Genomic DNA, 461,373 nt, shown 5'->3' with positions numbered 1-461,373 from the left:
CGACGTCGAGAAGTACCTGGCTGTCGCGGCAAATAAAAAGGTGGATTCTGGAGCCTATGCGCAATTCCTTAACGTCAGCCTGACAGCAGACGGGCAGGGCGTACAGAACGTGAAAATCAAAGGCGAGCCGTTGCAGGCAGATAAAGTTTACCGTATGGCAACGCTGAACTTTAATGCGATGGGTGGCGATGGTTATCCGCGCCTTGATAATCTGCCGGGCTATGTGAACACCGGTTTTGTCGACGCTGAAGTGCTGAAGCAGTACATCGAGAAGCATTCTCCGCTGGATGCGGAAGCCTATGCACCGAAAGGTGAGATCGTTTATAAGTAACAAATTAATTAACAAATAATGATGGCGGTTCTTGTCTCTTCACTGATGACATAAACCGCCATTTTTTGGGGTTATCCTGAGATAATCATGCCGCAGTTAAACCTTTAATTCCCATAAGGGATTAAATCTAATTTGCTGATTTAATTGATTAAATAATCTTATGTTTAGTAAAGTGCTTTAAAATAACAGACCTGCCAAATACACGATACTCCTGATACACCCTAACTAACGGAGTAGTCGGTACTATGAAAAACGTAAATATTGAAATCAACGTCTGTGGCAGCACGGGAAAATCAACCTGTGCTGTTAATCCCCCTATTCAAACTGATCCCCACACTTGCTGCCATGTAGATATGGATAATCAGTGCGAGCCGCAACCCGGTGTTTCTGGCGTTACCTCCGTATTCGGACGTACCGGTGTCGTAACCGCACAGCCCGGCGACTATACGGCCGATCAGATTACCGAAACCGCCACCAGAAAATTTGCTTCACCGGATGAAAAAGCGATCTGGAATGCAAAGCAGGATGCATTAATTTCTGGCACCACCATCCGCACGCTCTTTGGGCAATCATTGCTGGGCAGCGGTGATATCTCACTGACGCCAGCGCAAATGGGCGTTGCGGCCGCAGGTCACACGCACACCACAGCGGACATCACCGACTACACGCAAAAAACGAAGCAGCTTATCCATTCCTCGCTGGAAGCTGGGGCGGGTGTGACGCTGAGTTATAATCCGGTGAATGAGAAAACCATCATCAGTGCTGCTGGGGGTTCCGGCAGCGGCGGTTCGGGTTATATCGTTGCCGAACGCCAGGGCGCAACGGCAGGGCAAAATCATGCATTCAGTATTCGTCCACAAAGTACGTTTAATCTTGCAGCGTATGCGCTGAAAGAAGAAGCCGGTGCGGCGAATCAGACTTACGTTGTTGATGACTTTAATGCATCGAGCGAGCCTAATTACAACGCGACCAATGCAGTTATTTGGGATGGTACGCTGCATCCAGATACTGGCGGAAGCGTTGAACTTGCTAAAGACGGTGAGTTTTATTCATCAGCGATTAAAACTGGCAATCGTGCGGTCTCAATTAGTATACTAAGCGGGTCAATTGTACCTGCAATGACTGCCGATTCTGATCGGGGTTATGTTGCATCTGCGTCATCAATATATTCTCCGTCATATCCTGCATATATTGCATTTGATAGAAATGATTCCAGCCCAAATAATGTGCGTGACTGTTGGGCCTCAAATCAGAGGCCGACAAACAGTAATCCACAGTGGTTGTGTTTAACATTCCCTAGTCATCAATTTATTACTGAATATGCAATCACAAACCGTGTATATGCTGGACTGTCAAATCCCAGGTCGTGGCAATTACAGGGTAGCAATAATGATAATGATTGGATCACTCTACATACTGTATCAAATGATGAAAATAACACATCGGGCGCTGTCCGCCGATTTACAGTATCTACGCCAGGGCGATACGTGTCGTATCGATTATTGTTCACGGCATCAAATGGCGGTGATAATTTTGTGTGTATCAAGGAATTATCATTATTCACGGGCTCAAAGATGTTACTGAAAGATGGTGAACAATGGTTTACCGTGAAAAATGGCGTTTTGTCTAATGTTCCGGTTCCAGCCAGCGTTAGTGATTTTATTCGTGATGGCTTTACCGCATCAGGAAATATCCAACAATATTCATCTGGCAATATATATTCAGGGGAAGGGATACATGTTGACGTTCGTTACACGCCACAATCCCAGATAGCAATTCAGCGTGCTCGGCTTTCTGCTGGTTTTTGGTCACAAATCAATGCCGCAACATTAACCGCGACGCAAACTGGCAACGGTAAAGCACGCGTCGCTGTGACGCGGGATCTGGTTAACTGGCATGTGTGGCGGAACGGGGCGTGGGTTGATGTTGGCGCGCTGCCAGCCGATACCTCAGGTGCAGAAGCACTGATTGCGGACGGTATGACGCCAGCCGAGTTCGGCGGTATTACGACGGCACAGTGGGCGCAGCTGTTTGCATCCAATAACGGCGTGCCGGATTCTCTCGCGTTTGCATTTGCACTTGATATCACCGATCCGGTCACCGACGTAGCGACCATTGATCGACTGGTGCTGAACGTCAACGATGCGTCCAGTTGGAAAGTGCAGTCGCCTGCGGAAGTGGAAATCCGCTGGCGCACGGACAGCGTGACATTCCGCACCGCGACGGCAGGTAATTACAAGCTGGCGTATCAGATTCCGTAATTATTTTTCAGATTATATCGTTTGGATGGCCGCATATTTGCGGCCTTTTTCATTTTGGGTTTTATATAAAAGGAAAAGATGGATTAGTAAAGTACGTTGAAATAATGCACTGTGAAAATAATAGATACTCCTTATTCTTTTTATTAACGGAGTCATCAATACTATGAAAGATATCAATATTGAAATTAATGTTTGCGACAGTACAGGAAAATCAACCTGTACTGTTAATCCGCCTATTCAGCTTAATCCTCATTCTTGTTGCCATCCAGACAATGGCGGCGGTCAGGAGCCTGGTGTTTCGGGCGTTGCTTCCGTATTCGGACGGACTGGCGTTGTAACCGCACAAGCGGGTGATTATACCGCCGATCAGATCACTGAAACCGCCACCAGAAAATTTGCCACGCCTGATGAAAAAGCAGTCTGGAATGCAAAGCAGGATGCATTAATTTCTGGCACCACGATCCGCACGCTCTTTGGCCAGTCTCTGCTGGGCAGCGGCGATTTTTCACCGACGCCAGCGCAAATGGGCGTTGCGGCCGCAGATCACACGCACACTACAGCGGATATTACCGACTATACGCAAAAAACGAAGCAGCTTATCCATTCCTCGCTGGAAGCCGGGGCGGGTGTGACGCTGAGCTATAATCCGGTGAATGAGAAAACCATTATCAGTGCTGTTGGTGGTTCGGGCACAGGCGATTCGGGTTATATCGTTGCCGAGCGTCAGGGCGCAGCGGCAGGGGAAAACCACGCATTCAGCATTAGTCCACAAAATACGTTTAATCTCGCGGCGTATGCGCTGAAAGAAGAGGCAGGTGCGGTAAATCAAACTTACGTTGTTGATGACTTTAATGCATCGAGTGAGCCGAATTACAATGCGACCAATGCGGTTATTTTTGATGGCGCAATGCATGAATATACCGGCGGTCTATTCACACTTAATAACCATGATGGTATTTATTCTGCACCAGTTCGAGCTGATGGAAAGTCGATTAATCTTTCCGTTGTTGCAAAATCTGTTGTTCCGAAAATGACATCAAATACAAATCCAATCGGATATGTCATTAGTGCCAGTGATATGTCCAGACCTCAATTTTTACCCTACTTTGCATTTGATAATGACAATAATTTATCTAGCAATGAATATGATTGTTGGGGAGGGTTAAATGCTGCGACTGTAGCCAATCCTCACTGGATTAGGGTTGACCTACCAACTCCGACAACAATTTCCGGTTATAGCTTTGCTAACAGAACGGTCATTTATAATAATGGTCCGAAAGACTGGATTTTTCAGGGCTCTAATGATGGGGGGGCAAGCTGGGATGACTTACATGTTGTAAATAATGATGTCAATAATACGCTCGGCGCTGTCCGTCGCTATAATTTCTCGCCTGCGGGAGAATATAAGAGTTTTCGGCTGTTTGTTACCGCTGGTGGCAATAACAATAACTACCTGACATTAAAGAAATTTAACCTATTTCAGTCTGAAAAAGTTTTAATTAGCAGCAAGGGTAAATGGTATTCTGCAAATAATGGTTCATTGACTGAGATTTCCTCGGCTGATTTTGACAGTGGGTTTACTCATTCAGGCTGGATTTCAAATGAATCAATCTCTGATTTGCTGCCAATCAAGATTGTTGGTAGTGCTCAAATTGATTTACGGTCGTCGTATATTCCTTATACGCAGATTGCTATTCAAAAATCACTGACGTCTACCGTGTGGTCAAAAATCAATGCCGTAACACTAACCGCAACGCAGACGGGCAAGGGTAAAGTGCGTGTCGCTGTGACGCGGGACTTGGTGAACTGGCATGTCTTGCGGAACGGGGCGTGGGTTGATGTGGGTGCGCTGTCAGCCGATACCTCAGGCTCAGAAGCACTGATTGCGGATGGTATGACGCCAGCCGAGCTCGGCGGTATTACGACGGCACAGTGGGCGCAGCTGTTTGCATCCAATAACGGAGTGCCGGACTCACTCGCGTTTGCGTTTGCACTCGATATCACCGATCCGGTGGCCGATGTTGCGACCATTGATCGACTGGTGTTGAACGTCAACGATGCGTCCAGCTGGAAAGCGCAGTCATCTTCGGAAGTAGAAATCCGCTGGCGTACCAACAGTGTGACATTCCGTACCGCGACGGCAGGTAATTACAAACTGGCGTATCAGGTTCCATAATTCTTCTCCCGATGACATCCTCAAATGGCCGCATATTTGCGGCCTTTTTTCATTCTGGATTTTATATAAAAGGAAACGATGGATTAGTAAAGTGCGTTGAAATAATGCACTGTGAAAATAAGAGATACTCCTTATTCGTTTTATTAACGGAGTAATCAATACTATGAAAGATATCAATATTGAAATTAATGTTTGTGACAGTACAGGAAAATCAACATGTACGGTTCATCCCCATACGTGTTGCCATGTTAATAACGAATGCGAACCGCAACCCGGTGTTTCCGGCGTTGCCTCCGTATTCGGACGGACTGGCGTTGTCACTGCACAAGCGGGTGATTATACTGCCGATCAGATCACTGAAACCGCCACCAGAAAATTTGCTTCGCCGGATGAAAAGGCAGTCTGGAATGCGAAGCAGGATGCATTAATTTCTGGCACCACTATCCGCACGGTCTTCGGTCAGTCGCTGCTGGGCAACGGTGATTTTTCACCGACACCTGAACAAATGGGCGTTGCGGCCGCGGGTCACACGCATACCACCACGGATATCACCGACTACACGCAAAAAACGAAGCAGCTTATCCATTCCTCGCTGGAAGCAGGGGCGGGTGTGACGCTGAGCTATAACCCGGTGAATGAAAAAACCATCATCAATGCTGCTGGTGGTTCCGGCAGCGGCGGTTCGGGTTATATCGTTGCCGATCGTCAGGGCGCAACTGCAGGGCAAAACCACGCATTCAGCATTAGTCCACAAAATACATTTAATCTCGCGGCGTATGCGCTGAAAGAAGAGGCGGGTGCAGAAAATCAGACTTACGTTGTTGATGATTTCGGGGCATCCAGTAAAGCAAATTATGATGCAACGGATGATGCTATTTTTGATGGTACGGTAAATTTGTATCGCGGCGAGACTTACTCATTAATTAGTGATAATGCGTTTTATTCATCACAAATCAAAACTGGTGGTGAGTTGATATCAATTAATACAGTAAAGAAAACTGTAATACCTAAAATGACGTCAAATAGCCAAGACGGCTATACCGTATCCGCATCTACATCAAGTCTGCCCAATTTCCCTCCATACAGAGCATTTGATGGAATTACGCAAACAACGGCTCCGGGTGATTGTTGGGCATCAGAAAACGTTCTGAATTCAACTAATCCGCAGTGGCTACGAGTTGATTTTCAAAAGCCAATGATGATTGGTTCATATATGATAAAAAATAGAGGAGCAAAAAACAGAACGTTCGTAGACTTTACAACGCCGAGAACATGGGAGTTACAGGCTAGCAATGACGGGAATTCATGGAAAACAATGCATTCCGTTATTAATGATGTAAATACTGAAACTGCGGGGGAGAGATTTTTTACTATCCCCAATCCCGAGTATTTTACGTCATATAGATTATTTGTCACTCTAACTAATGGGAATGGGCTCGGAGTGACAATAGGCGAGTTTCAGCTATATTCACAAAATAGTGTTTTGATTAAATCCCGCTCAAACGACTGGTATTCATCACGTTCTGGAATACTATCTGTAGTACCTGAACCGCATGACGCGAATGATTTTTTAATGTCTGGGTTTGACTCATCGGGAGAAATTCAGAACTCGCAACTAAACGATCTCATGCCGATAAAAATATTTTCGGCTAACGAAATCGATGTGGAAACACTATATACACCGTACTCGCAAATCATTATTCAAAAATCACTGACGTCTGCCGTGTGGTCAAAAATCAATGCCGCAACATTAACCGCAACGCAGACGGGCAAGGGTAAAGTGCGTGTCGCTGTGACGCGGGATCTGATTAACTGGCATGTCTTGCGGAACGGGGCGTGGGTGGATGTTGGTATGCTGTCAGCCGATACCACAGGCGCAGAAGCACTGATTGCGGACGGCATGACGCCAGCCGAACTCGGAGGTATTACTGCGGCACAGTGGGCGCAGCTGTTTACATCCAATAATGGCGTGCCGGACTCAATCGCATTTGCGTTCGGACTCGATATCACCGATCCGGTCACCGATGTTGCGACCATTGATCGACTGGTATTGAACGTCAACGATGCGTCCAACTGGAAAGTGCAGTCGCCTGCGGAAGTGGAAATCCGCTGGCGCACGGACAGCGTGACATTCCGCACCGCGACGGCAGGTAATTACAAGCTGGCGTATCAGGTTCCGTAATTATTTTTCAGAGTATATCGTTTGGATGGCCGCATATTTGCGGCCTTTTTTCATTCTGGGTTTTATAGATAAATGAACAGTGAGTTAGTAAATCGCTTTAAAATAATACGGGCGTCAAATAAACGATACTCCTGATGTACCCTCACCAACGGAGTCATCAGCATAATGCAAAGCGTAAATATTGAAATTAATGTCTGTGACAGTACGGGTAAATCAACATGTACTGTTAATCCGCCTATTCAGCTTAATCCTCACTCTTGCTGCCATTCAGATAGCGGAAGTGGCCAGGAACCTGGAGTTTCTGGTGTTACCTCGGTATTTGGGCGAACTGGCGTTGTAACCGCACAACCAGGCGATTATACGGCCGATCAGATTACCGAAACCGCCACCAGAAAATTTGCCTCGCCGGATGAAAAAGCGATCTGGAATGCAAAGCAGGATGCACTAGTTTCTGGCACCACTATCCGCACGCTCTTTGGCCAGTCGCTGCTGGGCAGCGGTGATTTTTCACCGACGCCAGCGCAAATGGGGGTTGCGGCCGCAGATCACACGCACACTACAGCGGACATCACCGACTACGCGCAAAAAACGAAGCAGCTCATCCATTCCTCGCTGGAAGCGGGGGCGGGCGTGACGCTGAGCTATAACCCGGTGAATGAGAAAACCATTATCAGTGCTGTTGGTGGTTCGGGCACAGGCGATTCTGGCTATATCGTTACCGATCGTCAGGGCGCAACGGCAGGACAAAGTCATACGTTTAGTGTTAGTTCACAAAATACATTCAATCTCGCGGCGTATGCGCTGAAAGAAGAAGTCGGTGCAGCAAATCAGACTTACGTTGTTGATGACTTTAATGCGTCGAGTGAGCCAAATTATCACGTGACGAGTGCGGTTATTTTTGATGGCATGGCGAGTCTTTATACTGGTTCAAACTATCAGTTCATCCCTGACGGGGATTTTTATTCTGCTGAAATAAAAGCCGATGGAAAAGAGATAGACATTTCGTTAATAAATGCATCTTCTTCGTCTGTCATTCCTTTAATGACGTCTAATACATTACCTGTAGGTTATACAGCGAGTGCGTCTAATGAGTCTCTAGGGACCTATAAAGCCTTTATCGCATTCGATGGTTCTAATAATTCAGGCCCACCGCCTAACTGCTGGGGAACTGATGGCACATGGGTACCTTCTGTTGCACGTCCTCACTGGCTACAAATTGATTTACCATCTAAAGAAGCCATCGGTGGTTATCAAATTACCAACCGTAGCCAACTGGATATGGGAAATGTACGAACATGGAAACTTCAGGGCAGTAATGATAACGGTGTAACATGGAGTGATTTACATTCCGTTACCGACGATATGAATAATGATCCCGGTGCGGTGAGAAACTTTACTCTCTCACAATCCGCTAGTTACAAAACTTACCGTCTGTTAATTACGGCTATTAATGGTAGTAGCCCATATGTCACTATTTCAGAATTAAAATTTTTCTCACCGAATGAAAAGTTCGTCATCAACACGGGTGGGAAAAACTATGGTTTCTCAGGTAACGTACTGACTGAAATCACTGGTGAGCTGACTTCTGAAAAAATAAATCTTTTAGGTGTATCAAGTGTTGATTCATTAAATACGACACTGCCTAATTTCACTACTTCTGTAAAACTGATTTCTGCTCAGCCGATTAGTGTACGTACAATATATACTCCATTAGCACAGTCAGTAACTCAGAAATTATTAACATCAGCGGGCTCATGGTCACAGATTAATGCCGCAACACTAACCGCAACGCAGACGGGCAAGGGTAAAGTGCGTGTCGCTGTGACGCGGGATCTGATTAACTGGCATGTCTTGCGGAACGGGGCGTGGGTGGATGTCGGTGCGCTGTCCGCCGATACCACAGGCGCAGAAGCACTGATTGCAGACGGTATGACGCCAGCCGAACTCGGCGCTATTACGGCGGCACAGTGGGCGCAGCTGTTTACATCCAATAATGGTGTGCCGGACGCTCTCGCATTTTCGTTCGCACTCGATATCACCGATCCGGTGGCCGATGTTGCGACCATTGATCGACTGGTATTGAACGTCAACGATGCGTCCAACTGGAAAGTGCAGTCGCCTGCGGAAGTGGAAATCCGCTGGCGCACGGACAGCGTGACATTCCGCACCGCGACGTCAGGTAATTACAAGCTGGCGTATCAGGTTCCGTAATCGTTCACCACATTCAACACTCTACCGGCCGCGAACGTCGCGGCCTTTTCGTTTTATACCGCCCAATTTATCCCCAGCCACTTACTGCGTCATTCTAACCGCTTAGCTCGCTATTCTGCCGCCTACCCAAATACCTGCTCCACGCGCGTACGCGATGGCGTAATGTGCCGCCACTATTTTCTTTTATCTGAAATACGCGATAACCCGCGTTATCGCACGACGCATTACCAGGGTTTATTTTTCTAAAGCTAACAAAATCAAACGATTGTGATTTTTAATTGAAGGATGTCTTATGAAGAGCAGTTCCATTCTTAAACACATCCCCTGGATGATTCTTGGAATCATCGGGGCTGCCTGCCTTGGCGTAGTCGCACTACGCCGCGGTGAGCATATCAGTGCATTATGGATTATTGTTGCTTCTGTCGCCGTTTACCTCGTGGCTTATCGATACTACAGCCTGTATATCGCACAAAAAGTCATGCAGTTAGATCCGACCAGAGCAACCCCCGCCGTTGTGAATAACGACGGTCTTAACTATGTTCCGACGAACCGTAACGTCCTGTTCGGGCACCACTTTGCCGCTATCGCAGGGGCGGGTCCGCTGGTTGGGCCGGTGCTGGCCGCGCAGGTCGGCTACTTGCCGGGCACCTTATGGCTGCTGGGCGGCGTGGTGTTGGCGGGTGCCGTGCAGGACTTCATGGTTCTGTTTATTTCGACCCGTCGTAACGGCGCGTCGTTAGGCGAAATCGTTAAGAAAGAATTAGGCCCGGTACCGGGTACGATTGCGCTGTTCGGCTGCTTCCTTATCATGATCATCATTCTTGCCGTGCTGGCGCTGATCGTGGTGAAAGCACTGGCAGAAAGTCCGTGGGGCGTCTTTACCGTGTGTTCTACGGTGCCGATCGCGCTGTTTATGGGCGTTTACATGCGCTTTATCCGTCCGGGTAAAGTCGGCGAAATCTCGGTCATCGGGATCGTGCTGCTGGTGCTGGCAATCTGGTTTGGTGGCGTAGTGGCACATGACCCGTACTGGGGGCCGGCACTGACCTTCAAAGATACGACCATCACCTACACGCTGATTGGCTATGCCTTCGTGTCCGCACTGCTGCCAGTATGGTTGATTCTGGCACCGCGTGACTATCTGGCGACCTTCCTGAAAATTGGTGTCATCGTCGGTCTGGCGATTGGTATCGTAATTCTGAATCCTGACCTGAAAATGCCAGCGGTAACGCAGTTTGTGGATGGTACAGGTCCGGTCTGGAAAGGTACGCTGTTCCCGTTCCTGTTTATTACTATCGCCTGTGGTGCCGTATCTGGCTTCCACGCACTGATAGCTTCCGGTACTACGCCTAAACTGATGGCTAACGAAAACGATGCGCGTTTCATCGGTTATGGCGCCATGCTGATGGAGTCTTTCGTGGCAGTGATGGCGCTGGTTGCGGCATCTATCATCGAACCGGGTCTGTACTTCGCAATGAATACCCCGCCGGCGGCGTTGGGTATTACGATGCCGGATCTGCACCGTCTGGGCACAGCAGATGCGCCGATGATTCTGGCACAGCTGCAGGACGTATCCGCACACGCGGCGGCGACCGTGAGCTCCTGGGGCTTCGTGATTTCTCCTGAGCAGATTCTGCAAACGGCGAAAGACATCGGTGAACCTTCCGTTCTGAACCGTGCAGGTGGTGCACCTACTCTGGCTGTCGGTATCGCACACGTGTTCCACCAGATCATTCCTGGTGCCAACATGGGCTTCTGGTATCACTTCGGTATTCTGTTTGAAGCGCTGTTCATTCTGACAGCACTGGATGCGGGTACGCGTGCAGGCCGCTTCATGCTGCAAGACCTGTTGGGTAACTTCGTTCCGTTCCTGAAGAAAACCGACTCCCTGGTTGCCGGTATGATCGGTACAGCCGGCTGCGTCGGTCTGTGGGGCTACCTGCTGTATCAAGGCGTGGTCGATCCGCTGGGCGGCGTGAAGAGCCTGTGGCCGTTGTTCGGTATCTCTAACCAGATGCTGGCTGCGGTAGCGCTGGTGCTGGGTACGGTTATCCTGATTAAGATGAAGCGTACACAGTACATCTGGGTAACGCTGGTTCCGGCGATTTGGCTGCTGATTTGTACTACCTGGGCGCTGGGTCTGAAACTGTTCAGCGACAATCCTCAGCTGGAAGGCTTCTTCTACATGGCGAACATGTTTAAGGGCAAAATTGCGGAAGGTGGGGCCGATCTGAGCGCGCAGCAGATTTCGAACATGAACCATATCGTGACCAACAACTATACCAACGCCGGTCTGAGCATTCTGTTCCTGATCGTGGTGTACAGCATTATTGCGTACGGTATTAAAGCGGCACTGGCTGCACGTAAAGTGGCTGAGCGTACCGATCAGGAAACCCCGTATGTTCCGGTTCCTGAAGGTGGCGTGAAAGTCTCTTCCGGCCACTAAGTGATTCGCGCCCGTCAGATTTTGCGAGACAGCTAGCAAGGCTGAACGTGAAAGATGACGGGTACAGATACCCTGTATAATGTATAACGTTATACAGGGTATCTTTTATCTAGCCGCTATTGCAGGCGATGGTCTGGAGGTAATGATGTTTGGCAATCTGGGAAAAGCAGGAAAATATTTGGGCCAGGCGGCGCGTATGCTGGTCGGTATGCCAGATTATGATACCTATGTGCAGCATATGCAGACTAATCACCCCGATAAACCTGCGATGACGTACGAAGAATTCTTCCGCGAACGCCAGCAGGCGCGTTACGGTGGAGACGGCAAAGGCGGGATGCGCTGCTGTTAACGACTTGGGACCTGTTATGACTCAACCTTTATCCTCTGATGTGACTAAACCCGTGTATGTCACGATTCTGACCGGGTTTCTCGGTGCAGGAAAAACGACCTTATTACGGCATATTCTGAATGCCGAGCACGGCTACAAGATTGCCGTGATTGAGAACGAATTCGGCGAAGTCCCGATTGATAATACGTTAATCGGCGAACGGGCCAGCCAGATTACGACGCTGAGCAACGGCTGTATCTGCTGCACGCAGTCTAATGAACTGGCCGATGCGCTGCTCGATCTGGTCGATGGCGTGGATAACGGTACGTTGGATTTTGATCACGTCATCATTGAATGCACAGGTATGGCCGATCCAGGGCCGGTGGCGCAGACCTTCTTCTCGCATGATGTTATCTGTGAACGCTTTGTTCTGGACGGGATTATCACGCTGGTGGATGCCGTACATGCGCAGCAACAGCTCGATCAGTTCACCATCGCCCAGTCGCAGATTGGCTATGCCGACCGCATACTGCTAACCAAAACCGACGTAGCAGCCGAAGACGAAACGCTGCTACCGCGTCTTCAGCGGATCAATGCGCGTGCACCGATCTACCCTGTGGTACATGGCGATATCGATCTGAGCGTGCTGTTTAACATCGACGGTTTTGTCCTCAGCGACAAGCTGGACGTGAAAACGCCAGTATTTCGCTTTGTTGCTCCTACGCAAAATAATGTGCAATCAATCGTTGTGTATCTCGATAAGGCGGTTGAGCTTCAGTCTGTTTCCGATGTGATGGAAAACCTGCTGCTGCAATTCTCCGATAATCTGCTGCGTTATAAAGGTATTCTGGCCATCAACGGTGATGACCGCCGCCTGCTGTTTCAGGGCGTTCAGCGCTTGTATAGCGCTGACTGGGACAGAGAATGGCAGCCTGATGAAGAAAGAAAGAGCGTGCTGGTGTTTATCGGTGTGGATTTACCTGAACAGGAAATCCGTGACGCTTTCGCTCGCCTGACGGCATAACGCTATTTATCTTCTCTGTGCTGGTCTCTCAGGCCAGCACGATTTCCCTCGGTCCTACTTTCTTCTACCTCCCTTGCACGGTTTATGTGATGCACTGCCTGACAAGGTCGGCCTCTGTCATACGTAATTTTTCTTGGTGTGAATAGGGCAATTGCACTAAAAAAATCCTACCTTATTGTAATTATTACGAATACATCTAAAACGTGATCGGCTCTCGCTTTTTAATGGAATAGGAGTGGTATTTTATTAAAACGACATTTCATTTTTTAGTGAGGTTAAGTATGCGTAGTGGTCTTGCCCTGTCATTAATGGCTTCCTGCATCACGTTGGGTATTCAAGCGGGTACCGCACAAGCGGCCAGTTCAGTGAAATTTCCCGATAAAACCTGTGACGTAACGCAATACGGGGCCGAAGGCCACCGCCTACAAATCGCACTGAATACCCAGGCTTTTCAGAAAGCTATTGATGATTGTGCTGCGGCCGGCGGCGGAACGGTACACGTTCCTCGCGGTAACTATCTGGTCGATCCGCTGTTCCTGAAAAGTAACATCAGACTGGATCTGGCAAAAGATGCGACCATCGTTGCGTCGACCGAAGAAGCGGCGTATCGCGCGACGGAAAAAACCAAGTACGCTGAAGCGGAAAATGGCTGGCTTCCCTTTATCAGTATTGCCGATGCACAGAATGTGGCTATCACTGGGCAGGGCACGATTGATGGACAAGGTGCTGTCTGGTGGGAACGCTGGCGCGAGAATATTCGTGCAACCGGTAAGAAAGGCGGTACCGATCGCCCACGTCTGATTTATATCAAAAGCTCTAGTAACGTGCTGGTGGACGGCGTCACGCTTACACATTCCCCGAGCTTCCACGTTGTGATGCGTTACTCGCATGATGTGGATGTGAACGGTACCCGGATTCTGTCGCCGTGGCATGCGCCAAACACCGATGCTATCGACCCGATCGACAGCCAGAATATCCGTATCACCAACAACTATATCGACTGTAATGACGACCACATCGCGATAAAAGCCGAGAAGCCGGATAGCCGCTTTCCGAATGGCGTCGTGGATAACATCTATATCGCCAACAACATTCTGAAGCAGGGGCGCGGCATCTCTATCGGCAGCGAAACCTCCGGTGGTGTGAATAACGTGCTGGTCGAAAATAACCAGTTCGAAGGTTCCATGTACGGTATTCGTATTAAAACCCTGCGTGGTAAAGGCGGTGAAGTGAAAAACATCACTTACCGTAATACCAAAATGGTGGATGTTGAAATCCCGCTGGTCTTTGCCGCTTACTACAAAGCCGCGCCGATTGTGCAGGCGGAAGTAGACAAGATGCTAGCCGAAGGCGGCTTCACGATGGGTGAGCAAATTTACCCGCCGGATACCGATCCAGCGCAGCCATTTGATCAGTACAAGACGCCGCATTTCAGCAATGTGACGATCGAGAATCTGGAGTCGACCGGTAAGACCAAGGCTGCTGCGTATATCATCGGCGTACCGGAAGCGCCGCTCAGTGGTTTCCACTTTGATAACGTGCGCATTGATGCAGATAAAGGGATTCGCGTAAGGAATGCGGAACTTCAAACCAAAGGCCTGACGCTGAATGTGAAAGAAGGCCCGGTGATGCAGTTGGATAAAGGGGCGAAAGTCGATCAGTAATCGATTATACCCTAAATAATTCGAGTTTCAGGAAGGCGGCAAGGGAAGGCATCCCGATGAGCTTACTCAAGTAAGTGATTCGGGTGACTGAGAGCAGCCAACGCACATGCAACTTGAAGTATGACGAGTATATGAAGCGGTAGCAGGGGACACACTGGCCGTGGAGTCCTCTGCTATCTGCTTCGCTTTGATGCTACATCGCCTGGCTGGTTATGTTCGTTTAATGGCGGGCATTAATCATGCTTGGCGATATCGGCAAAAGTGGCGCGCAGCAGGCGTGCCAGATCGTCAGCCGACAGCTCAATATCCAACCCACGTTTACCACCGGAAATGAAAATAGTACCGAACTGGCGCGCCGGTTCATCAATCACGGTCGGCAGCAGTTTCTTTTGCCCCAGCGGGCTGATTCCACCTACCAGATAGCCTGTTACGCGCTGAGCGATGATTGGATCGGCCATATCGGCTTTTTTGGCCGACAGCGCGCGAGCGACTTTCTTGAGATCCAGCATGCCGGCGACTGGCGTGACGGCCACAGCGAGATTTTTCGCATCACCATTCAGAGAAACGAGCAGCGTTTTATATACCTGTTCTTTATTCAGCCCCAGCTTTCTGGCCGCTTCTTCGCCAAAATTGGTTTCGTCGCTGTCGTGGTGGTAGCTGTGTAGCGTAAAGGCGACCTTGTTCTTTTCGAGCAGATTGACTGCGGGTGTCATGATTTCACTATCCTTAACCCTGTAGCGGGCTTTATCTTGCGGACGCGGCTACGCGCCATAATGTGTTTTTCATGGAATTGCGGTATGACCGTTTTTGAGCAGCGTGGGTAAATTCTCATCGCCATACAGATGCAGTGCGCCTACGGCCACAACGTAATTGCCGGGTGGCAACGCCTGAAGCTGCTGTTGCCAGCGGCGATTACGCTGCCCCATTAGCAGGTCGGTCATTTCATTGCTGAAAGTCGCGGGGATATCCGGCGTATATTTACCGGGCCTGCTGTCTAGCCACCAACCGACCATCGTTTGTAGTAAATGCGCGTTGGTGCGCCAGTGTTTAATTGTATCTTCCAGCAACAGCAGGCCGCCCTGCGGCAGTTGTTGTAATAAATCAACCTGCGTCTGCTGACCTTCCAGTTCGATAACCTGAATACCGTGAGATTTCGCGGCGTTAATCAACTGGTAATCGATGCCGTAGTCGGGACGTAAGCCCAGCAGCTGCGCCTGTCTCGCTTGCAACATCAGTGCGGCCTGCCAGGCCGGCAGCGTACTGATATTGCTCTCATCGAAAGAAAGCGACTCACAAATCTTTTGCAGTTGGTGGTAGTTTTCCGGGCTGAGGCGCTGCATGAGCGGCGGCTCGGCGTCACTGTGGCCGAAAGGGGAATGTGAATCGGATATATCAGCTTCGACGATAAGTGCGGTCGCCTGCCGGAGCTGTTGCAGCAGCGTATCGGGCAGCGGTGCCATATCTTTGCTACCCATATGAATACTACCGACCAGATGCAGCTGCCGTTCATTGGCAAGCTGAACGTCTATCGCCGGGTAGGCATAAGCCAGCGGTGAGATAAAGCCAAGAAAAGTCGCGATTCTACGCAGCAGTTGCCCCATTGATTCCGTCTCCTGATGTGGAATAACTATGCTAAACGCTAGACGCGGAACAATACAAGGTATACCAATCCTAAGGGCACGGAAGCCTACATGTTTGATTACTCACTTCCTATCGATTCTCCCTAGGCGTAAAATATTGATGAGTGTGTATTGGTGTGTATAATAAAAATCAGGTTAGGAGGATACATGAAATCAACCGACCTGATAAAGGAGCTGGCAGCGGCAGGTTGTGAGTGCAAACGGCATAACGGCGGGAGTCACCAAATATGGTGGTCACCTATTACTGGAAAAACGTTTCCAGTGCCGCATCCAAAAAAGGATTTACCACTTGGAACTGTCAAATCCATCAAAAAAATGGCGGGGATCTGATCCCCGCCTTTTCGGAGGCAATATGTTTTTTTCAGTCGGTGTAGAAACGCCAAAAGATGATGCTACGGCATATGGGCTGATCGTTCCGGCATTGTGTACTGATGATTACGGCTGCTTCTCTGCGGCGGACAGCCAACAAGAGATTGCACGTATGGCGCGGGAAGCGATTTTAACCCTTATTGATGAAGCCGTGAGCCGTGGAAATCTGGACATTAGACGACTTAATGACGCTGGATACCTCATCTATGCGGCGATGCCAGATTTTGCGGACTACGATAGTTGGTTCGTGCTGGATGTCGATCTATCGGCTTTTGAGGGAAAGCCACAGCGATTGAACATTTCTCTTCCCGATACGTTGATACAGCGTATTGATAATCGCGTGCGAGAGCAGCCGGGTACTTATCGCGATCGCAGCCATTTTTTGGCAGAAGCTGCACGCCATGAACTGGAGTGAGCGCGGTGGAATAGGTCTGGTTGCCAGCGATAAATATTGTGACGGTGTTCGGCAAAGGAAAACGCGGCACGTTGTTGAGACGTGCCGCGTTTGCATTACTGATGTTTAGGTTTAAAACGCAGCAGGCGGTTGGCGTTGCTGACCACCGTGATGGAGGAGAGCGCCATCGCGGCACCTGCTACCACTGGGCTGAGTAGCGTTCCCGTCAGCGGATAGAGTACGCCCGCGGCAATTGGAATCCCCAGCGAGTTATAGATAAACGCGCCCAGCAGGTTTTGCTTCATATTGCGCAGCGTGGCATTGGAGAGCGCCAGCGCATCGGCGACGCCGTGCAGGCTATGGCGCATCAGCGTGATGGCGGCGGTTTCAATCGCAATATCGCTGCCGCCGCCCATCGCAATACCGACATCGGCCTGCGCCAGTGCTGGCGCATCGTTGATGCCGTCGCCAATCATCGCCACACGTTTGCCCTGAGCCTGTAGCTTTTTGATGGCTTCCGCTTTGCCGTCTGGCAGCACCCCGGCAATCACCTGATCGATACCCGCGTCTTTCGCGATGCTTTTCGCCGTGAGCGGGTTATCCCCCGTTAGCATGACTAACTGATAGCCCTGCTGGTGGAGGCGTTGCAAGGCGCTGACGCTATCCGCTCGCAGCGGATCGTGGATAGATAACACCGCAATGATGTGACCATTCGCCGCAAGCAGTACCGGCGTGATGCCTTGCTGAGCCTGTTCATTGATCAGCGCTTCGCCTGCGGTGATATCGACCTGATGCTGTTTGAGCAGGGCTGGATTCCCCAACAGCAGGTCGGCGTCTCCGATCTTGCCGCTGACGCCGAGACCGCGCAGCGTACGGAACTGCTCGGTTGGGGCGAGCGGCAGATTTTCTGCGCGTTCAAGAATCGCTTTTGCCAGCGGGTGATTCGAGCCTTGCTCCAGCGAAGCCGCCCAGGTCAGCGCCTGTGCTTCCATTACGTCACCGAAAGTATGAACTGCCACGACGCGAGGCTGTCCTTCGGTTAGCGTACCGGTTTTGTCAAACACCAGCACATCCAGCTTGCTGGCCTGCTGTAAAGCATCGGCATCCCGCACCAGCACGCCAAACTCCGCTGCCCGTCCGACGCCGGAAATAATCGACATCGGCGTTGCCAGCCCTAGCGCACAGGGGCAGGCAATAATCAGGACGGTCGTGACGATAATGAGCGTGTAGACAATCTGCGGCTGTGGCCCCACGAAGAACCAGATCGCGCCGCTGAGAAGCGCGATGGCCACAACGACGGGAACAAACACGGCAGAAATACGATCCGCTAGCTGGCCGATAGCGGGTTTGCTGCTTTGCGCCTGCCTGACCAGTCGTATGATTCGCGATAGGGTAGTTTGGTTGCCGATCGCGTCCGCCCGAAAGAGCACGCTGCCGTCGGAAACCAGCGTGCCGGCGTGAACCGTATCACCGGACGTTTTGGATTGCGGGATCGGTTCCCCAGTCAGCATGGCTTCATCTACCCACACTTCACCTTGCAAAATCTCACCGTCGACAGGAATACGATCGCCGGTTGTCAGGCGCAGCGTCATGCCGGACTGTACGTCGGACAGCGGAATGGATTTCTCACCTTCCGGCGTCACGACGCGGGCAGTGGGCGGCGTCAAATCTAGCAGCCGTTCCAGCGCACGAGAAGAGCGCTGACGAGCGCGTTGTTCCAGCGCATGACCGAGGTTGATTAAACCGATGATCATGGCGCTGGCTTCATAGTAAAGGTGACGCGCCGCCATCGGGAAAAGATCCGGCCACAGGTTAACGGTAATAGAGTAAAGCCAGGCTGCACCCGTTCCCAGCGCGACCAGTGTATCCATGGTTGCCGTGCCATTTTTCAGGCTGCGCCAGGCGTTACGGTAAAAATGACTGCCAGCGAACACCATCACCGCCAGCGTCAAAATACCGATGACCAGCCACGGCGTTTGGCTTTCTGGCGTCAGACTCATGCTGCCGCCCAGCACGCCCCACAGCATTAGCGGTACACCGAGCAGTAATCCCAGCGCGGCCTGCCATTGGAAACGGCGAATAGCCTGCTGAGAGCTTTGCTGCTGGCGCGCGCGGCGTTCTTCTTCGTCCTGAATAATTTCCGCGCCATAGCCCGCTTGCTCAACGGCAGCAATCAGCGCTTCCGGCTCGGCATGACCGCTGACCAACGCACTGCGTTCGGCCAGATTGACGCGCGCCTGCGTGACGCCGCTGACGTTTTGCAGCGCTGTCTGTACGCGGTTTACGCAGCTGGCGCAGCTCATGCCCTGAAGCAGGAGCTGCACGCTGTCGTCATCGCGGGTGGCGTGTATTGTCGTTGCCGGAAGAGTACTCTCGGCCGCTGGCAGCGCTTCCGGCGTTGTCGCTACCTGTGCCAGCGGCTCAGTTTTTGGGTGAGCGTTCTCCTGCACGCTGGCGTGATAGCCGGCTTCTTCAATGGCACTAATTAGTGTCGAGGCCTCAACGTTGCCATACACGGTTGCTTGCTCTTTGGTGACATCCGTCGCCACAACGCCGGGAAGGGCTTCCAGCACTTTACGTGTCGCGGCGACGCAGTGGTTGCAGCTCAGCCCGGAAAGCTGGAGGGACACATCTGGCGTAGTAGCAAGCTGTGCTTCGTAGCCAGCCTGTTCAATGGTATCGATCAACGTCTGCGAATCAACGTCGCCGCTGACGCTGGCGTACTGTTGGGTAACGTCGGTTTGTTCGACCGCAGGCAGCGCGTCCAATGCTTTTTTAACGCGTTGGACACAGTGTCCGCAGGTCAGTCCCTGCAATGACAACAAGACAGTTTGTGACATAGTAATTTTTCTCCCGTGATCACAGCCGGCGGCGAAAGACATTGACCGGCCATCTGATTTCTACTAGTTATTGGGTAAGGTAAACCTTCTAGCAAGGGGAGGGTCAAGGGGGAAATCATGAATATCAGTGATGTTGCGAAAAAAACCGGTCTTAGCAGTAAAACCATTCGCTTCTATGAAGAGAAAGAACTTCTGACTACGCCGCTGCGTTCTGAAAATGGTTACCGCAGCTACGATGATCATCACGTCGAAGAGCTGACGCTGCTGCGCCAGGCGCGTCAGGTTGGTTTTAATCTGGATGAATGCCGAGAGCTGGTGACGTTATTTAACGATCCGCTGCGGCGAAGTGCGGATGTCAAAGCGCGAACCTTGCAGAAAGTGCAGGAAATCGAGATGCATATCGAAGAGCTGAAAACGATGCGTGAACATTTGCTGGCGCTGGCCGAACAGTGTCCGGGAGATGGGGGAGCAGACTGTCCGATAATCAATAATCTGGCGGGCTGTTGTCAAAAGAGAAAAGAGTGATAAAGGGGAGACAGGCTCCCCCAATAATGCGTTATGTTAGCGCTCAACCGGTCGCACATGCAGCGTGATACCATCAATGGCAATCACTTCAACATGCGTACCGACGGGCAGATCCTGTTCTGATTTCACGCGCCAGCTGCTGTCACCGATGTTTACCCGGCCGAAACCGTTGATCACCGGATCGGTCAGCGTAGCGCGCAGGCCAATCAACTGCTGCCCGCGCTGGTTGAGTGTCGATTGCGGGCGTGACAGCGTCCGTTTGCGCAGCCAATACCACCAGAGCAGTGCAGTAACGATCGTCAGAATGGCAAAAATCGTTCCCTGCCATGGCCAGCCCATCGGCATGACCCACGTTAGTAGCCCAACCAATACCGCCGATAAGCCGCTCCACAGTAAATAGCCACTGGCGCCCAGCATTTCGGCGGCTAACAGCAGACCGCCGAGCGACAGCCAGAACCAGTGCGCATTTTCCATCACCAGTTCAATGCCCATTATTGACCTCGGCTATCTTTGCTGTCTTTAATCAGCTCCGTAATCCCACCGATGGCCCCCATCAGGTTGCTGGCTTCCAGCGGCATCATGATCACTTTGCTGTTATTAGAAGAACCAATCTGCTGCAACGCATCAGTATATTTCTGTGCAACAAAGTAGTTAATTGCCTGAATGTTACCTGCTGCGATGGCTTCGGATACCATTTTGGTCGCCTGTGCTTCCGCTTCTGCCGCACGCTCACGCGCTTCGGCCTCCAGGAACGCGGACTGACGCAAGCCTTCTGCTTTCAGGATCTGTGACTGTTTTTCCCCTTCGGCTTTCAGGATCGCGGCCTGACGTACCCCTTCGGCTTCCAGAATATCGGCGCGTTTGTTACGTTCCGCTTTCATCTGCGCGTTCATCGCAGCAATCAGTTCTGCTGGCGGGCGTACGTCACGGATCTCAATACGGGTGATTTTAATGCCCCACGGGTTAGTGGCTTCATCAACAATGTGCAGCAGGCGGGTGTTAATGCTATCGCGCTGAGACAGCATCTCATCCAGCTCCATGGAACCCAGCACCGTACGGAAGTTGGTCATGGTGAGGTTTACGATAGCCTGTTCCAGATTGCTGACTTCATAGGCGGCCCGTGCGGGATCAATGACCTGAATAAAACAGACGGCATCAATGGCTACATTGGCATTATCGCGAGAGATAATTTCCTGAGAGGGAATATCCAGCACCTGTTCCATCATATTAATTTTGCGGCCGATACGATCCATAAACGGCACGACCAGATTCAGCCCCGGCATCAACGTTTTGGTATAGCGACCAAACCGTTCCACAGTCCATTGATATCCCTGAGGTACGATTTTGATGCCTGACCAGACGATGATAAGTGCAACAAAGATCAAAATAGGAATGACGGTGAGCATGTTTTAAAACCTCCAGGTTGTTTTATTTCAGTCGAAAGACGATTTCAGCGGATAGTGTAACTCACTTGAGTATGAAAGCGGGCAGGAAATACGCCCGCCAGCGCGAGCGATAGGGAGATTAGCCTATGGGGAAGAACGGGGCTAAATATCGAGTTCGATGTCGCCCTGCGGCATACAGCAGCAGGGGAGGATTTCATCCTGTTGGATGCAGGCCAGCGGGGTTTGGCGATACGCTACTCTGCCTTTTACCAGACGCAGCCGACAGGAGCCGCAATAGCCGGAGCGGCACTGATATTCAATGCTGACGCGGTTAGATTCCAGCACATCCAGCAGGGAAGGGCCGTCGTCTGAACAGGAAAACTGCGCACCGGATGTGCGCAGCGTGATCGTTGGATTGCTCATCGATTACAGCTGGAAATCGCTCAGGTCATCGTCGCTGATTTCTGAATCGATCTGACCGACCAGATAGGAACTGACCTCAACTTCTTGTGGCGCGACCTGTACGTTATCGGACACCAGCCAGGCGTTGATCCACGGGATGGGATTGGTGCGCGTCTGGAACGGCAGCGGTAGCCCAACCGCCTGCATGCGGATGTTGGTGATGTATTCCACGTACTGGCACAGAATATCTTTGTTCAGACCAATCATTGAGCCGTCGCGGAACAGGTATTCAGCCCACTCTTTTTCTTGCTGAGCAGCAAGCACGAACAGGTCATAACACTCTTGCTGACACTCTTCGGCAATCTGCGCCATTTCTGGGTCGTCATGGCCAGAACGCATCAGGTTCAGCATGTGCTGCGTGCCGGTCAGGTGCAGCGCTTCATCACGGGCAATCAGCTTGATGATTTTGGCGTTGCCTTCCATCAGTTCGCGTTCTGCAAAAGCGAAGGAACAGGCGAAGCTGACGTAGAAGCGAATCGCTTCCAGCGCGTTCACGCTCATCAAACAAATATACAGCTGCTTTTTCAGCGTATGCAGATTCACGGTCACGGTCTTGCCATTAACCTGATGTGTCCCTTCACCCAGCAGATGGTAGTAGCTGGTCATCTCAATCAGCGAGTCGTAGTAACCGGAGATATCCTTGGCACGTTTCAGAATCTCTTCGTTCGTTACGATATCGTCAAACACCAGCGACGGATCGTTCACGATATTACGAATGATGTGCGTGTAGGAGCGTGAGTGAATGGTTTCCGAGAATGCCCAGGTTTCCACCCAGGTTTCCAGCTCAGGGATAGAAATCAGCGGCAGTAGCGCCACGTTCGGGCTACGTCCCTGAATGGAATCCAGCAGCGTTTGGTATTTCAGGTTGCTGATGAAGATATGCTTTTCATGATCGGGCAGCGCCTGATAGTCGATGCGATCGCGCGACACGTCAACTTCTTCTGGACGCCAGAAGAAGGACAGCTGTTTTTCGATTAGCTTTTCGAAAATTTCATACTTTTGCTGATCGAAACGCGCCACGTTAACTGACTGACCGAAGAACATCGGTTCGAGCAACTGGTCATTCTTGTTCTGTGAAAAAGTGGTGTAGGCCATGAGTCTCTCCAAAAAAATGCCGTGAGCATTTTTTAACGCCGCGTGTGAAGGCCCATAAGGGGCGGGCAGCGACGCCTGCTATAAAAGATGAAAGGCTGCATCGGCAGCCTTTCATTATTGGCTTAAATCTTACACGCGCCGCCTTCGCAGCCGTCGTCCTGCGGTTCTGCCAATAGGTCATCTTGTACGTCTTCAGCGCCGTCACGGGTGTTTTGGTAATACAGAGTTTTAACACCGAATTTGTAGGCCGTGACCAGATCTTTCAGCAGCTGTTTCATCGGTACTCGACCTGATGGGAAACGTGACGGATCGTAATTGGTGTTGGAGGAAATCGCCTGATCGACAAACTTCTGCATCAGACCCACCAGTTGCAGATAGCCGTCGTTATTTGGCATATCCCACAGCAGTTCGTAAGCATCTTTCAGCGTTTCGTACTCTGGCACAACCTGGCGCAGAATGCCGTCTTTGGATGCCTTGACGCTGATATGGCCGCGCGGTGGTTCAATACCGTTGGTGGCGTTGGAGATCTGAGATGACGTCTCAGACGGCATCAGCGCAGACAGCGTGGAGTTACGCAGACCGTACGCTTTGATGTCGTTACGCAGCGCTTCCCAGTCGAGATGCAGCGGTTCGTTACAGATCGCATCCAGATCGCGCTTATAGGTATCGATAGGCAGAATACCCTGCGAATAGGTGGTTTCATTGAACCACGGGCAAGCACCTTGTTCGCGTGCCAGCACATTCGACGCCTTCAACAGATAGTATTGAATCGCTTCAAACGTTTTGTGTGTCAGGCCGTTGGCGCTGCCGTCGGAGTAACGCACGCCATTTTTCGCCAGATAGTACGCGAAGTTGATCACGCCAATACCCAGCGTGCGGCGACCCATCGCACCACGCTCTGCCGCGGTAATCGGGTAATCCTGATAATCCAGCAGGGCATCCAGCGCGCGCACGGCCAGCGTCGCTAGCTCTTCCAGATCGTCTAAGCTGTTGATGGCTCCGAGGTTGAAAGCCGACAGCGTACACAGCGCGATTTCACCGTTTTCATCATTCACGTCGTTCAGCGGCTTGGTCGGCAGTGCGATTTCCAGACACAGGTTGGACTGGCGAACGGGTGCAATTTGCGGATCGAACGGGCTATGCGTGTTGCAGTGGTCAACGTTCTGAATATAGATGCGGCCCGTAGAAGCACGTTCCTGCATCATCAGGGAGAACAGTTCGACCGCTTTGATGCGCTGTTTGCGGATGCTGTCATCCTGCTCATATTGCACATACAGGCGCTCGAATTCATCCTGATCGGCGAAGAAGGCATCGTACAGTCCGGGTACGTCAGACGGGCTGAACAGCGTGATGTCTTCACCTTTTACCAGACGTTGATACATCAGTTTGTTCAACTGCACGCCGTAGTCGAGGTGACGAACGCGGTTGCCTTCTACGCCACGGTTGTTTTTCAGCACCAGCAGGCTTTCCACTTCCAGATGCCACAGCGGATAGAACAGCGTGGCAGCCCCGCCGCGTACGCCGCCCTGAGAGCAGGACTTCACTGCTGTCTGGAAGTGTTTATAGAAAGGAATACAGCCGGTATGGAAGGCTTCACCACCGCGAATTGGGCTGCCGAGCGCACGAATGCGGCCCGCATTGATGCCGATACCGGCACGCTGGGAAACGTATTTTACGATCGCGCTGGAGGTCGCGTTGATGGAATCCAGGCTGTCGCCACATTCGATCAGCACGCAAGAGCTGAATTGACGCGTTGGCGTACGCACGCCCGCCATGATTGGCGTCGGCAGAGAAATTTTGAACGTAGAGATCGCGTCATAAAAACGTTTAACGTAATCCAGACGCGTCTCACGTGGGTAGCCGGAGAACAGGCAGGCAGCGACCAGAATGTACAGGAACTGGGCGCTTTCGTAGATATCACCGGTGACGCGGTTTTGTACCAGGTATTTCCCTTCCAGCTGTTTTACCGCCGCATAGGAGAAATTCATGTCACGCCAGTGATCGATGAAAGCGTCCATCTGGGCGAATTCTTCCGGGCTGTAGTCTTCCAGCAGGTGTTTGTCGTACTTACCCAGTTCTACCATCTTGGTGACGTGAGTCAGCAGAGCTGGCGGCTCAAACTGGCCGTAGGCTTTCTTACGCAGATGGAAGATAGCCAGACGCGCAGCCAGATATTGATAATCCGGGCTTTCGCGCGAGATCAGATCGGCTGCGGCCTTAATGATGGTTTCATGGATATCAGAGGTTTTGATGCTGTCATAAAACTGAATGTGAGAACGCAGTTCCACCTGAGAAACGGAGACATTGTGTAAACCTTCTGCGGCCCAGGTAATGACGCGGTGGATTTTATCCAAATTGATCTTTTCTTTACTGCCATCGCGTTTGGTAACGAGCAAGCTCTGGTTCATGTTGGGATTTACCTGTTGGTGAAAATAAAAAATATCCCCTGTTTATTCACAGAAATGCCTCTGTGACTAACTCTGTGGATAAATACTAGATATAGATATTTTTTAATAAATGGCTACTACATGGTGAGTATTCTAGTCTGGATTCGTTTGAGTACAAGGCTTGATTTTGGTGTTAATTTCAGGTTGCCGAACCGTTGGTTTCTCGAAATCCTGATTTTGTAAGGGCTAAGAGGATGTCAATATTCTGTAAAAAAAATAAGTCGTGGTCATTTTGTTGGTTTTTCAGGTAAAACCTGGAAAATTGCGCGGTGAAAAACCACGCAACTTTTAAGAGTATTCTTAATCGGTTCTATTTATCGTGGCGAGTGTGCAGCATGTAGTTCACATCCACGTTTGGACCCAGTTTAAAATGGTCCGTCAGCGGGTTGTAGTGCAGCCCGGTGATATGCTTTTCACGCAGTGGTGTACTGTCAACCCAGTGCATCAGTTCTGCTGGTCGAATGAACTTCTTAATGTCGTGCGTGCCACGCGGCACCATTTTTAGCACGTACTCAGCACCGATAACGGCCATCATCCACGCTTTTGCATTGCGGTTGATGGTGGAGAAAAAGACGTGCCCACCTGGCTTGACCAGCTTAGCGCAGGCCTGCACCACGGATTGCGGGTCAGGCACGTGCTCCAGCATTTCCATGCAGGTGACGACATCGTAGAGGCCCGGATGCGCGTGTGCATGCGCTTCTACCGTTTCCTGCACGTAATCGACGGCGACACCGCTTTCTAGTGCATGTAAACGCGCGACTTGCAACGGTTCTGCGCCCATATCGAGCCCGGTGACGTCCGCGCCTTCACGCGCCATGCTTTCGGCCAAAATGCCGCCGCCGCAGCCGACATCTAGCACTTTCTTGCCAAACAGGCCTTCCGCGTGCTGTGAAATATAGCCCAGACGCAGCGGATTAATGCGGTGCAAGGGTTTGAATTCACCTTCTAAATCCCACCAGCGTGAAGCGATAGCCTCAAATTTGGCAATCTCCTGATGGTCAACGTTCGGAGTTTGATTTTCTACATTCATGTGTCATCACTGCCTTTCGTCATCTTTATACTGCCGCGAGTATACTCCCTTCGCGCTGCAACGTGCAGCGGTGTCGCTTTTCTCCGCGGGATACTTTTCTCAACAAGGTGCTTTTCTCTGCAAGGTAACGTTCATTGGGAAAACCGTCTGTTCAGAGCGGAAGGGAGTTTCCCCCGAAACGGCGCTTTGTGATATAATTTTTCACCTTTTGAACAGTTCACCTTATCTGAACGGTTCACTTTTCTGAACACGGGTAGATGCCTAAATAGAGGGATAGCGGCTCCATGAGCGACCTTGCCAGAGAAATCACACCGGTCAACATTGAAGAAGAGCTGAAAAGCTCGTATCTGGATTATGCGATGTCCGTTATTGTCGGGCGTGCATTACCAGATGTTCGAGATGGACTGAAACCGGTACACCGCCGCGTACTGTATGCGATGAGCGTACTGGGTAACGACTGGAACAAACCGTATAAAAAATCCGCCCGTGTCGTCGGGGATGTCATCGGTAAATACCACCCACACGGCGACTCTGCCGTTTATGAAACCATCGTACGTATGGCGCAGCCTTTCTCACTGCGTTACATGTTGGTCGATGGTCAGGGCAACTTCGGTTCGATTGACGGCGACTCCGCGGCGGCAATGCGTTATACCGAAATTCGCATGTCGAAAATTGCTCATGAACTGCTGGCCGATCTCGAAAAAGAGACGGTCGATTTTGTGCCGAACTATGACGGCACCGAGCAGATTCCTGACGTCATGCCAACGCGTATTCCCAACCTGCTGGTTAACGGTTCTTCCGGTATCGCCGTCGGGATGGCAACGAACATTCCACCGCACAACCTGACGGAAGTGGTGAACGGCTGTCTGGCATATATCGACGATGAAAACATCACCCTTGAAGGGTTGATGGAACACATCAAAGGCCCGGATTTCCCAACGGCGGCGATCATCAATGGCCGACGCGGCATTGAAGAAGCTTATCGCACTGGGCGCGGTAAAATTTATATCCGTGCGCGTGCTGAAGTGGAAGCGGACGCGAAAACCGGACGTGAAACCATCATCGTGCATGAAATTCCGTATCAGGTGAACAAAGCGCGCCTGATCGAGAAAATTGCCGAGCTGGTCAAAGATAAGCGTATTGAAGGCATTAGCGCACTGCGTGACGAATCCGATAAAGACGGTATGCGTATCGTCATCGAGATTAAGCGTGACGCCGTAGGCGAAGTGGTCCTGAATAATCTGTATTCCCAGACGCAGCTTCAGACGTCATTCGGCATCAACATGGTCGCTCTGCATCAGGGCCAGCCGAAGATCATGCCGCTGAAAGACATTCTGGTTGCGTTTGTGCGCCACCGCCGCGAAGTGGTGACGCGTCGTACCATTTTTGAACTGCGTAAAGCCCGTGACCGTGCCCATATCCTGGAAGGTCTGGCGATTGCGCTGGCGAACATCGATCCAATTATCGAACTGATTCGCCGTGCGCCGTCACCTGCTGAAGCGAAAGCCTCGCTGATCGCACAGGCGTGGGAACTGGGCAGCGTGGCGGCGATGCTGGAACGTGCGGGCGATGATGCCGCGCGTCCTGAGTGGCTGGAGCCGGAGTTCGGCATCCGTGACGGTCGCTACTACCTGACGGAACAGCAGGCGCAGGCGATTCTGGATCTGCGTTTGCAGAAACTGACCGGCATGGAGCACGAGAAGCTGCTGGATGAATATAAAGCGCTGTTGGCGGAAATTGCCGAGCTGCTTTATATCCTCAATAGCCCTGAGCGCCTGATGGAAGTCATCCGCGAAGAGCTGGAAGCGATCAAAACGCAATACAGCGACGAACGTCGTACGGAAATCACGGCGAACACCGCTGACATCAACATCGAAGACCTGATCAATCAGGAAGATGTTGTCGTCACGCTGTCTCACCAAGGTTACGTGAAGTATCAGCCGCTGAGCGATTACGAAGCACAGCGCCGTGGCGGTAAAGGTAAGTCTGCCGCACGTATAAAAGAAGAAGACTTTATTGATCGTCTGCTGGTGGCCAACACCCACGATACGATTCTGTGCTTCTCCAGCCGTGGCCGTCTGTACTGGATGAAGGTGTATCAATTGCCGGAAGCCAGCCGTGGTGCGCGCGGCCGTCCGATCGTCAACCTGCTGCCGCTTGAGGCCGATGAGCGTATCACCGCGATTCTGCCAGTGCGTGAATACGAAGAAGGTCGCCATATCTTCATGGCAACCGCGAGCGGTACCGTGAAGAAAACGGCGCTGACGGAATTCAGCCGTCCACGTAGTGCGGGGATCATCGCGGTTAACCTGAATGAAGGTGACGAGCTGATTGGCGTTGACCTGACCGACGGTAGCGATGAAGCGATGCTGTTCTCTGCGGAAGGCAAAGTGGTTCGCTTCTCCGAGCAGGCGGTGCGTTCCATGGGCCGTACGGCAACGGGCGTCCGTGGTATCAATCTGCAAGGCGAAGATCGCGTCGTTTCTCTGATCATTCCTCGCGGCGAAGGCGATATCCTGACCGTCACGCAAAATGGCTTTGGTAAGCGTACTGCCGTGAGCGAGTATCCGACCAAGTCGCGTGCGACGAAAGGGGTTATCTCTATCAAGGTCAGCGAACGTAACGGTAAAGTGGTTGGCGCGGTTCAGGTTGATGCCGCAGACCAGATCATGATGATCACCGATGCGGGAACGCTGGTGCGGACGCGCGTGTCTGAAGTCAGTATCGTTGGCCGTAACACGCAGGGTGTTACGCTGATTCGTACGGCGGAAGACGAACATGTTGTCGGCCTGCAACGCGTTGCCGAGCCGGTAGAAGATGAAGAGCTGGATGGCGTGGTAAAAGTTGAAGGCGAAGTTGCCGAAGACGATGATGCTATCGACGACATTGATGGCGATGATGATATCGCTGAAGATGACGAATAAGCCTTTCCATTAAACCGGAATGAGTAGGGTAAGCCAGCGCGATGCGCTGGCTTTTTTTATCGACTCTCGGTAGTGTATCAGCCAACTGGTTCTTCCATTATTCAACGGTATCCATTTGAAATATCTCGCCTCATTCCATACCACATTAAAGGTGTCCCGCTATTTGTTTCGGGTTCTGGCGGTCATGCTGTGGGTATTGGGCGCGCTGATATCCGTTTTTTATGTCACTAAAGTATTGAATGAAAAAGAATCAGAGCTGCGGCAGGAGTATAACCTCAGCTTTGATCAGTCGCAGGGTTACATCCGACATGCGTCGGATATTGTGCGTGAACTCCAGTATCTGGCGGCAAATCGCCTGATGCTGGCAAGAGAAAAGGCAGAGCCGCCAGCGGAAGGGGGCCCCGGTGTCTCCGTTTATGCGCTGGCTCCCGGCGCAACCTGTTCCACACAATATGGTGGGAATGCGGCGCTGCTTTCATTGAGCCATTTTTTCAACGGCTGGCAGGATAATTTCTCTGCCGTCTACGATCTTAACCGGGTCTTTTTTGTCGGTGGCGATCGGCGCTGTATGGTTGATTTTGGCATCCGTAACCAGTCACTCGACCGTGATAACTTGCTTAAAAATGTGCAGGATCGGTTCCAGGATCAGAAGAAGAGTCGCACCCAAAGCGGACGCGATGAAACGATCTATTGGATTACCCCCGCTTCGATCCCCGATGTCGGCTATTTATATGCGCTGACGCCGATTTATGTGGATAACAAGCTGGAAGTCATCATGGGGATTGAACAGACGATTCGTCTGGATGATTTCGTCACCATGGGTAAATTTCCGATCAGTGCCCGGCTGCTGGATCAATATAATCAGGTTGTTTTGCAGTTTTCCGATGATAAAGAGCGTTACGCTTCTTCGGTAGACGGCTATCCCTCCGATCATAATTATTTTGGCTATGTGAATGGGTATGATGAACTCATTCTGAAGAAGTCGCTGCCGCCGACGTCATTCAGCATCGTGTATTCGCTGCCGTTGAAGGTGCTGCTCTCCCATATCAGCGCCTTGATGATCAACATGCTGGTGCTGAATATGCTATCGGCTATCTTGCTGTTTGTATTGGCGCTGGTGTTTGAGCGGAAAATGCTGTTGCCAGCGGAAGTGAATGCGTTCCAGTTGGAAGAAAACGAGCAGTTTAACCGCAAGATTGTCGCATCGGCACCGGTAGGCATTTGTATCCTGCGTATTAATGACGGCACGAACATCCTCAGTAACGAACTGGCGCACAACTATCTCAACCTGCTTACCCACGAGGATAGGCTGCGCATTACCCGCATCATTTGCGAGCAGCAGTCCAAGTTTGTGGATGTCATGACCAGCCGCAATCATCACCTGCAAATCAGCTTTGTCCATTCGCGCTATCGTAATGAAAACGTGGCGATTTGTGTGCTGCTGGATGTCAGCGCGCGCGTCAAAATGGAAGAATCGCTACAGGAAATGGCGAATGCCGCCGAGCAGGCAAGTCAGTCTAAATCGATGTTCCTTGCCACCGTCAGCCATGAATTGCGTACGCCGCTGTACGGGATTATCGGTAACCTCGATTTACTGCAAACCAAATCGCTGCCGCAGGATGCCAATCGTCTGGTTGCCGCGATGAACAACTCTTCCTCACTACTGCTGAAAATCATCAGCGATATCCTCGATTTTTCCAAGATTGAGTCGGAGCAGTTGAAGATTGAAGCGTGTGAGTTTGCGCCGCATGAAGTCATCAGCCACATCACCAGCAACTACCTCCCGCTGGTGGTCAAGAAACGCCTGACGCTGTACTGCTTTATCGATCCGAATGTGCCGGTCAGCCTGTTCGGCGATCCCGTACGTTTGCAGCAGGTGTTATCTAACCTGCTGAGTAACGCCATCAAATTTACGGACACGGGCTGCATTATTTTCGAAGTCGGCTGCCGCGATGGTTATCTGGAATTTGTGGTGCGTGATACCGGCGTGGGGATTCAACCTCGCGAGGCGGTGAAGCTGTTTGACCCGTTCTTCCAGGCCGGAAGTGGTGTTCAGCGCCATTTTCAGGGCACGGGCTTAGGGCTGGCGATTTGTGAAAAGCTGGTCAATCTGATGGATGGAGACATTACCATCGAATCGGAGCCGGGGCTCGGTAGCCTGTTTGGCGTCAGAATTCCGTTGTATAAAGCGCACTATGCCCCAGCGGCGATCAATGCCAGTCTGCAAGGGAAAACGTGCTGGTTGAGAATACGCAATGCCCGGCTGGAGGCTTATCTGCTGACGCTGTTGCAGGATCAAGGGTTGCAGGTGGCGCGTTATCAGAATCAAACCGTGTCGCCTGATGATGTGATGATTAGCGATTACGCGTCAGAAGAGGACGTTACCGTTCGGGCGCATATCGTGATGAGTGGCTCGCATAACGGGTTAGCGCAGGAAGTGAGCGATGGGCACTGGGTGCAAGGGACGTCCACGCCTCAACATCTGCCGGATTTGCTGGAGAAAATCTATCGCTCAGAAAGCGAGGACAGACATCGCATCGAGATTTCACCGCCGCTGACCAGCTACGTACGGGCTGAGAATGGCGACATTATGATTCTGGTGGTTGACGATCACCCCATCAACCGTCGACTGCTGGCGGATCAGCTCAGTTCTCTGGGCTATCAGGCGATGACGGCGAATGATGGCGTGGACGCACTGGGCGTATTGAGTAAAAACCACATCGATATCGTGCTGACGGATGTCAACATGCCGAATATGGATGGTTATTTGTTCACACGACGTATGCGCGAGCAGGGGTTACGTTTCCCGGTTATCGGCGTAACGGCAAATGCGTTGGCGGAAGAAAGAGAGCGTTGCCTTGGTGCTGGGATGGACCACTGTTTGTCAAAACCGGTTACGCTGGATACGTTGCAGCAGGCGTTAGCGCATTACAGTAATGTGGTGCGTCAGGCGAGAACTTCTGAGGAATAACCTGCACCAGCGGCTGCTGGTGCAGGAGAGGACATCCTTAGTCTACCTGCGTCGCGCCGCCGTTAACGGAGGACAGGTAATTCAGCAGGGCGATATCGTTCTCGACGCCCAGCTTGGTCATGGCTGACTTCTTCTGGCTACTGATCGTTTTGATGCTGCGATTCAGTTTTTTGGCGATTTCGGTAACCAAAAAGCCTTCTGCAAACAAGCGCAGCACTTCACTTTCTTTCGGGGACAGGCGTTTGTCGCCGTAGCCGCTGGCGCTGATTTTCTCCAGCACTTTGGATACGCTGTCCGGCGTGAATTTCTTCCCTTTTTGCAGGGCAGCCAGCGCTTTGGGTAAATCGGTCGGCGCACCCTGTTTCAGTACGATGCCTTCGATATCCAAATCCAGCACTGCGCTCAGAATTGCCGGATTATTGTTCATGGTAAGAACAATAATAGAAAGGTGAGGAAAATGGCGCTTAATGTATTTAATGAGGGTAATACCATCGCCGTATTTATCGCCTGGCATGGATAAATCGGTGATTAAAACATTAGCGTCCAGCTTAGGTAGGTTATTGATCAGCGCTGTTGAGTCTTCAAATTCGCCAACCACATTGACCCATTCAATCTGCTCAAGCGATTTTTTGATGCCAAAAAGAACAATAGGATGGTCGTCGGCAATAATTACGTTTAAGTTACTCATCGTTTTGGTTACTCATCTTGTTGGCTACCTTGCTGCCCTTTAGGTTCTGCTGGGGATAGTAATGCACTGACAAACCTCTCAATTTCATGAAGGTTAGCCTCGATCTGTTCACTATCATGCGCGGTAATATGCTGTTCAAGCTGTTCACACAACTGCTTGCCAGGATGCAGATTAAGCATGGCAAACACGCCTTTCAGCCGGTGTGCCGTCTGCGAAAGCGACGGAAAATCGCCTGCTTCCACTTCAGTATACAGCCTCTTTAAATCATCCGGTACTGTCTCCACGAACAGCGAATAATAGTCGCTTGCTGCTAATTGTGCGGCGTAAAATTCGACATTATCCGGTTCCCCTTCCTGTAGCGCATCGGGTGATGTTTCCAGTTGTAGCTCAATCAGCTTAAGTAATGCCTCCAGCAGGAGGTGGCTGATATTATAATTCACCCGCAAACGGCGCGGGCCCAAAGGCGTTACTGTGTCATCGTCATGACTCAACAGCAGCGTATAATCTGCTTTTTTCTCCGGGTCGTCAGTCATGCAGATATCTGCTTCCTGATTAATCTGGCGTTCATCACTAACCAGATAATTCGCGCCCCAGCCCGTCAGCATATTGCCGACAATATGCTGTACTTCATCAGACGTCACATCCAGCAGAACGGTAATACCATCCAGCAGTTTTTCTTCCTCAACGGGAAGCGCTTCCGGCTCCAGTTTTAGCGTCAGAATATAGTGTGTGCCTAATCCGGCCTTACTGTTGATAGCTAACGCGCCGCCCAGTTTATTACAGAGTTGATTGCACAAAAATAAGGTCAATCCTGAATTTTGTCCGAAACGATCGGACGTCGCAGGATGCAGGAAAGGGTGTCGAATATTTTCCTGTTCTTTGCCTGAAACATTCGTTCCCGTATCGCTGATCTGAATAATCAGCGTATCTGACTCATTATTTTTTCTATCAATCGATACCGTAATCTTGCCGTAATCCGTATTGGTCACCGAATAATTCAGCAACAGCGCCAGCGTCTTTTTCAACAGCTCGGCATCGCCCACGTAGGTTTGATTCATATCCAGATTGTAATGATGGAATAGGGTCAAACCTTTTTGATTCAATCGTGGCAGCAGCTCAAGGAGAACATGGTCGATAGCCGTCAGCAGTGAAAAACTCTCGTTAACCACGTTCCATTCCTGCGCTTCCAGCTTTTCGTGCAAGGCAATATTTTCCAGCAGCTCAATCGCGCAGCGGGTATCCGCCGTTAGCTGATCCAGCGTGGGTGTCGGTACGGTTGCTGTCTCGCTGTGGCGTAGCGCATGAATATGCTGCCGTAGTGAAATCAGCGGCTGTTTGAATTCGCTGAGCAGGTTTTGGAATAACCGTTTTCTGGCATGAATATTCTTTTCGTATTCACGCTGGGCGAGCAGCAGTTTGCGCTGTACCAGAATCTCTTTATCCTGTTCACGCAGCAGGAAGAGGCAATAGTCAGGCGAATATCGGCTGCGGATTTGGCGTATTTCATACATCTCATTATTAATCGTGACCTGAATGACGCCCTGATGTTCGTCCGCCATATTGGTGATTTTTTGCAGGCTCAGGTGCGGAAGCAACTGCTCTGCGCGCTCATTCTGTATGACGACTTTATTGTTGCTGAAATCATAAACCAGCACGCCCATTGGGATTCTGCCCGTGGTTTCGCGGTAAATATTCAGCGTCTTTTCCAACTGGCGAGAGACATCCTCGCCGGGATGCGCATACTGCCGACGGAAAAGATAAAATCCGACGACGGACAAACTCAGCAGAACCAGATTCAGCAGCAGAAGCCAGACGTTATTACGCAATGAATCAATAATCAGGGCTTTTACTGGCACCTGAAAAACGATTTTTATCGGTGCATTGACGAGCGTGGCGGAGATTTCAAGATTCGAGCCATGAAGCTGAACGTCAGCCGAGCCTTCACCATTATTGTTGTCCATATTGCTGGCCGCCGGCGTATCCGGCTTCAGCATAAGATGCTCACGCGGAATGGTGTCTGGGATTAAATCGTTAATCGGTAAATCGAACGCCAGAATCGTCGCCAGATGACCCGGCTGGTTGAATGTGGTGCGCAGCGTAAAATAGTAGTCGTTATAGAAGCGTAATTTACGCAGCGGGGAAAAACTTTCGCGTTCGTCTAATATATTCGCCTGTTGCAGCATTTCCGTCCGGCGGGCTTCGGCGATGACCGTAATGTAATTACCACGGAACTGCGAGGAGATATCTTTCAGCGTCTGCGTGGAAATCATCGTCAGGCTGTTGTCGATACCGTTCAGGTAATACATGGAATAGACGCTATTCTCCGCTCCCCAGAGAATATCAAGATAACGTGATATCCGGCGAACCGAGGTCAGTGTCCCTTTATCGTGTTGCCCAAAAATCAGTGCGTCCGTTTTCTGACCGTTTTTTTCTACGTAGAAAACATTCGGCATTAAATTAATGGCGGTAATGTTGGTGTCGCTCGCGGCTGGCTCGCTGTTCAGGCTGCCGTATATTTGATAGGTGAAAAAACGATAGGTATCGACGCGTTTTTGTATGCCCTGAGCAATGGTCGTCAGCGAGTGTTTTTTGTCCGCCAGCAAATCGTTGATGTAGTTATAGCCAAACGTTCCGGTAATCAGGAGCGAGAGCACGGTAAGGAGTGAAAAATAACGCAGGATCATGGCTGGCATCAATTAACGCTCCTGATTAGCGGATAACGGCACGTGCGCTGGCGCTAACGCCCAGCAATAGCAGTGCGACAAACCCGAATGCGGTAGCCAAATTGCTGAACTGTGCAATAAAGCCAAGAATGGTCGGGCCGATCAGAATACCTGCATAGCCTACGGTAGTAATGGAGGCGATGGCCAGATTCGGCGGCATGATCTTTTGATTCCCCGCTGCGCTGAACAGGATCGGCACCACATTCGATGCGCCGATACCCACCATCACAAAGCCAAGAATGGCGGTGATCGCATTATCAATGCTGATTGTTAACACCAGACCGAGTGCGGCGCAGAGGCTGCCGCCGGTCAGAATCGCATAGCGACCGAGCGCATTAACGATGCGATCGCCGTTCAGCCTGCCCAGCGTCATCGCGACGGAAAACGCCGCATAGCCCATGCCCGCCTGCGCGCCGCTCAGGTTACGTTCAACCGTTAAAAAGAGGGCGCTCCAGTCCAGTATGGACCCTTCGGCTAAAAACATGATGAAGCACAGTGAGCCAATGAACATCACCCAGCCGCGCGGGATGACAAACAGCGGGCCGCCCTCATCTTGATTTGTGGTGCGCAGCAGGTGTTGATGCGCTGTTACCATCGCTATCAGCATAAGTGCGACAATCGCCAGAATTGCCATCAACGGAGACAGGCCAAGCCACAGCAGGGCGCTGACGCCGCCTGCGCCGACAATCCCCCCGATGCTAAAGAAACCATGAAAACCGGACATCATCGCCCGGCCGCTGGCCCGTTCGACGATGACGGCCTGAATATTCATCGCGACATCGATCATCCCCATGGACGCGCCGAAAAAGAGCAGCGTTATCGCCATCAGAGGCAGCGTTTCTGCCTGCGTCAGCGCGGGCAAGACCAGACAAAGCAGCGCGCTTGCCAGCAAAATAACGCTGCGGCACCCCAGTTTACTGGTGAGAAAACCGGTCAGCGGCATGGCTAAGAGTGAGCCAATACCGAGAGAAAGCAGCAACATCCCCAAAGAGGCATCACTGATAGCCAGCCGCGTTTTGACAAAGGGCACCAGCGGCGCCCAGGACGCCATAGCAAAGCCCGCAACAAAGAAAACGATGCGCGTGGCTGCCTGTGCTTTCTTGCCTGGCAGATTCTGATTAATGCATAACGGGTTGGAATTCAGCGTTGTACTCATCCTGATGAAGCTATCCAGTCGACGTAACAAAGGCCTATTTTTACCATAGTTAGCGGTCTGAATGGAAAGAATCCTGATGTACGGTTTTGGCGTGAGGGAAGAAGGTAGAGGTGAGGGAGTGGAGCGGGCAAAAAAATGCCGATTAGATAATCGGCAAAAGAATCGGTCAATTGAAGCAATAATGATGATGGAAGAGGATTTTAGAGCGATGCGCGCGACCCGTTTTGCCGTTTGGTGCGATTTTAGCCCGTGTTCACCGTTATGGTCATGAAGATAACCCTAAAAAGTGCGGTGGGACGTACCCTGCTGAGGGTAGCCTGTTGGTCTTGCGTAACCTCTCACCCACGACGTGTTTTTTTCCCGTATAATCCCCTACTTTGTGTTAGGTCTCCGGGGTAACGGTGAAACAACTTTCCGACTTGCTGCAGCGTCTGCAGCAGGATTTGCGCGAGCCACAGCCTGAACGCGCAGGTTTCAGACAAATAACGCGTTCGTTGACTCTCAACGACGCGTCTGAGCTATTGCCGTGGCTGGCGACTCAGCCAGTGTACCCCCAGTTCTATTGGCAGCATCGTCAGGATCGTGAAGAAGCCGCCGTGTGCGGCAATGTGTGCGGGTTTCACCACATTCAGGATGCTGAGGCATTCCTTGTTCAGCAGCAGTGCGATCCCGATGTGCGCATCTGGGGGCTGAACGCGTTTAATCAAACGAAAGAGGGCGGCGCTTCTTCACCCGGCTACCTGTTTTTGCCCCGTGCGGAACTGCGGCGTCAGGATGATACGCTCAGCCTGACTATTAATCTGTTCAGTGACACGTCATTGCAGCAGGATGCTATTGAAGCCTCGGCGTTTATTAATCTGCTTCTTCCACCCGCTCCTCAGCCTCTTTTGCATGCGGAGGTGCAGTCCGTTGGGCATCAGCCGGAGCGTCAGGGATGGATCGATTTGCTCCAGCGCGCGCTGCATGACATCAATGCCGGGCTGATGGAAAAAGTGGTTCTGGCGCGGGCAACCACACTCACGTTGACGCAGCCGCTACAAGCCACCACTTTTATGGCCGCCAGCCGAGCGGCAAATCACCACTGTTTCCATTTCATGCTGGCGCACGATGCACGTCATGCGTTTCTCGGTTCCAGCCCGGAGCGGCTTTATCGCCGTCGGGGTAGCGAACTGGAAACGGAAGCGCTGGCGGGGACGGTGGCAAGCGATCGCGATGCGCACAAAGCCACGGAACTGGCCAACTGGCTGATGAATGACACCAAAAATCAGTGCGAGAACATGCTGGTGGTGGATGATATTTGTCAGCGATTACAGCAGTCCGCGCTGTCATTGGATGTGATGCCGCCGGAAATTGTGCGCCTGCGTAAAGTACAGCATCTGCGCCGTACCATTCACGCCACGCTGCGCACCGCATCCGATAGCGCGTGCCTGAATGCGTTACAGCCCACGGCAGCCGTCGCGGGTCTGCCGAGACAAGAGGCTCGCCGTTTTATTGCTGAACATGAACCGTTTGAACGCGGCTGGTATGCGGGTTCCGCAGGTTACCTTTCGCGTCAGCAGTCTGAATTCAGCGTGGCGCTACGTTCGGCAGAAGTGCGGGATCATGTTTTAACGCTTTATGCCGGAGCCGGAATTGTGGCAGGTTCTGATCCAGAACAAGAATGGCAGGAGTTAGAAAACAAAGCAGCAGGGCTAAGAACCCTGTTAGACGGTGATATGTCATAGTTTTGTTTTATGGTTGTTGTGCGAGGTACTGGTTTATATCAAAGTCAGCGCGATAAAAAAAAATATAATAAGGCTGATCTCGATGTTTGCTGAAGGTCAACCAGGCCGACAACAGTTCGATCATTCGTATTTTGCCTATATCCATCATTTTCTGTGAGCATACAGCCAGTACACAGGAAGATGGCGGGAATAACCTGCAACCTGAGTTGTTGAGTACAACATGTCAACAAGTGTATTTAATCGCCGCTGGGCTACATTACTGCTGGAATCGCTGACCCGCCACGGTGTCCGGCATGTCTGCATCGCGCCTGGTTCTCGTTCCACCCCGCTGACGCTGTCTGCGGCGGACAATCACGCACTGATTTGCCACACGCATTTCGATGAGCGGGGGCTTGGGCATCTGGCGCTGGGGCTGGCAAAAGCCTCACGTGAGCCGGTTGCGATTATCGTGACGTCAGGCACCGCCGCGGCGAACCTTTATCCCGCCATCATCGAAGCTGGGCTGACCGGCGAACGGCTGGTGGTGCTGACAGCCGACCGCCCGCCGGAACTGATTGATTGCGGTGCGAATCAGGCGATTCGCCAACATGCACTGTATGCTTCACACCCCACGCTGGCGCTGGATTTACCGCGCCCCACGCCCGACATTCCGGCTAGCTGGCTGGTTTCCTCTGTGGATAGCGCAATGGCGCGACTGACGCACGGCGCGTTGCACATTAACTGCCCCTTTGCTGAACCGCTGTACGGTGCCGATGACGGCACGGCGTATCAGGACTGGTTAATGACGCTGGGCGACTGGTGGAACAGCCGTGAACCCTGGCTGCGTGAAATGCGTCAGAGTACGCTGGCGGTACAGCCGGACTGGCCGCAGTGGCGACAGAAGCGGGGCGTTGTCCTCGCCGGTCGCGTGACGCCGGAACAAGGCGCGCGACTCGCGGCGTGGGCGAACGAACTGGGCTGGCCGCTGATTGGTGACGTCCTGTCGCAAAGCGGGCAGCCGTTACCCTGTGCGGATATTTGGCTGGCGCATCCTGACGCGGCGGCTCGTCTGCGGCAGGCGGAAATTGTCTTGCAGTTCGGCGGCAGCCTGACCGGTAAGCGCCTGCTGCAATGGCAGGAACAGTGCCAGCCGCAAGAATTCTGGTTAATTGACGATTTACCGGGACGGTTGGATCCGGCTCACCATCGCGGGCGTCGTCTGGTGGCGGACGTGGGCGAATGGCTGTCTGCGCACCCGGCACATAAACAAGCGCCGTGGGCGGATTTGTTGGCGGATATTGCCGACAAAACGCAGCGGCAGATCGACGCGCATCTGGCTTCCCGTTTTGGTGAAGCGCAGCTGGCGCAGCGGATACCGGCGCTGTTGCCGCCGGACGGACAACTATTTGTCGGCAACAGCCTTGTAGTACGCCTGATCGACGCGTTGGCGCAACTCCCGCAGGGATATCCGGTGTACGGTAACCGCGGAGCCAGCGGTATTGATGGCCTGATCTCCACGCTGGCCGGTGTACAGCGTGCCACGTCAAAAGCCACGCTGGGCATCGTCGGCGATCTTTCCGCGTTATACGATTTGAATGCGTTGGCGCTGCTGCGTCAGGCTCCCGCGCCGCTGGTGCTGATTGTGGTGAACAATAACGGCGGCCAGATATTTTCCCTGTTGCCGACGCCGGTTGCTCAGCGTGAAGCGTTTTACTGCATGCCACAAAATGTGGAATTCGGGCACGCGGCCGCGATGTTTGGTTTGAATTACGTGCGTGCCGAGTGCTGGGAACAGCTGGCGAATACGGTGGCGGATTGTTGGACTCAGGGCGGCGTCACGCTGCTGGAAGTGGTGGTTGAACCGAAGGACGGCGCAGCAACGCTTAATGAACTGGTCGCGCAGGTGGCGACGTGGGCGCACTAGAGTTTCAAGGGCTAAGCTGCCGGAAGGTGACGCATGGCGCGGCGGATTCTGGGCAGCCGTGGCTGGTGTGCCTGCATGGTTTATTAGGCAGTGGCGAAGACTGGCTACCCGTTCTGCCGTTTTGTCGTGACTGGCCGGTGTTGCTGGTGGATTTACCCGGACACGGCGCATCGCGAACGATTTCCACAACAGATTTTGCCGATGTCAGTCGCCAGTTAAGCAAGATGCTGTTGGATCAAGGCATTGAGAATTACTGGCTGCTAGGCTATTCGCTCGGCGGGCGTATCGCGATGTATCACGCCTGCAACGGACAACATGACGGCATGCTGGGGCTGCTGGTCGAAGGCGGTCATCCCGGTCTGGCAACGCCGGAATTGCGTACGGAGCGTATCCAGCATGATGCACGCTGGGCGCAACGCTTTCGTCAGGAGCCGCTGCCAGCGGTCTTGCAGGACTGGTATCAGCAGGTGGTGTTTGCCGATCTGGATTCAGCGCAGCGTGAACAGCTGATCGCGCGCCGCAGCGCGAATCACGGTGCGTCCGTTGCGGCAATGCTGGAAGCCACCTCGCTGGGGCGACAGCCCTTTTTAGCGGAACGCCTCCGGCACCTGTCGATACCTTTTGTTTACTTATGCGGTGCCAGCGACGTGAAGTTTCAAACGCTGGCGGCGCAATACGGCCTGCCGTTACTGAGCGTGGCTCAGGCGGGTCATAATGCTCATCAGGCGAATCCAACGGCCTATGCCGAGCGGGTTCGCTCTTTTCTTTTGCATCACGTTAAGGATTGATAACTATGCTTTATCCGAGTGAAGATCTGCTTTACGCACCGATTGAATGGCACGATTGCAGCGGCGACTTCGCCGATATTCTCTACCATAAATCCATCGATGGCATTGCCAAAATCACGATTAACCGTCCTCAGGTTCGCAATGCTTTCCGTCCGCAAACGGTAAAAGAGATGATTCAGGCGCTCGATAATGCCCGTCACGACGACGGCATCGGGACGATCATTCTGACTGGCGCTGGCGATAAGGCATTCTGCTCCGGCGGCGATCAGAAAGTACGCGGCGACTACGGCGGTTATCAGGATGACAGCGGTGTGCATCACCTGAACGTGTTGGATTTCCAACGTCAGATCCGTACCTGTCCGAAACCGGTTGTCGCGATGGTCGCGGGCTATTCCATCGGTGGCGGACACGTTCTGCACATGATGTGCGACCTGACGATTGCGGCAGAGAACGCGATCTTCGGTCAAACGGGTCCACGCGTCGGTTCTTTCGACGGCGGCTGGGGCGCGTCTTACATGGCGCGCATCGTCGGTCAGAAGAAAGCGCGTGAAATCTGGTTCCTGTGCCGCCAGTACGATGCGGCGCAAGCGCTGGATATGGGACTGGTTAACACCGTGGTTCCGTTGGCCGATCTGGAAAAAGAGACGGTACGCTGGTGCCGTGAAATGCTGCAAAACAGCCCGATGGCGCTGCGCTGTCTGAAAGCGGCACTGAACGCAGACTGCGACGGTCAGGCTGGCTTGCAGGAACTGGCGGGTAACGCCACCATGCTGTTCTACATGACGGACGAAGGGCAGGAAGGCCGTAACGCGTTCAACGAAAAACGTCAGCCTGACTTCAGCAAATTCAAACGGAATCCGTAATGCGTCAGGTCACTCTCTATCGTTACAGCGTGCCGATGGAAGCCGGAGTGGTGCTGCGCAATCAGCGTCTGAAAACCCGCGATGGGTTTATCGTTCGCCTGCAAGACGGCGAGCGATTGGGCTGGGGCGAAATTGCGCCGCTGCCGGAATTCAGCGTGGAAACGCTGGCAGAGGCGGAATCAGCCGCGCTTGAACAGCTAACATCGTGGGCGGCAGGGGCGGCATTTTCTGACGATCTTCCGCCTTCTGTTGCTTTTGGCTTGAGCTGTGCGCAGGCCGAACTGGATCAGCGTCTGCCGCAGGCGCAGGCGGCGGACTACCGCAAAGCGCCATTGTGCAGCGGCGATCCTGACGAGCTGTTTGACATGCTACAGGCGATGCCGGGCGAGAAAGTGGCGAAGATCAAAGTCGGCCTGTACGAAGCGGTGCGTGATGGCATGATCGTTAACGTACTGCTGGAAGCCTTGCCGGATCTGAAACTCCGTCTGGATGCCAACCGCAGTTGGACGCGTGCCAAAGCAGATGGCTTTGCCCGCTACGTTGCACCGTCATTGCGTTCGCGCATTGCCTTTCTCGAAGAGCCTTGCAAAACCCGTGAGGAATCTCGTGAGTTTGCGCGGGAAACGGGTATCAGCATTGCCTGGGACGAAAGCGTGCGCGAGGCGGATTTTCGGGTGGAAGCCGAGCCGGGTGTGAGCGCGATTGTGATCAAGCCTACGCTGGTCGGCAGCCTCGCTCGCTGCCAGCAACTGGTGCAGGAAACGCATCAGGCTGGATTAACGGCGGTGATCAGCTCCAGCATCGAATCCAGTCTGGGCTTAACGCAGCTGGCGCGTTTGGCGCATTGGCTGACGCCGGACACGATCCCAGGGTTGGACACGTTGGATCTGATGCAGGCGCAGGTGATTCAATGCTGGCGGGAGAGTGCGCTACCGCTGCTGGCTGCTGAGCAACTGGACGTGGTATGGCAATCCTGACTGACTGGCCGTGGCGACACTGGGCTAACCAGACGTCCCAGCCTGTTTCGTTGAATGAACCCGTTTCGTTGAATGAGTCTGTCGCCTTGATTGACGACGAAATCCGCTGGAACTGGCAGTCGCTTGCCCAGCGGGTGGATCATCTGGCAGCGCATTTCACACTGCAAGGTGTGATGGCCGACAGTACGGTCGCGCTACGCGGGAAAAATAGCGTCCAGATGCTGTTCAGCTATTTGGCGCTGTTACAGTGCGGCGTGCGCGTGCTGCCGCTGAATCCACAGTTACCTGATGCACTAACCGAGGCGCTGCTGCCCACGCTGAATGTGGCGTATGGTCTGTGCCTGAATGATAAACCGTGGCCGAATGCGATACGCACGCTTTCTTTGCCGCCAATTTCTTTGTCACCAGACTCTGCGCCATCAGGCGATACCGAAGAAAGTCACTGCATCGATCGATTACGCTGGCAGGCCGAGCGGCTGGCGACGCTGACGCTGACATCCGGCTCCAGCGGGATGCCAAAAGCAGCGGTGCATTCATTTGCTGCCCATCTCTCCAGTGCGGAAGGTGTGGTGCAGATGATGGCGTTTTCCTCCAGCGACAGCTGGCTGTTGTCACTTCCGCTCTTTCACGTTTCCGGGCAGGGCATCGTCTGGCGCTGGCTTGCGACTGGGGCAACGCTCGTTGTCCGCGCACATCAGCCTCTGGATAGGGCATTGCGCGATTGCACCCATGCTTCTCTGGTTCCAACGCAACTGTGGCGACTGCTGTCAGAGGGGACATTCCCTTCGGCACTGAAAGCCGTATTGCTTGGTGGCGCGATGATTCCGCAGGCGCTGACACAACAGGCGGAAGCGCGAGGCGTCAGCTGCTGGTGTGGCTATGGTCTGACGGAACTGGCGTCCACGGTCTGCGCGAAACGTGCTGACGGGCGTTCGGGCGTCGGCATGCCGCTGCACGGGCGAGAGATTCGGCTGGCGGAGGATGAAATTCTGCTGCGTGGCAGCACGCTGGCCGCGGGCTATTGGCGTGACGGAAAACTGATTCCACTGGTCGATGATGACGGCTGGTTCCACACGCGGGATCGCGGGCGATTTGCCGAGGATGAATGGCACATTCTGGGGCGTCTGGATAACCAATTCTTCAGCGGTGGAGAAGGGATTCAGCCCGAGAATATCGAAGCCGTATTGTTGGCGCATCCTCATGTTCAGCAGGCCTGCATTGTGCCTGTTGACGATGCGGAGTTCGGCCACCGTCCTGTTGCGGTATTGGAGGTGGCACAAGCCACGACGCTTGATGCAATACGCGATTGGCTACAGCCACAGCTTGCCGGATTTCAGTGCCCGGTCGCGTATTATGCGCTGCCCGCTGAACTGAAAAATGGTGGGATTAAGCTTTCTCGCCAGCAGGTGAAAAGCTGGGTCAATGCCATGCACCATTCGCCCAACACAACAGGCCGCGCAGCGCGGTCGTAGGTTAGTTGTCCGGTGCGCTGGTGCCGGATTTCGCCACCTTTCGCGGATGATTGGCCTGATTATTGGCGCTGGTTTCACGATCAAACAGCGCCAGCTTCTCCAGAAACCACATGTCCTGAAACCGCATCGGGCTGTGCCTGTCGGAACTCATCGTGTGAGGGGTATCCATCGCCGTAGCGCGTTTTTTTGTGGCTAATTTTCCTTCTCTCATCATCGTTTCCTTCTGCCTGTTTTATCGTCATCCATGGTGATTACTATTATTCACTTTGTCTTTTTTGAGCAAATAGGCCGCGCTTATTGCTGCTATTGTCAGCAGCGCTGAAGGCAAACTTTCATGATTCTTAAAAGAATAAATCGCTGCTCAGGGCAATTTCATGCTGGAGTGAGGGGGCGTTTCGGGTAGAATCGGCAACGATAACACCTTTACACGCGCGTTTAACGACGGTTTTTAAGGATATTGAAAATGAAAAAGTTTGTGATTGCCTGTGCGGGAAGCTTGTTACTTGCAAGTGCTTCTGTACATGCCATTAGCCTTTCCGGGGAAGCAGGTCGCGATTACGCTGGTGCCAGTGCGGGCTTCGGTCTGGGCATTCCTGGGCTTGCGGGCAATGTGAGCTATGCCCACGGCGACAACAACAATGATGTATACGGCTTCGGCCTGGGATACACCATTCCTGTTGGTCCACTCAAACTGACGCTGGGTGGTAAAGCGCTGTACCTGAATCAGGATCACGGCAATGATGGCTATGGCGTCGCACTGGGCGGTGGCGTGCAGTGGCCGCTGAGCCGTCAGTTCTCGCTGTATGGTGAAGGTTACTATTCACCGGATTCCTTCTCCAGCCATGTCGACCACTATGTTGAAGGGAAAGCAGGCGTACGCTGGCAGGTGTTTGCACCGCTGAGCGTTGATGTCGGCTACCGCTACATCAACATGGCGCGTGAGAACGGCCCGGATAACAGACTGGCGGATTCTGCCTATATTGGCGTTGGTCTGAGCTTCTAATAGCTATCTGAAGTTCGAAAGAAAAAGAGCGTGAATGTTGAGTTCACGCTCTTTTTTTATGACGGACATCCTTGTCCGTCACCCTATGAGCATAAAAAAACGCTCCCAGCGTTTTTTTATGTATTGGATTAACCAATGAGAAGGTTAACTAATCGACGGTAGCCAGCCTGCCACCATCGCCAGTTGGATCAGGATAATCGCTACGCCGCTGGTGAAGACCAGTGCCAGGACCGGCGCGCCACCGCGCGTTGCGCGTATTTCAGGGCGCTGTTTGCGTACCTGCCAACTCAGCAGTACGGGAATAAGCAGTGCCAGCACGGCCAGCGCAATCGCCGCATAGCCTAGCGCCATCACGAACCCTTGCGGATAAAAGAGAGCAAACACCAGCGGGGGAATAAAGGTCAGCAAGCCCGTTTGCGCACGCCCGATAATGCTATTTTTACGTTTAAACAGATCGGCTAAATAATCGAACAATCCAAGTGCCACGCCGAGGAAAGAGGTCGCCAGTGCCAGATCGGCAAACAGGTGGACGGCCAGTTCAACGTGCGGTGAGGCAACCAGCGTGCGAATAGCCTGCATCAACCCATTCAATCCCGCCTGATCGGCCAAAATAGCGTTGAATGTTGAAGAACTGAGGCTGCCCAGCATCACAAGCTGCCAGAAAATATAGGCAATCAGCGGTATCACGCTACCGATAAGGAATATTCGGCGCAGCTTACGACTATCGCCACCCATGTAGTGCACGATACTGGGGATACTGCCGTGAAAGCCGAACGACGTCAGGATAACGGGTAATGCCGAGAGCGTCAGACCCTGTTGCAGCGGCAGCGTCAAGAGGTTGACTCGCTGAATATGCGGCACCATGACGGCCAGCATGATGACAAGCATCAGTACTTTGCCGCTAAACAAGATACGGTTAAACAAATCGACGGAGGAGGTGCCGATACAGACGATGCCTCCTGCAACCAGCGTGAAGAGCAGAATGCCTGCGGATAATGGAAGTGAGTAGCCACTCCACTGGCTGATGCTGCTGGCGAGCAGCTCGCCTGCGCCGCTGATATACGCTGCCGTGAGCGCATACATCAGAAATAGCATACTGAAACCGGTGATCCACTGTCCCCATCGGCCGAGGTAGATTTTTGCCAACGTGCCTAGCCCGGTGTGCGAGGGCTGATGCTGATACACTTCAACCAGCAATAAGGCGCTGTAACACATCAGTGCCCACAAACCGATTAATATCATCAATGTCGTGCCAAACCCGACGCCGGCGGTTGCTAGCGGCATCGCCAACATTCCAGCTCCGATAGTGGTGCCTGCAACGATAAAAATGCTGCCAAGAGTACGATTTTTCACCTATTCCTCTATAAATAGCGTGGCTATCCAGATATTTTTGGCAGCAGGGTAGAGTATTCAATGATTTCTGTCAAAACGCCGTTACGAGGGGTGTAATTTTATATTTACACTGGAGTGAGGTTCGTCGACGGTGGCGTATTTTGTGGCGGGCTGAAAGAAATATTGTGTTTGTTCATCCGACTTTTTAAAGTGGTTTCAGGATCGTCACGAGGAATAAAAAAATGCTTAGGGTCGAGATGTTATGTACCGGCGATGAAGTGCTGCATGGTCAGATTATTGATACCAATGCGGCCTGGCTGGCGGATTATCTGTTTCAGCAGGGATTACCGATGACCAGCCGGATGACGGTGGGGGATGATCTCGATGCGCTGGTGACGGCGATAACGCAGCGTAGCCAGATAGCCGATATCCTGATTGTGAACGGCGGCTTAGGGCCGACCAGCGACGATCTCAGCGCGTTGGCAGCGGCTACCGCCGCAGGAGAAGGGCTGGTTGAGCACGCGGAATGGCTGGCGCGTATGGAGGCGTTCTTTGCCGAGCGTGGCAGAGTGATGGCACCGAGCAATCGCAAGCAGGCGCAAATCCCCGCCAGTGCGGAAATGGTGGATAACCCGGTTGGCACCGCCTGTGGCTTTGCACTGCAATTGAACAAGTGCCTGATGTTTTTTACGCCAGGCGTGCCATCTGAGTTTAAAGTCATGGTCGATCAGCAAATTATGCCGCGCCTGCGCGAGCGTTTTGCTGTCGCAGATGCCCCGCTGTGCCTGCGCTTGACCACCTTTGGCCGATCCGAGAGCGATCTGGCAAGCCAGTTGGACGGCATGGCGTTACCGCCGGGCGTGGTGCTGGGCTACCGCTCTTCTATGCCGATTATCGAGCTCAAGCTAACCGGCCCTGCTGCACAGCAGGAAAACATGGAGCAACTGTGGGAAACGGTGCGCACCGTGGCAGGGGAAAATACCATTTTTGAAGGAACCGAAGGATTACCGGCACAGCTAGCACGGCGTCTGGCCGAGCGTGATATGACGCTGGCAGTGAGTGAACACTTCACGGCAGGATTGCTCAACTGGCAGCTCCAGTCGGCAAATACGCCGCTGGCAGGCGGAGAACTGCTGGCAAAGGTTGAGGATACAACTCTGTCTGGGCTAGCGGACTATGCTCGCCATCTGGCGGAGCGTCAGGGGGCGTCGTTAGCGCTGGTTGTGGGTAACCGGAATGATGCTGAGCTGTCCTTAGCGCTGCATACGCCGGAAGGATCTTTCGCCCAAACGATACAGTTCAATGTACAGCGTTACAGCCTGAAAACGCATCAGGAAGTCGTTGCGATGCTGGCGATGAACATGCTGCGCCGCTGGCTAAACGGCTGGTCAGTGTACGGCGGACACGGTTGGATTACGGTGCTGAAGACGCTGTAGTCAGCGGGGAATTACCGAGGATCTTATCCTTAACCTGCCTTAGCCACACTTCTATTCGGCTTTCGGGGTTAGTTTCGTGCGCGATAATACCGTTATCTTATGCTACCTCGTAGCACGCGCCCGACACGGGACGGCTCAAGCGCCGCTCGCCCCGTGACCCCAGGCTTTCGGCGAGAATTATGTCGCTACGCGATACCTTCGTCGGTATCTGGCTTAACGGACTGCTTGCGACACGTTCCCGACGTGGCGCAAGCTTTCGCCGCGTCCTGCGGCTCATCCGAAGCCAGCTATCTCCTCAGCATAATTTTTTACGCCGAGTTAGCACGCCCGAAACTATCACAGCAATTCAGCATAAAACGATAAGACGGGTATTCGCCTGAAAATAAAAAGGCCAGAATCAACGTTCTGGCCTTTTCCACAAGAGAATCAATACAGCAACGAGTAGAGCTGTCGACGGTAGCGGGCGGCGAGGGCGTCGCTGGTGCCGAGGGCGGCCATGATGTCCATTAGCGTTTTACGTGCGCTGCCGTTAGCGGCGGCCAGATCTTTCTTCAGGAAGCCCATCAGCAGTTCGAGCGCTTCTTCGTTACGCCCAACCTGATGCAGTTGCAGCGCCAGCTGTACTGCCAGCTCCGCATTTTTCGGGTCGGCGTCCAACTGCTGCTGTAGATGCTGAATTTCTGGCGTATCTGCTGCCTGTTTCAGTAATTCAATCTGGGCAACAAGGCTGTGATAGCGGGTATCCCTGTCTTGCAAAGGAATGGTGGCCAACACGGCTTCCGCATCTTCACTGCGGTTGATCTGAATCTGTACTTCTGCCAGCATCAGACCGATGTCGCTGCGCTGCTGGCTGAGTTGCCAGGCGTCTTTCAGCAGTTGCATCGCTTCCGGCAGTTTGTCTTCCTGAATCAGTTGCTGCGCCTGTGCGACTTTCAGCTCTTCTTCTTTCGGCAGCGCGCGTTTCAGCAACTCACGAATGGCTTCTTCCGGCTGTGGCCCCTGAAAACCGTCCAGCGGTTGCCCGTCTTTAAACAGATACACGGTTGGGATTGAGCGCAGGCCAAACTGGGCGGCTACGCGCTGTTCGGCATCACAGTCAACCTTCGCCAGAACAAACTGCCCGGCGTATTCCTGCGCCAGCTTGTCCAGTACCGGTTCCAGTTCCAGGCAGTGCTGGCTACGCCCCGACCAGAAGTAAAACAGGACTGGCAGTGTCGTGGAGTGTTCCAATACCTGATGCAGGTTGGATTCATTGACGTCAACGATAGTCGCTTGTTGTTCTAACATGAGTAGTCTCTCTTACTTCTTGAATTCATTTGACTCTTAGATGGGGCCTGTTGGTGTCACTTACAAGCCTTGTGCAGAGGTGAGTGCGCAATACATCGCCCTCTGCGACCTTATCCTCGTAATACCTTATCCAGAAGACACCCCGGTAGCAAACGACGCAGCCAGGTTAAGGCGTGAGCCACCAGCGTCACGGGATAGCGTAATTTAGGCCGTGAGCTTTCCAGCGCATGATGGAGCTTCGGTAATATCGCTTCCGGCGGCAGCGTGAAGCGCTTGGCGATGCCGGGGTTGGTGACCGGCTTGTCCGTCTGCGTCTGTGCGACATTATTGGTAAAGCGCGTACTGATTGGACCGGGCTCGATCAGGCTGACGTGCAGGCCGCTGCCGTGTAATTCCATACGCAGCGCATCTGACCAGGCTTCCAGCGCATATTTGCTGGCGGCATACGCACCGCGACCCGGCGTTGACACCAGTCCCAGCACGGAACTGGTCTGGATGATGCGGCCTTCACCGTGCGGCAGCATCGCAGGTAATAACCGCTGTGTGAGCTGATGCGTGCCGAACAGGTTGCTGGAAAACTGCCGTTCAAGCTGCTGGCGCGAAATAGTATTCAACGGGCCATACAGGCCGTATCCGGCGTTATTAAACAAACCGTACAGGCGGTTATCGGTCAGTCTGATCACCTCCGCAGCGGCTTGCTCCACGCTGGCGCTGTCATCCAGATCGAGCGTAATCGCTTCCAGACCTAGCGCGGTCAGGCGAGCAACATCCTCTGTACGACGGCAGGCTGCAATCACGCGATAGCCACGTTTTTGCAGATCCTGAGCGGCAATCAGGCCAATGCCGCTGGAGCAACCGGTAATGAAGACCGTTTTTTGCATAACTTTACCTAATTCAAAAGCCTATTTATTAAGACTCATGGTTAACTAAGGGTTCCAGCTGCTTCGCCATCCATTCTGCGATAAACGGTTGGGCATCCCGGGTTGGATGGATGCCATCTTCCATCATCCACTCCGGTTTAAGATACACCTGCTCCATAAAGAAAGGCAGCAGCGGAAGTGCAAACTGCTCCGCCAATTTGGGGTAGATATTGCTGAATGACTCGGTGTAGCGACGGCCATAGTTGGTCGGCAAACGGATCTGCATGAGCAACGGCTGGGCGTTAGCCTGTTTGACCAGCGTGATGATTTTCGTCAGATCCTGCTCGATATTGGCTGCCGGAAATCCCCGGAGCCCATCATTGCCGCCCAGTTCAATCAATACCCAACGTGGCTGATGCTGTTTCAGCAGGGCAGGAAGTCGCGCCAGCCCTTGTGCGGTGGTGTCACCGCTAATACTGGCGTTAACCACCGCGATGCCTTTTTTCTGCGTCTGCCACTGTGTGTTCAGCAGCGTTGGCCACGCGTTAGCGGCCGGCATCTGATAGCCCGCACTGAGGCTATCGCCCAGAATTAATAATGTGTCAGCGGCGAAAGCGCGTACGCTGCATAATCCCAGAAGCAAAAGGACGAAAACATGTTTGCGAAGACCAGCCCAGCGAGTGCTACGCCAAGCGAAACTGCGCACGTAGAAAACATTCTTGAAGTTCATCATCTTAGTAAGCACGTTGGTCAGGGAGAAAATCGGCTTTCCATCCTTACCGGAGTTGAGCTTATTGTCAAACCTGCGCAGACAATTGCCCTGATTGGGGAATCTGGTTCGGGGAAATCGACCTTACTGGGGATTTTGGCCGGGCTGGATGATGGCACCGAAGGCGACGTGAGCCTGATGGGCAAGTCACTCAACGCATTGGATGAAGAAGGTCGTGCGGCGCTGCGCGCTCAGCATGTTGGTTTTGTCTTTCAGTCTTTCATGCTGGTGCCGACGCTGAATGCGTTGGAGAACGTGCAATTACCTGCGTTGCTGCGCGGTGAAAGCGACAGCCACAGCCGTGGTCAGGCCGAGCAGCTGTTACAGCAGCTCGGGCTAGGTGAGCGCTTACATCATCTTCCCGCTCAGCTTTCCGGCGGTGAGCAGCAACGTGTGGCGCTGGCGCGCGCGTTCAGCGGTCGTCCTAACGTCTTGTTTGCCGATGAGCCTACTGGGAATCTGGATCGTAAAACCGGTGAACGCATCGTTGATCTGCTGTTTTCCCTCAATCGCGATTATGCCACCACGCTGATTCTGGTGACGCACGATGAACAGTTGGCGGCGCGCTGTGAACGACGTCTGCGGTTAGTCGACGGCAAGCTGCGGGAGGACGCATGAGCTGGCGGTGGTTCTGGCGCGAATGGCGCTCTCCTTCCTTATTGATCGTCTGGCTGGCGCTAACGCTGGCTGTGGCTTGTGTGCTGGCGTTGGGCACGATCAGCGACCGCATGGAAAAAGGGCTCAGCCAGCAGAGTAGAGATTTTCTGGCAGGCGACCGCGTGCTGCGTGCATCGCGGCCTGTCGCGGACACCTGGCTTCAGGAAGCAGAGCAGCGCGGGCTGACGCTTAGCCGCCAGATTTCTTTCATGACCATGACGTTTGCGGGCGATACGCCGCAGCTGGCGCAGGTTAAAGCCACCGACCAACGCTATCCGCTGTACGGCAACTTGCAGACGCGCCCCGAAGGGCTGCATACGGAAGCGGGAACGGTGCTGGTGGCTCCACGCCTGCTTGCCTTACTTGAGCTGAAAGTCGGTGACATGCTGGACGTCGGCGATACCTCGCTGCGCATCAGCGGTGAACTGATTCAGGAACCGGATTCCGGCTTCAATCCGTTTGAGACTGCGCCACGTATTCTGATGAATCTGGACGATGTCGAGAAAACGGGGGCGATTCAGCCTGGGGGCCGCATTACCTGGCGCTACATGTTTTCTGGCAATGAGAAGCAAATTAGTGAATTCAGCAACTTCATCAAGCCGCAGCTCAAGCCCGATCAGCGCTGGTATGGCATGGAGGATTCTGAAGGGGCGCTGAGCCAGTCGTTAAAGCGGTCGCAGCAGTTCCTGTTGCTGTCGGCGCTGCTGACGCTGCTGTTGTCTATTGCCGCAGTCGCGGTGGCGATGGGGCACTACTGCCGCAGCCGCTATGATTTGGTCGCTATTCTAAAAACGCTGGGGGCAGGCAAACAGGCGCTGAGGCGATTAATCATCGGGCAGTGGCTTTCTGTGCTTGGTCTGGCGGCGGTTTGCGGTAGCGTGCTTGGTCTGGGGTTTGAGGCGCTGCTGATGAAAATGCTGGCGCCGGTGCTGCCTGCGACACTGCCTGCCTCCGGGCTATGGCCGTGGGTATGGGCGCTGGGATCGCTGGTGCTGATCTCACTGCTGGTTGGGCTGCGTCCCTATCGACTGCTGCTGGCGACACAGCCGCTGCGCGTGTTGCGTCAGGATGTGGTGGCGAACGTGTGGCCGCTGCGCTATTACCTGCCGATCGTCTTGATTATTGTCGTCGGGCTGCTAGCCGTGTTGTCCGGTGGCGGCGTACTGCTGTGGTCGCTGCTTGGCGGCGTGGCGGTGCTGTCGCTACTTTTGGGTGTGATTGGTTGGGGCGGCCTGCTGCTGCTACGGCGTCTGACGGTTAAACGACTGGCGTTGCGTCTGGCGATTAATCGCCTGCTGCGCCAGCCGTGGTCGACGCTCAGTCAACTGGCTGCGTTTTCGCTGTCCTTCATGCTATTGGCGCTGCTGCTGGTGATGCGCGGTGATTTGCTGGAACGCTGGCAGCAGCAGTTGCCGCCGGGTAGCCCGAATTATTTCCTGCTGAATATCACGGCAGATCAGGTGCCACAGATAAGGGATTTCCTTTCTCAGCATGAGGTGATGCCGGAGCAGTTCTTCCCCATTATTCGTGCGCGCTTGACGGAGATTAATCAGCAGGTTGCGACGGAAGTGATCCACGAGGACGATCCGGGGGGTAACACGGTGAACCGTGAGCTGAACCTGACCTGGATGAACGGGATCCCGCAACACAATGTGTTGGTAGAGGGCGAAGCGCCGAAGACGGGCGAAGTCTCAATGGAAGAGAAAGAAGCCAAAGAGATGGGGATCAAGATTGGTGATACGCTGACCTTTACCGGCGACACGCAGCCATTTAGCGCTACGGTGACCAGTTTCCGTCAGGTGGATTGGGAAAGTCTGCGCCCGAATTTCTTCTTTATTTTCCCTGTGGGGGCGTTGGATAACCAGCCGCAGTCCTGGCTGACCAGCTTCCGCTACGATGGCGACGAGAAGATGATTACGCAACTGAATCGCCAGTTCCCGACGGTGAGCGTGCTGGATATCGGCAGTATTCTGCGTCAGGTTGGGCAGGTCTTGCAGCAGGTAAGTCGCGCGCTGGAGATTATGGTCATCCTGGTCCTGTTCTGTGGCGTGCTGCTGTTGCTGGCTCAGATTCAGGTCGGGATGCGTCAGCGACGTCAGGAACTGATGGTGTATCGAACGCTGGGGGCCGGGTTGCGCTTGCTGCGTACCACGCTGTGGTGTGAGTTCGCGGTGCTGGGCTTAGTTGCGGGAACGGCGGCGGCGATTGGCGCAGAGTCGGCCCTGTGGCTGTTGCAGCGCAAGGTCTTTAACTTTGCCTGGGAACCGAATATCGGGATGTGGATAGCACTGCCGTTAATCGCGGCGTTCCTTCTGTCGCTCTGCGGCGGCTGGCTGGGACTACGACTCTTACGAGGTAAAGCACTGTTCCGGCAGTTTTCGGGGTAATATTGCGTATAAGAATACGCCATTTTCTCTGGGACGAATTGCTATGCAAACACAGAGAAAGTTTCGTGCGCAGTACCGCCGCCACGTTTATGCAAAACCTTATAAGCGCCCGACGCAGGGCGCTCAAGCGCCGCAGCCCTGCGAACCCTGGCTTCTGGCTAAATTATGCCGCTACGCGGTTCCATCGGTGTTCATGACCGCTAACCGAGCCGCCAGTGACGCGTTCCCTACGCGGCACTGGCTTTCGCGACGTCCTGTCGCTCACTCGGCGGTCAAGCTCACCGCTGCATAATTTTTGATGCCGGATAACAGAGAAACTCGATCTTTTTACCTTACTGACTGATGGAACTTCCCGGCGCTTCGCCGCCGGTTCCCGTCACGGTTTTGTGCTTCGCCAGATATTGATGTTGGAAAATGCACATGCGGATCGTGTTGCGATATTCACCGTTGATGAAAAACTCGTGGATCAGTTCGCCTTCGACCTCAAACCCGAGCTTGCTGTAGATGTGGATCGCCTTCTGGTTTTCCTTATCCACAATCAAATACAGCTTGTAGAGGTTCAACACCGAAAAGCCGTAATCCATCGCCAGCTTGGCTGCCGTGCTGGCGTAGCCGCGGCCTTGATACGCGGGATCGATAATGATCTGAAATTCCGCGCGGCGGTGGATATGGTTAATCTCCACCAGCTCAACCAGACCGACTTTGGTCTGCTCGTGTTCAATAATGAAGCGCCGCTCGCTCTGGTCATGAATATGCTTGTCGTACAGATCGCTGAGTTCGACAAAAGCCTCGTAAGGCTCTTCAAACCAATAACGCATCACACTGGCATTGTTATCCAACTGATGAACAAAAGTGAGATCGTCCCGCTCCAGCGGTCGTAGCCGAACGGAATTGCTCGTACCGGACATAGTGAATCCTTAATTGATAAAAGGGACGTGAACCGTAGTTACCGAGGTCACGCTAGCATGAGTATGCCAACGCTAGTATAGCGGCGGGGAGGCTGGTGCTGAACGCTGAATGTGGAATGAAACACAGCAAGGTGCCCCGCATCGGTGAGACGCGGGGCGAAAGTGCATCAGAAATCGACGCTGGCGCGCAGTACCACCTGACGCGGTTCACCGACGGCGACGCGCAGATTGTTACCGCTGGAGGGATAATAGGTCTGGTCGAACAGGTTCTTCACGTTGAGTTGCCATTTCACCTTGTAACCGTTGAGCGGCAGACTATAGGCAACAAAGGCATCGGCGACGGTGTAATCATCCAGATAGAAGGTATTTGCTGCATCACCCGCGCGACGGCTGACGTAGCGCGCGCCTGCGCCAGCACGAAGATCGTCACCAGCCGCCAAACCAATGTTGCCGAAGTCCTGCGTCAGGAACAGAGAGGCGGTATGGCGCGCAGCGTTAGGCATGCGTTTGCCGTTATTTTTTGGATCGGCAGTGACGCGAGCGTCGGTATAGGCATAGGAACCGATCAGGCTTAAGGAATCGGTGATATTGCCCGCCAGATCCAGTTCGACACCTTGCGAACGTACCGTGCCTGCAGTGCGTGTTACCGTTTGACCATTTATCAGCTCGTCCACCATTACGTTTTGTTTTTCAATATCGAACAACGCCACGTTACCAGTAATGCGGTTGGGCAGGTCCCATTTGGTTCCTATTTCGTAAGATCGTCCTAACTCTGGTGGCAGTGAATCGATTTGTGTAGCGATAGAGGTGTTCGGTTTGAATGATTCACTATAGCTGGCATAAAGCGAAGAATAGGATGTCAGGCTATAAACCACACCCGCACGTGGGACAACGCGACTGTAGGTGCTGTCAGTACGCGTGACAAACGGACGCCCTTTGCCAGACATCGTATCGAACGTGTCATAACGCAGACCACCCAGCAACTGCCAGCGATCGTTAAGACGAATAGCATCTTGCATAAAGAAGGCTTTGCTATCGATATTTTCACGCTGATCGCTTTCGGCGGCGAGAACGTTAGTTGACGCAGGGAGCTGCCCATAGACCGGATTATAAATATCAAATCCAGATGTGCTCTTTGTTGCACGAATCATATCACCACGGAATGTTCTGTCTGCTTCGTAATCAAATCCAAGCAGCAATTGGTGATTGATGCGTCCCCAGTCCACATCGCCATTCAGCGTCAGTTGGACGATTTGAGCCTGAGAATGTGCATCGGCGGTTGCATCTGCACGTCGAGTCAGTATTCCTGTGTTAGCGTTATAACTCATCGCCCGCGCCTGATTGTCGCTGTAGCGGTTGCGGTTATACGAATAGGTCAGGCTGCTTTTCCAGCGGTCATTCAGATTACGGTCAACCTGCATGGTGACGCTGTCCTGATCGCCGCGTGTCGCATTGTAGCTTTCATCAAAGCGGCGATCACGTGGCGTATTAACCGGCTTGCCCGTCCCCGGATCGATAAGAGTGCCGCGATCGAAAGGTGTCAGGTATTCCATATGTTCGTAGGCTACGCGCACGGTGGTGTCTTCGCCGTACCACATCAGCGACGGCGCAACCGTCGTCTGGCGGTTACGCCCGAAGTTGCGCCAGTAATCAGTTTCATCGTGATCGACCACCATACGGTAAGCCAAGCCGGACGTACCTAACGGACCGGTGACATCCAACTGCCCGCCGCCGCCTTTGAAGCTGCTTCCCCAGCCTTCAATGTGCGTTTTCTGTACCAGTTCGGGCTTCTTACTGATGATATTGATCACGCCGCCGGGTTCGCCCATGCCGTAGAGCATGGAAGCCGGACCTTTCAGAACTTCAACGCGTTCGCTGCTGGGCGTAAAGTTACGTGCCTGAATGGAGCGAACGCCATCACGAAAGATGGATCCGTCGCGATTATCGCCGAAGCCACGTTTGATGATGGCATCCTGTGTGCCGCCCAGCGTATTGGACTGGGTGATGCCGCTGACGTTATACAGCGCTTCATCAATGTTGCGTACCGCACGATCGTCGAGTACCTGAGTCGGAACGACGTTGACGGCCTGCGGGACATCCAGCAGGCGGCTTTCCGTACGGGTGCCGGTCACGGTTTTATGCGGCTGATAGCCGGCTTCTTTTCCTGCCTGATCGCCAGTGGTGGCGTTTACCACTATTGTGTCTGCTTTGCCATCAACGATGGCTGCCTGAATGCTAAACGGCAACAGTGCCAGCAGCGGCCAGCCGTGACGTAACGTGGTCTTTTTATTCATGTGAAATCTGACTCCAATAAATCCCTGAAAATTCAATAGGTAAAAACTGCTGATAAAGTTGTTGTAGTGTTTGTTGCGGATCGATATCGGCAAATCGCTCCGGGTAGAGCGCCTTGGCAAACATTTCGACCATGACGACGTGGTACGGGCTGAGGTAGAAGTTGTGCCACATGCTCCAGGCATGGCCTGTTTGCACGGCGCGCAGGTGAGACAAAATAGGTTCCTGACGGATAAGTGTGTCGAAGCTCTCTTTCGCCTGCTCTGCATTAACCAGAGGTCCGAGCATCAGGCTGGAGAAACGTTTGCCCTCCGGCCCTGCCATGCCGGTGGCGATATAGACGTCGGGATTGGCGGCCAGCACGCGCTCCGGGCTCAGCTCTCCGTAGACGCTATTGATGGTGCCGCTGGCAATATTCTCGCCGCCAGCGAAAGTCAGCAGATCGCCAAGGCTGCCGCCGACCGCCGTGGTGCAGCAGGTGTCCCGTCTGCCCAGATGCAGATGCAGCATGACCGTCGGTTTCTTGCCGTGATATTGCGCGATGCGTTGGCGAATCACGTCCATATGCTGCTGATAGAAATTGCTGAAGGCGGTAGCGCGCGAAGATTGATTCAGTACTTCACCGAGTAGATGAATACTGGGCAATGTGTTGTTAAGCAGATCGATACGCAGATCGACGTAAATAAACGGGATCCCCGCACGGGTCAGCGTTTGTTGCAGGAGGTCTTCATTAGCCGCATTTTTTGCCAGCCGTGGCAGAATGACCATGTCGGGTTTTAACGGCAGCAGCATCTCTGCATTCATCGCTTGCAGGCTGCCGTTACCTAACTGGGGGATCTGGCTCAGCTGTGGGAATTTTTCGATATAGCGTGACCAGCTCTGCGCATCGTAGCGCGCCATATCTCCCGGCCAGCCGACGACATGTTTTGCCGGATTATCAGGTTGGAGCAACGCCAGCGTATACAGCATGCGGCTCTCGCCAAGAATGATGCGTTGAGGATTGTCTGGGATCGTGACCTGTCGGCCTAAAATGTCGGTGACGGTTTTTGCCTGCAAAAGTGGGCTAAGAAACAGCAGGCAAAGCAGTAAGACGGTACGCATGGTGGAGTTCACAAAATTTAAGATGGGGAAAGATAATCATTGTCATTTTCGTTTTCAACCGATGAAGAGTGTGTGTAATTTGGGTTGATAGAAATGTCCTTTTTTATCTGAGTCTTAGTGATTATTTCGTAAAGATTAGTAAATATTTAAAGCGCAGAGAGGGAAGGGAAAAGGGTGATAATTAATGAGTGGATGTAGAAAAGAAGACGTAATAAAAAGTAAGGCTCCGCAGGGGAGCCTTACTCTATGATGAAGCGATGAGCTGACAACATCACTCGGCAGCGTAGCCCTGTGGTGGAATACGCACGCTGTCCAGCCAGGCTTCATTATCACGCATCACCAGTCTGCCGTTCAGGAACCAGTTGATGACCATCGGATAAATCGTATGCTCGTGCGTCTTCACGCGCTCGCTCAGGCTTTCTTCCGTATCGTCACTGAATACAGGCACTTTCGCTTGCAGAATCAGTGGGCCGCCATCCAGTTCATCGGTGACGAAATGGACGGATGTCCCATGTTCCCGATCGCCATTTTCCAGTGCCTTGCGATGTGTATGCAGGCCGGGATATTTGGGCAGCAGAGAAGGATGAATGTTCAGCATTTTGCCGGCAAACTGGGCAACAAATTCCGGGCTAAGAATCCGCATGTAACCTGCCAGAACCACCAGCGCCGGCTCATATTGCTCAATTTCATTTGCCAGTGCGGCATCAAATGCGGCACGGTCGGCAAAGTCTTCAGGGTTCAGGACGCACGTAGGAATATCCGCATCCTGTGCGCGTTCTAGCCCGTAAGCCTCCGCATTATTACTGAATACGGCGACGATCTTTCCTTTAAGGCGTCCGTTCTTACAGGCGTCAATCAACGCCTGTAAGTTGCTTCCATGACCTGAAATCAGCACAACGATGTTTTTCATCAGTTAATAACCACTGCGTCTCCGGCATCGGTTTGAGTAATGACGCCGATTTTCCATGCGTTTTCGCCGCTGCTGTTGAGTAATGCAACGGCCTCGTCTGCCTGTTCGGCTGGCAGTGCGATGATCATACCAACACCGCAGTTGAAAGTACGATACATTTCGTGACGGCTGACATTACCGGCCTGTTGCAGCCAGTTGAAAACGGCAGGCCATTGCCAGCTGGATTCGTCGATCGTCGCCTGCATGCCTTCTGGCAGAACGCGTGGGATATTTTCCCAGAAGCCGCCGCCGGTCAGGTGAGAAATGGCGTGGACATCGACTTTCTCAATCAGGGACAGTATAGATTTCACGTAGATTTTGGTCGGGGCCAGCAGGTGATCGGCCAGTGATTTGCCTTCCAGCTCGAACTGCTCTGGATCGGTCTTGCTGACTTCGAGCACTTTGCGCACCAGCGAATAGCCGTTTGAGTGCGGGCCGCTGGAAGCGAGGGCAACCAGAACATCGCCGTTCTGCACTTTGCTGCCGTCAATAATTTCTGATTTTTCTACGACACCGACGCAGAAGCCGGCAACGTCGTAGTCTTCACCGTGATACATACCCGGCATTTCGGCGGTTTCGCCACCGACCAGCGCACAGCCTGATTGCTTACAGCCTTCCGCGATACCGGTAATCACACTGGCAGCGGTGTCAACATCCAGCTTGCCTGTGGCGTAATAGTCGAGGAAGAACAGCGGCTCAGCGCCCTGAACGACCAGGTCGTTCACGCACATTGCAACCAGATCGATACCAATCGTATCGTGGCGTTTCAGGTCCATCGCCAGGCGCAGTTTGGTGCCGACTCCGTCAGTGCCGGAAACCAGAATCGGTTCGCGGTATTTTTGCGGTAAGGCGCACAAGGCACCGAAACCACCCAATCCACCCATAACTTCCGGGCGACGGGTCTGTTTCACTACACCTTTGATACGGTCGACCAATGCATTGCCTGCATCGATATCCACGCCTGCGTCTTTATAGCTGAGAGAGGTTTTGTCGGTCACTGCTGAGTCCCCACGAAGGTTACGGGTCGTATTCAGAAAACACGGTATTTAGAAAACATACTGTGGTAAAAATAATGCGCGCTAATTCTAACAGTGTAGGCAATCGTTTGCGAGTGATGAGTCATCGGCTGGCTATTTTTCGTTAATGGCGACAATTTCTCTTCTCGGTTGATCTGGATCAGGCTTAATCATATGGCGCTAAGTAAAAAAGGCGGTATAATCCCGCGATTTTTTTTACGACGGGCTCTTGTGCCCGCCGCCCTGCGGGCCGCCGCAAGCGGTGTTTAAAAACGCGTTTGGCGTTTTTGTCCGTCCACTAGCCGATGGGGAGATAATGATGAAGATCGTCGAGGTGAAACACCCACTCGTCAAACACAAACTGGGTTTGATGCGTGAGAACGATATTAGCACGAAGCGTTTTCGTGAGCTGGCTTCCGAAGTGGGAAGTTTGCTGACTTACGAAGCGACGGCTGACCTGGCAACCGAAAAAGTCACCATTGATGGCTGGTGCGGTCCGGTTGAAGTCGATCAGATCAAAGGCAAGAAAATTACCGTCGTACCGATTCTGCGTGCAGGATTGGGAATGATGGAAGGCGTGCTGGAAAATGTCCCTAGCGCGCGTATCAGCGTTGTCGGCATCTACCGTGATGAAGAGACGCTGGAGCCTGTTCCTTATTTCCAGAAGCTGGTTTCCAATATCGAAGAGCGCATGGCGCTGGTGGTTGACCCTATGCTGGCAACCGGTGGCTCAATGATCGCGACGATCGATCTGCTGAAAAAAGCGGGTTGTCACAGCATTAAGGTGCTGGTGCTGGTTGCCGCTCCAGAAGGGATTGCCGCACTGGAAAAAGCCCATCCAGATGTCGAGCTTTACACGGCATCCATCGATAAAGGCCTCAACGAGCAGGGTTACATCATGCCGGGCCTGGGTGATGCGGGCGATAAAATATTTGGTACGAAATAACAGGTAAGCCGACTTGATAGTCGGCTTTTTTTTGGCGTAAACCTAAGTATTTCCTATGGTGCGCCACGGCCTGTGTTACGTCACACGCGGTTCTTTTATACATCAGCAGTCAACAGATTCCTGCTTCACTACGGTGGGGCGGGATAAGTCTGGCTGTGAAACTCCAAATAATTCGAGTTTCAGGAAGGCGGCAAGGGAAAGAATCCCGATGAGCTTACTCAGGTAAGTGATTCGGGTGAGTGACCGCAGCCAACGCACATGCAACTTGAAGTATTACGAGTACATAAGAAGTGTGGGTCTACCTGCACACATAAATAGTAACACTACAGAGGATATTGAAGATGACTCGTCGCGCCATCGGGGTAAGTGAACGACCACCCTTGTTACAAACCATCCCGTTGAGTTTCCAGCATCTGTTCGCGATGTTTGGCGCTACCGTTCTGGTACCCATTCTGTTCAAGATCAATCCGGCAACCGTACTGTTATTCAACGGTGTGGGCACGCTGCTTTATTTATTCATTTGTAAGGGCAAAATCCCGGCGTATTTGGGGTCGAGCTTCGCGTTTATTTCCCCGGTTTTACTGCTGTTGCCGCTGGGGTATGAAGTTGCACTGGGTGGCTTCATTATGTGCGGCGTGTTGTTCTGTCTGGTGGCGCTGATTGTTAAGAAAGCGGGCACCGGCTGGCTAAATGTGCTGTTTCCGCCTGCGGCGATGGGGGCGATTGTCGCCGTTATCGGTCTTGAACTGGCGGGTGTCGCAGCGGGAATGGCTGGGCTGCTGCCTGCCGATGGCGCTTCTGTCGATTCTACTGCGGTGACGATTTCACTGGCGACGCTGGCAATCACCATTCTGGGCTCGGTGCTGTTTCGCGGTTTTCTGGCGATCATCCCGATTCTGATCGGGGTACTGGCGGGCTATGCGCTGTCGTTCGCGCTGGGCGTGGTGGATTTGACTCCGATTCGTGAAGCACATTGGTTCGCGATGCCGACATTCTATACGCCACGTTTTGAGTGGTTTGCCATTCTGGCGATTCTGCCTGCGGCGCTGGTGGTGATTGCGGAACACGTTGGTCACCTGGTGGTGACGGCGAATATCGTGAAGAAAGACCTGATGCGTGAACCGGGGCTGCACCGCTCCATGTTCGCCAACGGCATTTCTACCGTGCTGTCTGGTTTCTTTGGCTCCACACCGAACACGACCTACGGCGAAAATATCGGCGTGCTGGCGATTACCAAAGTGTACAGCACCTGGGTGATCGGCGGTGCAGCAATCCTCGCGATTCTGCTCTCCTGCGTGGGCAAACTGGCGGCGGCGATTCAGGCTGTACCGGTTCCCGTTATGGGCGGCGTATCGCTGCTGCTGTACGGCGTAATTGGTGCATCCGGTATTCGCGTGCTGATTGAATCCAAAGTGGATTACAACAAAGCGCAGAATCTGATCCTGACCTCAGTGATTCTGATCATCGGCGTCAGCGGTGCGAAAGTGCACCTGGGCGCAACCGAACTGAAGGGTATGGCGCTGGCGACGGTTGTTGGTATCGGCATGAGTCTGGTGTTTAAGGTCATCAGCCTGTTCCGCAAAGAGGAAGAGATCCTCGATGCGCCGGAAGAGAACGACGCGCGTTCATAACCGCGTTATTCCTCCCCTGTTGAGGCCGTGCGTATCGCGTCCTCAACAGGGGCCGGTTTCTGTGATAAACTCGATCCGTTTCCTGCCCGTTTTGCTTGAGGTGATTCTGAACACGCCGGCACAGCTTTCATTGCCACTCTACTTACCCGATGACGAAACATTTGCCAGTTTCTATCCGGGTGAAAACGCGTCTCTTCTTGCCGCCGTCAATAATGCTTTGTATCAGGAGCATGGTAGCTACATCTATTTCTGGTCACGCGAAGGGGGCGGGCGCAGCCATTTGCTGCATGCTGCCTGCGCCGAATTGTCGCGTCAGGAACGTGCGGTGGGCTATGTGCCGCTGGATAAACGTGCCTACTTTGTACCCGATGTGCTGGAAGGGATGGAGCAGCTGGCGCTGGTGTGTATCGACAACATCGAATCTATCGCGGGCGATGAAGAGTGGGAAATGGCGGTGTTTAATCTGTATAACCGCATTCAGGAAACAGGGCGTGCTCGGCTGTTGATTACTGGCGATCGTCCGCCGCGTCAGCTGAATTTACGTCTGCCCGATCTGGCTTCTCGCCTTGATTGGGGACAAATCTACAAGCTGCAACCATTGTCGGATGACGAAAAAGGGGAAGCGCTACAGCTGCGTGCCAGACTGCGCGGATTCGAATTGCCGGAAGACGTCAGCCGTTTTCTGCTTAAGCGCCTGGATCGGGAAATGCGTACGTTATTTATGACGCTCGATCAGCTCGACCATGCTTCCATCACCGCACAGCGCAAGCTGACCATTCCTTTTGTGAAAGAGATCCTCGGGCTGTAGTTAACGATCGTTATTAACGATCGTCGTTGAGGATCGCTTACGGCTATCGTTTTACCTACAACTACAGTATTTCCAGCACCTGTTCCGGCGGACGGCCAATACGTGCCTGACCTTGTGCCACGACGATAGGGCGCTCGATGAGCTTCGGATTATCGATCATCGCCTGAATCAGCTGCGCTTCCGTTAGTGCGGCATCGGCCAGCCCCAACTGCTGATAAATCTCTTCTTTGGTTCTCATCAATTCGCGCGCGCTAGTCAAGCCCAACTGCTTGATAAGCTGAGCCAGCGTTGCGGCATCGGGCGGCGTGTCGAGATAGAGCACGACGTTGGGCGTGATATTGTGTTCCTGTAGCAGCGCCAGCGTTTCACGGCTCTTGGAGCAGCGTGGGTTGTGGTAAATCGTCACAGGTGTTTGGGTTGAGGACGGTGTCATCGTCATGCTCCTTATCAGGATTTCTGGTACTGGCGGAAGCGCTGCTGCAACTGGCGGAGCTGGTCAATGCGGGCGTCGTAACGCGCCTGTTCCAGACTCCCCAATTTAACCAGTGAACTCGCGTTGCTCAGTAACCGAATAGATTGATCGAGCTGGCCGCTGAGTGCCAGACTCTCCGCTCGTGCGGCCAGTTCTTCTGCCCGCTGTCCTTGTGCTGCTGCGGCTTGTGCCAGCAGATCCCAGCCGTTCGAATCGTCAGGGTGCGCGTAGGTGTAGCGATACAGTATTTTGCTGGCGGCAGCGGGCTGTTTCCCTTCCACATAGGCATTCGCCAGATTAAGCTGAAGTACCGGGTTCGCCTGCATTCCGGGCACGTTTTGTAAACGGGCGATAGCCTGTGTCGCGCGACTTTGTCCCAGATCGATATCCGTCATCATATCCAGAAACCACGGATTTTCAGGCGCGCTGCTTAGCAGCGGTTGCAGCACATTACGTGCTTCATCGTACTTCTTCGCCTGATAAAGCTGTATCGCGCGGCCATATTTCGCGGCCAGTTGCTCTCGTACGTTGCCTTTTTCCCATTGCTCCAGCAGATCGTTGTTCAGCGGACGTTCCGGTGAGCCATACATACCAAAGGTGCGTATTTTGGCGAACAGGAAATCCTGAGAAGATTGCACCGGCGTTGAGCGCATCTGGTTGGCGCGGTTGCGGGCATCGGACAGGCGGCTTTCCGGCAAGGGGTGAGTCAGCAACATTTCCGGCGGTCTGGAGGCATAGCGAGATTGGTCCGCCAGCTTTTGCAGGAAGTTCGGCATGGCCTGCGGATCAAAGCCCGCGCGCTGCAATACCTGAATACCGATACGGTCGGCTTCCTGCTCGTTCGCCTGCGTGAACGTAATCATGCCCTGCTGCGCGCCCGCCAGCGTGCCGCTGAGCGCCGCCATTCCCAACTGTGGGTTGGCCATCGCCAGCAGAATAGAACCGAGCGCGCCGACCCAGGTGAGTGGGGCGCTACGCTGCTGTGATTCCATGCTTCGTGCCAGATGGCGCTGGGTAACGTGAGAGATTTCATGTGCCAGCACCGAGGCCAGCTCGCTTTCGCTATCGGCGTAGCGAAACAGCGCGGAATGCAGCACTACGTTGCCGCCGAAGAAGGCGAAGGCGTTGATGTCGTCATTACGGATTAGGTAAAAATGGAACGGCGTACGCACCGAATCAGCCTGTTTGACCAATCTGTTGCCGAGCTGATTAATGTAATTGGACAGCAGCGGATCGTTGATAAGCGGCGCACCCGCTCGCAGCTGGCGGACGTAAAAATCGCCCATTGCCAGCTCCTGATTGATACTGAGCGTACCGCCTGCGGTGGTGCCGATATCCGGCAGCCGATCCTGCGTGTCGGCCTGAGCAGGAAGCAGGTTGCCAGCCAGTAATGTCCCAAACAGGACGGACATGACCGTTTTTCTTAACCGAATAGACATAACGGAAGATAACCTTATCAACAGCTAACGTGAAAACATTCTGCTGACTATCTTAGCCAGCGATGGCAGACAAAGAAATGCCCGAGCGGGAAAAACGTGGTGAAGAGAGAGAATGGCAGAGAAAACCGGCACGTATGACGGTGCCGGTGGACGAGCTGAAAACCGCGAATCAGGCGTTTTTCAGATAATCGAGAACGATGTCGTGGTGGTTGCTGGTTTTGAAGTCGTCAAAAACCTTCTCTACCTTGCCGTTTTCGTCGATCAAGAAGCTGATGCGATGAATACCGTCATAGGTTTTCCCCATGAAGGTTTTTTCTCCCCAAACGCCAAATCCTTCTGAAACCTGATGATCTTCATCAGAAAGCAGCGTGAAATTTAAGACTTCTTTCTCGACGAAGCGGGACAGCTTTTCTGATTTGTCCGTGCTAATACCGAGGACTTCAACGCCATGTTTTTTCAAATCGTCCATATTATCGCGCAGGCCGCAGGCCTGAACGGTGCATCCTGGCGTCATCGCTTTAGGGTAGAAATACACCAACACTTTCTGTCCCTGGAAGTCGGTTAAATTTACTTGTTCGCCATCTTGGTCGGGCAAGCTAAATTTCGGTGCAATATCACCGGCTTTCAGTGTGTTCATCACGACTCTCCGTCTTGTTTCTCTTCATGCTGTGGATATACCCATAATCTTTCAGCGTTATGCTACTGGGCATAGTTAACGACGCTAATACTGCCTTGTGCGTGCAATTCTGTACATAGCTGATGAAAGGCTGGCTCAATAATTGAGCTATCCAGCGTGGCAGAACTGTGTGCGGCAATCTGAATATACAGCTGCGGCGGCTTGTCACCCTCGGCGGGCTGGGTTTTTGAAACCAGCTCAGCAATGTTTAGCTGATGAGAATCGAACAAATCGGTAAAACGTTCGATGATGTGAGGGGAGTCGGCAACGTCAACCTTCACCCAGACGGTAGAAGGGGTTGGTTGGCTAGCCTGTGACTCCGTCCGCTTCATCACGATCAGCAAATCCATCTCCGCGCCTTTCAGCGGCAGGGTTGATTCAATCAGCGTTATTGCGTTCCAGCTACCGGACAGCAGCATAATGAAGGTGAACTCTTTGCCCAGCATAGCAAGACGGCTATCTTCGATGTTGCAGCCACAGCTACTGACGTGGCGCGTAATCGCATTGACAATACCGGGGCGATCGACTCCCAGCGCGGTAATAACCAGATAGTGTTCTTGTGAGCTTGGCAACATCATGCTTCCTGTCTTTTTTCCCATTAATCACATGGTAAACATAAAAAATTGCCTGGAGCAATTTTTAACGCCGCTTGCGGCGGCCCGAAGGGCGGTGGGCAGGGATAGCCCACCGTAAAAAACTGGAGCAATTTTTAACGCCGCTTGCGGTATATCAGACAATATTTCGTGATTGTAGACATTCCGCGATAAGGTAAGCACTGGTCATTGGAGATAAAGCGCCTTTCATCATGCGACGCCATCAAATAAACAACGACTGGGTAAAACAGGCTCAGCATCCCGCCTCGTTCGAACGAATTGAGGCTTTTTTCCGTGGCCATGGCTACGATCCCCACCGGCACGATACCTATGCGATTGGACGGACGCTATCCGGTGTGCAGCGTTTTCACTATCGCGGCAGCCTGTGCAATAGCGTGTCGGGGGGAACGCTGGTGCTTCATCCGGATGAGATTCATGATGGCGAAGCGGGTTCTGTCGACGGATTTCAGTACCGCATGATTTACGTTGAGCCCGCGCTGATTCAAAAAATACTCGGTGGTAAACCTTTGCCCTTCATTAACGGCGGTATATCCAACGATCCACGTCTGTTTGCGGCAACAGAACCGCTGCTCAGAGCAATGGAAGAGGCGTTTGATGAGTTGGAAGAAGACGATGTGCTCTACGATCTGGCGCAGGCACTATCGGCCGTGGGTGGGCAGCGGCATCCGCGGCGTTTGTTTGACTATCACGCTGCCGAGCGGGCGCGTGAATATATTCATGATGCTTTTGATAAGACCATTACGCTTGATGAGCTGGCACAGGTGAGCGGTCGGGATCGCTGGAGTCTGACACGCGATTTCCGCGCACTCTTCGGCACGACGCCGTACCGCTACGTCACCATGCGCCGTCTCGAACACTGTCGGCGACTCATGCTAGCTGGTGGCAGCCTCGTCGATATTGCTGCTCAAGCCGGTTTCGCCGATCAAAGCCATATGACGCGCCATTTCGTAAAGGCATTTGGCCTTTCTCCCGGCCACTGGCAGCGCATGTTCACTGCGCTTTAGCCTGCTTGCACAATCGTTCAATACAACCGGTACTCTGCTTCGCTAGCCTGAGGGCGTCATCATAAGGAGAGACGATATGTATAAATCCATTAATTTTGCCCAAAAATTAGCGTTATTTGACGATCGCTGGCAGCCGAAAGTGATCGCTGAGATGAATGACTATCAGTTTAAAATCGTTAAAATTCAGGGCGATTTTATCTGGCATTCCCATCCCGAAACGGACGAAACGTTCATCGTGCTGGAAGGCCAACTGAGAATCGATTTTCGTGACGGCAATGTGCATATCAATGCTGGGGAAATGTACGTTGTCCCAAGCGGCGTTGAACATAAGCCTTATGCAGAGCACGAAGTAAAAATGCTGCTCATTGAACCGAAAGGCGTGCTGAATACGGGTCATGAAGGCGGCGAGCGGACGGCTGAAAATGATATTTGGATTTGACCGGTTGAGTAAAAAACAACCTGAAACGTCCCGCGAGTGACGGATAAGTCGCAGTAAACGGGCTGCTTTTGTACCAAAACGTCAGAAGCATTTTTAATTTCGTTTACTGCGTCATAAAAAAACCTGCGTCAGGCACCTACAACGCCCTTGTCCGCTTGCTTTTGCATAGAAGTCAAAAGTACCATGAAGCACTTGTTTGTGGAGGGGATGGCCAATGTTTACGGGAAGTATTGTTGCGCTAGTTACGCCGATGGACGCCAAAGGCGCCGTCGATCGGGCGAGCTTGAAAAAACTGATTGATTATCATGTCGCTAGCGGTACATCGGCGATTGTCTCTGTCGGCACGACGGGGGAATCCGCCACGCTGAGTCACGACGAGCATGGCGATGTTGTGCTGCTGACGCTGGAACTGAGCGACGGACGTATTCCTGTCATCGCTGGAACCGGTGCGAATGCTACCGCTGAAGGCGTTTCACTGACTAAACGCTTCCATGGCACCGGTGTTGTTGGCTGCCTGACGGTTACACCGTACTACAATAAACCGACGCAGGAAGGCCTGTACCAGCACTTCAAAGCGATTGCCGAGCATACCGATCTGCCGCAAATCCTGTATAACGTACCTTCCCGCACCGGCTGCGACATGCTGCCGGAAACCGTTGCCCGTTTGTCCGAAGTGAAAAATATTGTCGCAATTAAAGAAGCGACGGGGAACTTAAGTCGGGTAAGCCAGATCCAAGAGCTGGTTAGTGAAGACTTCATTTTGCTGAGCGGCGACGACGCCAGCGGTCTGGACTTTATGCAACTCGGTGGTAACGGTGTGATTTCCGTAACGGCGAACATTGCTGCGCGTGAAATGGCGGAACTTTGCAAGCTGGCGGCACAGGGCAATTTTGTTGAAGCGCGCCGTTTAAATCAGCGCCTGATGCCACTGCATCAGAAATTATTTGTTGAACCCAATCCTATTCCGGTGAAGTGGGCCTGTAAGGAATTGGGACTCATGGCGACCGATACGCTGCGCCTGCCGATGACACCGCTGACCGATTCCGGTCGTACGGTGATGGGGCAAGCACTTAAGCAAGCGGGTTTGCTGTAATCGTTAGGGAGATTTAATGAGTTATTCATTACAAAAGTCGATGGTGGCGAAAGTTGTTGGCATATCACTCGTGATGTTGCTGGCGGCTTGTTCCAGCGATCAGCGCTATAAGCGTCAGGTCAGTGGCGATGAATCCTATCTGAAGGCTCCGGCGCTGCACGCGCTGAATACGCCTGCCGGGATGATTTTACCGGTGCAGAACGGGGATTTTGATATACCGCCAGTTACCCTGAATGGTGCGGTCGGCAAGGAGCTGGATATCCGTCCTCCAGTGCAGCCATTGGCTTTGTTGAATGGTTCCCGTACCCAGATATCAGGAGATACGGCAACGCTGTTGTTAGAAAACAGTGCGCAAAACAGCCAGCTCTGGTCTCAGGTTATCCGCGTGTTGCAAGACAAGGCGTTCACCATTGCCAGCCGTCAGGATGCCAGCCAAACGTTGACGACCGACTGGATCTCATGGCCGCGTGAAGATGAAGATGTCCCGTATCAAGGGCGTTATCAGATTTCCGTCCAGCAGCAGGGTTATCAGGTCGCACTGATCGTGAAACTGCTGGGATTACAGCTGAACGGTCAGCCGGTGACGGAGGGCGATCAGGCTCAGCGCTACACTGGCCTGATGCTGAATGCGCTCAGTAATGGTCTGGATGCTCAGGCAACCGCACGCGAAAACGCACTGGCAAACCGCACCATTGGTTCGCTGGATGTGCAGAGCGGGGCGGATGACACTGGCTTGCCACTGCTGATTGTGCGTGGTCCGTATACCGTGGTGTGGGATCGTCTGCCTGTCGCGTTGGACAAAATCGGCATGAAGGTTAACGATCGCAGCCGTCCGCAGGGTTCTGTCTCCGTGACGTATCGTGCACCGAGCGGCGGAACCTGGGATGACCTGGGTGCGAAAAATCCTGAACTGCCTAACGGCGATTACAAATTGCAGGTCGGCGATTTAGATAACCGCAGCAGTCTGCAATTTATCGACTCCAAAGGGCATACGCTAACCCAGTCTCAGAACGATGCGCTGGTGGCCGTATTCCAGGCGGCGTTCAGTAAATAACGCATAAATAAACCAAGGGTCGGATTATCCGGCCCTTCTTCATTCAACAATCTCTACCCGAATTGACGGGCGCTATCGGCAACCGTTCGGGGAAGCGTTAAATATCGGGTCGTACTTGTTGACCCTCACTGTGTGGAGTAATTAAAGATGCAAAAGCTAGCTGAGCTGTATCGTGGAAAGGCGAAAACCGTCTACACCACCGAAGATCCCGATCTACTGGTGCTGGAGTTCCGCAATGATACATCAGCAGGAGACGGTGCACGCATTGAGCAGTTTGACCGTAAAGGAATGGTGAATAACAAGTTCAACCATTTCATCATGAGCAAACTGGAAGAAGCTGGAATCCCAACGCAAATGGTGAGCCTGCTGTCTGACAATGAAGTGCTGGTGAAAAAGCTGGACATGGTGCCGGTCGAGTGTGTCGTGCGCAACCGCGCGGCGGGATCGCTGGTAAAACGTCTGGGTATCGAAGAAGGCATCGAGCTGAACCCGCCGTTGTTCGATCTGTTCCTGAAAAACGATGAGATGCATGACCCGATGGTGAACGAATCTTACTGCAAGACGTTCGGCTGGGTGAATGAAGAGAATCTGGCTCGCATGAAAGAGCTGAGCTACAAGGCGAACGACGTGCTGAGCAAATTGTTTGGCGACGCCGGGCTGATTCTGGTCGATTTCAAGCTGGAGTTCGGTCTGTTCAAAGGTGAAGTTGTGCTGGGTGATGAGTTCTCACCAGACGGTAGCCGCCTGTGGGACAAAGAAACGCTGAACAAAATGGATAAAGACCGTTTCCGTCAGAGCCTCGGTGGCTTGATTGAAGCGTATGAAGAAGTTGCGCACCGTATCGGTGTAAAATTAGACTAACTGCGCAATCGTTTACGTTCAGGTCGCCGGTCGGCGATAGGCTGACGGCCTGAATGTTTTGCCCATTTCTCTCTCGAAAAGCTGCCTTTCTATTCTCGTCTCTGCCCGAATGATTTGCTCACTTGGCCTTTACTTCGATTCCTGCCCCTGACCCTGATTAATGTTATCATCGCGGTTTGCTTAACACTCAATCCGACTACTTTCGACAGACTCGCATCCATGACCTATCTCGATCCAACATTGTTAATTCTGCTCGTCCTGGCGGGGCTGGGTATCATCAGCCACAACATGACCGTCACGCTGGCGATTTTGGTTCTGCTGGCGGTACGTATCACACCGTTGAACAGCTATTTTCCGTGGGTGGAAAAATACGGCCTGAGCATCGGTATCGTCATTCTGACGATTGGCGTGATGGCACCGATTGCCAGCGGAAAAATTACCGCCAGTGAAGTCATGCATTCCTTCCTGCACTGGAAATCTCTGTTGGCGATTCTGATTGGCGTTGCCGTGTCCTGGCTTGGCGGACGCGGCGTGTCGCTGATGAGCAACCAGCCCTCCGTGGTAGCGGGGCTGCTGGTGGGCACGGTTATGGGCGTGGCGCTGTTTCGCGGTGTTCCCGTTGGACCGCTGATCGCCGCAGGGTTGCTTTCCCTGCTGATTGGCAAGACCTGATTCATCTGGCGCGTGTGATGATGTTGCGTGATTTTCTCCACAGCCAACGCCAGCAGCAGCGCTATGGCGTCCGGCGATTGCTGGTGCTGAGCGGCGAACCGAGCTGGTGTGAAGAACAGGCGCTGGCGCTCAGCCGCCAATCGTCTGGTGACTGGCTGTGGATCGGCGAGTCCGCGCCTGATTCCGTCACTGCGCTGCCAGCCAGTCGAGTGCGGACGCTCCTGGGGCGGGAGTTTCTTCACGCGGTGTTTGATGCGCGCAAAGGCGTGGACGTCGAGGCGCTGGCGATGCTGTCAGGCACGCTACAGGCCGGTAGCTGGCTGATTATGCTGGTGCCGTCGTGGCAGACATGGCCGACCTTGCCGGATGAAGACAGCCTGCGCTGGAGTGAACAAGAACAGCCGATTGCTACCCCGCATTTTATCCAGCATTTTCAGCGCCAGCTGTTGGCCGATGAGGACGTGGTGCTCTGGCAGCAGGGTCAGGAAGTCGTGATTCGGCCACTTGCCGCGCGATCGGACTGGCAGCCTGCGAACGGTGAACCGACAACGCAACAGCAGCAGATTCTGCATGAGCTGAATGCCGCAGAATCTGGCGTGTTTGTGATTACCGCACCGCGCGGGCGGGGGAAATCAGCGCTGGCGGGCATGCTGACGCAGCGCAGTCGGGGAGCCTGCTGGATTACCGCACCTTCCCGTGCCGCGGCGGAGATTCTGCAACAGCACGCACGTACCGAGAAGCAATTCTGGGCTCCGGATGCGCTGCTCGCACATTGCCGCCTTCATGGCGCGCCCGATATCGACTGGCTGTTAATTGATGAAGCGGCGGCGATTCCGTCTTCCGTACTCTCCGCGCTGTTACCGTATTTTTCCCGCATTCTGATGACCACGACGGTACAGGGGTACGAAGGCACCGGACGGGGATTTCTGCTGAAGTTCTGTGCGACGCTGCCTCAGTGGCGGGCGTTTACGCTGAAAGAGCCTCTGCGCTGGGCCGCTAACGATCCGCTGGAGCGGGTGTTGGATCAGGCGCTGCTATTCAACGAGCCCGACGCGTTTCAGTCCCCGCCACAGCCCGCTCGATCTATTCCCTCTTCTGCGCTGGAAAGTCGAACCGAATGTGCCGACGACTGGCTAATACATCCTGAGCGTCTGGCATGGTGCTATGCGCTCTTGTGCAGCGCGCATTACCGTACTTCGCCGCTGGATTTGCGCCGCCTGATGGATGCGCCGGGTATGCATATTGCCAGCGCACAGATGGCGGGCGAGATGTGTGGTGTGCTGTGGCTGGTGGAGGAAGGTGGACTGTCGGACTCGCTGGCTCATGAGGTATGGGCAGGACGGCGACGCCCGCGCGGTAATCTGGTGGCGCAGTCGCTAGCGGCACACGCTGGTTTATGGCAGGCACCGACGCTGCGTGCTCGCCGCGTGAGCCGGATTGCAGTGGCATCGTCATGTCGCCGACAAGGGATTGGCCGTGCGCTCATTGCAGAACAGAGGCGTGAGGCACAGCGACAAGCGTTGGATTATCTGTCGGTTAGCTTCGGTTATCAGCCAGAACTGTGGGCGTTCTGGCAGTCGTGTGGGTTTCAACTGGTGCGTATTGGCAGTCATCTTGAAGCTAGCAGTGGCTGTTACAGTGCGATGGCGGTGCTGCCGCTGAGTGACGCAGGGCATAGACTGGCGGAGCAGGGAAGTCAGCAATTGGCGCGTGACTGGCATTGGTTACAGCGCCTGATTCCGCTTAACCTCGCACTGCCGCAGACAGGAAATACCGAGCTGGATGAAGACGACTGGCGTGAGCTAGCGGGCTTTGCGTTTGCGCATCGGCCGATGGAGGCCAGCTTCGCCGCGCTTTGCCGCCTGTTGGTTCACACTGCATTGCCGCTGCCTGCGCTACGCCTGCTGGCGGAAAAGCCGGGTGAAAGCGAGCAGATAACCATGACGCTGGGGCTGACCGGCAGGAAAGCACTCCTGAAACGCTGGCGCGAAGAAACCGCCAGCGCATTGGTCGATCTCGATGCGCAGCGGTGTGAGAGCTGGAGAAGAAGCGTAATGTAGGTATAGATAGCAACACGAAATCCGCTCATCGCGTCACTTTTCAGAGACACGTCGCGAATTTTTGCAGCACGTTTGCTATTTCCAATGCTTCCGATGCAGAGAGCTCAACGGGATCGTGATGTTCTGTCATTGCTTGGATCTGGATAGATGTGCCTTGTTCGATCCAAATGCGAACGGCTCCATCACTGGTTTCAAAATAGTTTTGCGTCGATTCGTCTTGCATGGTTATTCACCCGAGTGGGAAAGTGTGTGGATGTGTTGCCTGAAAATCGTCACATCGATAGTCAATGTGCTATCAAAAAAGTAAAAGCGTGGCGAGCTCATCGGCTACGTGTGTTCTATGAGCATCCAGCGCTATCTTGATATCGGCAAGCTCACCACATAGCGTGAAAATCCCATCGTTCAACACCTCTCCATCTGGAGTACATGCAATCAGCTTAATCACGTTCTCACTGTTGCCTGCATCCTTTCCCTCAAAAATAAGCTCAACTTCCTGAGGGAATAGACTGATATAAACGATAAATTGACCGCTTGGATACTCAGTGTTTCCAGAGCATTTGGTTAATACACCTTCATATTGTTCAGAAACCGTTTCATAAATACTGTCCAAAAACTGTTGAAGAGTGGAAAAGATTTCTTCTTTTTCTGCCACGCTCACCTTCCTTATTACATCCTCTAACAACGGTATCAACCGTGCCTCGATAGCAATGTTAATCGTTACCTGTCATGGCTATTCGACCATTTTTTTACTATTGAATCATCAGGTTTATTGGAGGGGCGGCAGGCTTATCTACTTTTTCGCTATCACGCATGATGCTGACAGTGTGGCTGCCAGCATCATGCGTGATCGGAAGGACGCGTCAACGCCGCGTTATGGAGGTGCAGACTGCGGTATCAGTCCAGCTGTGATTTGAAGGCGGGCGCACGACGAAGCAATTCCCATAGCGTTTCCTGCAAGGGGATTTTCTGCGCTTCTGACAGCTGCGGATAGCGCTGATAAAAAGCGTCCTCTTTCGCAGAAAAATCTGGGTTCTCCTGAAGCCATTGTTCACGTAGCGCGATAATTTGCTCGTCCGTTAGCTTTTTGCTCGGCGTGGCGTCTTCCTGTGCCTGAAACCAGCGGAAGCGTCTATCCGGCGTTGCGCGTTCTTCTCTGCTCCATCCATCTTTAATTTGCAGGAGTTGCGCCAGCGCGAAGCCAAGAGTGGTACTGATGCTCCGCCAGCTATCAGCGTCGGACGCGGCAGGTGGTGGCGATAGGCTGGCGAGTATTGTCGCAATATTCTTTTCCAGGCTCAGTTCGGTAGCCGCTTTTTCTTCCCAGCTTATCGCCTGCTGATGCAGTGCCGTCCATTCGCTTTCTGCCACGGCTTCACCCGCTAGCAGCCGTGAAATTGCCTGAACCCACTGTTGGCGCAAGCCATCTACGGTTTTATCTACCAGCCAGTCAGACCACGGATTCCCTTCGTGACTTAACCAACGGTGCAGCCATTGCAGCGCAACGCCATCTACCGTTTTTCCCGGAGCAAGTGCCGCAAAGAGGGCATCAACCTGTTCTGGTGTGGTGCTCGGCAGTTTTTCCAGCAGTAAGCCGAGCGCGGCAGGTAGTCCGGTGATGCGTTCAAAGATGCGAATGTCTGCACTGTGCGCCAGTGCAGCAGAGACTGAGCCTTTGTTGTCCTGCCAATAGGGGGAAAACGCGTGCTCGATATTGCCGTCCGCTGCATGCTGACGTAGCCGCTGGTGGAGGAACGTGTGTAGCGAAGCATCATCATAGAACGTGCTCCACGTAACGCGGGTATCTGCCAGCGGCTGTGCGGTGTTCTGTATCGCAATCTCGTGCGATTCCAGCCAGCCGCGTAGCTGTGCCAGCGTTTTCACGCCGATCTGCCGTGAAATCTCTTGCCCATTTTTAAACAGCAGCAGCGTAGGGATACCGCGCACGCCAAAACGCTGCATGAATGCCGGATATTGCTCCACATCCAGCTTGGCGACGGTCAGGTTGTCTGGCGTGTTATCGGCAATCGTGTTCAGCAGAGGAGCCAGCGTTTTACACGGCTGGCACCAGGGCGCCCACAGATCGAGCAAAATGGGCTTATCGCTAGTCGTGAGCAGCGCATCCAGCGAGGTGTCGCTGGCAGTGATAATGGCGTCTGACATGGTGTCTCCGTTCAGAGAAAATCGTGAGTAAATTGAGTAGGGGCAATGAACCGTGACGCACGGCTTACTGCGAGCCGCCTACGGTCATGTTGTCGATACGAAGCGTTGGCTGGCCGACGCTGACGGGCAGGGATTGGCCTTCTTTGGTGCAGGCGATATTGCCGTCATCCAAAGCCAGATCGTTGCCTACCATCGCGACGTGTAGCAGCGCCTCTGGCCCGTGACCAATCAGCGTGGCACCTTTAACCGGGCGGGTGACGCGTCCGTTTTCAATCAGGTAAGCTTCCGTGGTGGAAAAGACATATTTCCCGCTGCTGATATCAACCTGCCCGCCGCCGAAGCCGACGGCGTAGAGGCCGTTTTTGACCGATGCGATCACTTCTTCGGCGGGATATTGTCCAGCTAGCATGTAGGTGTTGGTCATGCGCGGCAGCGGCAGCGCGGAGTAGGAAGCCCGACGCGCGTTGCCCGTCAGGGCGGTATTCATCAGTCTGGCGTTGAGGCTGTCCTGTAAATAGCCGCGCAGGATGCCGTCTTCGATTAACGTTGTACACTGCGACGGCGTGCCTTCATCGTCCACATGCAGCGAACCCCGCCGGTTGGCGAGCGTGCCGTCATCCACGACGGTAATGCCCGGCGCGGCAACGCGTTCTCCTAATAGGCTAGAAAATGCGGAACTGCCTTTGCGATTAAAATCACCTTCCAGCCCGTGCCCGATAGCTTCATGCAGCAAAATACCGGGCGAACCAGCCCCGAGGATCACGCTGTAAGTGCCTGCTGGCACCGGGCTGGCATCCAGATTATTCAGCGCCTGATCGACGGCCTGATTAACCCACTGGCTGACCGTCTCGTCAGCAAAGAATCGGTAGTCGAGGCGTCGCCCGCCACCGCTGGAACCATTTTCCCGACGACCTTGCTGTTCGACGACGACATTGATGACCAGATTCACGAGTGGGCGCACGTCGGTGGCGAGTCTGCCGTCATGTCGGGCGATCAGAATGGTTTCATGTGAAGCATTCAGGTAAGCCGTTACCTGCGTCACGCGGGGATCGCGGGCGCGCGCCTGTTTGTCGATCGAGAGCAGAAGCTGACGTTTATGTTCTTCGGTTACGGCAAGTAAGGGATTGTCTGACGGGTAGAGCGCGGTAATGCCGTGCGGCAGCGATGCGGGTAGTGCCACACTGGCGGTCTGTCCCTGGCGGCTGATTTCTCTTACGGTATTGGCCGCTTGCAGAATCGCCTGCGGACGGAGGTCATTGGTGTAGGAGAACGCCGTTTTCTCGCCGCTGACGGCGCGGACGCCAACGCCCTGATCGCGACTAAATCCCGTTGGGCGCACGATACCGTTTTCTAACTGCCAGCCTTCTTGCTGGCGGCGTTGAAAATAGAGATCGGCATAGTCCACCTGACGCTGCATGATGTGGTTCAGCGCGTGCGTTATCTCCGTCGTTTCCAGCGAAAATGCCGACAGCGCAGGTGAGACTGGCGCTCTGGAAGCGTGTATTGCCATGATGGTGATCCTGTTTCTATGACGCGATGTGGGATTACTGCCCGGCGATCTGCATCTCTTCAATCAATAGGGAACCGCAGGAGAGATTGCCCTGCGTGTGGATGTCCGCCCCGAGCGCGACGCATTGCAGGAGCAGCGTTTTCAGGTTGCCCGCAATGGTGATCTCTTCGACCGGATACTGAATTTCGCCGTTTTCGACCCAAAAGCCCGCCACGCCCTGCGAATAGTCGCCCGTCATTGGGTTCAGTCCGTGCCCCAATAGTGTGGTCACCAGCAGCCCTGTGTGCATCTGGCGCAACAGCGCTGGTAAGTCATCGCCAGCGCGACTTTGGCTGCTGCTGACGGTCAGGTTATAGGATCCACCTGCGTGTCCGGTCGTTGTGAGCCCCAGACGTCGAGCGCTGTAGCTTGAGAGAAAATAGCCTTGTGCAACGCCGTCGTGGATGACATGCCTAGGAGTCGCGGCGACGCCTTCGGTATCAAAGCAGGCGCTAGCCAGTGCCCCGGGAATAAACGGATTTTCATACAGGCTCAGGTGCGGTGCAGTGATGGTTTCACCGAGGCACTGACCCAGAAATGACGTGGAGCGATAAAGTGCCGCGCCGCTCAGCGCACCGACCAAATGATGAACCAAGCTGTGCGCCACGGGGGCATCAAACAGCACTGGACAACGGCGGGTTGAGAGTTTTCGTGCACCTAGCTGTGCTACTGCACGTTGTGCGGCGGTATGCCCGATAGTTTCTGGCGTAGCCAGCAGCGACGGTGCTCTGCCGGTGGTGTGCCAGAAACCCTGCTGGCGTTGTGTATCGTTACGGGCAATCGCATGGCTCCACAGGGTGTGCAACGACGTCGGGTAGCCCGCCGAAAAACCGGCAGAGTTCGCCAGAATAAAATCTCCCTGCTGTGAGGTGATTTCCGTGCTCTCGCTGTAGCCATGTTCATGTGTGGTATTGGCGGCCTGCTCGGCACGCAGCGCCAGCGACAGCGCTTGCTCAACCGTCAGCGTATCGGCGTTATGCAGCGCAAGATCGTAAATATCACGGGCGAAATGCTGCGCTTCTGGCAGACCGCTACACGGGTCCTCATCAGCATATTTTGCCAGCGTGCTGGCAGCGTCCACGGCATCCTGCAACGCTTCCTTGCTAAACAAGGTCGAAGAAACGGTGCCTGCGCGCTGGCCGAAGTAGACCGTAACGGACAGGAAGCGACTTTGGTTTTGCGTCAGCGTATCAATATCGCCGTTCCTGACGCGGATCGTACGGCGGTTTCCCTGCGAGACGCTGACGACCGCCTGACTCGCGCCTTTTGCGGCCGCGAAGTCCAGCACGTCTCCGGCCAGCGACTGAAGCGTGTCGGTCTGCGACGTAGCAAGAACGGGGGATTCATCAAGAGAAGGCATTATTCGGTATCCATGCGTGACAGTGTTCTACTCATGATGTGCAACGAAGAAAGAAAAGCGTCACCGCGCGACGAAACTTTTTTACGCAGGGGTGTTTTGATGAGGAGAGAAAGTGATGCGCTCTGATGCTGGCGCGGCTGTCAGCACCAGAACGCAAAGGGAGGTCAGGGGGCTTTGACGGGTTGCAGGACGAAATCGATTTTGCTCAGGCCACGCTGCTGGGCACTTGTCATGACATACGCCACTCGACCATATTCGACGGCCTGATCGGCAAACAGCCGTATATTGGGGTGAGTGCCTTCGGCTGAGGCCGCATCGAGTTTGGCGATCAGTTGGGCATCATCAACGGCTTCTTTATTCCAGTTAATTTGTCCGGTTGCAGTAATTGCGATATCGACAGCCTGTGGATCTTTCTTGATTTTCTCGACGCTGGCGCGCGGCAGTTCCACTTTGACGGCATGATTAATGACCGGCAGGGTAATCATGAACACGATCAGCAGCACCAGCATGACATCGATAAACGGCGTCATGTTGATGTCGTTAAGCAGGGCGTCTTCCTGACTTTCAAACGGGGATGACATACTCATGGCGATATTCCTCTTCAGGCGGAGCGCTCAACGGGGTGACTCGGCTCATACCGCGCTGCGCTATTCAGGTCGGTAATACTGGTATCCACGCGCGCGCCAGTCAGCAGATAAGCGTGCAGATCGTGCGCAAAGCGATTCATGGCATGCAGGACGATGCGATTGCGGCGGTTGATCGCGTTGAAGCCTAATACGGCGGGAATCGCCACGAATAGGCCAAACGCCGTCATGATCAAGGCTTCACCGACGGGGCCTGCAACCTGAGCCAGATCGGGCTGACCAATAGTGCTGATGGTTTGCAGCGCGTGAAAAATACCCCACACGGTGCCCAGTAGACCGATAAACGGCGCGGTACTGCCGATAGAAGCCAGCGTGCCGAGGCCGGATTGCAGTTTCCCTGAGTTGGTGTCCAGCGTGTTGCTCAGGCCGCGTACCAGCCAGTCGCTGAGATCGACGTGTCCGCCTAGCGTGGAAGAGAATTTGTGTGGGTGTTTCAGCAGCGCATGTCCTTCGATCACCAGATCGCGGAACGGGTTAAAACGCTGCTTACCGAATTTCTCGACGCTCTCTTGCAGGCTGGTCGCCTGCCAAAAAGTATTCCGACTGTATTGCACGCTCTTGTTCAGGGTAAGCAACTGCCGTGCTTTGAGCAGCATGACCGTCCATGACAGCAGCGACATGATCAGCAGAATGATGGCTACCGAGTGGGTGACCACGTCGCCCTGCTGCCAGAAATGGTGGATATCTAACGTGTTCATGTGTGACCTCTTATGCAATAACCTGATTCGGGCGTGTTTGCGAAATAGCAAATGCGCTATTTCAACGCGGGTGCTTTCTTAGTGAGTCAGCCGGAAATTAACGGGCTGAATCGTCATGACGGTAATGGCCTGTCCATTTTCGCGGTAAGGCGTACAGCGTGCCTGCGCCACGGCTTCAATCGCGGCCTGATCGAGAGCGTCATAGCCGCTGCTGCGAGCAATGTCGTGTCGAATCAAGCGTCCCTCAGGGCTAATCACCAAACGAACCAGCACGTTGCCTTCCTGCTGGAGACGCTTGGCGCGGCGAGGGTAGTCAGGTTGCGGGACGACACAGCCAACGGATGCGACCTGCTTAGGCTGAGCACCAGGACTGTTCTGCATCAGGTTGCCCTTGCTGGCGGTCATCAGCGGGCCTGGCGTCGCTTCCGGTGTAATGGGAGACGGCTCCGGTGCCGGACGCGCCGCAGGCTGACGCTCGGCGGTGGTTTTTGGGCGAACGGGCTGCGGTTTTACCACTGGCTTAACCGGCGGCTGGTGAATCTCTTTTTTGACCGGAGGCGGCGGTGTTTTCTGTTCCTCAACGACTGGCTTTTCAGGAACGGGCGCAATTTCACGCTCACCCTGTTCTGATGTCAGCACGGGTGGCTCCGGCGACGGTTCGGGAATCGGTTCGGGTTCCGGTGCTTCAACCATCGTGGCCTGAATGCTGATACTGGCTGCTGGATTGAGCAGGTTGATCGGTGTGTATTCGGTGGTTCGCGTGATGAGTAAGGCAGCGACACCTGCATGGATCAGCGCGACCGTCAGAAAGCTGAGCGCAATCTTCCCCATTTCTCCCCGGGCGGGCACCGCCACCGTCATACTGCGCGATAGCTGTGCGGGTGCGACGTCATGCCGTGCGGCAGGTGCCGCATCAATGCGCGCGTTTAACGAAAGGTGTTGCACGGATGCCTGTTGCACGTTTTCCTCTGCTGCTCTTGCTGACGGTGTCGGACGCTTTATGCTGCCCTGAACATCGGGATTGTGATGACCTCTATTAACGATGTGCAACGAGGCAGGAAAAGTGTCACCACGTGCGTGAAATTTTTTGATGGCTTACCGTTTATGTCGGTTTGGCAGCGCGAATATGTATCCAGTAATCGGTGGTATGTACGATGGCTATAGGCATGGTTTGCGCCAGTGAATCCAGCGTGTAATTCAGGTTATCTAGCGGGAAATTGCCGCTGACGCGCAGATCGGCGATAGCGGGATCCAGCCGAATAATGCCGGGAGTGTAATCACGCAGTTCGCTGATGACCGACGCCAGCGAGCGATCGCGGACTTCCAGACGGCCCTGCATCCAGGCGATTTCTTCCTCAGACGTGACGGCAACCTGATAGAGCGTTGAGCGATCGAACCAGACGCCTTGCCCCGCGTGAAGGTTCAGGCTTTGCCCTGCGTGGTTAGTCACCTTGGCGATGTTATCCAACACGCCGACGTGGATGCCGCCGCTTTCATAACGCACGTTCACATTGGCCTGAAGCGCGACGATATTGCCCATGTGGGTATCAATAATAAAAGGGCGCTGTGTGTCCGACTTAATCTTCGCGAAGACACCACCGTTGAGAATGCCGACCTGACGAAGGGTATTTTCTGGTTCCACATTGATATCGACGGCAGTACGCGCGTTCAACATGAGCGTGCTGCCATCGCTGAGCGGAACCTGCTGGCGCTGTGCCGTGGCGGTCTTCACGTCAGATAGAAGCGGTGACAGGGGGTAATGCTGGTTAAGTAGCAGGCTGCTTAGCGAGGCGACAGCCACCATGCCCAGCCCATATTGCAGGACTTTGCGCCGACCTGAGGGGGCTAATAGCGCCTGGCGAATCGGTTCGTGAGGCAGCGCGGCGAGAAGCGGCTGAAATTTCCCCAGCGTTTGCTCGATGCGTTGGCAGGCGCGCTCATGCAGCGGATTTTCGTATCGCCAGCGGCGGTATTCATCGTAATCGGTCTGTGTTGCTTCGCCGGAACGCAGCAGCACCATCCATTCAATCGCCTGTTCGGCAATTGGGTCATCCATGTGTCGTCTTGCCATGCGGTTCACCTATAAGTCGCTGCTGTCCTGCGTGGCCAGATAGCAGTTGGTCAGCGCTTTGGCGATATATTTTCTCACCATACTGGCGGAGACATCGAGCTGTACGGCAATGTCGGCATAGGTCATGCCATCAAGCTGGCTGAACAGAAATGCCTGCCGTGCTTTGGTGGATAGTCCATCCAGCGCCTGATCGATAGTGAGCAGCGCTTCCATCAACAGCTGTTGCTCTTCCGGCGACGGATGGTGAAATTCAGGTTTACTTGCCAGCGCGGTGAGATAGGCTTTTTCCAGATCGCGGCGACGCCAGTTTTCATACAGTACGCGTTTGGCGAGCGTGGTGAGCATCGCGCGCGGTTCCTGTACGTTGGCAAGATTTGGTAGCGAGGCCAAACGTAGAAATGCCTCTGAGGCGACATCCTCCGCTTCACAGCCGTAGGCAATACGGCGGCGTAATTTGTCCGTTAGCCAGCGATAATCGCTGCGAAATATCAGCGACAGTAAGTCGGGTTTTTTAACAGCCTCTGTGTACATGGGCATCCTTAAATCGCGTAAATCACAACAATGCTTGAACCGGGATACCCCAGGGCCGCAGAACAAAAGGAACGATGCGTCCTGTGCTGTTTTTAAGTCAAAATTTGCAGGAGTCAAACCACGTTTTTTTTCTATCGTTAGTTAGAAATGTTCTGTTACTGATTGGAATGGGTAAATCGCTATTTCTGGATGTTTCTTAGCGGGAGATAAAAAAGGCGATTCAGAAGAGTGATTCATTTTTTATATTTAAAAATACAGAGAAAAGGTTTTTCCAAATCAATCTGTTTTCTACCGAGAAAAAATAATTACGGGAAAAATGACTTTCCTGCTGTCACTTTTTCATCGTCATTGCACAAATCATACGAAGACCAATAAAAACTGATTTTTTGAAGCAATTGACGAGGGAAAAATGAAAAAAGGTAATGCTGCCTCTCCTGCTCTGGGGCTGAGTGTTAGGAAGCGCTTATTCTTCACTACTATGCTGACAATGAATTCTGCGTTATTCGTGGGGGCGACGACCGTTCCTGTGGCTGCATATGCGGCGGGTGAAAATGACACCGTGGCATTTTCTATTCCTGCGGGCGACCTGCAAAAAGGGCTATTGGCAATCGCCAATCAAAGCAAGCAGACACTCTCTTTTAATCCTGCGCTGGTGGCGAATTACCAGAGTGCCGCGCTGAATGGCAATTATTCAACGCGTCAGGCTATTTTACGCTTACTGCAAGGTACGCCGTTATTACTGACGACGACGGATAATGGCACGCTGACCATTGTTTCTTCCCGCGCTAATGATGCGGAAGTGGCGCAGGCGAGTGACAAAACGCTGCCAGCGATTACCGTCAGTGCAGGCAGTGAAGATGAAACGGTATTGAACCCTGGCACTTCCTCTTCCGCTTTACGCACCAGTACGTCGTTGCAGCAAACGGCACAGTCGGTTCAGGTGATCAGTAATAAGCTGATTACCGCCCGTCAGGCCACATCGCTGGAAGAGGCGTTAAAAAACTCGGGCAGCGTGGTCACCATTCAGTCAAACCGCGGTACGCCTACGTATTGGATGCGTGGCTATGCCGTGACGTCCGGTGCGACGGATGGCCTGTCGGGTTCCAGCAACGCCGGTATTGGTCAAGGTACGGCGATTGAGGGGATCGAACGTGTCGAAGTGTTGAAAGGGCCACAGTCGGTGCTGGCGGGGAGCAGCTCCGCTGCGGGAACGATTAACGTTGTGCGTAAAAAACCGGTAACCGAACCGTTGCATGTCCTCAAAGTCGAGGCGGCGCGTTACGGGGAATTTAAAACGGCTATCGATCTGGGTGGCGCGATTACGGACGATAAAGCGTTCAGCTACCGTTTGAATGCCTCAACCATGAAATCTCAGCACTCCTTTCCTGATTACAATGGTAACCACGGCGATTATTTAGCGCCAGCACTGACCTGGAAAAACGACAATACGCGGATCACCGTTGGTGCGGAAGTGAATCAGGCACGTAAATCGGGACCTGCCGGAACGATTTACGCTAACGGGAGAATACAGAAGCTGCCGGAATATCGTCTGGGAGATAAAGACGACCATAACAAGATGAAAACGACGAATGCCTACTATGAACTGGAGCAAAAACTCGTCGGCGATTGGACATTTAACAGTAAAGCGGGTTTCCAGAGTACGGCCTCGCAGATGAAGATGAACGAAACGCTGGATATCGCCGCCAATGGCAACAAGATCAGCCATCCGCTGGCCTATAAATCCACTAATCAGACGTGGAGCCAGCAAAATGATATTCGCGGGAAAATCGAAACCGGGCCCGTCACCCAGACCTTGTTGCTCGGTCATGACTATAAGCATGAACGCTACGCCAGCTATGACGGCAACTTTATCCTGATGACCAATGGGAACGTGTATAACCCAGACTCGTTGGTGTTCCCCGGCATCGGTGAACCGAATAGCCGGACATACACGTCCAAGCTGATTCAAAGCGGTTTCTTGTTCCAGGATCAGATCGATGTCTTTGACCGCCTGCACTTCCAACTGGCGGTGAAGCGGTCAACATGGAACAACAGCTATTTGGTGGGAACGCGGGCATCGACGTACACCGCGACCAAATGGATTCCCAATTACGGCATTAGCTTCGATATCACACCGGACGTTACGATTTACGCCAACTTGCTGAATAGCTTTAGCGGCAGCGCGCAGATCTCGCGTTCAGGCGTTCAACTCCCGCCAACGACAGGGCAGTCGAAAGAGGCGGGGCTGAAGTTTAACCTGCTTGATGACAACCTTACCCTGACGACAGCAATGTTCAGCATTGAACAGAAAAACCTGACGGTGAGTGACAGCAGCGGTTTCCCCATTGCGACCACGGGGAGAAAGAGCGAAGGCTTTGACGTTGACTTGAATGGTTCCCTATTGCCGGGCTGGGATGTGACGGCCAGTTATACCTATTCCGAAAATAAGGATCCGAACACGATTCGCTCCAGCAGCACCAATACACCACGTCACTCGGTTAACGCATGGACATCCTATGAAATACAGTCCGGCCGTTATCAAGGCGCGGGGGCTTCGGTAGGGATAAACGGCACGTCGGATACGCAAAACGGCAGGAGAAACGAGAGCTTCAGAGTGGGAAGCCAGTTCTCAACCGATACGTCGGTATTCTACCGTCAGCCTGACTGGTCGCTGACGTTGGGCGTCAATAACGTCTTCGATCGCGATATCTATTACACCAGCACGACGCCGCTGTATATCGGGGTGAAAGAAGGGCGGACGTGGCGTCTCACTGGGACATATTCGTTCTGATAACCCGTTCGGCCAATCTGTTAGACAAATAACGAGAACGGTTATTCACACGAATCAGCAGGTAGAAACGGCGCATGAACGCAAGCGAGACGAGCACGACAAGGCCGGGCATCGGCCAGATTCTGATGCCCTATTGGCAGACGCCAGAGAAATATCTGGCGCTGTTTATTCTGGCAGTGATTATTAGCATCAATCTGGGTACGGCTTACATTAGCGTGGAGGCGAACCGAGTCTCGGGGAAATTCACCGATGCGTTGATTGGGCTGGATTGGGAGCAAATAAAACCGCTGTTTATCTTCAGCTTCATCCTCGGTTTGAGCGCCATGATGCTGAGATGGGTAAACGTGCTCAGTCAGGGCTATCTGGCGTTGCGCTGGCGTACCTGGATGACGCTCCACTATATCCGGCGCTGGACGGGGACATCGGCTTATTACGAAATAGAGAGAGACGGTGCGCTGTCGAATATCGATCAGCGTATCGCCGATGACGTTAACGAACTGGTGTCGGCCTCGCTGAACTTTTTTCTCAGCCTTATCTCGGTCGTCATCAGTACCGTCACGTACACGGCGCTGCTATGGTCGGTGTCCGGTGTACTGCGTTTCTCGTTTATGGGCAGCGACTGGGCGATATCCGGCTATATGGTTTACGCTCTCTATATCGAATATATCCTTCAGGTTGCGCTGTCGCACTGGCTGGGTAAGGCGTTGATAAAACTGAATATGAACCAACAGAATGCGGAAGGTGACTTCCGCTTTCTGGGCGTTCAATTACGCGAAAATGCTGAACAGATTGCCTTCTATCAGGGAGGGGCGCGGGAAGGTGAACGGCTGGCCCAGCGGTTTGCTCGCGTGCGTGACAATGCGCTGTCTGTGCTGTTGCGTGGTTTTAAGGTGTCGTTTGGTCAGAGTTTGTTTAGCCATTTTCTTTCACCGTTACCGACGCTATTGGCGCTGCCACAGCTGTTACGTGGAGAGATCACCTTCGGCGATTTGACGCGGATTCAGATGGCTTATGGTTCTCTGGGGGCGACGCTGAGCTATTTTATGCAGGCGTATCAGTCCTTCACGCGCTGGCTGGCGCTGACGAAGCGTTTGCAGGATATGGAAGCTGCGCTGAACAAAAGTGTGCGGACGTCATCGCCTATTCGGGTGACGGAGCATGATGGTCTTGGGTTTTCCTGTGAGAATCTGCGGTTGTTAACGCCGGATGGCCGTGCGCTGACAGCGTTAGATGACTGGCAGGTCTTGCCCGGTGAGCGCTGGATGATTAACGGCGCATCTGGCGTGGGTAAAAGCACGCTGCTGCGCGCCTGTGCCGGGCTATGGCAGCACGGTAGCGGTGCGATTTCACTGCCTCGCCACTGCCGCACGCTGTTTTTACCGCAGAAAAGCTACCTCCCGACGGGAGCGCTGAAAGCGGCATTGTGCTACCCCAGCAACGTGCGGGATTTTACCGACGAGCAGTGCCGACAGGCGCTCATCGACAGCAAATTATCGGACATGGCCTCGCAGTTGGATGATGAAGATCGCTGGCAGCAGCGGTTATCCGGCGGTGAGCAGCAGCGAATGGCGATAGCCCGTGCGTTGCTGCATCGGCCCGATTTTATTTTTCTGGATGAGGCCACCAGTGCGCTCGATCCTGAAACCGAGCAGCAGGTGTATCAGGCATTGATCACTGCCTTACCTGACAGCGCGATTATCAGCGTGGCGCATCGGGAATCGCTGGCGGCTTTGCATACTCATCATCTACACCTGACGCCGTTAGCCGAAAGCGACAGTCGGCATGAGAAGGATACCCATGCGGGCGATGATGCACCGCCGCATCCAGATTCGGATAGGGCATTTAGTGAACGTGGTTTTGCCTGGCGCGGGGAGTGATATTTTCTGCTGTCTTCAATGAAATAACTCCGCTCTAACATGGGCGGAGTTATTGCGTCTCTAGCAGTCTAAAAACCAGAGGCGCTTTCCCCTGTTTCTCTGGGTAGTCGGCAATTAATGTGAGGTCAGTTTTCTTCTCTCCAGACCAGAGCTGACACTCTATTCTCTTTTGCTGAGGGGCTGCATCCATCACGTAGCTGCACAGCGGTGTCCTACCCGTTCTATCAGGGGTAAAGGCGATGTCGTAAGGCGGAAGCGTTAACTCCGCCAGGTTTTCCCCCGCGCTATCCAACTCCTCAAGAATCTCTTCGTAAATAGCAGGGCTCACGCCAAAATCCACTAAAATAGCCGGATCGCCATGTTGGATGCTGCGCAATAGCTCGCTCACGAGTCGATACATTTCATCATTGTTACCTGCCATCGCTCATTTCCTTGGTTTTAGAAAATATGGCGACATGCTAAGCGTTTTCACCGGTGTCGTCTTCATCGGCGAGTAATATCTTCATCATGCCCTGTGGGTTATTTAAAAACTGCCGCGTGATTTGATAATGCTCCGTATCCTGCCATGCCACCTGCTGAATACCGTTTTCATTGAACTGATAAATCACTGAATTAGGGTAGGCCAGAATAATAGGTGAGTGGGTAGCGATGATGAACTGGCACCCTGCGTTCACCAACTGATGGATACGCGCCAGTGCGGTGAGCTGCCGAGTGGGAGACAGCGCAGCTTCTGGTTCGTCCAGCAGATAAAACCCGTTGGCACCGAAGCGGTGGTTTAACAGCGCCATGAATGATTCGCCGTGCGACTGCTGATGGAGCGAAACACCACCGTAAGCCAGCTGAATCAGGCCGGGATCGATATTTTCTATTTCTGTCGCCACATTGAAAAAACTTTCTGCCCGTAAAAAATAGCCGGTGCGCGGACGTGTTATGCCTTTGACGATGCGGAGATAGTCGCTCAGGTTGGAATGGGAATCACGAGTGCTGAAATTGAAATTACGCGAGCCGCCTTCCGGGTTGAACCCCATCGCGATTGCCACGGCTTCGAGCAACGTCGATTTACCAGAACCGTTCTCGCCGACCAGAAAGGTGACATCAGGATGAAAGCGGATTTTTTCGAGATCGTTTATCGCCGGAATGGTTAATGGGTAAGCCTGCGGGTCGAGTGTTTTTTGCGGATGAAAATAGATGCGCTGCAAATAGGGTTTATTATTCTGTTCCACTTTATTTTCCCCATAATACTGAGACGAATTTACTCGTTCCTGGATGGTGTTTTTTTATGAGAACGATGAAAGGTTTTCAGCGTAATAAGGCCGCCTATCAGAAAAGGGGCACTGGTGATTCATGCGTTAATTAACGGGCTAACGCTATTGTTTTATTATTTTACGCGGTTTATCGCCTGCGACCTATTTGATGTTTCATAATTAAATTGGCATAGAATAGATAAAATATAGCTATATAGAGCACATGACGATAATCATTAATTCGCCACGAGAAGATGGGGCTTTCTGTTTAAATCACTCCCTCTTTTGAACGATGGCGTGGATATCAAATTGACGCCGACGGAGATGCCGCCAGCGTCATGGGTGATTAGAAGGAAACGTCGACGCCGCCACGTAATACTTCTTCGTTACCGCGCTCGGCAAAATGTTTGTCAGCACGCAGGAAGAAACGCGCATCCGCCGCTTTACCGACATCCAGCCTCACGCCTGCCCACTGCGAGTCTTTGTCCAGTCGAATGCCCGGAATATCGAGGCGCTCTCCTTCACTGCCCAGTCCGCTCCAGCGGGCAGAGACATCAAGCGATGGGTTGGTAAACGCATGTTGGTACTCACCGCTAAGACCGACGCTGCTCCACCATCCCTGATTCCATTGCAGCAGAGCGCGCAGGTTAAGCCCTGTCAGACCAACGGTACGCGAATAGTCGTTGCCTTCTCCCGTCAGACCCAATGCGCTGCCGGTATCCGTAAAGCCGCCGGTAGACAGGTAGCTGTATTTGAGTCCTGCATAGGGTTGAACGCTAAAGATATCGTTGAGTGCAAATTCGTATCCCGTTTTGAGCAGGCTTTGCCAACTATCGCTTGAGGTGCTGCTGGAAACGGCTTCGACATTATTCAGCAGGATAGAACGCTTCAGCTTATCGCGGCCGTGTTGATAGCTCAGGTTGCCCTGAACGAACCATTCCGGCGTGAGGTTATAACGCGCGTAGGTCATAACTCCGTGCAACTCATTCTCACTACTGCCGCCGCTACCGTCGTAGTCGGCTTTGATCTGGCTGTTGGTATAGGCAATCCCGGCGCGCAATCCTGGAGTGTTGAAGTCGGTATCCGTACCAATGGCCGTCAGGGTGATATCGTAATGGCTACCCAGATAGCCGGATTGTTTCAGGTCGCCACGCAGCTTGCCGGTTTCAATCCACAGGCCGTAGTTTTTCCCGCTTCCTAACAGATCTAACCGATTGTTCAGGAGCTGATTCTGGTAATCCAGGCTGTTAAACAAAATGGCATTGCTGGATGCATGCGCCTGACCGGACAGCGAATCCAGCGCGATGGCTGCGGCACCCGCGCTGCCTAACTGCTGGAAGGCGGCTGCTTTCGCCAGCAAACTGGATTGCTGTTCGCTGGTTGAGGACAAGGCTGACCAGCGGTCAGCAACCTGTAGCGCCGATTCGATATTGGCTGCGGTCTGCAACTGTGCGGCGCTTTGAAAGCCGCTGCTGGTGACTGCATCTACGGTGTTGAGGCGACTGAATGCGCCGGTGACATCGTTGCTGCCGTAAGTCAGGTTTCCCGTCAGGAATAGCCCGAGGTCGGTGGTGCTAAACGTGCCACTGATACCCTGATTGCTGTGCAGCAGCGTTTCCTGCGTCTGGACAATGTAGGTGTTGCTGGGCAGGCCAACGCGTAATCCACCATTTAACGTAGCTGTTCCCTCTACGGTAAACGGATTTGCCAGCGTCACGCTCAGCAGGCCGCTGCTGCCCTGAGTATAGTTACCTGCGACGGTCAGCCCGCCTTCTGCGGTGGTGGCAACGATACCCGTGTTATTCACATTACCGCCAATGCGGCCTTTTCCTGCCAGCGTGCCGAAGCCGGATACGCTGGCATTGCCCGCAATTGAACCATCAACGTACAAACGGTTGGCGGTGATTTGTGTATCACCTTTATAGGTGTTGGTGCCGGTCAAATGCAGAGCGCCACCTGCATTGCTGGCACCGTTGACGATCAGGCCGTAGTCGCCGCTGATATCGTTAGCGAACGTGTAATCCCCCGCAGTTAAACGAGCGGTGAAGTTATCGGCATAAAACATCGCCGGGCCTTTTACAGCTTTATCGACGTCCAGATCGCCCCAGCCAAAGGTATCGTTATAAGGGCGTCCGTTGGCTGTATCGGCTACCGCGATATAGGCGGGATGAAAAATACTTCCTGTGACGTTACCCTCGCTGTCCCTGATGATTTCATAGTAAGAATTCTCCGCGTCGTATCGGGTATAGCCATCGGTGTGGTAGGTCGCAGTGGTGAGTAATGTCTGTTGCAGGTTGTAGCCAGTCATCCACGGATAGGCCGCCTGGACTCGGGATGCTCCGCCTGCAACGCGTGGCGCGGCAAAAGAGGTGCCGTGCGAACGTTCTGACGAACTGCTGCCCGCAACGGGATAATCCACATAGCCTGGCGCGCTCATGCAGTAGGCCGCGACATTGCCGCACTTGTCAAAAAGGTAAAGTTCAGCAGGGCGCTCTGTTCCCTCCTGCCCGACCCATTCAGGTATGTAGCCCGTAACGGCCAAAATGCCTTTTTGCAGCGAGGCATCGCTAAAAATGAGTGGAATCTGAGTATTAGGCGAGGGGGTGGAACCAGAATTGTTCCCCGTGGCGACGATGCTCAGTGCCTCGGCATCGACGATGCTTTTCAGTTCGTTACGGACTAAGAGATAGCTAAAGTTGTTTCTCGCGGCATTAAGTGTCTCGGCGGTCGTTAACCGCTCATCTGCGGCGTAGGACATATTGATGATTTTCACGCCTGAATTGAGCAGCCAATTCACGGCAGACGTGGTGTTTTGATAGTCAAAGCGATTATTCAACGACGTTTGTGCAATATAGAGTTCGCTGTCTGGTGCCACGCCTCCCACATAGTTTTCTGTTGCCAGACCCGCTAACGCCAATGCCACCAACGTACCGTGGCCGTTAACGCCCTGATTATCGTTAAGCTGTGAGCCGCCGACAAAAGAGGAAAAGTGCAGATTGCCGTAATTAAACTCTGGCCGAGCCGCTTCCAAACCGGAATCAATAATCCCCACTTTAACGGCGGATACTGTCGGTGTTTCCGGTGTGGTTGGGGTCGTGGGTGTTGTCGGCGTCGTTGGGGATGGCAACGTTGGCGTGACGCTGGCAGTTTCACCGCCACCTCCGCTACTACCGCAGCCTGCCAACATCAGCAATGCGATACTGATATTGGCCGCGATGATGGATTGCCGAAATGTTTTTCTTTTTAACGAAACTGTTCTTTTTAACGAAACTGTTCTTTTTAACGAAAATAGCTGTGCTGCCATCGCCATTGTTTTTTTCCCTGTATTTATTGAGAACATAGAGCCGCCTCCCAAGAAAAACAGGGATTTGGAAAGTCAATTGCCGTTAATGAGAGACGTTATTCTGCTGAATAAACCCCATTTGCATGAAGGACGGTTTCTGGTAGAAAAGAGCCTCATTCTCCTTCACTGATCTTTGTGCAATAGCCACAGAAAAGTGACAGCGAGAGCGATATAATTTTTTATTAAATCAGGATAAGCCGATGCTGGAATTGCGCCCCAACTGTGAGCACTGCGATTGTGATTTGCCGCCGGATGCCGAAACGTATATCTGCTCCTACGAATGCACGTTCTGTCCTGACTGCGCGGATACCGTGTTTCATCACGCCTGCCCGAACTGCGGCGGCGAACTGGTCAAACGGCCGGTGCGCCCGGCACGCTGTCTGGTAAGCGATCCGGCGTCAACGACCCGTATTATCAAACCGCACTGACAGGGTGGACCGGATATCCCCTTTGTCGTTGCAAAAAATGGAACATCTCATTCAGTAATTCCCGATTTCTCCTGTTATTGCGCGGCGTATAGTGAGAGCTAACCGTACTTTATGACGAATATCGGCAGGTGACGTGTTCGGCGCATGCCTTCAGGAGAGAAATGTGAATCAAGATTATGTTGTTGTTCAGCAACCTTCGGAAGCGAATCGGTTAATCCTGCTATTTCATGGCGTGGGTGATACCGCCGCAGGCATGGCGCAGATTGGGCGCTATTTTGCTGCCGCCTTACCGCAGGCGATGGTGGTCAGTATTGCCGGGCCGTTCAGTACTGGCTATGGCGACGGGCGGCAGTGGTTCTCTGTTCAAGGTGTCACGGAAGAGAATCGGTTATCTCGTATTGAAGCAAACCTGCCGCGTTTTATTGAGACGGTGCGCCACTGGCAGGTGCAAAGCGGCGTGAGTGCGGAACAAACCGTGCTGGTGGGCTTCTCGCAAGGCAGCATTATGTCGCTGGAGGCGTTGAAGTCTGAATCCTCGCTGGCTGGGCACATTATTGCGTTCAGCGGTCGCTTTGCTGTGCTGCCAGAAAAAGCCTTTGCTGATGTTGCAGTGCACCTGATTCACGGTGAAGCAGACGGCGTGATTGTGGTTGGACATGCGCATGCTGCCGCGCAGCGCTTTCAGGAACTGGGGACGTCGTTTACGCTGGATGTTGCCCCCGCTGTCGGGCACGGCATTGATGAACGGATGCTGAAGCAGGCGCTGGCCTACCTCAAATAAAAATCTATCCCGCTATACCCGTCATACTTCAAGCTGCATGTGCGTTGGCTTCTTTTAACTGACCAGCCCATTCTGGGGCTGGTTTTAAAGAACTAACGCGTTGCGCTGTTCAATCTGCTCACGTTTTATCACGCCGCTCGAATTATTTTCTTTATTCCATCAGATTATCTTATTGCTCATTTCTTAATTTCTCTATTCAACGTAGAGACTCTATTTTTAGGAGTGAGAATTTATCCATATCAAAAAGAATATAATCCATATTTGAATGTTAAATAATATAGGCAATGTTTTTATTTGTGTTGAGTGTTCAATATTTATCTTATTTTTTCAGATATAAATATCGCATCCTTATGGAAAAAGAGGGTGTGCCATGTTTAAACGTATTAAAGTCATTACCATCCTTGTTATCTTATTGTTTGTGTTGGGGATATCTCAATTTTTAACCGGTGCGCTATCCGTTCGTGCATTGACTAACGACAGAGAGGGATTCCTGGTTTCCCAACGCTCTAACCAGAATGTAGCGGCCTTTACTGATGCATGGATTATGATGAATCAGACGCGTATCGCTATCGGTTCTATTATACAAAACATGATGATGGGGAATGCGGATAAAGAGGCTATGCAAGCTCTTTTACAGCAAGCCAAATCGCAATTGGCCGCCTCAGAGAGTAGTTATAAACACTATTTGTCTCTGCCTAATACGCCCGGGTTGGATGAAGCATTATCCAAAAAACTTGAGGCGAGCTATACCGCTTACGACAAGCTACTGAATGATATTGTGGATTCGCTTTCCGGTGGGTTAGCGGGGGCAGCGATGAAATTGAGTAGCGGTGCCACGCCGCTGAATGTGGCAATGCAGGATGCCTATATTACGTGGCGGGCGGCGCAAAACCAGCTGTCGGATGACGGGCTACAGGAAAACCACGCGGCATTTGAAACGATGCTGTGGCTTCTGGGCGCACTTTCCGTCGTCGTCGTGCTGGTGATTATCCTCAGTTGGATCGGGCTGCAGCGTATTCTTTTGCATCCGCTGCGTACGCTCATGCAACACATCAGCGCGATTGCCGAGGGCAATCTGACACATCCTATTGATACGACTGGGCGCAATGAGATGAGCCAGCTTGCGGCGGGGCTACATCATATGCAGCAGTCATTAATCCGCACCGTGAGTCTGGTGCGCGACAGCTCCCACTCCATCCATTCTGGGGCCAGTGAAATCTCGGTGGGCAGCAACGATCTGTCTTCGCGTACGGAGCAGCAGGCCGCATCGCTACAGGAAACCGCGGCCAGCATGGAGCAACTGACCTCGACGGTGAAGCAGAACTCAGACAATGCGCGTCAGGCTACGCTGCTGGCAAAAAATGCGTCGGAGACGGCCAATAAAGGTGGAACGGTCGTCGACAATGTTGTGAAGACGATGAATGAGATCGCCGACAGTTCACAAAAAATCGCCCACATTACCAGCGTGATTGATAGCATCGCCTTCCAAACCAATATTCTGGCACTGAATGCGGCGGTAGAAGCGGCGCGAGCCGGGGAGCAAGGGCGAGGCTTTGCCGTGGTGGCGGGGGAAGTGAGAACGCTGGCACAGCGCAGTGCTCAGGCCGCCAAAGAGATCAAATCGCTCATTGATGATTCGGTTAGCCGCACTAATACCGGCTCTTTGCAGGTGAAAGACGCGGGTGACACGATGAAAGAAATCGTCGGTGCGGTGAGCCGGGTAACGGATATCATGGGGGAAATCGCCTCGGCGTCCGATGAGCAAAGTCGGGGAATCGATCAGGTTGGGCAGGCGGTCAATGAAATGGATCGCGTCACCCAGCAAAACGCCTCGCTGGTGGAAGAATCCGCATCTGCCGCAGCGGCACTGGAAGAGCAGGCCAGATATTTACAAAACGCGGTGGCGGTGTTCAAGATTAATCAGGCAGCAGAGCAGGAACACCGTGCCGAGAGCGCGCCTTCGCTTGCTGCATTACCAAAGTCACTGTTGCCTAAACCCGCTCATGCCGGGCCATCGAATGCGAATTGGGAAACGTTTTAGCGGAAATGCGTGTTTAACGGAAGTGTAAGCATCCAAACCGCCTGCGCGGGGCTTAGCTCGCGTGCAGGCGGTTTGCGAGGATAGGTGTCAGGGTTTTTTCTTCGGCCAGTCGTCGTCTTCTTCCTTGTCCCACTTGTCGTTGTTGTCACGGTGTGGAGGCAATTTCGGTTTATTGAGCAGAAAACGCGTATGGTCAACGTTGCGCAATTCTTTGATGCCGTTAATCAGCATGCCTATCAGGACAATCAGAATTATCCACCAGTAATCAGCCAGCCATGCCATGGTTACGCCTCATCAACATTATGAATATAACGGGTAAACAGCTGCGGCAAGTTCTGACTGAGCCAGTGGTAGCCTGCAATGTCTTCATCTTGCCAGGCGGCAAGAATGAGGTCGGGTGTAAGCTGTTCTTCCGCATACTGTGCTAGTGGATAATAGCTGATATGCCAGAGTTCGGCTGCGACACCGCCGAGATCGTGCGCATAAGGTCGATAAAAACCATATTCATGCATGTGCGCACTCAACCACGTATTCAGTGCGTCAAAGTAACCGCCTTCTTCATATTCCCACGGCTCCAACTGGAGCGAACGGCCTGCGGGTAATAAATCGGGGTCGTAGATATCGAGATCGCTGCCCCAATGGTGGCGGCTGGAACCGGGCATAGCGGACCAGCGCAGAATCGCTTCACAGCGCTCGCCTTCGTCCAGAGATAACACGTCCAGCGGCTGGCTGTTGGCATCCATGACGGGACGCTCGCCGCGAAATTTGCCATTCCAGATCTGACGCTGGCGCTCGAAGTCACGAAACGTGCTAGCGGGTTGTAGGTTAAATCCCGCCGTTTTTGCCGCCTGCTGTAGCGCCAGAAACGCGGTTACCGCCTCCGGTTGAAGACGATGACGACCCTGTAAAGCGGCCAGATGTTGATCGCTTTTACCGGTTAACGTAGCTGGCGTCATCATGCGATGAGCTGCTCCATAATGCGCTGGTACATGCGGCTCAGCAGTTGCAGGTCTGCCGCGCTGACGCATTCATCCACTTTATGGATCGTGGCGTTCACGGGACCCAGTTCAACGACCTGTGCGCCCATGCGGGCAATGAAACGACCATCGGAGGTACCGCCGGTGGTCAGCAGCTCTGGGGTAACTTCGTTGTAATGTTTGACGGCATTTACCACGGCATCGACCAGTTCGCCGCGTGCGGTCAGGAATGGCTGGCCGGAGAGCTTCCAGTCGATGGTGTAATTAAGCTGGTGGCGATCCAATAATTCCGCTACGCGCTGCTGGATTAACACATCCGTCAATTCGGTGCTGAAGCGGAAATTGAACTGCACAAATAACTCGCCGGGGATGACGTTATTGCTGCCGGTGCCTGCCTGAATATTGGCGATTTGCATTGTGGTCGGCGGGAAGAAATCGTTGCCCTGATCCCACTCGGTGGCGATCAGTTCGTTAAGCGCCGGTGCTGCGCGATGAACGGGGTTGTCCGCCAGATGAGGATAAGCAACATGCCCTTGCACGCCGTGTACGCGCAGATTCGCGGTGATAGAACCACGACGGCCATTTTTTACCACATCACCGACAACATGCGTACTGGACGGCTCGCCGACCAGACAGTAGTCCAATCGCTCGTTGCGGGCCATCAGCGCGTCGACTACTTTTACCGTGCCGTTAACGGCGCTGGCTTCTTCGTCCGAGGTAATCAGGAACGCCAGACGCCCTTGGTGATTAGGATGGGCGGCGACAAAGCGCTCAGCGGCAATCACCATTGCAGCCAGTGAACCTTTCATGTCCGCCGCGCCACGGCCGTACAGCATGCCGTCACGAATGATGGGTTCAAACGGTGGATGCTGCCAGTGGCTTTCATCGCCGCTGGGAACCACATCGGTGTGTCCGGCGAAGGCCAGCGTTTTTCCTGTGCCGCGCCATGCCCAGAAATTCTGGGTATCGCCAAAATCCATCGCTTCGACGGTAAAGCCAATCGCCGTCAGGCGTTCAATCATGAGCGCCTGGCAACCCTCGTCATTCGGGCTGAGGGAAGGGCGTTTAATTAACTGTTGAGCGAGCTCTATGACTGGGCAAGACACGTTATTTGTTCTCCGCAATAAATTTCTGGTAGCTGTCGGTACTGAAACCAAGTAGCGCGTGGCCGTCGTCGGTTATCAGCAACGGCCGTTTAATCACCGCTGGCTGTTCCAGCATCAGGTTTTTGGCGGCCTCTGCGCTGTCGCTGGTATCGCTGTTGATCCGTTCACGCAGGTCTTCACTGAGTTTACGCCAGGTCGTTCCGCGTGTGTTGAGTAAGGCCTGAAACCCCAGTTGGTCGATAAAACGCTGTAGCAGCTGTTCATCCAGACCGTCGGCACGGTAATCATGGAAGCGATACGCCACCTGTTGATCGTCCAGCCAGCGGCGCGCTTTCTTTATAGTGTCACAGTTTTTGATGCCATACATGGTCAGCGCCATAGGGATAAAATCCTTTCTGCTTATTGGGTTGCATGACGATTGCTGTTCAGGACAACACAGCCTGACTGAGCCTAATCGTGCGATAGCCCAGCATGCCGAAAAAAGGCGGGGAGATCTACTGTGAACTGTGTAGCAGAAATGTGAGGAAGTATAGTTTTTATACTTTCATAACACTTTTTCCTGATTAAAAAGTGTGCATATAATGCGTCGCCGTTAATCACCAAGAGGTTCGCATGGTAGAAGTAGAAGTAAGTACTTGGAAAGATTTTATTGAAGCAATGTTACGTAAATAATAACGAGAAGTACTGTTAGTCATTGCATACCATACCAGGAATAAAATCATACGAATAAAGCAGTATTGAGTCTCTCAATACTGCTTTTTTTCTTTGTGAAAAGGGGAAACCTGAGTGAATAAAAGAGGCTATTATTAGTTTGCGTATGAATTTTATTTTATCTAATTAATTCATAGTTATGACTGGTTAAGCGCAAATTTCGCAGCGGCAATCGCATGGAGCCTGCTGGTATCAAAAAGAGGAACTTTCGCATCCTGGGCGCTGATTAACAGCGGAATCTCTGTACACCCTAGAATGATGCCTTCCGCGCCTTGCTGTTCAAGCTGCTGGATAATGTCCCGATAGACCTGCCGCGATGCGTCGTTAATGTTTCCCAGACACAGTTCATCGTAAATGATGCGATTAACGGCTTCTTTTCCCTCATGGTCAGGAACTATCACCTCCACGCCAAATCGTTCCTGAATGCGCTGGCGATAGAAATCCTGCTCCATTGTGTAGCGGGTTCCAAGCAAACCGACTTTCTTCAATCCGTGCTGTTTCAGGTTGGCACCGGTGGCATCGGCAATATGCAAAAGAGGAAGCTGGCAGGCGCGTTCAACGTCATCGGCCACTTTATGCATGGTGTTGGTGCAGATGACGATCGCCTCTGCTCCCGCCTGACGTAATCCTACTGCGATATTGCTGAGTACAGCGGCTGACTGCTCCCAATCACCTTGTGACTGCAACCGTTCGATCTCGTGGAAATCGACGCTGTGCAGGATGATTTTGGCGGAGTGCAGACCGCCAAGTTGGTTTTTCACATACTCGTTGATAATGCGGTAATACGGGATGGTAGATTCCCAACTCATGCCCCCGATCAGACCCAGCGTTTTACTTACCATGATGCCTTCCTTCATATCGTAAAAAGTGATGAATTGGTCAGAACTGAACTCTCTGCGTTCTGCATCGGGTTAAAATAGGACAGCTGAGTTGCGCGGTATACATTTTTAGCGACTTTTATCACTTTTTATCCAACTTCAACTGGACAAAAGGCCAATCTATTGTTGTACTGTACCTGACACAGATTTTGTGTCTTTCATTCATGTAAAGGTAAGTTTGATGTCTAAGATTAAAGGTAGTGTTAAGTGGTTCAATGAGTCTAAAGGCTTCGGTTTCATCACTCCTGAAGATGGTAGCAAAGACGTGTTCGTACACTTCTCTGCCATTCAGAGCAATGGTTTCAAAACTCTGGCTGAAGGTCAGCGTGTAGAGTTCGAAATCACTGACGGTGCCAAAGGTCCTTCAGCTGCTAACGTTAACGCTATTTAATTATACCGATTTCGTGAAAAACCCGCCTATGGCGGGTTTTTTTTGCTTCATTTTCCACGTGCTACCAATTTCCACATGACATCAGTGTGTTGTCACCCACGTGACCAGCGCAAACGCCAGTGCGGTCATGAGCAACGAACCCGCCAGATTCAACAGGACGTGTAACCCCGCCGCCGCCAATTGTCCACTTTGCAGGAACATGACGACTTCTGCGGAAAAGGTCGAAAACGTCGTTAAACCGCCGCACAGCCCGGTGGTAATCAATATTTTCCAGTCCTGATCGAGATGAGGATGGCGCAGGAAGAAAGCGAGTGCGCCGCCAATAACAAAAGCCCCGATCACGTTGGCAAGCAGAGTGCCCAGCGGCAGCGTTGGATACAGATTGTTAAACTTCACGCCAAGCTGCCAGCGCGCCACGCTACCGACTCCGCCACCAATAAATACCGCGAGTAATGTACTAAACATAGAAACCTTTCTTGGGTTGTTTTGCCTGAATTGCTTTTGTGGTCTCGGAGAGTATGGGGCAGGACGCTACGCCCTCTCTGCGAGGTGGACGTAGACATCATTAGCCGAGTGGCGGTTGTACCCTGTTTTTAAGGCTGTCAGCGTTTTGGCTGCGCGAGGGTAGGGAGGAATGTCATCTCCGCTGTAGTAGGGAAAGTTTACGCCGTCAGAAGGGACTTTTGTAGTGCTGCCGAGGTGAAAGTTGTAAAGCAATCTGAATACGGGCGAAAGTGCTTTTGCCGCGTCTTACTTTTTTATAGATGCAATTTGTTACAGATGCAAATTGTGTCGTGCTGCATAAGGTCTTAGATAGAGGACATAGAGTAAAAGAATTATTTTCAATAAAAATCGTTCTCGTTCGCTGGCGTCTCCAGCATCTAAATCAGGTAGGTTTGTATGGAAGGTATCAGTATTGCCAAGCTGTTGGTGATTGGCGCGTTAATCATTCTACTGTTCGGTACGAATAAACTTCGTAGCCTCGGCGGTGACTTGGGCGCGGCGATTAAAGGCTTCAAGAAGGCGATGAGTGATGAGCAGCCGGCAAAGACGGATGATACGGCAGCGCTGCATGATTCATCTCGTAAAGAACCCTGATCGCATCTCACACAGCAAAACGGACGGCAATTGCCGTCCGTTTTTTATCCCACACAAAAAATGTGTAAATATGTATGAGCGCTTATTTTACTTCGATGCCCTTTGCCTGTAGGTCGGCATGGTAGGACGAGCGAACAAATGGACCGCAGGCAGCGTGGGTAAAGCCCATCGCCATCGCTTCGGCCTTCATCTCATCGAATTCATCCGGGCTGACGTAGCGTTGTACCGGCAGGTGATGGCGGCTCGGCTGTAAATATTGTCCCAGCGTTAGCATCGTCACACCGTGGCGGCGCAGGTCACGCATCACTTCCACGATTTCCGCATTGGTTTCCCCCAATCCAACCATCAGGCCAGATTTGGTTGGGATATCTGGATGCGCTTTTTTAAAGTTTTCCAGCAGCTTCAGTGACCACTCATAGTTCGCACCAGGGCGAACCTGACGGTAAACGCGTGGTACGTTTTCCAGATTGTGGTTGAACACATCTGGCGGCGTGGCGGTCAGGATCTCTAACGCGCGATCCATACGTCCACGGAAGTCTGGCACCAGCGTTTCGATGCGGATACTCGGGTTTTTGCGGCGAATGGCGCTGATACAGTCTGCAAAGTGCTGGGCTCCGCCGTCGCGCAGATCATCACGGTCAACGGAGGTGATCACGACATAGCGTAAACCCATGTCATGAATGGTCTGTGCCAGTTTCTCAGGCTCATTGGCATCCGGCGTAAGCGGGCGGCCGTGTGCAACGTCACAGAACGGGCAGCGACGGGTACAAATGGCACCCAGAATCATGAAGGTGGCGGTACCGTGGTTGAAACACTCCGCCAGATTCGGACAGGACGCTTCTTCGCAAACTGAGTGCAACCCGTTTTTGCGCATGGCCGCTTTGATTCCCTGAATACGGCTTGAATCTGCCGGAAGTTTAATCTTCATCCATTCAGGTTTGCGCAGAAGCTCTTGGCGTTCGGTGACGACGGTACGTACCGGGATTAGCGCCATCTTATCGGCATCGCGGTATTTAACGCCGCGTTCGATCTGAATCGGTTTACTCATGTTTGCGTAAGTTCCAGTTCTGAATCGTTTCTTTAAATTTGTAATTCAAATTCAAAGGATTATGTTTTTAGTTAAACTTTTTTTTAAAAAACTATAAAAATTATATCATCTTGCCTAACCACAATCAGCCTTTGCGCGATCAAAATGAAGAAATTATGTGAATAAAATGTAATTTATCAAAAAACGATCGTCTAACTGACTGATTTTTATTAACAGGATGAGATGCGCTAACCAGGAAGCGGCTCACCCTGAACGTCCAGATTCCACGAAACAAATTCGGGTGCGGAGTAGCCGACTAACTGCAAAAAGGTGTTCACCAGCACAGGGGCGGTGTCATCTACCGTGACGCCCGGCACCAGATCGCTGAGTTGCGTCATCTCCATTCCGGCGTAACCACACGGGTTGATACGCAGGAAAGGGGAGAGATCCATGGCAATATTGAGCGCCAGCCCGTGGAAAGAGCAGCCTTTGCGAATACGCAGCCCTAGCGAACAGATTTTACGCTCGCCTACGTAAACGCCAGGCGCATCAGGGCGCGCATGAGCTTCAATCTGGAAATGTGCCAGTGTGCCGATCACCGTGTTTTCGATGGCAGTGACGAGCTGACGAACGCCGAGCTTGCGACGTTTCAGATCAATCAACACGTACATGACCTGCTGGCCGGGGCCGTGGTAGGTCACCTGACCGCCTCTGTCACTCTGAATCACGGGAATATCACCGGGCATGAGGACATGTTCGGCTTTGCCTGCCTGACCCTGCGTAAATACGCGAGGGTGCTGAACCAGCCAGATTTCATCTGGGGTTTTATCATCACGTCGGTCGGTGAAATTATGCATCGCCAGAGAGACGGGTTCATACGGCTGTACGTCAAATTGGCGTACGATGATCTTATCCTGTAGCAAGTGTGTCATCTTCAGGTTAAGGAAAGGTGGGGGGATTATAACGGCGGGAAGCCTCAGCGAACAGCACTTTGCAAAATCACAAAACCCTGCCGTACTGGCCAGTTTTCCCGCCCGTTTTGATTACAGTACGACTTTTACAGAACCCCAGGTCTTACAGAACTCATGCTTTACAGAATTCTATGCTTTACAGAACCATGCGCACGATGTCGATGTTGCCCAGTTCTTCGTACAGCGTTTCGACCTGCTCAATGTGTGTCGCAGTGATGGTGATGGAAACGGAGTGATAATTCCCTTTGCTGCTGGGTTTGATCTGCGGCGTGTAGTCGCCTGGCGCATGACGCTGTACCACTTCAACGACCAGATCGACCAACTCTGGTTTTGCCTCGCCCATGACCTTGTAGGTAAAAACACACGGGAATTCAAGCAGTTCGTTTAATTTGGTTTTCATTTGCGCTCCAGAGAGAGTAATACGTCGGCATTATTCCGGCGGTATTAGCACTGACATCAGTACAGTATACTAAAAAAGCATAACTCCCGCGTTCTGCGGGAGTTATGGATGGTATCTATATGGGGACGTTTTGGCCCCACACAAGGGGGATTAGCCGAACCAGTGATGGAACATCAGTTTGATGTAGTCGATCATGCGGCCAAAGATCCCGCCTTCTTTCACTTCGTTCATGACCACCAGCGGGCGCTGGTCGATGGTTTTGCCATCCAGTTGGAAGTTGATGGAACCCACAACCTGATTTTTGGCTAACGGCGCATGCAGTTCCGTGTTGTCCAGAACATAGCTGGCTTTCAGATCTTTCATACGGCCGCGCGGAATAGTCAGGTAGGCATCTTTCTCAACGCCCAGCGCAACGCGGTCGCTGTCGCCAAACCAGACGGGCTCAGAAGCGAATTCTTTGCCTGCTTTCAATGGCGCGACGGTTTCAAAGAAGCGGAAGCCCCAGGTCAGCAGTTTCTTACTTTCTGATTCGCGGCCTTTGGCGTTACGTCCACCCAGTACCGCAGAAATCAGGCGCATCTGGCCTTCTGTTGCCGAGGCGACCAGATTAAAGCCCGCTGATGACGTATGGCCCGTTTTGATGCCGTCAACATTCAGACTGGAATCCCACAGCAAACCGTTACGGTTAGGCTGACGAATATTGTTGAACGTGAACTCTTTCTCTTTGTAGGTCGCATATTCTTCTGGCACATCGCGGATCAGCGCCTGACCGATCAGAGCCATATCGCGTGCCGAACTGAACTGGCCCGGCGCATCAAGACCGTGCACGGTTTCAAAATTGGTATTTTTCAGCCCCAGTGCTTTCACGTAACCGTTCATCAGGTTAACGAAGGCATCCTGACTGCCGGCAACGTAGTCAGCCATCGCGACGCAGGCATCGTTACCAGATTGCAGAATGATGCCGCGGTTTAACTGGGAGACAGGAACGCGGTCGCCCGGCTTCAGGAACATCAGGGAAGAGCCCTGGAAGGTCGGGTTGCCGGTTGCCCAGGCATCTTTACCGACGGTAACGATGTCGTTCGGGCTGATTTTTCCTGATTTAATGGCCTGACCAATTACGTAGCTGGTCATCATTTTCGTTAAGCTGGCCGGATCGCGGCGCGTGTCGGCATTCATTTCCGCCAACACTTTCCCAGAGTTGTAATCAATCAGGATGTAGGATTCAGCATCGATTTGCGGGACGCCAGGGATCATCGTTTTAAGATTGATATCTTCGGCATAGGCAAAGGAAGAGGCGCTAATGGCGAGCAGTGCGCCAAGCGCAGTACGTTTAGTAAAACGAGACGTGTTTACAGTATTCATGATTGGAACAACAACATCCGTGGGTATGAGTTAAAAAACGAGCCACACTATAGCAGATGGGAAATAGGCAGGCACCAGACATTACGTTACGTGATTTTGCAAAAGGGCGGTATGTTCAATGCCATAGCCGCCGTTTTCGCTGCGTGAGTCTGCCGATTATCTGTTACTAGAGGGTGCTGGGTGCGGCGGTAATAAACGACTGCTGCTGAGCTTCGACTGACAAACGTTGTTGAAGTTCAGCGGCTTGCTGACGATTCTGGAATGGCCCCAGTTGAATACGATACAGGCCGCCGCTCGCCGTGACTTTCCCGGCCACGCGGAAGCGTTCGCTCAGGCTGCGCTGCCAGGTTTGCGCGCGCTGTTGATCGCTCAATGCACCGACCTGAACCACATAGCGCCCCGTGGCAGATGGCGTTGCAGTCGCGGGAGCGGCAACTGTTGCAGCTGCAGCTGGCGCGGCGTTCATTGGCGCAGCGGATGATGATGGCGCTACCGCTGGCGTCACGCTGGACTCAACTACGCCAGCACGCAGGGCGGAAGGTGCCCCCAGAAAACCACCGCTGTGCGACGGCGCGCTGCTCTGCGGTTGTGTGCTTTCTGCTGGTGCACTCAGGCTGCTATTGCTAATCGGGCGCACGGCGCTGTTGGGCGTTGGCGACGTCGTTTCCATCATCGGTGTGCCCAGTCCGCTGGCACCGAAGCTCGGACGTTCCGGCAGCGCGAAGCTTTGCTTAGCGACGGTGGTGCCCACGGTTCCGGGGCCGGAGAGCGTACCGTCTGGTGCGACGCTGATGAAGTCCACTTTTACTTTGGTATTGTTCGAGATATTCAGCCGATCGCCTGCGGCTTTCGACAGATCGATAATTCTGCCCGGCGTATACGGCCCGCGGTCGTTCACGCGTACTACCAGACGGCGACCGTTACTCAGGTTGGTCACGCGGACATAGCTTGGCAGAGGCAGCGTTGGGTGGGCGGCGGTTATCGCATTAGGATCAAACGTTTCGCCGATTGACGTGCGGTTACCGCTGGCTTCTTCGCCGTACCATGCGGCTAAACCTGTCTCGCTAAAATTTTGCGGGTTTTTGACAATCTTATAGCTCTTGCCTTTGATGCTGTAGTCTTGCAGCGTACCCTGATTGTAGGGTTCGTAACGCGGTTCTGCGCCACCGATCTCTTCCGTCGGTCCGCTGTAAACCTGAGTCACGGGCGGCGCAGGCTGCCGCTGTTCCGTTGTGGTACAGGCCGCAAGCGCCAGAGTTGCTACGCCGACCCAAAGCCAATCCTTACGCATTGCTCACCTCGTGTTATAAATTCTTAGATAGCAGTTTGCGGTGAGTATGTATCGACATGACGATACCGAACCCCGCCATTAAGACGACCAGCGCCGACCCACCGTAGCTGACTAGCGGCAGCGGCACGCCAACGACGGGAAGTATACCGCTGACCATCCCGATATTGACGAACACATAGAAAAACAGAATCAACATCAGCCCGCCGACCATTACCCGGCCGAACGAGGTTTGCGCATTTGCGGCGATGACCAAGCCACGCATAATCATGAACAGATACATGGCGAGCAGAACCAACACACCGATTAACCCAAGCTCTTCAGACAGCACGGCAAAGATAAAGTCGGTGTGGCGCTCTGGCAGAAACTCTAACTGAGATTGGGTGCCATGCAGCCAGCCTTTTCCAGACAGCCCGCCTGAGCCTATCGCAATTTTCGACTGAATAATATGGTACCCGGCTCCGAGCGGATCGCTTTCTGGATCGAGCAGCATCATGACTCTGGCGCGCTGATAATCATGCATCAGGAAAAACCAGAGTATAGGAATAAAAGCAGCAAGTAGCAGGACGGCGATGCCAATCAAGCGCCAGCTCATACCGGCGAGGAAAAGCACAAATAGCCCTGATAGCGCGACCAGAATCGAGGTACCTAAGTCGGGCTGCGCGGCAACCAGCAGCGTAGGGACAAAAATCAGCACCAGCGCGATTGCCGTATTTTTTAACGACGGCGGGCACATATCACGGTTGATAAAACGCGCGACCATCAGCGGTACGGCGATCTTGGCAATTTCTGACGGCTGAAAACGGATAAAGCCCAGATCCAGCCAGCGCTGTGCGCCTTTACTGATTTGCCCAAAAATATCCACGATGAGCAACAAAATTACGCAGACGATATAGAGGTAGGGCGCCCAGCCTTCGTACACGCGTGGGGGAATTTGCGCCATCACAATCATCACCGTAAACCCCAACACGATTTGAACGACTTTTCGTTCCATCATGCCGATGTCTTGCCCGCTGGCGCTCCATAAGACAAATAGGCTATAGCCCAGCAGTGCCAGGATGCAGAGAAGAAACGGCAGATCGATATGGATTTTCGCCCAGAACGATCCCTTTTGTTGGCTATCGGTCATGACTATCTGTTACTCACTCTCGCTACCCGGTGGCGCAGGAGGCGCACTGGGTAAATCGGTATTGTTATCACCCAGCAGAATATGATCGAGGATCTGGCGGGTGATGGTGCCAACGGTCGGACCTGCTCCACCGTTTTCCAGAATAATCGACATCGCTACTTTAGGGTCTTTATAGGGGGCAAACGCAACCATTAATTTATGGTCACGCAGATGTTCTGCGATCTTGTGCGCATTATAGGTTTCGTTTTCTTTCAGGCCGAAAACCTGTGCCGTACCGGATTTGGCCGCAATTTTATAAGGCGCATCCTCAAAGCTTTTGTGGGCAGTACCGTTAGGCCGATTAGCTACGCCATACATCCCATCCTTCGCCACTTCCCAATAGCCAGAGTGGATGTTGCCAATTTGCTGATTCTCTGTCTGCCGGAAAGGCACAATCTTGCCATTTTCCCGCGAGCTATAAAGCAGGTGCGGCGTTTTGACCTGACCGTCGTTGATCAGCGTCACCAGTGCCTTATTCATTTGGATAGGCGTTGCGGTCCAATAACCTTGACCAATCCCGACCGGAATCGTATCCCCTTGATACCAGGGTTTTTTGAAGCGTCCTAATTTCCACTCGCGCGTTGGCATATTGCCTTTGCTTTCTTCCGAAATATCGATACCGGTTCTCTCGCCGTAACCAAATTTGTTCATCCATTCGGACAGGCGATCGATGCCCATGTCATAAGCGACCTGATAGAAGAAGGTATCCGCGGACTCTTCCAGCGATTTGGTGAGGTTAAGGCGACCATGTCCCCATTTTTTCCAGTCGCGGAAGCGCTTTTCGGAGCCCGGCAATTGCCACCAGCCAGGATCGAACAGGCTGGTGTTCGTGGTAATCACGCCCGCTGTCAGGGCGGAAACCGCGATATAAGGTTTAACGGTGGAGGCAGGGGGGTAAATCCCCTGTGTCGCGCGATTGATCAGCGGACGATCGGGATCGCTTTGGAGTTTTGCGTAATTCTTGGTGGAAATCCCGTCGACAAAGAGGTTGGGATCGTAACTGGGCGTGGAAACCATCGCCAGAATACCGCCGTCGCGTGGGTCGGTGACAATCACGGCCGCACGGCTGCCTTCCAGCAGTTTCTCGATATAGATTTGCAGGCTTAGATCCAGCGTCAGATAAATATCACGCCCGGCCTGCGGTGGCTGTTCGTGGAGTTGGCGGATCACGCGGCCACGGTTGTTAACCTCAACTTCTTCATAACCGGGCTTGCCGTGCAGCAGGTCTTCGTAATGACGTTCAATCCCGAGCTTACCAATGTCACGCGTGGCGGCATAGTCGGCAATTTTTTCTTCTTTGGTCAGCCGCTCTACTTCTTTATCGGTGATTTTGGAAACATAGCCGATGACGTGCGTCAGTGCAGAACCATAGGGATAGTAGCGGCGCTGGTAGCCTTTCACTTCAACGCCGGGGAAGCGGTATTGGTTGACGGCAAAACGAGCGACCTGAATCTCATCGAGCCCGGTTTTTACCGGAATAGAGGTAAAGCGGCGTGAGCGCTTGCGCTCTTTTTCAAAATTTTCCAGATCGCTATCGGTCAGATCGACGACAGGGCGCAGAGCTTCCAGCGTATCTTTAAGGTTGTCGACTTTGTCGGGTACCAGTTCTAACTGATAGATAGTGCGGTTCAGCGCCAGCGGGGTGCCGTTACGGTCATAGATAATGCCGCGGCTGGGCGCGATAGGAACCAGCTTAATGCGGTTCTCATTAGAACGTGTGCGGTAGTCATCAACGCGCACAATTTGCAGATGATAAAGATTAGCGACTAATACACCGGAAAGCAGCAAAATGCCCAGAAAGGCTACCAAAGCACGGCGCACAAACAGGGCGGACTCAGCCGTATAATCACGAAAGGGTTTACGTTCTACTTTCATCCAGCGTTATTTCACAGGTTTCATCGTATCGCCTTACTCCCGATGGTAAGGGTGATTAGTCGTAATGCTCCATGCACGGTACAGGCTCTCCGCCACCAGTACACGAACAAGCGGGTGCGGCAGCGTTAATGGCGAGAGTGACCAGCTTTGTTCTGCTGCGGCTTTGCACTCCGGCGAAAGTCCTTCCGGTCCGCCAATCAGCAAACTGACGTCGCGTCCGTCCTGTTTCCAGCGCTCTAGCTGTTGTGCCAACTGCGGCGTCTCCCAGCGAGTCCCGGGTATGTCCAGCGTAACAATGCGGTTGCCTTTGCCTACTGCGGCTAGCATCTGTTCGCCTTCGCGCTCCAGAATGCGTTTGATGTCCGCATTTTTACCCCGTTTCCCCGCCGGAATTTCGAGTAATTCGAAAGGCATGTCCTTTGGGAAACGGCGCAGATAATCGGTGAAACCAGTCTGCACCCAGTCGGGCATTTTGGTGCCAACGGCGACCAGTTGCAGTTTCATACTAGCCCCACAATTTTTCTAATTCGTACAACTGGCGGCTTTCTTCTTGCATGACATGAACCATCACGTCACCTAAATCGACAACAACCCAGTCAGCAGCGCTTTCGCCTTCAACACCGAGTGGAATCAGACCTGCGGCGCGTGAAGATTGCACGACGTGATCGGCGATAGAAGCGACATGACGCGTAGAGGTACCCGTACAGATAACCATGTAATCGGTGATGCTGGACTTACCCTGCACGTTAAGTGCAACAATATCCTGGGCTTTTAAGTCATCGACCTTATCAATAACGAAGTCTTGGAGTGCTTGGCCTTGCAAAGGTTCCCCCTCAATGGCGTTTTGTCAGCAACTGACGAACGCGTGTGGCGCTGAATTGTTTAGGAAAAAGGTGAATCACCGAGTAATTGCCGAGAATTCTCGTGTTTCCCGGTGATTGAAACCAGCCGCGGAGTATATCACGCACTTTTACCGAGTGGTATAAAGCCCGTGGCTGATGGGCAGGAAAAGCGGTGTTATTGGTACAGGCCGCTTTCGTCGATGTAGCTGAGCACGGCGGGGGGTAATAAATCGCGACAGTCCAGACCTTGCTGGCGACGCTGGCGAATGTCCGTGGCGGAAATGGTGACCAGCGGCGTGTCTGCTAAAAAAATCCGTCCCTGCGGTTGGCGATGAAGATCGGCCGGCGTGTGCGTCAGATGATCGTCCAGCCACTGCTGTAATTCGGGCGTTTCCAACGTCGAGCGATAGCCGGGCCGAGCGCATACCAGCAAATGACAGACGCTAAGCAGATCCTGCCAGCGGTGCCAGTGGTGCAGCGTTAGCAGCGAATCTTGCCCGATGATAAAGCCCAGTGGTGCATCTCGGCCTTTTTCAGCACGCAGCGCTTCCAGCGTATCGATGGTATAGGAGGGCGTTTGCCGTTGCAGTTCACGATCGTCCACGGTAAATAACGGGTTGCCTTCCACGGCCAGCTCAGCCATATGAAAACGCTGCCGGGAACTGGCTTCGGGCTGCTGCCGGTGCGGCGGAACGTTATTGGGCATCAGGACGACCTGGGTCAGTCCCACGAGCTTTGCCAGTGCAGTCACTGGCTGAAGGTGACCGTAATGAATCGGGTCAAACGTGCCGCCAAAAAACGCGGTCAGGGATGGCGCTGCGGGTGACGTATTCAGATGAATGCCTCCGGCAAGGCTTTGCCGCACAGAAGCATGGCAAGCGATTCCAGTTCAGACCAAACGGACTGACCATAGTCTTGCTTTAAGGTTATTTCCACCTGCGTTAGCAATCGTACGGCCTGCTGTAGCTGTTGAAGAGAAAGCCGCTGCAGTGCCTGAGTGAGCAGGTCACGCCGGTTTTGCCACACTTTTTGCTGATCGAAAAGCGTACGCAGCGGCGTGTCTGACATGCGCCGTTTTAGCGCCAGCAGCTGTAGCAGTTCACGCTGTAGCGTGCGCAATAAAATGACAGGCTCGCAATCTTCCTGTTTTAACTGCTGCAAAATGTGCCAGGCGCGTTTGCCTTTGCCTGCCAGCAGCGCATCAAGCCAGTGGAACGGCGTGAAGTGAGCGGCATCATTGACTGCACTTTCCACGCGCGGCAGGGTCAGTTTGCCATCGGGATAAAGCAGCGCCAGCCGCTCTAACGCCTGAGACAGCGCGAGCAAGTTGCCTTCATAGCAATAGCAAATGAGCTGCGTGGCCTGGTCATCCAGAGTTAACTTCATGGACTTGGCACGTTGAGCAACCCAGCGAGGGAGCTGGGCCTGTTCCGGCGTCAGACAATTGATATAGACGCTGTCTTGCGCCAGCGCTTTAAACCAGGCGCTGTTTTCCTGCGCTTTGGTCAGCTTATGACCGCGCAGAATCAGCAAAATATCGGGGTGCAATAATCCAGAGAGCTTAACCAGATTTTCACCCATCGCGGCATTTGGGCCGTTTTCCGGCAAAACCAGTAAGAGCGATTGGCGCGAGGCGAATAGGCTGAGCGCCTGACAGGTGCTGAAAATCGCATCCCAGTCGGTATGAAGATCCAGGATGAAGCTGAAATGCTCGCTGAATTCGTGCTGTTGAGCGACCCGTTTGATGCTGTCGAGACTTTCCTGCAGCAGCAGCGGGTCTGAACCAAAGGCCAAATAACAACCGCGCAGCCCCTCATGGAGCTGCGCGGTGAGTTGTTCGGGGTAAAGCCGAATCATGAACGCGTGGCGGCAGCGGTGGAATCGGTAGACTGCAACCGATTTTTGACTTCCTGACTACCGTTGACGGTCAGCAATTTACGCACCAACTGCTGGGCAGCCTGCTCACGCATTTCCTGACGGACGATGTCCTGTTCAGCATCTTTCGCCAGTGCAGCCAGCGGGTTATCAAAGAACGTGCGGAACACCGTCACGCTGAGCGGATAAATATCTTCACCCGGCATCAGCACCTGCGCTTGCAACGTTAGCACCATCTGGTACTCCGCTGTTTTACCGTCCTGAAAAATAGAGACGGTATCGCGCGTTTCGCTTGAGCCCAGTACCCGCAGAGACGGGATATCCTGACGCGTCGCATCGTCAACGATTTTCACATCGCTGAGACGGAGCTGCTCACGTACTGCACGCGTTAGCGGACCATAAGGATCGCTGCTGTCGAGCACCAGTGTTTGTAACTGCGCAGGCACTTGTGTCGTGCCGCGCAGATGAAAACCGCAGCCAGCGGTGATTAACACCGCCAGCCCCAGCAACAACGTGAATAGACGATGTCGCACAGTTCCTCCTTGCCTTAACCCACAACCAGGTTAAGCAGTTTGCCAGGGACATAAATCACTTTGCGAACCGTGACGCCGTCCAGATATTTCGCGACCAGCGGTTCCTGTGCAGCGCGTTCGCGAACCTGTTCTTCGCTTGCGTCAGCGGCAACGGTGATTTTACCACGTACTTTACCGTTAACCTGAACAACAACCAGCTTGGAATCTTCAACCATCGCGTTCTCATCTGCAACCGGCCACGGCGCAGTATCAACGTCGCCTTCACCTTGCAGCGCCTGCCACAGCGTGAAGCAAACGTGCGGCGTGAACGGATACAGCATACGAACGACAGCCAGCATGATTTCCTGCGTCAGGGCGCGATCCTGATCGCTGTCCTGCGGCGCTTTCGCCAGCTTGTTCATCAGCTCCATGATGGCGGCGATCGCGGTGTTGAAGGTCTGGCGACGGCCGATATCGTCGGTCACTTTAGCAATCGTTTTGTGCAGATCGCGGCGCAGTGATTTCTGATCTTCCGTCAGTGTAGCGATATCCAGAGCCGTTACCGCACCTTTCTCAGTATGCTCGAAGGCTTGTCTCCAGACGCGTTTCAGGAAGCGGTTTGCGCCCTCTACGCCGGATTCCTGCCATTCCAGCGTCATTTCCGCCGGAGAAGCAAACATCATGAACAGACGCACGGTATCTGCACCGTATTTCTCTACCATGACCTGCGGGTCGATGCCGTTGTTTTTAGACTTCGACATTTTGCTCATGCCCGCGTAAACCACGTCACGACCTTCGTTATCGACGGCTTTGACGATGCGTCCTTTCTCATCACGCTCAACGGTTACGTCGGTCGGAGACACCCAGATGCGTTCGCCGTTATTGCCCAGATAGTAGAAGGCGTCGGCCAGCACCATGCCCTGACACAGCAGGCGTTTGGCGGGTTCATCAGAGGTCACCAGACCAGCGTCGCGCATCAGTTTGTGGAAGAAGCGGAAATACATCAGGTGCATGATGGCGTGTTCGATACCGCCAACGTATTGGTCAACGGGCAGCCAGTAGTTGGCAGCAGCCGGATCCAGCATTCCCTGATCGTACTGCGGGCAGGTGTAGCGCGCGTAGTACCAGGAAGATTCCATAAAGGTGTCGAACGTGTCGGTTTCACGCAGCGCTGGCTGACCGTTAACGGTTGTCTTCGCCCACTCCGGGTTAGATTTCAGCGGGCTGGTGATGCCATCCATCACGACATCTTCCGGCAGGATCACTGGCAGTTGATCTTCTGGCGTTGGGATGACGGTGCCATCTTCCAGCGTCACCATTGGGATTGGTGCGCCCCAGTAACGCTGACGGGAGACGCCCCAGTCACGCAGGCGATAGTTGACTTTACGCTCGCCGATGCCTTTTTCTACCAGCTTATCGGCAATAGCGTTGAATCCAGCCTCGAAATCCAGACCGTCAAACTCACCAGAGTTGAACAGGCTGCCTTTCTCTGTCATCGCCTGAGCGGACAGATCGGGCTCGCTGCCATCGGCGTTCAGAATAACTGGCTTGATGGACAGATCGTATTTGGTGGCAAATTCCCAGTCACGCTGGTCGTGGCCTGGAACGGCCATCACTGCGCCCGTACCGTATTCCATCAGGACGAAGTTGGCGACCCAGATAGCGACTTTCTCACCGTTCAGCGGGTGAATCGCATACAGGCCAGTGGCCATGCCTTTTTTCTCCATCGTCGCCATGTCGGCTTCGGCAACTTTGGTATTACGGCATTCTGCAATGAAATCGGCCAACGCTGGGTTGGTTGCGGCAGCTTGCGCAGCGAGAGGGTGACCAGCGGCAACGGCAACGTAGGTCACGCCCATGAACGTATCCGGGCGCGTGGTGTAAACGGTCAGTTTCTCGCCGCTGTCTGCCACGTCAAAGGTGATTTCCACACCTTCAGAACGGCCAATCCAGTTACGCTGCATGGTTTTGACCTGCTCAGGCCAGCTTTCCAGCGTATCCAGATCGTTCAGCAGTTGGTCTGCGTAAGCGGTGATTTTGATAAACCACTGTGGAATTTCTTTGCGTTCGACTTTGGTGTCACAACGCCAGCAGCAGCCGTCGATAACCTGTTCGTTCGCCAGTACGGTCTGGTCGTTCGGGCACCAGTTAACGGCGGAGGTTTTTTTATAAACCAGACCTTTCTCGTACAGCTTGGTGAAGAACCACTGTTCCCAGCGGTAGTAGTCTGGTTTACAGGTCGCGACTTCACGATCCCAGTCATAGCCAAAGCCCAGCAGTTTGAGCTGGTTTTTCATGTAGTCGATATTGGCGTAGGTCCAGGGGGCTGGCGCGGTGTTGTTTTTAACCGCTGCGCCTTCTGCCGGCAAGCCAAAGGCATCCCAACCGATCGGTTGCAGAACGTTCTTGCCCAGCATGCGCTGATAACGGGAAATCACGTCGCCGATGGTGTAATTACGGACGTGGCCCATATGTAGTCGGCCAGAAGGGTAAGGCAGCATGGAAAGGCAATAGTATTTTTCCTTGCCGGGCTGTTCGGTGACTTTAAATGTCTGCTTCTCTTGCCAGTGAAGCTGGACGTCCGCTTCTATCTCTTCTGGGCGGTATTGCTCTTGCATGGCTGCCAGGGGTCCTGTTTAGTGAAGAATCGCTACGTGAGTAGCCTGTTCTGATTCATAACAAAAGATCCGCATAGCATAGCCGTAAGCGGCGCGGGCAACAACACCCAGCGCCCGACTGAGGAATATTTCTGATCTGTGAGTGACATACTGCGAGGCGTTGCGCAAATTGGCGACAATTTATCAGGCGTACCGAAAAAATAATCTAAAATAGAGAGAGATAGGCAACGTATCGGTTTTTGGCTCGGTGTGCCAGACAGCGAATAGTCGTGCTTTATCACCTTTCAACCCGCTTAATTCAGGAGGAAGCATGAATAAACTAGCCCGCTATTACCGCGAGTTAATGGCTTCAGTGACGGCCCGGCTGAACAATGGTGAACGCGATCTCGACAGTCTGGTGCAGAGCGCCCGCAAAACCCTGCAGGAAGGCTCGGAACTGACGCAGAAAGAAATCGAGCAGGTGATTCAGGCTGTTCAGCGCGATCTGGAAGAATTTGCCCGCAGCTATAACGAAAGTCAGGATGAGTTTACTGACAGCGTGTTTATGCGAGTCATCAAGGAAAGCCTGTGGCAGGAGCTGGCGGATATTACGGATAAAACGCAGCTAGAGTGGCGTGAGATCTTCAAAGACGTGAATCATCATGGGGTGTATCACAGCGGTGAAGTGGTGGGGCTAGGTAATTTGGTGTGTGAGAACTGCCATCATCATATTGCATTCTACACGCCGGAGGTGTTGCCACTCTGCCCGAAATGCTCACATGACCTGTTCCACCGCCAGCCGTTTCAGCCGTAGGGCTGTAGGAGCAGTAAATAAGCTGCCTTACGACATATTAAGATTTTTGGCAAACCGATTTACAGAACGAGAACGGTGATAATGGGATAGAAGAGTAAAGCGTTTGCGCCATGGATGGCGCAATCCGAGCTTACACGGATGTACTTGCAGCGTCTTTACGATCTACCCATTACCACCGCTCGACGCGCTTTACCAGTCAGCAGCGTGCCTTGCGGCACGCTGTATCTGATTATTAATGCAGGATTTTCGCCAGGAAGTCTTTCGCGCGTTCGGACTGTGGGTTATTGAAGAAATCATCCTTGCGGGTGTCTTCAACGATTTTGCCCTCATCCATAAAGATCACGCGGTGTGCCACTTTACGGGCAAAGCCCATTTCATGCGTAACGACCATCATGGTCATGCCTTCTTGCGCCAATTCAACCATAACGTCCAACACTTCGTTGATCATCTCTGGATCAAGTGCGGATGTTGGTTCGTCAAATAGCATCGCGATAGGATCCATACACAGTGCGCGCGCGATGGCGACACGCTGTTGCTGACCGCCGGAAAGCTGTCCTGGGTATTTGTTGGCGTGCGCCGCCAGCCCAACGCGTTCCAACAGCTTCTGCGCTTTAGCTTTGGCTTCTTCACGATTACGTTTCAGCACTTTCACCTGCGCCAGCGTCAGGTTCTCGATAATTGATAAATGCGGGAATAGTTCAAAGTGCTGGAACACCATCCCGACTTTGGAACGCAACTGGGCCAGATTGGTTTTCTTATCGTTAACGGCAATGCCATTGACGGTAATTTCACCTTGTTGAATCGGTTCCAGACCGTTTACGGTTTTGATCAGGGTTGATTTACCAGAGCCAGAAGGCCCGCAGACGACCACGACTTCACCTTTTTTTACTTCTGTGGAGCAGTCGGCTAGCACCTGAAATTGGCCGTACCATTTAGAAACATTTTTCAGGGAAATCATCAAACCGTCCTTTTTTTCAGGTAACTGACCAGCATTGAGGCAGTAATGCTGAAGAGAAAATAAATGAACCCGGCAAACAGGATCATTTCAACTTGTGTTCCGTCACGCTCGCCGATGGTTGAGGCGGTACGGAAGAAATCAGCGAGGCTGAGCACGTAAACCAGTGAGGTATCCTGGAACAGAACAATCCCCTGCGTCAGCAGCAGCGGCACCATCGCGCGGAATGCCTGCGGCAGAATAACCAGCTTCATGGATTGCCAGTGCGTCATGCCTAATGCTAACGCCGCGGAAGATTGACCGCGTGACACGCTGAGAATACCCGCACGAATGATTTCCGAATAATAGGCTGCCTCGAATAGCGAGAAGGCTACCATAGCTGAAATCAGTCGAATATCGGTTTTCGGCGATAGCCCAAGCACATTTTGTAATAAGCTAGGAACCACCAGATAGAACCACAGCAGCACCATGACGAGCGGAACGGAGCGGAACAGGTTCACATACAGCTTGGCGAACCAACTGATAGGCTTGATCGGCGACAAGCGCATCACCGCCAGAATCGTGCCCCAGACAATCCCGAAGACCACCGCCGTTAGCGTAATTTTGAGTGTGACGACCATCCCCTGAATCAGGTACGGCATGCTTGGCCCAATTGAGCTCCAGTCAAATTCATGCATGATTTATTTGCTCCCCATATTGCCCGGCAAACGGGTTTTTCGCTCAACGACCTGCATAATCAACATAATGATGGCATTGATGCCAACGTACGCCAGCGTGATGGCGGTAAAGGATTCATACGCGTGGGCGGAATAGTCCAGCAGTTTTCCTGCCTGTGCCGCCATATCAACCAGACCAATCGTGGAAGCGATGGCCGAGTTTTTTACCAGATTCAGCATCTCTGAGGTCAGCGGCGGAACAATCACACGGTACGCATTCGGCAGTAACACATAGCGGTAGGTTTGCGGCAGCGTCAGGCCCATCGCCAGCCCGGCGGCTTTCTGGCCGCGTGGTAGCGATTGAATCCCTGCACGCACCTGCTCACAAACGCGCGCTGCGGTGAAGAGCCCCAGACAAATCATTGAGGACAGGAAGAATTGAATATTGGGATCTAGTTCGGCTTTAAACCACATACCGATGTTGACGGGAAGCAGTTCAGGAACCACCAGATACCAGGTAAAGAACTGGACAATCAGTGGGACGTTGCGAAATAGTTCGACGTAGCAAGTACCAATGCCCGCAAGGAAACGATTTGGGACGGTACGCAGGATTCCAAATAAAGAACCAATAAGAAAAGCTATAATCCAGGCACAGATAGATAATGTGACGGTGACTTGCAGACCGGACAAAATCCACCCGAGGTAGGTTGTGTTGCCGAAGGGGGCGGCTTGTAGAAATATGCCCCAGTTCCAATCTATTGACATAACGAACTCCGGTAAAAAAAGGGTAGCGAAGCTACCCTGAAGATTGATGAGCGGCCATATTCCCGTTCTGTTTCAAACTACAGGTGTATTGTTTATTTTCCTGTTTATCGAAATTTCTCGGGGCAACATGTGATGGGGAACGACCATCACATGCCTGTCTGTCCTGCCACGAATCAGCAATCAGAGGGCAGATAGCTCTGCCCTTATTCTCATTATTAATTAGTTTAGCGCTTTGTCATTTGGCGCCTTGAACAAGGCCTTCATTTCATCTGACAGTTCAAAGTTCAGGTTGAGATCTTTTGGCGGAATAGGCTGTTTGAACCAGCGATCGAACCATTTTTCAGCTTCACCGGAGGTCTGAACTTCAGCGATGGTGTCATCAACCAGTTTCTTGAATTGTGGATCGTCTTTACGCAGCATACAGCCGTAGGCTTCTTCAGACTGCGCTTTGCCCACGATATCCCACTGATCGGCGTTTTTCGCTTTCGCACGTTCACCCGCCAGCAGTGCATCATCCATCATAAAGGCGACAGCACGGCCGCTTTCCAGCGTACGGAAGGAGTCACCATGGTCTTTCGCACTGATGATGCGCATTTTCAGCTGTTTTTCTTCATTCAGCTTGTTCAGCAGAACTTCAGAGGTGGTGCCGGAAGTCACTACGACGGTTTTACCCGCCAGATCCGGGAAGTCTTTTACGCCGGAATCTTTTTTGGTTAACAGACGCGTACCGACCACGAAAATGGTGTTAGAGAACGCGGCTTGTTTCTGACGTTCCAGGTTGTTAGTCGTTGAACCACATTCAAAATCAAAGGTACCGTTCTGCAACAGTGGGATACGGTTCTGAGAGGTGATAGGGAGTAGCTTGACCTGCAGATTAGGCGCATCCAGTTTTTTCTTAACCGCTTCGACAATTTTGTCAGAGTAGGCTTGAGAGTAGCCGACCACTTTTTGCGTGTTGTCATAGTAAGAAAAAGGCACGGACGATTCGCGGTGTCCAATGACGATCACGCCATTATCTTTGACCTTTTTCAATGTACCGGCCAGATCTTCAGCCTGAGCTACGCTGGCGGCGGTGCCAAGCAGAAGCAGTGATAATGCCAGTTTACGCATTTGCATGTTCTAACTCCTTTGCTGTCGTTATATACCCGTCATCTTCAAGTTAACATTGTCTTCAAGCTAACATCGTATTGCTGTATCACTCATAATGCTTTGTGACTTCTCTGTGATAACGCTGCACCGTTAAAGCGCGAAGTTACTGTCTATACAGTTAAAAAGTAGCTGATTGTAAATAGATTGAAATAGAAATGTTTGTTTTTTGCGATATCCGCCGCACCAAATAACAGCAATGTCAGAGGGTGGCACCAATTTGGTGCGTTACTTGCCCCAATAGAGAGCTTTACGCCGACGTAATATCCAAAAAAATACAGAAACAACCCTTTACAGGGTAATAAGAGGCAAATACCGTGCCATAAATAAAAAAAGGCATGCAAAAGCATGCCCTTAGGGATGTGAATAGGGGCTGGTTATCGGCGACGCAAACCGAAGAAAACGGCAGCAACACCGCCCAGTAACGTAATGCTCCAGAGCGGCCAGGAACCGAAGCGCGCATAAGGCGTTATCCCCGTTGCTGGCACGACCTGCGTGCTCAGCACCGCACGTGTAAACTGCGGCAGACTGGCGCTGACATTGCCATCAGGGGTAATCACCGCTGTGACGCCGTTATTGGTACTACGAACCAGAGGGCGACCTAATTCCAGTGCGCGCATGCGTGCCATCTGGAAGTGTTGCCACGGGCCGATTGAATGACCAAACCAGGCATCGTTCGAGATGGTCAGCAGCATATCGGTGTCTGGCCGGAAGTTATCACGCAACTGCTGGCCTAAGATGATTTCATAACAAATGGCGGCGTTGAGCTTGAAGCCGTGAACAGACAACTGAGGCTGAACGTAGTCTCCGCGGCTGAACGATGACATGGGGAGATCGAAGAACGGTGCCAACGGACGTAACAACGTTTCCAGCGGGACAAACTCGCCAAAAGGCACCAGATGGTTTTTGTTGTAACGGTTCGTTGTGGGGTAGTGATACGGATCTTTGTCGCCCAAAACGATGACTGAGTTATAAAAATCGGTTTTATTACCCTCACGCCGGATATCGACGATACCCGTAATCAGGCTGCTATTACGACTACGCAGAATGTCGTCAATTTGCTTCAAATAGGCACTCTGACGGCTTTCAATATCAGGAATCGCTGTTTCTGGCCAGATAACGATAGGGGCCTTGTCCATATAGGGCAGGCTGTTATCCAGATAGATTTTCAGCGTGTTCAACAGCTCATCTTGTTCCCACTTCATGGCCTGAGGAATGTTGCCCTGAACCAGAGCGACATTGACGGCGCGTTCAGGTTCTAGGGTATACCACTGCACGTTGCGCAGCGGCCATGATAAAACGAAAATGCCGATAGCAATGGCCGCCGGAACGACTTTGCGTTGAGTGATGGCATAAACGAGTAGCCCGCTGAGGCTCATCAATAGGAAGGTAATGGTGTCAATGCCCAGAAGGGGGGCGATACCTTTGAGCGGGCCGTCAATTTGGCTGTAGCCGAATTGCAGCCACGGAAAACCGGTGAGCACCCAGCCGCGCAAAAATTCAGTTAGCTGCCAGAGCACGGGAGCGGCAAGTGCCAGACGCCACAGCGTTGTTTTCGGCCACAGGCGTGAGAGTAGGGCAGCAAACAGCAGAGGGTAGAGCGACAAATAGGCGGCAAGCAGAACGACCAGCGCAACATTGACAGGGCCGGGCATCCCGCCAAACTGCGCGATGCTGACGTAAACCCAGTTAACGCCGCTACCGAACAGACCCAGTCCCCAGCAAAATCCTATCCAGGCTGACTGACGACTCGTACGGTTGAGCGTCAGTGCCTGTAGGCCCATGAGCGAGATAATCGCCGCAGGCCAGAAATCAAAGGGAGAAAATGCCAGCGTGCCACAGGCACCAAATAAGAGCGCCAGCAGGGCTTTAACCCGCTGGCGTTGTAGAAAAGAAGCGACAACCATTGCCAAATTATTCTTCCAATTTTGGTTGAGGGGCATTGTCAGGGATTCTGACATGAACCTGAATAATACGGCGGCTGTCCGCCATCGCAACCTTAAACAGGTAACCTTCTATGTCGATGGTTTCGCCGCGGGCAGGAAGATGGCCGAAAGACTGCATAACCAAGCCGCCAATGGTGTCGACCTCATCATCGCTGAACCGTGTACCGAAAGCCTCGTTAAAATCTTCGATATCGGTTAACGCACGAACGGTGTAGGTCTGGCGATTAAGCTGACGAATATCTCTGTCTTCTTCATCATCGTATTCGTCTTCAATTTCGCCGACAATCAACTCAAGAATATCTTCAATCGTGACCAGGCCGGATACGCCACCAAACTCATCGATGACAATCGCCATGTGATAGCGCAGTGAGCGGAACTCGTTCAGCATTCTATCAACGCGTTTACTTTCCGGCACAACCACGGCGGAACGCAGAACTTTATCCATACTGAAGGGCTCGGAATCGCTGCGCATAAACGGCAGCAAATCCTTCGCCATCAGGATGCCTTCAATGTGGTCTTTATCTTCGCTAATAACGGGGAAACGAGAATGGGCGGATTCGATAATCACGTCCAGACACTCTTCCAGCGTTTGATCGCGCTTGAGCGTAATCATCTGCGAGCGAGGGATCATGATGTCGCGTACACGCTGGTCGGCGATATCCATGACGCCTTCGAGCATATCTCGTGTTTCAGGATCGATCAGTTCATTCTGTTCGGAATCACGAATCAGAGTGAGTAAACCGTTACGATCTTTTGGCTCGCCGTGAAAAAGCTGATTAAGAATAAGAGAAAAGAAGCCCTTTTTGGGACTGGGTGCATCGCTGTTTTGAGAATGGTCGTCGCTCATGCGTTTTAATTAACATCACTCTTGTTAAGGGATTATTGCCAGCCGTTGGAATCGACACAGCGGCTGACGTGGAGCAAAGAAGTTCCCGATATCTTCCCGATCTCGGGCTAGATAAAATGTATTTCTATTTATTCGGTGAGGCCATCTTTTTCTGCAAGGTAAGGATCGGCATAGCCCATACTTTGCATAATCTCGGTTTCCAGCGCCTCCATTTCTTCGGCTTCGCTGTCTTCGATATGGTCATACCCTAGCAGATGCAGGCTACCATGGACAACCATGTGCGCCCAGTGCTCTTCTACGGTTTTTTCCTGCTCTGCGGCTTCACGTTCGACAACCTGACGACAGATGATTAAATCGCCAAGCAAAGGAAGCTCGACCTCTGGCGGTGCCTCGAAAGGAAACGACAGCACGTTGGTCGGCTTGTCTTTACCGCGATAGGTGTTATTCAGGTCGCGGCTCTCTGCCTCATCCACGATGCGGATGGTGACTTCAGAGACTTCCTGAAACTGTGGCAAAACGCCTTCCAGCCAGCGCTGAAAGTCTTTTTCTTCCGGTAGCCCCTGTGCTTGCTCGCTGGCGATTTGTAAATCCAGAATCACCTGACTCATTTTTGCTCCTGATCTGATGCCGCAGCCTGTGCTTCACGCTTACGCTGTTCTGCTAAGGCGTCTTTACGTTTCTGCTCGGCATTTTCCCACGCTTCATAGGCATTCACAATCCGTGCAACCACCGGATGGCGCACCACGTCTTCGCTGTGGAAAAAGTTAAAACTGATCTCTTCCACATCGGCCAGTACTTCTATTGCGTGGCGTAAGCCGGATTTCAGATTCTTCGGCAGGTCGATCTGCGTGACGTCACCGGTGATGACCGCTTTTGAGTTGAACCCGATGCGTGTCAGGAACATTTTCATCTGTTCGATGGTGGTGTTCTGGCTTTCATCCAGAATGATAAAGGCATCGTTCAGCGTTCGGCCACGCATGTAAGCCAGTGGCGCGACTTCAATGACGTTGCGTTCGATGAGCTTCTCTACGCGCTCAAAGCCCAGCATTTCAAACAGAGCATCATAAAGTGGGCGCAGGTAAGGATCGACTTTCTGGCTCAAATCGCCAGGCAGGAAGCCCAGCTTTTCACCGGCTTCAACCGCAGGGCGCGTTAACAGAATACGGCGAATATCCTGACGCTCCAGTGCATCTACGGCGGCAGCGACGGCTAAGTAGGTTTTCCCCGTTCCCGCCGGGCCAACGCCGAACGTGATGTCGTGATCGAGGATATTGGCGACATACTGTGCCTGATTCGGCGTGCGCGGTTTGATCACGCCGCGTTTGGTGCGGATGTTGACCACTTTGCCATAGTCAGGAACGTGTTCCGCAGACTGCTCCAGTACGCGAGATTCTTTAATCGCCAGGTGGATTTGCTCAGGATCGATATCACCGATGACGCCACGTACTGGGGCTGTATCGACATACAGACGTTGCAGGATATCGGCGGCAGCTTGCGTCAGCAGGTTTTTACCGACCAGCTTAAACTGGTTATCGCGACGATTGATCTCGATGCCTAAACGGCGCTCTAACTGCTTAATATTGTCATCAAACGGACCGCAAAGGCTGAGCAGGCGTTGGTTATCTGCGGGTTCAAGGGCAATCTCTTTTGTCGTTACGTTCAAATTATTCCTCTTGAGCGTTACTGCGCTGGCACTTTCTGCCGGCACAAAATGAACAGTTGTCAGACGGCCTGATGTGTCAGCCATATGAATGAATTATTCATCGTGAATGCCCGATGGTGCAAGTCACAATCATGATATTGGGATGCCGCCTCGCAAAAGCAAATGTAAGCGGCATGAAATTGAAGCGGATAGCTCGCCATAAAAAATGGGTGGCAAAGCCACCCATCAATCACGCTGAGACTGAAACGTACATCGGTTACGGCTGATAGAACCCGACGCCGATCTCATTCTCTTTGCGGGTACGCGCAATCACGGAAGACGGTGATTCATGTACGCGCAGATCCATTTGATCTTCGGTGCGCACCACGATGCCGCGCAGCGAGTTGGTATAAACATCAACGATTTCCACATCGACGAATTTACCGATCATATCTGGCGTGCCTTCAAAGTTGACGACGCGGTTGTTTTCCGTACGGCCAGACAGCTCCATCACGCTCTTACGTGAGGTGCCTTCTACCAGAATACGCTGGACGGTGCCCAACATGAGGCGGCTAAACCGCATGGCCTGCTGGGTGATGCGCTCTTGCAGAAGATACAGACGCTGTTTTTTCTCTTCTTCCGGCACGTCATCGACCATATCCGCAGCCGGTGTTCCCGGACGGGCAGAGTAGACAAAGCTGTAGCTCATATCGAAATTCACATCGGTAATCAGCTTCATCGTCTGTTCAAAGTCAGCCTGCGTTTCGCCAGGGAAACCGACGATAAAGTCAGAACTGATCAGAATGCCCGGACGCGCGTTGTGCAGTTTACGGATGATCGCTTTGTATTCCAGCGCGGTATGACGACGTTTCATCATCGTCAGCACGCGGTCGGAACCGCTTTGTACTGGCAAATGCAGGAAGCTGACCAGTTCCGGCGTATCTTCATAGACGCTGATAATATCGTCTGTGAATTCAATCGGATGGCTAGTGGTAAAGCGGACGCGGTCAATCCCGTCAATAGCGGCAACCAGACGCAGCAGCTCAGCAAAGGAGCAGATTTCACCGTCATAGGTTTCGCCGCGATAGGCGTTGACGTTCTGTCCTAAAAGGTTAACTTCACGTACGCCTTGCGCGGCCAGTTGAGCGATTTCGAACAACACATCATCGCACGGGCGGCTGACTTCTTCACCGCGGGTATAAGGCACCACGCAGAATGTGCAATATTTATTGCAGCCTTCCATGATGGAGACGAAAGCGGTTGGCCCTTCGGCTCGCGGCTCTGGCAGGCGGTCGAATTTTTCGATTTCAGGGAAACTGATATCCACGATCGGGCTACGGGTGCCCTGTACGTGATTAATCATTTCCGGCAGGCGGTGCAAGGTTTGCGGGCCAAAAATAACGTCAACGTAGTGCGCACGTTCACGAATATGCGCGCCTTCCTGTGAGGCCACGCAGCCACCGACACCAATAATCAGGTTCGGATTGAGATCTTTCAGCGTCTTCCAACGGCCAAGTTGATGGAAGACCTTTTCCTGCGCCTTTTCACGGATCGAACAGGTATTGAGCAGCAGGACATCGGCTTCTTCAGCGATTTCAGTCAGCTCATAGCCGTGCGTACTTCCCAGTAAATCAGCCATCTTTGATGAATCGTACTCATTCATCTGACAGCCCCAGGTTTTAATATGCAGTTTTTTTGTCATCGACTTACCATTACTCAGTGCGGATAAGAAAGATTCCCCTCATTTGGGGTGGGTATTGTAATCGCTCGCCGACGTTGTGACCAGCGCCGGAAACCACGCTGATTTGATAACTCCTTACTTTCTATAAAAATGCGGCTTTTCTGAAAAGTTACCCGTAAATCCAGTACACTATTTTCATGCATTTTTACTGGTGTGAATAAACCAGAACCAGAGAGGATAAAGCCAATATGCATTACGATGCGATTGTGGTTGGCGGTGGCATGGTCGGCGCGGCTGCGGCGCTTGGGTTGGCACAGCAAGGATTTCAGGTTGCCGTGGTTGAGCAGGAAATGCCGACGCCGTTTGATGCCGCCAGTCCGCCTGATTTACGGATCTCGGCGATTGGCTATGCGTCGGTTGCGCTATTGAAAGAACTGGGCGCATGGCAGCGAGTGCAGCAGATGCGCAGCGCGCCTTACCGGCGGTTGGAAACCTGGGAATGGGCGAATGCCAGAGTCGTTTTCGATGCTGCCGACATTCACTTGCCCGAGCTGGGTTTTATGGTGGAAAACCGCGTGCTGCAACGGGCGCTCTGGGAAAGTTTACAGGAAGAGGAGCGCTGTCACTGTTATTGCCCGGCTACGCCACAGAACCTGCAACGCACCGATGATGGCTGGTGCTTACAGCTTGCCGATGGGCAGCAACTGACGGCTTCGCTGGTGGTTGGAGCTGATGGCGCGAATTCTCAGGTTCGCCAGTGGGCGGGGATTGGTATCAACGGCTGGCAGTACCGCCAGTCTTGTATGTTGATCGGCGTTGAGACCTCGCAGCCCCAGCAGGATGTGACCTGGCAACAGTTTACGCCGAGCGGCCCGCGTGCATTTTTGCCGCTGTTTGACCAGTGGGGATCGCTGGTGTGGTACGACAGTCCGCAGCGTATTCGTCAGCTTCAGGCGATGCCGCTTACACAGTTGGATAAAGAAATTGCGGCCGCGTTTCCTGAGCGATTGGGTACAGTCAAGGCGCTCTCCGCTGGGTCATTCCCGCTGGTCAGACGCCATGCACAAACCTATATCAAGCCAGGCTTGGTGCTGTTGGGTGATGCCGCGCATACCATCAATCCGTTGGCGGGGCAGGGTGTTAATCTGGGGTATCGCGACGTTGAGGCGCTGCTGGACGTGTTAATTAATGCGCGTAATGCAGGGGAAGAATGGGCTTCTGAGCGCGTGTTACGCCGTTATCAGTGCCGCCGTATGCCGGATAATCTGATGATGCAAAGCGGGATGGACCTCTTCTATAACGCGTTCAGTAATGCGTTACCGCCGCTGAGCTTTGCGCGCAATATGGCGCTGATGGTTGCGCAGCGCGCTGGCGTGTTAAAACAGCGCGCATTGAAATATGCCATTGGTGTTTGATGAGTAATGAGGATGCCGCCCGCTACAGCACAGGCTCGGCGGTGAAGATAATATCGGTGTCCTCATTAGTTGTTGCCATAAAGCGTACATGTCCTATCTGCCTCATGCCTTTACCTGAGGCCTGGCTATCCTGAAGCAGACCGAACATCATCTCGGTCATCTCAGGGCTTTCGAGACTATTTTCACCTGACAACGCCCCGCCCAATAGCGCAGAAAACGCGGCAGTGACGATTTGCAGATTCTGTCTTGTTGCATCGGGGGATTCTGACGCGGCGTTGAGTATCACAAGTCCATTAAGCTGCTGGCTTTTACTCTCTACCGACCCAATTAATCCGACGTGCTCATTAAAAATGTGCTGAAAATCATCGATGGACGTTCCCTTTTCCAACTTAACGGTCAATTCGAGAGGGATATTGAGTTTCTTCAGATTGGCATTCATCCGGTCAGCGAACGTTTGCGAAGACATCTTAAAAGAAGGGACGCTAGCAGCATCAGCCGGTGTGATGAAGCAAAACAGCAATGCCACGCTGAGTAGCAGTTTGCTTAACTGCGCACGCATCACGGATCGCCGCAATTGGCTGAAACCATGAATAACAGAGGATGTCGATAAAACCTTCATGCCCGCCCTTTTGAGAAAATCGAATGATTGGTTTGCATATGTTAGCACCAGACTATGTTAATACCAGACATAACAAAACGGGGCGACATCTTTCGATTGTCGTCCCACCTGCGTTTTTCGGGTATCGATTTTATTTCTCTACAAACGGGGGCGTCAGCCTGCGCTACTGCCGAGATTCTTGTGTTACAGTTTCCCTTCTGCAATATCGAAGTTAACCACTCCTTTAGTTTTCAGATCTAAAGTGCATGCATATGTCATCGTCGTTTTGTCGTTAAGGATATTTGTGAATTTGACTTTGTCGCCGATGAACGTTAGCTGATTGCTTTTGCTGTCTAGTAAAAAGCGGGAAAAGAGACTATCGATTATGTCGTCAGCCCATTCGTAATTGTATTTTGAGGCTTTTTCTACAAGAGGCTTACAGTGAGCTGTAGCGTCAACAACATTGGCTTTGAAAAGGCATTGCCCATCGGTAGGGCTACAAACTTTTGGTGCTGCACTTTCCTCATCACTGCTAATCCAACGGAATATTCCCCACCCGATAGCAGTTAGAATAACGATCATAACTAACATCATGCCCAATGTGACGCCTGGGTCTTTAATCCCGCAGTGTGGGCAAACTTTTGCCGACATGGATACTTCTTTTTTACATTCTCTGCATTTCGTTAATGCCATGTGGAAATTCCGTCTTCAAAATAACAGCTAAGAAAATTGAACATAACAAGAGGCGCTTTTTGTCTTTCTGTCGCCACTTTGTCGCCATGCATAACAAAACGGGGCGACATCTTTCGATTGTCGCCCCGTTTCTTTACTGTTTTACCAGCTTTATTTGGCTGGGGTACGAGGATTCGAACCTCGGAATGCCGGAATCAGAATCCGGTGCCTTACCGCTTGGCGATACCCCAAAAATATGGTGGCTACGACGGGAATCGAACCTGTGACCCCAGCATTATGAGTGCTGTGCTCTAACCAGCTGAGCTACGTAGCCAAATGTACTGCTAATGTTACTTCACTTCAACAAATCTTCTACTATCAAGTAGATGGCTGGGGTACCTGGATTCGAACCAGGGAATGCTGGTATCAAAAACCAGTGCCTTACCGCTTGGCGATACCCCAACAGGACAACGAATTTTTCAGCATATGTTTTGAAATGGCTGGGGTACCTGGATTCGAACCAGGGAATGCCGGTATCAAAAACCGGTGCCTTACCGCTTGGCGATACCCCAATCACTACAAAACACTAACAAGCTTCGAAAAGCGATGTCAGACCGAGAAGATGATATGGTGCGGGAGGCGAGACTTGAACTCGCACACCTTGCGGCGCCAGAACCTAAATCTGGTGCGTCTACCAATTTCGCCACTCCCGCAAAAAAGATGGTGGCTACGACGGGAATCGAACCTGTGACCCCAGCATTATGAGTGCTGTGCTCTAACCAGCTGAGCTACGTAGCCATCTTTTCCGCGTCACCTTCATCGGCGTTGCGGGGCGCATTATGCGTAGTTGGCCTAATTGCGTCAACTAGTTTTTTCCCGAAAAGTGCCCTCAATGTACCGTTTGTTTGGGTTGTGAACAGTATGGTGAGAAAAACGCCAAAAAGCACGCATTCCCAGTCAATTAAGCGTACAAAAACGGGCCATGAAAGGCCCGTTGATTGAAGAAATTAAATCGAATTATTTGTAGGCTGACTGGTGTACGCCAACCGCACGGCCTGATGGATCATCCAGTTTCTTGAAAGATTCATCCCACTCAATCGCTTTAGCTGACGAACAGGCGACTGACGGGCCACCCGGTACGCATTCTGCTGCGCTTGGAACCGGGAACAGCTCTTCGAAGATTTCACGGTACAGATACGCTTCTTTGGAGCCCGGCGTGTTGTACGGGAAGCGGAAGCGAGCTGTCTCCAACTGCTGATCGGTCACCTGCTGAGCCGCTACTTCTTTCAGCGTATCAATCCAGCTGTAGCCTACGCCGTCAGAGAACTGCTCTTTCTGACGCCATGCAACGCTGTGCGGCAAGTAGGATTCAAAGCACTCGCGCAGGATGTGTTTTTCCATCTTGCCGTTGCCACACATTTTGTCGCGTGGATTGATGCGCATAGCGACATCGAGGAAGTTTTTGTCCAGGAACGGTACGCGAGCTTCCACACCCCAGGCTGACATCGCTTTGTTCGCGCGGGCGCAGTCGTACTGGTGCAGTGCCAGCAGCTTACGCACGGTTTCTTCATGCAATTCTTTGGCGTTTGGTGCTTTGTGGAAATAGAGGTAGCCGCCGAACACTTCGTCAGATCCTTCGCCTGACAGCACCATCTTGATGCCCATTGCTTTGATTTTACGGGACATCAGGTACATCGGCGTTGAGGCGCGAATCGTGGTGACGTCATAGGTTTCGATGTGATAAATCACGTCGCGAATCGCATCCAGCCCTTCCTGCACGGTGAAGTGAATTTCGTGGTGCACAGTGCCCAAGTGGTTAGCGACTTCCTGCGCGGCTTTCAAATCTGGCGCACCTTCCAAACCGACGGCGAAAGAGTGCAACTGAGGCCACCAAGCTTCACTACGCTCGTCATCTTCCACGCGACGTGCCGCATATTTTTTGGTGATTGCAGAGATAACGGAGGAATCCAGGCCGCCAGAGAGCAACACGCCGTAGGGCACGTCAGACATCAGGTGGCTTTTCACCGCTTCTTCCAGCGCATCGCGCAGCGCTTCTTTATCCGTTTCGTTGTCTTTTACTGCGTCGTAATCAAACCAGTCACGCTGGTAATACTCGCGAATTTCACCGTCTTTGCTCCACAGGTAGCTGCCAGCTGGGAATTCTTTGATGGTGCGGCAAACCGGCACCAGCGCTTTCATTTCAGAAGCGACATACAGGTTGCCGTGCTCATCGTAACCCATGTACAGCGGGATGATGCCGAGGTGGTCACGGCCAATCAGGTAGGCGTCTTTTTCGCTGTCATACAGGGCAAAGGCGAACATGCCGCGCAGTTCATCCAGAAATTCTGGGCCTTTTTCCTGATACAGCGCCAGAATCACTTCGCAGTCGGAGCCAGTCTGGAAAGCGTAACGGTCACCGTATTGCTGACGCAATGCCTGATGGTTATAAATTTCACCGTTAACGGCCAGAATGTGGGTGCGCTCGGCGTTGTAAAGCGGCTGTGCGCCCGTGTTGACGTCAACGATAGACAGACGTTCGTGAGCCAGAATGGCTTTGTCGCTGGCATAAACGCCGGACCAGTCTGGCCCGCGGTGACGCATCAAACGGGATAACTCCAGCGCTTTCTTACGCAGTTCAACAGGATCGCTTTTCAGATCAAGCACACCAAAAATAGAACACATACATGACTCCCAGTAATGACAGGTTCGAACTCAGTGCCATTGATTTAGCATCAAAGTGCCATAGGAATTCAATATTATTTAATGAAAAAAGCCATCGGCGTGGTGTTTCGTTAATTTATTCGGTTTTTTGATGTTGATTCGTCAAATTCATAGAAGGGAAAGGCCGAATTTTTAGGGATTACATAATCCGGCCAGAAAGGGAATCAGGCATTTTCGAGCAATTGCTGTAGCAGCACGCCGTTCAGCATCGCCCGTTTGACCAGAGCGAACGCGCTGATAGCGGAAAGGTGGTTGAGGCTGGATATCTCAATCGGCAGGTTGTGACGAAATTCTTTCAGCACCTGTGCGTTGATGCAGCGTTGGATCGCAGGAAGCAGCGTTTTTTCTGCTTCGGTGATTTCACCAGCAATCACGACTTTCTGAGGATTGAACAGGTTGATTGCGATGGACAGCGCTTTGCCCAGATTGAGTCCGGCCTGTTCGATGACTTCACGGGCGAGGGCATCACCACGGTTTGCCGCTTTGCAAATCGCAGAAATCGTGCAGCTATCGATAGAAAGCTTACTGGGATAGCCCTGACCCAGCAGGTGTTGTACGCGTTGTTCAATGGCGGCGTTGGCGACGACGGTTTCCAGACAGCCGAAATTGCCGCAGTGGCAGCGATCGCCAAGTGGATCGATCTGAATATGGCCGATCTCGCCCACGTTGCCGTTACTGCCGAGAAAAATTTGCCCGTTGACGAGAATACCCGCGCCTGTGCCGCGATGGACGCGTACCAGGATGGAATCCAGTGAATCGTGGGTGGCACCGAAATAGTGTTCTGCCAGCGCCAGGCTGCGGATATCGTGACCGACAAAGCTGGTAACGTTGAAGTGACGTTGCAGATTTTCGACCAGTTGCCAGTTATTCGCGCTGATGTGTGGCATATAGCGGACGATGCCCGCAACGGGATCAACCAGCCCCGGCAGCACAACCGAGATCGCAATGAGCTCGCGAATACGGCGCTGATGGCTGGCGATAAAGCCACTGATAACATGAAAGAGTGCGGCTTCTAGCGACTCCTGCGTTTTTTCTTGTAGATCGTAGTGCGCTTCTTCCAGCGCTTTTCCCTGCAAATCGTACAGCGCAATGGTGACGTCATAGCGACCAAGGCGTACCGCTATGGTATGGAAAGGGCGGTTTTCAGTGATAATCGAAATGGCGCGTCTGCCGCCGGTGGAGGCCTGTTGATCGACTTCTTTGATGAGCCCACGTTCCAGAAGCTGGCGGGTGATTTTGGTCACGCTGGCGGGGGCAAGCTGGCTCTGTTCTGCTATCTGAATTCGTGAGATCGGACCCTGCTGGTCAATCAGGCGGTAAACCACCGCGCTGTTTAATTGCTTAACCAGATCGACATTCCCTATCTGCGCTTGTCCGCCTGTGGTCATTAAGAAGTTACTCGCTTAGGTTTAACTCAACGTTGGGGTAAACCTTATCTCAGTTTACCTCAACGTATTTCCGCTTTACCCCAAGGCGTTTCTCGTTTTATCCCCAAACAGGATTACCGTTAACAAACGTCTTGAGAATGTGATAGTCACGGTCAAAGACGGTCAGGTTGGCCACTTTACCGCTTTCAATACTGCCTAACTGCTTATCCACGCCGATGGCGCGCGCAGGGTAGAGCGTTGCCATCCGAATCGCCTCATCCAGCGCGATGCCCGCGTGTTCGACGCTATTACGTACGGCGTCGATCATCGTCAGTGCCGAACCGCTCAGGGTGCCGTGTTCATCGACACAAATACCATCACGGTAGTATATGGTTTTACCAGCAAAAATGAACTGGTCAATATCCGCGCCGGCCGGTGCCGTGGCGTCGGTCACCAGCACCAATTTATCGCCCTTGATACGTTTACTGTTGCGAATATTGGCCCAGTCAACGTGTCGTCCATCCGCGATAATACCGCAATAGACTTCCGGGGCGTCGTAAATCGCGCCGACCAATCCGGGTTCGCGGCCTGTCAGATACGGCATGGCGTTGAACAGGTGGGTAGCGAAACGAATACCAGCGGCAAAACCCCGCTTCGCCTGTTCCCAGGTGGCGTTGGAATGCCCGGCAGAGACGATAATGCCCGCCGCTGTTAGCTGGCGGATAACCGACGGTTCGACTTCTTCCGGTGCCAGCGTGATTTTCGTAATGGCATCCGCGTTGGCGCACAGGAAGTCGACGAGTTCCTGCGTTGGTTTGCGAATAAAGGCAGGGTCATGTGTGCCTTTCTTGAGTACATTCAGCCACGGACCTTCGAGATGCAGCCCTAGCGCCTGATGCTTATTCTGCGCCAGCCAGTCTCTCATCACATCGATGCTGTGCTTCATAAATGCATCGCTGGAGGTAATCAGCGTAGGTAAAAAACTGGTACAACCTGAACGCTCGTTCGCCTGCTGCATGATCTCCAGCGTCTTGACGGAGATCGTGTCCAGCGAGTCGTTGAACTGCACGCCGCCGCAGCCGTTCAACTGGAGATCGATAAAACCCGGGGCGAGGAACGCACCGCTCAGGTCGTGTTGTTCAATGCCGGCAGGAAGCTCGGCAAGTGGGCAGACTCGTTCGATCAGCCCATCAGCAATCACGACGGCGTGATTATCCAGAATCTGATGGCCGGTGAAGATCCGGCTATGGGTTAATGCGTACATCATCGACTCCCGCATCGGTTAGAGATTTTTCATGCTTTCCGTTTCTAACTCACGGAAATATTTAACAGTTTTTACCTTCAGCTCCATTGTTGAAGGCTCGTCACAAACCATGATGGCTTTGGCGTGAAGCTGCAGACAGCTGATGGTCCACATATGGTTAACGTTGCCTTCTACTGCAGCCTGTAGCGCCTGCGCCTTGTTACGACCGGTCACCAGAATCATCACTTCTTCGGCATCCAGCAACGTACCGACGCCCACGGTCAGGGCAAATTTAGGCACCAGACTGACGTCCCCGCCGAAGAAACGGGAATTAGCGATACGGGTTTCTTCTGTCAACGTTTTGATGCGGGTGCGGGAGGCCAGAGAGGAGGCGGGTTCATTGAAGGCGATATGTCCATCATTGCCCACGCCGCCCATGAAAAGATGAATTTTCCCGTAGGACTTTATTTTCTCTTCATAGCGGCGACATTCTGCTGTGGTGTCTTCTGCGTTGCCGTTCAACAGGTTAATGTTTTCACGCGGAATATCAACGTGATTGAAGAAATTCTGATGCATGAAGGTATGATAGCTTTCTGGATGGTCGGTCGGCAGACCGACATATTCATCCATATTGAAGGTGACAACGTGTTTGAAGCTCACGAGATCGGCTTTGTGCATGGCGACCAGCGATTTGTAGGCCTCCAGCGGTGAACTGCCCGTCGGCAATCCCAGAATAAAAGGGCGCTCTGCGCTGGGCTTGAAAGCGTTAATTTTCTCAACGATGTGGCGGGCGGCCCATTTTCCGACGTCGGCGGCGGTGGTTAAAGGAATGAGTCTCATCGGCGCTCTCCTGATTTTTTAGTGGAATTAAATACGTTATTGCGCAAATCGCGCCAGTTGCGCGTTTTGTCTATGCATTAAAATTAGTCTACTCCGTTTTTTTTAATCTTGAAATAAGTTGGGGTTTTATTCAGGTATAAACTTTTTGTATGCAGTTTTTTGGTGATTTTTATCACATAATTACGGGGTTTAATTTGTGTAGCGAATTATTTTTCTTACACTCCCCCTAAGAACCACCGCTGCCACGTTTTCTCGACAATGACGTTTTCGACAGCGACGTTCTTCGGCAGTGAAATTTATTGGCAGGTTTGTTTGCCCCACAACATTTCATTACCTCGCAAAGGTAAGAGAGGGAAAAGTGAGTACTCTGAGCTATTTACAAAAAGTCGGTCGGGCATTGATGGTGCCTGTCGCGACGCTGCCTGCTGCCGCTATCCTGATGGGGATAGGTTACTGGATTGATCCGGTTGGCTGGGGAAGCGAGAACGCGTTGGCGGCTCTCCTCATCAAATCGGGTGAGGCGATTATCGGGCATATGGCCGTGCTGTTTGCTGTCGGTGTCGCGTACGGTATGTCGAAAGATAAAGATGGTGCGGCGGCATTGACCGGTTTTGTCGGTTATCTGGTACTGACCACGCTGTGTTCACCGGCCGTTGTTGCCATGATCCAACGGATCCCTGTTGAACAGGTACCCGCCGCATTTGGCAAGATTGAAAACCAGTTCATCGGGATTCTGGTCGGTGTCATGTCCGCTGAACTGTATAACCGCTTCAGTCAGGTTGAATTGCCTAAAGCACTGTCTTTCTTCAGCGGACGCCGTTTGGTTCCGATTCTGGTTTCTTTCCTGATGATTCTGGTGGCGTTCATTTTAATGTACGTCTGGCCGGTGATTTACAATGCGCTGGTGTCGTTCGGTGAACACATTCAACGGATGGGGTCGGTCGGCGCTGGGGTTTATGCCTTCTTTAACCGCTTGTTGATTCCTGTTGGATTGCACCATGCACTGAATTCCGTGTTCTGGTTTGATGTCGCGGGTATCAACGATATTCCTAACTTCCTGGCCGGCCAACAGTCTATCGATTCTGGTAAAGCCGTCGTGGGGATCACTGGACGTTATCAGGCAGGCTTCTTCCCGATTATGATGTTTGGTTTGCCGGGTGCCGCGCTGGCGATTTATCACTGCGCACGCCCTGAAAACAAAAGCAAAGTGGCCGGGATTATGCTGGCGGCGGCATTTGCTTCCTTCTTTACTGGGATCACTGAGCCGCTGGAATTCTCCTTCATGTTTGTTGCGCCGGTGCTGTATTTCCTGCATGCGTTGCTGACCGGTTTTTCTGTCTTTATCGCAGCCAGCATGCATTGGATTGCCGGTTTTGGTTTCAGTGCGGGTCTGGTCGATATGGTGCTGTCCTCACGTAACCCGCTGGCCACCCAGTGGTACATGCTGCTTGCTCAGGGGCTGGTATTCTTCGTCATTTACTATGTGGTGTTCCGCTTTACCATCACTCGCTTCAATCTGTTAACGCCAGGACGTGAGCTGGCTGTGAGCGGTAGCGAAGCCGATGGCTATGACGTGAGCACGGCGTCTGCAGGTGAGAAATCAAGCGATACGGCGACGCTGGCGCGGGGCTATTTGCAGGCACTTGGCGGAAAAGCCAATCTGACGGGCATTGATGCCTGTATCACACGTCTGCGTTTGAACGTGGCTGATTCCTCTCTGGTTGATGATGCACAGGCAAAACGTCTTGGCGCGGCGGGCGTTATTCGTCTGAATAAGCAGAGCGTACAGATTGTGGTGGGTACGCAGGCTGAATCGATAGCGACCGCGCTGAAAGCAGAGTATGACAAGATATAATGACAAGGTGTAATACGACGATGTTGATCGTTTAACGCGGTGTTATACCGATGAAATGGATAGGGCGAGATAGCAATCTCGCCCTTTTTTTTCGTTATGAATAATTAAATGAAACTAACGGTTGTTTCCCAGCGTAGCTTGTTGGATCATTGTCGGTTATACGTCGTTTTAGCATTGAGGAATGAAGAATGAGTGAGGCTGAAGCCCGCCCAACCAACTTTATCCGTCAGATTATTGATGAAGATCTGGCGTCCGGTAAGCATGACCATATTCAGACGCGTTTCCCGCCAGAGCCGAACGGCTATCTGCATATTGGGCATGCAAAGTCTATTTGCCTGAATTTTGGTATCGCGCGTGACTATCAGGGGCAATGCAACCTGCGTTTTGACGATACCAATCCGGTAAAAGAAGACATCGAATACGTTGAGTCGATCAAACGTGACGTTGAGTGGCTGGGTTTTTCATGGAGCGGCGACGTTCGCTATTCTTCTGATTATTTCGATCAACTGCACGCTTATGCGGTTGAGCTGATCGGTAAAGGGCTGGCTTACGTTGATGAACTGACGCCTGAGCAGATTCGCGAATACCGCGGTACGCTGACGGCACCGGGCAAAAACAGCCCTTACCGCGATCGCACCGTGCAGGAAAACCTGACTCTGTTTGAAAAAATGCGTAACGGTGGGTTTGCGGAAGGTACAGCCTGCCTGCGTGCAAAAATCGATATGGCATCGTCCTTTATCGTGATGCGCGATCCGGTGTTGTATCGCATTAAATTTGCCGATCACCACCAGACGGGCAACAAGTGGTGCATCTACCCGATGTATGACTTCACCCACTGCATTTCCGATGCGCTGGAAGGGATCACGCATTCGCTGTGTACGCTGGAATTCCAGGACAACCGCCGTCTGTATGACTGGGTGCTGGATAACATCACCATTCCTTGCCATCCACGTCAGTACGAGTTCTCCCGCCTCAATCTCGAATACGCGATTATGTCCAAGCGTAAGCTGAATCAACTGGTGGTGGAAAACGTCGTTGAAGGATGGGACGATCCGCGTATGCCGACCATCTCTGGTCTGCGTCGTCGTGGTTATAGCGCAGCCTCTATCCGTGAATTCTGTGTGCGCATCGGCGTAACGAAACAGGATAACAACGTGGAAATGGCCGCGCTTGAGTCCTGTATCCGCGACGACCTGAATGAGAACGCGCCGCGTGCCATGGCGGTGCTGGATCCGGTCAAAGTCGTGATCGAGAATCTGTCAGCCGAGCACGAAGAGTTTGTCGCGATGCCAAACCATCCGAACAAGCCAGAAATGGGTTCACGTCAGGTCGCATTCAGTCGCGATGTTTACATCGATCGTGCTGACTTCCGTGAAGAAGCCAACAAGCAGTACAAGCGTCTGGTGCTGGGTAAAGAAGTGCGTCTGCGTAACGCTTATGTGATCAAAGCAGAGCGCATTGAAAAAGACGAGCAGGGTACTATCACCACGATTTACTGTAGCTATGATGCGGAAACGCTGAGCAAAGATCCGGCTGATGGTCGTAAAGTGAAAGGCGTTATCCACTGGGTTTCTGCGGCTCACGCGGTACCAGCTGAATTCCGCTTGTACGATCGCCTGTTCAGTGTGGCAAACCCTGGCGCGGCGGAAGACTTCCTGTCGACGATTAATCCAGATTCACTGAAAACTACGCAAGGTTTTGTGGAAGCAAGCCTGGCGCAGGCAGAAGCTGAGAAAGCGTATCAGTTTGAGCGTGAAGGCTATTTCTGTGCTGACCGCGTTTACTCCAGTGCAGAACATCTGGTGTTTAACCGTACGGTTGGGCTACGTGATACCTGGGTAGGCTAAGGCCACCAGTTAGAAGACAAAAATAAAACCGCCTCGGCGGTTTTATTTTTTTATGCGGTCGATTTATCGTGTGGAATCGTGCAGGGTTTCATCCTCTCGGCAATCCCCTTCACTGCAATGCCCATAAAGATACAGACTGTGGTTGGACAGTTTAATGCCGTGTCTTTCTGCGATCTCACGTTGACGTGCTTCGATATATTCATCGCGGAATTCAATGACTTTGCCACAGTCGAGGCAAATTAAGTGATCGTGATGATGCTGCTGCGTCAATTCAAAGACGGATTTGCCACCTTCGAAGTTATGACGGGTTACGATACCCGCATCATCAAACTGGTTGAGTACGCGATAGACGGTAGCGAGACCAATCTCTTCGCCCATATCAATCAGTTTCTTATATAAATCTTCCGCACTGACGTGATGGCAGACAGGGTCCTGTAACACTTCCAGTATTTTCAGTCTTGGAAGAGTGACTTTCAGGCCGGCCTTCTTTAATGCGGTATTGTTGTCAGTCATGCGGGTTTAATCCTGTTGCTTACTTATCAATGGAGGCTGCCTAGCCTATGACATCGGTCGGCTCAAAAAATGCAAAAGCGTCTCAATTATAGAACCGCGCATACAAAATGAAAACAAGGGAATGTTAACAATATTGTCCCCATTCACACTATTGGTATACAACGCAATTCGTTGTTGATGAATGAGGAAATGATGATGCACATACAAAGCCGATGGGATTATTGTACAGGTTTACTGATAGAAGTTAAAAAAATGTATCAATTATTATGAAAGGTTTTACCTATCAATGCTGTTTTCGGCTCTGATAGGGATTATCAGAGCCGAAATGGCTTAGCCAACCAGTTCTTTCAGGTTCAGCTCATCGCTGATCTGTTTCACCCACGTTGTTACGCGTTCGCTGGTCAGTTCAGGCTGACGGTCTTCATCGATAGCCAGGCCGATGAAGTGATTGTCGTCGGCGAGCCCTTTAGAGGCTTCAAAGTAATAGCCCTCTGTTGGCCAGTGGCCGACAATTGTCGCGCCGCGAGGCTCAATAATGTCACGGATGGTGCCCATGGCATCACAGAAGTATTCTGCATAATCTTCCTGATCGCCGCAGCCAAACAGGGCAACCAATTTTCCTGTGAAATCCACTTCTTCCAGCGACGGGAAGAAGTCATCCCAATCGCACTGAGCTTCACCGTAATACCAGGTTGGAATACCCAGCAGCAGAATATCGAAACCTTCGAGGTCTTCTTTGCTGCTTTTGGCGATGTCATGAACATCAGCGACGTTGGTGCCTAACTGCTGTTGAATCGTTTTGGCGATGTTTTCAGTGTTGCCGGTATCACTGCCAAAGAATATTCCGATGAGTGCCATGAATTAAATAACCTCTTGATTCCTAATGGTATGGTGTAATGTTTCACCCACTTATCTGTTAATAATAACAGACACTCACATCGGGAGAAACTCGTATCGGTAAGGATGCGTAAATCAAGAGCGTGTGACGTGCGAAGGTGAGTAAGGAAACGAAACGTATCTCTGTGTGATACTAAATTCCTCATAATGAATAGGGTTTATGTTATTGTCTGAGATTCAGTACACATTTCCTTAATATAATTACGGTTATATATTTGCAACGATGTTTCATTTTTTATGGATGTATTTTTTATTTCTCTGGTTGTTTCAATTGTAATTAAAAGCAGACTTCTGTTTGTGAAAAATAAAAATCACGGAGCGGTACGTTACTATTCCTGAGAGTTAAAATGCACACAAAAGATAATGTTTTATAGGACTGAAAATCTGTAACATTTCTCGGGAATATTCTTAATGAATGGAAATAAGAACTATAACCATTTGCAGCTGAAACGATGCAATCATGAAAGAAAGGGTTTTATTCTTTTGATGTTAAAGAATAAAATGAAAACTCATCTCAAATCACCTTATTGCCTAATGGTATGTCCGTGCCAACACAAGCAGGACGCGGGTGCGCGGCACGTTTGATTGCAACTCTCTGATTAAAATACTTATATCTATAGAAATAGGTGAATTTATTCTCAGTGTGAAAAATTATATTAATAAATATAGCGAGAACGCTAAATATTCTCTGTATTTAGCCGATGAGTTAGCGTGGTTTTTGAGTTTTCAACTCGGTGAAATGTGAACGCTAGGGAGAAGTGACCTGTTTCATGGTGTGAATTTTCTGATTCATATCGGTTGATTAGCGATAAAAATCTTTTTAACCATTTTCCTGATTTGGAGTGAGCTATGAAACTTATAAAAAATATTGCCATCAGAACCGCGATGCTGTGGGTTCTGGGCATTTTTTGTGTTCTTTGGGGTGGCGTGTCGATATATACCATGTTCTCTTTTAAAGAGATGACGGCGACCTCGAAAACCAGCACCTTGCTGGTTCAGAACATGAATTTTATCAACCAGGGCAACGATCAATATTTCCGAATGGTAACCCGTCTGGCGCGTGCAGTTGATGCTCGTCGCAGCGGTGATAATGCTACCGCAGATAAAGAGCAGGCTTCTGCACTTGTCGCGTTGGATAAACTGAAATCTGATTTGGTGGCGTTTAATGCTATCGATCATGCGGGTCTGGATGCTGCGCTGGTACAGGCGGTCAGCCGTGACTGGAATAACCTGGTGACTCAGGGCGTTGAACCGCTTTACCAAAAGGCCGTTGCCAACGCGCTGGATGACTACCAAAATCAGGCCAAGAACGTTGTGCCACCATTGAGTCGTCAGTTTGGCGCCTCTCTCTCAGCATTCAGTAACGCCAGCGCAGAGAAATTTGATGCCGCAGGTGTTCGTTTTGAACAAATCACCACGATTGGACAGAACATTTTGCTGAGCGGGTTGATTATCGGCCTGGTCATGCTGTTCCTGACCGACCGCTATCTGGTGGTATGTCTGGTTCGTCCGTTAAACGATCTGCGCTATCACTTTAGCGTGATTGCTTCCGGCCACTTGGGCAAACCGATTCTGGACTTTGGTAATAACTGTGTCGGTCGCTTGTTCCCACTGCTGCGTGAAATGCAGGGGAGTTTGGCTAGCACGGTTAGCACGATCAGAAACAGCACGGATTCCATCTATCAGGGTGCTTCTGAGATTGCCGCAGGCAACAACGATCTGTCTTCACGTACCGAAGAGCAGGCTTCCGCGCTGGAAGAAACTGCGGCGAGCATGGAGCAACTGACGGCAACGGTGAAACAGAACGCCGAAAACGCCAACCACGCCAGCCAACTGGCATTACAAGCCTCGACAACGGCGAAGAAGGGCGGTGAAATCGTTGAGAACGTGGTGAAAACCATGGCGGAAATCTCCGGCAGTTCGAGAAAAATCGCAGAGATCACCACTGTGATTAACGGCATCGCGTTCCAGACCAACATTCTGGCGTTGAACGCGGCGGTAGAAGCGGCGCGTGCGGGTGAACAAGGTCGCGGGTTTGCCGTGGTGGCGGGCGAAGTCCGCAGCCTGGCGCAGCGCAGTGCGCAGGCAGCGAAAGAGATTGAAGGGCTGATTTCTGAGTCTGTTCGCTGTGTGGATACCGGCTCCAATCTGGTTAGCGACGCGGGTGACACCATGCAGGATATCGTTCGTGCGGTGACTAACGTGACGGATATCATGGGCGAAATTGCGTCGGCATCGGAAGAACAAAGCAAAGGGATTGCGCAGGTTGGTCAGGCCGTGGCAGAAATGGACAGCGTGACGCAGCAAAACGCCGCGTTGGTTGAACAGGCCTCGTCAGCAGCCTTGTCGCTGGAAGAGCAGGCGGCGCTGTTGAACCAGACTGTATCGCTGTTCCAACTGTCCGATACGCAGTCAGGACTGCAAGTGGCGGCAAAACCGGTGCAGAAAACGCCGGCGATTGCCCCGCGTGCAAGCAAGGCGCTACCGCCCAGTAACGACAACTGGGAAAAGTTCTAAGCGTCGTTTTAATCTGAGATAGCGTGTGTAATCTTGGGTGAATGTTCAGGCGGCGTCAGAAATGGCGCCGCACAAGATGTGAATACTTAAGTTATTTATAAATATCAGGTTACGTCAATCAGGATTGCTGTTCGGCCAACTGCGCCAGCAGCATCTCTTCAATCAATTCACTGCGGCTAATGTTCCGCTCTTCAGCAAGGCTGTTCAGGATATCGACGGCGTCGCTGTTAATCTTTAATTCAACACGGCGCAACCCACGAACTTTATCGCGACGTAGTTGATTACGCTTGTTGATTCTTAGTTGTTCGTCACGCGTGAGCGGGTTGGTCTTGGGGCGGCCCGGACGACGCTCGTCTGCGAACAGATCCAGTGTGGTGCGATCCGTTTGTTCTTTTGCCATAAGTAATGATACTGCAAGGTATTCGGACCAAAATACACCGCGCTGCCCGTCTTGTTTAAAAGATACAACCGATGCCTATTCTCATCCTGCTACAGGATTGTCAGGTGGCGGTTTTCTATCTGTGAAACATGTTGGGAGTGATGCGTGCATTTTGATGAAGTGGTTACAATGCTTGTGGCTGAATCAGCCGTCCCTCTACTGCGGGCGCCATCATACCCTAGCCGCACTGGCGGCGACAACGGTTAACTGCCGCCGTTATCATGAATCCGCCAGTGTCAGTGTCGTCTGGTTAATTCGTGTCCAGAAAACGGTGGATAGCGCGCAAAACCGCATCGGGTTTTTCTGAATGAACCCAGTGTCCAGCACCGCTGATCACATGCGCACGCGCTGCTGGGAATTGACGCAATAGCGAATCGCGGTAGGAATCGTCCAGATAGGGAGAATCGCCGCCGCGAATGAACAGAATTGGCCCTTGCCAGGCCGGAACCTCTTGCCAACCAACGATGTTTTCGTACTCATCCCACAGCACTGGCACGTTAAAGCGCCACTCTCCCTGTTGGAAGGATTTCAGCAAAAACTGAATTACGCCGTCTTCTTTTATGTGCTGGCGCATGAGTGTTGTCGCTTCTGCGCGTGATGTCACGCCCGCTTCCGTTACGGCACGCAGCGCGGCAAAGATCGTGTCGTGGCGACGCACCTGATAATCCACCGGTGCGATATCAATGGCGACCAGCTTGTCCAATCGTTCGGGAATGAGCGCGCTGAGCGCCATAGCGACTTTTCCGCCCATTGAATGCCCAATAACGATAGTGCGTTCGATGTTCAGTTCATCCAGTAATGCCAGCACATCCTGCGCCATCGCTGGGTAGTTCATCTGCGATGAACGCGGCGACAAACCGTGATTACGTAAATCGATTTGCAGAATGTCATGCGTGTTTTGCAAATCCCGGCCCAATACGCCAAGGTTATCTAATGTACCAAACAGGCCATGAATCAGGACGACAGGGAGCTTATCTGTGGGCTGGTGCGCATTTTGCCAGCGATGATTCAATTTCATGGTGAAGTTCATTCAGAGAGACATGGGCTTAGGGTATCATGACTTTAGAATGAATGTTGTCGCTGAAGGAACAGTATAGCCACTTGAAGGGATGTGAAAGGCATTGGGGCATAGTCTGACTTTTGCTATTGTCCCATTATGCCGCTGTTCGATAATGTTTGAACGCCTGTATAATCCTTTTGATTTGAGTCATCTATCCATCGATGTCGGGTTACAGAAAGGAAAATGTCTCTGTAATTTGCATGGTAATGGGTAAAAACAGCACTGGATAAAGATGAAAACTATTGAAGTCGACGAAGAGCTTTATCGTTATATTGCCAGCCACACACAGCATATTGGTGAGAGCGCATCAGATATTTTACGGCGCATGCTGAAATTTACCGCTGGGCAGCCTGTCACAACGCCTGCGGTAACGGCTGCCGCAACGACGACGTCTCAGCCTGCCGCTGCACCGAGCCCGCGTGATCGGGTACGAACCCTGCGTGAGCTGCTGCTGTCGGATGAATACGCTGAACAGAATAAAGCCATCAATCGCTTTATGCTGGTTCTGTCCACGCTGTATACCTTATCGCCGCAGGAATTTGCTGCCGCGACAGAATCTCTTCATGGCCGCACCCGCGTCTATTTCGCGGGCGACCAGCAAACGTTGCTTCAGCATGGCACACACACCAAGCCCAAGCATATTCCGGGCACGCCATACTGGGTGATTACCAACACGAATACCGGTCGTAAACGCAGCATGGTTGAGCACATCATGCTGACGATGCAGTTCCCAGCGGAACTGACAGAAAAAGTGTGCGGAACCATCTAATTATTTATCTATAGCCTATATCAACCACTTATCTAACTACAGCGTTAGGGAGAAGCGCCAATGGCTAATCACCCAAGGGCCGGACAGCCTGCCCGGCAGAGCGATTTGATTAATGTGGCACAGTTAACGTCACAATATTATGTGCTGCGCCCGGAAGTCGGCAACACAGCGCACGCGGTGAAATTCGGTACGTCTGGCCATCGCGGTAGCGCGGGGCGTCATAGCTTTAATGAACCGCACATTCTGGCGATTGCGCAGGCGATTGCAGAAGAGCGTAAAAAGCAAGGCATCAGCGGCCCGTGCTATGTCGGTAAAGATACTCACGCGCTCTCCGAGCCGGCGTTTATCTCCGTGCTGGAGGTGCTGGCTGCCAACGGCGTGGATGTGATCGTTCAGTTGGATAATGGTTTTACGCCAACGCCTGCGGTGTCTAACGCGATTCTGGTTCACAATCGTCAGGGCGGTGCGCTGGCGGACGGCATTGTGATTACGCCGTCCCACAACCCGCCGGAAGATGGCGGGATCAAATATAATCCGCCGAACGGTGGCCCTGCGGATACCAACCTTACCAGTGTGATTGAGACGCGTGCGAACGCGCTACTGGCGGATGAACTGCGTGACGTGAAGCGCATTACGCTGGATCAGGCATTGAATAGCGGACACGTCCATGAACAGGATCTGGTTCAGGCCTATGTCGAAGGGCTGGCTAGCGTGGTGGACATGGCGGCGATCCAACGCGCCGGTCTGAAGCTGGGCGTCGACCCGCTGGGCGGTTCCGGTATTGCCTACTGGCAGCGTATCGCAGAGCACTACAAGCTGGATCTGACACTGGTGAACGATGCCGTCGATCAGACATTCCGCTTTATGTCGCTGGATCATGACGGTGTGATCCGTATGGATTGCTCGTCAGAATTCGCGATGGGTGGGCTGCTGGCGCTGCGTGACAAATTCGATCTGGCGTTTGCCAACGATCCTGATTATGACCGCCACGGTATTGTCACGCCTTCCGGGCTGATGAACCCGAACCACTATCTGGCGGTGGCGATCAACTATCTGTTCCAGCACCGTCCTCAGTGGGGACAATCTGTTGCTGTCGGCAAAACGTTGGTATCCAGTGCGATGATCGATCGCGTAGTGGCAGATTTGGGCCGTAAGCTGGTAGAAGTGCCGGTTGGCTTCAAATGGTTCGTTGACGGCCTGTATGACGGCAGCTTTGGCTTCGGCGGTGAAGAGAGTGCGGGGGCGTCTTTCCTGCGCTTTGACGGCACGCCGTGGTCGACGGACAAAGACGGCATCATTCTGTGTCTGCTGGCGGCGGAAATTACGGCCGTGACGGGTAAAAACCCGCAGCAGCACTATGATGAGCTGGCACAGCGTTTTGGCGCGCCGAGCTACAACCGTATTCAGGCTTCCGCGACGCATGCGCAAAAAGCGGTGCTGTCTAAGCTGTCACCTGAGCAGGTATCAGCCAGCACGCTGGCGGGCGATCCGATTACTGCACGCCTGACCGCTGCGCCGGGTAACGGTGCATCGATTGGTGGCTTGAAAGTGATGACGGAGAACGGCTGGTTTGCTGCGCGTCCTTCCGGTACGGAAGAAGCCTACAAGATCTATTGTGAAAGTTTCCTCGGGGCGGAACACCGCGAGCGAATCGAGAAAGAAGCGGTAGAAATTGTCAGTGCGGTACTCGCAACGGCTAAATAAGTGAAAAGGCGCTGCTTGCAGCGCCTTTCAGACTGCTGACAAAGTCCGCAGAGCGGGTGTAACGGATAGATCGTAAAGACGCTGCAAGTACGTCCATATAAGCTCGGGTTGCGCAGATATGAATCTCATCCCTGAGATTCACCCTTTCAGGGCCGTCGCAAGCGACGTTCAAAAACGTTCCTGACGTTTTTGTCCCTGGCGCAAACGCTTTACTCTTCTATTCCGTTACTCCCGTTTTCATTCGGCAAATAGGTTTGTTCAACGGTCTGCTTTTTTTATCTTGTACGGACAGAAAACGCAGAACGCCTTTATCCCAACGCGACCAGTAGCGCTCCGACGGAAATCAGCGCCACGCCGGCTCCCGCCATCAGCGAAATTTTTTCTCCCAGCAGAATGACTGCCAGTACGACCGCGAAGACCACGCTGAGCTTATCGATCGGCGCGACCTGTGCGACGTTACCGTTCTTCAACGCCACAAAGTAAAATAGCCACGACAGCGCACCGGCAACGCCGCTGAGCACAATAAACAACAGGGCTTTCTTATTGGCGACAATCTCACCGACCAGCGCCAGCTTGCCCTGTGCGACCACCACGCCCACCAGAAAAAGTGCCATGATGACGGCACGAATTGCTGTCGCCGTATTGGCGTCCAAATTTTGCAGACCGATCTTGCCAAATATCGCGACCATCGCGGCGCATACAGCAGACAGCAAGGCGTAAATTAACCAACTACTCATGACGGCGTATTCCTGAAGAAAAGACAGGCACGTACTGCGGGAGCGGTTCTCCACGGACGTTGCCTGATACAGGAGGATGATTTTACGGCATAAAACGATAGCCGATAGCGGTTTCAGTCAAGAGATGGCGCGGTCTTGCCGGATCGCTTTCCAGCTTCTGGCGCAGATGCCCCATATAAATGCGCAGATAGTGGCTATGCTCGACGGCGTTCGGCCCCCAAACCTGTGTCAGGAGCTGGCGTTGCGTCAGCACTTTGCCGGGGCTGGCGAGCAGCGTTGCCAGCAGGCGAAATTCGATGGGCGTCAGGTGCAGTTCCTGACCGTCGCGATTCACCTGCCGATTAAGTAAATCGACAGTAATATTCTCGAAGCTCACCAGCGGCGTTTCCTGCTGTGTATTGCTATGACGACGCAGCGCGACGCGCAACCGTGCCAGCAGTTCGCCGATGCCGAACGGTTTGGTCAGGTAATCATCGGCACCGGCATCCAGCGCGTCTATTTTATCCTGCTCGTCGGTGCGGGCAGACAGCACAATCACGGGCAGGCTGCTCCACTGGCGTAAATCGCGGATGTAGTCGATACCGTTGCCGTCCGGCAGGCCCAAATCGAGAATAATCAGATCGGGCTTACGCGTGGCCGCTTCCAGCAAACCGCGCTGCATCGTTTCTGCGTCAAACACGCGACAGCCTTCGCCTTCCAGCGCCTGACGAACAAAACGACGGATCTCTTTTTCATCCTCAACGATCAGAATAGTGGCCTGCAATGGATTCAGTGCTCCTCAATATCTTCCGGTTCGAGATCCGGCGGTGCCGATAGCGGTAGCGTGAAGTGGAAAGCGGCACCGCCGCTTTCCGCATTCGTTGCCCAGATACGGCCGCCGTGAATTTCCACAATTGCCCGACAGATCGCCAGCCCCAGCCCCACGCCGGGAATCGACGACTCTTTGTGACCACGGGAAAATTTATCAAAAATCATGCTTTCTTGACCAGGTTCAATCCCCGGGCCATTGTCCTGCACGATGATTTCCAACGCATTTTCCTGCGTACCAGGCTGCGAGGCTGTGTTCTCTGCAATAAGGCTGGTGGGAATAACGCTCGCTGAAATCGCGATGGTGGCCTGCTCTCCAGCGTACTTCAGCGCATTCTCCAGCAGGTTAATGAACACGCGTTCCATCAGCCCCGCATCACAATAAACCAGAACCATCTCATCAGGTAGATTAACCTGAATGGTGTTTTTCGCCAGTGCGCTTTCCAACTGTTGTAGGGCACTGCCGATGAGTTCCTCCGGCGTTTGCCACTCTTTGCGCAGGTTAAAGCCGTCCGACTGAATACGCGCCATATCGAGCAAATTATTCACCAGCCGCGTGGTGTTTAAAATGTGCTGGCGAATCTGGTTGGCCTGCTGAGCATAAGGCGACCCTTCGCTTGCCAGATTCAACGTTAGAATCTCGGCCTGACCAAACAGGACGGTCAGCGGCGTGCGGAGGTCGTGCGAGAGCGCGGCAAGCAGCGAGTTACGCAACTGCTCACGCTCGGCATCCAGCCGGGCATTTTCCGTACTTTGCATCAGATGCAGACGCTCCAACGCATTGGCGATCAGCACGGTAAAGGTTTCCAGCAGGCGCTGCTGTTCGGGGATCATCAACTGACGAGCGTTATTGGGCTCGATCGCTAACACGCCGAAGATTTGCTGTGTGGTGGCGAGCGGCAGGATCTGATACGACACGCCGGGCAAGGTGGACGTTCCCGCGCCGGCCGGCGCGCGATGATCGAAGCTCCAGCGGGCGATAGCACGATCGACAATCAACTGCTGACCGTCCCGCGTGGGCTGTGCGAGTTCGGGCGACGTATGATGCAGGCTATCGGCGAGCAGAACCGCGATTCTGGCCTGAAACGTCGTGCTGAGAAAATGCTGGCTGGCTTCGACAATATCGGCGCTGGACAGGCTGCGGTTCAGCGCCTTGGACATCTCATACAGATGGCGGACGCGCTGCTCGCGATAGCGGGCGACTCTGGCCTGATAGCGCACGCCAGCGGTCAGATTACCGACCAGCAGGCCGACGCCAAGCATCACCGCAAAGGTGACCAGATATTGCGCATCCGACACGGCGAACGTGCCGCGCGGTAGAATAAAGAAGAGATCAAAACTGGCGACGTTGATGACGGCGGCGAACACCGACGGCCAGCGGCCAAAGAAAAGCGCGACGATCACCACGGCCAGCAGATAAATCATCACCAGATTGACCGGCTCCAGCATGGCGAACGGCGACCATGACGCGAGCAGGGTGATAAAGGCGCACAGCAGCGTGGCGAGCCCGCAGCCAAACAGCTGCATACGCCATTTTTCTACTATCCCGCGGGCATCAGGCGTTTTAATCGGTGTGGCTGGCGCGTCATCCTGCACGGCCACCACGACCAGATCGAGATCCGGCCCCAGTCGGCCGAGCCGTTCGGCAAAGCGGGTGCGCCACCACCAGCCGAAGCGCTGCTCTACGTGGCGGCCAATAACGATCTTGCCGAGATTATGTTCACGTGCATAGCGCAGGACGGCAAGCTCTTCGTCGGGTTCTGACAGCGTAACGGTTTCTGCCCCTAAATCCTGTGCCAGCTTGAGCGCCCGCAAGATGGCGCGCCGCTGTGGTTCAGGCAAGCGGTGCAGACGCGGGGTTTCGACGTAAACGGCGTGCCAGGCGCTGCCCAACCGTGCCGCTAGCCGTGCGGCCGTACGCACCAGTTTTTCATTACCCGTGCCGTGGCCGATGCATAACAGAATGGCATCGCGCGTATGCCAGACCTGTTCGCGTCCTTTTCCGGCACGCATGGCGCGCATCTGATCGTCAACCCGATCCGCCATGCGCCGCAGCGCCAGCTCACGCAGGGCGATCAAATTACCTTTACGGAAAAAATTCTCGACGGCGCGCTCGGCCTGAAGCGGCAGATACACTTTGCCCTCATTCAGGCGCTGCCGCAGATCGTCCGGCGGCAGGTCTACCAAAATCACTTCGCTGGCCTGATCGAAGATGGGATCCGGTACGGTTTCCCGTACGCGAATTCCCGTGACGCCGCCGACCACATCGTTCAGGCTTTCCAGATGCTGAACGTTCACTGTCGTAAAGATGTCGATACCGGCATCGAGCAGTTCCTGCACGTCCTGCCAGCGTTTTGGGTGGCGAGAGCCGTTGACGTTACTGTGCGCCAGTTCGTCGATCAGAATAAGCGCCGGACAACGTGCCAGCGCCGCATCCAGATCGAATTCGACAGTGTGGCGACCGTGGTGGCGAAAATGCTTGAGCGGCAGCAGCGGTAAGCCATCCAGCAGCGCAGCGGTTTCGCTACGGCCGTGGGTTTCGACCACGCCGACAAGGATATCCAATCCTTGAGCGCGTAGCCGCTGGGCTTCCTGCAACATGGCATAGGTTTTCCCGACGCCCGCGCAGGCGCCAAAAAAGATCTTCAGCTTGCCGCGCGGTGGTGTACCGACCTGAGCTAGCAGGCTATCGGGATCCGGGCGACGATCTTCACCGTCAATCATGTTCTATCCCTTATTAGCGCGGCCTGAACCGTGGTCAGGCCGCAGCAAAGACGGCGGGGAGTCTGGCTCCCCGTATAATCATTAATAGTAACGCACTGCCGATTACGGCAGGGGTTTTTCCTTATCCAGTGCCAGATTCAGCAACAGGACATTGACCGCCGGCTGCCCAATGAACGCGGGCTTACTTGTTTCGGTAAAGCGATCGATCAATTGCTGCACCTGCTGGAGCGACATTCCTCTGGCCTGCGCGATGTAGAGCGCCTGATAGCGTGCGGCCTCTGGGGAAATCTGCGGATCCAGACCGCTGCCGGATGCCGTCAACAGTTCAGCAGGCACCGGCTGCTGATTGCCAACCGCCTGATGCCAGTGAGCGGCGCGTTCGCCGATCTGTTTGTCCAGCGCCGGATTGCTGGCGGCCAGATTGCTACCGCCGGACGCCAGTGCGTTATAAGGCGCATCTGATGTGGCGGACGGGCGCCCCTGAAAATAGCCCGCCCGACTGAACGCCTGCCCGATCAGGGACGACCCCACGGCGGTATTCTCGCGGTAAATCAGCGATCCGTTTGCCTGTGCCGGGAACAGCCACTGTGCCAGCACCGTTGTTAGTAGCGGGTAGGCCAGACCGGTAACCAGCAGCAATAATAAGAATAAAAACAAAGAAGAACGTAAATAGCGCATAGCGTATACCCGTCAGTCCTTAAGCAAGATTCAGCCCAGTCAGCAACACATCAATCAGCTTGATACCGAGGAACGGCACCAGCAGCCCGCCAAGACCATAAATCCACAGATTGCGGCTTAACTGCGCCGCGGCGCTCATGGGGCGATAGCGAATCCCTTTGAGCGCCAGCGGGATCAGAAACACGATAATCAGCGCATTGAAGATCACCGCCGACAGCATGGCCGAGGTGGGGGAATGCAACTGCATCACGTTGAGCGCATTGAGCTGCGGATAGGTGGCAGCAAAAGCAGCCGGGATAATGGCGAAATACTTCGCCACGTCGTTGGCGATACTGAACGTGGTCAGCGAGCCGCGTGTCATCAGCATTTGCTTACCGATGTGCACGACTTCGATCAGCTTGGTTGGATTGGAGTCCAAATCAACCATGTTGCCCGCTTCCTTTGCTGCCTGCGTGCCGGAGTTCATAGCAACCGCCACATCGGCCTGCGCCAGCGCGGGAGCATCGTTCGTGCCGTCGCCCGTCATCGCCACCAGTCGACCTTCGGCCTGATACTGGCGAATCAGCGCCAGCTTGGTTTCCGGTGTCGCTTCCGCCAGAAAATCATCGACGCCAGCTTCTGCGGCAATCGCTGCTGCCGTGAGCGGGTTGTCGCCGGTGATCATCACGGTTTTGATCCCCATACTACGCAGCTCGGCAAAGCGCTCTTTGATGCCGCTTTTCACGATATCTTTCAGTTCCACCACGCCAAGCACGCGCTTGCCTTCTGCAACGACCAGCGGCGTCCCTCCGCTGCGTGCGACGTTGGAGACCGCTTCTTCGACCTGATGCGGGAAGTCGCCGTTGTTCGCTTCGATGTAGCGGCGCAGGGCATCGACGGCACCTTTACGAATGGTGCGCTGACCGAAATTGACACCACTCATGCGCGTCTGAGCCGTAAAGGGAACAAAAGTCGCGTCCAGCGACGTTAAGTCTTGTTCGGCCAGATTAAAGCGCTGCTTCGCCAGCACCACGATACTGCGGCCTTCGGGCGTTTCATCCGCCAGGGACGCGAGACGCGCGGCATCAGCTAGCGCCTGTTCGGTCACACCCGGTGCGGGCAGGAAAGCCGAAGCCTGACGGTTGCCCAGCGTAATGGTGCCGGTTTTATCCAGCAGCAGAACGTCAATATCGCCGGCCGCTTCGACGGCACGCCCGCTGGTGGCAATCACGTTAGCCCCCAGCATCCGGCTCATCCCAGCCACGCCGATAGCCGATAGCAGGCCGCCGATGGTGGTGGGGATAAGACAGACGAGCAGGGCGACAAGTACAGTCACGCCGACAACATCGCCGCTGTGATTCGCCTGTACGCCGAACCAGGAGAACGGGTAGAGCGTGGCAGTGACCAGCAGGAAAATAAGCGTCAGCTCGATCAGCAGAATGGTCAGCGCGATCTCGTTCGGCGTTTTCCGGCGCTGTGCCCCTTCGACCATGGCAATCATCCGGTCGAGGAAGGTTTCGCCGGGATTGACGCTGCACTGAATCACCAGCCAGTCGGACAGCACGCGTGTGCCGCCGGTGACGGAGGCGAAATCGCCGCCGGACTCACGGATTACCGGCGCGGATTCTCCGGTGATGGCGCTTTCATCGACGGACGCGCCGCCTTCCAGCACCTCACCGTCGCACGGAATGGTTTCACCCGCGCTCACCAGCACGATATCGCCCTTGCGCAGGCTGTCGGCTGGCACCGATTCCGAGCTGGCATCGTGATGTGGCGCGGCGAGCTTGTTAGCCCAACTGGTTTTCTTAACGCCTTTCAGCGCATTTGCCTGCGCCTTACTGCGACCTTCCGCCAGCGCTTCGGCCATGTTGGCGAACAGCACGGTAAACCACAGCCAGAGTGATACCAGCCCGGTAAACACGGCGTTCCCTTCCGTTTTGCCGGCAAGAATCGCCAGCCAGACGAGGGGGGTCAGCATACTGCCGAGATACACCACGAACATGACCGGATTGCGCCACTGCACGCGTGGGTCGAGTTTCTTCAACGCATCTTTCAGCGCCGAGCGGATTAACGTTCTGTCAAACAGCGCTTGCTGTTTACGTTTGCCAACGTGGCGGGAAACCTCGCCCTGCTGGGCAGAGGCCGGTTCCTGTGTTGCCTGATGATTCATCGTGTGACGAGTCATAAAATGTCTCCAGCCTTAGTGAGTCAGGCCGAACTGTAAATGTTCAGCGACTGGCCCTAACGCCAGTGCAGGGATAAACGTCAGTGCGCCAATCAGCAGAACGATGGCGATGAGCATGCCGATAAACAGCGGACTGCGGGTGGACAATGAGCCTTTGCTTTCCGGCTGGCGCTTTTTCACGACCAGCGAACCGGCGATAGCCAGCACGGGGATCATGACGGCAAAGCGGCCCAGCAGCATGGCGACAGCGAGCAGAACGTTGTAGAACGGCGTGTTGACGCTCAGGCCGGCAAACGCGCTGCCGTTGTTGTTCGCGGCGGAGGACACGGCATAGAGCACTTCGCTAAAGCCGTGCGCGCCGGGGTTCAGAATGCCGCTGCGTCCGGCTTCCGTACTCAGCGCCAGCGCCGTGCCGAGCAGCACTAACGCAGGAGGAATCAGAATCGCCAGTGCCGTCATCTTCATCTCGTAGACTTCGATCTTTTTGCCCAGATATTCCGGCGAGCGGCCAATCATCAGGCCGGCAATAAAGACGGTCAGAAGCACGAACAGCAGCATGCCGTACAGGCCAGAACCGACACCGCCGAACACCACTTCGCCAATCTGCATCAGCCACATGGGAACCATGCCACCGAGGGCGGTGAAAGAATCGTGCATCGCGTTTACCGCGCCCGTCGAGGTAGCCGTGGTGACAACCGCATACAGGCTGGACGTCAGAACGCCAAAACGCGTCTCTTTACCTTCCAGATTTGCGGCGCTGTCCGCGCCTAATGCCAGCAGATGCGGGTTACCGTTGACCTCCATTTTCATCACCACGGCAGCGGCGACGATAAAGATCAGCGCCATCGCCCACAGCAGCGCGTGGCCCTGACGCTTGTCGCTCACGGCTTTGCCAAAGGCGAAGCACAGCGCGGTAGGGATCAACAGGATCGCCAGCATTTGCACGATGTTGCTCAGCGCGGTCGGGTTTTCAAACGGGTGCGCCGAGTTGGCACCAAAGAAGCCGCCACCGTTGGTGCCGAGCAGTTTAATCGCTTCCTGTGAGGCAACCGGCCCCATCGGCAGCGTTTGGGCTGCGCCATCCAGCGCGGTCAGATGCTGATAAGGCAGCAGATTCTGCAACACGCCCTGACTGACAAAAAACAGCGCTAGCAGCAGGGACAGCGGCAGCAGCACATACAGCGTGATGCGAAACAGATCGAGCCACGCGTTGCCCAGCGTGTCGACGCAGCGGCGGGAAAACGCGCGGATTAACGCGAAAGCAACGGCGATGCCGCTGGCAGCGGACAGGAAATTTTGTACCGTTAGGCCAACCATCTGGCTCAGGTAGCTGAGCGTGTTTTCACCGCTGTAAGCCTGCCAGTTGGTGTTGGTGACAAAGCTGATTGCCGTGTTTAACGCCAAATGCCACGACAACCCCGGCATATTTTCTGGGTTAAGCGGCAGAATCCCCTGCGCCATTAACAGGACAAACAGGACGGCAATGCCGATCAGGTTAAGCGTCAGAATAGCCGCCGCATACTGTTGCCAGCGCATCTCCGACGTATCGAAAGCGAAAAGGCGCGCCGTTCCTGATTCAAACTTTTGCAGGAGCGCACCCGTTTCGCCCTCAATCAGACGGGCCAGTCCGCTGCCCAGCGGCTGGGCTACGATCAGTACCGTGAGCAGCAGCCCAAAGATCAGTAAAAAAGCGTCAGCGGCCATCAGAATTCCTCCGCCTTCAACAAGGCATAAACCAGATAGACCAGTAACAGCAGCACGAGCAGGCCGCCTAAGACGATGCTAAGCGTCACAACACACCTCCAGAACAAAATAGACAGCGTCAGGGTAGGAAAACGCAGGAAAAGAAGGTGCAAATTTCCCGTCTGTGAGCGTAAAAAAAGTATAAAAATGGGCTGAAAAGTAGACGGTGGAAGCGGTAATGGCACTACGGTGCCAACAACATCGTTTGCGGTGGGAAGGTGGTATCAAGAGAAAGGGATAAAGTGATCCAATCTAAAACCATAAATTAACTAATGGTAAGTTTATTTTTAACGTTGCTGTAACTTAATGACGTGATGATGAAAAAACTGGCGATTATTTCATCTTTTACTGGTCAGATGAGTAGTAAACTTTCAGAAAAGGCGGTAAAATTTTAACCAATGTCACAGTTCTTATTTTATCGTTATGAAAAGCACCGCTGAACAAGGGTGCTTATCCCAGAGGAGGATCGTTATGTCGCTTTATACTACTTATCCCTTGCACCGTATTCTCCTGCGTCGCGCTGCCGTGGTTGCCATCGGCGTGCTGGCGTTACCGGTGATGCTGTTCCGTCGCGATCGGGCGCGTTTTTACAGCTATTTACACCGCGTCTGGCTGAAAACCAGCGATAAACCCGTGTGGATGGCGCAGTCCGAAGCCGCCGCCTGCGATTTTTATTAAGAATACCGCGCCAGGTTACCGTTGACCGCTCTGCGCGCGTAGTCGTGAATGTAGTAGTGAATAGTGACGCCAGTACTTTATGCATATTGAATTGCATACTGACGCCACAAGTTTGAAACAGTCAACGGCACTGATTAAGCGCCATTTCCGCTACGGATGTGGCGCTTATTTTGTTTTTAGCGCATGAAATCGTAATGCCAGCAACATCACCGATAGGCTGATCAATACGGCAACGCTTGCCATCGCCATCCCATCTCCGACGGAACCTTGCTCAAACTGACGCCAAACGAAAAGGGACACCGTTTGCACACCCGCAGGTGATAACAGGAGTGACGTCACCAGTTCGCGGGATGCGACAGCAAAAACCAACATCATTGCTGCCAGTAGACTAGGGAAGACCAGCGGGAACACAATCAGCCGTAATGCTGCCATTGCACTAGCGCCGTGAACACGCGCTGCTGACTCCAGATTACTGCCGATTTGCGCCAATGCAGCACTGCTATAGCGGACGGGGTAGGGCAGCAGTAGGCAACTGTATGACAGCAGCAAAATCACCCAGGTGTTATAGGGCGTGATCGGCCAGAAGCTTTGGTTCCAGGCGAGTATCAACCCTACTCCGACAACAATGCCCGGCAGCGCGGCGGGTAGCATCGATAGCCCATCCAACACGGCGGCTCCCCGAATACGCTTGGCGACCACAAACCAGGATGCCAGAAAGCCGACCACCCCCGTCAGTAACGCGCTGCCGACCGCCAGCCCCAGACTGGTCGTCAAGGCGGGTAGCGCGTCGTTTTCGTAATCAGCCAACATGGTGAAGTGCTGCCAGGTTAAATTTTGCCAGGAAATCGCGCTAGAGATGGTGGCAGAAAACGCGGTAATCAGCATGGACGCCAGTGGAATCCCTACGGCCAGCAGACCGACGGTGCTAAACAGCACTAATACCGGCCAGCGCCATACGCCTAAGGGGCGAGTAACAATGGCAGCGGGTTTACCTGTGGTGGTTTCCACATTGTTACCGGAGACAATCGCCCGCTGTAGGGTAAATGCGCAGAGCGCAATGGTGACCAACAGCAAAGACAGCACTGCTGAACCGGAGAGGTCGATCGGCCAGTCTGCCAGACGTTGCTCGATGTTTGTCGTCAGGACCTGAATACCGGCGCGCGACCCCAGTGCAGCGGGTATGCCGTATTCTTCGATCGCCAGCGTGAAGGCAAGCAGCAGGCTGGCCGCTGTTGCCGGTAGTGATAATGGCAGCGTGACTCGCAAGAAGGCCTGCCAGCCGCTGGCACCGTGAACGCGAGCGACATCCGCCAGACGATTTCCGCTCGCGGCCATACTGCGTGAAACGGCGAAATAGACGACTGGGAAAATATTCAGCGTCATGACACCAATCATGCCGGGCAGTGAAAACAGAACCTCACCGAGTTGAATGGGCAACAGCTGTTCTGCATAGCCTCGTGGCTGTAGCGCTAGCATCCACGACAGCCCGGCAATATAAGGCGGGATCAGGAATGGAATGAGAAACAGTAAATCCCAAAATCTTGCCAGCGGGAGCGCAAAGAGCCCGCGTAACGCACCGAGTGGAATAGCAATGACCGCACAGCACAGAGCAACACCCAATCCAAGCAGCAGCGTATTTTTCAACAGGGCGAATAGCCGCGCCTGTGCAAAGACGTCCGCAAATGCCGAGAACGGGTTCGAAAAAGATCCTGCACCCAAATTTGGGAAGATCGCCTGTAGCGCAACGAACAATACGGGAATGCCAACCAGAGTAAAAAGTACCGCCACCGTAAACAGTGGCAGTAAAGCAAATTTGTTCATCTGATACTCCAGCCTTGCTGACGGTCGTCAGCAAGGCATTATCTCGTGTTCTGTAATTCGAACTATCCAGGGGTATGGCTGAACAGGCTTAGCGCTGACCAAATAAGGTAGCAAAGCGATCGAGAACGGCAGCACGGGACGCTGATGCGCTATCGCCTTCCGGCAGCAACGTCAGGCTCTTAAACAGAGGGCGTTTGGCATCAATATCCTGACGTGCTGGCATCAACCAGGCTTCAGCCACTGCTTTTTGGCCTTCAGGCGACAACATGTAGTTGATGAAGTCTTTTGCCTGCTGTTGGTTTTTGCTGCTTTTCAGGATCATCATCGGGCGGGGGGCAATGACAGTACCGCTGGAAGGGAAAATGACTTTAATGGATTCGCCAGACTCCATGCTGCCGTAAGAAACGTAATCCACAGCCCCGAAGACGGCGGCTTTCGCCCCTTGCAGCACGGGCGTTAATGCCTGGGCGTTCGGTCCGGCGATGATCATGCCGTTAGCTTTTAGGCGATCGAACATGTCCCAGGCTTTATCTTTTTCCGCATTTTGCAAACCAATCAGTAGATCGAGCGAAGCACCGGACAGCGCGGGATCTGGCGTGGTGACTTTATCTTTAAATTCAGGCTTGGTGAGGTCGTTCCAGTCTTTGGGCTCTGGCGTGCCGCTCTTGCTGTTCCACACAATGCCCAGTGCGGAAATGCCCTGTGCCACGTAGAAAGGGGTTTTAAATTGCGCAGGCACGGTGGCCGCGTTCGGGCTATCAAACTCCAGCAGCCAGCCGCGCTGCTGCAAATCTGTCGCCGTATCCCAGGAGGCGGAAATCAGGACATCGGCACGTGGATTGGCCTGCTCGGCTTCCAGTCTGGCCATGACTTTACCGGTTGTTGCCTGAAAAACATCGACCTTCACACCGGTCTGCTTTTCATAACCTGCTGCCAGTTTCTTTGCCAGTGCTCCCGGTCCGGCGGTGTACAGCGTCAGAGCCTGTGCGCTGCCTGCTACCGCTGCTAATGAGAGAGCTATACCCATAATGATGCCTCGTTGATTCATGGTAAACAGTGTGTTTTTCATTGCATTTTCCCCAAAGTTAAAGAGTGGTGATATCAGTAATGTGGCCTTGCGACATGTGAACAATACGGTGCGCCAGTATGTTGGCTTCGCCTCTGTCGTGGGTGACGTACACAGCGGTGGTACCAAGATGGCGTAAGAGCGATGCCATCTCCTGACAAAGTGATTCACGTAGATCCCGGTCGAGATTGGATAACGGTTCATCGAAGAGCAGGATGTTCGGCTCCGCGATAATGGCGCGCGCCAGTGCGACTCGCTGTTGCTGGCCGCCGGATAAATCGGCCGGTTTTCGATCGGCAAAATCAGCCAGACCGACGCGCGCTAGCGTGACTTCAACGCGTTGGCGGCAGAGATCGCGCGGAACCTTCCTCATCAGCAGCGGGAATCCGACATTTTGTGCAACGGTCATATGTGGCCAAAGCGCATAATCCTGAAAGACCATGCCTAGATTGCGCTGCTCTGGCGGCAGGGATAGCTGATGACCGGCAACCTGACGATCGCCAAAATGAATGGTGCCCGCATCCGGCTGTAACAGACCGGCCAGCAGCTTTAGCAACGTGCTTTTGCCGCAGCCGGAAGGCCCCAGCAGGGCCAGAATGGTGCCTTTCGGCACATCGAGGCTGATGGAATCGAGCACCGTTTTGCCTGCGAAAGCGTGAGACAACTTGTCGATTGCAATCGCGGCGGGCGTGGCGAATTCAGCAGTGGTCATCATCACCTCCGTGCAACAATGGGAGGCGATATCCATTTTGATATCGGTGGATCGGACGGGCGCTTTCGCGCTGCCTGGTTAAAGGGCATAGGAAAGCATCCCGCCAGTAAAGCAGGGGAAAAAACATGGGGTATCCTCTTTGGGACTCTATATCGGAATGGGGATTGTAGTGGGGGAATAAGGCTATTTGATGACAGACGAAACGATACCCGTGGTGCACGTTTTGAATATCAATACCGCTCGTAGAGAAAACCGGCTTATTTGATCGACATAATCCATCAATCTCATGATTTATTACTTTATTCTTCGCTGCGACTGCACAGAATCGTGGTGAAATCCGCTATGCTGGTCAGAGGGTTTGCAGAATGCCATCAAGGTAAACCCTATTGACCAGCGTAAGGATAAATCATGACGCTTGAACTCATCCCTGTTGGTATCAGCGCCTGTTTACTCGGTAATCCTGTGCGATTTGATGGCGGGCACAAGCGTTTGACGTTTGCCGCTGAACAACTGGCACCCTATTTTCGTTTTGAACCGGTCTGCCCGGAAATGGCGATTGGTTTACCGGTGCCGCGTCCGGCGCTCAGGCTGGTGCGTAAAGGGGAAAGCCATATCACGCTGCGTGCCAGCAATGGTTCGCCGTTGGATGTCACCCAGCAGATGGCGGCGTTTTCCGCTGACAAAGTCAGCCAGCTTCAGCACTTATGCGGTTATATCGTCTGTGCCAAATCGCCGAGCTGCGGTATGGAGCGCGTGAAGGTTTACGATGAAGCGCAAAAAGATGCGCGTAAAAGCGGAGTCGGCCTGTTTACGCAGGAGCTGATGCGGCAAATGCCCTGGCTACCGGTTGAGGAAGACGGACGCCTGCAGGATCCCGGCTTGCGGGAAAATTTCATTGAGCGCGTTTATGCGTTACACGAACTGAACCAGCTATGGCAAAACGGGTTGAGCCGTGGTGCGCTGATTGCCTTTCATAGCCGCTATAAACTCCTGCTGTTGGCACATTCCCAGCCGGAATACCGCGAGTTAGGGCCGTTTGTTGCGGGGATCGATAAGTGGGAATCGCTGGAAGACTACATCGTTGAATACCGGAAGCGGTTGATGAAGCTACTGTCGACGCCTGCGACGCGGCGCAATCACACCAATGTGTTGATGCACGTGCAGGGCTACTTCCGACGCCAGCTTAATTCTCAACAGCGACAGGAACTGGCGCAGCTCATCGATCGCTATAGGCAGGGTTTGCAGCCGCTGCTGGCACCTATCACGTTGTTAAAACATTACATGGCGGAATACCCCGATGCGTATCTGGCTCAGCAGCGTTACTTTGAGCCGTACCCCGAGGCATTACGCCTGCGTTACGGACACTAGTTTGACCGCCCGAGGAATTTCATGAGCACCCATGTAGTCTGGCTACGCAACGACCTGCGTGTTACCGATAATCTGGCGCTGTACGCGGCCTGTCAGGATCCGAACGCCACCGTGTTGGCGGTCTTTATCGCCACGCCGGCGCAGTGGGAAAAGCACGATATGGCACCGCGTCAGGCGGCCTTTCTGCTGGAGAACCTGAGGTTGGTGAAGCAGGCGCTGGCCGAGAAAGGTATCCCACTGCATTACCACGAATGTGCTGATTTTGCGGCGTCGGTTGACTGGCTGGTACAGTTTTGTGCGCAGCAGCAGGCGACCGATCTTTTCTACAATTACCAGTATGAAATCAACGAGCGGTTGCGTGATAAGCAGGTGAAAGATCGGCTGGCCGATAGCGTGGTTTGTCACGGTTATCATGACAGCCTGTTGTTACCGCCGGGTAACGTGCTGACGGGTAATGGCGAGATGTATAAAGTGTTTACGCCCTTTCGTCAGGCCTTTATCAAACGTCTGCTGGAGTCGGATACGACGTGCGTACCGGCACCGGACGCGCGCGGTGAACCGATCAATAACACAGCGGAACTGGCACCGTTCAGCTATCCGCAGTGTGGAGTTGATAGCGACGATTTCCCCAGCGGCGAACGTGCGGCGTTGCAGCAACTGCGCCGTTTTTGCCGCGAGCAGGTGCAGGATTATGACCAGCAGCGGGATTTTCCTGCGTTGCCCGGCACCAGCAAACTTTCTCCGTATCTGGCGCTTGGGATCGTATCGCCGCGCCAGTGCTTTAACCGTCTGCGTGCCGAATGCCCGGAGATGTTGGAACGGCGTGAGGGTGGGGCGTTTACCTGGTTTAACGAGCTGGTCTGGCGTGAATTTTACCGCCACCTGATTGTGTCCTGGCCGCAGCTATGTAAACACCGACCGTTCACCGCATGGACGCAGTGGGTGAAATGGCGAGAATCGCCGGAGGATTTAGCCGCCTGGCAGCAGGGAAAAACGGGCTACCCGATTGTGGATGCAGCGATGCGTCAACTGAATGAAACGGGATGGATGCACAATCGCCTGCGTATGATTTGCGCCAGTTTTCTCGTCAAAGATTTACTGATCGATTGGCGGGAAGGCGAACGCTACTTTATGTCGCAACTGCTGGATGGCGATCTGGCGGCGAATAACGGCGGCTGGCAGTGGGCAGCGTCGACAGGCACCGATGCGGCACCTTATTTTCGTATTTTTAACCCGACAACGCAGGGCGAGCGCTTCGACCCTGAAGGCCGGTTTATTCGTCACTGGCTGCCCGAACTGGCCGCCGTGCCGGATAAAGATATTCATCAGCCCCATCGCTGGGCTGACAAACACCACCATCAGCTGAACTATCCGCTGCCCATCGTCGACCATAAAACCGCGCGTCAGAATACGCTGGCGGCGTTTGAGGCGGCCAAAAATATCGGTATGGCGGATAACGATCGAGAAGAGAAAAGTAAGTATGCGTAATGTGGAATTGGAAAGAATCATTAACGAGAAACTGAGTACGGCGACGTTTCAGGACTACGCACCGAACGGTTTACAGGTTGAGGGGCGTGCGGACGTAAAACGTATTGTGACGGGCGTAACGGCCTCACAGGCGCTGCTGGATGCGGCGGTAGAAAAGCAGGCCGATGCGATTCTGGTTCATCACGGCTATTTCTGGAAAAACGAACCGCAGATTGTCTGTGGTATGAAGCGTAACCGGCTGAAAACGCTGTTGCTCAATGATATCAACCTGTACGGCTACCATCTGCCGCTGGATGCACACCCGGAACTGGGGAATAACGCCCAACTGGCGGCGCTGCTGGAGATTCAGGTGCAGGGCGCAATCGAACCGCTGGTGCCGTATGGCGAACTGGCGCAGCCCATGACGGCAGACGCTTTTTGCCGCCGTGTAGAAAAACGACTGGGGCGTAGCGTGCTGCATTGTGGGGATAATGCACCGCAACAGATACAGCGCGTGGCCTGGTGTACTGGCGGCGGTCAGGGTTTTATTGAACAAGCGGCCCGCTTCGGGGTCGATGCGTTTATTACCGGTGAAGTGTCTGAGCAAACGATTCATATCGCGCGCGAAATGGGGCTGCACTTCTTTGCTGCCGGACACCATGCCACCGAACGCGGCGGCATCAAAGCGTTGGGCGAATGGCTGGCGGCACAGCATGGTTTTGATGTGACATTTATTGATATTCCTAACCCGGCGTGATGGGTTGAAAGTCTTGGGATCGCACAGGAATGATGTCACATTTTCGATATTGGCATCGTTGTTGCTTCGCTGTTGAGAAGAAAACTTATCAGTAAGCAACGCTAATCATTTAGCCATGTTCACCATGACGGATAAAACGCGATTCAGGAGGAAAGATTGCAACGAGCACGGTGTTATCTTCTGGGCGAGAGGGCTGTCGTTCTGGAACTGGAACCGCCAATGTCGCTGGAGAGCCAGCAGCGGATATGGGGGCTTGCCGAGCGCCTGAATCATCATGAAGAGGTGCTGGAAGCGATTCCGGGCATGAACAATCTAACGGTGCTGTTGGCGCATCCACAGCAGGTGGCGCTGGATGCGATTGAACGTTTGCAGCGCTGGTGGGAAGAGAGTGAATCGCTGGTGTTTGACCCACGCGATATCGATATTCCTGTTGTGTATGGCGGAGAAGCGGGGCCAGATCTGGCGGACGTTGCCGCGCACAGTGGCCTAAGCGTGAGTCAGGTTGTGGAAGCACACGCAGCCGCACAGTACGTGGTCTACTTTTTGGGCTTCCAGCCGGGCTTTGCCTACCTCGGTGGATTAAACGAGAAGCTGCATATGCCGCGTCGTGCCGAACCGCGCCTGCGCGTGCCGGCGGGGTCGGTCGGGATTGGTGGCGCGCAGACGGGGATTTATCCGCTGACGACGCCGGGTGGCTGGCAGCTGATTGGCCGCACGTCGTTGAAGCTGTTTAATCCACAAACGATGCCGCCAACGCTGCTGCGACCTGGCGATAACGTTCGGTTTCTGCCACAGAAGGAGGGCGTATGCTGAAGGTTATCCATGCCGGCTTGCATACTTCGGTGCAGGACGGTGGTCGCGTCGGCTTTCGCCGTTTGGGTATCAGCCAGTCAGGCGCGCTCGATCTGCCTGCACTGACAATGGCCAACCTGCTGGTGGGCAACGCGGAGAATGCTGCCGCGCTGGAAATTACGCTGGGCAAGTTTACCGCAACATTCACCACCGCCTGCTGGGTGGCACTGACCGGTGCGGACTGTCATGCCGACCTCGATGGCAAGCCGCTCTGGACCGGCTGGCGTTTCGCCGTGAAGCCGGGACAAACGTTGAAAATGCGCATGCCGCGTAACGGAATGCGCAGCTATCTGGCTTTGTCCGGCGGGGTGGACGTGCCGGAAGCGCTCGGGTCGTGCAGTACCGATTTGAAAGCCGGTTTTGGGGGCTTTGACGGACGCTTGCTGAGGGATGGCGATGAACTTCCGCTGGGAACGCCAACTCGTGAACTGACGCGAGAAGTCGGTATCAAGCAACTGCTGTTCGGCAATCGCGTGCGGGCCTTGCCGGGGCCGGAATATCAGGAATTTAGTGAAGAGATGCAGGAGCTGTTCTGGCGAACGTCTTGGCAACTGAGCCCGCAAAGTAACCGCATGGGCTACCGTTTGCTGGGTGCTGAACTACAGCGCGCCGCATTGCCGGGTAGCAAACCGCGCGAGCTGCCATCGCATGGGCTGCTGCCGGGTGTGGTGCAGGTTCCACACAATGGTCACCCTATCGTACTGCTGGCGGATGCCCAGACAACCGGCGGTTACCCGCGTATCGCGACGGTGATCGAAGCCGATTTATTCCATTTGGCGCAAATCCGGCTCGGTGAACCGATACATTTTATTCACTGTACGCAGGCACAGGCGCAAAAAGCGGCCGAAGAACAGCGACGTTACCTCGAACAGCTGGCGTGGAGGCTGCATGATTATTGATCTGAATGCCGATCTGGGCGAAGGCAGTGAGAACGACGAAGCGCTGCTCAAGCTGGTGACCTCTGCCAATATTGCCTGTGGGTTTCATGCCGGTGATGCACAAACTATGCGCCAGTCCGTGCGTTGGGGAATCGGCTATGGCGTCGCGCTTGGTGCACACCCGAGCTTTCCCGATCGTGAAAATTTTGGCCGTAAGGCGATGAATGTGCCTGCGGAAATTGTCTTTGCACAGGTGGTGTATCAGCTTGGCGCGCTCAGCGCGATTGTCGCCGCTGAAGGCGGTACGCTGTCGCACGTTAAGCCTCACGGCATGCTTTACAATCAGGCGGCATGTGAACCGGCGCTGGCCGATGCGATAGCCAAGGCAGTGAAAGTGGTGAATCCGGCGTTACGCTTAGTCGGGCTGGCGGGAAGCGAGTTAATTCGTGCCGGACAACGGCTGGGGCTGGAGACGCGCCAGGAAGTGTTCGCCGACCGCTGCTATCTGCCTGACGGATCGCTGGTGCCGCGCACTCAAGCGGGGGCATTGATTAACAGCGATGAACTGGCGCTGGCGCAAACGCTGGAGATGATTCAACGTCAGCGGGTCAGAGCGATTGACGGTTCCTGGGTGAACGTGCAGGCGGATACCGTGTGTATTCACGGCGATGGACAACACGCGCTGTTGTTTGCCCGCAAGCTGCGTAACTGTTTTAGCCAGCATCAGATCGCTGTTGCTGCGGCATAATCATTACTTTTTATATGACGGGGAAACCGATGAAAACCGTTTTGATCACGGCGTTTGAGCCTTTTGAGGGCGAAGCGATTAATCCCTCCTGGGAAGCGGTAAAAGTCCTTCATCAGCGGGAAGTTGGCGGTGCGCGCGTAGTGGCCTGCCGTTTATCTTGCGTCTTCGACCTGTCGCTGGAACAGCTTTACCGCGCGATAGCCGAATGGCAGCCGGAAGTGGTGATCGCGGTGGGGCAGGCAGGCGGCCGTGCTGATATTTCTGTCGAACGCGTGGCGATTAATATTAATGATGCCCGCATTGCTGATAACCGAGGTAACCAGCCGATTGATACGCCAGTGGTGGAAAAGGGACCAGCAGCCTATTTCTCGACGCTGCCGGTGAAAGCGCTGGTGCAGGCATTGCGTGCAGCGGGCATTCCCGCCTCGGTATCGCAAACCGCAGGGACGTTTGTCTGCAACCATGTGATGTACGGGCTTTTACACCAGTTACATCAACAGGGCGATGTGGTGCGTGGCGGATTCGTTCATATTCCGTATTCGCCTGAACAGGCCGCACGCCACCCCGGTGAACCGAGCATGCCTACACCGTTAGTCACGGCGGCGCTGGAAGTGATGATCAAGCAGTCGCTGGTGCAGCAGGTTGATGTGGTGGTGACTGGCGGTGCTTTGCACTAGTGTAGTTAATCGCACAATACGTATGATTTTCAGGGAGTAAGGTATGCCGGAAGGACCGGAAATTCGCCGGGCGGCCGATAAACTGGTTGAGGCCGTTGTGGGAAAAACGCTGACGCGTGTCTGGTTTGCGTTTCCAGAACTGAAGCCATACGAGGCAGAATTGGTTGGGCAGCAGGTCAGGCAGATCGACACGCGCGGAAAGGCGCTGCTGACCTATTTTAGCAACGATCGGGTACTGTATAGCCACAACCAACTGTATGGCGTGTGGCGAGTCGTGAATGCCGGTGAATCGCCGGAAACGAAACGGGATTTGCGCGTCCGGCTGGAAACGCAGGATCGCGCCATTCTGCTTTACAGTGCGTCCGATATTGAAATGCTGACGCCGGAGACGCTCTCTACGCATCCTTTCCTGCAACGTATTGGCCCCGATGTTTTGGATCTCTCACTGACGACGGAACAGGTGTGTGAGCGTCTGTTATTACCGCGCTTTCGCCGTCGCCAGTTCAGTGGGCTGCTGCTGGATCAGGCTTTTCTCGCCGGGCTGGGGAATTATCTGCGTGTCGAGATTCTCTGGCAGGCACAGCTAGCACCGCAACACACGGCAGCGCAGTTGAATGAGGAACAGTTACAGACATTGAGTCGAGCGCTGCTGGAGATTCCCCGTTTGTCCTACAACACGCGCGGCACCGTTGATGAGAATCGACATCACGGGGCGATTTTTTCGTTCAAGGTTTTCCATCGAGAAGGGGAACGCTGCGAGCGCTGCGGCGGGATCATTGAAAGAACGATGCTGTCATCACGCCCGTTCTATTGGTGTCCGCACTGCCAGAAGTAATAATGTGAGTTATTTATGCGCAAGATGAATACGTTAATTCCAGAAATGATTGTCTCTGACTTACAAAAGAGTCTGGCGTTTTATTGCCATGTTTTGGGATTTCAGATTGAGTACGACAGGCCTGAAGATAAGTTCGCATTCCTTTCATTTCATGGGAGCCAACTGATGCTGGAACAGGATTACTTAACCGAATCGCCCTGGCGTGTGGAACCGTTAGAACCGCCGTTTGGCCGCGGTATGAATTTATCGATTGAGTGCCCTGATGTTCAGGCGCTGGCGGCGGCGATTGAACGTGCTGGCTATACGCTACGCAGGCCAGTGGATACGTGCTGGTATCGCGATCATGAGGTGTATCACGGGGAAAGTAATTTTCTGGTACAGGATCCGGATGGTTATTTATTGCGATTCACGCAAAGTTTAGGTTGTAAGTCATCCCTTTAGTGCAATTGTAAAAAAGGCCGGAAAATCCGGCCTTTTTTATGCGTACGGAATGGATTAATCGTGTTTCAGATTGGATTTGAAATCACGTTTGTCGTAGCCGGTATACAGCTGACGTGGACGGGCAATTTTGATGCCGTCGTCGTGCATTTCGTTCCAGTGTGCAATCCAGCCCACGGTACGCGCCATCGCGAAGATAACGGTGAACATGGAAGACGGAATACCCATCGCTTTCAGGATGATACCGGAGTAGAAGTCCACGTTCGGGTACAGTTTCTTCTCGATGAAGTACGGGTCGTTCAGCGCGATATTTTCCAGCTCCATCGCCACTTCCAGCAGGTCGTCTTTTCTGCCCAGCTCTTTCAGCACTTCATGGCAGGTTTCACGCATGACGGTAGCGCGCGGATCGTGGTTTTTGTACACACGGTGACCGAAGCCCATCAGGCGGAAGGAGTCGTTCTTGTCTTTTGCACGCTCGATAAACGCAGGGATGTGCTCCACGCTGCTGATTTCTTCCAGCATACGCAGGCAGGCTTCGTTCGCGCCGCCGTGCGCCGGTCCCCACAGCGAGGCGATCCCCGCGGCGATACAGGCAAACGGGTTCGCGCCAGACGAGCCAGCAGTACGCACGGTAGACGTTGAGGCGTTTTGCTCGTGATCGGCATGTAGGATCAGGATACGGTCCATGGCACGTTCCAACACCGGATTCACAACATATTCTTCGCAAGGCGTAGAGAACATCATGTGCAGGAAGTTACCCGCGTAGGACAGGTTGTTTTTCGGATAAACAAACGGCTGGCCCAGTGAGTATTTGTAGCACATTGCTGCAACGGTCGGCATTTTGGACAGCAGGCGGTAGGCCGCGATTTCGCGGTGGCGCTCAATGTTAATGTCCAGTGAATCGTGATAGAACGCCGCCAGTGCGCCCGTGACGCCGCACAATACGGCCATTGGATGTGAATCACGACGGAAACCGTGGAACAGACGAGTAATCTGCTCATGGATCATGGTGTGACGCGTTACGGTGGTCTTGAAGGTTTCATACTGTTCTACTGTCGGGACTTCACCGAACAGCAGGATGTAACACACTTCAAGATAATTCGATTTTTCAGCCAGTTGGGCAATCGGGAAGCCACGGTGTAGCAAGATGCCTTCGTCACCGTCGATATAGGTAATCTTGGATTCGCAAGATGCGGTAGAGGTAAAGCCGGGGTCAAATGTGAAGTAACCTTTAGAACCGAGGGGACGAATATCAATCTCATCATACCCCAATGTACCTGATAGGACATTTAGCTCAATTGGATCTTTACCCTCTAGAGTAAGTGTTGCTTTTTTATCAGCCATTTACAGTCTCCTTAGCGCTTTAATTTTAAATATTCTCACTGAAGAAATACCGTCATGCCTGTACACCGGGCGAATAAATGTCCGGTGAAACTCTGTCGTGACACAGTCGTCAAATAGGATACAGAGTAAGGCGGATAGCCGCATTCAGGATGAAAAATTCGTTCTCCAGGTAATTAACAATGCTCTGAATAGATTGTAGTCATTACCTATGACTTTTACGTGGACTCTCCCCACTGTTACATAAGTTACGCCAGTGTGGAAGTGTCGCCGTTGTGCTTTAACACATCATAAGGAATTCAATCCCCTAGTTGTAATTGAAATGTTGAACTTTTGTCAAATCAGATAATTAATTTTATATAAATTGTGAAATTCGTGATCTAAATCACTGTTCGGGGCAAATGTCACCAAACAGTTTGTATGGGAATTGTAATGGGAATGTGAAGGACCTATACTGCCGCCAGGTCTCCGGAATCACCCTGCAGTAGGAGCACCCAGTATGAAAGGATCATGCGCTGTTTAGACACCGGAATGTCGATGTTTGAGCGCGTATCGTAAACCCACTTTTCAGGGCTGTAACTTTCATGCTGTCTGACCTCACATCAGGCCCGGAGGAAGAAACAATAATAAAAGCTGTGTGGGCAAATCCGTGAAAAAACAAAGACCTGTCAATCTGGAATTGCAGACGATCCAGTTTCCCGTTACTGCGATAGCATCTATTCTTCACCGCGTCTCCGGCGTTATCACCTTTGTCGCTGTCGGTATTTTACTGTGGCTGTTAGGCACTTCTCTTTCTTCAGAGGAAGGGTTCCTGCGCGCTGCGGAAATTATGGATAGCTTCATCGTCAAGTTTATCGTTTGGGGCATCCTCGTCGCGTTGGCTTATCACATTGTTGGTGGTATACGTCACCTGTTGATGGATTTTGGCTATATAGAAGAAGACTTTGCCGCAGGTAAGCGTTCTGCAAATATCTCCTTTATTATTACTGTCGTGCTTTCAATTCTGGCTGGAGTCCTCGTATGGTAAGCAATGCTTCTGCGTTAGGACGCAATGGCGTACACGATTGGTTACTGATTCGCGCTTCCGCCATCGTCATTGTTCTGTATGTAATTTATATTATTGGTTTTATTGCTACGGCTGGCGACATCACGTATGAAATTTGGCGTGGTTTCTTCGCAATGGCTCTCACCAAAGTATTCACACTGCTAACGTTATTTTCCATTCTGGTTCATGCCTGGATAGGGATGTGGCAAGTGCTGACCGACTACATTAAACCGCTGGCCTTACGCCTGACTTTACAGTTGGCGATTGTCGTAGCGCTGTTGGTGTACGTCATTTATGGAACTATTGTGGTGTGGGGTGCGTGATGAATTTGCCAGTCAGAGAATTTGATGCAGTTGTTGTGGGTGCGGGTGGCGCAGGTATGCGCGCCGCGCTGCAAATTTCCCAAATGGGCCTGTCCTGTGCCCTGTTATCGAAAGTGTTCCCAACCCGTTCCCATACTGTGTCCGCGCAGGGCGGTATTACCGTTGCGCTGGGTAACACCCATGAGGACAACTGGGAATGGCACATGTACGACACCGTAAAAGGGTCGGATTATATTGGCGATCAGGACGCTATTGAATATATGTGTAAAACCGGTCCGGAAGCGATTCTGGAACTGGAACACATGGGATTACCGTTCTCCCGTCTGGATGATGGCAGCATTTATCAGCGTCCGTTCGGTGGTCAATCCAAGAATTTTGGCGGCGAGCAGGCTGCACGTACTGCGGCTGCGGCTGACCGTACCGGTCATGCCTTGCTGCATACGCTGTATCAGCAGAACCTGAAAAATCACACCACTATTTTCTCCGAATGGTACGCCCTCGATCTGGTGAAGAATCAGGATGGCGCGGTGGTCGGCTGTACGGCGATCTGTATCGAAACTGGTGAAGTTGTCTATTTCAAAGCGAAAGCGACTGTGCTGGCGACCGGCGGCGCAGGCCGTATTTACCAGTCCACCACCAACGCACACATTAATACAGGTGACGGCGTGGGCATGGCACTGCGTGCGGGCGTTCCGTTGCAGGACATGGAAATGTGGCAGTTCCACCCGACCGGTATTGCTGGCGCGGGTGTGCTGGTGACAGAAGGCTGCCGTGGTGAAGGCGGTTACCTGCTGAACAAGCACGGTGAACGTTTCATGGAACGTTATGCGCCAAACGCGAAAGATCTGGCTGGCCGTGATGTTGTTGCCCGTTCCATCATGATCGAAATTCGTGAAGGCCGCGGCTGTGAAGGCCCGTGGGGACCACATGCCAAGCTGAAACTGGACCATCTGGGTAAAGATGTTCTGGAATCCCGTCTGCCGGGCATTCTGGAGCTGTCCCGCACATTTGCTCACGTTGACCCGGTGAAAGAACCGATTCCAGTTATCCCAACCTGCCACTACATGATGGGCGGTATTCCGACCAAAGTGAGCGGTCAGGCATTGACGGTGAATGAGAAAGGCGAAGATGTGGTGATTCCAGGGCTGTTTGCCGTGGGTGAAATCGCCTGCGTCTCGGTTCATGGTGCTAACCGTCTGGGCGGTAACTCGCTGCTCGATCTGGTGGTATTCGGTCGTTCGGCGGGTATTCACCTGCAAGAGTCATTGAACGAGCAGGGTGAAAGCCGTGATGCCAGCAACTCCGATATTGAAGCCTCTCTCGACCGTCTGAACCGTTGGAACAATACTCGTTCAGGGGAAGATCCAGTTGAAATCCGCAAGGCGCTGCAATCCTGTATGCAGAACAACTTCTCGGTCTTCCGCGAAGGCGATGCGATGGCGAAAGGGTTGGAAGAGCTGAAAGTGATTCGTGAACGCCTGAAAAATGCGCGTTTGGATGATACGTCAAGCGAGTTCAACACCCAGCGTATCGAGTGTCTGGAGCTGGATAACCTGATGGAAACCGCGTATGCGACGGCGGTATCGGCTAACTTCCGTACCGAAAGCCGTGGCGCGCACAGTCGCTTCGACTACCCAGAGCGCGACGATGAAAATTGGCTGTGCCATTCGTTGTATCTGCCGCAAACCGACAGCATGACGCGCCGTGAGGTGAACATGCAGCCTAAACTGCGTCCGGCGTTCCCGCCGAAAGTACGTACTTATTAATTGCGGAGATCAAACGATGAAACTCGAATTTTCTATTTATCGTTATAACCCGGATGTTGACGACGCTCCGCGGATGCAGGATTACCAGTTGGAGGCGGAAGAAGGCCGCGACATGATGCTGCTGGATGCGCTGATGCTGCTGAAAGAGCAGGATCCAACACTGTCATTCCGTCGTTCTTGCCGTGAAGGCGTCTGTGGTTCCGATGGCGTCAACATGAACGGCAAAAATGGGCTGGCCTGTATCACGCCAGTTTCTGCGTTACGTCGCGGGAACAGCAAAATTGTTATCCGTCCTTTACCTGGATTACCGGTTGTTCGTGATTTGGTAGTGGACATGGGACAGTTCTATGCTCAATATGAGAAAATAAAGCCTTACCTGTTGAATAATGGGAAAAATCCGCCGGCGCGTGAGCATCTGCAATCGCCTGAACAACGTGCCAAGCTGGATGGGTTGTATGAATGCATCATGTGCGCCTGCTGTTCAACGTCTTGCCCGTCGTTCTGGTGGAACCCGGACAAGTTTGTCGGACCAGCGGGACTGCTGGCAGCGTATCGTTTCCTGATTGACAGCCGCGATACGGAAACCCAGCCACGACTGGACGACCTGGACGATGCGTTCAGCGTCTTCCGCTGCCACGGCATCATGAACTGCGTCAACGTGTGTCCGAAAGGGCTGAACCCGACCAAGGCTATTGGTCATATTAAATCGATGCTGTTGCACCGTAGCGCGTAACGGCTAGTCAGAACGTAACGTGTTATTGCATAAAGATTAAGTAGTAAAACATGTATCTCCCTCTGAAGTTGCTATTCTTCAGAGGGAGCGCAGGAAACCTTTAAAAACCGGCTTACGCGCCCGAACCGGTTTTTAAAGGTTCCTTAGGGGGGATGGATACCCTAAGCGCGTACCGAAGTACGACAAGTGAACCGTTTGTACGGCGAACGATATACGGACACTAATTACATGTTAACCACGGCGAAAACTGAAGCTTATTAGCTTAAGGGATCATGATGCAGAACGGCGCGATGAAGGCCTGGCTGGATTCCTCCTATTTGGCGGGTGCGAATCAGTCCTACATAGAGCAACTCTATGAAGATTTTTTAACCGATCCTGACTCGATCGAACATAGCTGGCGCTCGATCTTCCAGCAATTGCCTACGAGTGGGGTCAAACCGGATCAACTCCATTCCAAAACGCGTGAATATTTCCGCCGTCTGGCGAAAGACTCATCGCGCTTTACCTCGTCAGTCACCGATCCCGATATTGATGCTAAGCAGGTCAAGGTCTTGCAGCTGATCAATGCGTTCCGCTTCCGTGGACATCAGCAAGCTAACCTGGACCCGATCTTCCTGCGTCCGCAGGAACCCGTTGCAGAATTGGATCTGGCTTACCACAACCTGACGCAGGATGACCTGCAGGAATCCTTCAACGTGGGCTCTTTTGCCATTGGCAAAGACACCATGAAGCTGGAAGACCTGTATGACGCGCTGAAACGCACCTATTGCGGTTCTATCGGTGCGGAATATATGCATATGACCAGTACGGAAGAGAAACGTTGGATCCAGCAGCGTATCGAATCGGTAATGGGGCAACCGTCATTCTCTCTGGAAGAGAAGCGCCGTTTCCTGAAAGAGTTAACCGCAGCCGAAGGGCTGGAGCGTTATCTGGGTGCCAAATATCCTGGTGCCAAGCGTTTCTCGCTGGAAGGCGGTGATGCACTGGTTCCGATGCTGAAAGAGCTGATTCGCCATGCGGGTGCAAACGATACTCGCGAAGTCGTATTGGGGATGGCGCACCGTGGCCGCCTCAACGTGCTGATCAACGTATTGGGCAAAAAATCTCAGGATCTGTTCGACGAGTTCGCTGGCAAGCATAAAGAACACCTCGGTACCGGTGACGTGAAATATCACCAGGGCTTCTCGTCTGAATTCGAGACGGCTGGCGGTCTGGTGCATTTGGCACTGGCGTTCAACCCATCGCACCTCGAAATCGTCAGCCCGGTAGTAACAGGGTCTGTACGTGCGCGTCTCGATCGTCTGAATAGCCAGAGTGGTCCGCGTGTTTTACCTATCACTATTCACGGTGATGCGGCAATCAGCGGTCAGGGCGTGGTGCAGGAACTGCTGAACATGTCGACGGTGCGTGGCTACGAAGTTGGCGGCACACTGCGTATTGTAATCAACAACCGTATTGGCTTTACCACCTCTAACCCGCTGGACATTCGCTCAACCGAATACTGTACCGATATCGGCAAGATGGTGCAGGCACCGATTTTCCACGTTAATGCAGACGACCCGGAAGCGGTGGCGTTTGTTACGCGTCTGGCGCTGGATTTCCGTAATGAGTTTAAGCGTGATGTGTTCATCGATCTGATTTGTTATCGCCGTCATGGCCATAACGAAGCTGACGAGCCAAGTGCAACGCAGCCGATGATGTACCAGAAGATCAAGAAACACCCGACGCCGCGTAAGGTATACGCCGATCGTCTGGAGCAGGAAAAATCCATTACGCTGGAAGATGCCACCGAAATGGTCAACCTGTACCGCGATGCGCTGGATGCGGGTGAATGTGTGGTGGAAGAATGGCGTCAGATGGATATGCAGTCCTTTACCTGGACGCCGTATCTGAACCATGAGTGGGATGAACCTTATCCGCATGCAACGGAAATGAAACGCTTGCAGGAATTGGCGAAGCGTATCAGCGAAGTGCCGGAAGGGATTGAAATCCATCCTCGCGTTGCCAAGGTTTATGCTGACCGTGCCGAAATGGCGGCGGGCAACAAACCGTTTGACTGGGGCGGGGCAGAAACGCTGGCTTACGCTACGCTGGTCGATGAAGGCATTCCGATTCGTCTGTCTGGTGAGGACAGCGGTCGCGGTACGTTCTTCCATCGTCATGCTGTCGTGCATAACCAGAAAAATGGTTCCAGCTACACGCCGTTGAACCACGTGCATAACGGACAGGGCGAGTTTAACGTCTGGGACTCCGTATTGTCTGAAGAGGCGATTCTGGCGTTTGAATACGGCTATGCGACAGCAGAACCTCGCACCCTGACTATCTGGGAAGCGCAGTTTGGTGACTTCGCCAACGGTGCGCAGGTCGTTATCGACCAGTTCATCAGCTCCGGTGAGCAGAAGTGGGGCCGTATGTGTGGTCTGGTTATGCTGCTGCCGCACGGTTACGAAGGTCAAGGCCCTGAGCACTCGTCTGCCAGACTGGAACGCTATCTGCAGCTGTGCGCTGAGCAAAATATGCAGGTCTGTATTCCGTCAACGCCAGCGCAGGTTTATCACATGCTTCGCCGTCAGGCACTGCGCGGTATGCGCCGTCCGCTGGTGGTCATGTCACCGAAATCTCTGCTGCGCCATCCGCTGGCGATCTCTTCACTGGATGAACTGGCAAATGGTTCCTTCCAGCCGGCGATTGGTGAAGTAGAAGAATTAGATCCGGCAGCCGTGAAGCGTGTCGTGCTTTGTTCCGGTAAGGTCTACTATGATTTGGTAGAACAGCGCCGCAAGAACGAGCAAAAAAATGTCGCGATCGTCCGTATCGAACAGCTTTATCCGTTCCCGCATCAGGCCGTTCAAGCTGCGCTGGAATCGTTTGCCCATGTTCACGATTTCGTGTGGTGTCAGGAAGAGCCGCTGAATCAGGGAGCCTGGTATTGCAGTCAGCACCATTTCCGTGAAGTGATTCCGTTTGGGGCTTCTTTACGTTACGCAGGACGCCCGGCGTCTGCATCACCCGCCGTTGGCTATATGTCCGTACACCAGAAACAACAGCAAGATCTGGTCGATGACGCGCTGAACGTTGATTAAATAAAAGGATAGATAATGAGTAGCGTAGATATTCATGTACCCGACCTGCCTGAATCCGTCGCTGACGCCACCGTTGCTACCTGGCATAAAAAGCCAGGCGATAGCGTCGAGCGCGATGAAGTACTGGTTGAAATTGAAACTGACAAAGTTGTACTGGAAGTTCCTGCCTCTGAAGCTGGCATTCTGGATGCCGTGCTGGAAGAGGAAGGCGCGACAGTAACGTCTCGCCAACTGCTGGGCCGCATTCGTCGTGGCGACAGCTCTGGTAAAGAAACCAGCGAGAAATCACAAAGCAAAGAATCAACACCGGCACAGCGTCATACGGCTGGGCTGGAAGAAGAGAACAGTGACGCGCTCAGCCCGGCGATCCGCCGTCTGATTGCAGAGCACGATCTCGATGCTTCTGCTATCAAAGGCAGCGGCGTAGGCGGTCGAATTACCCGTGAAGACGTGGATAAGCATTTGGCTGCTCAGAAGAAAGAGTCTGGTAAAGCGCCTAAGTCTGAAGCGCCAGCGGCTTCTCCGGCACCAGCTCTGGGCGCGCGCAGCGAAAAACGCGTACCGATGACGCGCCTGCGTAAGCGTGTTGCAGAGCGTCTGCTGGAAGCGAAAAACAGCACGGCAATGTTGACGACGTTCAACGAAATCAACATGCAGCCAATCATGGATCTGCGCAAGCAGTACGGCGACGCATTCGAGAAGCGTCACGGTGTGCGTCTGGGCTTCATGTCCTTCTACATCAAAGCTGTGGTTGAAGCGCTGAAGCGTTATCCAGAAGTGAATGCGTCTATTGATGGCGAAGATGTGGTTTACCACAACTACTTCGATGTCAGCATCGCGGTGTCTACCCCGCGTGGTCTGGTTACGCCAGTCCTGCGTGATGTGGATGCGCTGGGCATGGCCGACATCGAGAAGCGCATCAAAGAGCTGGCCGTGAAAGGCCGTGACGGCAAACTGACGGTTGAAGAACTGCTAGGCGGTAATTTCACCATTACCAACGGCGGCGTCTTTGGCTCTCTGATGTCTACCCCAATCATCAACCCACCGCAGAGTGCGATTCTGGGTATGCACGCCATTAAAGATCGTCCGATGGCGGTTGATGGTCAGGTCGTTATTCTGCCGATGATGTATCTGGCGCTGTCTTACGATCACCGTTTGGTCGACGGCCGTGAGTCCGTTGGCTTCCTGGTGACAGTGAAAGAGATGCTGGAAGATCCAGCGCGTCTGCTGTTAGACGTTTAGTCCGACAGATAGGCTCTCGGGCGGATAACCCTGACGGTTTCCGCCCGAAACGATATACCAGATTATGTGCTATGCAGGCCGTTTCTTTTCAACGGCGTTATCCAAATATATCAGAGAGTTAATGGCGCTTTTCTCTACCGAAAGATTCGGTGATGACAAACCGTCTGCCGACTTATCTCCAAACCTAAATGGATAGAACATCATGAATTTACACGAGTATCAGGCAAAACAACTCTTTGCTCGATATGGTTTACCGGCACCGACCGGCTATGCCTGTACCACTCCGCGTGAAGCGGAAGAAGCCGCGTCTAAAATTGGTGCGGGTCCGTGGGTCGTAAAATGTCAGGTTCACGCAGGCGGTCGCGGTAAAGCGGGCGGCGTTAAAGTCGTCAGCAATAAAGAAGATATCCGCGCCTTTGCTGAAAACTGGCTGGGTAAAAAACTCGTTACTTATCAAACTGACGCACAGGGTCAGCCGGTTCATCAGATCCTGGTTGAAGCGGCAACGGATATCGACAAAGAGCTTTATCTGGGCGCAGTTGTTGACCGTGGCACGCGTCGCGTGGTGTTCATGGCGTCCACCGAAGGTGGCGTAGAAATTGAAAAAGTGGCAGAAGAAACGCCGGAGCTGATTCATAAAGCGGCGATCGATCCACTGGTAGGCCCACAGCCTTATCAAGGCCGTGAGTTGGCTTTCAAACTGGGCTTAAACGGTAAGCAAGTTGCTCAGTTCACCAAAATCTTCATGGGTCTGGCGACGCTGTTCCTGGAACGCGATCTGGCGCTGGTAGAAATCAACCCGCTGGTTATCACCAAGCAGGGCGATCTGATCTGTCTGGATGGCAAACTGGGCGCGGACGGCAATGCCCTGTTCCGTCAGCCTGAACTGCGTGAAATGCGCGACCCAAGTCAGGAAGATTCTCGTGAAGCGCATGCGGCACAGTGGGAACTGAACTATGTTGCGCTGGACGGCAACATTGGCTGTATGGTCAACGGTGCCGGTCTGGCGATGGGCACGATGGACATCGTGAAACTGCACGGTGGTGCTCCTGCGAACTTCCTCGATGTTGGCGGCGGCGCGACGAAAGAACGTGTTACTGAAGCGTTCAAAATTATCCTGTCTGACGACAAGGTAAAAGCTGTCTTTGTTAACATCTTTGGTGGCATCGTACGTTGCGATTTGATCGCTGACGGCATCATCGGCGCCGTAGCCGAAGTGGGTGTTAACGTACCGGTTGTGGTACGTCTTGAAGGAAACAATGCGGAGCTGGGTGCCAAGAAACTGGCGGATAGCGGCCTGAATATTATTGCCGCGACCAGCCTGACGGGTGCTGCTCAGCAGGTTGTTGCAGCTGTGGAGGGTAAATAATGTCCATTCTGATTAATAAAAATACCAAAGTTATCTGTCAGGGTTTTACCGGTAGTCAGGGGACATTCCACTCTGAGCAAGCACTTGCTTACGGTACGCAAATGGTTGGCGGTGTGACGCCGGGTAAAGGCGGCACGGAACATCTGGGTCTGCCCGTATTTAATACGGTACGTGAAGCGGTAGAAGCGACGGGCGCAACGGCATCCGTTATCTACGTTCCCGCTCCGTTCTGTAAAGACTCCATTCTGGAAGCGATTGACGCAGGTATTGAGCTGATCATCTGTATCACCGAAGGTATCCCGACGCTGGACATGCTGACGGTGAAAGTGAAACTCGACCAGAGCGGCGTGCGGATGATCGGTCCGAACTGCCCAGGTGTGATCACGCCGGGCGAATGTAAGATCGGTATCATGCCGGGCCATATTCACCTGCCGGGTAAAGTGGGTATCGTTTCTCGTTCCGGTACGCTGACGTATGAAGCGGTGAAGCAAACGACCGATGCGGGTCTGGGTCAGTCAAGCTGTGTGGGTATCGGTGGCGACCCGATCCCAGGTTCTAACTTCATCGATATTCTGAAGCTGTTTGAGCAGGATCCGCAGACTGAAGCCATCGTGATGATCGGTGAAATCGGCGGTACGGCGGAAGAAGAAGCGGCTGCCTACATTAAAGAGCACGTGACGAAGCCGGTTGTCGGCTACATCGCGGGTGTGACTGCACCGAAAGGTAAGCGCATGGGCCACGCTGGCGCCATCATCGCCGGTGGTAAAGGCACCGCTGACGATAAATTCGCGGCGTTAGAAGCGGCGGGTGTTAAAACCGTTCGCAGCCTGGCAGATATCGGCGATGCTGTAAAAGCGATATTAGCACGTTAATCGATTATTCGATTAAATATACCAGCCACCTTCGGGTGGCTTTTTTTATTCAAATTTAACCCTCGATGTTAATAGGTGAAATTGAATTGCGCATGACTTTTTCGGGTTTTTATTGGATAATTCGCGCGCTTGAAAAAGCGATGAGTGATGAACAGAAATGATGATTATTTCATTGGGTTTGTATAAGCAGGGAATGACTAATTAATTTGCCTTAGGGGATGTTGTGTGAAAGGAAATATAAAAGCGCTGATTTTGGCATTATCTGCATTTACCTGCGCGGCCAACGCGCAGTCTATTAATATTGAAGTGCTAAGTGCGACGATTAAAGATAAAAAGATTGATGATGCAACGGTGATTCTACAGAAGAACGGAGCACAGTCAGTGACAGCCCGCTCTGATGCCACTGGCCGCGTGGGGCTTAACGCGCCGTTCGAGGTGGATCAAGATAGTCTGCTGATCATTAAAAAAGAAGGCTATTCCGATCTGGTGGTTAAATGTCCGTGTGATGGAATGACCTATGCTATTAGTCCAGTAATGAAAAACCTGGATGGCATGCGAATTGTATTAACATGGGGTGAAAGACCTTTCGATTTAGATTCTCATCTCATTTATCCGGATAATCATATTTATTTCCAACACAAGAAAGGACGCGATGCCAATCTTGATGTTGATGATACCGATAGCTTTGGGCCGGAAACCATCACCATTGATAAAAAGCGTTTAGGTGAAAGCTATATTTATGCTGTTCATGATTATACGAACGGTGATAAAAATAATTCACCAGCGCTTTCCGCAAGTAGTGCAAAAGTATTTGTCTATGTTGGAAGTTCACAGGTACGTGCATATTCTGTCCCACTGAACAAGGTAGGAAATGTTTGGACGGTTTTCCGTCTTAACCCTAACGGTGACTTTGAAGACATCAATGCCGTTGGCGAGGCTGATTTCTCAAAAGCGAAGGATGGCAATGCGCTGCCAATGGTGCTTAACCCGGCGCAGGCCGCCACTTCAGTTACTAGGAATACCGCGCTGGCAAAAAACCTCAATCGGGACGGTGAAGCCGCCTATGGGCGCGGTGAGCTAGAGCAGGCCACAACGCTGTTCCTGGCCGCGATCGATCAGGACAGTGCATTTGGTCAGGCATATAGCAACCTAGGTCTGACCTATCAAAAGCGCGGCAATATTGCCGAAGCCATTTGGGCTAACCGCAAAGCGATTGCGCTGGCAAATGGTAGCAATGCGGCAACCACGCGTGCCAGCTCGTACTACAATATTGCAAAAATTTACGAGAATGCGGGTCAGTTCAGTGATGCACTTCAGCATTATGAGCTTGCAAGAAGCCAGAAAAGCAACACTGTCTACGATAAAGCCATTGAGCGGATGAAAGCGAAGAAGTAAATCGCAGCATCTTGTTACGTGTGTAACCACTGCGGAGGCCTTTTGGTCTCCGCTTTGTCATGGATCGTCACAAGCAGGCGGGGCAGGGGAGTTCACGGCTAAAATACAGCGTCGTTGTCAGCAAGAAAAAATAGAAATTTGACATAAAATAGAAGATAAAAAAATGCATGTGAATAATCGATAACGGAAAGTAAAAATTATATTGCCGAATTAATTTTAATTAAACCTAAAAGTCACATTGCATTAACAATGAGTGTAATAAGGAAATTAATGCAACGCGGCAATCACGAGAAAAGCGTTAAATTGTTTTAGATCAAAAAACGCCTCTGGATATAATTTCTGAAATAGGCTTAAATTGCGCGAGGTCAATTATCGTCTTTCACGTCGTTTAGTGGAAAAGTTGATTTGAAGCCAAAAACCTAGTCTGGGTCACGTAAAAACCTATTTATTGTAGGGGATTACAGGCGTAATATACGGCTACCTCCCTATGGGGTACGCGATTTGTAATACTTGTGATTTATCTTGAGCTTGCTGTCGGGGTATCGCGATGCGACTGCCCTGGTGAACGGTATTTCTAGCGTTCATTACAGCCTGTGTTAAAGCAATTCTTGTTGTGTTCTTTTTGGGTGTAATGGCCGGATGTTTGGCGGCTTGTCAGCGTTTGCAAGCTAATCCCTTCCTGCGAGGAGCAAGGAGTCAAAATGTTTGATGTAGTCGAACTGTCACGTTTACAGTTTGCCTTAACTGCAATGTACCATTTTCTATTCGTACCATTAACGCTGGGGATGGCGTTTTTGCTGGCGATTATGGAAACGGTATATGTGCTGTCCGGCAAACAAATCTATAAAGATATGACCAAGTTCTGGGGCAAGTTATTTGCAATTAACTTTGCTCTGGGTGTCGCTACCGGATTGACCATGGAGTTTCAATTCGGGACCAACTGGTCATATTTCTCTCACTACGTCGGGGATATTTTCGGCGCGCCGCTAGCGATTGAAGGCCTGATGGCATTCTTCCTGGAATCGACCTTTGTTGGCTTGTTCTTCTTCGGCTGGGACCGTTTAGGAAAAGTGCAGCATATGGCCGTGACCTGGCTGGTCGCGTTAGGCTCTAACTTCTCCGCACTGTGGATTCTGGTTGCCAATGGCTGGATGCAGAACCCCATCGCATCGGATTTCAATTTCGAAACCATGCGTATGGAAATGGTGAGCTTCGCCGATCTGGTACTGAACCCGGTTGCTCAGGTGAAATTCGTTCACACGGTAGCGGCAGGTTACTGTACGGGCGCGATGTTCATTCTGGGTGTCAGTTCTTACTATCTGCTGAAAGGCCGTGACATGGCGTTTGCCAAGCGTTCATTCGCTATTGCAGCAAGCTTCGGTATGGCTTCTGTTCTGTCCGTTATTGTACTGGGTGATGAATCCGGTTATGAAATGGGTGACGTACAGAAAACCAAACTGGCGGCAATTGAAGCGGAATGGGAAACGCAACCTGCACCAGCATCCTTTACGCTGATCGGTATCCCCAATCAGGATACGATGGAAAATAACTATGCCATCAAGATCCCTTATGCCCTGGGGCTCATTGCCACGCGTTCTACTGACAAAGAAGTGACGGGTCTGAAAGAACTGCTGGTGATGCATGAAGTGCGTATTCGCAATGGTATGAAGGCTTACCAGTTGCTGGAAGAATTACGCGCGGGCAACACCGACCCGGCAGTAAAAGCAGCGTTCGATCAGGCTAAGCAGGATCTGGGCTATGGCTTGCTGCTGAAACGCTATACGCCGAAAGTCTCTGATGCGACAGAAACGCAGATTCAACAGGCTGTTAAAGATTCTATCCCGCGCGTTGCACCGCTGTATTTCTCTTTCCGTATCATGGTGGGCTGTGGCGTTCTGATGCTGTTAATCATCGGCCTGTCCTTCTGGAGTGTTCTGCGCAACAAAATTGGTCAGAAACGTTGGCTGCTCCGTACGGCGTTGTACGGTATTCCGCTACCGTGGATTGCTATCGAAGCCGGCTGGTTTGTGGCTGAATACGGCCGTCAGCCTTGGGCTATCGGTGAGATTCTGCCGACAGCCGTTGCGACGTCATCACTGACCGCAGGGGATATTCTGTTCTCCATGGGGCTGATCTGTGGTCTGTATACGCTCTTCCTGATTGCAGAAATGTATCTGATGTTCAAATTCGCACGTCTGGGGCCAAGCAGCCTGAAAACAGGGCGCTACCATTTTGAACAACCTATAGCGGCTGCGCAGGAAGCACGGTAAACAGGAGTCCACTATGTTTGAATATGAAGTCTTACGTTTTATCTGGTGGCTGTTGATCGGTATTTTGCTGATTGGCTTCGCTATCACTGATGGTTTTGACATGGGCGTGGGCATTCTGGTGCGTCTGATGGGACGTGGTGATACCGAGCGTCGCGTCATGATTAACAGCATTGCGCCGCACTGGGACGGTAACCAGGTTTGGCTGATCACCGCCGGTGGTGCGCTGTTTGCTGCCTGGCCGATGGTTTACGCTGCCGCGTTCTCCGGTTTCTACATTGCCATGATTCTGGTACTGGCCTCGTTGTTCTTCCGCCCTGTCGGCTTCGATTACCGTTCAAAAATCGAAGATCCGCGCTGGCGTGGCATGTGGGACTGGGGCATCTTCATCGGTAGCTTTGTCCCACCGGTAGTGATTGGTGTGGCATTTGGTAACCTGTTGCAGGGCGTGCCGTTCCACGTTGATGAATATCTGCGCCTGTACTACACCGGAAACTTCTTCCAATTGCTGAACCCGTTTGGCCTGTTGGCTGGTGTGGTTAGCCTGACGATGATCCTGACTCAGGGTGCAACCTACCTGATGATGCGGACCACGGGCGACCTGCACGTGCGTTCCAAATCCGCTGCGCAGATTTCCGCGCTGGTGATGATGGTGACGTTTGCTCTGGCTGGCGTATGGGTTGTTTACGGTATTGATGGTTATGTGGTGACGTCTGCGATTAACACCGCGGCTGAATCTAACCCGCTACGTAAAGAAGTCGTTCAGCAAGCAGGTGCCTGGCTGATCAACTTCAATAACCATCCGGTATTGTGGGCTATCCCTGTTCTGGGCGTAGTGCTGCCAGTACTGACTACCCTTATGGTACGCGCAGAGAAAGGGGCTTGGGCATTCCTGTTCTCCTCTCTGACTATCGCTTGTGTGATTCTGACTGCAGGGATTGCTATGTTCCCGTTCATCATGCCGTCAGTGACTGTGCCTAACGTCAGTTTGACGGTATGGGATGCAACATCAAGCCTGCTGACGCTGAAAGTCATGACAGTGGTTGCGATAATTTTCGTTCCTATCGTGCTGTCTTATACCGCATGGTGTTACTACAAGATGTTCGGTCGCATTACCAAAGAGCAGATTGAGCAAAACACTCACTCTATGTACTAAGTAAGGAGCTTAATTTATGTGGTATTTTGCCTGGATACTCGGAACGCTTCTTGCTTGCTCACTGGGGATCATCACGGCCCTGGCTATTGAGCAGAGTGAGGCAAGCAAAGCGGCTGAAGAAGATAAGCAATGAGTGATCTGGTCGATAAACTCTATCGCCTGATGGATAAGAGCCCGTTAAGGGCTCTTTCCCTTATCATGGCGTTGCTGCTGGCTGGCTGTGTATTCTGGGATCCGACGCGCTTTGCGGCGCGGACCAGTGAGCTCGCGGTTTGGCAGGGGCTGCTATTGATTTGGGCCGTTTGCGCTGGCGTTGTTCATGGCGTTGGTTTTCGCCCACATCGCCTGCTCTGGCGTGCGTTTTTCGCACCACTTCCCGCCTTTGTGATCCTGTGCGCAGGATTGTACTATTTCTTCGGTTAAAATAGCCTCCTATTCCATTTAGTTATGGGTTGCTTGCAGCCCATAATTATTTTCTTTCCGCTGTCACAATCCATTCCAAACCTCATTTCTCTTGCGTATAGTAGCGAGGTTTAATGCATTACTGGGATGTAGAGTGAGTAATTCGTTGTTTCGCTGGCCAGTTCGAGTCTACTTTGAAGACACTGATGCAGGTGGCGTTGTCTACCATGCGCGCTATGTTGCCTTTTATGAAAGGGCAAGAACCGAGGCGTTGCGTGAACGCAACTTTCACCAGCAAGCCTTGCTCAGTGAGCATGTCGCGTTTGCTGTTCGTCGGATGACGGTGGAGTATCTTGCTCCTGCGCGCCTTGACGACATGCTGGAAGTGCAAAGCGAGATTATCTCGCTACGCGGTGCTTCTATGACTTTCGCCCAGCGTATCCTCAATGCTCATGGCACCCTGTTAAGCCATGCTGAAGTTTTGATCGCATGCATCGATCCACATCAAATGAAGCCGGTTGCGCTTCCTAAGTCTATTGTCGCGGAGTTCAAGCAGTGACTGACATGAACGTTTTTGATTTGTTCCTGAAGGCAAGCCTTCTGGTCAAACTAATCATGCTGATTTTAATCTGTTTTTCTATCGCTTCCTGGGCGATCATTATTCAACGTACCCGAATTCTGAACTCGGCGACGCGTGAGGCTGAGGCGTTCGAGGACAAATTTTGGTCGGGCATCGAACTGTCACGCCTCTATCAGGAAAGTCAAACTCGTCGCGATAGCCTGACGGGCACTGAACAAATCTTCCATTCAGGTTTCAAAGAATTTGCACGCTTGCATCGTGCCAACAGCCATGCGCCGGAAGCCGTAGTGGAAGGGGCGTCCCGTGCAATGCGTATTTCAATGAATCGTGAGTTGGAAACGCTGGAAACGCACATTCCCTTTTTGGGAACCGTGGGTTCTATCAGCCCGTATATCGGTCTGTTCGGTACCGTTTGGGGAATTATGCATGCCTTCATCGCGCTGGGCGCAGTGAAGCAGGCAACCTTGCAAATGGTTGCCCCTGGTATTGCCGAAGCCTTGATTGCAACGGCAATCGGCCTGTTTGCGGCGATCCCTGCGGTCATGGCGTATAACCGTCTTAGCCTGCGGGTGGGTAAACTGGAGCAGAACTACGACAACTTTACGGAAGAGTTCATTGCGATCCTGCACCGTCAGGCGTTCTCCAGCGACAACAGCAAGTAATCAGGGGGGATCATGGCACGAGTACGCAGAGGCCGTCGTGAGCTGAAATCCGAGATCAACATTGTCCCGTTACTGGACGTGCTGTTGGTGCTGTTGCTGATTTTTATGGCGACAGCCCCGATTATTACGCAGAGCGTTGAGGTGGATCTGCCGGATGCGACCGACTCAAAAACGGTCTCCAGCAATGACAATCCGCCCGTGATCGTAGAGGTTTCAGGCATAGGGCAATATAGCCTGGTTGTTGAACAAAACCGTATGGAGCAGCTTCCGGCAGAGCAGGTGGTTGCTGAAGCGCAATCACGGCTGGCAACCAATCCCAAGACGGTCTTTTTGATTGGTGGCGCGAAGGATGTTCCTTATGATGAGATCATTAAAGCGTTGAATTTGTTGCATCAGGCTGGCGTAAAATCCGTTGGTTTGATGACACAACCGATTTAAATGAGCTCATCACGGTAATGATCGTTAAGCCTATTTCTGGCAACACTGTTTTTGGGAATCGCTTGTGCTAAAGGCAAACGAACAAAACGATAAGCTGAAACGCGCCGTTATTATCTCGGCTGTTTTGCACATCATACTGATTGCTTTGCTGCTTTGGAGTTCGTCGACGCAAACGATGGATGCCAGCGGAGGCGGCGGAGGCTCGTCAATTGATGCTGTCATGGTCGATCCGAGCGCAGTGGTGGAGCAGTATAACCGGCAACAGCAGCAGCAGACGGATGCAAAACGTTCTGAACAGCAGCGTCAAAAGCAAGCTGAACGGCAGGCCGAAGAGCTTCAACAGAAGCAAGCTGCTGAACAGCAGCGGCTGAAAGAACTGGAAAAAGAGCGTCTGCAAGCGCAGGAAGAGGCGAAAAAGCAGGCTCAGGAGCAGGCTGAACAGCGTAAGCAGTCTGAAGCGGCCGCTCAGCAGGCAAAAGAACAGCAGAAGCAAGCCGAAGCTGCAGCGGCAAAAGCGAAGGCTGAAGCTGAACAACAGGCGAAAGCGGCGGCAGACGCTAAGAAGAAAGCGGAAGACGAAGCGAAGAAACAAGCTGCTGCGGCCGCTGCTGCCAAAAAGCAGGCGGAAGAAGAGGCTAAAGAAAAAGCGGCTGAAGCCGCCAAGCAGAAGGCTGCAGAAACCGCTAAAGCAGAAGCAGCAAAAGCAGCCGCAGAGGCTGAACAAGCTAAACAAAAAGCAGCAGCCGAGGCCGCTAAGCAAAAAGCCGATGCTGAAGCAGCGAAGAAAGCAGAAGCTGCAGCTGCAGCTGCGGCTAAGAAAGCTGCTGATGAGAAAAAGAAAGCGGCAGCAGAGGCCGCTAAGCAGGAAAGCGCCGTTGATGATTTGCTGGGCGGGCTGGCTTCATCGAAAAATGCGCCGAAGTCTGGCGGTGGTGCACCTGCGGGCACCGGTAACAATAAGAAGAGCGGTGCATCAGGTGCAGCGCTTGATAGCTATGGTAGTCAGGTGCGTTCAGCCATTCAGAGCAAGTTTTATGACTGGCAGCTCTACAAAGGTCGCACCTGTACGTTACGGATTAAGCTGGCGCCAGATGGTCTGCTGATTGACGTCACTGCTGAAGGCGGCGATCCGGCGTTATGTCAGGCGGCTATTGCGGCTGCCAAACAGGCCAGAATACCGAAGCCACCAAGTCCAGAGGTTTATGAGGCTTTCAAAAATGCGCCGATAGACTTTAAACCGCAGTAACCGGGCTGTTTACCCAATAGATTTAAGATTATTACGATGGTAAATAAACCAGGTTATGTTGTTTTGTTGACATTGGTTTGTTTTTGTTAAAATTCTGCTAATTTATCGTAGACTTCGCGTCTGGATAAGGGAGATGAGATGAAGCAAGTACTGAAAGTTGCATTAAGCTTTTTAATGCTGTGGACTGCGGTTGTTCACGCGGAAGTACGTATAGAGATTACCCAAGGGGTAGACTCTGCACGTCCTATCGGTGTGGTTCCGTTCAAATGGGCGGGCCCGGGCGCTGCGCCTGAAGACGTCGGCGGCATCGTCGGTGCTGACTTACGTAACAGTGGCAAATTCAACCCGATCGACGCAAACCGTATGCCTCAGCAACCTGCAACAGCATCCGAAGTGACGCCTGCTGCATGGACGGCGTTGGGCATCGATGCGGTTGTTGTTGGTCAGGTTCAACCGAGTGCTGATGGCAGCTATCTGGTTTCTTACCAGCTCGTTGATACCTCCGGTAACCCAGGTAACGTATTGGCGCAGAACCAGTTCAAAGTGACCAAGCAATGGTTGCGTTATGCTGCGCACACGGCCAGTGATGAAGTGTTTGAAAAACTGAGTGGTATCAAAGGTGCGTTCCGTACCCGTATCGCTTACGTTGTTCAGACCAACGGTGGTCAGTTCCCTTATGAACTGCGCGTTGCAGACTACGATGGCTACAACCAGTTTGTGGTTCACCGCTCACCACAGCCGCTGATGTCCCCGGCCTGGTCCGCAGATGGCAGCAAACTTGCCTATGTAACGTTTGAAAGTGGTCGTTCTGCGTTGGTTATTCAGACGCTGGCAAATGGTGCAATCCGTCAGGTTGCTTCCTTCCCGCGTCACAACGGTGCGCCTTCTTTCTCTCCTGATGGCAGCAAGTTGGCCTTCGCACTGTCTAAGAGCGGTAGCCTGAATCTGTATGTGATGAATCTGGGATCGGGGCAAATCAGCCAGGTGACCGATGGTCGCAGCAATAACACGGAACCAACCTGGTTCCCAGACAGCCAGACCTTGGCCTATACTTCAGACCAGGCTGGTCGTCCGCAGGTTTATAAAGTGAATGCTAACGGCGGCGCGCCACAGCGTCTGACCTGGGAAGGTTCTCAGAATCAGGACGCCGATGTGAGCGCCGACGGGAAATTTTTGGTAACGGTGAGCTCGAATGGTGGAGCTCAGCATATTTCCAAACTGGATCTGGTAACGGGTGCCGTACAAGTATTGACGGACACGTTCCTGGACGAAACGCCAAGTATCGCACCGAATGGCACGATGGTGATCTACAGTTCCAAACAAGGGCTGGGTTCAGTGCTACAGTTGGTTTCGACAGATGGGCGTTTCAAAGCGCGTCTTCCGGCTACTGATGGACAGGTTAAATTCCCTGCCTGGTCGCCGTATCTATAAGTACAGATATGTACAATAAACTCGTCAAAGGACATAAGAAATGCAATTCAATAAAGTGCTGAAAGGCCTGATGTTGGCTCTGCCGGTACTGGCAGTGGCCGCTTGTAGCTCCAACAAGAACGCGGACAATGACCAATCTTCCATGGGTGCTGGTAACAACGGCATGATGGACGGCGGTAACATGTCTTCTTCTGAGCAAGCTCGTTTGCAGATGCAAGAATTACAGCGCAACAACATCGTTTACTTCGGTCTGGACAAGTACGATGTGAGCTCTGAATTCGCTCAGATGCTGGACGCACACGCTGCATTCCTGCGTAGCAACCCGTCTTACAAAGTGACTATCGAAGGTCACGCGGACGAACGCGGTACGCCAGAATACAACATCGCTCTGGGTGAGCGTCGTGCCAACGCGGTACAAATGTACCTGCAAGGTAAAGGCGTTTCTTCCGATCAGATCTCTATCGTTTCTTACGGTAAAGAGAAACCAGCTGTTCTCGGTCATGACGAAGCGGCTTATGCCAAAAACCGTCGTGCCGTTCTGGTATATTAAGAGAATCGCATGAGCAGTAACTTCAGACGTCACCTGTTGGGTCTGTCGTTACTGGTTGGCGTAGCGGTCCCTTGGGCCGCTACTGCCCAAGCGCCAATCAGTAATGTCGGCTCAGGCTCGGTCGAAGACCGCGTCACTCAATTGGAGCGTATTTCTAACGCTCACAGTCAGCTTTTAACCCAACTTCAACAGCAGCTCTCTGATAATCAGCGTGACATTGACAGCCTCCGTGGGCAGATTCAGGAAAGTCAGTATCAGTTGAATCAGGTTGTTGAACGGCAGAAACAGATCTATCAGCAGATTGATGGATTAAGTTCGCAATCACCTTCTACACCGACGACAGATGGCACGCCTGCCGCTGCGGCGGGGACTGATACCGGTGCTGCCAATACGGCGGCACCGGCCAGTACGGGTGATGCAAATACTGATTACAATGCTGCAGTCGCGCTCGTACTGGAGAAAAAACAGTACGATCAGGCTATCAGCGCATTTCAGGCATTCGTCAAGAAGTACCCCGATTCAACGTATCAACCTAATGCTAACTATTGGCTTGGTCAGTTGAATTACAACAAGGGGAAAAAGGACGATGCGGCGTACTATTTCGCCAACGTTGTTAAAAATTATCCCAAGTCACCAAAAAGTTCTGAAGCCTTGCTGAAGGTTGGGGTGATCATGCAGGAAAAGGGTCAGGCTGATAAAGCTAAGGCCGTTTACCAGCAGGTTGTAAAAATGTACCCCAATACGGAAAGTGCAAAGCAGGCGCAAAAGCGTTTAGCCGGATCGTAATACCGTATTAATTGGCACAAAAATTGCGCATCATGAGCGGTTTTTGTGCCTAAACGTCTTAAGAGTAAGCAATCAAACAGTTTTTTAAGAAAATAGGTTGCGCTGAAAATTTAAATCAGTAATATGTGCCGCCGTTGCCAAGGCAAATAGCAAAACGCTAAAGCAGCATGAAATTGGGTCGTTAGCTCAGTCGGTAGAGCAGTTGACTTTTAATCAATTGGTCGCAGGTTCGAATCCTGCACGACCCACCAATTTCAAGCAGCATCGGTAAGCATTAAGTAGTTCCGCACTGCGGGTCGTTAGCTCAGTCGGTAGAGCAGTTGACTTTTAATCAATTGGTCGCAGGTTCGAATCCTGCACGACCCACCATCTTCTAGCAATACAATTCCAAACTAAACAACCTTCGCTTTTCTAATTACCTGCATAATAAACACAGTGACTTTCAATTAATTGGTCGCACGTTCTAGCCGATCGAAGCGAGACAGCACGCGTTAACGTTGACCATGAAGGTCGAGCTATCCTGAGCGGCTCGCCATTTCAGCAGTAGCATTCCTTCCTCGCATTAATCCACGTTGAGACAACAACGATCGTGTACACCGTATCGATGAGATAAAACCCATCATCATTCCCTACTCGGTAAAGCTTTGCGGTATATTAGGTTTTTACCCCTCTCTATGGACTATATAACCCGTCAGGAACTGTTTTTTAATCCTATCGAGCAGGGATGGAGTCATTGCCACAGGGAAGCGCGTGTAGCCCTGTTTAGGAAGATATATGATTGGTCCGTTGATTAATGGTGCCGCTATCTTGATTGGTAGCGGGCTGGGTATTGCTTTACGTCGTTTTATCCCTCAGCGTTTGCAAGATGGGCTGCCGCCAGCGTTTGCGATGGTGTCGATTGCAATGGGGATCACGCTGGTTGTTAAAGTCCAGCAGTTGCCTGCGGTGGCGTTGGCTATCGTGATTGGTGTGGCGTTAGGCGAGTTGCTCCGCATGGAGTCCGGCGTGCAGTGGGCTGGCACGATGATTCAGAAAGGATTAAACCGCGTACTGCCTGCACAGGAGCACCGCTTGCCGCAGGATGTCTACACTCAGAACTTTACCGCGTTGATCGTCCTGTTTTGTGCCAGTGGGACCGGTGTGGTGGGGGCGTTGACCGAAGGGCTAACCGGCGATTATCAACTGCTGATCATCAAATCTGCTTTGGATATTTTCACCGCGCTGATTTTCTCCATTACGCTGGGCCTTGCCGTGATGTCGATTGCGATACCACAGATTATTGTCCAGACGCTGCTGTTCTTCTCCGCCAAATTGATTATGCCCTTTATGACAGACATCACGATGGGTGACTTTTCTGCCTGTGGCGGCATTATCATGATTGCAGTAGGGCTGAGGATCGCGCAGATCAAATCATTTGCGGTGGTTAACTTCCTGCCTGCTTTGGTATTGGTTATTCCTATCTCTCTATACTGGCATCGCTTCTTCGCCTAAAGCGCAGCATCTGATTAGCGGCTGACGATCGAAGGCATGTCGCCGCTAAAGATTTGTGTCACTTCCTGATCGGTAAGCTGCACGCTTTTGCTACAGACATAAATATGCTTTCCTTGCGGGCTGATGCTCTTGGCTAGCTCGATGTAGCTGGCAAACTCGACCTGGCTGTGCCCGCCTTCATTCATCTCCATGGCATGGATGATGACCTTGTGCGGGGCGAACAGATCGATTAATCGTTTGGACGCCACTTTACGTGTGAGTCGAGCCAATAACTTCATCGCCGGAATCATCTGTCCGAGTAGTAAGCGGGTGGTGGTAAAAGGCGTTTCTGATTGCTCTGTCACCTCTTGTTTTGTGTCCACGTTTCTGATGGTCAGGGTATTGCGATGGATTCTGATATAGAGGCTGGCCATGCCATTTCTCTCCTTGTCTCTTTTCTACTTTCTACAAGTCATGCCACTTACGCATTTCATCTCACGATTTTAAGCATAGTAAACAAAATTGCGGGTTTTATAGAAAAAACACCGCGACTTTAGGGCGGGTTTTCGGTATTTTGTTTAGGATAAAAAACGTCAGTGCTGATGATTAATGAGTATCTGGTGTTACAACCCGAGTTGTCATCGTGGAAATTTATAATGAGTATCCTTTTTGATAGCAATGAGACCATTTATCCCTTTCCGCCGAAGCCCAGACCTTTATCGGCTGATGCAAAACAGCACTATCGTAGCAGGATAAAAACGCTGCTGCGGGAAAGAAATGCTGTCATGGTCGCGCACTATTATACCGATCCTGAAATTCAGGCGCTGGCGGAAGAAACGGGCGGCTGTGTAGCGGACTCGCTGGAAATGGCGCGCTTCGGCAGCACTCACTCGGCATCAACGCTGCTGGTGGCGGGTGTCCGCTTTATGGGAGAGACCGCCAAGATACTCAGCCCGGAAAAGACGATTCTGATGCCCACGCTGGAAGCAGAATGCTCGCTCGATCTCGGTTGTCCCGTCGATGAGTTCAGCCGTTTTTGCGATGCGCACCCAGACCGAACGGTGGTGGTGTATGCCAATACCTCCGCGGCAGTGAAAGCACGTGCTGATTGGGTGGTGACATCCAGCATCGCGGTGGAATTGATCGAGCATCTGGATAGCCTGGGAGAAAAGATTATCTGGGCTCCGGACCGCCATCTGGGAAGCTATGTACAAAAGCAGACAGGGGCGGATGTACTGTGCTGGCAGGGTGCGTGCATTGTGCACGACGAATTTAAAACGCAGGCGCTGCAGCGCATGAAGATTCTGTACCCCGACGCGGCAATTTTGGTCCATCCGGAATCGCCACAGAGCGTGGTAGAGATGGCTGACGCCGTTGGGTCAACCAGCCAGCTGATTCAGGCGGCGAAAACGCTGCCGCAGCGCGAACTGATTGTGGCGACCGATCGCGGCATTTTCTACAAGATGCAGCAGGCCTGTCCGGAGAAAACGTTGTTGGAAGCGCCGACAGCGGGAGAAGGGGCCACCTGCCGCAGCTGCGCCCACTGTCCGTGGATGGCGATGAATGGGTTGGAGGCAATTGCTAACGGTCTGGAGCAAGGCGGTGACGCTCATGAGATTCATGTTGATGCAGCCCTGCGAGAAGGCGCGTTAATCCCGCTGAATCGCATGCTGGATTTTGCGGCTTCGCTAAAATTGCGTGTTAAAGGGAATGCCTGACGGAGATCTTGGGCATCTTGATAGAGATTTTTTTACAATAATTGAGACAGGGTGATGAGATGGATTTTTTTAGTACCAGCAATATTTTAATTCATATCCCTTTGGGGGAAGGGGGATACGATCTTTCCTGGATTGAGGCGATTGGCACACTGTTTGGCCTGCTGTGTATCTGGTTCGCGAGTCAGGAAAAAACTATCAACTATCTGTTTGGATTGATTAACGTCACGTTGTTTGCTGTGATCTTTTTCCAGATTCAGCTTTACGCCAGCCTGTTGCTGCAAATCTTCTTCTTTGCCGCCAATATTTACGGTTGGTATGCCTGGACGCGTAAGACGGATTCGCAGGAAGTGGAGTTACGCATCCGCTGGCTGCCAGTGCAGAAACTGATTGGCTGGTCGGTGGCGTGTATTGTCGCGATTGGTTTGATGACGTTCTACATTGACGCGGTGTTTGCTGTGCTGACGCGTATTGCTGTTTCCGGTATGCAGGGGTTAGGGCTGTCTGTGCAGATGCCGACTCTCAAGCCAGATGCGTTCCCATTCTGGGATTCCACCATGATGGTGCTGTCGATTGTGGCGATGATTCTAATGACGCGTAAATACGTCGAAAACTGGCTGCTGTGGGTGGTGATTGATGTGATAAGCGTGGTGATTTTTGCTTATCAGGGCGTGTATGCGATGGCGGTAGAGTACGCGATCCTGACGCTGATTGCCCTGAACGGCTCTTGGCTGTGGATTAAGAGCGCACAGGAGAATCGCGTCAGCGCGGTTTCACACGGCGTGTAGTCCAAACTTAATGCTTGTGGTGGTGACCTTCTGCATCATGGCTTTCATGATAATGACTTTCCTGATAGTGGAAAGCGCAGTGGTCATCATCACAGCGTTGATATTCCATCTGAACCGTCGCGTGTTCAATCTGGTAATGCTTCAGTAAATATTCCTGAATTCGTCTTAACAACGCATCGTGATCGTGAGGGGGAACCACCTGCGCATGCAGCGTCATCATCGGTTTTTCGCCAACCTGCCATAAGTGAACGTGATGGATGTTTCTGACTTCGGGAATATTCAGCGTCAGATCTTTCTGTAGAACCTCAACGCTAAGTTGTCCGGGCGTACCTTCCAGCAACTCATGAATACTCTCTTTCAATAACGCCCACGCACTACGCAGCACCAGACACGACACCAAAATAGAGAGAATCGGGTCGATAGGCGTCCAGTTGGTATAAAGAATGATAATGGCTGCGGCAATCGCACCAACGGATCCGAGCAGATCGCCCAGCACATGCAGGGCTGCCGCGCGGACGTTAATATTTTTCTCTTCACTGCCGTGGTGTAACAGCCAAAATGCCACGATATTTGCCACCAAACCGGCAACGGCGACAAGCAGCATAGGCACACCGGCAACGGGCTGGGGATCATAGAAGCGCTGAATGGCTTCCCAGAAGATGAAGGCGGTAATCAGTATCAGCGTCAGCGCGTTCACAAAGGCGGCGAGGGTCGTGAGTCGCAAATAGCCAAAGGTATGGCGTGCATTGGGCTTACGCTGTGCGAAACGTACGGCGACAAGCGCGACGAACAGCGCGGCGGCGTCCGTCAACATATGGCCTGCATCTGCCAGTAAGGCGAGGGAGCCGGACAGCAGACCACCAATGACTTCTGCCACCATAAACGTGGCGGTAATGATAAACGCGGCCAGCAGACGTTTACTGTTGCCGGATTCCGTGTGGCTGTGATTATGCGCCATAGATCACCTTGAGTTGCGGTTTTATCCCACTTTACTGAAACCCACAGAGAAAACCTATTCTGTCATTCACCCGATCTGTCAGTTGAGCTATTTTCTGATGAAAATAGGACGGATGCGGCATCTGAGAGCATTTGATCGCGTAAATCCCGCTGATTTCAGCGCCCTGACAACACCAGCTTGACATATAATAATCAATCTTCAATATGAAACATCCCGTTTCTCAGGCTACCCGTATAGGCGGGATGGCGCGTATTGGATGGGGCTAACATACCGTTTCGGAACCGATGGATTTATTTATGAATTACCAAAATGATGATTTAAGAATTAAAGAGATTAATGAACTTTTGCCGCCGGTTGCTTTGCTAGAAAAGTTTCCAGCCACGGAGAAGGCAGCGGAAACGGTATCGTTCGCGCGTACTGCCATCCATAAAATTCTTAACGGCAATGACGACCGCCTGCTGGTGGTCATTGGTCCTTGCTCGATCCACGATACGAAAGCAGCAAAAGAGTATGCCGCGCGTTTGCTGACGCTGCGTAACGAGCTGAGCGACGATCTGGAAGTAGTGATGCGGGTTTATTTTGAAAAACCTCGTACTACGATTGGCTGGAAAGGGCTGATCAACGATCCGCACATGGATAACAGCTTCCAGATCAATGACGGCTTGCGCATTGCACGCCAGCTGCTGCTGGAAATTAACGACATCGGTTTACCGGCTGCGGGTGAGTTTCTGGATATGATCACCCCGCAATACATGGCGGACTTGATGAGCTGGGGCGCTATCGGCGCACGTACGACGGAATCTCAGGTACACCGTGAACTGGCATCCGGCCTGTCATGCCCTGTCGGCTTTAAAAACGGCACCGATGGTACGATCAAGGTCGCGATTGATGCGATCAACGCCGCCAGCGCGCCACACTGCTTCCTGTCTGTGACCAAATGGGGCCATTCGGCTATCGTGAACACCAGCGGTAATAACGATTGCCACATCATTTTGCGCGGCGGTAAAACGCCGAACTACAGCGCTGAGCATGTGAAAGACGTGAAGATCGGTCTGGAAAAAGCGGGCCTGACACCGCAGGTCATGATCGATTTCAGCCATGCGAACAGCAGCAAGCAGTTCAAAAAGCAGATGGATGTCTGTACCGACGTCTGTGGGCAGATCGCGCAGGGCGAGAAAGCGATTATGGGCGTGATGGTGGAAAGCCATCTGGTCGAAGGCAACCAGAATCTGGAAAGCGGTGAACCGTTGGTTTATGGTCGCAGTGTGACCGATGCCTGCATTGGCTGGGAAGACACGGAATCTCTGCTGCGCCAGTTAGCGTCTGCTGTTCGCGAACGCCGTAACAAGTAATATCGAATAGCGTGCTAGCTGGCACGCTATAAAAAACGTAGGGAACGTTTTTCAACGTCGCTGGCGATAGTTTGTTAGGAAACACGTTGAATTACGCGGCATAAAAAAACCCGGCACAGGCCGGGTTTTTCTCATTCAGGGGGGAAATTACTTCGCTTTACCCTGATTCGCTACTGCGGCAGCTTTTGCAGCGATTTCGTCTGCGTTGCCCAGGTAGTAACGTTTGATCGGCTTGAAGTTCTCGTCGAACTCATAAACCAATGGCACGCCAGTTGGGATATTCAGTTCCAGAATTTCGTCTTCGCCCAGGTTGTCCAGATATTTCACCAGTGCACGCAGTGAGTTACCGTGAGCCGCAACGATCACACGCTCACCGCTTTTGACGCGTGGCAGGATAGTTTCGTTCCAGTAAGGCACAACACGGTCGATGGTCAGCGCCAGGCTTTCAGTCAGTGGCAGCTCTTTGTCGCTCAGAGAAGCGTAACGCGGATCGTGGCCCGGGAAACGTTCGTCATCACGCGTCAACTCTGGAGGCGTAATTGCAAAACCACGACGCCATTGTTTAACCTGCTCGTCACCGTATTTCTCAGCGGTTTCGGCTTTGTTCAGGCCCTGCAACGCACCGTAGTGACGCTCATTCAGTTTCCAGCATTTCTCAACTGGCAACCAGGCTTGATCCAGCTCGTCCAGTATATTCCACAGTGTGTGAATGGCACGTTTCAGCACGGAGGTATAAGCGAAATCAAAGGCAAAACCTTCGTCTTTCAGCAGCTGACCTGCGGCTTTGGCTTCTGAACGGCCTTTGTCGGATAGATCGACATCGTACCAGCCTGTGAAGCGGTTTTCGTTGTTCCACTGGCTCTCACCGTGTCTTACCAGTACCAGCTTAGTTACAGCCATAGCTAAACTCCTTCCTATCCTAAGATTTCTGTGATAACTGATTTCATTATAGGGGTGGAGAACGGTTATCGGCAATCGATAGTCGATGGCAAGCGTGATTTATCCGCAGGTTATTTGCGTAAAATCACGCTCTGGCTTTACCGTTTCAGCAAACCGGAATCCCCCTTGTGCAATAACAGATAGACCGCAGGGATCACCAGCATCGACAGCAGAGGAGCGCTCACCATCCCGCCGATCATCGGCGCGGCAATCCGCTGCATGATTTCGGATCCGCTACCGCCGCCCCACATGATGGGAAGCAGCCCTGCCATAATCGTTGCGACGGTCATCATTTTTGGCCGTACGCGCAGAACCGCCCCTTCGTGGATGGCATCCATCAACTGCTGGCGTGACAGCGCCTGACCTGCCACGCGGTGTTTCTCTACCGCATGATTGAGGTACAGCAGCATGATGACGCCGAATTCCGCTGACACGCCCGCCAGTGCAATAAAACCCACGGCGCCGGCTACAGAAAGATTATAGCCAAGGATATAGAGCAGCCAAACGCCGCCAATCAGCGCGAAAGGTAAGGTTGCCATGATCAGCAATGCATCTTTGATGCGGTTGAAGGTGACATACAGCAGCACAAAAATGATAAGCAGCGTAAATGGCACGACGACTTTCATTTTCTCCGTAGCGCGTTCCAGATATTCAAACTGACCGGACCAGCTCAGTGAAACGCCTTCCGGCAGCGTGACCTGCTGGGCAACGGCCTGCTGCATGTCTTCAACGGCGGATTTCAGATCGCGGCCGCGGAGATCGACGTAAATCCAGTCCGACAGACGGCTGTTTTCACTTTTCAGCATCGGTGGCCCTTCGCTGACGCGAATATCAGCCAGCTCTGCCAGCATCACTCTGCTGCCATTTGCCGTCACGATGGGCAGATCACGCAATTTTTGCAGCGAATCGCGTAATTCACGCGGGTAGCGGATATTGATGGGATAACGCTGGCGACCTTCAATTGTTTCGCCGATATTTTGCCCGCCGATGAGTGTAGAAACCACCGACTGAAGTTCCTCGACGGACACACCGTAGCGCGCAGCGCGTTGCCGGTCGATATCAATATCGATATAGCGCCCGCCCGCCAGCCGTTCCGCCAGTGCAGACGTCACGCCCGGAACCTGCTTCACCACCTGCTCGATTTGCGCGGCGGTGCGTTCGATGTCTGCCAGATTATTGCCGTTAACCTTAATACCCACTGGGCTTTTGATGCCTGTGGCCAGCATGTCCAGCCGATTGCGAATCGGTGGCACCCACACATTGGCGATACCCGGCAGGCTGACGGTACGATCCAACTCGGCCACCAGCTTGTCCATGGTCATTCCTTCTCGCCACTGGTTGCGCGGTTTCAGCCGAATCGTACTTTCCAGCATGGTGAGCGGAGCGGGGTCGGTGGCCGTTTCGGCACGGCCTGCTTTGCCGAAAACCGATTCGACTTCGGGCACGGTTTTAATCAGCCGGTCCGTTTGTTGCAGCAGACGACCCGCTTCTCGCACGGAGATGCCGGGCAGGGTGGAAGGCATATACAGTAGATCGCCTTCATCCAGCGGCGGCATAAATTCACTTCCCAGACGGCTAAGTGGAAAGAGCGTCAACAGCAACAGCAGGCCGGAGACCAGCAGCGTGGCCTTCGGATAGCTCAGCACCTTTTGCAGCACCGGGTGATAGGCTGCAATCAGCCAGCGGTTAATCGGGTTCGCCTGTTCGTCCGGTATCTTGCCGCGAACGAAATATCCCATTAATACCGGCACCAGCGTAATCCCTAATCCGGCGGCGACGGCCATGGCATAGGTTTTGGTGAAGGCCAGCGGTGAAAACATGCGGCCTTCCTGCGCCTCCAGTGAGAACACGGGCACAAACGACAGCGTAATGATTAGCAGGCTGCAAAACAGCGCAGGCCCGACCTCTACCGCAGCCCGCTCCGCTAACTGCCACCACTCATTATTCTGCGGCTGTTTCCCAGGATTCTCATGCCGCCACTGTTCAATGACTTTATGCATGTTTTCTATCATCACAATCGCGGCATCCACCATCGCGCCGATAGCAATCGCAATACCGCCCAGCGACATGATGTTGGCGTTCACACCCTGATAGCGCATGATGATAAACGCACCCAGAATCCCCAGCGGCAGACTGATGATCGCCACCAGCGCCGAGCGGAAGTGAAACAGAAACAGGGCGCAGATAATCGCTACGACGACAAACTCTTCCAGCAGCTTGAAGCTGAGCGTATCGATGGCATGTTCAATCAACTGCGAACGATCGTAGGTTGGGACGATCTCTACCCCCGCGGGCAGGCTTTTCTGTATTTCTTGTAACCGCGCTTTGACGGCATGCAGCGTATTCAGCGCATTTTTGCCATAGCGCAGGACGATGATGCCGCCGGCTACTTCACCTTCGCCATTCAGTTCGGCGATGCCGCGCCGCATCTCCGGCCCTTCTCTGAGCGTAGCCACATCCTGCAACAGCACGGGAATGCCGTTGCGGGTAGTAATCACCACGTGGTTAAAATCCTGCATACTTTTCAGGTAACCAGTGGTGCGCACCATGTACTCTGCTTCGCCTAATTCCAGCACGGAACCGCCGTTTTCCTGATTGGCAGCCTGTACGGCACTGACGATCTGCTGGTGGGTGATGCCCTGTGTCCGCATGCGTTCCGGGTCGACGACGATCTGATACTGTTTGACCATGCCGCCCACGCTGGCGACTTCCGCCACATCAGGCACCGTTTTCAACTCATATTTCAGCAGCCAATCCTGAAAGCCACGCAGGTCGGCCAGACTGTATTTGCCGCTGCGATCCACCAGCGCATATTCGTAAATCCAGCCGACACCAGTGGCATCCGGGCCGAGTGAAGTCTTGGCGTCGGCTGGCAGGCTGGATTGAACCTGGCTGAGATATTCCAGCACGCGAGAACGCGCCCAGTAAGGATCGGTGCCATCTTCAAACAGTACATAAACGTAGGCATCGCCGAACATGGAGAAGCCCCGTACCGTCTTGGCCCCCGGAACGGAAAGCATGGTTGTGGTCAGCGGGTAGGTCACCTGATTTTCCACCACCTGTGGTGCTTTTCCCGGATAGCTGACGCGAATGATGACCTGTACGTCCGATAAATCGGGCAGAGCATCCAGCGGCGTTTTTTGTAGCGACAGCAGGCCCCACGCCGCTATGAACAGCGCTGCTAGTAAAACCAGAAGACGGTTTTTGAGCGACCAGCGAATGATGTAGGCAATCATGGATGGCCTCCATGGCTGGCATGCGGATCGTCAATGGTAGAAAAATTCAGGACGTGAATCCCGCTGTCGTCCATGTTGAACTGGAAACGCACGGTACTGCCGATTCCCATTCCCTGAGGTAGCCCTGACGGTGGCAGCGTGAAATCCATCGTCATCGGCGACCAGTTGAGTGCCGGGACCGCTTCGTGTTCGATGGTGGCCTGATTGCCGTTTATCGCCCTGATGACTCCCTGAGTGTGATAGCCAACGGGCGCAGCCGATGTTTCTGGGACTGCCGATGTTTCCGCATCAAACTGCGGTAGGGCGCTGCGCAGGCTGGCTTCGGAATCAATCAGGAACTGACCGGAAGTGACCACGTTGTCACCTGCCTTCAGTCCATTGAGGATTTCGACCCAGTCGCCCAGCGACGCGCCCACCGTGACGTTACGTGGGGTAAAATGACCAGTGCCATCACTCAGTAAGACCCGGTTTTGGCTACCGCTGACCAATAGCGCTTCCTGCGGGATCGCCAGACGCGGCTGTGCCTGCGGCTGAGAGAGCTGCACGGTCAGGTACATACCGGGTTTAAGCTGCTGTTGTGGGTTATACAGTACCACGCGCGCTTTTAGCGTGCGTGTGGTGCTATCTAATACGGGCAGCAGTTCGCTGATCTTGCCGTGGAACGTTTTACCCGGCCAGGCGCTGCTGGCGGCGCTGATGTCGCTGCCGAGAGTGAGCTGCGCGGCTTGCGACTCGGGATAATCGACATCCACCCACACCGGGTTCAGACTGGCAAGCTCAAAGAGAGGCTGCGCTGGGCTTAACTGCATACCTTGCCGTACCTCCAGCTTATTCACGTAGCCGTCTTCCGGTGCGGTAATCGCGATCCTATCCTGCGGCTTACCGCTACGCTCGACCTGCCGAATAATCGCTTCTGGCATGAAGAGCAGTGTCAGCCGCTGGCGAGCCGATTGAGTCAGCATGTCGTCACCCAACTGCCGTACCGCCAGATATTCGCGCTGCGCCGCTGCCCAGGTCGGGTTCCACAATGTCGCCAGCGTTTCGCCTTTCTTCACCTGCTGTTGTAGCGCACTGACCGTGAGTTTCTCGACAATGCCGCCGCTGGGTGCCACCAGCGTGTGTAATCCGCGTTCGTTGAGTGTGACGGTGCCGTAACCTGTGCTACTACTGGAAAGTTCACGCATTTCCGCGCGCGCCGTGCGAACCCCAAGATTTTGCTGCTGGCGGGCGCTGACCGTAATACCGCCATCACTCTGCGCTTCATCGGCGTAGCGGGGCTCCAGTTCCATATCCATAAAGGGGGATTTCCCCGGTTTGTCGAAGCGTTTATCCGGCACCATCGGATCGTACCAATAGAGGACGGTACGTGCTAACGCTGCGGCTGAAGAAGACTGTGGCGTTGGCTGTTTACCCACCAGATAGCCCACGCCACCCGCGCTGAGGATAGCCAGCGTCATGAGGCTAAACCTCAGTGATTTGTTCGTGATTGTTTTGCTCATCGCGTAGGGCTTCCTTGTGGCGTCAGATAGCGGATAGCGGCCCAATATTGGGCCATCTCCCGTGCGGTATCCTGAACGGCGATCCGGCTTTCGAGCAGCGCCCGGCGGGCATCCAATACGGCAGAAAGGTTACTGCTGCCGGATTGGTACTGAGCCTGAATCAGTTTGATGCGCTGCTGTTGCAGCGGAAGAACATCGTTGCTCTGCCGCAGCCAGCGTGACTGTGCGGCTTGATATTGGGCTATCAGCGTATCGAGCTGCGCCTGATGTTCTCGTTCGGTGAGCAAGACTCTGTCGCGCGCTTCCATGCTGCGTGATACGTCTGCGGCGTAGTCCTTATCCTGGCGTTTGGATGTGAACAGCGGCAGATCGACCGTTACCATCATGCCCGCCATGTCGTCGTAATCATCTCCGCGCTTCGCGTAATAGACTTCAACATCGACATTGGGGATGGCGGCAACGGCTGACTGTGCGGAGCGTGCCTGAGCCAGTTCGGCTTCACGCTGCGCCTGTTGCATTTCTGGATGCTGATGAATGGCGTTACCCAGCACTTCGGGTGAGGCAGGTAGCCGTTCAAAGCGAGGCAGTTCGCCGTGCACGTTGATATCCGTCACGCCGGTAAGCTGCACCAGTCGGGCGTGTGCGATGCGGGTATCACGCTCGGCATCGGCCAGTCTGTCCTGCATGGCTGCCAGCGTCAGGCGGGCATCCAGAACACTACTGGCTTCACTGCCTGCTGCCACACTCGCTTTTTGTGAGGCGATCTGCCGCTGGCTTTCATTAACCAGCGCGGTGACGTCGACCAACGCCTTTTGGGAGAGCGCCAGATCCAGCCATGCCTGTGCCGTTTCCCGTTGCATGCGAGCACGAATACTTTCGCTATTACTTTGCAGTGCTTCGGCTTCGACCCGAATAGCCTGCGCTTTGCTATCGCGCTTACGGCTGCTGACATAAGTTTGCATGACGCCGATACGTTGCATCGTCATCCCTTCGCGCGTGAGTCGACTACCGTTGTTGCCGCCCAATGGCAAATTTTCGACGCCAAATTTCAACTTTGGATCGGGAAGCTGTGTAGCGGAGTCGGCCATGTTCTGTAACGCATTAATCTGGTGTTGATTGGCCGACAGATCGGCGGAGTAACGCTCCGCCGCCTGTAAAGCCTGTTCAAGACTCAGATCTGCCGCAAAGACGGCGGCAGGCAGCCACAGCAACATCGCCAGACACGCGCGCGCAGCAGCGTGTTTGGATAAGTTCATGGTGTGCTCCGGTTAAGGCTGCTGTGGCGTAATCGCGGTCAGGGTGTAGCCGCTATCGTTCTGGATAAAGCTGAACGTAACGGGTGTGTTGACGGGCAACGGCGTGATTCCTCCGCGGGATGGCAGCGCGAAGGCCATCGTCATGGCAGGCCATTTGAGCTCGGCAATCGGCGCGTGAGAGAGCGTGACGCTATTGGTGTCCCACTGCTTAACAATCCCGGTAGTTTGATAAGCGGCTGTTGTGGCCGCAGGGGGAGTGGTCGTCATCATCGCGTGATGCTGGTGGTCGTTTGCCCACACGGGGAAGACGAAGGAAGAAACAGAAAAAATCAGGCTGCTGATCAAAGCCATATAAGTGATACGCATAAAAATAATCCCAATAAAAATAATTGATAAACAAGATGTTGCGCTCGCTGGCGCGGGAGTTATCAATCGCTTGGGTTATTCTCTGAATCGGCAGAAACGGATTTCAGTCGGGGGGCCGACCGCAGGAGGCGAGAGCCAGACATCAGATGTCGGACTAAGGGTGACAGGATTATCCGCTAAGACTAGCTCGCCACTGACCGGCAGCGCTAATAATGCCAGCGAGCCATTATCCTGCTTCACACTATCCGGCACGCAGTGTTTTTCGCACAGCGGCGTTTGCTGATCGGCAACGTAAGACGCTTTAGCCGTATGCTGAGCATGAGATGATAACGGCTGAACGTCAGCCTGTTGCAGATGTGCCTGATGCTGGAGTGCGGGGGATGTCTGGCTGATCGTCATATCGCATTGATGGCCTGCGATAGCCAGTTGTGCATTCAGGAAGAACCAGCACAGTGCCAATAGCCATCCCCACCTGCCTTTATGGCGCAGATGATGAATGAATAATGGAGACCGTGATGATGATGCGGACATGGTGTTTCCCTTTTGGACGTTTTGGCAGTGTATGCGTCTGAGCGGGAACGGGGCAAGCGGGGAATAGCATAGTTTTGTAAATTGGCAGAAAGTTATCTGCCAATGTTATCAATGGGTTAATTATGTTTTGCTGTTCGGTTACTGTACGAGAAACTGGTACGTGGTATCTGAGCGATAGACTTTCCCCGGTTTCAGCCAGCAGTCGGGCTGCGGCCAGTCTGGGTGATTCGGGCTGTCCGGCAGGAATTCACTTTCCAGTGCGACACCGGCATAGTTTTCATATTGACCGCCGTCTCGTGAGGGCGTTCCGGCCAGAAAGTTGCCGCTGTAGAGCTGTAAGGCGGGAGCGCTGGTGAAAACGCTCATCAGCACGCGGCCATCGGATGACCATAAATTGGCAGCCGGACTTTCGCTGGAACCGCAGGTGCGATGCAATAAATAAGCGTGATCGTAGCCGCCGACGGCCATTTGATCGCTGTCGCGCAGGAAATCTTCTTCCAGCGTTTTTGGCTGGCGGAAATCCATTCCGGTAGCGTTTACCGATGTCAGATCGGCGTTAGGAATGCCCGAACTATTAACCGGTAAATAATAGTCGGCAAACAGTTGCAACTGGTGCTTACGGACGTCAGTCAGATCGCCATCAAGGTTGAAATACGCGTGGTTGGTCAGGCAAACGGGGCAGGCTTTCTCTACGGTCGCCTGATACGAGATTTCCAGTGAATTATGTTCGGTCAGCGCGTAGGTCACCTGTACGTTGAGATGCCCTGGATATCCTTGATCGCCATCCGGTGAGTGTAACTGGTACGTCACCTGCGTTGCATCCTGACTGGCAATTCGCCAGCGGCGGGCGTGAAAGCCTTCCGGGCCACCGTGCAACTGGTGCTCGTTCTGGTTTGGAACCAGATGGAACGTTTCGGTCTCTCGACTGAATGTGGCTTTGGCTATGCGGTTGGCATAGCGGCCAATCGATGCACCGAGATAAGCGCTTTGTCGCGGATACTGCTCGGGCGATGCACAGCCCAATAAGACTTCTCGCACCTCACCCTCTGGTAGCGGCAGCTCACAGGAAAGCCAGGTTGCACCCCAGTCCATCAGGCGCACGCGCATGCCCGCCTGATTCTGCAAGGTCGTTAATTGAAACGGCTGACCATCGGGTGCCAGCGTGCTAAGACTTTCATTCAACATGACTTGCTCCTGTAGAGGCCTGAGAAGATAGAGAAGGTTGGCTGATGGTTGCAGATAGGGGAAGGTTGCAAAAATCAGCTCTGCCGCGCTTCCCTTATCTGTCATTCAGCGTGAAAAAACGCCGTCATTCTTCGTCGTACCCGTTGGGGTGGTTGGACTGCCAGCGCCAGGTGTCCTGCGCCATTTCTTGCAGTGAGCGTGTGACTCGCCAGTTAAGGTCTTTCGCTGCACGCTCGGCATCTGCCCAATAAGCAGGCAGATCGCCCTGACGACGTGGGGCAAAATGGTAAGCCAGCGGCTTGCCACAGGCCTGACTAAAGGCTTCGACGACCTGCAATACACTGTAGCCTACGCCTGCGCCCAGATTATAAATATGCACGCCAGCACGATTTTGCAGGGTGTTCATGGCGGCGATATGACCGTCAGCCAGATCGACGACGTGGATGTAATCTCGCACGCCAGTGCCGTCAGCGGTAGGGTAGTCATTACCGAAGATCGCCAGTGAGTCGCGACGCCCGACAGCAACCTGAGCGATGTAAGGCATCAGGTTATTGGGCACACCTTGTGGGTCTTCACCCATCTCACCCGATGGATGGGCACCAACCGGGTTGAAATACCGCAACAGCGTAATACTCCATTCCGGTTCTGCATGCTGTAAGTCTTGCAGGATTTGCTCGACCATCAGCTTGCTACGGCCATAAGGGCTGGCAGGGTGCCCTGTGGGGAAACTTTCCTGATAGGGCGTGCGTGGTTGATCGCCATAGACGGTGGCGGAGGAGCTAAAAATCAGGTTTTTCACGCCTGCTCTCTTCATCGCCTCTACGAGCACGAGCGTACCGTAGACGTTATTATCATAGTAGCTCAACGGTTCACGCACTGATTCGCCCACGGCTTTTAAGCCGGCAAAGTGGATGACAGAATCAATGGAATGCTTAGCGAAAATATCGTCCAACAGCGCGCTGTCGCGGATATCGCCCTGATAAAAAACGGGTGTCTTATCGGTTAAGCGTGTAATGGTTTTAACGACGCTAGCCTTGCTGTTGCACAAGTTATCGAGAATGATGGGAGTGTGCCCGGCAGCCAGCAATTGTACGCAAGTATGACTTCCTATGTAACCGCTACCACCTGTGACAAGAACGTTCATAATGACCTCTATTATCGCAATGCAGCAAAATAACATGGTTAGGGGCAGAAAAAGGTGATCTACAGCGAGAATCTGCCTCTGTTATCGATGGTTTCTTTACGAATAAACTGAGTGAAGCATAATCTACAGTGTAAATGAGCCTGGCTTTCTACCCTACATTTTATTTTGTGGTAGCGTTATCATCCCTGTTTTTAGGCGTTATTTACATAACGCGTCAATCTGATAGCGGTAGATGTCGTTGTGCGGGACGAAAGTGAGCCGATGCGTGATGCATTCCGGCGCGTCTTCCGCGTGGTGAGAGACAAAGAGTAGCTGCGTTTCGCCCTCGCCAATCAGAATATCCAGCCAGCGGCGTACCAGTTGGCGATTGAGCGGATCAAGCCCCTGTAGCGGTTCATCAAGAATGAGCAGGGCGGGGTGTTTGACTAACGCGCGGGCAATTAGCGTCAGACGCTGCTGACCCCAGGAGAGCGACTGAAACGGGGTATCGGCAATAGCGCCATTGAGCCCAAGCAGAGTGAGCCACTGTTCGGTCAGGTGGCGCTGGCGGTCGGAAACGGCCTGATAAATGCCGATAGAGTCAAAAAAACCTGACAGGATAACGTTGCGCACGCTGGTGCTGACGCGGTAATCCAGATGGAAGCTGCTGCTGACGTAACCGATGTGGCGCTTGATGTCCCAGATGGTTTCACCGCTGCCGCGTTTGCGGCCAAACAGCGTGAGATCGTTACTGTAGCCTTGCGGATGATCGCCTGTAATCAGGCTGAGCAGCGTCGATTTCCCCGCGCCATTTGGCCCGACAATCTGCCAATGCTGACCGGGCAACACTTCCCACGTTAGCTCGTGCAGAATAGGTCGGTCGTTGTACTGCACCACGCCGTTACGCAGCCGAATGCGTGCCTCGTCAGCGGGAAGCGTCATATACCGCTGCGGATCTTCCGGTTCTGGCAGCGAACTTCCCGACAGTTTTTCGCTAAATGCGAGCTGGGCCACCAGCGCTTCAGAGAGGATCGTTTCACGCTCGCCGACGCGGGTCAGCGTACAGTCTGCCAGCACACCGACATGGTTGATAAAGTCAGGGATCTCGTCGAAGCGATTCAGAATAAGCACCAGCGTATAACCGGTGCCTGCCAGTTTCCTCAGCTCATCGGCAAGCTGCTGGCGGGAGGCAACGTCCAACCCATCGAAAGGCTCGTCGAGAATCAGCAGGTCGGGTTGAGTCATCAGCGCCTGACACAGCATCGACTTACGGGTTTCCCCCGTAGAGAGGTACTTGAAGCGGCGCTCCAGTAAATGCGCAATACCAAACTGGTGTGCCAGCTGTTGGCAACGCGCGGGATCGTTGAGGCTATCCTGAATCACTTCTGCCGTGGTGCGGCCAGTGTCGTCTTCACCTTCACTGAGCAGATCGGTGTTATTGCGCTGCCACTCGTCAGAAACCAGTTTTTGTAATTGTTCAAACGACAGTCGGACGGGGCGTTGAAATCCCGTTGTTCGTTCGCCACGCAATATTGGCAGTTCGCCGGATAGCGCCCGCGCCAGTGCAGATTTACCACTTCCGTTGGCCCCGACAAAGGCCCAGCACTGGTTTTGTTCGAGCGTCAGTTCGTCCAGACGCAGCATGCGGGTGTCGCTGAGACGAAACAGCCCCTGAGTGATTTTTAACAATGACATTTTCTATCCTTCGTCAGACGGCGATAGCGCTAAAGCGACATTAACAAAGCGTGGCGATAATAACCCGGTCCGCATTGAAGCAGGCTTTCACATCCGCTCCCTGTCGCAGCTTTTGCTGCTCAAGCAAGACATTCGGCACCATGGCACACAGGGTTTCCCCCCCGGTCAGCGTAATCAGAATTTCGCTGTTTTCTACACCGTGCTGAATGGACTGAATTTGCCCTGATAAGACGTTATCAACATCAGGCGCGGCGGATGTTGCTGCGTACACATCGATCCACGGTGCTTTAATCAGTGCCAGCACCTCTTTCCCTTTCTGTAATTGCAGGCGCTCGGCGCTTTGTTGCGTAATCAGGGCGCTGATCGTTGTTTTACCATCGGCGAGTAAAAGATCCAGATGTTGTTGCACCTGTTCTTCACCGCGTGCGAGCACGGTTCCAAAAAACTGGTTACGGGCGCTGGTTTGCAGTGAGAAACGCGCGATGGCTGCCAGCAGGCTATCTAACGGCAGACCGTCTTCCTGCAAGACATCAAAGGCTTTTTGCTGAATCTGCGCGAGCAAATCGTACAGCTGGAGAAGACGTTCGCCGTAGCGGGTGAGCTGAGCCCCGCCACCGCCTTTGCCACCGGTCATACGCTCGACGATGGTCTGTTCGGCCAATTGATTCATCTCATTGATAGCATCCCATGCGCTTTTATAGCTAATCCCCGCCAGCTTGGCGCCCTGGCTGATTGAACCGGTATGACGAATTTGCTTGAGCAATTCAATGCGCCGCGGATCGGCGAATAAACGCTGTTGGAGTTTCAGGGTGAGAAGAATTTCAGCCTGCATAGTGAGGGCACCGTTGGTGAGTTTAATTCTCTGTATTGTCGCTATTTTCTTCATCAGGGGCAAATCGCACAAATAGACGCACTATTTTCTATTACTGCGGTAGACTACGTGGCAATTACGACGATCTCGGCTTACAGTGAAATAGCACGTTAGGCGGGCTAAAGTAGCGGTAACCGTTGCAATAAGTGAGGTAAGCATGTTGGAGTTGTTGAAGAGCCTGCTGTTTGCAGTTGCCATGGTTCCTGTGATGATGGTGGTTATCATGGGGGCGATTTATTGCCTGGGCGAAGTGTTTAACGTGTTGTCCCGCATCGGTCATTCCGACGGCCAGCGCGCAAAGAATCAGCACTGATTCACGATCCTTTCCTATTTTGATGTCCGGCTTTTGGCCGGACATTTCTTTTCTACCTCCCCCATCTACCTCTTTAAAGCGCATGACACTGCTTCATAATTCGTTATATCATTATTTACACAGCGATAATTGTCAGGAGACAAGAATGAAGCAGCAATGGTTAAAATGGTTTGCCGCACTGACCCTCAGTGCAGGAATGGCGCTGCCTGCGGCAGCAGAAGATAAAGTTACTGTATTCGCCGCCGCATCATTGACGAATGCGTTGCAGGAAATCGCCACGCAATATCAGAAAGAGAAAAACGTTGCCGTCGTGGCGTCTTACGCATCATCCTCAACGCTGGCGCGCCAGATTGAGCAAGGTGCGCCTGCCGATCTGTTCATCTCTGCTGACCAACAGTGGATGGACTACGCGCAGGATAAAAACCTGATGGATACGGCTACGCGTCACACGCTGTTGGGCAATGAGCTGGTGGTGATTGCGCCGAAGGCGAGTGCGCAGAAAGAGATTAAGATTGACGACAAAACTGACTGGAAAAGCCTGCTGAAAGGCGGACGTCTGGCCGTTGGCGATCCGGATCATGTGCCTGCTGGGATCTATGCCAAAGAAGCCTTACAGAATTTGAAAGCCTGGGATGAACTCTCCCCGCTGATGGCGCGCGCCAATAACGTACGTGCAGCTATGGCGCTGGTGGAGCGTGAAGAAGCTCCGTTGGGTATCGTTTATGGTTCTGATGCGGTTGCCAGCGACAAAGTTAAGGTCGTCGGTACATTCCCTGCGACGAGCCACAAGCCTGTCGAATATCCGATGGCAATAGTCAAAGAGCATAAAAACGCGGCGGTTACCGGTTTTTATGATTACCTGAAAACGCCAGAAGCGGCAGCGGTATTTAAACGTTACGGCTTCGCGCCGCGTTAATGATGCTGAGTGATTACGAATGGCAGGCGGTTGAGCTGAGCCTCAAAGTTTCCGTTGTGGCCGTGGCGTGCAGCTTGCCGTTTGGGATACTGATGGCGTGGATTTTAGTGCGCTGTCGGTTCCCCGGCAAATCACTGCTGGATAGCATTATCCATTTACCACTGGTGCTGCCGCCAGTGGTCATTGGTTATCTGCTGCTGGTGGCGATGGGAAGACGCGGCGTAATCGGTTCCTGGCTCTATGACTGGTTCGGCTTCAGCTTTAGTTTTAGCTGGCGCGGTGCTGCATTAGCGTCGGCGATTGTCGCATTTCCGCTGATGGTTCGGGCGATCCGGCTGTCGCTTGATGCCGTCGATACGCATCTGGAACAGGCCGCTCGAACACTGGGTGCCTCGCCGTGGCGCGTGTTTTTCACCATCACATTACCTCTCTCTTTTCCTGGGATTGTTGTTGGAACCGTATTGGCGTTTGCCCGTTCGCTGGGCGAATTTGGCGCGACCATTACGTTTGTTTCTAATATCCCCGGCGAAACCCGAACCATTCCGCTCGCGATGTATACCCTGATTGAAACGCCCGGCGCGGAGGCTGATGCAGCAAGGCTGTGTATCATTGCCATCGTCTTGTCGCTGGCTGCGTTGTTAGCATCGGAATGGCTAACAAACTGGAGCCGCAAGCGGTTGGGGGGATAATGCTGCAACTCGATTTTCATCAACAGCTGGGTAGTCTCGAACTTCGCGTTCAGTCTGAACTGCCTGCGAACGGTATTACCGCGATTTTCGGCGTATCCGGGGCAGGGAAAACCTCGCTGATCAACGCCGTTGTTGGCTTGACTCGCCCGGATGGTGGGCGGATTGTGCTCAATAATCATGTGCTGGTGGATACGCAGCAGCGTGTTTTTTTACCGCCGGAAAAGCGGCGAATCGGCTATGTGTTTCAGGATGCTCGCCTGTTTCCGCACTATCGCGTGCGCGGTAATCTACGCTATGGCATGGCGGAGACAATGGAATCGCAGTTCGATGACATCGTCAATTTGCTAGGCATTGAGCCGCTGCTAAATCGCTATCCACGGACGCTGTCCGGTGGCGAAAAACAGCGTGTTGCGATTGGTCGGGCGTTGCTAACCGCACCGGAACTGCTGCTTATGGATGAACCGCTGGCGTCGCTGGATTTACCCAGAAAGCGCGAGCTGTTGCCGTATCTGGAGCGTCTGGCGAAAGAAGTCAATATCCCGATCTTGTATGTCAGCCACAGTCTGGAAGAGATTGTCCGGTTAGCCGATCATGTCGTGGTGCTTGATAAAGGCAAAGTGAAGGCGCAGGGGCTGCTGGAAGAGGTGTGGGCCAGCAGCGCGCTACGCCCGTGGTTACCGAAAGACGAACAGAGCAGTATTCTGAGTGCGCGTGTGTTGGCTCAGCATGAGCATTACGCAATGACGGCGCTGGCATTAGGCGACCAGCAGGTGTGGGTCGGAAAAGTCGAACTCCCGCAGGACGCCGCATTGCGCATTCGGGTGAATGCTGCCGATGTCTCTCTGGTGCTGGAGCCGCCGGAAAAAAGCAGCATCCGTAATGTGCTGCGTGCCAGCGTGGTGGAGTGCATTGATGTCGACGAACAGGTTGAAGTGAAGCTTGCGATCGGCCAGCAGACGCTGTGGTCCCGTATTACTCCGTGGGCACGGGACGATCTCGTACTTCATCCTGGGCAAACGATCTACGCACAGATTAAGAGCGTGTCGATCACGGCGTAAGCACAGGCCGAGCGATGGAACAGCCGTTCATATCGCTCGGTCTATCTCGTGAATCAGTCGATATTCTGTGACTAAGATAACAAAACGAGTATTGAGAGTGATTTTCAATGCGTTTTTTCTACCGCGTAAACAAGGTAGTCAGATAAATTATCCCCGCGTTGTTATTTTTTTATCATAAAAAGTAATCGATTACTTTTTGTTTTCACCTGTGCTACGGGATAAAAATAGGAGAAGGACATGCCTTGTATGACGTTATTGCGCCGTGCGTTCGCTATACCGCTATTGTTGATAGTTTCATCGGGTTTGGCGCTTGCCGAGCGTCCAGCAGAAAACCAAAAAATAGCGTTGCAGATGTATACGCTGCGCAGCTTGAATACGCTCGACGAGCAATTTTCCATGGCGCGAGGCGCTGGATTTAAGGCGGTTGAGCTGGTGGGGACGCATGACATTAGTGCGTCAGAAATGAAGGGGTTATTAGGAAAGTATCAGTTGAAAGCCATTGCTGCGCATGTCCAGTTTGGCGAACTGAAAAGCAATATGGCTGAGGTTGTAGCCTTTAACAAAGCCATCGGCAACAGCATGATTATCGTGCCGTGGCTAAACGTAGAAGACCGACCAGATAGCGCAGAGGGCTGGAAGCGCTTTGGTGTGGAAATGAACGATCTTGGACGTGAGTTGAAGAAGCAGGGTATGAAGCTGGCTTATCACAACCATAATTTCGAGATGAAGAAGTATCGCGGTAAAACCGCGCTGGAAATCATGATGGATGCGGCAGAGCCAGAGAACCTGATGCTGGAAATGGATGTTGCCTGGGTATCGCGCGGAGGACAGGATCCTGTGCGTCTCCTGCGCCAGTACAAAGGGCGTATTTATTCAATTCATGCGAAAGATAACACTTCAATCGGCATCCGCGATGATGAAATGAACTTTGCCCCACCGGGTGAGGGCATTTTGGCGTGGGAAGAGATTCTCCCTGCTGCGTCTAAGGCGGGTGCTCAGTGGTTTGTTGCCGAACATGACTTACCAAAAGATCCACAGGCCATTGTTTCCGCAGCTTACCAGTCGCTGTATGAAAAGCTGAGTAAGATAAAAAGTAAGTAAGGAAGCGCTATCAACCTGCGGTCAGCGAGCCGCAGGTTGCAAAATGTGGGATAGTGAACCGGATATTCTGAGTCAGTTAGCTGGATGCCCGTTCGACAAACGTCCATTCCAGTAAGCGCTTTTCTGTTTCGCTGGCAGGCTGGTCGATTTGTTGTAATAGCAATTTCACGGCCTCTCTGCCGATATGTGCGGACGGCTGCTGAATCGTACTGAGCTGAGGCGAGGTGATGTAACCCAGCTCTGAACCGTCGAAACCGATCACTGCAATATCCTGTGGCGCGCTCAATCCCGCCTCACAGATTGCCGACAGTGCGCCTGCAGCCAACGTATCGGACACCACAAAGACGGCATCTGGCCGATCCGGATCGTTAAGCAGCGCGTTCATTGCGGCTTTTCCGCCTGAATAGCTCAGCGTACTGGCGTATTCGACTTTGCCGTAATCAAACCCATTCTCCGCGATAACGTCGCGATAGCCTTTCTCTCGCTGCTGGGCGTAGAGGTAATTCATGTCGTGGTTAATCATGGCGATACGGCGGCGGCCTTTGCCAATAAAGTGATTAATCACGAAACGTGACGCTTCGGCGTTATCAATCCCGACGGATGAAATAGCGGATGTATCGTCATGCTCGGCGCACTGCACCCAAGGCGCGGTGCCAATCATGTCCTGAAGTGCAGACAGCGTTGAAATGGCATCCATGGTGATCACACCATCGACCATTTTACCGGACAGCAGTTGCAGGCTGGAGTGGGCGCGAACGATATCGGCACCTGAATTGCACAGAAGAATGCGGTAGCCGTTTTCTTCCGCTTCCGCCTCAATGCCTTTCACGACATCGGCACAGAAGGGGTTGGCAATGTTGGAAACCATGACCAATAACATCTGGCTGCGCGCGGTACGTAGCTGCCGGGCCAGTAAGTTCGGCTGATAATTGCTGCTTTTTATCGCATTGAGAACACGTTCCCGGTTTTGCGGTTTCACGCTACCAATGTTGTTCAACACCCGTGAAACGGTGGCAACCGAGACTCCAGCTATCCGTGCTATTTTTTGAATCGACATAATTCAGAAGGCACTCACGCTACTTATGCTTGGCTGAGCAGATTACCATAAATATCTCTGGCTGCATCCCGCAGGCGTCGCACCTGCGGGATGAATACCGTGAGAGAGTGAACGGTCTGATGCCTTAATTGGCGACCTTCACCCACGTTTGTTGCTGATGGCTTTGTACGATGGCGTCAATGATGAACATGATGTTCGCACCGTCGTAGAAGGTGGCGAAGTTGCACGGATCGACGCCCGGCTGTTTGCCGTCGCGCAGATAGGTATAAAAGTTCGCCATCATGTTCTTGAACGCATCCGGCCAGCCTTCGATATGCCCACCGGGGAAGTGGACCGCAGCGGCGGCTTCCGGGTTCAGCAGTCCAGGATCGTCCGACAACATCTGATTCGGTTTATCACGATGACCGATCCACAGCTGTTGCGGCGTTTCCTGATCCCACGCCAGCGACTGTTCACTGCCATTCACTTCAAACGTCAGGCGATTTTTCCGGCCAGCGCTGACCTGAGAAACGGTAAAGGATCCACGGCTGCCATCCTCAAAGCGCAGTAACACGGTCGCGTAGTCTTCGGTCTTGACCGGTTTGTCGTCGTACTCTGGTGATGCATCGGACGATGAAAACGTGGACGCACCGTTCCGATTGGATTTGCGGATCGGATGGACGATGGCTAAATCGGCGAAGACTTCGACAATTTTCCGGCCGGAAATAAACTGCACCGTATCGCACCAGTGCGAACCGATGTCGGCTACCGCGCGGGAAACACCGCCATACTCCGGTTCAACACGCCAGTTATAGTCGGTGTCGCGCAGCATCCAGTCTTGCAGATAGCCGCCGTGTACCGCAAAGACGCGGCCGATCTCCTGATGCCTAATCATACTGGCAGCCTGCTGCACCATGCCAAACTGGCGATAGACAAAGCTGACGCCGTGAACAACGCCTTTTTCTTCCGCCAGCGCGACCAGTTCACGTGCTTCCTCGCTGGTCATACACAGCGGCTTTTCCGAAAAGACGTGCTTGCCTGCTTGAATAATCTGCTTATTGATCGCCGCATGGAGATGGTTCGGCGTGCAGTTATGGATCGCATCAATACCGGGATGATTTAACAAATCAGCGACGCTGCCGTAGGCATGGGGAATGTTGAGCTGGCGCGCTTTTTGCTGTGCCAGATCGAGCGAGTTTTCCGCCAGCGCCACCACCTCAACGAAGCCAAGGCGACGAATCGCTTCAATATGTGCTGGGCCAATAAAACCGGAACCAATAATGCCAACGCGAATCATTCTGCGTTCTCCTCTTTTAATCCCAACATTTTTCTGACTAACGGACGATCGTCGCTGGTTGCGGCGAAATCGTCAAAAGCGCGTCCTGCGACGGGAATAATGTGGCGGTTGATGAACGCCGCCCCTTCTTTCGCCCCACAATTGCTGTCTTTCAGGCAGCATTCCCATTCCAGCACCGCCCAACCGTCGTAGTCGTATTGGGCCAGCTTGCTGAAGATGCCGCCGAAATCGATCTGACCATCTCCCGGTGAGCGGAAGCGGCCGGCGCGTTCAGCCCATGACTGATAGCCGCCGTAGACGCCGCTTTTGCTCGACGTGTTAAATTCCGCATCTTTCACATGGAACGCTTTGATTCGTGCATGATAGCGATCGATAAAGCCGAGGTAGTCCATCTGCTGCAAATACATATGGCTAGGATCGTAAAGAATGTTGGCACGTGGGTGATGATTGACGACATCAAGGAAGCGTTCAAAGGTTACGCCGTCGTGTAAATCTTCTCCCGGATGCAGCTCGTAGCACACATCCACGCCGTACTCGTCAAAACAGTCGAGAATCGGTGTCCACAGGCGGCCGAGTTCTTTAAAGGCTTCCTGAATCATGACCTCTTTACGCGGTGGCCAGGGGTAAAAATAGGGCCAGGCCAATGCACCGGAAAACGTAGCGTGGGCGTTTAGTCCTAAGCGTGAAGAAGCCTTTGCTGCCTGCTTGATTGCCGCAATAGCCCACTCTTGGCGAGCCTGCGGATTGCGGCGGTAAGCCGGTGGTGCGAAATCGTCAAATGCATCGTCATACGCAGGGTGGACGGCAACGAGCTGCCCTTCCAGATGGGTCGACAGTTCGCTGATGGTCAGCCCATGCTGCGCCAACAGTCCTTTCACATTATCACAGTAAGTTTGGCTGTCGGCGGCCGTGGCCAGATCGAAAATGTGCGGGTGATTGCAGGGGATTTGTAGCGCTTTAAAGCCTAATCCGGCTGCCCATTGCGCCAAATTTTCCAGCGTGTTAAAGGGAGCCTGATCGCCAATATACTGGGCGAGAAAAATACCCGGTCCTTTTAACGTCTTCATTATTACCTCCTTTGGCAACGGGTGTGGTCATGAATACCGTTGCACGATTGCGATAGCGGAGAATGCAGTGGGATGAGGTGCCATAGGCGACCTCATCCCATTTTCTCGTTAAATAATCTGTCTCAAATAATTAGGCCTGCTCTTCTTTATATTTGAAGGAGAAGAGGAAGATGACGGCGATGATGGCTGCGGCAACCGCAGGGATCCACCAGAAGGTCGCCCAGATTTCAGGCGCGTTTAACGTGCCGTTGTCGAAGAGACGGTTATAGAGTGCACCGGAAACCTGCGAGCCCAGCAGCATGCCGATACCGTAGGTGAACAGGACCACCATACTTTGTGCCTGACCTTTGATTTTCTCTCCCGCGATGCGGTCGGTGTAGATGAAGCCAATGACGAAGAAGAAGTCATAGCAGATACCGTGCAGCAGGATACCGATGTAGAGCAACCAGCGTGTTTCTTCATTCACGCCCATCGCGAAGAGGGCATAGCGTACGAACCACGCCAGCATGCCGATGAACAGCATGTATTTCACGCCCAGCTTTCTAAACAGCAGCGGAATGATCAGCATGAAGACGATTTCGGACATCTGACCAAACGACATCGCGGTGCTGACGTCGCTGATACCCGCATTGCTCAGGAAGGATGCGGTGTAAGCGTAGTAGGTGCCCAGTGGAATAGAGATCAGCATCGCGCAGATGGCAAAGACCAGAAAGTGGCCTTTCTTCAGCAGCGCAAAGGCATCAGCACAGAACAGATCGCGCACTGCCAGCGGCAAGCCTTTTGCCGGCGCTGGGGTATGCGGCAGCGTCAGGCTGTAAGCTGCCAGAATGGCAGAGCAAACGGCCGCGACGTAGAAGATATTGACGCTTGCGGAGATGCCCGCTGTTCCGATGCAGACACCGGCGACGATCCAACCGATGGTGCCGAAGACCCGCACAACCGGGAAGCTCTTCTCACTGTTAGTCAGGTTATGGAACGCGATGTTGTTGGTTAATGCCAGCGTTGGCATAAAGCACAGCGTGTAGGCGAACAGCAGGATCAGCAGCTGTGAGCCGTCTTCGTTGATTAACGCAGTAGGCACAAACCACAGGATGACCGCGCCGATCAGGTGCAGCAACGCCATGACTTTCTGTGAGGGGAAGAAGCGGTCAACCACCATGCCCAGTACAAACGGCGACAGGATTGAGGCGATTGGCCCGGCAGAGAAGGCGTCGCCAATCATGGCGGCCAGGTTGTGCTGTGTCATAACCAGGCCCAGGGTGACAGACCATGAACCCCAGATGAAGAACTCTAAAAACATCATGAGTGACAGTCTGGGAACCACGAAGGCCGGCTGTAACGATTTGGTAGCTGTGTTTTCAGATGAAGAAACCATGTGGTATCCCTCTTAAAAGTAATCGATTACAATTTGTGTTTTCTAAATGTAATCGATTACTTTTAACTTAACCGCAGCTTTTAGCCATAAATGAGATCCTTATCACTAGAAAGTTATATAGCCATAGCGTAGCTGGCTGTTTTCGCGCAATGATCGGGAATCTGCTTTGCTTGAGGGGAAAAGAAGAATGACGCATTTTGTTTTAGTGGGCGATGTCGGTGGCACCAATACGCGTTTGGCATTGTGTGATGCCACAACGGGTGAATTATCGCAAACCGAGACCTATTCCGGACTGGATTTTCCTTCTCTGGAAGGGGCCATTCGTGATTATCTCGATTCGCGGCAGGTCACGGTACAGGATGCTTGTATCGCGATTGCCTGCCCGATTACCGGTGACTGGGTGGCAATGACGAACCATACCTGGGCATTTTCCATCGCAGAAATGAAAGCGAGTCTGGGTCTGCGCCATTTTGAGGTCATCAACGATTTTACCGCCGTTTCCATGGCGGTGCCGGTGATGGCTAACACCGATTTACTCCAATTTGGCGGTGGGGAGCCTGTGCCAGGTAAACCCATTGCTGTGTATGGTGCAGGCACGGGATTAGGCGTCGCTCATCTGGTCCATGCCGCCAATCAATGGATTAGCCTGCCGGGTGAGGGCGGGCATGTAGATTTCGCGCCGAATAGCGATGAAGAAGACAAAATTCTCTCTGTTTTGCGCCAGTCGCTCGGGCATGTTTCCGCTGAACGCATACTCTCCGGACAGGGGCTGGTAAATATCTACCGTGCCGTGGTGCTGTCTGATGACCGCACGCCGGAGGCGCTGGAACCTAAAGATGTTACCGAACGTGCCGTCGACAATACGGATGTGGACTGTCGCCGTGCGCTGTCGCTCTTCTGCGTCATTATGGGACGCTTCGGCGGTAATCTGGCGTTAAATTTAGGCACATTTGGTGGCGTGTATATTGCTGGCGGCATCGTTCCGCGCTTTCTTGAGTTCTTTAAAGCTTCCGGTTTTCGGGCGGCTTTTGAAGACAAAGGGCGGTTCAAAGGCTATATGCAGGATATCCCCGTGTACTTGATTACCCATGAGCAGCCGGGATTAATGGGGGCGGGGGCGTACCTGCGGCAGGTGCTGGGTAGCGCGCTGTAAGTCTGTTTGTGAGTCGCACGCAATCAGGCAAGCGAGAGTGGTCGCTTTTCCTGATTGCGTCATCGTCGGTTATGCCAGAATGCGGGTACGGATAAGATCGGCGATGCTAGGCTCTTCATTGCTGCCAATCACCAGATCGGCTCTCGCTTTGATCTCATCGGCACTGTTGCCCATTGCGACACCCAATCCTACGCCTTCCAGCATGCTGATATCGTTAAAGTTATCGCCGAATGCCACGACGTCTTTCATGCTAATGCCCTGTTCGCCAAGCCATTTCTGGAGCAGCTTGCCTTTGCTGTTGCCGGTTTGGGCGATATCAACCTGATCCTGCCATGACCACTCACAGGCGAGTCCGAGCTGCTTTTCTACTTCTGCGGCGAAGTGGTTCAGTGTGGGAACATCGGCGTGCGTGGTCGCGAATTTCCAGATAGCGTGGGACGCTTCGGTCTGACGCACCAGATTTTCCACCTGAGCGAAACGAGGACGCTGCTGTTCTGGCAGGTTCGCAGCCCATGCCAGCGTGCGGACTACGTGCCCGGTCGGATACTGGTAATACATATCGTCATCGGCATACATCAGCCCATGAATATCACATTCCTCTAGCAGCGTGATGACATTTTTTGCCTGTTCGACAGAAAGCGGATTGGTATGCGATGCCTGGCCCTGCTGGTAATCATAGACGTAGGTGCCGTTACAGCAGATGGCGGGCGTATCCAACTGCAATCCCTGATAAAAAGGGTGGATTGCCGAGTGGTGGCGTCCGGTGACGATCATCACTTTTATGCCTTGCTGACGGGCCAGCGCGAGTGCGCTAAGCGATTCGGGCAGGATTTTTTTCTGTTGATTCAGTAGCGTACCATCAAGATCAAGTGCAATTACTCGGTAGGTCATCGTTATCTCGCAAATAAAAATGTGGGTATCAAATTACCCTTACGATAAAGGACATGACGAAAAATAGACAGACAACAGCGAGATAAAAGTGTCTGAGGTTCATTTGATGACGAAGGATTCAGCGCGGCGGTGGGAAATAAGGCTAAACGGACGGTTTTACAGCGCCATTGTTGATTTTCTATGCTTTCAACGGCTTATCATCTATTTTTTAAGCAGTTGACCACAATGCGGCTTTACAATGTGCGGCGTACTGTTTATAGTGCGCGTCATTGCGGAGGAGTGGCCGAGTGGTTGAAGGCACCGGTCTTGAAAACCGGCGACGCGAAAGCGTTCTAGAGTTCGAATCTCTACTCCTCCGCCACAAAATTCAACGGGTTAGCTTAGGCTAGCCCGTTTTCGTTTTTGGCTGTTGGTATATTTTATTGGTATACGCTTTTGTTAAAAGTGCATAGCTATTCAATTTTCCAGCACTGGTAAATTTAACGTCGGGCTGACTTTGGTCTTTCTGTCGTATGTAATCACCTACGTTTCTGTTTTGTGTCCGCTGAATATTTGCTTATCTCTGCTGCCTTCGTAGTAGGAAATTGCTTTTGCTTTGATGTCATGAAAATGGCACGCCAAATCCACCCCCCACACCCAGCTTAACTGACGCCTTTCTTCTTGCATTACCCCAAAGCGTATTCAGTCCCTTGTCGCTATATTTCTCACCGAATTTATTAACGATGATATGTCGCTGACCGGCTAACGATCTCGCTAACTCGATCGCTGCGCGTAACCTGTCTGAATACGTTTTTATCTGCTTCACGCCTGTTTTGTTCTGCTGGACAAACAACCCTAAATCGGTTTCCTGCCACCATTCCAGATTGAGTTCTTCCCTTTGTTCAGTACTGGCGTTCACGATCCAGTCCTGCGAACGATGGTTTTTTACAGCGTTATCGTCATCAGGGTTGTTTATCAATGTTCTAACGATCGACCGAATTCTGTGTTCTGATTCAAGTCACAGGCGCAACGAACTACATGAATTGTGGTGCGGTATTAGGCGTGGATTTGATTGCTAAACCTGAGCTATTTTATGCTATGCGTTCTGCGGCGTGGTTCTGAAATTCACGTAAATGCGGTGCTGTAGCTGATGACGTTGTTGCAGTAACGCGATTGATCAACGGTAGGAGTAACTGGCCGATCGGCGTGAGCGCTTCGAACGCGCTCGACAGGTTCTGGCATGAGTATCATTCCTAACTGGAAGTTGGTCACTGGTACGCTGGTGGCAGGAATCATCGCTGGTGGCGCATTCTGCTGGTAGATCGTATCAACGAGTTATGGCGCTGATATAGCGACACTGAAAAGCGAACACGCTCTTGTGCTGAAGTCCGTATCAGACAAAGCGACAGCGGATAGTGAAGCGGCTCGCAGCCGTGAACATGGTTTTCAGCAGCAGATAGCGGCCTTAGACGCCGAACACACAAAGGAACGGGAAAATGCACAACGTGAAAATGCGAAGCTGGCTGCTGATATTGCCGCTGGTCGCCGTCGGGTGCAGTTCGCAAAAGCAGAACTTGCAACCTGTGAGCTCAGCTCGGGAGCAGTACGCAGCGCCAGCGGCCTGGGCAATGCAACCGCCGTCCAACTCTCTACAACTGCTGGACGAAACATTCTCTATATCAGAGCCGGAATAAAGGATGACCAAGCCAAACTGCTTTACCTGCACGAATACATTCGGGCGTTACAACAGCAGGGCGTCGTCGCCAACTAACTGGGCTGCAAGTGTGTGTACGTGAGCAGTGTCTGAAATAAGGAAATGAATTAACAAGTCGCTTTAGCAAAGGTTTTGAAAGTTGTAATCTGATATCTGAAAGGGTGTGGTTGATGGATAATCGGGAATGTCAGATTTTTTTGGTGACTACAGAGGCGCATTTAAGCTTCAGAATGTGATTGGCCTCAAAAGGTGGGTTTATTTCAGTTTAAAGAGTGTGCTGCTATTTCTGCTGTTACTACTGTTATTCAGCTTCTTCCAGTACATGGTCATATTCTACACACCGTTGTATGAATATGTGACCGCTCCCGGCGTAAAGCTATCTAGCATTTATGGCCTAATTCTGATGCTAGCGGTCAGCTTCGGTCCGAGCTTGCTTTATCTAATTAGAATCATCATTCATCCTAAATAGCTTTGTCGGGCGTTTTTGTATGGCATTACAGCAGGCATTCACTGAGTGCCTGTAATAATGCTTGGCACGCGCGTCGTCGTGATGGGAATTTTGAGCCTCGAAATCAATCCGAGACCCAAAATTATGAGACCATTAAACAGCAATACCTTCAACATGTTCCTAGACGATGTAATAGCGGGGAAAGTGCATTGCAGAGAGGCGGCGAAAATCCTCATCAAAGGATATGAAATGAAAAAAAGTGTCTCTCACCGGAGCAATATAGACAACTGAAAAAGATGATTTGAAGCAGACCGCCTGGGCTGTTTTTTATTGCCTGGAGAAAAGTACATGAAGTAGCAACGCGGATAGACCGCGGCAAGTAGTGCCAACGCAGCAGTAATGATGCTGCCCTGAGTCGCCAATGATCGAGCCTGTGTAGCGACGGGTTAAGGTTCTTATATTAAAAAAAGCTCCGGTAGAGCAGCGTGAACGCCAGACGCGCACCGGTATTAGCGGCGATTGAGCGACAGGAACTCAAGAGCATGAGCGCGGCCACTGCGAGAGTGTGGCAAGGATTTGCGGAGTTCTTGTATAGTAGTATCCCGCATCCTCAGGGTTACTAATGGAGACTATATGGACTGGCAGGGAATTCCTTATAAAATTTTAAATGATACGGCAGATTCAGTTAATCTTGCAGTTACGGCGTTACCAAGAATTGTTTTTGATAGCCAACCTGATTACACATCACCAATAATTACAGGAGTTGTATCAGTTGTTGCTGGACTTATTCCTGCGCTTATAGCCTTTTACACCTTTAAAAGAAATGCAGTAATTTTAAAATCTGAACGAGAGGCTCAGCAATTATTTCTAAGATCTGAGCGAGCAGAACAGCAGAGATTTCTTGAGAATGAGCGAGCAGCCCACATTGCATCTACCGAAAAAGATCGTGAAACTCAACTGGCTATAGCTAAAAAGAATTTTGATATGCAGGTGCTTTCTGTCAACAGACAAGAGTGGATCAATAGATTAAGGGATTTGCTTGCAGAATATATGACCCTCGCGCCCAATTTACTGACTGTGAAACATAATTTATTGGTTAGATCTGATGCGATGAAGAAGGCATCAGAGCTTAGAAAAGAAAATCCTCATTTTAATAATGATGATAGATTTCGGGCTGACTTCAATTCGATATCATCTGATTTATCAAAAGGGACTGAGCAATTTGTGGAATGTAGGCAAAAAGAGAAGCTATTGACATCAAAAATAAAATTGATGATAAATTCCAATGAGAAATGGTACGCTGAAATACTAAAGTGTTTTGATGAGGTTAAAGAAATATATTTCTCCCTTGACGGCTTTGAAGAGGATGAATATATTAAAAAAACAGAAGCAATGATTGAAGTAATTGATAAGTTATTGAAGTCTTCCCAAAGTTTATTAAAATACGAGTGGGATCGAGTAAAAAAAGGCGTTTAACTTTCTTGTATATATTATTTTTTGGGATATGACTGGTGTTACAGAAAATATTCTCTGGGGTGATGTATAATTTCTCAAAACATCGGGAGGGGATATGTCACACAATTTAGGTGATTTACCGCGTGGCGCCGATGCCGTGTATAAACAGATGGCAGAGGCCAACGGGAATAAATAGCTACACCGTTTACCTATAGACCGTCTCAGAGCGGTTTCTGTTACCATCACCAAAAGTTATTTATGGTGATGGTATGGTTTAGCTTTCTGAAAGTTTCTGGATGTCTTGCTCTGAAACATTCAAATGAATACCTATGGTGCTGTCCTCTGGGAGCGATTTAATTGCTTGGTAAACTTTGAATATTTCATCGTCCACCAGTGATGGGGCCTGTGCATGATCCTGGGGTACGATATTAACTGAATAAGCCTCAACGCCTTGAGGAGTTTCTTCAACTCTAAAGTTGATAAAGTCTTGATCGCGCCATAAACCAATGAGGTAATAGTCTGTACTACCTTCACCAACCTGCCATCCAGGAACGGTCTCCAGAGCTTCTTTAAGAATATCAATACTATCCGCTGAAATTTTTATTGATCTTTTATCATCCATCATCAACATCCTATTGTAAGAAAAATATCTGGTAATCACTGATAAACAATAATGTTCTGTCGCGTGCACCACATTGATTTGCACAACCAATATGAACCTCCAACTGCATAAAAACCAGAGGATTTATGGAAAAGCCGGATTGGGAGTCGATCAAACGCGATTATGCAGCCAGTCAACTTTCGATACGTGCTATCGCTGATTTGTACAGCGTAAGTGATACAGCCATCAGAAAGGTGGCAAAAAAGGAAGGTTGGCCGAAACTTGAAAGGGTTCGCAAGGCAGGTTCGCAGAAAACAATGAGTGCGAACCAAAACGCGAACCTGCGAACCAAACCAAAAAATTCAATTCTTCAAATTGAAAATCAAATCGATTCAATTCGCCCAGCAATTGAAAACGCCTACGACGGATGGACGCTAAACCCTGATGAATACGGGCTTAACGATATGCAGGCTCGCTTCGTGAATGAGTACCTGATCGATATGAACAGGACGGCTGCGTACAAACGGGCAGGGTATAAAGGCGAGGGCAACACGGCTTACGTTAATGCTACTCGGATGCTAAGAAATGCAGCCATTCGCGATGCTCTGGACGCGAGAGAACGCCGCACCCAAATCACACAAGATGACGTACTGAAAATGTGGTGGGAGATTGCGACCGCTGACGCGAACCAGATTACTGAATTGCGCCGCTTGTGCTGTCGTCACTGTTGGGGATTCGGCTTCCAGTATCAGTGGCAGGATGCGGTAGAGTTTGATGAAGCGCGTGATAGAGCAAAGCAGGCCAAGAAGCCGGAACCGAAAGATAATGGCGGCTATGGCTTTGACGCCCAGCTCGATCCCAATCCCGAATGCCCACGCTGTAACGGTATGGGTGTTAGCCGGTCGCATTTTCATGACACGCGAGATTTACGCGGCGCAGCTCGGCGGCTATACGCCGGTGTGAAAGAAGTTAAATTCGGTCTGGAGGTTATCACCCGTAATCAGGATGACGCACTGAAAATGGTTGCTCAACATCTGGGCATGCTGAAAAACCGAACGGAGTTAACAGGCGCTGATGGTGGCCCGATCAACCAGGTGAATTACACACCGGAGGATTACGCAAAAGCGCAGGCGGCGTTAGAAAACCAACTGCCTGATCTGGATTGATTGCAGCGGATAAAACACAGGAAAAAATTGGTTTCACCTGTCGTTTTGCTCGAACTGCAATAGCGGCGATTTTGTCGCGAGTGCCGATCGCGTGGTGCGCAAAATCGCCATTATGTTAAAAAGAGCTGAAATCAGCCCTTTTAGAAAGTATGAATATTTATCTGAGGCCAAGGATGGAGGAAAGGCCGCCAGATTCGTCCCTAATATCAGTTGTAGGGCCATTTATTTGGACAGAGTGGATACCATTTTGTGCCGCCTGTTTTGATGAGTACATTTCACTGGTAGCGATCACTTCATGATTACTCGCCTTTAGTACCCAGTAATATTGTTGTTGTGTTGCGGTCGGTGATTTTTTTAACTCGTAATATCCCATTTTTTTCTCCATAGCCATGCTGAATGCATGGGCATAAAAACTTTAGTACGACCAGCAGATTATTCAAGCCGATTGGGACCGAAATATGAGCCAGCTACTCGAATGGGAAAACTTGGATTTCCCTGCGCGGGTAGCATTGAAATCCAAGTCTGAAAAATCATTCCTCAACTTCACCCGCCTGTGGTTTGAATTGTTGCAGGGCGATCGCTTGCTGATGAACTGGCATCACAAAATGATGGTCAGCAAAATTGATGACCTGGTGGCTGGCAGGTTGCAGCCCCGAAACCTGATCATAAACGTCCCTCCGGGTGGTACAAAAACGGAGTTCGTTTCTGTCCACCTGCCGGCATACATCAACATGCTGGTGCAAACGGAAAAGCTCAGGAAATTCCGAAATCTCAAAATTTCATTTGCTGACACGCTGGTAAAGAGTAACTCGCGCCGCACGCGTGACATTATTCTCTTATCTTCCCCTGATATTTTGAACCATCACTTTTCATCACCGATTCGTCATTTCCCACCATCAGCGCCTGTTCGCTACATCAATCATTACTTAAATCAGCCATTGTTTAAATCAATAGTAGCCTTGCGATGTCTCTGTAGAATAGAGTGATTGGTCATTTATGGTATGCCGTGCGTCAGGTTGAGCAGGTTCATTATCCTTCTGATGAACTTCTTTTGAGCCTTCCTGTGCCGCCACATTCGCGTGAAAAATAAGGAGAATACGATGCAGCAAGTGGTTTATGTCGCCAGCCCGGAAAGCCAGCAGATTCATGTTTGGCAACTCGGTGCTCAGGGAAATCTGACATTATTGCAAACCGTTGACGTTCCAGGACAGGTTCAGCCGATGGTGATCGCACCGAACAAGCGTCACTTGTATGTCGGGGTTCGTCCTGATTTCAGGGTTCTGAGCTATCGTATTGATGAACAGGGTAAATTGACGGAAGTGGGTGTTGCGTCTTTACCGGGCAGCCCGACGCATCTGTCTACTGATAAAGACGGACGTTTCCTGTTCAGCGCGTCTTACAGCGGTGCCTGCGTTAGCGTTAGCCCGATTGGTGCTGACGGCATCGTCGGCGAGCCGATCCAACAACTGGACGGGCTGGAAGGGTGCCACTCTACCAACATCGATCCAACCAATTCTGTCGTGTGGGCACCGTGCCTGAAAGAAGACCGCATCCGCCTGTACGATCTGGATGCGACGGGCAAATTGAGCGTACACCGTCAGTCTGAAATGACGACGGTAGCGGGTGCTGGTCCACGCCATATGGCTTTCCACCCGAATCAACGCTTTGCCTATTGTGTGAATGAACTAGACAGCTCGGTAGACGTATATCAGTTGGATGCAGCCAGCGGCGAATTGCAGAAAGTGCAAACGCTGGATGCTATGCCAGCAGGCTTTAGCGATACGCGCTGGGCGGCAGATATTCACATTACGCCGAATGGTCGCTTCCTGTACATCAGCGATCGTACTGCCAGCCTGCTGAGTGTTTTCCAGGTATCAGAAGACGGCAGCACGTTAACGCTGACCGGACATCAGCCAACCGAAACGCAGCCGCGTGGTTTCAATATCGACAACACCGGTGAGTTCTTGATTTCAGCAGGGCAGAAATCGCAGCACATTGAGGTGTATCACATCGACCAGAACTCGGGCGATCTGCAACCGCTGGCGCGTTACGCCGTCGGTCAGGGGCCTATGTGGGTGTCGGTGCTGGCGCTGGACTAAGTTAGCGAAGCACAACATTAAGCCCTGCATTGATCCGCAGGGCTTTTTTTTCGATTAACCCCGGTATTCGATGATCGACAAACCTGCGTTGTAATCTGTGCTGTAGATGATGCCGTCAGCATCAACAAACACATCGCAGGACTGAATAATCTGCGGTCTGCCAGGGCGCTTGTCGACCATTCTGGCTGGTGCAGCAGGCACCAGCGCACCGGTTTCTTTCGGCTGATACGGGTTACTGATGTCGTAAGCGCGTACCCCTGCGTTTTGATACGTGGCGAAAATCAGTGACGAACTGATGAAGCTGCCGGGCCGGTTTTCATGCAGGTTATGTGGGCCAAAGTGTGCGCCTTTCTTCACATAGTCTGCCTCTTTCGGCTGCGGAAAGGTGGCGATGCTCACCGGATTGCTCGGTTCACGAATATCGAACACCCAAATCAATTTCTCGCCATCTTCCTGATTATCCAATACTGCTTCATCCAACACGATCAGCAGATCGCGATCCGGCAGCGGCAGCGCCGTGTGTGTACCGCCGCCAAACGGTGGGCTCCAGTTGCGGTGGCTGATGAGCTGTGGATTGGTGCGATCGCTCACGTCCAGCAGAGTCAGCCCGCCATCGCGCCAGCTGCCATAGGCGGTGTCGCCGCTGATGATGGCATGATGCAATGCGTAACGCTTGCCTTCCGGCCAGCTTGCGGTTTCTCCGCCAGCGGTGTGCATGCCGGGTAGCCAGTAGCGGCCCGCAACTTCCGGACGCTGTGGATCGGCCAGATCGATAGTCAGAAAGATGTAGTCGCTGTAGCCATCAAGCAGCGCGGAGACATAGGCCCAGCGTCCACCTACGTACCAGATGCGGTGAATGCCGATGCCGTCCAGCGGCAGGAAACTGATCTCGCGCGGTTTATCCGGCGTTGAGATATCAAAAATCCGTAATCCGGCGCTCCAGCTTTTACCCTGCTGTTTGGTACTGACCGTGTCGGCGACGGAGCGGGTGTAATAGACCTTTTCCTCGGCGAAGCTGGCGTCGGCAAACAAATCGCGCGCGTTGACGACAAGCAGCAGGTCATCATGCGTTTGCAGGTGGATATTCCAGGTGCCGGGCGGGGCAGCAATAAACCCCGCCGGCTTGGGATTTCTGGCATCGCGCACATCCACAATCGACACGCCTTGTGAAACCATATGCCCGATATAAGCGTAGCCGCGATGAACCATCACCTGCACGCCGTCGGGTCTGCCACCCTGATCGCTGTGTCCAATCAGCCGCATATTACGGCTGTACTCGGGGGTGGGCAGAGGGGTCGATGCCATGAGTTATCTCCGTGTTATTTCGCCTGTTTGGCTTCCAGTGTAGCAAACCACGGTGCGATAAAATCATCCGTATGGCCCCAGCCTGGGATGATTTTCGCCAATCCGGCGACGTTGACTGCACCCGGCTGGCTGGCTAACAGTGCCTGTGGAATTGCGGCAGCGCGGAACTCGTAGGTCGCAGGTGTCGCTTCACCGGCAATCTTGTTGGCAACCAGACGCAGGTTAACTTTACCGATCAGTTTAGGATCGACAGCCACGCTGACTTTCCACGGGCTGCTTGCTTCGCGCATCAGCTGTAAGTCCTGATTGGAGATGTCGATGCTGTACAGTTTGATTTCGGTCCGGACGTTTTCTTTCAACGCCTTATAAGCACCTTGGCTGAAGGCATCCCACGATCCCCAGATGGCATCGATTTTGCCTTTCGGGTATTTCGCCAGCACCGCGCCGACTTTGTTAGCGGTATCGCCCTGAACGTCAGAGGAGACGGCACCAATCGATTCGAGTTCCTTGATGCCGGGGTTGGCTTTCAGGATCTGTTGATAGGCAAGCTGGCGGCGTTCCATCGGCGGGAAGCCAGCGACCCACAGTTTGATGATATTGGCTTTACCGTTGAAATCCTTCACCAACTGGCCAAGTGATTCGTTAGTCAGGGAGGCGTCATCCTGCTGGGTGACGGTCACGCCCGGAATTTCGCCGTTCACGGCGGTATCAAATACAGAAACGGCAATGCCGCTGTCGACAATACGTTTAATCAAATCGGTAGAGTAGGGATCGCGGCCCTGCGACAGGATGATGCCATCATATTTTTGGCTAATCGCCTGATTCACGAAATCCTGAAAACGGGCATCATCGCCGTTGCTCAGAAAGGTGCTGACCTTGAAGCCCAGCTTTTTACCTTCTTCGAGCACGCCGGAAACAAACTGCGTGGTGTTGTCGTCGGAACCCAAGTTGCGGATAACCGCGATGCGAACCGGACCGTCATGATTGGCGATAGCGGCTGGAACGGGAGCAATGGTGGCATTCTGATTAGCCAGTGCCGGTAATGCTGTCAGTAAGCTCAGTGCAAGCAGGGCGGGCGTAAATTTCTTCATTATCAGCTCCATGGCGTTTTATAAAGGGATCTTGTGTTGATGAAAGTGTGTCGTGTCGATGGCAGTATTGTTATGTTTTCTGCGTCACTACTTTATAGCTGTCTTTATGTCTGGATGTCTATTTAAAAGTGATACTGCATCATAGCCGTTGAGCGATAGACGAGGAAGAGGGGAGCATTATGACTTTTGGGTTTAAGTTATAACGATTCGTACTGACTGCGGATAAAAAGAAAAATGCCCGCGAGGCGGGCATTTGAAGTTGCTGACAAAGTCCGTAGAGCGAGAGTAACGGATAGATCGTAAAGACGCTGCAAGTACGTCCATGTAAGCTCGGATTGCGCCATCCCTGGCGCAAACGCTTTACTCTTCTATTCCGTTACTCCCGTTTTCATTCGGTAAATAGGACTTTCAACTGTCTGCAATGCCCGCAAGGCGGGCATTTGAGGCGGTGATGAAATGAAAAGAACCTGAATTATTTCTTCGTTTCTTTCTCTTCCATTTCACGCGCCCAGCGTGGGTGGTGTTTACGCGCCCAGCGCTTGGAGACCTTGCCTTCGATCATGCCCTTGATCGACCCTTTGACCCAGAACGCCATGTACATATGGATCAGGATGGCATGGATGAGGACGATAGCCGCAACGGCATGAATCAGAATGGCGTAGCGTACGACATCAATCGGGAACAGGTGAGCAAAGTAAGGACGCCACATGATTACCCCAGTGATCAACAGTACCAGCGTCAGCCCCATGATGCTCCAGAACATCATTTTCTGGCCTGGGTTATATTTACCCACTTCAGAGACTTCATGCTCATTGCCTTTCAACACTTCAATAATGTTGAGGAACCACGGCAAATCACGCTTCTTCGGAATGTTATGGCCAACAAAGCGGAAGAACATCGGGATCAGGCAGATGACAATCAGCACGCCAAAAAACGGATGCAGAATACGTCCCATCTGCGGCGTACCAAACGTCTGTGTCAGCCATTGCAGGGTCGGGAAAAACAAAGCAATACCTGAGAGTGCGACCAGGAAAAAGCTAATCACCACAATCCAGTGACAGATGCGATCGATAAACTTGGTGCGCAAAATCATTTTTGATTTACTCATGTTTGTCTCCCCCTTCTTTATCTTCTCCTTCGTGGTCATGATCCATTTCTTCTGTGTTCGGACCCACACCGATGTAGTGGAACATTAACCCAGCGAACGTGGCGACAAACCCTAACGCAGATAGCGGCTTCAGAATGCCCTTCCACAGGTTGACCGGCGTAGAAATCTGCGGATCATCCGGCAGATTGCTGTAGAGCGACGGCCTGTCTGCGTGGTGCAGAACATACATCACGTGCGTACCGCCCACGCCCTGCGGATCGTAGAGGCCTGCGTTCGCATAACCACGGCTTTTCAGATCGGCGATGCGTTCTTCTGCCAGATGCTTCATCTCTTCTTTCGTACCGAAACGGATGGCACCCGTTGGACAGGTTTTCACGCAGGCAGGCTCTTGCCCAACGCTGACTCTGTCGACGCACAGCGTACATTTATAGACGCGGTTATCTTCTTTATTCAGACGTGGAATATTGAACGGGCAGCCGGCGATGCAATAGCCGCAGCCGATACAGTGTTCTGACTGAAAATCGACGATACCGTTAGCGTACTGGATAACCGCACCAGCGGAAGGACAGGCTTTCAGACAGCCCGGATCGCTACAGTGCATGCAGCCATCTTTACGGATCAACCATTCCAGACGATCGTTCTCTTCCACTTCGGAAAAGCGCATCAGCGTCCAGGATTTGGCACTCAAATCCGCTGGGTTATCATAAACGCCAAAGTTATGGCCGACTTCGTCACGAATATCGTTCCACTCTGAACAGGCCACCTGACAGCCTTTACAGCCGATACAGGTGGTGACATCGATCAGTTTTGCCACTTCGCTTTTGTCATCACGCACATGCGGAGGTGGTGTAAAGCCGTTGGTGGCCGAACGTTTAATAATATCTTGTGATTGCATTGACATAATTGGCTACCCTTACGCCTTCTCTACATTAACCAAAAACGCTTTGTACTCAGGCGTTTGTGAATTAGCGTCGCCGACGCTCGGGGTGAGTGTGTTAGCCAGGAACCCTTTACGCGTGGTTCCCTCAAAGCCCCAGTGGCAGGGAATACCAACGGTTTCCACGCTGCGTCCGGCAATTTGCAGCGTTTTGATACGCTTCGTTACCACCGCTTTGGCTTTGATGTAGCCACGCTGGCAGGAGACTTTGACTTCATCGCCCGCTTTAATGCCTTTGCTCTTCGCCAGATTTTCACCGATCTCAACAAACTGTTCCGGCTGCACAATTGCGTTCAGGCGTGCGTGTTTTGTCCAGTGACGGAACAATTCGGTAATCGAGTACGTGGTCGCCACATAAGGGAAGTCCTTCGCAGTGCCCATGGTTTTCGCATCACGCGCAAACAAACGCGCAACCGGGCTGGAAATCACCGACGGATGCAGCGGGTTGGTGCCAATAGGTGATTCGATCGGCTCATAGTGTTCAGGGAACGGCCCGTCTACCAGTTTGTCCACGGAGAACAGACGTGCCAGACCTTCCGGCAGCATGATGAACGGCCCGGTGTCTTTGCCCGGTGGTACGGTTGCGGCGAAGTCAGGTACATCAATGCCTTGCCACTTCTGACCGGTCCATTCCAGCAATTTACGCTTGCTGTCCCACGGTTTCCCTTGCAGGTCGGCAGAGGCGCGGTTGTAGAGAATGCGGCGGTTTTGCGGCCAGCACCATGACCAGTTCGGCGTACAACCCAGACCGGCATCGGCGTTGTCGCGTTTATCCATCTGGTTACCGGCTTCTGTCCAACTCCCGGCGTAAATCCAGCAGAAACTGGACGTGGTGCCGTCGTCACGCAGCTGTGAGAAATCGGCGATCTGCTGGCCTTTTTTCAGGATCAGTTTGCCGCTGTCGTCGTAGATATCAGCCAGCGCCATGCCGTTGGCTTCGCGGGCGATCTCTTCCGGATGTGGATCTTCCGGGTCTTTGTAGTTCCAGTTGATGTTCATCAACGGATCCGGGTAAGTACCGCCTTCTTCGTTATACAGCTCACGCAGGCGCATCAGCAGCTTACCGAGGATTTTACCGTCGTGACGGGCTTCTCCTGGTGGCTCAGCCGCCGCCCAGTGCCATTGCAACCAGCGACCGGAGTTGGCGATAGAGCCATTCTCTTCGGCAAAGCAGGAAGACGGCAGACGGAAGACTTCAGTCTGAATGGACTTCGTATCCACGTCATTGAATTCGCCATAGTTCTGCCAGAACGTGGACGTTTCCGTGACCAGCGGATCGATGATGACCATATACTTGAGCTTGGAGAGCGCTTCGGTCGCTTTATTCTTGTTAGAGAACGCTGCAACGGGGTTAAAGCCCTGAACGATGTAGCCGTTCATTTTGCCTTCCACCATCAGCTCGGTTTGCACCATGACGTCGTAGCTACGATCCCACTTCGGCAACCAGTCATAACCCCAGTTATTCGCGGCCTGCGCGTGGTCGCCGTAGAAGCTCTTCATCATGCTGATAAAGAATTTTGGCGTGTTTTTCCAATAGTTAACCTGATCGGGCAACGCGGCAGTTGGCGTGATTTGGCCCAGATAGGTATTCAGATCCGGCTGTTTTTCTGACGGCAGTGGCATATAGCCCGGCAGATTTAACGACAGCAGACCCAGATCGGTATACCCCTGAATGTTGGAGTGACCGCGCAGGGCGTTGATGCCGCCGCCTGCCATACCAATATTCCCCAGCAGAAGCTGGATCATGCCAGCGGAGCGGATAATTTGCGCGCCGTTGGTGTGGTGCGTCCAACCCAGTGCATACATGAAGGTTGCGGTTTTATTCGGTACACAGGTTTCAGCCAGTGTACGGCAAATCTCTTCATAATCTTTGGCTGAGGTACCGCACAGAGAGGTCACCATTTCCAGCGTATAGCGGGAGACGTGTTTTTTCAGCAGGTTCCAGACGCAGCGCGGATGGGACAGCGTGTTGTCGCGTTTGGCGAAACCGGACTCATCTAACTCATACTGCCAGCTGGATTTGTCATATTGACGTTTTTGTTCGTCATAGCCGCTGAACAAGCCTTCGTCGAAGCTAAAGTCATCGCGTACGATCAGGCTGGCATTGGTATAAGACACCACGTATTCGCGATGAATTTTATCGTTCGTAATAAGGTAGTTAACGATACCTAACAGGAAGGCGGCATCTGAACCTGCGCGAATCGGCGCGTAGAGATCGGCAACGGCAGCGGAGCGGTTAAAACGCGGATCGACCACAATCAGCTTCGCATTGTTGTGCGTTTTCGCTTCAACGGCCCATTTGAAACCGACTGGGTGCGCTTCTGCCGGGTTTCCGCCCATGACGATGATGACATTGGCGTTTTTGATATCAACCCAGTTGTTAGTCATCGCGCCACGGCCGAATGTCGGTGCCAGTGCAGCAACGGTTGGTCCGTGACACAAACGTGCCTGGCAGTCGATAGCAACCATGCCGAGTGCCCGGGCAAATTTCTGGTCGAGAATACCGGTTTCGTTGCTGGCAGCAGAAGAGCACAGCATACCGGTAGTCAGCCAGCGGTTGACGGTTTCGCCTTTGGCGTTGGTGCGTTCGAAGTTGGCATCACGGTCAGCTTTCATCAGGCGTGCGATGCGTTCAATCGCGTCGTCCCAACTGATTCGTTGCCATTTGTCTGAACCTGGTGCGCGGTATTCAGGGTAGAGCAGGCGGTTTTCACTGTGGATATAGTCAACCAGACCCGCACCTTTCGGGCAAAGGGAGCCGCGGCTGACTGGGTGATCCGCATCACCTTCGATATGAAAAACGGAAGGCTTCGCGTTTTTGGCGCCATCGCCCAGGCTATACATGAGCACACCACAACCCACTGAACAGTAGGTGCAGTTGTTACGCGTTTCTTTCGCTCGTAACAGCTTATATTGACGTATTGATGCCATTGCTTCCGTGGGTGTAAAGCCCAATACCGCGAGAGTGGTTCCAGCCATCCCCCCCGCGCAAACTTTAAAGAAACCTCTTCTATTCAGTTGCATTAGTTTCCCTGTGTAATTATGTGTCATTTTTGTTGCGAGCAATTTAACAACACATAAATTGTGGGCTTTGCGCAAAATCAAAATTTAAGTATTTAAACCCCCATAACACCTATAAAGAGGTATATTTTTTATTCGTTATATATTGTAATGCATAACGATTTTGTTATTTCATGGTTACAAATAATGTGGCGTGACGAGTCGGTCAAAGGGGAATAAGCAGGAGTTTGTGGAGGAATTGTTGCAAAAAAAAAGCCGGATAAAAATCCGGCTTGATGTGGTGGTTATTTGACCTGCATCCCAGGCTGAGCGCCGCTGTCTGGGCTCAGCAGGAAGATATCTTTCCCGCCGGGACCGGCTGCCATCACCATACCTTCTGATATGCCGAAACGCATTTTACGCGGTGCCAGATTGGCGGCCATCACAGTTAAACGGCCTTCCAGCTTAGCCGGGTCGGGATAAGCCTCACGAATGCCGGAGAAGACCTGACGGGTTTCGCCGCCCAGATCCAGCGTCAGACGTAAAAGTTTATCAGAACCATCAACCAGTTCAGCCTGCTTAATCAGCGCGATACGCATATCGACTTTGGCAAAATCGTCAAAGTTAATGGTGTCCTGCACCGGGTTGTCTGCCAGCGGACCGGAGACGACTTTTTGTGCGGCGACCATGTCTTCTTTCGACGCATCAACCATGGCGTTAACTTTATCCAGATCCATGCGGTTGAACAGCGCTTTGAATGGATTAACCTGATGGCTCAACAGCGGCGTGGCAATCGCATCCCAGCTCAGTTCCGTATTCAAAAACGCTTCTGTCCGCTGTGCCAGAGAAGGCAGAACCGGCTTCAGGTATGTCATCAGTACGCGGAACAGGTTGATGCCCATTGAGCAAATGGCTTGAAGGTCTTCATCCCGACCTTCTGCTTTCGCCACAACCCACGGTGCCTGTTCGTCAACATAGCGGTTGGCGATATCTGCCAACGCCATGATCTCACGAATCGCACGACCAGATTCACGGTTGTTATAGGCTTCGGCAATGCTGGTGGCGGCATCGGTGAAGGTTTTGTACAGCTCGGCGTCGGCCAACTTGTCCGCTAGCTTGCCGTCAAAGCGCTTGTTGATGAAACCGGCATTACGTGATGCCAGATTCACGACTTTGTTAACGATGTCAGCATTTACGCGCTGAACGAAATCTTCCAGATTGAGGTCGATGTCATCAATGCGAGAAGACAGTTTTGCCGCGTAGTAATAACGCAGGCAATCGGCGTCCAGATGCTGCAGGTACGTGCCCGCTTTGATGAAGGTACCGCGTGATTTAGACATCTTGGCACCGTTGACCGTGACATAACCATGTACGAACAGGTTTGTCGGTTTACGGAAACCGCTGCCTTCCAGCATGGCAGGCCAGAACAGGCTGTGGAAATAAACGATGTCTTTACCGATGAAGTGGTACAAGTCTGCGTCGGAGTCTTTCTTCCAGAAATCATCAAAATTTAGATCGCCACGTTTGTCGCACAGGTTTTTGAACGACCCCATGTAGCCAATTGGCGCATCCAGCCAGACGTAAAAATATTTGCCCGGCGCATCAGGGATTTCAAAACCGAAATACGGTGCGTCGCGGGTGATGTCCCACTGTTGCAGGCCAGAATCGAACCACTCCTGCATCTTGTTAGCGACTTGCTCCTGCAATGCACCGGAACGCGTCCAGGCTTGCAGCATCTCGCTGAACGCAGGCAGATCGAAGAAGAAGTGTTCTGTTTCACGCATTTCTGGCGTGGCACCAGACACCACTGATTTTGGTTCGATCAGCTCTGTTGGGCTGTAGGTCGCACCGCAGACTTCGCAGTTATCGCCGTATTGGTCGGCTGCCTTACATTTCGGGCAGGTGCCTTTGACGAAACGATCCGGCAGGAACATGCCTTTCTCTGGATCGTACAACTGAGAAATGGTGCGATTTTTAATAAAGCCGTTCTCTTTCAGCCGACTATAAATCAGACCTGACAGCTCGCGGTTCTCTTCGCTGTGCGTAGAGTGGTAGTTGTCATAGCTGATATTGAAACCGGCAAAGTCCTGCTGATGCTCCTGACTCATTGCCGCAATCATCTGTTCCGGCGCAATCCCCATCTGCTGTGCTTTCAGCATGATTGGCGTGCCGTGAGCGTCGTCCGCACAGATAAAGTGAACCTGGTTGCCGCGCATTCGCTGGTAACGAACCCAAATATCGGCCTGAACGTGTTCAAGCATATGACCGAGGTGGATTGAACCATTAGCGTAAGGCAGCGCGCACGTTACCAGGATTTTCTTTGCGACTTGAGTCATGAGGAACTTGCTTTCTTTTGTGAATAGAGGGAGATCGATGTTAACCGATAGCGCCTTGCTGCGTAAACCGCTGGCGTGAGTAAAAACGGCAGGAAACCCCATGGCATATTTTTATTTGCGTAGCGTTTCCACGTTTTTGATGCCGAAGGGCGTCAGGCTCCCCTCGCTCTGGTATGCTATATACGGTCTCAACGGTCAAATATGAGAATTTCAAGGAGCCGGAATGAACGCGACAGTCCCCGAACAACGCCCTGAAGCACTACGTGCGATGGTCACCGGGGTTTTATCTACTTTTCAGCACCCGACACTGAAAAATAACCTGACGACACTGAATGCACTGCGCCATTGTGCGCTGCTGGACAACGTGTTGCATATCGACCTGACGATGCCGTTTGCCTGGCTGAGCGGTTTGGCAGTATTAAAAGAAACGGTTAGCGATGAGCTATTACGTTTATCAGGCGCAAAGGCGGTTGAGTGGCGTTTAACGCACGATATCGCGACGCTGCGCCGAGTTAACGATCAGGCCGGCGTGAAGGGCGTGAAAAACATCATTGCCGTCAGTTCCGGCAAAGGCGGAGTCGGCAAATCCAGTACCGCAGTCAATATGGCGCTGGCGCTGGCGGCCGAAGGCGCGAATGTGGGCATTCTGGATGCTGACATCTACGGTCCTTCCATTCCGACCATGCTGGGCTCGGCCAGTGAGCGCCCAACCTCGCCAGACGGTCAACATATGGCACCGATTATCGCGCACGGCCTGGCAACCAACTCGATTGGTTATCTGGTGACGGACGATAACGCCATGGTGTGGCGTGGGCCGATGGCCAGCAAAGCGTTATTGCAACTGCTGCAGGATACACTCTGGCCGGATCTGGACTATCTGGTATTAGATATGCCGCCGGGTACGGGTGATATTCAACTGACGCTGGCGCAGAGTATTCCTGTCACGGGTGCGGTCGTGGTGACGACGCCACAGGATATCGCACTGATGGATGCCATGAAGGGCATCGCGATGTTTGAAAAAGTCAGTGTGCCGGTACTGGGCATCGTTGAGAATATGAGCGTACATATCTGTAGCAACTGTGGTCATCTGGAGCCGATCTTCGGCACGGGCGGTGCGCAGAAGCTGGCGGAAAAATATCACTGTTCTCTGTTAGGTCAGCTTCCACTGCATATCTCTTTGCGTGAAGACCTCGATCGCGGTGAACCGACGGTAGTCAGCCAGCCGGACAGCGAGTTTACTTCTCTGTACCGCGAACTGGCGGGGCAGGTTGCCGCTCAGCTTTACTGGCAGGGTGACACGATTCCCGGCGAAATTTCTTTCCGGGCGCTGTAACGCTTCCGTCAGAGAGTAATCAGCCGGGGGATCTGCCCGGCTTGATCCTGCGCCAGCATGCGATTTCCCTCGGGCGCAATACGCGGAAAGGGTGGCGTGAAGGGGGGTAACTCCCTATAATTGCCGCGTCAAAGCGCCCGTTGGCGCATTCCCCTCTCTTTTATTTATGTTAATCAGGTCGTTAATACCATGACTGATCAGTCTCACCAGTGCGTCATCATCGGGATCTCAGGAGCATCCGCTTCGGGTAAAAGTCTTATTTCCAGCACCTTGTATCGAGAATTGCGCGATCAGGTTGGTGATCAGCATATCGGGGTGATATCTGAAGACAGTTATTATAAAGATCAAAGCCACCTGACGATGGAAGAGCGGGTAAAAACTAACTATGACCACCCGAGCTCGATGGATCATAGTCTGCTGCTCAAGCATTTGCAGATGCTGAAAGCCGGTCAGGCGATCGAAGTCCCGCAGTACAGCTATGTCGAGCACACCCGCAAGCAGGAAACCGTGCATATCGAGCTGAAAAAGGTCATTATTCTGGAAGGTATCCTGCTGCTGACGGATGCGCGCCTGCGCAGTGAGATGAATTTCTCTATTTTTGTCGATACACCGCTGGATATTTGCCTACTGCGCCGTATGCGCCGCGATGTTAATGAGCGCGGGCGTTCAATGGATTCCGTGATGGAACAGTATCAGAAGACCGTGCGCCCGATGTTCCTGCAATTTATTGAGCCCTCTAAGCAGTATGCCGACATTATTGTGCCGCGCGGCGGGAAAAACCGTATTGCGATTGATATTTTGAAAGCCAAGATAAGCCAGTTTTTTGAGTAGTCGATACCCTAGATAATCCGCGTTGCATCACTAACGTGGAGATCATGTGAAGTATGACGGGTAGATGAGGTTTATCTGATAGATACCGGCGTCGAATGGAGAATAAGATGAGACTGTGTGACCGTGACATTGAAGCCTGGCTGGATGATGGCCGACTGGTGATTACACCCCGTCCGCCTATTGAGAGGATCAGTGGTGCGACCGTTGATGTTCGTTTGGGAAACCAGTTTCGCGTCTTCCGCGGACACACCGCAGCCTTCATTGACTTAAGTGGCCCGAAAGATGAAGTCAGTGCGGCGCTGGATCGCGTCATGAGTGATGAAATCAATTTGCCGGAAGGCGAGGCATTTTTCCTGCACCCGGGAGAATTAGCGCTGGCAGTGACGTTTGAATCCGTTACGCTGCCGGATAATTTGGTTGGCTGGCTGGATGGTCGCTCTTCGCTGGCCCGTCTGGGATTGATGGTTCACGTCACCGCACACCGCATCGATCCAGGTTGGCAAGGAAGAATTGTGCTGGAGTTCTATAATTCAGGTAAGTTGCCGTTGGCGTTACGCCCCGGCATGATGATTGGCGCTCTGAGTTTTGAACCGCTTTCCGGGCCGGCTGCTCGTCCTTACAACCGCCGTCAGGATGCCAAATATAAAGACCAACAGGGTGCGGTAGCGAGCCGGATCGATAAAGACTAAGCGTCTGGCGACAGGCCTGTAAGGTAAAAAGCAGGTGGCCGTGCGTTTCGCAATGAGGATGGCATGAGAAGATTTCTGACGACGCTGGCAATTCTGCTTGTGGTGGTTGTGGCAGGAATGACGGCCTTGGTCGTACTGGTTAATCCCAATGACTTCCGCGCCTACATGGTGAAGCAAGTTGAGGAACGTAGCGGCTATCGCCTTCAACTGGATGGCGATCTGCGTTGGCATGTGTGGCCGCAGCTGAGCATATTATCAGGCGGGATGTCGTTGAGCGCGCCGGGATCCAGTGCGCCGATTGTCAGCGCCGAGAACATGCGTCTTGATGTGCAGCTGTGGCCGCTGCTGTCGCACAAGCTAGCGGTCAAGCAGGTGATGCTGAAAGGTGCCATTATTCGCCTGACGCCGGAAAGTGAAGCCAAACAGTCTAACAATGCGCCCATTGCCCCTGCAGGATCGCAGACCCCATCTGAGGAACGGCACTGGCGGCTGGATATTGATAAGATCAAAGTCGCCGATAGCCTGTTGATTCTACAACGCAGCAATAATGAGCAGATTAACGTGCGTGACATTAATCTTGCGATGGAGCAGAACAGCGACCGTCAGGTCAGCATCGAATTATCAAGCCGTATCAATCGCGATCAGCGCGATATTGCCTTCTCTCTTGCCGCAGATGTCGATTTGCTGCATTTCCCCCAGCAGGTCAATGCCAATATTACCAAGCTAGATTACCAGCTTCAGGGAGCAGGAATACCAGCAAACGGTATCAGCGGAACGGGGAGTGTTCAGGCAAGTTATCAACATCAGCCTGAAAAAATCACGTTTAGCCAGCTTTCACTTAATACCAATAATAGCCAACTGTCTGGTGCTGGTAGCGTGACGCTGGGGGATATCCCTCATTACGAATTAGATCTGTTGTCTGAGAAGCTGGATTTGGATTCCCTGCTGGGGATTGCGTCGGTAAAAGATAACAATGCCGCTGTCGTGCCGGCTAAATCATCAGCCCCTGTGATTTCAAATGAAAGCGGGTTAGCCAAGCCAGAAGACGGCTTACAGACATTCACTGCGCGTCTGTCATTACAGGCCGCGGCGCTGATCTATCGTGGGCTCGATGTCCGTCAATTTACGCTACGGGCAGACAATCAGCCGGGGCTGCTGGATGTGACGACTTTGAGCGGTGAATTAGGCGGTGGGCATTTCTCATTGCCCGGTAAAGTTGTGACGAAGCCATCGACCAACATCACGCTACGGCCAGACCTCAAGGATGTTGAGTTATCCCAGTTGATGTCCGCATTTGCGCTGCCCGCTGAGACGGTCAGTGGCAAATTATCGATGGTGGGGCAGTTCAGCGGCAATAGCTTTGCGCTACCTACGTTGCTCCAGCAGTGGCAGGGGACAGCGACGCTGCAAGGCAATAACGTTCGTCTACAGGGTTTGAATATCCAGCAAATGGTGCAGATGGCCGTTGCGCGTAGCAATGGGAATGTCCGAGGACAAGAGCGCTACGAGCGCTATACCGAATTGCAACAGCTGACCGGGAAAGTACAACTGAACGCGGGTAAGTTACGCCTTACCGATCTCAATGGTCGCTCAGAGCTGCTGTCGCTAACGGGTGCCGGCCAATTCGATTTGCCAGCCCAGACGTGTGACGTCAACTTGAATGTCTCTATCACGCAAGGGTGGCAGGGGGATGAGCAGCTAGTCAGCGTGTTGAAAAACACGGCGATTCCGCTACGCATTTATGGCGAGTGGGATAAATTGAATTACCAATTACAGGTGGATCAACTGCTGCGTAAACGCCTGCAGGACGAATTGAAAAAACGCCTCAATGATTGGGCCAGCCAAAATCAGCAAAGCCAGAAGGGCAAGGATCTGAAGCAACTCCTCGATCGTCTTTAATTTTCTAAATACTCCGCTTTTAGCCGGTTTGCTGATTCCTGTCAGTAAACCGGCAGCTTCTCGCTAACGTTTTCCCTCAGTTTGTCATCCTCCCCCAGACTGGATATGTGCCCGGTGTCTCTTTTTTAACGCCGCATATTAATATTTTTCTCTTTTTTTATTTTCTAAAGCAGTAAACTTCGCTCCCTGTTTTCGGTGCGGCGCTACTCCGCTGCCGGGGAATTTCTGTCAGATAATTTATTATTCAGGTATCGAAACCCACTATGCTCGAACTTTTGATTGGTGTTGCTGTAACGATTCTGGTTGGTCGTTACATTATAAAAGGGTACTCCGCGACTGGCGTGTTGCTGGTGGGAGGCCTCTTACTTTTGGCAATCAGTGCCATGCTGGGGAAAAACGTATTACCAGCCAGCGCGAAGGCGACAGGCTGGAGTGCAACGGATATTGTTGAATACGTAAAAATTTTGCTGATGAGCCGCGGTGGCGATCTCGGCATGATGATTATGGTGCTGTGTGGATTTGCGGCTTATATGACGCATATCGGTGCTAATGATGTCGTCGTGAAGCTGGTTTCTCGCCCGCTGAAAATGATTAACTCGCCTTATTTACTGATGATCGCGGCCTATTTTGTCGCCTGCCTGATGTCGTTGGCGGTGTCATCAGCCACGGGATTAGGTGTGCTGTTGATGGCAACGTTGTTCCCCGTCATGGTGAACGTTGGCATTAGTCGCGGTGCCGCTGCTGCAATCTGCGCTTCCCCTGTGGCGTTGATTCTGTCGCCGACGTCAGGCGACGTAGTTCTTGCCGCACAGGCATCACAGATGAAATTAGTGGATTTTGCCTTTAAAGCCACGCTGCCTATTTCCATCATGGCGATCGTGTGTATGGCCGTCGCACATTTCTTCTGGCAGCGCTATCTGGATAACAAAGCGAATGTCAGCCATGAGATTCTGGACGTCAGCGAGATCACGACGGATGCTCCGCGTTTTTACGCCATTCTGCCGTTTACGCCGATCATGGGTGTACTGGTGTTTGATGGCAAATGGGGACCGGAACTCCACATTATCACTGTACTGGTTATCTGTATGGTGCTGGCCGCAGCACTGGAATTTGTCCGTTCGTTCAGCGCGCAAAAAGTGTTTGATGGGTTGGATGTGGCTTACCGTGGGATGGCAGATGCCTTCTCTAGCGTCGTCATCCTGTTAGTTGCAGCTGGTGTCTTTGCCCAGGGTCTTGGCACGATTGGTTTTATCAGTGGCCTGATTGGCCTGGCGCAGTCATTCGGCAGCGGTGGGTTGGTGATTATGCTGGTACTGGTCGCGATCACGATGTTAGCTGCGATGACAACGGGCTCGGGCAATGCGCCGTTCTACGCGTTTGTTGAGCTGATTCCAAAGCTGGCGTCGCAAATGGGTATTAATCCTGCTTATCTGGCGATTCCGATGCTTCAGGCTTCCAACTTGGGCCGTACCATTTCTCCGGTATCCGGCGTAGTCGTTGCGGTGGCAGGGATGGCGAAAATATCGCCGTTCGAGGTAGTTAAGCGCACATCAGTTCCCGTCCTGGTTGGGCTGATTGTGGTGGTGGTTGCCACCGAAATTATGGTGCCAGCCTGATAGACTATAGAAAACAGCCCCTACCGAACGGAAAGGGGCTGTAGAGATAAATGCGGCGTTGAGCATAGCGACAGCGCCGCTATCACACTTCAAAATCAGTCTGTGGTTCGTCGTTTGGTGTGATGCGGACCTCAATGATACGGTGGCTTTCCACCGCCAGAATAGTGAACTGATAGCTATCGATTGACAGTGTATCGCCCACCTGCGGAACCCGCTGCGCGTGCTCCATCAATAGCCCTGCTAACGTGTAGTATTCGCGCTTTTCATCCAGCGTCAGCGGAACATACATCGTTAAGTCTTCCAGCGGAATATAGCCATTTACGGTCCAACTGCCGTCGTCATTCTGCTGAATGCTATGGCGCGCATCGCGATCTTCGCCTTCGCGCGGCAGGTTGCCGGCAATGGTTTCCATCACGTCGCTTAATGTGACTATCCCTTCCATCGAACCAAATTCATCAACGACAAACGCAAAGTGTGTTCGCGCTTCTCTAAACTGTTCCAAAGCCTGTAACAGTGAAAGCTGTTCAGGAAAGACCAGCGGCTGACGAATCAGAATACGTGGATTGAACGGCTCGCGGTTTAGCTGCTGCTGGAGTAAATCGGCAACATGTACGATACCCAACGGTTCGTCGGAGGTATTGCTGTCGGTTACCACCAGTCGGGAATGCTGGTTGGTCGTTAACAGTTTAGCGAGCGCATCCTGTGTAATATCCAGCTCAACCGAGTCGATATCATGCCGCGACGTCATAATGCTGCTGATGGTTCGCTGCGCCAGCCCCAATACCCGCTTTATCATCCGGCGTTCCTGAATATTGAAGACTTCCTGACCTGCCCGGGTGTTGTCTGCAATCATCGATGAAGTTTGATTGTCCAGTTCAGCTTCTTCATGGTTACCACGCAAGATACGCAAGACCACTTCCGCGGTGCGCTGGCGCAGTGGAACCGAGGAGGAAAGAAAGCGCCGGCGGTTGAACAAGGAGACCTGATTCAACATCTCAATCATCACCGAGAAACCTATCGCGGCGTAGAGGTAGCCTTTAGGGATGTGATAACCAAAGGCGTCTGCGACCAGACTGAAACCAATCATCAGCAGGAAGCTGAGACACAGGATAACGATGGTCGGGTGTTCAGCGACAAAACGGGTTAGCGGCTTGCTGGCCAGCAGCATGAGGAAAATAGCGATGGTCACGGCGGACATCATGACCAGCAAGTGATCGGTCATGCCGACGGCGGTAATTACGGAGTCCAGCGAGAATATGGCGTCCAGTACCACAATCTGTGCCACTACCGGCCAGAAACGTGCACCTTTACGCTGGGCTTGCTGCTCCTCATCTTTTCCTTCGAGACGTTCGTTGAGTTCCATGGTGGCTTTAAAGAGTAGAAACAGTCCTCCAACCAGCATGATGACATCGCGAGCGCTGAATGTGTGCCCAAGGAACGTGAAGAGGGGGGTAGTCAAAGACACCAGCCATGAAATGGACGCCAGCAGACCCAGGCGCATAATCAGGGCAAGTAACAAACCGACGACTCTGGCTTTATCGCGTTGTTCTTTTGGTAGTTTCTCAGCCAGAATGGCAATGAAGATAAGATTATCAATGCCCAGAACCAGTTCCAGGACAACCAGCGTGGTCAACCCGGCCCATATCGTTGGATCAGCGATCCACTCCATATCTCTTTTTTCACCTTTAAAGGAACATAACCTCGATAGCGTATCAGGGCATGCACAGATGAACCAGAATTTGCAGGGATATTCTTTGTTTTTGACTAGGCCAATATGTCTGTAGATAGCCTGTTTGCCCATAGTTCATCCCGATCTTACGCAGTAGTCAGTCATTTCTGAGTGTTGTTGATGCGTTGCTGAAAACCGCGTGAAAAAGCATCGATAGGCAAGATTTTCAGAATTATGAGCGGGATAGGACGCGTTAGTATTTGATAGTGTTGGTAGACAACGCATAGAATATGCATGCCGATTTAACAGGATTTTTACGACAGGGAGGCTTGGTTTTTTGCTATGATTTTCTGTTCGCAGTTTACTGCCTCCTGCAAAGATAGCTTTTCGGTTGCTGGCGCATTGGGGAAAGCGAAGTGCGTAGTCTTATTCTGAAAAGCTCGTCTTGGAAGATCTTCTCCTTGTGCTCTTCGCTTCGTCGTCAATACTATTGGGGTGAAAAATTGGCTTTGTCGACTTGGTTATATTTTTATAAATAAACATATTGATGAGTAATATTTTGTTAGCAATGTCAGTTGGCTAGCGAATCTATGAAGTATTTACATAAAAGCAGAAGGCTTACGGATCCGGATATGTAGCCACAGGATGGTGTTCCGTACATTGTTTGACAGCGCATTGGTTGCTATAAGCCAAGGGCGGTAGCGTGTCTGATGCAAAACATTCACATAACGGGTTGATGATGGTGCAAAAATGCAAGAATTCATGGTGGTTTTCCTGAGTGCGTTTATTGCGTTGTTTCTGGCAAGAAAAGTAGCAATAAAAGTCGGGCTGGTGGATAAACCTAATGAGCGCAAGAGACACCGTGGTCATATTCCACTTGTTGGCGGTGTTTCTATCTATATGGCCCTCTGGGTTATGTATATTTTTGATCCTGCATGGCTCCCCGACTTCTCTCTTTACATGGTGTGTGCGACAGCATTATTAGTGGTAGGTGTTTTGGACGATCGTTTTGATCTTCCCGTTCTCCCTCGCGTTGGCCTACAAGCACTTGTCGCGGGTTTGATGATGTATTCTGGTTTATACCTTATCAGCCTGGGTCATGTGCTGTTCGGCTATGAGTTGTTTTTGGGAATCTTTGGGTACACCGTTACTCTATTTGCGGTATGGGGAGCGATTAATGCTTTCAACATGGTTGATGGTATTGATGGCTTACTCGGTGCGCTTTCTTGCGTTACGTTTGGTGCGCTAGCCGTCGTCTTTTATATTGGTGGACGCCACGAGTTAGCTCAATGGAGCCTATGTCTGCTAGCGGCGACATTGCCTTATATCCTATTGAATCTTGGTGTTCCGTGGGGGCTAAAGTTTAAAGTATTCATGGGGGATGCCGGAAGTACGCTCATCGGCTTTACTGTTATCTGGTTGCTAGTGCTGGCAACGCAGGGCAAAGAGGCCATAATCCGCCCTGTAACGGCATTGTGGCTGATCGCTGTTCCTTTAATGGATATGGTGACGATCATGGTACGGCGTATTCGCAGAGGTGATAGCCCCTTTAAACCCGATCGTGAGCATTTACATCATATTTTGATGCGTGCAGGATTGAGCTCTCGACAATCTTTGCTAGCAATTGTTTTGGCGGCTTTGTTTCTTGCCGCAGTGGGCATTATTGGTGAGCTTGGTGGTGTGATGGAACCTATCATGCTGAGCGCATTTCTGGTGATTTTTGTTGGCTATTTTTGGTCAATTACCCGAATATGGCGTCTACTGACGTGGTTTCGGCGTAGTAGTCATGGACACGTTGCTGTTGCGGAGAAAATGGAGCAACGGCGCTAATGCAATGAATTAGCTGTTTTTTACGTCCCACTCTGCGGGTTTATTTGAATAAAAGTCCTCTATAATAACGAGTTATTTTGTAGGGATTTGCGCGACATTTAATCATAAGCGATGGCATAAACAGGATGATAAAGCACAAGTTAAAATTGATACCCGCTGTGGTGTCCCTAGCCCTGCTTAGCGGCTGTACTCTAATCCCCGGTAGCCATTTATCCACTGGTGGTAAAGAAACTATCGAGCAGCAAGACGCTGATTTTAATATTGATAAGTTGGTCAATGTTTACCCGATGACGCCTTATTTAATCGAAAAGATGCGGCCTAAGCCTTTGATTGCGCAAAATAATCCTGCGCTGGAACGCGAGCTGGAAGGTTATGAATATCGCATCGGTATTGGCGATGTCATTATGGTTACAGTATGGGATCACCCTGAATTAACCACGCCTGCGGGAACGTATCGTACCGCTGCGGATACGGGGAATTGGGTGCATTCTGATGGTACAATCTTCTATCCTTATATCGGAAAGGTGAAGGTTGCTGGTAAAACTGTGAGCGAAGTACGTGACGAAATTATGGGGCGTTTAGCAACGTATATTGAGTCCCCTCAGGTTGATGTCAGTATTGCGGCTTTCCGTTCGCAGAAGGCGTATGTCTCCGGTGAGGTCAGCCAGTCAGGCCAGCAACCGATTACCAACGTGCCACTTACCGTCCTTGATGCGATAAACAACGCTGGCGGGCTAACCGAAAATGCGGACTGGCGAAATATTACTCTTACCCATGATGGTAAAGAACAGCGAATTTCTCTTCAGGCACTGATGCAAAACGGTGACCTTTCACAAAACCACCTCCTCTATCCTGGCGATATCCTCTATATTCCCCGTAATGATGACCTGAAAGTGTTCGTCATGGGCGAAGTTAAAAAGCAAAGCACCCTCAAAATGGATCGCAGCGGTATGACGCTGACCGAGGCATTGGGCAATGCAGAAGGCATGGATCAAACGCTTGCTGATGCAACGGGGGTATTTGTTATTCGCCCATTAAGAGGGACTCAAGGACCAAAAATGGCGAATATCTACCAGCTTAATGCAGCCGATGCCACAGCTATGGTTATGGGGACGGAGTTTCAGCTTCAACCTTACGATATTGTATATGTCACGAGCGCACCATTGGTTCGTTGGAATCGCTTGATATCACAATTGGTCCCAACTATTTCCGCATTCAATGAATTGACGGAAGGTGGTTTGCGTGTTCGTACTTGGCCATAGAGATAATTATGTTTGATTCAATATTGGTTGTCTGTGTAGGCAATATTTGCCGTTCCCCTACAGGGGAGCGGTTACTGAAGCAGGCTCTGCCTGAGAAAAAAATCGTTTCTGCCGGACTGGGTGCATTAGTTGGGAAGCCTGCCGATGCGACAGCGACTGAAGTAGCAAACCAACATAACCTTTCTCTCGAAGGGCATCAGGCGCAGCAATTAACGTCGACTTTGTGTCGTCAGTTTGATCTTATTCTCGTGATGGAAAAAGAACATATTGATGGCGTGTGCCGTATCGCCCCTGAAGTACGTGGTAAGACAATGTTATTTGGGCGCTGGTCGGAACAGCAGGAGATTGCTGATCCTTATCGTAAAAGTCGCGAAGCCTTTGAGTTTGTCTATTTGCAACTTGAGCAATCTGCTCAGAAGTGGGCACAAGCATTAAGCCGTTAACAAGTCAGGGAAACCCATGGCAGAGAAAATTTCAGTAAAAACAGCCGAAACAAATTCGGATGAGATTGATTTAGGTCGTTTGTTGGGAACACTGCTGGATAATCGCTGGTTAATTATTGGTGTTACGGCAGTTTTCACTATTATCGGTATTCTTTATGCCACGTTTGCGACGCCGATTTATAAAGCAGATGCGCTAGTTCAGGTAGAGCAAGGTTCAGGTAACGCGCTATTGAAAGATATCTCTAGCTCTTTACCTGATTCAAAACCTGAGTCAGCTGCTGAAATCGAAATTATAAAATCACGGATGGTCGTCGGTAAAACAGTAGATGATTTATCGCTGAGCATTGTTGTACAACAGAAATATTTTCCTATTTTTGGTAAAGGTTTTGCCCGCTTGATGGATGAGAAACCTGGAAGAATTGCTGTCTCTAGGTTGGAAGTACCCAAGTCGTGGCAAGATGAGGCAATTGAATTACGTATTCTTGATTCACAGACGTATGAAATTGAAGCTGGTGATACAGTAAAATTTGAAGGCAAAGTTGGACAAATAGCGAAGCACGATAATATTTCTTTATTGGTCAGCGATATTCAAGCAGAGGCTGGTACTGTTTTTCGTCTTCAGAAACTAAATTCACTTACAGCAATCAATAACATATTAAGTAAGTTTATAGTCGCTGATAAAGGCAAGGATACAGGTGTATTAGCTCTCAGCTTTGAAGGCGAAGATCCCGAGCTAACCAATAAAATATTAAATAGCATTAGCCATAATTATTTACAGCAAAACGTCGAGAGAAAATCAGAAGAAGCAGGGAAGAGCCTTGAGTTTCTTAAAGAGCAACTTCCGGATGTACGTTTAAATCTTGATAATGCTGATGATAAATTAAACACCTATCGTCAGGAAAATGAGTCTGTTGATTTATCGCTAGAAGCCAAAGCCGTTCTGGATACGATGGTTGCGATTGAAACACAGTTAAATGAGCTAACGTTTAAAGAAGCAGAAGTATCAAAGCTCTATACTAAACAGCATCCAACTTATCGCTCATTGATGGAAAAACGAAAAACGCTGGAAGATGAGCGTGAAAAGATCAATAAGCGTGTTGCTGCTATGCCAAAAACCCAGCAGGAAATATTACGCTTAATGCGAGATGTTAATGTTGGGCAAGAAGTGTACATGCAATTGCTGAATAAACAGCAGGAACTTAGTATCAATAAAGCAAGTACAGTGGGTAATGTTCGCATAATTGATCCCTCTGCTATTCAGCTAAGCCCGGTAAAACCCAAAAAAGTTCTGGTTGTATTACTCGCAATGCTGTTGGGCGGTATGATATCAACAGCATTTGTCGTGCTCAGAGCCGTGCTGCATAAAGGCATTGAAAGCCCTGAACAGCTTGAAGAAATGGGTATAAATGTCTATGCAAGTGTACCTTTGTCTGAATGGCAACAGAAGAAAGACCGGGTATTATTAACACGCTCGAATAAAAGCAACACGCGGTCTACTGAATTACTTGCGATTGGAAACCCTACCGACCTTGCTATTGAGGCGATTAGAAGTCTACGTACTAGCCTGCATTTTGCGATGATGGAGGCGAAGAACAATGTATTGATGATTTCTGGTGCTAGCCCAGCAATTGGTAAAACGTTTATCAGTGCTAACCTTGGTGCCGTTATTTCTCAATCTGGCCAACGCGTTCTTATTGTTGACTGTGATATGCGTAAAGGGTATGCCCATGAACTGATGGGAACGCAGAGTGTTGATGGCTTATCGGACATTTTATCTGGGCAGATAGCCGTAGAGAAAAGTATTCGAAAAACGGCAGTGGAAAATATGGATTTTATTCCTCGCGGACAAATTCCACCTAATCCGTCTGAACTTTTAATGCATAATCGGTTCCCAGAATTTATTAAGTGGGCTGCGGAGCATTACGATATTGTATTATTAGATACACCGCCAATACTCGCTGTAACCGATGCTGCTATTATTAGCCGTCATGCAGGGACATCCCTCTTAGTCGCACGTTTTGAAGTGAATACACTCAAAGAAATCGAGGTAAGTATTCGTCGCTTTGAACAGAATGGTGCAGAAATAAAAGGTGTCATTCTGAATGCCATCGTGAAACGTGCAGCAAGCTATTATGGTTATGGGAATTATCACTATTATACGTATGATTATAAATCAGAGAAAAATAGCTAATATTTCTCTATGAATTGAATTTTCCTTGTGATAACCGGATGTTCGCATCCGGTCTTCTTTATACCTCGCTGTAAATCATCTGTTGTAAATTTTCTATCAGATTTTATACCCAAAATTGATTTTCTATTGGAGTTGACCGTGAAAGGTATAATCCTTGCTGGTGGTTCAGGAACACGCCTTTACCCTATTACATTAGGCGTTTCAAAACAGCTACTGCCTATTTATGATAAGCCGATGATCTATTATCCGCTATCTGTCCTTATGCTGGCTGGAATCCGGGATATTTTAATAATTACTACGCCGGAAGATCTGAGTGCATTTCAACGATTATTGGGCACCGGTGACGCTTTTGGCATTCGACTTTCTTATGCTGTCCAACCTAAACCAGAGGGATTGGCACAGGCATTTACTATTGGCGAGGAATTCCTGGCTGGCGATAGCTGCAGCCTGGTATTAGGCGATAATATATTTTTCGGACAAGGATTTAGTCCGGTGTTAAAACGCGTTGCTGCTAAGAAAACGGGTGCCACTGTATTTGGTTATCAAGTTATGGATCCGGAGCGGTTCGGCGTCGTTGAATTTGATGAGAATAAGAATGTCCTTTCCATCGAGGAAAAACCTAAAAAAGCCAAATCGAACTGGGCGGTAACAGGTTTATATTTCTATGATAATCAAGTTGTTGAATTAGCCAAACAGGTAAAACCCTCCGAAAGAGGCGAACTGGAGATTACGACACTTAATGAAATGTATCTGGAGCGCGGACAACTGGAAGTGGAATTTCTAGGGCGTGGTTTTGCCTGGTTGGATACAGGTACGCATGATAGCTTAATCGAAGCCTCTACTTTTGTTGAAACAGTAGAGAAAAGGCAAGGAATGAAGATCGCGTGTTTGGAGGAAATTGCTTGGCGTAACGGATGGCTAACTAATTCACAATTACTGGATTCAGCAAATAGGCTGATTAAAAACCAGTATGGCCAATATCTAGAGAGACTCGTCAAGGATTTTCGGGATTAATTCAATGCAGATAAGACTGATACAATTACAAACGCATGGCGATGAGCGTGGTGCATTAGTTGCACTCGAGCAAGATAAAAACATCCCGTTTGAAATAAAACGCGTTTATTATTTATTTAAAACGAAAGCTGGGGTACGCAGAGGATTCCATGCTCATAAAGCGTTAAAGCAAGTCGCAATAGCTGTGCGGGGCTCTTGTCGTTTTTTACTCGATGATGGTACCGAGAAGGTAGATCTGCTGTTAGATAACCCGGCCCAGGGTCTTCTTATTGACTCATGCATTTGGCGGGAGATGTATGATTTTTCTGATGACTGTGTATTAATGGTATTGGCAGATCAGCCCTATGATGAATCTGATTATATTAGAAACTATGATGAGTTTTTATCAGGGGTGTGAAAATGAATGTTGTTGTTGCGGGTAAAAATAACATTGCAGTTGATTTTGTTGGGTGGCTATTAGAAAAATATCCTGAAATAAAAGTATTTGGTGTCACTAATAGCACTGATAATGGATGCGATACATTTCAGCGGTCATACAAAAAATTCTGTCATTCTAATGGAATACCAACTTTATCGTTAGAAGATGCATATCTAGTTGAAGGGGTATTTATATCTTTAGAGTTTGACAAGATTATTGATACGAAAAAATTTAAGAAAAGTCATTGTTTCAATATTCATTTTTCAAATTTACCTAAATATAAAGGAATGTATACGTCTGCGTGGCCTATTATTAACGCAGAAGAAAAGACAGGCGTGACATTTCATGAAATCGATAATGGGATCGATACTGGGGATATCATATCTCAAAAGGAGTTCCCGCTTGATGAAAACGAAACAGCAGGTTCTTTATATTTAAAGTATATCCATTATGGAACTAAATTGGTAAAAGACACGTTTCCTAAATTGTTAGAAGGGAAATATGAAAGGAAAAAGCAGAGTCATATCAATTCAAGTTACTACTCTAAAAAAAGCATTGACTATAAAAACATAAAAATAGAGTTAAATAGAACTGCGTTTCAAATAAAACAGCAAATCAATGCTTTCACTTTTCGCTATTATCAACTTCCTCAGGTTTTGGGGTGTGATATTTTTGGTGCGAAAATATTGGATGATAAGTCATCATTAAAAGCTGGTTCGGTAGTTGAGGAAAGTAATAATTACATTATTCTGTCTTCAATTGACTATGATATTATGCTGTACAAAGATAATTTCTCTAAATTATTAGAGTTGAGTAAGAATGCGACTTTTGAAGATCTTATTTTAGAAGCGCCTTTTTATAATATATTATTTGAGAAAAACCAAAAAGGATGGAGCCCTATAATTGTTGCTGCCTATCATGGGAATATCGAACTTATAAAGAAATTGGTGGGGATTGGGGCTGATATCAATGACACTAATTACAATGGCACGACTGTAGCAATGTACTTGAAGGACCACATTATAAAGAGCAAAAATTACCACCTAATGGAAGAGTTAGTAAACTTAGGTGCTGACTTGAATATCAAAGATTATAATGGGTTAAATGTTTTTGATTATCTTGAATTATCTAAAATAGATGAAGCTGAACAGAGAATTTTTAAGGAACTAAGATGATAAATTTTTTAGATTTAAAAAAAATCAATAATGAATATAAAAAAGATTTGTTAGCAGCTTTTGAAAAAGTAGTTGATTCAGGGTGGTATATTCAAGGCTCAGAACTTGCTTCTTTTGAAAAGGAATTTGCAAATTATTGTGGCGTAAAGCACGCAATAGGTGTGGCAAATGGATTAGATGCACTTATTTTAACCTTTCGAGCATGGATAGAGCTTGGGAAGCTAAAAGAAGGGGATGAAGTTATTGTCCAGGCGAACACTTATATTGCTTCAGTTTTGGCGATTACTGAAAATAAATTGGTACCAGTGCTGGTAGAACCCGATCCAGATACTTATAACTTATCTTCTGAAAAAATAAGAGCAGCGATAACAGATAAGACAAAAGCAATTTTGCCTGTTCATCTCTACGGAAAAGTAAGCCCGATGGATGATATCTTAACCATTGCTAAAGAATATAACCTCTTGATATTGGAAGATTGTGCCCAGGCTCACGGCGCTATTTTTGATGGTAAAAAAGTTGGTGGATGGGGCGATGCAGCCGGTTTCAGTTTTTACCCAGGTAAGAATCTTGGTGCGCTTGGCGATGCTGGAGCGATAACCACAAACGATGATGAATTGGCTGAAACATTAATGGCCTTACGTAACTATGGCTCACATAAAAAATACGAAAACCTTTATCAAGGCGTTAATAGTCGGCTTGATGAACTTCAGGCTGCTTTTCTATCCGTGAAGCTAAAGTCGCTAGATGAAAGTAATAGAAGAAGACAAGAAATTGCAAGTCTGTACTGCTCTGGAATAAAAAACGATCTCATTAAATTACCTGTATATCCTGAAAAATTTGAAGAACATGTTTGGCACTTATTTGTTGTTGAGTGTGATAATCGCAGTAAGTTTCAGGCTTATCTCACCGAACGCGGTGTACAAACTTTAATTCATTACCCTACACCACCACACCTCCAAGAGGCTTACAGCAATTTAGGTTTTTCTGAAGGTGATTTTCCAATTACAGAACGCATACATGAACAGGTACTCAGCCTGCCGATGGGACCAATTCTGACGGATTCGGACATACAGGAAGTTATTACCGTTATTAATGAGTACCAAGGATGAAAAAACTACTCTCTGTGACTTTTTTCAGTGGGTTACTAACGCTGGCAAGAATGGGAAGTGGTTTTATTATTGCTAAAGTTGTTGCCATTTACACCGGCCCTGCGGGAATGGCGATGCTGGGCCAGATTCAAAGTATGATCGTGAGCCTAAATGGAATTGTTAATGCTCCAGTCGGTAGTGGATTGGTTCGTTACACTGCTGAATATGAAAAACAGGGAATCGGCGCTTGTTCACCCTGGTGGAAGGCGAGTGCTTGGTGGCTGGTGGTTATTTTATGTATTGTGATGCCGAGTGGATTTCTGTTTGCAAGGCCGCTTGCAGAATGGTTATTTCGTGATCCAGATTATGCCTGGATAATCTGGGCTGCATCAGCAATGTTACCATTGGCTGCTATTGGGACATTAGTCAACTCTGTGGTTAATGGCTATCAGCAATATCGCCTTTATATAATGCTTGGTGCAATCTCAACAGCAGTATCATGCATATTAATGATCACTCTGGTTGTTTCATTTGGAATAACCGGAGCATTGTTAGCCGCAGCTATACAAACGGCGTTAATTGGGATTGTACTTTTATGCGGGGTGTTACGCCAACCGTGGGTAGCATTACGTTTTTGGTGGGGAAATGGGGGTGTCGATAAGGAGCATAAAAAGAGAATAGGTGGGTATATTTTAATGGCCATTACCTCTTCTCTAACAGTACCTATCGCGTTAATTGCTGTACGTAATATTTTGGTCTCTAATGTTGGCTGGGAAAGTGCGGGACAATGGCAAGCCGTATGGAAGATTTCTGAGGTTTACCTCGGTGTAATAACAATAGCATTGAGTACATACTTTTTGCCTAAGTTGTCAACATTGAAAGATGTAAAAGATATAAAAAAAGAAATTAATCAAACACTACTCATCATTATTCCTGTTGTTTCCTTGATGGCTGTTTGTGTTTATTTTTTAAGAGATGTTGCTATATCTTTGCTATTCACTGAGCAATTTAGAGATGCTAGGGATCTGTTTGCTATCCAATTGGTTGGTGATGTCATAAAAATCGTCAGTTGGCTTTATGCATACCCTATGATTTCTAGAGGTGCGACAAAATGGTTTATTTTTACAGAGATATTTTTTAGTGGGCTATTTGTCGTCTTGTCATACTTCTTGATTGATGCATATGGTACGCAAGGCGCGAATTTGGCTTATTTGATTAACTACTTATTATACATGATCTTTGTAAGCCTTAATCTAAACAGAGTTTGTCGTCATCGTATTTAAATATAGTGTCTTGGCAATTATTGGTGGTTGAAGGTAAATAAGGTTATTATGTCAATAAATAATTTAGTTAGTGTTATTATTCCTGTATATAATCATGAAAAATATGTGGTGGACTCTATAACTAGTGTTTTAAATCAAAGTTACTCACCTGTTGAGATCTTGGTTTTAAACGATGGGTCGACTGACAATTCTCATGAAAAAATTTCTGAATTAAAAAAACATCATGATTTTATTTATATAAACAAAGCCAATGAAGGGTTATCTAAAACCCTAAAGAGAGGCCTTGAACTATGCACTGGAGACTACTTTGCTATTCTGGCCTCAGATGACATGTGGCTGGAAAAAAAACTTGAAGAACAAATCAAGTACATGAACGCCCATGACTCTTGTGTTGCATGCTGTGCTCAGGTGAATGTGATTGATGAGTTTAACAATGTCACACCGGGAGAAGTTAGAGAGAAGGTCGAAGTTTTTGATTTTGAAAGAATTATGACTGAAGGATATAATATACCTCCAGCGACAATACTGATTCGTCGAGATAAATTGACTGAGGATAATTTCAGAGAAGATTTAAAGGTCGAAGATCTATACTTATGGCTTAGCTTGACAGTCAATGGTGGCACGTTGGATGTTTTGCCTCAAAATTTAGCTAACTATCGTATTCATAGCCATAACACAACAGGGAATCTTGCTCTTATAGCTGAATATCATCACAAGACAATAGATCTTTTTAAAAATGAGAAAATATACAAACGCTCAAAAATAGAATGGAGTAAGTTTTCCTTTAGGCAATTAACTAGAAAATATAAACCATACTCATTAAAATTTATTTTCCCGGATGTTCGGTTTTTTCTAAGCAGTAGCTTTTTAATCGGTTTTATTAAACTGGTTTTTATCTGGAAAAAATAAAATGATTGACTTGCGTTCATTAAATAACAAAGTAACAGGTCCGTTTGGAAAGGGATTTTACAAATTTATTTTTCTATTTTCTTTTTTTTATTTTATAATTGTCCCCTTTGTATTGTCAGAGTTCGATATATATTCTATCTTTGCTTTTGTAATATCGCTCACTGGCGCATTGTCTTTCTTTTTATCTTACTCTCACAATAGAAAATTCCTTTGGTTTGAAAGAGACCTTATTTCGCGCAAAGAGTTTATACTAAACATATTTATAATTATTGCGTTTTTATTAATTCTTTCTGGTTTACTAAGTACGTTCTTTCTCAAAGATAATCTGGTCGGGGATGATATTGATTACACTAGTTCATTCTCCGATAACAACCCGTATTTAACTATTTTATATATACTAAAAACCACGTTTGTTACACTTTTTCTATTTTTCTATATAAAAGGAAGTAGAGTAAGATATTGGTTATGCTTTTCACTGTCTTTACTTAGTGTGCTTGATTCCCCTACCAGGATGTTGATCATCCAACAAATAATAATATGGGGGTTTTATGGACATTACTTTAAAATTTTCACTGTGAAGTTTTATCATTATTTATTAATTGCGGTCTGTGCACCTTTCCTAATGCTTGTTCTGCTTTTGAAGCGCGGAAGGGGAGAGAATAATGATGTGATGTTTATTATTGAAAGGTTATTAGATTCTGATTTTCATGACATAAAGAATTTAATTGTCACTGCGCTAGAATCGTTTAACTCATTTGAGATGTATATTAATATAATAAAAGACTCATTTATAAGAATCGAAAACGGAGTCTTACGAACACCTTTTATGTTTGTGCCACGCAGTATATGGCCAGATAAACCCGAGAGCATATCCAGGGTGATTTCATTTAGTTATAATCCATCTCAATATAATACAGGCGGTGGGACAGTCGCTACATTGTTTGGTGACATGTATATCAATGGTGGCTTTATCGCTGTTATTATTCTGTGTGGTTTTTTAGGGTTCTTTGCACGATTAATCTATAATACGGCATCTTACACAAAAGAGTCTTATTATGCAGAGTGCTTTAAAGTAGCTCTTTATTCATTCTTTACATATTACACGCTACACTTCTATCGTGGGTTCTTTAGCGAAATGTTATGGCAGTTATTGTTAGTGATAATGTCTCTTTTCTTTCTACGAGTATTGTTTTTTAGACGAACTTAACAAAATCTCTTTGTTGGACACTTATTTTTCGATATAAATTTTTGATTTAATATAAAAAGGAGCTGTATGTTTAGGTTCTTTGTTAGGATGTTGCATTGCATTCTCCCGACATCTCGCTTTTTCTCTTTAAGACGGTTCCTCCTCAAGCTTGTTAAAGTTCATGTCGGTGATAAGGTATGTTATTGCGGCGGCGGTGGTATCTACGGTAATGGAGAGGTATTCTTAGGGGACGATGTTTGGCTCAGTCCCAATGTTAGAATATATTCTAATGTTATGGCTGTTGTGACAATAAAGAGTAATTGCGATATTGGTCATGAAGTTAGTTTCATTACTGGTTCTCATGAAATCGGTGGTAGTGAAAGAAGAGCTGGCAAAGGAACCGCAGCCTCAATTATTGTGGAAGAGGGATGTTGGATTGGAGCTCGAGCAGTTATATTGGGCGGCGTTACGATAGGCAAAGGCGCTATTGTTGCTGCAGGCTCTGTCGTCACTGATGATGTTCCTCCAAATTCTTTGGTTGCTGGTGTGCCCGCTAAGGTTAAGCGTATTTTGCCATGAAGAAAATTATTATCGTTTGTAATGCTATTGATGACGTGGTTAGAAGTGAAAGAAATATAACAACAGATAGCCCAGCAGCATCCCGAAAGGTATTTATGCTTGCTGATGCATTAGCTGATACTGACGTACATGTTGACATTGTTAGCATGGGGCGAGGAAAGGCAAATGGTGGTTTTAAATTTTATAATCTCAAAAAAATAAAAAATGGTAATGTAAATATTACCTATCTGCCTTTTACCCATATTCGTTTCTTTTCCGAGTTACTAACTTTCCTTTATTTAGCTATTATTACTGCTTGTTCTATAGCTAAAGGAGGATACTCAGATAAAGCGGTCATTTTCTATAATCGTCTACCTGCTTACATTTTAAGTCTCTTTGTTTCAGTGATTTTTAGAGCAAAAAGAATCATAGATATTGAAGATGGAGAGATTGTCTCTAATGAAAGAAAATCACTCAAAAATAAAGTTAAGTCAATCGTCCCTTGGCTCTATGATACCTTTTGCAAAGATGGTGCAATGCTCGCATGTTCTGCACTGTCGTCGATGACAAAAATAGAACATACAACCTGTTATTATGGCACTGTGAGTCCTGTGATAAGAGAAACCACCGTATTTGATAAAAATAAGGTATCTATTTTATTGTCTGGGTCGTTATCTGAGGATACAGGAGCTGAGCGATTATCCAATGCAATTCGTTTGATGCGTTCAGATAGTCAACGTTGGTGTAATGTTCAGTTTGAAATTTCCGGACAGGGTCCGTCTTTACAGAGCTTCCAGGATCTAATGAACGGTGAGGGATTTCCTGCTGTTCGTGTCCATGGAAGACTGAGTAACTCTGATTATCATGATCTGTTGGTTAATTGTGATGTTGGGCTTGCATTGAAGCCGATAATCGGATCTCTTGCCAATACGACGTTTCCATCTAAAGTTGTAGAATATGCGAACTCTGGCCTGCTGGTGATATCAACGGACATCAGTGATGTTCGCCATGTCTTGGGGGCAGATGGTGCTATTTTCTTGAGTACTGATTCAGAAGACGAAATCATAAATGCCTTTGATAAGGTTATTCATGATATAGCCTGGTCTAGAAAAACTGCTGAGGAAGGAAAAAATAATGTTCTTAATTTGCTGGCGCCTGAATGTGCAAGTAATAAATTGATGAATTTTATTTTTCGTAATTCTTGACTATCCAATGCCAGGTGTTTTTATGTATGACATTATATTTGTTACCCATCTCCCCGCTTTTTATAAAATAAATCTTTATAACGAAATTGCAAAAAACAAAAAAATTCTTGTTTTGTTTATTTCTAGCGGGTCTGAAATAAGAAATGACGATTTTATTAAAGGTACAATGAATTTTGAATATCAATTCATTAATCAAGGCGGTTTCGAATTAAGACGAAAATATTCCTCTTTGTTTCAGTTATTGAAATTATTGCGATCAGTTCAGTATCAAAAAATTGTCATAGGCGGCTGGGACCTCATTGAATTTTGGGGAATCGCTTTCACTAGCCCACGCAAGAAAAACGCCGTTGTGATCGAATCTACGCGTTATGAGAGTCTGGTTTCTGGATTAAAAGGTAAAATCAAGAAGCTGTTTCTAAGTCGAATCTCAACGGCTTTTTGTAGTGGCGCACCTCATAGAGAACTCATTGAATCACTGTCTTTCCCTGGTGAGATTATAACTACCTACGGAGTAGGGCTGAACAATCACGCTATGCATAGTCATGCTAAACATGACAAGCATACCTATCGTGGCCGATTTTTGTATGTTGGTCGATTATCTGAAGAAAAAGGTTTAGATTTTCTTTTGGATTTTTTCTGCCAGCAGCCGGAGTTGTCATTGACCATTGTTGGCGATGGCCCACAGCGAGAAAGTTTAGAACGCAAAGCTGGTGAGAATATTCAGTTCAAGGGTTATGTTAATAATTCTGAGCTAAATTCTATTTTTGTGGAGCACGATGTTTTTATTTTCCCTTCAACATCTGAACCATGGGGACTAGTTGTTGAAGAAGCGCTGGTATATGGTTTACCTGTCATTTGTTCAGATAAAGTTGGATGTGGACAGGATCTCGTCGAAGCCTATAAAGCAGGAATAATTTTCAGCGCTAATAATACTGCCTCACTAAGCAATGCTATATCGGAAATGGGTGAGCGATATGATGAGTTTTGTTCAAATACTTCAATGATAAATTTTAGTGAAATTAATAAAAAACAAATAGAGTCATATTACTGATGGTTAAAGTAAAACTGATTTCCTTCTCCTTATCTAAGGGGGGGGCTGCAATTGCAGCAAAAAAATTTGGTCATTTACTTTTAAAAGACGGAGTCGGAGTTGATTTTATCAATCAGGATAACTCTGGAAGATGGTCTTTTTTTAAACGAGTAATCTCTTTTATCTTAGTGAAGATGCAGTTTGATAATAATCCAATAAAGCACTCCCTTAATTTTTTTTCCTATAAACCTGTCGTCGATTCTTTTAATTACGCCAATGATATTCATCATTTTCACTGGATAAATAATGATACATTGAGCGTTTTTGATTTTGATAAGATCCCGCAAAATTCGATCTTTACATTACACGATGAATGGCTGTATTGCGGTGTTGAGCATTATGCTAAGGTTGATCCCGATTGTAAAAATGGCAGTGAAGAATTGGATCTTGATTTTATACATGGATATAAATTTTTCAAAAAAGGGATTAAGGGAGTCAATTGGTCTTTTTATATTTGGAAAATTAAAAAGAAAGCGTTGAGTAAAAGAAAGGATATTGTTTATACCGTTCCTTCTTTGTGGATGCTTGACAGAGCTAAAAAAAGCCAAATATTAAAAGATGCTGATGTTAGATTACTGCCTAATCCAATAGATATTGATGTTTTTAAGCCATTGAGTGCGCTAGAACGTAATGAATTTAGATATAAAATGGGCTTTTCCGAGAGTGATTTTTTGATTATTTTTGGCGCAATTGGCGGTAATAAAAACCCGATAAAAGGCGGAAAGCAGCTTGAAGAATCTTTGAATCATTTGAAGTCGTTGATATCAGACACCGATCGTCAACGGATTCGACTGATAATTTTTGGTAGTGCAGAAAAATCATCGGAAGCGTTTTCGGGTTTTTCATGCTCACGGGTTGGTCATATTACTGACCCTACGGAGCTATCTGCGCTTTACTCGGCAGCTGATTGTGCTGTAATCCCATCTCTTGTTGAATCCTTCGGACAAGTCGCTGCTGAGGCTTTGGCTAGCGAAACACCCGTGGTTTGTTTTGAAACATCTGGTCTGAAAGATATTGTTATAAATGGGCGTACAGGATTTACTGTTGAGCCGTTTGATACTTATGCTTTTGCCAACGCTATAAAAGATATGTTTTTCCTTTCAACAGAAGAAAGGAAGAGTATGGCACGTTTAGGTAGAAATTTTGTTGTAGAAAATTTCTCCTATAGCATTATCAGTGAAAATTATTTTTCATTAATTAATGAAGTCAATAGCAAGAAGCTAAATAACCTTGTGAAATAGTTTTTTATTAGGAATATACATGAAAAAGGCAATTATTAGTGGTATTACTGGTCAAGATGGTTCTTATTTGGCTGAGTTTCTTCTAGAAAAAGGTTATGAAGTTCATGGAATTGTAAGAAGGGCATCCTCTTACAATACAACTCGTATTGATCATATTAGTGATGAATATAGTCAGAATCTTCATTTACATTATGGAGACTTGACGGATACCTCTAACCTGGTTCGTCTTGTTAAAGAAATTGAGCCCGATGAATTTTATAATCTCGGCGCTCAATCGCATGTTGCTGTGTCTTTTGAATCACCTGAATATACGGCTGATGTTGATGCTATTGGCACATTGCGTATTCTTGAGGCGATTCGTATTAATGGGTTAGAGAAAAAGACGCGTTTTTATCAGGCATCAACATCTGAGCTTTACGGCTTGGTTCAAGAGATTCCTCAGCGAGAAACTACGCCATTTTACCCTCGCTCCCCTTATGCTGTAGCGAAACTATATGCATATTGGATCACGGTAAACTACCGTGAATCATATGAGATGTATGCATGTAACGGTATTCTCTTCAACCATGAGTCTCCTCGCCGTGGTGAGACATTCGTTACTCGTAAAATAACTCGCGCTATCGCCAATATCTCTCAGGGACTAGAGTCTTGCTTGCATTTGGGAAATATGGACTCATTGCGTGACTGGGGTCATGCTAAAGACTACGTTCGTATGCAATGGCTAATGTTGCAGCAAGATCACCCAGAGGACTTTGTCATTGCAACGGGTTACCAAATTACGGTGCGTGAATTTGTGCGCATGTCTGCATTAGAAGCAGGAATTGAGCTCGAGTTTAGCGGTAGCGGTGTTGATGAAATTGCTACTGTAAAAGCAATCACGGGAGATAACGCGCCTGCAGTTAAAGTCGGTGATGTTATCGTCAAAGTAGATCCACGTTACTTTAGACCGGCAGAAGTTGAAACGCTTCTGGGTGATCCAGCAAAAGCGAAAGAGAAATTGGGCTGGGTTCCAGAAATCACTGTAAATGAAATGTGTGCCGAAATGGTTGCTTCAGATCTGGATAACGCGAAACAGCATGTCTTACTCAAGCAACACGGATTTGACGTATCTATTTCTGTGGAGAGATAAGAATGAAAAAACGCGTTTATGTTGCTGGCCATCGGGGTATGGTCGGCTCTGCAATTGTGAGACAACTCCAGACCAGAAATGATATCGAGATAGTCGTCCGCACTCGCGATGAGTTGGATCTCTTATCACAGGACGCAGTCAAAAGTTTCTTTGCCAACGAGCATATTGATGAAGTTTATCTTGCGGCTGCGAAAGTGGGTGGTATTCATGCGAATAACACTTATCCTGCAGAATTTATTTATGAAAATTTAATGATTGAAAGCAATATCATAAATTATGCACACCAATCAGGTGTACATAAATTGCTTTTTTTAGGCTCTTCATGCATTTATCCTAAACTTGTTGAACAGCCGATGAAAGAATCGGCTCTACTAACTGGTATTTTGGAGTCAACGAACGAGCCCTATGCTATTGCTAAGATTGCCGGAATAAAATTATGCGAGTCATATAACCGACAATATGGCAGAGATTATCGCAGCGTAATGCCAACTAATCTCTATGGCGAAAATGATAACTTCCATCCTGAAAATTCTCATGTCATTCCGGCATTAATGCGCCGTTTTCATGAAGCTAAAGTTTTAAATTCCCCTGAAGTTGTCGTATGGGGGAGTGGCAAACCGATGCGAGAATTTTTGTTTGTAGACGATATGGCAGCAGCCTCAATTCATGTAATGGAATTGGATAAGAACGTCTATGATTCTCATACTGATCCTATGCTGTCACATATCAACGTCGGTACAGGTGTTGACTGTACTATCGGTGAAATGGCTAACGCGATGGCAAAGGTTGTTGGGTACCAAGGACAAGTAGTATTTGATGCCAGTAAACCTGATGGCACACCAAGAAAATTAATGGATGTCTCCAGGTTAAAAAAACTAGGGTGGCAATATAAAGTAGAATTAGAAGAAGGGTTGTTAAAAACATACCATTGGTTTTTGGCTAATCAAAATTCTTTTAGGAAATAATATGGCAGAGTTCCTGGAAAGAAATCTTTTTAAAACAATTGTTGAAAAGACTCCTCTGATATCTATCGATTTTGTCATTGAGAATAAACGTGGTCATATTTTGTTAGGGAAACGACTTAACCTTCCTGCAAAAAATTACTGGTTTGTTCCCGGAGGAAGAATACGAAAAGATGAGACCATTTCCAGTGCCTTCACTCGGTTGGCATTAGATGAGTTAAATGTGAATGCAACATTTGACTCAGCAAATTTTATTGCACCTTATGAACACTTTTATACAGATAATTTTTCTGGCGATGATTTTTCTACCCATTATGTTGTTCTGGCCTACAAGTTAAATCTTGATATTGATTTATCTCAACTTCCAAATAAACAACATGATAATTATAACTGGTTCGAAATTGACCAATTGTTGTCAAGTCCAGACGTTCATGAAAATACTAAGAATTATTTCTTGAAATAAGGGTGGTTTATGATTTTACCAGTTATTATGGCAGGCGGCTCGGGCTCTCGCTTATGGCCTCTGTCACGAACATTATATCCAAAGCAATTTCTATCTTTAATCAGTAACTTAACAATGTTGCAAGATACGGTAATGAGATTGCATGATATAGAACATAAGTCGCCTCTTTTTATTTGCAATGAGGCACACCGATTTATTGTCGCTGAGCAACTGCGACAAAAAAGCATAAAACATAGTGGGATCATTTTAGAGCCTGTAGGGCGTAATACAGCTCCTGCTATTGCTCTGGCTGCACTGCAGGCTATTCAAAATGGTGATGATCCGATCCTACTGGTCCTGGCTGCCGATCATGCTATACAAAATGAAGATGCATTTGTCGCGGCAGTTTCGTCAGCGATTACACATGCATCAAAAGGTAAGTTAGTGACTTTTGGTATCGTGCCTGATCGACCTGAGACCGGTTATGGCTATATTCGCAGAGGCTCATCGATTGAGAGTGCTTTTACCGTAGCTTCCTTTGTCGAGAAACCAGATGCGGTTAGTGCTCAAAACTATCTGGATTCGGGTGAGTATTACTGGAATAGCGGTATGTTTATGTTTAAAGCATCCCGCTATTTGAAAGAGCTAGAGTGCCATAGTCCTGAAATCTACAACGCATGTAGTAAGTCGATCGAAGGCATTAATAAGGACTTAGACTTTATTCGCTTAGATAGTAAGGCTTTCCACATTTGCCCAGATGACTCCATTGACTACGCCGTTATGGAAAAAACGAGCGATGCAGTGGTCGTCCCGATGGATGCCAGCTGGAGTGATGTGGGATCATGGTCCGCCTTATGGGACATTGCAGAAAAAGATAAAAATGGAAATGCGATTCGCGGGGATGTGTTAACTGAGAAAACAAATAATAGTTACATCTATTCTCAGAATAAACTTGTTGCAACGGTGGGTATTGATAACCTTATTGTTGTTGAGACGAAAGATGCCGTTTTAGTGGCGAATAAAGATAGCGTCCAGGATGTTAAGGCTATAGTAGAGAAATTGAAACGTTCTGAGCGCTGCGAATACTTGCAGCATCGCGAGGTTTTCCGCCCATGGGGGTCCCATGATCAAATCGCGGAAGGAGAGCGTTATCATGTCAAACGGGTTGTCGTAAAACCTGGGGAAAGAACGGCTACACAGCTCCATTATCACCGTGCAGAGCATTGGGTTGTTGTTTCAGGGACAGCTAAAGTCCATCGGGGTGATGAAGTTCATTTAGTCTCAGAAAACGAGTCAATTTATATACCAATTGGTACATCACATGCGATCGAAAATCCTGGGAAAGTGATGTTGGAAATTATAGAGGTTCGCAGTGGCGCTTATTTAGGTGAGGATGACGTATTGCGTGTCGGCACTATTAGTGTAGGGTATTAAAATGAAAGTAAGTATTATTACTGCTACATACAATAGTGCTAAGACGATATCTGATACGTTAAAGTCATTAAATGCGCAGACTTATCCTGATATAGAATATATTATCATCGATGGCGGTTCTAAAGATAATACGTTATCTTTAATTAAAAGTAGCTGTAGTAGAGTATCAGTTATTATAAGTGAACCCGATAAGGGGATATATGATGCTCTCAATAAAGGAATATTGGCTGCTACTGGCGATATCGTTGGTTTCCTTCACTCAGATGATTTTTTTGCCTACCCGGATGCCGTAAAAGATATCGTTGATGCCATGCGTGAATCGAATGCCGATGCAGTCTATGGTGATTTGAATTATATCTCTTCGACAGACAACGATGTGATTGTTCGTAAATGGGTAAGCGGTGGTTTTGATATAAATAAAATGAAGCTTGGGTGGATGCCTCCACACCCAACTTTTTATATGAAGCGTTCTTGCTACCAATGTTTTGGCTCTTTTGATTTGTCATATAGAATATCGGCCGACTATGACTCTTTACTTCGTTATCTTTGGATTCATAAAGTAACAGTGAAATATATACCCAAGGTTATTATAAACATGAGGGTCGGTGGTATGAGTAATCGCTCTTTGTCCAATATGATAATGAAAACAAAAGAAGATGTTAAGGCGATGAAGAGCAATAAACTACCTTGGCTAAGCGCTGTTGCAGGAAAGAATTTATCTAAAATACCCCAGTTTTTTAAGAAGTGATAAATAATGGAAAAGTTAACTTGTTTTAAGGCTTATGATATTCGTGGTCGCCTAGAAAGCGAATTAAACGATGATATTGCTTATCGCATCGGTCGTGCCTATGGCGAATTGCTCAAACCTGAGCGTGTGGTCGTCGGCGGTGATGTTCGTTTAACGAGCGAAAGCCTGAAGTTGTCTCTGGCAGATGGGCTGATGGATGCTGGTGTTCAGGTGCTTGACATCGGTTTATCCGGTACTGAAGAAGTCTATTTTGCGACTTTCCACCTTGGAGTTGATGGTGGTATTGAGGTAACTGCAAGCCATAACCCCATTGATTATAATGGCATGAAATTGGTTCGTGATGGTGCTAAGCCTATTAGCGGCGATACGGGGTTGCGAGATATACAATTACTGGCTGAAAAAAATAATTTCTCCCCCGTCCAGCAGGGTGCTCGTGGCAGCTATACTAAAATTTCCGTACTTGAAAATTACATTGAACATTTGATGGGCTATATTAAGCCAGATAATTTCAAGCCATTGAAGTTGGTCATTAATAGCGGTAATGGTGCTGCAGGCCATGTTATTGACGCCCTGGAAGAGCAGTTCAATAAATTAAATATGCCTGTAACTTTTATCAAGGTACACCACGAACCTGACGGTTCATTTCCGAATGGTATTCCCAACCCACTTTTGCCAGAATGTAGAAAAGATACTTCTGATGCAGTGATTGCACATTCAGCAGATATGGGGATTGCGTTTGATGGTGATTTTGATCGCTGTTTCCTGTTTAACCATCTTGGCGAATTTATCGAAGGGTATTATATCGTTGGCCTATTAGCTGACGCCTTTCTGCAAAAGGAGCCTGGTGCAAAAATCATCCATGATCCTCGGTTAAGCTGGAACACCATTGATATTGTCAATTCCCATCAGGGAAAACCGGTTATGTCAAAGACTGGTCATGCCTTTATTAAGGAGCGGATGCGACAAGAAGATGCGATCTATGGTGGCGAAATGAGCGCCCACCATTATTTTCGCTCTTTTGCGTACTGTGACTCTGGAATGATTCCGTGGTTGTTGGTTGCGGAATTACTCTGTGTAAAAAATAAGAGCTTACGGGATCTTGTAAGTGAAAGAATGCAGGCATATCCAGCATCTGGCGAGATCAACTCCACGTTGAATGAGCCGGCTAAAGCGATAGAGCGTGTTAAAGCCGCTTACTTACCTGAGGCTTCGTCTATCGACGAAACTGATGGCATTAGCCTGGAGTTTGAATGCTGGAGATTTAACCTCCGTTCTTCTAACACTGAACCTGTTGTCCGCTTAAATGTAGAGTCTAAAGCTGACCATGCTCTGATGGTTGAAAAAACTGAGGATATTCTACGGTTACTACGGCAGAACTGATTTTTATAGAGTAACTGACTCCTCATCTTAAAAATAAATCCCAGCTTACTAAATCAGAATGTGAGTTCAGTATCATCTATATACCTTCTCTATGCCGAGCTTGCTGATTAAATCAGCGATCGATTCGAGGTGGGAGTAGAAAAAGTCAGATACCTGAGATCGCTTTGTCACAGATTGGGTGTAATCTTAGTGTCATGCATGGCGTTGTGGGATTACGCTGCTAAGTGAAAAGTGTTCGATAAAAAAATCGTTCTCCAGATAAAAACCATCAGATTGAAGAGAGTCAATCCATGACATCATTGAAAGCTATTATCCCTGTAGCAGGTTTAGGGATGAATTTGTTACCAGTGACCAAGGCCATTCCTAAGGAAATGTTGCCATTGGTTGACCGCCCGGTGATTGAGAAAATCGTCAACGAGTGTGTGAGGGCGGGGATTAAAGAAATTGTTCTGGTGACGCATGCGTCTAAAAACGCAATTGAAAACCACTTCGATACCTCGTTTGAGCTTGAATCTCTGCTGGAAGAACGCGCCAAACGTCAACTACTGGCTGAAGTACAGTCCATCTGCCCGAAAGGCGTGACGATCATGAACGTTCGTCAGGGAGAAACGCTGGGGTTAGGGCATGCGGTCTCCTGTGCTCGTCCAATCATTGGCGATAGTCCATTTGTGGTGGTGTTGCCCGATGTGGTGCTGGATGAAAGCACGGCCGATCAGACGAAAGAAAACCTGGCGCTGCTGATTTCTCGCTTTGAAGAAACGGGGCGTAGCCAGGTGCTGGTGAAGCATCGTCCTTATGAGGTGTTGCCTGAGTATTCTGTTGTCGATTGTGACAAACCGCTGGTGAACCCGGGCGATGCCGCAGCAATTACGTCTATGATTGAAAAGCCTGAGGCACCCTCTGAAACAGGGTCTGACCTTTCTGCGGTCGGGCGCTATGTATTAACTGCTGATGCCTGGCCACTGCTGGAAAAAGCGGTCCCTGGCGCATGGGGACGTATTCAGTTAACGGATGTCATTGCCGACATGATTGCGACTCAGCAGGTTGATGCTGTGCAAATGTCAGGCAAGAACTTTAACTGCGGCCGTAAATTGGGTTATGCACAGGCATTTGTGTCCTATGGATTGCGCAATCCTGAGTTTGGTGCCGAATTTAAAGAAAGTATTAAGGCGCTGCTGAAAAAGTAATATTGCGTGATAACTCGCTGTAAAACCGCAGATCGTTGAATCGTTCTGCGGTTTTTTCTTTTTCCCGCCATACGTTCCGATTGGGTGAGCTTTCGCTATCAAACCAATCACTACCCACTCACGCAAAGCTGAGTTACCATGTCGGCCTGTTTTTAAATTGCTTGCGAGGTCGCAATGCGAGGCGTTGTCGCCGTTGCAGGCAGGTTATCCTTCAGACAGGAGTTGCTTTAATGTCCAAACAGCAAATTGGCGTTGTCGGTATGGCGGTGATGGGGCGCAATCTGGCGCTGAACATTGAGAGCCGTGGCTATAGCGTTTCCATCTTTAACCGTTCTTCCGATAAAACCGATGAAGTTATCGCGGAAAATCCGGGTAAAAAACTGGTGCCGTCTTACACCGTTGAAGAGTTTGTCGAATCCCTGGAAAAACCCCGCCGTATTCTGCTGATGGTGAAGGCCGGTGAAGCAACCGATAAAACGATTGAATCGCTGAAACCTTACCTGGAAAAGGGCGATATTCTGATCGATGGCGGTAACACCTTCTATAAAGATACGATTCGCCGTAACCGCGAACTGTCCGCTGAAGGGTTTAACTTCATCGGTACAGGCGTATCTGGTGGGGAAGAGGGCGCGCTGAAAGGGCCTTCCATCATGCCGGGTGGCCAGAAAGAAGCGTATGAACTGGTTGCTCCGATTCTGGAACAGATTGCCGCGCGTGCTGATGGCGAAGCCTGTGTGACCTACATTGGTGCTGATGGTGCAGGCCACTATGTCAAGATGGTGCATAACGGCATTGAATACGGCGACATGCAGCTGATTGCTGAAGCCTATGCATTGCTCAAGCAGGCACTGAATCTGAACAACGACGAGCTTGCTACGACGTTCTCTGAGTGGAACAAAGGCGAGTTAAGTAGTTACCTGATTGAAATCACTGCCGATATCTTCAAGAAAAAAGATGAAGAAGGCAAATACCTGGTTGATGTGATTCTGGATGAAGCCGCTAACAAAGGCACGGGTAAATGGACCAGCCAAAGCTCTCTGGATCTGGGTGAGCCGCTGTCTCTGATCACGGAATCCGTTTTTGCCCGTTACCTGTCTTCACTGAAAGATCAGCGTGTTGCTGCCTCTAAAGTGCTGACTGGCCCGACGGCTCAGCCATTCGGTGGTGACAAAGCTGAGTTTGTTGAGAAAGTGCGCCGTGCACTGTATCTGGGTAAGATCGTTTCTTATGCTCAGGGCTTCTCACAGCTGAAAGCGGCATCAGACGAGAACAACTGGGATCTGAACTACGGTGAAATCGCCAAGATTTTCCGCGCTGGCTGCATCATCCGTGCACAGTTCCTGCAGAAAATCACCGATGCGTATGAGCAGAAAGCGGATATCGCTAACCTGCTGTTGGCTCCTTACTTCAAGAAAGTGGCTGACGAATACCAGCAAGCTCTGCGCGACGTCGTCTCTTACGCTGTTCAGCAAGGTATCCCGACGCCAACCTTCTCCGCGGCCATTGCTTATTACGACAGCTACCGTTCAGCCGTATTGCCTGCTAACCTGATTCAGGCTCAGCGTGACTATTTCGGTGCTCATACTTATAAGCGTACGGATAAAGAAGGCGTATTCCATACCGAATGGCTGGAATAATCGTTTCTTATGCTTAGATAGTGCTGTTTGTTAATAAAACGCCAGATTAGGAAATATCTGGCGTTTTTTATATTGCTGAATCAGTGGATTGATATCGTTAAGATATCTATGACTTTTTTTCTGCAATACTGTAAATTTCATTAAAGAAATCTGCTTTTTTACCGAGATCATTGCTGTTTATTACATCGGGATCTTGCTATTTTTAACAGTGTTGCAAAAATCGAGTTGTAGTTTTGCTTTCTGGTGTTGCTTATCAGAGGTGGTTTGATCTCATAGATGGTTTGATCGCCATTGAACTGTAACTCATTACTGGGAGGATCCCAGTAACGGTCGGTAACGACGCAAAAATAGATAGTTTTGCCGTTATGCTGGCTGGAATGAAGGACGGGGTATGGTCTTTTCGACGGTACCCCACCCTGAAGTACTTCATGTTAAAAAGGAAATCGTAATGAAGAAAACGTTAATCACGCTGGCTGCTGTACTGGCCATGTCGTCAAACGCGTTTGCTGTTGATGGCGTCTCCAGCGCAACGGCTGCGGGTACCACGACCACCACGACCTCCAGCGCAAGCGTTGGTGTTGCCGCTGGTGCTGCTGGTGCCGGTGCTGCTGCCGGTACCACTGCTCTGATTGCAGTCGGTGTTGCTGCCGCTGTCGCTGTTGGTGTCGCTGTTGCTGTTGCCAGCAATGACGATAGCAGCCCGAGCACGGGAACAACGACAGTCACTGGTACTCGTAGTTAATTCCGTTTAAGTTCCAAGGCCACTTCGGTGGCCTTTCTTTTTCCGGGCTACGCTGTTCAACGAGAACTTCATCGCATGACAAGAATAAAACGAATAGCAGAAATGAAAGCGCTGATTGCCATCCCTCTTTTCTCAATTCTATTAACCGGTTGTTCCCAAAATATGGAACAGGTGGGCAAAACCTTCAAACTGGCGTTTTTGGGTCAGGACGATACCCATGTGACGGCCAAACAGGTTGCCAATACACCGTATGCATCAGCCTATCTGAAAGTGGGTAAGGCACCGCAAGCGTTTGTCGTGCTCGCTTTTGCTGAACAGAACCAACTGAAATGGATCGGGGCCGATAAAAATATAGTCGCGACCCAACATGGTCGTCTGGTGAAAACGCAGGGCTTCGGCGAAGACATTACCTATGTGGATAACCTGCAACAGGATCCCCTGACGTTAGGCCTGTTGAAGACATCGACGCCAATGACATGGCAAAGTCGGGTTGAATGGGCTCAGGTCTTCCGTGGTGGTTACGATACCCGGTCCGTTTTTCAGGCTCGTGGCAAAGAAATCGTAAAAATTCTAGATACCTCGCGTGAGTTGCTGCGCTTTGATGAGCAGGTGACTGTTCCCGCCTTGAATGAATCTTACACGAATAGTTACTGGCTTGATCCGGCTAACGGAAGCGTGGTTCAAAGCCAGCAGTATATGGGGCCGGGTATGGCATTGGTTACATTCACCGTATTAAAACCCTACGCACAATAAGGGGCTGCAATGTTGGCACTCAATCGTATCGCTACCTTGTTGCTGCTGGTTTCCGGCGTCGCGACGTCTGCGCAACTGACGGTGAAATCGCCTCAAGAGACGGTCGCTGTCGTTAAACTTGACGACGGCACGCGTCTTGAAAAATTTTACGAACAGGTTCCCTGGCCACAGAATATTAACTGGCAAACCGCATTTATTTCTGATTTTGCGACGACGCAGAAAGTACGCGCGCAAGGGGATGTCTTGCTGCAAAAGCTGGCTGAACTGGAAACGCGCTGGCGCAATTCAGGCGATGGCGATCTGGCGATCTCTGCCTGGCTGCTGAGAAAGACCATTAATCCGATTAATGTCGCTGGGCGTATCCGCACAGATTTAGATCCTGACCGCGTGCGCGTATATGCAGAAAATAATCGCCCTCTGGTGGGGGAATATGCACTGTATGTGGCACCTCATGATGACAAGCTGTCGCTGATTGGCCTGGTCAATACCTCTGCTGATGTGGGGGAACTGGAAACGTCGGGAAAAGTGGCGCTGCGTGCCGGATGGTCGGTCGAAAATTATCTCTCTGGACGGCGACTCCTTGCAGGGGCGGATAACAGTTATGGTTATCTGATAGCGGGAAATGGCAAGTGGCGCAAAGTGCCGCTGGCGTTGTGGAACCGTCAGCATGTTGAACCCGCGGCGGGGGAAACGCTCTTTATCGGTTTTGATCCCGCAGTTTTACCACAGGATATGTCATCACTTAACGATCAGCTTGCTGACTATCTGGCTAACCGGACTCCACTCGAATGACCAAGAACAGAAACGTTAAATTAAGCTGTCTGTCGTTGGCGATTGGCGGCATCTTGAGTGCGCAGGCGATGGCGGCGGAAACAGAAAGTAGCCGTACTGCGACAAACCCGAATATGCGCTTTCAGCCTGCGGGGGTATCACAGTCTGATTTTGGCGGCACGGGCCTGTTGCAGATGCCGACCGCACGTATGGCGGAAACGGGCGAATTCAGCCTTAACTACCGCGATAATGAGGAATATCGGCGTTATTCCATATCGCTCCAGCTCTTTGACTGGCTGGAAACGACGGTGCGTTATACCGACATCCGTACTCGCCCTTATAGTAATGATCCCTCTTTCAGCGGTAGCCAAACCTATAAAGATAAGTCATTCGATGTCAAAGCCCGTTTGTGGCAGGAAAGCTACTGGATGCCGGATGTGTCGCTGGGGTTGCGTGATATTGCCGGTACGGGCCTGTTTGATAGCGAATACCTGGTGGCGAGTAAGCGTATGGGGCCGTTTGATTTCACCCTGGGTATGGGGTGGGGCAATATGGCCCAGAGCGGCAATATTAAAAACCCTGCCTGTTCGCTGAAAGCGAGTTTCTGCGAGCGTAGTGAAGATTTTTCAGGTACCGGGGGAGAGTTTGAGGTCGGTAATTTCTTCCATGGCCCTGCCGCGTTGTTTGGTGGTATTGAGTACCAGACCCCCTGGGATCCTCTGCGCTTAAAGCTGGAATACGACGGTAACAATTACAGTGCAGAAAGAACGTCATCCAATGGTGTGCCGCAGCAGCTTAAGCATGATTCTCCTTTCAACATCGGTGCGGTTTATCGCGTCGGCGATGTGTTAGATACCACCTTGTCGTGGCAGCGCGGTAATACCCTGATGTGGGGCTTTACCCTGCGCACTAATTTCAACGATCTGAAGCCGAACTATTTAGACGATGCACCACCCGTCTATGCGCCGGTGCAGGATGGCAAAGGCACAAACTGGCAGCTCGTTTCGAAAGAGCTGAATGATAAGGCCGGCTTTAAGGATGCCGATATCTACGCGGACCAAAAACAGGTCACCATTGTTGCCGATCAAACCAAGTATCGCGACAGCGATCAGGCAACACAGCGCGCGGCGACGGTATTGGCAAACCATGTACCGAACGGTATTGATGAATATCACATTGTTCAGCGCAGCCAGCGCTTACCGATTGCCAGCACGGAAGTGGATGCCAAAGCTTTCCATCAGGTTAAGCAGGCCGCTGTTCCGCTTGGTCAACCAGAACCTGAAACGCATCGTAAAGAGCCGGTATCCGATGTTCGTGGTCAGCAGGTGTTGCTTGCGCAACCCGATCGCCTGACGTATTCATTAGATCCGACGCTGACGCAGTCTTTCGGTGGCGCTGAGTCCTTCTATATGTACCAGATTGCGCTGAAAGGTAACGTTGACTATCGGATCAGCGATCACTGGAGCGTAGGGGGAACCGCGACGCTGAACCTGTTGGATAACTACGACAAGTTCAATTACAAAACGCCGCCGGCGGATGGCGCAGCGCTGCCACGCGTCAGAACCTGGGTGCGTGAATACGTCACTTCTTCGGATCTGCTGCTGACCAATCTGCAATTGACTCGTAGGGATAACCCTGCACAGGACTGGTATACCCAGGTCTACGGCGGCTATCTGGAAATGATGTACGCGGGTGTCGGGTCTGAGGTGCTGTATCGGCCGTTTGGTAAAAGCTGGGCGCTGGGGATGGATGTTAACTATGTCAAACAGCGTGACTGGAACGACATCATGCGTATGGCCGATTACGATGTGGTCACAGGCCATCTGACTGCCTACTGGGAACTGCCGTTTATGGAAGGTGCGGTGGCGAAAGTGAGTGTGGGCCGTTATCTGGCAGGGGACAAAGGGGTCACCCTCGATCTGTCTCGCCGCTTTGACAGCGGGATTGTTGCAGGTGCCTTTGCGACCAAAACCAACGTCAGCGCCGCTGAATATGGTGAAGGGAGCTTCAGCAAGGGCTTCTACGTCTCCATACCGTTTGATCTGCTGTTCACTGAACCGACGGTGAAACGTGGGGCGGTCGGTTGGGTACCGCTGACGCGTGACGGTGGTCAAATGCTACAGCGCCGTAGCTCGCTGTATGGTCTCACCGATCATTAATCGATCCCGATCCGTTTAGGCTTAATCAAGCCCGTCATGGTCAAGTGCCACGACGGGCTTTTTTGTGCCTGTTGGCTTTGCAGAGTAAAGTTGTTTGATAACTAAAATGAACTATTTCATTTGGTTATCGTTTGTATCTTAATCATGTCGTACTGAGGATGATGCTTCTGAGTCTTTAGCCATAAATCGATGATAATTTAATAGCTTAACCACGATCGTCGTGACGAACTGGGGCATTGTTAAGACGAAGTGTGTCCTGAGGGTAATGATTGAAATAGTTTCGTCATGGAAGATTCATATAGCGAAACCTATTATCTCCTGCCGCAATGGCGAAATAAAACATAGCCATAGATCTTCATGGTAGTGCTAACAGGAGAGTGCAACCCGATGAATTTGCCTATTTCCGCTGTTATCTCGTTAATGATGAGCGCTGTTTGGTCTGTTCCTCTCTATGCCACAGCGCAGGATAATCCTCTTGGTATCTATCAACTGATTCAGGAGCGGATGGTGTTGATGAAAGATGTTGCGGGGTATAAGGCTCGTCAACACCTGCCCGTTGAGGATCTAAAACAAGAGGAACGTATTTTGAGCAAGGCGCGGGAGCAATCTGCTGCCGTTGGTTTATCCCCTCAGAGTACACAGCTGTTCGTGACTTCATTAATGAATGCCAGCAAAGCAATTCAGTATCGTTACATGGCTGACTGGCTTGCGGCACCAGAGAGCGACTGGACGCCGCTTTCGCTGAACGACACCATTAGACCCACGCTGCTCACGATTGATGACCAGCTCTTGGTGAGTATTAAACGTTATCTTGCGAATGGCGGGCATTTTGCGCCCCAGCAAGAGGCTGCATTTCTTTCTTCTATTAATGTTGAGCATCTGTCACAGAACGACAAACGCCAGATTTATGCGGCATTGAGTCAAATTGAACCAGACGGCAAATAGCTGAGTGGAGAGAAGACGATGACTTACCAATTATTGAAAGGGAGTGAACGCGGAAGTATCGCTGACGCAGCGTACCGCGAACGCTGCGATGTTAATGAAAGCGTCAGAGTCATGCTGGTGTTGCGTTTTACGACGCCAGATGATGAGTATTACGCCGAACTGCACGATAGCATCGATCCACAATTTGGTGGCATTAGCGCCAATAAGCCGCTATCGAGAGCCAGCTACGCCAGAAAATTCAGCGCTGATGAGGCCGATATAGAGCATGTTCGTGCGTTTGCGCGACATTATCGGTTATCTATCGAGCGTGAACATGCTGCCAGCCGTACCGTCTTCTTGACAGGGACAGTAGAGCAAATGGAGCAGGCGTTTCGCGTAAGTTTAGCCCGGTATGACCACAAACATGGGGCATTTCGTGGGAGAGCGGGGGGGATTTATCTGCCGGGATACCTACAGGGCGTGGTTATCGCCGTGCTAGGCCTTGATGAGCGTCTGGCGTCGAACTGTTACCTGCGCATGAATGACGCGTTCTCTACTACGGCAAAACGTCTGTCGGGCTATACACCACTTGAACTGGCGGAACACTACGACTTCCCGGAACATGATGGCGCGGGGCAGTGCATCGGCATTATTGAACTGGGGGGCGGATATCGCTTACCGCAGCTGGAGCACTATTTTAAACGAATGGGCGTCAATCCGCCTCAGATTGTCGATGTTTGTGTGGGGGGCGCTAAGAATGTCCTTGCTTCGTTAGATGGCGACAAAGAGGTGAACCCGATTGATATCGAAGTGCAGATGGATATCGAAATTGCGGGTACGTTGGCACCCGCCGCTAAAGTTGTGGTGTATTTTGCTCCGAATACCGATGCCGGGTTTTTAGAAGCGATCAATGCAGCGATTCATGATGAGAAAAATGCGCCGTCGGTGATTTCGATTAGCTGGGGCTCCAGCGAGTCAGAATGGACTGCGCAATCATTACAGGTGTACAACCAGGCCTTTCAGACTGCGGCTGCACTAGGTATTACCGTGTGCGTGGCCTCTGGCGATCGTGGTTCACAGGATGGTGAACCCCATGGTTTGCACGTCGATTTCCCGGCATCCAGCCCCTACGTTTTAGCCTGTGGCGGCACTCGCTTGCAAAAATCAATGGAAGAAACCACCTGGCATAGCCGAGACGGCAGCGCGACGGGCGGTGGCGTTAGCCAGCACTTTGCGTTGCCCAGTTGGCAGCTAGGGATATCTCTGGCCGACAAATATGGCGGTCATCATCCCTTGCAACACCGCGGCGTACCTGACGTCAGCGGCAATGCCGATCCTGAAACTGGCTATCTGGTTGAAGTTAACGGGCGGGAAGGGGTGGTTGGGGGAACCAGCGCTGTCGCACCGCTGTGGGCGGGGTTATTGGCGCGCATGCTGGCGTTGACCCACTCGGCATCATTGTTTGTCCCTCCCTTGCTGTACCGTAATCGTAATAGCTGCAAGGATATCGTGCGGGGAAATAATGGGGCATTTGTCGCCTCTGAAGGATGGGACGCCTGCACCGGGCTAGGGTCGCCGGATGGAATGAAACTGCTAAGGCTGTTGAAACGGCTCGTGAGGCTCAATGGTAATGGCGTGCACGACCGTGATGATGGGCACGAGCGGTGAGTCTGCATACCTGAGAGGGCTGGCGCAGAGGATACACCTTGCTCAGACGAGGAAATTATCGGTGATATTCATCACAGATTGTCCGACCTTGGTTTGAGTCTAGGGCGGTTAGCAGATATAACCCGATAAGAAGGACGTGATCGGGCGAAGGCCTGAGCGAAACCTGATACGACGCATGTTATTCAGACATGTTCGTATCAGGTTTTTTTTTGCCCGAATCCAGCCCGATCGCGCGCTACCCATAATATCAGTGATATCTCGCTGACATTGTCTTGTTAAGAAACTGTCTTGTTGAGAAATTGTCTCGTTGAGAAAAGGAAAAAAACCGTGAAATACCATCATCTTAAGCGTTTCCCTGAGGGGTTTTTATGGGGCGCGGCGACATCGGCTTATCAGGTTGAAGGGGCATGGAATGAAGACGGCAAAGGGCCGTCGGTGATTGATGCCAGAACGTCCTATCCTGAGGGTACAACGGACTTTACCGTCGCCAGCGACCATTATCACCGTTACAAGGAAGATGTCGCACTGTTTGCCGATATCGGCTTTAAAACCTACCGTTTTTCCATCGCCTGGAGCCGTATCATTCCCGATGGCAGCGGCGAGGTAAACCCTGCGGGCATTGCGTTTTACCACAATCTTATCGATGAATTGCTGCATTACGGCATTGTGCCGATTGTCACGATGTACCATTTCGATCTGCCGCAGGCGTTACAGGAAAAAGGCGGTTGGTATAACCGGGAAACGGTGGATGCATTTGAGCGCTTTGCCAACGTGCTGTTTGATGAATACGGCGACAAGGTGAAGTACTGGCTGACCATCAATGAACAAAACATGATGATTTTGCACGGCTCTGCATTGGGTACGTTGGACCCTACGCTGGAAAATCCGAAGCAGAATCTCTATCAGCAGAACCACAACATGCTGGTGGCGCAGGCAAAAGCGATGAATGCGCTGCATGAAAAAGTGCCCGGCGCAAAAATTGGTCCGGCACCCAACATTGCGTTGATTTATCCGGCCTCACCGAAGCCCGAAGATGTCATGGCAGCGTTCAACTATAACGCGATCCGCAACTGGCTATATCTGGATATGGCGGTATACGGGCGCTACAACACCGCGGCCTGGCGCTATATGGAAGAAAAAGGCTATACGCCAGAGATTCTACCCGGCGATATGGATATTCTGGCATCGGCCAAGCCCGATTTCATCGCCTTTAACTACTACACCTCGCAAACGGTGGAAGCCAGTAAAAATGACGGACAGGATGAAACGGCGCGCGGCGGCGATCAGCATCTGAAATCAGGTGAAGAAGGCGTACATCGCGGAGCAAGTAATCCGTGGTTGCAGAAAAATGCCTTTGGCTGGGAGATCGATCCGATCGGCTTCCGCAATACGCTGCGTGAGCTGCACGATCGCTACCATTTACCGCTGATCATTACGGAAAATGGGCTGGGCGCGTTTGATACGCTGGATGAAAACGGTGAGATTCACGATGATTACCGCATCGACTATCTGCAACGCCACATTGAGCAAATCCAGCTTGCGATCACCGACGGTGTGGATGTCTTCGGCTATACGCCATGGTCGGCGTTGGATCTTATTTCCACCCATCAGGGATGCTCGAAACGCTATGGCTTTATTTATGTTAACCGTGAAGAGTTCGATCTGAAAGATCTGCGGCGTATCCGTAAAAAAAGCGCATACTGGTATGCTGATGTGATTAAAAACAATGGTCTGGATAGCTCAGAAGCTAAATAATGAAATAAGACGCCTTGTCGATATTACATTGAGGCGCTAAACGGTAGGGAAGGCCAGTGTGCCTTCCCGTCAGACAGGACGGCTGATGCGATGATCATTGAAAAAATACTGAGCAATAACGCCGTTCTGGTGCTGGCAGATGACCAACGGGAAATTGTGGCGATTGGCAAAGGCGTCGGATTTGGCAAGAAAGTGGGTGACCCTGTCGATCCGCAGCGTATCGAAAGCCAGTTTGTGAAGAAAAGCGACGGCATAGCGGATGTGTTGTCACAGTTGCTGGCTGACATTCCACCTGACTGCCTGGCCGTGACGCAGCAAATTATTACCCTGGCGCAAAAAACGCTGCGACTTGATGTACAGGACACGCTGTTTCTGGCCTTAAGCGACCATATTAACTTTGCGATTCAACGCCATAAGAAAGGGCAGACGATCAAGAACCTGATGCTGTGGGATATTCGCCAGTTTTATCGCAGCGAATTTGCCGTTGGGTTGGAGGCGCTGGAACTGATTCGCAGCAGACTGGATATCGATTTACCGGAGGATGAAGCGGGGTTTATTGCGCTGCATCTGGCGAATGCGACAAATAACAGCGACATGCAGAGCACGATGCAAAGTGCGGGTATCATTAAAGATATTTTGACCATTCTGAAATACGATCTCCACATCACGTTTGACGAGCACTCCCTCAATTATCAGCGTTTGGTGACGCATCTGAAATTTTTTGCTCTGCGTTTGTTAAATCGAGAAACGGTGAATCACGGTGATGACTCTATCTATCAGGGGATTACTGAATTGATGCCGCGGGCTTATGCCTGTGCGATGAAGGTGTATGACTATGTGGAAAAAAATTACGCCTGCCATCTCACCACCGATGAGATCATGTTTTTAACCATTCACATTAACCGATTGCAGCCCTCTCCAGCTTAATAACATGGGCTATCATGGCGGATACGCCTACGGCAATAATCGGAATGGGGCGAAAGTCACGGGTAAGACCAGCTATCATTAACATCCGTGCTACTCTCTCCAACCCTTACGACATCAGTTAGTTTCGTTATGTAACAAAATAAATTCAAAAATTGCTCACTGTTACTGACAGGCTTTCAGCCATAATGTTCTTTTTTCTCGCTATTTGTTCGTGAACCGCATGGGGGTCGTTATGTCAGCCTCGCCGCCGACGTTTTTGACGGTAGATGTACGTCGCTCAGGGCTACGCTTTTCGCAGCGAGTCTATATTCCACGGATTGTCGGTACGATCCTCTGCTCTCTCTTTATTTCCTCGGTGCTGATTACCCGGCCTATCCCGACGCTACTGTGGGTGCTGCTCTTTCTTAACACCTTCATCTGGCCTCACATTGCTTACCTGTTGTCCCTGCGGTCACGCGACCCTATGCGGTGCGAGAAGCGTAATTTATTGCTGGATGTGGCATTTGGCGGCATCTGGATAGGATTTATGGGCGTGAATCTTCTGCCCAGCGCTCTGATTGTCGCAATGGTTGGGATGAACTGTACGGCTGGCGGTGGGATAAAGCTGTTTGTGCAGGGTATCGTATTGTTGTGTGTGAGCTGCGCGCTGACCCTTGTGCTGTTTGCCGTGCCTGTTTCGCTGGATACGACACCCATACAGATTTATGCCTGTCTGCCGATGTTGCTGATCTACCCGATTTCTCTGGGCTACGTGACCTATGCCACCGCGCTTAAACTGGCGGAACACAAACGTATGCTGATGGAAGTCAGTATTCATGACGGCATGACCAGCCTCTATAACCGTCACCACTGGGAACGTCTGCTGAAGCATGAGTATGATATTTGCCAGCGTTATAAGCGTACGGCGACGTTAGTCCTGTTTGATATCGACCATTTTAAAGCCTTTAACGATAACTTTGGGCATAACGTCGGCGATCAGGCGATCTTGCTGCTGGCGCGTGAATTGACATCCGGCTTTCGGGAAACGGATGTCATTGGGCGCTTCGGCGGAGATGAGTTTGCCGTTATTTTACCGCAGACCAGCGCGGGAGAGGCGCTGGACGCCGTGAATCGCATTCGGGAGAGTTTGTCGCTGAAGTTCCTGAACCAGACCCCGCAGCTGGCGGTATTTGTCAGCGTCGGCATTGCGGAGATTTCACCGGAAATGGGCCAATATATTGACTGGTTAAAGTCAGCGGATATGGCGCTCTATCGGGCAAAAAACAAAGGCCGTCGCCGAACCGAAGTTGCCTGAATGCACCAGGCTACAGCCTGATATTTTGTGTATTTACTGCGAATAAAAAGAAGCCCCTATCGCCATCGGATGGTGATAAGGGCTTTTTATTTATAAGAAGCAACTAGATTTATAAGAACTCAGGTCGCGTATTAATGAGGCAAGGCTTCTTTTGGATGCAGCCCTAAGTGGCCCGGGGACGGCTCACCTTTCACTTCGCCGAGGTACAAACCGATCTGGGCACGGAATGACTCTACTGCGGCACGATCGCTCATGAAGTCGGCAAAAGCCTGTGGGCTGGTGTTCTTATATTCCCAGATAGGTTTATAACCAGCAGGTGGTGCCACGTCAGTACGCACCGACCACATATACCAGACATTACTCTGCGTCTCTTTATCCAGCAACCAGCTCAGATACAGCTTGGCGCTTTCCGGGTGTTTAGCCTGTTTGAAAATGGCGGCACGCTGTGCCCAGGAAACAAACGGATCGCTTTTGGGCAGAACGAAGCGCGAATTCGCGTTTTGATCGGGAGCCAGTGCGCCGTCGGTTGAGAAGGTCGCCGCTGATTTACCGCTTTCCACATCGTCTGCGGGAGCCTGAGTACCGCGAACATAAACCGGATTCTGCTCTTTGAATTTAGCAACATACTCCCAGCCGTATTTATCTACGACCTGCTTAAACCAGAACAGCACGGCGTCGTCATCGTTCGGGTAGGTTAAGACAATGCTGCCTTTCAGATCGGGACGTAAATAGTCATTGGCTTCTGTCGGCCAGGCATTTTCAGCAATCAGCTTGGTATTGACCACGTTGCTGAACGCATCGACAAAGACACCGGTCCAACTGCCGTCTTTATCTTTAAATGCGGGGTACACTTTGTCCCAGCCGATAGGTTTGTAGTTCAGCAGCACGCCTTCTTTTTTCCAGCGCGGGTAATCCTGCAAGGTTTGTAGCTGTACCACATCCGGCACCAGCGTATTCGTCGCCAGCTGGTTATCAATACGAGCATCGTGGAATTTGCTGTAGTCCACAATGACGTTGAGTTTCATGCCCGGAAAGCGTTTTTCAAACGCCTGTTTGATGCCATCCTGCTGACCCGGGGTGTCACCGCCCGCGTAGACGGTCACAATACCGCCTTCCCGTAACGCGTTTTGATAAAGCTCGTTAATCGGGCGTTTATCGGCCTCTACTGCCGCATAGCTGGCCGCTGCCGTCGCCATCAGCGCCGTAAATGCGACCACCTGTTTTAGTTTAAACATCGATTCCTCCTGAATGAGAGCCGTCTCTACCGATGCACTTTTTATCCTTTGTGGTTGTTGGTCAGGATAAGCATGCATAGGCAGAATCATTAAATGATTATCAAATTATTTAATTTGTTTGATAGTCATTACCCTGCTGAGATAACGGTTAATCCGCCATCTAGCTGCGGGTTTGCGTATGTTATCCGGTTGTGAATAATGTTAAATGAGAAAAAATTGAGATTTTAATTCAAAATAAATGAATTAAATTTAGGCGTGAAAGGAAGCACAATAACAGGGAATTGCGGCGATATTTAGGCCGCCCTGCGACCTAACGTCGGATTAATTCAAGCGGCGGGGAGAGTACTGTCGAACGCATCCATTAACAGGAAGGTGCACTCGGCGCGCTGGTGGCTATTGATCATCGGAACCAGCCGCTGGAAGTGCTCAGTCTGGCAGTGAATATCCAGCGCGGCTCTATCCGGCCAGGTTTCGATAAAGGTGAAATGCCCTGGATCTTTCTGATTGATAAAAAGCTCATAGGAGATGCACAGCGGCTCCTGTCGGGTTTTCTCTACTAACTCGCGGTACAGCGGCATGACTAGCTCAATGCACTCAGGCTTAATAAAATCCTGTGCGATCACTTTAAGCATAAAATGGCTCTCCCTACATGGTTGTCCTGCTGGTTAAACGGTTCCGGCTAGCCGCGCTGCTGTTTTTCACTCTGATCTGCGCCGTTTCCCTGTCGGTAGGCCAGCGATACCATCAGCGATTGCACCAGACACAGCGTGGCGGACTGTGAACGGAACGCATCAACCTGCGCTTCCTTCACCACAAAACAGACATCGCTGAGCGTCGCCAGCGGGCTGATCTGGCTGTCGGTAATCACGATTTGCCTCGCGCCGGCCTTCGCGGCCATCTCGCTGACCATCACGGTTTCCTGTGAGTAGGGCGAGAAGCTGATGGAAACCACCACATCGCGTGAACTGACACGGCTGAGCTGTTCGCGAAACATGCCTCCCAGCCCGTTGACCAGAATGGGGCTGCTTTCCAAATGACTAAGCGCATAGGTGAGGTAAGTGGCGACGCTGAACGAGCGCCGCAGCCCGACGATATAAATCGTTTCCGCCTGAGCCAGCAAATCGACGGCTTTTTGCAGATCCTCTTGCGGGGTACGTGCCGCTAGCTGTTGCATCGCCTGCGCGTTTGAGCGGGCAAACTCATGCAGAATATCCAGCGGCGTTTCTGGCACGGCATCAGCTTCCATCGCTCGAAATAGCCGCGCCCGGTCAGTATAGCTGGCGGTTTCTTCCACCAGATTCATACGGAACAGCTGTTTCATTTCGTTGAAACCGCTGAAATCAAAAGCGTTGGCGAAGCGAATCAAGGTTGAGGGGGGAACGTCAGCGCGCTCGGCGATCACTGCGACGGTATCGAAAGCGATGCTGTTGGTGTTATCCAACACATAGTGCGCCACCTGCTGTAACCGCTTGCTGAGCGAATCATAACGCTCGCGGATCTGTTCCTGTAATTCTCTCAGGCTGGTTGCCATGGGCATATCGGGTTATCTCCCAAAGACGTATAAGAACCTATCCCATTAGGGCGATTGCATGACTGGCGCCTGAAACGGAACAGAAAATTCATTTCTGGATACGGCTGTTTTATCTGTACGACATTTCCGGCGGCACACCTTTTATCGATAAGACTATTTTCAGAGGCTGCTCGCCTGCCTTTATGGACAGCTGTCTTCAAGTTTACATAAAAATTCGCAGCGGATCACAATAATCAACATTTATTTTATTTTTACGTTAAATGGAATGTTCATTTCATATACTGTAATCCGATAGCAGCCGTTTGTCTCCTCAAAACCCACAAAGGTGTAAACATGGAAACCGTATCTAACTTCATTCAGGGGGCGATTGCCTCCAGCAACAGCCAGCGCTACGCCGCGGTTTACAACCCTGCGACGGGCGAGCAGATTCGCCAGGTTGTGATGTCTGATAAGGCGGAAGTCGAGCAGGCTATTGCCAGCGCGGCGGCGGCATTCCCTGCGTGGTCAAAACATTCTCCGCTGCGCCGTGCACGCGTACTGTTTCGCTTCAAAGCGCTGCTGGAAGAACGCATGGATACGCTGGCCCGGCTGATTTCACAGGAGCACGGCAAGGTCTATTCCGATGCGGTGGGGGAGGTGACGCGCGGTCTGGAAGTCGTTGAATTTGCCTGTGGTATTCCCCATTTGCAAAAAGGCGAACACTCGGCGAATGTCGGTACCGGAGTGGATAGCCATTCACTCATGCAGCCGCTCGGCGTGTGCGTCGGGATTACGCCGTTCAACTTCCCGGCGATGGTGCCAATGTGGATGTTCCCGATTGCGCTGGCGACCGGTAATACCTTTGTGCTTAAGCCGTCGGAGAAAGATCCGTCGCTCTCGCTGCTGTTAGCGCAACTGCTGAAAGAAGCGGGTCTGCCGGACGGCGTGTTTAACGTCGTTCAGGGTGACAAAGAAGCTGTGGACGTTCTGCTGACCGATCCGCGCGTGCAGGCGGTGAGCTTTGTGGGATCGACGCCGGTGGCGGAATACATTTATCAGACGGCGTCGGCGCACGGTAAACGCTGTCAGGCGCTGGGCGGGGCGAAAAATCACTGTATCCTGATGCCGGATGCCGACATGGATATGGCAGCCAGCGCGATTATGGGCGCGGCGTTTGGTGCGGCGGGCGAGCGCTGCATGGCATTGTCGGTGGTGGTCGCCGTTGGTGATGACACGGCGGAAGCGCTGCATCAGCGTCTGAGCGCACAGATCAAAGCAATGCGCGTCGGGCCAGGTCTGGTGGACGGGCAGGAAAATGAAATGGGGCCAGTGATCAGCGCACCGCACCGGGCGAAGATTGCCGACTATATTCAAAGCGGTGTCGATCAGGGCGCGACGCTGCGTATCGATGGTCGCACGTTGTCTGTTCAAGGGCACCCGCAAGGCTACTTTATCGGGCCGACGCTGTTCGATAACGTCACGCCGGAGATGAAGATCTATCAGGAAGAAATTTTTGGCCCGGTGCTGTCCGTGGTGCGCGTGCCGGATTACCAGACGGCCGTGACGCTGATTAACAACCATGAATACGGCAACGGTACCGCTATTTTTACCCGTGACGGCGAAACGGCGCGTCAGTTCTGCGAAGAGGTACAGGCCGGCATGGTCGGCGTGAACGTACCGATTCCGGTTCCGATGGCGTTCCACAGCTTCGGCGGCTGGAAGCGCTCCATTTTTGGGCCGCTGAATGTCCACGGCAATGACGGCGTGCGCTTCTACACCCGTATGAAAACCGTCACCAGCCGCTGGCCCGCCAGCGTCCGTCTGGAACACCACACCAGCAGCTTCGTCATGCCCACGTTAGAGTGAGGATTTGACCTATAACGGGTGGTGAAAATAGTTGCACCGGTTTTGTTCTGCTGGCGTTAAAAATTATGCTGAGGTAGGTGCGCCGCCGATTGAGCGCCCTGAGTCGGGCGCGTGCTACAACGTAGCATAAGAATGGCTAAATTTTCGCGCACGAAATGCTCGCTGAATATACATAGTTCATTATAGAAATCAGATCCTTATTTAAGGAGTAGCTCAATGGATACGTGTCGCATCACCATGGCGCAGGCGCTGGTCAGGTTTCTCAACCAGCAATACCTCAGCGTAGACGGTGAAGAATCCCCCTTTGTGCAGGGCGTCATGACCATTTTTGGTCACGGCAATGTGCTGGGCATTGGCCAGGCGCTGGAGCAGGAGGCGAATCGTCTCACCGTGCATCAGGGGTGCAACGAACAGGGAATGGCGCACATCGCGGTCGGATTCGCTAAACAGCACAAGCGGCGGAAAATCTATGCGGTGACCTCATCAGTGGGGCCGGGGGCGGCAAATATGGTAACTGCTGCGGCGACCGCCACCGCCAACCGCATTCCGGTGCTGTTGTTGCCCGGCGATCTCTTTGCCTGCCGCCAGCCGGATCCGGTTTTGCAGCAGGTCGAGCAATATCACGATCTGTCGATTAGCACCAATGACTGCTTCAAACCCGTTTCCCGCTACTGGGATCGCATTAATCGCCCTGAACAACTGATGAGTGCGCTGATTAATGCCATGCGTGTGCTGACCGATCCGGCAGATACTGGCGCGGTAACGCTGTGTTTACCGCAGGATGTGCAGGCGGAAGTCTGGGATTATCCGGCCTCGTTTTTCCGCAAGCGCGTCCATCACCTTGAACGCCGCCCGCCGGATGCGGCACGGCTGGATGAGGCGGCGGCGCTGATTGCGAAAAAACGTCGTCCGATGCTGATTTGCGGCGGCGGTGTACGTTATTCCGGCGCGCATGATGCGCTGGCGCAGTTTGCCGAGCAGTTTGCGATTCCGTTTGGCGAAACGCAGGCGGGCAAAGGCGCGATTGTTTCCTCACATCCTCTGAACTGCGGCGGTATTGGCGTGACGGGTGGGCTGGCGGCGAATCGGCTGGCGCACGAGGCGGATCTGATTATCGGCGTCGGGACGCGTTTAACCGATTTTACCACCGGATCCAAATCGCTGTTTCAGAACCCGAACGTCGAATTTTTACTGCTCAACGTTGCCGAGTTCGATGCGTTAAAACTGGATGCATTGCCCCTGATCGCCGATGCGCGTGTCGGTCTGGAGGCGCTGGCCGAACGGCTGGCGACGGCATCGTATCGTAGCGGCTGGCAGCAGGCCGTTGAACAGGCTCGTGCTGAATGGGATCGCGAACTACAGCGGCTGTTTACCGTGCAGGACAAAGGCGAACTAGTGCCGGAAGTGGTGGATGGGCTGGAAGACAAGCTGGATGAATATCGCCAGATGTTGAATACCCATCTGACGCAAACGCGCGTGCTGGGCATACTGAATGAAGAGCTGGAAGACAACGCGGTTGTGGTGGGCGCGGCGGGCTCGTTGCCGGGCGATCTACAGCGCGTGTGGCAGGTGAAAACGCCGGACAGCTATCATCTGGAATACGGCTACTCGTGCATGGGATACGAAATTGCGGCAGCGATTGGTGCACGCCTTGCGACACCGCAACAGCCGGTCTACGCGATGGTCGGCGACGGTTCCTATTTGATGCTTCACACCGAACTGCAAACGGCGGTGCAAGAGGGCATAAAAATCACCGTGCTGCTGTTCGATAATGCGGGCTTTGGCTGTATCAACAACCTGCAAATGAGTCAGGGAATGGGCAGCTTCTGTACGGAAAACCGCTATCGCGATGCGGAATCGGGGCAACTGCGCGGGGCGCTTATTCCGGTAGATTTCGCTAAGAACGCGGAAAGCTACGGCTGCAAAGCGTGGCGAGTGCACGATGAAGCCTCGCTCAGGCAGGCGCTGACGGAATCACGCCAGCATGCGGGGCCTGTGCTGCTCGACATCAAGGTGCTACCGAAGACCATGACGCACGGCTATGAATCCTGGTGGCGCACTGGCACGGCGCAGGTTGCTGATAACCCAGAGATTGAGTCTGCGGCCAATAGTGTGAAAGCTGCGCTTTCCCGCGCTCGGCAGTATTAAGGCGCCATAACGTCGCGATGGGCAAGGATGCCCGCGTGCTGAGTATGCTTTTGATGGCAAATACCGCAGTAAGATTGTCCATCCTTGTGGATACTGATTCCAAATAAAGGGGGATTATTCAGTTAAGAACACGCTCGTATAATCTGGTCATTCGTTATCCCGTCTTTCTTATCGGAGTCATTAATGACCATGCCATTCAACGTTAAAGCCGATCTTCTTAACCAGCGCTACGGGCAACAGCAAAAGCCAAAAAATTTTCACTGGACTCCGGAAATTGTCACGATGATGAGCCATCGCTCGGTGCGCGCCTTCCTCCCTAAGCCTCTGGCTGAAGGCGTGATCGAAACGATGGTCGCCGCTGCTCAGTCTGCTTCCAGCTCTGGTGCCTTGCATCAATGGAGCGTCATCGCGGTCACCGATCCCGCGTTAAAACAGCGCCTTGCGGACACAATCGCACCGACGGTGCCAACGGATCGCATTCCCTGGATTGAGGAAGCCGCCGCCGTTTTGGTCTGGGTAGCCGATCTGTCCCGTTCTGAGGCAATTGTAAAAGAACAGGGGGGTGATCCCGTCGTACTGGATTATCTTGATTCGTTCCTGATGCCTTCAATCGATGCTGCACTTGCCGCGCAGAATGCGGCCATCGCCGCTGAGTCCCTCGGACTTGGTCTGGTGTTCCTTGGCGTTATGCGCAACGCTGCCAAAGAAATTTCAGACATGCTCAATCTCCCATCACGTAGCTTCGTCACCTTTGGTATGGCAGTAGGCCATCCCGATACTGAACGTCCAAGTGCTATTCGTCCACGACCGGCCCTGCCCGTAGTACTGCATGAAAACACTTACGACAGAGAGGGTTATCGTGACTTTTTACCCGCGTATGAAGAAGCATTCTTCAAGTTTCGGACTGAGCTTGGGATGAAGACGAAGACATGGCAAAATGCGGTTTACGCGGCGACGACGAACATAGAATACATGGGGGGACGGGAAAAACTACGTGAAACGGTAATCGAGCGTGGTTTCAAACTGCTTTGACCAACGTACAGGCCAATGGAATGGCCGTTTCGAGATCGAATATATGATTTTCCGTTTCTTCACCCTGAAAATTGGCCGTCTTTTTACGCTGGAAAAGTTTCTGAACTATGCCATCTTTGTTCCTGTGTATAGACAATGATATCGACATGGTTTTAATACGAATATGGACCACCTCGCAGCTATCAGGGCTTTTCAAAGAATTGTAGAGACTCGCTCATTTACGAAAGCAGCGGCGCATCTTGATGTACCTCGTTCAACGTTGAGTAAGTCATTACGCGATCTTGAAGATCATCTCGGAACCCGGCTGCTCCAGCGGACAACGCGTTCCGTCTCACTGACGATAGAGGGCGCGGAGTATTATCGACGGATAAAAAGGTTGGTCTCTCGTCTTGATGAGGCAGAGGCGGCGCTTCGTGGGATGGGAGAAGCTGCAAAAGGACGTTTGCGCATCGATGTCCATTCCTCTCTGGCGAATTTCATGCTTATCCCCGCACTAGCGGATTTCAGGCAACGGTATCCCGATATTCAGCTGGCTCTTGGCATCAATGACAGGCCTGTAAACCTGATAGAAGAAGGTGTGGATTGTGTCATCAGAGCTGGGGTTTTGGTCGACTCATCGCTTATCGCCAAGACTATCTATAAGGATCGGCTGGTGACCTGTGCCAGTCCCCGCTACCTTGAGCGCTATGGCACACCCGAATTTCCAACCGATCTTGAACTGGGTCATCAGATTGTTGGCTATTTCAGCGCTGGTACGGGAGAGGCATGGCCGCTGAGATTTCGCACCAGAGGCGTGGAACACGCTATTTCTCGTTTTGATATTGCGTCTAACGACAGCGCCGGTTTAGTCGCGATGATGATTAACGGACTAGGGATCGGACAAACACATGCCTCTGTCGTTAGTCAGCACGTAGAATCAGGGGCGCTTGTGCCGATCCTTGATGAACATACCAACATTACTATCCCCGTTTCGATCATCTATCCCCCAACCAAGCGCTTAAACACGAGGGTAAGAGTCTTTGTGGACTGGGCTGCTGAACGTTTCTCCGCGATGCCTTAACCTGTTCTTTGTCGCGGCCAGTTGACGCTGGCCGGCACGCTTCTCTCATCCCCAAAATACCGAATGAAACTGAAATATCCATTTCATTTTCAAACCACAGTTTCATTTTCCTTCCCGCTGTGCGCTAGCGTCTGATTGATCCTCTGACATTCCGGCATACCGCCACAGACATACTCATTAGATGTGTGATTGGGGTTGCAGAAAACAGCGAAGATGTCATGAAAATGTTAACTGACACGCAAAAACATAATTTTCAATTTATACAAAACTGAAATAAATGTTTTATTTTACCTATCAGGATTCGTGGTAAAGAGCGGGTGATGATGGGGCTGGGGAGAATGCGACTAGCCGTTATCCGTCACTTTTTCAGTCTGGCATTAAACGCCACTCAGGCAGCAAGGGAGCACCTATGTTTAACATCGCTTTACTGGGCGCGGGCCGCATCGGTCAGGTCCATGCAGTGAACATCGCGGCACACAAAGAAACCAACCTGTACGCGGTGGTCGATCCCAACCCAACCAATGCCACGGCGCTGGCTGAACGCTACCACACCAAAGTGCAAACCGTGGATGAGGTCATGAACGATCCGGCGGTACACGCCGTTCTGATTGCGTCCGCGACCGACACGCACGCCGACCTGATTGAGCTGGCTGCCAAACATGGCAAAGCCATTTTCTGTGAAAAACCGGTGCATCTGGATATTGCCCGCGTTCGCGATTGTCTGACCGTTGTCAAACAGCAGAACGTGCCGTTGTTTGTCGGTTTCAACCGCCGCTACGACCCGCAATTCCGCCGCGTCAAAACGCTGGCTGGCGAAGGCCGCATCGGCAAGCCGGAATCTCTCCTGATTATCTCTCGCGATCCGTCGCCGCCGCCTGCCGAGTACGTCCGCGTTTCCGGCGGGATGTTCCGCGACATGACGATCCATGATTTTGATATGGCGCGCTTCATTATGGGTGAAGAACCCGTGTCGGTCTTTGCGCAAGGCAGCAATCTGGTCGATCCGGCGATTGGTGAAGCGGGCGACATCGATACCGCATTCATCGTGCTGAAATTCGCCTCTGGCGCGATGGCGACCATCGTCAACAGCCGCCGCTCCGGCTACGGCTACGATCAGCGCCTCGAATTGCATGGCGCGAAAGGCGTGCTCAGCGCGGGTAACATCCGCGAAAACGTGGTTGAGCAGTGGACCGACGACGGCTGTCTGGCGGCAAAACCCGAATACTTCTTCCTGCAACGCTATCACGCCGCCTACGCGGCAGAGTGGCAGCACTTTGTCGACGTGCTGAATGGCCGTACGCAGCCGGAATGCTCCGGGCTGGACGGCGAGCGTGCGCTGAATCTGGCGGATAAAGCCTTTGAATCACTGGCTCAAGGCAAGGAGGTCGCCGTGTAACCGTATCGGCATCGGCACATCGCGTTTTACCTGCTTTCAACCCTACACCCATACTCATAACAGAAGCAGAGAAAAGACATATGAAAAAGATCATCAGCGTTTCCGCAATCGCCATCGCACTGGGTCTGTCTGGTTTTGCTCAGGCCCAAAATGAACAAATCGTTTTCAGTACGCCGAATCTCGCTATGCCGTTTGAAGTACATATGCAGCGCACCGCTGTTAAAGCCGCCAAAGAACTGGGCGTGAATTTGCAGGTGCTGGATGGGCAGGGTAGCTCACCGAAGCAGGCCGCCGACTTGGAAAATGCTATTACGCGTGGGGCGCAGGGCTTTGTTGTATCGCCGAATGACGTTAACGCGGTGTCCAGCGCTGTTACCGATATTCAGGATGCCAAGCTGCCCGTGGTGACGCTGGATCGTTCGGTAAAAACGGAAAAAGCGGTGCCGCACTTTGGTGCCAATAACTATAAAGGCGGTCAGGCGATTGCCGACTATGTCAAAACCAAATTCCCAGATGGTGCAGAGATCATTCTGCTGACCGGTCAACCGGGTTCGTCTTCTAACATCGAGCGTACGCAGGGGATTCGCGACAGCCTGAAAGCGGGTGGCAGCAAATACCACATCGTCGCGGACCAGACGGGGAACTGGATGCGTTCCGAAGGGATGCGCATCGTGGAAAGCGTTTTTCCTTCGCTGCCTAAACGCCCGCAGGTGATCCTCTCTGCGAATGACGACATGGCACTGGGCGCGATTGAAGCGTTACAAGGGCAAGGTCTGAAACCCGGCGACGTGATGGTGACCGGCTTTGACGCCGTGCCGGAAGCGCTGGCTCGCGTACGTGACGGCTGGCTGGCTGTGACTGCCGATCAACGTCCGGGCTACGCAGTGACCACTGCGTTGACGCAGTTGACCAACAACATCCGCAGTAAAGCGCCTATCACCGGGGCAGACTACCAACCGACCATGATTACCAAAGATAACCTGAACGATGCCGAACGTATTGGCGAAGCGGGTAAATAAGTCGTTTTCTACGTAATCAATAAAGGTATTCAGCAGGCCGCGTTCGCGCGGCCTTGCGGGAGGAAGGTAAACATGACGGAACCCCTACTGAACATTACCAATCTGGCAAAGAGCTTCTCCGGCGTTTGGGCGTTGAGCAACGCGCAGCTGACCGTACAGCCGGGAGAGATTCATGCGCTATTGGGAGAAAACGGCGCGGGCAAATCGACACTGTTGAAGGCGCTGGCAGGGGCGCAGCCGCAGACCAGCGGCGACATCTGGTTTGGTGGCGAGACGCTGTTACCGCTCGAATCGCCCGTTGAGCGCCAAAAGCGGGGGATTATCACCATTTATCAGGAATTTAATCTGCTGCCCAATATGAGCGTGGCGGAAAACATGTTCCTGGGACGTGAGCCGCAAAGCAGCGGTGTATTCGTGGACGCGCTGGCGGTGAATCGCGAGGCGAAAGCGGTACTGGATTATCTGAAATTGAACATTGCGCCGACGACGCAGGTCGCGCGTTTGAGCGTGGCACAGCAGCAGATGGTGGAGATCGCCAGAGCGCTGACGCTGAACGCCAAGTTGATTGTGATGGACGAACCATCGGCGGCGCTGAGCGACAGTGAAGTCGACAGCCTGCACCGTGTGGTGCGCGAGCTGAAAGGGCGTGGCGTGAGCGTGGTGTATGTCACACACCGGCTACACGAAGTCTTCCAACTGTGCGATCGGTTTACCGTATTTCAGGACGGCCGCTATACCGGTTCCGGCGATGTCGCCAGCACGAATGTGCAGGAGATTATTCGCCTGATGGTCGGCCGTGACGTGGTATTTAACCGGCGTCCGCCTTCGGAAACACATCATCAGGATAAGCCGGTACGGCTGGCGGTGAAGGGCTTAAGCCGGGAGAAACCGCCGCTGGATGCGCACGGCATCGCGCTGAAGGATATCAACTTCCAGGTGCATGCGGGCGAAGTGCTCGGTATTGCCGGGCTGGTAGGCGCGGGACGTACGGAAATCGCACGCTGCCTGTTTGGTGCTGACGCATTCTCTACCGGTGAATTTGTGCTGGATGACGAACCCTATTATCCCTCCACGCCGCTGCATGCGCTGTCGCAAGGCATCGCGCTGGTGCCGGAAGACCGCAAGAAAGAGGGCGCGGTGCTGGGGTTGTCGATCAGGGAAAATATCTCGCTTTCCAACCTCTCGTCGCTGATGCGCTGGCGCTGGTTTGTCGACACCCGTAAGGAGGACGACCTGATTGAGGCCTACCGTCAGGCGCTGCACATCAAGATGGTGAACAGCGAGCAGGAAGTGCGCAAGCTGTCGGGCGGTAACCAGCAAAAAGTGATTCTTGCCCGCTGTATGGCACTGAATCCCAAGGTATTGATTGTGGATGAGCCCACGCGCGGCATCGATGTCGGCACCAAGTCTGAGGTGCATCAGGTGCTGTTCGATATGGCGAAACGGGGCGTCGCCGTGATTGTGATTTCCTCCGACCTGCCGGAAATCATGGCGATTTCCGACCGCATTATCACGCTCAGTGAAGGGCGGATTAGCGGGGAAATTCATGGCGATGACGCCACAGAAGAAAAACTGATGACGATGATGGCCATTTGCCACGACGCATTACACGCAGCATAACGGAGGTGACGCATGTCCCAGCAGCCGCTTTCTAAGAGCATTACGCCGTCCAATCCGCGTGGACGTTTTGACCCAATCGCCTTTTTTGAACGCTTCGGCGTGTTTATTTTCATGATTCTGCTGCTGATTTTCTTTCAGTCGCAGAACAGCAATTTTCTGTCCGAGCGCAACATCACCAACATTCTGACCGAAGTCTCCATCTACGGCATCATGGCCGTGGGGATGACGTTCGTTATCTTGACTGCGGGGATCGACCTGTCCGTCGGCTCGATTCTGGCGGTGTGCGCCATCACCGCCGCCTCGGTCATTAAAGGCGACAACTTTACCACTGTCGATCCGGATGCCTGGTACGGTTTGAGCTGGCTGGTCGCACTGGGCGTATGTCTGGCGATGGGCACCTTCATTGGCTTCCTGCATGGTTTGGGTGTCACCAAACTGCGTCTGCCGCCGTTCATCGTCACGCTGGGCGGGATGACGATCTGGCGTGGATTAACGCTGGTGATGAACGACGGTGCGCCGATTGCCGGCTTTGACCCCGGCTATCGCTGGTGGGGGCGAGGCGAGATCCTGGGTATTTCGGTACCGATCTGGATCTTCGCACTGGTCGCTTTGCTGGGTTATCTGGCGCTGCATAAAACCCGCTGGGGCCGCTTCGTGTACGCCATCGGCGGCAACACCGAAGCCGCGCGGCTGGCTGGGGTGAACGTGCAGCGTGTGCTGGTCAGCGTTTACGTCGTGATTGGCTGTCTGGCTGGGCTGGCGGGCTTTATTCTCAGCGCCCGTCTCGGTAGCGCAGAAGCGGTTGCGGGGATCACCTTCGAGCTGCGCGTCATCGCCTCGGTGGTCATCGGCGGTACCTCGCTGATGGGCGGCTACGGCCGGATCAGCGGCACCATTATCGGCTCGATCATCATGGGGATTCTGATTAACGGACTGGTGTTGATGAACGTATCGGCCTACTACCAGCAGATTATCACCGGGTTAATTATCGTGCTGGCCGTGGCGTTCGACACCTACGCCAAGAGCCGTCGCGGCGCTATCTGAGCCGCACCCGTACCGACTCTTTTTTCGCACCGAGGTGGATATGAAGGATGTACGCATTGGGTTAATCGGCACCGGCTATATTGGTCGTGCGCATGCCATCGCCTACGCACAGGCACCGACGGTCTTCCCGCTGAAAGGCAATTTGGTGAAGGCGATGCTGGCAGAAGTATCGCCGGAGCTGGCAGCCCGACGGGCGCAGGAGTTTGGCTTCCTGCGCTCAACAGGGGACTGGCGTGCGCTGGTGGCGGATCCAGACATTGACGTGGTGGACATTTGCGCGCCGAACTTTCTGCATAAGACGATGGCGATGGCAGCCATCCAGCACGGCAAGCACGTTTATTCGGAAAAACCGCTGGCGCTGAACGTGCGTGATGCCCGAGAAATGGTCGACGCCGCGCAGCAGGCTGGCGTGAAAACGCTGGTGGGCTTCAACTACATGAAGAACCCGACCTCACAGTTGGCCAAAGAGATTATCGCCAGCGGCGAAATTGGCGACGTGGTGCATTTTTACGGCACGCATAACGAAGATTATCTGGCCGATCCGAACAAACCGGCCGACTGGCACTGTTTCAAAGAAACGGCTGGGCTGGGCGCGCTGGGGGATCTGGCGGCGCATATCGTCAACATGGCGCAGTATCTGGTGGGGGATATCGCCAGCGTCTGCGGTGACCTGCAAACGGTGATTGCGCAGCGTCCGACGGCACCGGGCAGCAGCGAATTAGTACAGGTGGAGAATGAAGATCAGGCGCATGCAATGGTGCGGTTCGCCAGCGGCGCACGCGGCGTGATTGAAACGTCGCGCATCGCCTGCGGCCGCAAAATGGGCCTGACCTATGTCGTGACCGGCACGAAAGGCACGCTGAGTTACACGCAGGAACGCATGGCGGAGCTGAAGCTTTATCGGCATGACGAACCGGAGAACCGGCAGGGATTTAAAACGCTGCTGACCGGGCCGCAGCATCCTGACTATGCGGCTTTTTGCGCCAGCGCCGGACACGGTATTGGATTTAACGATCAGAAAACGGTGGAGGTGCGCGATCTGATCGACGGTATTGCGGCTGACGTCCCGATGTGGCCGGATTTCGAAGAGGGCTGGAAAGTCTCGCGAGTTCTGGATGCGATCGTGCAGTCACACGAAACGGCGCGCTGGGTGAATGTGGATGAGGTGGGCTAATACGCCAACTGACGTGATTTCTTCTTTTTTGCAGGATTTTTTACAGGATTGGCCGCTATGAATAAGGAAAAGACGTTTGATGTGATTTGCATGGGGCGCGTTGCTGTCGATCTGTACGGGCAGCAAATCGGCGCGCGTCTGGAAGATATGGGCAGTTTTGCCAAGTATCTGGGCGGGTCGTCCGGCAACGTGGCTTACGGCACGGCGCGACAGGGGTTGCGTTCTTCTATGCTGGCGCGGGTGGGCGACGAGCATATGGGGCGCTTCCTGCGTGAAGAGTTGAATCAGGTCGGCTGTGACACCAGCCATTTAATTACCGATAAGGAACGTCTGACAGCGCTGGTGCTGTTGGGTATTAAAGATCGCGATACTTTCCCGCTGATTTTCTACCGCGATAACTGCGCCGACATGGCGATCTCGCCGGAAGATTTCACCGAGGATTACATCGCATCGTCACGCTGCCTGGCGATTACCGGCACGCATCTCTCTCACCCTAATACGCGCGAAGCGGTGCTGACGGCGCTGCAATACGCGCGGCGTAACGGGGTGAAAACGGCGCTGGATATCGACTACCGTCCGGTGCTGTGGGGGCTGACGTCGCTGGGCGATGGCGAAACGCGTTTTGTTGAAGCGCAGGCAGTCACGGAGCAGTTGCAGCAGGTGCTGTCGCTGTTCGATGTGATTGTCGGCACCGAGGAGGAGTTCCATATTGCGGGCGGCAGCACGGATACCTTGCAGGCGCTGCGCACGGTGCGGCAGCACACGCAGGCGGAACTGGTGTGCAAACGCGGGGCGCTGGGGTGCTCGGTGTTTAGCGACGCGATTCCTGACCATCTGGATAAAGGCATCACGATCAAAGGCGTGCGCGTGGATGTGCTGAACGTGCTGGGGGCAGGCGATGCGTTTATGTCCGGCCTGCTGCGTGGCTATCTCAACGGAGAGGGCTGGGAGAAAGCCTGTGCATACGCTAATGCCTGCGGCGCGCTGGTGGTATCACGCCACGGCTGTGCGCCAGCCATGCCAAGCAAGATCGAACTGGATAACTATCTGGCCCGTGCGGCGAGCGTCCCACGTCCTGATTTGGACGAAGAGCTTAACCATCTGCACCGTGTTACGACACGTCGTAAACAGTGGCATGAGCTGTGCGTGATCGCGTTCGATCACCGTAGCCAGTTGGAAGACATGGCGTTGAACTGCGGTACTGAAATCAGCCGTATTCCGGCACTGAAAAAGCTGATTCTGCGTGCCAGCTATGACGCGGCACAACAGGCAGGGCTGGAAGGCAAAGCGGGTCTGCTGTGCGACGGCACGTTCGGACAGGATGCGCTGAATGACATCACCGGAAAAGGCTGGTGGATCGGCCGGCCGATTGAGCTGCCGGGATCGCGCCCGTTAATGATGGAACGCGGCAATATTGGCTCACAGCTGGTGAGCTGGCCGCTAGAACACGTCGTGAAATGTCTGGTGTTCTTCCACCCGGAAGACGCTCATGCGCTACGGCGCGAGCAGGAAATGAAGGTGATGGAGGTCTATCAGGCCTGTCGTCAATCCGGCCATGAACTGCTGCTTGAAGTCATTCTGCCTGCGGGGATGCCGCACAGCGATGCGCTTTATCTGCGCGCGATTCAACGCTTCTACAACCTCGGCGTACGGCCGGACTGGTGGAAACTGCCTCCGCTGTCCTCCGAAGGCTGGGCGCAACTGACACCGCTGCTGGCGCAGCGCGATCCTTACTGTCGGGGCGTGGTGATTCTGGGGCTGGATGCGCCGCTGGAAACGTTGCAGCAGGGATTCAGTGCCGCCGTAGGCTTCCCGATTGTGAAAGGTTTTGCTGTCGGTCGTACCCTGTTTGCCCAGCCAGCACAAAAGTGGTTGCGTAACGAGATCGATGACGCCGAATTGATTGAGCAAGTTAAAGATAACTATCTGCAACTGATCGCCGTCTGGCGTCAGCGCGGTTAACCCGTTTCTATGCTCTAAATAATTCGAGTTTCAGGAAGGCGGCAAGAGAAGGCATCCCGATGAGCTTACTCAGGTAAGTGATTCGGGTGACTGAACGCAGCCAACACACATGCAACTTGAAGTATGACGAGCATATCTATTTGAATAAGGGACATAACATGAGCGTTCAACTTGGTATTAATCCACTCACTTGGACCAATGACGATCTGCCTTCTCTGGGCGCGGACACCCCGCTGGAAACCTGTCTGAGCGAAGGGCGGCAGGCTGGTTTCGCCGGTTTTGAATTAGGTAATAAATTCCCGCGTCAGGCCAGCGTGCTGGGGCCGATCTTGCAAGCGCACGATCTGCGCTTAGTCTCCGGCTGGTATTCCGGCGAACTGCTCACTCGCTCAGTAGAAGAAGAGATTGAAGCGGTGCAGGGGCATCTGGCGTTGCTGCGCGACCTCGGCGCGACGGTACTGGTGTTTGCCGAAGTGACGGGCGCGATTCACGGCGACCAACAGAAACCGGTCCATCTGCGCCCGCGTTTCCCCGAAGAACGCTGGCCGGAATACGGCAAAAAGCTGACAGAGTTTGCGCGCTACACGCAAAGTCAGGGCGTGCAGATTGCCTATCATCACCATATGGGCACGGTGATTGAAAGCGCGCAGGACGTGGACAATCTGATGGAACATACCGGGCCGGAAGTCGGGCTGCTGCTGGATACCGGACACTTTACGTTCGCGGGTGCCGATCCGGTTGCGGTAGCGAAGCGTTGGATTAACCGCATCAATCACGTTCACTGCAAAGACATTCGTCCAGACGTGCTGAAAGACGTGAAAAACCGCAAGACAAGTTTTCTGGACGCGGTGTTGAGCGGCGTCTTTACCGTGCCGGGCGATGGCTGTGTCGATTATCCGGCGGTGTTCAGCATCCTGAAATCCCATAACTACAGCGGATGGCTGGTGGTCGAAGCGGAACAAGATCCGGCTGTCGCGCATCCGCTGACGTACGCGACACTGGGCTACAATAACTTGCAACGTTTCGCCCAGCAGGCGGAATTGATCTGATTCGTGGTGATATCCCCCGCATCTTCACGCTGCCAGCAGACCAACGTGCAGGCAGCGTGAAGTCAGGGGAGATAAAAGGAGGCAAAAGATGTCCCGACTGTTATCACGCCATCGTGCCCCTGACGAACATGGCCGTACGCAGCACATCACGCCGGAAACGGCGGGCTGGCGATATGTGGGGTTCGAGGTATATCAATTGGCACCGGAACAAGTGCTATCGCTGCCCGCCAGCGATAACGAACGCTGTCTGGTGCTGGTCAGCGGCAAGGCAACGGTTGTCACGCCAGGTGAGCGCTTTGAGCAGATTGGCGACAGAATGAGCCCGTTTGAGCGCAGAAAACCCTATGCGGTTTATGTCACGACGGGAGAGACGATTACGGTGACGGCGCACACGGCGCTGGAACTGGCCGTTTGCGCTGCACCGGGATTCGGCACGCATCCGACCCGGCTGATCGCCCCGCAGGATATCGACGCCGAGCAGCGTGGTGTCGGTAATAACCAGCGCTATGTGCATAATATTTTGCCGGAGGACAAAGCCGCGGACAGCCTGCTGGTGGTCGAAGTGTACACCGATGAAGGCTGCACCAGTTCTTATCCCAGCCATAAGCACGATGTCGATAATCCGCCGCAGGAAACCTATCTGGAAGAAACCTACTACCATCGTTTGAACCCAGAACAGGGATTCTGCCTGCAACGTGTCTATACCGATGACCGTTCATTAGATGAATGTATGGCGGTCTACAATAGGGACGTGGTGCAGGTGCCGCGCGGCTACCATCCGGTCGCCACCCTTGCAGGCTATGACAGCTACTATCTGAATGTAATGGCCGGCCCGACGCGCCAGTGGCGTTTCACCTGGGAAGCCGATCATAAGTGGATCAACAGTCCCGAGTATGCGGATAAGCATAGGAAGGGCAACGTGTAGCGATACTGGCAAACGAACGTGAGAATGGGCAGTGGCTTATAGATAACCTGTAGGTTACTGCCATAATGTACTTGGGAAAGTTAGCTAGCTAACACAATATGTTTAACCAGTTTCATCTGAAAGCAGGTCGCTTTCATAATCCTGTCCGCCATGCCAAATGCCGAGAACCGTTACCGTTTTTTTCTCTTTTTCCACCATAAAAGCAATAAGTGTTCGTTTGCTGTGATTAGTGACACGCAGTCCAGGAAAAATATCGTTGCGCTGGTTTCCTCTTTCAGGAAATAACTCAAGCGACTCACAGTAACTGACAATGCTTTCGGTATAGCTGAGTGCAGTTTTGGGTGACGAAACCCTCGCGATGTAGCGGTATAGTGCTGCGAGTTGTTCCTCCGCTTCCGGTGCGAATACTACCCTGTAATCCATTACTTTTCTCCGGTCATCTTCCTGAACTCGGCTTTTAATCTGTTCCTCATGTCGCTACTGCTGAGGCTTTCTGTTTCACCGCGTTGCAGCGCGTTCCAGGCGGGAACGACTTGTTCCTGCAGCCAATTCTCTACTGCATTATCGCGTGCAATCAGCGCTCGAAGTCCTTCCCGAATAACCTCACTTTCTGACGCGTATTCACCGCTGGCAACTCGTGCTTTCACCTGCGCAGCCATTTCATTTGGCAACGTTATACTCATCTGCTGTGTTGTTCTCATTGTCTACCCCTTCAACATACCGATAGGATTTAATCATACTCATTATTTCCCATCTTGTCAGGGGTGAACCACCTGAATTAGACGTCTCGGTTCACCGAAATATTATCGAGTTTACCTGCTTTCAAATAGCCAATGTGGCTGGCCATCAGTTCGGCTTCCTGTTCGCTGTGTGTGACTAAGAGCGCGGTTTGTCCGGCGTCGCGCAGGATGTCGCGCACTTCCTGTCCTAGCCGTTTGCGGCTGTCGGGATCGAGGCTGGATAGCGGTTCGTCGAGCAACAGCACAGCTGGTTGCGGGGCCAGCGCCCGCGCGAGTGCAATACGTTGCTGTTGTCCACCGGACATCTCATGCGGATATCGCTGTGCCAGCGAGACGAGATCGACCAGCTCAAGCATGGCGCGGACGCGCGACTGCTGGAGATCCTTCGGCTGTTTTCTCAGACCGAAAGCAATATTCTGTGCGGCGGTCAGATGGGGAAACAGCGCGTAGTCCTGAAACACCATCCCGACGTTGCGCTGTTCCGGCGGCAGATGCACGTCCGGGCCCGCCACACAGCGTCCGCCGACGTGAATCGTTCCCTGAGTCAGATGCTCAAAACCCGCAATCGCGCGTAAAGCCGTGGTTTTACCGCATCCTGATGCGCCCAGCAGACAGGCCAGTTCACCCGCGGCAACTTCCATAGAAAAACCGTTCAGCACGTGATGAACATTATGCTTGTGCCCGTAGGCGACGTGGACATTATTCAGAACGAGTGTAGCCTCAGACACCTTGACTCTTCCTCATGATTTTCATTCTTTCTCAACCGACGTTTTTAGCTGGCTGCGGGCCAGCAGCACAACGGGCAGCGTACCCGCCAGCACGATCAGCAATGCGGCAATCGCGCCTTCTTCGTAGGTGCCTCTGGCGGCTTCGGCATACAAAACGGTCGCCAGCGTTTCGAAATTAACCGGCCGTAGCAGCAGCGTGGCGGGGAGTTCTTTCATCGCGTCGGCAAACACCAGCAGCGCACTGGTCACCAGCGCGGGGCGCAGCAGGGGAAGGTGCACGCGGAAAAAGGTGACGAATTCACTTTCGCCCAGCAGACGCGATGCCTGTTCCATCACGGGCGGAATGCGCGTCAGCCCAGCATCAAGCGCACCAATCCCAATCGCCATAAAGCGAATGGCGCAGCAGACTACCAGCAGAATACCGACGGAAAGCAGCGGCAATCCCTTATAACCTATCAATCCCGCGAGAAAATTATCTGTCGCCATGCCGGGCGTCAGCATGCCAATCGCCAGTACCGTACCGGGCACGGCATAGCCCAGCGAGGCGATTCTCAGTATCGTGCGGCGGCGTTCTGGTGAACGGTCAGTGATAGCTGAATGACGGGCATACCACGCAATAATCAGACTAACGAACGTGACGACCAGCGTGACGCCAACGGCCAGCAGCAGCGAGTTCTGCAACGACTGTATCAGACCCGCGGAGATCGTCACGCTATCGCCCAGTCGTTTCGCGCTTTCCCATGCCAGAAAGAGGGCAGGGGCGATGAAGCCGAGCAGGATAGGTAACGCGGTCACACCGGTTGCCAACCAGGCGCGTACGCCTTTCAGCGGTGCGGGCATGATGCCGCGCATTTGGCGGCTGGTGCCGTAGCGCTGGTTTTTCCGGCCGTAATATTCCAGCGTCAGCAGCAGGATAACGACCGTCAGCATCGAGCATGCAATCTGCGCCGCGGCGGGTAAATCCGAACGGGTGACCCAAGTGGTGTAAACCGTCACGGTCAGCGTATTCACCCCAAGGAATTCGGAGGCACCAATATCATTCAGCGTTTCCAGCAAGGCCAGACTGGTGCCGACGGCCAACGCAGGGCGCGCCATCGGCAGGGCGACGTGCAGGAAAGTGCCCGTTGCGCTCAATCCTAGCGTGCGTGCGGCTTCCAGCAAGTGTGCTGGCTGGCTGATAAACATCGCGCGCATGGTTAGATAAACGTACGGATAGAGCACCAGACCGAGTAGCAGAATTGCGCCCGTCATAGATCGCAGGTCCGGCAGGCGGAACTGACGCGGACTGTCGTAGCCCAGCACACTGCGGATCGCTTCCTGAATTGGCCCTATAGGATGCAGCAGATCGAGCCAGGCAAACGCGACAATATAGGTTGGCATCGCCAGCGGTAGCAGCAGCGCCCAGCTAACAAACTGTCTGCCGGGGAAATCAAACGCGGTCACCAGCCAGGCGCAGCCTGCACCAATCACCATGACGAGTGCGCCGACGCCGACGAGCAGAATGAGCGTGTTGAGTGCGGCATCGGGTAGCACGTAGCGCATCAGGTGATCCCAATGGCCAACACCCGCGCCAGCCGCTAGCCAAAGCAGGGAAACCAGCGGGGCCAGAACACCGAGTGCAATGATGACGGCAGCGATGCGAAGCGGAGAAAAAAAGAGGCGCGGCCGCCCGAAGGCGCCGCGCAGGGTTGACGAACCGGTCTTATTGATCGAATCCAACTTTATCTACCAACTGACTAGCCTGTTTACGGAATTTAACGATGTCAGTCAGCGGAATGCTGTCCACATTCACTTCACCAATCGTGCTGCCGATGGTGGAGTCCAGCGCGACGCCTTTACGAACCGGATATTCGTAGTTCGCCTGTGCATAGATCTGCTGAGCTGGTGCGGAGACCAGATATTCCATCAATTTCACGGCTTGATCTTTATGTGGTGCGTGGCGTGCAACGGCAGCACCGCTGATATTGACGTGCGTACCGCCGTTCTCAAAGGTTGGTTTGACGACTTTGATGGCATCACCCCATTTACGGGCATCGGTGCCTTCTTTGGCGTTCTTCATATGGCCGACATAATAAGAGTTCGCCAGACCCACATCGCAGATGCCGCCGAGGATATCGCGTGCGACGTCGCGGTCACCGCCCGTGGCTTTACGCGCCAGATTGTCTTTCACACCGCGCAGCCAGGTTTCAGTTTTGGCTTCACCATGATGTGCGATCATGGCGGCAATCATTGCGGTGTTATACGGGTGCTGTCCTGCACGCAGGCACACTTTGCCTTTCCACTTAGGATCGGCCAAATCTTCATAGTGGAAGCTATCCACTGCTAAACCTTTCTCCGCGTAGAGCACACGAGCACGCATCGACAGACCAAACCATTGGTTATCTTTGTCGCGCAGCGCCGCCGGGATAGCCTCGGTTAATGCACTGGACTGAATCGGCTGTGTAACACCGGCTTCTACCAGATCGATCAGGTTACCGGCATCAACGGTCATCAGCAGGTCAGCCGGTGAGTTTTGGCCTTCCGCCTTCACACGCTCCAGCATGCCGTCCTTGATGAACACGGTATTCACTTTAACCGACGTCTCTTTGGTGAACGCATCCAGCAGCGGCTGAATCAGGCCGGGCTCACGCGTGGTGTAGAGAGTCAGAGAGTCATCTGCGGCAACAGCAGGCAGGGCATAGGCCACCATTAGCGATGAAGCCAGCGTCAGCAGGCGCGCTTTTTTGCGCAGAACAGACAGCGTTTTTGACATGTTATTATCTTCTCCAGAGTGAATGTGATGCGTAAATTAATAAAATAAGGAGATATTTTCGGCAGGTGACAAAAACTATATATGATAATCACTCTTGTTTGCAATCTCATTAGTGCTTGCGCGCTGTTATCGTGATGCGGGTCAACATACAGCCTCATCGAGACGGCATGCTGTCTTATTGGTCGGCGCGTGGGTAAAACAGCGCCAGATGATTATGTTGAGTGAGGCGAGTGCTACGGTGTCTGGCTTTCGGCCAGTCTGCTGATATGCATGGTCAGCCAGGTGAGTTCTTCTTTCGGCAAGGCCATTTGGTATTTTTCCTGCACGTAATCCCTGATGGCCCAGGAAATCGCCATCGCGTCGGGATAGTGTTTCAGCAGTTCCTGATAGAAATCGTCTGTGCGTCCCGGTGCGATTTTACGGGCAATCACCCGTTCGGAGAAATAGCGCAGATGGGTGATAAAACGCAGATAATCGACGGCGTTGACATCAATATTCTTGTTTAACTTATAGCGGACAATCTCCGCCAGACGATTCACCAACTGCACCTGCTGGTGGGCATCGGCAATTTCGGCGCTGCCGGCGGCATTGATGAGGTGGAACGCGATATTGATAGCTTCGTCATCGGGTAGCGTGACGTTAAAGCGTGCCGACACGCGATCTTTTGCCTGCACGCCGAGGGCGTACTCTTTTTGATAATAGCGTTTCACTTCCCAACTGAGCTTATTGATGAAGTGGTTGCCCGTTTTGCTACGCTCAACTGCAAAATAGAGATGTTCCGCCAGCGTAAAGAACAGCACCGAATTAAGCTTTTCGGCGTACTGACTTTGCGCCAGCGTGACGATCTCATGCGTGATGTCAAAAAACGCCGCAGGAATGGTGTCGGTCAATGAAAGAAAATGCCGTGATTTCAGGTTTTCCAGCGGAATGAAAACCTGCTCAACGTGCGTCACATCAATCAATGAACCGGGTTTGGCACCAAATCCGATGCCTTTACCCAACAGGATCATCTCCTGCTGTTCATGGTCGACTAACAGCATGCTGTTATTTAACGCTTTTTTCACTTTAATCACGTTTTTCTTCCACTCATGCTGGTTTTCTCATTACGTTTTCCCAATCACAGTCATTTCCTGTCATTGCGCACGTAGCCTGCGGCAGCGCTGTCTGTCAGGTGAGGTCGGCACCGTTGGTCGCGATAACCTTCTGATACCAGTAGAACGAATCCTTCCTCAGCCGCGCCAGCGAACCGTTGCCCTCATCATCCTGATCGACATAGATAAAGCCATAGCGTTTGGACATTTGCGATGTGCCCGCGCTGATGATGTCAATCGCCCCCCAACTGGTGAACCCCATCAGTTGAACGCCTTCGCCAATCGCTTCACGCATTTGCTCGAAATGTGAACGGAAGTAGTCAACGCGGTAAGGATCGTGGATTTTCCCGTTTTCGACAACGTCTTTCGCACCCAGCCCATTTTCGACAATAAACAACGGCTTCTGGTAGCGATCGTAAAGCTCCAGCAGGGAGATTTTTAGCCCGACAGGGTCGATCTGCCATCCCCAATCTGAGGCCGGCAGGTACGGATTTTTCACGCCCAGAACGGTATTCCCCGGAATTCTCTCGGCGTCCGGCTGTGTGGATTCGGTGAGCGACATGTAATAGCTGAACGACACAAAATCCACGGTGTGCTGCTTGAGAATGGCCAGATCGTCGGGCTGCATGGTGATGTGAATACCGCGGCGTTCAAGGTCACGCTTGATGAGCGGCGGATATTCACCGAACACCTGCACATCGGCATAAAAATAGTTTTCAAGATTCTTTTTCAGCGCGGCTTCGACATCTTCCGGGCGGCAGGAGTGCGGATAGGTCGTCAGCTTGGTCAGCATGCAACCGACCTGGCTGCCGGGGATTTTTTCATGGCAGTCGCGGGTGACGATAGCCGAGGCAACAAACTGGTGATGCAGCCCCTGATAAATATCCTGCTTTGCTTGTCCCGGTGCGCTTTTCTCTTCACGGATACCCGCAGTGGTAAACGGATGACGATGGATACTGTCGATCTCGTTAAAGGTCAGCCAGTAGCGCACCAGATCCTTATAGCGATCGAAGCAGACATTGCTAAAGCGTACGAAGGCATCCAGCACGTTGCGGTGCACCCAGCCATTGTATTTCTCACTCAGCGCCAGCGGCATTTCGTAGTGTGAAAGCGTCACCAGCGGTTCGATGCCGTGCTTGCGCATCTCACGAAACAGATCGTCGTAAAACTGTAAACCGGCCTCATTCGGCGCGCTGTCTTCTCCGGTCGGAAAGATGCGCGACCAGGCGATAGAGACGCGCAGCACCTTGAAGCCCATTTCGGCAAACAGCGCCAGATCGCCTTGGTAGCGGTGGTAAAAATCGATGCCGCGCCGCTTGGGATAGAGCGCGTCATTTTTTCCGTTGAGCGCGTCGGCGATGTTTTCATCTGTCAACGCCATGTGGGCATGGTAATTCTTCAGGTCGAGATTCGGCTTCCAGGTAATGGCGTCCGCGACCGACGGCCCCTTGCCGTCTTCATTCCATGCGCCTTCGGCCTGATTTGCGGCAATCGCGCCGCCCCATAAAAAGTGTTCCGGGAATGCGATGTTTTTATCCATTACACAGACTCCTTTAAGGTCATGATGATGGTGTGAGGAGGGATGACGACGTCAGTGGCTTCCGGTATCACGCGAAAGCGCTCGCTGTTGGTAATAACCATCATGACGACGGGATCGTAACCCGCAGCGATGAGGCTATCGAGGTCAAATTCAACGAGGACATCGCCGGTATTAACCTGTTGGCCGGCTGTGACTTTCGGCTGAAAGCCCTGACCATTGAGTTTTATGGTGTCGATACCGATATGGAAAATCAGTTCGGCACCGCTGTCGGTGAGCATGCTGACGGCATGACCCGTTTCAAACACGTTCTCAATGGTGCCGTTTGCCGGAGCGTAGAGCACGCCTTTCTCGGGGATGATGGCAATGCCGTCACCCATAATACGTTTGGAGAAGATCTCATCATTCACGTTGTCCAGCGCAATCACTTTTCCTTCAATCGGGCTGGCGAACTGGCATTCGGTAACCGCGTGATGGTTTTCTTCTACGGTGACGACAGGCTTCTCTTCCCGCCAGAGGAACAGGGCGGAGAGAAAGGCGATGACAAAAGAAAGCACCGCACCGGCGATGGCATAGACGATATTCCAGCTATTTTCCGGCGAGATAAACATGGAGATGCTAGCCAGGCCGGGGCCAACCAGCGCAAAGGCTTCAATCGCCATCCAACCGATAAACGCACCGCCGACCAGACTGCCTGCGATCACGCTATAGAGCGCTTTTTTATTCAGCAGCGTAATCCCGTATAGCGCGGGTTCAGTGATGCCGAACAGGGCAGAAATACCGGCTGAAATCGCCGTTGATTTTAGCGTTTTGTCTTTGCTCTTGAGCGCAATCGCCATACAGGCACCTGATTCGGCAATGTTGTGCGCAAGCGACGCGGGCAGATAGAGCATTTCCTTGCCAAACTGGCTCATGGAGGAAACGGCATAGGGCAGCATCGGCTTATGCATCCCCGACGCCACCATGAAGGGTAGCGCCGCGGCGAGCAACCCCGTCGCCACAAAACCCAGCTTGCTGTACAGCCAGAGGATCACGCTAGCCAGACCCGCACCGAGTTCATAACCGAGCGGGCCAAGTACCAATAGCGTGACGGGAACGGTAACCAACAGCGACAGCATCGGTGACAGGAAAATACGCAGCGCGCTCGGCGAGTAGCGATTGAAGAGCTTTTCGGTTTGCGCATAAAAAATCACGCACAGAATCGCTGGGAAAACCTGCGACGCGTAAGCGACGTTCTTCAGGTCGAAGGAGAGAAATTCCGCACCGTCCGCCAGTTGTTTAGACATGGCCGGCAGCACCATCACAGAGACGGCGGAAACGGCAACCAGCACATTCACTTTCAACTTCATCGCGGTGGTGATACCCACCAGAATCGGCAGAAAATAGAGTGGGGCGGAGCCGATATTATCCAGCACTTTATACGTTGAACTGTCTTTGGTGAGCCAACCGAGCAGATCCAGCAGCAGTAACAGTGATTTGAGCACGCCGCCACCGGCAATCGCAGGCACCAGCGGCTGAAAAATGCTGATGATAAAATCGATAGCAAAAGCGGTGCGATTGGTTTTTGCTGGCACGGCGCGATCTGTTTTCTTACGGCCTGCCGCGAGGGTCTGCACCGCCTCGTACACCTGCATCACTTCGCCGCCGATGATCACCTGGCACTGTACGTTAACCCGAACGCCCAGCACGCCCGGCACCTTTTCCAGTTCGCTCTGGTTTACCTGGCTGTTGTCATAAAGACTTAGCCGTAGCCGTGTAGAACAGTGTTCAATATGCTCAATGTTGTCAATTCCACCGACTAACGTGATGATTTTTTCAGCGGTAGTGGCATAGGCTGTCGCGTTATTATCTGCTGCTGTGTGGCTCATACGACGATTCCCCTGATCCAGAAACGAAAAAAGACCTGAAGCTCTTCCCATGATGTTGAGTGGGAGAGCTTCAGGTCTTGCCTAGAAAACTAGTTACACGCCTGTGCTGCTGTTGTAATTCCTCGTACGCGGGAAAGTCAAACAGATCGTGCTGCCTTAATGGGTAAGTGTGATGGCAATAGCAGAATGGAGGGCTTAGCCTGACATCGCCGATGAATCTCAGGCATGTTGCATAAAACATGGCGCTTTTTAACCGATTATCGAAAACAGAGCGAGGTAAACTCGCCACGTGCAAATGGATAAGTGAGAGGCGAAAAGCACGTATGATTTCTGTCGTAATAGAGAAGTCATCCGTTTGCACAGACGGTAGGTTGGCATACGCCATTTTTAGTTGATTGTTTTTTATTAAAAATATACACCGTTGGGATTTGTTGTTATGACTGATAATTTGCTTTCTCACCTTTCGAACACATTACGTTCAGAGGTTTCCTTCGAGGAACTCGTTCGCCAGTTATTGGTCATGCTGGAACTGGTCACCGATCTGGAATCGACCTATCTAACGCAGGTTGACACCGAAGCGGGTTTCCAAAATATCCTGTTTGCTCACAACACTAAAACGCTCAATATCCCTGAAGGGGCCTCGGTTCCGTGGCATGACACGTTGTGCAAGCGTGCGCTGGACGAAGGGCAAAGCTATACGCCTAACGTGGCCGAATGTTGGGGGGATTCTGAGGCGGCGCAAGCGCTGGGCATTATGACTTATGCCAGTACACCAGTGCGCATGGACGACGGGCAATTATACGGTACGCTCTGTGCCGCAAGCTCTGACCATAAGCCACTGACAACCAAGGGTGAACAGATCCTGACTCTATTCGCGCAGCTTATTGCTCAACAGGTGCAGAAAGAGTGGCTGGTGCAGCAATTGACGGCCGCCAATGCCGCATTACATGAATATTCTTACACCGATTCACTGACCGGACTGCTTAATCGTCGGGGCGTGTTTTACTCGCTGGAAGCGATGTTTTCTCAGGCCGGGAATGACCACCAGCAGGTGTTGATTGTGTTCATTGACCTCGATGGCTTTAAAAAAATTAACGACCAGTTCGGCCACGAAGCCGGTGATATCTTCTTGCAAGAGGTCGGTCGACGCTTGCTGGCGTGGGGGAATCCGGGGGATGTCGTCGGGCGTCTTGGTGGTGATGAATTTGTCTTTGCCCGTATGGTCAACGTTGCGCCGGGAGAGAGTGAACGCGTGATTGCTTCCTTCAGAGATGATATTACGCCTTTGTTACAGGGTGATTATCCGCTCGGTACGGTCAATATTGACTATTTAGGCGCAAGCATCGGGATTGTCACGGCAGATCCTTCGGTCGATGAGCCTGATGGCGTAATTCGCCGAGCCGATGCAGCAATGTACGCCAACAAAGTGATGCGAAAAAAAGATCAAACCCGCGCTTTTGACGTCATCACCGCACAACCGTAATTTCCTGTGCAGGCGTAATTATTTACAGATTGTCTGATGAGCGTGCTCAGGCATCTTTGATTGTATATAGCGCAGGTAGGGTACAGGGGCGCTTGTTAAGTCAAAAGACATCCAGCGCCTGTTTTTTAAATGAGTAGGGGTACGAAAGGTAACGCTTAAATAATCCGCGCTGCGGAAAATCGATACATAGGCAACTTGACGTATGACGAGTCTATACGGTCTTACCAGCCGCAGACGTTAGTGTCTTCATCCGCATCGTAGCCACGTACGATATTAACCAACTCTTTTACTGCTTCAGCTGAAATCGTCTTGTCTTTTAATTCTTCGACCGTAGCGAGATCTTTATCAACAGACACACCGTTATTATTATTCGTGACTGTCAGTAAAAAACCTTTTTTATTCTCACTGGTTGAAGGCAGCTCGTTGAGTAATTCCACGACTGCACCTGCCGCGAAATCAGGCACATAAAAAGCCATCGGTTTAAGATAAACTTTTTCTGCTTTTTCATTATTTTCGCGGTTCAACAGTGTTAACGAATAGCCTTTATTTTCACTTGTCATTATGTTTACCTCAACCTTCTATCAAAATTTTCGGATCGACATAAAAGTCCACGTTAAATAGCGTATCATCAGATAACGCTTCGATTCGGTGCCATTTCTCTGGGGGGAATACGCCAAATTGTCCGGCTTCGATAGTTAGCGTTTCGACGGGTTCAGAACTTGTTTCATCCGCGTAGCCATAATAACGAATCGTCCCTTGCATCACGCACAAGCGCGGGTAAACGCCTTGCCGCGTCCCTGCATCCAAATGACGCTTCCAGATAGACGCTGGGGCTGTTTCTTTTGTCCAGAAAGGTGTTGTACGGGTATGAACATAATTCGCGGGTATAACAATTCGTTCCATGTTTAAACCTCATGCTTTACCCAGCCACATTGCAGGGCGGGAAGGAAAAAACCATATAGTGCATATCATATACCTCTTTTAATGTTTGTGAATTATTTTCTGCTAATTAATTTTTTACAATACAGCAACATCTCGCAGAAACGCCGTATTATCAGGCTTCAACGTTTTCCATATCGGTTATTTTTCTTCGCCGATGGATTGACGCGAAAACTAACATCAAGGAATAGTTACATTAAGTTATTTTTCGATGGTCTACTTATTAGGGATGTTGAATTGAATAAATTCACCTTACCGCTACTCAATTAGGGTTATTGTTAAAAATAAATCAAAAGAGTAAAAATGAGAAAATATAACGCTACTCTATAGTGAGGTTTTAACTCAAATGAAAAAGAACGTAAAACTCAGTTCATTTTATTATGGTTTCCCCGTTTTCCTTGTTACGACGATTGATAATAGCAACGGAGAGGTCAATGTTGCTTCTATATCCTCGTCAATTTCTCTCGGCGATAAAATTATTATTGGTGTCACGAAAGGAAGTAAAACCTACAGTAATTTATTATCCGGATCCGATGTTGTCATCAATATTCCGGATTACAAACTGTGGGAGAAAGTTGAAGAACTGGGCAAGTTGACCGGGAGCGATACACTGTCTGAAGGCCAGATTAAATGGGGCGTTCAGGTCTGCCACGATAAATTCTCCAAGGTCGGTCTTCATACCGAAGCCTCTACCGATATCACGCCGCCTCGGGTGATTGAATGTCCTATTCAGGCGGAATGTAAAACCGTCAGTACGACGGACAAAGGCCGTTTTATTCTTGTCGAACTGGATATTGCTAATGTCTGGGTGGATAGCGAGCTATTAGGGGAAAATGATGTCGTCGATTCATCAAAATGGAAGCCGCTGATCTACAACTTCCGCGAATACGACACCACGGGTGACGCATTAGGTTTTAATTTTAAATACGGGCATTAATATCATAAAGAGAAGGCTGCTCGTTTTCGCAGTCGGTAGCTTTCTCTCGCTCTCTGTTAGAATATGAAAAGTCATTAACGCTTATTGCCGGCGAGCAATCTGTGAAAGTGCGATATAACATGCACTTATCTTGTTGATGCGTTTGCTTCCCTACACTGGGGGATTGTTGGTATAATTCCACTGCCTTCCTTCGTTTTTTCTTTTTTCCCTTCTTTAGTGTTTTTTACTCTGCTTTATTCAGAGGAGAATCGTATGGTTAATATTCCGCAACGCATTGTGCTGACCGGGGGGCCCGGCTCAGGAAAAAGTACGCTTATTGATGCCCTTACTCAACGTGGGTACAGATGCTCAACAGAGGCAGGTAGGGCCATTATCCAGGAGCAGGTTGCTATTGGCGGAAACGCCCTACCGTGGGGAGATCGTGCGGCGTTTGCAGAAATGATGTTGTGTTGGGAAATGCGTTCGTACCACATCGTTGAAGGCAGTGGTACGCCGTGCTTCTTTGATCGCGGACTCCCTGATATTGCAGGCTATCTGAGCCTTTGCGAATTGCCTGTGCCAATACATCTGGAGGAGGCCATACGGCAATTTCGCTATTCTGACCATGTATTTATTGCTCCTCCATGGCGCGAAATTTATGCGCAAGATACAGAGCGAAAACAATCTTTCGAGGAAGCCGAGTTAACATACCGAATTATGCTCAATATATATCAAAAATACGGTTATAAGCTGTGGGTTCTTCCTCGTGTTCCGGTAGATGAGCGCGTTAATTTTGTCCTCGCAACGATGCAGTATATGGGCTCATATAGCCAAAATCCCGCTTAAGTCTCCTTAAGCAGGATTTTGAGTTAGGCAACACAATATATGACTCATTCTTCCCTGAAATACGAGTCAGACGGAATGCGGCATTGCTCTGATAATACGGAGATGTGTGCTGTACAAAAATCGATATAGGCTCTGGCCGTTGAAGAGATGTGCTGTTGCTTTTTGTATACCAGATGCAAAGAAGAATAGGGTAACGGATGCTCCGGCAGCAGCTCAGTTAGCTCTCCTCTTTTGATATATTCAGCAGCAAAAAACGCTGGCAGTTCAGTGATGAAATCCCCGGCAAGGGCGCCAGCCCGTAAATGAAGATAATCATTTACAGTAAAGACAGCTGGGACGTCATAAGCGTGATTGCCCAGCATCCAGACAGGGCGTGCGTCAATAACGGATCCCCAGCCTGCACACGGAAACCGCATCAGGTCAGACGGTTCACGCAAGGGCAGTGAGGCCTTCAGTAACTCCGGGCTGGCAACAAGGATATGGCGAAAATCCATTAAATGTCGTGCAACAACGGAATCATCAGCGATGGTACCTACCCGTAATGCCACATCGACCCCGTCGGATATCAGATCCACTCTTCTCTCGGTGGAATACACGCTTATCGCAATGCGTGGGTATGTTTGCTGAAACTGCCTGATGATTTCCCACCAAGGCTCCATAGACTGGGGAAGTGTCAGCCGTAGTCGTCCGGTGATATGGGGATTATCTGACATCACAGACTGTTCTGCGTCGTTAAGGATATCCATCGCAGAGCTTGCGTGGCTAAGTAATCTTTTCCCTGCCGCCGTCACCCTACAGCCTTTCGCTGTTCGTTCAAGCAGCAGCACCTTGAGCTCTTTTTCCAGATCTTGAATCCTGCGACTTAGGGTCGGCAGCGGGATGTTATTCTCTCGGGCAGCAGCAGTCAGGCTACCGCTTCGGGCGGCCATGACGAACATGTTAAGCGCATTAAGATCCAATATTTCCCCCTCTCAAATATGGAAGGTCTACTTTCATTTTCTGCTCTACATACTAAAGAATTGGCTCAGTAAAATGTATCTGTTTTCAGGCGACAGGCTATTAAAAGCCAAAGGAGCAAGAATTATGCGTAAAACCGCGCTGCAACACTTTGGACGAGATTGCGATTTTCCTAATGTCATTCAGGGACTGCCGACTAAGTTCTCAGATGTGGAAGGTCTGGAGATCGGTTCATTTCAGACAAACGATGGCGTGTCACTTTCCTACTGGAAAGCTGGCAAGGGGACGTTTGGCAATCGTATTTCTCGCTGTTCTGCTGATGTGAATGATTTCTTCACTGCACTTAATATTGAAAAAGCACATCTTTGCGGCTGGTCGATGGGAGCCTCAGTTCTGTGGAGCTACATTATTTGACGCTTCGGCATATCAAAATAAGCGGAAAGAAAATCCAGCAATGCGCGTAGTGCTTTCGACATGAATTGTCTTGACGTGTAAACCCCATAGATGCCCATTTCATGAGATTTGTAATCTGGGAGGAGATGAATCAGCGAACCGTTTTCCAGATGGGGAGCGGCAAGGTACAAGGGCAGCTTTGCGATACCTATTCCTTGCAGTGCCACATCCATCAATACATTACCTTCGTTCGTGGAAAGACTACCGTTAATCGGCACACTGTATAATTCGCTCTGGTGACGAAATTGCCATTCAAATTTAGTAGAATAAACATGGGTAAGACAGTTATGTGCCGTAAGATCTGAAGGATGCTCAGGGGTTCCGTTTTGCGTCAGATAGGCAGCAGAGGCACAAATTACGGTATGACAGGTGGCAAATTTTTTAGCAATTAGGCCCGGCTCAAGATCGCTGGTTATTCGTATGGCCAGATCGATACTGTCTTCTACCAGATTAAGGCGCTGCTCTCCCAATATTAAGTCAATTTTAACAGCAGGATAACGCGCCATATAGGCTGTCAGAGCTGAAGAAAGATGCGTCTGCCATAACCAGCTACTGGCGGTGATGCGTAACAGCCCATTGGGTTCAGTTTCATCAACTTTTGACTCAGCTTCGAGCAACTCAACGCGGTTCAAAACCTCTTTACACTGTAATAGACAGGCCTCTCCGGTCGGAGTCAGGCCAAAACGACGTGTTGTTCGGTGCATTAACCTTGCACCCAGCCAACTTTCCAGCTCGGCCAAGTACCGCGTAACCATTGCCCGTGACATATCGAGTCGCTCTGCGGCGGCGGTCTGGCTTTTGTGCGCTACGACGGTGACAAAAACTTTCATCGCAGTGATCCGATCCATACAACCTCGCAGAATTAAGCTGACATCATCAACAATCGGTATTTATAGGTTGTTTTTATACGCAAAGCAATTGGGCGAAATTGCTCATATACATTAAACCTAGAACCTACGATTTGACTGATTTACGCAACAAATCAGCCACCGCTACGCTGTTTTTTAATACCCCATGAGCCAGTAGACTGAATTCGCCAACTGATTGTTTCACCGGCACCAAGGCATACTTACTCATTATCAGAGGAATAATCATGAAAATTGCACTCGTAGCGCCTACCGGTAAAATTGGGTCTGAAATTGCCAAAGAAGCACTCCGTAAGGGACATGAGCTCATTGGTATTGTCCGCACTCCCCGAAATGCACCGGAAGCACTGAAGGCTGTTGAATTTAAAGTCGTTGATATATTTGATACACACGCTTTCGCTGAAGCAATCAAAGGAGCTGATGTCCTCGCAAGTGCTTATGGCGCACACGGTGATCATATTGACACTGTTACTGAAGCGGCGAAAGCGATTGTGTCGGCTGCACGGGTAGCGGGCATAAAGCGTGTCATTGTTGTTGGTGGTGCTGGCAGCCTTGAGGTTGCACCGGGTTCTAAACTGGTTGATGCACCTTATTTTCCTGAAGACTACAGACCATACGGCCAGGCACACGACAGAGCCTTCCAGATTATCAATAAAGCAAGCGATCTGGAGTGGACATTCTTCTCACCAGCAGCAGAAATCGGTCCGGGTGCCAAGATAGGTCATTATCATGTCGCCGCTAAAACACTGCAAAAAGATACGAAGGGTCAGAGTAGTATTTCTTATCCTGACTATGCTGAAGCTTTTGTGGCAGAAATTGAAAATGGCAACTACGTCAAAAATATTATGACGGTTGCCTATAAATAACCCTGAGTTTTTTATCTTTCCTGGAGATTCCGCGTATCGGCATCTCCAGGCTAAAGGAAAACAGATAGCACAGATTCTTAAATCGAATCGAGATGCACTTTACTGTATAAGACGGCTTCGTACACATCTAACATTCAGAAATGCGTAACCCCGACAGACGGCATCGCCCACCATTCACCCTTGAAAGTGCTCAGGAAAAAGTCCGCCCTGCGGAAGACGTCTGGAATTCACGTAATCCAGAGCGTGTTTCGCTTGCTTATACCCATGATTCATTCTGCCGAAACCGAGGAGAGTTTATCGTCGGGCGCGACGAAGCGGTTCTTTTAGTCGTTAAGAGACATTTGGGGGTCACTCCGTAATCGAACCGGAAAGACCCCAAATCTGACCACCACATTTTCCCGATGCAGAGGGAAAACAGAACGTGCACCGGAAAGATTTTTGCACGTGAAGGCATTGAATAAAATGATAAAAACAAAAATCCCGCTTAAGTTTCCTTAAGCGGGATTTTCTAAATTTGGCTCCTCTGACTGGACTCGAACCAGTGACATACGGATTAACAGTCCGCCGTTCTACCGACTGAACTACAGAGGAATCGTGTGAACGGGGCGCATGATAACGGCGTGTGTCGCGCATGTCAAAGGCGTAAACCACAAAATTGCACTGTTCGGTGAGAGAATGTGCAATCTGCCGATATTTTTGGCAAATACCGGCATTTTATTGCGTCCTGCCATCGCTAGAGGGTATTCAGTGGCGCTTTCTGTTTATCGGAAAACGCATACAGCGGCCCTTTTCCTGACAGCGTAAATAGGGATATCGCGGTAAAGGAGAGGGCAATGCCGCCTAAAATCAGGTAAGTGCCATGAAAACCGATGCTGTCATACATATTGCCAGCAAAGATCGACATGAAAATGATCGATACCTGTTTAAAGAAGCAGAAGCACACCAGATAAATCGTTGCGGAAAAGCGGACTTCAAAGACCGTAGTAATGTATTTGAAGCAGCCAACAATCAGGAACGGCACTTCAAACATGTGCAGCGTTTTCAGCACAATCACTTCCAGCACGGAACTGGCGAAGGCCGAACCAATAATGCGCACGGACATAATCGTCCCAGCGATGAGCAGGGCGTTTTTACCGCCGATACGGTTCACAATCAGCGGTGCGAAAAACATGATGGTGGCATTGAGCAATTCACCCAGCGTGGTGACGTAGCCAAATACTCGCGTTCCTTCTTGTCGGGTCTCGAAAAACGAGGTGAAGAAGTTGGCAAACTGCTGATCGAACACATCATAGGTGCACGACACGCCGACGACATAGAGCGTCAGGAACCAGATTTTGCGTTCTTTTAGCAGTTCGGCTGCCATTTTTAGGTTGAACGGTTTCTGGTTGGAGCCTACCTGATCGGCAACAAGAGCGCTGGAGGAGGCCTCTGGTTTTGCCAGCAGCAACAGGATGGCGAGGATGACGGCGCAACCGGACCCCAGCCAGAAAACAAACTGGTTATTGATGGTAAACATAATACCGACGATAGACGCACAAAGCGCCCAGCCGAGACAGCCAAACAGACGCGCACGGCCAAATTCAAACTGGCTACGGCGGCTGACTTTCTCGATATAGGCCTCAATAGCCGGTGCACCGCCGTTGTTAATGAACCCCAGGTACATCCCGCCGACGATAGAACCTAAAACGATATTGTATTTTAGTAATGGGCCGAAAACATAAATGAAGAACGGAGCAAAAAACACCAGCATTATGGTAATAATCCATAGCAGGTGTTTTCTCAATCCTAATTTATCGGAGAGTAAGCCAAATATCGGTTGAAATAGCAGAGCGAAAAAAGAAATACAGGCGAAGATAATTCCCGTATCGCTTTTACTTATTTGGTTAATATCATGCAGCCAAATAGGGAAGAAGGGGAAGTAAGCCCCCATGATGAAGAAATAGAAAAAGAAAAACAGACCGAATATCCAGAAATTCCTATTATGTAGGTAGTACATGTTGCTTTCTCCGATATGTATAATATCCGCAACGTTTATTTTGATGGCGGATAGATACTTGCTGGATATAAACAGGATGGAAAGAGGCGGTATACCCGCGCTCTTTCGTTGTTTTTTAATACTGTTTTTTCATATCAATACGGCTGGTGATGCTGCATGGCGACGCAATAGTGATAATGCGTCGCCGTGAGTAAATCATCGCGATGAACGCTAGGGCTCCAGGAGTCATCGCCGCCAATTCCCATGTGGAAGCCATCCAGATTGAGCCAAACGCCTTTTTCCTTTTCTAATAAATGATGGTGAGTGCACGTCATTAATTGTGTTAGCCCATAGCGGCTTAACCCAAAGTGGAAGTTTCCGGTGATGGTCCATTTGCCATACGTCAGCGTACGCGTATTGCAGCGCAGCCCGTTTTCCGTTGGGAAAATGTAAGGCGTGTGCAGGTCATCCAGCGGCAGATTCCAGTGGCCATGCTGTGCCGCGAGCTGTCGGTCTGGGTAATTTTCATGAGGCCCAAGCCCGACCCAACTGACCTGAGGCGCGATGTCGGCTAACTGGCAACTCAAGCCCACTCTGGCCAGTGACGGCAGCGTCGTGGCGACATCAACATCGACATCCACGGTCATCACGCCATGTGCGTCAATCTGCCAGCGCTTTTTACTCCGCAACAGGATTTGTCCGGCATGGCGGAATACGTGCTCGGTGACAATGTGCACGGCATCGGCGAGCTGGTCAGCCTGAATCGCAACACACTGCGTCTGTAGTTGATAAAGTCCGGCAGATTTCCAACGTTCGGCCCAGGCGCGTGGATCGATGCGATCGACCTCGCTGATACCGATATCGTTATCCAGCGGGGCCCGAACAAACTGATCCTGCAAAGGGGTTAACAGCGTTGGGGCATCCGCCGTCCACCACTGTTCCAGCCAGCCGCTCTGGCGGTTAAAGCGCCAATGCTGTTCGCCCTGAATAATGTCAAAGTACGCATCGGACGGTTGCAGAACGGGTGGTTTCTTCTGTCCAGAACTCGGTGTCTCTGGAAGATGAAGCGGTGCAGGAAGTTGCCACTGATCCCAGGCACAGCGGTGATTAGCTTCTGACCAGGCGGTGGCTTTAGGCTGTACAACTTCAACATTGAGCCAAAGCTCTCCTGCGCGATCGACTGTGGGAAGGGCTTCCAGCAGCGTCAGTGTCTGGGTAGTCTGTGGAGCGAGCGTCAGCGGTAACGAACCTTCTGCGAGCGTCTTATCATTCAGCGTAATGCACCAGTTCAACTGCTCATTGTCCGTATGGCGAAACAGGTATTCGCTGGTGACACGCAGCTCACACGGCGACTCAGCCTGCCAGGCGAATTGAATGTGCTGCTGTGCCCGCTGGGCTTCATACAGGCTGGGATGCGGGGTGCGATCGGGAAAAAGCAGGCCGTCCAGACAGAACTGGCGATCGTTAGGCATGTCGCCAAAATCTCCGCCGTACGCCCAATAGGCATTGCCTTGCTCGTCGCGTCGGGTCAGTGCTTGATCGACCCAGTCCCAGATAAATCCGCCCTGTAACCGAGGATATTGGTGGAATGCCTGCCAATAGCGTGCGAATCCCCCCAGACTGTTGCCCATCGCGTGTGCATACTCGCAGAGGATGAGGGGCCGATGCTCGTCTGGCATGCTGACCCATTTGGTGATCGACCATTTGGGGACGCTTGGGAAGGGCTGATCTTCATCAACGCGAGCGTACATTGGGCACACAATGTCGGTCGCACGGCTATTCGCGCCGCCGCCTTCGTAATGCACAGGGCGAGTCGGATCGTGGCGTTTGATCCACTGGTAGAGCGCGTCATGGTTTGCGCCGTAGCCGGATTCGTTCCCCAATGACCAGATAATGATGCAGGGATGATTGCGGTCGCGCTGCACCATCCTTGAGACGCGTTCGCTGTAGGCTGGCAGCCAGGCGGGATCGTCCGACAAACGATTCATCGGCTGCATGCCGTGTGTTTCAATGTTCGCTTCATCCACAACATACAGGCCGTAGCGATCGCACAGCCGATACCACAGCGGATGGTTGGGATAATGTGAGCAGCGTACGGCGTTAAAGTTATGCTGCTTCATCAGCATAATATCGCGCCGCATTGTGTCTTCATCCATAACCTGACCGTGCTGTGGATGGTGTTCGTGACGGTTAACCCCGCGGATTAGCAGCGGTTGACCGTTCAGCAGCAGCAGGCCGCTGCGGATTTCAACTTTTCTGAAACCGACATCATAGGCTTCCGCTTCGACTAGCTCGCCTTCTGCCGTTTCCAGTGCGATGACAGCACGATATAGATTCGGCAGTTCGGCGCTCCACAGGTCGGGCTGTGGCACGTCGATGCGGAGAAAAGATTTGTCATGATAGGCACCGCGTTCATCGACAATATTGCTGCCGAATGCCTGCCGCGTACCACCGATGAGCTTATTACCACGCCAAAGCTGTGCGTGGACGCGATGGTTTTTGGCCTCAGCTTCAGAGAGCGTTGCCTTCACCTGAATATCCAGCGTGCCGTGGCGGAAATCGTCGCTGAGCGGCGTAGTGAGCTGGATATCGCTGAGGTGAACCGCTGGTTTATGCAGAAGTGTGACGTCGCGGAAAATACCGCTCATACGCCACATGTCCTGATCTTCCAGATAGCTGCCGTCAGACCAGCGTAGCACCATCACCGCCAGCCGATTCTCGCCGGTTGTCAGATAACGGCCGATATCAAACTCCGCAGGCAGGCGACTATCCTGTGAATATCCCACCCAGTGGCCGTTACACCAGAGATAAAACGCGGAGTTAACGCCATCAAAAATAATCCGGGTTTGTCCGCGACTGATCCAGTCGTGATTGACTTTAAAAGTGAGCGAGTAACAACCTGTGGGATTGTCTTCTGGCACATAGGGTGGGTTGACGGGGATCGGGTATTTTACGTTGGTGTAAATCGGGGTGTCATAGCCCTGTAGCTGCCAATTGGCAGGCACCGGAATGGTATCTGAGTCAGGCAGATCCTGCTGTAACCAGCTTTCCGGTACGGCTTCCGGGCGGGTGAAATAACTAAACGTCCATTCACCATTCAGGCGGCGAAGCCGCTGAGAAGGCTCATCTTGCTGTGCAGCAGCCACGCTGCGCCAGCTGTTAAACTGTGGGTGAGCGGGGAGCCGCTGATAGTGAGTACAGGCTGGATTTTCCCAATCACGCCGGGCAAGGATCTCTTGCAATGTGGCGCGATGGCGTGCTGGATACGGTAAAACAGTATCGCTCATGATGGCTTGGCTCCTGAACGTCTTGAGTCTGTTTCTGTGATTGGATATTTAAATTGTTATCCGCTCACAATTTTTGTTGCTCATAACATATCGACTCGTCAGGGCGAGTAAAGTAGAACGTGACAATAAAGTGGAAGCGATCACAAAGATCGTTTGTAAAATGAGTAGCGATACATCGAACTTGGAAAGCGCTACGCAAGAAATCAACGAGAGATGATAAATAACTTATTGTTTATCATCTTATTTTGTTAGGGTTTGACATCGATGGGGAAAAAGGTGCTGTTGTGTAAAGGGTTACAAGTCGTGTAAGGGGTTACAAACATAAGGAGTTACAAACATAAAGGGTTACAGCCTTTGTAGCTGACGTGTAATGTCCAACAGGTTTTTGGTGAGTTCTTGCAGGGAGGCATGGGTTGATGAATGTACGGCGGTGCTATGGCGTACGATCAGTTCGGTGGGTAACAGCAGTGATGTGCTCTGGGTCGGATCGCGCAGCGTGGCGAGCAAACGAGTGACGCCCTCTTTACCTAATAGCCTGAAATCCTGGCGAATGGTTGTCAGTGGCGGAGTGTAATACGCGCTGTCCTGAGTGTCGTCAAAACCGATCACTGACATCTGCTCCGGTACGCGCAGGCCATACTCGTGCAGCGCACGCAGGACGCCAAGCGCCATTTGATCGTTCGCGACAACAATAGCGGAGACGCGCAGGGATTCTCCCAACAGGGCTAACGTCTGGTGATAACCGGATGCGGCGCTCCAGTCACCGTGTAGCACTGAAGCGGGGGGGAGCTGCTGTTTTTCCAGCTCGGCTAGCCAGCCTTCATAACGCAGACGGGCGGAGATCGACGTCATTGGTCCGGTCAACAGGGCGATGTGTTGATGTCCCAGCTGTACCAGATGCGTGATGGCTAAACGTGCGCCGTGATCGGGGTCGAACATGACGTTGAGTATGTCGGTATGCGGATCGGCATCCATAAACAGGACAGGCGTGTCGGCGCAGGTCTGGCTAATGTGAGCGACTTCATCCGTGGATAGCGGAACATTCACGATAACGCCGCTGACACGCTGAGAAAGCAGGTCGTTAACGGCATTATTGCAGGTGTTGACATCCGGGCTGCTCAGCATGGACATCACGATGTTAATCCCTAGCTGACTGGCGGTGGTCTTAACCGCTGCGGCAATTTGCGAAGGCGCGTGCAGTGACAGATCGGTAGTGACCAGCCCCAGTGTGGTGATGGTTTTTCCTGCCAGCTGCTGTGCAACGCGGTTTGGCGTGTAGTTAAGCGCCGCCATCGCCTGTTCTACTTTACTGCGAGTACGGGATGAAACATGAGGTGCTTGATTCAGCACGCGGGAAACCGTCTGATAGGAAACCCCAGCGTACTCGGCGACATCGTTTAAGGTTATGGGTTTCTGTTTCATAGCGGCTATTCCGTGCGTGATTCTATGCGTAAAAGAGCATCATCATAACAAATCGCACAGGGAATCCGTAACAGGCGTATGTATTCCGACACAATCAAAATAGACCGAAGAGAAACTGAGGTTCGTAGGCGTTTTTAGATGTTTGTAAAAAGTAAAACTGGGAACTGACACTAACGTTCAGACTGATAACAAACCTATGTGCAGAATTAAAACGGGAGTAACGGAATAGAAGAGTAAAGCGTTTGCGCCATGGATGGCGCAATCCGAGCGTACAGGGATGTATTTACAGCGTCTTTACGATCTATCCGTTACTACCGCTCGACGACCTTTGTCCTCAAACCGGGAGCAAGCGCTCCCAGTTTGAGGGATGGTTACTTGATGTTTACTGCTCGGACAACACAAACATGCCGTAAGGGTGGATTTGCAGATAGTAGCTGTCGCCTGGATTCGGCTGAAGCTGGGTTGCGTTAACCTGCAACAGCATCGACTGTCCGTGCCAGTCCACCTGCACTTCGTACTGCGGCCCCATGTAGGCGACCTGCGTGATGGTGCAGCGCTGGCTTTCGTCACCCTGTTGGCTGAGCGTAATGGCTTCCGGGCGAATACCGACTGTCGATTCGCTTAATCCAGCGGCAAAGCCCTGCGGACGCGGAATGAGGTAGCCGTAGATATTCACGCTGTCTGCCGTGAAGGTGGCAGGGAAAATGTTGGCATCTCCCATAAAGCTGGCCATGAAGCGGGAAGCTGGCTGGCGATAAAGCTCCTGCGGCGCACCCAACTGCATGATTTTGCCTTTGTTCATCACGAGAACCATGTCTGATACCGCGAAGGCTTCGCTCTGATCGTGCGTAACATACAGCGAGGTGATGTTGAACTGCTGCTGAAGCTCACGGATTTTCTCACGCATGCTGCGGCGCAGGTTGGCATCAAGGTTACTCAGCGGCTCATCGAACAGCAGAACTTTAGGTTTGAGGATCAGCGCACGCGCCAGAGCGACACGCTGCTGCTGTCCACCAGAAATCTGGTCGACGTAGCGATCTTCAAATCCTGCCAGGTCGACCAGCGCCAGCGCTTCTTTTACGCGCTGATTGATTTCTGCCTTCGGGCGACCGAGCATTTTCAGCCCGTAGCCGATGTTTTCTCCCAGCGACATGTGCGGGAAGAGGGCGTAAGACTGGAACACCATGCAGATATCGCGCTGTTGAATGGAGCGCTCGGTGACGTCTTCGCCATCGATGAAAATCTGGCCTTCTGTCGGTTTTTCCAATCCGGCAACGGCCCGCAGTACCGTGGTTTTACCGCAGCCAGACGGCCCCAGCAGCGTGACCATTTTTCCCTGTGGGATTGCCAGATTCAAATCATCAATGACGGTGTTGTTGCCGAAGCGTTTAGTGATGTGCTTCAGTTCGACAAAGCTTTTTTCAGTATTCAAGGTAATCACTCCGCTTAGGCATTATTCTTGGCTTTCGTGCGGGAAATCCGCGCTTCACCGACCAGATAATCGAACAGGAAAATAATGGCCAGCATGACCACAATCAGGATGGAACCGTAGGCAATCGCCATACCGTATTCACCGTCTTCCACGCGGTTAAGAATGTAAGACGTGGCGACGCGAGTATCCGGTGTAACCAGGAAGATAATGGCGCTGACGGTGGTAATCGCACGTACGAAGCTGTAAATCAGCGCAGACAAAATGGCCGGACGCAGCAGCGGTAGCAGAATATAAAACACCGTGCGCATCGAACCTGCACGCAGGCTGAGTGACGCTTCGTCCAGTGATTTATCCAACTGCCCCAGTCCGGCAATACCCGCACGGATACCAACCGGCACGTTGCGCATCACCATCGACATGATGACGATCACCGCGGTTCCCGTTAAGTAAACCGGCGCGCTGTTAAAGGCCAGGATGTAAGACACACCGGCAACCGTACCCGGCACCGCAAAGCACAGCATGGTGGTGAACTCGATAGCTTTCTTGCCGTAGAACTGCTGGCGCACCACGATGTAGGCGATAAGTAGCCCGAACAGTGCCGTAATCGGTGCGGCGATACCTGCGAACAGCAGCGTATCCAGCAGGGAAGGCCAGGCGCCGTCGCTAAAGCCTTGCCCGAACAGCTTGCTGAAGTTTGCCAGCGTCAGGGTGTAATCCACGCCCCAGTTAACGGTAAAGCTGCCGTAGAAAATGCTGCCGTACAGCAGGACGTTAAAGGCAATCCAGACATAGAGCAGGATGCTGACGATCCACACCAGCGAAACGGGTAGCGGCTGCACATCACCCCGAGAGGATTTACCGGAAATCGTCACGTAGGAGCGTTTACCGATCCACAGATATTGCACGCAGAACACGGCCAGTGAGAACACGAGTAGGACAACGCCGAGCGTACTGGCTGCCTGGTAATCCAGCTGTGCACCAGTGATGTAGAAGTAAATCTGGGTTGCGAGTACGTCGAAGTTGCCGCCCAGCACCAGTGGGTTACTGAAGTCGGCCAGCGACTGGACGATCACGATCAAGAACGAGTTGGCGAGCGCCGGTTTCAGCAAGGGCAGGAAAACCCGCTGAAAGGTTTGATAACGGTTAGCACGCAGGGTGTACGACGCTTCTTCCAATGACGGATGAATGGTCTTCATCGCGCCTTCCAGAATCATAAACGACATTGGCGTGAAGGCGAGCACCTGCGCCAGCCAGATGCCAGTAAAACCGTACAGCCAGTTGGTGTTCGTCAGCCCGAACCAATCCACCATCAGCTCGGTCATGTAACCGGAGCGGCCCATCATCAGCGTCACGCCTAATCCGACAACAAACGGCGGCGTCACGATAGGCAGAATGGAGAAAATGCGGCCGATAATCGCGGAGCGGCGGGCAATACGCGAGGTGTAGATCGCCAGCACCATACCGAAGAAAGTACAGCCGATACCTACAGCAACCGACAGCAGGAATGAGTTCCAGATCACCCGTAAAATGTGCGTCTGACCCAAAATCTGCATAAATGCCAGCGGCGCGAATTCCCCGCTGTCGTTGGTGAACATCGGAATGAAGATAGCGATGCTAGGGTAAAGGATAAAGACGCTAATCAGCGCGATGATGCTGATGAGCGAGCCGATGACGAAGCGATCGCCACCCAGCCAGTCCAGCCGCGATAGCGCCAGCGTAATAATCGCACTCAGCGCGACAAACAGCGCAATAGTGCCATAGCCCATTCCGCGACCTTCCACCGTGGCACTGATGACCACGAAAAGGGCACAGAACAACGCGTAAGCTGCATCAAAACGGTGGCGGCCACGCTGTTCACGACCGGGCGTAATCAGTGGACGTACGAGCAACCCGACTGGGAGCAGGAACCACAGCAGGCTGATATTCAGGCTCGACCAGCTGTAAGCTGCCAGCAGTTCATCGCGTGAGGCATCCAGCAGGCCGTAATCCAGGCTCCACGCTGGCAGCAGCAAAAAGGTTGCTGCAATCAGCGCCAGCCACAGGAAAACGGGATCCCGCTTAGGCGTCGGTGAAAGAGTTAGTGTGTGTGACATGATGGTTCCCTGGTGCGTGCAAGTTTTATAAAGTTGTTTTATGAGATTGAATCGTCACAGGTATTAGGTGGTGAATAATATTGAGTAATGGTTAATTAGCGATGCTGAGAACACGGCGTTAAGCGAAATGCGAGCAAGCCTTGCCGCCGTGTTCCCATTATTTTTCAATCAATAGAAGTCAATGAATCAAGGTCAATGAGTCGAGATTATTGGCCCATTTTGACTTCGTTAACCCACTTGGAAATCAGCTCTTTACGCACGTCTGCTGCACCGTATTTGTCCATGTCGTAGTTGATCAGTTTCAGATCCTGCAACTTCAGAGACAGCGGAGAAGCTTCGGCGGTGGTGTTGGTCAGAATCTGGTAGGACTGACCTTTCTTCCAGGAGAGTTCCTGTGCTTCTTTTGACAGCGCCCAGTCAACGAACAGCTTGGCGTTATCCATATTGCGCGCGCCTTTCAGGATGCTGACGCCGCCAATTTCATAGCCAGTACCTTCACACGGGGAGATCAGCGTCAGCGGTGCACCTTTCTCTTTTTCCAGCGAGTAGTCATGCAGGAAGCCGATGCCGATAGCCGTTTCGCCACGTGCAGCGTTACGTGCCGGGGCAATACCGGATTTGGTGTACTGCGACACGTTGGTATTCAGTTTTTTCAGGTAATCAAAGGCCTGATCCTGCCCCCACAGCTGGGAGAAAGTCGCCAGTGCGGTATAGGCCGTACCGGAACTTTGTGGGTCGGCAATCTGGATTTCGCCTTTGTAGATTGGGTTGGTCAGATCTTTCCAGCACTGTGGAACGGGCAGGTTTTTCTCTTTCAGGCGATCGGTGTTGACGCCGAAGCCGAGAATACCGACGTAAACGGCTGACGAGTAGTTGCCTTTACGTTTTGCGGGATCGCGGAACTGCGGCATGATCTGCTCAAGGTTTTTAGACTGATAAGGTTCCAGCAGATCCATTTCGCCCGCTTGAGATTGCGGATCCAGCGTACCGCCGTACCACACGTCAGCCTGCGGGTTTTTCTTCTCTGCATCGACTTTCGCCAGCGTGCTGCCAGAGCCGTTGCGGATAAAGGAGGTTTTAACGTTGTGTTTCTCACCGAAGGCCTTGGCTTCTTCCTCACAGAAGGCGTTGGTGGCGCTACAGTAAATGACCAGGCGTCCTTCCGCCCGAGCGGTAGTGGTGGTAACAGCAGCAACGGTCAGTCCAGCGGCGATGAGGGTAGTTAAGGTACTCAGTTTCATGATGTTTTCCTTATAGGTATCTATCTGTTGTTATTGCTATTTTGATGTCATCAAACGTTCCCGGCGGCTGACACCTGCCATCAGCAGCGGCATCAATAACAGTCCGATGCAGGCTGAAGCCAACGCCAGCAGAGTAAAAAATCCCGACCATCCGTAGTGTTGCAGCACCTGTGCCAGCGGCCAGCCCGCCAGCGCTGCCCCCAGATAGGCAAACAACGCCAGAAAACCTGTCACCGTGCCTGCGGCATCCTTATGGCTGTATTCCGTCGCAGCCAGACCGATCAACATCTGTGGTCCAAAAACAAAAAAACCGATACTGAAGAAACAGGCCGCGAGCAGTGAATAGTGGTGAATCGGTGCCAGCCACAGCGCGGTCATGGTTAAAAACAGCCCTAATGCAAACAGCAAAATCATCGGTGCGCGTTGACCACGAAACAGCAGGTCCGAACCCCAACCGGCAAACAGCGCCCCCATCAATCCGCCCAGTTCAAACAGCGACAGCGTGGCGTTCGCGCTGAGCAGGTTGAAACCGTGGCTCTCCGACAGCCAGATGTTCCCCCAGTCATTCAGTGCGATGCGAATCAGGTACACCAGAATGTAGGAAAACCCGAGTAGCCAGATGGTACGGTTACGCAAAATCGCATCGCGCAGAATCTGGCGCATTGGCATCGGCGGGCTCTGCTGCTCCTGACGAAGCTCCAGGGCATCGCGCCGCCACTCGCCAACGCTGGGCAATCCCTGCTGTTGCGGTTTATCGCACAGCTGCCAACACAGCCACAGACCAATCACAATGCCGATGATGCCCGGCACCAACAGCGCCGCCTGCCATCCCCATTCGGAGGCCAGATAGCCCGCCAGCAGAGGAACCGCTGCACCGCCGATATTGATCGACGTATTCCAGCATCCCCACCAGAGGCCGCGTTCATTGCGCGAATACCAACTGCTTAGCAGTCTGGCGCAAGGCGGCCACCCCCAGCCTTGAAAGAACCCATTCAGTGCCCAAACAATCAGCAAACCCGTGAGCGACTGGCAGTACATGAACAGAATATTCAGCACGCCGGTAATCATCAGCCCGACACCCATAAACCAGCGCACCTGGCTGCGATCGCACACGATGCCGGAAATAAACTTGGACGCGCCATAACAGAGATAAAACAGCGTCCCTAGCAGACCGATATCGCCTTTGCTTAACCCTAATTCCAACTGCATCACCGGCATGACGAAGTTGATGCTTTTACGCGTCAGGTAAAACGTGGCGTACCCGATGACCATGGAAATCAGCAACCGTGGTCGCCAGTAGCGATAACGCTGGCTGATTTGTGTTGGTGAAAGCTGTCCCGCTGGAAACATGGGTGCCTGCATGGGGTTCTCCGTCGCGTTGAGAGAAGAGTAGGGGGATGTGAATTAAAAAGGATGAGACAAGGTTTTAGGTGGCTAGGAATAATTCCTAGCTAGTCGTCTTTTTGTTTAAATTTTGTGGGCAAGTTAACAATTATGTGCGTACCGCGCGGCGTGGCAGCGTCGCCAATGGTGGCGGCTTTTACCAGCCAGTTGCCACCCAACGCCTGTACGCGTTCCTCGATACCCCGCAGGCCAAAGCCACCGCCTGTCGGATGCGACCGGTCTTGTGCGATGCCCACGCCGTTATCAATAACGTCGAGCGTAATCAGGTCATCCTGTTGGGCAAGCCGAACCGTAATCTGCGTAGCGCTGGCGTGCTTGTTGATGTTGTTAAGCAGTTCCTGCACCAGCCGGTAAAGGGTGAAAACCACTACGTCATCATGCGGAGGCGTGGGGAGCTGATAATCCAGCTGAAACTGAATACCGCGAGCCGAGAAGGCAAATTCATCCGCCAGATGATGCAGCGCTTTATCCAACACCATTTCATCCAGCACCGGTGGACGCAGCTGGCGCAGAAGCTGGCGGGTGGTGTGGTGGATGCGTCGCGACAGCTCGCTGATTTGTCCGGCTGCATGCTGAGCCGCATCGGCTGGCGCGCTGTGTTTCACCAGCATGGCCTGAATCTGAATGGCAGTGATGTTTTGGCCGATGTCATCGTGCAGCTCGCGCGCGATGTCTTTGCGTACGGCCTCTTCGGTGTGGATGATGCGCTCCATGAGTCGCCGCCGGGTTTTCAGTTCCTGCTCCAACTGATGACGATAGCGCTGGAGCCGCTGTGCCAGCTGTTGCTGACGGCTGATCGCGATCCCCAGCCCAATGCCGAGCAGCGCCTGCGTAGAGAGAAAGAGTTCCAGTTCGCGCAGATCGTCGAAGGCACCGCTCACCTGACGCGTGACGGCAATCATCAGACTGCCGAGTACGGCGGAGAGCACGCCGCCTTGCCAGCCGAATTTATACGCCATGACCACGTTAGGCAGAAAAACGAAAATCAGCAGCAGGCGTTCCATCTCGGGTGTGAACGTCATTTGCAGGCAAACGCCAATAGAAAAAAACAGCGAGCACCAAATCAGCAGTGAGGTACGCAGCGGCGGATCGGGGATCTCCTGTGCCAGCAACGTCTGCAAGTGCTGTTGTTTGATGTATTCGTACAGCAGATAGGTGAACGGGATCAGCAGGACGCCGCCGGTAAACGTCGCCAGCAGCGTTTGCGTCAGCTGCGAGTGTAGCCAGGGGCCTATAGCGATGCCGTGCAGAACGGTATTGAGCGTCAGCGCTGCCAGCAATAGCAGAAGCCGTTGCCAATAAAGCGTATAGCGATGCCAGATTTTATGCGTGATGATGGCCGGAATCAGGCTGAGGAACGGAGAAAGTAGCAGCAGCGAACGCGTTATGAGCTGCTCGCTAATAAGCCAGCTCTGAATGGCGATTTCTGCAAGCAGTAAGGTCGGCCAGTATTTACGCGGCAGCAAAATCATCAACGCCAGCCGCAGCCCTTGCGGTAACAGCAGCGCTGCCTGTTGGCCGTTGTTGCTTAAATAGAAACTGATGGTCCACAGCGCGAGCCAAATCAGGCTATAGAAAAAGGCCAGAAACAGCGTCATGCCGATGATGTGCAGGCGACGCATGATTTACTTCCCAGCCAGCAGTTGGTGTTGCAGTGCAAAGTGCACCAGTTCTACCGTGGATTCACACTGTAACTTACTGAGAATATTGGCACGGTGAACGTGAACGGTCTTATGGCTGAGTTCGAGCTGTTCAGCGATGCTTTTTACACTAATTCCGTTGATCAGCAGGCTGAATATTTCCCGCTCGCGCGGGGTCAGCGCCAGCAGCTCTTTCGGTGGCTGCTGCTGATGGCGAATGGCGTGCAGCGCATCGGCACACAGATAAAGGCCACCGCTGCTGACCACGCGAACGGCCTGAACTAACTCTTCCGGGCCACAGCGCTTCGTGAGATAGCCGCCTGCACCCGCATCCAGCGCGCTTTGTACAAATGCGGTGGTGTCATAGATGCTCAGAATAATGGCGCGAAAATTAGGACGCTGTTGACGCAGGCGGGTTAATAGCGACAGGCCGCTTTCATCCGGCATGGCGATATCAATCACGGCAACGTCAATCGGCTGTTTGAGTAGATGAGGCCACGCCTGCGCCGCCGAAGCATATTGTCCAACAACCTGAATGTCATTTTCTAATGTCAGAAGCTGTGCAAAGCCAGACCGTACAACGATGTGATCGTCAACCAAAGCCACATTAATCATGGTTTCGCCGTGTGAATTCAAGGTCATCAAAACGTCATAATGCGGGGGAATCAAGAGGCGAGCAATAGCAGATAGGTAAAATGGAATCGGCTTAACAGATATCCCCGTCATACTTCAAGCTGCTTGTGCGTTGGCTGCCCTTACTCACCCCAGTCACTTACCTGAGTAAGCTCCTGGGGATTCGCGCGGTTGCCGCCTTCACGCAACTTGAATTATTTAGGGGATATACAGTTCTATTTATTGTTTAAATGATGAAAAGCATATTGATAGAACGCGGAGTTATTTGACTCGGTTAATCGAGGAACATACTGTTTTTCTCTTTAACTCCATGTGGTTACAAACCAATGGAGTTGTACATCAATGTATTTACGATATCAGGGAATCAGAGTGATGACGAAATGGCGTATAGCGCTGGTGGCGGGAATGGTCACGGCGGCGATGGCGTTGACGGCATGCGATAGCGCAAGCAATTCTGCCAACCACATTAAAGTCGGTGTGATTAACGGTGCGGAACAGGATGTCGCTGACGTCGCGAAGAAAGTGGCAAAAGAGAAATATGGTCTGGATGTCGAACTGGTGGGGTTCAGCGGTTCGCTATTACCGAACGAGGCAACGGATAAAAGCGATTTGGACGCGAATGTCTTTCAACATCGTCCTTTTCTGGAACAGCAAAACCGCGAACACGGTTATAAGCTGGTGGCGGTAGGAAATACCTTCGTTTTCCCGATGGCGGGTTATTCGAAGAAGATTAAAAGTATCAACGATCTGAAAGCTGGCGACACCATCGCGATTCCGTTCGATCCTACGAATCTGGGACGCGCGCTGTTATTACTGGAAAAAACCGGATTAATTACGCTGAAGCCTGATACGGGCTTATTACCGACGGTGCTGGATATTACGACCAACACGCACAACCTGCGTATTATGGAAGTGGAAGGGGCACAGTTGCCGCGTTTGCTGGACGATCCGCAAGTGACCGTAGCGATTATTAGCACGACCTATATTCAGCAAACTGGCTTAACGCCAACGAAAGACGGTATTTTTATTGAGGATAAAGAGTCACCGTATGTGAATATTATTGTGACTCGTGAAAATAATAAAGAGGCGGGAAACGTCAAGAAATTTATTCAGGCCTATCAGTCTGATGAAGTTGAACAGGCGGCTAATCGTATTTTTAACGGCGGGGCAGTGAAAGGCTGGTAGTAATAATTATTAGATTGTTATTATGCCGCCTCTTTTATTATAGAGGTGGCAGATTATTAATTAAAAATGAATTATTCGCAGGGTTTGTTTTTTATTAAACTCGATTAATAAGTTTAATGAATTCCCTTCTATACACTCTGTAATTGTCGAAGGCGTGTTATTTATTTTTATTAAGTAATACACCGGATGACATAACTATTCACTAATTGTAAAGAGGGAAATTTATGGCTTATCCAACAACAAACCTTAATGGGATTATTGGTTTTGCAAAAGCGGCAAATGTTACCGGAGGAACAGGTGGTAAAGTTGTTACGGTAAACTCTCTGGCCGATTTTAAATCTGCTGTGAGCGGTTCAGCAAAAACCATTGTAGTGCTGGGCGCATCGCTGAAAGCATCAGCACTGACCAAAGTGGTGTTTGGCAGCAATAAAACCATCGTCGGTTCTTTCGGTGGTGCTAATGTACTGACCAATATCCACCTGCGTGCTGAGAGCAACTCATCCAACGTCATTTTCCAGAATCTGGTTTTTAAACATGATGTTGGCATCAAAGATAATGACGATATCCAGCTGTATTTGAACTACGGTAAGGGATATTGGGTGGATCACTGTTCATGGCCTGGGCATACGTGGAGTGATAACGACGGTAGCCTCGATAAACTGATTTATATCGGTGAGAAGGCGGATTACGTCACGATCAGTAACTGCTTATTCTCAAACCATAAATATGGCTGCATCTTCGGCCATCCGGCAGATGATAATAACAGTGCTTACAATGGCTATCCGCGTTTGACTATTTGTCATAACTATTACGAAAACATTCAGGTGCGTGCACCCGGCCTGATGCGTTATGGTTATTTCCACGTGTTTAACAACTACGTCAATAAATTCAGCCTGGCCTTTACGGTCGCGCAGAATGCCAATGTACTTTCTGAGCGTAACGTATTTGGCTCCGGTGCGGAAAAGAAAGGAATGGTTGACGATAAAGGCAATGGTTCAACCTTTACGGATAATGGCAGTTCACCGGCGGCTGTGGCAAGTAAATCGCCTGCGGCTAAATGGACGGCGTCATCTAACTATTCATACAGTTTGATGAGCACCTCTGCGGCGAAATCCTGGGTGGTTGCTAATTCCGGCGCGCAAAACAGTGCGCTGAAATTCCCGTCATAATCACGGAACGGTTATTTATCTTCGTTCTTGCATACGCAATATTATGAATTGATATTCATTAGATATTAAGTGTATTACACGATGCCACTCGGCAGAAGTATTCATGCCGAGTGGCATATTTATTGGGATATCTTTATTAAAGAATTAAGCGGCAATATCATTTCTCGGGCTGTGGGTAAAATACCACTCGACCGTTTTCTTAATTAACTCTTCCGTTGCATCGACATAGTGCTGTGGTGACGTTTTGACTTCCTGCTCGAGAATCAGGGGAAGCTCGGTACAACCCAGAATAATTTTCTCAACGCCAGCCTGCAACAGGCGATCTTTTACCGGTGACAATAGGCTATAGGCTCTGTCGATATCACCGGATTTATACGCGTAGATGCTTTCCATTACCTGGTGTTGGTCTGCATCATCCGGCGTGTAGCACTCAATATTATCGGTAATCAGATTGTCCTGATAAATTCTTGCTTTCACCGTCGCCGTCGTTGCCAATAGGCCAACGCGTGTGGTGTTGGCATTCTTAATCGCCTGACAGGTCACATCAATAATGCTGATCATTTCTGCACGGCACTGCTTTTTTAAGTCATTAAACCAATAGTGCGCGGTATTGCACGGGATAATGATGCATTCAGCGCCCGCGTTTTCGAGAATTTTCATATATTGCACCATTTTATCCAGCGGTGACGCGCTGTGCTGGAGAATGCATTTCGTTCTATCAGGGATATCAGGAATAGACACCGCAATCATCGGAATATGGTCTTGATCCCGATACGCTGGCGTGTTTTTGATCAGTTTTTGCATCGCATCGACGGTAGCACCCGGCCCCATACCACCAAGAATTCCCACGAGACTGTTCATGCTGTTAACCCTGTAGCATTATGAAATTAAAAGGATAATCGCATACTGTTTGGCAATGTGAATTGCTAAATTCCCATCTACTATGTGAGATTTGCATAACTATTAGCATGCCTATGCTTTTATTAGTTTTAACGGTGTATAGTGGGCAGCAGCTTTATTGGCAATGTAGGTCGTTGGCAGATATAGAACGTTGGCATAGGGAACGAAAATATGACGCTGCGCGTTTTGAGTGAGGGGTGATGCTGAATAATATCGAAACCAAGTGGCTGTATGATTTTATCGTGCTGGAAGAACACCGGAGTTTTACGCTGGCTGCCGAGAAGCGGAATATTTCTCAGTCCTCATTCAGTCGGCGAATTCAGGCGCTGGAAGCGGCGGTTGGCTTTGATATTTTCGACCGTAGCGCGTTGCCGCTACAGTTAACCGAGCAGGGGCGCGTGTTCCACGCCTATATCCGCAATACGCTGGATGATTTGGAGTATCAACTCAATAAGCTGCACGGCGGGGACAATTACAAGAATAAGATCACCATCGCCGCGGCGCATTCGCTGTCGGTCTTCATCATGCCGGAGCTGTTAAAAGACGTGCCGGATCCGCAGGAAAAAATCTTCTATGTCGAATCGATCGATGTCGATGAAGCGGTGCTGAATCTCAAAGAAGGGCGCAGTGACTTCATTTTCTCATTCTACAATGAGGATCTGATGGGAGAGCCCTTCATGCACGAGAAGATCCTGGAATCCCGGCTTTATCCGGTCTGCGCGTGTGATAGTGCGGGGAAGCCGCTGTTTGATGTCAGCGCCTCATCGGTGCCGCTACTCAACTATACCGAGACGAGCTACATGGGGCGTCAGGTCAGCCGCTACTTATCCAGCGTCGACAGCGATAAGTTTACGGTCAATTTCGTCTCTTCCATGAGCGACTTGCTCAAACGTATGACGAAGAAAGGTTATGGTATTGCCTGGCTGCCGGACTATTCCATTCAGGAAGAGCTGAAAAACAAAGAGCTGACGATCCTGAGCATGGAAAATGCCGTGATCCGCATGGGCGTTTATCTATATCGCCTCGATGCGCGATTGAACGTGGCTTCTGAGAAATTCTGGCGCTACATGAAAGGGCTGTCATCAGCATCTGGGCTATAAACGTCGTGACTGCGTTGGCAGTGCAACGAGAGATAAAAAAATAGCGGCCCGAAGGCCGCTATAGATGACGTATTCACTCAGCATTAGCTATTTTGCGTAGCCTGCTGAGGTTCCTTATAGGCGACGACTTCGTCGGTAGCCTCTACATTTTCATCATCATCGTGGATGTCTTTTTCCAGACTGGCCACAACGGCGGTAGAGATACTGTTACCGATGACGTTAGTTGCAGTACGGCCCATATCCAGGAACTGGTCGATACCGATGATCAGCAGGATACCGGCTTCCGGCAGGCTGAACATCGGCAGCGTTGCGGCAACCACCACGATAGAGGCACGCGCTACGCCTGCCATCCCTTTACTGGTGATCATCAGCGTCAGCAGGATCAGGATTTGTTCAGTAACGCTCAGGTCGATGTTGTAAGCCTGTGCGATAAACAGAATCGCAAAGGACTGGTACATCATAGAACCGTCGAGGTTGAACGAGTAACCGAGCGGCAGCACAAAGCTGGTGACTTTTTTCGGCACGCCGAATTTGGTCAGCGCTTCCATGGTTTTCGGATAAGCCGATTCACTGCTCGCCGTGGCGAAAGCCAGCATGGTAGGTTCACGAATCAGCTTCGCCAGTCTAACGATACCTTTGCCCAGGAACAGGTAGCCAACCAGGAACAGAACGCCCCACAGTACGCCCAGACCGAGGTAGAACTCACCGATCAGTTTACCGAAGTCGTAAAGCAGACCCAGACCTTGCGTGGTAATTGCGGAAGCGATTGCGGCAAAGACAGCAATAGGAGCCAGCGCCATCACGTAGTCGGTCACGCGGAACATCACTTTGGTCAGTTCTTCGATCATGGAGATGATCGTGGTTGCGTGCTTGTTTTTGCCTTTTACATAGGCAAGCGCGGAGCCGAAGAACAGAGAGAACACCAGAATTTGCAGGATCTCATTGTTCGCCATCGCTTCGACGATACTTTTCGGGAAGATATGGCTGATGAAGCTCTTAAGCGTAAAGCTGTCAGTGTTCAGACCTGTCGCAACGTGCTGTGCGGGGATTTCGAGATTCATGCCTGCGCCAGGTTGGAACAGGTTGGCGAAGACCATACCGATGAGCAGGGAAATGAACGAAGCGCTGACAAACCAGATCATCGCTTTCATACCGATACGACCAACGGCAGAAGAGTTTCCTCCCATGCTTGCCAGGCCGGAAACCAGCGTAGCGAAGACCAGTGGCGCGATGATCATTTTAATCAGGCGCAGGAAGATATCGGTAACCATGTTGAAATAAGATGCGACTTCTTTTGCTCGACTGCCGTCAAGATATTGATGGCAAGCCCAGCCGATTAATATTCCCAGGACGATAGCCAAGACTATCTGTACAAGTAACTTCTGCCTTTGCATATAAACCTCATGTTGATGAATTGATTCAGACAACACAATATTATTGCCAGCGTGATGGCTGGTGTTTTCCCTGAATACACCAATCCCTCACCCGAACCTGTTATTGGGGTGTTGTGTCTGCCCGCCGATATTACAACGATTCTTGCTTTTTACATTTTTTTTCTGCGGATTGTTATGTAATTGTGATCCTTGTCATGCGAAAAATGCATGTCCATGTCGCTTGTAATGATAAATAGGGATGTGATACGCAGATTGCGTAAATCGTGAAATTTTTATTAATTCATTATTAAACAGTAACTTATTTCGGTTTCTCGCGGGTAAAGGTAGATGGAATAAGGTGTTGAAGTAGTGTTGCTAATGACAGGTGGCTATACATCAATAAAACAGATGGTGAATTACTTAAAGATTAAGTAAAAATAAAAGTACAATTAACGAAAACTTTATATACATGCCATTTTATAAAAATATTAATTTTTTAATTATTTAAAACGTGACTTTGTTTTATGCTATAGGTTTCGCTTTTCTTGTTGTTGATGGGAAGTTTAATTATTGTTCTATGTGTTTCTGTTTGTAACTAATTGGGCGTTTAGGGTGTTTAAAATGGTGTTTTTTATTTTTTAAACATATGTTACTGATGATTTTAGACTTCGTTGTTGGTTATTTCACCGAAAAAGATCGATGCTGACTTTATCGTGGCACGCTTTTTCCAGATGCTTTTTCATCCAGTCTGCCGCTGTTTCGATCTCTCCCCGTTGCAGGAAATCGAGAATCGCCAGATGCTCTGCAATCTGTTCCAATCGCTTGGGATTGAAGGCTGGACTCCCTTGTCGATATTCCACCAGACGCCGTAACTGATTGATTCGTTGCAAACTATGGTGGGCGAAACGGTTGCCACTACAGGCAAGCAGCGTTTCATGAAAGTGCGTATTGGCATCGAACATTTCATGCGGTGTGAGCGTCAGGTAACCCCCATTGAGAATGTCTTCTTGTTGCTTACGGCAGGTGTTGAGCGTGTGCTGATCGATACGAAACTGCGGCGACAGCAGACTGAGCGGCTCGACCAGCAGGCGGAACGTAAAACTTTCCTCATAGGCCGTGACGGAATCGATAATCGGTGTGGTTCGCCAGCCTTGACCCGTGCGGAATTCCAGCCAACCTTCCTGTTGAATACGCGTCAGAACGTTACGCAGTACGGAGCGGGACACCTGACATTCTCGCATCAGATCCACTTCTGAAAACTGCTCTGGCAACCGACGAGAGAGGCGCATATCGACAATCTTTCGGTAGAGCGGTTCTTCGCTGCTGGCGGCTAATTCGGTGACCAAATGCCCTAATTCATGGGCATGGCGGTCAAGATAAAACCCCCGGTTGCGGTGGTAATGCAGCATGCCTTTTTCCGTCAGATACAGCAGCGCGACCTTGACCGGCGTGCGGGAGGCGTTCAATACCTGCGCCAGCGACGATTCGATCAGATGAGCGCCGGGCGGCAGCTGCTCGCGGCGAATATAGGCGACAATCTGTCTGACAATCCTTGTCTGTAGGGGAGTTAAAGCCATGGCTATCCTGCTATGTCGTTTAGGGTGTTACGAGGAATCTTTATGTTCTTGTCAGTACGGCTCGCCTGCCAGCAGAGCATGCTCCGGCTTGGCCGGAGCAATCCTGTTTTACTGGTGATAGAACGGAAATGCGCCGAAGACAATACCACCGACCAGCAGCGACAGGCTGACAAAAATCGCCCATTTGATTGCAAAGCGTTGGTGATCGCCGATGTCCACTTTTGCCAGACTGACCAGCAGGTAGAGTGACGGCACCAGCGGACTGAGCAGGTGGAACGGCTGGCCGACAATCGACGCACGGGCGATCTCCTCTGGGGTAATACCATAGTTGACCGCCGTCTGGGCGATAACCGGTAAGATTCCGAAATAGAACGCGTCGTTGGACATCAAAAAAGTAAACGGCAGGCTAATGAGCGCGGTGAACACCGCGAGATACGGGCCGAAACTTTCTGGTATCACCTGCAACAGACTCTTCGCCATGGCATCCACCATGCCCGTACCGGATAAAATCCCGGTGAAAATCCCTGCGGCGAAAATAAGCGATGTCACCGCGAGCACGTTAGCAGCGTGTGAACCGATCCGCGCTTTTTGCTCCTCCAGCTTGGGATAGTTGAGCATGACGGCGATAGCGAAGCCGACCATAAACAGCACCTGAATAGGCAGAATCCCGATCACCAGAAACACCAGCAGCAGGGTGGTCAGAATAAAGTTAGGCCAGAACATTTTAGGGCGGCGGTTGGCGTCGCTTTCTTCGTCGCTGCCGTTGCCCAGATTGATCGACGCATTCTGGAAGTTGCTGACATCAATGATCCCCAGCCGTTTACGCTCTTGTAGACCCAGAAACACCGCGACGCCGACCAGCGTCAGGCTGGCTAAAACAATTGCCGGGAGCATGGGGAGGAAAACGTCCAGTGCATCAACGCGCAATGCGGCGGCGGCACGCGCCGTCGGGCCACCCCAGGGAGAAAGGTTCATCACGCCGCTGGCGATGTTAACCAGACAGGTCAATCCGAGCACGTTCATCCCCAACCGCTGATAGAGCGGCAGGAATGCGGCAATTGCGATCATATAGGTCGTCGTACTGTCACCGTCCAACGCTACCATCAAGGTTAATACGGCGGTGCCGACCAGCACTTTCAGCGGATCGCCTTTAACCAGACGGAGAATGAAGCGCACCAGCGGATCGAACAACCCCGCATCGATCATGATGCCGAAATAGAGAATAGAAAACGTCAGCATAACGCCGGTTGGTGCCAGCGTTTTGATGCCATCCAGCATCATCGCACCCAGCCCCTGATAGAAACCTGCGGCCAGTGCGAACAGCGTAGGGACAAGAATCAGCGCGATCAGCGCAGACATCCGCTTGGTCATGATCAGGTACATAAAGCAGATGACCATAGAGAAACCGAGAATAGTGAGCACAGTGAATCTCCTGTTTTTTATTATATTCTGAATAACTTACTGCCTTTCTTTCGGCGAATTTGGGGTACAAAAAACCATGCAGTTTTTTATAACTGCCTATCGAAAGGGATGAAATTAGGTTATTTCCCGACGTCAGCGACGTTCAGAAGAATACGAATGAAAGGCGGGGATTAGCTTCCAGGGTCGATACGAATAATAAAGGACAGATAATGAGGGAGCGATAAGATAACGGTAATCGGTAACATAAACGACCTCTATACGAGCAATAATAATATTCCTTTTATCCCCGCCAGCGTCCATCTAACCGATTGTTTAGTAATTATTTTAATCGACTTGATTACTGCCGCTACAAGGGGCTCTTTTTGTTAAAAACAAATTAAAGCATTGTAAAATGAAACGCAAATTGCGCTAAATTGGAATAAAAAACAATTGGGCGGAGGGGAGGGCGGTGATAACCAACATAATTTTAAAAGATAAACAGAGATGTGAAAATTTAAGGTGTGCGTAGAAGTTTATTATCGATTAACGGAAATTTATCCGTTTTCATTAATGAAATTTTACAAGATGAGGTGGGGAATAATGGCATTATCGGTGAAGAGAGTTAAACGATGTCTAAACCATCTATACTCGTCATACTTCAAGTTGCATGTGCGTTGGCTACGTTCAGTCACCCGAATCACTTACCTGAGTAAGCTCATCGGGATTCCTTCGCTTGCCGCCTTCCTGAAACTCGAATTATTTAGAGTATGTATTTCCTAAGCCGCCACGGCTTTTACCTGACGGCTGAGGTTCGCGGCGGCTTAGGTAAGGGAGATTAACTGACGTTTTCTGCGGTGCTGCGCAGCCGATCTTTCAAGTGGCTGTATTCCTGTTGTACATAGTTCTCGGCTGCCTGCTGATCGTCGATGGCTTCCAGCTTAACGGCGCAGTGTTTGTACTCCGGCGTTTTGGATACCGGATCGAGATGATCCAACGTCAGTTCATTGCAGGCACCGATCCACCACTGGTAGGTCATGTAGACGGCACCTTTATTGATGCGCTCGCTGACGGCAACGCGTGAGATCACTTTGCCGCGTCGCGACGAAATCCAGGCTAGCTGCTGATCGTGGATGCCTAAACGCTCAGCGTCATAGGGGCTAACCTGCACGTAGCCCGGTTCATCCGCCAGCGTTTGTAATGCGGTGCAGTTGCCCGTCATGGAACGGCAGGAGTAATGGCCAACTTCGCGCACGGTGCACAAGACCAGCGGGTAATCCTCATCCACCAGTTCCATCGGCGGTCGCCACTCGGCCGTGAGCAGTAAGCCTTTCCCGCCGGGACGATCGAAGTGATTACCGGCGTACAGCCATGGCGTGCCGGGGCTGTCTTCCGTTGGACACGGCCACGGCACATAACCCAGCCCTGCCATTTTCTCGTAGGTTGCACCGTAATACAGCGGGCAGAGTGCTCGCAGCTCGTCCCAGATCTCCTGCGTGTTGTTATAGTGCATCGGATAGCCGAGCGCTGTAGCCATCAGGCTGATGATTTCCCAGTCAGGTTTCACATCGCCCTGCGGCTCCACGGCTTTATAAAAGCGCTGGAATCCTCGGTCGGCGGCGGTATAGACCCCTTCGTGCTCGCCCCAGGAGGTTGCGGGTAAAATCACATCGGCAATCGCAGCGGTTTTGGTCATGAAGATGTCCTGCACGATCAGCAGCTCCAGCTCGTTGAACGCATCGCGCAGCATCGACAGATCCGGTTCGGTTTGCAGCGGATCTTCGCCCATTACGTAATTGGCTCGGATCTTCCCTTCTTTTATCTTGTGCGGGAGATCGGTCAGCGAGTAGCCGATTTTGTCGGAGAGTTCAGGTACGCCCCAGGCATCGGCAAATTTCGCCAGCACCGCTTTATCCGTGACGTTTTGATAACCGGGGAACATATTGGGCAGCGCCCCCATATCGCAGGCACCCTGCACATTGTTTTGCCCACGCACCGGCCCGACGCCAACGTTCGGACGTCCCAGATTCCCGGTCAGCAGGGCCAGGCCGGACAGGCCTTTAACCACATCAACGCCTTGACCCCACTGCGTCACGCCCATTCCCCATAGAATGGTGGCGGACGGCGCAGCGGCATAGATCCGCATCGCGTCGCGAATCAATTTCGGCGACAGTCCGGTGATGTCAGCGACGTACTCCGGCGTGTATTTCGCGACGGTCTTGCTGAATTCCTCGAAGCCTTCGGTATGGCGGGCGACGTACGCTTTATCGTAGTGGCCTTCGTTAATCAGCACGTTAGCGAACGCGTTGACCAATGCCATGTTGGAGCCATTTTTCAACGGCAGCCACAGATCGGCGATGCGGGCGGTTTCAATATGGCGCGGATCGCACACGATGATTTTTGCCCCGCGTGCTTTGGCTTTCAGAATCCGACGCGCCACGATGGGGTGTGAGTCTGCGGCGTTGTAGCCAAAAATCAGGATGCAGTCGGTTTTTTCGATTTCGCAGATAGAGTTGCTCATTGCGCCGTTGCCCAGCGTCACCTGTAGCCCGGCAACCGAAGGGCCGTGGCAAAGTCGGGCGCAGCAGTCGACGTTATTATTCCCGGTGACCGCCCGGGCAAATTTTTGCATCACATAATTGGTTTCATTACCGGGACCGCGTGACGATCCGGTGTGCATAATCGACTCGGCACCGTACTTCTCTTTAATGGCCTTCAGACGGGAACTGGCGAATTCGATAGCTTCATCCCAGGATACGGCCTCAAAGGGCGCACCTTTCTGACGTCGAATCAGCGGCTGCTTTAAACGCGGTGTCAGAATTTTCGTGTCGTTAAGAAAATCCCAGCCGTAATAGCCTTTCAGGCACAGCTCACCTTCATTGGTGACGCCGTTTGCGCCTTCTGCACCAACCACTTTGCCGTTCTCTACCAGCAGGTTAATTTTGCAGCCTGACCCGCAATACGGGCAGACGGTAAGCACTTTCTGCATGATTATTCTCCAAAGCCGAGTCTTGGATCGTAAGAACTGCATTCCTGCGGCAGGCTGTTGATGCAGTCATATAACCTTCGATAATCACCGATAAAGAAAATTAATTTACTGATCGTGGTCATGCTCAGGGCGATGATAAATCGTCCTAACGTGTTGAGTGCCGCAACCTTTTTCCATAGGACATTCGTCTGGAAAATAACGTGGCTGCGTATTCATCCTCTTTATCCGTTAATGCCTATACTGTTTTTGACGATATTAACTCTATGTGCCACCGACTGGGCTGGGGTAGCCATGCCTGTCGGCTGTTTAACACAACGGAAATTGGCATCTCAAGGAAGATAACGCATTCTATTCGTTAATTTTTTGAGCTTAATTTCCCATCCAATGGGACATGAATCAGGGAATTCCAGAACGTCTGTGAGATCGCGTGGGATAAGGGCGCGAGACAACGGGCGGCACCGTCATGAGTAAAAAGTAAATACTTTTCCGACAGAGCGTGCGGGCGGGAAATATTTGTTAACGTCGCGGAGTGCATTATGGAATTTCTAAGAAATGTCAGCATAAAAATAATGGTGCTGTTCATAGTGGCTTCCCTGTTAGTGGCGTGGGGAGTGGCATCAGGATTCAGTCTTTATTCGCTTTATCAGGTCACGAATTTGCTTGATAAAAGTGAGACTCAGCGAAAAACGTATTCCCATCTGGTCTATGGAACCGATCAATATTTTCGGGCCGTAACTCGTATGGAAAGAACGATGGATTATTTGCAGCGTAACGAGCCAGAAAACGCCAAAAAGACGTTGGAAATGGCCCAGGTCGCGCTAAAAAATACCAAAGACTCGCTGGAGAAATTCCAGACTGCGGAGCATGTCGGTGTCGATCAGGCAACGGTTGATGCGGTAAAAAATACCTGGAACACCCTGATCTCGACCTCTATCGATCCGATGAATGCGGCACTGCAACGTAATGATTACGAAGGATTCCGACAGATATTTCGCTCTGTTTATCCGCCGATTAGCCTGACGTTTGGCGAAGACGTCAAACGCTATTCGGACAGCATTACCGCCTCCTCGTTGATTCCAGTCGTGAATGAACATAATACCCAAAACCGTAATTCGTTAATTGCTGTGATGGTGATTGGCTTCATCGTGTTGATTTTCACGGAATACTATTTGAGGAACTATCTGGTTATTCCGATTTCAGTGCTCAAGTCCCATTTGGCACAGTTGACGGCGGGGCGCTTAGGCTGTGAGCTGGCGGAATTTGGCAAGAACTGTGCGGGACGATTGATTCCCGATATTAAGAAATTGCAGAAAAGTTTGCGTGATACGGTGACGGTCATCCGGCAGAGCACGACGGAAATCAACAACGGGACGTCGAGCATTAAGGATGGCAACGATAACCTTTCCAGCCGCACGGAACAGCAGGCTGCTGCACTACAGCAGACGGCGGCCAGTATGGAAGAGATTAGCTCCACGGTGCGGCAAACGACCGAACACGTGCATCAGGTGCGTAAGCTGGCGAAGGATGCGGCGGATACGGCGCAAAAAGGCGGGAATATCAGCAGCAACGTGATGACGACGATGGATGGTATTAGCGCCAGTTCCCGACAAATTTCCGATATCACCTCGGTGATTAACAGCATTGCGTTTCAGACCAATATTCTGGCGCTGAATGCGGCGGTTGAAGCCGCGCGGGCAGGTGAACAAGGGCGAGGATTTGCCGTGGTAGCCGGTGAGGTTCGCACGCTGGCACAGCGCAGTGCGCAGGCGGCGAAAGAGATTGAGGCGCTGATCGCTGAGTCGGTTTCACGGGTTGAAACCGGTGCAGGGCAGGTTCGACAGTCTGGTGAAGCGATGACGGCAATTATTGCCTCCATTTCGCATGTGAACGATCTGATTGGTGAAATTGCAGCGGCAACGGATGAGCAAACGCGCGGGATTACGCAGATTAGTCAGGCGGTGCACGAAATGGACAGCGTCACGCAGCAGAATGCGTCGCTGGTGATGCAATCGGCAGAGGCTGCGGCCCGTCTGGATGAACAAACCAGCGAGCTGTCCGCCGTGGTGGATGTGTTCGATCTGGAGTCGGATTGCGATCCGACAATGTCCTTTTCCCGCCCAGCGGTCGCAGCCCCCGTTCATCGCGCGGTTGGGCAGAGCACCACGCCGCTACTGTCGGCACAGGGTCGCAACGGTGAGGGATGGGAAAAATTCTGATCCGTAGCGGGTTAAATACGGGGCAGGCGTTTAACGCAAGATGACCCATGATGCAGGCGACGAACCGGGCGGAAAAGCATCTGCCCGGTTCTGTTGCTCGCGGGTAATCGCCTAAAAATGATCGGTGAAACGCGTTAACCGTGACGCGTGTAATGCGTTGGATTACAGAAGGAAAATGGTGTTTTTCTCTGTAAATCTGACTGTGGTAATGTAAAGAAATATCATTTTAAGACGGGTGCATCTAGTCTTGAAATAGGTGATTTAAAAAATTGGCATATTTATTGCTATATTTTATTGGTGATTTTTTGCCGTTTTTGAGATCGAAAAACCGTATTTTTCTAGGGTTATAGAAATGAAACGGAATTTTTTGGCATCAAGTTAAGTCAGAAATCATTTGTTACATACTAAAGTGGTTGTTGCTCATGTTTTCGTGACGTAAATCAAGACAGATGGCGGCATCAAAGTGATAATAAGAATAAATATCATTTGTGCTTCATCACACGCTTATGTCTATCTGGCAAAAAACGCTTCTGCTGTTGTGTTGGCTGTTGAGTTGTTCAGTGGCAGTTGCCGCGACCGATTACGCCTCATTTATTCAAGATATCGAAACCCGGCTGGATAAAACGGCTCAGCTCTATGAGCAGCAAAAGCCGGATGATGCCCGCACCGAAGTTCAGATGGCCTATTTTGAGGTGTTTGAAAACCTTGAAGGCCCTATCCGTATCAACATTTCCGCGCAAAAAAGCTATCAGTTGGAAGCGACCTTCGGTGAAATTCGCCGCATGATTGGCGAAGGAAAGCCGCAGGCCGAGGTACAGGCAAAAATCTCCTGGCTGAAGGGCGAACTGGATGCCGTTCTGCCCGTGCTGTCGGAAGGGCACAAGCTGGTCGCACAGGAGCAGCACGGTGCCTATGACAATGCTGAGATCGCGCCGTACTGGCAGCAGAGTTTCAAAATCATCGATGACCAGCTCGCGCAGGCCGTGACTGAATATCAGGCTGGCGATTACAAAAAGGCCAGTCAGAGCGTGCAGCAGGCGCACTATCAGGGTTTTAAAAACTCTGAAATGGAGATGTCGGTCAGGCAGAATCGCTCAGCGCAGCAGGCGGCTTCCATTAATCAACAATTCTCCGCGCTGATTACCCTGGCCAGTCAACCCGATCAACTGACGGATGTCGCCTACCGGGTCACCACGCTGTTGCAGGATATCGAAGATGTCTTGCCGGGATTGCCGACAACGCGCGATAGCCAGCAGGCGACGGCAGCACCTGCCGCGAACGCCGATGCGGGTGCCGTGCCGGACGCGAACTGGGCGAAGGTCGCCGACGATATCAATCAGGCTATTGCCGCTGCGATCGCGCAGTACCGTCAGGGTCACGTCAAACCCGCCATCATGGCGGTGCAGGATACCTATTTCGATCTGTTTGAAGCCACTGGCATGGAGAACAAAATTGGTTCTCGCGATGCGGCGTTCAAATCGACGCTGGAAGGGTATTTCACCCGTCTGGTGAGCCTGATGAACGCCAAACAGCCGGCGGAACAGCTGCAAGGGCAGGCCGATGCGCTACAGCAGGAACTGGCGAAGGCGGTGACCATGCTGGGCGACGGCGGCGAAACCCACTGGAGCCTGTTGATCTACAGCCTGCTGATTATTGTGCGCGAAGGGCTGGAGGCCTTGCTGATTGTGGCGGCGATCGTGGCCTATCTGGTGAAAAACAATCAGCAGGACAAGCTGCCGCTGATTCGCCAGTCGGTTTACGTCGCGCTGCTGTGCAGCGTGATTACCGCTGTCATTTTCCAACTCGTGTTCACCAATTCCGGTGCCAGCCGCGAGCTGCTGGAAGGCATTACGATGCTGATTGCCGTCGTGATGCTGTTCTTCATGAGCTACTGGCTGTTGTCCAAAGTGGAAGCGCGGCACTGGAAGGCCTATCTCGAAGGCAAACTGTCTCATTCTCTAAGCAGCGGCTCCATGATTGGTCTATGGCTCACCAGCTTTCTGGCCGTGTACCGCGAAGGCGCGGAGACGGTGCTGTTCTATTACGCGCTGGTCGGTGATGCCAGCAACATGGCGGGGCACCTCTCCATTCTTGCTGGGTTTGCTATCGGTTGTGTGGTTCTGCTGATCGCTTATTTAGTGATGCGCTACACGATTGTCAAACTACCGCTGAAGCCGTTCTTCATGTTTACCGGCTGCTTTATGTACCTGATGGCGTTTGTGTTCGCGGGTAAAGGCGTGCTGGAACTGATCGAAGGCAAACTGTTTGAACCGACGTTGCTGACCGGCGTGCCAGAAATCAGCGGGTTGGGGATTTATCCTTATGTGGAAACGCTGATTCCACAGGGTGTGCTGGTGGTCGCGGCGTTAATCGCTCTGTGGGTGATGCGGCGCAGAGCGTCTGCTGTCTGATAAAAAAAGCGTCCGACGTTAATTAATACTGAAAGCAATAAGAGCAGCAAATAACCATAACAACCCCAATCGCTTAGTGAATTAAGCGAAGAGGGACGACTGAGATGAGGATGGGTTTGATGAATATGCAAAAAAGTCTGATTGCGGGTGCCGTTATTGCCGGTATTTTCACTGCGCCTGCCGCGCTGGCGTTTAAAGAATATCCAGCGGGTGAGCCTGTTTCCATGAACGAAATGGAAATTGCCGCTGTTTATCTGCAACCTATCGATATGGAACCGCGTGGGATGGGCCTGCCTGCTGCGAAAGCGGACATCCATCTGGAAGCTGATATTCACGCCGCTGAAGGTAACAAGAATGGCTTCGGTGCCGGTGAGTGGATGCCGTTCCTGACCATCGCTTACACCCTGACTAACACCGATACCGGTGCGAAGCAGGAAGGCACTTTCATGCCGATGGTTGCCAGCGATGGCCCGCACTACGGCGCGAACATCAAAATGATGGGTGTGGGTAACTACAAAGTGACTTACCACATCGATCCGCCATCAAAAGCCGGTATGCACCGTCACACCGATGGTGAAACGGGCGTAGGCCGCTGGTGGAAACCGTTTGATGTCAGCTTTGACTTCAAATACGTCGGCTTAGAATAAGGTCTTCTGTCCGCGATGTTCTGTCGCGGTCATGTTCACGCCTCTGTGGGTCGTTATCGCGGCCCGCAGAGGCGGCGATTTTTCGGTTCGTGTACTGATGCTATTTGGCATCACGCTCAACCGACGCACCTGCAACTTGAAAGGTGACGGGAGTATATGAGTTATTTCTTTATCACGACCCTCCAATCCTTCCTGCCGATAGCGTTATTGCTGGGGCTGAACTGGAGCCATCGGTCCACGCCGACAGTCAAAGAGCTGGGCTGGACTACGCTGCTGGCGCTGTTCGCCGGTACGTTTATTGGCGTGCATTTTCCTAACGGGCAGGCATTTCTGCTGGGGTTTACGGCGCTTCAGGCGCTGGCCTTGATCCTGTTTCTTGTCTGTCAGTGTTTTTCCCACCTGCGTATTGGCTATCTGTGGCAGGCGCTGCTGGTGGCGGGCGCGGCGGTACATTGGGGCAACGATCCCAATCTGACCGCGCTGACAACCACCCACGTTGTGAATACCGATCTGCTGCTGAATTTCAGCGCCGTGCTGCTGGCGTTTGGCTGGCTGGTGTTCTGTGCCGCGCTGTGCGGCATGATCGTGCGCCGCATTCGTTTACTGCGCTGGCCGCTTCTGGCGCTGCTGGTCGCACTTCTGCTGTTGCCGATAAGCGGCAACCTGCTGCTGCTATTGATGAAATTACAGGCGTTGGGGCTTACCAAGCCGCGCCTGAGCTATGTGGCGCACGTCACCAACAGCGCGTATTTATTAAATTACCTCAGTGCATTGTTCATGGCGGCGTTGGCTGCCGGACTGGTTTGGCCGCTGCGACATGCGCGTCGCCAGATGCTGGCCGCGGATGAAGCGATTGAAAAGCGTAAAGCGACGGCAGGCTATCGCACGCTGCGCCGCACGCTGTTGGCGACGATCACGGCGCTGCTGGTCGTGGTGTTGGCTCAACTCTATTGGGACAAGGTCGCGTCGCAGCCGCCTCGTCTGTCGGAAGCGCAGCCAGTGACGCTGGCAGCCGATGGCAAAGTGCATATTCCGATTGAACAAGTGCGTGATGGCAAGCTGCATCGCTTTGTGTGGATTGCCGATGACGGCAAGGCCGTGCGCTTTTTCATCATTAACCGCTATCCCGATCGCCTGCGGCTGGGCGTGGTATTTGATGCCTGTTTGCTGTGCGGCGATCAGGGCTATGTGATGGAAGGCAATCAGGTGATTTGTGTCGCCTGCGGCGTGCATATCTTCATTCCTTCTATCGGGAAGGCGGGCGGCTGTAATCCCGTGCCGATCGAAGGGTGGAGCAACGACGATAATGAACTGGTGATTGGGCGAGCGTCGCTGGCGGCAGGCACTAACTACTTCTCGACGGTGGTGTCGATGGAAGTCATCGACCCGGTTGATGGTTCCAAACTCACCAACGTGAGTGCGGAACATAAATATCGCTACGGCGGTAAAACGTACTTCTTCTCGTCGGAAGCCAACTACAACCGCTTCCGCGAAAGTCCCGCGAAATTTGCCACTGCCAAAGCGGCAACGGGCGAGCAGGCTGAGGGGGAATAATCATGCTGTGGCGACTGTTACGTCAGTCCTGGCGCAGAAATATTCGGCGTAAATCGCTGGCGGTGCTGACCGTGTTTTTGGCTGCGGGGTTGATCTCCGCGCTGCTGGCGGTGTCCATCGATATCGGCGATAAAATGGCGCGCGAGCTGAAGTCTTACGGCGCGAATATTCTGATTGAGCCAGCAGGACAAGCGGCGCTGCCCGCGCTGTTTGGCGAGCGCAGTAACCCGCTGGAAGGGCAGGATTTCCTCGATGAGGCCGAGTTGCCGAACATCAAAGATATCTTCTGGCGCAATAACATTGTCGGCTTTGCGCCGCTGTTGAGCGGTGATGTCGAGATCAAAGGTCAGCCGGTTGCCGTGCTGGGCACCTTCTTTTCTCAGCCTGTCGCGGTGCCGGATGAAGAAGACTATCGCACGGGACAAATGACCGTTAGTCCTTACTGGCAGGTGGCCGGGCAGTGGCCGCAGGAACCGGTGACGACGGACAATGTGGCGCAAACGCTGGTGGGAAAACAGCTGGCGGTGCAAACGGGCTGGAAAGTCGGGGATAAACTCGCGCTGCACGGCGCAAAAGGGGACGCAACGGTAGAGGTGAGCGGCATTCTGAGCAGCGGCGGTGATGAAGAAAGCCGACTGGTGATGCCGCTGGCAACGGTGCAATCGCTACTGGGGCTAGCCGGTAAAATTCAGGCCATTCGTGTGTCGGCGCTGACCGTGCCGGAAAACGAACTGTCGCGGCGGGCGCGGGAAAATCTGGAAGCGCTGAATGCTGAGGAGTATGACCTCTGGTACTGCACCGCGTATGTATCTTCGATTGCGCACCAGTTGGAAGAAGCCATTTCTGGCTCGGTGGTCCGTCCTATCTGGCAGGTCGCAGCCTCGGAAGGCGTGGTGATCGACAAGATCCAACTGCTTTTGGCTGTGGTGACCTTTGCCGCGCTGGTGGCGGCAGCGATGGGGATTGCCTCGCTGATGACCAGCACCATCATGGAACGGGCCAAAGAGATCGGGCTGATGAAGGCGCTGGGGGCGCGTCAGTGGCAGATCATGCTGCTGTTTTATCTCGAAGCGGCGCTGAGCGGGCTGGCTGGCGGGATCGCGGGCTGCGTCGCAGGCTGGGGGCTGGCGAAAGCCATTGGCCTGATGCTGTTCGGCGTACCGCTGAGTTTCGCGTGGATTGTTATCCCTTGTGTGCTGGTGATCTCGATGCTGATCGCCATCATTGGAACGTGGTTCCCGGCGCGCCGGATCGCCAAACTGTATCCGGTGGAGGTGCTGTATGGGCGCTAATGGCTGGATGAACAGCATGTTCTGGCGTTTGGTGTTCCGCGCGCTGCGGCTGCGTATGCAGCGCGTCAGCGTGGTGTTTGCAGCGCTGATGGTTGGTGCGGCGATTGTGACGGCGATGTCTGCTGTCTATTTCGATATCAACGCCAAGATGAGTCAGGAATTACGCACCTTCGGCGCGAATTTTTACATCGGCCCGGCGCGGGGCAATACGATTCCACAGAGTACGTTTCAGCCGATTATCGACAACGCACCGGCTGGATTAATCAATGCATCCAGCCCTTATCTGTACGGTATGGCACGTACGGAGCTGGAGAAAGTGGTGCTGATGGGCGTATGGTTCGAATCGCTGCGGCAACTGGCACCGTACTGGCAGGTCACGGGTAACTGGATTGGCGTCAGCTTCGATGACCGTAACGCCATGATTGGAGTGAAGCTGGCGGAGCGACTGAACGTCAAAATCGGCGACAGCATCACGCTGGTGGGCGACGGCGGGAAACAGCGATTGCAGATCAAAGGCATCGTGGAATCCGGCGATGCGACGGACAACATGCTGATCGTGAATCTGGAGCTGGCACAAAAGTGGCTGGATAAAGAAGGCGCGATCAGTAATGCGTTGTTGAGCGTCAGCAACGATCTGGGGCAGGTCGATCGCTTCGCTGCCCAGCTCCAACAGCAGTATCCGCAGTTGGAGATTCGCCCGATCCTGAAAGTGTCGGCGTCGGAAGGTCAGGTGCTGAATAAAATTAAAGGGCTGATGGGGCTGGTATCGGCGGTGATTCTCGTGCTGTCTTCCCTGTGTGTGAACACCACGCTGATGGCGATTGTCGGCGAACGCGCCCGCGAATTTGCGCTACAGAAAGCACTGGGTGCGAGCGGACGAGACATCATCCGGCAGATGCTGGCGGAAACCGGCATCATCGCGCTGGCGGCCGTGTTATGCGGTTTGCTATTGGGCTATTTGCTGGCACAGGTGTTGGGGATGGCGGTATTCAACGCGACGATCTCGCTGCGTTTACCCGTGTTCCCGCTCACGCTGGTGCTATCGTTGCTGGTTGCTGCCGTCGCGGCAGTGGTTCCTACCCGGCGTGCAATCTACGTCGAACCAGCCAAAGTCTTGAAAGGAGAGTAGCTCGATGTCTGTAGAGGTGAACGCGCAGGAAAGGGCGCAGGCAGCGGAGGCGGTGATTGAAACTCACCAGCTCTATAAACGCTTTGGTCAGGTTACCGCGCTGGAGAACATCAATATCCGCATCGCGCGCGGCGAGTTTGTCGCCATCATGGGCGCATCTGGCTCGGGTAAAACCACGTTGATGAATATTCTCACCTGTCTGGATACGGTGAGTGAAGGGCAGGTATTGCTGGACGGCGTCGATGCCGCTGGGCTGGATGAAGAAGGGCGACGCCAGTTCCGGGCCGATAAGATTGGGCTGGTATTCCAGCAGTTCCACCTGATTCCGTTTTTGACCGCGCTGGAAAACGTGATGCTGGCGCAGCATTACCACAGCGTGGTGGATGAAGCGGCGGCGCAGCGCGTGCTGGAACAGGTGGGGCTGGCGCATCGCGTCGATCACTTACCGAGCCAGCTTTCCGGCGGTGAGCAGCAGCGCGTGTGTATCGCCCGTGCGCTGGTGAATGAGCCTCCCGTGATTTTTGCCGATGAACCGACGGGGAATCTGGATGAAGAGAATGAACGGCGGGTGCTGGATCTGCTGAAAGATCTGCATCGGCAGGGGCGTACCATTGTGATGGTGACGCACAATCCTGAGTTAGGTCGGTTTGCTGACCGTATTATCCGCCTGCAACACGGCAAGTATTTTGGTGAAGAGGTGAATCATCATGAAATGGCGTAACGGGATTACCGCGCTTTGCCTGCTGGGTGCAGTGGCGCTAAGCGGCTGTAAGGAAGAACAGGTTAGCGTCGGGGAGCAGGCACCGGCGCTGGCGGCCTACGATCTGGCGGGGCAGCAGGTGGATCTGTCGCGCTGGCAGGGGAAAAGCGTGTACCTGAATTTCTGGTCGTCGGGCTGTGGCGGCTGCATGGTTGAAATGGGCGCGCTGGAGAAGCTGAGCAAGGAGTATGGCGATAAAGTCGTGGTGGTGGCGGTTAACACCGATCCTGACGGCGTGGATATCACGTCGATGCTGGCGCACCACAAGGTGACCTATCCGGTGGTGCGCGATCAGTTGGGCATTACCAAAGAGCGCTATCAGGTCAGCGGCACGCCAACCTCATTTATTATTGATGCCAACGGTAAGGTGACCGATCAGCATCAGGGTGCGAGGGATGAAGCACAGCTGACCGCGCTGTTTCAGAAGCTGGCAAGCCGGACATAAAGACCGGCTATTTTCACAGCCTGTCAGGTGTGCGTTTACTCTGGCCGTGAAACCGGCATCGGGACTTCTACCACCGTTGATTTTTTCACAACGACAGGTTCCGGTTTCACGCGCATCGCGTAGATCACCCCAACAATCAGGCAGGTGATGCCACAGAGCGTCAGCAGCGGCGGCCAGGATTGCCGGATGATGAAGGCATAAGTTAGCCCCGCCAGCGTTTCAAACACAATCAGCGGCCCCACCAACACCGTCGGCAGACGCTGGCTGGCTTCGTTCCAGAACAGCGTACCAATCCACGAACAAAACAGCCCAATCGCCAGCATCAGCGGGATGAAAACTTCAGGCCGCGGGCCGAACGGCTGCGTAAAGGTGCTATCCGTTAGCGCCAGATGGCCGCACACCAGCAGATAACCTAACAGCGCCAGCGGTAGCGTGACCAGCCCCTGCGCCGTGGCCCAGGTGGTCGGTGTATTGCCTTTGTGGTCGCGCAGCCAGCGGGCGTTGCGCAGCGGATACCAGGTCCAGCAAACCACGGCGAGAAAGGCCATCGCAATCCCGCTGGCATAACGCCATAAATCGAATGCGACGGTGGTGCCTTTCAGTTCCGCAATATTGACGCAAACCAACCCAGCCGCAATCAACAGCAGCGAAGGCAGCAGCCGACGCCAGGCTACGCGGCCATCGTGCTTGCTGTACAACACATTGGCGGTAACGGAAATGACCACGGGCAGGGTGCCGATAATCATTGTTGAGATCGGCGCGCCCGTGCGCTGAATTGCGCTGGCGAGCAGAAAGTAGTACAGCAGATTACCGATGATGGTGAGCTTCGTGGCCTCCAGCCAGTCGCTGCGGGTCAGTTGGCGCAAACGACGGCGATCGAGCCACGCCAGCGGCAAGGCAATCAGCCCAAAAGCCAGATAGCGTCCGGTAGACTGCAAGGCCGCAGAGTAGTCTGGTACGATCAATGGCCCAACGAAAATCAGCCCCCACATCAGTCCGGCGGCAAGCGCAAATAAAACCCCTATCAGCATGATAAACCCATTTGTTCACAATAGTGCATCGGGCCAGTCTAGGGAGAGTCGGTGTTGAATGATTGTAGGATATTGCTGTTTTTCATCGGCAGATGAGCGATGACGGCATGCGTGCTGAAAGCGTTAGCGCTGAACCGGATACACCTGCTTTTGGTAGCGAATGGGCGTGACGCCATAGCGCTGGGCGAAGGTGCGGGTCAGATGTGCCTGATCGGTCAGGCCGACGGCGACGGCGATATGGGCGGCTGCCATACCGCGTGTCAGCATCTGTTTAGCCTCATACAGCCGGATTGCCATCAGCATCTGGTGCGGCGTGACGTGGAACTGCGCTTTGAACTGGCGCAGGAAATGGTACGGGCTCAGAGAAACCAGCGCCGCCAGCTCTTTTAAGGTAATGGTGTGGGCGAAATTCTCGCGCAGATAGGCTTTCACCACATCAAAGCGGTGCAGCGGTTCAATCCTCTGGCGCTGGGCAATGTGCGCGTGAGGTCGGAAAAGCGCAATCAGCGACAGCAGCAGGCTCTCACTTGCCAAGGGATCGGTCGTCTGCCACAGTGCGGCTAGCGTCATCGCCAACTGGCGTGCGGTTGCCGGGTCGTGGCGCACGACGTCGGTAAACCACCAGCCTTTCTCGCCGGAGACGTTCTCCAACACATCGGGTGGAATGTAGATCATGCGATAGCGCCAGCCGTCTTCCGTCGCGGATTCCCCCGTATGTAGCTCATCAGGGTTCATCAACACTAACGAATCGACAGGCGCAATATGCTTGGCGCCACGATAGCGGAATCGCTCCGCACCGTCGTCAATGGTGCCGATGCCAAACGCCTCATGCGTGTGCGGCTCAAAGGCATAACGGCAGATGTGCGCATGGTAAAGCTCAATGCCGGGCAGCGCCGGTAAATGCCGGAACTGGGCATAGTCTCTCTCATCGGTAAACTGTTCCGGTACACCCTGCATGCTGCCACCTTGTCTCTGGTTCTGACCGCCATCATAGCAGTGATAGCGCGTCAGCTTGAAGTCGTGCGTCCTATTTAGCCTGAGCAGAAATACGGGAAAAAGGGAATAAAAGCACCGGGATAAATAGACCGGAAAGGCATAAATCATAGCGAAATGGTTGATTAACGGTGCGTGCGTGACAATAGTGATTTTCTCTAACTATTTGATTCTAATGTTTATGTCTATTCCTTGTTAGATAAGGTAGCGCGACAGACATACCGTTAGTATAAAAAAATATAATCAACTCCATTTGCTTATTTGTTCTGGCTCTCATTACTTGCATCAATATTGCTATCTGTAATAAAGGACAAGGGAGTGAAAGGTGAACTTTCAGCAACTGAAGATTATTCGTGAATCAGCACGGTGCAATTACAACCTGACCGAGGTGGCGAATACGCTGTTTACCTCTCAATCCGGCGTGAGTCGCCATATCCGCGAGCTAGAAGAAGAGTTGGGGATTGAAATTTTCATCCGTCGCGGCAAACGCCTGTTAGGCATGACTGAACCGGGAAAAGAGTTGCTGGTGGTGGCAGAGCGCATTCTGAATGACGCTAGCAATATCCGGCGGCTGGCAAATGTCTTCACCAATAACGACACCGGCCAGTTGGTGATCGCGACCACGCATACGCAGGCGCGTTACAGCCTGCCGCCGGTGATTAAAGCCTTCCGCTCGCTGTATCCGCAGGTGCGTCTGGTGCTGAATCAGGGCACGCCGGATGAGATCGTGGCGATGCTCCATTCCGGTGAGGCCGATATCGGTATTGCCAGTGAGCAGTTGATTAACGATCCCTCGCTGGCGGCGTTCTCCTACTATCGCTGGCACCATTCGGTGATTGTGCCGGAGCACCATCCGCTGACGCAGGAGCCGGTGATTACGCTTGAAATGCTCAATGCGGAGCCGCTGATTACCTATCGTCAGGGAATTACCGGTCGCTCGCGTTTGGATCGCGCGTTTCAGGCGGTGGGCATGTCGCCGGACATTACGCTGAGCGCGCAGGATTCGGATGTGATTAAAACCTATGTCGAGCTGGGGCTCGGGGTGGGGATTGTGGCCGATATGTCATTCGATCCGGTGCGAGACAAAGGTCTGGTACGGTTGAATGCCGAGCATTTGTTTGAAGCGAACACGGTCTGGCTGGGGTTAAAAAAGGGTCAGTTACAACGTAACTATGCCTGGAAATTTATTCAGCTGTGTAATACAGAACTGTCGCTGGATGACATTAAAGATAAGGTGTTCTCGGATAACGATGAAGCGGTGATTGATTACCAAATCTGATTGATAGCGCAGTTTCCTAACCCGATGCCCAGCCAGCGTTTTTTTTGACTGGGCAGGGTTTTTCCTTTCGATTTCATCGCGATTTTTTGTATCGCGATACCCGCCGTTTTCTGGGCTCGATTTAGCATAAATATGGTTTAGCGTGCCGATAATCTGCTTGATCTGATCGTGCTGCAATAGTAGCATCCTCGCCATAACAATAACTTATGTCTGAATTTTTGTTAAGCGATACAAATACTTGTGCGTTTTTATTGAATAATTATGTTAACGATTTTGGTATCGCAATAGAACATTTACCCTAAATAATTCGAGTTGCAGGACAAAACGTGTGCGTTTTGAACAGCGCGCATGCAGCTTGAGGTATGACGGGGTAATCCATCAGACATCCTTCTCACTAGTCAGTCACCTCCACGTTGATTTTTTCGGTTCGCATTGCGCCGGAGTCGCGCTAGCGCCATGTTTGTGATGGCGGGGAGTTTAAAACGGAAAATGACGATGAAAACACAAAAAATCAGCCTTGCCTGGCAAATCCTTATCGCGTTGGTTCTGGGTATTGCACTCGGTGCCGTGCTGCATGAACAGCAAGAAAGCCGCCAGTGGCTCATCAGCAATATTCTTAGCCCAGCGGGCGACATCTTTATCCGCCTGATTAAAATGATCGTTGTCCCGATTGTCATCGCCACGTTGATTGTCGGGATTGCGGGCGTAGGGGATGCAAAAAAGCTTGGGCGCATCGGCTTCAAAACCATCCTCTATTTTGAAATTATCACGACGGTAGCGATTATCCTGGGCATCACGCTGGCGAATGTCTTCCAGCCGGGTCATGGCATCGACATGTCGACGCTGACCGCCGTGGATATCTCGCAGTATCAAAAGACCACCGAGCAGGTGCAGAGTGGTTCGCACAGTCTGGTGGGGACGGTGCTGTCGCTGATTCCGCCGAATATCTTCGCCGCGATGGCACACGGCGACATGCTGCCGATTATCTTCTTCTCGGTACTGTTTGGTTTAGGGCTATCTTCGTTGCCAAAAGATCACCGCGAGCCGCTGCTGAATGTCTTCCGCGGTGTGTCGGAAACCATGTTTAAAGTGACGCACATGATCATGCGTTATGCCCCTGTTGGGGTGTTTGCGCTGATTTCAGTCACGGTTGCCAACTTCGGTTTTGCGTCGCTGTGGCCGTTAGCCAAGCTGGTTATGCTGGTTTATGCCGCGATTTTCTTCTTCGCGCTGGTGGTGCTCGGTATCGTCGCACGGCTGTGTAAGCTGCGTATCACCATCTTGATTCGTATCCTCAAAGATGAGCTGATCCTCGCGTACTCCACCGCCAGTTCCGAAACCGTGCTGCCGCGCATCATCGAAAAAATGGAAGCCTATGGTGCGCCGAAGTCGATTACCAGCTTTGTGGTGCCGACCGGTTACTCCTTTAACCTCGATGGCTCTACGCTGTACCAGAGTATTGCGGCGATCTTCATCGCGCAGCTGTACGGCATCGAACTGTCGATTGGGCAGGAAATCGTGCTGGTGCTGACGCTGATGTTGACGTCTAAAGGTATTGCCGGCGTACCGGGCGTGTCGTTTGTCGTACTGCTGGCTACGCTGGGCAGCGTCGGTATTCCGTTGGAAGGTCTGGCGTTTATTGCGGGCGTTGACCGTATCCTCGACATGGCACGTACGGCACTGAACGTAGTAGGGAATGCGCTAGCGGTGCTGGTCATTGCCAAGTGGGAAAACCAGTTCGATGAGAAGAAAGCGCGGGCCTATGAGCGTGAGCTTAAAGGGATAAACACGCAGCCTGCCCAGCAGGGATAATCCCGGACTATTTCAAATAGCCTATGCAACGGGCGCGTCGAGTGATCGAGGCGCCCGTTTCTTTTCTTACTCTAATACTGACTATGCCGCGTGGCTATCTATCACTCTAGTTTCTAGCGTTTGTGTGTGCCACAGTGCCCGTTCAATACGCTCGGCATCCGTTGCAAAAGGAAGGCGCGCGGCAATTTTCGGTGCGATTTTCACGTTCCGCGCGATGCTTTCAACCAGCTGTGGACGTTCATTCAGGCCGAGGGCGCTCAACGTCATGGGGCTTCCGTAGCGGCGCAGCTGGGTGAACAGCTCTTCGCGATCGTCGTCGCTATCGTGTTCCAGAAACGCCTGTACGGCCAGCCCAAAGCCCACTTTTTCGCCGTGCAGCCAGTCATGCAGCTCCGGCAGGTGCGTCATGCTGTTGTGAATAGCATGGGCGACGCCGATGCGTGGCACTTCATCTTTCATGCTGTTCGCCAGACCCGCCAGTGCGATAACGGCGTCGATCGCGCCGCGTAGGGCTGGCGTGACGAGACCTTGCTCATTATCCGCAATGGCTTGCTCGCCATAGATATTCAATGTTTCCACAGCCAGCTTCGCCGCCTGCGCTTTAAGCGCTAACGCCAGTCCGTCATCGCCGTGACGCAGATACGGTTGGAATTCGTACCATTTCGCCAGTGCATCCACTATACCGGCTTTGAGATAACGCGAAGGGCTGTGAGCGATGATCTCGCTGTCTACCAGCACCCATACCGGTAAACGTGTTAGTGAAAATGCGCCGTTGTGCACACCGCTATCGCTATAAATCACGCTGAAGGATGACCAGGCGGCGCAGGTGGCGGCAATCGTCGGTACAGTGATAACGGGGAGTTGCCCCAGAATGTCACCGACGACTTTAGCGACATCCAGCACGCGTCCGCCGCCAATCCCTAAAATCAGTTCTGCGCTGAATGCGCGCGCCTGTGCGGTCAGCGCTTCTATCGCAGGTTTGGTGCAATCGCCCGGCAAAAATTCTACCTGATACCGTAAACCGTATTCATTAAGGCTGCGTTCGATGGCCTCTGATGTGCTTTTCCATGCCTGCGGGCTGGTAATAATCAATATTGTGCTGGCATAGGGCGCTGCATATTCGCCGACAGAACGGATGACGCCATCACGATTCAGATAGGTTTGTGGCGCTTGTATTGCAATCATGGTCGCGACCTCTCATCTCTGTGGGAAAAGATAAATCAGTTGTAGCAGCGATGCAGAACGCCGCAAAAGAACAATTCTGGCTATGAATGGGCAGATTTCGCATAACCAGAATGGCAGCGAAATATGGTCTGGCAGGCTTATTTGGAAAAAAGCGGAGAGGGGCTGGTTGGCTCGAACGGGTTTGTCAGTCACTTCGCCGCCCATTGCTGGGCGGCGTTTAGGGATAGCGAATCGAATTACAGGAAGCCGTACATCGCGGCAAACACCCATCCAAAGACGCAGGATGTGCTCACGCCGATCAGGCCCGGCAGAATAAAGCTGTGGTTGATAACGAAACGGCCAATTTTGGTGGTACCTGAACGGTCAAACTGGATAGCTGCCAGATCGCTTGGGTAGGTCGGCAGAATGTAGTAACCATAACAGGCTGGTGCAGACGCCACGATATATGCCGGATCCACCCCGATAGCCAGCGCAACGGGGACAATAGCCGCCAGCGCCGCCGCCTGCGAGTTCACGAACTTCGACACAATCAGCAGGATAATAGCGTAAGCCCAGGGATAGACTTTCACCAATGAGCCTAGCGTGCTTTTGATCTCTTCCAGATGCGCGCCGAACATGGTTTCCGCCATCCAGGCGATGCCGTATACCGCGACGATGGCAATCATCCCAGAACGGAACACTTCATTCTTCGAGATCGAAGACGGATTGGTTTTGGTCGCAATAATGATGATGGCACCAGACAGCAGCATAAACATCTGAATAACCAGCACCATCGACAGCGGCTTACCGGCAAAGACCGGACGCAGTTCTTCAACGGCACCCAGAATCGCTACCGCTGCGATGGTTGCCAGAAAGATCCACATGGCGATCCAGTTACTGCGCGGCAGTTTTCTGTCGAGCAGCGTGGCGGTATCACCATATACGTACTGTTTGTTTTCTGGATCGGCGATGAATTTCTGGAAATCCTCATCCTTATCCAGATCTTTACCGCGGAACCAACTGAAAATCCCAATCGCCAGAATACCCAGCAGGGTAGAAGGGATGGTAATAGACAGTAGATCGAGGAATCCCAGGTGTTTGCCCTGGAACGTGAAGTTAGCCAACATGGCAACCAGCGACACCACCGCAACAGAGACCGGACTGGCGATAATCCCCATCTGAGCACCGATCGAACTGGCGGCCATCGGTCTTTCAGGACGGATATTATTCTTGATGGCGACATCATAAATAATCGGCAGAATGGTATACACCACGTGGCCAGTACCGCACAGGATAGTCAGAATACAGGTGACGAACGGCGCGATAATCGAAACGTATTTCGGGTTACGCCGCAGCATACGCTCCGCGATTTGCAGCATCACATCCAGCCCGCCCGATGCCTGAAGCGTTGCCGATGCGGCCACCACGGCAATGATGACCAGCATGACGTCAACGGGTGGTTTACCCGGTTGTAGTTTAAAAATAAAGACCAGAATAACAAGTCCAATCCCGCCTAATAAACCCAGCGCGATCCCGCCTTTTCTTGCCCCGTAAAAAAGGCAGATCAGGACAATGACTAATTGAATGATGAAGTCCATAGTAGCCCCATTGCATTGCTTTATAAGATGAACTGATTAGTTAGAATTAAAATAAGTGAGTTTTTACTGTGGGTACTATATGGACGGGTGGTTATTTATTTTCTTGATCTAAATCTATTAATTTTTACCTTTGCACTATTTCCGGAAAATAAAAGATCCCGGTCGCAATAATGGCGTACTTCTGATTTATTTAGTTATTTAACTGTAATTTTAATTTATTAATGGTGGGGGGTGGCGTCAGTTGGTGAGGTTGTTAATGATTTAGTAGGGGTTTTTAAAAGTGATTAAATTTTCGTTCTTATTTTGTTGTGTTCAGTGTTCTTCTATTTTTTATTTTCGTTAATGGTTGCCGTAAAAAATCCAACCTTAATGTTACTTTGGATACCTCTAATGAGGTATTTTTGCATATTGTATTGTTTTTAAATGATTACTTTAAAAATGATAAAATGAATCCCTTTTTGATAATGAAGTCAACGTCAGGCCACTTGAGAATAGCCGAAAAATAAAAACGGCTGTCGCGAAACCGCTATTCACATCTGGAATATAGCTGACGGATTTTTTGCTATTTTCACATCGGATGCGAAGGAAGACACTTTTTATAGTGTGATTGGTTATTAATATAAAATTTTTATAAATATTTTAGAATATCTGGATGCGGCTTATTTTCCTTTCTAAATAGGGTATGGCCGCACATCAGCGTTTGTGTTCTGAATTCACGTTGTTAGAGGTGTACGAAATAGGTCGCTAACTGCCGCAGCGTCTGTTCGTCCAGCGTACCGGCGTAGTAGCGCAACTGTAGCCAGGCCGTCAGCCAGGTATAACGCGCTTCGGTTAGATCGCGCCGTGCGCCATAAAGCTGCTGTTCGGCATTCAGCACGTCAAGATTCACGCGTTCCCCGCCCTGAACGCTCTTCTGTGTGGCGGTGACCAGCGCCAGCGCCGACTTTTCTGTCAGCTCATAGGCGCGGATTTTCGCCTGGCTGCTGGTGACCAGATTAAACTGGCGACGCAGTTCCGTCTGGATGGTCGCCGTCTGTTCGTCCTTTTCCCGCGCGGTTTGCTGATAGCGCTCCTTTGCCTGACGCGTCGCGGCAGAGACGCCGCCGCCCGCAAAAATCGGTACGCTGACGCGGATACCAATCGAGCGAGTATCGTATTTCTGGTTGTAGCTGTTTTCGGTATCCGATTGCGTATTACGCGTGCTGGCAACCAGCGTGACCTGCGGCAGGTGACCCGCCCGATTCCGTTCAATGCCGTATTTCGCCACGGCCAGTGACTGGTTTAGCGCTAATAGCTGTGCGTTGTGGCGTAGCGCCAGCGATTGCCAGTGCTGATAGCCCGCAGGCTGAAGCGACTGCGGCGTGAAGCGTGGCGTGAGCGCCGCAAGCTGATCCACACCAACGGGCATCCCCAACAGCGTTTCCAGTTCACGTAGGCTGATATCCAGATTGTCCTGCGCTTCGATGAGCTGCGCTTCCGTCAGGTTGACGCGCGCTTCGGTTTCCAGCATATCGGTGCGGGTGCCTTCTCCCTGCTGGAAGAGGCGTTGATTCAACTGATATTGCTCGCGATAAGCGCGCTGCTGTGCCTGAACCAGCGCAATCTGCTCGCGGCTAAACAGCACGTTGGTGTAAGCCTGAAACAGACGTACCAGTAGCTGCTGGCTGGCATCGCGCAGCCGCTCATCTGCCAGCACGGCGCTGGCTTCACCCTGCTGATAACGCGACCACGCCGCGTAGTCGATCAGCGGCTGTTGCAGAGAAAAGCTGGAAGCACGACTAGTGTAATCCCGCTCCGACTGTTGCCCACCTGCCGTCACCGTAGAGTCGTTACGGGACTGGCTGTAGTCATAGGTGACTTTGGGCAGCAGCCCGGCGCGGCCGATGTTCTTCTCTTCGCTGTCGGCATTGCGTGCGTGCACGGCGGCCTGAAAGGCTGGATCGTGCGTCAGCGCCTGCTGCCAGGCTTCCATTAATCCCAATGCCTGACTCGGTGCGCTGTAGATCAGTGAGAGAACAAGCGGGATGGCATAACTGGAGCGGATCGCCGCGCGATAAACGGATGAAAGGCGCAGCATGATTACTCCTCGGTCAGCGCCAGATGCAGGCGGTCGGAAAGCGGTTTGAACAGGTAGTTGAGCAGGGAGCGCTCACCGGTACGAATAAAGGCTTGCACCGGCATACCAGGGCGAACGTCCAGCCCGGCGAGCTGTTGCTTACCCTGTTCATCAACGTGAATGCGGAGTGCGTAATAGGGTTTTCCGGTCTGCTGCTCGACGAGCTGGTCGGCACCGATTAGCGCAACAACGCCGGAAATACGCGGGGTGGTGCTTTGGTTGAAGGCAGAAAAAAGCAGCTCCACCGGTAGCCCTTTGCTGACTCTGTCGACCAGTTCGATAGGCAACTGCGCGTCAATCAATAACGGCTGCCCCTCGGGTACAATCTCCATCAGCATCTGCCCGCTATTCACCACGCCACCTTCGGTGTGCAGCGCCAGCCCAACCACCGTGCCGCTGGCGGGGGCGCGAATGTGCGTGTGCTGAAGTTCATACTCCGCCGTTTTCAGCCGCTGGGTAAGATCCTGAATGGAACGCTGGGTATCGGCGAGCTGGGCACGCACTTCTTTCTGGTACTCGTTCTGGCGCTGCTGGATCTTTTGCTCCAGCTCGACGACCTGCTGCTGAAGCTGTACCTGATTATTCCGTTCCTGCGCGATCGCGCCCGCCAACTGGGCGGCCTGTCGCTCGACGTCCAGCAGGCGATTACGGGCGATGTAGCCTTCCTGCGCCAGCGGACGCAGCCCGCGTAGCTGCTCGCTGATAATCTGGAATTGCGTTTGGCTGCTGGCCTGCAGCGCCTGTGAACCCTGCGATTGCGCTTTTGCCCCGATGATAGCGGCCTGTATCGCGGCGCGTTCCTGTTGCAGGGCTGCACGACGGCTGATGAAGAGCTGCTGCTGGGCAATCTGAATTTGTTGCGTGACGGTACTGTGTTGCTCCGTGGGGGCAGGGAAGGCGATCGTGTTCAGATCGTCGCGTTCCGCCAGCAGGCGCGCTTCGCCCGCGAACGCTTCTTGACGCTGGGTGACGAGATTGTCGCGTTGCGCCTGAGCGGGCGTTTGATCCAACGTAGCAAGGACTTGCCCAGCCTGCACATGGTCGCCGTCCCGCACGGTGAGCGAGGCGATGCGTCCGCTACTGACAGGCTGCACGGCTTTGCGGTTATCTGCGACGATGACCCGACCGGATACGGCGACCCCTTTATCCAATGGTGCCACGCCAGCCCACAGCAGCAAACCACCAAAGCCGATAAGCACCAGCCAGAGACCGTACTTCAAATAGCGTCCGGCGTCGGTGTGTAACGGCATCGCCGCGACGTTATCCTCCATCGGATGGACGGGAGTTGTCGGCTGTGATGTGACTTCGCGTAACGCGGACATGGTTATCCTCTTCTTTCCATGATGCTGTTCTGATGGCAGGCGTGCGTTATCAATGCGCTGAGCCTCATTTATCCGGTGCGGCTCGGCGCGGCGTCGGCGCGCTGTACACCATGCTCAACCCGGAGGAACCGGGCTCTTTTGGGGTAAAAGCATTGGCGGCGTCGGCTGTTTTAACCGGTGCAGGTTTGACGCTGGCGGGTTTCGTCATCGGTTTGGCAAGAGAAGGATTGGCAGGCTTGGCGCGCTGTAACTCTTTCAACACCTGCTCGGTTACGCCGAAATACTGGATCTGTCCGGCGCGCAGGACTAACAGCTTATTGGCACAGGACAGCAGAGCAGGCTTATGCGTGATCAGCACCTGCGTGCTTTTGGCTTCCTGCTGAGCGGCAATCGTGGCCAATAAGGCTTTCTCGCCGTCGTCATCCAGACTGGCATTCGGTTCATCCATCACAATCAGGCGCGGCTGGTTGTAAATGGCTCTGGCAAGGGCGACGCGCTGTTTCTGACCGCCGGACAGCCCGGCTCCGCCTTCACCCAGTTGTGTATCGTAGCCCTGCGGCAGCCGCAGAATCATCTCGTGAACGCCTGCCGTGACGGCGGCAGCGACGATCTTTTCTGCATCCGGCTGGGTGAAACGAGCGATGTTTTCGGCAATCGTCCCGCTGAAAAGCTGCACGTCCTGCGGCAGATAGCCGACGAAGCGGCCTAAGTCACTTTTGTCCCACTGGTGCATGTCTGCGCCGTCCAACCTGACTTTGCCACCGAGGGCAGGCATGGCGGCAACCAGCAGGCGGGCGAGGGTGGATTTACCGGAACCCGACGGGCCTAAGACACCGAGCACATCGCCGGGAGCCAGTTCAAACGTGATATTCGCGAGTATGGGCGTGCGCGTGTTAGGGGCGTTAGCGCTAAGCTGTTCCACCTGAAGTTTACCTTCGGGGGCGGGCAGCGCCATGCCAGCAGGGCGCGCCGGATGATTATCGAGCAAGATATTGACACGCTGCCAGGCGAGGCGCGCCTGCATCCACTGTTTCCAGACGCCAATGATCTGATCGATCGGGCTGAGTACGCGGCTCACCAGAATGGAACCAGCAATCATCATACCGGGCGTGATATCGCCGTTGACGGCCAGCAGCGCACCCAGCCCCAGCATCAACGACTGGAGCGCTAGCCGGGTGCTCTTCGTCAGCGAGGTAATGTTGGCGCTTTTTTCGCTGGCAACGTTTTGATAATAGAGAAACGCGTTATGCTGCGTCAGCCAGCGTTCACGCATGGCGGGCAGCATTCCCATCGCTTCGATGGCATCGGCATTGCGTAGATTGGCGTTGGCCTGCTGCGTTGCCTGAACGGTGTTTTGTGCGGCTAAGGCCAGAGGTTCGCGCGTGAGTTTTTGATTCAGCCAGGCCAGCACAATCAGTATGATCGCCCCCGCCAGCGCCATTACGCCCAGCCAAGGATGAAGCAAGAAAATAACCAGCAGATAAACCGGAAACCACGGCGCATCAAAGAAGGCGAACAGCGCATTTCCGGTGGCGAACTGGCGCAGGGCAGTCAGATCGTTTAAGGCCTGGCCGGCGCTCGCCGTGCCGTTCTTGAGATTGCTTTCAAATGCCGCATTGTAGATACGCTGATTCAGTCGCATATCCATCTGCGTACCGAGGCGGATCACCACGGCGCTGCGTATCCATTCCAGTAATCCCATCAGTAAAAACAGGCCCAGCATAATGATCGTCAGCATCGCCAGCGTCATGGTGCTGCTGGACGGCAGTACGCGGTCATAAACCTGGAGCATATAAATCGCCGGTGCCAGCATCAGCAGGTTGATGACGGCGCTGAACAGGCCAATTCCCCAGAACCCCTGACGGTAGGCGGCCAGCGCGTCAATAATCTCCCGGCCTGATGAAGCCGGATGGGATGCGGGCATGGGATGTTCCTTCTTCTATAAAGTCGCCATCGTTCCATCGTGGTATCCCCACAAGGTGGAAGAGGGAAAGCGGTTAGCCGTACCGCTATTGACGCGGTTTGCCAACGGTTATTACACTCACTAGACCGTCGCGGTTCAGATGTTCTCTCCGTACCGCGACGGTGTTCACTCAAACGGCTAAAAGCGTCATCTTTTAGCCGTTTTCTTATGCCGCCAGCAGATCTGCCGTTTCGGCGACGCCAACGACGTCAACCACGGTATCGGCAGAAAGCGCGGCATCGGAGGTCGCCGTGGCGAAGCTCAGGCTGTCCAGGCTCGCGTTAATATCGATACCCGCATTGCTCAGCGCAGTCAGCAGCGGCTGAACCTGACCACTCATCAGGCCGTAAATCACGTCATGGACCACACCGCGATCGCTAACGGTCAGGTTGGCAACGTCCGTGGAGAGATCCAGTCCGCTGAAGGTGACTTCTGGTTCAGCAAGCGAATACGTGGTGCCTGCTGTGGTGCCGCCTTGCAGGACGTTCCCGAAGGACAGGGTGTCCAGATCGCCGTACAGCGTGTGGGCAGGTGGGGTGAAGAGGCTGTAGGTCAGATCGCCGCCGGCAATGAGCGCGGAGAAATCGTTCTGCGTACTCGTGATCGCATATTGAGTACCGTCTATAAAGGTGTCGCCGCCGTAAAAGCCTCCGGTATTATTGCCACCGACTTGTGTATTACCCGCGGTATGGTTAACGTCACCAAACGCTGCCGACCATTCAGTCAGGTAGCTGGCAATGCTGTAATTGGCATAGTAGGCATCGTAGGTAATTGCAAAACTCATAATAGATTCCTCATTAACTAACGATCTACAGGCACGGTCATCCGTGTCTGTCGTGAAAGAGGATGAGCCATCCCATCCCCTTTGTTTTCCTGTTTCCCGCATGGGGAAACAGAGAAATTAGAATCGATACTCCACGCCAGCCTGCACCGTTCTTCCCCGGCTTGGCGTGTAACCCAGTGATTCGCCATAGCTCACGATGTAAGTACGGTTAGCGATATTCTCGACGGAGCCACGCACCGTCAGGCTGTCGGTCAGACGATAGCTGGCGTACAGATCGTAAACTTCATACTTGGGCCAGTCGGCTAAATAGGCGGAGTTGGCCGGTGCGGCAGCGTCCTGATAGCCGGGAGCAAAACGCATCGTGACGCCCATATCCAGCTTGCGGTCAAAGACACGCGTCCCTAGAGTGACCGAACCACGGTCGCCCGGCAGATAGGCGGCGTTGCTGAATAACAGTGTTTTCTGGCAAGAGGCATCACTGGCCGTAGTATCGACAGGTGTGGAGTAGTAGTTGCCTCGCGAACCGCCAACGGTCGTGACGCCGCCCATCCAGGCCACCGGTGCACAGAAATCGTTATTGCCGATCATGTGGGTGTAGGTGGCATCGACATACAGAAAGCCCGCGTCGTAATTAAGCTGGTATTCCATGCCGCGGAAGCGGCTCTTCGCCAGATTGTTTTGGAACACGGAATTGCTGAGTGAATAGCCGTTATAGCCCGGCTTATTGCGCGCGCCGTTCAGGCTGATGTAGTTGTTTATCCGGGTGTCGAAATAGGACACTTTGCTGACCAGCCTGTCGCCATCGACGAGCAGGTCCGGCTGCTGAATATTGAACCCGACTTCCCAGGCGCGGGAACGCTCCGGCTTAAGGTTGGGATTCGGATACAGATAGTAGTTACCTGCGCTGTAGGTACCGTTGGCAAAGGTTTCGCTGACTGACGGCGGCCGCCAGGATAGGCCATAGCTGGTGTACAGCTGTAGCCATTCAACGCCGGGGCGGACGCCCGCAAACAGCGTTGGGGATAGCTTGCCGTGTTCGTCATCGACATTCCAATCCTGCGTGGTGGTCACGAACGGCGGGCAGAGCGCGATTGACCGTGCAGTACAGGGATTCGTAATGGTATAGGGAATTTCCCGATAGCTGATGCTGGTGGTGCCGCGTAACCGGTAGCGATCGTACCGCAGGCCGCCTTGCAGCGTTACCCATTCGTCGTAGGCGTAATTCAGATTCGCGAACAGGCTGGCCATCGCACGGTTCCCTTCCGGGGTCGCGTTACTGGCGGTGCTATTGGCGCTGTCCGTGGTTATCTTGTCGTAATAGAAATCCATTCCATAATCAGCTTTCAGATCGTGCGCGCCCTGCTGCCACAGCGTCGAGGTGTTTTGCGCCTGCGCCCCGTAGGTACGCAGCCGCGTGCTCTCGTGATACGCGCTGGTATTGGAAACCGCATAGTTATCGGTGTCGTTATTGGTATCGGCGTAATAAATCTTGGCCTTAAAATCCAGCCAGCGCTGGTTGTCCGGTTTCAGGCTGTAATCCAGCGCGGTACTGCGTGCCATAATCTCGCTGTGCCCGCTCGCCTTCCAACCCAGTTCGGTATTGGAAAGGTTGGACAACGTCCCGACATTTTCAGAAGAGGTTTGCGTTTGCATATAGCTGAGCTGGAAGCGCTGATTAGCTGGCAGATTCCAGCCGATTTTCGCCAGTCGCGAGCGCATGGTGTAGGCTGCGCTGGTCACTTTTTGATGCTTTAAGTTATTGGCCCACTCTTCGTAATTATTTGAATTGCCGGGGATGCGGATATTACCGAGGTTGCCATCATTGCCCGGCCAGTAGTCGCCCAGATGACGTTCGCTGGCACCGACCAGAATGTCGCCGCTTTCGTTACCCAGTGCGAGCACGCCGCTGCCGATAAAATGCGTTCCGTTGTCGCCGGTGCTGGCATGCAGTTTTCCGCCCAGCTCTTTACCCGGAGCGAGAAAATCGTGGGCGCTGACGGTATTAAATGTAGCGACGCCACCCAACGTGCCCGCGCTGCCCATCACGTTTGTCGCGCCTTTTTCAATCGTTGCGCCGGAGAGCAGCTCCGAATCGATATACATCTGTCCATTGCGCTGGCCGTAGCCGGTTTTTTGAAAATTCTGCCGCACGCCGTCGATGTTCATATTCACGCGACCAAAATCCTGTATTCCGCGGATGTTGACCGACAGCGACGGGTCCTGCTGGCTTACGCTGGAGTAAACGCCAGCGGACTGCTCCAGCAGATCGGCGGCATGGCGGGAAGGGCGGTTATCCATCTGCTCGCGTGAAATAACGCTAATCGCGCGCGGCTGTTCGTAGATCCAGTCGCCTGGGTTGGCGACGGTAAAGGCTCGAACTGTCATCACGTCGTCTATTTTTGCCGTATCGACGTTGACTGAACGAGGGCGCAAGGTAATGACGCCATTGCTGCCGATCTGGAAATCGACCGGATGAGTGCCGATCAGCCTGCGCAGTCCTTGCTCTGGCGTGAAGCGCCCTTGAAGCGCAACAGCCTGCATATTTTCCAGTTTAACGTCGGCAAAAAAGACCTGTAGCCCCGCCTGTTCGGCGAAACGCAGCAACGCGCTGCTCAACGGCTGCGCGCTGATGGAAAAGGCGGAACTCTGGCGAGCCGCTTCCTGAACGCTGGCGGCCTGCGTTTCCGCTTGCGCATACTGGAGTGAGCCAGACAACGACAGTGCGATGCCGACGGCAAGAGAAAGTGGATTACGTTGTAACAAGCGGCTGTCTTGCTGTTGTGTTCTTTTAAACATTTTTCGCCTGGTCTGTCATCGGTTAAATCATCAATAAGCATTAATAAACAAAGGGATAATTAACCCTCTTTTCCTTAATGAAAATGATAATAAAAATCATTACCTAAATATGAAGACGGATGAGATGACAGAACCCGTAAAAAAATATTTAAATTTTTTTCTCCGGCGCGTTGCGGCCTTGTGAACGTAAAGGGAATTTATGCGTGATTACCACTCCTGAGCAGCATGGCAGGAGTGGGGAAGACAGGTGGGAGAAAGGATCAGTACAGAACCGTGACGCCGGGGAGAGAAACGGTTTTGGCACCCAACTCGGTGGCGATGGTTTGCAATGCGCCATCCAGTTCGTTCAGTGAAAAGATGCCGCTGACCTGACGCTGGCGCAGGGCTGACGTGGGGATAACGATCGTGCCAGCGCGATACTGATTGATACGTGCGATCACGATAGCCAGCGGCTGTTGATCGAAGATCAGCAGGCCGCGCCGCCAGTCGCCGCGCTCACGGCTATTCCAGCCGGGGAGGCGAGTCATCCCTTGCTCGGTATAACGTGCTGCCTGTTGTTCATCAAGCCGCAGCGTTTGCCCATTTGCCGTGACCTGAACGCTGTGCTCCACCACGCCGACGGTCGTGGTCTGTGATGAATTCTGCACGATGAACTGCGTGCCCAGCGCCTGTGTGGTGCCTGAGGCGGCATCAACCAGGAAAGGGCGTTTCTCTTGGGCGGTTGTCGGCGCGACGGTGAACCAGGCGGAACCTTGCAGCAGCGTGACGCGCCGTTCTTGCGGCGTATAGGCGAGCGAAATGGCGCTGCCCGCATCCATATCGACCTCACTGCCGTCCGGCAGCGTAACGTGTTTGACCTGATGCGCCGCATGATAATCCGAGCGCAGCATGAGGATGCCGTCGGAAATCCACGTCGCGCCGAGACTGAAACCCAGTAGCAGCAAGGCGGCGATTTTCCACTGCGTTGCACGGTTAACGCGCCTGATGAGAAAGGTTGCTGGCGGTTGTGGCTGTAGCACTTGCCGTTGCTCGGCGTTGAGCGACCCAAGCCCATGCCAGAGCATCCCAGCCTGTTCCAACGCGTGGCGATGGCGTGGATCCTGTTCCAGCCAGTGTTGGAATGTCAGTTCCTGTTCATCGTCCAGCGGCGCTTCGGCCAAACGTATGGCCCAGCGTGCTGCCTGCTGTTGGATTTCAGGGGGATAATCGTTCATGTTGTAGGCCTGGAGTGTGTAGGGTCTCTAAATAAGTAGACGTCTGACGGCAATAAACCCGTAAATAATTTGTGATTATTTCACGATGGGCGACGCATTTCACGAGGCGCGGATCGTCATCATCGCGTGCAGCGTCATGGCAAGATGCTTCTCAACGGTGCTGAGGGAAATCTCCAACTGTTGAGCAATTTGCGCCTGCGTCATATGCTCAAACCGGTGCAGATGAAATATCAGCTGCGTGCGTTCAGGCAGCGTAGCCAGTACGTTTGCCAGACGCTCCAGCTCCTGCTGGGCGATGGCCGTTTGATCGAGCTGGGGCGCAGCATCCGGCAGGTATTCCAGCGTCGCCTCTGCGTCGTCAACGGATGTCGCCATCTGCCAGCGCTGCTGGTGGCGGACATGATCAAGCAGCAAATTATTTGCTGTCTTATAGAGATACGCCTTCTTGTCGTCTACATCATCTTGCTGTTCCAGCCGTTGTGCCAACCGTAAAAAACTCTCTTGCACCAGATCGGCTGCTGCCTGAGGGTCGCGCAGTTTATGATTGAGATAGCGTTCCAACCGTTCTGCATAGTGGTTGAACAGCATTCTGAGTTCAGACTCTGACATGCCAACGTCCCGTCAGGTGACCTTCCCGCCGACTCTGCGGCAACAGAACCCCTTTCCCTTGTCACAGCGCTATCCATAGCAATGCACGGCACTATCCATAACAATGCACGGCATTGTCCGTTGACGCCGTCGGGGTAAGGCCCTGAATAATAAATATGTGTAATTGATAATTATTATCACATATGCCGAACCGAAAAGCAGAGTTAAATCTTCTTCAGATTGGCGGATTTTCGTCATCGACTACACTTATCTTGGCTGGCTTATTATTTAATCAGGAGAGACGAGATGACCACGAAGGACTCAGAGCAGGATCCTAAAGAGGTGACGGTTAGCGAAGGGCTGGCAAAGGTGCATGAAGCATCAGAGCAGTTGACGGAAGAAGAGATTGAAGCGCTGGCGGAAGAAGCCAGACAGGCCGCCACGCAGACGCAGAAAGAGTCGGGCAACGGGCCCTAGTGTAATGCCGCAGGTTGCAGAACGGAGCGACAGGTAAGCGCAACGTGGCAGGTTTTTTGCACAGACATTTTGCAGATAGTGATGAAAAACAAGATGGTTTTCTCTCTGTAAGGAAAATGTATGCACGATAAATTACTCATAGAAGGCAAGCTGGTCGCGGGGAAAGGCGAGGCGTTAGCGGTATTTAATCCTGCTACAGGAGAGCAAATTGCCGCCATTGCACAGGCCGACCTGCACCAGGTTGATGCAGCCGTGCTGGCTGCGGAGTCGGCTTTTGCACACTGGGGACAAACCACGCCGAAAACGCGCGCGACGCTGCTGCTACAGATTGCCGATGCCATCGAGGAACACGCCGAGACGTTTGCCGAGCTTGAATCGCTGAACTGCGGTAAGCCCTACCATGCGGCGCTGAATGATGAAGTGCCTGCGGTCGCTGATGTGTTTCGCTTTTTTGCCGGCGCGGCGCGCTGTCTGAGCGGTTCGGCGGCGGGAGAGTATCTCGAAGGGCATACCTCGATGATCCGACGCGATCCGGTTGGCGTGGTAGCGTCCATCGCCCCGTGGAATTATCCGCTGATGATGGCATCGTGGAAGCTGGCACCGGCACTGGCGGCGGGAAACTGCGTGGTGCTGAAGCCGGCGGAGCAAACCCCGCTGACCACATTCTATCTGGCGCATCTGTTGGCGGAGATCCTACCCGCTGGCGTGGTGAATATCGTGTTCGGGCGTGGAGCAGATATCGGCGATGCGCTGACGGGGCATGAGAAAGTGAACATGGTGTCGCTGACCGGCTCGATTGCAACCGGTGCGCATATTCTGTCGCATACCGCCGCGAGCGTAAAACGTACACACATGGAGCTGGGCGGTAAAGCGCCGGTGATTGTTTTCGACGATGCGGATATCGATCAGGTGGTTGATGGAATCCGCAGTTTCGGTTTTTACAATGCGGGGCAGGACTGTACTGCCGCCTGTCGGCTGTATGTACAGCGTGCGATCTACGATGGGGTTGTAGAAGCATTAGGAAAAGCGGTGGCGACGCTGAAAATCGGCGATCCACACGATGAAACCACCGAGCTGGGGCCACTGATTACCGAGCCGCAGCTGGAACGCGTGATTGGCTTTGTCGAACGCGCCAAAGCGTTGCCGCACATTACAGTGGTGACAGGCGGCGAGCGGGTGAAAGGGCAGGGATTTTACTTCCAGCCCACGGTGCTGGCGGGGGCAAAGCAGGAAGACGAAATCGTCCAGAAAGAGGTGTTTGGACCCGTTATCTCCATCACGCCGTTTGACGATGAAGCGCAGGTGATTGGCTGGGCGAATGCCTCGCATTATGGGCTGGCCTCGTCGGTCTGGACGCGCGATATCGGGCGGGCACACCGTCTGGCCGCGTGCCTTCAATACGGCTGTACCTGGGTGAACACCCACTTCATGCTGGTGAGTGAAATGCCGCACGGCGGGCAGAAGCTGTCCGGCTACGGCAAGGATATGTCGATGTACGGTCTGGAGGATTACACCATCGTGCGTCATATCATGATCAGGCACTGAGGATCTTCTGCCTGCTTAGGGATTCTGTTTGTCCTGCACGAGAAACAGGTAATGATATAGCGCGTTTGTCCAGCCCCGGCGTGCCCCAAAAAAGGGCGCGCTGGGCAAAAGCAGGGCATCACGTGTTGCTTTGATTTTCTTCATACTGGCATGTGCCATTCTTATTGGTTATTAATTCCGTCTATTCGTATTTAGTTCAAATCATCTACTGAATTTTTGGATTAGATCGCGTTTTTGTATTTTATTCTAATTTGGGGCGGGCGACTGGCGTGTTATGTGCATTAATTAAAGTGGCATCGCGTGATGTCCGTTTTCAAGGAGCGCATTTTGTCCAGATCAAACGCCCACCTTAACCCGCTAGAGTGTACTCAGCAGGCACTGCATTGGATTCATAGTGACACGCTATCCCACGATGACATGGCGGCACTGAATCGAGAGGTTTTGAGTTGTTTTCGTGAATACGTCAACCCGGGTTTTCTGGAGTACCGAAAATCTGTCACCACCGGCGGCGATTACGGCGCAGTCGAATGGCGCGCCAGCGGACCGAATACGCTAATTGATACCCAAGGGAATGAATATCTGGACTGCCTCGGCGGTTACGGCATTTTTAACGTCGGGCATCGTAACCCTAACGTGATTGCTGCCGTTGAGCGCCAGCTCGCCAGACAACCGCTGCACAGTCAGGAACTGCTCGACCCGCTGCGGGGATTACTGGCAAAAACGCTGGCGGCGCTGACGCCGGGCGATCTGAAATACAGCTTCTTCTGCAATAGCGGAACGGAATCGGTTGAAGCCGCTTTAAAGCTGGCGAAGGCCTACCAGTCACCGCGTGGTAAATATACCTTTATCGCCGCGACCGGTGCATTCCACGGGAAATCGCTGGGCGCGCTTTCTGCCACCGCCAAACCCGCGTTTCGTCGTCCCTTCATGCCGCTGTTACCCGGCTTCCATCATGTTGCTTTTGGCGACATCAACGCCATGCGCAAGCAGGTTGAGCAATGCCAGAAGACCGGTGATGACGTGGCTGCCATCATCCTTGAACCCATTCAGGGAGAAGGCGGCGTGATTGTGCCACCGGAACATTATTTGCCTGCGGTCAGAGCGTTATGCGATGAGGTTGGGGCATTGCTGATTCTGGATGAAGTGCAAACTGGTATGGGCCGCACGGGCAAGATGTTCGCCTGTGAGCATTATGGCGTGCAGCCTGACATTCTGTGTCTGGCGAAAGCGCTGGGCGGCGGTGTGATGCCGATTGGCGCAACGGTGGCAACGGAAGAGGTCTTCTCCGTGCTGTTTGAAAATCCGTTCCTGCATACCACTACGTTTGGCGGTAATCCGCTGGCCTGCGCGGCGGCACTGGCGACCGTCAATGAGTTGCTGACAAAGAATCTGCCAGAACAGGCAGCGATACAGGGGGAATTTTTGCTACAGGGCTTACGACAGCTGGCGGCCGAGTATCCTCAATTGATTATTGAAGCACGAGGAATGGGGCTGTTGCAGGCTATCGAGTTCAGGAAAAACGAGATCGGGTATGCCTTCGCGAAGGAACTGTTTCAACGTAATGTTCTGGTGGCGGGCACGTTGAATAATGCTAAATCGGTCAGGGTTGAGCCACCGCTTACCATCACGCGCGAGCAATGTGCCCGAGTGTTGAAAGAAGCGAAGGAAGTGCTCAAGAAGCTCAATGGCACAATGCCTGACGAAAATAAAATGAAGGAATATGCGGTAGAGTGAAAAACGAGACGGAAACACGCAGCACCCTATTAGGTTCACTCCGAAAGCCAGTCAGCCCTTACTGACTGGCTTTTTTATGCCGGCGATCTGCGCTTCGCAAACGCCTTTGCAACGGCTTCACGCCGGATAACGTACGCTATGGCGTACCGCTCTCCGCCAGTTTCTCGACCAGATCAAGACGCGTTTTCCATGGATCGGCGATATCGCGAGTCTGTTCTGCACCTGCCGCAGGGATAAACAGAATGTTGTCTTTCTGGCTGCTATAGGCGTTCCATGTCGGTAAACCGCTGGTGTTAGGGTTACCGGTGCGGGCAAAGTTCACCCAGTACTGATTCATCTGCTGGGCAACGGCACGATCTTGCAGCGTGGTTTTCTCGCCATAGCGTGCCGTTACCGTGTTAAAGACGTATGGAATCTCACTGGCGTGAACGGCAGCAGGCCACTGCGCGCGCATGCTATCGGCAACGTAGCCAAAACGGAATTGCCACACGGGTAGCGCGGCTTTTTCCCAAATACGTGCGACAAAACGCGCCGGTTCCACCATGAAACGGTCGCTGGAAACGGCCTTGGCGATCTCCTGCGGTGACATGCCGTGGTAAGCCTGAAGAGCCTGCTGCCTATCGCTGGCAGGGAAAACGGCAACCGCGTCGTCTGACGTTGCGACTTTTGGCGGGAAACTGATATCGGCATCTGTAGCGCCAATCATCAGCGGCACGCGCTGGAAGTTACCCTGACGGTAGCTATCCTGCGGCTCTGCGGCGATCGCTTTGCCATCGAGCATCGGGCCGGAATAATCCGGTGCATTCATGGAGGCCATATTCAGGCCGTTCACCACGCTATCTGCGGGAATTTGCCGCAGCGCCGTCAGGGCTTGCGCATCGTGACCGCTAATGCCATTTGCGCTGGCGAAGGCGAGACCAGCCTGTTCTGCTTTTTGCCAGCTTTGGTTAGGCACGATATTTTGTCTGCCGGAGCCGGATTGAATAATCGCTTTCTGGAATAATCCCTGAGATAGCTCGCTGGTCAGCAGCGATCCGACGGCAAAACCGCCTGCGGATTCACCAAACAGGGTGACGTTTTGCGGATCGCCATGGAAAGCGGCGATGTTTTTCTGCACCCATTTCAGCGCTGCAATTTGATCCATCAAGCCGTAGTTGCCACGCAGCGGCTGATCGGCCAGCGCCGGATGGGCAAAAAAGCCAAAGCGGCCGACGCGATAGTTGAAGCTGACGAAGATGACGCCCTGGCGGGCAAATTCCTGCCCGGAATAAATCTCGGGCGAGGCGCCGCCGTTGACGAAACCACCGCCATAGATCCACACCATCACCGGCAGCGTGCCTGTGGCGTTAGCTGGCCGCCACACGTTGACGGTCAGGCAATCCTCACTGAATCCAACACCGAGCGGCGCGGCATCGCCGGGAAAAGGATTCTGCATGCAATCCTTGCCGTATGCCGTTGCTGAGCGAATATCGCTCCAGTTTTGCACCGGTTGCGGCGGTTGCCAGCGCAGTTCGCCGATGGGAGGGGCGGCAAAGGGGATGCCTTTAAAAGCATCGACGCCTTGCGTCTCGGTCCCGCTGATGCGACCGCTGTCTAACGTCACCTGTGGATCGTTTGCCAGCGCCGGCTGGCTGACGGCAGCCAGCAGTAATATCAGGCTGGCAGTGATTTTTTTATCCATGCGTTTTTCCTTAGGGATGAAAACAAAAAAACCTGCCAGACGTGATATGCCTATCACGTCTGGCAGGTTCGCCTTTTCTCAATCAGTCACGCCCTGTAATGTCATTTATAGGCGCTTTGCACTGGGCTGACAACCTTAGGTGTGCAGAAATATGATAATCATCAACATGATGCAGCAGCGGCGTTGTCAGTCTTGCCGGTGTCAACAGGGAGGAAGCATGTGCGGTTACCCGTGTTTGCGGGCGATCAGTACATTCAGCGGTGCCATGGGAAATGCCTGATGACGACGAGTTTCGACGGAGGTAAAGCCCGTTTCTAACAGCCACTGCGTCAGTTGACCTTCCCGCGTGACGTGGCGTCCACTCATTTGCATCGGCAGGTAGAACGGCAAAACCGGTGCGGCATCCTCCGGCGCTTCGGCAATCTCCGCCTGTGCCAGAACCAGCGTGCCCTCCGATGACAGCGTATCGTGGAGCGTGGTCAGCATGGTGGGGATATCTTCGACAAAATGCAGGAACGAAGAGCTCCAAATCAGATCGTATTTCTCGCTGGGTAATGCGCCGCTTTGCGCTGACAGGCGTGCAGATAATCCGGCTGCGTCGATATTGCGCTGCGCCACGGCGGCGGTCTGCGGCAGGTCATACACCGTGCCGGAGATCTGAGCATGACGCAGCGCCAGCGTAATCGCCACCCAGCCGGGGCCGCCGCCCAGATCGAGAACGTGTCTGATTTGTGGGAAATCCGGCAGGCTGGCGATCAACTGCTCGGCACGGTCGGCCGTTATTGCCCGCTGCTCCTGAGCGATTTGCTGTTCCGCGGCATTGGCCCACGCCGCATCGCGCGGTAATTCGCTCAACTGCGTTTGCAAAGGCTGAGACATACTGTCGCCGAGCCCCTGACCAAACTGACGCAGGCTGGTCAGGCGAAAGCGCCAGGCGTCGCCCAGAAAACGTGAACTGCTGCGACAGAGCACGGCGGCGCAAGCCGGAGCGGTGCAATAGCCGTCGTGATGGCGCGTCAATAGCTGCATGCTCCACAGGATCTCAAGCAGAAACCCGGTTTTCTCCTGCTGCCAGCCCAGCGCTTCCGCCAGTTGCTGCGGCGTGGTGACTTCTTCCAGCCGGTCGAAAATCTGCTGTTCCAGCGCCAGATATAAGGCATCCGCCTTCACGCTGCTGGCGGCAAGCTGCCATAACGTCTCTAATGGATTCATAGGTGGTTTTTCCCATTGATGGTCAGTCGATAGGGAATATGCTATCTATAAATGAGAATCGTTATTATGTTCATTGTTATGCGAGACGGCATTTTTCATATGCAAAACGGCGGGGGGAAGATGGCGCAAAGACAGCAACGGGGGCGAGAGGGACTACCGTCAGGTGACCGGTGCCGGATGAGTGAGGTGAATCGTTCTGATTCGCGTCGGATACTGCCAGGCAACATCGGTGAGTGCTGGTCGGATTTCAGCCGTATTGATGCGGATCTGTCGCTGGCGCGTTCGCAATATCGCCCGTATCGTGCCTTGGTGGAAGAAACGCAGAACCCGCATTCGCAGCCGATGCTGATCATGACGTTTGCGCTGGCAGGGGAGTCTGCTTATTACGATTGCGGCGGCTCATCGATCGGGTTTCGCCAGCAGCATGTCACGATGACGACGTTTGGTGCCAGCGCGGGCGAGCGCCATTATCAGGCGCAGCAGCAGGTCGATCAGCTACGGCTGCTGGTGGGGAAAACGGCGGCAGCGCGCTATTTTGGCGCGGACTGTGCCGAGCAGTTGTTCAACGATGATAGAGTACAGCTGCGCGCATTTACGCCCGTCTCTGCGGCCAGTCAGGTGCACGTCAATGCGCTGTGCGGTGATGGCGATCCGCTAAATCGCCATATCCACGCCTTAAGCCTGCTGGCACAGTATAGGCACGTCCTACAACCGGAAGAGAAGCGCGGCGCTATTCACCCACAGGAACGGCAGCAATTGGAGCAGGTATGCCGTTGGATGCGCGAGCATCTGGCCGAACCGCTGACGCTAGCCTGTATTGCGGCTCAGGCGGGAATGAGTGAGTCCAGACTCAAACTGGGGTTTCATCGCTGCTTTGCGACCACGCCGGGTAAGATGCTAGTGCGGATACGGATGGAACGGGCGCATCAGCTACTGGAACAGGGATTTCAGGTGGCGCAGACGGCCTGGCAAGTTGGCTATCGACACCCTGCTAATTTCAGTCTGGCATTTACACGCTATTTTAACCGTAACCCGAAAATGATTACTTCGCGTAAGTAAAAATACCCCACTGACAGTAATGTGATGATTTTGTCATAACTATTTACCATTATTTTCCTTTTATTATATTCCCGCGCGTTATTTGGGCATGCGGTGTCTGAATCCGAGCTTTTATCCAAATTCTTCTATACTTCATCCAGCAGTGTCAACGTGTAATGAATATTGCGACCAATAAGCAGTTTATTTTTCAGCGTGCAGTCGGGTGGTTCCCTGTGCATGAAAAAGCGTGTTTCATTTTTAATAAACGGTCGCTTTTTAAGCAAAGGAAAAAAGGATGAGATTAAAAAAGAAAAAAATCGAACCGATGAAAATTCAGGACATTACCATTATTGATAATGCCAGACTTAAAAAAGCCATTACCGCAGCCGCATTGGGTAATGCGATGGAATGGTTTGATTTTGGTGTCTATGGCTTTGTGGCGTATGCGCTCGGACAGGTCTTTTTCCCCGGAGCCGATCCTGGCGTACAAATGATTGCCGCGCTGGCAACGTTCTCGGTTCCCTTTTTGGTTCGGCCACTCGGCGGAATATTCTTTGGTGCGATGGGGGATAAATTTGGCCGCCAGAAAGTTCTGTCGATCACCATTATTATCATGTCGGTGAGCACATTCTGTATTGGCTTGATTCCATCCTATGAGTCGATTGGTATTTGGGCACCGATACTGCTGTTATTGGCGAAACTGGCGCAGGGATTCTCCGTCGGGGGTGAATATACCGGTGCGGCGATTTTCGTTGCTGAATATTCCCCGGACAGACGACGCGGCTTTTTAGGGAGCTGGCTGGATTTCGGTTCTATTGCCGGGTTCGTGATGGGCGCGGGCGTCGTGGTGCTCATTTCTTCCATCGTGGGAGAAGAAAGTTTTCTGGATTGGGGATGGCGTATTCCGTTCTTTATTGCTGCGCCGCTCGGATTAATTGGGATTTATTTGCGCCATGCGTTGGAAGAAACACCGACGTTCCAACAGCACGTTGACAAGATTGATAAAGAATCAAAAGACAGCATCCAATCCCCGCCGAAGATTTCTCTGCGTGAAATTGTGACCAAGCAATGGAAAGGTCTGCTGATCTGTATCGGGATGGTGATTACTACCAATGTCACCTATTACATGCTGCTGACCTACATGCCGAGCTACCTTTCACACAGCCTGAATTACTCGGAAGATCACGGGGTGATGATTATTATTGCCGTCATGATCGGGATGCTGTTTGTGCAGCCGGTGATGGGACTGATGAGCGACCGCTATGGGCGTAAACCGTTTATTATTTGCGGCAGTATTGGGCTGCTGCTGCTGTCGGTGCCCAGCTTCATCTTGATCAACAGCGATGTGATTGGACTGATTTTCTGCGGATTACTGATGCTGGCCGTACTGCTGAATTCGTTCACGGGGGTGATGGCTTCAACGCTGCCTGCACTGTTTCCGACGCATATTCGTTATAGCGCACTGGCGACCTCATTTAACGTTTCCGTACTGGTTGCGGGCTTTACGCCAACGGCGGCGGCGTGGCTGGTGGAATCAACCAGTAACTTATATATGCCGGCGTATTACCTGATGGTGATTGGGCTGATCGGCCTGATTACCGGGATGTCGATGCGTGAAACCGCTAATCAGCCGCTGAAAGGCGCAACGCCCGCGGCATCGGATCGGACGGAAGCCAAAGAGCTGTTGCAGGAACAGTACGACAATATCGAGCAGAAAATAGAAGAGATTGATGAGCAAATCGCCGAGCTGGAGAAGAAAAGAAAACGGCTGACCGAACAGCATCCTGAGATTAATTGACACAATTTACTGACCATAAACAAGCGCCACGAATGTAGCGCTTATCAGGCCGTTGACAAACCTATTTGCAGAACGAAAACGGGAGTAACGGAATAGAAGAGTAAAGCGTTTGCGCCAGGGATGGCGCAAGCCGAGCGTACATGGACGTATTCACAGCGTCTTTACGATCTATCCGTTACTCCCGCTCTACGAATTTTGTCTGCAACCTCAAGCGCCACGGATGTGGCGCTGTTGCTATGTCGCGTACAACGACTCTGTCACGTAGGGCTAGCGACCAATGAGCCGCAGCTGGGTGCAAAACGGGCAACCACAGCCGTTAATGGAGGTCGCATCGCACTGGCCGGGATGAATGGTTTCCAGCCCCATTGGCGTAAAGCCTGCAAAGGTGCGCTTAGGTTCATCAATATTGTTCAATCCACTCTCCGTAGACTGAGCCATTTTTGCCTGAAACGCCGAGGCTTGTGTCGCGACGAGGGAAAGAAACAGAACTGACAGACCTTTTTTCATTGGGCTTATCCGCTATGGAGTTTGGTTTGTTATAACATAACGTATTTAGTCACGCTAGAGCAGCCGACCGCCCGAATAGGGTCGGCTGTCTAACCGCGTCGTCCGATTAACGGAACGGTGGCTCGTTAAAGGTGCGCAGTTTACGCGAGTGCAGCTTATCGCTTTCCGCCCGCAGCAGATCGATGGCGCAGATGCCAATCTGCAAATGCTCTGAAATCGCCCCTTCATAGAAACGGTTTGCCTGTCCCGGCAGCTTGATTTCGCCGTGCAACGGTTTATCCGAGACACACAGCAGCGTGCCGTAAGGGACACGGAAGCGATACCCCTGTGCGGCAATCGTCGCACTTTCCATATCTACCGCGACGGCGCGACTGAGGTTAAACCGCAGGGCAGAGGCCGCGTAGCGTAGCTCCCAGTTGCGGTCATCGGTGGTAACCACCGTGCCGGTACGCAGACGCTGTTTAACTTCTTCCCCCGGCATACCGCTGACCATCTTGGTGGCGTCATACAGCGCGCGCTGCACCTCGGCAATGCTGGGAATCGGGATATCCGGCGGTAGCACGGCGTCAAGTACGTGATCGTCACGCAGGTAAGCATGCGCCAGCACATAATCACCGATGGACTGGCTTTCGCGCAGGCCGCCACAGTGGCCGATCATCAACCAGGCATGCGGACGCATCACCGCGAGGTGATCGCAGATGGTTTTCGCGTTGGATGGCCCGACGCCAATGTTGACCATCGTAATCCCTTTACCCTGACGAGGAATCAGATGATAGGCCGGCATCTGGTGGTTCTTCCAGGCCAGATCGGACACTGTCTGCTCGGGGTTTGGCGTCTCGGCGGTGATGTAAATACCGCCAGCACAAGATAGCGCCTCATACGGGCTATCGGGATCGGCAATTTGCGCACAGGCCCAGCGTACAAATTCATCGACATAACGTGTGTAGTTGGTGAAGAGGATGAACGGCTGAATATGTTCTACCGGTGTGCCGGTGTAGTGACGAAGCCGCGCCAGCGAGAAATCGGTACGTAGCGCGTCGAAGTGCGATAGCGGCGACGTGGTGGTGGCGTGAAACAGCCCATCTGCCGTCTCGTCTCCAATCTGTGACAGTTCCGTAGTGGGGAAATGTTTGGCGATACCGGCACTCATCGAACGGTCAAGAATCAGATCGGAACCGTCGAGCACGTAGGGGAACGGAATTTCCTGCTGTGACGGGCTAACCTCGATGGTGACGTCATAATCCCCCTCCAGCAGCGCCAGCTGTTCCGCCAGATAAGCACGTAAAAATGCCGGACGGGTAACGGTAGTGGAGTAACTGCCGGGATGGGTAAAACGCCCATAGGCGCGATGGCGGGGATGGCCGGTCGAATTGCCACTCCAGCTAACGCGGAGAGCAGGGTAGGCAAATAGCCCCGCCGTGCGCGCGTTAGCATCAGGCAGCGTGCCATCATTGATGAAGTCCCCGATGGCGTCGCGCAGCGCCGAAACGGCGTCATCATACAGCGCTTCCAGTTTATCCAGAGTCTGAGTGACGGTAAGACTGACGTGGGATCCGCTGTTATGCATATTCTCTCCTTTAAATTCTGTACTTAGGCAGAAGTTAGCTCACAGCGTAACTGAAGATGCACAGCCCCGCCATCGTGAAATCTGGCGGAGCTGTGAACGTGGAGAGAAGCGGGCGCTTAAGCTGTGTCCCATAATAGATTAGTGCTTGTGGCGACCGGAAAGATTCGCCGCGCTCACCGCCAGTATCGACAGCACGCCGAGTGCCGCCGCCGGTGCCAGCACACCCCAGAAGGCGCGTTCGATATACGGCATCCCTTCAGCCAGCACGCGTCCCCATTCCGGCGTCGGCGGTGATGCGCCCAGCCCCAAAAAGCCGAGCGATGCCAGAGCCAGCGCAATGCCAGGTAGTTTCAGCATAGCGTGACGGAAAAGCGGGCCAATCAGCGCGGGCAGAATATAGAACAGGCTACGCCGTATCGGGCCGACGCCGATAATCGGCAGCATTCGAATATAAGGGCGCGCATTGATTTCAGCCACCAACGCCGCCATGTGGGCTGCGAGCGGTGCCCAACTCACGGCAATCACGGCAATCGCCGCACCCGTTGCCGTCGGGCCGTTTACCGCAGCGACCAGCAGCCCGGCAATGACTGGCGGCAGGGCGTTAGTCACTTCAATCGGGCCGGTGAACAGACGCGGAAAGAGCCCAACCAACAGGCCAATTGCCAGACAGGCCAGCGACACCGCCAGCGCCAGCAGACAGGTATTTAACGTACCGTGTGCGACGCGTGCCAGCAAATCACGCCCCATCGCATCCGCGCCAAAAGGCAGCAGGAACGACGGTGGCTGCAGACGCAGAAAGGCCGAAGTATAGGGATCGCGCGGCAGGCCAGCCAGCAACAGCAGCGCCAGCAGCAGCACGCAGATAATCGGCAGCCATATAGCATGGCGAGACGCAGGGCTACCGTGCTCTTCCGGCACGGGCATCGCGCCGCTCCGCAGCGCGCGTCCGAGAATCAGCAGCCGAACGCCGCTGGCGGCGATGCCAGCCAGCGAGGCGATGAGTAAGAGAATCAGCACGCCGACCTGCAAGGCGGGCAGATCCTGTGCCGCTGCCGCCCCTAGCGTGGCGCGTCCCAGACCGGGAATCGCGAATACTTTTTCGACGGCGATGGCACCGCCTGTTAACGAGACCAGCACCAGCCCGACCAGCGGCATCACGCTGGGCAACGTGCGTTTCAGCACCGCCAGCGCGATATGACGACGGCTCACGCCAGCGACACTCCAGGTGGTGAGCCAGTTTTCGCTGAAGGTGGCGGATAGCGCGTCGGCAATAATCCGGCCAAGGTAGCCGCCTGCTGGAATACCGAGCGCCAGAGACGGCAGCACCGCGTAGTGCAGGCCCAGCCAGCCATAAGGGGGAAACCACTGTAGCCAGACGGCACCGACAATCAGCAGAAATGACGCCAGCAGGAATTCGGGCAGTGCGGTAAACAAGGAGGCAAACAGGCCACCTGAACGATGAATCTGACCGCGTAACCCCTGCCGAAAGGTAGGGGCGCACAGCACGGCAGCCAGTGTGAAGGCCACCAGCGCCGAGGAGGCCATTAGCGTGATCGAGACACCCGCCGCTTGCAGCATCCCCGGAAGGACCGGTCGGCCAGAAACCCAGGAATTGCCCGCATCGCCGTGCAACAGACCCGTCAGCCAGTTCAGCAGCAATTGCAGCGGGCCTTGATCCAGCCCGAGTGAGTGACGAATCGCGTTTAGCGTTTCCGCCGTCGCTTCCTGCTCGCCGGAACGGGCGCGCAGCAGCGCCAGCGCCGGATCCTGACCGGATAACCACGGCAACATGCCAATCAGCACCACAATCCCCGCCAGCGTCAGCAGCCGCGAAAACAGCGGGATCAGCACGCCGTATCGCGGGCGTTGCGTCTGGTTGATGGTCGCACAGGTGCGGCAATACAGCGATTCGCTCATAAACTCGTCATCTTTCTGGTTGCGGATGCACTATCCGTTACTTGGCGCCGGTAACAATATGCGTAGCGGCGTTAATCAGCGTACGTTCACGCGGGTCGCGCAGTGCGTCTTTTACCTGTGCGCTTTCACCTTGGATTACGCGTTCATGCAGCATTGGGATCGCGGCATCGCTGGCAAGGATCAGGTTTTCTGCCTGCATGATGGCCTGACGGCGTGCTTCGCCAGCAGGAATCGTAGCCGCTTTCTGTAACGCCTGATCGATCTCCGGGCGACACAGTTGAGCCATATTGAACGACCCTTCACAGGCGAAGTCGCTGTATAAATAAGCGACTGGATCGCCGGAATCCAGCACCGTCGCGCGCGATAAGATAAAGGCGTCAAACTTGCCTGCCAGCGCGTCGGATTCGATCTGTGCATATTCACGCACCACCTGTTTTACCGTAAATCCGGCGGCGGTAAGCTGTTGTGCCAGATAGACCGCAACTTCAGGCAGTTCGGCGCGATCGCTGAAGGTTGCCAGCGTAATGGTGGCACCCGCAGGCGTACCGGCTTTGACCGGATTCGCCACCGGCTGACGCAGCTGCGCCGCCCACGGCAGCGCAGGGCCTAACAGACCTTGTGCGATATCGGCACGCTTCTCATACACGTTATCCACCAACTGCTGGCGATTGATCGCATCGCGCACGGCGGCACGCATCGCAGGATCCTGCATCACGCCATGGCGCGTATTCAGATACAGCGTATTGGTGCGAGGCATCGGGACTTCATGTACCAGCGATTGATCCAGCAACGGTGCCTGTGAAACGGGAATGGCTTCGACAATATCTGCCGTGCCGGTACGTAATGCGGCAGCGCGCGCTGCGCCATCGGACACAAAGCTGACGTCGATACCGCTAGCCTGTGCTTTCTCACCCCAGTAACCGTCGAATCGATCCAATACCGCGCTGCTGGTGCCGGTGACGGTACGCAGAACGAACGGGCCGCTTCCGGTGTTGATCGGATTGACGACGCCATTTTTACCGTATGCTGCAGTGGAAAGAATCGCCAACTGCGGACTGGATAAACGCTGCGGCAACAGCGGATCCGGTTTAGCCGTGGAGACAACGACGGCGTTATCGCCATCGGCTTTTACCGTTAACTGCACGCCGTCCAGAATGCGCGGTTTGGGGGCGGCAGTGGAGGCCACGGTGAGCGCATTCACTACCGTGGCGGCGTTTAAGGCGGTGTTATCGTGAAAATGGACGTTCGGGCGTAATTCAAAACGCCAGGATTTATCATCGATCTGCTGCCATTTTGTCGCCAGCGCAGGCTGGGCTTCGCCGAGTTTGTCGAGTACCACCAGTGTTTCTGCGGTGCTCCAACGCGACAGCTTAAAGGCATCATCGCTCAGCGGTGTCAGGCCGGAGCGCGGGGGCTGAAGCATCGCCAGTTTGATTCGACCGTCATGATGCGAGGTGTGGTTTTCCTCCGGCTCGTTGAAGCAACCTGAAAGCAGCAGCGTGGCTGATAGCAAGCCAGAAATGGGCCACAGGCGATTACGCATATTCATCAATCTGTCCTTATTCATTCACGGTTGAAGCGGATTTAAACGGGCGGCAGATGACCATCATCGCCAGCGAACTGCAAAACGGTACGGCGGCGAGCAGCACCCACGGAATAGCGGCCTGCGGTGACGGCGTCAGCGCGCGGTCAAGCTGGCTGCCGAGGATAAAGTTGCCGACCAGAACGGCGATGCCACCCATCGAAGCCAGCGCGCCATAGTGCGCACCCAAATTCTGGTTGTTGGCAAAGCGCGGGATAAGGTCCATCCCGACGGGAACGATCAGCATTTGACCCAGCGTCAGCAGCGTAATTAACGAGATAGCGGGAAGCAGGCGCTGCCAGCCTTCAGGCGGCGTGCTGGAGGCAAAGAGCGCGACGCTAAAGAACGATGCAGCTAGCAGCGCAAAGCCCAGTGGCAGCATGCGTGCCGCGCCAACCCGGCGGGCAAAACGCGCCAGCGGGAGCTGCAATCCGATCACCAGCAGGGAAGCAAGCACAAATAGCGGACCGAGATCTTTCTCGCTGCTGCCGGAGCGATGTAGTTCAACCGGCAGCGCCAGATAGAGCTGGTTGTAGCTGAACAGATAAGCGCTGTAGGCAATGATGAACGCGACAAAACGGCGCTGGCGGAAAGTTTCCCACCACGGGGCAATCTGCAATTCTCCCCGATTACGCTGCGTTGGCGGTAGGCTGAAAAATAGGATGATGAGTGCGATAACAAACACGCCCGCACCGGCTAGCGCCACGCGCTGGAATCCGTATCCCGCCAGCACGGAACCGAGCAACGGCCCCAGTACCGCGCCTAACTCGCCGCAAATAGCAAACAGGGCGAACCACTCAGAGCGGCTACGTTTTCCCTCTTTTTCACTTTGCGTACCGGCCTGTGCCATCAGCGCTTCAATGGCGGGGGAGAACAGAGCACCGCCGACACCGGTCAGACAGGCACCAAGGATGATCGGCCACAGCGAGTCGCCTAACGCCAGCAGGAGATAGCCGCTGATACGCACGACGCAGCCGCACAGGATGATCACGCGCGCACCAAAGCGATCGGCCAGCGCACCGCCGACTAAAAACATGCCCTGCTGAGAAAAGGTGCGTAAGCCAATCACCAGCCCGATAGCCCAGCCGGAAAGCAGCATATCGTCACGCAGGAAAATAGCCAGAAACGGCACGACGGCATAAAAGCCAATGTTGAAAACCAGCTGGCTACCCAGAAGTAACGGGGGATAAGGCCGCGGGGCGCGGTTGGCGGTAAGGTCTGACATGTCATGATCCGTTATAAAAAGCCCGTTACGGGGAATGTGTTATTGATGCGATATTTTATGGTAAAAAGCGCGTTTTCAGCGAGCTAATAGCCCGACGTCGATAGGGCGGGAACGGCCTGCAACAGACGGGCGGTGTGCGCCTGCTGCGGCGAAGCCAGCACCTCGGCTGTGGGGCGATCTTCAATAATGCGTCCGTCGTCCATGACCAGCATTCTGTCGCACAGCCCGGCGAGCATAGAAATGTCGTGCGAGACCATCAGCAAGCCCATCTTATTTTGTTCGGTAACCTGTTGAAGCAGGGCTTTAATTTGTTCACGTAGCGGTAAGTCCAGGCCGCTGACGGGCTCGTCTGCCAATAAAAACTCGGGTCGAACGATCAGCGCTCGTGCCAGCGCCACGCGCTGTGCCTGTCCTCCGGAAAGCTGCCCGGCGACCTTATCCAGAAGCGTGACGCTCAGTCCTACCTGATCCATGACGTCGCCCAGGCGGGCAGAATGATTTCGATTAGCATGACGGACCTCATCGGGGCGGAGTCGCTTCAACGGCTCGATGAGGAGATCGGCGACGCGCTGACGCGGCGCGAGCGAGCCTGCCGGATCCTGCGGAATGTACTGAACGCGGCGGCGATACCAGAGCAGCGAACGCACCGAACCGGGCGTAATCAGGTTGCCGTCGCAGTACACCGCGCCACGCTCCGGCGCTTCAAGCGCGAGCAGGGTCTTCAGTAATGTGGATTTACCACAGCCGGACGCACCAACCAGCCCGACGCGTTCGTGCTGTTGCAGGTTCAGCGACAGGTCGTGAAAAATCACACTGGCAGGATCGGCCTTGTGCCACGGCAAACGTGAAGTCTGGCGATAGCGGCTAACGTGCTCAAGACTTAAAAACGGTGAGGGAACCGCATGCAGGTGGTGGCTCATCCGGCGAGTGCTCCGGCAGCGGGTAACATCCTGTCGGATAACAAGGTGTCAGATAAAAGCGTGTCAGCGCGACGAGCGGCAGCGACCAGACTACGGGTATAGGACTGCTGTGGTGCATTCAGTAATTGCTGCATACTGCCAGATTCAATGACTCGCCCGTTTTCCATCACCAGACCACGCTGGCAGAGTTGGGCGGCAACGGCGATATCATGCGTAATAAACAGCAGAGCGGGAGCATCCGGCTGCGTGCTACGTTCCTGTAAAACCTGCAATACCTGCTGCTGGGTCATGACATCGAGCGCGGTTGTGGGTTCATCTGCTACCAGCAGGCGCGTTTTGCCGAGCAACGCAAGGGTAATGCAAATGCGCTGACGCTGACCGCCGGACAGTTCGGCAGGATAGCGTTGCAACAGGTTGGGAATATCATCCAGTTTCATAGCAGCCAGAAGCGCAGAAAGTTCAGCGGAAGAGGTGGTTTTCAACGCCAGTGACAGCTGTTTTCCCAACGGCATGAGGGGATTGAGCGCCGTTGCTGAGTCCTGGAACACCGCAGAGACGCGGCTAACTGGTGGGCGTGCCAGCGCTTTCAACTGACCGACCTCTTCGCCATTCACCCGAATACTGCCGCGAACCTGGCAGCCTGACGGCGGCGTGCCGATGACGGCTTTGGCGGTGAGGGATTTACCAGAACCGGACGCACCGAGTAAACAGACACGTTCACCCGCGAACAGCGTAAAGCTGATATCGCTGACTTTGGTTTCACCGCCCATAGACAGGCCCAGGTTTTCTACCTGAAGAATGGCGTTTGTGTGTCTGTTCCGGTTAATCATGGATAACGTATAGGGTCAGTGTAAATCGATATGTAATAACATAACAAATTACGACGAAGTGATGCAAAGGAAATGTGATCCAGCGCGTATAAATTGGCGCAGAGACGCCGTCTTAGTCGACCGCGTCGATGATTAAATAGAGGGGGGTAAAGAATAAACCGTAGGGAAGCGCGGACTATCTCGTGGCGTTGTATTTTTAGAGCCTACTCATTCGATGAGTCAACAAGCTCTGCCAGTTCTGCCGCGCTTAACTGAGTAATCTGACAAATTTGAGCAGGTTCCATGCCGCTAAGCAGAAGCTGACGAGCAATGTTTCGAGCACTGGCTTTCATACCTTGCTCTATGCCATGTTGTATCCCCTGCTGCATGCCATGCTTGATGCCTTTTTCAAACCCGATTTTCTCAAGCTGCTGTGCGATGGTCATGATCGCCTCCCGATCCGTTGACAGAGACTGCGCGATTGCCTCAATAAACTCTGCCGGCCTTGATGTATTGCCGCTCCGCGCGATGTAAAACAGAATCGCTCTTTTTTGCGGGAGCGGTACCTGCCAGCGCTCAAATAATAGCCCGATATCCTGCGCCAGTTCCAGCATATCTCGCGTGCGAATGTGTTTTTGTACTAACTCCAGTAGCGCTACGCGGCGATGCGTCTTGATTTCCTCATCTTGGATTACCGTTAGGTCAATCAAAGGAAAGGATGAATTGTAGAGCTTTTCTGCCTGAATAGCGTCGCTAAAACCGTCGAGCCAACGCAGCGTATAGGGATAAGGGCTACGCTGGCCGTGATAAAACAGTAAAGGAACGACGAGCGGCAACGTGTCGTGACCTTGAGAGAGGTGCTGTTGCATAGCAGCCAGCGCGTAGCGCAGCAGGCGAAATGGCATCAGTTTTTCTGGGCGACTCTGATGTTCAATCACACAATAGATATAGCCTTGCCCTGCAGTGGTCTGAATTGAATACAGCATATCCGATATTCTTGCACGTAGTTCCTCGTCAACAAAAGAGGCCGATTGCAGTTGTAGCGAGCTGAAATCGCAGATATTCCTGATTTCCTCTGGCAGATGAATGGCGAAGAAATCCTTTGCGACGGCTGGATCGCTGAGAAACTGTTTAAAAATCGCATCATGCGCGGCCATGCTGTTTTTCCGTCCCTGAATAATCTATAAGCAAGGGTAAAAGAAGCGGATACGGGCAGGGAAGAAGCGCGGAGGACGACTGCGTCGATATGGAAGGATGTACGCAAGAAAAGTGAGAAATGAAAGTAACGACGCGATCTCACTGGGAGCGAGATCGCGTTCAAGGTGTGAGAGTTAAATCTGTTGCTCGGTTAGCCACTGGCGCAGGCGTTCGGGCTGCTGTGCGCCGCTCAGGCGAGCCTGTTCTTCACCATTGATGAGCCATAGCAGGGTCGGTAGCGTCCTGACCGCCAATTGCTCCGCGAGGGTAATGTGATGATCGGCATCCAGATAATGGCTCCGCAAGTCGCGGTATTCCTCGTTATCCAGAATCGTTTCCAACTGGCGATAAAGGCTCTTGCAGTGGACACAGCGCTCTGCGCCGACCAATAACAGCTGTGGGCCACGTTGGGCTGCCAGTTCAGACCAGTCGTCGGCGGTCAGTGGAGCAAAGCGCTCACGGTTGACGGCAAAGAGTTTCGGGCTGCGTTTGAGGTCTTCGCTGTCGGTCGCGACGCACAGGGCATCGCCGCTCTTTTTGTAGGGGCGCGTGCCGTCGATACGAACCACGCTAGCGAAGCCGGGGGCGGCGGCACCGGGTTGACGTAGCTGGGTGTTGTCGGGAGCAATCACCGGAGTTTCCTGTGGACGCGGCAGCTGTGGCACCCACTCGTAGGGCACGCGGTAGGCGCGATACAACATGTTAGTGTTCACCGTTTTTCCCCAGTAGGGGGAAATAAACTCCCAGACAATTTCGTGATCGACGGTGACTTCAAAGAGTCGGCCGTTGGCCCCTTCGTTGATCAGTGTATTACCGTTCGGCAGACGTTGGATATTGCTGATGTACGGGCTGTAAAAACGGAAGGCGTCGGTCGGGTGCGGGATGCCCGCTTCGTACGGTGAATAGCGCCAGACAATATCCAGCGTTATCGGATTGATTTCCAGCACGCGGGAATAGTCACGCCAGGCGTTTTTCACGCCGTCGGCTGATGCCGGATTGGGCGCGCCGTAGCCTGCCCAGCCACCGTTATCAAACACCAGAATATTGCCCGCGCCCGGCAAGCCTGCGGGGATCATATGCGCGTGATGCTGGCCGATAATCCAGCCGATGTGTTTGAGTTCAGGTGTGTTGTAGTTGGGGCCAAGCTGCCAGACGATATTGCCGCTTTGCTTGTCGATGATGGCGATTATGTTGGATTCGCGGGCGTCCCAGATGATGTTATCCGGGTGAAAACGGGTATCGCCCTGATCGAACCACGGATTGGGGCCGAGTGCCGACATGGAGTTGATGTGCATCCAGTCGCCCATGCCGCCGCCGCTTTTGCGCAGGTTAGGATTGTTGTACAGTGCGGTTTTCGCATCGTCGTCAAAACCCAGCTCGTCGAAATGGTCGCTGCAACGCCATTCCCACAAGATGTTGCCCTCCCAGTCCACTTCGATGATGGTGTCGTCGAGCAGCAGTTTGTCGCTAATGCGTTCATTGTGCAGGTTGGTATGCGCCAGCAGTAGCGTGTTGCCGCCGATCGACTGCGGCTCTTGTCCCGGTGCATAATAGCCGACCGGATTGCCGCTGCGCTGGTAGTCATGATGGACGCGCGCCATCCATTCAGGCGGAAGATCGGGATCGGTAATGTGCTCATAGCCGTTGAATTTCCACACGACGTTGCCGTCCCAGTCCACCTGAATCAGGTCGACCATGTCCTGCATGCCGTAGCGCGAGTCGCGTTCGCCGCTGTGCCCGAGAATGTAACCGCCGGGCAGGATTTTATTGGGGAAGCCGTGCAGGCCTTCCCACAGGCGCAGTTCGGTGCCGTTCATATCCACCAGTACCGCGCCACGTTCCAGTGCCTGAAAGACGGTGTAGCCGCCCCAGGCTTTTTCCGGGTTGTAAATCGTTGTGCCGGTTGGGTAGACGGAAGGGTGTCCCATAATGGTGCTCCAGTATTTACGTGTTCAGAGAAGAGAGGGCTGCCGTATCGGCAGGCTGCGTCAGCAAGGCGAGCAACTCGCTGCACTGCTGGTGAAAGGCCTGACTGTCGCGCTGGCGCGGATGCGGCAGCGAAATTGTCGCAATCTGGCGGATACGGCCCGGTCGCGGGGCCAGCACGACGACGCGATCGGCGAGATAGACGGCTTCCTCGACGTCGTGCGTGACCAGCAGCGTGGTGGTGCCTTCCGCCTGATGAATGCGGCGCAGCTCCTGTTGCATCTGCTGACGGGTCAACGCATCCAGTGCGCCAAAAGGCTCGTCCAGCATCAGAATGCGTGGATTGGCGACGAGCCCGCGTGCGATAGCCACACGCTGTGCCATGCCGCCGGAAAGCTGGGCGGGCAAGGCATCGGCAAAATCCTGCAAATGCACGAGTTGAATAAAGTGGTCGATCAGGCGCTTCCGTTCTTTGTCGTCGATGGCTTCATTCGCCAGCCCGAGCGCGATGTTTTGTCGCACCGTCAGCCACGGAAACAGGCGCGGTTCCTGAAACACCATGCCGCGCTCACGCCCGATGCCGCGCACGGTTTTCCCTTCGACCAGCACGCGACCCTGATAGTCGTTGTCCAGACCGACCAGCATACGCAAGAGCGTGGATTTGCCGCAGCCGCTGCTGCCGACAATCGCCACCAGTTCACCGCTGTGGATCGACAGGGAAAAATCCTCAATCACCGTTAACGCCTCGCCCTGTACGCGAAACTGTTTACGAAGCCGATCGAACTGCACCACCGGTGGCGGTGCGTCAATAGTTGTGGACGTCATGCGATTTCTCCTGCGGAACGCCAGCGCGTCATCCGCTGTTCCAGACCTAATCCGACGCGGTCGAGCACCGCGCCCGTTAATCCAATCAACAGCATGCCGCTGATAATCAGGGGCATATCCAGCAGCTGTTGGGCGTTGATCATCAGGCTGCCGATTCCGGTGCCGGATGACATGAAGTATTCCGCACCGATGGTGCCAAGCCAGGCGTAAATCAGCGACAGACGTAAACCGGCGAAGATTGCGGGTGCGGCACCCGGCAGGATCAGCACCCGCAGTCGGGTTGCGAGACGGAGCTGCAATACCTGTGCGACTTCCTGTAAAGCCTGAGAACGCTGGCGGATACCGCGATGGCTGGCCACCAGCATGGGGAAGAAAGAAGCCAGCGCGACAAACGTGATTTTCCCGACGTCGTCGTTGCCAACCCAGGCGGTCAGCAGCGGCAGCCAGGCAAACAGCGCGATCTGGCGCAGCGTCGCGACCGTGGGCGTAAAGAGGGCATCGCTGGTGGCATTCAGCCCCAGCAGCACACCGCACACGAGCCCTGCGATAATGCCGCATACTGCACCAGCAAGCGCACGGGTCAGGCTAGCCTGCATCGCCTCGGTGAGCGAACCGTCACGGACGCCTTGCAGCAGCATGTGCCACACATCAGCGGGCGGTGGCAGCAGCAGCGGATCGATCCAGCCAAAACGGCTGGCCTGTTGCCAGAGCAGCAGAAGCAGGAAGGGTAAAACCAGCGCGGATAAACGGCGAGATGGTGCGGTAGTTAAGCGACTGAGCGGCGGGTGTGGCCAGTAGACCAGACGACGCTCCAACTGATTGATTGCCCACTCCATCGTCAGCCCCGCCAGCCCAATCACGGCGATGCAGACAAATACAATATCCAACTGAAACAGCTGACGTCCCCATACCAGCAGGTAGCCAATGCCCTGAGATGACGCCAGCAGTTCGACCACAATCAGCGATACCCACGCCTGCGAGAGCGCCAGCCGTAAGCCGGTTAACCAGGTGGGGAGCGCGGCGGGCAGTGTTAATTTGATGAGGCGTTGATGCCACGGCAGGCGCAGAGTGCGAGCGACTTCCTGTAGCGCATGCGGCACGTTGCGCACGCCCGTTTGCGTATGCAGCGTCACAGGGATAATCACGGCCTTGATGATGACCGCGAGTTTTAAACCGTCATCAATCCCGAACAGCACCATAAACAGCGGGATCCAGCCCAGCGTTGGGATTTGTGCCAGCGCGTATACCGTCGGGTGCAGCAGGTGTTCGGCGCGGCGCGAGGCGCCCATCAGCGCACCAAGCAGCGTTCCCACCAGAATGCCTGCCAGCAGGCCGCTCGCCAACCGTTGCAGGCTGATAAAGAGCTGCGGCAGGAGATCGTTGTGCCAGAGTTCGACGGCAGTTTTAGCGACGACATCGGGAGCCGGGAGAATCTGAGCGGGCATCCAACCGTAGTGGGTGCTGATATACCACAGGGCCAACAGCGCCAGCGGTACGATGAGTGGCACGACAAGAGAATAGGCTCGTGCTATCGGCAGTGCAGGCCAGACGATCGCGGTTTTTTTCAGCGGTATCGACTTATTCATTTTATTCCCGAAAACCATCGCAGTTGGATGAATAGGGAATAAAAAACAGGTTTCGACGTTGAACGCCAATGCAATAAAGCGATGGTCGCCGTGCAATAAATGCATATGCGTAGCCCGAGCCCGCCAGCCCTGATTTATGCTTTTTTCCGCTGAACAAACTTGTAAATGTTATTTAAGCCTGACGCCGACGGTTCGTTAGTTTTCATGGCAGATGAAACGAATGATTAAGGAAAACCGTATGCAACAAACCACCCTGTTGATCACTGCCTCGCCGATAACGGCATCTTCCCGCTGGCGCAGGGGGATGAAGGTGTTAAGTGCTGCTTTGCTGATGGGGGCTGCGCTCGTTTCTACCGTTCAGGCAAACGACGCCGCCCCGCAGGATGCACAGAAACCGACGGAGATTCGCATTGGTTTGCCGGATCAGAGTGCAGGCAGCAAGCCTTTTATCCGCGGGCCGCTGGGGCTGGCGCATATTCGCCAGCAGTTGGAGAAAGAATTTGAACCGCAAGGTATCAAGATTCAGTGGTCGTTCTTTAAAGGCGCGGGTCCGGCGGTGAATGAGGCGCTGGCAAACAAGCAGTTGGATGTAGTGTATCTGGGCGATCTGGCGGCTATTATCGGTCGTTCAGGTAGCCTGCCAACGCGGGTGCTGGTCGGATCACGCGGATCTAATTCTTATCTGGCGGCGACACCGGAATCGGGCATTCAGCGCATTGAAGACCTACGCGGCAAGCGGATTGCGGTCTACAAGGGGACGGCCGATCAGCTGTCGTTTGAACGGGCGATTAAAAGTGTCGGGCTGAACGAGCGGGATGTGCGGGTGATCAATCTTGACTGGACGGCGGGCAAAGCGGCGCTGGCGGCCAGACGCGTGGATGCGGTGTGGGGCGGTGTCTCTCTGCTGGCGCTGCGTAAGCAGGGCATCAATATTGTGACCACCAGTCGGGCGCTGGGCTGGCCGAACACCACGCAGGCTGCCGTGCTGGCGACGCAGGACTTTATCGACCGTTATCCGGGCACGGCGCAGCAACTGGTGAATGTGCTGGTGGACAATGCGCAGTGGATCGGCGATGCGCAGCACCTGCCGGAATACACCGCGCTAATGGCCGAACAGAGCCAGATTCCGCAGGCGATATTTCAGGAAGAGCTGAAAGCGGAAGATCTCCCTTTCCAAAGCTCGCCGCGTCTCGACCCGTTCCTGCTCAGCAGCTTGCAGGACAGCATCGAACGCGCAAAAGCAGCCGGGCTGATTCGCAATACGTTCTCGGCCAGCGACTGGTTTGCCGGCCAGTTTGTTGATAGGGCGCTGAAAGCCAAAGGGCTGGAATCAAACTGGGCGGTGTATGACGCCAATGGTAATCTCACGAAATAATCACGAATGCGCTCACAGGGTCGGCAGTGCCGGAGCCGGTGAGCGCAACCTGTCCTGCGCCAGTATGCTTTCGATCATCAACTCAGCCAGCGGCGGCAGCGTTCTTTGCAAACAGGTGACAATACCGAAGCGGGTTTGCATATTTCCCCATTCCGGCGGCGTGCCCGTCAGCGGAATTTCTACCAACTGATGGCTTAATCGCCCCAGCGCAAAGCCATCCTCGCTGGCAAAGCTGATGGCCTGCGTGTGCCGAAGGATGCTGAAGACGGAATAGATATGGTCACACTGAATCTGTGGCCGATAATCGGGCTGACGCGTTAAAGCCGCCAGCACCTTGCGCATGCCAACGGGCATAAAAGGGGAGGCGAGTGGAAAGCGCAGAAGATCGTCCGGCGTCACGTTTGCCTGCTGCGCCAGCGGGTGTGAAGAGTGGCAGATAAAGAAGCAGCGCTGCTGACTTAATGGCTGTACGTGGAGGTTGGTTTCCATTTCGGCCTGCCAGGTATCGGCAACGATAAAAGGCCACTCATCCGCTAACAATCGCTCACGCAGGGACTGCCAGTTATCCACGCTGTAGGTGACTCTGGCGCGTGGACGAAGGGCATGGAAATGCGCGACCGCTTTGGGGATCAGCGTGGTCGACGGTGCGGGGCCGCAGCCAAACGTCAGTTCGCCTTCCTGTGCCTCGCTGATTTGCCGCATGTCGGTCATCAATTCCCAGGACAGCTCCTGCATACGCCGCGCAAACGGCAGCAGCGTATTACCCTGCCAGGTCAGCGCAAAGCGGCGGCTCTGACGGTCGATAAGCGGATGCCCCATCGTTTGTTCCAGCGCCTGAATGCTGCGACTGAATGCCGATTGCGACAGGCAGACGGCCTCTGCGGCTTGTACAAAACTACCATGTTCGGCCAGTGCAAGAAAATTGCGTAATTGCCGTAAATCCAGATGCATGTTGCAGCTACCTAACATATCGATTTTCCCCACTTTTTAGGCGGAGGTCGGCTGGCAACGCAATGAACAAAAAGTCATAAGTTATAACGAACTGATTGCTATACCCGTCATACTTCAAGTTGCATGTGCGTTGGCTGCACTCGGTCACCCGAATCACTTACTTGAGTAAGCTCATTGGGACTCCCTCACTTGCCGCCTTCCTGAAACTTGAATTATTTAGGGTATATTGACCTTCAGGCCGCTGTCTGGCACGGTCAGCGGCTATTTCGCCAGCGCACAGGAAAAATCCTGAATTTCTTCCACGGACCCGAGACTCATATTGAATACGTCAAGGCCGCTGGCGAGCAGTACCTTTTCACCTGCTGGCGTGGAGACCATCGCAAGACCGTATTTGCCGATAGATTCATCCCGCTGCTGGGCGTAGCGATCGAGTGTTTTGAACGGATCGCTTTGCGTCAGTTCGTTCGCCGTGAGCGTTTTTGCCAGATAGGTATGCCCGTTGATTTTGACCGGCAGCGTTTTCCAGTCGGCAGAGAGCGTCGGGAATTGCTGATTCAACGTTTGATAAATTTCCGGGCGCAGGCAGGCAATGTGGATATGCAGCTGGTTTTGCGTGCGTCCATAGCGTGAATTAATCGCTAGTGAGAGGTAGTCATCTTTGATCGGTTTGCCCGCTTCACGTGAAAGATGGCCGCGTCGATCCCACGCCTGCATAAAGAAATTAGGTACGTTTTGCTGCAAGAGTTCAGGGCTCTCGATGCCGCTGATTTTATCCGTTGGGAGCAACAGGTCGTGGTAGGGACCGTTTCTGTCATCGAAGAGCACGTAGCCCTCTGCCAGATTAACTTCCAGACAAGGGGCCGGATTGTCATTGCGTTGCTGATTAGGCACGCATTGTTCGCTGACGATCTCCCACAGTGCATTGCTGTTTCCCCGACTAACCTTCCACCCTATTGCCGTGGCCACCGTGAGCAAAATGATGGCAGAAACAGTGAAGATCAAGATCGTGTTGCGTTTCATGACGGGTCTCCGGCAGGCGCAGAAAGCGCTAAGTAGCGGGGAAAAACAGGGCATGATAAATCAGTGATAAGCCAGTATGGGGCAGCGGCGATGTCATTAATATGACTTTGGTGAAAGGAGAAAGGCTAATCGGTAACGGATTGTAAGAGAGAATGGTGGTGGAATGGCACATGACGCGGCCTTTTAACCTACACAGTAATGTGATTAAAAGACCGCGGTAAAACGACAGGAATCAGAACAAGTCGACCCGCACGTCCACGCCAACGGTTCGGCCTGCATTGACCTGTGCGTAACCAAGTGCATTGCTTATGAAGCCAAAGGTGCGGTAGCGGCGGTCGAAGACGTTATCCACATAGCCGGCGATATTCACTCGGTCGGTAGCCTGCCAACTGAGGCGCAGGTCGGTGGTGGTGTAGGTGCCCTGACGTAGCGCATTGTCGCCGTCGAAGTAGTGCGGCCCTACCACGTTGAAGGCCAGGCGCGGCATTAACGCGCCGAATGACGTATCGATCAGTCCGTTCAGGCTGGTGCCAGCCCCGTAGCGCGGGACGAAGGGCACGCGTTTATCCTGATAGCTCTCGCTGTCGCCAGCAAATTCAGAACGGACATAGGTGCCGTTGATATCCCATGACCAGTTAGGAACGAACTGCCACTTCAACATCATCTCTACGCCGCTGGCATCGGCACTACCTGCGTTGCTGAGCGTTTGCATACCGACCGGGCCGGAATACAGCTGCATATCACGCGTGTGGGTGTGGAACACTGCGCCCTGAAGCTGCACATCGCCGCTCTGATAGCGCGAGCCGATTTCATAGTTAATCGATTTCTCAGCACTATACGGAATGGCCTGCGTGCCAGCGGCAGGTGAATAGTTAAAGCCCGTTGGCTTGTAGCCCTGCGCGACGCGGGTATAGACACGCCAGTCATTATTCAGCAGATAGCTGGCGGAGAGCTGTCCCAGCACCTGATCGTCATCGACGCTATTGCGATCTCCCACGTTCATGCCGGAGAACTGCTGGTGGTAGCGGGTTTCGGCTCTATCGTGTGATACGCGCAGCCCGCCGCCCAGATCGATGCGGTCGGTCAGATGCCAGGTCAGATCGCTGTAGGCGGCTAAGGTCTCCGACGATGTGTTGGCATTGCTTTTCATAAACGGAGAACCAGCCTGGATGTAGGTCAGATCGAGTTTCTGACGCGTGTTCTGCCGGTAAAGGCCGAACACCATATCCACCGTGCGGCCTGCGCCGTGCGTGGCGGCTCGCAGTTCCTGCACGTCCTGATTCCAGCGCTCCGGCATGTCGGCAATCAGCGTACCGTTCGGGAAGGTGCGGTCGTAATTCTGCTGCTGCCATGCGCCGATCAGGCTGAAGATCCAGTTATCAGTGGTGTATTTTCCGCTCAGTGACTGGCTGTGCGTGCAGCGGCGTAATGTCGGGTCGGGGGCGCCCGCGGCGATCTCCAGTGTCCGGTTTTTGGCATCGCCAAACGGCAGATAGGTATCCTGCGTGGCGCGCGTGCAGTCTTCCGTTAGCGCCAGACTGGTTTCCCACGGCTGATCATCGGGGGCCAACCGGAGTCGAAGATTCCCGACGCTGGATTTTGTTCCGCCAAGGTTATCGCTGCCCGTGGCGGGGTTGGTCATCGCGCCTGAATCGACCTGACGCAGCAGCGTGACGCTGCCATACAGCAGGCCATCCTGAATGGGGCCGCTGAGGTTGATTTTACCGTGATAGCCGTCGCGGCTGGCGACGCCGCCTTCGACATAGCCACGCGGCGTGCTGTCCGGCTGCTGAGTCACGATGTTGATAATGCCGCCCTGGGCGCTTTTACCGTACAGCGTTCCCTGCGGACCGCGCAGCATTTCGATGCTCTCCACATCGGAGAGTGCCTGCACGGTATTAGTGGCGAGCTGTGGTACGCCGTCCACGTAGACCGTCACCGCCGGGCTGTAGAAATCCTGGGCGGAAGATACGCCGCGCAGTGAGATGGAAGGGAACAGCAGGCTACCGTTATTCCCGAGGTTCAGGCCGGGCATCACGCGAGTCAGCTTGTCGGTGCTGGTGACGCCAGCGTCTTTCAGCTCCGGTGCCGTCACGACGGTAGAAGAGACGTTATTGGCCGAGGCGGAATAGGGTGACTGTTTGCTGGCGGTGACAACAAGCGTATCGTCCTGAGCGGCAAAAGCGCAGGAAGAGAGAAACACGCCGGTTAAGGCGAGCGGATAAAGACGCATTATTTTCATTATTAAATCCCTGAAAAGACTAAAATCGCTGTCAACGTAATGGCTTTCATCACGACGCGCTTTAGCACAATACGGAAAGCGTGTGAGACAGAGAGTGATGAAAGTTAAATGATAATCGTTTGCGTTTTTTGAGCTACCCGTATCGGGTCTATTTCAACCCGAATACAGCAGACTTCTTGCGCATTTTCCTGCCTTAATCCTGCCCCTGCTGGCTTGCTGTAGCGGGAGTGATTCCCTCTGAAAACGCACGGAAAAGCCGCACAGATAGCCGTTTGGCGGGCCACAGGCTGGCGACGGCGAAGCAGGCCAGCACGCCCAGCGTGGTCTGGTAATTTGTGTGATGCGCTAACTGGAGCGCAGCAATCGACACGATCATGGCGACAGCCGCATCGGTCGATTGGAACAACGCATAGTCGGAAGCGGGCTGATGCGGTCTGACTAAGCCCATCAGGACGTTGTATAGCGTGACAAACCCGACGGCGGCGGCCAGATTGACCACGCCAAAGAGCACGATCCACATGTTCAGTGCAAACAGCGGGTAGCCGACGGCTAGCACAATGGCGAGCAGAGCGTGCACGACCATGACGGGCAGCAGACAGCGCAGCGCGCCCATACGGCGAATCAGGACGTTGGCGAGCACAATCCCTATGCCGCTGACGGCGGTGCTGTATACGGTCATGACGATGCCCAACTGGCTCAGGCTAAGCTGTTGGTCGATCAGCATGACGGTCTGTAGCGCCATCATGCCGCGCATCGCCAGATAGAAAATGGCCGTGAAGGCTAATACCGGCCAGAGCGCCTTAAGCGTCAGACGATTTAGCGTCGGGCGTGCGGCTTGCTGACTCTGACGAGCCGGACTCTGATGATCCGGAGTCTGGCTGTGCTGGATAGGGGACTGCTGGATATAGCGCAGCGGCAGAATGAGCATCAACAGCGACAGCCCCGCCAGCGCGAAGAAGCCACCTCGCCATCCCGCCTGTTCCGCAATACTCAGGAACGCATAAGAGCCGAACAGAATACCCAGATAGCTGCCGCCGACCTGTGCGGTATTCGCCAGCGCGCGACTGGCGGCGCTGGTGGTGCAGATCGTGATGCCGTCCGCATAGATATCGTGGCTGGCGGAGAGCAATGCCAGCAGCATCAGCGCAATGACGATAGTCAGGACAGAGTGCTCGGGGGGGATGACGCCAATGATGACCAGCGTTGTCGCCATCGCGATCTGGAGTAGCACCAGACTGCCTAAATAGGGATTACCGCGCAGAGGAAGCGCGTGACGCTCGCCCCACGGTGCCCACAGGCATTTAGCAATCCACGGTAGAAAGGTCAGCGACAGCCAGCTTAGCTGCGCAAGATCCAACCCCGTGTGGCGAAAATAGCCCGCCACGCCTTGCATAATGAGTGTGGTGATCATGCCCTGATGGAGGTAGAAACACCAATAGGGCAGATAGCGTGTCATCGGGTTGTGCGTCATGGTTTGTCGCGATCCAGCAGCATTATCGCCAGTGCCTGTGCTTCAAGCGAGGTGGCGACAACAAAATAGGCATACGGCGCCTGTCCAGACTGCGCCCAGTTCTCCGCCCATTCCACGTACTTTTGTCTTTTGGCTTCGTCGCTTTCGATGCGAATCGCACCCGCACAGTATTGCTGTTGCAGGCTGACGTTATCGCGCGTCCACTGAAGATAAGCATTCATAAAAACAGGGGAGCGATGGGGCAGGTCGGCCCCCGTCATACAGAGTACAAAGCGTTCTTGCGCGGCATATAGCTGAGCGATCTGCGCCATATAACCCGCAGATTCCTCGTCGGGCACCTGTTCTGGCATGTGTAAGAAGACCACCGGCCAGGCGTCTGTATCAAGGAAAGGATGTGGTGTTGCAATGGAATTGTGCATGGCGGTTTCTCCGGCTTATTATGGAGAAAATGATAATCATTCGCTGTTACGGCGCTACCCGAATCCAGTCTATTTGTACCCGTATCGGGATGAACGGGACGTTGGTTTTCAGCTAAATGTTCAGGCGCTTGAAAGCAGAAGGCGTGACGCCGAACTGCTTTTGGAAGGCGGCACTAAAGTGGCTGGCGTTGGCATAGCCCAGATCGGTGGCGACCACCATGACGGGCGCGCCCGTGACAAACAGCCGACGCCGCGCTTCGTGCATACGTTCGGCCTGAAATAACCCATAGATGCTGTTATTGAAGAGTTGGCGAAATCCGCGTTTCAGCTTGAGTACGCTTAATCCGGTTTCTCTGGAGAGCATGGCGATAGTAGGAGCCTGTGACAGATCCGCCAGTAGCAGATCTTTGGCCCGCAGCAGCTTTTGGCGATCGGCCAGGCTGAGCGTGTCCTGCTGGGGAACCGCGTCGGCATGTCCGGCGACGGCGAGGCTAACCAGAATCATGCTTTGCCCCAGTAGCCACAACGGCGCATGACGGTTTTCACCAGTCTGCTGCGGGTGAGTCAGGCTGGACAGCGCGTGGCTCAATACCTGCGCGGTCGCCCGCATTTCGGCATTGCAGTCGCAGTGGGTGCAGAGCCGACCAGAGTCCAACTGCTGTTGCAGGTTACCGGTGAGATTCGGCACCCAGTTAGCCAGTAACTCAGGGCTTAGCGACACCGTGACGCTTTCAAACTGTCCGGCGTAGGATGACGTGCCCTGACAGTCTGGGGTGTAGCTAATGCAGCCCGACCCTTGCTTCAGTACGTGTTCCCGTCCCCGATCGCCTTTCAGTGCAAATTGCGAATCTCCCTGCAACGAACAGGAAAAATTGATGCGTCCCCAGTCGTCATGCAAATGCATGGTGGTGGGCTGCCGGAACTGTCCGCGCCACACCAGAATATCCAACCCTTCCTGAAGCGTAGCGCGCAGCAGGCTACAGTCCGCACCGGTATCCGGCCGCATGACGTGCAGTTCAGCGATCAAATTCGAAATGGTGACTTCAGGCTCGCTGGTGGCTTTCAGTGGGGAGGCATTCAATGGACAGACTCCTGAAGAGACGGCTTGCGGTCATCGGACGATCATCGCACCGCAGTTGATGACGGTAACCCGTACCGATTCGGGTAGAAATCGGCTCGAATCGGGTAGATACGCAATTGAGAATAGTTATTATTCCTGACTTTATTGCCGCCGTCGAGTTGATTTGCTTGCGTTACGGGTAAGCGACTGTGCGGGAAGGAGAAAAGAGAACAACTATGCCACATTCCGCTGTTGAGGGCGGTTCATCCGCTGCCACGCCGCCTTCTACGCCACAGAAACGAGCCTGGCACATTATGCACCCCGTAAGAGGGCAAATTCGTCTGGCGATGTGTCTGTCGGGGCTGTCGGTTCTGGCTGGCATCGCATTTCTGCTTTTTCTGGCGTGGAGTATCCAACTGCTGATCGTGCAACCCGCGTCATGGCCGCTGTTGACGATGGTCGGGGCTGTATTGTGCCTGTGCGCCAGCTATCTGCTGCGTCTGCTGGCTTTTAATCAGTCTCACTACGCCGCGTTTCGGCTGGAAAATCAGATTCGCAGCGCGCTGGCGGAACAGCTGGCACGGATCCCGCTGGGCGAGGTGCAGCGTCTGGGCACCGGTTCGCTGGCGAAGATCGTGCAGGATGATGTCAAAGCGCTTCACTTGTTTGTAGCGGACAGCACACCGCTCTATGCCCGCGCCTTTGTGGCACCGCTGTGCACGGGGACCTTACTGTTCTGGCTGGACTGGCGTTTGGCACTGGCCGCCTTGCTAGTGCTGGTCATCGGTGCCGGGGTGCTGATGCTGGCGATGCGCAATGCCGGCGAGATGAACCAGCGCTATAACCACGCGCGGGAAGAAGTCAGTACCGCCGTGATCGAATTTGTGCAGGCAATGCCAGTGGTGTGCACCTTCGATACCGGCGCGTCAACGTTTGGGCGCTATCAGCAGGCGCTGGAAAATTATCTGGACGTGCTTACGCGCTGGTATCAGCAGGCGGGGTTCTCGGCGCGTTTCTCCTTCGCGGTGCTTAACCCGCTTCCAACGCTGCTGGTGCTGTGCTGGGTGGCGTACGGTTTCTATCACGCCGGCGAGCTGGACTTCAGCCTGTGGGTCGCGGTGCTGCTGCTCGGTAATGGCATGGCAGAGGCTGTTATGCCGATGATGGCGCTGAACCATATGGTAGCGAAAACCCGATTGAGTATCAGCCGGATTCAGGACGTGCTGGCGCTATCGCCGCTGCCGGAAACGGAAAGCGATGCCTTGCCTGCCGATGCCAGCGTGAGCTTTGAACAGGTGAGTTTCCGCTACGACCAGCACGCGAGCGACTGGGTACTGGAGGACGTTAGTTTTCAGGTGCCAGTCGGATCGGTTACGGCGCTGGTAGGGGCATCTGGCGCAGGGAAAACCACCGTGGCGCGGCTCATTCCCCGCTTTTGGGATGTGACGGCTGGGCGCATTTTGATTGGCGGCGTTGATATCCGGCAGATGAAAACCGCCACGCTTATGCAGCAGGTGTCGTTTGTTTTTCAGGAATCCTTCCTGTTTGCAGACAGCATCGCTAATAACATCCGGCTCGGCTTGCCGGAAAAAAGCATGGAAGAGGTGATTGCCGCCGCGACGGCGGCACAGGCGCACGATTTTATCATGGCGTTGCCGCAGGGTTACGACACGCTGGCGGGTGAGCGCGGCCAGTTCCTGTCCGGCGGACAGCGCCAGCGTATCGCCATCGCGCGGGCGCTGTTGCACAACCGGCCGATTCTGGTGCTGGACGAACCGACGGCGTTTGCCGACCCGGAAAACGAGGCGGCGCTGCTGGCGGCGCTTGGCGTCTTGATGCAGGGTAAAACGGTCATCATGGTGGCGCACCGCCTGTCGACGATCCGCGATGCTGACCAGATCGTGGTTTTCGACCGTGGACGGTTGAGCGAGTCTGGTCGTCATGACGTGCTGCTGGTGGCACAAGGTCGCTATAGCGAACTGTGGCGACACTATGAGCAGGCGCAGAACTGGGCGCTAGGTAACGCACCGAGCAACGGACAGTCAGGAGAGCGCGCGTGATGAACAAAAACCATACCGTCATAACGACGCAGTTATCCGCGTGGTGGCACACGTATCGTCAGTTGGAACGGGTGACGGGTTCACAATCTCGGCTGTTCCGTCGGTGTTGCGTAAGCCTGCTGGCGGCGGCGATGACGCAGGGACTGGCGCTGGCGTGCCTGTTTCCGCTGCTGTCGGCGTTCACCCACGTGGAGGCGTCCCGCGAGATAGCGATCTGGCTGGTACTCATGACATTTCTTAGCCTGTTGACGCTGGCGCTGCGTTGGTATGGCCAAGGGTTTGAATATCGCGGGCAGCTTGCGGCGGCGACTCATGAGCTGCGTATGCGTCTGGGAGAACAGCTGCGCAGTATGCCGCTAACCACGCTCCAGTCCGCGCGGGCGGGGGATATCAACGCGCTGCTGCTGGGCAGCGTGGATGAGAACCTGAACTATATGCTGGCGATAGTAAACCAACTGCTGTTGGCTATCGTGGCGCCCGTCGTGATAGCGCTCGTCATGCTGATGGTGGAGTGGCGACTGGGCGTGAGTTTATTGCTGATCTTTCCCGCCATCGCGCTGCTTTATCGCTGGCGTCGACCAGCATTTGCGCACACGATGCAGGCGCTGGCGGAAGCGAATCAGCAAACCAGTGCCGATATTGTGGAATATGTGCAGGGGCTCGCCGTCCTGAGAACCAGCTGTCAGCAGGCTGAACGTACATCGGCGCTGCGTCAGCGTTTTCAGCATCTACAGCAGATACAAACGTCGGCTCACCGCAGCGGTGCCAAACCCGGTGCGGTGGTTGCCAGCGTCGTGGAGTTAGGTCTTCAGGGCGTACTGATTCTGGGTATCAGCGGCGTTGTGGTGGGCGCGTGGGATATAGCCATCGTCGCCGCGATGATGGTGATTGTAGTGCGCTTCTCTGAACCGCTGGCGACGTTTGTCAGCTATACGGCCGTGCTGGAATTGATTAATACGGCGCTGCGCCGCATTGACGATCTGCTGGCGATTGAACCACTTCCTGTACATCGACCTGTCGACGTGCCGCTGACGTATGCGGTTACGTTCGAGCAGGTGAGTTTTCGCTATGCCAATGAGGCTGAGGCGGTGCTCGATAGCGTGGACATCGCGCTGCCGGAGAAGGGGATGACGGCGTTGGTCGGGCCGTCGGGCTCGGGGAAAACGACGATAACGCGATTGCTCATGCGCCATGCGGATCCGCAACGCGGACGCGTGTGCATTGGCGGTGTGGATATTCGGCACATTCCAACGCGTGAAGTAAATCGGCTGATTTCCGTGGTGTTTCAGGATGTCTACCTGTTTGATGATTCAGTGCTGGCAAACATTCGGATGGCACGTCCGGATGCCAGCGACGCAGAGGTCGAGCGGGCTGCTGCCGACGCCCAGTGCCTGGACTTTATTCAGCGGCTGCCGCAGGGATGGCAAACACGGCTGGGCGATATTGGCGGCAGATTATCCGGCGGCGAACGGCAGCGTATTTCGATTGCGCGAGCCTTATTGAAGGACGCGCCGATTGTGATTCTGGACGAACCGACGGCGGCGTTGGATACCGAAAGCGAGCTCGCCGTACAGCGCGCGATTGACCGGCTGGTTCAGGACAAGACGGTTATTGTCATCGCACATCGGCTATCGACAATTGTGGGCGCACATCGAATTCTGGTGGTGGAGAATGGGGGGATTTCCCAGCAGGGAACACATAATGAATTACTGCATGCTGAAGGCCGTTATCGCGCATTGTGGAACGCGCAGCAGTCTATCTCACTAAGGTGAAATAGACTGGAGGATTATAAAGGTTCAGGTTTGATGAGCTGTAATTCTACGCCCAGTCTGATGGCGTGTTTGGCATTCAGCACGCCCAGTTTTTTTACCACATTACCAATATGGAATTTCACGGTGCTGATTTTGATATCCAGAATCAGCGCAATTTCTGGGTAAGTTTTTCCCATGCTGGCCCAGTATAGAATTTCGTTTTCGCGCTGGGAGAAAATCTCTTTGTCACCTTGCTTTTTGCTTTGAGGGCTTTGCGTCATCTCTTTGTAAAGCGTAGTGATTTTCTCATGAACGGCAATCAGCAGCATTTGCAGTTTGTCTTTGTTTTCCTCAACAATATTTTCCATATCCGTTGGCGCGTGCTCTTCAAACATAATCGATAACGCTGCCAGATTATTATTGTTGTCATGCAAGACAAAGGTGTAGCCATTAACAATATCGTACTCTTTTGACAGATTAAAAATCTTGGAGAACTTCAGCTTAGAGTTAATAACGATGTTGTCTTCCCAGGAGAACGGCGAGACTTTATTTATCGCCGTCAAAATAACCGGATCAATATGCTGATAGTTATTCTCTTTATAGGTATTAACCCATTCCTGCGGGTAATTTGAGATGATCACAACCTGAGAGGGGTTCTTCTTGTTCATGATCATGTAGGCGTATTTCAGGTCGCCATACTGCTTTAATTTTCGGCCGAGATAGCTTTTTATCGTGTTATTGATAATTTCATTGTCAGAGCAAAATACAGACATGTAACGGCCTCAATAAAAGCAAGAAAGTACCCATGATATAGATGGCATCCTAAAAGTATAGTGCTGACCTATACCTAAGTCTAACTACTGTTACCCCATGATATCACTTATAATTTTTTCATGAACAGGACAATTTATAAAAAATTTAAGAAAGTAAATTTTAAAAAAATTGTTACAAATTGATTTGCCAACCCAGGGAATTACCCATAATTTTGTTCCTGTTCTGTCTACTGAATTTAGGGTGTGTGGTATCAAGCCACACGCCCTAAAGACAGGGATCCCGTCATTCGGAGCTGGATAGTAAATAATCCGTTTTCGCTTATCAACCCCCGTCGTCCTTTGCTGTTCATCGTCATGCCTTTCTTGTTCTTCTCCCGCTGTTACATGCTGCAATGCGGCGTTGTGTAAAGAGGCGGCGGCGAGGCTAATGTTTTGATAATATTGCTATATCGAATCCTATTTTGCTCGTCAGCATCGGCTGGCAGGAGTGGTGATGAAAGTCCGCACTAAGGCTCGCCGTGAGGCCATCGTTAAAACGGCGGCGCAGCTTTTTCAGGAAATGGGCTATGAACGCGCCACCATGAATGAGCTGGCGAAGCGGGTCGGCGGTTCCAAGGCGACGCTGTATGGCTATTTTTCAACCAAAGAAGAGCTGTTTACGGCTGTCGTTCGTGAACATGCGACCATGCATCTGTCCGAAGCCACGGCGGAGCTGATGACGGACACGCTGGCAGCCGAAACGCTGGACGTGCAGTTGACGCGCTTCGGCGAACGCATTCTCTACGTGTTGACCAACGATAGTAGTGCGATGGCGATTTATCGGATGGTGGTAGCAGAGGCCGGGCATTCCGATATTGGTTCGCTGTTTTATGATTCTGGTCCGAAAGAGAACGTCGATAAACTTTCTGAACTGATGGCGGCGGCGATAGCACGGCAGGAACTGAAGCCGGGAAATCCACGCTTGCGGGCGTTACAGTTTTTGGCGCTGCTGACGGCAGAAATCGATGATCGTATATTCCACCGTCATTTACAGCCAATAAGCCTCGACCGCATCCGCGAGATCGTCGGGGATGCGGTCAGTATGTTTATGGCCGGCGCGGCGGCGTAAGGCAGGTGCCTTGGCGATCCGGCATCCAGCGGGTCGCCGTTGCGGCGATCTGCTCCGCTAGCCGAGCGATGATCTGCTGCTGAGCGTGCAGCATGGCGGTATCACTGCCCGCTGCCTGCTCGGTAAACTGGCTGCGACAGATCAATCGTGCGCGCCCATCTTCTTCTCCAACGGCGCTTAGGCTCCAGTCGGCGTCGAACGCCACCGATTGACCGGGCCAGCTATCAAATCGCCGAACCTGAAGGTGAATTCTGACCACCGGTGTGTCTGCCGAACGCACCAAGCCTGAAACATCCTGCGTGTTGAGACGCTGCGTCAGATCGGCGGAAAGCGAAGTACGGATTTCCTCACCCAGCGGGCTGAGCCAACGCTCGTTATCCAGCACGACAGCACCGCTATCCCCCTGTCGAATAACGAGCTGCGACGTATCAAGCTGTGCCGGGACACCAACGGGCAGCACATCGATGAAAAAGGGTGCCGCGTGCGTTGTGTTTGCCATAAAGGATAAGGTCGCAACGGGCGAGGCGGGCGTCAGCAGCGTGTGGTAACGCACCGGAGGCGACGAGCAGGCGCTCAGCAACGCAAGAACGGTAAGCGATAAGAGTGGTGCCACTCGTTTCATCTTGAAGATCCTTCTCGGGAAAGGGGAGCGTGGTTCAATGCCGCCGACGATGAATCACTTGGTCGCCCTTGCAGCAGCGACTCCGGATGACGGTCAATCTGCTCGGCCAGACTGCGCAGGGCGCGTAAGGTGCGCTGAATTTCCTGTAGTGACTGCGTGATGCCCAGTTGCAGCGGCGAATCCTCTTCCAGAACATCCTGTGCGCGGCGTGTGGCCTGCTGCATGTTTTGCATCAACCGATTGGCCTCCGGCAATGTCTGTCCGTTAACCTGTCGCAGCGCTTTATTGGCCTCTACCAGCGTAGTGTTCATGTTGCGGCCGATCGCATCCAGCGGCAGGTTATCGATCTTGCCGATGATACTCGCCATCTGCGTTTGTAATCGGTCAAATCCCCCATCGACGGTCGGTAGCACTAACGGGCGAGTGTTGAGATCAAACGTCGTCTTCGCCGCATCGGGCACAAAATCAAGTGAGATATAGAGCTGTCCGGTCAGCAAATTGCTCGGTGCCACCTGTGCACGCAGGCCGTGTTCAACCAGATCGCGCGTAAACTCAGCCGTTTGCTGTTCGAGCGACATCGCCTGTTTAGGTAACTTATCCAGCACGTTGCCGAGACGGTTAGGAAACACGTCAATGCTGACGACGGTTGGAAAGCGGTAGCCCGTTTTGCTGTAATCCAGCTCAATGGCGGTCACGTAGCCGATTTTGACGCTGGAAAATTCAACGGGTGCGCCGATCTCCAGGCCGTGCAGCGAACGGTCAAAGCGGAGTTTGAAGCGGGTAGGCGGACCATCCGGCGGTGACAGGGCTGATTCCCGATCGCTCGCCAGCTTGTAGGTGGTCAGCGGTTCCGGTCGGGCAATGGCGTTGTCCAGATCGGGCGTGGAAAATGCGATGCCGCCGGCCATGATGGCCGCGAGGGTTTGTGTTCTGAGACGAAAACCGTTGGCGTCTACCGAGAGATCGACTCCGCTGGCATTCCAGAAGCGGGTATTTGGCGTAACAAAGCGGTCGTAGGGCGCATCAATGAAAACCTGAAGCTGGACGCTGCGGCCATCGCGATTCAACTGGTAAGACGCGACGCGGCCGACGGGGATGCGGCGGTAGTAAACTGGCGAACCGCTATCCAGCGATCCGAGATCGTCCGCCTGAATGATAAAACGGCTGCCCGGCATGCCGTTAATCACCGCGGGTGGCGACTCTAAACCGATAAAGCGAGTTTTTTCCTGAGTCGATTCGCCTTTATCGGCCCCGATATAAGCGCCGGAAAGCAGGGTATCAATCCCCGTCACGCCGTTGATGGCGACGCGTGGACGAACCACCCAGAAACGGCTATCGGCATGCGCCAGATTTTCCGCATTTTTATTGAGCTGTACCGTGACGAGAACCTGCTGACTGTCCTGACTTAGCGAGATGTCTCTTACACTGCCTACCACGACGTCTTTATATTTGACGACGGTACGGCCCGCCTCAAGACCGCTTGCGCTCTGAAAGGAAATCACGATTTCCGGCCCGGTGTCCGACCAGGTGTGAATCAGCATGGCGAGCCCTGTTAGCATGGCGAGCGCCGGTACCAGCCAGATTAATGCGATTCGCCAGCGTTGGCGGATAATCACCGGCTCGCCGGGTTGTTCGTGGATCATTTCTTGTCACCTTTCCAGATAAGACGCGGGTCATAGCTCATGGCAGATAACATGGTCAGTATCACCACCAGCCCAAAAAAAAGAATGCCGCTGCGAGGTTCCGCTTCACTCAGCGGCGGAAATCTGACGAGCGCAGAGACGGCAGCAATAACGACGACATCCAGCATGGACCAGTAACCCACCCATTCCGTTAGCCGATACAGCGCCGCACGCTCGGCCATCGCTTTACTACTTTTTTGGCGAGACATGACGAGCAGCAGGCCGAGAATCAGAAATTTCATGCAGGGGATGACAATGCTGGCGGTAAAGATCAGCAGGGCGATGCCGTAATCGCCGCTGTGCCAGAAATCCATCACGCCGCTTAGGATGGTGCTTTCGCTCCCCAGTCCGAACAGGCGGGTATACATCACGGGCAACACGTTAGCGGGAATATAAAAAATCAGGGCGGCGACCAGTAACGCGCAAGAGAACGTGGTGCTGTCTTTGTGGGAAGACGTCAGCCGCGACCGGCAGCGTGGGCAGCGCGCCGCGTCGTGCGTGTCGGTATCATGCTGGCAGACGAGCCCGCATACCGGACAGGCAACCAACGGCTGGGCGGACGGATTACTTTCCATGGTTGACCGCGCTGCGGTTGCTGTCTGTGGGCATCAGTGACCACAGCGGGCGCAGATCCAGACTGTTGACGACGACGAGCAGCAGCATCAGCGCCGCCAGCGCCCAGCAGCCCGCTCCCGGCATGACCTGCATAAAGCCGGAGAGCTTGATGGCGGCGATCAGAAAGCCCAGCGTCGCAATCTCCAGCATGCTCCAGGGACGAAGCCACAGCAGTATCTTCATCACGGGAACAAAACCGGGCGCACAGCGGCCTTGGTTGGCGAACATCAGTACCCAACCGGTCAGCATGATTTGCAGAAACGGGGCAATAATCAGGAGAAAAAAACAGCCTATCGCCAGCGGCAAGGTCGCCCCGTTAGCCAATGCGAGCGCCGCTTGCCACAGCGTGGCCGTATTCTGTAGCGCGTGGAAACTAACGTTCAGTACCGGATAGCTATTGGCGATAAAAAACAGGATGGCAGCCGTTTGTATCAGCGCCAGCCGATGCCCGATATTCATCCAGCCTGAACGATAAAGTGTGGCCTGACAGCGTGTGCAGCGTGCCGCCTCACCGGGGTTTAACGCCCGGTAATGATGCACGCTGTCGCAGTGCGGACAGATAATTAAGTGAGGATAGATTGTCATCATGCTGTTCCGCACCGTTATAGTCGCTTTTCGCTTACTTCAGCATGTCCGCCAGTTCTTCAGCGGCTTTATCGATACCGACTTCCGCAGCACTCAGTGCGCCCACGCTGGCGCTGACATTCATGGCGTTCGGATACTGCTTCGCGACATAGGCATTGAGCAGTTTGTTGGTCGTCGCATCATAAATTTCAACGGCATAGTTCACGGATCCGTTGAGCAGACCCTCTTTGCCACGGATGGACTGCACGATGTTGTAGGGCCCGCCAGCCAGGTCGAATTTGGTAAACGTACCGGCAACCGGCGTCGTGGTATCGGCACCTGTCAGCGTCAGTTTCAGCCGCAATGTGCCGGGGGCAGGTGAGGTCACTTCGTTGAAACGAGAACGCAAGGTTTTACTAAACGTATCCTGCATATAGGCGGCCAGCGACTGCTTGTCCTGCTGTGACATGTCCTTGAATTGGTTATCGCTGCCCTGATAAATGCTGACCGGGTCGATGATGATGTGAGTGTATTGCGTCCAGTCGACGGGCGTGGTGTAGCGGTAAGGAATGCGATCCGCGTGCTCACCTGAGTTTTGCGCCAATTGCGAAGACGAGGCGATGCCGCTGTAGCGCACGGGGGGATTGCTCGCGCAGCCCGCGAGTACGACAGCCAGAGCCAATACGGTAGGACGTGCAACCCGGGATAATGTGAACATATGAGAATCCTGTAAAGAGAACCGCGAAATAGCGTGATAACACGCAGCCTTAGCCACACGACGCCAGTTACGCCAGCCGCTTAGGTGCCAGAACACCTTCACTGTTGCTATGCGTAAATGTCGGCATGCGTACTTTTTATAAAACTGAACCGTACGGTATGTTTTTAGTTTTTTCTGACTGCGGTGTCAAGAGAGGTGAGAGGTTTTCTTCTCAGGCAACATTTCTGTCACGATTTGGGATAAGGTGTTGGCAAATTCTGCCGATATTAATGATTCAGGGAATGCTATCTGCACCTTAAGGATGCTAGCCGACTGTTATACTGAAGAGGGCTGATATCCCGTCTACTGGTCCGATGATTTGCATCGTTGGATGATAAGGTTGACACACTTAACAAATATTTACGTTTGACGCTGGATAAGATTGAAGAACACGACTATCACGTACAGTGGAGCGGTCGGATGTTGGTTCCTGTTTGCTCACATCTCGAATGTTGCCTTGTTACGGTATACCTATAATGACAATGACTCGCACTGAGGAAAGCATGGATAATTTTCAAAAAGAAATTGATGAGAGAACAAACCTCACCTCTGCTAATAAATTTGAACTCTTATTATTCCAGCTGGGCAAATCACCTGAAGGTGGCAAATCTGAGCTGTTTGGCATCAACGTGTTTAAACTGCGTGAAATAGTGCCGATGCCTACGCTGACCAAAGCGGCTGGCATGAAATCGCCGATGCTGGGTATGGTCAACATTCGTGGACAAATCATTCCCGTTATCGATCTTCCTGCCGTCGTCGGCAGTTCATCAGAAACTGGCCTGAACATCCTCCTTATCACGGAATATGCTCGTAGTACGCAGGCATTCGCCGTGGAGTCAGTCGACGATATCGTGCGTCTGGAATGGAGTCAGGTTCTGGCCGCTGAAGCGGGCGTGAGCAGCTCCTATATCACCAGTATTGCACGTCTTGATAACGATAAAGACAGCAACCGTCTGGCGCTGGTGCTGGATGTTGAACAGATTCTGTTTGATATCATTCCTGGCGATCGCGAAACCAAGCTCAAGAACGCAGAAGAGAAAATTTACCCTTATACGCCAGGCGCGATTGCGATTGTGGCGGAAGATTCCAAAGTCGCTCGTTCGCTGCTTGAGCAGGGGCTAACCCAGATGGGCATTCCGTTTAGTATGCACATCACCGGACAGGATGCCTGGAACAAGATTCGACAAATTGCGCAAGAAGCACAGTCAGAAGGCCGACCTATCTCGGATAAGATCTCGCTTGTCCTGACCGATTTGGAAATGCCGGAAATGGACGGCTTTACGCTGACAAGAAATATCAAGCGTGAAGAATATCTGAAGAATATTCCTGTCGTGATTCACTCTTCATTGTCTGGCAGCGCGAACGAAGATCACGTACGCAACGTGGGTGCAGATGCTTACGTTGCGAAATTCGAGATCAATGAGCTGTCGACAGCGATTCAGACCGTGCTGAATAAAGTGAAAGTCCGCCGCTAATTAGTCAAGCGCGCGTATTACCCCATTCGGCCTTTGCCTCCTCCTTGGTGGGAGAGGGCAGAGGCCGATTTTTTTAGTCGCTAGTTATTTGAATAGTGTTCTTTCTGGCTCCTGAATACGCCGAACCAGAAAGGTGTCGCTGTCAGAAAAGATGACTATCAGAATGAGGTGGTGACACCCGCATAGTAGGCACGTCCCGGCTCATTGTAGGTAGACGCGCCTTTCGCCTCGCGATAAATCTGCTTATCAAACAGGTTACTGATACCCGCATTGACGCGCAGGTTCTTGCTGAACTGGTAGTTCACTCCCACGCCCGCAACGGAGTAGCTGCCGATTTCGCGCGAAGAAAGCCCACCAGCCTGGCTCTCTATATGGTTCGTCGCGTACTGACGCGGTTTTTGTTTGCCGTACATCGTCCAACTGACGTTGGCGGACAGTTTATCCGTAGCCTGCCACTCCAGCATCGTATTGACGGTGTATTTCGGGATGATCGACAGCGGATTGCCGGTGTCTTTGTTTTTCGATTCAATCATATAGGTGGCGTTGGTGCTCCAGTCCAGCGTGTCGTCAATCACCGGCACCAGCAGGTTGGCTTCCAGCCCTTCTACCAGCGCTTTACCGCCATTTTCCCAACGCAAGATCGCGGCATTTGACTGCGTCAGCCCAAGAATATCGGTACCGGAAACAATCTTGTTTTTATAGTCATTGCGGAAGTAGGTCACACCTGCCTGCCAGCCGGCATGTTTGAACTCCAGCCCGACTTCTTTGTTGACGCTGATCTCGGGATCCAGATTGTCATTGCCCGCCAGATAGCAGCCGCCGCCGTTATTATAATCTACGCCGAACGGGCAGCCGTTACCGCGTGAATAAAGCAAATAACCGGTAGAAGATTGGTAAAGATTTGGTGCTTTAAAGGCGCGCGCGATGCCCGCTTTCACGCTGAACATCTCGCCCAGTTCCTGTTGGATGTTCAGGCTGGGGCTGTAATTACCGCCGAATTTATCGTGATAATCGAAGCGCAGGCCGGGAATCACTTTGGTGCCGGGTACGACTTCGATGTTGTCTTCAAAATAGAGCGCACTGAGTTCGGCGCTATTTTTGCTGCTGCGCTGAGAAGGGTTGATGGATGTGCCGGGGATCGTATCGCCAGTCGTTCCTGTGTAGCTGCTGGCGGAGGGATCGTTTAGCTGCTCCCGATTCCACTCTGCACCCAGTGTGAGCGTTTGTTCGGCCCAAAGTTCAAGCGGAATATTCAACTCACTGTTAATACGCAGATTTTTCAAACGGCTGGTACTGTAGCGATCGCTATTGATTGAGCCTTCAAAGCGGCCGAATAATCCTTCGTCAAGCCGGGTGTTATTGGTTTGGTCATAAGCGAGACCTAGCTTGGATTGTCCCCAATCCCAAATTCCATTGTGGGTGATGGCATAATTCTGGCGATACAGTCGGTTGGTTTCAGCCCCGCTTTTTGCCAGACTTTCGGGGATGACCCCTCCGCCGCTGAACTGCGTATCGCCGGTATAGATATTGCCCTGACGGCTATAGCCCGCTTCAATATCAACGATCTGCTGTGGTGAGAGTTTCCAGGACAGTAGCGTATTGAGGTCTTTATTGCGCACGCCTTCACGTCCAGCCGCGGCAGAACCGTTCTGGTTACGGTTGATATCCCAACTGTCAGAATCGGTTTTATTGATATTGCCGTACAGGCGCATGGTGAGCGCATCACCGGCCAGCGGGCCGCTCAGGTTGATATTGGCGCGGCGTGTGGCGCCTTCTTTGCTGTTTTCTGGCTGATTGCCGTACAGCGAGAGTGAACCGGTCCAGACGTTGGATGGACGCTTGGTGATGATATTCACCACGCCGCCAGCCGCACCGGAACCGTAGCGGGCGGCAGCCGGGCCACGTATGACCTCAATGCGTTCCACTTCTTCTACCGGTACCCAGTTCGTATCGCCTCGGGTATCCCGCTCGCCGTCCCAGGCGTAGCGAACCGCGTTACGCGAGGTCACCGGACGACCATCAATAAGAATCAGCGTATTTTCCGGCCCCATTCCGCGTAGGTCGATCTGGCGGTTGTTGCCTCTGGCTCCGGTGGCGCTATTGCCTGTGAGATTCACGCCCGGCATTTTGCGGATAATGTCGGAGAGATCGTTAACGGGCGGCGCTTTTTTAATATCGTCCGCCGTGATGATCGATACCCCTGGCTGCTGTTTTAATTCCTGCTCGGCGGTGGCCTTGACGGTCATCACATCCTCGTCGGCGGCCTGCGCCGTGCCTAAGTGTGCTCCGAGTAGTCCGGCAACGATCAGTGCCAGTGGTTTTATGGTATGGAATTGCGGTTTGTGCATTTTTTATGTTTCATCCCTAACGACGCGCATATGTACGAATGCAAACGAGAGTTATTTGCGTTTGCTAATTTGGCAAAAAATAGTACATATGTACAGTTTTTATTGTGAAGGGCAGATAGAGAGAAAAGGAAATCGACAATCATTGAGGGGGAAACGGCTTTCCCGCGAGAAAACCGTATGGTTTAGCGGAAGGCGTTATACAGCGCAGAAACTGACTGATAAACCAGATCGCGCGGCAGCGTGCGCTCGTGTTTTTCCAGCAGCGCGCGGATGAAAAAGCCGTTCATCAGCGTACCCAACGGCAGCGCGGCGCTGTCGGGAGCGACCACTTTGATGATGGCGACAACGGTGTTAGACCATTCGAGCGCGATGGGGCGCAAGGAAGGACGTGAAATAGCGGCGGTAAAGAGCTCGTACTCACGCGCCAGATCGTCGATATCTTCGATACCGCGCATGACAAAATCGGTCAGGACATCACGCGGGTCGTCGTGGCGACGCTGGTGAAACCGGCTAAACATATCATCGCGAAACAGCGCAATTGCACTGCTCATCACGGCATTTAGCATGTCGTCCAGGCTATTAAAATGGTAGGTGGTCGATCCTAACGGCACGTGAGCTTCACTTGCGACGGCGCGGTGCGTTAAAGCGCTGATGCCGTCACGTTTGATGATGTTTGTGGCCGTTTCGACAATATGTGCCGCACGGGAATGCACCGCTTCTAATCCTGTACCGCTCGGCGTGACGCCTTTCTCTGCCAGCCAGGCGATCGCCTGTTCGGAGATCGTTTTTCCTGTGGGGATAAAAGACGTTTCTTGCTGATAAGTGGTGATGGATGACGGTGGCACCGCGCAATGAGCCGTGGTGGCGCGTGCGGTCATCGTACTGACACTATCGTCCGGCTGGAATAAGGATTTGGCATCATCGATCATCGTCTGCCGTTCCTCGCGATCCAGCGCCACGAAGCCCAGTCCCTGCAACAGAAAAACGCCTTCTGTGGCGAGAAACGCGAGGCGGATGCGCCGCATGGTCGGCGTAGCGTCACGTAACCGATCCAGTCGGGTGCGGTAAAATTCCCGCACGGGCTCCAGCATAGCGGGGGAGTGAACCAGCGCGGTAAGCAGACCCACCGCGCGCGATGTTGTCTCGTCTTCTTCCTGACCTATCGCCGCAATGTGGCCCAACACATCGGCGTGAGGCTGGTTGGCGTAGCGTGCGGTTTGCTGCTGCGCCTCCTGTTCAAAACGCGCCAGCTCACGCGACAGCATGGTCATGATCAACTGGTCTTTACTTGGGAAGCTGTAAACCAGCCCACCTTTACTTATGCCAGCTTCGGCGGCAACGGCATCTAGCGTAAAACGATGCACGCCATCGCGCAGCAGCACTTGTTCCGCAGCGTCCAGAATCCGATCGTTTCCAATGGTTTTTTTGCGCGCCATCACATTGCCTTGTATTTTCGACTGGTCAGTCATATATTGCGCTCAGCAATACGCATCTTATCCGATTCGCACTCCCTTTGCTGTCGGTTATTCACCATTGAGTGGCTCATTTTTGAGGTGTTATCGATGTCTGATTCGTCTTTACTGGCGTCGCGCAGTTTTATTCTCATCGGCATTTTAGGCATTCTGTGTGCGTTTGATGCCATGTCGATTGATATGTATCTCCCGGCTTTCCCTGCGATCCAGCAGGATATCGGGGCAGACGCGGCCGGAATGCAGACCTCGCTGTCGGTCTTTTTGATCGGGCTGGCGCTTGGTCAACTGGTCTATGGTCCGTTGACCGATCGCTATGGTCGAAAAGGGCCGTTGCTGCTGGGCATTGTGCTGTTTTCCGTGTCTTCCTTGCTGATCGCCCATGCTTCCACGTTATCGTGGTTTGTCTTTTTCCGCCTGATGCAAGGCCTCGGGGGGGCCGCCGGATTAGTGATTCCGCGTGCCATCGTGGCGGATTTGTACTCGGAGCGCGATGCGGCAAAAGTGTTCTCGCTGCTCATGCAGGTGATGGCGATAGCGCCGATTGTCGCACCGCCGTTGGGCAGCCTGCTGCTTGGCTCGCTGGGGTGGTCAGCCATTTTCTGGGTACTGACGGTTGTCGGCATGTTGATGTTTTTTGCCACCTGGCGCTGGGTACCGGAAAGCCTGCCGCGGCGTGACCGCGTCGCCGGCGGCACGTTGTCAGCGTTAACCGGCTTTGCCGCACTATTACGGCAGAGAAAATTCATGGGCTATACGCTGTCCGGTTCTTTTGTGATGGGTGGCCTGTTTACCTATATTGGCGCGTCTGCCTTCATCTTTATTGAATACTTTCACCTGTCGCCCACGACGTACAGCTACATTTTTGCGTCGAATGCGCTGGGCATGGTGGCGCTGGGACAAATTAATATCTTTCTGCTGAATCGCTGGCGTGAATATCAAATCTTGCCGATTGGGATAGCCCTGCATGTTGCGGGAGGGTTGGTGTTATCCGGCGTACTGCTGGCTGGCATTGCATCGCTGTGGATTGTCACGGCATTGTTATTCCTGACCATGAGCTTCCTGAGTCTGGTATTCGGCAATGTGGTGGCGGTGGCGATGAATGCGGCACCGGGTCAGACCGGTTCGGCTTCCTCGCTGCTCGGCGTATTGCAGTATGTTTTTGGCGGGGTAGCCGGCGTGATTATGGGGGTTGTACATGACGGCACGTTACTGCCGCCAGTGATGCTATTAACCGTCTGTGCGATAGGCGCATTGCTGAGTGGGTGGTATGCCTCACGACAGGCGGGTGTCGATAGTATGGAAGAAACATTGACCGATCGTCGCGCGCCGGAATAGGGAAGGGCGCTGAAGACAAAGTAGAATGCCGCCTGCATTGATTGGCAGGCGGCAGAAGATTAATCCAGATCGGATGCCTGATGGCGTTCGGCGACCTGCTCAGACTCTTCACCCCAGGTGCGGTTGACCTTGCGACCGCGAATCACTGCCGGACGGGCGGCAATTTCATCGGCCCAGCGTTTTACATGCGTGTACTCGTGTACGGACAAGAACTCTCCAGCGGAGTAAAGCGCGTTCTGTACCAGCCCGCCGTACCACGGCCAGACGGCAATATCGGCAATGGTGTAGCTGTCGCCGGCCAGATAGCGATTCTCTGCCAGTTGGCGGTTGAGCACATCCAACTGACGCTTGGTTTCCATTGTGAAACGGTTGATCGGGTATTCAAATTTTTCCGGCGCGTAGGCGTAGAAATGGCCGAATCCACCGCCAACGTAAGGGGCGGAACCCATCTGCCAGAAGAGCCAGTTCAGGGTTTCCGTGCGCGTGGCGAGGTCATTCGGTAGTAGCGCACCAAATTTCTCGGCCAGATACACCAGAATGGAGCCGGACTCAAACACGCGAATTGGTTTCTCGCCGCTTTGGTCAAGTAGCGCCGGGATTTTGGAGTTCGGATTGACGTCGACAAACCCGCTGGAGAACTGATCGCCATCGCCTATTTTAATCAGCCAGGCATCGTACTCTGCACCTGAATGGCCCAGCGCCAGCAGCTCTTCCAGCATGATTGTCACTTTCACGCCATTTGGCGTCGCCAGCGAATAGAGCTGAAGCGGATGTTTGCCAACGGGCAGCGCTTTTTCGTGCGTTGGGCCAGCTATCGGACGGTTAATATTGGCAAAAGCACCGCCGGAAGAGGCCGGCTGCCAGACTTTTGGCGGCACATACGTTGGGGAGGTAGCCATTCAAAAACTCCTTATGCATGAAAAGAGAGCGAGTTAAGTCAATACCATAACAAACTCATGCATTTTGCTGATACCGTTCTGTGCTATCTCTACTACATATTGATATAACGCGATATCCGCACATTGCTGGAGGAAAGCAGCCACTGTGCGGATCGTTATCAGGGTTTAATAACCCACGGTAAAGCGTTGACGAGAGTGTGCTGGATTTTCAATTTCATCAACCAGCGCGACAGCGTAGTCCTCAAAGGAGATGCTGCTGCCTTGATCATTACTCAGCAGTGTGTCTTTGCCGAGACGGAAAGTACCTGTGCGCTGGCCCGGAACAAACTCGGCGGACGGTGAGAGGAATGACCAATCGAGATCTTTCTCCTGCTTTAACAAGTCGAGGAAAGCTGCACCACGGGAGGCTTCAGGGCGGTAAGCATCAGGGAAGTCCGGCTGATCGATCAGACGCTGACCCGGCGCAATTTCCAGACTCCCCGCGCCGCCGACAACCAGATAGCGTTTTACACCTGCGGTTTTAACGGCAGCAATCAGAATTGCTGGATCGGACGAACCAAATTTAACGGCGCTGACCACCGCATCATGCCCTTTGAATAAGGCGACCAGAGCGTCCTTGTCCAGTGCGTCTCCTTGTTTAGCCGTTACGTTCGGTAGCGAGGCAATCTTTTCTGGATGGCGTGCGATGGCGGTGACCGTATGCCCACGGTCTGATAATTCTTTAAGAATGCGTGAACCAGCATCGCCTGAGGCACCAATGAGTGCGATATGTGACATGTAGACTCCTTATTTTCTTTTTTTGGGACTAAGTAACAAAAATAGACTATAGAGAATCTGGATGGTACATTGCCGGCTTTTCTCGGACAAGAAGTCACCGGCATGCAACCAGGTCACACAGAAATGACTAATGACACACTCCTCACTGACACGGTTAACCCAAAAACGTCGCCGGCGGAAAGCCTCGACGATTCCGCGTTTGATCATCCTTGTCCGATCCGTGATGTGTTGGATCGCATCGGCGATCGGTGGAGTCTGTTAATACTGGAAGCGCTGGCGCAAAATACGCTGCGTTTTAACGAATTAAATCGCCATATCGACGATATTTCGCGTCAAATGCTGTCACGTACGTTAAAACGGCTAGAGACGGATGGGTTTATTCATCGGACGATTTATGCAGAAGTTCCCCCGCGCGTGGAATACACGCTGACGCCACTCGGGCATTCCTTTTTGCAGCCTATGCAGTTGTTAATTCAGTGGGCCGATCGGAACCATGCTGAAATTTGCCGCTCCCGCCGCCAGGCCAGACAGCGCGATGCCTGAACGGCTAATTGACGCTTAATCAATCGGTCTCCCCAATCTATATATCACTTCTTCGTGCGACCTTGTTCGCATGAGGCCAGCATGTCATTTCACTTGCATCGTAAATCTGGAATGCCGCTTCGGCTTCTTTAGTTATGTCGGTGCATGTCGTTTTATACCACGTCATTATTCGCATTATTGCTTTTAACCTATATAGCATTTGAGCTATATTAGAGGTGGCCCAGTGTGGAAAATTGAAATGACGGACGTGTTTGATAGCTGGTTCAGCACATTAAATGATAGGGATCGCGCATATGTGCTTGCAGCACTTATCGTGTTACGGGAAAAAGGCCCAATGCTATCCAGGCCTTATGCTGATACGGTAAAAGGCTCCCGGTATTTCAACATGAAAGAATTACGTATTCAGAGCGGAGGGATGCCAATACGGGCATTTTTTGCTTTCGATCCACATCGCACGGGGATCCTCCTCTGTGCGGGGAATAAGTCCGGCAATGAAAAGCGCTTTTATGATGAGATGATTCCGCTTGCCGATCGGGAATTCACAAAGTATCTGAAAAAATCAGAGAAGAGAGGGTAATGCTATGGGCAGAACGCTGGAACAGCTCCTTGCGGATGAAAAACCAGACGTCGTCGTTGATGCTCACGCTATAGCGGCAGACATGTTACTCAATATTCATCTCGCCGAACTGCGTGAGAGGGTGCAAAAAACGCAAGTGGAAATGGCGCAGGTGCTTGGATTAAAACAGCCAACCATTGCGGGAATGGAGAAACCCGGTCGCGATCTGAAACTTTCCACACTCAAACGCTATGTTGAGGCGACCGGCAGTAAACTGCGCCTTGATGTTGAACTGCCGGACGGTTCTCACTACGGGTTCACGCTGTAACGTCTCATTCTGTATGGCCGAAAAGACGATGTTTGTCCTATTGATCCGCGCGGGTTTTCGCGTCATTAAGCAGCGTGAGATAGCGTTGGCTTGAGATGTTCCTGCCGGTGATGACGCAGACAGTTTTACGTCCGCCAATCTCTTTCGCGTAGCGAATGGCTCCCGCGACAGCGGGCACCCCTGAAGGCTCGACAACATGGCGATGCAGATCGAGCATTGATAGCATCGCAGCTTTGATTTCGTCTTCAGCGACGGTGAGCACACGATCGACGCGATCACGAACCAGCGGCCAGGTCATCGTGCTGGGCTCTATATAGCCACTCACGCCCTCGGCGATGGAGGGGGCCAGATCGACGGGAATTGCTTCTCCTGCTTCTTTCCAGCGCGCGAACGTTGGGCTCGCTTCACTTTGTATACCCCATACTTCGATCGCGGGATTGATTGCTTTGGCCGCTGTCGCAATTCCTGAGATGAGCCCGCCGCCGCCGATGTTCACCAGGATGATCTCTGCATCCATCCAGTCTTCCATGATTTCAAGACCGACAGTGCCACCGCCTGCAATCATATGCGGGTTGTCGTAGGCAGAAACGAAGGTGGCACCTGACTGGTGCGCAGCGGCGATAGCCGCTTGCCTTGCCTCTTCGATGTCATCAAAGAACGTAATACGTGCGCCACAGCCTTTCATGGCTGCGACCTTCATTGGATCTGCCGCGCGTGGCAAAAAGATGGTTACGTGGATGCCTGCGACCTGCCCGGCATAGGCGAGTCCTAATCCATGATTTCCTGCTGTGGGGGCAATAACGCCAGCACGGCGCTGTTCTGCATCCAGATTGGCAAGAACATTTGCCGCACCACGCAGCTTAAAGCTACCGGTCTGCTGGAGGTTTTCCATTTTGAGTCGGATTTCCGCACCGACAAGGGCGGATAGCGGTGGCGAAGGATCCAGCGGTGTCCTGCCTATTGTTCCCTTGATCTGCTGAGCGGCGGCGTAAATATCTTTCAACGTTACAGAGTTGGTTGCCCTTTGGTGTTCGCTTGTCATAGTATTTCCCTATCAACTGTATATGGAAATGACTATATAGGTATTTGGCTATATGAACAAGCATGTGGCGACAACGGCCGATTTGCTGCGAGCGCTCGGCAATGAGCAACGGCTCATCATTCTGGAATGGCTGGCCGATCCTCGCGCACACTTCCCTGAACAGCAGGACGGGGATCTGGTTAACGATGGGGTCTGTGTCGGTTTTATCACCGAGAAGATCGGTCTGAGCCAGCCAACTGTCACCGGTCATCTTCAATATTTATCGAAAGCCGGAATTGTCACATCGAAGCGCATCAAAAACTGGGTGTTCTACAAGCTCGTCCCTGAGCGTTTAGAGGAGGCAACCTCGGTATTGTCTGAGCTTGCAAAGGTCGCCTCTCGTCAACATAAACCGTCAGAATAGGCCGTTAGCCGTCATCGCTTCCCCTGAGACTTAGCTGAGTGAGCCCGCGCAGCCCAGCTTGGCAGATGGGTGAAGGCAAGGACGACAAGCACGATAGCGCCAGCCAGAAAGAAGGTCAGCTGCATGCCATGTGCGAGGGAAGTGGGGGCGGCATGGGCAAAATCTTCCGTACCGACACCCAAAGCGAAAATCTGTCCCATGAGCGATGCTCCGACGATCAGCCCAATATTGCGTGACAGGTTAAGCAGGCCAGAGACCGTACCGCGCTGATTTCCGGGAACCTCGGCAAGGGTGGCGGTGTTGTTTGCCGCCTGAAAGAGCTGGTAGCCTGGTGTCAGGACAATAATGGCAAGGATATAACCCGCGACGCCAAGCATTGTTGGCAAGATCGCCAGCATAAAGGTGCCAGCAATCACGAGGGAGAGTCCGGCGATGAGTGCCCGTCCAAATCCCCATATATCGACTAGCCGCCCTGACGGAATGCCGCAGAAAATCGCAATAGCAGGGCCAATGGCCATAACCATCCCCACCAACGTTTCCTTCAAACCCAGACCCTGACCAAGGTAGTAGGGACCGACGATTAGCGTCGTCATCATGATGGCGGCGACGGCGGCATTGAGCGTGAGGTTCGGCAACAGCGTCGTGTTCCGCAATGGTAACCCCCCTGATAATACAGCCTTGCCTTTCACCGGCGTGGCTGGCAGTAGGGTAAAAGCCATGAACAACACGATCGTGACCAGCGGGATCTGTATCCAGAACAGGCTACGCCATCCTGCTATCGCAAGCAGGAAGCCGCCGACAGAAGGGCCAAGCGCGGTCCCCAGTGCGGATACCGTTCCCAGTATCCCCATCGCTCGCCCGACATGCTTCTCCCCGGCCGTTTGCCTCAGCAGCGCCATGCCGAGCGTCATCAGGAAGGCTGCACCGATCCCCTGAAATGCTCTTGCCGCGATAAGTTGCCACAGCTGGGGGACAATGGCGCACAGCAGCGAAGCGATGGCGAAGAGCCCAAGACCTGCAATGAAAACGGGTTTCAGCCCATAGCGATCGCCAAGGCGACCCGCGATCACAACCGAAAGCGCCATGGCTGCAAGATAGGCGATGACAATGGCCTGCACCTGCGCGAAGGGCGCAGAAAATACGGCTGTCAGCGTCGGAAGGGCAATATTGGCAATGCTTGTTCCCAGCGAGGCCGACAGTATTGCGAGTGCCAGTGTGATAGTGACCCCCGATTTGGCCTGCTCTGGTTCGCCCAGTTGGTTAATTGTCATTTTTTATCCTTGTCAGAATGTGGGTTCCAGAGCATGCTACAAATTCAAGTCGACTTGAGGTCAAGCATGAAATTTCTGGATATAGGCGAAATCGCGGAGAAGAGTGGAATCAAGCCTTCGGCGCTGCGTTATTACGAGGAAATTGGGTTAATTGCTTCGGTGTCCCGCCACGGGCTTCGGCGGCAGTTTCCTGCCGACGTGCTGCTGCAACTCAGGTTGATTACGATGGGGAAATCGGCGGGGTTCTCACTGCAAGAAATCGCTGGCATGTTTAACAAGGATGGGATGCCGGACTTGCCCCGCACTGCGCTGCATCAGAAGGCCGACGACATCGATCGGCAAATCCATGAGTTGACGATATTGCGCGACACGCTGCGGCACGTCGCCGACTGTTCTGCGCCATCGCATATGGAGTGTCCGACGTTCAGGAAACTCGTGGAGACCACGCATCGAAAGAGCCAGATGCGCGATCAAACGAGCAAGTCAGCCACGCGAAAAGCGCCTCAGAAAACGAAAAAATAACGCTGTCCTGGACGGGGTTTTCTACGCCGCCAGACCCGCTTGTACCGGATATGCAACCGGTTCCTTATTTCTGTTCATGCCCTCTCTTTTCCTCTAGAATTTCCGCCATTCGGGTCGTGCTGAATCAAAGCAACGTCAGGCAGAACCACGACATTAAAAAATCATCATCGATAAATAATCAGCATTGATAAAGGATAAGTGCCATGAGCGAAAAATTTCCGCACGGCTTTATGTGGGGCGGGGCCACCGCAGCGAATCAGGTCGAAGGGGCCTACAATATCGATGGCAAAGGGCTGTCGATTGTGGATGCGATTCCCGGCGGTAAAGCGCGTTTAAGCATCGTGGCTTCCGACGCGTTTGACTTCACGCTGGATGAGCAGCGCTACACCTATCCTAACCATAAAGGTATCGATCACTACCATCGCTTCCGTGAAGATATTGCGCTGTTTGCCGAGATGGGCTTCAAATGCTATCGCTTTTCCATTGCCTGGACGCGCATCTACCCGAACGGCGTTGAGCTGGAGCCCAACGAAGCGGGACTGCGTCACTACGAACAGGTGATTGATACCTGCATCGCCCATGGCATTGAGCCTGTGATTACGATCTCTCACTATGAGATGCCGCTGCATCTTGCCACCGTCTTCGGCGGCTGGAAAAACCGTGAGTTAATCGGTCACTTCGAGCGCTTTGCCCGCACGGTGCTGGAGCGCTTCGGCCACAAAGTGAAGTACTGGATGACCTTTAACGAGATCAACAGTGCTGCCCACTTCCCGATCATGAGTCAGGGGCTGACGGTGCAGACCGGTGCGCTGGATCCACAGGCGAAATTCCAGGCATGGCATAACCAGTTTGTCGCCAGCAGTCTGGCGGTGAAAATTGCGCATGAGACCCATCCGCAGATCCAGATCGGCTGCATGATCCTGTTTGCCACTAACTACGCCTATGACTGTAACCCCATCAATCAGCTGGCGGCGCTGAAAGAGACGCAGTCATTTAACTTTTACTGTGCGGACGTGCAGGCGGGCGGGAAATATCCCTACTACGCGAAAAGCCTGTGGCAGTCACTGGGCGTCACGCTGGATATTCAACCGGGAGATCTGGAGCTGATTAAGCAGCACACCGTCGACTACATCGGTTTCAGCTACTACATGTCTTCTACCACCTATAAAACTGATCCGGATGCGGCGGCATCCCACGGCAACCTGCTGGGCGGGGCACGCAATCCGTTCCTGGAAGCCAGCGAGTGGGGATGGGAAATTGATCCGGTGGGGCTGCGAATTGCGCTCAACCAACTGTATGACCGCTACGAAAAACCGCTGTTTATTGTCGAAAACGGTTTGGGCGCGGTGGATAAGCTGAATGAAGATCACTACATCGCTGACGACTATCGCATCAACTATCTGCGCCAGCACATTGAGGCAATGGCAGACGCGATTGCCGACGGCGTTGAGCTGATGGGATATACCCCGTGGGGTTGCATCGATCTGGTCAGTATGTCTACCGGCGAGATGAGCAAACGCTACGGCTTTATCTATGTCGATCTGGATGACACGATTTCCGGCAGCGGCAACCGCTATAAGAAGAAATCGTTCCACTGGTATAAGAAAGTGATTGCCACTAACGGTGGTGATGTCAGTTAAATGAAGGCTTCCCGATGCAGATTCCCTGCATCGGGAATGTTTTTTGTGGTTTAGTGAATAAAAATGGCTCATTGCTGGGATGATGTGATAAATAATAACTGCTTAATTTTTTATGAATATCTATTCAATAAATTTGGATCTAGTCTAGTGTGATTATTAGTGATGAAATTATTAGTTGGCTAATATGTGATGAATATTCATACTCACTAAATAAAACTATGGAGATATGATCGTGATACTGTATTTTGGCGAAGTTAGGCAATTTTTTGAATTTAAAAACCTAATGTCATGCAATCTATTTAGAGTTTGTAATGTTTTCCATGTTAATCCTATAAAAGCGAAATAGGCTCCTTTTTAAGCGCTAGCGGTGCCATAATCAAATAAACGTTATATCTAAAAAAATTAAATCTAGCATAGGTATTGATGGTAACGATATGAAAAGACAAATATCTGTTTTTATTGCTTCGCCTGGAGATCTTTATAATGAAAGAAACCATTTTAGAGATGTAATTGATCAATTAAATGTCGGTTTCGGTGATGGTGCCAATATTGAGTTCAAGGCGTTGGGCTGGGAAGATACTTTGGCATCTACAGGTCGAAGAAATCAATCTGTCATTAATGAAGAAGTTGACAAATGTGATGTTTTTATCTTGGTAATAAACAGACGCTGGGGGCAACCGGCTCCTGATGCAGAACCCTACTCTTCTTATACCGAAGAGGAATTTCATCGTGCTCTTGAACGGTGGAAAAAAGAAGGAAAGCCTGAAATATTTGTCTTTTTTAAGCGTGTAGATGCTGAGTCAGAGGCGGATCCTGGTTCCCAACTCAAAAAAGTAATGGATTTTAGAAAGCAATTAGAAGAAACAAGACAAGTACTTTATCACTATTTTGAAGATGAAAAATCATTTGTCAGTGAAGTGGATAGACATCTTCGCGCCTTTGCAAAATGCGAGTTGCCAAGCTCCGATAAAAAAAGCGACATGATTGTTCTTCCGTTGTCTGCATTAGAAGAAGTGAAAAAGGCAAAGAGCCTTGTTATCGATAAAATCAAAGAAGCAGAGCAAGCTCGTGATGCCGAGAGAGAAGCTATTCTAAAGGTTGATGCTATGCAACTTCAAATCGCTGAGGATGCGGCTAATTTATCTCGCGATGGAAAAATTGAATATGCACGTCAAAAGTTTGCGGAGCTTGTTGTCGAAACGATGAATCTCCGCGTTTTGTCCCTTGGTTATGAATTTTATAAACGTACTGGCGATTTAGACTCGGCATTTTTGGTTTTGAAAAAGTGGCTAGATATGTGTGGAGCAAATGAAAAATCGCATGAGGTGGCAATTGCTTATAGCAATCTTGGGAATCTGTATCAGACCAAAGGCGAGCTTGATCGGGCTAAAGAGATGTACCAAAAATCTTTAGCTATCTATGAAATACTAGGCCGTAAAGAGGGTATGGCAATTAACTATGGTAATCTTGGAAACCTGTATCAGATCAGGGGTGAGCTTGGGAGCGCTGAAGAGATGTACCAGAAGTCTTTGGCTATCAATGAGGCGCTAGACCGCAAAGAGGGTATGGCAAATCAGTATGGTAATCTTGGAATATTGTACAAGAGTAAAGGTGCCTTTGAGCATGCTGAAGAGATGCTCCAGAAATCCTTGGCTATCAATGAAGCGCTAGACCGCAAAGAGGGTATGGCAAACCAGTATGGTAATCTTGGAAACCTGTATCAGGCCAGAGGTGCACTTGAGCGTGCTGAAGAGATGTACCAGAAGTCTTTGACTATCAATGAGGCGCTAGGCCGCAAAGAGGGCATGGCAAGTGACTATGGTAACCTCGGAGTCCTGTATAAGACCAGAAACGAGCTTGAGCGTGCTGAAGAGATGTACCAGAAATCTTTGGTTATCAATGAGGCGCTAGGCCGTAAAGAAGGCATGGCAAAACAGTATGGTAATCTCGGAAATCTGTATAAGATCAGAGGTGAGCTTGAGCGTGCTGAAGAGATGTACCAGAAATCTTTAGTTATTAATGAGGTGCTAGGCCGTAAAGAAGGTATGGCAAAACAGTATGGCAATCTCGGAAATCTTTATAAGACCAGAAGCGAGCTTGAGCGTGCTGAAGAGATGTACCAGAAATCTTTAGTTATTAATGAGGTGCTAGGCCGTAAAGAAGGTATGGCAAAACAGTATGGCAATCTCGGAAATCTTTATAAGACCAGAAGCGAGTTTGAGCGTGCTGAAGAGATGTACCAGAAATCTTTAGTTATTAATGAGGCGCTAGGCCGTAAAGAAGGTATGGCAATCCAGTATAGAAATCTCGGAAATCTGTATAAGATCAGAGGCGAATTTGAACGCGCTGAAGATGTATACCAAAAAGCTTTGTTGATTTTCGTGGAACTCAAATCACCTTTAGCAAATCAAGTATCAAGATTATTAAATGGTATACGCGGTAGACGCTCAGAATAGTGCATAAAAAATCCCGTTATAAGGAAACTGAAACGGGATTTTCTAAATTTTCCCATTATGCAAGGGGGGCTTTTCCCGTAAATGGATAATATTTAAGCTAAACGCACATCCCTTTCTGTCAATACTGTCTGAACGCCGTCATTTAGCCTGAGTGCTATCGTTAATCTTGAGGGCAGGTCAGCCGCCCCCCCTTTGCTGAGCAGAAATTTATCGTCCAGACTTAACCCAAAGACGTAGTCTGCGCAGGCATTGTGTTTTACACTGCGCGCTGCAAAAACTGAGCAGATAAACGATTAAGTAAGCGAGAATGGCGATGAACGGAACGATCACAACCTGGTTTAAAGATAAAGGTTTTGGATTTATCAAAGATGAAAACGGCGATAACCGTTATTTTCATGTGATTAAAGTCGCCAACCCTGATCTGATTAAGAAAGATGCGGAGGTCACTTTCGAACCCACCACGAATAACAAGGGGTTGTCAGCTTATGCTGTGAAAGTGGTGCCGGAAAGTAAATACATCTATATTGCGGGTGAGCGCCTTAAGCTCACGTCGATTAAGTCTTATCTGGTTTACAGCGAAGAAGTGCCCGCCGACACCAGCATTGATAAAGAAAATGTGGTGCTGTCTGTGGGGATACTGATGAATAGTATCAGACCGAAATCAACCGCTCAGCCGGGTGAAATGCGCTCGCTGAAAAAACTGGCGATCACCACCTTCCAGGGAACGACGTTAATCTTCTCGGAAGATGAGATAGACATCGATGCCACGGCGAAACTGCTCAAGGTCTGACATCATTCGGACTGATCCTGTGCCGAAATCTCTGCGCCACTCATAAGCAGAATTTCGGCATTGCTTCTGCTAGCCCCCTCCAAACGCACTCCACACCGCGATCTCGTCCTGCAATCTGGCACTGCTTCAAAAATTACAGGTATAATCCTGTAAATTATTCAGCGAGTTTAGGAACGAAGATGACAAAGCTCACCTTACAAGAGCAGATGCTAAAAGCGGGATTAGTGACCAGCAAAAAAATGGCCAAAGTCCAAAGAACGGCGAAAAAATCACGCGTTCAGGCTCGTGAAGCAAGAGAGGCTGTGGAAGAAAATAAAAAAGCACAGCTTGAGCGTGATAAACAGCTAAGCGAACAACAAAAACAAGCTGCTTTATCTAAAGAGTATAAAGCTCAGGTGAAGCAGCTTATTGAAATGAACAGGATCAATATTGCAAAAGGCGATATTGGTTTTAACTTCACAGATAATAATTTAATTAAAAAAATAACTGTGGATAAGCTGACTCAGGCTCAGCTGATTAGCGGTCGCCTCGCCATTGCTCGTTTGGTGATTGATAGCAGCGGCGAGAGTGAATACGCAATTATTCCCGCGATCGTAGCCGATAAAATTGCGCAGCGAGATGCGAGCAGTATTGTATTAAATAGTGCGCTGAGTCAGGAAGAGCAAGACGAAGACGATCCGTACGCTGATTTTAAAGTGCCTGATGATTTGATGTGGTAATTAACGTTTTACCGATACGTATATAAGATGAAAAGCCCTTGCGGGCTTTTCATTAAGGCTTATGTATCGCTCAACTCGGACTGAACCCGCTTCAAGCGATCTGCCTGGCGACGTTATTTAGCCAAGAGTTCTTTTCGGACGATTGCCGCACCGGCACTTAACGCATTGAGCTTGCCTCTTGCGACGCGACGAGATAAAGGCGTCATGCCACAGTTGGTAGACGGATAGAGCTTGTCAGCATCCACAAACTGAAGGGCTTTTCGTAACGTAGCGGCGACTTCCTCTGGCGTTTCAATGGTATTGGTTGCCACGTCAATGGCACCTACCATCACTTTTTTACCGCGAATGAGTTCAATCAGATCCATTGGAACACGAGAGTTCTGACATTCCAGTGAAATGATATCGATAGCCGATTTTTGCAGTTTAGGGAAAATTTCTTCGTATTGACGCCACTCGGACCCCAGCGTCTTTTTCCAGTCGGTATTGGCTTTGATGCCATAGCCATAGCAAATATGTACCGCAGTTTCACATTTAAGCCCTTCAACGGCTCGTTCTAAAGCGGCAATTCCCCAATCATTCACCTCATCAAAAAACACATTAAAGGCGGGTTCATCAAATTGAATAATGTCGACACCCGCAGCCTCTAGCTCTTTGGCTTCTTGATTAAGAATTTTGGCGAATTCCCAGGCGAGTTTTTCGCGACTTTTATAGTGGCTATCATAGAGCGTATCGATCATCGTCATTGGGCCAGGCAGTGCCCATTTAATGGGTTGCGTGGTTTGCTGACGTAAAAATTTGGCGTCTTCAACAAAAACGGGCTTCTGGCGCACCACAGCGCCAATGACTGTCGGTACGCTCGCGTCATAGCGATTACGAATTTTAACGATCTCACGTTTCTCGAAATCAACACCGCTGAGGTGCTCAATAAACGTCGTGACAAAATGTTGGCGCGTTTGCTCGCCATCGCTAACAATATCAATGCCTGCCTGTTGCTGATCCGCCAGACTCAAACGCAGCGCATCTTGTTTGCCCTCAATCAGTTCCTCGCCTTGCAATTTCCAAGGGGACCAAAGTGTCTCAGGCTGCGCCAGCCAAGAAGGTTTCGGTAAGCTGCCAGCAGTGGAAGTGGGTAACAATATTTTCATAATAATCGGTGACCTTGTGTGTTTGGTTAATCAAAGAACGTAATTAGCAGACCATTGCTCAAGAATAGCTTGGTATGGTTTGATGAAGTTTTTCTCAGTAAACTTTCCCTGCTCGATAGCCAACAGGCTACGTTCTTCTCTATCGTAAACAATTTGAGTGAATGAATGATCCTGATGATTCAGGCTTGGCTGATAGCATTGGCCTGCCGGAGAATTGGCATTGTAAATCTCAGGCCGGTAAATCTTTTGAAAAGTCTCCATCGTGGCGATGGTGCTGATCAGCTCAAGATTCGTGTAATCACTCAGTAAGTCACCAGAAAAATAGAAAGCTAAAGGCGCGACGCTATTTGGCGGCATAAAATAGCGAGCCTGCAATCCCATTTTATGGAAGTATTGATCGGTCAATGAATATTCATCTTGCTGGTATTCGACGCCTAACACAGGGTGCTGATTGCCAGTCCGATGATAGGTGTTTTTACTCGAAACGCTCAGGCAGATAACTGGCGCTTTACTAAAACTATCTTTGTAACAATCTGAATTTACGAAGCATTTAAATAGATTGCCATGCAGGACGCCAAAGCTATCGGGGGTGCTAAATCCGGGGTGATTCTTATTATGATCTGACAGCAAGACGCTAAAGTCATAATCTCGCACGTAGGAGGAGAAGTTATTTCCTACAATGCCTTCAATGCGCTCGTTAGTTTTTTTATCAACAATATTGGTTTTCAGTATTTCAATGACGGGGAAGCTGCCGCCATTGCCTTCTATATCAACCTCAACGGAAATGATATCAAGTTCGACAGAATAGCGATCCCCTTTGGGGTTATCCCAACTCGCCAGGGAATTGAAACGATTGTCAATCATCGTTAAGGCGTTGCGCAAGTTCTCTTGGCGGTTTTTTCCTCTCGCCAGGTTCGCAAAGTTGGTCGTGATACGCGTGTTTTCGGAGGGGTTATAATTTTCATCGAAACACGTGTTCTTAATCGTAAAGGTGAAATTCTTATTCATCGCGATCTTGCATCCTAATTCTTGATATAAAACCTGAATTTATTGCTTGTTTTTCCAAGGTTTTCAGGTCTTATAATTTTGCAGGTTTCATATTGTCTATAGTAGTGCACAATTTATGCCAGACTCATCGAGTGAGTAAAAGTGATTTAATTTCAATAGACATGAGCCATCTTCATGACCTGGTGTACGGTGCGAATCGGCGCTGTTGCGGTAGTCCCTGTAAAGCTATATTTAAGTTTATAATTCAATGGCTTAATTGTGATCAGCTGCATAACCTAATGGTAAGGCTAAAACGAAAAAGCTCACCCTGCCTTTCGCTCCTAAGAGGCTAAACTCTCCTCGTTTAGTTCCTTGTCCCACACGGATGACAGAAAAACGACATAAGAATGGTATTATTCAGGCCAGATGATGCAAGCATCAACGGCATAGGCCTTAACCCTTGGGGACGACTGATGAACAATGAAATACCGCTTAAATTTTATGACATCACGGATGAGTATGCGACGGAATCTGAAAAGCCGGTGAACGAGTCAGAACGTGACGCTCTGGCGCACTATTTCCAACTGCTGATCACCCGCTTAATGAATAACGAAGAGATCAGTGAAGAGGCGCAGAAAGAGATGGCCAGTGAAGCCGGTATCGACGCGTTTCGTATTGATGAGATCGCGACGTTCCTGAATCAATGGGGCAATGAATAACGCTTGTTAAAGGCGTTTGGAAACAAGCAACATTGAGGTTGTGATGTTCGCGTCCCGCTTAGGTTGCCGTAAGCGGGATTTTTCAATTTGGCTGGGGCAGGGCGTGGGCGTAGTTGATTTATAACGCTACTGGCCTGTCTGTGGCTGTAACTGATAAACCCATGCCGTAACCTGTTGGTTTTCCGCTGTAGTAACCACCACTTCAACGCGATCGTAGCCCTCTTCAAACTCATCCAGCATTGGCCAGTGCGCTTCAAGATTATCAGATAAAAATAGATAACCGCTGACGCGTGCCCCGTGATCGTCCAATACGAGCCCTGGGAATCCCTCAGCAGCGCCCCAGCCACTCTCATAAAATGTGCCAGCCACATCACCCGGCAGCCAGTCTCCACCGATGTTTTCCAGAATATAGGCATTTTCGTGGCCTGGGCGCAGCGTCCCGTAGACAAACAAACGTTCCATTTTCCCTCGTCAATCAAAGCAATGAATACCCAGCGGGTGAAGAATAATGCTCACGTTAGGGTTTAATAACGCGGTTCGCAACAGGTTCCTCACCGCTGATGAGCGGGTGCGGAGCGAATTGTGTTTTCCGCATAGCGATCTTTTCAGAGGTATGTGGTCAGGATGTTGGAAGATCTCTAAAAGTGAATGATGTTATTTACCGTGATCGATAACGCGGAGAAAATGCGGGTGTGCCCGGTGATTGCCGTCGGCACACTGATGATGGTTAATCAAATCAGGAGAACACAAGATGTCAGATCATCCCACGATTGCTCTTCTTGGGCCGGGGGCAATCGGTACTACCATTGCCGCTGTACTGCATGACGTTAACCGTACGCCAGTCCTTTGCGGACGCACTGCGCATCTGCAATTAGTTCTGCGTCACGATGAGGGTGAAATTGTGGTACCAGGCCCGGTATTGAGCAATCCGGTGGCTATCAGCCATCCATTCGATCTGGTGTTTATCGCGGTGAAAACCACCCAAAACGTCGACAGTGCCGAGTGGCTGAATGCGTTATGCGATGAAAATACGGTGGTCTGCGCTCTGCAAAACGGCGTCGAGCAGAAAACTCAGTTGGAATCCTATGTCAACGGCGCAACGGTGTTGCCGTCAGTGGTCTGGTTTCCGGCTCAGCGCGAGTCGGATGCTTCAGTCTGGCTGCGCGCCAAACCGCGTCTGACGCTGCCGGATGTGCCGCAAGCAAAATGCGTCGCTGAGGCGCTCAGTGGGACACGCTGCGCGGTTGAGCTGTCTGCGGATTTTTTATCTGTCGCATGGCGCAAGCTGCTGCAAAATGCGGTCGCAGGCCTGATGGTGCTTGCTAATCGCCGTGCCGGTATGTTCTCACGCGGGGATGTTACTGAACTGGCTCTGGCCTATTTGCGCGAGTGTCTTGCTGTCGCGCGTGCCGAGGGAGCTGTGCTGGACGATGGGGTTGCGCAGGAAATCGTGGATAATTTTCAGCGTGCGCCTGCGGATTTAGGCACGTCAATTCTTGCAGACCGGCAGGCTAACCGCCCGCTGGAATGGGATATCCGCAACGGTGTGGTACAGCGTTATGGTCGTGCACGGGGTATTCCTACGCCTATTAGCGATGTGCTGGTCCCGCTGCTGGCGGCAGGGAGCGAAGGGCCGGGTTGACGCCGTGACGTGAACTGTCGGCGTGTTTGTAAGACAACGACGTCATTCAACCTGACGTTATTCGTAGTATATTGAGAGCATTGTTTACTATCAGGCTGAGTACATGTCTTACTCCATCGGTGAATTTTCCCGGCTTTGTGGGATAAATGCGACGACGCTCCGCGCCTGGCAGCGTCGTTACGGCCTACTCAAACCGATGCGCACAGACGGTGGCCACCGGTTGTACAGCGATGATGATGTCCAGCAGGCGTTAAAAATTCTCGACTGGGTGAAAAAAGGGGTCCCGGTCAGCCAGGTGAAACCGCTGCTGGCTCGCCCAGGCACGCGTCGAACAAATAATTGGCTTGCCCTGCAGGAAAGCATGTTGCAGCGGTTGAAAGAGGGAAAAATCGAATCCCTGCGCCAGCTGATTTACGACGCGGGCCGCGAGTATCCGCGTACGGAACTGGTCCGTGAAGTATTGCGCCCGCTGCGCAGCAAAGTCTCGGCCAATATTCCGGCGATGATGACCCTGCGCGAAATCCTCGACGGCATCATCATCTCCTACACGTCGTTTTGCCTTGAAGGGGATAAAAGAGCGCCAGGTGATAACTATCTGATTACCGGCTGGCATCTGAGCGATCCGTGCGAAATTTGGCTCGAAGCGCTCATGCGCACCGGTCAGGGACTTCGCATTGACGTCCTTCCCGTACCGCCAGCCACTCTGGCGCCGGAGATTTTCCCGGAGCGAAAATGGCTGCTGGTCACCACCGGTAAACTCACCGCGGCTCGCAAAAAACAGATTGACCTTTGGCAACAGCACGTCGCTTCCTTAGACGTCATTCCTCTGTAATTCCGCTTTTTTCATCTCCCAATCCTTCACTTCGCTGCCACCTGAAAAGGTGGCGGACGGGTGACGTCTTCTAATAAGAGAAAATTTCACCTGTAAAATAGATATGGTCAATGTATTGATATTATTATGAAATAAAAAATAACCTCAGCAAAACTTGGACAAATAAAAATAATTGTGTAGATTTTAATTATGCGATTACGCCACGTTGTTCCAAGCCCAGGTGAGACTCATGAACACATTGTCATCCGTCATCAACCGATTTGTGGATTACTACACCGAGCTGGATACCCAGCAGCCATCGGCGCTGGCCGCGATTTATCATCCGGATGCTTCGCTTATCGACCCGTTTGGTGAACATGAGGGGCTGGTTGCGATCCAGCGTTACTTCACCCATCTGCTGGCTAACGTTGAGCAGTGCCGCTTTTCCATTGACCCTTCCCTCAGCAGCGGCCATCGTTTTGCCGTAACCTGGATCATGCACTGGGCCCACCCGCGAGTTGCCGGGGGAGAGGCGCTTACCCTACAGGGATGCTCAATCGTGGATATTCAGGACGATCTGATTATTCGTCAGCGCGATTATTACGATGCCGGAGAGATGATCTACGAACACCTTCCGTTACTGGGCTGGGCGGTGCGCGGTGTGAAAAGGAGGGTGCGTTCATGAAAACGGTCCTCATCACGGGTGCAAGCTCTGGTATAGGCGAGGGGCTCACAAAATCCTGGGCCGATGACGGCTACCGCGTCATCGCCTGCGGGCGAGATCCAGACCGGCTGGAGGCGTTACACCAATACAGCCCAAACATCACGGTTAGGTCGTTCGATATGACCGATCCTGCGGCCTGCCGTCAGGCGCTGTCCAACTGCGCTGCCGATTTGGTCATTCTCTGTGCGGGAACCTGTGAATATCTGGATCATGGCGTTGTGGATGCCGCGCTGGTGGAGCGGGTGATGACCACCAATGTTCTGGGGCCGGTAAACTGTCTGGCCGCGCTACAGGGACAGCTGGTTTCGGGAAACCGCGTGGTGCTGGTCAGCTCCATGGCGCACTGGCTGCACTTCCCACGGGCAGAGGCTTATGGTGCATCGAAAGCGGCGCTGACCTGGTTTGCCAATAGCCTGCGTCTGGATTGGGAGCCAAAAGGGATTGCCGTCACGGTCGTCTCGCCGGGCTTTGTTGACACGCCACTGACCCGCAAAAATGATTTTTCCATGCCCGGTCAGGTGAGCGTGGACAGCGCCGTGGAGGCTATCCGTCGTGGTCTGGCTAAAGGGAAAGATCACATCGCGTTCCCGACAGGCTTCAGCCTGATTTTGCGCCTGCTGGCAGGGCTGCCGAATTTTCTTCAGCGCGCGTTGCTGCGCAGGATGGTGCGTTCATGAACATTGCTATTATCGGCAGCGGTATCGCCGGGTTGACTTGTGCCTGGCGACTGGCCGGACACCATCAGATTACGCTGTTCGAGGCCGAACCCACGTTAGGTGGGCATACCGCTACGGTTGATGTCACCACTCCGCAGGGGACGTATGCCATCGATACCGGGTTTATCGTCTATAACGACCGCACCTATCCGCGTTTTATGGGCCTGCTCAGCGAGTTGGGCATCCGTGGGCAAAAAACGCAAATGAGCTTCTCCGTGCATAACCCAGAGAACGGTCTGGAGTATAACGGCCATACTGTCGCTTCGCTGTTTGCCCAGCGCCGTAATCTTGTCAATCCGACATTCTGGGGCCTGCTGAAATCGATCGTACGTTTTAATCGATTGGCAAAAGAAGCGTTGGCGGGGGAGGTGGACGAGAGCGCTACGCTACAGACTTTCCTCGATCAGCACCGTTTCAGCGGTTTTTTCGCCCGTCATTACATTTTGCCGATGGGGGCCGCTATCTGGTCGTCGTCGCTTCAGGAGATGCGCCGCTTCCCGCTACCGCTGTTTTTGCGTTTCTTTGAGCACCACGGTCTGCTGGATATCGCTCATCGTCCGCAGTGGTACGTGGTGCCCGGCGGTTCGCGGGAGTACATTCGCGCTATGCTGGCACAGCTGGGCGATCGCCTGACCCTCCATCTTAACGCGCCGGTGCAGAAGGTGATGCGCCACGACGGAGGCGTTCAGATCCAGCTTGAGGGATCGAGCTATACGTTCGATCAGGTGATTTTCGCCTGTCACTCCGCGCAGGCATTGGCGATGCTTGACGAGCCGACTCCTGCCGAGCGTGAGGTGCTGGGGGATATCGGCTGGCAGCGTAACGAGGTGGTGTTACACAGCGACCCGCGCTGGCTGCCGGTGCGCCAGCGCGCCTGGGCCAGCTGGAACTATCGCCTGAGCGAACATGAACAGGATAGCGCCTGTGTCACCTATAACATGAATATCTTACAAGGGTTGCCAGAGGGCAGCCCCCTGTTCTGCGTTACCCTGAACCCGGAAGCACCGATTGACGAGCGCTATGTCTGGAAGCGCTTTGTCTATGAGCACCCGCTATTTAACCCCAAAAGCTGGCGCGCACAGGCACGGCGCGGTGAGATTAACGGCTGTCAGCGGAGTTGGTATTGCGGGGCTTACTGGTACAACGGTTTTCATGAAGATGGCGTACGTAGCGCACTCGATGTGGTGAAGGGGATCGCCGCCGCAGGAGGGGGGAACTGAAATGAACAGTTGCCTGTATCAGGGGGTTTTACGCCATCGGCGGCTCCAGCCGAAAGTGCACCATTTTCGCTACAGTATGTTTATGGCCTGGCTCGATCTGGATGAACTCGACGTGCTGCCATCGGCAGGCATCCGCCGTAACCGATTTGCCGCTGCCGCTTTCCACGATGCGGACTATCCGCTCGGCACGCCGCTCAAAGATAACGTCCTTGACCGGCTTGAAAGCCTGATCGGCGAGCGGCCTGATGGCCGGGTTATGCTTCTGACCCAGTTGCGCTATTTCGGGTTCCACTTTAATCCGGTCAATTTTTACTACTGCTATGACCATATGGGCATCCTGCGCTGGATACTAGCGGAGGTGCGCAATACCCCGTGGAACGAACGCCATTACTACGCGGTCGATGGTCAGGTGGCCCGCCCGCTGGAAAAGGCGTTCCACGTCTCCCCCTTTAACCCGATGGACATGGTTTACCACTGGCGTTTCAACAGCCCCGGTAAAACGCTGCATATGCATATCGAAAATCATCAGGAATCCAAAATATTCGATGCTACGTTGGTGCTGCGCCGCGAACCACTGACGCGCGCAAATCTGACGTCACTTCTGCTGCGTATACCGTTGATGACGCTGAAAACGGTGTTCGCTATTTATTGGCAGGCGCTGCGGCTATGGCTTAAGCGTGTGCCGCTGTACAACCATCCCGTCAGCAGGAGTGAACGCTCATGACCGATCCCGTCTTTGCGCTTGAACCCGACATCCCGCGCAATGTTCGTATCGCGCGCTGGCTGCTCTTTCGTTTGCTAAGTGGTATCCGCGAGGGTGCGATCACGGTACGTGAAGGGGCGCAGACTTTCCATTTTGGCGATACTGCCGCCACACTGCGCGCCGACGTGCAGATCCTTGCTCCAAGCGTGTACTGGCGTTTGCTGACAGGCGGTAGCCTCGGCGCTGCTGAAGCCTGGATAGACGGCGAGTGGGAGACGAATCAGCTCACCCCGCTGTTGCAGATTCTTGCGCTCAACAGCAAGGTGCTAGAGCAGATGGAAAGCGGCTTTCGTCTGCTCGGCAGGCCCGTTGAGCGGCTTCGCCACTGGACGCGGCGCAACCATCGGCAGCAGGCGCGGGAAAACATCGCTGCCCATTACGACCTGGGCAATGAGTTCTACGCACATTTTCTCGATGAGGAACTGCTCTACTCCAGTGCGCTTTTCACCGCCGACGAGCAGGATCTTACTCTGGCCCAGCGGGCAAAGATGACCCGCCTGTGTGAACAACTGACGCTGACGGCCAGCGATCACCTGCTGGAAATCGGCACCGGCTGGGGGGCGATGGCGGAGTTCGCCGCTCGTCATTACGGCTGCCGCGTCACCACTACCACGCTGTCGCAGGAGCAGTACGACTGGGCGAAAGCGCGGATTGCCCGCGCGGGGTTACAGGATCGGGTGCAGGTCCTGCTGTGTGACTACCGCGATCTGACCGGCGAGTTCGATAAGCTGGTGTCGGTCGAGATGATAGAAGCGGTAGGGCAACGCTACCTGCCAGACTTCTTCCGCACCTGTCAGGCACGTTTGCGCCCGGGAGGAAAAATGGTGATTCAGGCCATCACCATTCAGGATCAGCGCTACTACGACTACAGCAAAAGCGTCGATTTTATCCAGCGCTACATCTTCCCCGGCGGTTTTTTACCAAGCATTACGGTGATGAGTGAACTGATGACGCGACACACCGATTTTGTCGTCCGCAATCTGTTCGACATGGGGCCTGACTACGCTCGCACGCTGGCACAGTGGCGGCAGCGGTTTGTACACGCCTGGCAGGATATTGAAAAGCTCGGTTTTGATGACCGGTTTCGTCGTATGTGGCTCTACTACTTTGGCTACTGCGAAGCCGGATTTAATGCACGTACTATCAGTGCGGTGCAACTGACTGCGGAGCGCGTATGAAGCGCTATGTGCAGGTCTTTCTGATGGCAATAGCGTTCGATCTTTACTGGACGTTGGTGGTGTTGTTTCGTGAACGAGGCCTGTTTTTGTGGCTTGCGCTCGCGATACTGGCCTGCCTGATGCTATCGCCTGCACACCGTCTTTACGCCCTCCTGCTCGCCGCGGCGGGGAGCGGTCTTGATGCGCTCTGGGTGTGGACGGGGCTGATTGATTTTGATGGTGACGTGCTGCTGCCGCTGTGGATGGTCGCGCTGTGGTTGATGTTCGCTACCGTCTGGACTGAACTGACTCGCACGACCACGCTGCCGGTGTGGCTACTGACGCTGATGGCGACTTTTGGCGGGCCAGTGGCGTACATCATCGGCGAACGTCTGGGCGCGATGACCTTCCTGAAGCCTGACATTATCGTCGCCAGTTGGATGGCGTCGGGCTGGCTGATTCTGATGCTGTTTTTCCACATGTTGATGGGGAAGCGACAATGAGAACCGGGTTATTGATGTTGCTGTGGCTGACGGCCATCACGCCCGTCGCCCATTCCGCCGACTGGTTAAGCTGGCGCAAAGTGGGTGATGCAACCCTAACCTGGGGGCCGTTCACCGTCTATACCTCCCAACTGCTCACGCCGGACGGCCGGTATAACGGTCCGGAGCAGGATCAGGCGTTGATTATTACCTACAAACGCAATATCGACCGCGACGAGCTGGTCGAGGCCACTCGGGATCAGTGGCAGGCGCAGGGCGTTCTGGCGCGTGAACCGCAGAGTGAATCCTGGTTGCGCATGCTGCATTCCCTCTGGCCCGACGTCACACCGGGGGCGCAACTGGCCTTTGTGTTTAACGGCAAGCAAGGGCAATTCTGGTACCGCGCCTCGGCGTCACAAAAAAGTTTTGCCCCGCTCGGTCCGAGCCAGCCTGCAACCTTCAGTACATGTTTTCTGGCCATCTGGCTCGATCCTCGCACGCAATATCCCGAACTGCGTCAGCAGTTGATCGGAGGTAAAAAATGAAACGTATTCTGACACTGTGCCTGATGCTGGTAATGCTGACAGGCTGCAGCACAGAGGTTACTGACTACCGACACCAACAGCCGTCGCTAGATATCTTCCAGTATTTTCAGGGGAAAACCGAAGCGTGGGGCATAGTGCAAGATCGCAGCGGTAAACAGCTGCGTCGCTTCCACGTCGACATAACCGGTAACGTCATCGGCGACACGCTGACGCTTAACGAGCATTTCGTCTATGACGACGGTGAGCAACAGCAGCGCGTGTGGCATATCCGGCGCATCGCTGCCGATCGCTACGAGGGTACCGCGGGCGATATTGAAGGTGTCGCGACAGGTCAGGCTGCGGGCAATGCTTTTAACTGGCGTTACAGTATGAACGTTAAAGCTGACGGCCGTACCTGGCTGTTACACTTTGACGACTGGATGTACCTACAGGATGGCACGCATCTTTTTAATAAAACAGAGATGAAGAAATTCGGGATCACCGTCGGGACGGTCACGCTTTTCTTCACCCGAAATACGCAGTAAAGAGGGGAGTGTCATGACCATTCAACCCGTCATTGGGATCAGCGGATGTTTAACAGGCTCGGCCGTACGGTTTGACGGCGGGCATAAACGCATGAACTTTGTCATGGATGAGCTGGCGCAGTGGGTGACTTTCAAACCCGTCTGCCCGGAGATGTCCATCGGCCTGCCCGTGCCCCGTCCGGCTCTGCGTCTGGTACAGACGGCCGAAGGCGACATCCGCATGCGCTTCAGCCATGCTCCACACGATGATGTAACGGAGAAAATGGCCGACTTCGCCGAGACTTACCTCTCACGTTTTGAGCAACTGTCGGGCTTTATCGTTTGTGCCAAATCGCCGAGCTGCGGCATGGAGCGCGTGCGGCTGTATGACGAAAAGGGTAATCGCGGGCGTAAAGAGGGGGTTGGTCTTTTTACCGCTTCATTACTGGAGAAATACCCGTGGTTACCGGTTGAAGAAGATGGTCGCCTGCACGATCCGGTGCTGCGGGAGAACTTTGTCGAGCGTGTTTTCGCCCTGCATGAGCTGAACACTCTGCGTGCCAACGGCCTCACGCGCCGCGCGCTGCTGGACTTCCACAGCCGCTATAAACTTCAACTGCTGGCACACCACCAGGCGGGCTACCGTGAGATCGGGCCGTTTGTCGCGTCGCTGCATGAATGGGAAAACCTGGATGATTTCTTTGTGGCCTATCGCGAAAAAATGATGACAATCCTGAAGAAACCCGCTTCGCGGAAAAATCACACCAACGTGCTAATGCATATTCAGGGTTATTTCCGTAATCAGTTGACCCTCCGCCAGCGTGGTGAACTGCGCGAGGTGATCCTGCACTATCGCGATGGACTGTTGCCCATCCTCGCCCCACTTACGCTGCTGAAGCACTATCTGGCCGAATACCCTGACCGCTATCTGCTAACTCAAAATTACTTTGACCCTTATCCGCAGAGTTTGGGTCTTCGCCTCCCGGTTCACTGAGGGAGAAAGAGGGAAAGGGCATGATAAATGGGTCAAAGGTTACACAGAGAGATTGATGAACTGGCAATCATTAACCCAGAAACAGGTATGCTTCTCTGGTTGGGTAAACATCGCCGTTTCATTGTCAGATAGGTGCTGACATCCTATCGCATAAAAGGTTAAGTGATTTCACAAAGGAATATCTGACAGGATGGGCTCGCAAAAGAGCTAGCGTTGGTACGAATGCGAAAAGGATTTGCTAGTGTGCTGTTTTGCCAGTCTCGGGCATTTCCGGACCGTTCCTTTGACGGGTTTACGGACGGTTTCACGTTGCGGATTTTTGAGTCGTTAAGAGACATTTGGGGGTCACTCCGTCATCGAACCAGCGTGACCCCCAATCTGACCACCAGATTCTCCCGATGCAGAGGGAAAACAGAATGTGCACCGGAAAGATTTTTGCACGTGAAGGTATTGAATAAGATGATAAAAACAAAAATCCCGCTTAAGTTTCCTTAAGCGGGATTTTCTAAATTTGGCTCCTCTGACTGGACTCGAACCAGTGACATACGGATTAACAGTCCGCCGTTCTACCGACTGAACTACAGAGGAATCGTGTGAACGGGGCGCATGATATCCGCCACCCGCGGTACTGTCAACGGCAAAATCAGCTTTATCGTCTGACTGTTTAGGCTGTGTACAATTCGCTGTTTTTTTATGGGTTAGTAAATAGATGGCGCACGGTAATGGGTGCTGCTTTGCCAGTTTTTTAGACGGGTGAGCGGATCCTGCTGATAGAACTTTTGGAAGCAGCGGTACAGCTCGGGGAAACGTGTTTCGAGAAGTTCGGGAGCGCTGAAGAAGTATTCCGACAGCACCGCAAAGCACTCTGCCGGATCGTGGACGGCGTAGGGATCCATGCTGGCGGCATCTTCGCCCACCATATCGATTTCTTCCTGCATGGCATCCATCGCACCGTGCAGATGCTGTTCCCACGCAGCAATCTCGCGCAGAGGGATAAGGGGGACGCCCGTCGCTTCGCCGCTGCTGCGGATGTCCAGCTTGTGCGCGACTTCATGAATGATGAGGTTGAAACCAGAGAGGTCGAAGGAATCCTGCACTTCCTGCCAGTTGAGGACTATCGGCCCCTGATCCCAGCTTTGGCCGGATTGCACCATTTTCCCCTTATGCACGAGCCCGATGTCATCCTGCCACTCTTCCTCAACAATAAACGGGCCGGGGTAAATCAGAACTTCATGGAAGCCATTCAGCGCATCCATTCCCAGCGACAGCACCGGCAGAGAAAACAGCAGGGCAATGCGCTGCTGCATGATGTCCGTCAACACCAACTCCTGCAACGGAATCAGGCGCTTTTGCTTCAGAAACTGATCGGCAAGGGCGACCAACTGCTGGCGCTCTTCATCGCTCAACGGTGCGAGAAGCGGGATGGAAATCGCAGCGTGCCAGTGTTCAAGCGTCTGCACCTGAGGTTGAGTGTTTTTCCACGGCCATTTAATCATTGTTATTGCTCGTTCAGTCGTCACTTGAATTTAAAGGCGAGGGCGGGTGCTGTTAACATGCCGTAAAAGTAGGCATCATGGCAACTGCTAACGGAGAGATGCTGGAGCGACTGACCGAACCTGTCCCGAAAACGGGAGTAGGGCAACGCTACCGGGGGTTCAAATCCCCCGTCTCTCTACCGCTATTCAAACACTTACCCCGCATTGAGTCTGTGACGCTTTCCACACTTGGTAGTGGCTTAAAGCGGACAGCTTAAATCCCCTTCTTCACAACGTAGCATGCTTTTGAATTCTTCCACGCGCTCGGCGGTTTTCTGCGTCAGGCACTGGGAATACACCATGCCATGCACCGATCCCCCGGTTGTCGGGAAGGTCTGAAACTCACAGTCAGCGTCGCGGTACGCGATCCATTTTCTCTGTGCTGACTTGAGCAACGCCTTGTGTTCTTCAATCACCAGGCGTTTGACGACGTCCTGATACAGCCGATTAAGCTCGCCATCCACTTTTTTATATTCATTAGCCGCACACTGGCTCATCTCCAGCTGCGTGTTGGCGTTGCCACAATCTGTGGCGGCGGCTTGAGTGATGGGCAGTAGCGCAAAAAGAGCAATGGCTCGCTTTTTCATTATTGATCCTCTGTAAGTCGGCACTAGGTATGAGTATTTATTATACCTGCCATGCGTTCAGGTACACATAAGCTGAGCGAAGAGGGCGCTTTTATGTTGCTGAACATTTGAGCAAGTTGAAGTTTACGGCGCTATTCCTCCAATCAAATAGGGACATTTTCATCGAGAATCCTATACTGAAAGCGCTGACATATCGTTTGCTTGGATGCATTGCATATTCATAACGACTGAGAGGGAAGAATATGAAAATTGAGACTGGAGAGAATGGCCTTTTTGCGCATCGCGCTTCGATCGCTAACTCAACGGCTCAGGCTGGTAATCAAGCCTCATTTGCTGCTGTTTTAGCTGGGAAAACGCAGGAGATGAGTGCAAATAACGCTTCTACCTCCGCTACTCAGGTTAAGAAATACGATTTCACGAATATGACGCCACAAGCGTTAACCGAAGCCGTAAATAGCCTGATCCAAAGTGGACAGATGGATCTCGACGAATCGTCATCATTGTTGGGTTTCATGGCCCCTACCGCGTTGTCTAAAGTCGTTTACGATGGCACCGCACCCGTTTCATCGCGCCAGCCTATGAACGTGTTCTCCAAAATTCAGGAAGGAATTGATGGAGCACTATCGCGTAATGAAAGGGCGAGCGCAGAAGGCCTGCAACGCGCTGCTGATGCGTTGCTTCGTTTTCAGGATAAAGCCGTAAAGGTTAATATGTTCGCGTAATAAAAAAGGCCAAGTGTGAATTGGCCTTTATTTATCGATGGGACTGAAAGGATATTATTTAATGCTGATCTGAGTGTATAGGGTATTCCAGGGAGCGTTGATTGAGGTGTCCTGGAATTTAAATATACCGTTCTGCGAACCGTCAAGGTTGTAATATTTCATCCAGCCAACAACCGTGCCACCGACGGGGCAAGGGAAAACGTAGGATGTCCCTACCACGCAAATAGAATCATTCTGGTAATTCTTAGAATTTGCTAATTGGCCTGAGTTCATCCAGGCAATGGCATTACCACCATAACCAATTTCCTGTACGGCAACGCGAAGTTGTGCTCCTCCGTGATCGCACGTTGTTGAAAATTGGCCAACCGTGGTCATATATTCCCAATTGCAGTTTGATGAACCGACAGCATAGATAGCAAGCCGACTCAGCGGTGGCGCAGGTGCCCGCAGCGCACCGTTTTGTGCAGGTGCCTCTCCCGTTTCAGAAGCGGATAATACGCTGTTGCTTCCATCCAGTTGGGCGAAGGCTGTTTCGGCGAATTTAACTGGCGGGCCTTCTTTATCATTAAGACTGGATGTTTCTGAATAAGCATACGCGCTGAAAATCGTAGTCAGTGACAATAATAAAGGGAATGCGAATTTCTTTTTCATAACAATCTCCAATGTTAATCGCTGTTTTTAGATGCAAGTCCTTGCATCGCGATTAAGTGTAGAAAATTAAATCTGGTTTTCAAGGCGCTCGGGAAATATAAATTCAGAGCGTATTTAATTATTGAGAGAATTATTTTTCCTCTGCTATGTATTTCAAATAATATGTTTTGACGGTTTTTCTTATTATTATGAATAGTTAATTGAATTAATAATGAGGAGAGTAGTACGTGGCATAACGCCTTCGGTCATTTGATCAATAGGGCGCAGAGACGAGTACTCGCCATGTAACATGTCCTGATGGATGGTGGTGTGGTCCTGGGGCACTGAAACACAGGCTTTCATTTTCCCAACAAAGATTACTCTCAATCATCTCGTCCCGTACTGACAAATCCCCTGTGCTGAACTACTTTCATAAGGAATCATCACGTTACGGAGGTTGATATGGGATTTTGGCGTATTGTACTGACTATTCTCTTGCCACCGTTGGGCGTGTTACTGGGGAAAGGCATCGGTGGGGCATTTATTCTGAATATTATTCTGACGCTGTTAGGCTATTTTCCTGGGTTGGTGCATGCGTTTTGGGTGCAGACAAAAGATGATGGTATTTAGTGGCTGAAAAGCCTGTTTGACGATTTAAGATGAAATAACGGGGAGACATAATGCTCCCCGTTGCCTTTTTATTGATGGCGCGCTATTGCGCGGCACCGACCACCTGATTACGCCCTTGCTGTTTTGCCTGATAGAGCGCGATATCGGCGCGGTTAATCAGCATGTTTAGCGTTTCGCCCGCCCGATATTCAGCAACGCCGCAGCTGGCTGTCACCTGAATTCTTCCTTCACTGTAGGGAAGATGCGTGGTTTCAATACTTTGACGCAGGGCCTCGGCGCGCTGTTGTGCGGCGTTGAGATCGCAATCGTCGAGCAAAATGACGAACTCTTCTCCTCCCCAACGGCAGGATTGATCGCTGGAGCGGGTATTGGCCGATAGGATGGCGGAAACCTCTTTTAAAACCATATCTCCGACGTTGTGGCCGTACTTGTCATTAATTTTCTTAAAGTGGTCAATATCAATCAAAATAATGGAGAGCGATTTATGCTGTAAGGCATTTTTCGTCCCGAGACGACGGAATAAATAATCGAATGCCTGACGGTTCATGAGGCCCGTTAATTTATCGGTCGTCGCCATCTGTTCCAGACGGCGTTGATATCCGCCAATCGTCAGCCACAGCAGAAACAGAAAAAGGACGCTGACAAACGTGCTGATGCCCAGATTTTTTAGCAATGTGGTGAACAGTCGTTTTTCACTGGGGTGACTGGTTTGCTCAACCATCAAATACCAGCCGAATTCAGGGATTAAACGGGTGTTGAGGAAAATATGTTCTCCGTTTGACTGATATTCGTAAGCGCCGCCGGGGGAAGTTAAAATCGTGGTCGCGATCCGGTTCAGTCCCTCCTGTTCTTGAAGTTTTAGCGAGCGCGCGTAACGTTCTCCATGTAGCGTAATGTTGCCTTCTTTATCAACAAAATAGATCGTCCGATTATAGCGCTGTTCGTATTTTTCAATCAGGTGCTTAACACGCTCAACGGGTATGCCCACGCCAGTGATGCCAATGAAGTTGTCTTCATAATCCATCACTTTGTGGTTGATGAAAATGTCCAGACGCGTGCGGTTTTCAGGATCGACGCGGAGATCGACAACGTAAGGCATGTCATCCGATAGCGCTTTGTGCTGGAAATACCATTGATCGTCGGGGGACGATTCCGAGACGGTTTTCAGGATGCGCTGTTGATCGTAATAGAGCCCGGTTTTATCAGAAATGAAAAAAGAAAATACGGTGTTGAAGCGGCGATCGATCTCTTTCAGATAGCGGAATAGGGCCTGTGGATCGCTTTCATTTTTTAGTACCCAGTCACGTAAAAACGTATCGTGCGCCATTAGGGATGAAATAAAGATAGGTTTTAACAAATCCTGCTGGATTTCCGAATAGACGTTATCACTGGTGAGCGGCAGGGTATTTTCTTCGATTTCTTCTTCCAGTGATTCTTTAGCCACTTCATAGCTGGTCCAACTGATAACCAGAAAGGCGGCAAGCAGCATGGATCCAAGTATTACGATTGCGCGCGTTTTGTCTAACCAACGTGAGTTATTAATGAATCCGGTCTGCAACATAGTTTCCCCAGAGAATCATTCATGAGATAGGTGAATAAGTAATAAGTCTCTGTTTTCGCCTAAAAATAGTGGTGCGACATTTTACTGGAATGACGCCATAGCACAACTGGCTAAAGAGTTCGCTGGCTTGTTGGATTCAGTATAGTGGTTTCGGTGTGGAAGTATTAGCAGCAGGTTGCCGGAACGTAATGTTTTGTATTTTATTGTGGGCTTGTTAAAGCTCCCTTGTCGGTTTGATTACCCCTATGGTTAGATTTAATCAATCAATGATGTTGGGTGGATGACCATGAGCCATTATTCAGCAGCGAAGGAGTCAGGCCCAACAGCGCTTTTATTTATTAATAAACATGCGCGGAATGGCGATTCCTCAGCTCGCTATGTGAAAGAATTATTGCAACAAAGCCAGATCAGTATCGTCGAACCGGATGAAAAAGAGACGGGTTCGTGCAGTGATATTATACGTGCGTATGCGGATCGGGTGGACTTTGTCATTATTGGCGGTGGCGATGGCACGCTAAATTCAGCCGCGCCAGGTCTGGTGGATACTGGCTTGCCGCTGGGCGTGCTGCCCTTAGGGACAGCGAATGACTTTGCCCGTACGGTGGGAATCCCCCGAGAGATTCGACAGGCCGTGCAGGTTATCGCTAGCGGGCAGCGGCGCGCCGTTGATTTGGGTGAGGTTAACGGGCATCTGTTTTTTAACGTCTCCAGCATTGGGTTTTCTGCGGCATTGGCGCGTGGGCTGTCGGCGAAATCCAAGAAGCGTTGGGGCACATTGGGCTATGCGCTGGCGGCCTTCAAGCTTTTGAAGCAAAGTCGTCCTTTCCGCGTCGAGATTGAGCATGACGGCATCAAAGAGCGGGTGAGAACCGTGCAGGTGTCGGTGGGAAACGGGCGTTTCTACGGCGGCGGCATGGCGGTGGCAGACAGTGCCGCGCCCGATGATGGTCGGCTGGATGTGTATAGCCTGGAGGTGTCTCACTGGTGGGAAATGGTGGCACTGATCCCCTTTATCCGTAAGGGAACGCATGGTCGCTGGCGCAAAGTCCGCGCTTTTTCTGCCAGACAACTGACGTTGAATACCTCGAAGCCGCACGATATCAATGCCGATGGTGAGCTGATTGGCAAAACGCCAGCGGTATTCGGGATCAGAGAAAAGGCGATTCAGGTTTTTGCGCCACCGCGCTGATGCCGTAAATAGGGGCGAAAACAAACAGGGACACCGCGCGGTGTCCCTGTTTGTTGATAAAGGCTGATTCAGCGGATTATTTAAATACGCGGAAACGCTCTTCAAAGGAAATATAGGTTTTCTCACCGGCTGGTTGCTCGACTGAGCCAAATGGCATTTGAGCACGCAGTTTCCAACTGGCTGGCAGATTCCACTGTGATTTAACATCATCGTCAATCAGCGGATTGTAGTGCTGGAGCGAAGCGCCAATTTTTTCCTGCGCCAGCGTAGACCACACGGCAAACTGAGCAATACCGGTTGAATGTTCAGACCAGACCGGGAAGTTATCGGCATAAAGCGCGAATTTTTCCTGTAGCGCTTCAATCACGGCGGTGTCTTCAAAAAACAGGACGGTACCTGCGCCAGCGGCAAAGGAAGCCAGTTTATTTTCTGTCGGGGCAAAAGCGTCTGCCGGTACAATTTTCTTCAGCTGCTGCTTAACAATATCCCACAGTTTGTGATGCTGCTCGCCGAACAGAATCACAACGCGTGAGCTTTGTGAATTAAAAGAGGAGGGGCTTTCATTAACGGCTTCGGTAATGAGGGCGGTAACCTGATCTTCTGATATCGGTAACTTATTGCCGATGGCATAGATTGAACGACGGGCCTTGATTGACTGCAAAAAAGCATTACTCATGGTGTGTTCCTCAGTTTACGTGATGATTCGCCTTGATAATGTGTCACTGATTTTCGCCGTATTCAATGGCTTATCGTGCCGGATGCCAATCTTTCCTTTGTCAGCCCGCTCCGCCGCAGACGTCGCAGTGCGGGTTTTTCGGCAGCATCATTTCGCGAAATTGCAGCGTCATCGCATCGAACATCAGTAGTCGACCTGTCGCTAGTCTGCCGTAACCGGTTAGCAGCTTAATGGCTTCCATCGCTTGCAAACTGCCGATGGTGCCTACCAGCGGCGACATCACGCCTGCCTCGACGCAGGTCAGCGCATTAGCACCGAACAGACGGCTGAGACAATGATAGCAAGGTTCCTCGGGCTGATAGGTAAAGACGCTGATTTGGCCTTCCATCCGAATTGCCGCCCCAGAGATCAGCGGCTTCGTGAGTTGAAAGCCAATGCGGTTTAGGCGGTTGCGAATAGTAACGTTGTCGGTACAGTCCAGCACAGCGTCGTGTTTGCTGACCAGTTCGCTCAACGCCTCGTCATCGAGATCGCCATCAACCGTATCGAGCGAAAGGTGGGGGTTCATATCGGATAACGTCAGACGCGCGGATTCGACCTTCGCCATGCCGATACGGGCATCGCGATGCAGAACCTGACGTTGCAGGTTAGATAGAGAGACGGTGTCAAAATCCAGCAGTGTTAAATGGCCGACGCCCGCCGCGGCCAGATACTGCGCGGCGGCACAGCCTAGCCCACCCAGACCGACAATCAGCAGGCGCGACGCCTTTAGCTTTTCCTGTCCGTCGAAATCAAAGCCGCGCAGCACAATCTGTCGGTTGTAGCGCAGCATCTCTTCATCGCTCAGCTCCGGCAACATGCTCAGTGCCCCAGCAGCGCGTTGAAGGGCTCGATTTCAACCCATTCGCCAGCGGCGACGTGGCCACGATCCTGCTCAAGCACGATGAAGCAGTTACCGAGGCTGAACGAACTGAAAACGTGTGACCCCTGATGCCCGGTGGTTCTGACTTCCAGCTCGCCCTGCGCGTTGCGACTGAAAATACCGCGCTGGAAATCGGTGCGCCCCGGCGTCTTTTTCAGTGCGCTGGTGGTTTTGACGCGAACCCGTGGCGGTAAGCGCCATTGCGTATAGCCAGACAGGCGAGCCAGCAGTGGCTGAACCAGTTGATAGAACGTCAGCGCAGCAGAAACCGGATTCCCCGGCAGGCCGCAGAACCAGGCGTGTTGCAGTTTGCCAAAAGCGAAGGGCTTACCGGGTTTGATCGCCAGCTTCCAGAAGTGGATATCGCCCAGTTCATCCAGCATTTGCTTGGTGTAATCCGCTTCGCCAACGGAAACGCCGCCGCTGCTAATCACCAGATCGGCAAGCTTATCTGCTTCATGAAAAGCGGCGCGTAGCGCTGCCGGATCGTCGCGGATAATCCCCAGGTCGTGAACCTCGCAGCCTAGCTGTTCCAGCATCAAACGGACGGCGAAACGGTTGGTGTCATAAATTTGGCCGTCTGCCAGCGGTTCGCCGACGGGTTGCAGCTCATCACCGGTTGAAAACACCGCGACTTTCAGACGGCGCACCACGTCAATCTGCGCAATCCCCAGCGAAGCCAACAGCGGCAGCTCCGCCACGCCAAGCTTGCAGCCAGCAGGCAGCACGCTGGCACCTGCCTGAATGTCTTCTCCCGCCAGACGAATATTCTGGCCGGGTTTTACCTCATGTGGAAAGCGGATGCCGTTCTCGCTGACGTCAACCTGTTCCTGCATGATGACGGCGTCGGCTCCTGCGGGAATCGGCGCGCCGGTCATAATGCGAATGCAGGTTCCAGCAGGCCAGTCGCCGGTGAAGGGCGCGCCAGCAAACGCTTTGCCGGCCAGCGGCAGCGTTGCTGAAGCGGATAAATCGGCGCAGCGTACGGCATAGCCATCCATCGCGGAATTGGCGAAAGGTGGGACGTTAATCGGGGAAGCGATGGCATGGGCGGTAATCCGTCCTGCGACGTCGAACAGGGATACGCGCTCTGTCTCGGTAAGGGAAGGAACCTGAGAAAACATGTTTTCCAGAGCTTGTTCAAGAGTCAGTAAACCTGCGTTAACGCTTTCCATCTTCACTCCACAGTGTGTTTCATCAATACGACTGATTTCATTAATATGATTTATTTCATCAGTAAGAATCGTGTTCCGGCAACGCGTCATTCATGGGCGAAAACTCGTTTCCTATGCCAGTATTAATTATGTCAGAGTTCGTAACGTGGGTGAATGTACGCAGGTCAAGGAATAGGGCTTTTATACCCGTCATACTTCAAGTTGCATGTGCGTTGGCTGCACTAAGTCACCCGAATCACTTACTTGAGTAAGCTCATCGGGATGCCTTCTCTTGCCGCCTGCCTGAAACTCGAATTATTTAGGGTATAGCGCATGACTCGTCGGGCATCAAACGACAAGGATGAGGTGCTAAAGCGTCACTTTTTTCCCACAAGTCGAACCATTTCGGGCAAAAGTGGGCGGATTTGCAGGACATATTGCCCCTGATGGCGTGTCTTTATGACAATTAACTTAATGTTATAAAAAGAAATTTTTCACCGTGCCGATTTCAGTTTCCGCTTTACATCATACCTTGCGCTAAATATAGTCGAAAATCGCTGATAATTTGTCCCTGACCGCGTTGCGCTGATTCCAGCCGCATTTATATGGAGATTCGCCGTTCATGTCGCCCACACAGGATCATTATGCCTCGCTGTCTTCCCCTGTTCCGGGGCTGATTTTGCCTGAAAAACGGGTGGTGGAGGTGCGCAACCTGAGCGTCTATTTTGAGCAGCAGGGGCAGCGGACAGATGCGGTGCGTAATTTGACGTTCTCTGTCGATCGGGGCGAGACGCTGGCTATCGTCGGAGAATCGGGATCGGGTAAGTCGGTAACGTCGCTGGCGCTGATGCGGCTGGTTGAACATGCGGGCGGCGTGATTCATCAGGGCGATATGCTATTTCGCCGTCGCGATGGGCAGGTGCTGGATATCCGCGGTGCCCGTCAGCGTGCGATGCGCGCATTGCGTGGGGCGGATCTGGCTATGATCTTCCAGGAGCCGATGACGTCGCTAAATCCGGTTTTTCCCGTCGGCGAACAGATTGCCGAGTCGATTCGTTTACATCAGGGGATGGACAGACGCGCCGCGCGAGCAGAAACCTTGCGCATGCTGGATCTGGTCAGAATACCGGAAGCGCGCAACGTGCTGGATCGCTATCCCCACCAGCTGTCTGGCGGTATGCGCCAGCGGGTGATGATTGCGATGGCGCTCTCCTGCAAGCCGTCGCTGCTGATTGCCGATGAACCGACGACTGCGCTGGATGTCACCATTCAGGCGCAAATTCTGCAGCTTATTCGTGTGCTACAGCGTGAAATGGAAATGGCCGTGATTTTCATCACCCATGACATGGGCGTGGTGGCGGAAATGGCCGAGCGCGTACTGGTTATGCACCGTGGGGAAAGCGTCGAAGCGGGGAGCGTTGGGCAGATCTTTACTGCACCGCAGCATCCGTATACTCAGGGGCTGTTGGCGGCGGTACCGGCGTTAGGGTCTATGCGCGGCCAACCGTTCCCGGAAAAGTTTCCGCTGCTGGATCAATACTCGGGGCGTATTGCGGACAACGTACCGCAGGATACCGTTCCCGCGCAGTCAGAACCGATCTTACAGGTGAGCAATCTGGTGACGCGTTTTCCCATTCGCAGTGGTTTATTGAACCGCGTGACCCGACAAGTGCATGCGGTGGAAAACGTCAGCTTCGATCTCTGGCCGGGGGAAACGCTTTCGCTGGTTGGTGAATCGGGATGCGGCAAATCCACCACCAGCCGTGCATTGCTCCAGCTAGTTGAAAGCCAGAAGGGCGAAATTGCTTTTAATGGTCAGCGAATCCATCAGCTGAAAGGGGCTGCGTTACAACACCTGCGGCGTGATATTCAGCTGATTTTTCAGGATCCCTATGCGTCGCTGGATCCCCGTCTGACGGTCGGTTTCTCGATTATGGAACCGCTGCTGGTTCACAACATTTGCCGTCGGCAGGAAGCGGAAAAGCGCGTTGAGTGGCTGTTGTCGCGCGTCGGGCTGGAGCCAGAACACGCCCGCCGCTATCCGCATGAATTTTCCGGCGGTCAGCGCCAGCGCGTTTGCATCGCCAGAGCGCTGGCGCTGAACCCGAAAGTGGTGATTGCGGATGAAGCGGTATCCGCGCTGGACGTGTCGATTCAGGCACAAATCATCAACCTGATGCTGGAACTGCAACGTGAATTCGGCATCGCGTTTTTATTTATTTCACATGATATGGCGGTGGTTGAGCGTATTAGCCATCGCGTGGCGGTGATGTACATGGGACAAATTGTCGAGATTGGCTCGCGGCAAGATGTATTCGAGCGCCCTCGGCACCCTTATACCCGCAAGCTGATGTCGGCAGTACCGGTTGCCGATCCCTCACGCCGTCAGCGTGAGCAGGTGCTGCTGGTTGATGAAATACCCAGCCCGATTCGGGCGCTTGGCGACGAGCCGATCACGGCGCCTTTGGTTCAGGTCGGTGAGCGGCACTTTGTTGCGCACCATCCAATAGCAGGCGCGTATTGACAGGGATTCACAAGGAGAACGTAGCATGAGCGTAATGACGATAAAGCAGCGCTGGTTAGTGGTCGCAGGCGTAACCGCTGCGATGGCGGCTTCACCCGTCTGGGCGGCCAAAGATGCGGTTATCGCCGTGGGTTCCACGTTTACCAGCCTGGATCCGTATGATGCCAACGATTCGCTATCGCAGACGGTGGCGAAGTCCTTCTATCAGGGGCTCTTTGGCTTCGATAAAGAGATGAAGCTGGTGAACGTCCTGGCGGGCAGCTATGACGTGAGCCCCGATGGTCTGACGTATACCGTCAAGCTGCATCCGGGTGTCAAATTTCACGATGGAACGGCGTTCAACGCCGCCGCCGTGAAAGTGAATCTGGATCGCGCCAGTAACCCCGACAATCGCCTGAAGCGATATAACCTGTTCAAGATGATCGAAAAAACCGAGGCGGTTGACGATCTGACGGTGAAAATTACGCTGAAGACGCCGTTCTCGGCGTTCGTTAACAATCTGGCGCATCCGGCGGCGGTGATGATCTCGCCAGCCGCGTTAAAGCAGTACGGCAAGGACATTGGTTTCCATCCGGTCGGCACCGGCCCGTACCGTTTTGTGACCTGGAATCAGACCGATTTTGTCAAAGTCGAGAAATTCAACGGCTACTGGAAGGCCGGGCTGCCGAAGCTGGACAGCATTACCTGGCGTCCAGTCGTCGATAACAATACGCGTGCGGCGCTGCTGCAAACCGGTGAAGCGCAGTTCGCTTATCCGATACCGTTCGAGCAGGCCAAAGTGCTGGAGAAAAATGACAAGCTGGCGCTGGTGGCGTCGCCGTCGATTCTGCACCGCTACATCAGTATGAATGTCACGCAGAAGCCGTTTGATAACCCAAAAGTGCGCGAGGCGTTGAACTACGCGATCAACAAAGAGGCGCTGATTAAAGTGGCGTTCTCCGGCTATGCGACACCAGCCGAAGGGCCACTGCCGAGCAGCATTGATTATTCAGTAAAATATCATCCGTGGCCTTACGATCCGGCCAAAGCGCGCGAACTGCTGAAAGAAGCGGGCTACCCGGATGGCTTCACCACTACGCTCTGGTCATCGCATAACCACAGTACGGCGCAGAAAGTCTTGCAGTTCACGCAGCAACAGCTGGCACAGGTCGGGGTGAAAGTGCAGGTGACTGCGATGGATGCAGGACAGCGCGCAGCGGAAGTGGAAGGCAAGGGCGTGAAGGAAACGGGCGTTCGCCTGTTCTACACCGGCTGGTCGGCCTCGACGGGTGAAGCCGACTGGGCGCTGTCGCCACTGTTTGCCACGGCTTCCTGGCCACCCGCACAGTTCAACACGGCGTTTTACAGCAATCCGCAAGTCGATGCGGATCTGGCGAATGCGCTGAAAACGACGGATCGGACGGAAAAGCAGAAGCTATACAAAGATGCACAGGACAAAATCTGGGCAGATGCACCGTGGATTTTCCTGGCGACAGAGCGCCTGGTGTCGGCGAACAGCAAAAAACTGACCGGGTTCTACGTGATGCCGGATACCTTATTCAGTTTTGAGGATGCCGATTTAGCGGAGTAATCCGCTGCAAAAGAATGACCAGGGAGTCGGGTGGCCGTGAGGCTGCCCGCAGTGGTCAACACACGTTCACTTATAGGGAGTCCGACGCATGTCTGTGGAAAACTGTTCATGCTGAATTATTTTATTAAACGACTACTGGGACTGATTCCCACGCTCCTGATTGTGATGGTGCTGGTGTTCCTGTTCGTTCATCTGTTACCCGGCGATCCGGCGCGTTTAGCCGCCGGGCGGGAAGCGGATGCTGCCGTTATTGAGATGGTCCGGCAGGATCTGGGGTTGGATAAACCGCTGCCGCACCAGTTCTGGCACTTCTTTACCAATATCCTGCAAGGGGATTTTGGTACGTCGATCGTATCGAAACGCCCCGTCACCGAAGAGATTGCCATGCGCTTTATGCCGACGTTTTGGCTGACGGTGTGCAGCATGGTGTGGGCCGTAATTTTTGGCATGGCGATCGGTATCGTGTCCGCCGTGTGGCGCAACGGCTGGCCGGACAGAATCGGGATGACGCTGGCCGTCTCCGGTCTCTCTTTCCCTGCGTTTGCGCTCGGCATGCTGTTAATGCAGGTCTTTTCTGTTGAACTGGGATGGCTGCCGACGGTGGGGGCAGACACCTGGCTGCACTATATTTTGCCCTCTCTAACGCTGGGCGCAGCCGTGGCGGCGGTGATGGCACGGTTTACCCGCGCGTCGTTTGTTGATGTCTTGCAAGAAGATTATATGCGTACGGCGCGGGCAAAGGGCGTGCGCGAATCGCTGGTGGTGGTGAAGCACGGGCTGCGCAATGCGCTGATTCCGGTGGTTACGATGATGGGGCTGCAATTTGGTTTCTTGCTCGGCGGTTCAATCGTCGTGGAGAAGGTCTTCAACTGGCCGGGGCTAGGACGGCTGCTGGTGGATGCGGTGGAGATGCGCGACTATCCGGTGATTCAGGCCGAGGTGCTGCTGTTTTCGCTGGAGTTTATTCTGATCAATCTGCTGGTAGATATGCTGTATGCCGCGATTAACCCAGCCATTCGTTATAAATAAGGAAAGGGAATGAGACACTGGCGACGTAACGCTATGCTGGCAACGCTCCCTGTCATTAGGGATAAATCGGTTCGTACGCCGTGGCGTGAATTCTGGCGGCGCTTTCTTCGGCAACATGTCGCGGTCATTGCTGGCGTGTTTGTGCTACTGCTGATTGCGATCGCGTTTCTGGCACCGTACCTGATCCCCTATGATGCCGAGACCTATTTCGATTATGAGCGCCTGAATGAAGGTCCGTCGGCGGCACACTGGCTGGGGGTGGATTCATTAGGACGTGATATTTTCAGTCGGATCCTGATGGGGACGCGTATCTCGCTGGCGGCGGGCATTCTTTCGGTGCTGGTCGGGATGATTATCGGCACGACACTCGGTCTGGTGGCGGGTTACTACGAAGGGTGGGCGGACAGGATCATCATGCGCCTATGCGATGTGCTGTTTGCCTTCCCCGGTATTCTGCTGGCGATTGCCGTTGTGGCGATTATGGGCAGTGGGATGGCGAATGTGATTGTCGCCGTCGCGATTTTCAGCATTCCGGCTTTCGCCCGTCTGGTGCGCGGCAATA

398 protein-coding genes, 12 tRNA genes, 1 pseudogene and 1 riboswitch (2 of these 412 cut by a window edge) are annotated in these 461,373 nt (G+C 52.2%); of the genes and pseudogenes, 207 read left to right on the top strand and 204 right to left on the bottom strand.

Annotation, left to right across the window (positions count from 1 at the left end):
- The 9 genes from ushA to MYB54_RS15970 all read left to right on the top strand — a co-directional run.
- Positions 1-331: the 3' portion of a bifunctional UDP-sugar hydrolase/5'-nucleotidase UshA gene (gene ushA, locus MYB54_RS16010; protein WP_039499043.1), read on the top strand. It extends 1,319 nt beyond the left edge of the window; 331 of the gene's 1,650 nt are visible here — the last part of the coding sequence; its start codon lies off the left edge, out of view; it ends in the stop codon at positions 329-331.
- A gap of 245 nt (positions 332-576) precedes the next feature.
- Entirely contained in the window at positions 577-2,592 is a 2,016-nt protein-coding gene (locus tag MYB54_RS16005; protein ID WP_014914556.1) for a discoidin domain-containing protein, read from the top strand.
- 163 nt (positions 2,593-2,755) lie between these two features.
- Positions 2,756-4,768: a discoidin domain-containing protein gene (locus tag MYB54_RS16000; RefSeq protein WP_248721052.1), complete on the top strand. Its 2,013-nt coding sequence runs from the start codon at positions 2,756-2,758 to the stop codon at positions 4,766-4,768.
- A gap of 163 nt (positions 4,769-4,931) precedes the next feature.
- Positions 4,932-6,950 (top strand): discoidin domain-containing protein, encoded by a 2,019-nt coding sequence (locus MYB54_RS15995; protein WP_014914558.1) that lies wholly within the window; start codon positions 4,932-4,934, stop codon positions 6,948-6,950.
- Positions 6,951-7,115: 165 nt separating this feature from the next.
- The gene (locus MYB54_RS15990; RefSeq protein ID WP_248721051.1) at positions 7,116-9,161 is read left to right on the top strand and encodes a discoidin domain-containing protein; all 2,046 of its coding nucleotides are present in this window, start codon (positions 7,116-7,118) and stop codon (positions 9,159-9,161) included.
- Between the two features lie 292 nt (positions 9,162-9,453).
- On the top strand, positions 9,454-11,607 hold the full coding sequence (locus tag MYB54_RS15985) for a carbon starvation CstA family protein (protein WP_014914560.1): 2,154 nt from the start codon (positions 9,454-9,456) through the stop codon (positions 11,605-11,607).
- Between the two features lie 145 nt (positions 11,608-11,752).
- Positions 11,753-11,956: a YbdD/YjiX family protein gene (locus tag MYB54_RS15980; RefSeq protein ID WP_005976130.1), complete on the top strand. Its 204-nt coding sequence runs from the start codon at positions 11,753-11,755 to the stop codon at positions 11,954-11,956.
- A gap of 16 nt (positions 11,957-11,972) precedes the next feature.
- Entirely contained in the window at positions 11,973-12,959 is a 987-nt protein-coding gene (gene yjiA / locus MYB54_RS15975; RefSeq protein WP_039516455.1) for a GTPase, read from the top strand.
- Positions 12,960-13,240: 281 nt separating this feature from the next.
- Positions 13,241-14,623, top strand: a complete 1,383-nt coding sequence (locus tag MYB54_RS15970; protein WP_014914563.1) for a glycoside hydrolase family 28 protein — start codon at positions 13,241-13,243, stop codon at positions 14,621-14,623.
- Between the two features lie 233 nt (positions 14,624-14,856).
- Here MYB54_RS15970 and ybaK read toward each other — a convergent pair whose 3' ends face one another.
- Both ybaK and MYB54_RS15960 read right to left on the bottom strand, forming a co-directional pair.
- Complete coding sequence (ybaK, locus tag MYB54_RS15965; protein ID WP_014914564.1) at positions 14,857-15,336, bottom strand: Cys-tRNA(Pro)/Cys-tRNA(Cys) deacylase YbaK; 480 nt, start codon at positions 15,334-15,336, stop codon at positions 14,857-14,859.
- Positions 15,337-15,405: 69 nt separating this feature from the next.
- Positions 15,406-16,224: a TraB/GumN family protein gene (locus MYB54_RS15960; protein WP_205533538.1), complete on the bottom strand. Its 819-nt coding sequence runs from the start codon at positions 16,222-16,224 to the stop codon at positions 15,406-15,408.
- A 186-nt stretch (positions 16,225-16,410) separates the two neighbouring features.
- On the opposite strand from MYB54_RS15960, the gene MYB54_RS15955 reads away from it, so the two are divergent.
- Positions 16,411-16,593 carry a type II toxin-antitoxin system HicA family toxin gene (locus MYB54_RS15955; protein WP_039485998.1) on the top strand — a complete coding sequence of 61 codons (183 nt, stop codon included), beginning with the start codon at positions 16,411-16,413 and terminating at the stop codon, positions 16,591-16,593.
- 22 nt (positions 16,594-16,615) lie between these two features.
- Positions 16,616-17,047: a type II toxin-antitoxin system HicB family antitoxin gene (locus MYB54_RS15950; protein WP_014914566.1), complete on the top strand. Its 432-nt coding sequence runs from the start codon at positions 16,616-16,618 to the stop codon at positions 17,045-17,047.
- A 95-nt stretch (positions 17,048-17,142) separates the two neighbouring features.
- On the opposite strand, the gene copA is transcribed toward MYB54_RS15950, so the two are convergent.
- A complete protein-coding gene (copA, locus tag MYB54_RS15945; protein ID WP_014914567.1) occupies positions 17,143-19,866 on the bottom strand; it encodes a copper-exporting P-type ATPase CopA in 2,724 nt (907 codons plus the stop codon).
- A 117-nt stretch (positions 19,867-19,983) separates the two neighbouring features.
- Between copA and cueR the strand changes: the two genes are divergently transcribed.
- Positions 19,984-20,391, top strand: coding sequence for a Cu(I)-responsive transcriptional regulator (gene cueR, locus MYB54_RS15940; protein WP_010284076.1), 408 nt, complete (start codon positions 19,984-19,986; stop codon positions 20,389-20,391).
- 36 nt (positions 20,392-20,427) lie between these two features.
- Here cueR and MYB54_RS15935 read toward each other — a convergent pair whose 3' ends face one another.
- The 6 genes from MYB54_RS15935 to ubiG all read right to left on the bottom strand — a co-directional run bounded on the left by MYB54_RS15935 (position 20,428) and on the right by ubiG (position 26,810).
- Complete coding sequence (locus MYB54_RS15935; protein WP_014914568.1) at positions 20,428-20,883, bottom strand: NfeD family protein; 456 nt, start codon at positions 20,881-20,883, stop codon at positions 20,428-20,430.
- Positions 20,883-21,797, bottom strand: coding sequence for an SPFH domain-containing protein (locus tag MYB54_RS15930; RefSeq protein ID WP_104213329.1), 915 nt, complete (start codon positions 21,795-21,797; stop codon positions 20,883-20,885). The genes MYB54_RS15935 and MYB54_RS15930 overlap by 1 nt, the downstream gene beginning before the upstream one ends.
- Before the next feature lie 141 nt (positions 21,798-21,938).
- The gene (gene yfaE, locus MYB54_RS15925; protein ID WP_010284079.1) at positions 21,939-22,199 is read right to left on the bottom strand and encodes a class I ribonucleotide reductase maintenance protein YfaE; all 261 of its coding nucleotides are present in this window, start codon (positions 22,197-22,199) and stop codon (positions 21,939-21,941) included.
- 3 nt (positions 22,200-22,202) lie between these two features.
- Positions 22,203-23,333 carry a class Ia ribonucleoside-diphosphate reductase subunit beta gene (nrdB, locus tag MYB54_RS15920; protein ID WP_014700796.1) on the bottom strand — a complete coding sequence of 377 codons (1,131 nt, stop codon included), beginning with the start codon at positions 23,331-23,333 and terminating at the stop codon, positions 22,203-22,205.
- 122 nt (positions 23,334-23,455) lie between these two features.
- On the bottom strand, positions 23,456-25,741 hold the full coding sequence (gene nrdA, locus MYB54_RS15915) for a class 1a ribonucleoside-diphosphate reductase subunit alpha (RefSeq protein WP_014914569.1): 2,286 nt from the start codon (positions 25,739-25,741) through the stop codon (positions 23,456-23,458).
- 349 nt (positions 25,742-26,090) lie between these two features.
- A complete protein-coding gene (ubiG, locus tag MYB54_RS15910; RefSeq protein WP_014914570.1) occupies positions 26,091-26,810 on the bottom strand; it encodes a bifunctional 2-polyprenyl-6-hydroxyphenol methylase/3-demethylubiquinol 3-O-methyltransferase UbiG in 720 nt (239 codons plus the stop codon).
- Positions 26,811-27,094: 284 nt separating this feature from the next.
- Here ubiG and gyrA point away from each other — a divergent pair, with 284 nt between their 5' ends.
- Positions 27,095-29,734: a DNA topoisomerase (ATP-hydrolyzing) subunit A gene (gyrA, locus tag MYB54_RS15905; RefSeq protein WP_014914571.1), complete on the top strand. Its 2,640-nt coding sequence runs from the start codon at positions 27,095-27,097 to the stop codon at positions 29,732-29,734.
- A 163-nt stretch (positions 29,735-29,897) separates the two neighbouring features.
- Positions 29,898-32,705, top strand: a complete 2,808-nt coding sequence (rcsC, locus tag MYB54_RS15900) for a two-component system sensor histidine kinase RcsC (protein WP_248721050.1) — start codon at positions 29,898-29,900, stop codon at positions 32,703-32,705.
- A 37-nt stretch (positions 32,706-32,742) separates the two neighbouring features.
- Here the strand turns inward: rcsC and rcsB are convergent, their stop codons facing one another.
- From rcsB to MYB54_RS15885, 3 genes are read right to left on the bottom strand one after another with little or no spacing between them, the layout of a single operon-like run.
- Positions 32,743-33,393, bottom strand: coding sequence for a response regulator transcription factor RcsB (gene rcsB, locus MYB54_RS15895; RefSeq protein ID WP_005976164.1), 651 nt, complete (start codon positions 33,391-33,393; stop codon positions 32,743-32,745).
- An 8-nt stretch (positions 33,394-33,401) separates the two neighbouring features.
- Positions 33,402-36,086 (bottom strand): phosphotransferase RcsD, encoded by a 2,685-nt coding sequence (gene rcsD / locus MYB54_RS15890; protein WP_205568754.1) that lies wholly within the window; start codon positions 36,084-36,086, stop codon positions 33,402-33,404.
- Positions 36,087-36,102: 16 nt separating this feature from the next.
- Complete coding sequence (locus tag MYB54_RS15885) at positions 36,103-37,272, bottom strand: MFS transporter (protein WP_248721049.1); 1,170 nt, start codon at positions 37,270-37,272, stop codon at positions 36,103-36,105.
- A 401-nt stretch (positions 37,273-37,673) separates the two neighbouring features.
- Between MYB54_RS15885 and menF the strand changes: the two genes are divergently transcribed.
- The 6 genes from menF (at position 37,674) to menE (ending at position 44,999) form a co-directional block, all read left to right on the top strand.
- Complete coding sequence (gene menF, locus MYB54_RS15880; RefSeq protein WP_248721048.1) at positions 37,674-38,996, top strand: isochorismate synthase MenF; 1,323 nt, start codon at positions 37,674-37,676, stop codon at positions 38,994-38,996.
- Between the two features lie 220 nt (positions 38,997-39,216).
- Positions 39,217-40,899 carry a 2-succinyl-5-enolpyruvyl-6-hydroxy-3-cyclohexene-1-carboxylic-acid synthase gene (gene menD / locus MYB54_RS15875; protein WP_248721047.1) on the top strand — a complete coding sequence of 561 codons (1,683 nt, stop codon included), beginning with the start codon at positions 39,217-39,219 and terminating at the stop codon, positions 40,897-40,899.
- Positions 40,887-41,687, top strand: a complete 801-nt coding sequence (gene menH, locus MYB54_RS15870; RefSeq protein WP_248721046.1) for a 2-succinyl-6-hydroxy-2,4-cyclohexadiene-1-carboxylate synthase — start codon at positions 40,887-40,889, stop codon at positions 41,685-41,687. The genes menD and menH overlap by 13 nt, the downstream gene beginning before the upstream one ends.
- A gap of 5 nt (positions 41,688-41,692) precedes the next feature.
- The gene (menB, locus tag MYB54_RS15865) at positions 41,693-42,550 is read left to right on the top strand and encodes a 1,4-dihydroxy-2-naphthoyl-CoA synthase (RefSeq protein ID WP_010301311.1); all 858 of its coding nucleotides are present in this window, start codon (positions 41,693-41,695) and stop codon (positions 42,548-42,550) included.
- The gene (menC, locus tag MYB54_RS15860) at positions 42,550-43,527 is read left to right on the top strand and encodes an o-succinylbenzoate synthase (protein WP_248721045.1); all 978 of its coding nucleotides are present in this window, start codon (positions 42,550-42,552) and stop codon (positions 43,525-43,527) included. Before menB ends, menC begins: the two co-directional genes overlap by 1 nt.
- Positions 43,515-44,999, top strand: a complete 1,485-nt coding sequence (gene menE / locus MYB54_RS15855; protein WP_248721044.1) for an o-succinylbenzoate--CoA ligase — start codon at positions 43,515-43,517, stop codon at positions 44,997-44,999. Before menC ends, menE begins: the two co-directional genes overlap by 13 nt.
- A gap of 1 nt (position 45,000) precedes the next feature.
- On the opposite strand, the gene MYB54_RS15850 is transcribed toward menE, so the two are convergent.
- Positions 45,001-45,213, bottom strand: a complete 213-nt coding sequence (locus tag MYB54_RS15850) for a catalase (RefSeq protein WP_234830661.1) — start codon at positions 45,211-45,213, stop codon at positions 45,001-45,003.
- Between the two features lie 249 nt (positions 45,214-45,462).
- Between MYB54_RS15850 and MYB54_RS15845 the strand changes: the two genes are divergently transcribed.
- Complete coding sequence (locus tag MYB54_RS15845; RefSeq protein ID WP_039274709.1) at positions 45,463-46,002, top strand: YfaZ family outer membrane protein; 540 nt, start codon at positions 45,463-45,465, stop codon at positions 46,000-46,002.
- Positions 46,003-46,146: 144 nt separating this feature from the next.
- Here the strand turns inward: MYB54_RS15845 and tyrP are convergent, their stop codons facing one another.
- Positions 46,147-47,355: a tyrosine transporter TyrP gene (gene tyrP / locus MYB54_RS15840; protein WP_248721043.1), complete on the bottom strand. Its 1,209-nt coding sequence runs from the start codon at positions 47,353-47,355 to the stop codon at positions 46,147-46,149.
- Between the two features lie 221 nt (positions 47,356-47,576).
- Here tyrP and MYB54_RS15835 point away from each other — a divergent pair, with 221 nt between their 5' ends.
- Positions 47,577-48,770, top strand: a complete 1,194-nt coding sequence (locus MYB54_RS15835; RefSeq protein WP_014914583.1) for a nicotinamide mononucleotide deamidase-related protein YfaY — start codon at positions 47,577-47,579, stop codon at positions 48,768-48,770.
- 426 nt (positions 48,771-49,196) lie between these two features.
- On the opposite strand, the gene MYB54_RS15830 is transcribed toward MYB54_RS15835, so the two are convergent.
- From MYB54_RS15830 to tesA, 3 genes are all read right to left on the bottom strand, one after another.
- Complete coding sequence (locus MYB54_RS15830) at positions 49,197-50,057, bottom strand: co-chaperone YbbN (RefSeq protein WP_014914584.1); 861 nt, start codon at positions 50,055-50,057, stop codon at positions 49,197-49,199.
- Between the two features lie 110 nt (positions 50,058-50,167).
- Positions 50,168-50,938 (bottom strand): SDR family oxidoreductase, encoded by a 771-nt coding sequence (locus MYB54_RS15825; RefSeq protein ID WP_248721042.1) that lies wholly within the window; start codon positions 50,936-50,938, stop codon positions 50,168-50,170.
- A 28-nt stretch (positions 50,939-50,966) separates the two neighbouring features.
- Positions 50,967-51,650, bottom strand: coding sequence for a multifunctional acyl-CoA thioesterase I/protease I/lysophospholipase L1 (gene tesA, locus MYB54_RS15820; RefSeq protein WP_071822632.1), 684 nt, complete (start codon positions 51,648-51,650; stop codon positions 50,967-50,969).
- On the opposite strand from tesA, the gene ybbA reads away from it, so the two are divergent.
- The 3 genes from ybbA to MYB54_RS15805 are packed head-to-tail and all read left to right on the top strand — an operon-like array spanning position 51,573 to position 55,022.
- The gene (ybbA, locus tag MYB54_RS15815; RefSeq protein WP_010284146.1) at positions 51,573-52,304 is read left to right on the top strand and encodes a putative ABC transporter ATP-binding protein YbbA; all 732 of its coding nucleotides are present in this window, start codon (positions 51,573-51,575) and stop codon (positions 52,302-52,304) included. The two genes, tesA and ybbA, sit on opposite strands and share 78 nt — an antisense overlap.
- A complete protein-coding gene (gene ybbP / locus MYB54_RS15810; protein ID WP_248721041.1) occupies positions 52,301-54,730 on the top strand; it encodes a putative ABC transporter permease subunit YbbP in 2,430 nt (809 codons plus the stop codon). The genes ybbA and ybbP overlap by 4 nt, the downstream gene beginning before the upstream one ends.
- Before the next feature lie 43 nt (positions 54,731-54,773).
- Entirely contained in the window at positions 54,774-55,022 is a 249-nt protein-coding gene (locus MYB54_RS15805) for a hypothetical protein (RefSeq protein ID WP_039554379.1), read from the top strand.
- Between the two features lie 40 nt (positions 55,023-55,062).
- Here MYB54_RS15805 and speG read toward each other — a convergent pair whose 3' ends face one another.
- From speG to purM, 5 genes are all read right to left on the bottom strand, one after another.
- Entirely contained in the window at positions 55,063-55,638 is a 576-nt protein-coding gene (gene speG / locus MYB54_RS15800; RefSeq protein WP_010284156.1) for a spermidine N1-acetyltransferase, read from the bottom strand.
- A gap of 167 nt (positions 55,639-55,805) precedes the next feature.
- The gene (locus MYB54_RS15795) at positions 55,806-57,932 is read right to left on the bottom strand and encodes a TonB-dependent siderophore receptor (RefSeq protein ID WP_014914588.1); all 2,127 of its coding nucleotides are present in this window, start codon (positions 57,930-57,932) and stop codon (positions 55,806-55,808) included.
- Positions 57,925-59,031, bottom strand: coding sequence for an ABC transporter substrate-binding protein (locus tag MYB54_RS15790; RefSeq protein ID WP_014914589.1), 1,107 nt, complete (start codon positions 59,029-59,031; stop codon positions 57,925-57,927). The genes MYB54_RS15795 and MYB54_RS15790 overlap by 8 nt, the downstream gene beginning before the upstream one ends.
- A 271-nt stretch (positions 59,032-59,302) precedes the next feature.
- The gene (purN, locus tag MYB54_RS15785) at positions 59,303-59,941 is read right to left on the bottom strand and encodes a phosphoribosylglycinamide formyltransferase (RefSeq protein ID WP_014914590.1); all 639 of its coding nucleotides are present in this window, start codon (positions 59,939-59,941) and stop codon (positions 59,303-59,305) included.
- Positions 59,941-60,978, bottom strand: a complete 1,038-nt coding sequence (gene purM, locus MYB54_RS15780; protein ID WP_010286490.1) for a phosphoribosylformylglycinamidine cyclo-ligase — start codon at positions 60,976-60,978, stop codon at positions 59,941-59,943. The genes purN and purM overlap by 1 nt, the downstream gene beginning before the upstream one ends.
- A gap of 337 nt (positions 60,979-61,315) precedes the next feature.
- On the opposite strand from purM, the gene upp reads away from it, so the two are divergent.
- The 3 genes from upp (at position 61,316) to hda (ending at position 64,381) form a co-directional block, all read left to right on the top strand.
- Positions 61,316-61,942: a uracil phosphoribosyltransferase gene (gene upp / locus MYB54_RS15775; RefSeq protein ID WP_010286492.1), complete on the top strand. Its 627-nt coding sequence runs from the start codon at positions 61,316-61,318 to the stop codon at positions 61,940-61,942.
- A 341-nt stretch (positions 61,943-62,283) separates the two neighbouring features.
- A complete protein-coding gene (gene uraA, locus MYB54_RS15770) occupies positions 62,284-63,573 on the top strand; it encodes a uracil permease (RefSeq protein WP_014914592.1) in 1,290 nt (429 codons plus the stop codon).
- Positions 63,574-63,673: 100 nt separating this feature from the next.
- On the top strand, positions 63,674-64,381 hold the full coding sequence (gene hda / locus MYB54_RS15765; protein ID WP_005976214.1) for a DnaA inactivator Hda: 708 nt from the start codon (positions 63,674-63,676) through the stop codon (positions 64,379-64,381).
- Between the two features lie 61 nt (positions 64,382-64,442).
- Here hda and arsC read toward each other — a convergent pair whose 3' ends face one another.
- The 4 genes from arsC to MYB54_RS15745 all read right to left on the bottom strand — a co-directional run bounded on the left by arsC (position 64,443) and on the right by MYB54_RS15745 (position 67,543).
- Positions 64,443-64,814, bottom strand: a complete 372-nt coding sequence (arsC, locus tag MYB54_RS15760) for an arsenate reductase (glutaredoxin) (protein ID WP_039498784.1) — start codon at positions 64,812-64,814, stop codon at positions 64,443-64,445.
- A gap of 14 nt (positions 64,815-64,828) precedes the next feature.
- Positions 64,829-66,292, bottom strand: coding sequence for a beta-barrel assembly-enhancing protease (gene bepA / locus MYB54_RS15755; protein WP_043901826.1), 1,464 nt, complete (start codon positions 66,290-66,292; stop codon positions 64,829-64,831).
- Between the two features lie 169 nt (positions 66,293-66,461).
- Positions 66,462-66,929, bottom strand: coding sequence for a thioredoxin-dependent thiol peroxidase (gene bcp / locus MYB54_RS15750; RefSeq protein WP_010286501.1), 468 nt, complete (start codon positions 66,927-66,929; stop codon positions 66,462-66,464).
- Positions 66,930-66,991: 62 nt separating this feature from the next.
- Positions 66,992-67,543, bottom strand: coding sequence for a glycine cleavage system transcriptional repressor (locus tag MYB54_RS15745; RefSeq protein WP_010286503.1), 552 nt, complete (start codon positions 67,541-67,543; stop codon positions 66,992-66,994).
- Between the two features lie 230 nt (positions 67,544-67,773).
- Here MYB54_RS15745 and MYB54_RS15740 point away from each other — a divergent pair, with 230 nt between their 5' ends.
- The 7 genes from MYB54_RS15740 (at position 67,774) to MYB54_RS15710 (ending at position 74,765) form a co-directional block, all read left to right on the top strand.
- Positions 67,774-68,586, top strand: coding sequence for an AraC family transcriptional regulator (locus MYB54_RS15740; RefSeq protein WP_248721040.1), 813 nt, complete (start codon positions 67,774-67,776; stop codon positions 68,584-68,586).
- Between the two features lie 76 nt (positions 68,587-68,662).
- Positions 68,663-69,025, top strand: a complete 363-nt coding sequence (locus MYB54_RS15735; RefSeq protein ID WP_014914596.1) for a cupin domain-containing protein — start codon at positions 68,663-68,665, stop codon at positions 69,023-69,025.
- 214 nt (positions 69,026-69,239) lie between these two features.
- A complete protein-coding gene (gene dapA / locus MYB54_RS15730) occupies positions 69,240-70,118 on the top strand; it encodes a 4-hydroxy-tetrahydrodipicolinate synthase (protein WP_010286511.1) in 879 nt (292 codons plus the stop codon).
- A 16-nt stretch (positions 70,119-70,134) separates the two neighbouring features.
- Entirely contained in the window at positions 70,135-71,172 is a 1,038-nt protein-coding gene (bamC, locus tag MYB54_RS15725) for an outer membrane protein assembly factor BamC (protein WP_039312252.1), read from the top strand.
- A 147-nt stretch (positions 71,173-71,319) separates the two neighbouring features.
- The gene (gene purC / locus MYB54_RS15720; RefSeq protein WP_010286515.1) at positions 71,320-72,033 is read left to right on the top strand and encodes a phosphoribosylaminoimidazolesuccinocarboxamide synthase; all 714 of its coding nucleotides are present in this window, start codon (positions 71,320-71,322) and stop codon (positions 72,031-72,033) included.
- Positions 72,034-72,252: 219 nt separating this feature from the next.
- The gene (locus MYB54_RS15715; RefSeq protein WP_010286516.1) at positions 72,253-72,705 is read left to right on the top strand and encodes a DUF441 domain-containing protein; all 453 of its coding nucleotides are present in this window, start codon (positions 72,253-72,255) and stop codon (positions 72,703-72,705) included.
- 17 nt (positions 72,706-72,722) lie between these two features.
- Positions 72,723-74,765 (top strand): tRNA(Met) cytidine acetyltransferase TmcA, encoded by a 2,043-nt coding sequence (locus MYB54_RS15710; protein ID WP_248721039.1) that lies wholly within the window; start codon positions 72,723-72,725, stop codon positions 74,763-74,765.
- A 40-nt stretch (positions 74,766-74,805) separates the two neighbouring features.
- On the opposite strand, the gene MYB54_RS15705 is transcribed toward MYB54_RS15710, so the two are convergent.
- The 10 genes from MYB54_RS15705 to MYB54_RS15660 all read right to left on the bottom strand — a co-directional run bounded on the left by MYB54_RS15705 (position 74,806) and on the right by MYB54_RS15660 (position 83,778).
- Complete coding sequence (locus tag MYB54_RS15705; RefSeq protein WP_248721038.1) at positions 74,806-74,988, bottom strand: hypothetical protein; 183 nt, start codon at positions 74,986-74,988, stop codon at positions 74,806-74,808.
- Positions 74,989-75,060: 72 nt separating this feature from the next.
- A complete protein-coding gene (locus MYB54_RS15700) occupies positions 75,061-75,417 on the bottom strand; it encodes a hypothetical protein (RefSeq protein ID WP_248721037.1) in 357 nt (118 codons plus the stop codon).
- Between the two features lie 242 nt (positions 75,418-75,659).
- Complete coding sequence (gene trxA / locus MYB54_RS15695; RefSeq protein ID WP_248721036.1) at positions 75,660-76,925, bottom strand: thioredoxin; 1,266 nt, start codon at positions 76,923-76,925, stop codon at positions 75,660-75,662.
- A gap of 64 nt (positions 76,926-76,989) precedes the next feature.
- On the bottom strand, positions 76,990-78,435 hold the full coding sequence (gene tldD, locus MYB54_RS15690) for a metalloprotease TldD (protein ID WP_248721035.1): 1,446 nt from the start codon (positions 78,433-78,435) through the stop codon (positions 76,990-76,992).
- A gap of 34 nt (positions 78,436-78,469) precedes the next feature.
- Positions 78,470-79,834, bottom strand: coding sequence for a TldD/PmbA family protein (locus MYB54_RS15685; protein ID WP_248721034.1), 1,365 nt, complete (start codon positions 79,832-79,834; stop codon positions 78,470-78,472).
- A gap of 164 nt (positions 79,835-79,998) precedes the next feature.
- The gene (locus MYB54_RS15680) at positions 79,999-80,421 is read right to left on the bottom strand and encodes an ExbD/TolR family protein (protein WP_248721033.1); all 423 of its coding nucleotides are present in this window, start codon (positions 80,419-80,421) and stop codon (positions 79,999-80,001) included.
- Positions 80,422-80,435: 14 nt separating this feature from the next.
- On the bottom strand, positions 80,436-81,176 hold the full coding sequence (locus MYB54_RS15675) for a MotA/TolQ/ExbB proton channel family protein (RefSeq protein WP_248721032.1): 741 nt from the start codon (positions 81,174-81,176) through the stop codon (positions 80,436-80,438).
- A 78-nt stretch (positions 81,177-81,254) separates the two neighbouring features.
- Positions 81,255-82,136, bottom strand: coding sequence for an energy transducer TonB (locus tag MYB54_RS15670; protein WP_248721031.1), 882 nt, complete (start codon positions 82,134-82,136; stop codon positions 81,255-81,257).
- 142 nt (positions 82,137-82,278) lie between these two features.
- Positions 82,279-83,247 (bottom strand): FecR family protein, encoded by a 969-nt coding sequence (locus MYB54_RS15665; RefSeq protein WP_248721030.1) that lies wholly within the window; start codon positions 83,245-83,247, stop codon positions 82,279-82,281.
- Between the two features lie 9 nt (positions 83,248-83,256).
- Entirely contained in the window at positions 83,257-83,778 is a 522-nt protein-coding gene (locus MYB54_RS15660) for a sigma-70 family RNA polymerase sigma factor (RefSeq protein WP_011092862.1), read from the bottom strand.
- Between the two features lie 409 nt (positions 83,779-84,187).
- Here MYB54_RS15660 and MYB54_RS15655 point away from each other — a divergent pair, with 409 nt between their 5' ends.
- Both MYB54_RS15655 and MYB54_RS15650 read left to right on the top strand, forming a co-directional pair.
- Entirely contained in the window at positions 84,188-86,569 is a 2,382-nt protein-coding gene (locus MYB54_RS15655) for a TonB-dependent siderophore receptor (RefSeq protein ID WP_248721029.1), read from the top strand.
- A 74-nt stretch (positions 86,570-86,643) separates the two neighbouring features.
- Positions 86,644-88,446, top strand: coding sequence for an ABC transporter ATP-binding protein/permease (locus MYB54_RS15650; RefSeq protein WP_248721028.1), 1,803 nt, complete (start codon positions 86,644-86,646; stop codon positions 88,444-88,446).
- Positions 88,447-88,495: 49 nt separating this feature from the next.
- Here the strand turns inward: MYB54_RS15650 and MYB54_RS15645 are convergent, their stop codons facing one another.
- From MYB54_RS15645 to MYB54_RS15635, 3 genes are all read right to left on the bottom strand, one after another.
- Positions 88,496-88,867 carry a hypothetical protein gene (locus tag MYB54_RS15645; protein WP_248721027.1) on the bottom strand — a complete coding sequence of 124 codons (372 nt, stop codon included), beginning with the start codon at positions 88,865-88,867 and terminating at the stop codon, positions 88,496-88,498.
- 37 nt (positions 88,868-88,904) lie between these two features.
- A complete protein-coding gene (locus tag MYB54_RS15640) occupies positions 88,905-89,669 on the bottom strand; it encodes an AAA family ATPase (protein WP_100017343.1) in 765 nt (254 codons plus the stop codon).
- 367 nt (positions 89,670-90,036) lie between these two features.
- On the bottom strand, positions 90,037-93,000 hold the full coding sequence (locus MYB54_RS15635) for an autotransporter domain-containing protein (RefSeq protein WP_248721979.1): 2,964 nt from the start codon (positions 92,998-93,000) through the stop codon (positions 90,037-90,039).
- Between the two features lie 233 nt (positions 93,001-93,233).
- Between MYB54_RS15635 and MYB54_RS15630 the strand changes: the two genes are divergently transcribed.
- The 3 genes from MYB54_RS15630 (at position 93,234) to MYB54_RS15620 (ending at position 96,283) form a co-directional block, all read left to right on the top strand.
- A complete protein-coding gene (locus MYB54_RS15630; protein WP_014914611.1) occupies positions 93,234-93,461 on the top strand; it encodes a DUF1272 domain-containing protein in 228 nt (75 codons plus the stop codon).
- Positions 93,462-93,624: 163 nt separating this feature from the next.
- Positions 93,625-94,242 (top strand): esterase, encoded by a 618-nt coding sequence (gene ypfH, locus MYB54_RS15625; RefSeq protein WP_014914612.1) that lies wholly within the window; start codon positions 93,625-93,627, stop codon positions 94,240-94,242.
- A 370-nt stretch (positions 94,243-94,612) separates the two neighbouring features.
- The gene (locus tag MYB54_RS15620; protein WP_039503970.1) at positions 94,613-96,283 is read left to right on the top strand and encodes a methyl-accepting chemotaxis protein; all 1,671 of its coding nucleotides are present in this window, start codon (positions 94,613-94,615) and stop codon (positions 96,281-96,283) included.
- An 87-nt stretch (positions 96,284-96,370) separates the two neighbouring features.
- On the opposite strand, the gene MYB54_RS15615 is transcribed toward MYB54_RS15620, so the two are convergent.
- From MYB54_RS15615 to MYB54_RS15600, 4 genes are read right to left on the bottom strand one after another with little or no spacing between them, the layout of a single operon-like run.
- Positions 96,371-96,565, bottom strand: a complete 195-nt coding sequence (locus tag MYB54_RS15615; protein ID WP_010283998.1) for a YpfN family protein — start codon at positions 96,563-96,565, stop codon at positions 96,371-96,373.
- Positions 96,566-96,567: 2 nt separating this feature from the next.
- Positions 96,568-97,242: a M15 family metallopeptidase gene (locus tag MYB54_RS15610; protein WP_248721026.1), complete on the bottom strand. Its 675-nt coding sequence runs from the start codon at positions 97,240-97,242 to the stop codon at positions 96,568-96,570.
- Entirely contained in the window at positions 97,239-98,366 is a 1,128-nt protein-coding gene (gene dapE, locus MYB54_RS15605) for a succinyl-diaminopimelate desuccinylase (RefSeq protein ID WP_248721025.1), read from the bottom strand. The genes MYB54_RS15610 and dapE overlap by 4 nt, the downstream gene beginning before the upstream one ends.
- 1 nt (position 98,367) lies before the next feature.
- Entirely contained in the window at positions 98,368-98,745 is a 378-nt protein-coding gene (locus tag MYB54_RS15600) for an ArsC family reductase (RefSeq protein WP_010284003.1), read from the bottom strand.
- A gap of 233 nt (positions 98,746-98,978) precedes the next feature.
- Here MYB54_RS15600 and ypfM point away from each other — a divergent pair, with 233 nt between their 5' ends.
- Positions 98,979-99,038 (top strand): protein YpfM, encoded by a 60-nt coding sequence (gene ypfM, locus MYB54_RS22105; protein ID WP_137739554.1) that lies wholly within the window; start codon positions 98,979-98,981, stop codon positions 99,036-99,038.
- Positions 99,039-99,214: 176 nt separating this feature from the next.
- On the opposite strand, the gene MYB54_RS15595 is transcribed toward ypfM, so the two are convergent.
- Positions 99,215-99,919 carry an aspartate/glutamate racemase family protein gene (locus MYB54_RS15595; protein ID WP_248721024.1) on the bottom strand — a complete coding sequence of 235 codons (705 nt, stop codon included), beginning with the start codon at positions 99,917-99,919 and terminating at the stop codon, positions 99,215-99,217.
- Positions 99,920-100,136: 217 nt separating this feature from the next.
- On the opposite strand from MYB54_RS15595, the gene cspE reads away from it, so the two are divergent.
- Positions 100,137-100,346, top strand: a complete 210-nt coding sequence (gene cspE, locus MYB54_RS15590; RefSeq protein ID WP_005976270.1) for a transcription antiterminator/RNA stability regulator CspE — start codon at positions 100,137-100,139, stop codon at positions 100,344-100,346.
- Positions 100,347-100,427: 81 nt separating this feature from the next.
- Here cspE and crcB read toward each other — a convergent pair whose 3' ends face one another.
- On the bottom strand, positions 100,428-100,811 hold the full coding sequence (gene crcB / locus MYB54_RS15585; protein ID WP_010284026.1) for a fluoride efflux transporter CrcB: 384 nt from the start codon (positions 100,809-100,811) through the stop codon (positions 100,428-100,430).
- An 84-nt stretch (positions 100,812-100,895) separates the two neighbouring features.
- A riboswitch (Fluoride riboswitch) is annotated at positions 100,896-101,000 on the bottom strand.
- A 246-nt stretch (positions 101,001-101,246) separates the two neighbouring features.
- Here crcB and tatA point away from each other — a divergent pair.
- Positions 101,247-101,444: a Sec-independent protein translocase subunit TatA gene (tatA, locus tag MYB54_RS15580; protein WP_039275319.1), complete on the top strand. Its 198-nt coding sequence runs from the start codon at positions 101,247-101,249 to the stop codon at positions 101,442-101,444.
- Positions 101,445-101,526: 82 nt separating this feature from the next.
- On the opposite strand, the gene lipA is transcribed toward tatA, so the two are convergent.
- The 13 genes from lipA to leuS all read right to left on the bottom strand — a co-directional run bounded on the left by lipA (position 101,527) and on the right by leuS (position 115,382).
- Complete coding sequence (gene lipA / locus MYB54_RS15575; RefSeq protein ID WP_014914620.1) at positions 101,527-102,492, bottom strand: lipoyl synthase; 966 nt, start codon at positions 102,490-102,492, stop codon at positions 101,527-101,529.
- 227 nt (positions 102,493-102,719) lie between these two features.
- Positions 102,720-103,403, bottom strand: coding sequence for a lipoyl(octanoyl) transferase LipB (gene lipB, locus MYB54_RS15570; RefSeq protein WP_174435849.1), 684 nt, complete (start codon positions 103,401-103,403; stop codon positions 102,720-102,722).
- A 175-nt stretch (positions 103,404-103,578) separates the two neighbouring features.
- A complete protein-coding gene (ybeD, locus tag MYB54_RS15565) occupies positions 103,579-103,842 on the bottom strand; it encodes a DUF493 family protein YbeD (RefSeq protein ID WP_005976281.1) in 264 nt (87 codons plus the stop codon).
- A 150-nt stretch (positions 103,843-103,992) separates the two neighbouring features.
- A complete protein-coding gene (gene dacA, locus MYB54_RS15560; protein ID WP_010284040.1) occupies positions 103,993-105,204 on the bottom strand; it encodes a D-alanyl-D-alanine carboxypeptidase DacA in 1,212 nt (403 codons plus the stop codon).
- Between the two features lie 166 nt (positions 105,205-105,370).
- Positions 105,371-106,495 carry an endolytic peptidoglycan transglycosylase RlpA gene (gene rlpA / locus MYB54_RS15555; protein ID WP_014914623.1) on the bottom strand — a complete coding sequence of 375 codons (1,125 nt, stop codon included), beginning with the start codon at positions 106,493-106,495 and terminating at the stop codon, positions 105,371-105,373.
- A gap of 13 nt (positions 106,496-106,508) precedes the next feature.
- Positions 106,509-107,621 carry a peptidoglycan glycosyltransferase MrdB gene (gene mrdB / locus MYB54_RS15550; RefSeq protein WP_014914624.1) on the bottom strand — a complete coding sequence of 371 codons (1,113 nt, stop codon included), beginning with the start codon at positions 107,619-107,621 and terminating at the stop codon, positions 106,509-106,511.
- A gap of 9 nt (positions 107,622-107,630) precedes the next feature.
- A complete protein-coding gene (gene mrdA / locus MYB54_RS15545; protein ID WP_039498801.1) occupies positions 107,631-109,535 on the bottom strand; it encodes a peptidoglycan DD-transpeptidase MrdA in 1,905 nt (634 codons plus the stop codon).
- 33 nt (positions 109,536-109,568) lie between these two features.
- Positions 109,569-110,039, bottom strand: a complete 471-nt coding sequence (gene rlmH / locus MYB54_RS15540; protein WP_005976291.1) for a 23S rRNA (pseudouridine(1915)-N(3))-methyltransferase RlmH — start codon at positions 110,037-110,039, stop codon at positions 109,569-109,571.
- A gap of 1 nt (position 110,040) precedes the next feature.
- Positions 110,041-110,358 carry a ribosome silencing factor gene (gene rsfS, locus MYB54_RS15535; protein ID WP_010284049.1) on the bottom strand — a complete coding sequence of 106 codons (318 nt, stop codon included), beginning with the start codon at positions 110,356-110,358 and terminating at the stop codon, positions 110,041-110,043.
- Between the two features lie 194 nt (positions 110,359-110,552).
- The gene (nadD, locus tag MYB54_RS15530) at positions 110,553-111,242 is read right to left on the bottom strand and encodes a nicotinate-nucleotide adenylyltransferase (protein WP_248721023.1); all 690 of its coding nucleotides are present in this window, start codon (positions 111,240-111,242) and stop codon (positions 110,553-110,555) included.
- On the bottom strand, positions 111,209-112,234 hold the full coding sequence (gene holA / locus MYB54_RS15525; protein ID WP_248721022.1) for a DNA polymerase III subunit delta: 1,026 nt from the start codon (positions 112,232-112,234) through the stop codon (positions 111,209-111,211). The genes nadD and holA overlap by 34 nt, the downstream gene beginning before the upstream one ends.
- The gene (lptE, locus tag MYB54_RS15520) at positions 112,231-112,785 is read right to left on the bottom strand and encodes an LPS assembly lipoprotein LptE (RefSeq protein WP_010284054.1); all 555 of its coding nucleotides are present in this window, start codon (positions 112,783-112,785) and stop codon (positions 112,231-112,233) included. Before lptE ends, holA begins: the two co-directional genes overlap by 4 nt.
- Before the next feature lie 14 nt (positions 112,786-112,799).
- A complete protein-coding gene (leuS, locus tag MYB54_RS15515; protein ID WP_248721021.1) occupies positions 112,800-115,382 on the bottom strand; it encodes a leucine--tRNA ligase in 2,583 nt (860 codons plus the stop codon).
- A gap of 310 nt (positions 115,383-115,692) precedes the next feature.
- Here leuS and MYB54_RS15510 point away from each other — a divergent pair, with 310 nt between their 5' ends.
- Entirely contained in the window at positions 115,693-116,175 is a 483-nt protein-coding gene (locus MYB54_RS15510) for a zinc ribbon-containing protein (RefSeq protein WP_014914629.1), read from the top strand.
- 232 nt (positions 116,176-116,407) lie between these two features.
- Here MYB54_RS15510 and MYB54_RS15505 read toward each other — a convergent pair whose 3' ends face one another.
- The 9 genes from MYB54_RS15505 to miaB all read right to left on the bottom strand — a co-directional run bounded on the left by MYB54_RS15505 (position 116,408) and on the right by miaB (position 125,834).
- The gene (locus MYB54_RS15505) at positions 116,408-117,133 is read right to left on the bottom strand and encodes an amino acid ABC transporter ATP-binding protein (protein WP_014914630.1); all 726 of its coding nucleotides are present in this window, start codon (positions 117,131-117,133) and stop codon (positions 116,408-116,410) included.
- Positions 117,133-117,807 carry a glutamate/aspartate ABC transporter permease GltK gene (gene gltK, locus MYB54_RS15500; protein ID WP_014914631.1) on the bottom strand — a complete coding sequence of 225 codons (675 nt, stop codon included), beginning with the start codon at positions 117,805-117,807 and terminating at the stop codon, positions 117,133-117,135. The genes MYB54_RS15505 and gltK overlap by 1 nt, the downstream gene beginning before the upstream one ends.
- Positions 117,808-117,810: 3 nt before the next feature.
- Positions 117,811-118,551, bottom strand: coding sequence for an amino acid ABC transporter permease (locus MYB54_RS15495; protein WP_010285409.1), 741 nt, complete (start codon positions 118,549-118,551; stop codon positions 117,811-117,813).
- 219 nt (positions 118,552-118,770) lie between these two features.
- Positions 118,771-119,667 carry an amino acid ABC transporter substrate-binding protein gene (locus tag MYB54_RS15490; RefSeq protein WP_039498803.1) on the bottom strand — a complete coding sequence of 299 codons (897 nt, stop codon included), beginning with the start codon at positions 119,665-119,667 and terminating at the stop codon, positions 118,771-118,773.
- A 407-nt stretch (positions 119,668-120,074) separates the two neighbouring features.
- Positions 120,075-121,604 carry an apolipoprotein N-acyltransferase gene (gene lnt, locus MYB54_RS15485; protein WP_248721020.1) on the bottom strand — a complete coding sequence of 510 codons (1,530 nt, stop codon included), beginning with the start codon at positions 121,602-121,604 and terminating at the stop codon, positions 120,075-120,077.
- Between the two features lie 7 nt (positions 121,605-121,611).
- Positions 121,612-122,490, bottom strand: coding sequence for a CNNM family magnesium/cobalt transport protein CorC (corC, locus tag MYB54_RS15480; RefSeq protein ID WP_010285415.1), 879 nt, complete (start codon positions 122,488-122,490; stop codon positions 121,612-121,614).
- Positions 122,491-122,618: 128 nt separating this feature from the next.
- Positions 122,619-123,098 (bottom strand): rRNA maturation RNase YbeY, encoded by a 480-nt coding sequence (gene ybeY, locus MYB54_RS15475; protein ID WP_039275337.1) that lies wholly within the window; start codon positions 123,096-123,098, stop codon positions 122,619-122,621.
- Positions 123,095-124,153, bottom strand: coding sequence for a PhoH family protein (locus MYB54_RS15470; RefSeq protein WP_014914633.1), 1,059 nt, complete (start codon positions 124,151-124,153; stop codon positions 123,095-123,097). The genes ybeY and MYB54_RS15470 overlap by 4 nt, the downstream gene beginning before the upstream one ends.
- A gap of 256 nt (positions 124,154-124,409) precedes the next feature.
- Entirely contained in the window at positions 124,410-125,834 is a 1,425-nt protein-coding gene (miaB, locus tag MYB54_RS15465) for a tRNA (N6-isopentenyl adenosine(37)-C2)-methylthiotransferase MiaB (protein WP_010285423.1), read from the bottom strand.
- A gap of 227 nt (positions 125,835-126,061) precedes the next feature.
- On the opposite strand from miaB, the gene ubiF reads away from it, so the two are divergent.
- The gene (ubiF, locus tag MYB54_RS15460) at positions 126,062-127,228 is read left to right on the top strand and encodes a 3-demethoxyubiquinol 3-hydroxylase (RefSeq protein ID WP_014914634.1); all 1,167 of its coding nucleotides are present in this window, start codon (positions 126,062-126,064) and stop codon (positions 127,226-127,228) included.
- Positions 127,229-127,250: 22 nt separating this feature from the next.
- Here the strand turns inward: ubiF and MYB54_RS15455 are convergent, their stop codons facing one another.
- The 12 genes from MYB54_RS15455 to nagB form a co-directional block, all read right to left on the bottom strand.
- Positions 127,251-127,847 carry a hypothetical protein gene (locus MYB54_RS15455; RefSeq protein ID WP_248721019.1) on the bottom strand — a complete coding sequence of 199 codons (597 nt, stop codon included), beginning with the start codon at positions 127,845-127,847 and terminating at the stop codon, positions 127,251-127,253.
- Between the two features lie 183 nt (positions 127,848-128,030).
- Entirely contained in the window at positions 128,031-128,519 is a 489-nt protein-coding gene (locus MYB54_RS15450; protein WP_205593787.1) for a hypothetical protein, read from the bottom strand.
- Between the two features lie 155 nt (positions 128,520-128,674).
- Positions 128,675-128,749: transfer RNA gene (locus MYB54_RS15445), tRNA-Gln, on the bottom strand.
- A 6-nt stretch (positions 128,750-128,755) separates the two neighbouring features.
- Positions 128,756-128,832 (bottom strand) — tRNA-Met (locus MYB54_RS15440).
- A gap of 53 nt (positions 128,833-128,885) precedes the next feature.
- Positions 128,886-128,960 (bottom strand) — tRNA-Gln (locus MYB54_RS15435).
- A gap of 35 nt (positions 128,961-128,995) precedes the next feature.
- A tRNA-Gln gene (locus tag MYB54_RS15430) sits at positions 128,996-129,070 on the bottom strand.
- A gap of 56 nt (positions 129,071-129,126) precedes the next feature.
- A tRNA-Leu gene (locus tag MYB54_RS15425) sits at positions 129,127-129,211 on the bottom strand.
- 8 nt (positions 129,212-129,219) lie between these two features.
- Positions 129,220-129,296, bottom strand: a tRNA-Met gene (locus MYB54_RS15420).
- 219 nt (positions 129,297-129,515) lie between these two features.
- Positions 129,516-131,180 (bottom strand): asparagine synthase B, encoded by a 1,665-nt coding sequence (asnB, locus tag MYB54_RS15415; RefSeq protein ID WP_010285438.1) that lies wholly within the window; start codon positions 131,178-131,180, stop codon positions 129,516-129,518.
- A 203-nt stretch (positions 131,181-131,383) separates the two neighbouring features.
- Positions 131,384-132,607: a DNA-binding transcriptional regulator NagC gene (nagC, locus tag MYB54_RS15410; RefSeq protein WP_014914643.1), complete on the bottom strand. Its 1,224-nt coding sequence runs from the start codon at positions 132,605-132,607 to the stop codon at positions 131,384-131,386.
- A gap of 97 nt (positions 132,608-132,704) precedes the next feature.
- Positions 132,705-133,850, bottom strand: a complete 1,146-nt coding sequence (gene nagA / locus MYB54_RS15405; protein ID WP_205543887.1) for an N-acetylglucosamine-6-phosphate deacetylase — start codon at positions 133,848-133,850, stop codon at positions 132,705-132,707.
- Between the two features lie 18 nt (positions 133,851-133,868).
- Positions 133,869-134,669: a glucosamine-6-phosphate deaminase gene (gene nagB, locus MYB54_RS15400; RefSeq protein WP_014914645.1), complete on the bottom strand. Its 801-nt coding sequence runs from the start codon at positions 134,667-134,669 to the stop codon at positions 133,869-133,871.
- 358 nt (positions 134,670-135,027) lie between these two features.
- On the opposite strand from nagB, the gene nagE reads away from it, so the two are divergent.
- A complete protein-coding gene (gene nagE / locus MYB54_RS15395; protein WP_014914646.1) occupies positions 135,028-136,524 on the top strand; it encodes an N-acetylglucosamine-specific PTS transporter subunit IIBC in 1,497 nt (498 codons plus the stop codon).
- 188 nt (positions 136,525-136,712) lie between these two features.
- A complete protein-coding gene (gene glnS, locus MYB54_RS15390) occupies positions 136,713-138,371 on the top strand; it encodes a glutamine--tRNA ligase (RefSeq protein WP_014914647.1) in 1,659 nt (552 codons plus the stop codon).
- Positions 138,372-138,434: 63 nt separating this feature from the next.
- Here the strand turns inward: glnS and fur are convergent, their stop codons facing one another.
- Both fur and fldA read right to left on the bottom strand, forming a co-directional pair.
- Positions 138,435-138,884: a ferric iron uptake transcriptional regulator gene (fur, locus tag MYB54_RS15385; protein ID WP_010285452.1), complete on the bottom strand. Its 450-nt coding sequence runs from the start codon at positions 138,882-138,884 to the stop codon at positions 138,435-138,437.
- A gap of 330 nt (positions 138,885-139,214) precedes the next feature.
- On the bottom strand, positions 139,215-139,742 hold the full coding sequence (gene fldA / locus MYB54_RS15380; protein ID WP_010285453.1) for a flavodoxin FldA: 528 nt from the start codon (positions 139,740-139,742) through the stop codon (positions 139,215-139,217).
- Between the two features lie 888 nt (positions 139,743-140,630).
- Between fldA and MYB54_RS15375 the strand changes: the two genes are divergently transcribed.
- Positions 140,631-142,298 carry a methyl-accepting chemotaxis protein gene (locus tag MYB54_RS15375; protein ID WP_039498812.1) on the top strand — a complete coding sequence of 556 codons (1,668 nt, stop codon included), beginning with the start codon at positions 140,631-140,633 and terminating at the stop codon, positions 142,296-142,298.
- 118 nt (positions 142,299-142,416) lie between these two features.
- On the opposite strand, the gene ybfE is transcribed toward MYB54_RS15375, so the two are convergent.
- Together ybfE and ybfF are read right to left on the bottom strand one after the other, a co-directional pair.
- A complete protein-coding gene (gene ybfE / locus MYB54_RS15370) occupies positions 142,417-142,698 on the bottom strand; it encodes a LexA regulated protein (protein ID WP_010285457.1) in 282 nt (93 codons plus the stop codon).
- Between the two features lie 289 nt (positions 142,699-142,987).
- Entirely contained in the window at positions 142,988-143,755 is a 768-nt protein-coding gene (gene ybfF / locus MYB54_RS15365; RefSeq protein ID WP_014914650.1) for an esterase, read from the bottom strand.
- 274 nt (positions 143,756-144,029) lie between these two features.
- Here ybfF and seqA point away from each other — a divergent pair, with 274 nt between their 5' ends.
- Positions 144,030-144,566, top strand: coding sequence for a replication initiation negative regulator SeqA (seqA, locus tag MYB54_RS15360; protein ID WP_014914651.1), 537 nt, complete (start codon positions 144,030-144,032; stop codon positions 144,564-144,566).
- Between the two features lie 60 nt (positions 144,567-144,626).
- Positions 144,627-146,270 (top strand): phosphoglucomutase (alpha-D-glucose-1,6-bisphosphate-dependent), encoded by a 1,644-nt coding sequence (gene pgm, locus MYB54_RS15355; protein WP_248721018.1) that lies wholly within the window; start codon positions 144,627-144,629, stop codon positions 146,268-146,270.
- Positions 146,271-146,578: 308 nt separating this feature from the next.
- Here pgm and MYB54_RS15350 read toward each other — a convergent pair whose 3' ends face one another.
- The 7 genes from MYB54_RS15350 to kdpF all read right to left on the bottom strand — a co-directional run bounded on the left by MYB54_RS15350 (position 146,579) and on the right by kdpF (position 155,173).
- Positions 146,579-147,007: an EamA family transporter gene (locus MYB54_RS15350; RefSeq protein ID WP_010284963.1), complete on the bottom strand. Its 429-nt coding sequence runs from the start codon at positions 147,005-147,007 to the stop codon at positions 146,579-146,581.
- An 82-nt stretch (positions 147,008-147,089) separates the two neighbouring features.
- Positions 147,090-147,770, bottom strand: coding sequence for a two-component system response regulator KdpE (kdpE, locus tag MYB54_RS15345; RefSeq protein ID WP_205593785.1), 681 nt, complete (start codon positions 147,768-147,770; stop codon positions 147,090-147,092).
- Positions 147,771-147,775: 5 nt separating this feature from the next.
- The gene (gene kdpD, locus MYB54_RS15340) at positions 147,776-150,538 is read right to left on the bottom strand and encodes a two-component system sensor histidine kinase KdpD (RefSeq protein ID WP_014914653.1); all 2,763 of its coding nucleotides are present in this window, start codon (positions 150,536-150,538) and stop codon (positions 147,776-147,778) included.
- Between the two features lie 102 nt (positions 150,539-150,640).
- Entirely contained in the window at positions 150,641-151,216 is a 576-nt protein-coding gene (gene kdpC / locus MYB54_RS15335; RefSeq protein WP_205543893.1) for a potassium-transporting ATPase subunit KdpC, read from the bottom strand.
- Positions 151,217-151,235: 19 nt separating this feature from the next.
- Positions 151,236-153,380, bottom strand: coding sequence for a potassium-transporting ATPase subunit KdpB (gene kdpB / locus MYB54_RS15330; RefSeq protein ID WP_248721017.1), 2,145 nt, complete (start codon positions 153,378-153,380; stop codon positions 151,236-151,238).
- 15 nt (positions 153,381-153,395) lie between these two features.
- Positions 153,396-155,084 (bottom strand): potassium-transporting ATPase subunit KdpA, encoded by a 1,689-nt coding sequence (kdpA, locus tag MYB54_RS15325; RefSeq protein ID WP_248721016.1) that lies wholly within the window; start codon positions 155,082-155,084, stop codon positions 153,396-153,398.
- Positions 155,084-155,173 carry a K(+)-transporting ATPase subunit F gene (kdpF, locus tag MYB54_RS15320; RefSeq protein WP_014914657.1) on the bottom strand — a complete coding sequence of 30 codons (90 nt, stop codon included), beginning with the start codon at positions 155,171-155,173 and terminating at the stop codon, positions 155,084-155,086. The genes kdpA and kdpF overlap by 1 nt, the downstream gene beginning before the upstream one ends.
- Positions 155,174-155,594: 421 nt before the next feature.
- On the opposite strand from kdpF, the gene MYB54_RS15315 reads away from it, so the two are divergent.
- On the top strand, positions 155,595-155,801 hold the full coding sequence (locus MYB54_RS15315; protein WP_010299142.1) for a YbfA family protein: 207 nt from the start codon (positions 155,595-155,597) through the stop codon (positions 155,799-155,801).
- Between the two features lie 165 nt (positions 155,802-155,966).
- Here MYB54_RS15315 and MYB54_RS15310 read toward each other — a convergent pair whose 3' ends face one another.
- The 3 genes from MYB54_RS15310 to MYB54_RS15300 all read right to left on the bottom strand — a co-directional run bounded on the left by MYB54_RS15310 (position 155,967) and on the right by MYB54_RS15300 (position 159,400).
- Positions 155,967-157,622, bottom strand: a complete 1,656-nt coding sequence (locus tag MYB54_RS15310; RefSeq protein ID WP_248721015.1) for an ABC transporter permease — start codon at positions 157,620-157,622, stop codon at positions 155,967-155,969.
- A gap of 88 nt (positions 157,623-157,710) precedes the next feature.
- On the bottom strand, positions 157,711-158,691 hold the full coding sequence (locus tag MYB54_RS15305) for an ABC transporter substrate-binding protein (protein ID WP_094370709.1): 981 nt from the start codon (positions 158,689-158,691) through the stop codon (positions 157,711-157,713).
- A gap of 16 nt (positions 158,692-158,707) precedes the next feature.
- Positions 158,708-159,400 carry an ABC transporter ATP-binding protein gene (locus tag MYB54_RS15300; RefSeq protein WP_039287856.1) on the bottom strand — a complete coding sequence of 231 codons (693 nt, stop codon included), beginning with the start codon at positions 159,398-159,400 and terminating at the stop codon, positions 158,708-158,710.
- 408 nt (positions 159,401-159,808) lie between these two features.
- Between MYB54_RS15300 and MYB54_RS15295 the strand changes: the two genes are divergently transcribed.
- The 9 genes from MYB54_RS15295 (at position 159,809) to MYB54_RS15255 (ending at position 167,423) form a co-directional block, all read left to right on the top strand.
- The gene (locus MYB54_RS15295; RefSeq protein WP_248721014.1) at positions 159,809-160,768 is read left to right on the top strand and encodes a YbgA family protein; all 960 of its coding nucleotides are present in this window, start codon (positions 159,809-159,811) and stop codon (positions 160,766-160,768) included.
- Between the two features lie 21 nt (positions 160,769-160,789).
- Entirely contained in the window at positions 160,790-162,256 is a 1,467-nt protein-coding gene (gene phrB, locus MYB54_RS15290; protein ID WP_248721013.1) for a deoxyribodipyrimidine photo-lyase, read from the top strand.
- Complete coding sequence (locus MYB54_RS15285) at positions 162,249-162,992, top strand: type 2 GTP cyclohydrolase I (protein WP_010284983.1); 744 nt, start codon at positions 162,249-162,251, stop codon at positions 162,990-162,992. Before phrB ends, MYB54_RS15285 begins: the two co-directional genes overlap by 8 nt.
- Before the next feature lie 156 nt (positions 162,993-163,148).
- Positions 163,149-163,805 carry a 5-oxoprolinase subunit PxpB gene (gene pxpB, locus MYB54_RS15280; protein WP_040034603.1) on the top strand — a complete coding sequence of 219 codons (657 nt, stop codon included), beginning with the start codon at positions 163,149-163,151 and terminating at the stop codon, positions 163,803-163,805.
- Positions 163,799-164,743, top strand: coding sequence for a 5-oxoprolinase subunit PxpC (gene pxpC / locus MYB54_RS15275; protein WP_248721012.1), 945 nt, complete (start codon positions 163,799-163,801; stop codon positions 164,741-164,743). The genes pxpB and pxpC overlap by 7 nt, the downstream gene beginning before the upstream one ends.
- Entirely contained in the window at positions 164,733-165,470 is a 738-nt protein-coding gene (gene pxpA, locus MYB54_RS15270; RefSeq protein ID WP_010299171.1) for a 5-oxoprolinase subunit PxpA, read from the top strand. The genes pxpC and pxpA overlap by 11 nt, the downstream gene beginning before the upstream one ends.
- A 29-nt stretch (positions 165,471-165,499) precedes the next feature.
- On the top strand, positions 165,500-166,147 hold the full coding sequence (pcp, locus tag MYB54_RS15265; protein ID WP_233990098.1) for a pyroglutamyl-peptidase I: 648 nt from the start codon (positions 165,500-165,502) through the stop codon (positions 166,145-166,147).
- A gap of 43 nt (positions 166,148-166,190) precedes the next feature.
- Positions 166,191-166,982 carry an endonuclease VIII gene (nei, locus tag MYB54_RS15260; protein ID WP_248721011.1) on the top strand — a complete coding sequence of 264 codons (792 nt, stop codon included), beginning with the start codon at positions 166,191-166,193 and terminating at the stop codon, positions 166,980-166,982.
- Between the two features lie 15 nt (positions 166,983-166,997).
- Positions 166,998-167,423 carry a bleomycin resistance protein gene (locus tag MYB54_RS15255; RefSeq protein WP_039466589.1) on the top strand — a complete coding sequence of 142 codons (426 nt, stop codon included), beginning with the start codon at positions 166,998-167,000 and terminating at the stop codon, positions 167,421-167,423.
- A gap of 54 nt (positions 167,424-167,477) precedes the next feature.
- On the opposite strand, the gene MYB54_RS15250 is transcribed toward MYB54_RS15255, so the two are convergent.
- Positions 167,478-168,764 (bottom strand): citrate synthase, encoded by a 1,287-nt coding sequence (locus tag MYB54_RS15250; RefSeq protein ID WP_039287843.1) that lies wholly within the window; start codon positions 168,762-168,764, stop codon positions 167,478-167,480.
- A gap of 634 nt (positions 168,765-169,398) precedes the next feature.
- Between MYB54_RS15250 and sdhC the strand changes: the two genes are divergently transcribed.
- The 23 genes from sdhC to MYB54_RS15135 all read left to right on the top strand — a co-directional run bounded on the left by sdhC (position 169,399) and on the right by MYB54_RS15135 (position 191,598).
- Entirely contained in the window at positions 169,399-169,788 is a 390-nt protein-coding gene (sdhC, locus tag MYB54_RS15245; RefSeq protein WP_010284996.1) for a succinate dehydrogenase cytochrome b556 subunit, read from the top strand.
- The gene (sdhD, locus tag MYB54_RS15240) at positions 169,782-170,129 is read left to right on the top strand and encodes a succinate dehydrogenase membrane anchor subunit (protein WP_010284997.1); all 348 of its coding nucleotides are present in this window, start codon (positions 169,782-169,784) and stop codon (positions 170,127-170,129) included. The genes sdhC and sdhD overlap by 7 nt, the downstream gene beginning before the upstream one ends.
- Positions 170,129-171,895: a succinate dehydrogenase flavoprotein subunit gene (sdhA, locus tag MYB54_RS15235; RefSeq protein WP_014914670.1), complete on the top strand. Its 1,767-nt coding sequence runs from the start codon at positions 170,129-170,131 to the stop codon at positions 171,893-171,895. The genes sdhD and sdhA overlap by 1 nt, the downstream gene beginning before the upstream one ends.
- 16 nt (positions 171,896-171,911) lie before the next feature.
- Complete coding sequence (locus MYB54_RS15230; RefSeq protein ID WP_010285000.1) at positions 171,912-172,628, top strand: succinate dehydrogenase iron-sulfur subunit; 717 nt, start codon at positions 171,912-171,914, stop codon at positions 172,626-172,628.
- A gap of 275 nt (positions 172,629-172,903) precedes the next feature.
- Positions 172,904-175,711 (top strand): 2-oxoglutarate dehydrogenase E1 component, encoded by a 2,808-nt coding sequence (gene sucA / locus MYB54_RS15225; protein ID WP_014914671.1) that lies wholly within the window; start codon positions 172,904-172,906, stop codon positions 175,709-175,711.
- A 15-nt stretch (positions 175,712-175,726) separates the two neighbouring features.
- Positions 175,727-176,953, top strand: coding sequence for a 2-oxoglutarate dehydrogenase complex dihydrolipoyllysine-residue succinyltransferase (gene odhB / locus MYB54_RS15220; RefSeq protein WP_014914672.1), 1,227 nt, complete (start codon positions 175,727-175,729; stop codon positions 176,951-176,953).
- A gap of 202 nt (positions 176,954-177,155) precedes the next feature.
- Entirely contained in the window at positions 177,156-178,322 is a 1,167-nt protein-coding gene (sucC, locus tag MYB54_RS15215) for an ADP-forming succinate--CoA ligase subunit beta (RefSeq protein WP_248721010.1), read from the top strand.
- Complete coding sequence (gene sucD, locus MYB54_RS15210) at positions 178,322-179,194, top strand: succinate--CoA ligase subunit alpha (protein ID WP_014914674.1); 873 nt, start codon at positions 178,322-178,324, stop codon at positions 179,192-179,194. Before sucC ends, sucD begins: the two co-directional genes overlap by 1 nt.
- Positions 179,195-179,419: 225 nt before the next feature.
- The gene (locus tag MYB54_RS15205) at positions 179,420-180,589 is read left to right on the top strand and encodes a YfaP family protein (protein ID WP_371928246.1); all 1,170 of its coding nucleotides are present in this window, start codon (positions 179,420-179,422) and stop codon (positions 180,587-180,589) included.
- A 701-nt stretch (positions 180,590-181,290) separates the two neighbouring features.
- Entirely contained in the window at positions 181,291-182,859 is a 1,569-nt protein-coding gene (gene cydA, locus MYB54_RS15200; RefSeq protein ID WP_014914676.1) for a cytochrome ubiquinol oxidase subunit I, read from the top strand.
- A 13-nt stretch (positions 182,860-182,872) separates the two neighbouring features.
- Positions 182,873-184,012: a cytochrome d ubiquinol oxidase subunit II gene (cydB, locus tag MYB54_RS15195; protein ID WP_248721009.1), complete on the top strand. Its 1,140-nt coding sequence runs from the start codon at positions 182,873-182,875 to the stop codon at positions 184,010-184,012.
- Positions 184,013-184,028: 16 nt separating this feature from the next.
- The gene (gene cydX / locus MYB54_RS15190; protein ID WP_011092952.1) at positions 184,029-184,145 is read left to right on the top strand and encodes a cytochrome bd-I oxidase subunit CydX; all 117 of its coding nucleotides are present in this window, start codon (positions 184,029-184,031) and stop codon (positions 184,143-184,145) included.
- A complete protein-coding gene (gene ybgE / locus MYB54_RS15185) occupies positions 184,142-184,435 on the top strand; it encodes a cyd operon protein YbgE (protein WP_010285015.1) in 294 nt (97 codons plus the stop codon). Before cydX ends, ybgE begins: the two co-directional genes overlap by 4 nt.
- Positions 184,436-184,568: 133 nt before the next feature.
- Entirely contained in the window at positions 184,569-184,973 is a 405-nt protein-coding gene (ybgC, locus tag MYB54_RS15180) for a tol-pal system-associated acyl-CoA thioesterase (RefSeq protein WP_039498844.1), read from the top strand.
- Entirely contained in the window at positions 184,970-185,656 is a 687-nt protein-coding gene (gene tolQ, locus MYB54_RS15175) for a Tol-Pal system protein TolQ (RefSeq protein WP_039275589.1), read from the top strand. Before ybgC ends, tolQ begins: the two co-directional genes overlap by 4 nt.
- A 12-nt stretch (positions 185,657-185,668) precedes the next feature.
- Positions 185,669-186,094, top strand: a complete 426-nt coding sequence (gene tolR / locus MYB54_RS15170) for a colicin uptake protein TolR (RefSeq protein ID WP_005973933.1) — start codon at positions 185,669-185,671, stop codon at positions 186,092-186,094.
- 64 nt (positions 186,095-186,158) lie between these two features.
- Entirely contained in the window at positions 186,159-187,340 is a 1,182-nt protein-coding gene (gene tolA / locus MYB54_RS15165; RefSeq protein ID WP_014914679.1) for a cell envelope integrity protein TolA, read from the top strand.
- Positions 187,341-187,478: 138 nt separating this feature from the next.
- On the top strand, positions 187,479-188,771 hold the full coding sequence (tolB, locus tag MYB54_RS15160) for a Tol-Pal system beta propeller repeat protein TolB (RefSeq protein WP_014914680.1): 1,293 nt from the start codon (positions 187,479-187,481) through the stop codon (positions 188,769-188,771).
- Positions 188,772-188,811: 40 nt separating this feature from the next.
- Complete coding sequence (gene pal, locus MYB54_RS15155; protein ID WP_010299226.1) at positions 188,812-189,321, top strand: peptidoglycan-associated lipoprotein Pal; 510 nt, start codon at positions 188,812-188,814, stop codon at positions 189,319-189,321.
- A 9-nt stretch (positions 189,322-189,330) separates the two neighbouring features.
- On the top strand, positions 189,331-190,107 hold the full coding sequence (cpoB, locus tag MYB54_RS15150) for a cell division protein CpoB (protein ID WP_010285310.1): 777 nt from the start codon (positions 189,331-189,333) through the stop codon (positions 190,105-190,107).
- Positions 190,108-190,282: 175 nt separating this feature from the next.
- Positions 190,283-190,358, top strand: a tRNA-Lys gene (locus MYB54_RS15145).
- Positions 190,359-190,400: 42 nt separating this feature from the next.
- Positions 190,401-190,476: transfer RNA gene (locus MYB54_RS15140), tRNA-Lys, on the top strand.
- Positions 190,477-190,881: 405 nt separating this feature from the next.
- Complete coding sequence (locus MYB54_RS15135) at positions 190,882-191,598, top strand: DUF554 domain-containing protein (RefSeq protein WP_014914681.1); 717 nt, start codon at positions 190,882-190,884, stop codon at positions 191,596-191,598.
- Positions 191,599-191,612: 14 nt separating this feature from the next.
- Here the strand turns inward: MYB54_RS15135 and MYB54_RS15130 are convergent, their stop codons facing one another.
- On the bottom strand, positions 191,613-192,011 hold the full coding sequence (locus tag MYB54_RS15130) for a YjaA family stress response protein (protein ID WP_248721008.1): 399 nt from the start codon (positions 192,009-192,011) through the stop codon (positions 191,613-191,615).
- A 222-nt stretch (positions 192,012-192,233) separates the two neighbouring features.
- On the opposite strand from MYB54_RS15130, the gene nadA reads away from it, so the two are divergent.
- Both nadA and pnuC read left to right on the top strand, forming a co-directional pair.
- The gene (gene nadA, locus MYB54_RS15125) at positions 192,234-193,295 is read left to right on the top strand and encodes a quinolinate synthase NadA (RefSeq protein ID WP_248721007.1); all 1,062 of its coding nucleotides are present in this window, start codon (positions 192,234-192,236) and stop codon (positions 193,293-193,295) included.
- Positions 193,296-193,354: 59 nt separating this feature from the next.
- On the top strand, positions 193,355-194,080 hold the full coding sequence (pnuC, locus tag MYB54_RS15120; protein ID WP_014914684.1) for a nicotinamide riboside transporter PnuC: 726 nt from the start codon (positions 193,355-193,357) through the stop codon (positions 194,078-194,080).
- A gap of 7 nt (positions 194,081-194,087) precedes the next feature.
- Here pnuC and zitB read toward each other — a convergent pair whose 3' ends face one another.
- A complete protein-coding gene (gene zitB / locus MYB54_RS15115; protein WP_014914685.1) occupies positions 194,088-195,038 on the bottom strand; it encodes a CDF family zinc transporter ZitB in 951 nt (316 codons plus the stop codon).
- A 296-nt stretch (positions 195,039-195,334) separates the two neighbouring features.
- Here zitB and aroG point away from each other — a divergent pair, with 296 nt between their 5' ends.
- Positions 195,335-196,390, top strand: coding sequence for a 3-deoxy-7-phosphoheptulonate synthase AroG (gene aroG / locus MYB54_RS15110; RefSeq protein WP_039275579.1), 1,056 nt, complete (start codon positions 195,335-195,337; stop codon positions 196,388-196,390).
- Between the two features lie 147 nt (positions 196,391-196,537).
- On the opposite strand, the gene gpmA is transcribed toward aroG, so the two are convergent.
- The 10 genes from gpmA to modE form a co-directional block, all read right to left on the bottom strand.
- The gene (gene gpmA / locus MYB54_RS15105) at positions 196,538-197,290 is read right to left on the bottom strand and encodes a 2,3-diphosphoglycerate-dependent phosphoglycerate mutase (RefSeq protein WP_010285317.1); all 753 of its coding nucleotides are present in this window, start codon (positions 197,288-197,290) and stop codon (positions 196,538-196,540) included.
- A gap of 137 nt (positions 197,291-197,427) precedes the next feature.
- Positions 197,428-200,565: an efflux RND transporter permease subunit gene (locus MYB54_RS15100; RefSeq protein ID WP_248721006.1), complete on the bottom strand. Its 3,138-nt coding sequence runs from the start codon at positions 200,563-200,565 to the stop codon at positions 197,428-197,430.
- Positions 200,562-202,064, bottom strand: a complete 1,503-nt coding sequence (locus MYB54_RS15095) for an efflux RND transporter periplasmic adaptor subunit (RefSeq protein WP_248721005.1) — start codon at positions 202,062-202,064, stop codon at positions 200,562-200,564. The genes MYB54_RS15100 and MYB54_RS15095 overlap by 4 nt, the downstream gene beginning before the upstream one ends.
- On the bottom strand, positions 202,061-203,320 hold the full coding sequence (locus tag MYB54_RS15090) for a TolC family protein (protein ID WP_248721004.1): 1,260 nt from the start codon (positions 203,318-203,320) through the stop codon (positions 202,061-202,063). The genes MYB54_RS15095 and MYB54_RS15090 overlap by 4 nt, the downstream gene beginning before the upstream one ends.
- A gap of 12 nt (positions 203,321-203,332) precedes the next feature.
- Positions 203,333-203,686 (bottom strand): copper-binding protein, encoded by a 354-nt coding sequence (locus MYB54_RS15085; RefSeq protein ID WP_039552902.1) that lies wholly within the window; start codon positions 203,684-203,686, stop codon positions 203,333-203,335.
- 75 nt (positions 203,687-203,761) lie between these two features.
- On the bottom strand, positions 203,762-204,217 hold the full coding sequence (locus MYB54_RS15080) for a hypothetical protein (RefSeq protein ID WP_205560531.1): 456 nt from the start codon (positions 204,215-204,217) through the stop codon (positions 203,762-203,764).
- 138 nt (positions 204,218-204,355) lie between these two features.
- Entirely contained in the window at positions 204,356-205,402 is a 1,047-nt protein-coding gene (gene galM / locus MYB54_RS15075; protein ID WP_203450194.1) for a galactose-1-epimerase, read from the bottom strand.
- 124 nt (positions 205,403-205,526) lie between these two features.
- Positions 205,527-206,546 carry a UDP-glucose 4-epimerase GalE gene (gene galE / locus MYB54_RS15070; RefSeq protein WP_205564405.1) on the bottom strand — a complete coding sequence of 340 codons (1,020 nt, stop codon included), beginning with the start codon at positions 206,544-206,546 and terminating at the stop codon, positions 205,527-205,529.
- A 198-nt stretch (positions 206,547-206,744) separates the two neighbouring features.
- Positions 206,745-208,220, bottom strand: a complete 1,476-nt coding sequence (gene modF, locus MYB54_RS15065) for a molybdate ABC transporter ATP-binding protein ModF (protein ID WP_180788202.1) — start codon at positions 208,218-208,220, stop codon at positions 206,745-206,747.
- A 40-nt stretch (positions 208,221-208,260) separates the two neighbouring features.
- The gene (gene modE / locus MYB54_RS15060; RefSeq protein WP_180775069.1) at positions 208,261-209,052 is read right to left on the bottom strand and encodes a molybdenum-dependent transcriptional regulator; all 792 of its coding nucleotides are present in this window, start codon (positions 209,050-209,052) and stop codon (positions 208,261-208,263) included.
- A gap of 196 nt (positions 209,053-209,248) precedes the next feature.
- Here modE and MYB54_RS15055 point away from each other — a divergent pair, with 196 nt between their 5' ends.
- The 5 genes from MYB54_RS15055 (at position 209,249) to MYB54_RS15035 (ending at position 213,168) form a co-directional block, all read left to right on the top strand.
- Positions 209,249-209,404, top strand: a complete 156-nt coding sequence (locus tag MYB54_RS15055) for an AcrZ family multidrug efflux pump-associated protein (protein ID WP_010285329.1) — start codon at positions 209,249-209,251, stop codon at positions 209,402-209,404.
- A gap of 145 nt (positions 209,405-209,549) precedes the next feature.
- Positions 209,550-210,320, top strand: a complete 771-nt coding sequence (gene modA / locus MYB54_RS15050) for a molybdate ABC transporter substrate-binding protein (protein ID WP_014914696.1) — start codon at positions 209,550-209,552, stop codon at positions 210,318-210,320.
- Positions 210,320-211,009: a molybdate ABC transporter permease subunit gene (gene modB, locus MYB54_RS15045; protein ID WP_014914697.1), complete on the top strand. Its 690-nt coding sequence runs from the start codon at positions 210,320-210,322 to the stop codon at positions 211,007-211,009. The genes modA and modB overlap by 1 nt, the downstream gene beginning before the upstream one ends.
- Positions 211,009-212,067, top strand: coding sequence for a molybdenum ABC transporter ATP-binding protein ModC (modC, locus tag MYB54_RS15040; protein WP_014914698.1), 1,059 nt, complete (start codon positions 211,009-211,011; stop codon positions 212,065-212,067). Before modB ends, modC begins: the two co-directional genes overlap by 1 nt.
- A gap of 237 nt (positions 212,068-212,304) precedes the next feature.
- Positions 212,305-213,168 (top strand): sugar phosphate isomerase/epimerase family protein, encoded by an 864-nt coding sequence (locus MYB54_RS15035; RefSeq protein ID WP_174435761.1) that lies wholly within the window; start codon positions 212,305-212,307, stop codon positions 213,166-213,168.
- Positions 213,169-213,244: 76 nt separating this feature from the next.
- On the opposite strand, the gene MYB54_RS15030 is transcribed toward MYB54_RS15035, so the two are convergent.
- From MYB54_RS15030 to MYB54_RS15015, 4 genes are all read right to left on the bottom strand, one after another.
- On the bottom strand, positions 213,245-214,225 hold the full coding sequence (locus MYB54_RS15030) for a LacI family DNA-binding transcriptional regulator (protein WP_039275563.1): 981 nt from the start codon (positions 214,223-214,225) through the stop codon (positions 213,245-213,247).
- A 124-nt stretch (positions 214,226-214,349) separates the two neighbouring features.
- On the bottom strand, positions 214,350-215,501 hold the full coding sequence (locus MYB54_RS15025; protein ID WP_248721003.1) for a Gfo/Idh/MocA family protein: 1,152 nt from the start codon (positions 215,499-215,501) through the stop codon (positions 214,350-214,352).
- On the bottom strand, positions 215,498-216,568 hold the full coding sequence (locus tag MYB54_RS15020; RefSeq protein WP_014914703.1) for a sugar phosphate isomerase/epimerase family protein: 1,071 nt from the start codon (positions 216,566-216,568) through the stop codon (positions 215,498-215,500). Before MYB54_RS15020 ends, MYB54_RS15025 begins: the two co-directional genes overlap by 4 nt.
- 130 nt (positions 216,569-216,698) lie before the next feature.
- Positions 216,699-217,943 (bottom strand): MFS transporter, encoded by a 1,245-nt coding sequence (locus MYB54_RS15015; RefSeq protein WP_248721002.1) that lies wholly within the window; start codon positions 217,941-217,943, stop codon positions 216,699-216,701.
- 187 nt (positions 217,944-218,130) lie between these two features.
- Here MYB54_RS15015 and glk point away from each other — a divergent pair, with 187 nt between their 5' ends.
- A complete protein-coding gene (gene glk, locus MYB54_RS15010; protein ID WP_248721001.1) occupies positions 218,131-219,096 on the top strand; it encodes a glucokinase in 966 nt (321 codons plus the stop codon).
- Positions 219,097-219,165: 69 nt separating this feature from the next.
- On the opposite strand, the gene MYB54_RS15005 is transcribed toward glk, so the two are convergent.
- Positions 219,166-219,987: a pyridoxal phosphatase gene (locus tag MYB54_RS15005; protein ID WP_248721000.1), complete on the bottom strand. Its 822-nt coding sequence runs from the start codon at positions 219,985-219,987 to the stop codon at positions 219,166-219,168.
- Between the two features lie 273 nt (positions 219,988-220,260).
- On the opposite strand from MYB54_RS15005, the gene MYB54_RS15000 reads away from it, so the two are divergent.
- Positions 220,261-220,348: transfer RNA gene (locus MYB54_RS15000), tRNA-Ser, on the top strand.
- A gap of 240 nt (positions 220,349-220,588) precedes the next feature.
- Here the strand turns inward: MYB54_RS15000 and MYB54_RS14995 are convergent.
- Positions 220,589-220,885 carry a site-specific integrase gene (locus MYB54_RS14995; protein ID WP_240346276.1) on the bottom strand — a complete coding sequence of 99 codons (297 nt, stop codon included), beginning with the start codon at positions 220,883-220,885 and terminating at the stop codon, positions 220,589-220,591.
- Positions 220,886-221,344: 459 nt separating this feature from the next.
- Between MYB54_RS14995 and MYB54_RS14990 the strand changes: the two genes are divergently transcribed.
- Together MYB54_RS14990 and MYB54_RS14985 are read left to right on the top strand one after the other, a co-directional pair.
- Positions 221,345-221,737, top strand: a complete 393-nt coding sequence (locus MYB54_RS14990; protein WP_248720999.1) for a lysis system i-spanin subunit Rz — start codon at positions 221,345-221,347, stop codon at positions 221,735-221,737.
- Between the two features lie 1,024 nt (positions 221,738-222,761).
- Positions 222,762-223,604, top strand: a complete 843-nt coding sequence (locus MYB54_RS14985; protein WP_248720998.1) for a hypothetical protein — start codon at positions 222,762-222,764, stop codon at positions 223,602-223,604.
- 253 nt (positions 223,605-223,857) lie between these two features.
- Here MYB54_RS14985 and MYB54_RS14980 read toward each other — a convergent pair whose 3' ends face one another.
- Entirely contained in the window at positions 223,858-224,208 is a 351-nt protein-coding gene (locus MYB54_RS14980) for a hypothetical protein (RefSeq protein ID WP_248720997.1), read from the bottom strand.
- 122 nt (positions 224,209-224,330) lie between these two features.
- Between MYB54_RS14980 and MYB54_RS14975 the strand changes: the two genes are divergently transcribed.
- Entirely contained in the window at positions 224,331-225,350 is a 1,020-nt protein-coding gene (locus MYB54_RS14975; protein WP_248720996.1) for a terminase small subunit, read from the top strand.
- Between the two features lie 157 nt (positions 225,351-225,507).
- Here the strand turns inward: MYB54_RS14975 and MYB54_RS14970 are convergent, their stop codons facing one another.
- Positions 225,508-225,723, bottom strand: coding sequence for a YegP family protein (locus MYB54_RS14970; protein WP_248721977.1), 216 nt, complete (start codon positions 225,721-225,723; stop codon positions 225,508-225,510).
- Positions 225,724-225,808: 85 nt separating this feature from the next.
- Between MYB54_RS14970 and MYB54_RS14965 the strand changes: the two are divergent.
- Both MYB54_RS14965 and pgl read left to right on the top strand, forming a co-directional pair.
- A pseudogene (locus MYB54_RS14965) lies at positions 225,809-226,183 on the top strand (terminase); the annotation flags it as partial.
- A 267-nt stretch (positions 226,184-226,450) separates the two neighbouring features.
- Entirely contained in the window at positions 226,451-227,449 is a 999-nt protein-coding gene (gene pgl / locus MYB54_RS14960; protein ID WP_039512088.1) for a 6-phosphogluconolactonase, read from the top strand.
- Between the two features lie 54 nt (positions 227,450-227,503).
- On the opposite strand, the gene MYB54_RS14955 is transcribed toward pgl, so the two are convergent.
- The 6 genes from MYB54_RS14955 to metG form a co-directional block, all read right to left on the bottom strand.
- Complete coding sequence (locus tag MYB54_RS14955) at positions 227,504-228,754, bottom strand: LVIVD repeat-containing protein (protein ID WP_039287790.1); 1,251 nt, start codon at positions 228,752-228,754, stop codon at positions 227,504-227,506.
- Between the two features lie 14 nt (positions 228,755-228,768).
- Positions 228,769-229,845, bottom strand: a complete 1,077-nt coding sequence (locus MYB54_RS14950; RefSeq protein ID WP_248720994.1) for a sugar ABC transporter substrate-binding protein — start codon at positions 229,843-229,845, stop codon at positions 228,769-228,771.
- A gap of 472 nt (positions 229,846-230,317) precedes the next feature.
- Positions 230,318-230,953: a formate dehydrogenase-N subunit gamma gene (fdnI, locus tag MYB54_RS14945; RefSeq protein ID WP_010286863.1), complete on the bottom strand. Its 636-nt coding sequence runs from the start codon at positions 230,951-230,953 to the stop codon at positions 230,318-230,320.
- The gene (fdxH, locus tag MYB54_RS14940; protein WP_248720993.1) at positions 230,946-231,854 is read right to left on the bottom strand and encodes a formate dehydrogenase subunit beta; all 909 of its coding nucleotides are present in this window, start codon (positions 231,852-231,854) and stop codon (positions 230,946-230,948) included. Before fdxH ends, fdnI begins: the two co-directional genes overlap by 8 nt.
- A gap of 12 nt (positions 231,855-231,866) precedes the next feature.
- Positions 231,867-234,914, bottom strand: a complete 3,048-nt coding sequence (gene fdnG / locus MYB54_RS14935; RefSeq protein WP_248720992.1) for a formate dehydrogenase-N subunit alpha — start codon at positions 234,912-234,914, stop codon at positions 231,867-231,869.
- A 281-nt stretch (positions 234,915-235,195) separates the two neighbouring features.
- Complete coding sequence (gene metG / locus MYB54_RS14930; RefSeq protein ID WP_248720991.1) at positions 235,196-237,226, bottom strand: methionine--tRNA ligase; 2,031 nt, start codon at positions 237,224-237,226, stop codon at positions 235,196-235,198.
- A gap of 223 nt (positions 237,227-237,449) precedes the next feature.
- Here metG and apbC point away from each other — a divergent pair, with 223 nt between their 5' ends.
- The 5 genes from apbC to dcuC all read left to right on the top strand — a co-directional run bounded on the left by apbC (position 237,450) and on the right by dcuC (position 243,594).
- Positions 237,450-238,559, top strand: coding sequence for an iron-sulfur cluster carrier protein ApbC (gene apbC / locus MYB54_RS14925; RefSeq protein WP_248720990.1), 1,110 nt, complete (start codon positions 237,450-237,452; stop codon positions 238,557-238,559).
- 189 nt (positions 238,560-238,748) lie between these two features.
- On the top strand, positions 238,749-239,390 hold the full coding sequence (gene udk, locus MYB54_RS14920; protein WP_010281304.1) for a uridine kinase: 642 nt from the start codon (positions 238,749-238,751) through the stop codon (positions 239,388-239,390).
- Between the two features lie 107 nt (positions 239,391-239,497).
- A complete protein-coding gene (gene dcd, locus MYB54_RS14915) occupies positions 239,498-240,079 on the top strand; it encodes a dCTP deaminase (RefSeq protein WP_014914714.1) in 582 nt (193 codons plus the stop codon).
- Positions 240,080-240,142: 63 nt separating this feature from the next.
- Positions 240,143-241,978, top strand: a complete 1,836-nt coding sequence (asmA, locus tag MYB54_RS14910) for an outer membrane assembly protein AsmA (RefSeq protein ID WP_248720989.1) — start codon at positions 240,143-240,145, stop codon at positions 241,976-241,978.
- 263 nt (positions 241,979-242,241) lie between these two features.
- Complete coding sequence (dcuC, locus tag MYB54_RS14905; RefSeq protein ID WP_014914716.1) at positions 242,242-243,594, top strand: anaerobic C4-dicarboxylate transporter DcuC; 1,353 nt, start codon at positions 242,242-242,244, stop codon at positions 243,592-243,594.
- Positions 243,595-243,676: 82 nt separating this feature from the next.
- On the opposite strand, the gene MYB54_RS14900 is transcribed toward dcuC, so the two are convergent.
- Entirely contained in the window at positions 243,677-245,263 is a 1,587-nt protein-coding gene (locus MYB54_RS14900) for a TerC family protein (protein ID WP_014914717.1), read from the bottom strand.
- Between the two features lie 750 nt (positions 245,264-246,013).
- Between MYB54_RS14900 and wecA the strand changes: the two genes are divergently transcribed.
- The 32 genes from wecA (at position 246,014) to adrA (ending at position 282,068) form a co-directional block, all read left to right on the top strand.
- Positions 246,014-247,093 carry a UDP-N-acetylglucosamine--undecaprenyl-phosphate N-acetylglucosaminephosphotransferase gene (wecA, locus tag MYB54_RS14895; RefSeq protein ID WP_039468166.1) on the top strand — a complete coding sequence of 360 codons (1,080 nt, stop codon included), beginning with the start codon at positions 246,014-246,016 and terminating at the stop codon, positions 247,091-247,093.
- A gap of 125 nt (positions 247,094-247,218) precedes the next feature.
- Positions 247,219-248,355 (top strand): polysaccharide export protein, encoded by a 1,137-nt coding sequence (locus MYB54_RS14890; protein ID WP_039468169.1) that lies wholly within the window; start codon positions 247,219-247,221, stop codon positions 248,353-248,355.
- Between the two features lie 8 nt (positions 248,356-248,363).
- Complete coding sequence (locus MYB54_RS14885; RefSeq protein ID WP_014914720.1) at positions 248,364-248,798, top strand: arsenate reductase/protein-tyrosine-phosphatase family protein; 435 nt, start codon at positions 248,364-248,366, stop codon at positions 248,796-248,798.
- A 16-nt stretch (positions 248,799-248,814) separates the two neighbouring features.
- The gene (gene wzc, locus MYB54_RS14880) at positions 248,815-250,989 is read left to right on the top strand and encodes a tyrosine-protein kinase Wzc (RefSeq protein ID WP_014914721.1); all 2,175 of its coding nucleotides are present in this window, start codon (positions 248,815-248,817) and stop codon (positions 250,987-250,989) included.
- Between the two features lie 138 nt (positions 250,990-251,127).
- Complete coding sequence (gene rfbA / locus MYB54_RS14875; RefSeq protein WP_014914722.1) at positions 251,128-252,003, top strand: glucose-1-phosphate thymidylyltransferase RfbA; 876 nt, start codon at positions 251,128-251,130, stop codon at positions 252,001-252,003.
- A 4-nt stretch (positions 252,004-252,007) separates the two neighbouring features.
- Positions 252,008-252,400 carry a sugar 3,4-ketoisomerase gene (locus MYB54_RS14870; RefSeq protein ID WP_010296768.1) on the top strand — a complete coding sequence of 131 codons (393 nt, stop codon included), beginning with the start codon at positions 252,008-252,010 and terminating at the stop codon, positions 252,398-252,400.
- 2 nt (positions 252,401-252,402) lie between these two features.
- Entirely contained in the window at positions 252,403-253,596 is a 1,194-nt protein-coding gene (locus MYB54_RS14865; RefSeq protein ID WP_248720988.1) for a formyltransferase family protein, read from the top strand.
- Positions 253,593-254,705 (top strand): DegT/DnrJ/EryC1/StrS family aminotransferase, encoded by a 1,113-nt coding sequence (locus MYB54_RS14860; RefSeq protein WP_100017299.1) that lies wholly within the window; start codon positions 253,593-253,595, stop codon positions 254,703-254,705. The genes MYB54_RS14865 and MYB54_RS14860 overlap by 4 nt, the downstream gene beginning before the upstream one ends.
- Positions 254,702-255,967: an O-antigen translocase gene (locus MYB54_RS14855; protein WP_248720987.1), complete on the top strand. Its 1,266-nt coding sequence runs from the start codon at positions 254,702-254,704 to the stop codon at positions 255,965-255,967. The genes MYB54_RS14860 and MYB54_RS14855 overlap by 4 nt, the downstream gene beginning before the upstream one ends.
- 48 nt (positions 255,968-256,015) lie before the next feature.
- A complete protein-coding gene (locus tag MYB54_RS14850; RefSeq protein WP_248720986.1) occupies positions 256,016-256,876 on the top strand; it encodes a glycosyltransferase family 2 protein in 861 nt (286 codons plus the stop codon).
- A gap of 1 nt (position 256,877) precedes the next feature.
- Positions 256,878-258,083 (top strand): oligosaccharide repeat unit polymerase, encoded by a 1,206-nt coding sequence (locus MYB54_RS14845; RefSeq protein WP_248720985.1) that lies wholly within the window; start codon positions 256,878-256,880, stop codon positions 258,081-258,083.
- A 66-nt stretch (positions 258,084-258,149) separates the two neighbouring features.
- Positions 258,150-258,641 carry a DapH/DapD/GlmU-related protein gene (locus tag MYB54_RS14840; protein ID WP_100017298.1) on the top strand — a complete coding sequence of 164 codons (492 nt, stop codon included), beginning with the start codon at positions 258,150-258,152 and terminating at the stop codon, positions 258,639-258,641.
- Positions 258,638-259,825 (top strand): glycosyltransferase, encoded by a 1,188-nt coding sequence (locus MYB54_RS14835; RefSeq protein WP_039509319.1) that lies wholly within the window; start codon positions 258,638-258,640, stop codon positions 259,823-259,825. The genes MYB54_RS14840 and MYB54_RS14835 overlap by 4 nt, the downstream gene beginning before the upstream one ends.
- 22 nt (positions 259,826-259,847) lie before the next feature.
- Positions 259,848-260,876 (top strand): glycosyltransferase, encoded by a 1,029-nt coding sequence (locus MYB54_RS14830; protein WP_205543940.1) that lies wholly within the window; start codon positions 259,848-259,850, stop codon positions 260,874-260,876.
- Positions 260,876-262,156, top strand: a complete 1,281-nt coding sequence (locus MYB54_RS14825; RefSeq protein WP_248720984.1) for a glycosyltransferase — start codon at positions 260,876-260,878, stop codon at positions 262,154-262,156. The genes MYB54_RS14830 and MYB54_RS14825 overlap by 1 nt, the downstream gene beginning before the upstream one ends.
- 19 nt (positions 262,157-262,175) lie before the next feature.
- On the top strand, positions 262,176-263,285 hold the full coding sequence (gene gmd, locus MYB54_RS14820; RefSeq protein ID WP_014914734.1) for a GDP-mannose 4,6-dehydratase: 1,110 nt from the start codon (positions 262,176-262,178) through the stop codon (positions 263,283-263,285).
- 2 nt (positions 263,286-263,287) lie between these two features.
- Positions 263,288-264,250, top strand: coding sequence for a GDP-L-fucose synthase (gene fcl / locus MYB54_RS14815; RefSeq protein ID WP_248720983.1), 963 nt, complete (start codon positions 263,288-263,290; stop codon positions 264,248-264,250).
- 1 nt (position 264,251) lies between these two features.
- Complete coding sequence (locus MYB54_RS14810; RefSeq protein WP_039468195.1) at positions 264,252-264,710, top strand: GDP-mannose mannosyl hydrolase; 459 nt, start codon at positions 264,252-264,254, stop codon at positions 264,708-264,710.
- A gap of 9 nt (positions 264,711-264,719) precedes the next feature.
- Complete coding sequence (locus MYB54_RS14805) at positions 264,720-266,123, top strand: mannose-1-phosphate guanylyltransferase/mannose-6-phosphate isomerase (RefSeq protein WP_039468198.1); 1,404 nt, start codon at positions 264,720-264,722, stop codon at positions 266,121-266,123.
- A gap of 1 nt (position 266,124) precedes the next feature.
- A complete protein-coding gene (locus MYB54_RS14800) occupies positions 266,125-266,871 on the top strand; it encodes a glycosyltransferase family 2 protein (protein ID WP_248720982.1) in 747 nt (248 codons plus the stop codon).
- Between the two features lie 6 nt (positions 266,872-266,877).
- Positions 266,878-268,251 carry a phosphomannomutase CpsG gene (gene cpsG, locus MYB54_RS14795; protein ID WP_248720981.1) on the top strand — a complete coding sequence of 458 codons (1,374 nt, stop codon included), beginning with the start codon at positions 266,878-266,880 and terminating at the stop codon, positions 268,249-268,251.
- A gap of 290 nt (positions 268,252-268,541) precedes the next feature.
- On the top strand, positions 268,542-269,438 hold the full coding sequence (locus MYB54_RS14790) for a sugar phosphate nucleotidyltransferase (RefSeq protein ID WP_014914740.1): 897 nt from the start codon (positions 268,542-268,544) through the stop codon (positions 269,436-269,438).
- 230 nt (positions 269,439-269,668) lie between these two features.
- Positions 269,669-271,075 carry an NADP-dependent phosphogluconate dehydrogenase gene (gene gnd / locus MYB54_RS14785; protein WP_010281382.1) on the top strand — a complete coding sequence of 469 codons (1,407 nt, stop codon included), beginning with the start codon at positions 269,669-269,671 and terminating at the stop codon, positions 271,073-271,075.
- Positions 271,076-271,523: 448 nt separating this feature from the next.
- Positions 271,524-271,817, top strand: coding sequence for a hypothetical protein (locus tag MYB54_RS14780; RefSeq protein ID WP_039468208.1), 294 nt, complete (start codon positions 271,524-271,526; stop codon positions 271,815-271,817).
- A 75-nt stretch (positions 271,818-271,892) separates the two neighbouring features.
- A complete protein-coding gene (locus MYB54_RS14775) occupies positions 271,893-272,570 on the top strand; it encodes a YjbF family lipoprotein (protein ID WP_206555811.1) in 678 nt (225 codons plus the stop codon).
- Between the two features lie 9 nt (positions 272,571-272,579).
- A complete protein-coding gene (locus tag MYB54_RS14770; RefSeq protein WP_039554457.1) occupies positions 272,580-273,362 on the top strand; it encodes a capsule biosynthesis GfcC family protein in 783 nt (260 codons plus the stop codon).
- Positions 273,359-275,500: a YjbH domain-containing protein gene (locus tag MYB54_RS14765; protein ID WP_248720980.1), complete on the top strand. Its 2,142-nt coding sequence runs from the start codon at positions 273,359-273,361 to the stop codon at positions 275,498-275,500. Before MYB54_RS14770 ends, MYB54_RS14765 begins: the two co-directional genes overlap by 4 nt.
- 387 nt (positions 275,501-275,887) lie before the next feature.
- Positions 275,888-276,445, top strand: coding sequence for a chorismate mutase (locus MYB54_RS14760; protein ID WP_248720979.1), 558 nt, complete (start codon positions 275,888-275,890; stop codon positions 276,443-276,445).
- Positions 276,446-276,463: 18 nt separating this feature from the next.
- Positions 276,464-278,092, top strand: coding sequence for a S53 family peptidase (locus MYB54_RS14755; protein ID WP_248720978.1), 1,629 nt, complete (start codon positions 276,464-276,466; stop codon positions 278,090-278,092).
- Positions 278,093-278,419: 327 nt separating this feature from the next.
- Positions 278,420-279,847, top strand: coding sequence for a glycoside hydrolase family 1 protein (locus MYB54_RS14750; protein WP_248720977.1), 1,428 nt, complete (start codon positions 278,420-278,422; stop codon positions 279,845-279,847).
- A gap of 90 nt (positions 279,848-279,937) precedes the next feature.
- On the top strand, positions 279,938-280,774 hold the full coding sequence (licT, locus tag MYB54_RS14745) for a BglG family transcription antiterminator LicT (protein WP_248720976.1): 837 nt from the start codon (positions 279,938-279,940) through the stop codon (positions 280,772-280,774).
- A gap of 232 nt (positions 280,775-281,006) precedes the next feature.
- Positions 281,007-282,068 (top strand): diguanylate cyclase AdrA, encoded by a 1,062-nt coding sequence (gene adrA, locus MYB54_RS14740; protein WP_248720975.1) that lies wholly within the window; start codon positions 281,007-281,009, stop codon positions 282,066-282,068.
- Between the two features lie 131 nt (positions 282,069-282,199).
- On the opposite strand, the gene MYB54_RS14735 is transcribed toward adrA, so the two are convergent.
- The 3 genes from MYB54_RS14735 to MYB54_RS14725 all read right to left on the bottom strand — a co-directional run bounded on the left by MYB54_RS14735 (position 282,200) and on the right by MYB54_RS14725 (position 284,840).
- Entirely contained in the window at positions 282,200-283,303 is a 1,104-nt protein-coding gene (locus MYB54_RS14735; protein WP_014914751.1) for an ABC transporter substrate-binding protein, read from the bottom strand.
- 326 nt (positions 283,304-283,629) lie between these two features.
- Positions 283,630-283,935 (bottom strand): putative quinol monooxygenase, encoded by a 306-nt coding sequence (locus MYB54_RS14730; protein ID WP_248720974.1) that lies wholly within the window; start codon positions 283,933-283,935, stop codon positions 283,630-283,632.
- 47 nt (positions 283,936-283,982) lie between these two features.
- Positions 283,983-284,840: a MurR/RpiR family transcriptional regulator gene (locus MYB54_RS14725; protein ID WP_010281425.1), complete on the bottom strand. Its 858-nt coding sequence runs from the start codon at positions 284,838-284,840 to the stop codon at positions 283,983-283,985.
- Positions 284,841-285,167: 327 nt separating this feature from the next.
- On the opposite strand from MYB54_RS14725, the gene MYB54_RS14720 reads away from it, so the two are divergent.
- The 12 genes from MYB54_RS14720 (at position 285,168) to iolB (ending at position 301,108) form a co-directional block, all read left to right on the top strand.
- On the top strand, positions 285,168-286,679 hold the full coding sequence (locus tag MYB54_RS14720; protein ID WP_014914754.1) for a CoA-acylating methylmalonate-semialdehyde dehydrogenase: 1,512 nt from the start codon (positions 285,168-285,170) through the stop codon (positions 286,677-286,679).
- Positions 286,680-286,895: 216 nt separating this feature from the next.
- Positions 286,896-288,827 (top strand): 3D-(3,5/4)-trihydroxycyclohexane-1,2-dione acylhydrolase (decyclizing), encoded by a 1,932-nt coding sequence (iolD, locus tag MYB54_RS14715; RefSeq protein ID WP_248720973.1) that lies wholly within the window; start codon positions 286,896-286,898, stop codon positions 288,825-288,827.
- A gap of 183 nt (positions 288,828-289,010) precedes the next feature.
- Positions 289,011-289,859 carry a nitroreductase family protein gene (locus tag MYB54_RS14710; protein WP_205591059.1) on the top strand — a complete coding sequence of 283 codons (849 nt, stop codon included), beginning with the start codon at positions 289,011-289,013 and terminating at the stop codon, positions 289,857-289,859.
- A 163-nt stretch (positions 289,860-290,022) separates the two neighbouring features.
- Positions 290,023-290,919, top strand: a complete 897-nt coding sequence (locus MYB54_RS14705; RefSeq protein ID WP_014914759.1) for a LysR family transcriptional regulator — start codon at positions 290,023-290,025, stop codon at positions 290,917-290,919.
- Positions 290,920-291,328: 409 nt separating this feature from the next.
- Positions 291,329-292,315 (top strand): inositol 2-dehydrogenase, encoded by a 987-nt coding sequence (gene iolG, locus MYB54_RS14700; RefSeq protein ID WP_014914760.1) that lies wholly within the window; start codon positions 291,329-291,331, stop codon positions 292,313-292,315.
- Positions 292,316-292,395: 80 nt separating this feature from the next.
- Positions 292,396-293,334 carry a substrate-binding domain-containing protein gene (locus MYB54_RS14695; RefSeq protein ID WP_010308444.1) on the top strand — a complete coding sequence of 313 codons (939 nt, stop codon included), beginning with the start codon at positions 292,396-292,398 and terminating at the stop codon, positions 293,332-293,334.
- A 72-nt stretch (positions 293,335-293,406) separates the two neighbouring features.
- Complete coding sequence (locus MYB54_RS14690) at positions 293,407-294,954, top strand: sugar ABC transporter ATP-binding protein (protein WP_014914761.1); 1,548 nt, start codon at positions 293,407-293,409, stop codon at positions 294,952-294,954.
- 12 nt (positions 294,955-294,966) lie between these two features.
- Entirely contained in the window at positions 294,967-295,998 is a 1,032-nt protein-coding gene (locus MYB54_RS14685; protein ID WP_010281439.1) for an ABC transporter permease, read from the top strand.
- 40 nt (positions 295,999-296,038) lie between these two features.
- On the top strand, positions 296,039-297,172 hold the full coding sequence (locus tag MYB54_RS14680; protein WP_014914762.1) for a Gfo/Idh/MocA family protein: 1,134 nt from the start codon (positions 296,039-296,041) through the stop codon (positions 297,170-297,172).
- A 57-nt stretch (positions 297,173-297,229) separates the two neighbouring features.
- The gene (locus MYB54_RS14675; protein WP_094370291.1) at positions 297,230-299,134 is read left to right on the top strand and encodes a bifunctional 5-dehydro-2-deoxygluconokinase/5-dehydro-2-deoxyphosphogluconate aldolase; all 1,905 of its coding nucleotides are present in this window, start codon (positions 297,230-297,232) and stop codon (positions 299,132-299,134) included.
- Positions 299,135-299,292: 158 nt separating this feature from the next.
- Positions 299,293-300,183, top strand: coding sequence for a myo-inosose-2 dehydratase (gene iolE, locus MYB54_RS14670; RefSeq protein WP_014914764.1), 891 nt, complete (start codon positions 299,293-299,295; stop codon positions 300,181-300,183).
- Positions 300,184-300,271: 88 nt separating this feature from the next.
- A complete protein-coding gene (gene iolB / locus MYB54_RS14665) occupies positions 300,272-301,108 on the top strand; it encodes a 5-deoxy-glucuronate isomerase (RefSeq protein WP_014914765.1) in 837 nt (278 codons plus the stop codon).
- Between the two features lie 102 nt (positions 301,109-301,210).
- On the opposite strand, the gene MYB54_RS14660 is transcribed toward iolB, so the two are convergent.
- From MYB54_RS14660 to MYB54_RS14625, 8 genes are all read right to left on the bottom strand, one after another.
- Positions 301,211-301,531 carry a type II toxin-antitoxin system RelE/ParE family toxin gene (locus tag MYB54_RS14660; RefSeq protein WP_014914766.1) on the bottom strand — a complete coding sequence of 107 codons (321 nt, stop codon included), beginning with the start codon at positions 301,529-301,531 and terminating at the stop codon, positions 301,211-301,213.
- Positions 301,531-301,809, bottom strand: coding sequence for a type II toxin-antitoxin system ParD family antitoxin (locus MYB54_RS14655; RefSeq protein WP_010281452.1), 279 nt, complete (start codon positions 301,807-301,809; stop codon positions 301,531-301,533). Before MYB54_RS14655 ends, MYB54_RS14660 begins: the two co-directional genes overlap by 1 nt.
- Before the next feature lie 77 nt (positions 301,810-301,886).
- Positions 301,887-302,576 carry an ABC transporter ATP-binding protein gene (locus MYB54_RS14650; RefSeq protein ID WP_014914768.1) on the bottom strand — a complete coding sequence of 230 codons (690 nt, stop codon included), beginning with the start codon at positions 302,574-302,576 and terminating at the stop codon, positions 301,887-301,889.
- A 21-nt stretch (positions 302,577-302,597) separates the two neighbouring features.
- On the bottom strand, positions 302,598-304,295 hold the full coding sequence (locus MYB54_RS14645; protein ID WP_205567427.1) for an ABC transporter permease: 1,698 nt from the start codon (positions 304,293-304,295) through the stop codon (positions 302,598-302,600).
- Entirely contained in the window at positions 304,279-305,328 is a 1,050-nt protein-coding gene (locus MYB54_RS14640) for a Fe(3+) ABC transporter substrate-binding protein (RefSeq protein WP_010281456.1), read from the bottom strand. Before MYB54_RS14640 ends, MYB54_RS14645 begins: the two co-directional genes overlap by 17 nt.
- A gap of 233 nt (positions 305,329-305,561) precedes the next feature.
- Positions 305,562-306,401, bottom strand: coding sequence for a PRD domain-containing protein (locus MYB54_RS14635; RefSeq protein WP_039468280.1), 840 nt, complete (start codon positions 306,399-306,401; stop codon positions 305,562-305,564).
- A gap of 94 nt (positions 306,402-306,495) precedes the next feature.
- Positions 306,496-307,959 (bottom strand): glycoside hydrolase family 1 protein, encoded by a 1,464-nt coding sequence (locus tag MYB54_RS14630; protein WP_205567428.1) that lies wholly within the window; start codon positions 307,957-307,959, stop codon positions 306,496-306,498.
- Complete coding sequence (locus MYB54_RS14625; RefSeq protein ID WP_205567429.1) at positions 307,959-309,824, bottom strand: beta-glucoside-specific PTS transporter subunit IIABC; 1,866 nt, start codon at positions 309,822-309,824, stop codon at positions 307,959-307,961. Before MYB54_RS14625 ends, MYB54_RS14630 begins: the two co-directional genes overlap by 1 nt.
- A gap of 436 nt (positions 309,825-310,260) precedes the next feature.
- Here MYB54_RS14625 and MYB54_RS14620 point away from each other — a divergent pair, with 436 nt between their 5' ends.
- Positions 310,261-311,307 (top strand): sensor domain-containing diguanylate cyclase, encoded by a 1,047-nt coding sequence (locus tag MYB54_RS14620; protein ID WP_205567430.1) that lies wholly within the window; start codon positions 310,261-310,263, stop codon positions 311,305-311,307.
- Between the two features lie 221 nt (positions 311,308-311,528).
- Here the strand turns inward: MYB54_RS14620 and MYB54_RS14615 are convergent, their stop codons facing one another.
- Positions 311,529-311,867, bottom strand: a complete 339-nt coding sequence (locus tag MYB54_RS14615; protein ID WP_039287634.1) for a DUF1869 domain-containing protein — start codon at positions 311,865-311,867, stop codon at positions 311,529-311,531.
- A gap of 10 nt (positions 311,868-311,877) precedes the next feature.
- Positions 311,878-312,210, bottom strand: coding sequence for a TehB family protein (locus tag MYB54_RS14610; RefSeq protein WP_014914776.1), 333 nt, complete (start codon positions 312,208-312,210; stop codon positions 311,878-311,880).
- Between the two features lie 382 nt (positions 312,211-312,592).
- Between MYB54_RS14610 and MYB54_RS14605 the strand changes: the two genes are divergently transcribed.
- Together MYB54_RS14605 and MYB54_RS14600 are read left to right on the top strand one after the other, a co-directional pair.
- Positions 312,593-313,183 (top strand): flavin reductase family protein, encoded by a 591-nt coding sequence (locus MYB54_RS14605; protein WP_039468291.1) that lies wholly within the window; start codon positions 312,593-312,595, stop codon positions 313,181-313,183.
- A gap of 252 nt (positions 313,184-313,435) precedes the next feature.
- Entirely contained in the window at positions 313,436-314,008 is a 573-nt protein-coding gene (locus MYB54_RS14600) for an AAA family ATPase (RefSeq protein WP_248720972.1), read from the top strand.
- Positions 314,009-314,052: 44 nt separating this feature from the next.
- On the opposite strand, the gene MYB54_RS14595 is transcribed toward MYB54_RS14600, so the two are convergent.
- Complete coding sequence (locus MYB54_RS14595) at positions 314,053-314,967, bottom strand: LysR family transcriptional regulator (RefSeq protein WP_248720971.1); 915 nt, start codon at positions 314,965-314,967, stop codon at positions 314,053-314,055.
- A gap of 124 nt (positions 314,968-315,091) precedes the next feature.
- On the opposite strand from MYB54_RS14595, the gene MYB54_RS14590 reads away from it, so the two are divergent.
- Positions 315,092-315,379: an alpha/beta fold hydrolase gene (locus tag MYB54_RS14590; RefSeq protein WP_248720970.1), complete on the top strand. Its 288-nt coding sequence runs from the start codon at positions 315,092-315,094 to the stop codon at positions 315,377-315,379.
- On the opposite strand, the gene MYB54_RS14585 is transcribed toward MYB54_RS14590, so the two are convergent.
- On the bottom strand, positions 315,367-316,266 hold the full coding sequence (locus MYB54_RS14585; protein WP_248720969.1) for a LysR family transcriptional regulator: 900 nt from the start codon (positions 316,264-316,266) through the stop codon (positions 315,367-315,369). The genes MYB54_RS14590 and MYB54_RS14585 overlap by 13 nt on opposite strands.
- A 245-nt stretch (positions 316,267-316,511) precedes the next feature.
- Here MYB54_RS14585 and MYB54_RS14580 point away from each other — a divergent pair, with 245 nt between their 5' ends.
- The gene (locus tag MYB54_RS14580) at positions 316,512-317,150 is read left to right on the top strand and encodes an NAD(P)-dependent oxidoreductase (RefSeq protein ID WP_010281471.1); all 639 of its coding nucleotides are present in this window, start codon (positions 316,512-316,514) and stop codon (positions 317,148-317,150) included.
- Positions 317,151-317,290: 140 nt separating this feature from the next.
- Positions 317,291-317,509 (top strand): DUF1348 family protein, encoded by a 219-nt coding sequence (locus tag MYB54_RS14575; protein ID WP_206555827.1) that lies wholly within the window; start codon positions 317,291-317,293, stop codon positions 317,507-317,509.
- 156 nt (positions 317,510-317,665) lie between these two features.
- Here MYB54_RS14575 and MYB54_RS14570 read toward each other — a convergent pair.
- The 10 genes from MYB54_RS14570 to MYB54_RS14525 form a co-directional block, all read right to left on the bottom strand.
- Positions 317,666-317,741, bottom strand: a tRNA-Asn gene (locus MYB54_RS14570).
- A gap of 142 nt (positions 317,742-317,883) precedes the next feature.
- Positions 317,884-319,146: an MFS transporter gene (locus MYB54_RS14565; protein ID WP_039500299.1), complete on the bottom strand. Its 1,263-nt coding sequence runs from the start codon at positions 319,144-319,146 to the stop codon at positions 317,884-317,886.
- A 134-nt stretch (positions 319,147-319,280) separates the two neighbouring features.
- Complete coding sequence (locus MYB54_RS14560; RefSeq protein WP_248720968.1) at positions 319,281-322,412, bottom strand: beta-galactosidase; 3,132 nt, start codon at positions 322,410-322,412, stop codon at positions 319,281-319,283.
- Between the two features lie 345 nt (positions 322,413-322,757).
- Entirely contained in the window at positions 322,758-323,834 is a 1,077-nt protein-coding gene (locus MYB54_RS14555) for a LacI family DNA-binding transcriptional regulator (RefSeq protein ID WP_205569458.1), read from the bottom strand.
- Between the two features lie 382 nt (positions 323,835-324,216).
- Positions 324,217-325,275 (bottom strand): ferric ABC transporter ATP-binding protein, encoded by a 1,059-nt coding sequence (gene fbpC, locus MYB54_RS14550; protein WP_039320346.1) that lies wholly within the window; start codon positions 325,273-325,275, stop codon positions 324,217-324,219.
- Positions 325,276-325,280: 5 nt separating this feature from the next.
- Positions 325,281-327,359, bottom strand: coding sequence for an ABC transporter permease (locus MYB54_RS14545; protein WP_248720967.1), 2,079 nt, complete (start codon positions 327,357-327,359; stop codon positions 325,281-325,283).
- A gap of 206 nt (positions 327,360-327,565) precedes the next feature.
- On the bottom strand, positions 327,566-328,600 hold the full coding sequence (locus MYB54_RS14540; protein WP_014914786.1) for an ABC transporter substrate-binding protein: 1,035 nt from the start codon (positions 328,598-328,600) through the stop codon (positions 327,566-327,568).
- A 36-nt stretch (positions 328,601-328,636) separates the two neighbouring features.
- The gene (uhpC, locus tag MYB54_RS14535; protein ID WP_014914787.1) at positions 328,637-329,962 is read right to left on the bottom strand and encodes an MFS transporter family glucose-6-phosphate receptor UhpC; all 1,326 of its coding nucleotides are present in this window, start codon (positions 329,960-329,962) and stop codon (positions 328,637-328,639) included.
- Between the two features lie 89 nt (positions 329,963-330,051).
- A complete protein-coding gene (locus MYB54_RS14530; RefSeq protein ID WP_248720966.1) occupies positions 330,052-331,626 on the bottom strand; it encodes an MASE1 domain-containing sensor histidine kinase in 1,575 nt (524 codons plus the stop codon).
- Positions 331,627-331,629: 3 nt separating this feature from the next.
- The gene (locus MYB54_RS14525) at positions 331,630-332,259 is read right to left on the bottom strand and encodes a response regulator transcription factor (RefSeq protein WP_010285873.1); all 630 of its coding nucleotides are present in this window, start codon (positions 332,257-332,259) and stop codon (positions 331,630-331,632) included.
- A 390-nt stretch (positions 332,260-332,649) separates the two neighbouring features.
- Between MYB54_RS14525 and MYB54_RS14520 the strand changes: the two genes are divergently transcribed.
- Together MYB54_RS14520 and MYB54_RS14515 are read left to right on the top strand one after the other, a co-directional pair.
- Positions 332,650-333,462, top strand: coding sequence for a MetQ/NlpA family lipoprotein (locus tag MYB54_RS14520; RefSeq protein WP_305883895.1), 813 nt, complete (start codon positions 332,650-332,652; stop codon positions 333,460-333,462).
- Between the two features lie 224 nt (positions 333,463-333,686).
- Positions 333,687-334,631 (top strand): pectate lyase family protein, encoded by a 945-nt coding sequence (locus MYB54_RS14515; RefSeq protein ID WP_233989840.1) that lies wholly within the window; start codon positions 333,687-333,689, stop codon positions 334,629-334,631.
- 144 nt (positions 334,632-334,775) lie between these two features.
- On the opposite strand, the gene cuyB is transcribed toward MYB54_RS14515, so the two are convergent.
- Positions 334,776-335,492: a cysteate racemase gene (gene cuyB, locus MYB54_RS14510; RefSeq protein WP_233989842.1), complete on the bottom strand. Its 717-nt coding sequence runs from the start codon at positions 335,490-335,492 to the stop codon at positions 334,776-334,778.
- A gap of 239 nt (positions 335,493-335,731) precedes the next feature.
- Between cuyB and hypT the strand changes: the two genes are divergently transcribed.
- Positions 335,732-336,631 carry a hypochlorite stress DNA-binding transcriptional regulator HypT gene (gene hypT, locus MYB54_RS14505; protein ID WP_010285882.1) on the top strand — a complete coding sequence of 300 codons (900 nt, stop codon included), beginning with the start codon at positions 335,732-335,734 and terminating at the stop codon, positions 336,629-336,631.
- A gap of 83 nt (positions 336,632-336,714) precedes the next feature.
- On the opposite strand, the gene MYB54_RS14500 is transcribed toward hypT, so the two are convergent.
- From MYB54_RS14500 to fdhF, 4 genes are all read right to left on the bottom strand, one after another.
- On the bottom strand, positions 336,715-338,025 hold the full coding sequence (locus tag MYB54_RS14500) for a dicarboxylate/amino acid:cation symporter (RefSeq protein WP_039500312.1): 1,311 nt from the start codon (positions 338,023-338,025) through the stop codon (positions 336,715-336,717).
- Between the two features lie 662 nt (positions 338,026-338,687).
- Positions 338,688-339,581 (bottom strand): GntR family transcriptional regulator, encoded by an 894-nt coding sequence (locus tag MYB54_RS14495; RefSeq protein ID WP_248720965.1) that lies wholly within the window; start codon positions 339,579-339,581, stop codon positions 338,688-338,690.
- A gap of 108 nt (positions 339,582-339,689) precedes the next feature.
- Positions 339,690-341,003 (bottom strand): CitMHS family transporter, encoded by a 1,314-nt coding sequence (locus tag MYB54_RS14490; RefSeq protein ID WP_010286965.1) that lies wholly within the window; start codon positions 341,001-341,003, stop codon positions 339,690-339,692.
- Between the two features lie 814 nt (positions 341,004-341,817).
- Positions 341,818-343,968 carry a formate dehydrogenase subunit alpha gene (gene fdhF, locus MYB54_RS14485; protein WP_248720964.1) on the bottom strand — a complete coding sequence of 717 codons (2,151 nt, stop codon included), beginning with the start codon at positions 343,966-343,968 and terminating at the stop codon, positions 341,818-341,820.
- A gap of 536 nt (positions 343,969-344,504) precedes the next feature.
- Here fdhF and MYB54_RS14480 point away from each other — a divergent pair.
- From MYB54_RS14480 to MYB54_RS14445, 8 genes are all read left to right on the top strand, one after another.
- Complete coding sequence (locus MYB54_RS14480; protein WP_248720963.1) at positions 344,505-346,184, top strand: methyl-accepting chemotaxis protein; 1,680 nt, start codon at positions 344,505-344,507, stop codon at positions 346,182-346,184.
- A gap of 506 nt (positions 346,185-346,690) precedes the next feature.
- A complete protein-coding gene (locus MYB54_RS14475; RefSeq protein ID WP_043901834.1) occupies positions 346,691-348,595 on the top strand; it encodes an FTR1 family iron permease in 1,905 nt (634 codons plus the stop codon).
- Positions 348,596-348,714: 119 nt separating this feature from the next.
- The gene (locus MYB54_RS14470; protein WP_010285198.1) at positions 348,715-349,242 is read left to right on the top strand and encodes an iron transporter; all 528 of its coding nucleotides are present in this window, start codon (positions 348,715-348,717) and stop codon (positions 349,240-349,242) included.
- A gap of 156 nt (positions 349,243-349,398) precedes the next feature.
- Positions 349,399-350,796 carry a Fe-S-containing protein gene (locus tag MYB54_RS14465; protein ID WP_248720962.1) on the top strand — a complete coding sequence of 466 codons (1,398 nt, stop codon included), beginning with the start codon at positions 349,399-349,401 and terminating at the stop codon, positions 350,794-350,796.
- Between the two features lie 2 nt (positions 350,797-350,798).
- Entirely contained in the window at positions 350,799-352,088 is a 1,290-nt protein-coding gene (locus MYB54_RS14460; protein WP_039508919.1) for an ABC transporter permease, read from the top strand.
- Complete coding sequence (locus MYB54_RS14455) at positions 352,078-353,217, top strand: ABC transporter permease (protein WP_371928245.1); 1,140 nt, start codon at positions 352,078-352,080, stop codon at positions 353,215-353,217. The genes MYB54_RS14460 and MYB54_RS14455 overlap by 11 nt, the downstream gene beginning before the upstream one ends.
- Before the next feature lie 4 nt (positions 353,218-353,221).
- Positions 353,222-353,938, top strand: coding sequence for an ABC transporter ATP-binding protein (locus MYB54_RS14450; protein ID WP_248720961.1), 717 nt, complete (start codon positions 353,222-353,224; stop codon positions 353,936-353,938).
- On the top strand, positions 353,925-354,422 hold the full coding sequence (locus tag MYB54_RS14445; protein WP_248720960.1) for a TlpA family protein disulfide reductase: 498 nt from the start codon (positions 353,925-353,927) through the stop codon (positions 354,420-354,422). Before MYB54_RS14450 ends, MYB54_RS14445 begins: the two co-directional genes overlap by 14 nt.
- Before the next feature lie 35 nt (positions 354,423-354,457).
- Here the strand turns inward: MYB54_RS14445 and MYB54_RS14440 are convergent, their stop codons facing one another.
- Together MYB54_RS14440 and MYB54_RS14435 are read right to left on the bottom strand one after the other, a co-directional pair.
- The gene (locus MYB54_RS14440) at positions 354,458-355,453 is read right to left on the bottom strand and encodes a DMT family transporter (protein WP_039518852.1); all 996 of its coding nucleotides are present in this window, start codon (positions 355,451-355,453) and stop codon (positions 354,458-354,460) included.
- A 123-nt stretch (positions 355,454-355,576) separates the two neighbouring features.
- On the bottom strand, positions 355,577-356,410 hold the full coding sequence (locus MYB54_RS14435) for an AraC family transcriptional regulator (RefSeq protein WP_039469299.1): 834 nt from the start codon (positions 356,408-356,410) through the stop codon (positions 355,577-355,579).
- Positions 356,411-356,771: 361 nt separating this feature from the next.
- Between MYB54_RS14435 and cbl the strand changes: the two genes are divergently transcribed.
- The gene (cbl, locus tag MYB54_RS14430) at positions 356,772-357,725 is read left to right on the top strand and encodes an HTH-type transcriptional regulator Cbl (protein ID WP_010285215.1); all 954 of its coding nucleotides are present in this window, start codon (positions 356,772-356,774) and stop codon (positions 357,723-357,725) included.
- Positions 357,726-358,220: 495 nt separating this feature from the next.
- A complete protein-coding gene (gene gltP, locus MYB54_RS14425; protein WP_039527155.1) occupies positions 358,221-359,537 on the top strand; it encodes a glutamate/aspartate:proton symporter GltP in 1,317 nt (438 codons plus the stop codon).
- An 81-nt stretch (positions 359,538-359,618) separates the two neighbouring features.
- Here gltP and MYB54_RS14420 read toward each other — a convergent pair whose 3' ends face one another.
- From MYB54_RS14420 to MYB54_RS14400, 5 genes are all read right to left on the bottom strand, one after another.
- Positions 359,619-360,722, bottom strand: coding sequence for an iron-containing alcohol dehydrogenase family protein (locus tag MYB54_RS14420; protein WP_205592597.1), 1,104 nt, complete (start codon positions 360,720-360,722; stop codon positions 359,619-359,621).
- A 236-nt stretch (positions 360,723-360,958) separates the two neighbouring features.
- On the bottom strand, positions 360,959-362,299 hold the full coding sequence (locus MYB54_RS14415) for an anaerobic C4-dicarboxylate transporter (protein WP_205592598.1): 1,341 nt from the start codon (positions 362,297-362,299) through the stop codon (positions 360,959-360,961).
- Positions 362,300-363,020: 721 nt separating this feature from the next.
- Complete coding sequence (locus MYB54_RS14410) at positions 363,021-364,376, bottom strand: TolC family outer membrane protein (RefSeq protein ID WP_248720959.1); 1,356 nt, start codon at positions 364,374-364,376, stop codon at positions 363,021-363,023.
- Between the two features lie 2 nt (positions 364,377-364,378).
- Positions 364,379-365,737, bottom strand: a complete 1,359-nt coding sequence (locus MYB54_RS14405; protein WP_205567445.1) for an HlyD family type I secretion periplasmic adaptor subunit — start codon at positions 365,735-365,737, stop codon at positions 364,379-364,381.
- A 64-nt stretch (positions 365,738-365,801) separates the two neighbouring features.
- Positions 365,802-367,661, bottom strand: coding sequence for a type I secretion system permease/ATPase (locus tag MYB54_RS14400; protein ID WP_248720958.1), 1,860 nt, complete (start codon positions 367,659-367,661; stop codon positions 365,802-365,804).
- Between MYB54_RS14400 and MYB54_RS21955 the strand changes: the two genes are divergently transcribed.
- Positions 367,660-367,785 carry a hypothetical protein gene (locus MYB54_RS21955; RefSeq protein ID WP_256468917.1) on the top strand — a complete coding sequence of 42 codons (126 nt, stop codon included), beginning with the start codon at positions 367,660-367,662 and terminating at the stop codon, positions 367,783-367,785. The genes MYB54_RS14400 and MYB54_RS21955 overlap by 2 nt on opposite strands.
- 81 nt (positions 367,786-367,866) lie before the next feature.
- Here the strand turns inward: MYB54_RS21955 and MYB54_RS14395 are convergent, their stop codons facing one another.
- From MYB54_RS14395 to MYB54_RS14380, 4 genes are all read right to left on the bottom strand, one after another.
- Entirely contained in the window at positions 367,867-368,484 is a 618-nt protein-coding gene (locus MYB54_RS14395; protein WP_039287544.1) for a heme acquisition protein HasA, read from the bottom strand.
- Positions 368,485-368,601: 117 nt separating this feature from the next.
- Positions 368,602-371,280 carry a TonB-dependent receptor gene (locus MYB54_RS14390; RefSeq protein WP_039527171.1) on the bottom strand — a complete coding sequence of 893 codons (2,679 nt, stop codon included), beginning with the start codon at positions 371,278-371,280 and terminating at the stop codon, positions 368,602-368,604.
- Positions 371,281-371,540: 260 nt separating this feature from the next.
- Positions 371,541-372,494 carry a FecR family protein gene (locus MYB54_RS14385; RefSeq protein WP_205592602.1) on the bottom strand — a complete coding sequence of 318 codons (954 nt, stop codon included), beginning with the start codon at positions 372,492-372,494 and terminating at the stop codon, positions 371,541-371,543.
- A 99-nt stretch (positions 372,495-372,593) separates the two neighbouring features.
- On the bottom strand, positions 372,594-373,103 hold the full coding sequence (locus MYB54_RS14380; protein ID WP_010285541.1) for an RNA polymerase sigma factor: 510 nt from the start codon (positions 373,101-373,103) through the stop codon (positions 372,594-372,596).
- A gap of 285 nt (positions 373,104-373,388) precedes the next feature.
- Between MYB54_RS14380 and MYB54_RS14375 the strand changes: the two genes are divergently transcribed.
- The 3 genes from MYB54_RS14375 (at position 373,389) to ygjG (ending at position 376,838) form a co-directional block, all read left to right on the top strand.
- Complete coding sequence (locus MYB54_RS14375; protein ID WP_205544006.1) at positions 373,389-373,559, top strand: hypothetical protein; 171 nt, start codon at positions 373,389-373,391, stop codon at positions 373,557-373,559.
- Between the two features lie 120 nt (positions 373,560-373,679).
- Positions 373,680-375,104, top strand: a complete 1,425-nt coding sequence (gene patD / locus MYB54_RS14370; protein WP_248720957.1) for an aminobutyraldehyde dehydrogenase — start codon at positions 373,680-373,682, stop codon at positions 375,102-375,104.
- A 327-nt stretch (positions 375,105-375,431) separates the two neighbouring features.
- On the top strand, positions 375,432-376,838 hold the full coding sequence (gene ygjG, locus MYB54_RS14365; RefSeq protein ID WP_248720956.1) for a putrescine aminotransferase: 1,407 nt from the start codon (positions 375,432-375,434) through the stop codon (positions 376,836-376,838).
- Between the two features lie 136 nt (positions 376,839-376,974).
- Here ygjG and MYB54_RS14360 read toward each other — a convergent pair whose 3' ends face one another.
- A complete protein-coding gene (locus tag MYB54_RS14360) occupies positions 376,975-378,519 on the bottom strand; it encodes a carboxylesterase/lipase family protein (RefSeq protein ID WP_248720955.1) in 1,545 nt (514 codons plus the stop codon).
- Positions 378,520-378,744: 225 nt separating this feature from the next.
- Positions 378,745-379,731: a class I SAM-dependent methyltransferase gene (locus MYB54_RS14355; protein WP_248720954.1), complete on the bottom strand. Its 987-nt coding sequence runs from the start codon at positions 379,729-379,731 to the stop codon at positions 378,745-378,747.
- A gap of 66 nt (positions 379,732-379,797) precedes the next feature.
- Between MYB54_RS14355 and MYB54_RS14350 the strand changes: the two genes are divergently transcribed.
- Together MYB54_RS14350 and proP are read left to right on the top strand one after the other, a co-directional pair.
- Positions 379,798-380,790, top strand: coding sequence for an AraC family transcriptional regulator (locus MYB54_RS14350; RefSeq protein WP_371928244.1), 993 nt, complete (start codon positions 379,798-379,800; stop codon positions 380,788-380,790).
- A gap of 274 nt (positions 380,791-381,064) precedes the next feature.
- On the top strand, positions 381,065-382,567 hold the full coding sequence (gene proP, locus MYB54_RS14345) for a glycine betaine/L-proline transporter ProP (protein WP_039508940.1): 1,503 nt from the start codon (positions 381,065-381,067) through the stop codon (positions 382,565-382,567).
- Between the two features lie 267 nt (positions 382,568-382,834).
- On the opposite strand, the gene MYB54_RS14340 is transcribed toward proP, so the two are convergent.
- The 11 genes from MYB54_RS14340 to MYB54_RS14290 form a co-directional block, all read right to left on the bottom strand.
- Positions 382,835-383,074 (bottom strand): hypothetical protein, encoded by a 240-nt coding sequence (locus MYB54_RS14340; protein ID WP_039468374.1) that lies wholly within the window; start codon positions 383,072-383,074, stop codon positions 382,835-382,837.
- Between the two features lie 106 nt (positions 383,075-383,180).
- Positions 383,181-384,641, bottom strand: a complete 1,461-nt coding sequence (locus MYB54_RS14335) for an AMP nucleosidase (protein WP_010285567.1) — start codon at positions 384,639-384,641, stop codon at positions 383,181-383,183.
- 138 nt (positions 384,642-384,779) lie between these two features.
- The gene (locus tag MYB54_RS14330; RefSeq protein WP_248720952.1) at positions 384,780-386,558 is read right to left on the bottom strand and encodes an ABC transporter permease subunit; all 1,779 of its coding nucleotides are present in this window, start codon (positions 386,556-386,558) and stop codon (positions 384,780-384,782) included.
- 37 nt (positions 386,559-386,595) lie between these two features.
- Positions 386,596-388,107: an ABC transporter substrate-binding protein gene (locus tag MYB54_RS14325; RefSeq protein ID WP_248720951.1), complete on the bottom strand. Its 1,512-nt coding sequence runs from the start codon at positions 388,105-388,107 to the stop codon at positions 386,596-386,598.
- 10 nt (positions 388,108-388,117) lie between these two features.
- Positions 388,118-389,365 carry an MDR family MFS transporter gene (locus tag MYB54_RS14320; RefSeq protein WP_248720950.1) on the bottom strand — a complete coding sequence of 416 codons (1,248 nt, stop codon included), beginning with the start codon at positions 389,363-389,365 and terminating at the stop codon, positions 388,118-388,120.
- A gap of 83 nt (positions 389,366-389,448) precedes the next feature.
- Positions 389,449-390,285: an ABC transporter ATP-binding protein gene (locus MYB54_RS14315; protein WP_205591122.1), complete on the bottom strand. Its 837-nt coding sequence runs from the start codon at positions 390,283-390,285 to the stop codon at positions 389,449-389,451.
- Positions 390,282-391,055, bottom strand: coding sequence for an ATP-binding cassette domain-containing protein (locus MYB54_RS14310; protein ID WP_240349905.1), 774 nt, complete (start codon positions 391,053-391,055; stop codon positions 390,282-390,284). The genes MYB54_RS14315 and MYB54_RS14310 overlap by 4 nt, the downstream gene beginning before the upstream one ends.
- A 263-nt stretch (positions 391,056-391,318) precedes the next feature.
- Positions 391,319-392,251, bottom strand: a complete 933-nt coding sequence (locus tag MYB54_RS14305; RefSeq protein ID WP_248720949.1) for an Rpn family recombination-promoting nuclease/putative transposase — start codon at positions 392,249-392,251, stop codon at positions 391,319-391,321.
- 174 nt (positions 392,252-392,425) lie between these two features.
- Entirely contained in the window at positions 392,426-394,219 is a 1,794-nt protein-coding gene (locus tag MYB54_RS14300) for an aryl-sulfate sulfotransferase (protein WP_039287491.1), read from the bottom strand.
- Between the two features lie 16 nt (positions 394,220-394,235).
- Positions 394,236-395,042, bottom strand: coding sequence for an ABC transporter ATP-binding protein (locus tag MYB54_RS14295; protein ID WP_248720948.1), 807 nt, complete (start codon positions 395,040-395,042; stop codon positions 394,236-394,238).
- Positions 395,039-396,628 (bottom strand): ABC transporter permease, encoded by a 1,590-nt coding sequence (locus MYB54_RS14290; RefSeq protein ID WP_248720947.1) that lies wholly within the window; start codon positions 396,626-396,628, stop codon positions 395,039-395,041. The genes MYB54_RS14295 and MYB54_RS14290 overlap by 4 nt, the downstream gene beginning before the upstream one ends.
- A 238-nt stretch (positions 396,629-396,866) precedes the next feature.
- Here MYB54_RS14290 and MYB54_RS14285 point away from each other — a divergent pair, with 238 nt between their 5' ends.
- Positions 396,867-398,003, top strand: a complete 1,137-nt coding sequence (locus MYB54_RS14285; RefSeq protein WP_248720946.1) for an ABC transporter substrate-binding protein — start codon at positions 396,867-396,869, stop codon at positions 398,001-398,003.
- Positions 398,004-398,015: 12 nt separating this feature from the next.
- Here MYB54_RS14285 and MYB54_RS14280 read toward each other — a convergent pair whose 3' ends face one another.
- From MYB54_RS14280 to MYB54_RS14255, 6 genes are all read right to left on the bottom strand, one after another.
- Positions 398,016-398,954: a LysR family transcriptional regulator gene (locus MYB54_RS14280; protein ID WP_039320420.1), complete on the bottom strand. Its 939-nt coding sequence runs from the start codon at positions 398,952-398,954 to the stop codon at positions 398,016-398,018.
- Positions 398,955-399,215: 261 nt separating this feature from the next.
- Positions 399,216-399,974 carry a CDP-diacylglycerol diphosphatase gene (locus MYB54_RS14275; protein ID WP_248720945.1) on the bottom strand — a complete coding sequence of 253 codons (759 nt, stop codon included), beginning with the start codon at positions 399,972-399,974 and terminating at the stop codon, positions 399,216-399,218.
- 232 nt (positions 399,975-400,206) lie between these two features.
- Positions 400,207-402,216 (bottom strand): TonB-dependent siderophore receptor, encoded by a 2,010-nt coding sequence (locus MYB54_RS14270; RefSeq protein WP_248720944.1) that lies wholly within the window; start codon positions 402,214-402,216, stop codon positions 400,207-400,209.
- A 193-nt stretch (positions 402,217-402,409) separates the two neighbouring features.
- Positions 402,410-403,687, bottom strand: coding sequence for an MFS transporter (locus MYB54_RS14265; protein WP_248720943.1), 1,278 nt, complete (start codon positions 403,685-403,687; stop codon positions 402,410-402,412).
- Positions 403,684-404,106, bottom strand: coding sequence for a hypothetical protein (locus MYB54_RS14260; protein ID WP_248720942.1), 423 nt, complete (start codon positions 404,104-404,106; stop codon positions 403,684-403,686). The genes MYB54_RS14265 and MYB54_RS14260 overlap by 4 nt, the downstream gene beginning before the upstream one ends.
- Before the next feature lie 112 nt (positions 404,107-404,218).
- Positions 404,219-405,187 (bottom strand): helix-turn-helix transcriptional regulator, encoded by a 969-nt coding sequence (locus MYB54_RS14255; protein WP_014914837.1) that lies wholly within the window; start codon positions 405,185-405,187, stop codon positions 404,219-404,221.
- Positions 405,188-405,402: 215 nt separating this feature from the next.
- Between MYB54_RS14255 and MYB54_RS14250 the strand changes: the two genes are divergently transcribed.
- Together MYB54_RS14250 and MYB54_RS14245 are read left to right on the top strand one after the other, a co-directional pair.
- Entirely contained in the window at positions 405,403-407,226 is a 1,824-nt protein-coding gene (locus MYB54_RS14250) for an ABC transporter ATP-binding protein (protein WP_305883894.1), read from the top strand.
- Positions 407,226-408,998 carry an ABC transporter ATP-binding protein gene (locus MYB54_RS14245; RefSeq protein ID WP_248720941.1) on the top strand — a complete coding sequence of 591 codons (1,773 nt, stop codon included), beginning with the start codon at positions 407,226-407,228 and terminating at the stop codon, positions 408,996-408,998. The genes MYB54_RS14250 and MYB54_RS14245 overlap by 1 nt, the downstream gene beginning before the upstream one ends.
- Positions 408,999-409,012: 14 nt before the next feature.
- Here MYB54_RS14245 and MYB54_RS14240 read toward each other — a convergent pair whose 3' ends face one another.
- Positions 409,013-409,750, bottom strand: coding sequence for a LuxR family transcriptional regulator (locus MYB54_RS14240; RefSeq protein WP_014914840.1), 738 nt, complete (start codon positions 409,748-409,750; stop codon positions 409,013-409,015).
- 493 nt (positions 409,751-410,243) lie between these two features.
- On the opposite strand from MYB54_RS14240, the gene MYB54_RS14235 reads away from it, so the two are divergent.
- Positions 410,244-410,858, top strand: a complete 615-nt coding sequence (locus MYB54_RS14235) for a TetR/AcrR family transcriptional regulator (protein WP_039500382.1) — start codon at positions 410,244-410,246, stop codon at positions 410,856-410,858.
- Here MYB54_RS14235 and MYB54_RS14230 read toward each other — a convergent pair.
- Genes MYB54_RS14230 through MYB54_RS14210 form a run of 5 tightly spaced genes read right to left on the bottom strand, consistent with a single transcriptional unit; the run spans position 410,836 to position 415,059 of the window.
- Positions 410,836-411,480 (bottom strand): PqiC family protein, encoded by a 645-nt coding sequence (locus MYB54_RS14230; RefSeq protein ID WP_248720940.1) that lies wholly within the window; start codon positions 411,478-411,480, stop codon positions 410,836-410,838. The two genes, MYB54_RS14235 and MYB54_RS14230, sit on opposite strands and share 23 nt — an antisense overlap.
- A complete protein-coding gene (locus tag MYB54_RS14225) occupies positions 411,477-413,123 on the bottom strand; it encodes a PqiB family protein (RefSeq protein WP_248720939.1) in 1,647 nt (548 codons plus the stop codon). The genes MYB54_RS14230 and MYB54_RS14225 overlap by 4 nt, the downstream gene beginning before the upstream one ends.
- On the bottom strand, positions 413,120-413,737 hold the full coding sequence (locus MYB54_RS14220) for a paraquat-inducible protein A (protein WP_248720938.1): 618 nt from the start codon (positions 413,735-413,737) through the stop codon (positions 413,120-413,122). Before MYB54_RS14220 ends, MYB54_RS14225 begins: the two co-directional genes overlap by 4 nt.
- Complete coding sequence (locus MYB54_RS14215) at positions 413,727-414,362, bottom strand: paraquat-inducible protein A (RefSeq protein ID WP_226293441.1); 636 nt, start codon at positions 414,360-414,362, stop codon at positions 413,727-413,729. The genes MYB54_RS14220 and MYB54_RS14215 overlap by 11 nt, the downstream gene beginning before the upstream one ends.
- A 34-nt stretch (positions 414,363-414,396) precedes the next feature.
- On the bottom strand, positions 414,397-415,059 hold the full coding sequence (locus tag MYB54_RS14210) for a DUF3313 domain-containing protein (RefSeq protein ID WP_080163777.1): 663 nt from the start codon (positions 415,057-415,059) through the stop codon (positions 414,397-414,399).
- 542 nt (positions 415,060-415,601) lie between these two features.
- Between MYB54_RS14210 and MYB54_RS14205 the strand changes: the two genes are divergently transcribed.
- Entirely contained in the window at positions 415,602-416,573 is a 972-nt protein-coding gene (locus tag MYB54_RS14205) for a chemotaxis protein (protein ID WP_104211777.1), read from the top strand.
- 158 nt (positions 416,574-416,731) lie between these two features.
- Here MYB54_RS14205 and MYB54_RS14200 read toward each other — a convergent pair whose 3' ends face one another.
- Both MYB54_RS14200 and MYB54_RS14195 read right to left on the bottom strand, forming a co-directional pair.
- Positions 416,732-418,921: a TonB-dependent siderophore receptor gene (locus MYB54_RS14200; RefSeq protein ID WP_248720937.1), complete on the bottom strand. Its 2,190-nt coding sequence runs from the start codon at positions 418,919-418,921 to the stop codon at positions 416,732-416,734.
- A gap of 182 nt (positions 418,922-419,103) precedes the next feature.
- Positions 419,104-420,390 (bottom strand): TetR/AcrR family transcriptional regulator, encoded by a 1,287-nt coding sequence (locus tag MYB54_RS14195; protein WP_248720936.1) that lies wholly within the window; start codon positions 420,388-420,390, stop codon positions 419,104-419,106.
- A gap of 93 nt (positions 420,391-420,483) precedes the next feature.
- On the opposite strand from MYB54_RS14195, the gene MYB54_RS14190 reads away from it, so the two are divergent.
- The gene (locus tag MYB54_RS14190) at positions 420,484-421,728 is read left to right on the top strand and encodes a multidrug effflux MFS transporter (protein ID WP_205567946.1); all 1,245 of its coding nucleotides are present in this window, start codon (positions 420,484-420,486) and stop codon (positions 421,726-421,728) included.
- 59 nt (positions 421,729-421,787) lie between these two features.
- On the opposite strand, the gene yghU is transcribed toward MYB54_RS14190, so the two are convergent.
- Positions 421,788-422,627: a glutathione-dependent disulfide-bond oxidoreductase gene (gene yghU / locus MYB54_RS14185; RefSeq protein WP_039508969.1), complete on the bottom strand. Its 840-nt coding sequence runs from the start codon at positions 422,625-422,627 to the stop codon at positions 421,788-421,790.
- Between the two features lie 165 nt (positions 422,628-422,792).
- Positions 422,793-423,404, bottom strand: a complete 612-nt coding sequence (locus tag MYB54_RS14180) for an NAD(P)-dependent oxidoreductase (protein WP_039287426.1) — start codon at positions 423,402-423,404, stop codon at positions 422,793-422,795.
- 102 nt (positions 423,405-423,506) lie between these two features.
- On the opposite strand from MYB54_RS14180, the gene MYB54_RS14175 reads away from it, so the two are divergent.
- The 3 genes from MYB54_RS14175 to proR all read left to right on the top strand — a co-directional run bounded on the left by MYB54_RS14175 (position 423,507) and on the right by proR (position 424,831).
- The gene (locus MYB54_RS14175) at positions 423,507-423,947 is read left to right on the top strand and encodes a winged helix-turn-helix transcriptional regulator (RefSeq protein ID WP_039500392.1); all 441 of its coding nucleotides are present in this window, start codon (positions 423,507-423,509) and stop codon (positions 423,945-423,947) included.
- Positions 423,948-424,170: 223 nt separating this feature from the next.
- Positions 424,171-424,524, top strand: a complete 354-nt coding sequence (locus tag MYB54_RS14170) for a type II toxin-antitoxin system RelE/ParE family toxin (protein ID WP_180788117.1) — start codon at positions 424,171-424,173, stop codon at positions 424,522-424,524.
- Positions 424,525-424,528: 4 nt separating this feature from the next.
- On the top strand, positions 424,529-424,831 hold the full coding sequence (proR, locus tag MYB54_RS14165) for a transcriptional regulator ProR (RefSeq protein WP_014914856.1): 303 nt from the start codon (positions 424,529-424,531) through the stop codon (positions 424,829-424,831).
- A gap of 37 nt (positions 424,832-424,868) precedes the next feature.
- On the opposite strand, the gene MYB54_RS14160 is transcribed toward proR, so the two are convergent.
- Positions 424,869-425,873, bottom strand: coding sequence for a threonine ammonia-lyase (locus tag MYB54_RS14160; protein ID WP_248720935.1), 1,005 nt, complete (start codon positions 425,871-425,873; stop codon positions 424,869-424,871).
- Between the two features lie 52 nt (positions 425,874-425,925).
- Here MYB54_RS14160 and MYB54_RS14155 point away from each other — a divergent pair, with 52 nt between their 5' ends.
- Complete coding sequence (locus tag MYB54_RS14155) at positions 425,926-426,276, top strand: ArsR/SmtB family transcription factor (RefSeq protein ID WP_014914858.1); 351 nt, start codon at positions 425,926-425,928, stop codon at positions 426,274-426,276.
- An 11-nt stretch (positions 426,277-426,287) separates the two neighbouring features.
- On the opposite strand, the gene MYB54_RS14150 is transcribed toward MYB54_RS14155, so the two are convergent.
- Positions 426,288-427,547, bottom strand: coding sequence for an MFS transporter (locus MYB54_RS14150; protein ID WP_248720934.1), 1,260 nt, complete (start codon positions 427,545-427,547; stop codon positions 426,288-426,290).
- A 66-nt stretch (positions 427,548-427,613) separates the two neighbouring features.
- On the opposite strand from MYB54_RS14150, the gene MYB54_RS14145 reads away from it, so the two are divergent.
- The 5 genes from MYB54_RS14145 (at position 427,614) to MYB54_RS14125 (ending at position 433,674) form a co-directional block, all read left to right on the top strand.
- Positions 427,614-428,069 (top strand): helix-turn-helix domain-containing protein, encoded by a 456-nt coding sequence (locus MYB54_RS14145; RefSeq protein ID WP_039287413.1) that lies wholly within the window; start codon positions 427,614-427,616, stop codon positions 428,067-428,069.
- A 203-nt stretch (positions 428,070-428,272) separates the two neighbouring features.
- Positions 428,273-429,709 carry a glycoside hydrolase family 1 protein gene (locus MYB54_RS14140; protein WP_248720933.1) on the top strand — a complete coding sequence of 479 codons (1,437 nt, stop codon included), beginning with the start codon at positions 428,273-428,275 and terminating at the stop codon, positions 429,707-429,709.
- A gap of 434 nt (positions 429,710-430,143) precedes the next feature.
- Positions 430,144-432,165: a tetratricopeptide repeat protein gene (locus MYB54_RS14135; RefSeq protein WP_248720932.1), complete on the top strand. Its 2,022-nt coding sequence runs from the start codon at positions 430,144-430,146 to the stop codon at positions 432,163-432,165.
- 307 nt (positions 432,166-432,472) lie between these two features.
- Positions 432,473-432,955 (top strand): cold-shock protein, encoded by a 483-nt coding sequence (locus MYB54_RS14130; protein ID WP_039554616.1) that lies wholly within the window; start codon positions 432,473-432,475, stop codon positions 432,953-432,955.
- 179 nt (positions 432,956-433,134) lie between these two features.
- Complete coding sequence (locus MYB54_RS14125) at positions 433,135-433,674, top strand: DUF2058 domain-containing protein (RefSeq protein ID WP_039311873.1); 540 nt, start codon at positions 433,135-433,137, stop codon at positions 433,672-433,674.
- Positions 433,675-433,787: 113 nt separating this feature from the next.
- Here the strand turns inward: MYB54_RS14125 and MYB54_RS14120 are convergent, their stop codons facing one another.
- Together MYB54_RS14120 and MYB54_RS14115 are read right to left on the bottom strand one after the other, a co-directional pair.
- A complete protein-coding gene (locus tag MYB54_RS14120) occupies positions 433,788-434,819 on the bottom strand; it encodes a methionine synthase (protein ID WP_039273954.1) in 1,032 nt (343 codons plus the stop codon).
- Between the two features lie 30 nt (positions 434,820-434,849).
- Positions 434,850-435,827, bottom strand: coding sequence for a DUF1852 domain-containing protein (locus MYB54_RS14115; protein ID WP_039498755.1), 978 nt, complete (start codon positions 435,825-435,827; stop codon positions 434,850-434,852).
- A 452-nt stretch (positions 435,828-436,279) separates the two neighbouring features.
- Here MYB54_RS14115 and MYB54_RS14110 point away from each other — a divergent pair, with 452 nt between their 5' ends.
- On the top strand, positions 436,280-436,525 hold the full coding sequence (locus MYB54_RS14110) for a YmjA family protein (protein WP_039558190.1): 246 nt from the start codon (positions 436,280-436,282) through the stop codon (positions 436,523-436,525).
- 126 nt (positions 436,526-436,651) lie between these two features.
- Here the strand turns inward: MYB54_RS14110 and MYB54_RS14105 are convergent, their stop codons facing one another.
- The gene (locus MYB54_RS14105) at positions 436,652-436,987 is read right to left on the bottom strand and encodes a gamma-glutamylcyclotransferase family protein (protein ID WP_039498757.1); all 336 of its coding nucleotides are present in this window, start codon (positions 436,985-436,987) and stop codon (positions 436,652-436,654) included.
- Positions 436,988-437,276: 289 nt separating this feature from the next.
- Here MYB54_RS14105 and MYB54_RS14100 point away from each other — a divergent pair, with 289 nt between their 5' ends.
- The 11 genes from MYB54_RS14100 to MYB54_RS14050 all read left to right on the top strand — a co-directional run bounded on the left by MYB54_RS14100 (position 437,277) and on the right by MYB54_RS14050 (position 446,082).
- Positions 437,277-438,167, top strand: coding sequence for an oxidoreductase (locus tag MYB54_RS14100; RefSeq protein WP_248720931.1), 891 nt, complete (start codon positions 437,277-437,279; stop codon positions 438,165-438,167).
- Positions 438,168-438,270: 103 nt separating this feature from the next.
- The gene (locus tag MYB54_RS14095; RefSeq protein ID WP_014914870.1) at positions 438,271-438,999 is read left to right on the top strand and encodes a MerR family transcriptional regulator; all 729 of its coding nucleotides are present in this window, start codon (positions 438,271-438,273) and stop codon (positions 438,997-438,999) included.
- A gap of 229 nt (positions 439,000-439,228) precedes the next feature.
- On the top strand, positions 439,229-439,663 hold the full coding sequence (locus tag MYB54_RS14090; protein WP_039498759.1) for a nuclear transport factor 2 family protein: 435 nt from the start codon (positions 439,229-439,231) through the stop codon (positions 439,661-439,663).
- Entirely contained in the window at positions 439,660-440,379 is a 720-nt protein-coding gene (locus tag MYB54_RS14085; RefSeq protein WP_248720930.1) for an SDR family NAD(P)-dependent oxidoreductase, read from the top strand. The genes MYB54_RS14090 and MYB54_RS14085 overlap by 4 nt, the downstream gene beginning before the upstream one ends.
- Entirely contained in the window at positions 440,376-441,638 is a 1,263-nt protein-coding gene (locus MYB54_RS14080; RefSeq protein ID WP_248720929.1) for an NAD(P)/FAD-dependent oxidoreductase, read from the top strand. The genes MYB54_RS14085 and MYB54_RS14080 overlap by 4 nt, the downstream gene beginning before the upstream one ends.
- A 1-nt stretch (position 441,639) precedes the next feature.
- Positions 441,640-442,362, top strand: a complete 723-nt coding sequence (locus MYB54_RS14075) for a DUF1365 domain-containing protein (RefSeq protein ID WP_248720928.1) — start codon at positions 441,640-441,642, stop codon at positions 442,360-442,362.
- Entirely contained in the window at positions 442,359-443,579 is a 1,221-nt protein-coding gene (locus tag MYB54_RS14070) for an SAM-dependent methyltransferase (RefSeq protein WP_248720927.1), read from the top strand. Before MYB54_RS14075 ends, MYB54_RS14070 begins: the two co-directional genes overlap by 4 nt.
- Positions 443,576-444,061 (top strand): DUF2878 domain-containing protein, encoded by a 486-nt coding sequence (locus MYB54_RS14065; protein ID WP_248720926.1) that lies wholly within the window; start codon positions 443,576-443,578, stop codon positions 444,059-444,061. The genes MYB54_RS14070 and MYB54_RS14065 overlap by 4 nt, the downstream gene beginning before the upstream one ends.
- A complete protein-coding gene (locus MYB54_RS14060; protein WP_248720925.1) occupies positions 444,058-444,585 on the top strand; it encodes a hypothetical protein in 528 nt (175 codons plus the stop codon). Before MYB54_RS14065 ends, MYB54_RS14060 begins: the two co-directional genes overlap by 4 nt.
- Entirely contained in the window at positions 444,582-445,109 is a 528-nt protein-coding gene (locus tag MYB54_RS14055; RefSeq protein WP_248720924.1) for a DUF3833 domain-containing protein, read from the top strand. The genes MYB54_RS14060 and MYB54_RS14055 overlap by 4 nt, the downstream gene beginning before the upstream one ends.
- A gap of 13 nt (positions 445,110-445,122) precedes the next feature.
- On the top strand, positions 445,123-446,082 hold the full coding sequence (locus MYB54_RS14050; RefSeq protein ID WP_248720923.1) for a YbgA family protein: 960 nt from the start codon (positions 445,123-445,125) through the stop codon (positions 446,080-446,082).
- Positions 446,083-446,594: 512 nt separating this feature from the next.
- Here MYB54_RS14050 and MYB54_RS14045 read toward each other — a convergent pair.
- Together MYB54_RS14045 and mtfA are read right to left on the bottom strand one after the other, a co-directional pair.
- A tRNA-Asn gene (locus MYB54_RS14045) sits at positions 446,595-446,670 on the bottom strand.
- Between the two features lie 110 nt (positions 446,671-446,780).
- Entirely contained in the window at positions 446,781-447,578 is a 798-nt protein-coding gene (gene mtfA, locus MYB54_RS14040; RefSeq protein WP_248720922.1) for a DgsA anti-repressor MtfA, read from the bottom strand.
- A gap of 92 nt (positions 447,579-447,670) precedes the next feature.
- On the opposite strand from mtfA, the gene MYB54_RS14035 reads away from it, so the two are divergent.
- Positions 447,671-447,757: transfer RNA gene (locus tag MYB54_RS14035), tRNA-OTHER, on the top strand.
- A gap of 60 nt (positions 447,758-447,817) precedes the next feature.
- On the opposite strand, the gene MYB54_RS14030 is transcribed toward MYB54_RS14035, so the two are convergent.
- Complete coding sequence (locus tag MYB54_RS14030; RefSeq protein ID WP_014914890.1) at positions 447,818-448,204, bottom strand: lysozyme inhibitor LprI family protein; 387 nt, start codon at positions 448,202-448,204, stop codon at positions 447,818-447,820.
- 242 nt (positions 448,205-448,446) lie between these two features.
- Here MYB54_RS14030 and MYB54_RS14025 point away from each other — a divergent pair, with 242 nt between their 5' ends.
- A complete protein-coding gene (locus MYB54_RS14025; protein ID WP_100017132.1) occupies positions 448,447-448,926 on the top strand; it encodes a hypothetical protein in 480 nt (159 codons plus the stop codon).
- A gap of 54 nt (positions 448,927-448,980) precedes the next feature.
- On the opposite strand, the gene MYB54_RS14020 is transcribed toward MYB54_RS14025, so the two are convergent.
- Entirely contained in the window at positions 448,981-449,577 is a 597-nt protein-coding gene (locus MYB54_RS14020; protein ID WP_039287353.1) for a YolA family protein, read from the bottom strand.
- 441 nt (positions 449,578-450,018) lie between these two features.
- Between MYB54_RS14020 and MYB54_RS14015 the strand changes: the two genes are divergently transcribed.
- Positions 450,019-450,186: a YqaE/Pmp3 family membrane protein gene (locus MYB54_RS14015; protein WP_010280855.1), complete on the top strand. Its 168-nt coding sequence runs from the start codon at positions 450,019-450,021 to the stop codon at positions 450,184-450,186.
- Positions 450,187-450,268: 82 nt separating this feature from the next.
- On the opposite strand, the gene MYB54_RS14010 is transcribed toward MYB54_RS14015, so the two are convergent.
- Positions 450,269-451,744, bottom strand: coding sequence for a sensor domain-containing diguanylate cyclase (locus MYB54_RS14010; protein ID WP_248721974.1), 1,476 nt, complete (start codon positions 451,742-451,744; stop codon positions 450,269-450,271).
- Between the two features lie 283 nt (positions 451,745-452,027).
- Here MYB54_RS14010 and MYB54_RS14005 point away from each other — a divergent pair, with 283 nt between their 5' ends.
- The gene (locus MYB54_RS14005) at positions 452,028-452,936 is read left to right on the top strand and encodes a lipid kinase (RefSeq protein ID WP_014914892.1); all 909 of its coding nucleotides are present in this window, start codon (positions 452,028-452,030) and stop codon (positions 452,934-452,936) included.
- A 76-nt stretch (positions 452,937-453,012) separates the two neighbouring features.
- Here MYB54_RS14005 and MYB54_RS14000 read toward each other — a convergent pair whose 3' ends face one another.
- From MYB54_RS14000 to moeA, 3 genes are all read right to left on the bottom strand, one after another.
- Positions 453,013-453,612, bottom strand: a complete 600-nt coding sequence (locus MYB54_RS14000) for a nitroreductase family protein (RefSeq protein WP_014914893.1) — start codon at positions 453,610-453,612, stop codon at positions 453,013-453,015.
- A 100-nt stretch (positions 453,613-453,712) separates the two neighbouring features.
- Positions 453,713-454,471 carry a molybdopterin-synthase adenylyltransferase MoeB gene (moeB, locus tag MYB54_RS13995; RefSeq protein WP_248720921.1) on the bottom strand — a complete coding sequence of 253 codons (759 nt, stop codon included), beginning with the start codon at positions 454,469-454,471 and terminating at the stop codon, positions 453,713-453,715.
- 2 nt (positions 454,472-454,473) lie between these two features.
- Positions 454,474-455,709 (bottom strand): molybdopterin molybdotransferase MoeA, encoded by a 1,236-nt coding sequence (moeA, locus tag MYB54_RS13990; RefSeq protein WP_248720920.1) that lies wholly within the window; start codon positions 455,707-455,709, stop codon positions 454,474-454,476.
- A gap of 601 nt (positions 455,710-456,310) precedes the next feature.
- On the opposite strand from moeA, the gene MYB54_RS13985 reads away from it, so the two are divergent.
- The 4 genes from MYB54_RS13985 to gsiD form a co-directional block, all read left to right on the top strand.
- On the top strand, positions 456,311-458,212 hold the full coding sequence (locus tag MYB54_RS13985) for a dipeptide ABC transporter ATP-binding protein (protein ID WP_248720919.1): 1,902 nt from the start codon (positions 456,311-456,313) through the stop codon (positions 458,210-458,212).
- 25 nt (positions 458,213-458,237) lie between these two features.
- Complete coding sequence (gene gsiB, locus MYB54_RS13980) at positions 458,238-459,782, top strand: glutathione ABC transporter substrate-binding protein GsiB (RefSeq protein ID WP_248720918.1); 1,545 nt, start codon at positions 458,238-458,240, stop codon at positions 459,780-459,782.
- Positions 459,783-459,890: 108 nt separating this feature from the next.
- Positions 459,891-460,811 carry a glutathione ABC transporter permease GsiC gene (gsiC, locus tag MYB54_RS13975; RefSeq protein ID WP_010280879.1) on the top strand — a complete coding sequence of 307 codons (921 nt, stop codon included), beginning with the start codon at positions 459,891-459,893 and terminating at the stop codon, positions 460,809-460,811.
- Between the two features lie 9 nt (positions 460,812-460,820).
- Positions 460,821-461,373: the 5' portion of a glutathione ABC transporter permease GsiD gene (gsiD, locus tag MYB54_RS13970; protein ID WP_039500480.1), read on the top strand. 353 nt of this gene lie beyond the right edge of the window; only the first 553 of its 906 coding nucleotides appear in the window; its start codon is at positions 460,821-460,823; its stop codon lies beyond the right edge, outside the window.

Source organism: Pectobacterium nicotianae (genome assembly GCF_023272715.1).
In the GTDB taxonomy this organism is placed as follows: Bacteria; Pseudomonadota; Gammaproteobacteria; order Enterobacterales; family Enterobacteriaceae; genus Pectobacterium; species Pectobacterium brasiliense.
The sequence above is the reverse complement of the archived record's forward strand: the minus strand, read 5'-3'. Positions and strand labels throughout refer to the sequence as shown.

Excerpts from the sequence above, each read along its gene's own strand:
- MYB54_RS14950 (WP_248720994.1), bottom strand. The coding sequence starts at position 229,845 with ATGAAGAAATTTACGCCCGCCCTGCTTGCACTGAGCTTACTGACAGCA.
- MYB54_RS15745 (WP_010286503.1), bottom strand. The coding sequence starts at position 67,543 with ATGTTGCCAAGCTCACAAGAACACTATCTGGTTATTACCGCGCTGGGA.
- MYB54_RS14780 (WP_039468208.1), top strand. The coding sequence starts at position 271,524 with ATGAAGAAAACGTTAATCACGCTGGCTGCTGTACTGGCCATGTCGTCA.
- MYB54_RS14160 (WP_248720935.1), bottom strand. The coding sequence starts at position 425,873 with ATGACAAGCGAACACCAAAGGGCAACCAACTCTGTAACGTTGAAAGAT.
- MYB54_RS14415 (WP_205592598.1), bottom strand. The coding sequence starts at position 362,299 with ATGGACTTCATCATTCAATTAGTCATTGTCCTGATCTGCCTTTTTTAC.
- cydX (WP_011092952.1), top strand. The coding sequence starts at position 184,029 with ATGTGGTATTTTGCCTGGATACTCGGAACGCTTCTTGCTTGCTCACTG.
- MYB54_RS14025 (WP_100017132.1), top strand. The coding sequence starts at position 448,447 with ATGAAAATTGAGACTGGAGAGAATGGCCTTTTTGCGCATCGCGCTTCG.
- ybfF (WP_014914650.1), bottom strand. The coding sequence starts at position 143,755 with ATGAAATTGAATCATCGCTGGCAAAATGCGCACCAGCCCACAGATAAG.
- MYB54_RS14105 (WP_039498757.1), bottom strand. The coding sequence starts at position 436,987 with ATGGAACGTTTGTTTGTCTACGGGACGCTGCGCCCAGGCCACGAAAAT.
- MYB54_RS14120 (WP_039273954.1), bottom strand. The coding sequence starts at position 434,819 with ATGAAAATATTGTTACCCACTTCCACTGCTGGCAGCTTACCGAAACCT.
- gsiC (WP_010280879.1), top strand. The coding sequence starts at position 459,891 with ATGCTGAATTATTTTATTAAACGACTACTGGGACTGATTCCCACGCTC.
- pcp (WP_233990098.1), top strand. The coding sequence starts at position 165,500 with ATGAAAACCGTTTTGATCACGGCGTTTGAGCCTTTTGAGGGCGAAGCG.
- cuyB (WP_233989842.1), bottom strand. The coding sequence starts at position 335,492 with ATGAACAGTCTCGTGGGAATTCTTGGTGGTATGGGGCCGGGTGCTACC.
- MYB54_RS14225 (WP_248720939.1), bottom strand. The coding sequence starts at position 413,123 with ATGATCCACGAACAACCCGGCGAGCCGGTGATTATCCGCCAACGCTGG.
- MYB54_RS14090 (WP_039498759.1), top strand. The coding sequence starts at position 439,229 with ATGAACACATTGTCATCCGTCATCAACCGATTTGTGGATTACTACACC.
- MYB54_RS14060 (WP_248720925.1), top strand. The coding sequence starts at position 444,058 with ATGAGAACCGGGTTATTGATGTTGCTGTGGCTGACGGCCATCACGCCC.
- MYB54_RS14330 (WP_248720952.1), bottom strand. The coding sequence starts at position 386,558 with ATGAGCGAATCGCTGTATTGCCGCACCTGTGCGACCATCAACCAGACG.
- kdpB (WP_248721017.1), bottom strand. The coding sequence starts at position 153,380 with ATGACTCGTCACACGATGAATCATCAGGCAACACAGGAACCGGCCTCT.
- tatA (WP_039275319.1), top strand. The coding sequence starts at position 101,247 with ATGGAAGGTATCAGTATTGCCAAGCTGTTGGTGATTGGCGCGTTAATC.
- MYB54_RS15740 (WP_248721040.1), top strand. The coding sequence starts at position 67,774 with ATGCGACGCCATCAAATAAACAACGACTGGGTAAAACAGGCTCAGCAT.
- ybeD (WP_005976281.1), bottom strand. The coding sequence starts at position 103,842 with ATGAAAACCAAATTAAACGAACTGCTTGAATTCCCGTGTGTTTTTACC.
- MYB54_RS15680 (WP_248721033.1), bottom strand. The coding sequence starts at position 80,421 with ATGAGTATGTCATCCCCGTTTGAAAGTCAGGAAGACGCCCTGCTTAAC.
- menB (WP_010301311.1), top strand. The coding sequence starts at position 41,693 with ATGCTTTATCCGAGTGAAGATCTGCTTTACGCACCGATTGAATGGCAC.
- MYB54_RS14280 (WP_039320420.1), bottom strand. The coding sequence starts at position 398,954 with ATGCATCTGGATTTACGGCAATTACGCAATTTTCTTGCACTGGCCGAA.
- MYB54_RS14885 (WP_014914720.1), top strand. The coding sequence starts at position 248,364 with ATGTTTGATTCAATATTGGTTGTCTGTGTAGGCAATATTTGCCGTTCC.
- MYB54_RS15630 (WP_014914611.1), top strand. The coding sequence starts at position 93,234 with ATGCTGGAATTGCGCCCCAACTGTGAGCACTGCGATTGTGATTTGCCG.
- MYB54_RS15955 (WP_039485998.1), top strand. The coding sequence starts at position 16,411 with ATGAAATCAACCGACCTGATAAAGGAGCTGGCAGCGGCAGGTTGTGAG.
- tolR (WP_005973933.1), top strand. The coding sequence starts at position 185,669 with ATGGCACGAGTACGCAGAGGCCGTCGTGAGCTGAAATCCGAGATCAAC.
- MYB54_RS14860 (WP_100017299.1), top strand. The coding sequence starts at position 253,593 with ATGATAAATTTTTTAGATTTAAAAAAAATCAATAATGAATATAAAAAA.
- MYB54_RS15020 (WP_014914703.1), bottom strand. The coding sequence starts at position 216,568 with ATGAAGACGTTAAAAGGACCGGGTATTTTTCTCGCCCAGTATATTGGC.
- seqA (WP_014914651.1), top strand. The coding sequence starts at position 144,030 with ATGAAAACTATTGAAGTCGACGAAGAGCTTTATCGTTATATTGCCAGC.
- MYB54_RS14445 (WP_248720960.1), top strand. The coding sequence starts at position 353,925 with ATGAAATGGCGTAACGGGATTACCGCGCTTTGCCTGCTGGGTGCAGTG.
- MYB54_RS14385 (WP_205592602.1), bottom strand. The coding sequence starts at position 372,494 with ATGAACGATTATCCCCCTGAAATCCAACAGCAGGCAGCACGCTGGGCC.
- galM (WP_203450194.1), bottom strand. The coding sequence starts at position 205,402 with ATGTTGAATGAAAGTCTTAGCACGCTGGCACCCGATGGTCAGCCGTTT.
- MYB54_RS14450 (WP_248720961.1), top strand. The coding sequence starts at position 353,222 with ATGTCTGTAGAGGTGAACGCGCAGGAAAGGGCGCAGGCAGCGGAGGCG.
- MYB54_RS14980 (WP_248720997.1), bottom strand. The coding sequence starts at position 224,208 with ATGATGGATGATAAAAGATCAATAAAAATTTCAGCGGATAGTATTGAT.
- nadA (WP_248721007.1), top strand. The coding sequence starts at position 192,234 with ATGAGTATCCTTTTTGATAGCAATGAGACCATTTATCCCTTTCCGCCG.
- MYB54_RS14295 (WP_248720948.1), bottom strand. The coding sequence starts at position 395,042 with ATGACGTCCACAACTATTGACGCACCGCCACCGGTGGTGCAGTTCGAT.
- MYB54_RS14605 (WP_039468291.1), top strand. The coding sequence starts at position 312,593 with ATGAAAAAGAACGTAAAACTCAGTTCATTTTATTATGGTTTCCCCGTT.
- MYB54_RS15495 (WP_010285409.1), bottom strand. The coding sequence starts at position 118,551 with ATGTCAATAGATTGGAACTGGGGCATATTTCTACAAGCCGCCCCCTTC.
- MYB54_RS15310 (WP_248721015.1), bottom strand. The coding sequence starts at position 157,622 with ATGAACAAATTTGCTTTACTGCCACTGTTTACGGTGGCGGTACTTTTT.
- MYB54_RS14235 (WP_039500382.1), top strand. The coding sequence starts at position 410,244 with ATGAAAGTCCGCACTAAGGCTCGCCGTGAGGCCATCGTTAAAACGGCG.
- MYB54_RS14590 (WP_248720970.1), top strand. The coding sequence starts at position 315,092 with ATGCGTAAAACCGCGCTGCAACACTTTGGACGAGATTGCGATTTTCCT.
- MYB54_RS15095 (WP_248721005.1), bottom strand. The coding sequence starts at position 202,064 with ATGAGCAAAACAATCACGAACAAATCACTGAGGTTTAGCCTCATGACG.
- MYB54_RS14130 (WP_039554616.1), top strand. The coding sequence starts at position 432,473 with ATGGCGATGAACGGAACGATCACAACCTGGTTTAAAGATAAAGGTTTT.
- nagA (WP_205543887.1), bottom strand. The coding sequence starts at position 133,850 with ATGTACGCATTAACCCATAGCCGGATCTTCACCGGCCATCAGATTCTG.
- MYB54_RS14320 (WP_248720950.1), bottom strand. The coding sequence starts at position 389,365 with ATGTCAGACCTTACCGCCAACCGCGCCCCGCGGCCTTATCCCCCGTTA.
- MYB54_RS14620 (WP_205567430.1), top strand. The coding sequence starts at position 310,261 with ATGACTGATAATTTGCTTTCTCACCTTTCGAACACATTACGTTCAGAG.
- MYB54_RS14110 (WP_039558190.1), top strand. The coding sequence starts at position 436,280 with ATGAACAATGAAATACCGCTTAAATTTTATGACATCACGGATGAGTAT.
- MYB54_RS16005 (WP_014914556.1), top strand. The coding sequence starts at position 577 with ATGAAAAACGTAAATATTGAAATCAACGTCTGTGGCAGCACGGGAAAA.
- MYB54_RS14050 (WP_248720923.1), top strand. The coding sequence starts at position 445,123 with ATGACCATTCAACCCGTCATTGGGATCAGCGGATGTTTAACAGGCTCG.
- asmA (WP_248720989.1), top strand. The coding sequence starts at position 240,143 with ATGAGAAGATTTCTGACGACGCTGGCAATTCTGCTTGTGGTGGTTGTG.
- MYB54_RS15085 (WP_039552902.1), bottom strand. The coding sequence starts at position 203,686 with ATGCGTATCACTTATATGGCTTTGATCAGCAGCCTGATTTTTTCTGTT.
- MYB54_RS15650 (WP_248721028.1), top strand. The coding sequence starts at position 86,644 with ATGAACGCAAGCGAGACGAGCACGACAAGGCCGGGCATCGGCCAGATT.
- MYB54_RS14395 (WP_039287544.1), bottom strand. The coding sequence starts at position 368,484 with ATGAGTTTTGCAATTACCTACGATGCCTACTATGCCAATTACAGCATT.
- MYB54_RS14210 (WP_080163777.1), bottom strand. The coding sequence starts at position 415,059 with ATGTTCACATTATCCCGGGTTGCACGTCCTACCGTATTGGCTCTGGCT.
- odhB (WP_014914672.1), top strand. The coding sequence starts at position 175,727 with ATGAGTAGCGTAGATATTCATGTACCCGACCTGCCTGAATCCGTCGCT.
- ybfE (WP_010285457.1), bottom strand. The coding sequence starts at position 142,698 with ATGGCAAAAGAACAAACGGATCGCACCACACTGGATCTGTTCGCAGAC.
- MYB54_RS14625 (WP_205567429.1), bottom strand. The coding sequence starts at position 309,824 with ATGAGCCACACAGCAGCAGATAATAACGCGACAGCCTATGCCACTACC.
- MYB54_RS15790 (WP_014914589.1), bottom strand. The coding sequence starts at position 59,031 with ATGCGTACCGTCTTACTGCTTTGCCTGCTGTTTCTTAGCCCACTTTTG.
- sdhD (WP_010284997.1), top strand. The coding sequence starts at position 169,782 with ATGGTAAGCAATGCTTCTGCGTTAGGACGCAATGGCGTACACGATTGG.
- MYB54_RS14480 (WP_248720963.1), top strand. The coding sequence starts at position 344,505 with ATGGAATTTCTAAGAAATGTCAGCATAAAAATAATGGTGCTGTTCATA.
- MYB54_RS14245 (WP_248720941.1), top strand. The coding sequence starts at position 407,226 with ATGAACAAAAACCATACCGTCATAACGACGCAGTTATCCGCGTGGTGG.
- MYB54_RS14065 (WP_248720926.1), top strand. The coding sequence starts at position 443,576 with ATGAAGCGCTATGTGCAGGTCTTTCTGATGGCAATAGCGTTCGATCTT.
- mrdB (WP_014914624.1), bottom strand. The coding sequence starts at position 107,621 with ATGACCGATAGCCAACAAAAGGGATCGTTCTGGGCGAAAATCCATATC.
- MYB54_RS14190 (WP_205567946.1), top strand. The coding sequence starts at position 420,484 with ATGTCTGATTCGTCTTTACTGGCGTCGCGCAGTTTTATTCTCATCGGC.
- cydB (WP_248721009.1), top strand. The coding sequence starts at position 182,873 with ATGTTTGAATATGAAGTCTTACGTTTTATCTGGTGGCTGTTGATCGGT.
- MYB54_RS14465 (WP_248720962.1), top strand. The coding sequence starts at position 349,399 with ATGAGTTATTTCTTTATCACGACCCTCCAATCCTTCCTGCCGATAGCG.
- MYB54_RS14435 (WP_039469299.1), bottom strand. The coding sequence starts at position 356,410 with ATGCAGGGTGTACCGGAACAGTTTACCGATGAGAGAGACTATGCCCAG.
- MYB54_RS14805 (WP_039468198.1), top strand. The coding sequence starts at position 264,720 with ATGATTTTACCAGTTATTATGGCAGGCGGCTCGGGCTCTCGCTTATGG.
- ybbA (WP_010284146.1), top strand. The coding sequence starts at position 51,573 with ATGTTTGCGAAGACCAGCCCAGCGAGTGCTACGCCAAGCGAAACTGCG.
- MYB54_RS15135 (WP_014914681.1), top strand. The coding sequence starts at position 190,882 with ATGATTGGTCCGTTGATTAATGGTGCCGCTATCTTGATTGGTAGCGGG.
- MYB54_RS15015 (WP_248721002.1), bottom strand. The coding sequence starts at position 217,943 with ATGGTTTCTTCATCTGAAAACACAGCTACCAAATCGTTACAGCCGGCC.
- MYB54_RS14205 (WP_104211777.1), top strand. The coding sequence starts at position 415,602 with ATGGATAATTTTCAAAAAGAAATTGATGAGAGAACAAACCTCACCTCT.
- MYB54_RS14545 (WP_248720967.1), bottom strand. The coding sequence starts at position 327,359 with ATGTCACACACACTAACTCTTTCACCGACGCCTAAGCGGGATCCCGTT.
- asnB (WP_010285438.1), bottom strand. The coding sequence starts at position 131,180 with ATGTGTTCTATTTTTGGTGTGCTTGATCTGAAAAGCGATCCTGTTGAA.
- pgm (WP_248721018.1), top strand. The coding sequence starts at position 144,627 with ATGGCTAATCACCCAAGGGCCGGACAGCCTGCCCGGCAGAGCGATTTG.
- MYB54_RS14975 (WP_248720996.1), top strand. The coding sequence starts at position 224,331 with ATGGAAAAGCCGGATTGGGAGTCGATCAAACGCGATTATGCAGCCAGT.
- cpsG (WP_248720981.1), top strand. The coding sequence starts at position 266,878 with ATGGAAAAGTTAACTTGTTTTAAGGCTTATGATATTCGTGGTCGCCTA.
- apbC (WP_248720990.1), top strand. The coding sequence starts at position 237,450 with ATGAACGCGACAGTCCCCGAACAACGCCCTGAAGCACTACGTGCGATG.
- cueR (WP_010284076.1), top strand. The coding sequence starts at position 19,984 with ATGAATATCAGTGATGTTGCGAAAAAAACCGGTCTTAGCAGTAAAACC.
- MYB54_RS15080 (WP_205560531.1), bottom strand. The coding sequence starts at position 204,217 with ATGTCCGCATCATCATCACGGTCTCCATTATTCATTCATCATCTGCGC.
- MYB54_RS14285 (WP_248720946.1), top strand. The coding sequence starts at position 396,867 with ATGCAACAAACCACCCTGTTGATCACTGCCTCGCCGATAACGGCATCT.
- MYB54_RS14630 (WP_205567428.1), bottom strand. The coding sequence starts at position 307,959 with ATGGATAAAAACATCGCATTCCCGGAACACTTTTTATGGGGCGGCGCG.
- MYB54_RS14145 (WP_039287413.1), top strand. The coding sequence starts at position 427,614 with ATGAAATTTCTGGATATAGGCGAAATCGCGGAGAAGAGTGGAATCAAG.
- MYB54_RS14865 (WP_248720988.1), top strand. The coding sequence starts at position 252,403 with ATGAATGTTGTTGTTGCGGGTAAAAATAACATTGCAGTTGATTTTGTT.
- MYB54_RS15490 (WP_039498803.1), bottom strand. The coding sequence starts at position 119,667 with ATGCAAATGCGTAAACTGGCATTATCACTGCTTCTGCTTGGCACCGCC.
- uhpC (WP_014914787.1), bottom strand. The coding sequence starts at position 329,962 with ATGCAGGCACCCATGTTTCCAGCGGGACAGCTTTCACCAACACAAATC.
- kdpD (WP_014914653.1), bottom strand. The coding sequence starts at position 150,538 with ATGATTGACGGTGAAGATCGTCGCCCGGATCCCGATAGCCTGCTAGCT.
- MYB54_RS15985 (WP_014914560.1), top strand. The coding sequence starts at position 9,454 with ATGAAGAGCAGTTCCATTCTTAAACACATCCCCTGGATGATTCTTGGA.
- MYB54_RS14515 (WP_233989840.1), top strand. The coding sequence starts at position 333,687 with ATGGCTTATCCAACAACAAACCTTAATGGGATTATTGGTTTTGCAAAA.
- ubiG (WP_014914570.1), bottom strand. The coding sequence starts at position 26,810 with ATGAATGTAGAAAATCAAACTCCGAACGTTGACCATCAGGAGATTGCC.
- MYB54_RS14765 (WP_248720980.1), top strand. The coding sequence starts at position 273,359 with ATGACCAAGAACAGAAACGTTAAATTAAGCTGTCTGTCGTTGGCGATT.
- MYB54_RS15315 (WP_010299142.1), top strand. The coding sequence starts at position 155,595 with ATGTCGCTTTATACTACTTATCCCTTGCACCGTATTCTCCTGCGTCGC.
- nagC (WP_014914643.1), bottom strand. The coding sequence starts at position 132,607 with ATGACCACAGGCGGACAAGCGCAGATAGGGAATGTCGATCTGGTTAAG.
- MYB54_RS15715 (WP_010286516.1), top strand. The coding sequence starts at position 72,253 with ATGACCTATCTCGATCCAACATTGTTAATTCTGCTCGTCCTGGCGGGG.
- MYB54_RS15375 (WP_039498812.1), top strand. The coding sequence starts at position 140,631 with ATGAAACTTATAAAAAATATTGCCATCAGAACCGCGATGCTGTGGGTT.
- MYB54_RS14610 (WP_014914776.1), bottom strand. The coding sequence starts at position 312,210 with ATGGAACGAATTGTTATACCCGCGAATTATGTTCATACCCGTACAACA.
- tolB (WP_014914680.1), top strand. The coding sequence starts at position 187,479 with ATGAAGCAAGTACTGAAAGTTGCATTAAGCTTTTTAATGCTGTGGACT.
- MYB54_RS15665 (WP_248721030.1), bottom strand. The coding sequence starts at position 83,247 with ATGGCAAGACGACACATGGATGACCCAATTGCCGAACAGGCGATTGAA.
- phrB (WP_248721013.1), top strand. The coding sequence starts at position 160,790 with ATGAGCACCCATGTAGTCTGGCTACGCAACGACCTGCGTGTTACCGAT.
- MYB54_RS15935 (WP_014914568.1), bottom strand. The coding sequence starts at position 20,883 with ATGGGCATTGAACTGGTGATGGAAAATGCGCACTGGTTCTGGCTGTCG.
- lnt (WP_248721020.1), bottom strand. The coding sequence starts at position 121,604 with ATGGTTGTCGCTTCTTTTCTACAACGCCAGCGGGTTAAAGCCCTGCTG.
- MYB54_RS14775 (WP_206555811.1), top strand. The coding sequence starts at position 271,893 with ATGACAAGAATAAAACGAATAGCAGAAATGAAAGCGCTGATTGCCATC.
- MYB54_RS14335 (WP_010285567.1), bottom strand. The coding sequence starts at position 384,641 with ATGCATAACAGCGGATCCCACGTCAGTCTTACCGTCACTCAGACTCTG.
- bamC (WP_039312252.1), top strand. The coding sequence starts at position 70,135 with ATGAGTTATTCATTACAAAAGTCGATGGTGGCGAAAGTTGTTGGCATA.
- modB (WP_014914697.1), top strand. The coding sequence starts at position 210,320 with ATGATGCTGAGTGATTACGAATGGCAGGCGGTTGAGCTGAGCCTCAAA.
- MYB54_RS14735 (WP_014914751.1), bottom strand. The coding sequence starts at position 283,303 with ATGTTTAAACTAAAACAGGTGGTCGCATTTACGGCGCTGATGGCGACG.
- dcuC (WP_014914716.1), top strand. The coding sequence starts at position 242,242 with ATGCTCGAACTTTTGATTGGTGTTGCTGTAACGATTCTGGTTGGTCGT.
- MYB54_RS14850 (WP_248720986.1), top strand. The coding sequence starts at position 256,016 with ATGTCAATAAATAATTTAGTTAGTGTTATTATTCCTGTATATAATCAT.
- MYB54_RS15675 (WP_248721032.1), bottom strand. The coding sequence starts at position 81,176 with ATGAACACGTTAGATATCCACCATTTCTGGCAGCAGGGCGACGTGGTC.
- MYB54_RS14830 (WP_205543940.1), top strand. The coding sequence starts at position 259,848 with ATGTATGACATTATATTTGTTACCCATCTCCCCGCTTTTTATAAAATA.
- MYB54_RS14355 (WP_248720954.1), bottom strand. The coding sequence starts at position 379,731 with ATGAATCCATTAGAGACGTTATGGCAGCTTGCCGCCAGCAGCGTGAAG.
- iolE (WP_014914764.1), top strand. The coding sequence starts at position 299,293 with ATGAGCGTTCAACTTGGTATTAATCCACTCACTTGGACCAATGACGAT.
- dacA (WP_010284040.1), bottom strand. The coding sequence starts at position 105,204 with ATGAATACTGTAAACACGTCTCGTTTTACTAAACGTACTGCGCTTGGC.
- uraA (WP_014914592.1), top strand. The coding sequence starts at position 62,284 with ATGACTCGTCGCGCCATCGGGGTAAGTGAACGACCACCCTTGTTACAA.
- MYB54_RS14800 (WP_248720982.1), top strand. The coding sequence starts at position 266,125 with ATGAAAGTAAGTATTATTACTGCTACATACAATAGTGCTAAGACGATA.
- MYB54_RS14675 (WP_094370291.1), top strand. The coding sequence starts at position 297,230 with ATGAATAAGGAAAAGACGTTTGATGTGATTTGCATGGGGCGCGTTGCT.
- proR (WP_014914856.1), top strand. The coding sequence starts at position 424,529 with ATGGGCAGAACGCTGGAACAGCTCCTTGCGGATGAAAAACCAGACGTC.
- MYB54_RS14760 (WP_248720979.1), top strand. The coding sequence starts at position 275,888 with ATGAATTTGCCTATTTCCGCTGTTATCTCGTTAATGATGAGCGCTGTT.
- MYB54_RS15510 (WP_014914629.1), top strand. The coding sequence starts at position 115,693 with ATGAATAAACTAGCCCGCTATTACCGCGAGTTAATGGCTTCAGTGACG.
- MYB54_RS14150 (WP_248720934.1), bottom strand. The coding sequence starts at position 427,547 with ATGACAATTAACCAACTGGGCGAACCAGAGCAGGCCAAATCGGGGGTC.
- MYB54_RS14660 (WP_014914766.1), bottom strand. The coding sequence starts at position 301,531 with ATGGATTACAGGGTAGTATTCGCACCGGAAGCGGAGGAACAACTCGCA.
- MYB54_RS15825 (WP_248721042.1), bottom strand. The coding sequence starts at position 50,938 with ATGCAAAAAACGGTCTTCATTACCGGTTGCTCCAGCGGCATTGGCCTG.
- MYB54_RS15830 (WP_014914584.1), bottom strand. The coding sequence starts at position 50,057 with ATGTTAGAACAACAAGCGACTATCGTTGACGTCAATGAATCCAACCTG.
- MYB54_RS14560 (WP_248720968.1), bottom strand. The coding sequence starts at position 322,412 with ATGAGCGATACTGTTTTACCGTATCCAGCACGCCATCGCGCCACATTG.
- menC (WP_248721045.1), top strand. The coding sequence starts at position 42,550 with ATGCGTCAGGTCACTCTCTATCGTTACAGCGTGCCGATGGAAGCCGGA.
- modC (WP_014914698.1), top strand. The coding sequence starts at position 211,009 with ATGCTGCAACTCGATTTTCATCAACAGCTGGGTAGTCTCGAACTTCGC.
- MYB54_RS14405 (WP_205567445.1), bottom strand. The coding sequence starts at position 365,737 with ATGTCCGCGTTACGCGAAGTCACATCACAGCCGACAACTCCCGTCCAT.
- MYB54_RS14440 (WP_039518852.1), bottom strand. The coding sequence starts at position 355,453 with ATGCTGATAGGGGTTTTATTTGCGCTTGCCGCCGGACTGATGTGGGGG.
- MYB54_RS14580 (WP_010281471.1), top strand. The coding sequence starts at position 316,512 with ATGAAAATTGCACTCGTAGCGCCTACCGGTAAAATTGGGTCTGAAATT.
- MYB54_RS14810 (WP_039468195.1), top strand. The coding sequence starts at position 264,252 with ATGGCAGAGTTCCTGGAAAGAAATCTTTTTAAAACAATTGTTGAAAAG.
- MYB54_RS14855 (WP_248720987.1), top strand. The coding sequence starts at position 254,702 with ATGAAAAAACTACTCTCTGTGACTTTTTTCAGTGGGTTACTAACGCTG.
- arsC (WP_039498784.1), bottom strand. The coding sequence starts at position 64,814 with ATGACACCGTCCTCAACCCAAACACCTGTGACGATTTACCACAACCCA.
- MYB54_RS15305 (WP_094370709.1), bottom strand. The coding sequence starts at position 158,691 with ATGAAAAACACACTGTTTACCATGAATCAACGAGGCATCATTATGGGT.
- hypT (WP_010285882.1), top strand. The coding sequence starts at position 335,732 with ATGCTGAATAATATCGAAACCAAGTGGCTGTATGATTTTATCGTGCTG.
- MYB54_RS14655 (WP_010281452.1), bottom strand. The coding sequence starts at position 301,809 with ATGAGAACAACACAGCAGATGAGTATAACGTTGCCAAATGAAATGGCT.
- ybgE (WP_010285015.1), top strand. The coding sequence starts at position 184,142 with ATGAGTGATCTGGTCGATAAACTCTATCGCCTGATGGATAAGAGCCCG.
- MYB54_RS14260 (WP_248720942.1), bottom strand. The coding sequence starts at position 404,106 with ATGCACAATTCCATTGCAACACCACATCCTTTCCTTGATACAGACGCC.
- kdpA (WP_248721016.1), bottom strand. The coding sequence starts at position 155,084 with ATGGCCGCTGACGCTTTTTTACTGATCTTTGGGCTGCTGCTCACGGTA.
- MYB54_RS14305 (WP_248720949.1), bottom strand. The coding sequence starts at position 392,251 with ATGGCCGCGCATGATGCGATTTTTAAACAGTTTCTCAGCGATCCAGCC.
- gnd (WP_010281382.1), top strand. The coding sequence starts at position 269,669 with ATGTCCAAACAGCAAATTGGCGTTGTCGGTATGGCGGTGATGGGGCGC.
- MYB54_RS15295 (WP_248721014.1), top strand. The coding sequence starts at position 159,809 with ATGACGCTTGAACTCATCCCTGTTGGTATCAGCGCCTGTTTACTCGGT.
- MYB54_RS15615 (WP_010283998.1), bottom strand. The coding sequence starts at position 96,565 with ATGGCATGGCTGGCTGATTACTGGTGGATAATTCTGATTGTCCTGATA.
- MYB54_RS14870 (WP_010296768.1), top strand. The coding sequence starts at position 252,008 with ATGCAGATAAGACTGATACAATTACAAACGCATGGCGATGAGCGTGGT.
- cspE (WP_005976270.1), top strand. The coding sequence starts at position 100,137 with ATGTCTAAGATTAAAGGTAGTGTTAAGTGGTTCAATGAGTCTAAAGGC.
- MYB54_RS15100 (WP_248721006.1), bottom strand. The coding sequence starts at position 200,565 with ATGATTGCCTACATCATTCGCTGGTCGCTCAAAAACCGTCTTCTGGTT.
- MYB54_RS15090 (WP_248721004.1), bottom strand. The coding sequence starts at position 203,320 with ATGAACTTATCCAAACACGCTGCTGCGCGCGCGTGTCTGGCGATGTTG.
- fdhF (WP_248720964.1), bottom strand. The coding sequence starts at position 343,968 with ATGCAGAAAGTGCTTACCGTCTGCCCGTATTGCGGGTCAGGCTGCAAA.
- MYB54_RS14455 (WP_371928245.1), top strand. The coding sequence starts at position 352,078 with ATGGGCGCTAATGGCTGGATGAACAGCATGTTCTGGCGTTTGGTGTTC.
- proP (WP_039508940.1), top strand. The coding sequence starts at position 381,065 with ATGAGATTAAAAAAGAAAAAAATCGAACCGATGAAAATTCAGGACATT.
- holA (WP_248721022.1), bottom strand. The coding sequence starts at position 112,234 with ATGATTCGGCTTTACCCCGAACAACTCACCGCGCAGCTCCATGAGGGG.
- MYB54_RS15805 (WP_039554379.1), top strand. The coding sequence starts at position 54,774 with ATGCAAACACAGAGAAAGTTTCGTGCGCAGTACCGCCGCCACGTTTAT.
- MYB54_RS14340 (WP_039468374.1), bottom strand. The coding sequence starts at position 383,074 with ATGAAAAAAGGTCTGTCAGTTCTGTTTCTTTCCCTCGTCGCGACACAA.
- MYB54_RS15845 (WP_039274709.1), top strand. The coding sequence starts at position 45,463 with ATGAAAAAGTTTGTGATTGCCTGTGCGGGAAGCTTGTTACTTGCAAGT.
- MYB54_RS14400 (WP_248720958.1), bottom strand. The coding sequence starts at position 367,661 with ATGCCCGCATCCCATCCGGCTTCATCAGGCCGGGAGATTATTGACGCG.
- dcd (WP_014914714.1), top strand. The coding sequence starts at position 239,498 with ATGAGACTGTGTGACCGTGACATTGAAGCCTGGCTGGATGATGGCCGA.
- MYB54_RS15850 (WP_234830661.1), bottom strand. The coding sequence starts at position 45,213 with ATGATGAGAGAAGGAAAATTAGCCACAAAAAAACGCGCTACGGCGATG.
- MYB54_RS15450 (WP_205593787.1), bottom strand. The coding sequence starts at position 128,519 with ATGGCATTAACGAAATGCAGAGAATGTAAAAAAGAAGTATCCATGTCG.
- ybeY (WP_039275337.1), bottom strand. The coding sequence starts at position 123,098 with ATGAGTCAGGTGATTCTGGATTTACAAATCGCCAGCGAGCAAGCACAG.
- MYB54_RS14310 (WP_240349905.1), bottom strand. The coding sequence starts at position 391,055 with ATGGGCGGTGAAACCAAAGTCAGCGATATCAGCTTTACGCTGTTCGCG.
- MYB54_RS15950 (WP_014914566.1), top strand. The coding sequence starts at position 16,616 with ATGTTTTTTTCAGTCGGTGTAGAAACGCCAAAAGATGATGCTACGGCA.
- moeA (WP_248720920.1), bottom strand. The coding sequence starts at position 455,709 with ATGGAAAGCGTTAACGCAGGTTTACTGACTCTTGAACAAGCTCTGGAA.
- rlmH (WP_005976291.1), bottom strand. The coding sequence starts at position 110,039 with ATGAAACTGCAACTGGTCGCCGTTGGCACCAAAATGCCCGACTGGGTG.
- MYB54_RS15990 (WP_248721051.1), top strand. The coding sequence starts at position 7,116 with ATGCAAAGCGTAAATATTGAAATTAATGTCTGTGACAGTACGGGTAAA.
- fdxH (WP_248720993.1), bottom strand. The coding sequence starts at position 231,854 with ATGTCAATGCAATCACAAGATATTATTAAACGTTCGGCCACCAACGGC.
- MYB54_RS14270 (WP_248720944.1), bottom strand. The coding sequence starts at position 402,216 with ATGAAAATAATGCGTCTTTATCCGCTCGCCTTAACCGGCGTGTTTCTC.
- MYB54_RS14135 (WP_248720932.1), top strand. The coding sequence starts at position 430,144 with ATGAAAAGACAAATATCTGTTTTTATTGCTTCGCCTGGAGATCTTTAT.
- MYB54_RS15885 (WP_248721049.1), bottom strand. The coding sequence starts at position 37,272 with ATGAGTACAACGCTGAATTCCAACCCGTTATGCATTAATCAGAATCTG.
- copA (WP_014914567.1), bottom strand. The coding sequence starts at position 19,866 with ATGTCACAAACTGTCTTGTTGTCATTGCAGGGACTGACCTGCGGACAC.
- lipA (WP_014914620.1), bottom strand. The coding sequence starts at position 102,492 with ATGAGTAAACCGATTCAGATCGAACGCGGCGTTAAATACCGCGATGCC.
- MYB54_RS21955 (WP_256468917.1), top strand. The coding sequence starts at position 367,660 with ATGGGATGTTCCTTCTTCTATAAAGTCGCCATCGTTCCATCGTGGTAT.
- tesA (WP_071822632.1), bottom strand. The coding sequence starts at position 51,650 with ATGATGAACTTCAAGAATGTTTTCTACGTGCGCAGTTTCGCTTGGCGT.
- bcp (WP_010286501.1), bottom strand. The coding sequence starts at position 66,929 with ATGAACACACTGAAAGCCGGTGATATTGCACCGAAATTTAGCTTGCCC.
- MYB54_RS14730 (WP_248720974.1), bottom strand. The coding sequence starts at position 283,935 with ATGCTTAAAGTGATCGCACAGGATTTTATTAAGCCTGAGTGCATTGAG.
- fur (WP_010285452.1), bottom strand. The coding sequence starts at position 138,884 with ATGACTGACAACAATACCGCATTAAAGAAGGCCGGCCTGAAAGTCACT.
- MYB54_RS14845 (WP_248720985.1), top strand. The coding sequence starts at position 256,878 with ATGATTGACTTGCGTTCATTAAATAACAAAGTAACAGGTCCGTTTGGA.
- MYB54_RS14140 (WP_248720933.1), top strand. The coding sequence starts at position 428,273 with ATGAGCGAAAAATTTCCGCACGGCTTTATGTGGGGCGGGGCCACCGCA.
- udk (WP_010281304.1), top strand. The coding sequence starts at position 238,749 with ATGACTGATCAGTCTCACCAGTGCGTCATCATCGGGATCTCAGGAGCA.
- MYB54_RS15455 (WP_248721019.1), bottom strand. The coding sequence starts at position 127,847 with ATGAAGGTTTTATCGACATCCTCTGTTATTCATGGTTTCAGCCAATTG.
- kdpC (WP_205543893.1), bottom strand. The coding sequence starts at position 151,216 with ATGCGCTATTTACGTTCTTCTTTGTTTTTATTCTTATTATTGCTGCTG.
- MYB54_RS14955 (WP_039287790.1), bottom strand. The coding sequence starts at position 228,754 with ATGGCATCGACCCCTCTGCCCACCCCCGAGTACAGCCGTAATATGCGG.
- MYB54_RS14300 (WP_039287491.1), bottom strand. The coding sequence starts at position 394,219 with ATGGGACACCCTTCCGTCTACCCAACCGGCACAACGATTTACAACCCG.
- dapA (WP_010286511.1), top strand. The coding sequence starts at position 69,240 with ATGTTTACGGGAAGTATTGTTGCGCTAGTTACGCCGATGGACGCCAAA.
- MYB54_RS14790 (WP_014914740.1), top strand. The coding sequence starts at position 268,542 with ATGACATCATTGAAAGCTATTATCCCTGTAGCAGGTTTAGGGATGAAT.
- gpmA (WP_010285317.1), bottom strand. The coding sequence starts at position 197,290 with ATGGCTGTAACTAAGCTGGTACTGGTAAGACACGGTGAGAGCCAGTGG.
- MYB54_RS14230 (WP_248720940.1), bottom strand. The coding sequence starts at position 411,480 with ATGAAACGAGTGGCACCACTCTTATCGCTTACCGTTCTTGCGTTGCTG.
- MYB54_RS14275 (WP_248720945.1), bottom strand. The coding sequence starts at position 399,974 with ATGAAACGCAACACGATCTTGATCTTCACTGTTTCTGCCATCATTTTG.
- MYB54_RS15255 (WP_039466589.1), top strand. The coding sequence starts at position 166,998 with ATGCGCAAGATGAATACGTTAATTCCAGAAATGATTGTCTCTGACTTA.
- MYB54_RS14290 (WP_248720947.1), bottom strand. The coding sequence starts at position 396,628 with ATGAATAAGTCGATACCGCTGAAAAAAACCGCGATCGTCTGGCCTGCA.
- MYB54_RS14380 (WP_010285541.1), bottom strand. The coding sequence starts at position 373,103 with ATGTCAGAGTCTGAACTCAGAATGCTGTTCAACCACTATGCAGAACGG.
- glnS (WP_014914647.1), top strand. The coding sequence starts at position 136,713 with ATGAGTGAGGCTGAAGCCCGCCCAACCAACTTTATCCGTCAGATTATT.
- iolG (WP_014914760.1), top strand. The coding sequence starts at position 291,329 with ATGTTTAACATCGCTTTACTGGGCGCGGGCCGCATCGGTCAGGTCCAT.
- MYB54_RS14825 (WP_248720984.1), top strand. The coding sequence starts at position 260,876 with ATGGTTAAAGTAAAACTGATTTCCTTCTCCTTATCTAAGGGGGGGGCT.
- MYB54_RS15300 (WP_039287856.1), bottom strand. The coding sequence starts at position 159,400 with ATGACCACTGCTGAATTCGCCACGCCCGCCGCGATTGCAATCGACAAG.
- MYB54_RS14085 (WP_248720930.1), top strand. The coding sequence starts at position 439,660 with ATGAAAACGGTCCTCATCACGGGTGCAAGCTCTGGTATAGGCGAGGGG.
- MYB54_RS15735 (WP_014914596.1), top strand. The coding sequence starts at position 68,663 with ATGTATAAATCCATTAATTTTGCCCAAAAATTAGCGTTATTTGACGAT.
- MYB54_RS14375 (WP_205544006.1), top strand. The coding sequence starts at position 373,389 with ATGACCACGAAGGACTCAGAGCAGGATCCTAAAGAGGTGACGGTTAGC.
- MYB54_RS14555 (WP_205569458.1), bottom strand. The coding sequence starts at position 323,834 with ATGAAACAGAAACCCATAACCTTAAACGATGTCGCCGAGTACGCTGGG.
- MYB54_RS14680 (WP_014914762.1), top strand. The coding sequence starts at position 296,039 with ATGAAGGATGTACGCATTGGGTTAATCGGCACCGGCTATATTGGTCGT.
- MYB54_RS15795 (WP_014914588.1), bottom strand. The coding sequence starts at position 57,932 with ATGAATAAAAAGACCACGTTACGTCACGGCTGGCCGCTGCTGGCACTG.
- MYB54_RS14615 (WP_039287634.1), bottom strand. The coding sequence starts at position 311,867 with ATGACAAGTGAAAATAAAGGCTATTCGTTAACACTGTTGAACCGCGAA.
- corC (WP_010285415.1), bottom strand. The coding sequence starts at position 122,490 with ATGAGCGACGACCATTCTCAAAACAGCGATGCACCCAGTCCCAAAAAG.
- MYB54_RS15350 (WP_010284963.1), bottom strand. The coding sequence starts at position 147,007 with ATGAGTAGTTGGTTAATTTACGCCTTGCTGTCTGCTGTATGCGCCGCG.
- adrA (WP_248720975.1), top strand. The coding sequence starts at position 281,007 with ATGTCAGCCTCGCCGCCGACGTTTTTGACGGTAGATGTACGTCGCTCA.
- MYB54_RS14250 (WP_305883894.1), top strand. The coding sequence starts at position 405,403 with ATGCCACATTCCGCTGTTGAGGGCGGTTCATCCGCTGCCACGCCGCCT.
- menE (WP_248721044.1), top strand. The coding sequence starts at position 43,515 with ATGGCAATCCTGACTGACTGGCCGTGGCGACACTGGGCTAACCAGACG.
- sucC (WP_248721010.1), top strand. The coding sequence starts at position 177,156 with ATGAATTTACACGAGTATCAGGCAAAACAACTCTTTGCTCGATATGGT.
- fdnI (WP_010286863.1), bottom strand. The coding sequence starts at position 230,953 with ATGAGTAAATCAAAAATGATTTTGCGCACCAAGTTTATCGATCGCATC.
- gyrA (WP_014914571.1), top strand. The coding sequence starts at position 27,095 with ATGAGCGACCTTGCCAGAGAAATCACACCGGTCAACATTGAAGAAGAG.
- MYB54_RS14200 (WP_248720937.1), bottom strand. The coding sequence starts at position 418,921 with ATGCACAAACCGCAATTCCATACCATAAAACCACTGGCACTGATCGTT.
- MYB54_RS14565 (WP_039500299.1), bottom strand. The coding sequence starts at position 319,146 with ATGTACTACCTACATAATAGGAATTTCTGGATATTCGGTCTGTTTTTC.
- nrdB (WP_014700796.1), bottom strand. The coding sequence starts at position 23,333 with ATGGCCTACACCACTTTTTCACAGAACAAGAATGACCAGTTGCTCGAA.
- MYB54_RS14695 (WP_010308444.1), top strand. The coding sequence starts at position 292,396 with ATGAAAAAGATCATCAGCGTTTCCGCAATCGCCATCGCACTGGGTCTG.
- pxpC (WP_248721012.1), top strand. The coding sequence starts at position 163,799 with ATGCTGAAGGTTATCCATGCCGGCTTGCATACTTCGGTGCAGGACGGT.
- MYB54_RS14075 (WP_248720928.1), top strand. The coding sequence starts at position 441,640 with ATGAACAGTTGCCTGTATCAGGGGGTTTTACGCCATCGGCGGCTCCAG.
- pxpA (WP_010299171.1), top strand. The coding sequence starts at position 164,733 with ATGATTATTGATCTGAATGCCGATCTGGGCGAAGGCAGTGAGAACGAC.
- gltP (WP_039527155.1), top strand. The coding sequence starts at position 358,221 with ATGAAAACACAAAAAATCAGCCTTGCCTGGCAAATCCTTATCGCGTTG.
- iolB (WP_014914765.1), top strand. The coding sequence starts at position 300,272 with ATGTCCCGACTGTTATCACGCCATCGTGCCCCTGACGAACATGGCCGT.
- MYB54_RS15980 (WP_005976130.1), top strand. The coding sequence starts at position 11,753 with ATGTTTGGCAATCTGGGAAAAGCAGGAAAATATTTGGGCCAGGCGGCG.
- MYB54_RS14575 (WP_206555827.1), top strand. The coding sequence starts at position 317,291 with ATGCGTAACCCCGACAGACGGCATCGCCCACCATTCACCCTTGAAAGT.
- iolD (WP_248720973.1), top strand. The coding sequence starts at position 286,896 with ATGGATACGTGTCGCATCACCATGGCGCAGGCGCTGGTCAGGTTTCTC.
- MYB54_RS14390 (WP_039527171.1), bottom strand. The coding sequence starts at position 371,280 with ATGTTTAAAAGAACACAACAGCAAGACAGCCGCTTGTTACAACGTAAT.
- MYB54_RS14005 (WP_014914892.1), top strand. The coding sequence starts at position 452,028 with ATGACCATGAGCCATTATTCAGCAGCGAAGGAGTCAGGCCCAACAGCG.
- MYB54_RS14890 (WP_039468169.1), top strand. The coding sequence starts at position 247,219 with ATGATAAAGCACAAGTTAAAATTGATACCCGCTGTGGTGTCCCTAGCC.
- MYB54_RS14600 (WP_248720972.1), top strand. The coding sequence starts at position 313,436 with ATGGTTAATATTCCGCAACGCATTGTGCTGACCGGGGGGCCCGGCTCA.
- MYB54_RS15655 (WP_248721029.1), top strand. The coding sequence starts at position 84,188 with ATGAAAAAAGGTAATGCTGCCTCTCCTGCTCTGGGGCTGAGTGTTAGG.
- ybaK (WP_014914564.1), bottom strand. The coding sequence starts at position 15,336 with ATGACACCCGCAGTCAATCTGCTCGAAAAGAACAAGGTCGCCTTTACG.
- MYB54_RS14000 (WP_014914893.1), bottom strand. The coding sequence starts at position 453,612 with ATGAGTAATGCTTTTTTGCAGTCAATCAAGGCCCGTCGTTCAATCTAT.
- MYB54_RS14705 (WP_014914759.1), top strand. The coding sequence starts at position 290,023 with ATGGACCACCTCGCAGCTATCAGGGCTTTTCAAAGAATTGTAGAGACT.
- MYB54_RS14175 (WP_039500392.1), top strand. The coding sequence starts at position 423,507 with ATGCAACCAGGTCACACAGAAATGACTAATGACACACTCCTCACTGAC.
- MYB54_RS14640 (WP_010281456.1), bottom strand. The coding sequence starts at position 305,328 with ATGTCAAAAACGCTGTCTGTTCTGCGCAAAAAAGCGCGCCTGCTGACG.
- nagB (WP_014914645.1), bottom strand. The coding sequence starts at position 134,669 with ATGAGACTCATTCCTTTAACCACCGCCGCCGACGTCGGAAAATGGGCC.
- MYB54_RS15705 (WP_248721038.1), bottom strand. The coding sequence starts at position 74,988 with ATGCAAGACGAATCGACGCAAAACTATTTTGAAACCAGTGATGGAGCC.
- aroG (WP_039275579.1), top strand. The coding sequence starts at position 195,335 with ATGAATTACCAAAATGATGATTTAAGAATTAAAGAGATTAATGAACTT.
- MYB54_RS15600 (WP_010284003.1), bottom strand. The coding sequence starts at position 98,745 with ATGGCGCTGACCATGTATGGCATCAAAAACTGTGACACTATAAAGAAA.
- ybbP (WP_248721041.1), top strand. The coding sequence starts at position 52,301 with ATGAGCTGGCGGTGGTTCTGGCGCGAATGGCGCTCTCCTTCCTTATTG.
- MYB54_RS14495 (WP_248720965.1), bottom strand. The coding sequence starts at position 339,581 with ATGGCTTTAACTCCCCTACAGACAAGGATTGTCAGACAGATTGTCGCC.
- MYB54_RS14470 (WP_010285198.1), top strand. The coding sequence starts at position 348,715 with ATGAATATGCAAAAAAGTCTGATTGCGGGTGCCGTTATTGCCGGTATT.
- tldD (WP_248721035.1), bottom strand. The coding sequence starts at position 78,435 with ATGGCAATACACGCTTCCAGAGCGCCAGTCTCACCTGCGCTGTCGGCA.
- MYB54_RS15710 (WP_248721039.1), top strand. The coding sequence starts at position 72,723 with ATGATGTTGCGTGATTTTCTCCACAGCCAACGCCAGCAGCAGCGCTAT.
- cydA (WP_014914676.1), top strand. The coding sequence starts at position 181,291 with ATGTTTGATGTAGTCGAACTGTCACGTTTACAGTTTGCCTTAACTGCA.
- MYB54_RS14520 (WP_305883895.1), top strand. The coding sequence starts at position 332,650 with ATGACGAAATGGCGTATAGCGCTGGTGGCGGGAATGGTCACGGCGGCG.
- MYB54_RS14475 (WP_043901834.1), top strand. The coding sequence starts at position 346,691 with ATGTCTATCTGGCAAAAAACGCTTCTGCTGTTGTGTTGGCTGTTGAGT.
- MYB54_RS14315 (WP_205591122.1), bottom strand. The coding sequence starts at position 390,285 with ATGAGCCACCACCTGCATGCGGTTCCCTCACCGTTTTTAAGTCTTGAG.
- gltK (WP_014914631.1), bottom strand. The coding sequence starts at position 117,807 with ATGCATGAATTTGACTGGAGCTCAATTGGGCCAAGCATGCCGTACCTG.
- MYB54_RS15505 (WP_014914630.1), bottom strand. The coding sequence starts at position 117,133 with ATGATTTCCCTGAAAAATGTTTCTAAATGGTACGGCCAATTTCAGGTG.
- pnuC (WP_014914684.1), top strand. The coding sequence starts at position 193,355 with ATGGATTTTTTTAGTACCAGCAATATTTTAATTCATATCCCTTTGGGG.
- upp (WP_010286492.1), top strand. The coding sequence starts at position 61,316 with ATGAAGATCGTCGAGGTGAAACACCCACTCGTCAAACACAAACTGGGT.
- MYB54_RS14030 (WP_014914890.1), bottom strand. The coding sequence starts at position 448,204 with ATGAAAAAGCGAGCCATTGCTCTTTTTGCGCTACTGCCCATCACTCAA.
- MYB54_RS15285 (WP_010284983.1), top strand. The coding sequence starts at position 162,249 with ATGCGTAATGTGGAATTGGAAAGAATCATTAACGAGAAACTGAGTACG.
- MYB54_RS14835 (WP_039509319.1), top strand. The coding sequence starts at position 258,638 with ATGAAGAAAATTATTATCGTTTGTAATGCTATTGATGACGTGGTTAGA.
- miaB (WP_010285423.1), bottom strand. The coding sequence starts at position 125,834 with ATGACAAAAAAACTGCATATTAAAACCTGGGGCTGTCAGATGAATGAG.
- mrdA (WP_039498801.1), bottom strand. The coding sequence starts at position 109,535 with ATGAAAGTAGAACGTAAACCCTTTCGTGATTATACGGCTGAGTCCGCC.
- MYB54_RS14970 (WP_248721977.1), bottom strand. The coding sequence starts at position 225,723 with ATGGGATATTACGAGTTAAAAAAATCACCGACCGCAACACAACAACAA.
- MYB54_RS14685 (WP_010281439.1), top strand. The coding sequence starts at position 294,967 with ATGTCCCAGCAGCCGCTTTCTAAGAGCATTACGCCGTCCAATCCGCGT.
- MYB54_RS14020 (WP_039287353.1), bottom strand. The coding sequence starts at position 449,577 with ATGAAAAAGAAATTCGCATTCCCTTTATTATTGTCACTGACTACGATT.
- MYB54_RS14540 (WP_014914786.1), bottom strand. The coding sequence starts at position 328,600 with ATGAAACTGAGTACCTTAACTACCCTCATCGCCGCTGGACTGACCGTT.
- MYB54_RS15995 (WP_014914558.1), top strand. The coding sequence starts at position 4,932 with ATGAAAGATATCAATATTGAAATTAATGTTTGTGACAGTACAGGAAAA.
- gmd (WP_014914734.1), top strand. The coding sequence starts at position 262,176 with ATGAAAAAGGCAATTATTAGTGGTATTACTGGTCAAGATGGTTCTTAT.
- modE (WP_180775069.1), bottom strand. The coding sequence starts at position 209,052 with ATGCAGGCTGAAATTCTTCTCACCCTGAAACTCCAACAGCGTTTATTC.
- modA (WP_014914696.1), top strand. The coding sequence starts at position 209,550 with ATGAAGCAGCAATGGTTAAAATGGTTTGCCGCACTGACCCTCAGTGCA.
- MYB54_RS14325 (WP_248720951.1), bottom strand. The coding sequence starts at position 388,107 with ATGAATATGCGTAATCGCCTGTGGCCCATTTCTGGCTTGCTATCAGCC.
- MYB54_RS15230 (WP_010285000.1), top strand. The coding sequence starts at position 171,912 with ATGAAACTCGAATTTTCTATTTATCGTTATAACCCGGATGTTGACGAC.
- MYB54_RS14900 (WP_014914717.1), bottom strand. The coding sequence starts at position 245,263 with ATGGAGTGGATCGCTGATCCAACGATATGGGCCGGGTTGACCACGCTG.
- gsiB (WP_248720918.1), top strand. The coding sequence starts at position 458,238 with ATGAGCGTAATGACGATAAAGCAGCGCTGGTTAGTGGTCGCAGGCGTA.
- rlpA (WP_014914623.1), bottom strand. The coding sequence starts at position 106,495 with ATGCGTAAGGATTGGCTTTGGGTCGGCGTAGCAACTCTGGCGCTTGCG.
- MYB54_RS14755 (WP_248720978.1), top strand. The coding sequence starts at position 276,464 with ATGACTTACCAATTATTGAAAGGGAGTGAACGCGGAAGTATCGCTGAC.
- MYB54_RS15970 (WP_014914563.1), top strand. The coding sequence starts at position 13,241 with ATGCGTAGTGGTCTTGCCCTGTCATTAATGGCTTCCTGCATCACGTTG.
- speG (WP_010284156.1), bottom strand. The coding sequence starts at position 55,638 with ATGTCCGGTACGAGCAATTCCGTTCGGCTACGACCGCTGGAGCGGGAC.
- wecA (WP_039468166.1), top strand. The coding sequence starts at position 246,014 with ATGCAAGAATTCATGGTGGTTTTCCTGAGTGCGTTTATTGCGTTGTTT.
- MYB54_RS14240 (WP_014914840.1), bottom strand. The coding sequence starts at position 409,750 with ATGTCTGTATTTTGCTCTGACAATGAAATTATCAATAACACGATAAAA.
- MYB54_RS15835 (WP_014914583.1), top strand. The coding sequence starts at position 47,577 with ATGCTTAGGGTCGAGATGTTATGTACCGGCGATGAAGTGCTGCATGGT.
- fdnG (WP_248720992.1), bottom strand. The coding sequence starts at position 234,914 with ATGCAACTGAATAGAAGAGGTTTCTTTAAAGTTTGCGCGGGGGGGATG.
- MYB54_RS13985 (WP_248720919.1), top strand. The coding sequence starts at position 456,311 with ATGTCGCCCACACAGGATCATTATGCCTCGCTGTCTTCCCCTGTTCCG.
- metG (WP_248720991.1), bottom strand. The coding sequence starts at position 237,226 with ATGACTCAAGTCGCAAAGAAAATCCTGGTAACGTGCGCGCTGCCTTAC.
- moeB (WP_248720921.1), bottom strand. The coding sequence starts at position 454,471 with ATGTTGCCGGAGCTGAGCGATGAAGAGATGCTGCGCTACAACCGACAG.
- MYB54_RS15055 (WP_010285329.1), top strand. The coding sequence starts at position 209,249 with ATGTTGGAGTTGTTGAAGAGCCTGCTGTTTGCAGTTGCCATGGTTCCT.
- MYB54_RS15025 (WP_248721003.1), bottom strand. The coding sequence starts at position 215,501 with ATGATTCGCGTTGGCATTATTGGTTCCGGTTTTATTGGCCCAGCACAT.
- MYB54_RS14525 (WP_010285873.1), bottom strand. The coding sequence starts at position 332,259 with ATGATTAATGTGGCTTTGGTTGACGATCACATCGTTGTACGGTCTGGC.
- MYB54_RS15250 (WP_039287843.1), bottom strand. The coding sequence starts at position 168,764 with ATGGCTGATAAAAAAGCAACACTTACTCTAGAGGGTAAAGATCCAATT.
- MYB54_RS15030 (WP_039275563.1), bottom strand. The coding sequence starts at position 214,225 with ATGTCGATTCAAAAAATAGCACGGATAGCTGGAGTCTCGGTTGCCACC.
- MYB54_RS14500 (WP_039500312.1), bottom strand. The coding sequence starts at position 338,025 with ATGCAAAGGCAGAAGTTACTTGTACAGATAGTCTTGGCTATCGTCCTG.
- mtfA (WP_248720922.1), bottom strand. The coding sequence starts at position 447,578 with ATGATTAAATGGCCGTGGAAAAACACTCAACCTCAGGTGCAGACGCTT.
- MYB54_RS14585 (WP_248720969.1), bottom strand. The coding sequence starts at position 316,266 with ATGGATCGGATCACTGCGATGAAAGTTTTTGTCACCGTCGTAGCGCAC.
- cpoB (WP_010285310.1), top strand. The coding sequence starts at position 189,331 with ATGAGCAGTAACTTCAGACGTCACCTGTTGGGTCTGTCGTTACTGGTT.
- MYB54_RS14530 (WP_248720966.1), bottom strand. The coding sequence starts at position 331,626 with ATGCGTCGCCTGCACATCATCGGCATGACGCTGTTTCTGGCCTTTTTC.
- MYB54_RS14985 (WP_248720998.1), top strand. The coding sequence starts at position 222,762 with ATGGACTGGCAGGGAATTCCTTATAAAATTTTAAATGATACGGCAGAT.
- MYB54_RS15610 (WP_248721026.1), bottom strand. The coding sequence starts at position 97,242 with ATGATGACGCCAGCTACGTTAACCGGTAAAAGCGATCAACATCTGGCC.
- MYB54_RS15620 (WP_039503970.1), top strand. The coding sequence starts at position 94,613 with ATGTTTAAACGTATTAAAGTCATTACCATCCTTGTTATCTTATTGTTT.
- MYB54_RS14220 (WP_248720938.1), bottom strand. The coding sequence starts at position 413,737 with ATGGAAAGTAATCCGTCCGCCCAGCCGTTGGTTGCCTGTCCGGTATGC.
- purN (WP_014914590.1), bottom strand. The coding sequence starts at position 59,941 with ATGAAAAACATCGTTGTGCTGATTTCAGGTCATGGAAGCAACTTACAG.
- zitB (WP_014914685.1), bottom strand. The coding sequence starts at position 195,038 with ATGGCGCATAATCACAGCCACACGGAATCCGGCAACAGTAAACGTCTG.
- MYB54_RS14080 (WP_248720929.1), top strand. The coding sequence starts at position 440,376 with ATGAACATTGCTATTATCGGCAGCGGTATCGCCGGGTTGACTTGTGCC.
- yjiA (WP_039516455.1), top strand. The coding sequence starts at position 11,973 with ATGACTCAACCTTTATCCTCTGATGTGACTAAACCCGTGTATGTCACG.
- lipB (WP_174435849.1), bottom strand. The coding sequence starts at position 103,403 with ATGACACACTTGCTACAGGATAAGATCATCGTACGCCAATTTGACGTA.
- MYB54_RS14420 (WP_205592597.1), bottom strand. The coding sequence starts at position 360,722 with ATGATTGCAATACAAGCGCCACAAACCTATCTGAATCGTGATGGCGTC.
- yghU (WP_039508969.1), bottom strand. The coding sequence starts at position 422,627 with ATGGCTACCTCCCCAACGTATGTGCCGCCAAAAGTCTGGCAGCCGGCC.
- leuS (WP_248721021.1), bottom strand. The coding sequence starts at position 115,382 with ATGCAAGAGCAATACCGCCCAGAAGAGATAGAAGCGGACGTCCAGCTT.
- patD (WP_248720957.1), top strand. The coding sequence starts at position 373,680 with ATGCACGATAAATTACTCATAGAAGGCAAGCTGGTCGCGGGGAAAGGC.
- MYB54_RS14215 (WP_226293441.1), bottom strand. The coding sequence starts at position 414,362 with ATGACAATCTATCCTCACTTAATTATCTGTCCGCACTGCGACAGCGTG.
- sdhA (WP_014914670.1), top strand. The coding sequence starts at position 170,129 with ATGAATTTGCCAGTCAGAGAATTTGATGCAGTTGTTGTGGGTGCGGGT.
- MYB54_RS15635 (WP_248721979.1), bottom strand. The coding sequence starts at position 93,000 with ATGGCGATGGCAGCACAGCTATTTTCGTTAAAAAGAACAGTTTCGTTA.
- MYB54_RS14460 (WP_039508919.1), top strand. The coding sequence starts at position 350,799 with ATGCTGTGGCGACTGTTACGTCAGTCCTGGCGCAGAAATATTCGGCGT.
- sucA (WP_014914671.1), top strand. The coding sequence starts at position 172,904 with ATGCAGAACGGCGCGATGAAGGCCTGGCTGGATTCCTCCTATTTGGCG.
- crcB (WP_010284026.1), bottom strand. The coding sequence starts at position 100,811 with ATGTTTAGTACATTACTCGCGGTATTTATTGGTGGCGGAGTCGGTAGC.
- MYB54_RS14840 (WP_100017298.1), top strand. The coding sequence starts at position 258,150 with ATGTTTAGGTTCTTTGTTAGGATGTTGCATTGCATTCTCCCGACATCT.
- MYB54_RS15930 (WP_104213329.1), bottom strand. The coding sequence starts at position 21,797 with ATGCTCACCGTCATTCCTATTTTGATCTTTGTTGCACTTATCATCGTC.
- MYB54_RS14095 (WP_014914870.1), top strand. The coding sequence starts at position 438,271 with ATGTCTTACTCCATCGGTGAATTTTCCCGGCTTTGTGGGATAAATGCG.
- pgl (WP_039512088.1), top strand. The coding sequence starts at position 226,451 with ATGCAGCAAGTGGTTTATGTCGCCAGCCCGGAAAGCCAGCAGATTCAT.
- purC (WP_010286515.1), top strand. The coding sequence starts at position 71,320 with ATGCAAAAGCTAGCTGAGCTGTATCGTGGAAAGGCGAAAACCGTCTAC.
- pal (WP_010299226.1), top strand. The coding sequence starts at position 188,812 with ATGCAATTCAATAAAGTGCTGAAAGGCCTGATGTTGGCTCTGCCGGTA.
- glk (WP_248721001.1), top strand. The coding sequence starts at position 218,131 with ATGACGCATTTTGTTTTAGTGGGCGATGTCGGTGGCACCAATACGCGT.
- galE (WP_205564405.1), bottom strand. The coding sequence starts at position 206,546 with ATGAACGTTCTTGTCACAGGTGGTAGCGGTTACATAGGAAGTCATACT.
- MYB54_RS14015 (WP_010280855.1), top strand. The coding sequence starts at position 450,019 with ATGGGATTTTGGCGTATTGTACTGACTATTCTCTTGCCACCGTTGGGC.
- MYB54_RS15035 (WP_174435761.1), top strand. The coding sequence starts at position 212,305 with ATGCCTTGTATGACGTTATTGCGCCGTGCGTTCGCTATACCGCTATTG.
- MYB54_RS14055 (WP_248720924.1), top strand. The coding sequence starts at position 444,582 with ATGAAACGTATTCTGACACTGTGCCTGATGCTGGTAATGCTGACAGGC.
- MYB54_RS15130 (WP_248721008.1), bottom strand. The coding sequence starts at position 192,011 with ATGGCCAGCCTCTATATCAGAATCCATCGCAATACCCTGACCATCAGA.
- wzc (WP_014914721.1), top strand. The coding sequence starts at position 248,815 with ATGGCAGAGAAAATTTCAGTAAAAACAGCCGAAACAAATTCGGATGAG.
- MYB54_RS16000 (WP_248721052.1), top strand. The coding sequence starts at position 2,756 with ATGAAAGATATCAATATTGAAATTAATGTTTGCGACAGTACAGGAAAA.
- nrdA (WP_014914569.1), bottom strand. The coding sequence starts at position 25,741 with ATGAACCAGAGCTTGCTCGTTACCAAACGCGATGGCAGTAAAGAAAAG.
- MYB54_RS14360 (WP_248720955.1), bottom strand. The coding sequence starts at position 378,519 with ATGGATAAAAAAATCACTGCCAGCCTGATATTACTGCTGGCTGCCGTC.
- MYB54_RS15005 (WP_248721000.1), bottom strand. The coding sequence starts at position 219,987 with ATGACCTACCGAGTAATTGCACTTGATCTTGATGGTACGCTACTGAAT.
- MYB54_RS14070 (WP_248720927.1), top strand. The coding sequence starts at position 442,359 with ATGACCGATCCCGTCTTTGCGCTTGAACCCGACATCCCGCGCAATGTT.
- MYB54_RS14265 (WP_248720943.1), bottom strand. The coding sequence starts at position 403,687 with ATGACGCACAACCCGATGACACGCTATCTGCCCTATTGGTGTTTCTAC.
- modF (WP_180788202.1), bottom strand. The coding sequence starts at position 208,220 with ATGTCATTGTTAAAAATCACTCAGGGGCTGTTTCGTCTCAGCGACACC.
- menD (WP_248721047.1), top strand. The coding sequence starts at position 39,217 with ATGTCAACAAGTGTATTTAATCGCCGCTGGGCTACATTACTGCTGGAA.
- MYB54_RS14155 (WP_014914858.1), top strand. The coding sequence starts at position 425,926 with ATGAACAAGCATGTGGCGACAACGGCCGATTTGCTGCGAGCGCTCGGC.
- MYB54_RS14770 (WP_039554457.1), top strand. The coding sequence starts at position 272,580 with ATGTTGGCACTCAATCGTATCGCTACCTTGTTGCTGCTGGTTTCCGGC.
- MYB54_RS14115 (WP_039498755.1), bottom strand. The coding sequence starts at position 435,827 with ATGAATAAGAATTTCACCTTTACGATTAAGAACACGTGTTTCGATGAA.
- rcsD (WP_205568754.1), bottom strand. The coding sequence starts at position 36,086 with ATGCCAGCCATGATCCTGCGTTATTTTTCACTCCTTACCGTGCTCTCG.
- yfaE (WP_010284079.1), bottom strand. The coding sequence starts at position 22,199 with ATGAGCAATCCAACGATCACGCTGCGCACATCCGGTGCGCAGTTTTCC.
- MYB54_RS14720 (WP_014914754.1), top strand. The coding sequence starts at position 285,168 with ATGGAAACCGTATCTAACTTCATTCAGGGGGCGATTGCCTCCAGCAAC.
- MYB54_RS14690 (WP_014914761.1), top strand. The coding sequence starts at position 293,407 with ATGACGGAACCCCTACTGAACATTACCAATCTGGCAAAGAGCTTCTCC.
- licT (WP_248720976.1), top strand. The coding sequence starts at position 279,938 with ATGATCATTGAAAAAATACTGAGCAATAACGCCGTTCTGGTGCTGGCA.
- MYB54_RS14725 (WP_010281425.1), bottom strand. The coding sequence starts at position 284,840 with ATGCCCATGGCAACCAGCCTGAGAGAATTACAGGAACAGATCCGCGAG.
- MYB54_RS14125 (WP_039311873.1), top strand. The coding sequence starts at position 433,135 with ATGACAAAGCTCACCTTACAAGAGCAGATGCTAAAAGCGGGATTAGTG.
- MYB54_RS14350 (WP_371928244.1), top strand. The coding sequence starts at position 379,798 with ATGTTCATTGTTATGCGAGACGGCATTTTTCATATGCAAAACGGCGGG.
- MYB54_RS15685 (WP_248721034.1), bottom strand. The coding sequence starts at position 79,834 with ATGCCTTCTCTTGATGAATCCCCCGTTCTTGCTACGTCGCAGACCGAC.
- rcsB (WP_005976164.1), bottom strand. The coding sequence starts at position 33,393 with ATGAGTAACTTAAACGTAATTATTGCCGACGACCATCCTATTGTTCTT.
- ubiF (WP_014914634.1), top strand. The coding sequence starts at position 126,062 with ATGCATTACGATGCGATTGTGGTTGGCGGTGGCATGGTCGGCGCGGCT.
- sucD (WP_014914674.1), top strand. The coding sequence starts at position 178,322 with ATGTCCATTCTGATTAATAAAAATACCAAAGTTATCTGTCAGGGTTTT.
- MYB54_RS14410 (WP_248720959.1), bottom strand. The coding sequence starts at position 364,376 with ATGCTGCGCCTTTCATCCGTTTATCGCGCGGCGATCCGCTCCAGTTAT.
- MYB54_RS14100 (WP_248720931.1), top strand. The coding sequence starts at position 437,277 with ATGTCAGATCATCCCACGATTGCTCTTCTTGGGCCGGGGGCAATCGGT.
- MYB54_RS15660 (WP_011092862.1), bottom strand. The coding sequence starts at position 83,778 with ATGTACACAGAGGCTGTTAAAAAACCCGACTTACTGTCGCTGATATTT.
- bepA (WP_043901826.1), bottom strand. The coding sequence starts at position 66,292 with ATGTCTATTCGGTTAAGAAAAACGGTCATGTCCGTCCTGTTTGGGACA.
- MYB54_RS14180 (WP_039287426.1), bottom strand. The coding sequence starts at position 423,404 with ATGTCACATATCGCACTCATTGGTGCCTCAGGCGATGCTGGTTCACGC.
- MYB54_RS15595 (WP_248721024.1), bottom strand. The coding sequence starts at position 99,919 with ATGGTAAGTAAAACGCTGGGTCTGATCGGGGGCATGAGTTGGGAATCT.
- trxA (WP_248721036.1), bottom strand. The coding sequence starts at position 76,925 with ATGTCAGACGCCATTATCACTGCCAGCGACACCTCGCTGGATGCGCTG.
- fldA (WP_010285453.1), bottom strand. The coding sequence starts at position 139,742 with ATGGCACTCATCGGAATATTCTTTGGCAGTGATACCGGCAACACTGAA.
- nei (WP_248721011.1), top strand. The coding sequence starts at position 166,191 with ATGCCGGAAGGACCGGAAATTCGCCGGGCGGCCGATAAACTGGTTGAG.
- MYB54_RS14195 (WP_248720936.1), bottom strand. The coding sequence starts at position 420,390 with ATGACTGACCAGTCGAAAATACAAGGCAATGTGATGGCGCGCAAAAAA.
- MYB54_RS15960 (WP_205533538.1), bottom strand. The coding sequence starts at position 16,224 with ATGGGGCAACTGCTGCGTAGAATCGCGACTTTTCTTGGCTTTATCTCA.
- fcl (WP_248720983.1), top strand. The coding sequence starts at position 263,288 with ATGAAAAAACGCGTTTATGTTGCTGGCCATCGGGGTATGGTCGGCTCT.
- MYB54_RS14710 (WP_205591059.1), top strand. The coding sequence starts at position 289,011 with ATGACCATGCCATTCAACGTTAAAGCCGATCTTCTTAACCAGCGCTAC.
- MYB54_RS15645 (WP_248721027.1), bottom strand. The coding sequence starts at position 88,867 with ATGGCAGGTAACAATGATGAAATGTATCGACTCGTGAGCGAGCTATTG.